The sequence below is a fragment of the Actinomadura coerulea genome, assembly GCF_014208105.1.
Lineage (GTDB): Bacteria > Actinomycetota > Actinomycetes > Streptosporangiales > Streptosporangiaceae > Spirillospora > Spirillospora coerulea.
Genome location: NZ_JACHMQ010000001.1, coordinates 3,274,116 through 3,724,152, shown reverse-complemented (window position 1 = coordinate 3,724,152; position 450,037 = coordinate 3,274,116). Strand labels below are relative to the sequence as shown.

Genomic DNA, 450,037 nt, shown 5'->3' with positions numbered 1-450,037 from the left:
AGGTCGCCCTGTCCACCTGGGGCGACATCACCTTCACCTACGAGTCCACCGACACCCCCGACGCCGCCCCGACCCCCGTGAGCGTGTGACATGCGGATCACCCAGGGAACCTTCTCCTACCTGCCCGACCTCACCGACGAGGACATCGCCAAGCAGATCGCCTACGCCCTGGACCAGGGGTGGCCCTGCTCCGTCGAGTTCACCGACGACCCCCACCCGCGCAACTCCTACTGGGAGATGTGGGGGCTGCCGATGTTCGACCTCACCGACCCGGCCGGCGTCCTGTACGAGGTCAACGAGTGCCGCAGGGCCTACCCGGACCGCTACGTCCGGCTGAACGCCTACGACGCCCGCTACGGGCGGCAGACGACGGCGCTGTCGTTCATCGTCCAGCGCCCGGCGGAGGAGCCCGGCTTCCGGCTCGACCGCACCGAGACCTCCGACCGGCGCGTCCGCTACACGCTGCACCCCTACGCCCTCGACCGTCCCGAGGGAGACCGCTACGGGGCGGGACGTTGAGCGGACACCCCGACCCGGGGACGCGGCAGAGCTTCGGGATGCGGCGGAACGGCTCCCCGGCGGACCTCCAGGAGGCCCCCGCCGCGGAGCCGCTCCCCGCCGGCGCCCGCGTCGACCTCGCCAAGGAGCGCGCCGACTCCGAGATCGACGCCGTCCTGGCCGCCCTGGACGCCGAACTCGTCGGCCTCGCCCCCGTCAAGACCCGCATCCGGGAGATCGCCGCGCTGCTGCTCGTCGACCGCGTCCGGGCCCGGTTCGGCATCGAGTCGGGACGTCCCAACCTGCACATGTGCTTCACCGGCAGCCCCGGGACGGGCAAGACGTCCGTCGCCGTCCGGCTCGCCGAGCTCCTGCACCGCCTCGGCTACGTCCGCCGCGGCCACCTGGTCTCCGTCACCCGCGACGACCTCGTGGGCCAGTACGTCGGCCACACCGCGCCCAAGACCAAGGAGGTCCTGAAGCGCGCCATGGGCGGCGTCCTGTTCATCGACGAGGCGTACTACCTGTACCGGGCCGAGAACGAGCGCGACTACGGGCAGGAGGCCATCGAGATCCTCCTCCAGGTCATGGAGAACCAGCGCGACGACCTGGTGGTCGTCCTCGCCGGCTACAAGGACCGCATGGACTCCTTCTTCGCGTCCAACCCCGGCATGAGCTCCCGCATCGCCCACCACATCGACTTCCCCGACTACGAGCCCGGCGAGCTGGAGGTCATCGGCCGCCTGATGATGGACCGCGAGGGCTACGCCCTGGCCCCCGAGACCGAGCCGGTCTTCCGCGACTACCTGGCCCGCCGCCGCGCCCGGCCCCGCTTCGCCAACGCCCGATCCGTCCGCAACGCCCTAGAGCGCGCCCGCCTGCGCCACGCCAACCGCCTCCTGGCCCACCCGGGCGAGGTGGACCGCGAGGCCCTCACCACCCTCCGCCCCGAGGACTTCCTGACCAGCCGAGTCTTCGAGGGGGACCACCCGGGCTGACGGCGGCCCCACCCGAGCCGTCCACCGACCGCGGTGCGGCGGGTGCCGGAGGCCCCGGCACCCGCCGCACCGCAGTGGATACTCTGTCTGAGGACATGTAGAGGTGGGGGAGAATTTGCTTAACCCAGAGGATCTGTACGAGCTCGACTCCGACCTGCCGGAGATGACGGGTCCGGTGCTGCTGCACAGCCTGGACGGCTTCGTGGACGCGGGGTCCACCGGGCAGCTTGTGCGGGAGAACCTCCTGGAGGCGCTGGAGCACCGTGTCATCGCCCGCTTCGACGTCGACTCCCTGATCGACTACCGGGCGCGCCGGCCGCCGATGACGTTCGACCGCGACCACTGGGCCGCTTACGAGGCGCCCGAGCTCGTCGTCCGGCTGCTGCACGACGAGGTCGGCAGCCCGTTCCTGATGCTGTCCGGCCCGGAACCCGACCGGCTGTGGGAGGGCTTCACCGCGTCCGTCCTGCATCTGGTGGAGCGGCTCGGCGTCGGGCTGGTCGTCGGCTTCCACGGCATCCCGATGGGCGTCCCGCACACCCGCCCGGTCGGCACCACCTCGCACGCGACCCGGCCCGAGCTGATCACCCGCAACTCCTGGTTCGACAAGGTGCAGGTGCCGGGCAGCGCCGCGGGGCTGCTGGAGCTGCGGCTCGGCGAGGCCGGCCACGACGCCGTCGGGTTCGCGGTGCACGTCCCGCACTACCTGGCGCAGTCCGCCTACCCGTCCGCGGCGGTCGCCGCGATGGAGGCCGTCGTCTCCGCGACGGGGCTGGTCCTGCCGGTCGACGGGCTGCGGGAGGCGGCCGCCGCCACCGAAGCCGACATCGCCGAGCAGGTCGACGGCAACGACGAGGTCGAGAAGGTCGTGCGGGCGCTGGAGCAGCAGTACGACGCGTTCGCGGGCGCCGCCGAGCGCGACAACCTGCTGGCCGAGTCGCAGGACATGCCGACCGCCGACGAGCTCGGCGCGCAGTTCGAGCGGTTCCTCGCCGAGCGGGAGGGCCCCGACTCGCCCGCGTAGACATTCCCCGCGGGGAGACATATCCCGTCCGGCGCTGGGTACGCGAGCCCCGGAGGGAGGTCTCGCATGGGCCAGAAGGTGAACGAAGTCATGACGCCCGCGCCCGTGGCGGTGTCCCCGGACACGACCCTGGTCGAGGTCGGGGACCTCATGCGCCGGCACGGCATCGGCGACGTCCTGGTGGTCCACGAGGGGCGGCTGCGCGGCCTGGTCACCGACCGCGACATCGTCGTCCGCGCCGTGGCCGAGCACCGGGACATGTCCCGCACGGCCGTCGCCGAGATCTGCAGCACCAACCTGATCACGATCGGGCCCGGGGCGGGCGCCGAGGAGGCCGTGCGGCTGATGCGGGCGCACACCGTCCGCCGCCTCCCGGTCGTGGACGGCGACCGCCCGATCGGCATGGTGTCCATCGGCGACCTCGCCGTCCAGCGCGACGAGCGCTCGGCCCTCGCCGACATCAGCGCCGAGCCGCCCAACACATGATCACGCTGAGGCTGCCGGACGCGGAGCTGGCCGGCGACCTGGACATACCGGACGGCGCGCGGGGCGTCGTCCTTTTCGCGCACGGCAGCGGCAGCTCGCGGCACAGCCCCCGCAACCGCGCGGTCGCCGACGGCCTGAACGCCGCCGGGCTCGGAACGCTCCTCATCGACCTGCTCACCGAGCCCGAGGAGGAGGCCGACCGGGTCACCGCGGCCCTCCGCTTCGACATCGACCTGCTCACGCGACGGCTCGTCGGCGCGGTCGACGCCCTCACCGAAGGGCTCGAATCCGCCCCGCACACGGCGGGCGTGCCGATCGGCCTGTTCGGGGCGAGCACCGGCGCGGCCGCCGCGCTCGGCGCCGCCGCGGCCCGCCCCCGGATCGCCGCGGTCGTCTCCCGCGGCGGGCGTCCCGACCTCGCGGGCCCGGCCCTCGCGCGGGTCCGGGCCCCCGTCCTGCTGATCGTCGGCGGGCGCGACACCGAGGTGCTGGAGCTGAACGCGCAGGCGCACCGGAGCCTCGCCGCGTCCGAGACGCATGTGATCTCCGGGGCGGGCCACCTGTTCGAGGAGCCCGGAGCCCTCGAAGAGGTCACCGCGCAGGCGGCCGACTGGTTCACCCGGCACCTGTGATCCGCGACGAGGACGTCGCCCCCGTGCCGCCACGGACAAACGCTGTTCGGGCAGAGGAAAGAACCACGGCACTCTGCGACGCTGGACTTGCTGCTCGACACCGGGAGGACGGCAAATGAGCGAGGCGTACGACATCGTCGAGGCCCACTACGCGGCCTCGGCCCGCGGCGACCTGGACGGCATGGTCGAGAAGTTCGCCGACAACGTGGCGTGGACCGAGATGGCCGGATTCCCCTACGCCGGCACCTATGTCGGAACGGACGCCGTCAAGGCCGGGGTGTTCGGCCGTCTCGGCGCGGAATGGAAGGGCTTCAGCGCCGACCCCGACGAACTGGTCGACGGCGGCGACGGGACCGTCGTCGCGATCGGCCACTACTCGGGCACCTACCGCGCGACCGGCAAGGGGATGCGCGTCCGGTTCGTCCATGTGTGGCGGGTGCGGGACGGGCTGATCACCGGCTTCGAGCAGTTCACCGACACCCACCTCGTCCGCGAGGCCATGGCGTGAGCCGCCGCCCCGTCCGGGACTGGCACGAACCCCGCCGCCCCCTGGGGCGGCTTCAAGTCCGCGGCTGGGGCCGCGAGATGGGCCCCTACGCCCTGGACGCCTACACCGAACCCAAGGGCGTCTGGATCCACCTGCCCTCCTGACCCGGCCGCTTCGCGATCGCCCCCATGAACCAGGTACGCTTTCCCGGCAACGCGGGCGCGTAGCTCAGGGGTAGAGCACTCGCCTTACAAGCGAGTGGCCGCAGGTTCGAAACCTGCCGCGCCCACCAGCCAAAAGACCCCGTTTCCGATCTTGGAAACGGGGTCTCGTGCCATTAGCGTGCCATTAGCCCACGATCGCGAGCGCTCCGGCCGCTCCATCGTCGTCATCCTGGTCGGCTTTGTTGATCTTGTCGTCCATCGCTCGGGCGATCGCCCGGTTACCGCCCGCCGTCCGGTGCTGGTAGATCAGCGCAGCCCGCACGCTGTCATGTCCCATCCGCTCCATGAGGTCGCGCAGCGTCGCGCCGGACTCGGCCGCGAACGTGTTGCCCGTGTGCCGGAGGTCATGAAAATGCAGGTCAGGCACGCCCAGCTTGGCCACGGCCTCACCCCACTTGGACGCCCGCCGGAAGTTCGCCCGCCGCAGGACACCGCCGCGCTTGCCAGTGAAGATCAGCGCTTCGGGCTCCGGATCGGTCAGGTTGCCGAGATGCTGCCGCAGCTCCGGGATGATCGCTTGGGGGAGTGCCACCGTCCGCAACCCCGCCCGCGACTTTGGCGGCCCGATGACCAGCTCACCCGTGTCCAACTCGACTTGCGCTTGCCGGACGGTGACCGTCCCGGCGTTGACGTCGAGGTCCATCCGACGCAGCGCGACGACCTCACCCCACCGCAGACTTGCGAACGTGGCGAGGAGGACCAGGGCGCGGAGATGCTCCGGCATCATCTCGGCCAGCTTGAAGACTTGGGCGACGGTGAGAACCGGCCGCTCGTCCGGCTTCTCTTCGCCGGCACCTTTGATCCGGCACGGGTTGCGAGCGATGATCATGTCATCGGTCGCCGTCATGAGCACGGCGCGCAGCAGCCGATACGCCTTCGCCACCTCCGACGCACCCACGCCAGCATCGATCAGAGCGGCCCGCCACTCACGGACGGTCGCTGTGTCGATCTTGCCGAGTGGCAGATTGCCGAGATACGGAGCGATGTGACGGCGGAGAAGGCCCGCGTAGATCTCGACCGTGCGCGCACGGAGTTCCGGCCGCTCTTTGATCCACTTGGCCGCGTACTCGGAGAGCTTGACCTTGGCGCGTTGCGGGTCCGTCCAATCGCCCGTGACTAGCTTCGCTTCCAGGAGCGAGAGCTGCCGTTCCGCCTCACGCTTGGTGGGGTAGGTCGTTCCGGCCGAGCGCATCTTGCCGTCCGGCCCCAGGTATCTGACTTGGAAGCGCCCCGAGGGCAGTTCGCGGATGCTGCCGAACCGGCGCTTGCCCTGTCTGTTAGCCATCAGGCGGCCTCTCTGCTCTGAGTTGCCGGAAGTTCGGGGGTGTCGTTCTGTGTCGCGGCGTCGAGCTGGCGGCGCCGTTGGATGCGTTCGTTGATCAGGTGCAGGAGCCGTGCTTCGGTCGGCTTGACGTCGGGATCGGCCGGGCCCGCGCGTTCCCAGACGTGGACAGCGGTGGGATCGGCCGGGTTGAGCACGGGGATTCCGGCCTCAGCCAGTCGCGCCAGGACCCACGCCTTACGGTCCGCCTTGTGGTCAGCGAGGGTTTTGCCGGACCACTTGCGGGAGACCAGGACGCGGCGGCCGCCGTAGCCGAGGTGTTCGCGTCGGTGTGCTTTGCCCTTGCAGAAGCCCGGCTGCATCCCCTTGCGGGGGTTCTTGGGCTGGATGCCGTAGCGCAGCCAGTTCGCGCACGTCGGTGAGCACGGCTCATAACGGAGCGCCTCGGCCATCCGGTCGACGTGCTCACGCTGCGCCGATGTCTCGGCGGTGTGGCATTCGGCGACGCCCTTGACGAGGTACTTGGTGAGGTAGCCGATGAGCTTGCGGGATTGGGGTGAGTCGGGCATGACGCCTTGTGCGTCGATCTGCCGCCCGAACTTCACCACGTGAAAGGGTTCGGCGTCTTCGTCCAGGCCGAGCGCGTCCAGCGCGTCATCCCAGGTTGGGAGAACCGCGCCCGTGGTGGGGTCGAGGTAGCCTCCGCCGTTCTCGCCCGCCACGTCGTCCCAGACCGGCAGGTGATCCCCCTCGAAGACCACGCGATCGGTCGAGGGCCACCACACCTGGTGATACGTGGCCGCCACGACTTGGCGCAGTTCGGCGCGGGAGATGGTTCCGCGAATGGCCATGTGCAGGTGGGGCGCATGCCGTCGTTGGGGTTCGACGGTGGCGAAGTACTGGACGTCGTAGCCGACGAACCGGCGCAGGTTCTGCACGAACCGATCGACCAGCTTGGAGAAGTGGAGCGCGTCCCGAGCCGCGCGCGTGTAGTCGTAGCCGTTCGGGTCGACCGGTGTTCCGTCGGAGCGCACCCGCCCGTAGGAGTCCAGTGTCAGGGTGAGGAAGATCGAGGGCCGGAACGTCTTGCCGTCCTTGCCCGTGTAGACCTTGCCGAGGGTGCGGGAGTCGACCGGACGTCGAGGAAGGTCGGGGGCGTCCTGCCGCCGCCGCGTGGAACGTGTCCGCCGACCTTTGCTCTCATCCCCGGACTTGAGTGCGCCGCGGACTCCGGTGCGTTCTAGTTCGTTGTCCAGGTCACGGACCACGGCATCCCAGAACCCGACGTCTTCCCCGTCCGCCGAACCCTCCTCGGCCGCCTTGTCACGGGCCGCAGCCGCTTGCGCCCGAAGTTCCATCCACGCGCGCTGCTCGTCGTTCGGGTCGGCGCGCGTGATGACCGGTTCCTCGGTCAGGTGCCAGCCCTGGGAGCACTGCACGGCCCGCAGCTTGCGCTTCCGCTCAGCGCACGACGGGCACACCGAGGCCAGCGTGTGACCGCACGGCACGTATACGACCTCGGCCGCACCAGTGTTGAGGTCCACGCGCCGCATAGGGACGGGCCGGATGCACACGCCGTGTTCGACCGCGACCGCTTCCAGCACGCCCCGCGCCAGGGGAGGAAGCGTCTTGACCACCGCGCCCGTCTCCGAGCCCGCGCCAGCCGGAGCCGACTCGGAGGGCGAACCGTCGAGGGTCAGTTGCACCGTCACGCCGCCTCCACATCAGGGAAGCCGAGCGCCACCATGTCGCGGATGTCGTCATCGGAGACATAGGCCGCCCGCACCCGCACGGGGTCAGGAGTCGTCTCCAGCCGGACGAACCCCACCCCCGCCCCGATCTCAGGGATGGGCGAGATCTGATCGGCCAGGGCGCCACGGTCGCGGGCCCCGTCGCCGAGGACCATGTCGACCTGCTCGTCTTCATCGAGGCGCAGGGCGATGCGGTCGGGGAACAGGTTGCGCAGGTTGTTGACCTCTTTGCGCGCATCCTGTTGCGCGCCGATCACGCAGTACCCCACCGACCGGCCCTGACTGGTCAGCACGGCAAGCGCCGACTCGGCCCGCTTTCTCAAGTCCCGTTCGGGGCAGTACGCGGTCAGGAACGCCAGCTCATCCACCAGGACCACCCGGAACGGGTGCTCACGGGACGGCGTGAACGATCGGGTGAGGCCGGCGAAGCGTTCGGCGCGGGCGTTCATGTCCTCGGCCGCCGCTTCGAGCAGGTCGACCATGCCGCCCTTGGGATCGTCGCTGTAGCGCCCGTACCGCTCGAACAAAGCACGCCCAAAGCTCAGTTCCATGCGCTTGGGGTCTACAGCCCAGACCTCTACCAGGCCCGCGAGCATCAGCGGCAGCAGCGCGCGGATGGTCGACCAGATCACTGACCCCTTGCCCGAGCCCGTCGCGCCCGCGATCAGAACGTGAGTCCCGAGCAGGCGTAGCCGCCAGGGCGAGCCGTCCTCTTGCCGTCCGATCTCCGCCCCGGACAGGTCCACCGCGGATGCGTCGGGGATGGGCAGCGCAGGGATGGGGACGGCGAGGGCATCGCGGCGGACGAACTCCAACCAGATACGTCCCGGACGGTCCCCGATTCGGACGCGGACGAGGGCAGCGCCGAACCCGTGCGCGAGGTTGGGAGTGACGTCCTCCCAGGCGTCGGGAGCCTGCCCTTTGAGCATCGTCACCAGGACGCGGTCGGACGTCGGGCCGCAGCGGACCCGCACGAGGGAGGGCAGGTACTCGCGACCCTTGTGGACTTTGGTCAGGCCCGCTGTGACGAGGACGGGTTGCCAGTTCCGCCGGTAGACCGTGACGAGTCGCCACCGGGCCAGGGCGGGACGACCCACCCACCGCACGAAGGACGGACGGTCCGCCAGCACCCACCCGGACAGGCCCAAGACGGCGGGGGCCAGGACCACGACGGGGACCGTCCATCCGAACCGGTAGCCGAGCCAGCCCAGCCCGGACAGGACAGAGACGGGGACGATGTTGCGGACCAGGAACACCACCGTCCGGACGATGACCCGGACGAGGTTGACCAAGAGCACGAGCCCTTCGGGCATGTGCCACACCGGAGGCGCCCACTTCGGGGCGGCGAACGGGTCACGCTGCGCCTCTACGGCGACGTTCTCACCAGGGCCGAGCTTGCGGAATTCCCATGCCATGATGGGTTTCACCTCTTCTATGCGCTGTTCAGCGGGGAGGGGAGAGCGGGGCGGCCGGAGGTACCAGCTCCAGCCGCCCCACCTGCTTTCAGGCCGCCGACTCGCGGGGCGTCGAGGTGCCGTTGAGGGTGTGGAGCCGCTCCACCTCGGCCGCGTACCGCCCGAACAACTCCGCCAGACGGCGCGCGGTCACCAGGTCCTCGGCGGTCGGGGATTCGGGGTTGGTCGGCGTGATGGTCACGTTCGCGCCAGCGTGAATGAACGCGATCTGCGCGCGGTGACCGCCGTCCGAGCAGTAGACCGACATCTGCCGGTCCGGGATCAGGTGGACCGAGATGTGCGAGGTGCCGTCCGGGTCCACCCTCACCGTCGTGAAGCTGTACGAGGTCTCCATCACGCCGCCTTTCCCTTGCCCGAGGACCGGCCCGACGAGGGACGACGACCGGACCGGTACAGCCGCTCCACCTCCACCGCGTAGGCCGCAGCCTGGGAGGCCAGGCCCCGCGCGAACTCCACGTCACCCGCGCTGACACGCTCGGGGAGGGTCAGGGTGACCAGCACCCGACCGGCCGAGACCGTGAACAGCGGCGTACGCGCCCGGAACGGCTTGAACTCCACCGACGCCCCGGCATCGATCGGCAGCGACAGCGCCGACATGCGCCCGCCCGCCATCAGGCCGCATCCTTTGCGGCCGCGCCGTTGTCCTTGCTCGTCGTGCGTCCGCCGCCCTTGAAGTTGGCCGGGAGGACCGCCGACGCCTTGAGGCTGTAGGCCAGCCGCCCGGTACCGGAGTTGACGTAGGGCGTGACCGCCAGCCCCTCGAACTCCACCGGCACGAACGGGAACCCCGCCGGAGCCTCCGGGACGATCGGCTGAACGGGCGCGGTCAGCTTCACCTTGAACGTCCCCTTGGACTCGGGGTCGCCGTCGACCACTTCCACGGCCCACACCAGTTCGCCGGTGTCCTTGTCTCGCGCCTGGACGAAGGTCTCCTTGGTCGAGGCGTCGAAGTCGCGGACCGCCTCCACACCGCCCTTGACGAACGCGCCGAGAGGGAACATGTCCCCGAACGCGACCTTGAACGGACCCTTTACCGCCATTGCGGCACCTCCAGATGTTCACCCGTCCGCTTGTCCGGACGAGTGCATGTCTAGAAAGTACCTCAGCCACTCGACCGGACAACCTTACAGAAGAGTGACCTGCATCACATCTTGCGTATCGGCAGGTCAGGGAGATTGGGTCATTCGGGGACGCTGTAGACGTCTTCCAGCTCATGCAGCGATCCGGGCATCACGACCTCGGCGACGAACCGCACCGCATCCGAGGCGTCATGCAGCCCAGCCAGCACCGACAGCACCGGCTCAGACTTCTTGATCTGCAAGAGGTGGGGTTCGTCCCCTGCGGGAAGGCGCGCGGTCATGCGCTCGGAGATGTGATCGATGCGCAGGCCCTTGACCGTGCGCAGGTGCGCCCGCAGCCCCACCGGAAGCGCCGCATCCTTGTCCAGGTCGGTCCCGTACACCAGCTCTTGAGGGAACCAGCACGTCACCACCTCCGAGGCGATCCCGTCCCGGACCGTCACCAACCGCCGCGCCACCACACGCCCACTGTCCCCGCCTAGCAGGCCGACGACCGCAGTAGGCGCATGCTGCAATCCGACGTCGACCAGCGTGACCCCGGCCGCGGTTTCGGGTTGGTCCAGCACCGCCAGGCCCGGACGAGCAGGCCGCGCCGACGACGAGGGCCGGCCTTTGACGTACGAGCCGCGCCCGTGCTCGCGGATGATCCATCCGTCCTGCTGGAGCATCTGGAGCGCCCGCACCACCGTGGTACGCCCCACCGCGAACTCCCGCACGAGTTGAGATTCCGAGGGCAGCATGGCGCCGGGGGCGTAGTCCCCGTTCTCGATCCGGCGGCGCAACTCCAGCACCACCCGCGCGTACTTGGGGGGCTCGAACTCCAAACCCGACATGACGACCACCTGACGACTCTGGCGCTTGACCGCATAAGCGCACTTCACCGCACAGTAGCGCCCATGCGCGCCTACGTCACGACTACCGGGCCGCCCCGACCCGCACCTATCGCGGCTTTAGCCCACGGCAGCAAGGGATGCCGACCGCCGGGAAGCTCACCCCAGTCTTGGCACCGAGAACCCTGCCGCCAGCAATACCGCATGCACTTCGCCGACTCCCCGCGCGCCCATCAACCGCACCTCGTGCAGGTCACGCGACCACAGCAGGTCCAGCAGGTCACCCACCGTCGTGGCAGTGCAGTTCCGATCGTTGCGCAGGGCGTTGCGGACCCTGGTCGACAACTGCAAGCACGCCAGCGGACACGCCCGAGACAGGCGCCCGCCTTCATGCCTGTGCGCACCAAAGCCCGCATCGGCAGGAGCAGCAGGCAGCCCGGACACCCGCCGCGCCTCCACCAGCAGGGCCAGCAAGTCACCGACCGTCCACACCCCAAGACACGTGACCGGGCATTCAGTCCCGATCCGGTCGTGCCCCACCGCATGCGGCCCGCCCTTGCTCGGCCCGCTCGTCATCTCGGCCACGTCCAGCCCCGCGCGGTGACGATCGCCTCCCGCAACTCGCTCGGACTCTTGGCCTCCACCAGGAGGTGCTTACCGCGGACCCGGACCACGGCCCACCATGCTTGGGTGACGGTGCCGTACCAGGCCACCACCCCGGAGAACTCCCGCTCGATCTGCGCCGTCACCGGCCGTCGACTGATCTCCGGCGACATCGACGCCGCCGCCACCCATGAAACGCCCATCATTCGCACCCGCCCGACACCTCATCCGGCGAGCTGGCGAAGGGGACGGCCAGCACCCGCGCGATCCGCTCACCCGCGAACGCGATGTTGGCCGCCGGGCACAGCGGTTCCAACTCCGAGAGCGCACGGCGGTCCGGCCCCGACCAGACCCACCACCACCACAACGCGCCCCGGTGAGTGCGGCACACCACCTCCTGCCGCAGTCCCGGACTCAGCGCCCGCGCCCGAGGATCCCCAACGTCCGGTTCACCGGCCGGGTTGCGCGCCCGCACCGCGCCCTGGTCGATCACCTCGGCCGCCAGGCCCCGCCGCTCCAGGTCGGCCACCAGCGCCACAGCAGCCGACTGCCGCACTACGCCAGCCGCCCACGTACTCACCTCATCACCCACAGCCACCACCTCCACAGGGAAGAAGAGAGCGGGACCGGCGAACGACGGCCCAGGGGCGCACCACCACCCCTGGCAGGAACGACCGCACCGCGCCGGGCGATCGCACCCGTATCCGCCTGACCGCCTACGCCGGCCCCGCAGCTTTCTGGACTACGCCGCGCGCTCCTCACGCACCGGCGTGCACCACCGACACGGCTTGCGGTCCACCGGCGATCCCGAACCACTTGGCAGTCCCACTAGGACCGCGCGCCGAGGATGGATGAACTTCCACCCCCGGCCACCACAGGACCCGCAGTCCGGCTTGCCCGCATCTTGCTGCTGCGTCATGCCGCACACGATCCGCCACGGGCCCAGCTCAGGCCCATCCCCAGGCGGTATCTCACAGTGGGATATACGCTCGGCAACGTCTGGTCACACGGAGGGAGGACCCATGCCGAGACGGGCTTCAGACCCGATCGTCATCCCCGATGAACTGTGGGAACGCCCGCAGATGATCCAGGCCCTGACTGCCCGCGAAATCGGGACCGTCTTCCATCTACTGGGCCAGTACGCAGGCGCGACTCAAACTCAGATTGCGATCGCTTGTGGCCTGACCCAGGGCAGGGTCAGCGAGCACATGAAGGAGGGCGGGCGCCGCGTAACCAAGCTGTACCTGTTCGAGCGCATCGCCGACGGCCTCCAGATGCCCGACAACGCCCGGATGGCCCTCGGTCTCGCACCCCGAACCCGCCCCGGCGTACCGGCACCCAGGACTCCCGAACCACAGGCCCGCACGGGGATCGTGCTCACCGAACCCAGACCGACCGGAGCTGACCCGTCCGACCCCGCTACCACGACGGACCTCTCCCGGCTGACGCGATGGCTGACGACCAGCGACACGGCAGACGAAACGATCGAGAGCCTTGCCCGCTCAACCACGTCACTCGCCAGTGCACACACCCAGGTCCCTGCGAAAAGCCTGCTGTCCCAGGTGCTTCGCCTTCACCGTCGCACGCAAGACCTGTTGGAAAGCAGCCGGCCCCGCCCCCGCCACACCCGCGAGCTACTGCGCATTGACGCCGATCTCTTGGCACACGCAGCCGTGATCTTCGGTGACGTCAACCTCGACCACCACGCCGAGCAGTACGCAGCCGCCGCCCTCATGCTCGCCCGAGAAGCCGGCACCAACGAGGCGTTCGCCTGGTACGCCCAAGCCAAAACGGCCCGATGGCAAGACCGCCTCATCGAAGCCGCCGACTTCGCCCGGCAAGGCTACGAAGCCAGCCCGCCGACACCGATGAAGACGCAACTCGCCTGGTATGAGGCCAATGCCGCCGCACTCCTAGGAGACCAGACCAGAGCCCGCCAGGCCGTCAAGCGCGCCGAGCAGTCAGCCGAGACCATTCACGACCGCCCCACCGACCGCTCCGTCTGGTCATTCCCCACCGAGCGGCGCGCCCTCTTCGCGCTAGCAGTGGCCACCCGAACAGGCGACCCGGATGGAGCCCTCCAGGCCGCCGAGATGGCGGATACCGCATGGGCAGCAGGCGCACCCGTCGCCCCAGCGATATGGGCTCAGATCCGCGTTGGCACCGGAGTAGCTCACCTACTCAAAGGCGACCTCGAAGGCACCGCCGAACAACTCGCCCAGCTGCTCACGCTCGACCCCGGCATGCGCCTGACCACCGTCACGCGCTACGTCGCCGACCTAGACCGCCGACTCAGCCATCCCCGCTACCGAAACACCTCTCTAGCCATCCAACTCAGAGCGCAAATCCGCGACTTCAACGCCGCCGCCCTCACCGACGACCCTGACATGGAGCGCTCATGAGCCCCCTGCCCACACGCATGATCAACCGCTGGGAGAACCGCGAGGAGCCCGGCCCCGGACGGGGCACCCTCTATTGGCACATCCTCGTAGGCGACCACGCCGAAGCCCGCGACCTCGCCAAGACCGCACAGAAGCGACTCGCCGGCTTCCAGGGCCTCCACATGACACCAACCGAGTGGCTCCACATCACCACTCTCGTAGTCGGCTCTACCGACGAGATCACCACCATGCAGCAACAAGACATGCTCGCCGCCGCTTCCGAACTCCTCGCCGAAATCGCTCCCATCGACGTAACGCTCGGCCGAATCTTCTATCACCCCGAGGCGATCGCCGCTGAGGTCCATCCCATAGACCCTTTGAGGAAGATTCGCAACGCCGTCCAGACGGCCACACTAAAAGTGACAAGTCGCGAAGGCCGCACTGAGGGCCCCACCCAATGGGCCCCACACATGACACTCGCCTACAGCGAAACCGAGCAACCCGCCGCGCCACTCATCACTGCACTCGGCCGAGAATTGTCGACCATTCGCTCATTCAAGATCAACGAAGTAACTCTTGTCGACCAGCAAGGCCCAGAACGCAACTGGAACTGGCACCCAGTAGGAAGCGCTTCTTGTCTCGGCCACCGCTAAGTCGTCATGGACGCTACTAGAAAGCATGAACTTGACTCAATGCCGAACGCATGCCCTCTGGCTCATGCTTATCTAGGACCATTTTCTCAATTATCAGATTCCGAAAGACTGGATAATTGGCGCCAGTTACATGCAGGTCCACGAAACGCTTCAAAACATCTCGGCCCGGAAATTCCCTAATCCAAGCATCGGTTTTCAATGCTTCTGTCCATTTCACCCTGAAGCTCTCCTCGCGCTCTCGAAGTTTAGCAATATCGCGATACTCTGTTCCGAGCTTAGCAAGGCGATCAATAGATCCTTTGATCGAGGGAGCCAAATCTTCAGAAGGCCTTCTAGAGTCCGGCGCCGCATTGATGTTGATCGCGCGTACGAGCGAGTTGTTTATCTCCTCCCGAAGTTGTCGCACAACTAGCCCATCAATAAGTTTGCTAGCGCTGTCGCGAAGCGCGGTCAACACCTCTCGTTCGTTTGAGAAGAACTTTCGATCAAGAGTCACATCAAGAACCAGCTTGATATACCTAGGTTCTAGCAGGTAGTTCTCGATGTGATAGCGATCCCAAGTGAAGACATTTCGTCTCAAAGGAACGTCAGCAACATCCATATCCTTATCGGTAATTGCGAAAAAGCGTTCAGTCAATCCGGCTCTATTGGCAACATTCTCTAGAGCTTCATACAGATCCCGAACTCGCTTTTTTGGTCCTCCCGGAACCACATTGACATCACTATAAAACCTCGGAAACAAGGAAGCTATGATCTTTACATCGACTTCGACGTCTCCGCCGCCTTCAACAATGACTACTTTCGCCCGAGGTTTGTAGGCAGCCAAATCTCCTACGATCTCAACGACTGCCTCATCAAGGCGATCCGAGGTCTTTACCTCCAAAGCCTGATTATCATGGTGACCAGTTGGACTGCTCATGTGGTAAACGCTAAAAGCTTGATTTCCGACAGCCTGTCGGAGCAGGGCATCAGAATGGGTAACAAGCCAAATCTGATTGTTCAGTGCACGACCCAAGTGGGCATGGTAGAACTCAACTAGCCCCTGCAACATTCTAGGGTTTAGGTGAAGCTCCGGTTCATCGAGCAAAAGTACAGAATTGCGAGGAGATGAACTTCTGAGTCGAAGGTATCCATGAATAAGCTCCTTCTCACCGGAGCTCAATTCATCGATATCGTGCTCCTCTCCTGTGATTAGATGGACGGGAAAATTAAGTCGCCCGTCTCCACCCGGTACGGGCCCCGAAAATGACTTATCGGGGAAAAAACTGCGGAACATTTCACTGAGAGTTTTTGGCAAGTCATCAGTTGACGTAGAGCCGCTCTTTTCTGCAATCAGGCCTAGCACATAACTCGCGGCAAGTTCTGCCTTAATATTCTTATATTTCTCGCGCCAATTGTACAAAGTCTGCTGTTTTTGTCGCTGAATTGTAGACTGCAAGTTGAGGTCAACTGTACCAACAACTTCACGCTCATAAGTTCTTGATGCACTATGATAATCAATTATTCCCAGAAATTCAGGCATATAAGTACGGAATATAGTCTCTATAATTAGTGAGGGGCGAGGTGTCATAGGCGAGTTCGGCTTGATAACGAGTTTGCCTATGTGAATCTCGTTTTCCATTTCTCTTCTTATTTCACCTGCAATTTGGGCTACTTCTCTATCGATATTCTCCGCCAATCCGTCGCGTTGACTGATCAGAGTGGCATAGGTATTCGAATCATAGTTCTCGCCTATGTGTCGTTTCCAAATAGAAGGCCACAGAAGGTTCTCGACGTTATTCTGTAGATAATTTCTCTCGTTCTCTGTTAGTTCAAAATCAACTTCTATTACTACGGGTCGCTCCTTATTTCTAAATAGGCGAGAAAGTCCTTCAAAGTTTGAGATATCAATGCCGAACTCACCAAACCACATTTGCCATTCATTATCTTGATATCCGCCGTATACTGATTTCAGAAGCCTGATGGCATCGAGCACACAACTCTTCCCACACCCATTTGGTCCAGCAATGACGACCAGGTCTTTCAAGTCTTTTGCTTTGAATTCATCGATCCCGCGAAAGTTTTCGATCTCCACTCTTCTCAGAAACACTTGAGCCTCCTTGCATCGACTGGTAATCCAGTCCGCTAGCGTACCGGTCGATACTCCGCCCGTCGTGTTGTCTGCCGAATTGGGCTGTTTAGGATCAAGGGGCGGCGGCGCTCGGGCCGCTGCGCGGCCCCGCGCCAGGCCGCCCGGAGCGTGCGGCGTGGGCGCCGGTCACCGGACGGCCGCGCCGGGCCGCGCATCGTGCCGCCGCCGCTCCGTCCGCCAGGTGCCGGCGGTCACCAGGGCGCGCCGCCGCCCATCTTCCCCGCGCGTGGCCGAGGTCTTTCTGCCTCCGGCGGGGGCACTCTGGCTCCGGGAAGAAGGGGCGTCTCCGTGACGGTCACCGAGGGTTGGGGTGTGGGCCTGAGCTTCCCGTCTGCCGTCGTCCCGATCGGAGATCTACCAGACCAGGGCCAGGGGGTGAAGGTCGTTCGTCCGGTGGGGCGCTCCACCTTCACCCCCTGGCCCTGGCCCGGCATCGCGGAGCACGGGACGACGGCAGACGGGAAGCTCAGGCGGGGGAGCGGTGCGCGTGCCACGCGGGAGGGCGGCCCCGTGCCACTTGCGTGCCAGTCGGGAGCGCGGGAGCTGTGAGGCGTGGCAGCTTAGGGCCTTGATCAGCCTGCGTGATCATGCCGCGCGTCCGTGCCATTCGCGTGCCATTAGGTCTGTGGACAAGGAGCGTGCGCCGTCCCGGACGGGTGGCAAAGGCCCAGGTGAGCGCCGTCCGGTTGATGATCACGGCTCCTTACAAGCGAGTGGCCGCAGGTTCGAAACCTGCCGCGCCCACCCACGTCAAGGCCATGATCCGCTCTCGCGGATCATGGCCTTCAGTGCTCTGAGTGACTACGGCTCCTGATTCCTTGCACCACCGGCGTCCGAATCGGCCAAGGGGCGGGTGCCGGCGGTGACCAGGCCGCGCCGCGGCACCCCCGTCATTGATCGAAGGAACCGTCGCGCTTCACACCCGCCTTATGAAGTGCGGCTTGGGCACGAAACCGAACGCGAGCGCACCGACGCCGCTCCTCATCGGGAGTGGCATCAGAGCACACGCAGCGAGCGGCCAGCCACTCCAGATCCTCCGGACTCAACCACACGGCCACACGACCCAGGTTCGCCTCATGTTCGGGATCAGTTGGCTCTGGTGATCTCGGCATGCCGCGAGCCTAGAAGACTTGGCTGCACCGCTCTGACGGGCAGCATGCCCACGCCTCGACGGTCGGGTCGTTGGGACTGGCGCCTTCCGGTGATCGGCGCCTGCGGTCGGCCTTGTCGGCGGGGACCTTGAGGGGCGCTTGGGGTTGTGCGGGGAGCCGGCTCCAGGACGGTAGTTCGGGACGCCCGTGATCGGCACGGGCGCCTACGCAAAGGAAACCGATATCCATGAAGCGTGTCTTGATCCGTACTGGCATCGTCCTCAGCGTCGTCGGCGGGGTTGCCCTTGGTGGCGTCGTCGGCGGCGTCCTCGGCGGCGGACCGGCCGGTGTCGTGACCGGCGTCGTCGCCGCCTTCGTCGGCGGTCTCATCGGTGGCGGGGTCGTCAGCGACGAAGAGTTGGAAGAGGTCGTCAGTGGCGTCGCCTCGAACGTCGCGTGCACCGTCGCATGCGTCCTCGGCGGCACCATCGCCGCCCTCCTCGCCGGTGTCATGAGCGGCGTCATGGGCTACCTCGCCATTCCCGCCGTCGGCGTCGCCGGTGGTCTCTTCAGTGGTGCCGTCGGTGGTTATGTCGTCGTTGGCGTGGTTCGCGGTGTCGTCGGCATCGTCCGCACCGTCGTCCGCCTGCGGCTTCGCTAGCTCGCCCGCGGGCCTGCATGTGCCCTGCGGGGGTGCAGTCGGGGGGACGGCTTACCGGGCCGCCGCCCCCTACATCGACTGGTCCCGTGGCTGAAGCCACGGGACCAGAACCCTTTGGAGCGCCGACGTCCACGAGAGGGTGGGTGGAGTTATTTCAGGAGCTCTGCCTTGTTGATGGGGGCCAGCTCTAGCTGGGGTGCATGCTCGTCGCCATACCAAAGGGTCAGTCGTGTCGCGTCTACGTGCGCGCCGGGTGGGGGCAGTGCCCCGTAGGGTTGCGCCGGCGGCCATGGCTTTTTTAAGGCGGTGGATACGCTGTCTTGGATTTCGCCGAGAACAGCGAGTGCGGCAGTTCTCATTCGAGTGTCGAGGTCATCGTCCGGATCCTCGATGATGACTGCCGCCATGCAAGTTGCTTGCCGGTGCCCGTCGGCGAAAAGGGTCAGCCCGGGCCCTTCCGTCTGCGCGCCGTCTTGCTCCGGTTGCGGCGACCGTGAGCGCTTCGAATTTCGGAGGCCACGTGGGTTTTGGTGAACGGCGCGGCTGAACGCAGACTCATGGCGGAAGTCCTTACGGGTTGGAGTCTTCTTCCGTCGCCTACATTGACTTTCGACGGTCACTTGCTGGTATCGCCCCAGTCACCCCTAAGGGGGAGGGGCCTCGATTCCACGAATCCGGCACAGGTGGAGATGTCGCGCGATGGCTCGCCGGGGGAGGGGATGGCGGAGGCGGGATCGGTCGCTGCTTCGGGATACGGCTTCCGGGTTGTGCGGGGAGCGGATCGCAGGACGGTACTTCCAGTCGCCCGTGATCAACCGGGTCACTACGCAAAGGAGATCGATCCCATGAAGCGTCGCTTCCCTGTTACCGGCATCGTCCTCGGCGCCCTCGGCGGCGTCGCCCTCAGTGGCGTCGTCGGTGGTGCCCTCGGGGGCGGTTCGGCCGGTGTCGTCGCCGGCATCGTCGCCGTCGTGATCGGCGTCCTCTTCGCTGACTCGACCTCCCACGACGAGTCGTGGAACGTCATCAGCGGCGTCGCCAGGGGCATCGCTCACATCGTCGCCTGGGGCATCGGCGGCGCCACAGCCGTCGGTGTCGGCGGTGTCCTGGCCGGCGTCCTGGACGGCGAGGGGGGCTTCCTCGGTGGCGTTGTCGCCGGCGTTGCCGGTGGCTTCGCCGGCGGGGGCGTCGGTGGCGTCCTCGTTCGCGGAGGTGTCCACGGCGTCGTCCGTCTGAGGCGTCACTAGCTCGCCCGCGGGCTGCATGGTGCCCTGCGGGAGTGCAACCGGGGTCGGCTTACCCGGCCGGTCCCTCCATTGACTGGTCCCGTGGCCGAAGCCACGGGACCAGCACTAGACGATTTCCTTGATGACGGCGTTGCCGGCGGTGGCGGCGCGAGCGTAGAAGTCTCGGACGGTGTCGAAGGTCTGCGCGAGGACGCCGTGGTCCACCATGTCCCAGGATTCGCCGCTCTGCAGGCGTCCCCATCCTTCGAACGAGTAGGGCTGCGTCTCTTTGAGGAATGCGTGGCGCTCACGGATCAGCGCGTCGCGGTCCAGGGCGCGGAGGAAATCGTCCACCGCGCGCACCTGGTCGGGGCGCAGGAGGCGCGGGACGTGCAACAGGGAGCCTTCTCCGGTTTCGTTCATGACGAGGCCGCCCATCACCGCGTCGCAGGCGGGCGGGTCTCCGGAGACGCGCTCGTAGTCCTCGTTCGGCTGGCCGGTCAGCAGGACGTGCAGGGCGTCCCAGGCCCGATGGGTGTCTATCTCCTCTAGTTTGCCCAGGGAGCCGGACGGGTCGTAGCCGAGCTCCAGGGGCAGGTCGTCCCAGACGTTCCGGAGCCGCCTGAGGCCCGCGTGCAAGCCGTGCGGGTGATCGAGCAAGGCGGCGACCTCGGCGCCGTCGTACCTGGTCAGCCACATCCAGTAGCCCATGGCCCTCCGGTTTCCGGTCTGCGGTTTGGGTGGGTCATCCTCATGTCATGGTGACGTGCATGCCGCCCTTGGCCAGTACGTCGAGGGTTTCGGCGAGCAGGTCGTCGGGTCGGCCCTCCGGCGTCAGGGCTCGGGACGGGTGCTCGCGGGCGGTCGAGGCGTCGCGCCAGAGCAGGGTGGCGGGGGACGTGTAGCCGATGGCGCCGGTCAGGCAGTCGGCCAGGGCGTCCAGGCAGCCGCCGAAGTAGCCGCCCGGGCAGATCCAGCGCCGCGCGATGCCGACGATTTCCTGGCAGGAGCCCAGCCACTAGCGGCCGTCGTGTATCCGTATGGGGCCCATGGGAGCCTCGGGTGGGCCTTCGTAGTCGTCGAGGCCGCTGAGCACGAGGCTGTCCGTCTTGGGGACCCCGAACGTGGCCGTTCTCCGTGTCGGTCAGCGTGTATCGCCCGGGAAGGGCTCCTCTCTGCTGCACGGTGGGGATCATGCCCCGCCCCGGGCTTCGCGTCGAAGGCTTTTCCCAGGGCGGGCGTGCGGTCTGTCAGGCGTCCTGGCCGTAGTGGGCGGCTATCTCCTCGGCGCTGGGCCAGCGGCTGTAGGTGGGGGACTGGGGCCAGCCTTCGGGGACGTCCTGCCACTCCTCCTGGCGGCCGTAGGGGAGCAGGTCGATCAGGGGGAAGGTGTGGCTCAGTTGCTCGGTGCCCCGGCCGGTGGTGTGCCAGGTGCGGTAGACGGTGTCGCCGTCGCGCAGGAAGACGTTGACCGCGAAGCCGCCGCCGGGAGGGGCGCCCACGTCGGCGCCGAACGGGCTGTCCGCTGTGGAGTACCAGGTCATCTTGTTGCCGACGCGTCGTCTGTAGGCGAGGGCGTCCTTGATGGGGCCCTGGGTGACGATGACGAACCTGGCGTCGTAGGCGTCCAGGAACTCCAGCCGTGCGAACTGGGACGTGAAGCCCGTGCACCCCGGGCACTGCCACTCCTCGCCGGGGAACCACATGTGGTTGTAGACGATCAGCTGGGACCGGCCGTCGAAGACGTCGGCCAGGCTGACCGGGCCCTCCTCGCCCTCCAGCGTGTAGGCGGGCATCTCGACCATGGGCAGGCGGCGGCGCTGGGCGGCGATCGCGTCGAGTTCGCGGGTGGCGGCCTTCTCGCGTGCGCGCAGCTCGTCGAGGTGGCGCTGCCAGGTCTCGGCGTCCACGACGGACGGTAGTGCCTTGGCGGTCATGGCTCCTCCAGGGTCCGCAGGGTCTTTACGGGGTGGACTCCGCCCGCACGCCGAACTCATCGCACAGAGGCCATGGATCGCCCCCGCGGACCATGGCCTCTGTGTGTGGAGCCCGTTATGGACGCAGGTAGTGGCCGGGGCGGTAGTGGGTGAAGGCCGGGGTCGCGGGCTGCAGGCCTGGCTGGGGGTCTGTGTCGAAGACCGTCTGGTACTCGGAGGGAAGCGCGGCGGCGGAATCGTTGAGTGCAGCCGGCCGGGTGTCGGGCCAGTGGGCGGTGTTCATCCGGGTGAGGAGGGCCCGCAGTGTCGCGATCTCCTCGGAGGCGGTGAAGGAGCAGTGGTAGCCGCGGTCGACGTAGAGCTGCCTCAGGTTCGCCGGGTCGCGTACCTGGGCGGCGTACCAGCGCTGGTTCTCCGGCGGGACGTTGCCGTCGCCCGTGGAGTGGAGGGTGACGACCGGCCACGGCGTGCGGCCGGACGGGGTGCCGAAGCGGTCGAGGTAGCGGACGGCCGCCGGGTCCGCCTTGACGCGCGGTGCCGCGTTCAGGCGCCTGAGGTCGTCGCGGAGGCTCAGACCGGCCTCCTGGTAGGCGCGCTTCACCAGGGCCTTCTGGCTGGAGCGGGCGAAGATCGTCCGGTAGTCCACGCCGGTGTTCCAGGACGGGTTGCCGCCGGCGAGCTTCTCGATGTCGGTGCGGTTGGCGCCCCAGAAGGCGCCCCGGTCGTAGGCGGCGTAGTAGACCTGCTGCTCGATCTGGCCGGCGAGCGTGTCCGGTGCGGGCGCCCGGGACGTGTAGCGGCCGGGAATGTCCGCGAGGGCGGCGGCGAGGGCGAGGCGGGCGCGTCCGCCGGGGTCGCCCAGGGCGGTCCCGAGGGCGCGGCGGGCGCCCGAGAGGTTGGCCTGCGGGTCCTTGACGCGCACCAGTTCCAGGTCGGGCGCCAGGAGCGTCTTGATCGCGTAGTTGGTGTCGAGGGCGCTGTTGAAGTGGCCCGTCGTGCCGCCGAGCACCCCGCAGAGGGAGACCACCCCGGCGAAGCGGCCGGGGTTGCGCTCCGCCAGGAGTACCGAGGTCAGTCCGCCGGCGGACGAGCCCGCCGAGACGGTGCGCCGGGGCTTTCCGACGTTCGCGGTGAACCAGTCGAGCAGGTCGATCTGGTCCTTCAGCCCGAATTCGACCACCCCCCAGCCGCGCGAGACGCGGAACTGGGAGGCCGCCAGCGCGTACCCGTGGTCGAGCAGCCACTGCCTCGTGGCCGGGTGGTTCGTCAGCGAGATCTCCGAGGGCGCGGGGTACTCCAGGCTGTACGCGCCGTGGCTCCACATCAGGAGCGTCCCGTTCCAGCGGGCGGGGACCTCGACGCGGTAGGGGACTCCGTTGATGTCGCCCTCACGCACGCTCGTGGCGTCGTCGGCGCGGACGGGGAGGGCGACCGCGGTCAACGCGGCGAGCACCATCAGCGGAACGGTGCGGCAGAACAGGCGGAGTCGATTCATGACCCGCACCTTCCAGTACGTTCCACGGCGGGTGCAATGATTTCAGAAATAGGCTAAATGTCGTATTGTCCGACCCATGCTCCGGCTCTGGCTCGACTATGACGACCTCATCCGGATTCGCATCACTCCCGGCCTCTCGCCGCTCGCCCAGACCGTTCTCGGCGCGCAGGCCCTGCGCGGCGTCGGGCCGGAGCCGGTTCCCGGCCCGTGGCGGTCGCGGACGCGCGCGGGGCTCACCGGCCCGTCCCGCCTCCTGCTCGACCTGGTGCCGCCCGGGCGCTGGATCCCCGACTTCCTGACGCCGTACACGCTCGTGCCGGGGTTCGAGCCGGAGCTCGACGCCGTCGCCTCGACGCCCGTCCGGCGGATCCGCGACGAACTGGAGCGGTCCTGCGGGCCGCGGCCGCCGGCCCCGTGGCTGCCCCGCCTCGCCGGAGGAGACGGGGAGATCATGCGGACGCTGGTCCGCGGGCTCCGGGACTTCCACCGGGTCGCGCTGGCGGACTCGTGGTCCGGCCTCAGCGACCACCTGTGCGCCGAAGCGGCCCGCCACGCCCGGACGATGGCCCGCGACGGGATCGGCGGCCTGCTCGGGAGCCTGCATCCCGCCGTCCGCTGGTCGTCCCCGGTCCTGGAGATCGAGACGCTGCGCGACGGCGACGTCCGACTCAGGGGGCGCGGGCTCCTCCTGATGCCCTCGGTGTTCGTCACGGGACCGCGCGTCCTGGTGGCCGGCGACGGCCCGGCGACCGTGGTGGTCCCCTCGTCGCGGCCGCTCAGCGGGACGGGCGACACCCTGCCGCAGGTGTTCGGCCGGACCCGGGCCGCCGTGATCCGGCTGGTCGGCGCGGACGGGGAGCTCACGACCGGGACGCTGGCGGCCCGGCTCGGGGTCAGCGCGGCCTCCGCCTCCCAGCACGCCACCGCCCTGCGCGGCGCGGGCCTGCTCACCAGCGAGCGCCGGGGCAAGACGGTGCACCACGCGCTGACGCCGCTCGGGGAGCGGTTCCTGCGCGGCGGGGAGCCGCCGGAGTGAGGAAGACCCCGCTCCCGGACGGGGGGAGCGGGGCCTTCGCCGTCAGCAGAGGCCGCGCGGGTCCGAGGTGCGGCACCTGTTGTCGATGAAGCGGTTGGTCCTGCTGCCGCTCCGGTCGACCAGGTCGAAGGGAGCGTTGCCCTTCGCGAGGTTGAACTTGATCAGGTTGTGGCGGGCGGGCTCGCCCTTCGGGCTGGGGAACAGCACGATGCCGCCGGAGTAGGGCAGCCTGCCCCGGTTCCCGAGCACGGCGTTCTTCTCGATCGTGTTGTGGTCGCCGCCGAAGACGAGGACGCCGGTGCCGCCGAGCGCCGGGACGTCCTCGTGCTGCGGGCAGGAGCGGTTGTTCCTCGAGATGTTGTTCTTCCAGAGCTTGGTGTCGCCCTGGCCGCCCTTCTGGTCGTCGTTGATGAGCGCGGCCCCGGTGCAGTTGCCGACGAGCTCGTTCTCCCAGGCCTGGACGTGGCGGGCGTGCCGGACCAGCAGGCCGATCGCGTTGCCCGAGGCGTGGTTGTAGGCGACGACGGTGCCGCGCGCGTTCTGGATGTCGCCGACGTACAAGCCCGCGTCGGCGGAGTTGTCGATGGCGCGGTTCTTGACGAAGCGGCCGCGGGTGGAGCGGAACTCCGTGATGCCGTACTCGCCGTTGCGCGCCGCGAGGACGCGCTCGACGGTGAGGCGGTCGGTGTACAGGCCGTACACGCCGCTCTGCTTGAAGCCCCGGACGCTCAGGTTCTTGATCGTGACGTCCCTGACCGGGTGCTTGCGGTGGCCGATCACGCAGATGCCCTCGCCCGCCGCGCCGGCCTTGGCGCAGTGGTCCCTGCGGCCCGGGTGCAGGACGGTCCTGTCGCCGTCCCCCTCGATGGTCAGGGGCTTGCGGACGAGGACGCCGCCCTCGTAGGCCCCGGCCTTGAGCCGGATGACGTCGCCGGGTCGTGCGCGGTCGACGGCTTTCTGTATCGAGTGGCCCGGCCACACGACGTGGATCCGCTTGTCCTTGCCGCCGCCGTCAGCGTGCCCGGCCGGTGCGAAGGATGCCAGGCCCGCCAGTGCCACGGCCGTACCCAGCGAGGCCGCGAGAGTCCGCCTCATCCTTTTCCCCCGTTCTATACCCAATGGTGGGATCGCGCCGGAGTGGCGCGTCCTCGCTCATCTTGGACAGAAGAGTTGGCGCGGCCGGGTGTGGCGGAAGTAAAAGAAGCCTCCGATCGTTTCAGAAGGTGACACCGACCGCCTGATAAATGGCGGCATGCCATTTATTGGGCATTAAATCCCTGGTTGGGGTGGTCTGTCGCGGAGTCCGGACGGCGTGAGCGGCGGTGTGGACGGCGGTGCGGGCGGTCTCGCGAGGGTCGTGTGAGCAACGTCTCAGCAGGCCGTCTCGCGTGTTACACGCCGTTCACAAATGGGCAACAGACGCGAAATGCCCGGTTGGCACGTTCTGTGAGGCCGAACCCGCAAGGCCCGGCAGCGAACGAAGGGACCGACGTTGAGCTACAAGGCCGAGTACATCTGGATCGACGGCACCGAGCCGACCGCGCGGCTGCGGTCGAAGACGAGGATCCTCGCCGACGGGGCCGAGCTGCCGGACTGGGGGTTCGACGGGTCCAGCACGAACCAGGCGCCCGGCGACCACTCCGACTGCGTGCTGAAGCCGGTCTTCTCCTGTCCGGACCCCATCCGCGGCGGCGACCACAAGCTGGTGCTGTGCGAGGTGTACCTCGTGGACGGCACCCCCCACGAGACCAACACCCGCGCCAAGCTGCGGCCCGTGGCCGAGCAGTACGCGGCGCAGGACTCCTGGTACGGCATCGAGCAGGAGTACACCTTCTTCAAGGACGGTCGCCCGCTCGGCTTCCCGGAGCGCGGCTACCCGGCCCCGCAGGGCTTCTACTACTGCGGCGTGGGCTCGGACGAGGTGTTCGGCCGCGACATCGTCGAGCAGCACATGGACGCCTGCCTGGCGGCGGGGCTGAAGATCTCCGGCATCAACGCCGAGGTCATGCCCGGCCAGTGGGAGTTCCAGATCGGCCCGGCGGGGACGATCGAGGTCGGCGACCACCTGTGGATCGCCCGGTGGCTGCTCTACCGCATCGCCGAGGAGCACGACGTGTCCGCCACGCTCGACCCGAAGCCGGTCGAGGGCGACTGGAACGGCGCCGGCGCGCACACCAACTTCTCGACCAAGGCCATGCGCGAGGGCTACGACGCGATCATCGCGGCGTGCGAGGCGCTCGCCGAGAAGGCGCAGGAGCACGTGGCCGGGTACGGCGCCGACATCGAGCGGCGGCTGACCGGCATGCACGAGACCGCCCCGTGGAGCGAGTTCAGCTACGGCGTGTCGAACCGCGGCGCCTCGGTGCGGATCCCGTGGCAGGTCGAGGTGGACAAGATGGGCTACATCGAGGACCGCCGCCCGAACGCCAACGTCGACCCGTACGTGGTGACCCGCCTGATCACGGGCACCTGCTGCGCGGCGCTGGAGAAGGCCGGCCTGGTCTGACGGCACCGGCTTGGACGGATCCCCGGAGAGCGCGGCTCCCCGGGGATCCGCCGTGTTCTGCCATAAGGGGGAACGCGGCCAAACATCTGCAAAATGGTGAGGTTGGGCGAGTTCCTTCCAGCGGCGCCGGGTAGCACACCTACGTCGCACCGGGGGAGGGAACATGCCCGACTCATCCTTCGGGCGGAATTCCGGGGGCCTGCCGGGCAGGCACGCGGGCCGCCCAGCTCCACGGCCGTGGGAGCGTTCGTTCCGCTGCCCTTCCGCGGCGCGGCGGCGGCCGGCGGAGGCGCCGCCCAGACGGTACGAGGACTTCGTCGCGCTGCACGAGGAGATCTCCAGGGAGGGCCCCGGCGCGCCGCTCCGCCCGCTGTGGTGGACGGGGATCTCCGCCGCGCTGGCCGGCGGGGGCCTGGCGTTCGCGGTGACGATCGGGCTGCGGTCGGCGTTCGGCGTCGAGGTGCCGGTGTTCGCGGGCGGGCACACCGCCGCGACGCCCGCCGCGACGAGCTACGCGCTGTGCGCCACGGCGGCGGTGATCCAGGCGACCGCTCTGATGCACCTGCTGCTGTCGTCGGCGGCGCGCCCGGTGCGGGCGTTCGCGTGGATCGGCGGGATCGCGGTCGCGCTGCTGGCGATCCTTCCGCTCACCCTGCACGCCCGGCTCGACGCGGCGCTCGCCACGTCCGCGATCAACCTGGCCGGCGGGACGGCCGTGGTGGCGCTGTTGTGCGCGGTGGTCGCGGCGACGTCCCGGCCGTCCCCGTGGGACGGCCCGTTCAGACGCGGCCGACAGTGATCGTCAGCGGGCCGGGCGCCGCGGAGGAGACCACCCGGACGTGCCGCAGCCGCCGCCACACCTGGACGTCCACCGGCTCGTCCGGCGCCAGCAGCCGCATCTCGCGGTGCATTCCGGAGAAGCCGAGGCACAGCGAGACGTCCCAGGTTCCGCGCGGCAGAGGGTCGTCGATGAAGGCCCGCGTCGCGGGCACCACGGCCCGGTAGCCGAGCCGGTGCGGACGCTCCTCCAGCATCGCGATGACCTCGTAGACGTGCCGGGAGCGGCGCTCGGTCATGAGCAGCGTCCCGGAGATCGGCCTGCCGGTGCGCCGCAGGTCGATGTGCCCGGCGACGACGACCTCCTCGCGCTCCTCGTTCCAGCTCAGCGTGTCCGCGGCGACGGATCCGGCGACGTGCGGGCGGCCCCCGACGTCGATCATGAGAGCGCCGCCCGCGCCGAAGTAGGCGATCACCGTGCAGGAGTCGGGCAGGAACCGCCGCAGGGGGGACGCGTCCAGGCCGGGCGCGCTGACCGGGCCGAGCGGGACGACGGTGGTCTGCATCGGCGCGCCGACCGACAGGTTCACGTCCCACAGCCCGCCGGGCAGCGGGTCGCCGCCGGCGAGGGTCGCGACGTCGACCTCCGCCTCGAACGCGATGCGCCCGTCCCGCTCGCGGGCCGAGGCGGGCACGCGCAGCAGGCCGTCGCCGCCGCGCTCGCGCAGGAGCAGCTCGATCCCGGAGACGGCCCCGCGGGGTTTGAGGGTGCCGGCGAGCCGGAGCGCCGTCCCCGCCCACCCGATCTCCGTCAGTACAGGATCTGGCATCGCCGCCTCCGCCTCGGTCGCCGCCGTTCCCCACGCCCTTCCCCGCGAGCGGCGGCCGAACCTGGGTCAGGGGACGACGGTCACCGGCCACCGTCCCGCCTTGACCAGCCGGACGGCGACCGAGCCGATGATCCGGTGCCCGGCCTGCGCCGACGCGCCGACGATCACGGCGTCCGCGCGGGACTCGTCGGCGACGCGGGCGAGCACGGTGTAGGGGTCGCCGAGCTCGGTGACGAAGTCGTAGCGGACCTGCTCGCGCCCGGCGGCGGCCTCCAGCTCGCGGCGGATCTGCGCGGAGACCTCCTCGGCGGTCTCGCGCAGCGCGGCGGCGCCGCCCGGGGTGAGGGTGCCCATCGAGGCGACCGGCGCGACGTGCACGACGACGAGCCGGGCGCCGGCGCGGCGGGCGAGGCCCCACGCGTAGGCCCCGGCGCGCAGCGACGTCTCGGAGCCGTCCACCCCCGCCACGATCACCTTCGGTCCGTCGACGCCGTACTCGAACGGTCTCATGTGATCACCACGGGACCAGCGTAATCGGCGGTTCAGGGCCGGACGAACCGGGCCAGAAGGTCGTCGAGGCCGAGGACGCCGGTGCCGAGCGCCCCGTACATCGCGTCGGCGTCGCCGTAGCCGAGGTCGCGGGCGGCGGCCAGGGAGTCGCCGCGCGCCTCGGCGGCGAGCAGGTCGACGCCGCGCGCCGCCAGCGCCCGGACGAGGCGGCGCCGGCCGGCCTCGGCGTCCTGCTCGGCGCGGCGCAGCGCGAGCCGCTGCTGGATGTGGACGCGGGCGGGCACCGACACGGCGAAGCCGAGCCAGTCCTCGGACGGGGAGCCGGCCGGGTCGGTGAGGATCTGCACGACGTTGCCGCTGCGGATCTGCACCGACATGGGCGCGAGCCGGCCGTTGACGACGGCGCCGATGCAGCGGTCGCCGGTGCCGGGGCCGAGCGCGTAGGCGAAGTCGAGCGCGGTCGCGCCCGCGGGCAGCGGGACGATGTCGCCGCGGGTGGTGAACGCGGCGACGTTGCCGGCGGCGAGGTCGGCGCGCAGCCGGTCCAGGAACTCGCCGGACGGCGAGTCGGACTGCCAGGCCAGCAGCCGGCTCAGCCACACCAGGTCGCGGCGCTCGGCGACGGTGGGGCCGGTGTCGCGGCCCGCGTCCCGGATGTGGGCGACGATGCCGTACTCGGCGACCGGGTGCATCGCCGCGCTGCGGATGATCACCTCGAACGGGTCGCCGTCCGGGCTGATCACCCGGGTGTGCAGGGACCGGTACAGGTTGTCCTTCGGCGTGGCGATGAAGTCGCGGACCTGCCCGGCCACCGGGTGCAGCGCGGCGTGCACGGCCCCGAGCGCGATGTAGCAGTCGCTCTCGGCGCCGTCGACCACCAGCAGCAGCCGCGCCGCCTCGCACGGCCGCAGCCCGGCCAGGCCGCCGCCGAACGACTGGTGCACCGCGTACAGGTGCGACGGCCGGACCTCCACCCGGGCCCTGATCCGGTGCTCGGCGAGCGAGGGGCGCAGCAGGGCGGTCGCGGGCCCGAACGTCCGCCCCGCCCCGCCCAGCGCCGCCCGGACGGCGCGCCGCGTCGCCTCGTGCGCCCGGGGGTCGCGGGCGGCGAAGGCGAGGTCGTCCATCTCCCGCTTGAGGACGTGGATGCCGAGCCGCTCCGCGAACGGGACCAGCAGCTCGTGGGACGCCTGGGCGTAGGGGGCGCGCTTGTGCGCGGGCTGGTGGCGCAGCGTCCGCAGGTTGTGCAGCCGGTCCGCCAGCTTGATCACCAGGACCCGCAGGTCCGCCGCCGCGGCCAGCACGATCTTGCGGAACGTCTCGGCCTCGGCGCGGTCGCCCCAGCGCCTGCCGTCCAGCTTGGTGACGCCGTCCACCAGCACGGCGATCTCGTCGCCGAAGTCGGCGCGGACCTCGCCGAGCGTGTACGGGGTGTCCTCGACGGTGTCGTGCAGGAGCGCGGCGACCAGGGTGGTGGTGTCGAGCCCCATCCCGGCGAGGATCAGCGCGACGGCCAGCGGATGGGTGATGTAGGGGGCGCCGGACTTGCGGAGCTGCCCGCGGTGCATGCGCTCGGCCACCGCGTACCCGCGCAGCAGGTCGGCCTCGGCGGCCGCGGGGAGGGGGCCGCCCGGGTGGGCGGCGCGATGGGCGGCGAGCAGGGGGGCGAGCGCGGCCCGCACGGGGTCCGGGCCGCGCCCCGCCTCCTCCCGCCGCCGCGCCGGGAGGCGGAACCGTCCCGTCGCCGGATTGAGCGTCGCCATCGCGCCCCCGCCTGGCCCTCCGCGGCACACCGCCACGGACTGTGATCGCCATTATGCGCGATGTGGCCGCGCGGGGGCGAGACCCTGGCCGGGGCCACCTCCGGCCCCCGCCGCGCGTCAAGGGACGTTCCAATCTCCTTTGCCGTGCCGCCATCAACCCGCCCCCGGGCGTGTCGTCTCCGTGGTCGCGCCGTCGCCGACCGTAGTGTGGCGCTCCGTTGTTGCGAGCCGCGCCGGTCACGCGCCGGGCCGCGCGGGACGTCGGGGGGCTGTGCATGGCGGGCAGGGGCGGGCTGGACGCAGGCCGGGGCGAGCGGCCCGGGACCGAGATCATCGGAGTCTGCCCGTTCGGGCGGCCCGCGCCCCGCCTCGCCGTCGCCGTCGCCCGCGCGGGCGGCACCGGCGTGCTCGACCTCGGCACCGACCGGACGCCCGGGCTCGCCGCCCTCGCCGACGTCGGCCGCTGGTGGGAGGGGCCGTTCGGCGTGCGCGTGCCCGCCGGGTGCGGGATCCGGCCGGACGAGCTCCCCGGGGCGGCCGCGACCGTCCTGGTCGACGCGCCCGTGCTGCTCGACGCGCCCGCGCCGGGGACGGACGGCGCGCCGGACGTCGCCGGGTTCGCCCGCGGGCGCCGCCTGCTGGTGGAGGTCGTCGACCCGGCGGAGGCCGCCGCCGCGGTCGCCGCCGCCCGGGAGATCACCGGTGACGTGGGGCTCGTCGCGCGGGGCCGCGAGGCGGGCGGGCGCGTCGGCGAGCTGACCACCTTCGTGCTGTTGCAGCACCTCCTGGCCGACACGCGTCTTCTCGCGGACGCGGGGGCGGCGGACACGGCCGTCCCGGTGTTCGCGGCGGGCGGGATCGGGCCGCGCTCCGCCGCGGCGGCGGTGGCCGGGGGCGCGGCCGGGGTCGTCCTGGACGTCCAGCTCGCACTGGTCCGGGAGGCGGAGACGCCCGCCGGCATCGCGGCCGCGCTGTCGGCGATGGACGGCACCGAGACGGCGGTCGTCGACGGGCACCGCGTCCACCAGGGACCCGGCGCCCCCGGGCCCGCGCGGCGTCCGCTGCCCGTCGGGCAGGACGCGCCCCTCGCCGCCGCGCTCGCCGGGCGGTACAAGACCGCCGGGGGAGTGGTGCGGGCCGTCCGGGAGCGGATCGACCTGCACCTGCGGGCCGCCGTGCGCTGCGAGCCGCTCGCGCCGCGCGCCGAACCGGCCGTCGTGCAGGGCCCCATGACGCAGGTCAGCGACACCTCCGCGTTCGCCGGCGCGGTCGCGCAGGACGGCGGCCTGCCGTTCCTCGCGCTCGCCCTGATGGATCCCGGCCGGGTGCGGGAGCTGCTGCGCGAGACCGCCGACCGGCTCGGCGGGCGGCCCTGGGGCGTCGGCGTCCTCGGGACCGCGCCGCCGGAGCTGCGGGAGGCCCAGCTCGCCGTGGTCCGCGAGGCGGCCCCGCCCTACGCGATCGTCGCGGGCGGCGGCCCGGAGCTGGCCGGGCCGCTGGAGGCCGCCGGGGTCAGCACGTACCTGCACGTCCGGTCGCCGGAGCCGCTGGACCGGTTCCTGGCCGAGGGCGCCCGCAGGTTCGTGTTCGAGGGCGGGGAGTGCGGGGGGCATGTCGGGCCGCTCGCGAGCTTCCCCCTCTGGGACGCGCAGGTCGAGCGGCTGGAGGCGTTCGGCGGCGACCCGCGCGAGCTGTCGGTGATGTTCGCGGGCGGGGTGCACGACGCGCGGTCCGCCGCGATGGTCGCCGCGCTCGCCGGGCCGCTGGCCGAGCGCGGCGCCGACGTCCGCGTGCTGATGGGCACCGCGTACCTGTTCACCGCCGAGGCGGTCGCGGCCGGGGCGATCCTGCCGGGCTTCCAGGACGTCGCGCTCGGCTGCGGCGGGACGGCCCTGCTGGAGACCTCGCCCGGCCTCGCGACCCGCTGCGCCCGCACCCCCTACGTCCGGACGTTCGAGGAGACCCGCCGCGAGCTGGAGCAGGTCGGCACGCCGCGGCGGGAGGTGTGGCGGCGCCTGGAGAAGCTGAACCTCGGCCGCCTGCGCGTCGCGAGCAAGGGCCTGCGCCGCGGCGCCCCGGTGGACGCCGGCGTGCAGCGCGCCGACGGCCTCTTCATGATCGGGCAGGTCGCCGCGCTGCGGTCGGCCGCGACCCGGATCGCCGACCTGCACGAGGAGGTCACCTCAGGCGCGACCGCCTTCCTGGCCGCCCGCGCGGCCGAGCTGGGCGTCGCCGGTCCCGCGGCGGGCGCGGGCGGGGCCCGCCCGGCCGACGTCGCGGTCGTCGGCATGGGCTGCGTCCTCCCGGGCGCCCGCGACACCGGGCGGTACTGGGCGAACATCGTCGGCGGCGTCGACGCGGTCACCGAGGTCGCCCGCTGGGACCCGGAGATCCACTACTCGCCGTCGGGGGACGGGACGACGCCGTCGAAGTGGGGCGGCTTCATCCCGGACGTCCCGTTCGACGCGCTCGCCCACGGCATCGCGCCCGGCGCGCTCGGCGGCGTCGACCCGGTCCAGCTGCTGTCGCTGGAGGTCGCGTCCCGTGCGCTGGCCGACGCCGGGTACGCCGACCGCCCCTTCGACCGGTCCCGGACGTCGGTGGTCTTCGGCGCGGCGGGAGGCGGCGACCTCGGTGCCGCGTACGCGATGCGCGCGACGCTCCCGTCCTACTACGGGGAGGTGCCCCCGGGGCTGGACGAGCGGCTGCCGCGCCCGGCCGGGGAGTCCTTCCCCGGCGTCCTCACCGGCGTCATCGCCGGCCGGATCGCGGACCGGCTCGACCTCGGCGGCGCGGCGCTCACGGTGGACGCCGCGGGCGCCTCGTCGCTGGCCGCGCTCGACGCCGCCTGCAAGGAGCTCCTCGCCGGGACCAGCGACATGGTGCTGTGCGGTGGCGCCGACCTGCGCACCGGCGTCCAGGACTACCTGCTCCAGGCCTCGGCGGGCGCGCTGTCCCCGTCCGGGCGCTGCGCCGCGTTCGACTCGTCCGCCGACGGCGTCGCGCCCGGCGAGGGCGTCGGCTGCGTGGTCCTCAAGCGCCTCGCGGACGCCGAACGCGACGGCGACCGGATCTACGCGGTGGTCAAGTCGGTCGCCGCGGCGTCCGACGGCCGCACCCCCGACCTCGCCTCGCCCCGTTCCGAAGGGCAGCGCCGCGCCCTGGAGCGCGCCTACGAGCGCGCGGGCGTCCCACCCGCCTCCGTCGGGCTCGTCGAGGCGCACGGCGCCGGAGCCGAGGCGGACGACAGGACCGAGCTGGCGACGCTCGCCTCCGTGTTCGCCGGGGCCGCGCCGGGAAGCGTCACGCTCGGGTCGGTGAAGTCGCAGATCGGGCACACCGGGTGCGCCGCGGGCGTCGCCGGGCTCATCAAGACCGCGTACGCGCTGCACACGGGCGTGCTGCCCGGGACGCTGCACCTCGCCCGGCCGAATCCGGAGTGGGCGCCGGACGGCCCGCTCGCGTTCGGCGGCGCGGCCCGGCCGTGGGCCGCCGAACCGGGCGGACGGCATGCGGGGCTCAGCGGCTTCGGCGTCGGCGGCGCGCACTTCCACGCCGTCCTGTCCGGCTACGACGGCGCTCCCGAGCCGGTGTCGGGGCTGGACGAATGGCCGGCGGAGCTGTTCCTGATCCGCGGCGCCGACCGCTCCGCCGCCCGCGCCGGGATCGAGCGGCTCTCGGCGCTGCTGCCCGGCGGGCCCCGGCTGCGCGACCTCGCCAGGACCGCCGCCTCGCTCGAAGGCCCGGTGCGGGTGGCGCTGGTGGCCTCAAGCCTGGAGGACCTGCGGGACAAGCTCGCGCTCGCGGCCGAGTTCCGCCCGGCGCCCGGCGTCTTCCCGTCCTCCGGGGAGGCGGGGCAGGTCGCCTTCCTGTTCCCCGGCCAGGGCAGCCAGCGGCCCGGGATGCTCGCGGACCTCTTCGTCGCGTTCCCCCGCCTCCAGCGCCTGCTGCGGCACGCCGGCGGACGGTACGCGGCCGCGATGTTCCCGCCCGCGGCGTTCACCCGGTCGGAGTCCCGCCGCCGCCGGGCGGAGATCGCCGACACGCGGGTCGCGCAGCCCGCGCTCGGCATCGCCGGCCTGGCCGTCCACCGGCTGCTGACCGCGGTCGGCGCGCACCCCGACCTCGCCGCCGGGCACGGCTGCGGGGAGCTCGTCGCGCTCTGCGCGGCCGGCGTGTTCGACGACGCCGACCTGGTCGGCCTGAGCGCCGCGCGCGCCGAGGCGATCCTGTCGGCGGCCGGGCCCGGCGGGGGAGCGGCGGCGGCCGTGGGCGCGTCTCCGGAGGAGGTCCGCGCGGCGCTGGGGGAGATCGGCGACGTCGCCGTGACCCACCACAACGCCCCCCGCCAGGTCGTGATCGCCGGGACCTCCGCGGGGCTGGACCGCGCGCTGGGCGTCCTGTCGAAGGCGGGCCTGCGCGCCGAGCGGATCCCGGTCGCGTGCGCGCTCCCCGGCCCGCTTCTCGCCGACGCGTCGGCGGCCCTGCGCGCGGCGCTGCTCGGCCGCGACCTTCGCTCGCCCGCGTTCCCGGTCTGGTCGAACGCGACGGCGGCGCCCTACGACGCCGACCCGTCCGAGCTGGCCGCCGCCCTCGCGGACCGGCTCGCCGCGCCCGTCCGCTTCGCCGAGCAGATCGAGGCGATGTACGCGGCGGGCGCCCGCACCTTCGTCGAGGCGGGCCCCGGACGGGTCCTCACCGGTCTGGTCGCCGCGATCCTCGGCGACCGGCCGCACACCGCGGTGAGCTGCGACGCGCCAGGCGGCAACGCCCTGGCGGGCCTGCTGCGCGCGCTCGCCGAGCTGGCCGCGGCGGGCGTCCCGGTCGACCCGCTGCCCCTGTTCGCCGGACGCGACGCCCGCCCGCTCACCGCCGGCCCCGCCCCGGTGCCGGGCTGGATCGTCAACGGCCACTCCGTCCGCACCGCCGACGGCGCGTACCCGGCGGGCGCGCTCCGGCCCGCCGAGCGCGTCGAGGGGCCCGGCCCGGGCGGCTCGGAGGCCGCCGTCCTGGAGTACCTGCGCGCGAGCCGCGAGGTGATCGCCGCGCAGCGCGAGGTGGTCCTGCGGCACCTCGCGGCCCCGGCGGGACGGGACGCGGCGGCGCGGTCCGTCCCCGCGCCCCGTCCCGTCCTGCCGGGCGAGACGCTGCCGGACCACGGGCCGGCGGAGGACGCGCCGCGGGAGCGGCCGGCCGCGGGCGGCGACCGGGACGTGCACGCCGCCGCCGGCGCCGTGATCCGCGCTCGCACGGGCGACGGCCGCGAGGACGCCGCCGCGGGGCCGCGCGCCGCCGTCCCGGAGCCGGCCGAACCCGAACCAGAACCCGAGATGACCGTGCCGCCGCCCGCGCGGCCGTCCGCCCATGTGGGGGCCGCGGACCTGTCCGGGAGCCGGCCCGCCCCGCGGGTGTCGCGGCAGATCCCGCGGATCGTCGAACTGGAGGCGCTGCCGGCGCCCCCGGAGTCCGGTACGGGTCTCGCGGGCAGGCGGTTCCTGATCGTGGACGACGCGTGCGGCGTCGCGCTCGAACTGGCCGACCTGCTGGAGCGGCACGGCGCGCAGGTGCGCGTTCCCTCGGACGTGGACGGCCCCTGCGACGGCCTCGTCCACCTGGCGGCGCTGCGGCCGGGGGCCGGGGGCGTGCTGCCGGAGGCGTTCGGCGGCGTCCGGCGGGCGCTGGCCGGCGGGCTGCGGTGGCTGGTCTTCGCCAGTGGCGCCGGCGGGACCTTCGGGCGGCGCTTCGGCGGCGGCGCCGTCGGGGACCCGGGACCGGGCGCGGGCCTGGCGGGGCTGGCCCGGACCATCGCGCGCGAGTACCCGGAGGTGCTCGTCCGCGCGCTGGACGTCGACACCAAGGACACCCCGCGCGCGATCGCGCAGCGGATCCTGGCCGAGCTGCTGGCCGCCGAGGCGCCGGTCGTGGTCGGGCACGAGGGCGGCCGCCGCAACGCCCTGGACCTCATCCCCGCCGGACCGCCCGGCGTCGGCGCGGCGGGCGCGCCGGACCTCGGGCCGGACGGCGTCGTCCTGCTGACCGGGGGCGCGCGGGGCGCCACCGCGCGGGTCGCGCTGGAGTTCGCCCGGACGAGCGGCTGCCACATCGAGCTGGTGGGCCGCACTCCGGAGCCCGCGGGGGAGCCCGAGTTCCCCGGCGCCGAGGACGAGGCAGGGCTGCGCCGGGCGCTCGTCGCGCACGGCGAGGAGCAGCCCGCCGAGATCGAGGCGACGGTCCGCAGGCTCCTCGCCGAGCGCGAGATACGCCGGACCCTCGCGGACCTGGCCGGGCACGCCGCCTCCGTGCGGTACCACGCGGCGGACGTGCGGAGGCCGGGCGCCGTGCGGGCCGTGGTGGACGACGTCTACCGGCGGCACCGGCGGCTGGACGGCGTCGTCCACGGCGCCGGACTCGCCGGGGACCGCCTCGTCCGCGACACCTCGCCCGAGGCGTTCGCGCGGGTGTACCGGACGAAGGTGGACGGCGCCGCCGCGCTCGTCCAGGCGGTCCGCCCCGGCCTCGAGTTCTTCGTCGTCCTCTGCGGCGTCGCGGGCGCGCACGGCGAACCCGGGCAGGCCGGCTGCGCGGCGGCCGGAGACGCGTGCGGCACGCTCGCGCACGTGTGGCGGAGGCGGCTGCGCGGGCGGGTGCTCGTCGCCGAGTGGGGCCCGTGGGCGGGCGGCGCGGTGCCGCCCGAGCGGGCGCGCGAGTACGCGCGGCACGGCGTCGGGCCGATCGATCCGGACGCCGGGGCCGCCGCCCTGCTCAGAGAGATCGCGCACGGGGACGAGACGCGGGTCGTGCTGACGGGGACACTCCGGTGAGCGAGGCGGGGGAGCCGATCGCGATCGTCGGCGCCGGGGCGCTGTTCCCCGGCGCGGGCTCGGCGGCCGAGCTGTGGCGCAACGTCCTCGAAGGGGTCGACGCGATCGGCGACGTGCCGCCCGGCCGCTGGGACCCCGCGGTCTACTACGACCCCGGCGCGTACGGGCGGGAGCCGGAGAGCGACCGGTTCTACTGCCGGCGCGGCGGGTTCGTGGACGAGCTGGCCACCGTCGACCCGGCCAGGTTCGGGATCGTCCCGGCGGCGGTGCGGGGCATGGAGCCCGACCACCTGCTGGCCCTGCGCGTGGCCGGGGACGCGATCGCGGACGCGGGCGGCGCCGAGCGGCTGCCCGACCGGTCCCGGATCGGCGTCGTCCTCGGGCGCGGCGGCTTCATCACCCCGGGCGCGGCGCGGGCCGACCAGCGGGTCAGCACCTCCCACCAGGTCGCCGGCATCCTCGGGGAGATCGTGCCCGAACTCGGGCCGCGGCGCTTGGCGGAGATCCGCCGGGCGTTCTGCGAGCGGCTCGGCCCGGACGAGCCGGACGCCTCGGCCGGGCTGCTGCCGGGCTTCGCCGCGGCCCGCGTCGCCGACCGGTTCGACCTGCGCGGCCCCGCCTACACGCTGGACGCGGCGTGCGCGTCGTCGCTGCTCGCCGTCGAGCACGCCGTGCGGGCGCTGCGCGGCGGGCAGGCCGACGCGATGCTGGCGGGCGGCGTCCACCACGCGCACCACGCCACCGTGTGGAGCGTCTTCAGCCGCCTCCGCGCGCTGAGCCCGAGCGAGACCATCCGGCCGTTCGACCGCGCCGCCGACGGGACGCTCCTCTCGGAGGGGACGGGCGTCGTCCTGCTCAAGCGGCTGTCGGACGCCCGGCGGGCCGGGGACCGCGTCCACGCGGTGATCCTGGGCGCCGGATCGTCCAGCGACGGGCGCGCCGCGAGCGTCCTGAGCCCGATGGTGGACGGGCAGGTCCTCGCGGTCGAGCGGGCGTGGCGGGACGCGGGCCTGGACCCGGCCGCGCCCGGCTCGGTGGGGCTGATCGAGGCGCACGGCACCGGCGCTCCGGCGAGCGACGAGGCCGAGCTGGCGACGCTGCGCCGGGTCTTCGGCACCGCCGGTCCGCCGATCGGTCTCGGCACGGTCAAGTCGATGATCGGGCACGCGATGCCGGCCGCGGGGATCGCCGGGCTGCTCAAGGCCGCGTTCGCGCTGCGCGACGGCGTCCTGCCGCCGACGCTGCACGTCGACGACCCGCATCCGGCGCTGGACGGCGGGCGGCTGCGGCTCGTGCGCGAGGCCGCGGAGTGGGCCCGGGAGGGCGGCCCCCGCAGGGCGGCCGTCAACGCGTTCGGATTCGGCGGCGCCAACGCGCACGTCGTGCTGGAGGAGCCGCCCGCCGCCCGCAGGCCGCGGCGGCGCAGGCTCGACGCGCCGCCGTCGGACGAGGGCGTCCTGCGGCTGGCCGCGCGCACGCCCGAGGAACTGTCCGAGGCCCTGGCGGTCCCCGACGAGGAGCTCCTCGCCAAGATCCGCGACGATGTCCCCGACCTTCCGTGCCGTCTCGCCATCGTCGGCCCCACGCCGCGCAGGCTCGACCTGGCGCGCGCCCTCGTCCAGCGCGGAACCGCCTGGCGGGGACGCAGCGACGTGTGGTTCACGCCCCGCCCCCTCCTGTCGGGCGGCGGGCGGCTGGCGTTCCTGTACCCCGGGTTCGAGGCCGCCTTCGACCCGCGCGTGGACGACGTCGCCGCGCACTTCGGCATGCCGTCGCCCGCGCTGACCGGCCGCACGGACCTGGTCGGGCACGCCGCCGACGTGCTGCGCGCCGGCCGGCTGCTGACCGCGGCGCTCGGCCGGCTCGGCGTCGAGCCCGACGTCGTCGCGGGCCACAGCCTCGGCGAGTGGACGGCGATGGCCTCCGCCGGCGTCTGCGACGCGGACGCGGTCGAGGCGCTCCTCGCCGCGCTCGACGGCGAGGCCCTGGACGTCCCCGACACCGTGTACGCGGCGCTCGGCTGCGGCGCGGCCCGGGTCCGGGAGGCCGTGGGCGCGCGGTCCGGCGTCGTCGTCAGCCACGACAACTGCCCGCACCAGTCGGTGGTCTGCGGCCCGGCCGGGGAGGTCCGCGAGGTCCTGGCCCGGCTCGCCTCCGAAGGGGTGCTCGGCCGGGAGCTGCCCTTCCGGTCGGGGTTCCACACCCCGCTCGCCGAGGCGTACGACAAGCAGGTGCGGCGCGCGTTCGAGGCGCTGGAGATCCGCGAGCCCCGCGTCCCGCTGTGGTCGGCGACGACGGTCGCGCCGTTCCCGCGCCGCCCCGCCGAGGTCCGCGAGCTGGTCGCTCGCCACCTCCTCGAACCCGTCCGGTTCAGCGAGCTGGTCGAGGAGCTGTACGGCGCGGCGCACGTGCGGGCGTTCGTGCAGGTCGGGCCGGGCGGCCTCACCGAGTTCATCGCCGACCGCCTCGGCGGCCGCGAGCATCTCGCGGTGGCCGTGAACGTGCCGAAGCGCGACGGGATGGCCCAGCTCCGCCGCGTCGTCGCCGCGCTGTGGAGCGAGGGCTACGGCGCGTCCCCGCCGTCCCCGCCCTCGGCGACGGGCATGCGCCTGGACCTCGGGACGCCGCTGGTCAGGCTGGACGGGGCGGTGGAGCCCCTCCGGCTCGGCCGCGGGCTCGCGGCGCTGCCCGCGGACGATCCCGTGCTGGCCGAGCTGGAGGCCCTGCTCGACGACGCCGCGAACGGGGCGCAGTCGGTCCTTGAGGCGCTCGGGGGCGGGCCCCCGCCCCCGTCCGTCCCGGGCGAGGACGTCTCGCCGGTGGCCGCCGAGCTGACCGTCTCGCGCGTCTTCTCGGCCGAGTCGATGCCGTGGCTGCGCGACCACTGCCTCGTCCCGCAGCCCCCCGACTGGCCGGACATGTCGGACAGGTTCCCGATCGTTCCGCTGGCGGGGCTGCTGGAGGTCATGGCCGACACGGCGCGCGAGCTGCTGCCCGACCTCCTGGTCGTCGGGTTCGAGAACGTCCGCGCGGTCCGCTGGCTCGTCGCGGCCCCGCCGACCGCCGCCGACATCCGCGCCTACCTCATCGAGTCCGCCGGACGGCCCCGCAAGGTGAAGGTCGTCGTCAACGGCCACGCGGACGGGACGGTCCTGCTCGCCGAGCGCTACCCGGCGCCACCCCTGCCGGACCGCACGCCGCTGAGCATCGAGGGCCCGCCCATCGTCACCGCCGAGCGCCTCTACGAGGAGCGCTGGATGCACCACGGCCCCCTCTTCCGCGCCGTCACCGAGATCACGGCGCTCGCGGAGGACGGCGTGCGTGCCGTCCTGACCTCGCTGCCCACACCAGGCGCGCTCATGGACGGCGCAGGGCAGCTCTGCTCCCACTGGATCCAGGTCTACGGCGACACCAACCAGACCGTCTTCCCCGTAGGGATCGAACGGGTCGCCCTCTACGGGCCCACGCCGTCCCCAGGGGAGGACCTGGACACGACCATCTGGAACCAGTCCCTCACCGACACCACCATGCGCTGCTCAGCGGAGATGGTCAGGGAGAACGGAAGGGTGTGGGGACGCGTCGACGGATGGACGACTCACCGCTTCTACACCGACGAGGCGCTCTGGCGGATGAAGTTCACCCCAGAGGTGTCCGGAACGGGCGAGCCGCAACCCGGCGGCTGGTGCCTGGCCCGCAAGCGGTGGGACGGCACCGCGTCCCGCGACCTGCTGATGCGCCAGTACCTGCGCGCCGCCGAGCGCGCCGAGTACGAGGCCCTCCCGCCGTTCGCGCAGGGGCCGTGGCTCCTCGGGCGGATCGCCGCCAAGGACGCCGTCCGGCACCACCTGTGGCGCGAGGGCCAGGGGCCGCTGTTCCCCGCCGAGCTCGCCGTCCAGGACGGCCCGGTCGTGACGGGGCCGTTCGATGAGCCGCTCACCCTCGCGATCGCCGCGGACGCCGACCTGGGCGTGGCCCTGGTCAGGCCCGGCCGCGAACCGGCCGGCATCGGGCTCGCCCCGAACGGGGAGGGCGCGCGCATCCGCGCGGCCAAGCAGGCGGTGCTTCAGGCGGTGCTGCGGGGGAAGGGCACCGGACCCGACCGACTCGAACTGGTCGTGACCGTCGCCGACGCCGAACGGCTCCTGATCGCCGCGGGCGGCACGGTCACCACGGTGGAGACCCGCGAACTCGAAGGACACGTCGTGGCCTGGACGGCCGCGTCCGGCACGACGGACATGGAGGAGAGCCGAGCATGAAGGACGTCGACCACCCCCGGACGCCGGCGGGAGCCGCGCGGTGAGCGCCCGCCGTGTACGGGTGCCGTCCCTGCTGGGCGATCCCGGGGTCGCTCGGGCGTGCGCCCCGCCGCGCCGCTTCCTGTTCGCCGTCCCGCCGCTCGACGGGCACGTCGCCGCGGTCGCCGCGGTCGCCGCCGAGCTCGCCCGCCGCGGCCACAAGATCGCCTGGACGGGCCACCGCGCGTCCCTGGAACCCCGGCTGCGCCCCCGCTCGCGGATCTTCAGCGCCCTCGCCGACGGGGACGCGGCGCGCCTGCGCGACGACCGCCTCCGGACCGGCGGCCCCGCGGACCCGCGCTACTGGGAGGAGTTCCTCGTCCCCCTCGGCCACGCGATGCTGCCCGGCGTCGAGACGGCGGTCGAGCGGTTCCGCCCGCACGTGGTGGTCGGCGACCAGCTCGTCCTCGCCGCGCCCGTCGCGGCCCGCCGCCGCGAGATCCCCTGGGCCACGTCCGCGGCGACGCCGGCCGAGTTCACCCGCCCGCTCGCCGACCGGCCGGAGGACGAGCGGCGGGTGCGCGAGCGGATCGGCGGTCTCCAGCTCGACCACGGCATCGACGACCTGCTCGACCTGCGCTTCTCCGACCACCTCGTGCTGGTCTTCTCCACCGGCGCGCTGCTCGGCGACGTCTCCTTCTTCCCCGACCACTTCGCCTTCGTGGGGCCCGTCCTCGGCCGTCCCGCGCCGAGCGCGTTCCCGTGGGACCGGCTCGACGGCCGTCCCGCCGCGCTCGTCTCGCTCGACACCGCCGACGACGTGTCACGCGAGCGGTTCCTCCGGGCCGCCGCCGAGGCCGTCCGCGAGCTGGACGTCCAGGCGGTCCTCGTGGCGCCGCCCGCCCTGGTGGGGGACGTGCCGCCGAACGTCATCGTCCGCGACCAGGTCCCTCGGCCGAGACTCCTCGAACGGATGTCGGCGGTCGTCTGCGACGGCGGCTACGGCGCCGTGTGCGAGTCGCTGGCCCACGGCCTCCCGCTGGTGGCCGCGCCGGTCCGCGACGACCAGCCGATCATCGCGGGGCTGCTGGAGAAGGCGGGCGCGGGGACCGCGGTCCCGTTCGACGGCGTCGGGCCGGACGGGTTGCGGGCCGCCCTCGCGACCGTCCTGGCCGACGGCCCGCACCGCGCCGCCGCCGGGCGCGTCCGCGACTCCTTCGCCGCGGCGGGAGGCGCCGCCGAGGCCGCCGACCGCCTGGAGAAGCTGGCCTGACCCCGCGAGCGGCCGGGCGCGCGAAGCACCCCATACTTGCGGCCATGACGGAACGACGCGCGATCCTCAGCGGTTCGACCTTCGAGGAGCAGATCGGCTACGCCCGCGCCGTGGTGGACGGCGACCGGGTGCACGTCTCCGGCACGACCGGGTTCGACTACGCCGCCATGACCATCTCCGACGACGTGGTGGAGCAGGCCGAGCAGTGCCTGCGCAACATCGAGGCCGCGCTCGCGGAGGCGGGCTGCACGTTCGCCGACGTGGTCCGCGTCCGGTACCTGCTCCCCGAGCGCGCCGACTTCGAGCCCTGCTGGCCGGTGCTGCGGCGCCGCTTCGGCGACGTGCGGCCGGCCGCGACGATGCAGGTGTGCGGCCTCGCCGACCCCCGCATGAAGATCGAGATCGAGGTCGACGCGCGGAGGGCGCACGGGTAGGACGCGGCCGGCGGCGGGCTAGCCGGCGGTGGTGAAGGAGTCGAGGAGGCCGCCGAGGTCGCCGAGGGGGGACGCCGCCTCCCGGAGGCGGCCGGGCCAGTCGGGGTCGGCGCGCTCGGCGCCCACCGCGGCCTCCAGCGCGCGGGCCGAGCCCCACACCGCGAAATCGCGGGCGGCGGTGTCGCGCTGGTCGCGGTCCCACCAGGCGCTGACGGCGCGGAACTGCGCGTCGAGCGTGTCGCCGGGGATCGCGCGCCCGTAGCGGCTCTCCCACTCCCCGCTCATCGGATGGCGTCCGCCGCCGGGACTCGTCCGCCGCGCCCCGCCGAGCTCCTCCAGGAGGAGGCACCAGCGGTACGGGGCGGCGAAGAACTCCACCTCGACGGCGGCGCACGCGGCCCCCCGGTGCATCGCGACCAGATGCCCGGCCAGCCCGGCGGGGGCCGCGCGGGACTCGACGGCCGCGTCCACCGCGTGCGAGACGGCGCAGTCGCGGATCCGGGGCGGCAGCCCGCTCAGCAGGGAGGACGCGGGGCGCGGGGAGCCCCAGCCGGTCAGGTGGGCGGCGGCGGCGAGCTCCGCCCACACCACCACCTCGGGACGGTCGGAAAGGACCCGCTGCGCGGCGCGCATGTCCCGCAGCGTGCAGGGCGAATCGCGGCAGTCGGCGCCGCACGTCCCGCTGCGGGGGGTCACCAGCACGCGGGGCGAGGCCGTCGGCGGCGCGGCCTCCTCCAGGCGCGAGCCGTCCGGCATCCGGACCAGGTGCGGGTAGTCCATGCCGTCGGTGAACACCGCGCCCTCGCCCGGCGTGAGCGTGACGAGGAACTGCGACTGCGCCTCGGTGATGTTCATCGTGGCGCCGACCGCGTCCCGGTCGTCCTTCGCGGGCAGCCGGTGGACGATCTTGACGGCGGTGTTCTTGATGACGTCCGGGACGAGCTTGGACGGGATCTGCTCCGCCACGATCAGCCCCTCCCCGTACGCGCGGATCTCCGCCAGCAGGCTCGCGAACGTCTCCACCGCGTGGGACGCGGGCCCGGCCTGCTCGCTGCGGCGCAGCAGCCGGTGCGCCTCCTCGAACACGCTGAGGTGCCGCAGTCCGGGCGGGGCGCCCTGCCGCTGCCGCAGCCGCAGGTGCTCGACCAGCCGGACCAGGACGGTGCCCATCAGGAACGCCTTGTCGCGGTCGTCCCCGACGTCCTCGATCTCCAGGACGACGTTGCGGGCGAGCAGCGCGTCGAAGTCGATGGGGTGGCCGCCCTCGAAGAACCGCCCGGTGGTGCCGAGCCGCAGGCTGGACAGCCGGACCCGGATGAAGCCGCGCACGTTGTCGGTGATCTCCTGGCCGTAGCCGATCTCGTCGACGACCTGCTCGGCGGTGGCCTGCAGGTCGGCCAGCGTCGGATAGCGCGGCGCGGTGCCCGGCACCGTCGGCTCGCCGAGCGCGAGGTCCCAGCCGAGCCGCTCGTAGCAGCGGCTCAGCGCCGCCGCGAGCACCTGCGGGAACGGCTCGTCGGCCTCGAACGCCGCGAGGAACAGGGCGCGGACGAGGTCGGCGTGGGTCTGCAGCGGGAACGGCCGCCCGTCCGGCCCGGTCGCCGGTTCGAGCGGGTTGATCCCGGCCGCGATGGCCTCCGCGTCCCCCGGCCGGATCGTGACGACCTCCGCGTCCGGGAGCCGCGCCGCCATCAGCCGGTACTCCGCCTTCGCGGGCTCGACCACCAGCCACGGCAGCCCCGCCCCGGACGCGGCCGCGAGCAGCGACCGGACGGTCTGCGACTTGCCGGCGCCGGTCGCCCCGCACACGAACGTGTGCCGGTTCAGGCTGGACAGCGGCAGCGAGATCGGGCCCACGTCGCGGCGGTTGCGGTCCAGGACCCGTCCCAGCGTGACCCCGGTGCCGGGCGACTCGGGCGTGACGTCGAACTCCGGCCGCATCACGAACCGGACCCCGGCGACCTCGCGGACGGGCGGACGGGCCAGCGCCGCGACGAGCTGCGTGCTCGCCTCGAACGGCCCCGCCGCGCCCGGGACCAGCGCGTACGGCAGGCGGCCGAGGTCGGCCGACGCGCACACGAGCGCCGCGACCCGCGCGGCGGCCCGGGGCGTCGCCGCCCCGGCCGCCAGGTGCACCCGCCACAGGCCGGACGTGGCGGCCCGGCGCAGCTCGCGGTGCCGCTTGTCCATCCGGTCGGCCGCGACCGAGTCCTCCGGCGACAGCTCCGCCATCGACCGGGCGCGCTGCTGCCGGTCGGCCAGGTCGTCGGCGAGGCGCCGCGCCTCGTCCGGGTCGACGGGCTCGGCGACCAGCATCCACGCGAACGGCTGCATCCACACGGCGAGCAGGCCGTCCTCCAGGGACGGCCGCGCGGGCTCCTCCGGAGGGGGGTCCTCCACGAGCAGGCCGTCGGCGATGCCGCCGATGCTCACCCAGTGCGGCATCGAGTCCTCGCCGACGCCCTGGGGCAGCAGGGTCCCGCGGCCGCCCGCGGGAAGGCTGAGGGTGGCCGCGTCCCCGTCGCGGTCGGCGAGGAGCCCGTCCCCGCCGACGAACACCTCCGTGGGGCCGAACGCCTCCGCGCGCCGCCAGCCGACGAGCACCGCGTCCCCGCCCGCGTGGTAGGCCGAGACCAGCGCCGCGAACCGCTGGTCGCGCCACTCGTCCCGTCCGTCCGCCTCGTCGGGGCGGGGGACTTCCGTCAGCCGGCACACCGGCAGGCCGCGCACGACGTCCCACATGGTCAGCCGCGCCGGCGGGCCGGGCCGGACATTTTCGCGATCTCGCCTCGGTCCAAGGTCATGAGCAGTCAGGCTATTGAGCAAGAACCCCTTTGGGAAGGCCGATTCCTGGTGAGGGGCCTGACAAGTCACATGTCAATCTGCTTGGGTTATTTGCGGCATACCGAGCGGGACGGGGGTTCAGATCGTGAGGGCGGTCGACCATGGGGGATTGCTGTCACGCCGCGAACGGCTCTTCACCCCCGATCCCCGGCTCGGCTGGGTGTTCCGCGACCGGTGGTGGTTCCTGCGCCCCTTCCCGGACGCGCCGCCCCAGCAGCAGGCGCTGCCCGACTACCTGGCGCGCCGGGTCGTCCAGACCGAGCAGCTCGCGCAGCACAGGCTGAGCCGGACGCTCCCGGTGAGCGCGGCCATCGCGATGGTCCTCGTGCTCTTCGCCGCCTGCTCGGCGAGCGGATCCGGGACCGTCTCGGTCGGCTCGCTCCTGCTGGCCGCCATCGTCCTGGCCCCCGGCGCGGCGCTGACCTGGTGGGCCGTCCGGCAGCGGCAGAGCGCCCGCCAGGCCCACGACCTCGCCCAGCAGCAGGTCATCGGCGGCTACCAGGCCCAGGCGCGGCAGTGGCACGCGCGCAGGCAGGCCCACGACGCCGCGGAGCGCGCGCGGCTGAGCGACCTGCCCGAATGGGGCGCGGCCCCGCGCCCCGGCCGCCGTCTGGACGTGTTCGGCGGGACGCTGTGGGCGTGGGAGGCGCTGCTCACCACCTACGGGACGTCCACCCTCGCCGTCCAGCCCCTGCTCGTGCTCGACCTGTCCCGCGAGGTCGTCAGCCGCGAACTCGTCGAGCTGGCGCAGGCCGCGTGGATGGGCGTGGACGCGCAGCTGCTGCCCAGCCGCCAGGCCTCCTCCAGCCTGCTGTCCGACATGTCGCCCCGCGACCTGGTGGACGCGATCGTCGAGTCCATGCACGGCGGCACGCCCGACGCCGCGCGGGCCGACCGCAGCATGGACGACCGGATCCTGACCCGGGTCTGCGGCGCGCTCGGCGACGACGTCACGCTCGGCCGGATCGCGGCGGCCCTGCGCGCCCTCATGGGCGAGCCCGACGACGGCGACGCGCTGACCCGCGAGGAGCGGCGGCACATCGCGAACGAGCTGTTCACCGTGGAGTACCGGCGGCAGGCCCACGCGAGCCTGTCGAGGATCGAGTCCTACATCCACCCGCTGGAGGACCTCGGGACGGCGCCCGCCGAGAAGGAGGGCGCCGGCTACCTGACCTGCGTCGCGCTCGACAGCCAGGCCCGCAACGTCCGCTCCGAGCTGCTGACCGACCTCATCGTCCAGTGGGTGACGCACCGCATCACCGCGTCGGGGGCCTCCACGCCCGCCCTCGTCGTCGCCGGAGCGGACGAGCTCGCCCGCCGCCACCTCGAACGGCTCTCGGACGCCTGCGAGCGGCGCGGCGTCCCGCTGACCCTGCTGTTCCGGCGGCTGCGGGAGACCTCCGCGGAGATGATCGGCGGCGGCGCCGTCGCGTTCATGCGGCTCGGCAACCACGAGGACGCGTCCCGCGCCGCCGACTTCATCGGGCGCGACCACCGCTTCGTCCTGTCGCAGATCACCAAGAACGTTGGCGGGAACGAGTCCCACACCACCACCGACACCGAGGGCACGGGCGACTCCGAGACCTACAGCACCAGCCGCACCACCGGGACGTCCCGCAACTGGGGGACGAACCGCTCGTCCGGCACCAGCTACTCGGGCGGCGAGATGTTCGGGCTCTTCCCCGACCGGTCGACGTCCTACCAGCGCGGCAGCAACCGGGGCGGCTCGACGAGCACCAGCGACACCGAGGGCACCTCCACCTCCACCTCGCGGAACTGGTCGGCCGCCTACTCCTACGCGGAGGGGACCAACTGGAGCGACGCCGACACCACGCAGCGCGTGTACGAGTACGTCGTCGAACCCGTCACCCTCCAGTACCTGCCCGACCACGCCCTGCTGCTGGTCGAGTCGGCGCCCGGCGGCGGCCGCACCATCACGCCCGTCGAGTGCGACCCGGCCATCATCACCCTGGACCGCGTCACCACCGGCCCCCTTCCGGACCCGCCGCCCCCGCAGCAGGCGCTCCCGGCCGCCGACCCGGCGCTGACCTCGCCCGGCCCGGCGCCGCAGCCCCAGCAGTGGGGCGCGCCGTCCGCCCCGCCCTGGGCCGCCCCGCCCGTGCTGCCCCCGCCGCGGGCGCCCCTGTCGACCCGGCCGGGCCCGCCGCCCGGCCAGCAGACCGGCCCGCGGCCGCCCGAAGACCCCCGCCAGGGCCCGCCGCCGCTGTTCGGCGGAAGGACCTGACCGCTCAGCCGAGCCGGCGGCGGAGCGCCTGCGCCCGCCGGACGAGGGGCAGCGGCAGCCCGTCGGGCTGGTGCTCGATGCGGTGCTCCACGGCGGCGACCAGGTCCGCGCCGAACCCCATGCGCACCGCCGCCGCGTCCGCCCGCGCCTCGCCACCGGCGTCCAGCAGGCGCGCGCCCAGCGAGGCGGCGTAGGCGAGCGCGGCAGGCACCGCCACCAGCACCGTCACCGCCGCGGCGACGGCGCCCAGCAGCAACACCCCGAGGAAGCCGATCGGCCGGTGCCACTCGACGGCCCGCCTCCACATCGGAGCGACCGGGGACCACGCCGTCCGCAGCGCCCACCGCAGCGTCCGGTTGGGCAGCGTCACCTGCGCGTGGACGAACGCCGGCACCGCCCGCCACCCCTGGAGATGCCCCAGCTCATGGGCGAGGACGGCGGCGAGGTGCCCGGGCGCCAGCGAGCGCGCCGACTGCGACGTGACCGCCACCGTGCGCGCTGAGGGCCTGCACGCGTTCAGCCCGTCCGACTCGACGATCACGAGCCGGTAGCCGCTGACCCCGGCGTGCTGCTGCACGTAGCGCCACGCGTGCTCCAGCCGCGCGCGCTCCTCGCCGTCCGGCTCCCGGTAGCCGTAGGAGCGCGAGGCGCTGAGGGGCGCCAGCAGCAGAAGCGCCCACACGGCGAACACCGAGACCGCGCCCCAGAAGGGCCACAGGGACCCCGCCCCGAAGGCGACGGCGGCGACCAGGCCCCCTTCGACCAGCACGACGAGCCCGATCGCGAAACCGGCCTGCCCGGACGGCGTGCCCTGCGGCCGCCCCGGCGGAAGGTAACGCGGCCCCGTCTCCTCCGCCTGCCGCGGCGCCTCCGCCACCCGCTGCTCCGGCAACCGGCGCACCGCTGGCCGCGGCGCCGGAGGACGGGGAGCATGGGGCTTCCGGAGCCCCGGAGCAGGAGGCGCCGGCGTCTCCATCCGAGCCTCCTGCGAGGGCGGCGGAACCGCAGGCCGCGGCGGACGGCCCCCACCGAGCCGCGGCGGCGGAGGCGCCGAGGACTCGAACCGGGCCTCCTCCAGAGGCGGCGGCTGAACAGGCCGCGACGGAGACGGGGGAGCGGGCCTACCCCGCCCCTGCGGCGGCCCGGACCGCCGCCCCGACTCCACGCGCGGCGACGGCATGTGCGTCCGCCCCGGAGACGAAGACGTCGCAGGGCGCGGTGGCGCAGCGGGCGGCCGGGGCGGAGCGGGCGGCGTACGCGCCTCGCCGAGGTTCGGCGGCGGGGGCGCCGGTGTTGCCGGCGGAGCTTCTACCGGGGGCGGTGGGGGAGGAGTCGGCGGCTCCGCTGGCGGGGGAGGCGACGGAGCGTTCGCGGGGCGCGGTGTTTCCGGGGGGTGCGACGGCGAGGGAGGCCGCTGTGGGGGCCGGGATGCGCCCAGGCTCGGCGGGGGAAGCGTGGGCGGTTCGGGCCGAGCCTCCTGTAGGGGCACCTGCGAAGCGGACGGCTTCTCGGCGGCCTCAGGTGGCGACGGAGGGGTGTCTGGGCGACGACGAGGCTCAGGACCCGAGAACGGCCGCTGCGCGGGGTGCGCCGTGGGCCCGTACGGGCGTGGAGGCGTGGCCGGAGGGTGGGACGGCTCGGCCTCTGAGACCGGCGGCTGCGGGGGACGCGGCGCCGGTGTCTCCGGGGTTACTTCCCCTGCGGGCGGCGGTTCGACGGCTGCCGGGGGAGGCGGTGGTGGGGGCCCAGGCCGTTGCGGGCGCGGGGCGGCTGCGGGTGGGGGGTCGGCGCTCAGCGAGGCCCGGCGGCGGGCGCGGGAGTCGTAGCGGCGCGACTGGCCGGTCCAGGTCTGGCCATCCCAGTAGCGTTCGCGACCCATCAACTCCGGATCTGGATACCACCCAGGTGGTGCGCTCACCGGAACCCCGCCTCCCCTAAGGAACAGATCAAGGCTTGCGCACGGCGCGACACAGCGTCAACACGGCGGTCACAGCTTGGGGGTGAAGGGGCGGCGATGGGCGGGATCGTCCGGCTCGGCGAGGCCGCGCAGGGCCGTCTCGACGAGCTCGATGCCCTGGAGGAGGGAGACGAGGCGGGCGCCCTCGCGGCGGTAGGCGTCCAGGACGGACTCGACGCCGTGCGGGGGGACGACGTCCCCGAGATCGACGCGAGCGGTGCGGAAGCCCTCCCGGGCCGCCTCCACGGACGCGTGTACGTGGTGGCGGGCCATGCGGGCGAGGGCGATGGGGTAGCGGCGCAGGACGCCGTAGCGCCGGTACTCGGGCGGGACGAGTTCCAGCAGCCAGGCGAGCGCCGTGTCCACGAAGCGGTCGGTGCCCGGCGGATGCACCTGCGAGGGCCAGCCGGGCGGGACGTAGGTGCTCACGAGGGCAGGATAACCCGGATTCGAACCTATGTTCGAGAGGTCATCCGGGCGGCGGGGTGCGCCGGATCCGGATCTTGCCGGACTCCAGGTCGTCGCGGACGTTGCCGGATCCGGTCTGCTCGTGGTCGTCCTGGCGCAGCACCTTCTGCCGCTCCAGCTCCTCCTGCTTGACCTTCTTGGAGCCCTCGAAGGCGGAGGCGAGGTCCTCGAACATGCCGCCGCCGAAACCGGCGCCGGTCTCGCCGTCGCCCCTGATGGCCCCCATCAGGGACGACTTGCCCGTCCCCTCGCGGGGCCACTCGATGGTCTCCGGCTCGGCCGCCTCCGGGCGGTTGCCCATCGGACGGCCCTTGACGCGCTTGCGGCGGCGAAAGGGTGGCTTCACACACTCTCCAACGCGATGAGTCTCCAGAATGATCCCAGCGGACATTCAGGTTATGAACGACCACCGGGTGGGAGAACCGGTGAAATCTCCCTGGCGGAGCCCGAACACCGACTGTGGCCGCACCGCGACGGTGGCGTTCACCTCCGGGTCCAGGAAATCGACACGATAGCGCGTGGCGTACTTGGAGTTGACCAGGTCGATGAACCGCTGTAGATCCCGCAGTTCGGTGACGATCTCGGCGCGCCCCTCGATGACGACCGGATTCTCGGCCTCCTCGGTGGTGACCACCACCTGGGGGTTCGCCCGCAGGTTCACCATCTTGCGGGACGGCACCGCGCTGCTGAACAGCAGCGCCTCGCCCGACCAGGCGCCCCAGACGGGCATGGAGTGCGGACGTCCGTCCGGCCGCACGGTGCACACCCAGAAGTTGCGGGCGGCCCGCAGCCGCTCTACGGCCCAGGACCACGGCAGCAGGCCGCTTCCCTCATGCGGTCCCTGGATGCCGTAACCCGGCATGTACGGACGTTCCGCCTTCGGTTCGACGGGTCGGATGGGCTGGATGGGCTCCGGTTCCGCGGCGGCGCCGGCGGCCGACATGGCGTTCCTCCCTCGGTCGTGCACTGTCCGTCCCATATCGTTACAGACCTTGGCGTCTCGGGGTGACGCTCGGTGGCTCGTTGGGAGCGCCCAGGCGCGGTAGCCTGCGGGACGTGCGTCTATCCCATGTCATCTCCGCTCTGGAGGAGCTCTATCCACCCGCGTGGGCGGAGTCCTGGGACGCCGTCGGTCTCGTCTGCGGCGACCCTGGCCAGGAGGTGGGACGGGTGCTGTTCGCCGTCGATCCCGTCGCCGCCGTGCTCGACGAGGCACTGGAATGGGGCGCCGACCTCGTGGTCACGCACCATCCGCTGCTGTTGCGCGGGGTGCACTCGGTGGCCGCCACCACGCCCAAGGGCCGGCTCGTCCACCGCATGATCACTAATGGGATCGCGCTGCACACCGCGCACACCAACGCCGACCGGGCCGTCCCGGGCGTGTCGGACGCACTGGCGCGGGCCGTCGGGCTCACCGGCGACCTGCGCCCGATGGTCCCCGCCGACGACGACCCGCGCCGCGGCCTCGGCCGGATGGGGGAGCTGGACGAACCGGTCTCCCTCCGGGAGTTCACCCGGCGCGCCGCGGCCGGGCTGCCGGCCACCGCCTGGGGCGTCCGGGCGGCCGGCGACCCGGACCGCCCCGTCCGCACCGTCGCGGTCTGCGGCGGTGCCGGCGACTCCCTGCTCGGCACCGCCCAGGCGGCCGGTGTCGACGTCTACCTCACCGCCGACCTGCGGCACCACCCCGCGTCGGAGTTCGCCGAGCAGGGCGGCCCCGCCCTGGTGGACGCCGCGCACTGGGCGACCGAGTGGCCGTGGCTCGCCGACGCCGAGCGGCGCCTGGCCGCGTCGTCCCCGGAAGCGGGCAAGTTGGAGACACGGGTGTCCACGCTCATCACCGACGCCTGGACACTCCACGACGAAGGAGCAAAGTGAAAGCCGCACCGCAAGCCCAGCTTCGCCTGATCGACCTGCAGGATCTCGACAGCTCTCTCGACCGGCTGGCGCACCGCCGCCGCACGCTGCCCGAGCTGGCGGAGATCGAGCGGCTGGAGGGCCGGCTGACCGAGCTGCGCGACGCGATCGTGGCGGCCGAGACGGAGGTCGGCGACCTGCGGCGGGAGCAGAAGAAGGCCGAGCAGGACGTCGACCAGGTCCGCACCCGCGCCGACCGCGACCAGAAGCGGCTCGACTCGGGCCAGGTGACCTCGGCCAAGGACCTCAGCAGCCTGCAGACCGAGATCGAGTCGCTGCACCGCCGCCAGTCCGACCTGGAGGAGGTCGTGCTGGAGATCATGGAGCGGACCGAGGAGGCCGAGGGCCGGGTCGCCGCGCTGAACGCCGAGCGCTCCGGCGCGCAGGAGGAGCTGGCCGCGCTCACCGAGCGCCGCGACACCGTCCAGCGCGAGATCGACGACGAGGCCGGGGCGTCGAGCGCCGCGCGCACCGCCGTCGCCAAGGACGTCCCGGACGACCTGCTCGGCCTCTACGAGAAGCTGCGCGGCCAGTTCGGCGGCGTCGGCGCCGCCAAGCTGTACCGCGGCGCCTGCCAGGGCTGCCACCTCGCGCTGAACACCGTCGACCTGAACCGCATCCGGGCCGCCGCCGAGGACGAGGTCATCCGCTGCGAGGAGTGCCGCCGCATCCTCGTCCGGACGCCCGAGTCGGGTCTGTGAGCACCGGCCGGAAGCTGGTCGTCGAGGCGGACGGCGGGTCGCGCGGCAACCCCGGGCCCGCCGGGTACGGGGCGCTCGTCCGCGACGCGCTGACCGGCGAGGTGCTCGCGGAGGTCGCCGAGTCGATCGGGCACGCCACCAACAACGTCGCCGAGTACCGGGGCCTGATCGCCGGGCTCGCGGCGGCCGCCGCGATCGACCCGTCCGCCCGCGTCGAGGTCCGGATGGACTCCAAGCTCGTCGTGGAGCAGATGTCGGGCCGCTGGAAGATCAAGCACCCGGACATGGTGCCGCTGGCGCTGCGGGCCCGCGAGGCGGCCGCCGGGCTGGGATCGGTGACCTACGGCTGGATCCCGCGCAACCGCAACGCGCACGCCGACCGGCTCGCCAACGAGGCCATGGACGCCGCCGCCCGCGGCGAGCACTGGACGCGCAAGGTCGAGGAGGCGCCGGAGGAGCCCGAGCCGCCCCGGCCGGCCTCCTCCACCCCGACGACCACGCTCCTGCTGCGGCACGGCGAGACGCCCCTGTCGGTCGAGAAGCGCTTCGCCGGGATCGGCGACGTCCCCCTCACCCCGCACGGCCTCGCCCAGGCCCGCGCGGCGGCCCTCGCCCTCAAGGACCGGGGGATCGACGCGATCGTCACCTCGCCCCTGTCCCGCTGCCGCGACACCGCCGCCGAGGCCGCCGCCGTCACCGGCCTGGACGTCCGGGTCGAGGACGGCTTCCGGGAGACCGACTTCGGCGACTGGGAGGGGCTCACGTTCGCCGAGGCGGGCAGGGGATGGCCCGCCGAGATGAAGGCGTGGCTGGCCGACCCCGAGGCCGCCCCGCCCGGCGGGGAGAGCTTCGCCCAGGTCTCCCGCCGCGTCCGCACGGCCCTGGACAAGCTGAAGGTCCGCTACCGCGAGCAGACGGTCCTGGTCGTCTCGCACGTCACCCCGATCAAGCTCCTCGTCAAGGACGCCCTGGGCGCGCCCATGTCGTCCCTGTACCGGATGCACCTCGACGTGGCGGCGCTGACGTCCATCGACTGGTACGCCGACGGCCCGGCGACCCTGCGCGCCTTCAACGACACCCACCACCTCCCCGCCTGACGGGTACGTGTGCGGCACACGGAGCCGCTAACCTTGAGCCACGGCGGACGAGCCGGCCGGACGGCCGCGTCGGGGAGCGATCCCCGTCGAGGAAAGTCCGGGCTCCACAGGGCAGGGTGGTCGGTAACGCCGACCCGGGGTGACCCGCGGGACAGTGCCACAGAAAGCAGACCGCCACCGGTCCGCCGGTGGTAAGGGTGAAACGGTGAGGTAAGAGCTCACCAGCGCCCACGGTGACGTGGGCGGCTAGGTAAACCCCACCCGGAGCAAGGTCAAGAAGGGGCCCCGCGAGGGGTCCCGCGCAGGTGCCTGAGGGCGGCCCGCCCGAGCCTGCGGGTAGACCGCTGGAGACCGCCGGCAACGGCGGCCCGAGATGGATGGCCGTCACCCGCCGCCCCGCAAGGGACGACGGACACAGAACCCGGCTTACAGGCCGACTCGTCCGCCCTCTTCCCCATGGCCCCGCGCCGGATGACGGCCGGGGGCCTCGTCCGGCGAAGGTGGGGCCGGTGGTGGCCGGGCCCCATGGGGTGCTGTGTTGAGGACGGCGTCCACACCTGTCGTGCTGGTCGGTACGGCGTCAGTGGGTGACTTCGCGTACCGCCTACGGCCGGAGCATCTGCGACCCGTCGGGGTACGTGGCTAGAGACTCTCCCGAAACAGGTCATGGGACACAGAGGGCTTCAAACGGGGCGCTTACCGTCCTGGTAAGAGCTGATCGCCCTGATCGGTGACGGCGGCGGGACCGGGGTGCTGGAGTCCCGTGGAGAGGAGCGATGATGATCGTCATCGTGTTCGTGGCCCTCGTGCTCGCCGGAGCGCTGGGGAGCCTGGTGTACCTGTGGGACTTCTCGCGCGCCAGCCGGCGCGACGCGCTGTTCCTGCCGGCGACGGACCGGCGCGCGCGCCGGGCGCGCAAGGTCACGGGGATGTACGTACGCAGCCACACGCGCGGCGAGGACGAGCTCGTCGGGCGCTGGTAGGACCGGGTGCGCGGGTCGTCCTGCCGGGGACGACCCGCGCCCTTCCTCAGGTGAGCGTCCGGGGCCGCGGGGCCTCGTCCGGGACGGGGACGAAGGCGCCGCCGGCCGGGTCGTAGACCTCGACGGTGGCGGACCCGAGGTCGAGGTGGAGGCCGACCAGCTCGATGTCGCCGGAGTCGACCCGCTCCCGGAGCCACGGGTAGGTCCGCAGGTTGTCGAGCTGCTGGATCACGTTGATCTTGCAGAGGCGGGCGAGGGCCTGCTCGCCGACGGGCGGTTCCTCGGCGAGGAAGCGGGCGAGGCTGTGGTTGCCGTGCTTCAGCCAGCGCGACAGGCCCTCCAGGTGCTCGACCTCGGAGCCGCCGGCGAGCAGCGCGGCCATCGCGCCGCAGTTCGAGTGGCCGCAGACCGTGATCGTCTTGATGCCCAGGACGTTGACGGCGTACTCGACGGTGGCCGCCACCGAGTCGTCGGGCGTCCCGGAGCCATGCCGGGGGACGAGGGCGCCGACGTTGCGGTTGATGAACAGGTCGCCGGGGCCGCTCGCGGTGATGATGTTGGGCACGATGCGCGAGTCGACGCAGGTGATGAACAGGTGCTGGGGCTTCTGCTCCATCGCCAGCTCGGCCATGATCGGGCGGACGAGCGGGGCCGTGCGCCCGTGGTAGTCGCGGACGCCGTTCAGCAGGACGTCCGCGGGGGACATCTCGGGTGCGTCCAGCTCGGCCTCGGGCCGCCGCCGCCGGTTGGACCAGGGGGCCCACCAGCGGGCTGGAGGCGGATTCTTGGCCGCTTGGGAGATATCGCCTGTCACAGCTCTTTCATACCAAGCCTCATGGACCTCGTCGATGTCGACCCTCCCCCCTTGGCGCTCGTGGGCGAGCCGCCACCGGTGGACGGCGTCGAACGCGGCATGGTCCATGAAGTCGACGTTGAGGTCGAGGTCGACGCGGGCGTCCGCCGGGATCCGCTGCAGGGCGCGCGCCGCGCGGGGGACGCCGAGGAAGGTGAACGTGCCCTCGACGACCACGTGCCAGCGGGGCGATGCGGGGGCGTCGCCGGGGGCGGCCAGGAGCTGCTCCGTCCGGACCGAGAGCCGGGTGAGCCTGCGCAGGGCCAGCACCGCCATGACCCCGATGCCGAGCAGGACGCCCTCTCCGAGGCCGAACAGCACGACGCCGCCGAGGGTGACGAAGTAGGCGGGCGCCTCGCGGTGGTGGCGCAGGGCGCGGACCCGGGACACGTCGGCCAGCCGGACGCCGAGCACGACCAGCAGAGCGGCGAGCGCGGCCAGCGGGACCTGTTCGATGAGCGGCCCGCAGGCCAGGGCGAGGACGAGGACCCAGACGCCGTGCAGGACGGGGGACAGCCGGGTGCGGCCGCCCGCCTCGATGTTGGCGGTGCTGCGGACGATCACCCCGGTGATCGGCAGGCCGCCCAGCACGCCGGAGACGGTGTTCGCGGCGCCCTGGCCGAGCAGGTCCCGGTCGAGGTCGGCGGCCGGGACGCCGGCCGGGCGGGCGCGGTCGACCGCGACGCTGCACAGCAGGGACTCGACGGCGGCGACGAGAGCCACGGAGACCACCGCGCCGGTGATGCCGAACAGTGACCCCTGCGGCATGACGGGGAGGCTCCAGCCGTCCAGCAGGGAGGGCGGCAGGTCGACGCGCGGCACCTGCCAGCCGAGGGCCCAGGCGAGGGCGGTGGCGAGGGCGACGGCGGGCAGCGGGCCCGGGATGAGGCGGAGCACCCGGATTTTCGGAAGCCGGGACCAGCCCAGCACGACGAGCACGGTCAGCCCGGCCACCACCGCGGAACGCGTGTGCGGCTCGGCGAGCTGGCTCGGCAGTTCCCGCAGGTTCGCGACGGCCGACTGCTGGGGGCTGCCTCCGAGGACCACGTGGATCTGGGCGAGGACGATGACGACGCCGACCCCGGCGAGCATGCCGTGCACGACGGCGGGGGAGACGGCGAGGGCGGCGCGCGCGACCCGGCTCGCGCCCAGTGCGATCTGCACGAGCCCGGCGAGCATGGTGATCGTGCAGGTGGCGCGCCAGCCGTAGGTCTGCACGAGGCCGGCGACGAGGACGGTGAGCCCGGCCGCGGGCCCGCTGACCTGGAGCGGCGAGCCCCCGATCAGGCCCGCGACGATGCCGCCGACGACGGCGGCGATCAGCCCCGCGGCGACGGGCGCGCCGGAGGCGACGGCGATGCCCAGCGAGAGCGGGATCGCGACGAGGAAAACGACGAACGAGGCGAGCAGATCTCGCCGGAGCGTGGATGCGTTCTGTGGCTGAAAAGTCACACAACGTATTCAATCATGATCGGGAAGCTCTCCCCGGACACGACGAGGGCCGCCGGACGAATCCGGCGGCCCTCGATCGACTGTGCGCTGGTCAGCGGCGGTAGTTCTCCCAGTCGTCGGTGGGCTGCTGGGAGCCGTACGGGGGGTTGTCGTCCTGCTGGCCGCCCTGCGGGTAGCCGCCGCTCTGCTGTTGCTGCGGCGCGCCACCGTAGTAGCCGGACCCGTACGCCTGTGTGGCGTTCGGGTCGGAGTAGCCGCCGGTGCCCTGGTCGTGGGGCGCGGCCAGCGGGTCGCCGCCGTTGTAGCTGCTGCCGCTGAAGTCGCCGTAGCCTCCGGCGCCGCCGGGGCCCCCGGGGCCGCCCTCGCCGCTCCCGCCGCCGAACCCGCCGAGCGGGTCGTCGTAGCGCTGCGAGTCGCCGTAGGCGGGAGCGGTCGGGTAGCCGTCGTTCTGCTGGCCCTGCCCGTACCCGGGTGGCCCGCCGATCCCGGAGTCGTAGCCCTGGCCGGGGCCGGTGCCCGTGTCGTAGCCGCCGCCCTGCTGCCCGCCGGACGGCCACGGGCCGGTGTTGCCGGTGCTCGGCGGGCCGGACGGGGTCGTCCCGTAGGAGCCGGTGCCGAGGGGGTCGCCCAGCGGGTCGTTCAGGGAGCCGCCGTAGGAGCCGCCCGTGTCGGACGGCGAGGGCGGGCCCGTCCGCTGCCGGTCGGACTGGATGCGCTGGAGCAGCTCGTCCACCGTCGGAAGCTTGTGGCCGTCGGTGTCGGAGCCGCCGCCGTGCGCGGCCGGGGCGGGGGAAGGAGGCGGAGCGGCCGGAGCGGCCGGAGCCGGTGGAGCCGGTGGCTCTTCGGGACGGCCGAGGGGCAGCCCGAGCGGGTCGCTGCCGAGGGCCCCGCCGGGACCGGACGAGCCGAGCGGCATGTCGTAGTCCTGGCGGCCTGCGGGCGGCGGCCCCGCGGCCGGACGGCCGCCGCCGAGCGGGTCGGAGCTGTAGTCGCCGTAGGACGGCTCCGGTGAGCCGTACTGGGGCTGCTCGGGAACGCCGTACTGCGGCTGGTCTCCGCCGTACTGGGGCTGGTCCCCGCCGTACTGATCCTGGCTTCCGTACTGGTCCTGGTTCCCGTACTGGTCCTGGCCGCCGTAGGACGGGTCGCCGGAGCCGTAGTCGGCCGCGCCGTACGCGGGCTGGGGCTCCTGGCCGCCGTACACCGGCTGGTCGGGCAGGCCGGGGCCGCCGAAGGGGCTCTGCGGGCCGGGGCCGTGGGCGCCCGGTCCGGCCAGGTCGGTCGGGATGGGGTCGAGCGACGTCGCGCTCGGGTCGTTGCCGGGGAACGGGGAGCCGCCCTGGAACCCGCCCGGGCCGGGAGGCGGCGGCGTCTGCTGCGGGCCGGTCCCGGCGCCGAGGCCGTTGAGGACGGTGCCGTCGGGGCCCAGGGAGACGGGCTGGGTGAGACCGGGCGGCTCGATGGCCGGCTGCTCGGGCGGGGCGGCCGGCGCGTTCAGCGGGTCGGCGGCCGGGTCGCTCTCGGGCCGCGGGCCGCCCTCGTTCTGCTGCCAGGGGAACTTGGGCTTGTCGAAGGTGATCGTCGCCCAGTAGTCGTCGTCCTCCATCTCGTCCGACGCGTGGCCCGGAGGCGGGGGCGGCGGGGCGGACGGCCCGGGGGCGGAGGTGGGAGCGGCGAGCGGGCCGCCGCCGCCGGCGCCGCCCCCGGCGACGCGGCGGTCGGAGGCGGGCTCGGGGGCGCGGTCGTAGCCGCCGTCGTAGCCCTCGTCGTATCCGGGGCCGTACTCGTCCGGGCCGCCCGGCTGCTCCTGTGGCGGGGGGATCCCTCGGCGGCCGCGCGGCTGCTTCTGCGGCTCGTCGTCCATCCAGTCGTCGTCGTCATCGCCCCCCGCCCTGCTGGCCCGCAGGCCGAGGGCCACGAGGACGACCACGAGGACGACGACCACAATGAGGCCGAAGACCACGATGTAAGAAGTCATGCCACCACCCAATGCCTTGGCCCGGCGAGAGTCGCCAGCGCGGACCGCGGGTCCGTCCCGATTGTCGCCAGCGTCCGGATAGTCACGGGTTTCCGCCGCCTTGGCTTAGCCCGATTCTCTCCGACCGCTATGACCGTTGTCACACCCTTCGCGCACATTTACCCTCACACGGCGCGTGCTGATCGGCCAACTCCGCCGACCGGCACACCCCTGACAGCTTCGGCCCCGGCGGGGGCCCGCCCTGACCCGGTGCTCGCAGGCTCCACGGTCAACGCGCCTGCTCGCCGCCGAAGTTCCCGCTGATCCGCCCGCGGCCCACCGTGTGCTTGGCGATCGCGGGGAGCGAGTCCTTCAAGGCCGCGCCGTTCTGGAACGGTGCCGGGTCGTCCAGCGCGTAGATGGAGAACCGGTACCGATGCTTCTCTCCCTTGGGCGGGCACGGGGGCGCGTAACCCGCCTTCTTGCCTGAGGTCAAGCCCTCGACGGTCCCGTCCAGCCGGGCGCCTTCGACCAGCTCGTTCACGGTTCCGTCGATGCCCGCGATCACCCAGTGGACCTTGGCGCCGCCGGAGGCGTCCGGGTCGTCCATCACGATCGCGAACGACCGGGTGCCGGCCGGCGTGCCCGACCACCGGAGCGGCGGGGTCTTGCCCTGCCCGCCAGGGTACGTCGTGCAGCCGTATCTCGGGGGCAACTCGCGCCCATCGCGGAAGACCGGGCTGGTCACCGTGAACCACTCCGACAGTTCCGCGCTCTTGTTCTGGGGCTGGCCGATCAGCCCGCAGCCGCTCAGCGCCCCGGCGAGCGCGAGCGCGCCCGCCGCGGCCATGACCGGCCGCCGGTCTCTGCTCATCATCGATACGCTCCCGGGCGAGATCGTACGCCGCGCGCCGCCGGATCGCCGTCATCTCGGCCCCCGCTTGTCGGCCGCGTGCGTCCCGCCGCCGGCGCCCCCTTCCTCGTCCGCCCCAACCTTAGGGGTTTTCCAGGGGTGGGACGGGCCGTTCGCCCCGCCTCCGGAGGACGCCGTCCGGGGCGATGTCCTGTGACGTTCGTCATGCGTGCAATGCTGCGCTACACCCCGCTTTTGGGTAAGGAGTGGCGGGTTTCACACCCGTATCCGCCCGATCCTTTGCCGTAACGGGAAGTTCGGCGGTTCTTTCGTGGTTCCCGATTGGTGAACGGCACGTTCCATCCGCTAGTTTGTGAATGTCTTCACAAGCCGACCGTGACATTGGAGGGCCGCAATGGCCAGGACCGCCCAGGGGACCCCCGGCGCTCCCCACATCCTCATCGTGGGTGGCGGCTATGTGGGCATGTACACCGCTCTTCGCCTGCAGAAGAAGCTGAAGCGGGAGCTGAGGAGGGGCGAGGTCAGGGTCACCGTCGTCGACCCCAACTCGTACATGACGTACCAGCCGTTCCTGCCCGAGGCCGCCGCCGGGAACATCTCCCCGCGGCACGTCGTCGTCCCGCTGCGCCGGGTGCTGCCGAAGTGCACGGTCCTCAAGGCGCGTGTGACGGAGCTGAACCACGACGAGCGATGGGCGATCGTCCAGCCGCTGGCCGGGCCGCCGGAGCGGATCACCTACGACTACCTGGTCATGGCGGCCGGCGCGGTGCCGCGGCTGCTGCCGATCCCCGGGCTGGCCGAGAACGGCATCAGCCTCAAGACCGTCGGCGAGGCCATCCACCTGCGCAACCACGTCCTGGAGCAGCTGGAGATCGCCGAGTCGACCGACGACGTGGAGCTGCGCCGCAAGGCGCTCACCTTCGTGTTCGTCGGCGGCGGGTTCGCCGGCGTCGAGGCGGTCGCCGAGCTCGAGGACATGACCCGCGACGCCACCAAGTACATGCGCAAGGTCACCCCGCAGGACCTGCGGTTCGTCCTGGTGGAGGCGGCCGACCGCATCCTGCCGGAGGTCGGCCCCGACATGGGCAAGTGGACCGCCGAGCAGCTGCGGGGCCGCGGCATCGCGGTGAAGATGAAGACCTTCCTGCAGTCGGCGGTGGACGGCCAGATCGAGCTGTCGGACGGCAGCAGCTTCCCGGCCGGCACCCTCGTGTGGAACGCGGGAGTCAAGCCGTCGCCGGTCGTGCGCAACGGCGACCTGCCGGTGGACGAGCGCGGCCGCGTGAAGGGCACCGAGTACCTCACCATCGAGGGCCTCGTCCGCGCGTTCACCGCGGGCGACAACGCCGCGATCCCGGACCTCACCGAGGACGGCATGTTCTGCCCGCCGAACGCCCAGCACGCCGTCCGCCAGGCCAAGCTGCTCGGCGACAACATCGTGCGGTCGATGCGCGGCAAGACGCTCAAGCCCTACGTGCACGGCAACCTCGGCGCCGTCGCGGGGCTCGGCCTGCACAAGGGCGTGGCCAACCCCCTCGGCATCAAGCTCAAGGGCTGGCCCGCGTGGTTCTTCCACCGCAGCTACCACGGCGCGATGGTCCCGACCTTCAACCGCAAGATCCGCGTCATCGCGGACTGGACGCTCGCGCTGTTCCTCAAGCGCGAGACCGTCTCCCTCGCGACCATCGAGCAGCCGCGCGCCGACTTCGAGCTCGCGGCCCTCGACGACGCGAAGGCGAAGGCCAAGGCCGACCAGAACGCGGCCTGACCCGTTCCGCGCGATACGCCCCGGCGGTCACCCGACCGCCGGGGCGTTCCCGTTCCCGGCGCCTTCCGGCCGCGGGTCAGGCGCGCTGCTTGAACGCGCGGAGCGACAGGGGCGCGAAGATCAGCGAGATGCCGGCGCCCCATGCCAGCGCGATCCAGGCATGCTCCAGGACGGGGCCGCCGACGAGGAGACCGCGCATGGCCTCCACCAGCTGCGTGACGGGGCTGTTGTCCATGATGTACGCCAGCCAGCCGGGGATGCCCTTCGTGGACGGGATGAACGCCGTGCTGAGGAAGCTCAGCGGGAAGATGACCACGAAGCCGAAGATCTGCACCTTCTCCGGCTCGCTGACCTTCATCGCGATGAAGACCGACGTCCAGGAGAACAGGATCGCGAAGGCCAGCAGGAGCAGGAAGGCGCCGAGCACCGCCAGCGCGTTCGTCTCCACCCGGAAGCCGATCGCGAACCCGACCAGCAGCAGGATCGTCATCGACCAGGCCTGCTTGACGGTGTCGGCGATGATCCGCCCGGCCAGCGGGGCGCTGCGCGCGATCGGCAGGCTGCGGAACCGGTCGAACACCCCCTTGGTGATGTCGGTGTTCAGCCCGAACCCGGTGCTCATCCCGGCGAACAGGGCGTTCTGGGCGATGATGCCGGGGATCACGATCGGCAGGTACGCCTCGACGCTGCCCTTCATCGGCGGGCCGAACACGTAGGCGAACAGCAGCACGAACATGATGGGCTGGATCGACAGGTCGAGCAGCTCCATCGGGTTGTGCTTGATCTGGACCAGGTTGCGCCAGGCCAGCGTGACCGTGTTGCGCAGGGCCGTGGCGGGCGCGACCCGCTTGGACAGCTCCTGCGGAGCGAGCGTCGCGGTGGTCATGCGGAGGCACCTTCCTTGTCGGCCTGCTTCTCCAGCTCTCCGGCCTCGGCGTCGATGTCGTCGGTGTGGTGGCCGGTGAGGGCGAAGAACACCTCGTCCAAGCTGGACTTGCGCAGCGACAGCTCGCCGACGGCGACGCCCGCCTCGTCGAGGCGGCGGACCACGGCCGGCATCAGCTGCGGGTCGGTGATCGGCGCGCTGACCAGGTCGTCGCGGACCTCCGGGACGGCCTCGGCGAGCTCGCCGACGATGCGCTCCACCGCCGCCACGTCCGCCGCGTCGACCGGCCTGACCTCCAGCACCTGACCGCCGACCTGGGCCTTCAGCATGTCGGACGTGCCGTGCGCGATGGCCTGGCCGCGGTCGATGACGATGATGTCGTCGGCGAGCTGGTCGGCCTCCTCCAGGTACTGCGTGGTGAGCAGCACGGTGACGCCGTCGTCGGTCAGGCCGCGGACGATGTCCCAGAGGCCGTTCCGGCTGCGCGGGTCGAGGCCCGTGGTCGGCTCGTCCAGGAACAGGATCTGCGGGCGCCCGACGAGGCTGGCGGCCAGGTCGAGGCGGCGGCGCATCCCGCCCGAGTAGGTCTTGGCGGCGCGCTCGGCGGCCTCGGTCAGCTGGAAGCGCTCCAGCAGCTCGGCGGCGCGCGCCTTGGACTCCCGGCGCGGCACGCCGAGGAGCCGCCCGATCAGGACGAGGTTCTCGGTGCCGGTCAGCATCTCGTCGACCCCGGCGTACTGGCCGGTGAGCCCGATCAGCTGCCGCACCTTGTGCGCCTCCTTCACCACGTCGAACCCGCCGACCCGGGCGGTGCCGCCCGTCGGCTCGATCAGCGTGGCGAGGATGCGGGTCATGGTCGTCTTGCCGGCGCCGTTGGGCCCCAGCACGCCGAGAACGGTGCCGGCCTCGGCGGTGAGGGAGACGCCGTCAAGCGCCCGGGTCTCACCGAACCGCTTCTCCAGGCCGTCAGCCTGGATCGCGTAGGTCATGGGATCTCCTAGGACTCGGTTGCCGGACGCCCGCGCCCCCGGCCAGGGGCCCAGCCAAAATAGGCGGAGTCCGGTTCAAGTGCATCCAAAATTTCTGCCGCCGCCCCGGGCACTGCGCCCCGGCGGCGTGAACCACGCCACAACCTCGCATGCGCCACCGACAATCTCGCACGCGCCGCTGGAAATCTCGCACGCACCAAGGACAGAAACGACGCCGCGGCCGCGATCGTGCCGCCGGTTCCCCGGCGGTTCCGGCCGCCCGAAGCGGCGGGAGGGCGCCCCCGGCGCTCTAGACTCGCGTTGTGACGTCGGTGCGGCGTGGTCGCCGGAGGGACGGCGGCGGGCCGCACCCGCCGAGTCTGCGGCCGCCCGAACACCGGGTGTCGCCCCGCGCGATCGCGCACTGGGCCATCGAGTACCTGCTGGTGTGGGGTCTGGGGTTCGGCCTCGCCCTCGGCGTGGCCGCCTGGGTCGGCGACGCGGGCTGGGACGCGCCGCCCGCCTGGCTGACCGGCCGGATCGGCTGGCTCCCCTACATTGTCGGCGCCGCGGGCCTGCTCATGGTCGCGGTCGCGCCCGTGTGGCGGTACCGCGTCCACCGCTGGGAGGTCAGCTCCGACGTCGTCTACACGCGGACGGGCTGGTTCAGCCGCGAATGGCTGCTGGTGCCCGTCGGGCGCATCCAGACCGTCGACAGCAAGCAGGGGCTGATCGAACGGATGCTCGGCCTCGCCACCATCGAGGTGAACACCGCGTCCCACACCGGCTCCTCGGAGGTCGCGGGCCTGCCCGTGGACGTGGCGACGCGTCTCGCCGAAGACCTCGCGCACCGCGCGCACGACCTCCGCGACGACGCCACGTGACCGCACGCCTGCATCCGCTCACCTTCGTGGTCGGCGCCGTCCGCGAGCTCCTCGCGCTCCTCGCCGCCGGCGCGACGGGCCTGCTCGTGGGCGGGCTGTCCACCGCGTTCTACTTCACGCTCGTGGGGCTGGCCTTCGGGTTCGTCTACCACGTCGCGAACTGGGCGACGTTCACCTACGTCCTGCACGAGGACCGCATCGAGTTCCGGCGCGCGCTCGTCGGCCGGTCGGTCAAGAGCATCCCGCGCGACCGGATCCGGGGCGTGGACATCAGCGCGTCCCTCCCGCACCGGCTGCTCAGGCTCGCGGTCGTGCACATCGACGCCGGGGCGGACGGCGGCGAGGGGGAGCTGAACGCGGTCTCCCGCGGCGAGGCCGAACGGCTGCGCGGCGTCCTGCTCGCCCGGGACGCCCCGGTCCCGCCGCGCCGCACCCTCGGCCGCATGCGGCGCCGCTGGTACCTGTACGCCCCGCTGAGCGGCGCCTACCTGCTGACGCCGTTCGCGCTGGCGGGCAGCCTCCTCGGCACCGTCTACAACCTCGGCGACGACCTCGGTCTGATCACGCGTGAGCGCGTGGCGACCCTCGGGCACGACGTGGTGGGGCTGCCCACCGCCCTGGTCGTGGCGCTGGCCATCCTCACGCTGGTCGCCATGCCCGTCATGTCGGTGATCGCCTTCACCCTCTTCAACTGGGACTTCACCGTCCACGAGCGGGACGGGTCCCTCGTCGCCGAGCGCGGGCTCGTCACCCGCCGCAGCGTCTCCCTCGAACGCCGCCGGCTGCGGGGCGTCGAGCTCGCCGACAACCCCTTCGAGCGGGCGGCGGGCGTGACGCGCCTCGGCGCCCTCGTCACCGGGCTGGGGGACGCCGCCCAGCGGGGGCGGCTGCTGCCCGCCGCGCCGCGGGCGGCCGCGGAGGCCCTCGCCGCGCGCGTCGTCGGGAACGTCCCCGGGCCGCTGACCGCGCACCCGCCGGCCGCGCGGAGCCGCCGCGTCGTCCGCGCGGTGGCGCCCCCGGCCGGCGTCGCCGTCCTGGCGGTCCTCGCCGGGCAGCCCTGGGTCGCGAGCGCGTGCGCCGTGGCCGCCGTCCTCGCGGTGCCGCTGGGGCTCGACCGCTACCGGCAGCTGGGCCACGCCACCGACGGGGAGCGCCTCACCGTCCGGTCCGGCTCCCTGAGCCGCCGCCAGGTCGTCGTCGAGCACTCGGCCGTCATCGGCTGGCGGGTCCGCCAGACGCTCTTCCAGCGCAGGCTGGGCCTCGCCACCCTCTTCGCGGCCGTGGGCGCGGGCGACGGGGGCTGCTCGGCGGCGGACATGTCCGAGGCGGACGCCGTGGCCCTCGCCGCCGCCATCACCCCGGCGTGGCTGACCCCGTTCCTGGACGGGCCGCCCGGTGCGGGCGCCGAGCCTATTCGGGCCGGCGGGCACCGAACATGATCTCGTCCCAGGACGGGACGGAGGCGCGCTTGCCCTTGGCCTTGCGGCGCCGGGCCGGACGCGGCGAGCCCGCGGGCTCGCCGGCCGCCGCCGCGGCGGCCGGTGATCCGGTGGCCGGCTTGTCCTGAGCGGCGGGGGGCATGGTCGGCCGGGCCGCCGGCTTCTTCTTGGCGGGCGGGCGCGCCGGCTGCCGCGGCGGGGCCACGGGCTTGCTCTCCGCGGCGGGCTCGCGGGCCGGAGCGGCCCTGCGGACGGGTGCGGCCTCCCGCTCGTCCTCGGGGGCGCGCGGCGCGTCGTCCTCGACCGGCGGCCGGACGGCGGCGGGCGGCGTCCCGGCGGCCGCGGCCGGTTCCTCCGGCTCCGTCGCGGGGTCGGCCCGGACCGGTTCGGGAGCCGCCACGGCCTCCGGCGCCGCGCTGACGGCTTCGGGCGCGTCCTCCGCCGCGTGCGCCTCGTCCGGCTCGCGGTCGTCGCCCGCCTGCCCGCTCAGGGCGGGCTCGGCCGGTTCGCCGGACGCGTGCTCCTCTTCCGGGACCTCTCCGGAGACGTCCGCTCCGAGTGCTTCGACCTCCTCGGGGGCCGGGGGCGCGTCCTCCGGCTCCTCGGCGGCCTCGGCGGGGCGTGCTTCCTCGGCGACGGCCTCGGCGGCGACGTCGTCGGCGTCCTCGACGGCCGTCCCGCCGGGTCCGGCGGTCTCGCCCGCGAGTTCGACGGCGTCCTCGCCGCCCGCGGCGGGGGACTCGGCCGGCTCCGCGGACGCGGGCCCGGCTGCGGCGCTCTGCGCCTCCTCGCTCTGGACGGCCGTGGCGTCCTCGTCGGCGAGGGTTTCGGTGGAGGGCGCCTCCGGAGCCGCCTCCTCGGACGGCGGGGCCGGAGGGGGCGGCTCAGGGGCGTGCGCGGCCGGACGGGGGGCCGCGGCCTCCCGCAGGGACGGCGGCTCGTTCGCCTCGCGGAAGGCGGGCCGCGGGTCGACCATGCGGCCGCGCTCGACGATGTAGGCGCGGGGCTCGGCGGCGCGCAGCGGCTCGGGTGCCGGCTGCTCGGGCTCCGCGGGCAGGCCGCGCGCGGGCAGGCCGCGGCCGGGCAGGGCGTCGCGGTCGCTGGAGACGACCTTCATCGCGGGGCGGCGCGGCACGAGCGGCGTGACGGTGTCGGAGAGCGCGTCGTCGTCGTCCCACTCGACGGAGGTGAGCCGGGCGGCGACCTCGTCCAGCGGGGAGACGTGCCGGCGGCGCGGGTCGAACGTCCACTCGGCGGCGTGCGGGCGGCCGCCCTCGAAGAAGGACAGCCGGACGCGCCAGGTGTTGTCCTCGCACTTCCAGGAGTCCCACTCGACCTCTTCCAGGTCGACGCCGCCGCGGCCGAGGCGCTCCTCGACGGTCTCGCCGAGCGGCGGGCCCGGGGTCGACTCGCCGGGGCGCCGGACGGCGACGCGCTGCGCCTGCTGGGCCATGTATTCGCGTTCCTGCAGGACCGGACCCTCGAACCAGCGGACCCGTTCGACCGGGATGCCCGCCGACTCGGCGATCTCCTCCGCGGTCTCCCCGGACCTGATGCGGGTCTGGATCTCCTTGGGGCGCAAGGGACTCTCCACTTCGATCTCGAACTGGCCGAGGCGGGAGAAGTGCCCACGGACCGCGGCGCGGAGCCGGTCGTCGACGGGCAGGGTGAACCGGGTGCCTCGGCCCGCGGTGGCCAGGACGAGGTACGTACCGTCCTCGCTGACCGCGACGAGGCGCAGCTCCTGCATGCGTGTCCTTCCTGCCCTGTCCAGACGGCACGGAGGACGCCGGACCGCGCGACCGTGCTCTCACCGGTCGGCCGTCCGATGCCCACCGAGGGCGCATGCGTGCCCTTCCCCCGGGTTCCCGAGTCTTTCTTTCGGACACACCTGCTGCCAGCACCGTACCCGGCATGTCCGAACATCGCCGCTCTCGAAGCCCTCTTCACGAGGTCGAAGAGGGCACCTGACCAAGCTTGCCGGTGCCGCGACCGGCGGGGGGCCGCTCTGCTCGATTCTTGTCCATCCTTTTCCACACCGTTCCTGACGGGGCCCCGAACGTCCCGCCGCCCCGACGTTGCGAGCGTCACGTCGTGGGCAGGAACACCCGCGTCCTTCCGATCAGTTCAATCTCGGGGTGTCCGTGGCGACAGACAGGGGTGAATCAGGCAATGCCGCGCAAGCTGCCGGACGTGAGCACGACGCAGCTGATCGCGAGTGCGGTGGCGACGGCGGTCGCCGCCCTCGGCGCGTCCTTCCTGGGCGTGTACGGGACGATCATCGGCGCGGCGCTGATGAGCGTGATCTCGACGGCGGGGTCGGCGGTCGGCAAGCACTACCTCGACCAGGGCCGCGAGCAGATCAAGGAGCTGACGCACCTGCAGTCGGCGGTCCGGCGGCGGGAGATGGCCGAGGGCGCGGCCGGCGAGGCCAGGAGCGCCGACCCGACCCGGACCGTGGCGTGGCCCGGCGATCCCGGCGCGACGCGGCTGGATCCCGTGTTCGGCGGCGGCGATCCGAACGCCACGCGGTTCGATCCCGGCGGCGACCCCAACGCCACGCGCCTGGACCCGGCGCAGACGGTCGCCGCCGCGTTCGCCGAGGAGGCCGGTGAGGACGCGGTCCGCCAGGTCGTCCGCCGCTCGGCGTGGCAGAGCACGGCGGAGTGGGCCAAGGCGCACTGGGTGAAGCTGGTGGTCTCCTCGGCGGCGGTGTTCGCGGTCGTCGTCGGCGGGATCACGATCTACGAGGCCGGCACCGGCCGGCCGGTGGGCGGCGCGGGCGGCAAGGGCCTGACCGTGACGAAGGTCCTCGACGGCGGCGGCCGTGCGAAGCCGGCCGACACTCCTTCGCAGAACCCCTCCGGAGGGACCACCGAGGAGCCCGGCTCCTCGCCGAGCGGCACGCCGACGGGCGAGGCGCCCACCGGGGGACCGGGCTCGACGGCGCCGCAGCCGTCGTCGGAGCCGACCGAGCGGCCGACGCGGCAGCCCACGACCGTGCCGCCGACGACGGCGCCGACGACCCCGGAGGCCCCCGCGACCACCGGAGCCCCGCAGGACGGCGGCCAGGGCGGCTCCGACCCGCAGGGGCGCGCGACCCCGAGCGGCTGATCCCCTTCAGCCGCCGGGGAGCCGAGCGCGGCTAGTCGCCGAAGACCTGCCTCGTGTAGGGGTTCGCGAAGCGGCGGTCGGGGTCGAGTTCGTCCCGCAGGGCGCGGAAGTCGCCGAACCGGGGGTACACCTTCTCCAGGTACGCGGCGTCGCGGGTGTGGAGCTTGCCCCAGTGCGGACGGCCGTCGAACCCGGTCAGCAGGTCCTCGACGCCGCGGAAGTAGTCCTCGTGCGGGTCGCGATGGTAGACGTGCACGGCGATGAACGCGCTCTTCCGGCCGTGCGCCATCGACAGCCAGGCGTCCTCGGAGGGAAGCAGCCGGACCTCGATGGGGAAGCTGATACGCCAGTCCCGTTTGGCGAACAGGGAGCGGAGTTCGCCCAGCGCGGGGACGAGCGCCTCGCGCGGGATCGCGTACTCCTGCTCCTTGAAGCGGACCGTGCGCCGGCTGGTGAAGACCTTGTACGAGGTGTCGCTGTAGGTGCGGGCCCCGAGGGCCTTGGCGGAGATGCCGTTCACGAAGGGCGTCGCGGCAGGGGCCCGGTGGGTGACCCTGTTGACGGCCCCGAAGACCGTGTTCGACAGGAACTGGTCGTCCAGCCAGTGCCTGACCTTCGACAGCGGCTCCCCAGGGCCCTCGACCCGGTTGTTGCGCTTCGTCAGGCAGCCCTCGGTGTGCGGGAACCAGTAGAACTCGAAGTGCTCGTTGGCGGCGTCGAACTCGTCCACGCGCGCGAGCACCTCGTCCCACTTCATGGGGGCCTCCTGCGCGCGCAGCAGGAACGCCGGGACGGTCCGCCAGGTGATGGCGGTGACGACGCCGAGCGCGCCGAGCCCGGCGAGGGCCGCGGCGAACAGGTCGGGGCGCTCCTCGCGCGAGCACCTGGCGGCGGTGCCGTCGGCGAGGACGAGTTCCAGGGCGGCGACCTGGGAGGCGAGCCCGGCGGCGTCGCGCCCGGTTCCGTGCGTCGCGGTCTGCAACGCGCCCGCGACGGTCTGCTCCTGGATGTCGCCCATGTTGGCCAGCGCGAGGCCGTGCTCCTCCAGGACGCGGTTGAACGCGTGGAGCGGCAGGCCCGCCTCGACGGTGACGAGCCCCGTGGCGGTGTCGACGGAGCGGACCGCGGTGAGGGCGGTGGGACGGAGCAGGACCCCCTCGGCGACGGCTGCGCCGGTGAAGGAGTGCCCGGTGCCGGTCATGCGGACCGTGAGGCCGTCGCCGGCGGCGGACCGGACCGCGGCGGCGACCTCGTCGGCGGTGCGCGGCGCGGCGACGCGACGCGGCGCGGCCTGCTGGTTTCCCGCCCAGTTCTGCCACGTGGGGTTGGTCGCTGGGGACATGCGGTGACTCTACTCACGAATCGATCGTGAGGAAAGTTCACATTTTTGGACGACCCGAGCGGGGGCACAGAGACGTCGATACCGTACGATCCGGTAACCACGGCAGGCTAACCGTCCGTAGCGAGACTCCTTGGGAAATGTTGTGGCTCCTCCTTCAGCTCCGCGCGCCGGCGCGATCGGCGGTGGTGAGGCGCCCGCCGCCCGTCCGCACCGGCCCGACGGGAACCGGCCCGAGAAGAAGAAGCGGGCGCCGCGGGGGACGTCCGCGGGGCCGCGGCGGGGCGGCCGGGCGCTGCCCTTCCTCATCGGCGGTATCGCCGTCCTGGCCGTCGCCAGCACCTCCGGCGGCGTCTACGCGGCGCTGACCGCGCGGAAGGCCGGCCCTGCCGGGGCCGAGTCGCCGCAGGAGGCGGCGCCGCCGAGCGTGCGGCCCGGCGACCCGGTCAACGTGGCCACCGGCGGCCAGGTCGCGCCGCTGCGCCGCGTGGTGCCGCCCGACGTGCTCGCCGTCGGCACCGGCTCCATCTCCGCCGCCAAGATCAACCGGATCGCGGGGCTCGGCGGGGTCGGGGACGTGGCGGCCGTCGCGGGCGGCGCCGTCCAGCTCCAGGGCCGCCAGGTGAACGCGCTCGCCGTGGACCCGTCGGCGTTCCGCTCCTGGACGCCGCCCGCCACGGCGAAGAAGACCGACCTGTGGGCCGCCCTGGCCGGGAACCAGTTCGTGGTGTCGCCCGCCGCCGCCCGGCAGCTCCAGCTGAACCGCGGCTACCAGTACCCCGTGGTGGCGCGGACGATGCCGAAGCTGACCATGGGCGGTTCCGGCCCGCTCGGACTGCCCGGGATCGACATGCTCGTCAGCGAGAAGTCCGGGCGGGAGATGGGCCTCGTCCCGAACGTGGCGGTCCTCGTCAACGCGCCCGGGGTGGACCCGGCCAAGGTCGTCAAGGCCGTCGGCAAGGTCCTCGGCCACGGCACGAGCGTGCTGAACCTGCACGAGAGCAAGTACCAGGCACCGGTGGACGGCGGCCGCCCGGGCGGTTACCTGGACCTCTACAAGCAGGCGGCCCGGAGCTGCAGCGGCCTGTCCTGGACGGTCCTCGCCGCGATCGGCCAGGTCGAGAGCGACCACGGGCGCAACGCCGGCCGCTCCAGCGCGGGCGCGCTCGGCCCGATGCAGTTCCTGCCCTCGACGTGGAAGGCGTACGGGGTGGACGGCGACCGCGACGGCAAGGCCGACATCATGAACCCCTACGACGCCATCCCGGGGGCGGCCAAGTACCTGTGCGCGAACGGGGCCGGCCGGGGCGGGCGGCAGCTCTACCGGGCGGTCTGGCAGTACAACCACGCCGACTGGTACGTCCAGAAGGTCCTCAACCTGGCGAGGGCGTACTCGGCGCGCTACGAGTGAACACCCCTGGCGGGGAATCGGCCCGAGGGCTGATTGGATGGACGCATGACGTCGTATGACGCGTTGCTTCTGCTGTCCTTCGGAGGGCCGGAAGGGCCCGAAGAGGTCATCCCGTTTCTGGAGAACGTCACCAGGGGGCGCGACATCCCCAAGGAGCGCCTGGAGGAGGTGGGGGAGCACTACTTCCTGTTCGGCGGGGTCAGCCCGATCAACCAGCAGTGCCGGGACCTGAAGGCCGCGATCGAGGCCGACTTCGCCGCCAACGGCGTGGACCTGCCCGTGTACTGGGGCAACCGGAACTGGTCCCCTTATCTCGCCGACACCGTGCGGCAGATGAAGGAGGACGGGATCCGGCGCGCCGCCGCGTTCGCCACGTCCGCCTACAGCGGCTACTCGACGAACGACCAGTACGTCGAGGACATCGCGCGCGCCCGCGGCGAGGTGCCGGGCGCCCCTGAGATCGACAAGCTCCCCGTCTACGCGGACCGCCCCGGTTTCATCGACCCGTTCGCCGACGCGGCGCAGGACGCGCTGAGCCGCCTGCCCGAGGGCGCGCGGCTGGTGTTCACGGCCCACAGCGTGCCGCTGTCCCAGCCCAACCAGGAGCTCTACACCGCGGAGCTGCACACCGCTGCGCAGGCGGTCGCGCGGCGGGCGGCCCCCGGGGCGCCGTGGGACCTGGTGTACCAGAGCCGGAGCGGGCCGCCGAGCCAGCCGTGGCTGGAGCCGCAGATCACCGACCACCTGGAGGAGCTGCACGGCCGGGGCGTCCGCGCCGTGGCGGTCGTGCCGATCGGGTTCGTCTCCGACCACATGGAGGTCAAGTACGACCTCGACGTCGAGGCCGCGGACCGCGCCGCCGAGCTCGGGCTCGCGTTCGAGCGCGCCGCCACGCCCGGAAGCGACCCGCGCTTCGCCGCCCTGCCCCGCCACCTCCTGGAAGGGGCCTCATGAGCCTCGCCGACGAGCTGCTGGACCTGGCCGTGGCGACCGCCCGCGAGGCCGGCCGGATGCTGGTCGACAAGCGGCCCGCGGACGGCCCGGACGTCGTCCAGACCAAGTCGTCGCCGACCGACGTCGTCACCCAGATGGACCGCGCCGCCGAACGTCTGATCATCGAGCGGATCAGGGCGGTGCGCCCCGGCGACGGCTTCCTCGGCGAGGAGGGCGGCACCCGGGCCGGCGGGAGCGGCGTGCGGTGGGTGGTCGACCCGATCGACGGGACCGTCAACTACCTCTACGACCTGCCCGACTGGGCGGTCAGCATCGCCGCCGAGGTGGACGGCGAGGCCGTCGCCGGCGTGGTGGAGATCCCGCGCCGGGAGGAGACCTACACGGCGGTGCGCGGCGGCGGCGCCCTCCAGCACACCGCGGCGGGAACCCGCGAGCTGCGCGTGAACGCGCACGTGCCGCTCGGCCGGGCGCTGGTGTCCACGGGGTTCGGCTACGAGTCGGGGCGGCGGGCGCGGCAGGCGGAGGTCCTCACCGGGGTGCTGCCGAACATCCGCGACATCCGCCGGGGCGGGTCGTGCTGCGTGGACCTGTGCTCCCTCGCGGCCGGGCGGGCGGACGCCTACTTCGAGCGCGGCGTGCAGGCGTGGGACATCGCCGCGGGCGGGCTGATCGTCCGGGAGGCGGGCGGGCGCGTCGAGGGGCTGCACGGCGCGGCCCCCGGCCCGGAGCTGACCATCGCCGCCGGCCCGGGCACCTTCGAGGCCCTGCACGACCTGCTGGCGCCGCTCGACCCGGCCAGGGACTGACGCGGGCGGGGACGGGAACGGGGAGCGCGGGACCTGGTCCCGGGCTCCCCGTCACGGGCAGCGCTGTGCGACCGCGGGGTCAGTCGCAGCGGGGCGGTTCGACGCCGATGTCATTGTTCGCCGCGATCCGGCGCAGGTCCTCGATCTCCTCCCGGCGGATGTCCGCCATGTAGGCGTCCCCATCCTGGTGGGCGCTCCGCAGCGACGCGTACGCGTCGTCGAGCCGCTGCTGGATCATGCGTGTCAACTCGCCCATGGGCCTCCTCCCGGATCGTGCCCATGCCTACCCAGGCCTAGGCTGAAGGTAAACCTGTCTTGCGCTGCAAGTTTCGCAGATCCTTGCGTCCGCGAGATCACGGTCTGCCGTACGGGGAGAGGAACAGCTGCTTACGGGCGTCTTACGGCCTCCATGGCATATGTGAGGCGGGGCATGTGTGATGCGCCATGTTCCAGGCGCGGGGCCGGGCGGGCCCGGACGAGGAGGGGGACCCTTTGCGTGTTCTAGTCGTCGAGGACGAGCGCGTGCTCGCCGACGCGATCGCCACCGGCCTGCGCAGGGAGACGCTGGCGGTGGACGTGGCCTACGACGGCGCGGGCGCGCTCGAGCGGGCGGGCGTCAACGAGTACGACGTGATCGTGCTGGACCGGGACCTGCCCAAGGTGCACGGCGACGACGTCTGCAAGCAGCTCGTCTCGCAGCGCTACCCGGCGCGGATCATCATGCTGACGGCGGCGGGGGAGCTGGACGACCGGGTCGAGGGCCTGTCCATCGGCGCCGACGACTACCTGGCCAAGCCGTTCGCGTTCGCCGAGCTGATCGCCAGGGTGCGCGCCCTCGGCCGGCGCGCCGCCGCGCCGCTGCCGCCCGTCCTGGAGCGCGCCGGGATCACCCTCGACCCGGCCCGCCGCGAGGTCGCCCGCGACGCCCGGCCGGTGGAGCTGACCCGCAAGGAGTTCGCGGTGCTGGAGGTGCTGCTCAGCGCGGACGGCGCCGTCGTCAGCTCCGAGCACCTGCTGGAGAAGGCGTGGGACGAGCACATCGACCCCTTCACGAACGTGGTCCGGGTCACGATGATGACGCTGCGCAAGAAGCTCGGCGACCCCCCGGTGATCGAGACCGTGCCCGGAGTGGGATACCGCCTGTGACCGAGGAGACCGCACCCCAGGACGGCCCGGACGGCCCGGACGGACCGGACGGACCGGACGGCCGCGCCGCCCGCCCGGACCGGGAGGGCGGCGCGCAGGCCGCCCGGCCGGCCGGGCCGGCCGGCGACCCCGGCGACGCGGGGGCCCGGCGCGGCGGGCGCTGGCGCCGCCCCGGCCCGCAGCAGGTCCCCCAGCCGCACCCGGCGGCGAAGGGCATGTGGCGCGGCGACGCCGGCGGGCCGTTCGCCCAGATGACCGTGATGCCGGGCCGGATGAGCGTGCGGCTGCGCCTCACCCTGCTGTACGGGCTGCTGTTCTTCATGGCGGGCGCGCTGCTGCTGTTCGTGATGTCGGTCCTGATGGCCAACATCCTCGGCAACGTCAAGGTGATCGGCTTCGGCATCTCCGACGCGGAGGCGGCAGAGCTGCAGCGCCAGTTCGTCGAGCAGACGATGCGCCAGCTCGTCGGGCGGTCGCTGCTCGCCCTCGGCGGGGTGGGCGTCATCACGCTGGTGCTCGGCTGGTTCGTCGCCGACCGGGCGCTCAGCCCCCTGCAGCGCGTCACCACCACCGCGCGGCGGCTGTCGGAGAGCACGCTGCACGAGCGGATCGCGCTGGAGGGCCCGGACGACGAGATCAAGGAGCTCGCCGACACGTTCGACGCGATGCTGGAGCGGCTCGGGCAGGCGTTCGACACCCAGCGCCGCTTCGTCGCGAACGCCTCGCACGAGCTGCGCACCCCGCTCGCGATCAACCGGACGCTGCTGGAGGTGGCGCTCGGCGACCCGGAGGCCTCCGACGACCTGCGCGCCGTCGGCCGGACGCTGCTGGCGACCAACGCCCGGCACGAGCGGCTCATCGAGGGGCTGCTGCTGCTGGCCCGCAGCGAGCGGGAGCTGACCGCCCGCACGCCGGTCGACCTGGCGGAGGTGGCGGCGACCGTGCTGGAGCACTCGGCCCGCCGCGAGCACGACAACGATGTCGCCGTCCATCCCGAGCTGACGCCCGGGACGGCGCTCGGCGATCCGGTGCTGCTGGAGCACCTGGTGTCCAACCTCGTCGAGAACGCGATCAAGCACAACGCCGAGGACGGCGGCGAGCTGTGGATCCGCACCGGCATGCTGGAGGGCTACGCCACCGTCCAGGTCGAGAACACCGGGCCCGTGGTGCCCGCCTACGAGGTGGAGCGGCTGTTCGAGCCGTTCCGGCGGCTGAACGCCGACCGCGTCGAGTCGGCCAAGGGCGCGGGGCTCGGCCTGTCGATCGTCCGCTCGGTGGTCCTGGCGCACCGCGGCGCCGTCTACGCGGTGCCGCGGCCGGGCGGCGGGCTGATCGTCACCGTCCGGCTCCCCCCGGGCCAGCCGGCCGCGTGAGCGCGGCCGGCCGGGCCTACTTGAGCGCGGCGGTCGCCGCGGTCGGGTCGCCGTCGTAGTCCTGCCGCAGGCCGGCGTACTTGCGGGAGCGGACCATGGCGACCCGGGTGTCGTTCAGCAGCGGGATGAGGGCCATGTCGTCCAGCGCGACCCTTTCGGCCTGCTTGAACAGGCCGGTCCGGTCGGCCGGCGCCGGGGTCCTGAGCGCCCTGGAGATCGTCTCGTCGAAGGTGCCGTTCCTCCACTTGCCCAGGTTGTAGAAGCCCGTGTCGCTGGCCTCGCCGCCGCCCAGCAGCGGCCACAGCATCGTGTAGGCGCCCGGGTAGTCGGGTCCGTAGGGCAGGAAGGCGAGCCCGGACGCGTCCTTGGCCATGACGTCGTCCCGGTACTTCGTGAACTCGGAGACGGGGTAGGACTTCTCCTCGACCCGCAGGCCGAGCACCGACCTCAGCTGCGAGCCGACGACCAGCGCGAGGCGCTGGTCGACGGGCGACTGGCGGTAGTACAGCCGGACGGCCGTGCCCGACGTCAGCCCGGCCCGCGCGGCCAGCATCTTCGCCTTCTCCGAGTCCGTCCCGTCGCAGGACGGGCAGACGCCGCGCTTGCCGAACCCGGGAACCGGCACCGGGACGATGCCGTGCGCGGGCTCGGGGAACCCGCCGAGCGCCTGGCTGAGCTTGCCGCGGTCGAGGGCGTAGGAGACGGCCTGCCGGGCGTCCCGCGACTTCATCGGGCCCTGCGCGGTGATCGGGACGAGCATCCGGGTGAACGCCGCGGGACGTGAGACAAGGTCCGTCCTCGGAGTCGAGGCCAGGTCCTCGGTGCCCACCGCGTACCAGTCGGTCTGCCCGGCGGTGTAGGCGGTGCGCCCCTTGGCGGAGTCGTCGGTCAGCGTCACGGTGACGCCGTCCAGCTTGGTCCTGCCGAACGCCCAGCGGTCGTTGCGGACGAGGGAGACCGACGTGCCCTTGCTGTAGTCCCGCAGCATGAACGGCCCGTTGCCGATGGGACGGGTGTTGAACGCCTCGTTGTCGACCTTGCCCGCCTCCTGGGGAACGGGCATGAACGCCGGTTCGGACAGCCGGTCCGCGAAGTCGCAGTTGGGGGAGGTGAGCGCGACTTCGAGCGAGCCGGCCGACACCACCTTGACGCCGGACAGCGACCCGGTCCCGGCGCCGGACACGGAGGAGTACCCCTCGATGTCGGTCATCAGGTAGGACGCGGGGCCGGTCTTGTCCGCGGCGCTGCGCGCCCAGCCGCGGGCGAACGCCTCCGCGTCGACGGCCTCGCCGTTGCTGAAGCTCGTCCCGCTCCTGAGCGTGATGGTCCACCGGCGGCATTCGGCGTCCGGCTTGATCGCCGTCGCGAGCCGGTTGCGGGCGGCGCCGCCGGCGCCGACCTCGGTCAGGCCGGTGAACAGCTGCTTGCTGAGGAACCGCTCGGTGCCGCTGAGGGCGCGGGAGGGGTCGAACCCGCCGTCGGTGGCCGTGGGCGTCGCCATCGCGACGGGCAGCGTCCCGCCTTCCCGTCCGCCCGTGGCGGTCGTTCCAGCGGCGCCGTCTCCGCGGAGCTGGACCCAGGCCACACCGGCGGCGAGGACCAGCACGGCCAGCGCGGCGCCTCCCACACTGGCGAGAACGCCGATGCGGGGCCCCTTCCCCCCTCCGGACGGCTTGGTGAAGTCGACCCCCGGACGGGAGACGGACGGCCAGGTGGGCGTGTTGGAGTTGGGCGGCGGAGCCGGTGCGGGCCATCCCGCGCCGGGCATGGGCAGCGGCGCGTGCGGCGGCGCGGCCGGCGGCACCGGAGGGACGGCGTGGAAGGGCGCCGGTGTCCGCGTCCGCAGCCGTGCGGACTCGGCGGCCGCCGTCTGGGCGCCCTGGGTGAGCATCAGGGCGTCCTGGGTGAGGCCCTGGGCATCGGGCTGCTGGGCCCCCGGTTGCGGGAGGCTGCCCGCCAGCGCCAGCAGGTGCGCCAGGACCTGCTGGGACGCGGGACGCAGCGCCGGGTCCTTGCTGAGGCAGTTCGCCACGATGCCGCGCAGCGGCTCGGGAAGGTCGCCGAGGTCGGGCGGCAGGTTCAGGATGCGGTGCATCACCGCGGGGATGGAGTCCTGCCCGAAGGCCGGCCGCCCGCTCGCCGCGTACGCCATCGTGGCGCCCCAGGCGAACACGTCGGCGGCGGGCCCGACCCGCGTCCCGGAGATCTGCTCGGGCGCCATGTAGGCGGGGGTTCCGATCGCCGTGCTCGACATCGTCCCGGTGGCGTCCAGCGCCCGCGCGATGCCGAAGTCGATCACCCGTGGGCCGTCCGGCGCGAGCAGCACGTTGGCGGGCTTGAAGTCGCGGTGCACGACCCCCGCCTGGTGGATCGCCGCGAGCGCCGTCATCGTCCCGATCGCCAGCCGGTCCAGGTCGGCGCCGCGGCGCGGGCCGTCCTGCGCCAGCACCCGCGACAGCGCCGGCCCGTCGATGTACTCGCTGACGATGTAGGGGCGGTCGCCCTCGACGTCGGAGTCCAGGACGCGGGCCGTGCAGAACGCCGACACCCGCTTGGCGACCGCGACCTCGGCCGCGAACCGGGACCGGGCCTTCGGGTCGCCGCTGAAGCGCGCGTGCAGCAGCTTCACGGCGACCCGGTGGCCCGGCTCGTCCTCCCCGAGGTAGACGGCGCCCTGCCCGCCCTCGCCGAGCAGGCCGGTCAGCCGGTACGCGCCGAGCCGGGACGGGTCGCCCTCGCGGAGAGGGGCGACGTCGGTCATCCCTTGGACACGGTCCCGTAGGCGGTCGCGGTCGCCTCGGACTGGAGCTGGCGCCACTCCCACCGCATCGAGGTGCCGCCGGAGGACGGGATGAACGTGACGTACCCGGAGGCGCACTCCTTCGGGTCCATCCCCGCCATCGGCGTCTCCCGGTACTGGACCTTCGAGCTGTTCTCGTCGCCGGACAGCAGCGAGAGCCGGGTGTAGCAGGTGTCCTGGGCACCGGACGGATAGGTGTACGTCGCGACGCCGCTGGAGTACAGCAGCGAGAACTTGACGTTGAAGGAGGTGTGGCCGGATCCGGCGCCCGGCTGGTACCCGTTGCCGGTGAAGTTGCCGAGCAGCCCGCCGGTGGTGCTGGTGGTCGGCGACTCGCTCGGCGTGTAGGTGTTCGGCGGCGAGTAGGTCGGCGGCGTCGGCGGGTCGTCGTCGCTGTTGGCGCCGATGACGGCGAGCACCACGACCACCAGGATCACGATCAGCGCGAGCGCGCCGCACCCGATCGCGATGATCGGCCCGGCGGAGCTGGACTGCTTGGGCGGCGGACCGTACTGCGGCGGACCGGGCGGCATCGGCATCCGCGGCTGCGTCTGCGGCGGGGGCGGCATCGCCCCGCCCTGGTACATCGGCATCGGCGGCGGCGTGATCGGCTGCTGCGGCGGCGTGCCCGGACCCGGCATCCCGCCCTGGTGCAGCGGCATCGGCGGCGGGGTGATCGGCTGCTGCTGCGGCCGGGGCCGCGGCGCCGGCGGCACCGGGGGCGGCGGCGGAAGCTGCGAGGCGATCCGAGTGCCCTGGTTGAGCAGGTCCTCCTGCCCGCCGCCCTGGTTCGCGGGCGCGGCGCCGACATGGCCGAGCAGGTTCAGCAGCAGCTGCGCCGCCGGGGGGCGCAGGCCCGCGTCCTTGGACAGGCAGCGCCCGATCAGGTCGCGCAGCGGCCCCGGGGGCAGCGCCGACAGGTCGGGCTCCTCGTTGAGGATCCGGTTGATGATGACCGGCAGCGTGTCGGCCTCGAACGGCGACTGCCCGGTGGCGGCGAACACCATGGTCGCCGCCCAGGCGAAGATGTCCACCGCCGGGGTGAGCGGCGCGCCGGTGAGCTGCTCGGGCGCCAGGTAGCCGGGGGTGCCCACCACCATGCCGGTGGCGGTGACGGCGCTCTCCTGCGAGTTGACCGTCCGCGCGATGCCGAAGTCGACGACGCGCGGGCCGTCGGAGGCCAGCATGACGTTGTTCGGCTTGAAGTCGCGGTGCACGATCCCGGCCTCGTGGATGGCCGCGAGCGCGGTCACCGTGCCGATCGCGAGCCGCTCCAGCTCGGCGGCGCCGCGCGGCCCGTCGTGCGCGACGACGTCGTGCAGGGACGGCCCGTCGATGAACTCGCTGACGACGTAGGGCTGGTCGCCCTGGACGTCGGCCTCGAGGACGCGGGCCGTGCAGAAGGGCTCGACCTTCTGCGCCGCCGCGACCTCGCGGGTGAAACGAGCGCGTGCGGCCGGATCGTTGGCCATCTGCGCGTGCAGCAGTTTGACGGCGACGTACCCGCCGTCCGGCGCCTTGCCCAGGAAGACGGCGCCCTGGCCCCCGGCGCCCAACCGTCCGATGACCTCGTACCGTCCGAGTGCCCTAGGATCGCCCGGCTCCAGCGGAGCGGCATCCGGCATCTGACCCTCCAGTGACCCGCAGTGATGTCCGCGACATTGTGCGCCGGACCCGCTCGCGGGGCCCCGTGCCGGCGATCGCCGGGCTGACCCCCGCAGGGGATCCGCCCCCAACCTCAGGCGGGCACGATATCGCGTTAGTTCTGACGTTTCACCGATGTATCCGGTTCGGTGTTCCGCCCGCCGGATCAGGCCGTCCCGCCGCGCCGGGGCGGCCGGTGCGCACAACGCCCCCGGGACCGATATGATCCCGCCGCCGCGGGAACCCCGGCAGGCGCCGCGGCCCCCGGATCGGGGCCGTGTCACCCGCTGGGGCTGTGACGGATGACACAGTGCGAGGGAAGAGCCGGGTGACGGGTGTCACTCGTGGGAACGGTCGCGCCTCGTGTGTCGCAGGTCACCAACCGTGACAGAATTTCCCGCCCGGATCGGGCACAAGAACGGTCCCCCGAGCGTTAGATCCGCGCGACGGGGCGCATAAAGCACTGAGGGGGATGGAGATAGAAGATGGCGACCGACTACGACAGCCCACGCAAGACAGACGACGACCTGAGCGAGGACAGCCTCCAGGAGCTCCAGGCACGCCGTGCCGACAAGGCGGCGAGCATCATCGACGAGGACCTGGACGCCGGCGAGGTCGCCGAGCTGCCGGGCGCCGACCTGTCGAACGAGGAGCTCACCTTCCGGGTGGTGCCGCGGCAGGCCGATGAGTTCACCTGCACGCGCTGCTTCCTGGTCCACCACCGCAGCCAGCTGGCCACCGAGAAGAACAACCAGCCGGTCTGCCGCGAGTGCGCCGCCTGACCGGCGGCGGACGCGGGGTGAGGGGAACAGGGCGCGTGACGGGAGAGGCCGGGTGACGGGAGAGATCGAACCGAGTCGTGGCGAGGTGGGGCCGGCGCCCGGCGACGGCTCCACGGAGCTGGGCGAGCTGATCGGCCGGCTCGCCTCCGCCGAGGACATGGACGGCGAGACCCGCGGCCGCCTGCTCGGACGACTGGCCAGACTGCTCGGCCAGAGCGCCCGCCTGGTGGGGGCCGCGGGCATCGCGCGCGGCAGGTGGCTGGCCGACCTGCTCATCGCGGCCGCTCCGCACATCCCGATCCGCGATCTGGAGACCCTGCAGGCCCACCACCACGGGCTGATGGGCGAGGAGCTCGCCGACCGGATCGTCAAGGCGGCGGGCAACGCCACGACCGCCGTCGGCGCCGCGGGAGGCGCGCTGGCCGCCGTGGAGTTCGCCGCCCCGCCGCTGCTGCTGACCGCGCCCGCCCAGCTCGCCGCCGAGACGCTCGTCGTCGCGGCCATCGAGGTGAAGATGATCGCCGAGCTGCACGAGGTGTACGGCGTCAGCGTCCAGGGCTCCGGCACCGCCCGCGGGGCCGCGTTCGTGACGTCCTGGGCCCGGCAGCGCGGCATCAACCCCCTGGAGGGCGGCACCCTCACCAGCGCCCTCGGCACGGCCGCCAAGAGCGCGCTGCGCCGGCGCATGCTCCGCGTCTTCGGCCGGAGCCTGTCCACCATGGGCCCCCTGCTCACCGGTGCCGCGGCCGGCGCCGCCCTCAACCGCTCCGCGACCAAGGGGCTGGCGATGAAGGTCCGCAACGACCTGCGGGAGATCGCCGGCTCCCTGCCCCCGCTCCCCGGCGACCAGCCCCCTCGCCTGGACCCGTAGCGGGCCGCCCACCCCCTGGCGGCGCACGCGGGTGCCGAGGAGACGGCGCGTCCCTCGCGGCGAGACCGCTTCCGAGCATCCGAACATTCCGGTCGCCCGCGCCCCGGGCACTGGCGAGAACGCGTCGTGGCCGGCCCCTCCGATCGTTGGAGGGGCCGGCCACGACGCGCATGGCCGCCGACCGGGGGCGACCCCCCGGCGCGGGACGTCCTAGACGTCGGCCTTGAGGTTCTGCGGGAGCTGCCCGGTGCCCTTGGCCCACTGGTGGGCGGCGGCGCGGGTGGCGAGCAGCCGCGCGACCTCCATGCCGACGCCCATCACCACGGCCCACCCGATCGCCTCGGCCAGCGCCACGTCGGGGGACTCGGGGTTGGTCGGGGGCTCCTTGCCGGTGCTCTTCTTCCAGGCCAGCGTGATGACTTTCTTCGCGACGAAGCCGCCCGCGAATGCGGCCGCGCCGGCCATCACCCGCCAGCCGATGTCGCCCTTGTCCGCCATGTTGGTCCTCTCTCGTCCTGTCGTCTCCGACGCTACCGGAACGGCCCGCCCCCGGAGGGGAGGGCGATCACCGCGTCGGCGCCGGTAATCGGCATGCGCCCTGGGCCGATGTCAATACGATTGGCCTCATGACAGAGCAGCCGCGTACTCCGCACGTCCCTCAGAAGCCGTCCCTGGAGGGCCTCGAGGACAGATGGGCACGCGTCTGGGAGGACGAGGGAGTCCACCGCTTCGACCGCACCCGGCCGCGCGGCGAGGTCTACTCGATCGACACCCCGCCGCCCACCGTGAGCGGATCCCTCCACGTCGGCCACGTCTTCTCCTACACCCACACCGACACCGTCGCCCGGTACCACCGCATGCGCGGTCGCGCGGTCTTCTACCCGATGGGCTGGGACGATAACGGCCTTCCGACCGAGCGCCGCGTGCAGAACCATTTCGGCGTCCGATGCGATCCGTCGCTCCCCTACGATCCGGACTTCGAGCCCCCGGCCAAGCCCGACCCGAAGCGCCAGCGGCCGGTCTCGCGGCGCAACTTCATCGAGCTGTGCGAGCGCCTCACCGAGGTCGATGAGAAGGCCTTCGAGGAGATGTGGCGCCGCGTCGGCCTGTCGGTCGACTGGAGCCACCTCTACACCACCATCGGCGCCACCGCCCGGACGGCGTCCCAGCGCGCGTTCCTGCGCAACCTCGCCCGCGGCGAGGCGTACGTCTCCGAGGCGCCGACGCTGTGGGACGTCACGTTCCGCACGGCCGTCGCGCAGGCCGAACTGGAGGACCGCGAGCACCCCGGCGCGTTCTACCGGATCCGGTTCCACGGAGACCAGCGCCCCGTCTACATCGAGACGACGCGGCCGGAGCTCCTTCCCGCCTGCGTCGCGCTGGTCGCGCACCCTGACGACGAGCGATACCAGGAGCTGGTCGGGACGACCGTGCGCACGCCGCTGTTCGGCGTCGACGTCCCGGTCGTCGCGCACCGGCTGGCCGACCCCGGCAAGGGCTCCGGCATCGCGATGATCTGCACGTTCGGCGACGTCACCGACGTCACCTGGTGGCGCGAGCTGGACCTGCCGACCCGCGCGATCATCGACTGGGACGGGCGGCTCGCCGCCGACCCGCCGCAGGGCGTCCCCGCCCGGCCGTACGACGAGCTGGCGGGCAAGACGGTCTTCTCGGCCAAGGAGCGCGTCGTCGAGCTGCTGCGCGAGTCCGGCGACCTGGACGGCGAGCCCCGCAGGATCAGCCGGCCGGTGAAGTTCTACGAGAAGGGCAGCAAGCCTCTGGAGATCGTCACCACCCGGCAGTGGTACATCCGCAACGGGGGGCGCGACGAGGGCGTCCGCGCCGAGCTGCTCGCGCGCGGGCGGGAGCTGGAGTGGCACCCCGGCTACATGCGGGCCCGCTACGAGAACTGGGTCGAGGGCCTGAACGGCGACTGGCTGATCTCGCGGCAGCGGTTCTTCGGCGTGCCGATCCCCGTGTGGTACCGGCTGGACGACTCCGGCGAGCCGGTGTACGACGACCCGATCGTGCCGGCCGAGGACGCGCTGCCGGTCGACCCGTCGTCCGACGTCCCGCCGGGCTTCACCGAGGACCAGCGCGGCCGGCCGGGCGGATTCGCCGGCGACCCCGACGTGATGGACACCTGGGCCACCTCGTCGCTGACCCCGCAGATCGCGGGCGGCTGGGAGCGCGACGCCGACCTGTTCGCCCGGGTCTTCCCCTACGACCTGCGGCCGCAGGCGCACGACATCATCCGGACGTGGCTGTTCTCCACGGTCGTGCGCTCGCACCTGGAGCACGGGTCGCTGCCGTGGAGGGGCACCGCCCTGTCCGGGTGGATCCTCGACCCGGACCGCAAGAAGATGTCGAAGTCCAAGGGGAACGTCGTCACCCCGATCGACCTGCTGCGCGAGTACGGCTCCGACGCCGTCCGGTACTGGGCGGCGAGCGGGCGCCCCGGCACCGACACCGCGTTCGACACCGGGCAGATCAAGGTCGGCCGCCGCCTCGCCATCAAGATCCTCAACGCGTCGAAGTTCGTGCTCGGGTTCGGCGAGGCCGCCCCGGACGCGGCGGTCACCGAGCCGCTGGACCAGGCGATGCTGGCGGCGCTGGCCGGGGTCGTCGAGGAGGCGACGGAGGCGTTCGAGGGCTACGACTACGCGCGCGCTCTGGAGCGCACGGAGCGGTTCTTCTGGGAGTTCTGCGACGACTACCTGGAGCTGGTCAAGGCCCGCGCCTACGGTGACGGACCGCAGGCGCTGTCCGCGCGCGCGGCGCTGCGCACCGCTCTGTCGGTGCTGCTGCGCCTGTTCGCGCCCGTCCTGCCGTTCGTGACCGAGGAGGTCTGGTCATGGTGGCGGCGCGGGTCGGTGCACACGGCCTCGTGGCCGGCCGCCGCCGAGCTGCCGGCGGGCGGCGACCCGGCCGTCCTCACGGCGACGGGCGAGGCGCTCCGGCAGGTCCGCAAGGCCAAGTCGGAGGCCAGGGCGTCGATGCGCGCCGACGTGTCCCGCGCGGTCGTGCGGGGCTCGCAGGTGGCGCGGATCGCGCGTCCCGACCTGGCCGCGGCCGGGCGGATCGCCGACCTGACGCTGGAGGACGCCCCCGCCGCGCTCACCGTCGACGTCGTCCTGGCCCCCGCGACGTAGATCACCCCGGCCGGGTCTTGACGCGGATCCGGCGCACTCCACATATTAGATTATCAGTCTAATTGGGTGCGGCCGCGGGACGTCCGGACGCTCCGGCGCGGCGCGGGAGGGGACACGGGATGAGCGAGATCGACGAGCGGCACCCCGTGATCGCCCCGCGCCGGGTCCGGTTCGACTGGGCGGACACTCCGCTGCACTGGATCCCGGGCGAGCCGGTCGCCACGCACTTCATCAACGTCCTGCACCTGCTGCTGCCCGCGGGCGAGCGGTGGTTCGTGCACGTCTACAAGGAGGCGCTCCCGCTCGTGCGCGACGACGAGCGCCTCTACCGCGAGGTCAAGGGCTTCATGGGCCAGGAGGCCGTGCACGCCTACTCCCACCAGGGCGTCCTGGACCGGCAGATGCGGGAGCAGGGCCTCGATCCGCGCCCGCTCACCGACCGGATCGAGTGGGTGTTCCGGCGGATCCTCGGCGACCGGTGCCCGGTGCCGCTCCTGCCCGCCAAGCGCTGGCTGTTCGTCCGGATCGGCGTCATCGCGGGCATCGAGCACTACACGGCGGTGCTCGGGCAGTGGATCCTCGACGCCCGCGAGCTGGACGAGGCCGGCGCCGATCCGACGATGATGGACCTGCTGCGCTGGCACGGCGCCGAGGAGGTCGAGCACCGGTCCGTCGCGTTCGACGTCTACCAGCACGTGGCCGGGCGGTACTGGATGCGGTTCATCGCGTTCTTCCTCGGCGTCCTCGCGCTTCCGCTGATGGTGTACGCCGGGGCGGTGTGGCTGTGCCGGGCCGATCCGACGCTGAAGGGCGTCCGCCCGCGGATCCGCGACTACCGGCGGGCGGTGCGGCGCGGGCTGTTCCCCAGCAACCGGTTCATGATCTCCGCGGGACGCGCCTACCTGCGGCGCGACTACCACCCGTCCCGCGAGTGCTCGACCCAGCGGGCGCTCGACTACCTCGCGGTGTCGCCGGCGGCGCGGGCCGCCGGCCGCCCGGCGGCCTGAACCGGAGCCGCTCACAGCGTGCAGGGCAGGTGTTTGATGCCGTTGATGAAGTTGGAGTAGAGCATCTTCGGCTCGCCGCTCGCCCGGATCCCGGGGACGCGGGTGAACAGCTCCCGGAACATCACCGTGATCTCCTGCCGGGCCAGGTTCGCGCCCAGGCAGAAATGCGGGCCGGGGCCGCCGAACCCGACGTGCGGGTTGGGGGAGCGGGTGATGTCGAAGACGTCCGGGTCCGTGAACACCTCCGCGTCGCGGTTCGCGGAGTTGTAGAACAGCAGGACCTTGTCGCCCGCCTTGTACCGCTGGCCGTTCATCTCGTGGTCGCGGGTCACGGTCCGGCGGAACTGGATGACCGGCGTCGCCATCCGGACGATCTCCTCGACCGCCCCGGGGATGCGGGCGTCGAAGTCCTCCATCAGCAGCGCCCGCTGCCCGGGGTTGTCGGTGAACAGCTTCAGCCCGTGCGTCATCGCGTTGCGGGTCGTCTCGTTGCCGGCGACGACGAGCAGGATGAAGAACGAGCCGATCTCCTGGTCGGTCAGCGACTCGCCGTCCACGTTGGCCGAGACCAGCCGCGACACCAGGTCGTCGCCGGGGTGCCGGCGGCGCCTGCGGGCGAGCTTCATCGCCAGGTGGTTCAGCTCGTACCCCGCGGACATCGCCATGAGCAGCCCGTACAGGACGCCGATCCGGGTGATGCCCTCGCGGGTCACGTCCCTGCCGCCGGTGTACTCGGGGTCGCCGAGCCCGAGGATGGTGTTCGTCCGGTCGTACACCATCGGGCGCACTCGCTCGGGGATGCCCATCATGTCGCAGATGACCTGCACGGGCAGCCGCGCCGCGACGTCGGTGACGAAGTCGGCCGACCCCTTGCGTTCCAGGTCGTCGACGATCCGCGTCGCGGTCGCCTGGAGGTCGGTCTCCAGCTTGGCGAGGACGCGCGGGGTGAACGCCCGCGACACGATCCGGCGGATCTTGGCGTGCCGCGGGTCGTCCATGTTGATCATCGAGCCGAAGTAGCGGGCCATGTACCGGGGCAGGTCGGCGATGCTGTTGGAGCACGGCTCGCTGCTGAACACCTCCGGCGTCCGGCTGGCCTCCACCACGTCCGCGTGCCGGGTGAGCGCGTAGTAGCCCGGCCCGGTCCGGATGAACGGCAGCTTGAGCTCGGGGAAGAACGCCGGGTGCTCGCGTTCGCGCAGCCGCGCGAACGCCGCCGTCCGCCGGTCCGGGGGGAGCGTCCAGAAGGCCAGATCGGACAGGTCGTCCTGGGTGGCCCGTGCCGTCGTCGTCACCGCGCACCGTCCTCGGTAGTCAGAACGCCGTTCGGTTGCCATCGAACCCAGCCTTCGGGACCTTCGTCAAGGGGATCAGACCGCCGCGGCGGCCCGCCGGTGCAGGACGGCCCGCTCCGCGGCCGTCCACGCCCCGGACGTCAGCAGGTACAGCCCCGCCGCCAGCGGCACGAACGCCGCCACGGCGACCGTCCCGAAGGGCATCAGCCGCGCGACGGCGCCCATCGGCCCCTCGGCGGTGACCCGGCGCGACGTCACCACCGCGACGACCGCGAGCAGTGCGAACAGCCCGAGGAAGACGAGCGAGGGCGGGGCGAGGAGGCCGCCGCCGAGGACGCCGATCCAGTTCTGCCCGAGCGGCGCCGCGAGCAGCGTGTGCGTGAGCAGCAGGTTCTGGTGCCCGGCGACCGTCGCGGACACGAACAGCCGGTACATGACCATGAAGAACGGGACCTGCGCGACCATCGGCAGGCACCCGGTCACCGGTGTGGCGCCCTCCGCCTCGTACAGGGCGGCCATCTCCCGCTGGAGCCGCTGCGGGTTCCTCGCGTGCTTCTTCTGGAGCGCCTGGACCTTGGGCACGAGCCGGGCCCGCGCCCGCTCGCCCCTCGCGGCCGAGACCGCCAGCGGGACGAGCGCCAGCCGCACCCCGGCGGTGAACAGGACGATCGCCAGCGCGGTGGCGAGGCCGCCGGCCACCGGGTCCAGGGCGTCGGCGAGCCCGCCCACGAGGTAGGCGGCGATGGAGACGGGGATGTCGAACATGAGAGAAGAACCTTCCGGAACGAGGGGATCGGTGGCGTTCCGGCCGCGCTCAGGCGGCCGCGATCCCCGTTCCGGGCGCTCGCGGGCGGGGCCGTCCGGCCGCGTCCGGGTCGCGCTGCGGAAGGAAGGCGGTCCGCAGCGTCCTGTCCCGCATGGTCGTCCGCACCCGCGCCCGTGCCGCTCCGAGGCCCCGGCGCGCCGCGTGGACCCGCGCAGCGGCGAGCACCAGGAGCCCCGCCACGGTCAGCGCGCCCAGCGTGACCAGCACCGACTGCCCCGGCGCGGACCCGGCCCATTCGGCCACGGCGAGCCCGCGCAGCAGCGCGAAGGTCAGCAATGACCAGAGCACGAGGGGCCCTTTCCGGTGGGCGGCGGCGAGACGTGATCAGTCTGCCACGGCGGCGCGACGATGATCGACGGTCCTCCGGTCACGGCAGCAGGAGGGCGAGGGCGGACAGGGACGCGAGGGCCGCTGCGGTCTTCACGCGCGGCATGCGGGCGGCCATCGCGGCGTCCCGGTCCTCGTCGCGGGCCAGGTAGGTGAGGAGGGCGCTCAGCGCGCGTCCCGCGCCGAAGGCCGTGCCCGTCAGCACGGTCGTGATCGCGTCCTCGTGGACCAGGAGCAGGCCCAGGGCCAGGACATAGGGTGCCGTGGCGGAGACGTAGGTGCGGACGCCGGTGCCGAGTTCGAAGCCGAACTGGAGGGCGCCCTTGCGGAGGTGGGCCTGCAGGACGTCCTGGGGGATCTGGCGCGCGTTCTGGGGGAGCGGAACGCGGACCAGCCCGGCTTCGCGGGCGGCCCCCAGACCGGCGACGGCCAGGATCGCGGCGGTGCGGACGGCCCGCGGAAGCGGCGCGGAAAGCCCTGACAGCAGCCAGATCACCGTCGCGGTGAGCGTGCCTCCGAGCAGGAGCCCGAAGGTGAAGACGGCCAGGACCTCGCCCTGCCGTACGGGGGCCCGCCAACCTGGCGAGAACAGCACGGATTCGCTGTTGCGCGTTCAGACGCTGCCCGACAGCGAGAATCCGGCGAGGGCGCCGATCGACGCCCAGCACAGCACGGCGGCGTCCAGGGCGGCGGCCGCCACCGCGAGGAGCGCGAGGGCGGCGACGGGCAGGAGCGGATCGGTCGTGCCCCGCCGCAGCCGCCCCGCGGTCAGTTCTTGCACGCCATCGCCTTGCGGCAGATGGTCTTGTACCAGTTGCCCTTCTTGGATTTCTTCCAGCCGTCGTGGCAGCGCCAGGTGACGCCCTTCTTGCAACTGCCGCAGCTCTTGGCGTAGGCCCAGAGCCAGCCGTCGTAGCCGCCTCCGTAGCACTGGTTGGGCCGCAGCTTGTAGCGGCCGGGGTCGGACACGCCGGACTTGTGGAAGCCCTTGTACTTACCGCTCGTCCGGCAGCACACGCTGCACACCAGGCTGGGCCCGCAGCCGGGGGAGCAGTTGTGGTTGGCCGCGTACGAGGGGCAGCGCGGATAGATGTCGTAGTAGCCGACGAGCTGGAAGCCCGAGGCGAGGGCCTCCCGCGCGGGCGGGAAGACGCCGAGGGCCTTCAGCCCGGCGGTGGCGCCCGCGGCGGCGAGCCCGGTGAGGACGCTGCGCCGCACCGGGCGCAGCCGCGGCCCGTCCGCGGGCGCCGGGCGCCGCCGGACGCGCTGCGCCCCGGCCGGGCGGGGGCCGCGCAGCGGCGGGACGTCTTCCAGGTCGATCATCGTGCCGCCTCCAGGGTGAGGGCGCGGAGGGCTTCGGGCGAGCCGACGGGCTCGGCGGCCCGCACCCGCCCGTCGGCGCCGACCAGCACCGCGAACGGGGTGGCGGGGACGCGGTAGTCGGCGAACAGGCCGTCCTGCTCGTCGGCGAGCACGGTCACGCCGGGACGCGCCGCCTCGCCGGGCGGCGGCCCCGCGAAGATCGCGCGCAGCGCCGTCCCGTCCGGGACGGCGGCGAGGACGTCCGCGCACACGCCGCACTCGCGGTCCAGGAAGAGCAGCAGGCCGGGCCCGAGCCGGTCGAAGGCGGGGGCGGGCGCGCCGGGCGCGGGGCCGAGCCCGGCGGGCCGGGAGGCCCCCTGGCCGAGCGCGTGGACCTGCCGGACGAGCCCGGCGACCACCAGGGCGAGCAGCAGGATCGCCACCCATGACAGCAGGAGCGCGCTGTTCTGGAAGCTCATCCGGCCGTCCTCCTCTCCTCGGTCATGGCGTGCGGGAGCGTCCAGAGGAGCACCGCGAACCCCAGCCCCGCGACGACCTCCACGGACGACTCGTACAAGGTGCCTGCGGCCGGAGGCCCGAGCAGGGCGCCGGTGAGGGCGAGCGCGGACAGAGCGGCCGCCCGTCCCGCGACCCAGCCCGTCATCGGCGTGCCGGAGCCGCCGCATCCGCAGGGGACGCCGCGCCGGGTGCGCGCCACGTGCGCCGCGTAGGCCGCGTACAGGGCCAGCAGGACGGCCGCCGCCCCGCCGGCCGCGCGCGCCGGGCCGTCCAGCCGCAGCAGCGGCGCCGCCGCGCCGGCGACGCCGATCAGCGCCTCCGCGGCGATCACGGCCGCCGCGGCCGCGCCGGCGAGGGCGGCCGGCAGCACCCGGTGGGCCCGCACCGCGGCGGCCAGCGCCCCCGGCCGCCTGAGCTGCCCGGCCAGCGACGCCAGCAGGACGAGCGGGACGGTGACGGCGGCGATCCCGGCGAGCGGTCCGGTCACCGGACCGCCTCGACCGCCAGCCCCGCGAGCCGGCGCGGGACGTCGCGGACCCGGTCCTCCTCGGGCAGCACGGTCACCAGCAGCGACTTCAGCGCCAGCAGGAAGTAGGGGCCCTGGCCCTCCACGGCGTCGCGGAACAGCTCGCCGCCCGCGACGGAGGCGCCGCGCCACGGCGGGAGGCGCCTGCGGGTCACCGTGGTCAGCGCGGTGATCTCCAGCAGGCCGATGCCCGGCACCTCCTTGACCATCTCGGCGGGCTCGGGGCGCCTGGCCCGGCCGCGCGGGACGGCGGTGACGCCGTCCTCGTGCTCGGTCAGGCGCACGGTGTCGAAGAAGGCCACCGCGTCCGCCGGGCGCCCGTGGTAGAGGTGCGTGAACACCGCGTGGCGGCGCCCCTCCCACACGGCCGCGAGGACGGGGTCGCTGAGGCCCGTCTCGGCGTCGCGGGTCGCCGTCCGGCCGACCCGCAGCCGGCCGCCCTGGACGCGGAACTCCTGTTCGAAGCGGTCGACCCCGATGTCGGCGGCCCAGGCCAGCGCGTCCTCGCGGGTGCCGCTGGAGATCTCGTGGAGCCGCCCGCCCTCGGCGATCCGCGCCACCGACGTGCACGGCCGCCGCAGGTCGTGGTCTCCGGCGAGCCGGACCCGCACCCCGTCCAGCGAGCGGTGGGTGACGCCCCGCCCGCGTGTGCCCCGTGTGTCCTGCCCCCGTGTGCCCATGCCGTCCCCTTTCTGCGGGGACAGGGCCCCACAGAAGTGCCGCGGGTAACAATTGCGACGCTACGCGTGATACTTCGTTTCAGGGGCAAACCTTCCGGAAGTGGTCACGCCCGGGACCGGGTAGGGTCAACTGCCGGACTCGCGCGGCGCGGCGTTTCAGCGGCGGCCGCCCCCGGCGCCCTGGATAGGGTCGTGTGGTTCTCCGGCAGGTAGGCGCGTGAGGTGGAGCCCGTGAGCAAGGTCGATGTTCTGATCCGGCGGCTGGATTCCGAGCTGCCGCTGCCCCGGTACGCCCACGCGGGCGACGCGGGCGCCGATCTGGTCGCGGCCGCCGACGTGGAACTGCCGCCGGGGGAGCGCGCCGTCGTCCCCACCGGGATGGCGATCGCGCTGCCGGACGGCTACGCGGCTTTCATTCACCCCCGGTCCGGATTGGGCGCTAGGTTGGGAGTGACCATCGTCAACGCACCCGGTACGGTCGACGCCGGCTATCGCGGTGAGATCAAGGTGACCCTGCTGAACACCGACCCCCGCGCCACGGTGAGGCTGCGGCGCGGAGACCGCATCGCGCAGATGGTCGTCCAGCGGGTCGAGCACGCGGTGTTCCACGAGGTCGCCGAGCTTCCCGGATCGGCGCGAGGAACCGGCGGGTTCGGCTCCACCGGCGGATTCGGGCCGGCCCCGCGATCCGGGGACAATGAGCACAGTAGAGAAGGAGTGTGAGTCGTGGCTTTTGGACGTCGCCGGCAGGCCGAGGAGCCCGCTGAGGGTCCCGAGGTGACCGAGGAGCCGGCGGAGACCGCCGAGGAGGCTCCCGCCGAGGCGGGGTCGGCCAAGGCGGAATCGGCGGCGGGCGGCCCGTGGGATTCCGAGGACTCCTTCCCCGAGCTGCAGCGGCTGGACTTCGGGGCCCTCCAGGTGCCGGTGGCGCCGGGGCTGGGCTTCCAGGTGAACTTCGAGGCGACCCAGGTCGACGAGGAGGGCAACCCGCTCGACGGCCGCCCCGTCGCCGTGCTGGTGCAGTACGAGGAGAGCGCCATGCAGCTCCAGGTGTTCGCCGCGCCGAAGCGCAGCGGCATCTGGGACGACGTGCGCCGCGAGACCGCCAAGGACATCCAGGAGGAGGCGCAGGGCCAGACCCAGGAGGGCGAGGGCCCGTTCGGCGCCGAGCTGCTGGCGATGGTCCCGGCGGCGCTGACCGAGGAGGTGCTCGCCGAGATGCCGCAGGAGGTCCGCGAGCAGATCCCGGCGGAGTTCGTCGAGCAGGGCTGGGCGCCGCAGATCATCCGCTTCCTCGGCGTGGACGGCCCCCGCTGGTTCCTCCAGGCCGTGGTGCAGGGCGCCGCGATCGAGGACGAGGAGCAGTGGCAGGTCCTTGAGGACGTGCTGCGCGGCGTGGTCGTGCACCGCGGCGACGCCCCGATGCCGCCCCGCGAGCTGCTGGAGCTGCAGATCCCGCAGGAGTTCAGCGAGGCCGGCGAGGACGGCGAGGAGGCCGTGGAGACCTTCGACCCGTTCGAGCGCGGCCCCGAGATCACCGAGGTCCGCTGACCGCACGCGCACCGGAACCCGTCCGGCCGCACGCTTTTCGGACGTGCGGCCGGGCGGGTTCCCGGCGTCTGCGCCAAGCCGATCGCTTGCCATGCACCGGCCCGCGGGCCGTCAATCGGGGCATGTCCAAGAAGACGCGCAAACGCCGGGCCCGCAAGCGGAGCAAGCACAACAAGGGCAGGCGGCCCAACGCCCGCCGCTAACTCTCGATCATCTCGAACGTCATCGCGTGCTCGACGCCCGCCTGCCTCCCGCCCTCCTCGGCCACGCCGGTGAGGAAAGCCTCGGCGTCGAACCCGGCGCCGAGGCCGGCGAAGTACACGCGGTGCGCGAGCAGCGAGTCGATGCCGGCCCGCAGGTGGCCGGTGACGTCCACGTAGTGGGTGGGCTGCGGCGACCCGCCGAACAGCGCGAACCGGACGCCCTGCCACGGTTCGAGGCCGAGGTCGCGGAACACCCACCGGTTGGCCGCGTCCCGGACCGCGTCCGCGACCGCGAGGCCGAGCACCCGGTGGTCGGCCATGTTGAAGCCGCCGCCGGGGAAGGTCTCGCGGAAGTTGATGGACAGCACCACCTCGGGCCGGTGCCGCCGGATCGCCGCGGCGAGCGTCCGCCGCAGCGGCAGCCCGTACTCCAGCGTGCCGTCGGGCAGGTCGAGGAACTCGACCTCGCGGACGCCGACGATCCGCGCCGCCTCGACCTGCTCGGCGCTGCGGATCCGCCGCACCTCGCCGGGGTCCATCGAGTCGATCCCGGCCTCCCCGCGTGTGGCCAGCACCTCCGTCACGGTCTTGCCCTGGCCCGTCCACTTGGCGACCGCCGCCGACGTCCCGTACTCCAGGTCGTCGGGGTGCGCCACGATCGCGAGCGCGCGTTCCCAGTCCTCAGGTACCTCGTCCATCCCCCCATCCTCCCGGACGGGGCGGTGATCGTCACAGGTAGCGGAGCCACAGGTACGGGGTCGCCAGGGCGACCGTCACGAGGGTGACGACGATGCCGTACCGGGTGAAGCGCCAGAAGCTGATGGGCGTGCCGTTGCGGGCGGCGATGCCGAGGACGACCACGTTGGCGCTGGCCCCGACGGCGGTGGCGTTCCCGCCGAGGTCGGCGCCGAGGGCGAGGGCCCACCACAGCACGTGCCCGTCCGTGCCGGGGTGCTGCTGGACGAGGTCGGAGACGATCGGGCTCATCGTCGCCACGTAGGGGATGTTGTCCACGATCGCCGACAGCCCGGCGGACGCCCACAGCAGCAGCATCGCGGCCACGCCGATGCGGCCGTCGGTGGCGTCCGCCGCGGCCCTGGAGATCTCGCCGATGACGCCGGTCTCGACGAGCCCCCCGACCATGACGAACAGGCCGGCGAAGAACACCAGCGTGGGCCACTCGACCTCGCTGAGGGCCTCCTCGGTGGTCACCCTGGTCGCGGCGACGAGCAGCCCGGCGCCGAGCAGCGCCACCACGGACGGCTCGTAGTGCAGGACGGGGTGCAGCACGAACGCCGCGATCACGACGGCGAGGACGGCGAGCCCCTGCGCGAGCAGGCGCCGGTCGGTGATGGCCTCCCGCTCCTTCAGCTCCATGACCTCGGCGGCCAGCTCCGGGTCGTAGCGGAACGCCGAGCGGAACAGCCACCGGCACAGCGCGCAGAACACGATGACCAGCACCACGACCAGCGGGGCCAGGTGGACCAGGAAGTCGTTGAACGACAGCCCGCCCCGGCTGGCGATGATGATGTTGGGCGGGTCGCCGACGAGGGTCGCGGTCCCGCCGATGTTGGACGCCATGACCTCGGCGATGAGGTACGGCTCGGGCGCGAGGGCGAGCCGCTCGCAGACGAGGAACGTGACGGGCGCGATCAGCAGGACGGTGGTGACGTTGTCCAGCAGCGCGGACGCCGCCGCCGTGAGCACGACCAGCATCACCATGAGCCGGTAGGGGCGCCCCCGCGCGCGTTTCGCGGCCCAGATCGCCACGTACTCGAACAGGCCCGTCCGGCGCAGCACCGAGACGATGACCATCATGCCGAGCAGCAGGAAGACGACGTTCCAGTCGATCCCGGACTCGGAGGAGAAGAACGCGGCCTCGGCGTCGGTGACGTGCAGCAGGAGCATCAGGCCCGCGCCGCCGAGCGCCACCGCCGTCCGGGGCACCTTCTCCGACGCGATCAGCACGTACGCGCAGACGAAGATGACGACCGCGGCGGTGGCCTGCACGGAACCTCCCGGACGGCATGCGGATGACGGGACCTGCCGACCAGACTTCCCGGCGCACCACGGGCGACTCTAGCCGTCCCGGCACGCCGCGGGCGGCACCGGGGCCGGGCGATGGTGGGGTTTTGCCTACCCCGATCGGAGTGCTGGACCCATCCTCGGCGGGCCCGCGCTTCCGTAGCTTCGTGTCCCGGAGGCGCCCCGCGAGGGGGCGCCGGGCGGAGGTGAGGACGATGTTCGGACGCAGGGGACCGGAACCGGGGCAGCGGACGCCGGGTGAGGCGCTCCGGCTGGAGGACGTGCGCCGGGTGTACGGCCCCGAGGGCAACCGGGTCGTCGCGCTGGACGGTGTGTCGCTGTCGCTGCCGACCGGGTCGTTCACCGCGGTCATGGGCCCCTCCGGGTCCGGCAAGAGCACGCTGCTCCAGTGCGCCGCGGGCCTGGACCGTCCCACCGGGGGCCGCGTCTTCGTCGACGGCGCGGAGCTGACGGGCGACGGGGAGGCGGAGCTGACGAAGTTCCGGCGGGAGCGGATCGGCTTCGTCTTCCAGCAGTTCAACCTGCTGCCGACGCTGTCGGTCATGCAGAACACGGTGCTCCCCCTGAAGCTCGCCGGCCGCAAGGTGGACAAGGACCGGGCGCGGGCCGTCCTCGGGCGGGTGGGCCTCGGCGAGCGGCTCGGGCACCTGCCCGCGGAGCTGTCCGGCGGGCAGCAGCAGCGGGTGGCGATCGCGCGGGCGCTGCTCACCCGGCCGCGGGTGCTGTTCGCGGACGAGCCGACCGGCGCGCTCGACACCCGCAGCGCCCGCGACGTGCTCGGCCTGCTGCGCGAGTCGGTGGCCGCGTTCGGGCAGACGGTGGTGATGGTGACCCACGACCCCGTCGCCGCGTCCTTCGCCGACGCCGTGCTGTACCTGGCCGACGGGCGGATCGTCGGCCACCAGCCCGCGCCGACCGCCGAGTCCGTCGCTGAGCGGATGACGCACCTGGCCGACGAGGTCGAGCGCCAGCGCATGACGGCGGGGGCGTGACATGTTCGCATTGGCGATCGGTTCCCTGCGCAGGCGCGCGGGCGCGTTCACGGCGAGCTTCCTCGCCCTGTTCCTCGGCTCGACGATCATCATGGCGTTCGCCTCGATGCTGGACACCGCCGCGTCGGGCGGCGCGACCGGGGAGGCCCAGAGCACGCTGGTCATCATGGCGAACGTCGTCGGCGGCTGGGGGCTGCTGCTCGTGGTGTTCGCGGTGACCTCCACGCTGACCCTCTCGGTGCGGCAGCGGGCCTCGGAGATCGCGCTGCTCAAGAGCGTCGGCGCGACCCCGGCGCAGCTCGCCCGGATGATCGTCGGCGAGGCGGCCGGGCTGGCGGTGGCCGCGGCGCTGCTCGCGATCGTCCCCGGGATGCTGGCCGGCCGGGGCGTGCTCGGCCTGCTGCACGACACGGGCCAGGTGCCCGCGGAGATCGGCCACAGCTTCGGCCCGGTCGCGCTGTCGATGGGGATCGGCATCACGACGGTCTCCGCGACCGCCGCCGCGCTGATCACCGCCCGGCGCGCCACCCGCGCCGGGGTCGCCGACTCGATGCGGTCCGCGGCGGTGGACACCGGGAGGCTGAGCAGGAAGCGCATCGTCTTCGCGGTCCTGTTCCTGCTGCTGGCACTGGACGAGGCGGTCATCACGGTCACGCTGATGGACGGCAAGGGCAGCGACGTGATGGCGACGTCCGGGCAGGCCGACATCCTCGCCGCGATCGGGCTGGCGCTGCTGGCTCCGGCGATCATGCGACGGGCGACGGCCCTGCTGGCCGGGCCGCTGCGCGCGTTCGGCGCGGCCGGCGAGCTGGCGGCCGCCACCATGCGGCGCCGGACGGGCGCGCTGGCGTCCGCGGTCACCCCGGTCATCCTGTTCGTCGGCACCGCCGTCGGGACGCTCTACCTCCAGGCCACCGAGAACGCGGCGATGGAGGCCGCCGGGCTGGCCAAGACGGCTGAGCAGAAGAGCATCGAGACGCTCAACTTCGTCGTCATCGGCATGGTGGTGCTGTTCACGGCGATCATGCTGGTCAACACGCTGGTGGCGGCGACCGCGCACCGGCGCCGCGAGTTCGGCCAGACACGGCTCGCCGGCGCGACCCCGAGCCAGGTGCTCGCCGCGGTGGCGCTGGAGTCGGCTGTGCTGACGGTGACCGGCGTGGTCTGCGGAACCGTCGCCTCCGTCTTCACGATCGTCCCCTTCGGCCTGGCCCGCCGCGACTCCGCCGTCCCGGCCGGGAACGCGTGGACCTACCTCGCGGTCGTCGCGCTCGCCGCCGCCCTGACCGGCGCCACGACCTGGGCCGCCACCCGCCGCGCGATCCGCGTCCCCGCCGTGGAGGCGGCCCTTCGCTGACCGCCCGGCTTGTCTTCGCGTGGGTGCTCGCCCATACTGGGTGAGCACTCACTCATTTCGGAGGCGGGCATGGCGGGATCGGTGCGGGCTTCGGGCGGCGGGTTTCCGGTGGCGGCCGCCGTCCGGGGCCTGGGGGCGTTCTGGACGGCGGGCCGCCGGGTCGAGCGCGCCGCCTACGCCGCCGGGGCGGCGCTCATCGCCTCGGGGCTGCTGCACCTGGTCGTGTTCGCCGTGGACGGCGGCCCCTGGACGGGACCGGTGTCGTGGCGGAAGCCCGTCACCTTCGGGCTCTCGTTCGGCCTGACGCTCGTCACCATCGCGTGGGTCGGCGCGTTCGTCCGGCTGGGCGACCGCGCGCGGAACGCGATCCTCGGCGTGTTCGCCGCCGACTGCGTCGCGGAGGTCTCCCTCATCACCCTTCAGGCCTGGCGCAGGGTGCCGTCCCACTTCAACGAGGAGACCGCGTTCGACACGGTCGTCACCCGGATGCTCGCGGCCGGCGGCGGCGTCCTGGTCGTCACGCTGGCCGTGCTCGCGGTCGCCGCCTTCCGCCGCGACGAGGACGCCGCGCCGAGCATGCGGCTGGCCGTCCGGTCCGGCTTCGCCGCGCTGATGCTCGCGCTGGCCTCCGGCGCGGCGATGATCGCCCGCGGCGTCGCGACGGTGCGGTCCGGCGACCAGCGGGCCGCCTACCACGTCGTCGCCGCGCTGAAGCCCGCGCACTTCGTGACCATGCACGCGATCCTCGTCCTGCCGCTGCTGGCCTGGCTGCTCACGTTCACCGCCCTGCCCGAGGCGCGCCGCGTCCGGGCCGTCGCCCTCGCCTCCGGCGCCTACTGGGCGGTGGCGGCCCTGGTCATCGCGGTCTCCGCGATCCGCTTCGCCGCGGCCTGAGCCCTGCCCCGCCAACGCCGAACCCGCCGCCCTTCGCGGACGGCGGGTTCGGCGGGGAGGGGTCAGTGCGCGCGGGCGCGGCGGGGGAGGAGGAAGGCGACCAGGAACGCGGCGGCGGTGAGCCCGGCGGTCAGGGCGGTGACCTGCTTCGCGGCCTCCAGCGCTGCCGGAGCGGCGAACCGTCCGGCCGCCGGGGCGCCGATCGCCCCGAAGAAGACCGTGCCGAGGACCGCGACCCCGAGCGACGCGCCGAGCTGCTGGACCGATTCCAGAGCGGCCGAACCGGACCCCACCTCGTGGTCGGCGATGCCCGCCACGATCACGTCGAACAGCGGGACGAAGATCATGCCCATGCCGGCGCCGAACAGCAGCAGCGGCGCCGCCAGGTGCCAGCCGCCGACGCCCGTCCCGGCGGCCTCGAACACCGCGTAGAGGGCGGCCAGCCCGGCGACCATGAGCACCAGGCCGAGGTGCAGGATCCTGCGGCCCAGCCTGGCCATCGTCATGCCGCTGAACGCCGACCCGGCGAACGCGCCGACCGCCCAGGACGACATCGCCAGGCTCGCGGCCAGCGGCGTGTATCCGAGGCCCAGCTGGAGGAACAGGCCGGTCGCGAGGGAGAACCCGGCGATCGCGCCGAAGAAGACGACGACGAACAGGACACCGGAGCCGTAGGCGCGGTTGGCGAACACGCTCAGCTTGAGCAGGGGGACCCGCCCCCGGCGGGTGCGGCGCAGCTGGTGCAGGGCGAACAGGGCGAGGACGGGGACCGAGCCGGCGAGCAGCGCCAGCGACCAGGCGGGCCAGCCCAGCTCGCGGCCCTGGACGAGCGGGTGGACCAGCATGCTCATGCCGAGGCCGCCGAGCAGCATCCCGGTGACGTCCAGACCGCCCGAGCGGTCGGCGGACGCCGGCGCGGGCAGCGCCCGGACGCCCGCGACCAGCGCGTAGACGCCGACCGGCACGTTCACCAGGAAGATCGCGCGCCAGCCGGTGCCGAACAGGTCGGCGTCGACCAGCAGGCCCGCCACCACCGGGCCGAGGATCGTGGCCAGCCCGATCACCGGCCCGAACAGGGCGAACGCCGTGCCGGTGTCCGAGCCGAACAGGTCGCGGATCAGCCCGAAGCCCTGCGGGATCATCACCGCGGCGCACAGGCCCTGCGCGACCCGGGCGGCGATCAGGCTCTCCGGCGACCAGGCGAACGCGCACGCCACCGACATCACCGTGAACGCGGCCGCGCCCACCAGCAGCACGGGCCGCCGTCCGAACATGTCGCCGAGCCGACCGCCGGTCAGCAGCGCCACCGCGAGGGCGAGCGTGTAGCCGGCGGCCGTCCACTGGAGCGCGGAGAAAGAGCCGCCGAGGTCCGCGCGGATCGCGGGCGCGGCCACGTTCACCACCGTGGAGTCGAGCAGGTTCAGCAGCGTGGCGGCCAGGATCGCCGACAGGCCGAGCCAGCGGCGCGGGGCCGGTGCCGCGCCGTCGCCGGGGCGCGCCGTCCCGGCCGCGGGGGCCGGGGTTTCGAGGGTGGCGGTCATGGTCCGTCCTTCCATCGCGGAGCGGAATGCTCTGTTCCGATAATAGCAGAACGGAATGCTTCATTCCACATCGGGACGGGGTAGATCCGGCGGCGGGGCAAGGGGTCCGCTTCGTCCGGGGATGCCATACGCTTCGAGGTATGGACGAGGTTTCGGCCAGCACTTCGCCCGGGGCGGGGCCCCGCGGGCGCGAGCGCGGCAAGGGCGGGCTGCGGCGCTTCCTGCGGCGCATGGCGTCCACCAAGGCCGAGCTCGAGGCCGAGGAACTGCAGAAGACCACCGGCGACGAGGGCGCGACGCCGATCACCGACTGCGCCGCGCGCAAGCGGCACTGCGTGGCGGGTACGCTACGTACCGTGACACTCCGTCCCCGGGGCGGCGCACCCGCCCTGGAAGCCGAGCTCTACGACGGCACCGACGTGATCAACCTGGTCTGGCTCGGCCGCCGCAAGATCGCCGGGATCGATCCGGGGCGCCGGCTGCGCGCCGAGGGACTGGTGAGCGAGCAGGACGGGCGCAAGGTCATGTTCAATCCGCGATACGAGCTGCGCGGCGGCGCGTGAGGCCGCGGCGAGCCGCCGGGAGAGCGACGTGAGCGAAACGGAAACGGGCACCGCGCGGGAGACCGCCGCGCACGACACCGTCGAGGCGGCCGTGCGCGCCCAGCTCAACAAGGCGCTCGGCGGCGTGCGCGGCATGGTCGAGGCGGCGGTGCCGACGATCGCCTTCACCGGGACCTACGTCGCCGCCAAGGACGTCAAGCTCGCCGTCGGCGCCGGGGTCGGCGCCGCGGTGCTGCTCCTGCTCGTCCGGCTCGCGCAGCGCTCCAGCCCGCAGTTCGTCCTGAACAGCCTGTTCGGCATCGCCATCGCCGCGTTCTTCGCGCTGCGCTCGGGCAAGGCCGAGAACGCCTTCCTGCCCGGCATCCTGCTGAACGCCGGCTACGGCGCCGCGATGATCTTCTCGATCGCGGTGCGCTGGCCGGTCGTCGGCTTCATCATCGGATCGGTCACCGGCGACCCGACCGCCTGGCGGGCCGACCCCGGGATCGTCCGGCTGTGCTCCCGGCTCACCTGGCTGCTCGTGCTGCCCTGCGTCGTGCGCGTCGCCGTCCAGTACCCGATCTACCTCGCGGACGGCGACCAGAGCGGCCTGCTCGGCACCGCCAAGATCGCGATGGGCTGGCCGCTCCAGGTCGCCGCGCTGGCCGCCATGGCCTGGCTCCTCGCCCGCGGCCGAACCCCGATAACCCCCGGGGGCCCGGCCAAGAGCGAAAAACCTGCGTAGAGCCCTATCTCCCGCCTGGCTCCCTACCAGCGCGCCTACCTCAGCCAGCAGCGCAACCAGGCGACGACCCCATGGTTGCGATCGCGTCCCAAGGCAGGTTCGAGCGAAGCAAGAACCTGATCGCGCAGCGAGCCGCAAGGCGAGACGGAGCGATGCCAGCGATCGCCCGCGTTTCTCGACGATGGAGGGCCGCCAGGCCCGAAGGAGGAGAGAAATGCCGGAAGTGCGGGCTATCTGCCGCCGAGGAGCTCGGCGAGTTCGTCTTCCACGTCCTGGCTGGCCACGAACATGAGCTCGTCGCCCGGCTCCAGGGTGTCGTCGGACGTGGGCACCAGCACCCGGCCCTCGCGCAGGATCGCCACCAGGGCGGTGTCGCGCGGCCAGGCCACCGACCCGACGCGCTCGCCGCCGAGGGGCGCGTCCTCGGGGAGCGTCAGCTCCACCAGGTTGGCCTCGCCCTGCCGGAACGTCATCAGCCGGACGAGGTCGCCGACGCTGACGGCCTCCTCCACCAGAGCCGACAGCAGCCGCGGCGTGGAGACCGCGACGTCCACGCCCCACGACTCGTTGAACAGCCACTCGTTGTTCGGGTGGTTGATCCGCGCCACCACGCGCGGAACCCCGTACTCGGTCTTGGCGAGCAGCGACACCACCAGGTTGACCTTGTCGTCGCCGGAGGAGGCGACCACCACCTGGCAGCGCTCCAGCGCGGCGTCGTCCAGCGCGGCGATCTCGCACGCGTCGGCGAGCAGCCACTCCGCGCGCGGCACCATCTCCACCTTGATGGCCTTCGGGCTCTTGTCGATCAGGAGCACCTCGTGCCCGTTCTCCAGCAGCTCCTGGGCGATGGACCGGCCCACCGCGCCGGCCCCGGCGATCGCGACCCGCATCACGCGTCCTCCCCGTTCCGTGCCGCGACCGCGGCGTTGACACGCTCCAGGTCGTCGGCCCCCGCCATGATGTGCACGATGTCGCCGTCCTGGATCACGGTGTCCCGCTCGGGGACGAGCGCCTCGCCCATCCGGGACAGGAACGCCACCCGGGTCCCCGCGTGCTCCTCCAGCTCGCCGACCTTCTCTCCCACCCACAGGTGGCCGGAGTCCAGCTCGGCGAGGACGACCGCGCCGGTCGGGTCGCGCCACAGCGGCTCGGCGCCCTCGGGGAGCAGGCGGCGCAGGATCTGGTCGGCCGTCCACCGCACGGTCGCGACCGTGGGGATGCCGAGGCGCTGGTAGACCTCCGCCCGGCGCGGGTCGTAGATCCGGGCCACCACGTTGTCGACCCCGAACGTCTCGCGCGCCACCCGCGCGGAGATGATGTTGGAGTTGTCGCCGCTGCTGACGGCCACGAACGCCGACGCGCGCTCGATGCCCGCCTCGGCGATGACCTCGCGGTCGAACCCGAACCCGGTGATGCGGCGGCCCCGGAACCCGCTGCGCAGCCGGCGGAACGCCTCCGGGCTCTGGTCGATGATGGCCACCGAGTGACCCTTGTCCTCCAGGATGTGGGCGAGCGTCGAGCCGACCCGCCCGCATCCCATGATCACGATATGCACGGCCGTTCCCTCTTCCGTAGGGGGACGCTCCCCCTGTACCCCCCGCGCCGGGCACGGCATTCGCCGCCGACACCGCGCCGCGCCCGAGGACCGTTTCCTGTGAATGATCCCTGCGGGCTGCAAACCTACACATCCGCCCAGGCGAGTACTACTCAACCAGCTATCCGCCGGGGCGGCGAGGCGCCCGCCCGGCGGGGGGCGGCCGGGCGCCGCGCGGCGCCCCGCAGGGGCTAGAGTCTCGTTGCGTGTCAAAGGTTCCGGACCTCGCGAAGCGGCTCCTCCTCGGCCGCGCGCTGAGCAGTGCTCAGCAGCACGAACAGCTGCTGAAGAAACGCATCGCGCTGCCCGTGTTCGCGAGCGACGCGCTGTCGTCGGTCGCCTACGCCCCGCAGGAGATCCTCCTCGCCCTCGGCGCCGGCGGTCTCGTGATGTACCACTACACCCCGTGGATCGCCGCGGCCGTCGTGATCATCCTGCTGACCGTGGTCGCCTCCTACCGGCAGAACGTCCGGGCCTACCAGAGCGGCGGCGGCGACTTCGAGGTCGCCACCACCAACCTCGGCGGCAACTGGGGCGTCGTGGTGGCCAGCGCGCTGCTGGTCGACTACGTCCTCACCGTGGCGGTGTCGGTGTCGTCGGGGGTGGAGAACCTCGGCGCCCTGCTGAAGTTCATGCAGCCGCACGAGGTCGCCGTCGCGATCGTCATCGTCGTGCTGCTCACCCTCGGGAACCTGCGCGGTCTCAAGGAGGCCGGGTTCGCCTTCGCGATCCCCACCTACCTGTTCATGTTCGCGGTCTTCGGCATGCTGGCGTGGGGCCTGGTCCGGCTGGCCTCGGGCACCGAGCTGCAGGCCGAGACGGCGCACTACGAGGTCCGCGGCGACGAGATGGGCCTCGGCGGGTTCGCCCTGGTGTTCCTGCTGCTGCGGGCCTTCTCCTCCGGCTGCGCCGCGCTGACCGGCGTCGAGGCGATCAGCAACGGCGTGCCCGCGTTCAAGAAGCCCAAGGGCGAGAACGCCGCCACGACCCTGCTGATGCTCGGGCTCGTCGCGATGACGCTGTTCGGCGGCGTGACCGCGTTCGCCTACATCACCGACGCCAAGTTCGCCGAGCCCGACCAGGGCAGCCAGCTGATCGACCCGTCCACCGGCAAGCCCGTGACCGACGCCGACCCGGTGATCGCGCAGGTCGCGCACACGGTGTTCAGCAACTTCACCCCCGGGTTCGCCCTCGTCACCGCGATGACCGCGCTGATCCTGTTCCTCGCCGCCAACACCGCGTTCAACGGGTTCCCGGTGCTCGGCTCGGTGCTCGCGCACAACCGCTACCTGCCCCGCCAGCTGCACACCCGCGGCGACCGGCTCGCCTACAGCAACGGCATCATCATCCTCGCCACCATGGCCGGGCTGCTGATCTACGCCTACGACGCGTCCGTCAGCCGGCTCATCCCGCTGTACACCGTCGGCGTGTTCGTGTCGTTCACCGTCAGCCAGGTCGGCATGGTCCGGCACTGGAACCGCCTCCTCGCCTCCGAGCCGGACGCGGCGCAGCGCCGCCGGATGCGCACCTCCCGCGGGATCAACGCCTTCGGCGCCACCCTCACCGGCATCGTCCTGGTCGTCGTGCTGATCACCAAGTTCGCGCTCGGCGCCTACATCGTCTGCATCGCGATGCCGCTGCTGTACCTGCTGATGAAGGGGATCAGGCGGCACTACGACCGGGTCGCCGCGGAGCTGGTGCCCTCCGGCGAGGACGTCGCGCTGCCCGCCCGCAACCACGGCATCGTGCTCGTCTCCAAGATCCACAAGCCGACGCTGCGGGCCCTGGCCTACGCCCGCGCCACCCGCCCGTCCACGCTGGAGGCGGTGACCGTGGCGGTGGACGCCGAGGAGTCGCAGCGGCTCCAGCAGGAGTGGGACGCCCTCGACATCCCCGTCCCGCTGAAGATCCTCGACTCGCCGTACCGGGAGATCACGCGGCCGGTGCTGTCCTACGTCAAGAGCGTCCGGCGCAAGAGCCCCCGCGACGTCGTCACCGTGTTCATCCCCGAGTACGTCGTCGGCCACTGGTGGGAGCAGCTCCTGCACAACCAGAGCGCGCTGCGGCTGAAGGGGCGGCTGCTGTTCCAGCCGGGCGTGATGGTGACGAGCGTCGCGTGGCAGCTGCAGTCCTCCGACCGGCTCAAGGGGCGCACCGAGCCGCCCGGCCCCGGCTCGTCCCGGCGCCCGCCGCGGACCGGGGCACGCCCCGGTGCCGGTAGTGTTTCGGACCGTGACTGAACTCGAACCCGACGTCCTCGAACTGGAGGTCGGCAACGTCGCCAACGGCGGTTTCTGCGTCGCCCGGCACGAGGGGCGCGTGGTCTTCGTCCGGCACGCCCTGCCCGGCGAACGGGTGAGGGCCCGCGTCACCGACCGCACCAAGAACTTCCTCCGCGCCGACGCCGTGGAGATCATCAAGGCGTCCCCCGACCGGGTGCCGGAGCCGTGCCCGTTCGCGGGGCCCGGCAGGTGCGGCGGCTGCGACTGGCAGCACGCCTCGCTGCCCGCCCAGCGGGCCCTGAAGGCCGCGGTCGTGCAGGAGCAGCTGGAGCGGCTCGCCGGGATCACCCGCACGGTCGTCGTCGAGGAGGTCCCGTACCCGGTCGACGGCGAGGTGACGCCGCCGCCGGGTCTCGGCTGGCGCACCCGCGTCCAGTTCTCGGTCTCCTCCGGCGTCGTCGGCCTGCGCAAGCACCGGTCGCACGACATCGAGCCCGTGGACGAGTGCCTGATCGCCCACCCCGGCGTGGAGCTGATGGGCATCGAGCGCAAGCGCTGGCCGGGCGCGTCCGGTGTCGAGGGCGTGGTCTCGGCGAGCACGGGCGACCGCCTCGTCGTGCTGCGCGGCCGCGACCGCCGCAAGATCCGCGTCCCGCGGCTGGACGTGCCGGTCCGGCTCGTGCGCGGCAAGCCCGAACCGGGCTCCGGCCTCCCGTACGTGCGCGAGGAGGTCTCCGGGCGGCTCTACCAGGTCAGCGGCAGCGGCTTCTGGCAGGTGCACCCGGGCGCGGCGCAACTGCTCGCCGACGCCGTCCTGGACGCCCTCGAACCGAAGCCCGGCGACATCGCCCTCGACCTGTACTGCGGCGTCGGCCTGTTCGCCGGGGTCCTCGCCGACCGTGTCGGCGACGAGGGCCTCGTCGTCGGCGTCGAGTCCGACGGCCAGGCCGTCCGCGACGCCCGCTTCAACCTGCGCGACCTCCCGAACGTCTCGATCGAGCGCGGCCCCGTCGAGGAGGTCATCGCCGACCTGGAGTTCGGCCGCGCGTCCTCGGGCTCGCGCACGCAGAACAAGCGCGGCACCGGCCACCACGGCGGAGCCCGGGTCCGCAAGGCCGACCTCGTCGTCCTCGACCCGCCCCGCACCGGCGCGGGCCGCGAGGCCGTCGACCACATCACCCGCCTCGCCGGCCGCAAGATCGCCTACGTCTCCTGCGACCCGGCCACCCTGGCCCGCGACCTCGCCTACTTCAGCGAACGCGGCTGGACCCTGGAGTCCTTCCGAGCCTTCGACGCCTTCCCCATGACCCACCACGTAGAGTGCCTGGCCGTCCTGGTAAGAGGCTGACCAAACCCCCAGCCACCAACACCCAACGTCGACCAGCGGCGTGTTGCCCTTATCAGCGCCCGCCCAGGTCGTCCGGCTGGGCCGAGCAGCCCTCGGCCGCCGAGCCGGTTGGTGCCTGGCGTTGAGTTGCGGCGTGTTGCCCTTATGAGGGCTCGCAGAGGGGCAACACGCCGCAAGTCGACGAGCCCGGTCGTCCTGTCGCAGCCGAGCGGACGCTGGGCTGAGGCCGCACAGTCGGAGATCACCGGCATTTCTGGTATGACGAAACGTCCCCCGCATTCGGGGGGCCGTAAGCCGGGGTGTTCGCGCGGTCTTGCGGGGCGACGTCCAGAAAGGGCTTGGCAGATGGTCAGTATCCGAGAGTGCAGGGAGGAAGATCTTGAGCTGCTGGAGTCCCGCATCCCCTCGCCTGGCCGGACCAGGAGGCACGCGGCACGGTTCGAGCAGCAACAGCGCGGTCTCACCACGTTCCTGATCGCCTGGGCCGAGACCGTTCCCGTCGGAACGGCGCAGATCCTGTGGCACGGCTGCGCCGCTCCTGAAGTGAGGCAGCGGCATCCGAACTGCCCCGAGCTCAACGGCCTGGGGATCTGGCCGCCCGAACTGAGGTCCCAGGGCATCGGAAGCGCCATCATCGACGCGGCCGAAGACCTCGTCCGCCAACGCGGCCACGACCAGATCGGGCTGGGCGTGGACGACCACAACCAGCGCGCAGCCGCTCTCTACCTGCGACTCGGCTACCAGGAGACCGGCTGCCGCTACCTCGATCGGTACCACTACATCGACGACCATGGGACCCGCCATGAAGTAGTCGATCCCGCGCGGTTCCTGGTCAAGCATCTCGGCGGAGTTGCACCACACCACTTGTGAAGCACCCGCGACGCTCGTACACGGCCGGGGCGCCGGGTCGTGTCGGCTTCTCAGCCTGATCGCAGGCGGGAGGGGCGTCCGGCCGGGCTGCCGGTCTGGGGAAGTCGCGTGGATTGAGGATCCGCGATTCCGGCAGGACGCGCGGTGTGTGGCTGACCTCGGAAAATGGGTTGCGGGTCGGGTTAGCGTGGAAGCGTGATCGAGATCAGGGACGTGCCGGAGGCCGACGCCGCGCTGATGGTCGACTTCGCCGGGATGGTGTTCCACCTGCCCATGGAGGACGCCGACCGTGAGCGGGAGGGGTGGCCGCTCACCCGTGCCGAGCGGATCGGCGCCTATGACGGCGACACGAGGGTCGGGCAGCTCGCGGCCATGCCGATGCGGCTCGCGGTCCCGGGCGCTGTGCTCGACTGCTCGGCGGTCACGTTCGTCGGGGTGCTGCCCACGCATCGGCGCAGAGGAATCCTCACGTCCATGATGGACCGGATGGACTCCGACGCCATCGCGGCGGGGCGTCCGGTGGCCGCGCTCTGGGCGTCGCAGGGCGCCATCTACGGCCGGTACGGGTTCGGGCTGGCCACGCGGGCGATCGACCTGGAAGTGACGACGTCGCGTCCGCTGGAGTTCCGCACGACCCCTGACGATCGGCCTCTGCGGCTCGTCGACGCCGCGTCCGCGCCTGAGCTGGTCGATCCGATCCACCGGCGCTCGCTGCGCCCGGGCGGACTCGTGCGCGATCCCGAATGGTGGGCCAAGGCGATCCTGCGGCCGGTCGACCGGGACTCGCCCGGTTACACCGCGCCGCGCATCGTCGTCCATCCCGCCGGCTACGTGGTCTACCGGGTCCGCGAGGGGACGGTCAGGGTGGTCGACCTCGTCGCCGACACCCCGCAGGTGGAGGCCGCGCTCTGGGAGTTCCTGGCGTCGATCGACCTGACGTCCCGCATCGAGGCGCTGGGCCGTCCGGTGGACGATCTGCTGCCGCACATGGTCGCCGACCCCGACCGGGTCACTGTCAAAAAGGAGTTCGGCGCCCTCTGGCTGCGGTTGATCGACGTGCCGACCTCTCTTCGCGCCCGCTCCTGGGCCACCGAGGACGCCTTCGTCCTGGAGATCGAGGACCCGCGCATCCCGGCGAACTCCGGCCGCTGGCGCCTCACGACCGGCGCGGCGCCTGGTTGCGAACCGGCCTCCGGGCCCCCGGACCTGAGCCTGAGCGCGGCCGACCTCGCGGCCGTCTACCTGGGCGGGCAGAGCCCGGTCACGCTGGTCCGGATCGGCGCCGTCACCGAGCACACGCCCGGTGCGGCCGCGCGCCTGGAGGCCGCGCTGGCCGTGCCTCTGGCGCCCTACATCAACGACGACTTCTGAGTCACCGCCAGAAGAAGACCTTGGCACTGGCCTTGGCGATCGTCGCGGCGGCGGCGCCCTGGTGGAGGAGCTGGAAGCGCACCCGCTTGCCCGCCTCGACGGTGTCGGCGGCGAGGCCGTAGACGAGGTTGGTGACGTCGCCGACGGAGATGAAGTCCTGGACGGGGCCGATCTGGTAGTCGGACGCGTCGCCGTCCGCCACCTCGATCACCCGGGCCTGGATGAGCGTGCCCGCGGGGACGCCGCTCAGCGCCGCGCTCACCGACAGGCTGTAGCGGGCCGATCCGGTCAGCAGGCTGGGGCCGCCCGGGTCGTTGTGCTGGTGCTCCTTGTCGGAGTACTCCTTGCTCCAGGTGACCTCGGTCCACTTGCCGGGAGGAAGTTCCTGGTGGTCGCCACCGGTGCCGACGGACACGTAGTCGGGCATGTCGTCCTCTCCCTCGGGCGAGACGCCGACGCGCCACTGCCCGTAGTCGCTCTTGACGCCGCGGTCGTAGTCGACGCCGACGCCGTTGATGGTGTGGTCGTTGGAGTACTGCTGGAGCTGGGCGCGGGCGTCCCACCTGCCGCCCGACCAGGCGTACGTCTGCCACCCGAACGTGATCTTCTTGGCGTCGAAGGCGCGCTTGACCGGGCCGTAGCCGCCGTAGAGGCCGACCCGGTCCCGGCCGAGGACGCTCGCCGCGCCGTCCAGGTAGGCGTTGATCTCGTCCTGCTGCCCGGAGGTGGCGTCCCAGTCGGCGGCGAAGTAGATGGGCCGGTCGTCCGGCATGCCGCACGCCCTGGCCTGGGCGTCGGCGGCGCGGGCGTCGGCGGCGCCGGCGGACCGGCCGGCGAGGGGGCGCTTGGCGGTCGACTCCCACACGACCACCAGCCAGATGCCCGCGGCGGACAACTCGCGGGCCTCCTCGCGGGTCAGGTTCTTGCCGGTCGTGTCGTGCGACAGGTAGCGGCACGCGAACTTCGCCCCGGCGCGTTCCAGCGCGGACGCGCCGGGGCGGCCCCACGCGTAGTCGACGCCGAAGACGGCCATGTCAGCTCCATGTGTCGGGGATCGTCGGGGTCTTGGCGATTTAACAGGCTTTGTCTTTGGGGCGCAGGAGATTGCGGAGGTTGACCGTCCGTAAGGGGGTGGACGGTCAAGAGTCGCCCTGCGTGACGACACGCCGACGCGGCGTTGGCGGGCGCGTCTCCGGATCACTAGAACGGACGGTGACCATCAGAAAACCGCAGGCCACGGGGGTTCATAGTGATCCGGACGTTGAGGGTTCAGGGCATGGCGCTGGCGATCGCCGCGCCGTTGCTGGGGGGCGTGCTCCTGCCCGCCGCGGCGCAGGCCGACGGGCCCGACCCGAAGCCGAAACCCAGGCAGCACGGCAAGCAGGCCGCGGGTGTGGCGCTTCGCACGGACGGCCCCGCGAGTGCCGTCGTGCCGGGACGCATCTACGAGTGGACGTTCAAGATGACCGCCAAGGGGCCGGGCGAGTCCGGCAAGGCGGTGTTCAGGACGACGCTGCCGCGATCGCTGGCGTTCGTCTCGGGGACCAGGGGCTGCGCGGCCGCCGGGTGGACGGTCGAGTGCGACCTCGGCGCCGTGCGGAAGGGCCGGACCGTGACCGGCGCGATCAAGACCAAGGTGTCGGGGGACGCCAGGCCCGGTCAGACGATCCGCCTGCACGGGACCGTGACGTGGGGCAGGGCGCACACGGAGCGCACGTTCCCGGCCGTCCGCGTCGTCAGGTCCGCCCACCTCGGCCACGCCCCCTCCAAGGCGGCACCGAAGAACCCGGGCGGAAAGAAGCCGGAGGCCAAGGAGCCGGTGGAGAAGAAGCCGGTGGAGAAGAAGCCCGCTGTGAAGAAGCCCGCCGTCAGGAAGCCGGCGGCGGTGCGGAGGGTGGCTCTTTCGCGGTGACGTCCAGCGGGGCTGACCCGCCGCGCCGTCGCCGTCCGGTCCGTACGAGGATGGGGACATGCGACTTCGAATCTTCACCGAGCCCCAGCAGGGGGCGACGTATGAGACACAGCTCGCCGTCGCGAAGGCGGCCGAGGAGCTCGGCTTCGACGCGTTCTTCCGCTCCGACCACTTCGTCAAGATGGGGGACGTCTCGGGCGAGCCGGGCCCGACCGACTCGTGGATCACCTTGGGCGCGCTGGCGCGGGAGACCAGCCGGATCAGGCTCGGCACGCTGGTGACGGCGGGAACGTTCCGCTACCCGGGGCCGTTGGCGATCTCCGTGGCGCAGGTCGACCAGATGAGCGGCGGGCGCGTCGACCTGGGGCTCGGGACGGGGTGGTTCGAGGAGGAGCACACCGCCTACGGCATCCCGTTCCCGAGCCTCGGCGAGCGCTTCGATCGGCTTGAGGAGCAGTTGCAGATCCTCACCGGGCTGTGGGGGACGCCGTCCGGCGAGACTTTCTCCTTCAGCGGGGAGCACTACACCCTGAGCGGATCGCCGGCGCTGCCCAAGCCGGTGCGCCCGGGCGGGCCGCCGATCATCATCGGCGGCGTCGGGGCGAAGCGGACGCCGCGGCTCGCCGCCCGCTACGCCGACGAGTACAACGTCCCGTTCCACCAGGTCGAGGACACCGGCGGCGCGTTCGACCGGGTCCGCGCGGCGGTCGCCGAGGCGGGCCGGACGAGGCCGCTGGTGTACTCGGCCGCGCAGGTCGTGTGCTGCGGGCGGGACGAGGCGGAGCTGGGGCGCCGCGCCGACGCCATCGGGCGCGCGGTGCCGGAGCTGCGCGAGAACGGGCTCGCCGGCACCCCGCAGGAGCTGGTCGACAAGATCGGCCGGTTCGGCGAGCTGGGCGCGGAGTGCATCTATCTGCAGGTCCTCGACATGAGCGACCTGGAGCACGTGGAGCTGCTGGCCTCCGAGGTCATGAGCAAGCTCTGACGACGAGCGGGGCCCGCGCCCCGGGGAGCCCCCTGGGCGCGGCCCCGCGAGCCGCGTCAGGCGGTTTCCTCCTGCGGGCGCGCGTGCTTCGGCAGCAGGAACGTCACCAGGAAGGTCAGGCCGAGGAGCCCGACCTCGACCCAAAGCGTGAACTTCATGGCGTCGCCGAACCCGACCTTGGCGGCGTGCTCGCCGGCCCCGGCGACCGCCTTCTGGACGGCGGGCGCCGACCGCGGCGCGGCGGCGACGGCGGCCTCGACGTCGTCCTGGAGGCGGCGGCACGAGGCGGGCACGGCGGCGGCGTCCTTGGCGGTGGCGCGGTCGCGGCCGCAGTCGCGCATGCCGTCAACGACGCGGTCCCGCTGCGCGGCCGGGACGGACGCGGCGGCGAGGTCGCGGCGCAGGGCGGCGGCCCCGTCGTCGGCGGCGGACGCGACGTACCCGCCGAGCAGGCCGAAGAAGACGGTGCCGAGGACGGCCGCGCCGAGCGCGCTGCCGAGCTGCTGGACGGCGGTGAGCGTGCCGCCCGCCGAGCCGGTCTCCTCGGGTTCGACGCCCGCCAGCACGGTGTCGAAGAAGGGCCCCATCAGCAGGCCCATGCCGATCCCGGTGACGGTCAGGGCGGGGATGAGCTGCCAGGGGGTGACGTCGATCCCGGCGTACCGGAGCGTGAAGTACAGCCCGGCGATCCCGGCGGCCATGATGACGGCGCCCGCGTGGATCACCTTGCGGCCGAGGCCCTGGACGGCCTGCATGAGGCCGAACCCGAGGACGATGCCGACGGACCAGGGGATCTGCGCGAGACCCGCCTTGAGCGGGGAGTAGCCCAGCCCGAGCTGGAAGAACAGCGCGAGCACCAGGCCGAGGCCGGCGACGCCGGAGAAGAACACGAGGCCGACGACGAGGCCGCCGGTGAAGCCGCGCTTGCGGAACAGGCTCGGCACGATCAGCGGGTCGCCGCCGAGACGCTGCTTGCGGGTCTCGTACCAGGCGAACACGCCCCACACGGCGAGCGAGGCGGCGATCATGGCGAACGTCCAGGCGGGCCAGTCGTGCTCGCGGCCCTGGACGAGGGGGTAGACCAGCAGCCCGGCGCCGAGGGAGGCCAGGGCCGCGCCGGTGAGGTCGAGCCGGGAGGCGTGCTCGGCGCGGCCCTCGGGAAGGAACCTCAGCCCCGCCAGGACGGCGGCGGCGCCCAGCGGCAGGTTGATCAGGAAGATCATCCGCCAGCCGGTGCCGAACAGGTCGGCGTCGATCAGCCAGCCGGCCAGCACCGGGCCGCCGACCGACGACAGCCCCATGACGGGACCGAACATGGCGAACGCCGCGCCCATCTCCTTCTCCGAGAACATCTGCTTGATCATCCCGATGCCCTGCGGCAGCATCAGCGCGCCGAACAGGCCCTGCACGCCGCGGGCGCCGACCAGCATCCCGGGGGAGCCGGCGATGCCGCACAGCAGCGAGCCGACCGTGAAGCCGGCCGCGCCGACGAGGAACATCCGCTTGCGTCCGTAGAGGTCGCCGAGGCGCCCGCCGGTGATGAGCCCGACGGCCATGGCGAGGGTGTAGGAGGCGGCGAGCCACTGGATGGTGGCGGCCGACCCGCCGAGCTCGGCGCGGATCGTGGGGGCCGCGATGGCGGTGATCAGGGCGTCCAGCATGTCCATGACCTCGCCGGCGAGGATCACGAACAGGGCGACCCAGCGCCAGCGGTAGCCGCCGTCCGCGGCGCCCCGGGCGGGAGAGGTCAGTGTGTCGGTCATGGTCACTCCGGGGGGAACAGTGTTCGTTACTTGCGAACAATGTTCTATGGGCGAACGATGTTCGTGTCAAGTACGATGTTCGTAGACGAGGAATCCTCTCTCTAGTAGAGAAGATATATCGCGATTCGCGTCAGTCAAGATGCATCGCGAGATTGGGGAGGTCCTGAGGTGGCCACCGAAGGCCCGCAGATGCCGACGCCGCCCGGCCGCAGGCCGCGCAGGGCGGTGCCCGCCCGGCAGCCGCTCACGCAGGAGCTCGTCGTCGAGACGGCGATCCGCGTCCTGGACGCCGAGGGGCTGGAGGCCGTGACCATGCGCCGCGTCGCGCAGGAGCTCGGCACGGGTGCGGCGTCCCTGTACGCCCACGTCTCCGGCAAGGAGGAGCTGCGCGAGCTGATGCTCGACCGGGTGGCCGCCGAGATCCGGCTCCCCGTCCCCGACCCGGCGCGCTGGCAGGAGCAGCTGAAGGACCTGGCGCGCGAGATCCGCCGCGTCTACACCTCGCACCGCGACATCGCGGTGGTGTCGATGTCGCTCATCCCCACCGGGCCCCACCTGCTGGACGTCGCCGAGGCGCAGCTCGCGCTCATGGAGGCCGGCGGCGTTCCGAAGCGGATCGCCGGGCTCGCCGTCAGCACCCTCGGCATGTTCCTCGACGCCGACGCCATCGAGGACACGATGCACCACGCCAAGACGCCCCCGGGGGCGGGCGACCCGTGGACGTACTTCCAGACGTACCTCGATCAGATCCGCGAGTACTTCGCCGCCCTGCCCAAGGACCGCTACCCGACGATCTCCGGCATGGTGGACGAGCTCACGGGGGAGGACGGCGACGGGCGCTTCGAGTTCGGCCTCGACATGCTCGTCCGGGGGATCGCCTCGTACGTCGAGGAGCCGTCCCGTCCCGAGAAGGACGGTTAGGCGAAGACGCGCTCGAAGGCCGCGTGCCTGGGAGCGCCGTCGGCGGTGTCCCAGACGGCGAAGACCACGTGCTCGAACCGGTCGGCGAACTCTCCGCCCGGACGCAGCGCCTCGGCGAACACCTCGGCGACCTCGGCCGGGTCGTTGCGGAACACTCCGCAGCCCCAGGCGCCGAGGACGAGCCGGGTGTGCCCGTTGGCCAGCGCCACGGCGAGGACCTTGCGGGCGCGCAGCCGCAGCGCCGCGGGAACCCGCTCGGCCTTGGCGGCGTCCCTGATCGCGCCGCGGTTCGGGGCCGGCGACGTCAGGAACGTGACGCCGTAGGGCTCCTCCAGAAGCCGCCCGGAGTCGTCCCGGAACACCGGCACGTCCGGCGAGTAGATCATGTGGTCGCTGTAGAGGAGGTCTCCCTGGGCGCGGTGGAAGTCGTAGTACTCCCTGGCCGACAGCAGCGACTCGTACAGGCCCGACGAGCGCGCCAGCCCCTCCTCCTGGGCGTGCGCCCCGTTCAGGAAGCCGCCGCCCGGGTTCTTCGCGGAGGCGAAGTTGAGCGCGAGCGGCGTCGTCCCGGGGGCGCGCAGCCGCCGCGCGGCGGCGAGCGTGGTCTCGCCGGTCACCTCGATCCGCGTCCGCGTGCCGGGGTCGGCCGATGGAAGCCGCTTCAGCAGGGTGTCCAGCTCGCCCGGCCGGTAGAGGACGGTGCGCCGGACGGCCTCGGCCAGGTCGTCCGCGATCGAGACGGCGCGGCCGGACGGCGCGGCGTAGTCGCCGCGTTCGAGGATGGCCACGGTCTCCTGGGCGGTCATGCGGCGGGGGTGTCTGCTCATGTCGCTCCGGATTCTGCTGGTCGGGCGAACCCGGGTGCAAACCCATTAAGTCCGGAGTTCCGGAAAATGGATGGGGGTGTTCGGCGGGTTCGGCCACACTTGGGGCGTGCTTCTGACGATCACCACGACGATGAGCCAGGCGACCGACCTGGGGTTCCTCCTGCACAAGCATCCGGGCCGGGTGCAGCGCTTCGAGCAGGCCTACGGCACGGCGCACGTCTTCTACCCGGACGCGGAGGAGCAGCGCTGCACGGCGGCGCTGCTGCTGGACGTCGACCCGGTGCAACTCGTGCGCACGCGCGGCAGAGGCACGCCCGACTTCTCCCTCGGCCAGTACGTCAACGACCGCCCGTACGCGGCGTCGTCGCTGCTGGCGTCGGCCATGGCGAACGTGTTCCGCACCGCCATGCGGGGACGCTGCGACCTGCGCCCCGAACTGGTGGACACGCCCATCCCGCTGGAGGTCGTGCTTCCCGCCCTCCCGTGCCGGGGCGGGCCCGGCCAGGCCGAACGGTTCTTCGCTCCGCTCGGCTGGGACGTGTCGGCCGTGCCGGTGCCGCTCGACCCGGACTTCCCCGAGTGGGGCGACTCCCGGTACGTGACCCTCACCCTGACCGGGACGCTGCGGCTCGCCGACGCCCTCAACCAGCTTTACGTCCTGCTGCCGGTCCTCGACGACGCCAAGCACTACTGGATGGCGCCCGACGAGGTCGACAAGCTCATCCGGGCGGGGGAGGGCTGGCTGGCGGCGCACCCCGATCGCGGCGCCATCACGCGCCGGTACCTGGCCAACCGGCGCAGCCTCGTGCAGTCCGCGCTGGGCCGCCTCGCCGACGCCGAGGACGCCTCCGACGAGGAACTCGACCCGGTGGAGGTCGAGGAGGAGGCGCCCGCCGCCGAGGACGGCCAGGCGGAGGCGGCGCCGGAGGAGGCGTCCGTCTCGCTCGCGGAGCTGCGCCTGCGGTCGGTGGTGCAGGCGCTGCACGACGAAAACGCCCGCCGGGTCATCGACCTCGGCTGCGGTTCCGGGAAGCTGCTGGCGCGGCTGGCCAAGGACGAGTTCTTCAGCGAGATCTCCGGATCGGACGTCTCGCACCGCGCGCTCGGCCACGCCTCGCGCCGCCTGCGCCTGGACAAGCAGCCGCGCCGCGAGAGCGACCGCGTCCAGGACGTCTTCCAGGGCGCGCTCACCTACGCCGACGAACGCTTCCGCGGGTACGAGGCGGCCGTGCTGATGGAGGTCATCGAGCACGTCGACCCGCCGCGCCTCGGCGCCGTCGAGCGGGTCGTGTTCGGCCACGCCTCGCCCCGCGTCGTGGTCGTCACGACGCCGAACGCCGAGCACAACGTCCGCTACGAGGGGATGGCCCCCGGCGCGATGCGCCACCCCGACCACCGTTTCGAATGGACGCGCCCCGAGTTCCGCGCATGGGCGGACCGGGTCGCCGCCGAGCACGGCTACCGCGTCCGCCACGTGCCCGTCGGCGACGACGACCCCGAGGTCGGCGCCCCGACGCAGATGGGAGTGTTCACGCGATGACCGAGATCAAGATCCCGGAGATGGGGCTCGTCGTGCTCGTCGGCGTGTCCGGGTCGGGCAAGTCGTACTTCGCGCGCAAGCACTTCAAGCCGACCCAGGTGGTGTCGTCGGACTTCTGCCGCGGGGTCGTGTCGGACGACGAGAACGACCAGTCGGCTACCGGCGACGCGTTCGACCTGCTGCACTACATCGTGGGCAAGCGCCTGCGGCGCGGCCTGCTGACCGTGGTGGACGCGACCAACGTGCAGAGCAAGGCGCGGGAGTCGCTGCTCAAACTGGCCAAGGAGCACGACGTCCTGTCGGCGGCGATCGTGCTGGACGTACCGGAGAGCCTCGCCGCCGAGCGCAACGCGGGGCGCCCGGACCGGGACCTGCCCGCGCACGTCATCCCGCGCCAGCGCCGCGAGCTGCGGCGCGGCCTGCGGTCGCTGGGCCGCGAGTTCCGCCGCGTCCACGTCCTGACCGGTGCCGACGAGATCGACGCCGCGACGATCCGGTACGAGAAGGCCTGGAACGACAGGCGCGACCTGACCGGCCCGTTCGACGTCGTCGGCGACGTGCACGGCTGCCGCGCGGAGCTGGAGGACCTCCTCGCCGGCCTCGGCTACGAGATCCTCCGGGACGCGGGGGGACGCGCGGTCGGCGCGAGCCATCCCGGTGGGCGGACCGCCGTCTTCGTCGGCGACCTGGTCGACCGCGGGCCCGACTCCCCGGGCGTGCTGCGCCTGGCGATGGGCATGGTGGCCGCCGGCGACGCGCTGTGCGTCTCGGGCAACCACGAGGCCAAGCTCGTCCGGGCCCTGCGCGGGCGCAAGGTGCGGCTCGCGCACGGGCTCGCCGAGTCGCTGGAGCAGCTCGCCGCCGAGGACGAGGACTTCCGCGACGGCGCGCTGCGGTTCATGGACGGCCTCATCAGCCACTACGTCCTGGACGGCGGACGCCTCGTCGTGGCGCACGCCGGGCTCAAGGAGGACTACCACGGCCGCGCGTCCGGACGGGTCCGCTCGTTCGCGCTCTACGGCGACACCACCGGGGAGACCGACGAGTACGGCCTGCCGGTGCGCTACCCGTGGGCGCGCGACTACCGGGGCAAGGCGATGGTCGTGTACGGCCACACGCCCGTCCCGGAGGCGGAGTGGGTGAACAACACCATCTGCCTGGACACCGGTGCGGTGTTCGGCGGGAAGCTGACGGCGCTGCGGTATCCGGAGCGCGAGCTGGTGTCGGTTCCGGCGCGGCAGGTCTGGTACGAGCCGACGCGCCCGCTGGAGGCGCCGGCCAAGGCGAGCGCGGGCGGCCACCGGGAGAACGACGTCCTCAACATCGGGGACGTCCTGGGGAACCAGGGTGTCGAGACCCGGCTGATGGGACGCGTCTCGGTCCGGGAGGAGAACGCGCTGGCCGCCCTGGAGGTGATGAGCCGGTTCGCGGTGGACCCGCGCTGGCTCGTCTACCTCCCGCCCACCATGGCCCCCGCGGAGACGTCGCCCCTGCCGGGATACCTGGAGCATCCGGCCGAGGCCCTCGCCGCGTACCGGGACAAGGGCGTGCTGCGCGCGGTGTGCGAGGAGAAGCACATGGGCTCGCGCGCCGTGGCGGTCGTGTGCCGCGACGCCTCGGTGGCCGCCGAGCGCTTCGGCGTGGACGACGGGACGACCGGCGCCGTCTACACCCGCACCGGGCGCTCCTTCTTCCGCGACCCGTCCCGCACGGCCGAGGTCCTGGACCGGCTCCGCGCCGCCGTCGGCGCGGCCGGGCTCTGGGACGAACTGGACACCGGATGGCTCGTCCTCGACGGCGAGCTGATGCCGTGGTCGGCGAAGGCGATGGACCTCATCCGCACCCAGTACGCGGCGACCGGCGCGGCGGCGCGCGCCGCCCTGCCCGTGGCGGCCGGCGTGCTGGCGCGGGCGGAGGGGCGAGGGCTCGACGTCGGCGGCCTGCGCGAGCGCATCGACCGGCGGACCGCGAACGCGTTCCGGTTCCGCGACGCGTACGCGCGCTACTGCTGGACGGTGGACGGGCTGAGCGGCGTGCGCTTCGCGCCGTTCCAGGTCCTCGCCGGGGAGGGCCGGTCCTGGGCGGTCCTGCGCGACCACGAGTGGCACATGTCCGTGGCGGGACGGCTCGCGGAGTGCGACGCGAGCGGGCTCGTCCAGCGGACGGGGTCGATGACCGTCGACCTGGGGTCGCCGCGGTCGGAGGCAGAGGCCGCCGAGTGGTGGGAGAAGCTCACCGCGGCGGGCGGTGAAGGCATGGTCGTCAAGCCGCTGGGGCCGCTCCCGGAGGACGCGAAGGTGCAGCCCGGGATCAAGTGCCGGGGGCCGGAGTACCTGCGCATCATCTACGGGCCCGACTACCGCGAGCCCGAGCACCTCGAACGGCTGCGCCGCCGGTCGCTCGGGCGCAAGCGGTCCCTGGCGATGCGGGAGCACGCGCTCGGCGTCGAGGCCCTCGACCGGCTCGCGGGCGGGGAGCCGCTGTGGCGCGTCCACCAGGCGGTCTTCGCCGTCCTGGCGCTGGAGTCCGAACCGGTGGACCCGCGTCTGTGACCGTTCGCGCGCCACGGCCCGCCCTCGGGCGGGCCGTGGCCGTCGGTCAGGTCGAGAAGAGCATGTGGAACACGCCGCCGTGGTGCGGGCGGTGGTGCCCTCCGTGGTGATGGTGGTGGACCGCCGGAGCGGGGGTCCCCCAGCCGGGCGCCGCGGCGGGCGGAGGCGCCGCCCGGTACTGCGACTCCATCTGCGCCAGGGCCTCGAGCTCGCCGTAGTCGAGGAAGATGCCCCGGCAGCTGTCACATTGCTCGATGTGGACGCCGCTGCGGGTGTAGGTCCGCATCACGCCACGACATTTAGGGCAGTGCATCGCCTTGTCGTCCTTCCGGTATGGATCCCCAGGTAGAGGCTAAATGTAGGACAGGTTGGGCGCCACGTCATGCCGCGTCCCCCGCCGCGGATATTCTCACGCAGGCGTCGACCATCGCCTGCTCCGCACCGTCGAGTGGCCGATCTTCCCTTCCCGCGGATATGACGCACGTGGCCGCGATCTGGATCGCAAGACTTCGGGCGGGAACGTCCAGGGCCGTCCAGGGGTCTCCCTGCGCGGGGACGGCGGGGCCGCCCGCCTCCCTGTACGCGTCCAGGAAGCGCTCCCAGTCCCGCGGGGGGAGGACGCCGCCGGAGTAGAGCGCCGCCGGCCGCGCGAGGTCCCATGCGGGGTCGCCCCTGCCGAGGTCCTCGATGTCGATGAGCCGCCACCGTCCATCCGGTGCGCGGACCATCTGGCCAAGGTGCCAGTCGCCGTGAATGAGGCAACGGGTGCGCCCCTCGGGTTCCGTCTCCTCGCCGCGTATCCAGGCGGGGAGAGTGGCGAACGCGCGTCGCACCGCGTTCGCGGCGGGGCCGTCCTCCAGCCGGGAGACCAGGCGCGCCACGCGTGCCGGACGTCCCCACGTTGGCGCGTCGGCCGGGACGGGCGCCGCGTGCAGGGCCGCCAAGAGCCGGGCGCCTTCCTCCCAGGGGAGTTCCTTGGACGGGTCCACGGGCTCACCGAACGTCGCGAGCGTGACCGTGCGGCCGTCCACGGTGAGCGGCGGGCCCAGGGCGCCGATGAGCAGATCGGGCATCGTCCCCGCCAGCCATATCCGGTCGAGGAAGGGGGCTCCGTGTTCCCGGTCGGCCTGGTGCGCCTTCACGACCACGTCGCCGACGCGGACGACGAGCACACCGTGCCGGTCGTACAGGGTCTCCGGCCGCCCGTCCTCTGTGGTCCTCTGACGCCCGATCTGGGCGAGCCGTGTGAAGAGCCCTGACTGGACGGTCTCGGTTTGCACGCGACCAGTCAACCACTCCGCGCGGGGCCCATCCGCTGCGCCGACGAGGCGGCGAACTCGTCCCGCAGCCGCTGCCGGACGACTTTGCCCAGCATGTTCCGGGGCAGCTCCGTCCGGGGCAGGAACTCGGACGGCACCTTGTAGTGCGACAGGTAGCGTTCGCAGTGCCGGCGCAGTTCGTCCGCCGAGAACGGGTAGGCGGGATGTTCGACCACGTGGGCGATGATGCGCTCGCCGCGCCGGGCGTCCGGGACGCCGACCACGGCGCACTCGTGCACGGCGGAGTGGCGGTGCAGGACCTTCTCCACCTCGGACGGGGACACGGTGAAGCCGCTCACCTTGATCATGTCTCGCTGGCGGTCCACGATGGTGATGAAACCCTTATCGTCCATCACCCCGATGTCACCCGTGCGGAGCCAGCCCTTCGACAGGGTCTGCGCGGTGGCGAGCGGCGCGTTCCAGTAGCCCGCGAACACCTGCGGCCCGCGCACGACGACCTCTCCCGTCCCGCCCGGCGGCAGGACCTTCGTCGGCTCGTCCTGGTCGACGATGACGGCGTCGGTCATGGGCAGCGGCAGCCCGACGGTCAGGTTCCGCGCCCCGCCTCCGAGAGGGTTCGCGGTGACGGCCGGGGACGCCTCGGTCAGCCCGTAGCAGTTGATCAGGCCCCTGGCCCCGACCTCGGTGAGCCGGTCGATCGTGCTCTGCGACAGTCCCATCGCCCCGCAGATGAAGATGCGCGGGGAGCGCAGGTCGTCCGGCCGCAGCCGCGGGCTGTCGAGCACCTGCTCGTACAGCGTCGGCACCCCGGGGAAGATGGTCGGCCGGTACCGGCGGATCGCCCGGACCACGCGGTCGCCGTCGTAGCGGGGGAGCAGCACCACCGCCCCGGCCGTCATCACGGGCGCGACGAGGCAGCTCATCAGCCCGAACGAGTGGAACAGCGGAAGCACCGCCAGCGTCACGTCCTCGCCGGGGCGCCCGTCGAGGTCCCACGCGTGCTGCTGGCAGGCGTTCGCGACGAGGTTGCGGTGGGTCAGCATCGCGCCCTTGGGGCGCCCCTCCGTCCCGCCGGTGTACTGGATGGCGGCCAGATGCCGTGACGGGTCCAAGGGCAGTTGCCGTACGCGGCGCGTGGGCGCCCTCTGCAACTCCTTGAAGGGGACGACGCCGGGGTCGTGCGGCACGTCCGCGGTGATCGCGGCGCGCCGCCGCTGCATCTGCACGAGCGGGAGCCGCAGGGCGAGCCGCCTGGTGGCCGGGAGGAAGTCGGCCAGGGACGTCACGATGACGTGTTCCAGACCCGCCCGGGCCCGCACGGCCTCCACCGTCGTGTAGGAACGATCCAGCACGACAGCGACGCGCGCGCCGCAGTCGGCGAGCTGCCGGAGCATCTCCTCCTCGGTGTAGAGGGGGTTGTGCTGGACCGCGATCGCGCCCCTGCGCAGCACGCCGAAGAAGGCGATGACCTGCTGCGGGCAGTTCGGGAGGATCAGCGCCACCCGGTCGCCGGGCTGCACCCCGAGGCGGTGCAGGCCGTCGGCGAACCGGTCCGCTGCCTCGCGCAGGTCGCGGTAGCAGATCCGCCGCCCGAAGAAGATCAGCGCGGGGTTGCGCGGGTACCGGTCCGCGGCGTCGTCGAGCAGGCGCGTGACGGGGACGTCCGGGATGTCGACCTCCCGGGGGACCCCCGGCTGATACCACTGCCGCCAGGGCGAGGAGCGCAGTGACGAGTGCCACATAACGCTTGATTGAACCATCTCCGGCACCTTCGCGCCGTGCGAGGAAACACGGACCCGCGGGTCGCCGGGACGCCGGTTCAGCGCGTCCAGCCCTCCGAGCGGGTGACCGTGCGGGCCCCGGGGGCGGGCGGCTCCACCGCGCGGCCCTCGTAGGCGGTCGACAGGACGATGTGCGAGTTCATCTCGCCGTGCTCCCCGAGGCGTTCCAGGAGCCCCTCCAGGTGCTGCATCGAGGCCACCCGCACCTTCAGCATCGAGCACCGGCTGCCGCTCAGCTTGTGGACCTCGGTGACCTCCGGCAGGTCCTCGGCGGCGGACGTCTTCAGCAGGCAGCGGCCGGGGGCGCACCGCATCTGCACGAAGGCCGTCAGCGGCTGGCCGACCCTGGCCGGATCGACGCGGGCCTGGTAGCCGGTGATCACACCGGACTCCTCCAGGCGCCGCACCCGCTCGGCGACCGCCGGGGGCGACAGGTTCACCAGGGCCGCGAGCCGGTTGAACGACAGGCGGCCGTCCCGCTGCAGCTCGGCGAGGATCCGCCAGTCCGTCTGATCCATGTGGAAGGTCCCTTCGGGGAATCGCTTTGCAACCTATAAGCCGAAAGAGCTGTACGCCATAGATCAGCCATTCCGTTCGGGAGTTGGCGTTTCTAGCGTTAAGGCATGGAGAGACGATCCCGCCCGATGGCGGCCCTCTGCTCGGGTGTGGCCCTGATGAACGCGTCCATGGCGGTGGCGAGCGCGACCGCGACGCTGGTCGCGGCGGACCGGCTCGGCGCCGCGTGGGGAGGCGTGCCGAGCGCGGCCGGCGTCGTCGGGACGGGCGCCGGCGCCCTGGCGCTGACCCGGCTCGTGCGGACCAGCCGGCGCCGCGCCTTCGTCCTCGGCTACGCCGCCGCTGCGGCGGGCGCCTGCCTGGCGGCCCTGGCGGTCGCGAACGGCGACGTCGCGGGGCTGTGCCTCGGGATGCTGCTGCTCGGCCTCGGCAACGCGGCGGCCCAGCTCTCGCGGTACGCGGCGGCGGACCTGCACCCGGCGGGACGGCGCGGCTTCGCGATCGGGCTCGTGGTGTGGTGCGCGGCCGCCGGGGCGGTCGGCGGGCCGCTGCTGCTCGACCCGTCCGGCGCGGCCGCCGCGGCCGCCGGCCTGCCCGCGTTCACCGGCCCGTTCCTGCTGGCCGTCCTGACCTGCGCGGTCGCCGCCGGCGCCGCGACCGGCGGGCCGGGCGGCAGGGCGGGGGCGCAGGGCTCGCCGCCGCCGCTGCGCCGGCTGGCCCGCACGCCGGCCGCCCGCTCCGCGCTGACGGCGATGGTCACCGCCCAGGTCGTGATGGTCGCCGTCATGACGGCCGCGCCGCTGGACATGCACATGCACGGCCACGGCCTCGGGGCGGTCGGCGCGACGCTGTCCGCGCACACGCTCGGGATGTTCGCCCTGTCCCCGCTGACGGGGCGGATGACCGACCGGTACGGCGCGCACCCGGTGATCCTCGCGGGCCTCGCCGTGCTCGCCCTGTCCACGGCGGTCGCGGCGGTCGCGACCGCGTCGCCGGGGCGCGCCGCGGCGCTGTTCCTGCTCGGCTACGGCTGGAACCTGTGCTTCGTCGGCGGCAGCGCGCGCCTCGCCCGCGACCTGCCGGAGGCGGAGCGCCCGCACGTCGAGGGAGCCGTCGACGCGGCCGTCTGGACGGTCGCCGCGGCCGCGAGCCTGCTGTCCACGGCCGTGCTGTCGGCGGGCGGGTACGCCGTCCTGGCGTGGGCGTCGTGCGCCGGGGCCCTCGCCGTCACGGCCGGGCAGGCCAGGCGCCGCGCGCCCGGGACGCGCCCGGAGCAGGCCGGGCAGGAGACCGGACGGCGGTGAACGGGGTCAGATGCGGCCGGTGCCGCGGCAGACGTTGCACCGCTCGTGGGTGGCGGTGCTGGTGCCGGTGCCGTTGCAACCGGGGCACGACCGCGTCGCCGGTTTGTTGTGCTTGCCCAAGTTCACCACCCCCTGGGGGTTCATCCTAAGGGCTCGGCGGGTCGCGTGCCGTGCCCGCATATCAGTTCGCCGGCGGAGCCCTCCGGGTTCACCGGCGCCCCGGCGAACCCGCGACCGGGGGCCGGACGACGTCTCGGCGCGGTCGGCCCGAGTCGCGTTCGCCTTCCCCGCCGACGCTTGTACGCTGTCCCTCACGCGCGCCGTCGTCCGGTCACGGTGCCCCGAGCAAGGAGATCGCGCAGGTTGGTGCCATTGCCGCTGACCACCGCGATCCGTCCCTACGACTGGGGATCGCGGACCGCCCTGGCCGAGCTGCTCGGCGTCGAGCCGACGGGGCGCCCGCAGGCCGAGCTGTGGGCGGGCGCGCACCCCGCCGCGCCCTCCCGCGTGGACGGGACGCCCCTCGACGTCCTCATCGACCGCGACCCGGTCGGCATGCTCGGCGCCCCGAGCGTGGAGCGGTTCGGCCCGACGCTGCCGTACCTGCTCAAGGTGCTGGCCGTCGAGAAGCCGCTGTCGCTGCAGGTGCACCCGAGCAGGGCCCAGGCCGAGGCCGGGTTCGCCCGCGAAGAGGCGCAGGGCATCCCCGTCGACGACCCCGCCCGCACGTACAAGGACCCCTTCCACAAGCCCGAGATGGTCTGCGCCCTCACCGAGTTCCACGGCCTGTGCGGCTTCCGCGACCCCGCCGAGACCGCCGGCCTGCTCGAAGACCTGAAGGTCCCCGAGCTGGACCCGTGGATCGCCGCGCTCCGCACCGAGCCGCCGGCCGAGGCGCTCCGGACCGTCCTCACCCAGATGCTCGACGAGCGCTCCCGGCCCCTCCAGGCCGCGGTCGAACCGGCCCTGACCGGCGTCTACGCCGACATCGCCCGCGCCCACCCCGGCGACCCCGGGGTCCTCGCCGCGCTCCTGCTCGACCACGTCGAGCTCAAGCCCGGCCAGGCCCTCTTCCTGGGCGCCGGTGTGCCCCACTCCTACCTGGGCGGCCTCGCGATCGAGGTGATGGCGAACTCCGACAACGTCGTGCGCTGCGGGCTCACCGCCAAGCACATCGACGTTCCCGAGCTGATGCGCGTCGTCGAGTTCGTCCCGTCCCGGCCCCACCGCGTCGAGCCCACGGCGGACCACCGGTACCGCACCGCCGCCGAGGAGTTCACCCTCGTCCGCCACGACCTCGCGGAGGCCTCGGAGAACCTGCCCGCCGGCCTGCCGCAGACGCTCCTCTGCCTGGAGGGCGAGGCCCGCCTCACCGCGGAGCCGGACCTGACCCTCGCCCGGGGCGAGGCCGCCTTCGTCCCCGCCGGCGCCCCCGCCACCCGCCTCACCGGACACGGCACGCTCTACCGCGTGCTTCCGGGGATCGGGTCATGACCGTCCTCGCCCTCGACATCGGCGGCACCAAGTTCGCCGTCGCGCGCGTCGACGCCGACGGCACGCTCCTCGACCGCGCCGAGCACCCCGTCGGCCAGGCGCCCACCGCCACCCTGCGCGGCCTCGTCGCCGACTTCGCCGGGGACGGCCGGACGCGCCGCTCCCTGACCGGCGTCGGCATCGGCTCGGCCGGCCCGATCGACGCGGCCGCCGGCACCGTCAGCCCGATCAACATCCCCCGCTGGCGCGGCTACCGGCTCGTCGCGGCCGTCCAGCGCCTCGTCCCCGGCGTCCCCGTCACCCTCGCGGGCGACGCCCAGTGCATGGCGCTCGGCGAATGGTGGCGCGGCGGCCACGACTGCGGGTCGCTGCTCGCCATCGCGGTGTCGACCGGAGTCGGCGGCGGCCTCGTCATCGACGGCCGCCCCTGGACCGGGCGCACCGGCAACGCGGGCCACATCGGCCACGTCATCGTCGACCTCGACGGCGAGGCCTGCGTCTGCGGCGCCCGCGGCTGCCTGGAGACGATCGCCGCGGGTCCCGGCATGGTCCGCTGGGCGCTCGCCCAGGGCTGGACGCTCGCCCCCGCGACGGGCCGCCCCGACGCCCGCGCCCTGGCCGCCGCGGCCCGCTCCGGGGCCCCGGTCCCGCTGGCGGCCTTCCAGCGCGCCGCCGGCGCCCTCGCCACCGCGATCCTCAACACCGCGTCCGTCCTCGACGTCCGCGACGTCGTCATCGGCGGCGGCGTGGCGGCCGCGGGCGACCTGCTCCTCGACCCGCTGCGCGCCGCGATCACCGCCCGCGCCGGCATGCCGCACCTGCGCGACCTGCGCGTGTCCTCCACGACCTTGGAGCGCGACGCCGGCCTCTACGGCGCCGCCGCCCTCGCCCTCCTCGCCTCCGGCGAGCCCCTGCGCCCCACCCCCTGAACCCGACCCTCAACGCTTCCTTAAAGACGCCATAAGGGGGGCGGCGGGGCGGGGGAAGGGTGCGAGGTTCGTGGTGTGGCACTGCGAATGGGCAAGGACATCGGTTCGCTCGCCCCCGGTTCGCCGGGGGAGCGGATGCGCCCCGCGGTGGTCGCCCGGGCCTTCCAGGGGCTGCCGCCCGCGCACCGCGAGATCCTCACCGAGACGGTCTTCCGGGACCGGTCGGTCAACGAGGCCGCCGCCTCGCTGGGGGTGCCGGTCGACGTGGTGAAGGTCCGCGTCTACCAGGCGCTCCGGGCGCTCAGCGCGGCCGTGGAGACGCCGCGGACGTTCGCCTGACGCCCGCGAGGGCGCGGACGATCGCGGCGAACGCCTCGACGAGCGGGCCTCCGTCCGCCCAGGCGAGCGCGACGCGCAGCGGCTCCACGTCCGTGAGCGGCACCCAGGAGAGGCCGGGGCGGAGGTCGCGCCGTTCGGGATCAAGGTCCTGGTGGTCGAGCCGGGCGCGTTCCGGACGTCGTCGTTCGCCGGCGGCGGCAACGACGCCGCGGACGCGGTGGACGCCGCCCTCGCCGGGGCGCGGAAGGAGTTCGCGGCCGGGGAGCCGACCTCCCGTGGCGCCGATTTCGCATAATGAGGCGATAAATAGGTTGCCGGGACGGATCCGCCCCGGCACCATGGACGTCGAAGGTGAGAACGCCGGAAAGACGGGATCGGAAAGGAGAGCCGTGATGCGACGTCGTCGAATGCGCAGCAGCCATTCCGGTCTCGGGAGCCGCCGTCGGACGTGACCCGCACGTTCCGACGCCGACCGCCCGAAGACCACGGGCGGTCTTTTTCGTTTCCGGAGGGTTGGCCGAGCGGGAAGGCAGCGGCTTGCTAAGCCGTCGTCAGGGTCACCCCTGCGCGAGTTCGAATCTCGCACCCTCCGCGCTGAGCAGGGACGCTGGTGCGTCCGGCGGTCTCATAAACCGCAGCAGGCAGGTTCGATTCCTGCGCTCAGCACGCAAGAACACGTCTCCGTGGCGCAGTGGAGAGCGCGCCGGGTTGCGGACCCGGAGGCCGCAGGTTCGATTCCTGCCGGAGATACGGCTTTCGTGGTGTAGTGGTCTGCACGCCAGGTTGTGGTCCTGGAAGTGTCGGTTCGATCCCGACCGAGAGCCCTATGTGCTTTGTTCGACCGTGACCGGCAGATATTGCTCAGGTGCTGGTATCCGGTTGCGTTGTGTTTGATCGAACCTGGAAAAACCTTCCGCATGTACTGTTCCTCCCCGCGGGCGTTGCGGTCCCGCGTCGTCGGCCTGAGCGTGCTCGCCGTGCTGGCGCTGACCGTCCACGGCGGTCCCGCCCGGGCGGCCCGGGGCCCCGCGCCCTACCTCGACCCGCAGCTGTCGGTGGAGGACCGCGTCGACGACCTGCTCGACCGGATGACCCTGGCCGACAAGCTCGGCCAGATGACCCAGCCGGAGCGGCGCTACGTGGCGCCCGAGGAGGTCACCCGGTACCGGATCGGGTCGGTGCTGTCCAGCGGAGGGTCGGCGCCCAGCCCGAACACGCCGCGGAGCTGGGCGGACATGTACGACGGTCTCCAGCGGGCCGCGCTCGCCGCGCCGCTGCGCGTCCCCATGATGTACGGGGTCGACGCGGTGCACGGCCACAACAACGTGGCCGGTGCGACGATCTTCCCGCACGACATCGGGCTCGGCGCGGCCCGCGACCCGGCCCTCGTCCGCCGGATCGGCGCGGCGACCGCCGCGGAGATGACGGGGACGGGCGTGGACTGGGACTTCGCGCCCTGCCTGTGCGTGGTCCGCGACGACCGCTGGGGGCGGACGTACGAGTCGTTCGGCGAGGTGCCGGAGCTGCCCGCGATGATGACGACGCTCATCGAGGGGCTGCAGGGCAGGGAACTGGGCGGCCCCGCGTCCGTGCTGGCCACGGCGAAGCACTATCTCGGGGACGGTGGCACCGAGGGCGGCGACGACCGCGGCGACACCAGGATCGCGGAGCGGGAGCTGCGCGCGGTCCACCTGCCGCCGTTCCGCGAGGCCGTGAAGCGCGGCGTCGGCTCGGTGATGGTCTCCTACAGCTCGTGGAACGGGCTGAAGATGCACCGGAACAAGTACCTGATCAGCGATGTCCTCAAGCGCGAGCTGGGCTTCACCGGCTTCGTCGTGTCGGACTACAACGGCATCGACGAGATCGACGGGAAGCGGGGGTTCACCAAGGAGGAGGTCGCCGCCGCGGTCAACGCCGGGATCGACATGGTCATGGTGCCGACCGAGTGGCGCCGGTTCATCGACTACCTGCGGGACGCGGTGAGGGACGGGTCCGTCCCGATGTCCCGCGTCGACGACGCCAACCGCCGCATCCTGACCAGGAAGTTCGAGCTCGGCCTGTTCGAGCGGCCGCTGGCCGACCGCTCCTACCTGGGGACGGTGGGGGGCGCCGGGCACCGCGCGCTCGCCCGGCGCGCGGTCGCCGAGTCGCAGGTGCTGCTGAAGAACGCCGGCGGCGTCCTGCCCCTGGACGACGACGACAAGGTCTTCGTCGCGGGCCGCAGCGCCGACGACATCGGCATGCAGTCGGGCGGCTGGACGATCACCTGGCAGGGCGCGCCGGGCCCCACCACGAAGGGCACGACGATCCTGCGGGGCATCCGCGGGGCGGCGGACCCGTCCGCGACCGTCACCTACAGCCGGGACGGGACGGGCATCGACAGGTCCTACGACGCGGCGATCGCGGTCGTCGGGGAGAAGCCGTACGCCGAGTACCACGGCGACCTGACCGGTGACATGGGCCTCGACGACGCCGACCTGAGGACGATCGACCGGCTGCGGGCGTCCGGCGTCCCGGTGGTCGTGGTGCTGGTGTCGGGGCGTCCGCTGGACATCGCCTCCGAGTTGCCCAAGTGGAGTGCGCTCGTCGAGGCCTGGCTGCCGGGAAGCGAGGGGGCGGGCGTCGCCGACGTCCTGTACGGGTCGGCCGCGCCCACCGGAAGGCTCCCGGTGACGTGGATGCGCGCGGCCTCCCAGCAGCCGGTCAACAAGGGCGACGGCAAGAAGCCCCTGTTCCCCTTCGGCTACGGCCTCACATACGACTGAGCGCCTCCTTGAGGACGTCGTCCAGCGGGGACGCGGCGACCCCGAACGTCTCCTCGATCGCCGAGGAGTCGGCGGTGAACGGCCGGTGCGACATGTGCTCCGTCTCCCACATCTCCTCCCAGAACGGATCCGTGAGGCTCAGCAGCGTCAGTTCGCGGTCCGTCATGGTGTCCAGGCGGGGTCCGGGGACGCCGGCGAGCGCGGCGAGGCGGTCGGCGACCCCGCGCACCGAGGCGGTGATCGTCGGGGCGTGCCACGGCCGGCCCCATCCGCGCTCGTCGCCGTCGCGGGCGACGGCGACGAGCGCGCGGGCGGTGTCGCCGATCGCCGAGAAGGCGTGCGGGACGTCGACCGCCGCCGGGACGAGCGCCGGGCGTCCGGCGAGCACCTTCGGCTGCACCATGAGCGTGAAGACGGAGTAGGCCCCGGCGCCGAGGAACTGGCCGGCGCGCACCTCCGCGGCCCGCACCCTTCCGGCGTCGTGCGCCTCCTTGGCCCGGAGCCACATCTCGGCGCGCACCCGCCCCTTGGACCCGGTCGCCTCCAGCGGGTGCTCCTCGGTGACCGGGCCGTCCACCGGCCCGTATCCGTAGAGGTTGCCCAGCATGACGTACCCCGCGCCGGACCGTTCGGCGGCGGTCAGGACCGAGCCGAACAGCGCGGGCAGCAGGTCAGGCCACGTGTGGTAGGCGGGCGCCGCCGCGTTGAACACGGTCGCGGCGCCCTCGGCGAGCCGGCTGAGCTCGGCGGTGTCGGTGGCGTCCAGCGCGACCCGCTCGACGAGCGGGTGCTCCGGACCCGCTCCGCTGCGGGACACCATCCGGACGCGGTCGCCCGCGCCCGCGAGGAGGAGCGCGGTGGCGGTGGCGGTGGCGCCCCGGCCGACGACGACATGGAACGGCATAATTCACTCCAGTGAGGTAGTGGCCGGGCATCCGGCCGTTGCCCGATCCACTCTGCGGTCCGCCGCCCCCGGACGGCAGGGGCCTGATCGCCAACCATCCGGAGGTTCTGGCCAGATGCACACGGTCGCGGTCGTCGTCGTCCCGCCGGTGATGGCCTTCGACGTCACGATCCCGCAGATGGTGCTGGGCGCCGCCGAGGCGGGCGGCGGTCCCGCCTACGAACTGCTGGTCTGCGCCGCCGAGCCGGGGCGTCCGCTGGAGACCGTCGGCGGCCTGGACGTCGTCGCCCCGCACGGGCTGGACGCCGTGCGGGGCGCGGACAGCGTCATCGTGGTGGGCAGCGGGGGCCGCACCGGCATTGAGCCCTCCGTCCTGGACGCCCTGCGCGCCGCGGCGGGCACGGGCAAACGCGTCGCGGCCATCTGCACGGGCGCCTTCGTGCTCGGCGAGGCGGGCCTGCTGGACGGCCGCCGCGCCACGACGCACTGGGGCCTCACCGGCGACCTCGCCCGCCGCTTCCCCGCGGCGGAGGTCGTCCCCGACGTCCTCCACGTCACGGACGGGGCGGTGCTGACCTCGGCCGGGGCCGCCGCCGGGATCGAGCTGTGCCTGCACCTGATCCGCGAGGACCACGGCGCCGCGGTGGCGGCCGGGGCGGCGCGGCTGACGGTCGCGGCGCCCCCGCGCCCCGCCGGCCAGGTCCAGCGCCTCGAAGATCCGCTGCCCGCCGGACCGGACGTGTCGCTCGCGGAGACCCGCGCCTGGGCCGTGCGGCGCCTGGGGGAGCCGCTCACCCTCGCCGACCTGGCCCGGCACGCGCGCGTCAGCACCCGCACGCTGACGCGCCGGTTCCACGCGGAGACGGGCCACAGCCCGTTGCAGTGGCTGCTCCACCAGCGGATCGACCGGGCCCGCGAGCTGCTGGAGGGCACCGTGCTCCCGATGGAGCAGGTCGCCCACCGCAGCGGCCTCGGCAGCGCCGACTCCCTGCGCCAGCACTTCGTCCGCAGGCTCGGCGTCACCCCGAGCGCCTACCGCTCCGCTAGTCGGCGAGCGCGGCCAGTGCCTTCTGGAGGTCCTCGGACGCCTGGTCTGCCGGCTTCCTACCGGTGACGGCCGCGGTGACCTGCTCCTGGACGGCCGTGCTGACCTCGTTGTAGCGGACGACGACCGGGCGCGGCCGCGCCCGGTCCATGCCCTGCCGCAGTACCGGCAGGTACGGATACCGCTTGATCATTCCGGGGTCGCCGTAGAGGGCGGCGAGGGACAGCGGGAAGGACTGCGCGCGGCCGTACTCCTTCTGAACGGCCGGGCTGACGATGTGGGCGACGAAGTCGCGGGCGGTGGCCTGGTGCCCGGAGAACGCCGACACGGCCAGATTGTTGCCGCCCAGGGTGCCCGAGCCCGGCCCGCCCTCGCCCGGGATCGGCGCGACGCCGAACCTCCCGGCGACCTTCGAGCCGCTCTTCTCGGCCGCGAGCGCGTAGACGTAGGCCCAGTTGCGGTGGAAGACGAGGCGCCCCTCCTGGAAGGCGCGGCGGCCCTCCTCCTCCTTGAACGTGATGGCCTTCCGCGGGATGGTGCCGTTCCGGAAGCCGTCCACGAGGAACCTGAGCCCGGCCTTGGCCTGCGGGGTGTCCACCCGCGGCCTGCCCGAGGAGTCGAAGACCTCGCCGCCCGCGGACTGGACGGCCTCGGAGTAGTTGACCGTGAGCCCCTCGTACTTGCCGTACTGGCCCGCGTAGCAGTCGACGCCCTTGCCCTCGGGCGTCCGGCGGACCTTCGCGCAGGCGTCGCGGAGCTCGGCCCACGTCTCCGGCGGGTCCTTCACCCCGGCCCCGGCGAGGAGGTCCCCGCGGTAGTAGAGGACGCCGGTCCCCGTCAGCCACGGCGCCGCGTACAGACGGCCGCGGTACCTGCCGGTCTCCAGGGCCGCCGGGACGAACGAGGAGGTGTCGACCAGCCCGTCCGGCAGCGGCAGGATCCAGCGGCGCGCGGCGAACTCCGCCGTCCACACCGCGTCCAGCCGGACGACGTCGTAGGCGTCCGACCTGATCCGCATGTTCTGGACGAGCTGCTGCCGCGCCTGGTCGCCGTCCTCGGGCAGTTCGACGAGCCGGACCCTCTCCTTCGGGTGATCGACGTTCCAGGCGGCGACGAGCCGCTGCACGGTCCGGGTGAGGTCCTTGCCCGTGGCGACGGTGATGGGCCCCCGGCCGTCGTTGCGCGCCGGGCCCGACTCGCCCGACGAGCCGCACGCGGCCGACGCGAGGGCCAGGGACAGCGCCGCGGCGGCGGCCGGCAGGAGACTGGTGGTCACGTGCTCACCGTGCCTTTCGCCGGAGACGGCCCCGGGTCGAGTTCGATGACGGCGCCGTTCAGCCGGGCCCGTTCGGCCGCCCACACGACGCGGTGCGAGGCGAGGCTCTCCCGGGGGCCGGAGCTGAGCAGGGCCGGGTCGCCCGCGGCCAGCGCGGCGACGAAGGCGTCGGCCAGCGCGTCGTCGTCGAGGTCGTGCCGGCCGTCGGACGCCCCCTCGGGAGGGGCGCCGCCGGGCTCGACGCTCTCGGTCCCGCCGGTGACGAAGTCGCGGACCGTGATGCGCAGGCCGTCGCCCTCCAGGCAGCCGGACGTCCCGAAGACGCGCGTCTGGCGCGGCGCGGCCGCCGCGAACGCGGTCATGGTGAACACGCCGGTCGCGCCGGACGGGAACTCCATGTTCACGACCTGGTGGTCGACCACGTCGTTGTCGCACGCGTAGACGCAGCGCCCGTACGGGCCCTCGCGCAGCGCCCGCAGGACGCCCGCCTCGGTGCGGTCGTCGGTGACCGCGCCGAGCGGCCACCTCTCGCGGGCGGGATCGCCGAGGCACGACAGGTACAGCCGGGTCGCGGAGTAGGGGCAGCGCGCCTCCACCGCGCAGTCGACGCAGCGGCCGGCGGCGCCGGGCGGCCGCTCCTCCGGCCGGAAGTGCGACAGCCGCCCGAACGAGGAGACCCGCGCGGGGGTCTCGCCCATCACGTGGATCAGCCAGTCGACGTCGTGGCACGACTTCGTCATCAGCATCGGGCCGGACTCGTCCGCCCGCCGCCAGTTGCCGCGCACGTAGGAGTGGGCGTGGTGCCACCAGCCGACCGGTTCGAGGTGCTGGACGCTGACCGGCGTCCCGATCCGGCCGTCCTCGATCAGCCTCCTGAGGGTGCGCGTGTACTCGGTGTAGCGCATCACGTGGCAGACGGCGAGCATCACCCCGGCGCGCTCGACGGCGTCCACGACGCGCAGCGCGTCCGCCTCCGACGTCGCCATCGGCTTCTCCAGGAGGATGTGGCAGCCGAGGCCGGCGAACCGGACCGCGGGCGCGGCGTGCTCGGCGTCCTGCGTCGCGATGATCACACCGTCGGCGGGGCGGCCCCGCGCGGCCATCTCGCGCCAGCCGGGGAACGTCCGCTCCGGCGCGAGGCCGTGCTCGGCGGCGAAGCGGGCGCGCCGCGCCGGGTCGGGCTCGGCGACCGCGACGATCCGGGCGGCCCCCGCCTCCCGGATCCGCGCGGCGTAGCCGCGTCCGCGCAGCCCCGCCCCGGCCACGGCGATCGTCGGCCCCGTCCGCTGCACCGCACCCCTCCGACCTGGCCGTCCGTGCCGCCCCGGGTCACCGGCGCCGACTTATGCAAGGTATTTTCATAAGTGGTCCGGCAATAATGTCGTCCGTCCGCCGAACGCTGTCAAGGGGTACCCGTGCCGCACCACTCCCTCCACGGAGGCGACCCCTCGACGCTCCGCCGCCTCAACTCCGCCGCGACGCTGCGCGCCCTGCGCGACGGCGGCGAGGCGACGCTGTCGGAGCTGGCCCGCCGCGTCGGGCTGTCGCGGCCCACCACCGAGGGCGTGCTGGGCGAGCTGATCGACCGCGGCCTGGCCGCCGAGGACGCGCCGCGCCCGGGCGGCGGGCTCGGCCGTCCCGCCCGCCGCTACCGGTTCCGCGCGGAGGCCGGCCACGCCCTCGGCATCGACGTCGACGCGTACCGGGTGCGGCTGCTCCTCGCCGACCTCGCCGGCGAGGTCGTCGGCGGGCACCGCGCGGCCCTCTCCGGCGACGCGGAGCCCGGCGAGCGGATCGCGGCGGTGCGCGCCGCGGTCAGGGCGTGCCTGGCCGGGGCGGGCGTCGGCCGGCGGTCGCTGCGGGCCGTCGCGGCCGGCACCCCCGGCGTCGTCGCCCCGGACGGGACGATCACGTCCTGCACGGTCGTGCCCGGCTGGGAGGGCGTCCATCTGGCGCGCGAGCTGGGCCGCTCGTTCTCCTGCCCCGTCCTCGTCGAGAACGACGCCAACCTCGCCGCCATGGCCGAGCGGTGGCGCGGCGCCGCCCGCGACGCCGACGACGTCGTCTGCGTCCACGCCGCCCTGCACACCGGCATGGGCGCGATCATCGGCGGCCGCCTGCACCGGGGGCGCTGGGGCGCCGCGGGCGAGATCGGCATGCTGGACGAGCTGGGCCTGCGGGACACGGCCGCCTCCCTGGTGCCGGACGGCGGGTCCGGGCCCCTCTTCGAGGAGGCGGAGCGCGTCCTGGGCGCGGCCGGGCGCGGGTCCGCCGAGGCGCGGGAGCGGGTGGACCGGCTCGCCGCCCGGATGGCGCGCGGCGTCGCGGCCATGGCGCTGGCCCTCGACCCGGAGATGATCGTGGTCGGCGGCCCCCTGGCCGGGGCCGGGGGGCCGCTGGTCGCCGCGCTGCGCGAGCGGGTCGCGCCGCTGTCCCTCAGCCCGGTCCGGATCGAGGGGTCCGAGCTCGGGGACGAGTCGGTGGCCCTCGGCGCCGTCCGGCTCGCCCTCGACCGGATCGACGAGGACCTGCTCCGCCTCGCGCCCCCGTCCGCACCCGGCGAGGAGCCCCGGGCCCGCCCGCCCGCATCGGCATGAGGGGCCGACCGGCTCGGATATCAAAACGCCCGGAACGTACCTGTGCCACACACCGCTTTTGCGCCTCTTGGATCCCGAGGAGATCAGTACGCTGCGTACCGCGAAATGACCCTCTGTGCTGTCGGCGGGGCCCGGTAAGGTCTCCGATGTACAGGTGAGAGGGGACAGCAGACGGACAGGAGCGACGTGAGCGCACAACCGGTAGAGCCACTCCTCCCCGGGCAGGTCCACCGCGTCCCAAGAACGATCAAGGGCATCGCCGAGTGGCTGACGGAGGAGAAGCGCACCAGGTTCCTCGAAGAGGTCATGGCGGCCAAGGAAGAGGACGAGTACAGGCGGGTCATGGACGACTGGTGGGCCGAGGCCCACCTGGCCCAGATCCCCGATCGTGCGGAGCGCCGCGCGAGGGCGCGGAACGCCGACCGGAGCGAACTGGTCTCGCTGGAAGAGCTCAAACGGCGGTTCCTGTCGGAGGAAGACCCGGGGAAGTGACCGCCGGCCGGAGCGGCTGGACGGTCTTCTGCGAGAAAGAGGCCTCCGATGTCATCGAGGCCATGCCCCCCACGCTGAAGAACTCGGTGATCCGGTTCTTCTGCGACTTCGCGGTGGCGGGCGGCCTGGCCATCGACACCGGAGGCAGTCCCCCCGGAAGGCCGCTGGATGACGCCGATCTCGAATTCCGCCTGGTGGTCGACGGCACCTCGATGTTCTTCGACTACCTCATCCTCGCCGACATCAAGGAGTTCCGAGTCACGAACATGATCTGGCTCGGATGACCTGGTGGCCGGGGGTCAGGGGGTCAGCGGGGCGCTGAACCGCCAGCCCTCGGCGAGCAGGGCGTCGGTCGCCTCGACGGCGGCGGCCAGGCGCCGCTCGTGCGGGCCCGTCACGGTGATGTGTGGAAGGCCCTGCTTCTCCAGTTCGTCCCGGAAGCGCCCCGACATCCACGACCTGATCAGCTCGCCGTCGCGCCAGCCGTCCTGCTCGAAGGGGACCCCTTCCGGATCGGTCAGGATCCACAGGTGGTGCGGCGTCCGCCCGTGGACCGCCTCGACCCCGGGAGCCGCCGCGCCGAGGTAGCGCTCGTGCCAGATCGCCGTGGCGAACGCGTCGGTGTCGCAGACCAGCAGCGGCGAGCCCGACCGGGCCGCCGCGTCCTCCAGGGCCGCGTGGTGCTCGGCGATCTCGGTGAACTCGGCCGACTCCCACACCAGGTCGTCCAGCCACAGGGACGGGTCGCCCGCCCGCCGCCGGACGGCGGCCAGCTTCTCCTCGGTGAACGTCCGGCCGTACTCCGGCACCCACCGGGTCGCCTCCCACACCCCGCCCCGCCCCGAGTAGTGGGCCGCGAGCGCGCGGGCCAGCGTGGTCGTTCCGGTCGACTCGGCGCCCACGACCACCACCCGCCGCGCCAGGTACGCCCGGACGGGCGGCGAGAGGTGCTCCCAGTTGGCCACGGGGTCCGCCCGCACGGCGGTGCCGCTCACCGGGAAGCGCTCGCGCGGCGGGTCGACCGGGACGTGCGCGGCCGAGAAGCGCTCGGCCAGTTCCGGCCCGTACGCCTCCGAGCTGAACACCGCGTCCACCGGCGGGACGGACGCGCCGAGCCCGGACCGCATCGCCAGCCCCGCCCGGAACGCCGCGACGTGCGCCGACCAGGCCTCGTCGGACTCGTAGTCGATCTCCGCGTCGTCCACCACCGGGACGATCTCCACGTGCGGCTGCCGGTGCGCCTCGCGCAGCCACGCCGTGCGCAGCGCGAGCGGGATGCTCTCCGCGGTCGACGCCGCCACGACGACGCTCACCCGGGCGCACGACGCGGCGGCCGTGTCGATCAGGTGGTGGTGCCCGGCGTGCGGCGGATAGAACTTGCCGATGACCAGGCCGTGCTCGTGCGTCACGCGGTCCCTCACGCGGCCACCGCCGGGGCGAGGGGCCGCGCGCGCAGGTCGCGGCGCCAGGCCAGCAGGCCCGACACGCACAGCGCCAGGAACACGACGTAGAGGGCGCTGGTGAGCTTGAGGTCCTTGGCGAAGTAGAGCGGGATGTAGACGAGGTCGGCGGTGATCCACAGCCACCACGACTCCAGCAGCTTGCGCGACTGCCCGTAGGTCGCCATGAGGGAGAGCGCGGTGGTGAGGGCGTCCCAGAACGGCACGGTGGAGTCCGTCCACGCCGACAGCGCCCAGGTCAGGAGCGCGGTGCCCGCGGCGCCCGCGGCGATCAGGGCCGCCCACTCCGCGCCCCGCGTGCGCCGCACGGGGAGCCGGTCGCGGCCGTCCCCTCCGTGCAGCCACACCCACCAGCCGTAGAGCTGGAGCGCGACGTAGACGACCTGGAGGCCGGCGTCGGCGTAGAGGCCGCCGTCCAGGAACACCAGACCGAGCAGGATCACGTTCGCGATGCCGATCGGCCAGTTGAGGATGTTCTGCCGGACGACGAGCCACACGTTGACCGCGCCGGTCGCGAAGCCGAGCAGCTCCGCCCACGTGGTGGGGACCGACCCGAGATGGAAGGCGGGGTCGAGCAGCGGGCCGAGCGGGACGTTCACCGACATGCCCGCAATGATCACATATCGTCAGTCAGACGACAAGTGGATCATGCGACGTGGGACCGCCCTCGCTTGACATTGAGTGAGTGCTCACTCAGAATCAGGATCTGAGGCACCCCGACGAGGAGGCACCGATGTATCCCGAGCTCAACGGCATGGTCGCGGTCGTCACCGGCGGCTCGCGCGGTATCGGCGCCGCCACCGCGCGCGCGTTCGCCGCCGAGGGCGCCAGGGTCGCCGTCATCGGACGCGACGAGGCGGCGCTCGACCGGGTGGCCGGGGAGACCGGCGGGGTCGGCGTCGCGGCCGACGTCACCGACCTGGCCGCCGTCGAGTCCGCGCGCCTGCGGATCGAGGACGAGCTCGGCCCGGCCGGCGTCCTGTGCGCCTTCGCGGGCGGCGGGATCGCGCGTCCCGGCCCGACCGCGGCCATGACGGAGCGGGAGTGGCGGTCGGTCCTGGACGGCAACCTCACCGCGACCTTCCTCACCCTGAAGGCGTTCCTGCCCGGCATGCAGGAGCGGAAGGCCGGATCGGTCGTCACGATGTCGTCGTCGGCGGGGCGGCTCCCGACGAACCTGCCGGGCGGCGGCGGCCGGGAGCTGGGCAACGCGTGGGGCGCCCCCGTCGCCTACGAGGCCGCCAAGGCGGGCGTCCAGGCCCTCACCCGCCACGCCGCCGCCGAAGCGGGACGGGACGGCGTCCGCGTCAACTGCGTCGCCCCCGGAACGATCCGCACCGAGCGCACCGAGAGGTTCATGCCGCCGGACACCCAGGCCGCCGTGGCCGCCTCCCACCCGCTCGCCCGCCTCGGCGAGCCGGGCGACGTGGCGGCCGCCGCCCTCTTCCTGGCCTCGTCCCAGTCCGCCTGGCTGACGGGCCTCACCCTCGACGTCACCGGCGGCCGCGTCATGCTCTGAGCCCGTCGAAAGCGGAAGGGCCCTCGCCGCCGGCGAGGGCCCTTCCGTGTTCCGTGCGGGGCTACGCGACGATGAGCAGCGGGTTCTGGAGCAGCTCGGCGAGGCGGGCCAGGAACTTCGCGGCCGTCGCGCCGTCGGTGGCGCGGTGGTCGACCGACAGGGTGACCGTCATGCGCTTGCCGGGGACGACCTGGCCGTCGCGGACGACGGGTTCGTCGCGGACGGCGCCCACGGCGAGGATCGCGGCCTCCGGCGGGTTGATCACCGCGGAGAACGAGTCCACGCCGAACATGCCGAGGTTGCTGACGCTGAACGTGCCGCCGCTCATCTCCCGGGCGGACAGCCTGCCGTCGCGGGCCTTGGCGGCGAGCTCGCGGGTCTCCCGGCCGATCTGCGAGACGCTCATGCGGTCGGCGTCGCGGACGACCGGCACGACGAGGCCGTCCTCGACCGCCACCGCGACGCCGACGTGCACCCGCTTGTGGAAGAGCAGGTTCTCCTCGGTGTAGGAGACGTTGACCGCCGGGTGCTCGCGCAGCGCCGTCGCCACCGCCTTCACGACCAGGTCGTTCACGCTGACCTTCGCCGGGGCGAGCGCCTCGTTGAGCGTCGCGCGGAACGCCAGCAGGGCCTCGGCGTCCACCTCGCGGTTCAGGTAGAAGTGCGGCGCCTCGCGCTTGCTCTCGGTCAGCCGCCTGGCGGCGACCTTCCGGAAGCGGTTCAGCGGGACGGCCTCCACGTCCGGGTCGTCGGCCCGTGCCTGGACGGCGGGCGCCGACGGCGCGGGGGCGGCGGTGGCCTGGGCGGCGGCGGCCGGAGCGGGCGCCGCCGGACCGGCGGAGCGCACGGCGGCCTCGATGTCGGCGCGGACGATGCGTCCGCCCGGACCGGAACCGCTGAGCGTGGCCAGGTCGATGCCGTGGTCGCGGGCCAGCCGGCGCGCCAGCGGCGACGACGGCGGGCGGGACGCGGCCGGGCGTCCATTGGCCCGCGGCGGGGCGGCCGCGCCGACCGGCACCGCCTCGGGCTCGGGCGCCGCCTCGGCGGCGGGCGCCCGCTCCGGCTCGGCCGTGGGCCGCGCCTCGGCGGCGGGCGCGGGCTCGGGACGGGCCCCGCCGGCGGGGACGATCACCGCGATCGGTGCGCCGATCGCGGCGGTCTCGCCCTCGGCGACGAGGATCTTCTCCAGCACGCCGGCCTCGTAGGCCTCGTACTCCATGACCGCCTTGTCGGTCTCGATGTCGACGATGACGTCGCCGACCGCGACCTCGTCTCCCGGCTGCTTCTGCCAGGAGCTGATGACGCCCTCCTCCATCGTGTCGGAGAGGCGGGGCATGAGGATCTCGGTCATCGCACGGGCTCCAGAGCGGGTCGCGGGGACGTGGCGTCCGTCCCCGGCGTGATGCGGCCGGTCGCGCGGAGCGTGGCGCGCACGGCGGTCAGCAGGGACTCGGCGGACGGCAGCGCCGCCGTCTCCAGGGACTTGGCGTAGGGGAGCGGCACCTCGGCCATCGCCACGCGCCGGACGGGGGCGTCCAGCCAGTCGAACGCGCCCTCCTGGATCGTCGCGGCGATCTCGGCGCCGATGCCGTAGGTCAGCCAGTCGTCCTCGGCCACGACGGCGCAGCCGGTCCTGCGGACGGAGTCGACGACCGTCTGCCGGTCGAGCGGGCGCAGGCTGCGCAGGTCCACGACCTCGGCGGAGACGCCCTCGGCGGCGAGGGTCTCGGCGACCTCGGAGGCCACGCGGGCCATCCGGGAGTAGCCGATGATCGTGATGTCGGTGCCCGGGCGGGTCACCGCGGCGCGGCCGATCTCGGCGGGCTCGACGTCCTCGACCGCGGCGGGCAGCTCGCCCCTGGTGTTGTAGAGGGCGAGGTTCTCCAGGAACAGCACCGGGTCGTCGTCGCGGATCGCGGCCTTCAGCATCGCCGACGCCTCGGCGGGCGTGCTCGGCGCGAGGACCTTCAGGCCGGGGATGAACGAGTAGAACAGCTCGACGTTCTGCGAGTGGGTGGCGCCGAGCTGCTGCCCGCCGCCGCCCGGCGTGCGGATCACCATCGGCACGCTGGCCTGCCCGCCGAACATGCCGTAGATCTTCGCGGCGTGGTTGACGATCTGGTCCAGGGCCAGCAGCGAGAAGTTGATCGTCATGATCTCCACGACGGGGCGCAGGCCGAGCATCGCGGCGCCGATCGCGGCGCCGACGAAGCCCTCCTCGGCGATCGGGGTGTCGCGCACGCGGCGCGGCCCGAACTCCTTCAGCAGCCCTTCGGTGATCTTGTAGGAGCCCTCGAAGAGCCCGATCTCCTCGCCCAGCAGGAAGACGTTCTCGTCGCGGAGCATCTCGGCGCGGAGCGTGTCCCGGAGGGCCTGGCGGTAGGTCACGGTTGCCATGGGTGCCTCTCAGGAACCGAATACGGGGTCGGCGGGGAGCCGGCGCAGCTCGCCCGGGACCGGGGTGGCGTAGGTGTAGTCGAACAGCGTGGACACCTCGGGCGCGGGGCTCTCGTCGGCGAACGCGGCGGCGGCGTCGACCTCCGCCGTCACCTCGGCGTCGAGCCGGTCGCGGTCGTCGGCGGACAGGATCCCGGCCTCCTCCAGCTCCAGCGCCATGCGGGCCAGGGGGTCGGCGGCCTTCAGGGCCTCCTTCTCCTCCTTGGACCGGTAGCGGGCCGGGTCGACGACCGAGTGGCCCTTCAGCCGGGGGCTGACGGTCTCCAGCAGGTAGGGCTTGCTCTCGGCGCGGGCGCGCTCGACGGCGGTGCGCGCGGCGTCGCGCACCGCGAGCACGTCGGTGCCGTCCACCCGCAGGCTCTCCGTCCGGTACGCGGCGCCGCGCCGGTACAGCTCCGGCTCGGCCGCGGAGCTCTCCACGGTGGTGCCCATGCCGAGACCGTTGTTGATCACGACGAAGACGACGGGGAGGTTCCAGAGCGCGGCGATGTTGAGCGACTCGTGGAACGCTCCGATCGCGGTCGTCCCGTCGCCCATCTGGCACATGACGACCTCGTCGCCGCCCTTGTAGGAGACGGCGAGCGCCGCGCCGGCCGCGAGGGGCACCTGCCCGCCGACGATGCCGTACCCGCCGAGCAGCCGCGCCTCGGCGTCGAACAGGTGCATCGACCCGCCCCAGCCCTTGGACACGCCGGTGGACCGCCCGTACAGCTCGGCCATGACGCGCTCCGCCCTGCTGGGCTGGTGGGGGGACGACCCCCCACTCCCCCCGGCAACCGCGTTGAAGCCCTTTGCCAGGGCGTAGCCGTGCTCGCGGTAGTTGGTGAACAGGTAGTCGGTGGGGCGCAGCGCGGCCATCAGCCCGACGACCGTGGCCTCCTCGCCGAGGTTCAGGTGGCAGTAGCCGCCGATCTTGGCCTCGGTGTAGGCGCGGGCGGCCCGCTCCTCGAACCGCCTGATCAGGAGCATCTGCCGGTAGTAGCCGACGAGCGTGCCGGCGTCGGCCGCCGGGGGCGCCGCGTCCGGCGCCGCCGCGTCGGTCTTCGGCTCGGGAGCCTGGGCGCCGCGCGCCCTCCGGCTCCGCGCCGGTGCGGCCTGGACGGTGTCAGCCATCGGCGACCCTTCCTCTGTCCGGGGCAGCGCCGTAGGATCGCCACGACACTCCCGATCATCATTGATCTATGATCGATCATATTGTATCTCGTACGAACCGCCCACCCGTCAAGAGGCACTTACCGGCCGTGGCGCTACGATCCAGTTTCGTGAAGACCTCCGACCAGCTGCTCCGCACCGGGCTCGCCGACCAGATCCGCGAGTTCATCGTGGAGGGCATCAGCTCGGGGCGATGGGAGCCGGGGGAGCGCGTCGTCGAGCGCCGGATCGCCGCCGAGCTGGGCGTGAGCCAGGGGCCGGTCCGGGAGGCGCTGCGCCAGCTGGAGGCGCAGCGGCTGATCGAGACGCTGCCGAACCGGGGCGCCCGGGTCCGCGACTTCACCGAGCGGGACCTGGCCGAGATCTTCCCCGTCCGCGCGGGCCTGGAGCGGACGGCCGTGGAGCTGGCGCTGCCCCGGCTCTCCGACTGCCTGGACGCGCTGGAGGAGCACAACCGCCGCCTCGGCGAGGCCGCCCGGGAGGGCGACCTGCACGAGCAGATGCACCTCAGCATCGCCTTCCACCGCGAGATCGTCGAGTCGGCCGGCAACCGGCTGCTCGTCTCGGTGTGGGAGGGGCTCGGCATCGAGCTGTGGACGACCCTGTCCCTGCGCCTGCACCAGACGGAGATCTACTCCAAGTCGGCCGAGCACGCCGAGCTCATCGAGGCGTTCCGCCGCGCCGACCCGGCCGCGCCGCAGCTCCTGCACGACCACGTCATGAACTACGCGCCCTAGTCCCGCCTCCGGCGGGGCTTCTTCGCGGCCTTCTCGCGGTAGGCCGCGGTGAGCTGGGCCTCCGCGTCGTCGAGGTAGGAGCGCAGCTCCCGCTCGGCCTCCGCGAAGTCGCCCCGCGCCATCAGGTCGTGGATCCGCCGGTTGCGGGCCAGGTAGGGCTCGTGGAACTCGCGCGGCGAGCCCATCTCGTGGAAGACCAGGCGCATCTCGGCCAGCAGGTGCCGGATCATCTCGTCGACCCGGTCGCTGCCCACGAGCGCGGCGATGGCCTTGTGGAAGCGGATGTCGGCGGTGCCGACGTCCGGCCAGCTCCCGGCGGCGGCGGCGCGCTCGCCGTCCAGGACCGCCGCCTCCACCCGGTCGAACGCCCCGGGCGGGGCCTCCGGCGCGCACCGCACGCCCTCGCACTCCAGGATCCGCCGCACCCGGTAGAGGTCGGCGAGGCCGTCGGCGGTGACCCGGCCGACGAACACGCCCCGGTTGAACTCGTGGACGAGCAGCCGCTCCTTGGCGAGCAGCCGGAACGCCTCGCGCACGGTGTTGCGCGAGACCTTCAGGGCCTCGGCGAGCTCCTCCTCGCGGACGCGCTCGCCCGGGGCGAGCCGCCCCTCGGTGATCTGCTCGCGGAGCAGGTCGGCGATCCGCCCGGCGGTGCTGGACCTGTCCAGGCCGTGCCGGGCGGCCGCGATGTCGGCCAGCCACGAGCCGTGCGCCGGCACGGGCATCGGCCACCTTCCGGGGGTAGGCGCGGGGGGCGCGCGAACGTTCTGGGGCGGTAAGCCTATCCCCGGGGACCGGAGAATGCATCAACAGGTCTCTTGATGGATTGTTGAACAATCTCTACCCTTGCGGAAAGTCGAACCCCCTGGAAGGGCCCCGCCATGACGGACCCAGCGACCCTCGGCACGACCACGGAACCGGCCGCCCGCTCGCGCCGCGCCGCGCTCACCGGCGCCATGTTCCTGATGGCCACCAGCGCCATCGGACCCGGCTTCATCACCCAGACCACCGTGTTCACCGCCGAACTCGGCGCCGCGTTCGCGTTCGCGATCCTGGTGTCGGTGCTGGTGGACGTCGCGATCCAGCTCAACGTGTGGCGCGTCGTCGGCGTCTCGGGGATGCGCGCCCAGGAACTCGGCAACCGCGTCCTGCCCGGCGCCGGGTACGGCCTCGCCGCCCTCGACGTGTTCGGCGGCCTGGTGTTCAACATCGGCAACGTCGCCGGCACCGCGCTCGGGCTGAACGCGCTGCTCGGCCTCGACGTCAAGATCGGCGGCGCGCTGTCCGCGCTGGCCGCTGTCGCGATCTTCCTGGTCCGGCGGGCCGGCGTCGCCATGGACCGGATCGTCGTCGTGCTCGGCGGCGCGATGATCCTGCTGACCCTCTACGTCGCCTTCGTGTCCGACCCGCCCCTCGGGGACGCGCTCCGGCAGAGCGTCGCGCCGGAGACCGTCGACTTCCTCGTCATCACCACGCTCATCGGCGGGACGGTCGGCGGCTACATCACCTACGCCGGCGCGCACCGCATGATCGAGTCGGGGGTGACCGGCCCGGACAACGTCAAGGAGATCAACCGCAGCGCCGTCACCGGGATCCTCGTCACCGGCCTGATGCGGGTGCTGCTGTTCCTCGCCGTCCTCGGCGTCGTCGCCGGCGGGGTGACCCTCGCCAAGGAGAACGCCCCCGCCTCGGCCTTCGAGCACGCGGCGGGCGAGGCCGGGCTGCGCGTCTTCGGCCTGATCATGTGGTCGGCCGCGATCACCTCGGTCATCGGCGCGAGCTACACCTCGGTGTCGTTCCTCGTCTCGTTCTCCTCCTTCGTCGAGCGGCACCGCAACCGGCTGGTCGTCGCGTTCATCCTCGTCTCCGCCGCCATCTACCTCGCGATCGGCACCGCCCCGGCGAAGCTGCTCGTCCTCGCGGGCGCGCTGAACGGGCTGATCCTGCCGTTCGGCCTCGCCGTGCTGCTGTGGGCGGCCGCCCGCCGCCGCGACCTTCTCGGCGGCCACCGGTACCCGGTCTGGCTCCTCGTCCTCGGCGTGGCGGCCTGGCTGCTGTCGCTCTACCTGGGATGGAACAGCCTGTCCGCGCTCGACGACCTCTGGAGGTGAGGGCCGGGTGCGGATCCTCCCGAGCGGCGACGCGGCGCTGCTGGTCGAACTGCCGGACCTGCCGGAGATGCTCGGCCTGTACGCGGCGCTCGCGGCGTCCCCGCCGCCCGGCGTCGCCGACCTCGTGCCGGCCGCCCGCACCCTGACCCTGCTGCTGGACCCCTCCGCCGACCCGGCCGCGGTCGCCGCCGCGGTGCGCGCCACCCGGCCGGGCGCGGCGGACGGCGGCGCGGGCGAGGCCGAGATCCCCGTCGTCTACGACGGCGACGACCTCGCCGAGGTCGCCCGCCTCACCGGGCTGTCCCCGGAGGAGGTCGTCGCCGCGCACACCGGGACCCCGTGGCGGGTCGCGTTCACCGGGTTCGCGCCCGGATTCGGCTACCTGGAGGGCGGCGACCCGCGGCTGGACGTCCCGCGCCGCGCGACGCCCCGCGTCCGCGTCCCGGCGGGCGCGGTCGGCCTCGCCGGGCGCTTCAGCGGCGTCTACCCGGTCGAGTCCCCGGGCGGCTGGCAGCTCATCGGACGCACGGAGGCCGTCCTATGGGACCTCGAACGCGATCCGCCCGCCCTGCTCCGCCCGGGGACGCGGGTCCGTTTCGTCCGGAGAGAACCATGAAGCTCCGGAGGGAACTTTGAAGCGCGCCCTGGACGTTCTCCGCACAGGACCCCTGGCGACAGTCCAGGACCTGGGCCGCTCGGGTCACGCGGCGCTCGGCGTGGGGGTGTCGGGCGCCGCGGACCCGGGCTCGTTCCGCCTCGCCAACCGGCTGCTGGGGAACCCCGAGGGGGAGGCCGCGGTCGAGGTCACCTTCGGCGGCCTGCACGTGCGCTGCCGCGGCGGCGTGTTCGCCGCGGTGACCGGCGCGCCCGCCCCGCTGCTGGTGGACGGCCGCCCCGAGGCCCCCTACTCGGTCCTCCACCTCCCGGACGGCGCCGAACTGCGGATGGGCGTCCCGCCCTCCGGACTGCGCAGCTACCTGGCCGTGCGCGGCGGTGTCGCCGTCCCGCCCGTCCTCGGGTCCCGCTCCACCGACACGCTCTCCGGCATCGGCCCCGCCCCGCTCAAGCCCGGCGACCTGCTCCCCGTCGGGGCGCCGCCCGCCGCCGCGCCGCTCCTGGACACCGCGCCCGTCGGGCCGCCGCGCGGCGGCGACATCGTGCTGCGCGCGATGCCCGGCCCGCGCCACGACTGGTTCGCCCCCGGCGCGCTGGAGGCCCTCTTCTCCGCCGCCTACACGGTGACCAGCGAGATCGACCGCGTCGGCATGCGGCTGGACGGGCCGGGGCTCGCGCACGCCGGGCGCGGCGAGCTGCCCAGCGAGGGGACGGTCACCGGGGCGCTGCAGGTCCCGCCGTCCGGGCGGCCGGTGCTGTTCCTCGCCGACCACCCGCTCACCGGCGGCTACCCCGTGATCGCGGTGGTCGCCTCCGCCGACATCGGCCGCGCCGCGCAGGCCCGTCCCGGCCAGCGGCTCCGGTTCCGGCCGCACCCCGCACCGAACCTCAGGGAGGACAGAAGATGACCGCACCCCTCGATCCGGGCGCGCTCACGCCGGACCAGGCGAGGGCCCTGTTCCGCGCCGGCCTGCGCGTCCCCACGTCCGGCTGGTGCGCCGGCTGGACGCAGGCGAACCTCATCGCCGTGCCGCGCGAGTACGCCTTCGACCTGCTGCTGTTCGCGCAGCGCAACCCCAAGCCGTGCCCCGTCCTTGACGTGACCGAGCCCGGCGAGACCGCCTCCCCGCTGTTCGCCGGGGACCTGCGCACCGACCTGCCCGGCTACGTCGTCTACGAGCACGGGGTGCCGGTCGCCGAGGTGGGCGACGTGACCGCCTACTGGCGCGAGGACCTCGTCTCGTTCCTCATCGGGTGCAGCTTCACGTTCGAGGACGCGCTCCGCGAGGCCGGCGTGTCCGTCCGGCACATCGAGCAGAACCGCAACGTCCCGATGTACCGGACGAACCGGATGTGCCGCCGCGCCGGCGAGTTCGGCGGCCCGCTCGTCGTCTCGATGCGCCCCGTCCCGGCCGCGCAGGTCGCCGACGCCGTGCGCGTGACGTCCCGGTACCCCTCCGTCCACGGCGCGCCCGTGCACGTCGGCGACCCCGTCGAACTCGGCATCGACGACCTGTCCGCGCCGGACTTCGGCGACCCGGTCGAGATCCGCGTGGACGAGATCCCGGTGTTCTGGGCCTGCGGCGTGACCCCGCAGGCGGCGGTGATGGCCTCTCGCCCCAAGCTCGCCATCGGGCACGCGCCCGGCCACATGGCGATCACCGACGCGCGCGACAGCCGGTACCTCGTTCCCTGAGTCCGGCATAGGCTTCGTCCATGCCCGAGATCATCGCCCCGGGCGAACGCCTCGGGGGGCGCTACCGCGTCGAGCGGCCTCTCGGCGCCGGAGGCATGGCGACCGTCTGGCGCGCGGTCGACACCGTCCTCGACCGCGCCGTCGCGGTGAAGGTCCCGAAGGACGGCGGGCCCGAGGAGTTCTCGCGGCGCCTGCGCCAGGAGGCGCAGGCCGCCGCGGCCCTGACCCACCCGGGCATCACCGGCGTGTACGACTACGGCGAGCACCGCGTCGGCCCGGAGCGGAGCCCGCGGGGCGAGTCGCGCCGGATCCCGTACGTGGTCATGGAGCTGCTGGACGGCGAGAGCCTGGCCGTGCGGCTGTCGCGCGGGCCGCTGCCCTGGCGGGAGGCCGCCGGGATCTGCGCCCGGGTCGCCGACGCCCTCGCCGCCGCCCACGAGGCCGGCATCGTGCACCGCGACATCAAGCCCGGGAACGTCTACCTCACCCCGGTCGAGGTGAAGGTCCTCGACTTCGGCATCGCGTTCACCGGCACGGCGGGCGGGCCGGTGATGGGCACGCCCGCCTACATGGCGCCCGAACTGGTCGGCGGGACGCCCCCGACCCCGGCGGCCGACGTCTACTCCCTGGGCGTCGTCCTGCACGAATGCCTGACGGGCGCCCCGCCCACGCCCTCGTCCGCCTTCCGGAAGGGCACACCGGACGAGGTCGCCGCCCTCTGCCGCGACTGCCTGTCCCCTGACCCCGGCACGCGCCCCACCGCCGCCGAGGCGGCCCGCCTCCTGTCCGGCGCCTCGGGCGTCCAGCTCCACGTGCCCGGCGCCGCCGCCCCCGCCGGCCCTCCGCCGCCGGACCGGCCGCGGGACCCGACCCGCGTCCTGGACGACCCCGGACCGCCCCGGCAAGGGCCCGGACGGCGGCCGCTGCTGGTCATCGGGGTCGCCGCCGGTGCCCTGACCGCGCTGGCCGCGCTGCTGGCGGCCCTGGCGCCCGGCTCCTCCGACCAGGCCGGCGCGAAACCGCCGTCGGCGCCCTCGCCGGGCCGGACGGCGGCCGCGGCGACCGCGTGCTCGGTGTCCTACCGCGTCGACGGGACGTGGCCGCGGGGCTTCCAGGCGACCGTCCGCATCACCAACCTCGGAGACGGCGCGATCGACGGCTGGACCCTCGGCTTCGCGTTCCCGGACGGACAGGCGATCACCCAGCTGTGGAACGGCAGCCGAGCGCAGGACGGGGCGTCCGTCACGGTGACGGCGGCGGAGTGGAACAGGTCGGTCCCGCCGCGGGGGACGGCCGAGTTCGGGTTCCTCGGGAGCCAGGACGGCGCCAACGGCGCGCCGTCGCGGTTCACGCTCAACGGCACGGAGTGCGGCGGCTGAACCTGCCTATGGGAGCGCTCCCAGCTGATCGCCGCAGGTCAGCGGGCTCGTAGCCGAATTGATGCGGGTCGTCCTATTGTGTCGCGCCTGATCGAGGGCTTAGCATCCCGGCAATCGAAGCGCTTCGACAGGCGCTCGGTCCCACCCCGGAGGAAGACCCATGATCAAGGCAGGCAGGAGCGCGGCGGTGCTCGCCGCCCTTGCCGCGGCGGCGCTGTCGCTCACCGCGTGCGGCGGCGACGACGGCGGCTCCGGCGGCAAGGAGCTGAAGCTCTGGCACTACGAGGCCCCCGACAGCGCCATGGGCAAGGCGTGGGACGAGGCGGTCAAGGAGTTCGAGGCCACCCATCCGGGCGTCAAGGTGAAGTTCGAGGAGAAGGGCTTCGAGCAGATCCAGAAGACCGCGCCCATGGTGCTGAACTCCAAGGACGCGCCCGACGTCATGGAGTACAACAAGGGCAACGCGACCGCCGGCCTGCTCTCCAGGCAGGGTCTGCTCACCGATCTCACCCCCGAGGTCACCAAGCGGGGCTGGGACAAGCTGATCAGCCCGAACGTCCAGGTCACCGCCAAGTACGACGCGAAGGGCACGATGGGCGGCGACAAATGGTACGGCGTCCCGGACTATGCGGAGTACCTGCAGGTCTACTACAACAAGGACCTGTTCAAGAAGAACGACGTCAAGATCCCGACGACGTTCGCCGAGCTCACCGCCGCGATGGACGCGTTCGTCGCCAAGGGCGTCACGCCGATGACCAACGCGGGCGCCGAGTACATGGCGCACCAGTTCGTCTACCAGCTCGCCCTGGACAAGGCCGACCGCTCCTGGGTGGACGCCTACCAGCGCTACACCGGCAAGACGAACTTCAACGACGCCGCCTGGACCTACGGGGCGACCACCTTCGCCGACTGGGTGAAGAAGGGCTACGTCGCCAAGAACTCCGTCAGCCTCAAGGCGGAGGACGCGGGCGTCGCGTTCATGAGCGGCAAGTTCCCCATGATGTTCTCCGGTAGCTGGTGGTTCGGCCGGGTCGCCGCGGAGGCGAAGTTCGACTGGGAGACCTCCGTCTGGCCCGGCGCCAAGATGACGCTCGGCTCGGGCGGGAACCTCTGGGTCGTCCCCAAGGGGTCGGAGAACAAGGAGCTCGCCTACGACTTCATCGACATCACGATGAAGAAGCAGGCGCAGACCACCCTCGGCAACGCGGGCGGCGTGCCGGTCGCGGCCGACCCGTCCGCCATCACCGACGCCAAGGCCAAGAAGCTCATCGCCGACTTCGACGGGCTGTCCCGCTCCGACGGGCTCGCCTACTACCCGGACTGGCCGGTCGCCGGCTTCTACGACGCCTGGGTGGCGCAGACGCAGAAGCTCATGAACGGGACCGCGCCGGGCGAGGTCCTCGGCGGCATCCAGAAGACCTACGACGGCGGCCTGCCGAAGTGACGACGCCAGGCCGCGGCCGGTCGCGGGAGCAGTGGGGCTACGTGCCCTATCTGCTCCCCGGCCTGCTCCTGTTCACCGCCGTCATCGGCGTGCCGTTCCTGATGAACATCGGGACGAGCTTCACCGAGTGGACGGGCGTCGGGACCCCGGAGTGGATCGGGCTCGGCAACTACCGCGAGCTCGTGCGGGACGGGGAGTTCTGGGCCTCGTTCCGGCACAACGTCCTGATCATCGTCGGGATGGCGATCGTCCCGACGCTGATCGGCCTGGTGCTGGCAGCGGCCCTGACCGACCTGGTCGACCGGCACTTCGGGCCGCGCACCGCGAGCGTCCTGCGCGCGTGCGTCTACCTGCCGCAGGTGCTGCCGGTCGTCATCGCGGGCGTGGTGTGGAGCTGGCTGCTCGCGCCGGAGAACGGCGCGGTCAACGCGCTCCTGGACGCCGTGGGCCTCGGCTCCCTCGCGCACGACTGGCTCGGCGACCCGGCCACCGCCCTGTGGAGCGTCGTCGGCGTCATGGTCTGGATGCAGATCGGCTTCCCGCTGGTGATCTTCATGTCGGGACTGCAGCGGGTGGACCCGTCGCTGTACGAGGCGGCCGAGATCGACGGCGCCTCGTGGGGCCGCCGGTTCCGGCACATCACCGTCCCGCAGATCCGGCCGGAGATCTTCGTCGTGCTGCTGTGGACGACGATCGCCGCGCTGAAGGCCTTCCCGCAGATCTTCGTGCTCACCAAGGGCGGCCCGGGCGGGGCGACGAACGTGCCGTCCTACTACTCGTGGGTCAACTTCTTCGAGAAGTCCGACGTCGGCTACGGCTCGGCGATCGCGACCGTGCTGACGCTGGTCATCGTCGCGCTGACCGTCGTCTTCCTGCGCCTGCAGGGACGTGACCTGGGGGAGGGGCGATGACCGCGACGCTCACGAGGAAGGCGGGCGCGCCGCCGCGCGACCGCCGGGGCGCGTCCCGCCGGGCCCGGCGCGGCCCGTCCGCCTACGCGGTGCTGGTGGCGCTGGTCGCGCTCGCGGGCGTGATGCTGATCCCGTTCGTCGTGGTGGTCTTCAACGCGCTGAAGACGCCGCAGGAGTACTCGTCGAGCGGCCCGCTGTCGCCGCCGGACGGGTTCCACCTGGACGGCGTCCGGCAGTTCTGGGAGCGCGTCGACTTCGGGCACGTCCTGCTGAACAGCGCGGTCATCAGCGGCTCGGTCGCCGTCCTCGCCGTGCTGCTGTCGGTGCTCAACGCCTACGCGCTCGGCATCGGCCGGATCAAGGGGCGGATGTGGGTTCTCGCGCTGCTGCTCCTGGCCAACACGCTGCCGCAGGAGGCGCTCGTCTACCCGCTGTACTACATGTCGAAGCAGGTCGGCCTGTACGACACCAGGATCAGCGTGATCATCGTGTTCACGGTCATCCAGAGCGCGTTCGGCACCTACCTGCTGTCGTCGGTGATGGCGGCGTTCCCGCGCCCGCTGCTGGAGGCGGCGCGGATCGACGGCGCCGGCCGGTGGCAGGTGCTGTGGCGGGTCGTCGTCCCGGTCGTCCGGCCGACCATGTCGGTCCTGCTCGTGTTCTTCTTCGTGTGGACCTGGAACGAGTTCCTGATCCCCATGGTCTTCCTCATCTCCAACGAGAACCAGACGGTCTCGGTCGCCCTCGGCGTGCTGCAGGGCCAGCGCCTCATGGACGCCACCATGTCCAGCGCCGCGTCGCTCCTCGGCCTCCTCCCGACCGTCGCGTTCTTCCTCATCTTCCAGCGCACCCTTTCGCGCGGACTCACGGCGGGGGCTATCAAGTAATGAAGTTCAGCGACGGCTACTGGATGCTGCGCGAGGGTGTGCGGGCGTCGCATCCGGTGGAGGTCCTCGACGTGGACGCCGGGCCCGGCGCGTTCACGGTGCACGCGCCGGCGCAGCGGGTCCGGCACCGGGGCGACCTGCTCAAGGGGCCGGTGGTGACGGTGACGTGCGAGTCGCCGATGCCGGACGTCATCGGCGTCACCCTCACCCACTTCGCGGGGGAGAGGCGCCGCGGCCCCGACTTCGAGCTGGCCGCCGACCCGACGGGGGAGGTGACCGTGGACGAGGATGCGGCGACGCTGACGTCGGGCGCCCTGTCGGTCCGGGTCGGGCGCAAGGGGGAGTGGGGCGTCGACTTCCTCGCGGGCGGTCGCCGTCTGACCGGGAGCGCGCCCAAGGCGCAGGCCGTCATCGACACCGACGACGGCCGGCATTACGTGCGGGAGCAGCTCGACCTGGGCGTCGACCACTTCGTCTACGGGCTCGGTGAGCGGTTCGGGCCGCTGGTGAAGAACGGCCAGGCCGTCGACGTGTGGAACGCCGACGGCGGAACGGCGAGCGAGCAGGCGTACAAGAACGTGCCGTTCTACCTGACCAACGCGGGCTACGGCGTCTTCGTCGACCATCCCGGGCGGGTCTCGTTCGAGGTGGCGTCGGAGGCCGTCGCCCGGACGCAGTTCAGCGTCGAGGGCCAGTCGATGCGGTACTTCGTCATCTACGGCCCGTCGCCGAAGGAGATCCTCCGCAAGTACACGGCGCTCACCGGACGGCCCGCGCGGCTGCCCGACTGGTCGTTCGGGCTGTGGCTGTCCACCTCGTTCACGACGTCCTACGACGAGGAGACCGTCACCTCGTTCATCGAGGGGATGGCGTCGCGCGACCTGCCGCTCAGCGTCTTCCATTTCGACTGCTTCTGGATGCGCGAGTTCCAGTGGTGCGACTTCGAGTGGGACCCGCGGGTGTTCCCCGACCCGGAGGGGATGCTGCGCCGACTGCGGGACCGCGGCCTGCGGATCTGCGTCTGGATCAACCCCTACATCGGGCAGCGCTCGCCGCTGTTCGAGGAGGGGCGCTCGCGCGGCTACCTGCTGACGCGGCCGGACGGGGACGTGTGGCAGTGGGACAAGTGGCAGCCCGGCCTGGCCGTCGTCGACTTCACCAATCCCGAGGCGCGGGAATGGTACGCGGGGAAGCTGGAAGCTCTGCTCGACATGGGCGTGGACTGCTTCAAGACCGACTTCGGCGAGCGCATCCCCACCGACGTCGTCTACCACGACGGTTCCGACCCGGAACGGGCGCACAACTACTACACCTACCTCTACAACCAGACGGTCTTCGACCTGCTCCGCAAGAAGCGCGGTGAAGGCGAGGCGGTGGTGTTCGCCCGGTCCGCCACGACCGGCGGGCAGCGTTTTCCCGTGCACTGGGGCGGCGACGCCGAATCGACGTTCGAGGCGATGGGGGAGAGCCTTCGCGGCGGCCTCTCCCTGGGCATGTCGGGGTTCGGCTACTGGAGCCACGACATCGGCGGCTTCGAGGGGACGCCCGATCCGGCGCTGTTCAAGCGGTGGATCGCGTTCGGGCTGCTGTCCTCGCACAGCCGCCTGCACGGCAGCCACTCCTACCGGGTGCCGTGGCTGTTCGACGAGGAGTCGGTGGACGTCCTTCGCCATTTCACCCGCCTGAAGATGCGGCTGATGCCCTACCTGGCCGGCGCGGCCCGCCAGGCGTACGGGGAAGGGCTGCCGATGATGCGCGCGATGGTCGTCGACTTCCCCGACGACCCCGCCTGCACCCACCTGGAACGCCAGTACATGCTGGGCGACGACCTGCTCGTCGCGCCGGTGTTCTCCCCCGGCGGGGAGGTCGCCTACTACGTGCCGGAGGGTGTGTGGACGCACTACCTCACCGGCGAGCGGGTCCAGGGCGGCCGCTGGGTCCGTGAACGGCACGGCTTCGACAGCGTGCCGCTGCTCGTCCGGCCGGGTGCGGTCTTTCCCGAGGGAGCGGTGGACGACCGTCCCGACTACGACCATGCTGACGGCGTCACGTTGCGCGTATACGAGCCCGCCGACGGGATCACCACCGTCACCCAGGTCGGTGACACCGTGTTCACGACGGTGCGAAACGGTGAAAGCCTGCGCGTGACGGGCGAGGGAAGCTGGAACGTCCTTCTCGTCAACGCGCGCGTTGCCGCGGTCGAGGGCGGGGAGTCGTCAGACCATCCGCACGGTGTCCTCGTCAAGGCGACCGGTGGCGAAGTGGTCGTCACCATGGAAGAGGAGAGCTGATGGGGTTCCCGGAAGGGTTCCTGTGGGGAGCGGCCACCGCCGCCTACCAGATCGAGGGCGCGGCCCAGGAGGACGGCCGCGCGCCGTCCATCTGGGACACGTTCAGCCACACCCCCGGCAAGGTCCTGAACGGCGACACCGGCGACGTCGCCACGGACCACTACCACCGCTGGGAGGAGGACCTCGCGACGATGGCCGAACTCGGCATCGGCGCCTACCGGTTCTCCATCTCATGGTCGCGGGTCCTGCCGGACGGGATGCCCGGCCCCAAGGGCATGGACTTCTACTCCCGCCTGGTCGACGGGCTGCTCGACCACGGCATCGCCCCCGTCGCGACGCTCTACCACTGGGACCTGCCGCAGGCCCTGGAGGACGCCGGCGGCTGGCCGCACCGCGACACGCCCCGCCGCTTCGCCGACTACGCCGAGCGCGTCGGGCGCGTCCTCGGCGACCGCGTCCACACCTGGACCACGCTGAACGAGCCGTGGTGCTCGGCGTTCCTGGGCTACGCGTCCGGCGTGCACGCCCCCGGCCGCGCCGACCCGGTCGCCGCGCTCACCGCCGCGCACCATCTGAACCTCGCGCACGGCCTGGCCGTCCGCGCGCTGCGCGGCGTGGCGTCGCCGTCGGCGCGGCACTCGGTCACGCTCAACCTGCACCACCTGCGCGGCGACGCGGAGGCGGTCCGGCGGGTGGACGCCGTCGCCAACCGCGTGTTCCTCGACCCGATGCTGGGCCGGGGCTACCCCGCCGACCTGCTGGAGGACACGGCGTCCCTCACCGACTGGGGCTTCCTGCGCGACGGTGACGCGGACATCATCGCCGCGCCGCTCGACGTCCTCGGCGTCAACTACTACTCGCCCACCCTCGTGCGGGACTGGGACGGCGCCGCGCCGCGCTCGCACGCGGACGGCCACCGCAGGGGCGCGGCCAGTCCGTTCGTGGGCTGCGACGCCGTCGAGTTCGCCGAGCAGCCCGGCCCCTACACCGAGATGGGCTGGCCGATCGACGCGACCGGCATGGAGGAGCTCCTCCTGCGGCTGCACCGCGAGTACCCGGACACGCCGCTGATGGTCACCGAGAACGGCGCCGCGTTCGACGACGCGGTGGACGGCGACGGCCGCGTCCGGGACGACCGGCGCATCGCCTACCTGCGCGACCACATCGCAGCGGTCGAGCGGGCGTGCCAGGCGGGGGCCGACGTCCGCGGCTACTTCGCCTGGTCGCTGCTGGACAACTTCGAGTGGGCCTACGGCTACTCCAAGCGCTTCGGCCTCGTCCACGTCGACTACGCCACGGGCGAGCGCACCTGGAAGGACAGCGCCCGCTGGTACCGCGACGCCATCGCCGGCGGCCCGTCGTGACACCCGCGCGCGGCGTTACGATCATTCGCACTCCCAACGGCTCCGAGGACGACGGGACGGTCCGTGGTCAAGATCACTGACGTGGCGCGGCACGCCGGGGTGTCGCCGAGCACGGTCTCCTACGTGCTGAGCGGGAAGCGCTCGATCTCCGAGGAGACCCGGCGGCGCGTCCGGGAGAGCATCCGCGAGCTCGGCTACCGGCCGCACGCGGGCGCCCGCGCGCTCGCCAGCAGCCGCTCCAACGTGCTGGCGCTGATGATCCCCCTGCGCTCGGGCATCGCCGTGCCGGTGGTCATGCAGTTCGCCGTCTCCGTCGTCACCGCCGCGCGCCGCCACGACCACGACGTCCTGCTGCTCACCCAGGAGGAGGGCGAGGACGGCCTGCGGCGCGTCGCCGACAGCGCCCTGGTCGACGCGCTGATCGTCATGGACGTCCAGATGAGGGACCCGCGGCTGCCGCTGCTGCGCTCCCTGGACCGGCCGAGCGTGCTCATCGGCTTCCCGGCCGACGCGGGCGACCTGACCTGCATCGACCTCGACTTCCACGCGGCGGGCGCGGTCTGCGTCGAGCACCTCGCCGGGCTCGGCCACCGGGAGATCGCCCTGATCGGCTCGCCGCCCGAGGTGTACGCGCGGCAGACCGGCTACGCCCAGCGGGTCGCCGACGGGTTCACCGCCGCGGCCCGCGAGCACGGGCTGGCCGGGGACGTCCACCCGTGCGAGGCGACCGCGGACGCGGCCCGCGCGCTCGTCGCCCGGCTGCTCGCCGAGCGTCCGGGCCTCACCGGCGTCCTCGTCCACAACGAGCCGGTCGTCGGCCCCGTGGTGCGGGCGCTGCGCGCGGCCGGCCGGCGCGTCCCCGAGGACGTGTCCGTCGTCGCGCTGTGCCCCGACGAGATGGCCGAGCACGCCGAGCCGTCCCTGACGTCGGTGGCGATCCCCGCCGAGGAGGTCGGCGGGCGCGCCGTGGAACTGCTGATGTCCAAGCTCGACGGCGTGCCCGTGCCCGCCGCGACCCTGCTCCCGCCCACCCTGACCGCGCGCGCCAGCAGCGCGCCCGCGCCCCGCTGAGAGGCCGGTTCCCGCAACGCCGCGAAAGGAGGAGAGGGGCCCTTGCCCGGCCCGTTATCGAAGCGCTTCGACACGCATTGCTCGGGGGATTTCCCGAAGGAGAACCGTTGCACAGAACCCGTCGCAACCCCCGTTCCCCCGGCCGGCGCAACCGGTCGCTGACCCTCGTCCTCGCTGCCGCGCTGGCGGCCCCCCTCGCGTGGACGGCGCCCGCCGCCGCCCGCGCGGCCCACCCGTTCCGCGACCCGCGGCTGCCCGTCCAGACCCGGGTGGACGACCTGGTCGGGCGGCTGACGCTCGACGAGAAGATCTCGCTGCTGCACCAGTACCAGCCCGCGATCCCGCGGCTCGGCATCGGCCGGTTCAAGACCGGCACCGAGGCGCTGCACGGGGTCGCGTGGTCCACCGACGTCCACAACGGCGGCGCCGTGGTGACCGCCAAGGGGACCGTGTTCCCGCAGTCGGTCGGGCTCGGCGCGACCTGGGACCCGGCCCTGATGAACAGGATCGGCTCGGCCGTCGGCGACGAGGCCCGCGGGTACAACAGCGAGAACCCCGACGTGTGGGGCCTGCAACTGTGGGCGCCGGTCGTGAACCTGCTCCGCGACCCCCGCTGGGGCCGCAACGAGGAGGGCTACTCCGAGGACCCGCTGCTCACCGGCCTGCTCGCCACCGCCTACGGCCGCGGCATGCAGGGCGACGACCCCGAGCACCTCAAGGCCGCGCCGGTCCTCAAGCACTACATCGCCAACAACAACGAGATCCGCCGGGACCAGACGTCCTCCAGCCTGCCGCCCCGGGTGCGCAGGGAGTACGACGAGGTCCCGTTCCGGATGCCGCTCGCCCGCGACGCCGCGACCGGGATCATGACGTCCTACAACCTCGTCAACGGCCGTCCCGCCACGGTCACCCCCGACGCCGCCGGGCTCGTCCGCTCCTGGTCGGACCGGACGCTGTTCAACGTCACCGACGCGGGCGCCCCCAACAACCTCGTCGGCTCCCAGAAGTACCACCCCGACCTCGCCACCGGCGACGCCGCGATCCTCAAGGCGGGCGTGGACAGCTTCACCACCGACGACACGAACTCGTCCATCACCGTGAACGCCGTGAAGCAGGCGCTGGCGCGCGGCCTGCTCGCCGAGCCCGACATCGACCGCGCGGCCGGGAACATCCTGAGCGTCCGGGTGCGGCTCGGCGAGTTCGACCCGGGCGGCGGCCCCTACGGCAAGATCACCAAGGACGCGGTGGACAGCCCCGCGCACCGGGCGCTGGCCCGCACCGCCGCGGCGGAGCAGATGGTGCTGCTGAAGAACCAGCGGAAGCTCCTGCCGCTCCAGCGGCAGAAGGTCGCGGTCGTGGGGCCGCTGTCGGACACCCTCTACACCGACTGGTACTCCGGCTCGCTGCCCTACGAGGTCACGCCGCTGGACGGCATCAGGAAGCGCGCGGGCGCGGTGGCCTCCAGCGAGGGCGTCGACCGCATCGCCCTCAAGGACGTGAAGACCGGCAGGTACATCGCCGGTGGAACGGGCCCCGGCGCGGTCCTGAGGACCGGACCCGCCTCGTCCTCCGACGCCACGACGCAGTTCGACATGTTCGACTGGGGCCAGGGCATCGTGACCTTGCGCAGCGCCGCCAACGGCAAGACGGTCGGCCGCTACAACTGGGGCGACACCTTCGCCAACGACCAGGACCAGCCGAACGGCTGGTTCGTCCAGCAGATGTTCAAGCTGGAGAAGCAGGACGGCGGCGACTACCTGCTCCGCTACGCCGGCTACGAGAAGGCCTACGACTGGGCCGACCCGGCGAAGACCTACGTGAAGGCGCAGGACGACGGAACGCTCGCCCTCACCACGAAGGCCGAGGCGTCCCGGTTCGCCAAGGACGTCGTCAGCAGCGGTGTGGATTCGGCGGTCAAGGCCGTGACCGGCGCAGGCGCGGCCGTCGTCGTGGTCGGCAGCATGCCGTTCATCAACGGCCGCGAGGACCACGACCGCACCACGATGGCGCTCGCCGAAGGGCAGTCCGACCTCGTCAAGGCCGTCCGCAAGGCGAACCCGAACACGGTCGTCGTCGTGGAGAACAGCTACCCGACGACGCTCGACTGGGAGCAGCAGAACGTCCCGGCGATCCTGTGGACGAGCCACGCCGGAGCCGAGACGGGCAACGCCCTGGCGTCCCTGCTGTTCGGCGACGAGAGCCCCTCGGGCAAGCTGCCGCAGACCTGGTACCGCTCCGGTGCGGACCTGCCCGACATCCTCGACTACGACGTCATCAAGTCGGACCGGACGTACCAGTACTACAAGGGCGAGCCGCTCTACCCGTTCGGCCACGGCCTCTCCTACACCGCGTTCCGGTACGGCAAGCCGCGGCTCAGCGCCCGTTCCGTCGGACGCGACGGGACGGTGACCGTCACCGTCCCGGTGACCAACACCGGCGAGAAGGCCGGGGACGAGGTCGTCCAGCTCTACACGCACCAGCGGAAGTCGCGGGTGAAGCAGCCGGCGAAGAGGCTGCGCGCCTTCGCCAAGGTCCACGTGGCCCCGGGGCGGACGGTGACGGCGAAGCTGCGGCTGAACGCGTCCGACCTCGCCGTCTGGGACGTCACGCGCGACAGGTGGACGGTCGAGAAGTCGGTGCACGACCTGCTCGTCGGCGCCTCGTCCACCGACATCCGGCAGCGCGCGGTGCTCGACGTGCGCGGCGAGACCATTCCCGCCCGCGACCTCGCCGAGCCGACCCGAGCCGCCGACTTCGACGACCAGGACGGCATCCGGCTGGTCGACGAGACGAAGACGTCCGGTGACGCGGTGACCGGTGCCTCCGGCTCGTGGCTGAAGTTCGCGGACGCCGCCCTCGGCTCGTCCACGGGAAGCGTCACCGCCCGGGTGGCGGGCACGTCCGCGACCACCATCGAAGTCCGCCTCGACCGTCCGGACGGCCCCCGCGCCGGAACCCTCACCGTCCCGCCCACCGCCGGCGACTACACGTACAAGGAGATCACCGCACCACTGGCCGGAGCCCGCGGAGACCGCGACGTCTACCTGGTCTTCAAGGGCGAGACCCGCCTGAGCACCTTCTCCCTGACCCCCTGACCTTCCCGGCGCGAGGGGCGCGATCCCTCAGGCTCGCGCCCCTCGGCGCCAGGAGCGGCACCTACCCCTGGTGAGACGGCGAAGTGCGCTGCGGGAGGTTCTCGGGGCGGCCCGGCGGGCGGCGTCCCGGTGGACGGGACGCCGCGAACAACGCCGCCAGCGGGCAATTCCCCCATTTTGGCATTGCGCATTCGGGCGCACTCGATTAAAGGAAGAAGTCGTGGTCGGCCCGCCTTTTGCCGCAGGTCGACATGTCCGCATGCGAAGGAGATGCCCGTGCTAGCTCTCACCGGGCCGGATGTGCTGGTCGCCTATGAGCGTTCCGGGGGATTCGCCGGAATTCAACGGAAAGTGATCGTGGACGGCTCGGGAACGGCGCTCGTGAACGACGAGAGCGTCGCGCTCGGCGCCGACGAGATGCGCGGTCTGAAGGACGCGCTGAGCCGCGTCGTCACCACCGCGTCCTCGTCCGACGGGTGCCAGGTGGCCGACCACTTCACCTACACGCTCACCTACCGCGGGCACCGGGCGACCCGGTGCTGGCTGCCGTCCGACTGGCGCGACGCCGTCGACCGGCTGGAGGCGCTGACCGGGCGGTGATCCCCGGGAATCGCCGCCCTCAGGCGGAGGCGCGCTTGTGCAGCTCCCGCATCGTCGCTTCGAGCGCGGCGACCGGGCCGTCCACCGGGACGCCCGGCGCCACCTCCTGGACCGGGAGGGCGTTGACCGGCCCGGCCTGGGCGCCCAGCTCGGTGCGCAGGGCGACGAGCTGCCGGGACGACATGATGTAGACGATCCGCCCGAGACCGACCCAGGCGTGCGCGGCCGAGCACATCGGGCAGTGCTCGCCGGAGGTGTACACGGTGGCCGCGGCGCGCTCGTCCGGCTCCAGATTGGTCGCCGCCCACCGCGCGATCTCGAACTCGGGGTGGCGGGTCTGGTCGCCGTCCGCCGTGCGGTTGCGGTCCTCGAACAGGACCTCCCCGGACGCCGACACCAGCACCGACCCGAACGGCTCGTCGGCCGACTCCAGCGCCTCCGTGGCGAGTTCGACGCAGCGGTCGAGGAAGACGCGCTCGGCGGCGGTCGGTTCGTAGGCCATGGCTCGGCTCCTTGCCCGCGGGGACGACTCGAACGATCATAGGCGCGGAACCGGGGTCCTCACGCGGAGTCGCGCAGCACCAGGTGGGGGCGCAGGATGACGACCGGGTCGGCGACGGTCTCGCCGCGGATCCGCGAGACCAGCAGCCGGGCCATCTCCCGGCCCATCTCCTCCGGCGACTGGTGGACGGTGCTGAGCGGCGGGTCGGCCAGCGGCGCGGCGGCCGAGTCGTCGAAGCCGATCACCGCGACGTCGCCCGGGACGCTGCGCCCGCTGCGGTGCAGGACCCGCAGCGCGCCGAGCGCCATCGGGTCGTCGGCGGCGAACACCGCGTCCAGGGACGGCTCGGCGGCCAGCAGCCGCTCGGCGGCGGTGATGCCGCTGGCCTCGCCGAAGTCGCCGTACTCGACGTACTCGGGCAGGCCCGCCTCGGCGAGCGCCTCCCGGTAGCCGGCCAGCCGGTCGATGCCGACCCCCATGTCCTGGGGGCCGGCGATGGTCGCGATGCGCCGCCGGCCGCCCGCGATGAGGTGGCCGACGGCCTCGCGGGCGCCGCTGCGGTTGTCGACGTCGACGTAGCTGACCGGGTGCAGGCCGGGCGGGCGGCCGCCGAGGACGGTCGGCACCCCGTTGGCCTCCAGCTTGGCGGGCAGCGGGTCCTCGGCGTGCAGGGAGGTGAGGAGCACCCCGTCCACGTGCTGGGTGGTGAGGTAGTCCTCCAGCCGGCCGTACTCGGCGGGGGAGCGGGCGAGGGCGAGCAGGAGCTGAAGTCCGGTGTCGGCGAGGCCGTTGCTGATCCCGCGGATGATCCCGGCGAAGTACGGCTCGCCGAACAGCCGCTGGTCGGACTCGGCGACGACCAGGGCCACGGTGTCGGTGCGGCGGGTGACGAGCGTGCGGGCCGCGCGGTTCGGCACGTACCCGAGCTCCTCGATCGCCTTCAGCACCGACGCGCGGGCCTGCGGGCTGACCCGCGGCGAGCCGTTGACCACCCGGGACACCGTGCCGCGGCCCACACCGGCCCGCGCCGCGACCTCCTCCAGGGTCGGGCGCGTGCTCCTGCCCGTCATCTGGCCCCCTTCGTCCGTGCCGTCGCCCCGGGTCAGCCCCGCTCGGGCAGCCCGCCCCGCCGGATCACTCCGGCGTACCACCGTGCGCTCTCCTTGGGCACCCGGCGCTGCGTGGCGTAATCGACGTGGACCAGCCCGAAACGCTTGGAGTAGCCCCAAGCCCATTCGAAATTATCCAGCAGCGACCATGTGAAATAGCCGTGCAGCGGGACCCCTTCGGAGATGGAGTCGTGGCACGCCCGCAGGTGCCCGTCGAGGTAGGCGATGCGCCCCGCGTCTTGGACCGTGCCATCCTCGTCGGGCACCTCGTCGTAGCCCGCGCCGTTCTCGGTGATGTACAGCGGGACGGACGGGTACTCGCGGTGCAGCCGCGTCAGCACCTCGTGCAGGCCGCCCTCGTCGATCTCCCAGCCCATCCCGGTGACCGGGCGCCCGGCCGGCACGAACCGGACGTGGCCGCTGCCGGGCCAGGGGGAGTTCGTCGCGAACGGCGACGACGCGGTCTGCGCCGCCTCGCCGGGCGTCCCCGCGACGGTGTGCCGCGAGTAGTAGTTGATGCCCAGCTGGTCGAGCGGCTGGGCGATGACGGCGAGGTCCGCGTCGGGCGGGGCGAACCCGTAGCGGGACGTGTCGGCGAGGACGTCCTCGGGGTAGCGGCCGAGCAGCAGCGGGTCGAGGAACAGCCGGTTCTGCAGCCCGTCGATCCGGCGCGCCGCGTCGACGTCGGCGGGGTCGTCCGTCGCGGGGGAGACCGCGTACAGGTTGACGGCGGCGCCGAAGCGGTTGCCGGGGCGGCGGGCCCGCATCGCCTCGACGGCCAGGCCGTGGCCGAGCATCAGGTGGTGCGCGGCCAGCAGGGACGCCGGCGCGTCGACGCGTCCGGGCGCGTGGTCGCCGGAGGCGTAGCCGAGGAACGCCGCGCACCACGGCTCGTTCACCGTCATCCAGTGCGCGACGCGGTCGCCGAGCGCCGCGTGCACGTGGTCGGCGTACTCGGCGAACCGGTGGGCGGTGTCCCGCTCGGGCCAGCCGCCCTTGTCCTCCAGCGGCTGCGGCAGGTCCCAGTGGTAGAGCGTCGGCCACGGCTCGATGCCCGCCTCCAGCAGCGCGTCCACCAGCCGCCGGTAGAAGTCGAGGCCCTCGGTGTTGAAGGCCCCGGCCCCGGACGGCTGCACCCGCGGCCAGGAGATCGAGAACCGGTACGCGGTCAGCCCGAGGTCGGCCATGAGCGCTACGTCCTTGGGGAACCGGTGGTAGTGGTCCACCGCGACGTCGCCGGTCTCGCCGCGCAGGACCTTGCCCGGCGTCCGGCAGAAGGTGTCCCAGATGGACGGTCCGCGCCCGCCCTCGCCCGCGGCGCCCTCGATCTGGTAGGCGGCGGTGGCGGCCCCCCAGCGGAACCCGGTCGGGAAAGGTGCGGCGGGAGCCGCGCTGGTGTCGTCCTTGAGGGAGGTCATCGGGCCCTCCCAAACTGCTTACAGCTTGGCCTGGGCATATCGTAAAGTCTCCGATCGTGAGGAAGGCGTACAAGTGCCGGGCGTACCCGGACCCGGAACAGGCTGCGGTGCTGAACCGCACCTTCGGGTGTGTGCGCAAGGTCTGGAACCAGGTGCTGGACTGGCGAACCAAGACGTGCTCGCACTGCGGGCATCTGCTCGCCTGGCTGAGCCTCTCCACCCGGCACTGGACGTGCCCCGATTGCGGCACCCGGCACGACCGGGACGTCAACGCCGCGAAGAACATTCTGGCCGAAGGACTTTCGGTATCGGCCTGTGGAGCTGACGTGAGACGGACCGGGGCATCCCGGACGCGGTCGGCTATGAAGCAGGAACCCCCCCGGAGCGATCCGGGTCGCACGAGCGGCGGACGGCCTTAGGCCGTTCGGGAATCCCCCTGCTTCAACTCGGGGAGAAGTCAAGCCTTCACTGCACCTTCCATGATCCCGCCGATGATCTGGCGGCCGAAAACGATGAACACCACGAGCAGCGGCAGGATCGCCACGCTGGTCCCGGCGAACATGAGCGTGTAGTCCTTGAAGTAGGCGTTGGCCAGGTTGTTGATGGACAGCTGGACCGTCGGGTTGTCCGGGCTGAGCACGGCCAGCGGCCACATGAACTCGTTCCAGGTCTGCATGAAGGTGAACAGCCCGAGGACGCCCGCGGCGGGGCGCAGCGCGGGGAGCACGACCCGCCAGTAGATGCCGAAAGTCGTGCACCCGTCGACGCGGGCGGCCTCGATCAGTTCGTCCGGGACGGCCTGGTCGGCGTACTGCCGCATCATGAACACCCCGAACCCGGTGACCAGGAACGGGACGATGACCGCCTGCAGGTGGTTCTGCCAGCCCAGCTTCACCATGATCATGTAGAGCGGGATGATGCCCATCTGCACCGGGATCATCATCGTGGCGATGATGGTGAGCAGCAGCCCGTTCTTGCCGCGGAAGCGCAGCTTGGCGAACGCGAACCCGGCCAGCGAGGCGAAGAAGACCGTGGAGACCGTCACCGCCGCGGAGGCGATGGCGGAGTTCAGCAGGCCCTTGGCGAAGTAGGCCTCCGGGTTGTCGAACAGCCGGCCGACGTTGTCGCCGCCGTGGCCGCCCGGCAGCAGCGGCGGCGGGACGTCGGCGACCACGCTGTTCGTGCGGGTCGCCACGATGATCATCCAGTAGATCGGGAAGACCGACAGCGCCAGCGCCACGACCAGCGTGAGGTAGGTGAGCGGGCTGGCGTTCCACAGGCCGCGGTAGCGGCCGGGGTGCGCGGCGGCGCGCCTGCCGCCGGGGGTCCGGCCGCCGGGGCCGGCGAGGAGCGTGGTCACTTGGTGCCTCCCGTGCGGCGCACGGCCAGGAAGTTGATCAGGGAGAACACGATGATCATCACGAACAGCGCCCAGGCGACCGTCGCGCCGTAGCCGTAGCGGTCATGGCCGAACGCGTTGTCGTACATGTACATCGTGATCGTCTGGAACTGGTGCATCGGGCCGCCGTCCATCTTGTTGGGCGTGCCGACGCTGAACAGCACGGGCTCGGTGAACAGCTGGAGCCCGCCGATCGTCGAGATGATCACCGTGAAGATGATGGTGGGGCGCAGCATCGGCACCGTGATCTGCCAGAACTGCCGGAGCCGGGACGCGCCGTCGATCGCGGCGGCCTCGTACAGGTCCTTCGGGATCGCCTGCATGGCGGCCAGGTAGATGAGCGCGTTGTAGCCGGTCCAGCGCCAGTCCACCATCATCGCGATGGCGGCCCAGGACCAGCCGCGGCTGCTCGACCAGTTGATCGGGTCGATGCCGACCAGCCCGATCGCCCAGTTGATCATGCCCCAGTCCTTGTCGAACATCTGGGTGAACACGATCGCGACGGCGGCGGTCGAGGTGACCAGCGGGGCGACCATCCCGATCCGGAACAGGGTCGGCAGCCGCATCCGCCGGTTCAGGGTGTTGGCGATGAGCAGCGCGAGCACCAGCTGCGGGACGGTCGAGAGGGCGAAGATCCCGAGGGTGTTGACCGTGGCGTGCCAGAAGTCGGCGTCGCTCAGCAGGTAGTCGTAGTTGTCGAGCCCGACGAACTTGCGCGTTCCGGACGCCAGCTCCCAGTCGTGCAGGGAGACCCAGAGCGTGTAGACGAGGGGGAAGGCGCCGAAGACCAGGAAGACGAGGTAGAACGGCGAGATGAAGGCGTAGGGCGCGCCCTTCACGTCGAGCCGGGCCAGCCGGGAGCGCCAGGTGGGGGGCGGCCCCGGCCGCGCCGGGGCCGGCGAGGCCGGCGGCGGGCCGTTCCGGCTGGGGCGCAGATCGGTGGTCACGTCGTGCGCCTCCTTTCCGAGGACGGGACGAAGCGGGGAGTGGAACGGCGGCGGCGCCGGCGGGGAGGTACGGCCCGGCGCCGCCGCCGTGGTCGGGGGACCGCCGGGCTACCTGGCGGCCTTCTTCGCCTCGTCGACGGACTTCGTCCAGGCCTCGTCGGGCTTCTGCCGGCCCTGGCCCACGGAGATCAGGACGTTCTCGACCGCGGCCCGCACGTCCTCGTTCTTCGGCCCGAGGTGCACCGGCTTCACCGCGGCCACCAGCTGCCCGAAGATCTGCCCGATCGGGGCGTCGTTGAAGTAGGCGCTCTTGGCGCCCGCGACCGCCGGGTCCTGCGCGGCCTGCGGCGAGGACGGGAAGACGTTCGCGGCCTTGAACGCGCCGACCTGGCCCTCGGGGGAGGTCAGGAACTCGGCGAGCTCGGCGGCGGCCTTGGCGTGCTTGGTCTGCTTGGGCACCGCGAGCCACGAGCCGCCCCAGTAGCCGGAGCCGCCGGGCGTGGTGGCCACGTCCCACTTGCCCTTACCCGACGGCCCGGAGAACTCCTCGATGCCGCCGAGCATCCAGGAGGGGCAGGGCAGGGTCGCGAAGGTGTCGCGCTTGAGGGCGGTCTGCCACGGCGGCGTGAAGATCGACATGTCGGAGGTGAGCTTGCTCGTCTCGAACTTCAGCGACGTGTCGAACGCCTGCTTGACCGCCGGGTTGCTGTCGAAGACGAGGTTCTCGCTCTTGTCGAAGAAGCTGTGGCCAGGGCCGCTGCCGGCGTTCTGCAGGACGGTGGCGCGGAACACGGCGGTGGGGCCGTCCAGCCACTTGGTCCCGGGCACCTTGTCCTGGAACTTCTGGCCCGTGGACAGGAACGCGTCCCACGTCGGCCAGAGCTTGCCGACCTCGGCGCGGTCGGTGGGCAGGCCCGCCTTCTTGAACAGGTCCGTGCGGTAGCACATGGCGAGGGGGCCGACGTCGGTGCCGAGGCCGATGAGCTGCTTGCCGTCGGGGGTGACGCCCGCCTGCCACTTCCACGGCAGGAAGTTCTTCTCCAGGTCCTTGCCGCCGTAGTCGAACAGGTCGAGGAACTTGGCCTTCTGCTGCATGTAGAGGGGCAGGATGCCCTCCTCCAGCATGACGACGTCGCCCGCGCCGCTGCCGGTCGCCATCCACTGCTGGATGCGCGGCTTGTACTCGTCCAGGGTGGAGACCTTGCGCTGCTTGATCTTCACGTTGGGGTGGGACTGCTCGTACTGCTTGTAGAGCGCGTCGTAGCCCGGCTCGCCGAAGACGTCGACGGTCAGCTCGACCGGCCCGCCGTCGGAGCCTCCCTTGTCGTCGTCGCCGCCGCACGCGACGGCGAGGCCGCCGACGAGTACCGCCGCCATCGCCGTACTCAGTCCGCGCCGCATGATGGCCCTCATGGCGGACCCCTCTCAGGTTGTGGTGGTGCATCGGTGTGGGAGCGCTCCCACGGATGAAAGACCGTGACCCGGCTCACTGTCAATGTGCCGAAACATAACCGTTACAAGAACCTGGCTCCCGCGGCAGTCGGGTCAGGCCTGGTCCGACACCCCGTCAGGCCCGGGTCAGCCCTCCTTGACGGGGGTCAGCCGGGCCGCCGCCGGGGCCGGGGCCGTGGACCGCCGGACGACGAGTTCGGGCCGGTAGAGCAGCTCGGTGCGGGGCGCGCGGGTGCCGCGGATCTCGTCCAGGACGGTGCTCACCGCGGCCATCGACATCTCCCGCACCGACTGCCGGACCGTGGTCAGCGGGGGGTCGAGGTAGGCGGTGAGCGGCGAGTCGTCCATGCCCGTCACCGACACGTCCTCGGGGACCTGGAGGCCGCGCGCCCGGGCGGCCCGGATCGCGCCGAGCGCCATGATGTCGTTGCCGCCGCAGATCGCCGTGCAGCCCGCGTCGAGCAGCTTCGCGGCCGCCGCCTGCCCGCCCTCGACCGTGTACATGGTGTTGACGACCAGCTCGTCCACCTCGTCCGGGGTGAGCCCGGTGTGCGCGGCCATCCCGCGCCGGAACCCCTCGGTCTTGCGCCGCGTCGGCACGTAGACGTCCTGGCCGATCGCGAGGCCGATCCGGCGGTGGCCCATTGCGGCCAGGTGCGCGACGACCGCCTCCATCGACGCCACGTCGTCGTTGGAGACGTACGGCGCGTCGATGTCGGGGCGGTAGCCGTTGACCAGGACGATCGGCAGGGCCTGTTCGAGCAGCCGCGCGTAGCGGGCCCGGTCGGAGTTGGCGTTCGCGTGCAGGCCGTTGACGAAGATGATCCCGGCGACGCCGCGCTCCAGCAGCATCTCGATGTAGTCGTCCTCGGCGACGCCGCCCGGCGCCTGGGAGCACAGCACCGCCATGTACCCGTGCCGGGCCAGCGCGCTCTCGATGACCTCGGCGAACGCCGGGAAGATCGGGTTGGTCAGCTCGGGGATGATCAGCCCGATCAGCCCGGCCCGCTGCTGGCGCAGCCGGGCCGGGCGCTCGTATCCGAGCACGTCCAGGGCGGTCAGCACCGCCTGGCGCGTGGTCGGGGACACGCCCGGCTTGCCGTTGAGCACGCGGCTCACCGTCGCCTCGCTCACCCCGGCGTGTGCCGCGATGTCCGCCAGGCGCGTCGTCATAGGTTTCAAGTCATCCCTCCTCGAGGTCCCACCACAGTGCGGTGTCCGGGGGCAGGTCGACGTCTCCGCCGTTCGCGAGGCCGCCGGTGCGGACCGGTCCGCTCGCGAGGAGCGGGGTCCCCCGCACGTGGACGCGCGCGGTGGCGCCGCCCATGTTGACCGCGCACGCGAGCCGCCCGTTCCCGCCCCCGGCCGCACGCACGAAGACCAGTGTGCCGGGTGAGCTCGCAATCCAGTACAAATCCCCGTCGCCGAGTGCCGGATGCCCGCGGCGGATCCGCAGCGCCTCGCGGTACAGCGCGAGCATCGAGCCGGGGTCGCCGTCCTGCGCGGCGACGGTCAGGCCGCGCCACGCGGTGGGGATCGGGAGCCAGGACGCGCCGCCCGCGCCGAACCCGAACGGGGGCTCCTCGCCCTCCCACGGCATCGGGACGCGGCAGCCGTCGCGGCCGGCGCCCTCGGCCCGCAGCCGCTGCGGGTCCCGCTGGAACTCCTCCGGCAGGTCGAGCACCTCCGGCAGGCCCAGCTCCTCGCCCTGGTAGACGTAGGACGAGCCGGGCAGCGCGAGCGTCAGCAGCGCGGCCGCGCGGGCGCGCCGCAGCCCGGTCTCGCCGTCGCCGTAGCGGGTGACGTGCCGCTTCACGTCGTGGTTGGACAGCACCCAGGTGGCGGGCGCGCCGACGGCCCCGGCGGTGCGCAGCGACTCCTCGATCACCGCCCGCATCCCGGCCGCCTCCCAGGGCGCGGTCAGGTAGTGGAAGTTGAACGCCTGGTGCAGCTCGTCGGGACGGGTGTAGTCGGCGAGCCGCTGCGGCGTGGGCGTCCACGCCTCGGCGACGGCGATCCGCTCCCCGCCGTAGGAGTCGAGCAGGCGGCGCCAGGCGCGGTGGATGTCGTGGACGGAGTCCTGGTCGAAGTAGGGCAGGACGGCCGTGCCGAGCATCTCCGTCTGGTTCGGGTGGCCCACGTCGGGCAGGCCGGGCGCCTTGGCCATGCCGTGCGCGACGTCCACGCGGAAGCCGTCCACGCCGAGGTCGAGCCAGAACTTCAGGACGTCGGCGAACTCGGCGTGGACCTCGGGGTTCTCCCAGTTGAGGTCGGGCTGCTCGGACGCGAACAGGTGCAGGTACCACTGGCCGTCCGGTACCCGCGTCCAGGCGGGGCCGCCGAACACCGACTCCCAGTCGTTGGGGGGCTCGGCGCCGCCCGGTCCCCTCCCGTCCCTGAAGATGTAGCGGTCGCGCTCGGCGGACCCTGGGGCCGCGGCGAGCGCCGCCTGGAACCAGGCGTGCCGGTCGGAGGTGTGGTTCGGCACGACGTCCACGATGATCCGCAGCCCGTGCGCGTGCGCGTCCGCGATGAGGCCGCGCGCGTCGGCGAGGGTGCCGAACAGCGGGTCGACGTCGCGGTAGTCCGCCACGTCGTAGCCGAAGTCGGCCATCGGCGAGACGTAGAACGGGGTCAGCCAGAGCGCGTCGACGCCGAGGCCGGCCAGGTAGGGCAGCCGGGACCGGATGCCCGGCAGGTCGCCGACACCGTCGCCGTCGGAGTCGGCGAAACTGCGCACGTACACCTGGTAGATGACGGCGTCGCGCCACCACCCTCCGCCTTCGGCGCGGTCGCCGGCGGTGTGGACGAGCAGGGTGTCCTGGGTCATGAACATCCTTATTGTCGGGAGCTGTCGGGTGCTACTTGACGCCGCCGGCGGTGAGGCCGGCGACGATCCGGCGCTGGAAGACCAGCACCACGGCGATGAGCGGGACGGTCACGATCGCCCCGGCCGCCATCTGGGTGCCGAACGGCTGGTCGAACCCGGAGACGCCGGTGAACTTGGAGATCGCGACGGTCGCGGTCTGCATCTCCTTCTTGTTGACCATGGACAGCGCGATGAGGAACTCGTTCCACGCGGCGATGAAGGTCAGGATCGCCGTGGTGAACAACCCGGGCGCCGCCAGCGGGACGATGATCTTGCGGAAGGCCTGGCCGCGGGTGCAGCCGTCCACCATCGCGGCCTGCTCCAGCTCGAACGGCAGCTGCCGGAAGAACGCGGTGAGCAGCCACACCGACAGCGGCAGCGCGAACCCGAGGCTGGGCAGCACCATCGCCTGGTAGGTGTTGATCCACTTGATCTCGGTGAAGAGCTTCAGCAGCGGGACCAGCTGCGAGATCCCCGGGAACATCGTCGTCGCGACGATCAGCCCGAGCACCGCGTTCTTGAACCGGAAGTCGAGCCGGGCCAGCGCGTACGCGGTGAACGTGCCGATCAGCAGGGTCAGGACGGTGGTGGTGCCCGCGACGACGACGCTGTTCAGCAGGGCGCGGCCGAAGCCGTTGTCGCCGGAGAACACCGCGGAGAAGTTCTCCGACGACCACCGCGCCGGGACGGGCGAGTTGTCGAACTGGTCCTGCGGGCGGCGGAACGCCGAGACCACCATCCAGTAGAACGGCGCGAGGCAGTAGACCGCCACGGCGGCGAACCCCAGGGAGGACAGCGTGCGCTTCAGCGGTGAGCCGGTCATGCCGCCGCCCTCCTTCCGCCGCGCGGCGTCCGGACGGCGCGCGGGCGCCGGTTCTTCTGGCGTGCCTCGCCGATGATGTCGGCGCCGAGCAGCTTCACGAACAGGTACGCGATCAGCGCGATGTACAGGAACAGGACGGTCGCGTACGCCGCCGCCGACCCGTACCGCAGGTTGGACGCCTCGAACCAGGCGATCATCGTCAGCGTCTCCACGGACTTCTGGTTGACGCCGATCAGCACGGCGGGCAGGTCGAACATCCGCAGCACGTCCAGCATCCGGAACAGCACGGCGACCAGCAGCGCGGGCTTGACCAGCGGCAGCGTGATGCGGAAGAACTGCTGGACCGGGCCGGCGCCGTCCACCCGGGCGGCCTCGTAGACGTCCCGGGGGATCATCTGCAGCCCGGCGAGGACGAGCAGCCCGATGAACGGGGAGGTCTTCCAGACCTCGGCGATGACGACGGCCGTCTTGGCGGGGAACCCGTCGGCGGTCCACAGGATCTCCTGGCGCAGCACCGCGTTCGCGGCGCCGTCGGCCTGGAAGATCCACCGCCACAGCAGCCCGGAGATCGCGGTCGGGATCGCCCACGGGACGAGGATGCTCGCGCGCACCAGCGCCCGCCCGCGGAACGCCTGCTGCATGATCAGCGCCATGGCGACGCCGATCACCGTCTCCAGCACGACCGTGGTGAGGGTGAAGAACGTGGTGTTGGAGAAGGCGTTCCAGAACGCGTCGGCGCGGTCGCCCTGGAAGATCGCGGTGTAGTTGCCGAGGCCGACGAACCGGTCGCCCTCCACGACGAACCCGTCGGCGTCCAGCCCCTCGCCCCGCGAGTACAGCGACTCGCGGAACCCGGCGAGGACCGGGTAGCCGATGACGAGCGCGAGGACGAGCAGCGTGGGCGACAGCAGCAGCGCCGCGAGCCGCCGCGTCCCCTGCACGTCGCCTCTCGCGCGTCCGCGGGGCGCGCGCGCCGCGGCGGTGCCGGCGGCGGGCGCGCTCTCGGTGGTGGTCATCCCGCTCACTGCGCGGTCAGCGGCTGGAGCTTGGACTCCAGGTCCGTCAGGGCCTGGTCGGCGGGCTTCTTCCCGGTCACCGCGTCGTACATCTCACCCTGGATCGCGGCGGTGACGTCGCCGTACTTGACCGCGACCGGACGGGGCCTGGCGCCCGCGATGGCCTGCTTGAGGACCGGCAGGTACGGGAACTTCTTCACCATCTCCGGGTCGTCGTACAGCGCCGCGACGGTGGGCGCCTGCGAGGTCGCGAGGAGGTTGGCGCGCTGGGCCTGCTCGCCGGTGAGGTAGCGGATGAAGTCGAGCGAGGTCGCCTTGTTCTTGGCGAACGCGGAGATCGCGAGGTTGTGGCCGCCGAGGTTGGCGACGCCGGGGCCGTTCGGGCCGGGCAGCGGCGCGACCGCGAACCTGCCCGCCACCTTCGACGAGCCGTCGCCCGAGTTCGCCAGCCCGTACTGGTAAGGCCACTGCCGCTGGAAGATCAGCCTGCCGGACTGGAAGTAGCGGCGGCCGCCCTCGGTGTCGAGGGTGACGGCCTCCTTCGGCATGTGGTCCTTCTTGGCGCCGACGAGGAACTCGACGCCCTGCTTGGCCTGCGGGGTGTTCAGCGCGGGCTTGCCGTCGGCGCCGATGATGGAGCCGCCGGCGCTCTCGATCGCCTCGACCGCGCTGATCGTCATGCTCTCGGTCTTGTTGACCTCGGTGAAGAAGCAGTCGGCGTCCTTCGCCTCGGGGAGCTTCTTCACCTTGGCGCAGGCGTCCCACATCTCGGTGTAGGTCTTCGGCGGGCCGGCGACGCCGGCCTTCTCCAGCAGGTCCTTGCGGAAGTAGAGCATCCCGGCGTCGGAGGTGGACGGCACGGCGTACAGCTTGTCGCGGTACTGCCCGGTGGCGATGGTCGCGGGCAGCATCTTGGACAGGTCGATCCGGTCCTTGGGCAGCTGCGTGAGCCAGCGGTTGGCGGCGAACTCGGCCGTCCACACCACGTCGAGGTTCAGCACCGAGTAGGCGTCGGACCTGGTCGTGGCGTTCTGGATCATCTGCTGCCGCTGGTCGTTCGGCTCGTCCGGCAGTTCGATGATGCGGACCTGCTCCTTCGGGTGCTCGGTGTTCCAGGCGTCGAGCTGCTTCTGCAGGTAGCCCGAGCGGTCCTTGCCGGTCACGAAGGTGATCGGGCCGCGGCCCTGCAGGCTCGCCGCTCCCGCGCCGCCCTTCGAGCCGCCGTCGTCATCGCCGCCGCAGGCGGAGAGCGACAGCGCGAGGGCGGCGCAGACGACGGTGCCGCCGATCAGGGGAGTGCGCCGCATGGTGTCCTCCTTCGCGGGACGGCCCGCGCCGGGCCGTCGTCCCGCAGATCAAGAGTTGGGGGTGGTGGCTGGTCCGGGACGTTAGCAACGCGTTTCAGTCGCGTAAACCGCTTGCAGAAACTTTCAGCAAGTCCGTGGCTGATCTGTAACCGTTTTGCGCAAGCCGGACAATCCGGTCGACATGCCCGCGGGGCTTGCGCCAGGCTGCCCGCGTGACGCAACCCGACCCCTCCGGGGCGCTCGACCTCGTCCGCGACCACACCGTCCTGTCGGTCGTGGTCGGGTCGCGCGCCTACGGGCTGGCCACCGATGGAAGCGACGTCGACCGGCGCGGCGTCTACGCGGCCCCGGCGCCCCTGTTCTGGCGTTTCGCGAAGCCGCCCACGCATCTGGACGGCCCGCTGCCCGAGCAGTTCTCCTGGGAGCTGGAGCGCTTCTGCGAGCTGGCGCTGGCCGCGAACCCGACCGTCCTGGAGTGCCTGTGGTCGCCGCTGGTCGAGCGGGTCACGCCGGTCGGCGAGGAGTTGCTGGCCGTGCGGAAGGCGTTCCTGTCCCGGAATGCGCACCGCACGTTCCTCCGCTACGCCGAGGCCCAGTTCCGCAAGCTGGAAGGTGACTTGCGCAACGTCGGCGCGCCGCGCTGGAAGCACGTCATGCACCTGCTGCGGCTGCTGGAGAGCGGCCTGCACCTCGTCCGGCACGGCGAGCCGCGGCTGGAGGTCGGCGGCCTGCGCGACCGGCTCCTCGCCGTCCGCCGCGGCGAGGTCGGCTGGGACGAGATCGACGTGTGGCGCGCCTCCCTCGGCGCCGCGATGGACGGGGCCCTGGACCGCAGCCCGCTGCCGCCCGAACCCGACCGCGCCGCGGTCGAGGAACTGCTTGTCTCCGTTCGACGCAGGAGTGTGACCTGGTGAACCTCCCCGAGGGCATGGCCGACCGCCTCGCCGCCGACCACCCCTATCCCCGCGCCTTCCTCACCGTCAGCGGCGCGCACCTGTACGGGTTCCCGTCGCGGGACTCCGACGTCGACCTGCGCGGCGTCCACCTGCTGCCGCTGGAGGAGATCGTCGGTCTGGACACGGGGGAGGAGACCGTCACGCTGATGTGGGACCACGCCGGAGTGGAGGCCGACGCGGTCACCCACGACCTGGCCAAGTTCTGCGCGCTGCTTCTGCGGCGCAACGGCTACGTCCTGGAGCAGCTCATGTCGCCCCTGGTCGTGGCCACCTCTCCCGTGCACGCCGAGCTGAGGTCGCTCGTTCCCGGCCTGGTCACCTTCAACCACGCGCACCACTACCTGGGGTTCGCGCGGTCCCAGTGGAAGCTGTTCGAGCAGTCACGAGAGCTCAAACCGCTCCTCTACACGTTCCGGGTGCTGCTGACGGGCGTCCATCTGATGCGGACCGGCGAGGTCGAGGCCGACCTGACACGGCTCGCCGGAGACGGGCCGCGCTACCTGCCCGAGCTGATCGAGGCGAAGCGCGCCGCCGAGCACGGCGCGCTGCCGCGGGACGCGCCGGACACGTCCCGCCTGCAGGACGACATCGCCGCGCTCACCGCCCTCCTGGAGGACGAACGCGACCGCAGCGCCCTCCCCGAAGCGCCCGCGAACCGCCGCGCCCTTCACGACTTGGTGGTCCGCGTCCGCCTGGGCTGAACCCTGGAGCGCCTCCCCTGCGTGCCATCGGTTGTACGGACCGTTTTGGGACACAACCACCTCGGGCGTTCGCGACGTATCAGGGGTGGTCGTGTAGCCAGGGAAGGGGAGCGATGGACGAGGGCATCGACCAGAAGGACATCGCGGAGGCGGATCTCAGGACCCGGCGCGGCGTGTTCCGCGCCGTCGCGTTCCGGGACCCGGTCGACGGGCACGAGCACATGGCGCTGGTGCGCGGCGAGGTGCGGGGGCGCGAGGACGTGCTCGTCCGGATGCACTCCGAGTGCATGACGGGCGACATCTTCGGCGCGACGCGCTGCGAGTGCGGGGACCAGCTCGGCGCCGCCCTGGACGCCATCGCCCGCGAGGGCGCCGGTGCGCTGGTCTACCTGCGCGGCCACGAGGGCCGCGGGATCGGTCTGGTGGCGAAGGTCCGGACCCACATCCTGCAGGACGACCAGGGCCTGGACACCGTCGACTCCGCCACGGCCATCGGGCTGCCGGTGGACGTGCGCGACTACGGCCCCGCCGCCCGGATCCTGCGGCATCTCGGCGTCCGGTCGGTGCGGCTGATGTCCAACAACCCGGTGAAGGTCAGCGCGCTGGAGTCCTACGGGGTCACCGTCGCGGCGCGCGTCCCGCTGCTGGTCCCGGTCAGCGCCGACAACGTCCGCTACCTCACCGCCAAGCGCGACCGGCTCGGCCACGACCTCCCGCAGCTCGACGCCCCCGCCGGGGTGCTCGGCGAGGTGCGGCGATGACGCGGCCGGCGGCGCTCGCGCGCCCGGCGCCGCGCCGCCCCCGCCTGGCGCGGGGGCCGGAGCTGGCGGCGGCCGCCGCCGCCCAGCTCGCCCTGCTGGCCCTGCTCCGTCCCGGCCACGCGGGCCTGGCCGTGGGCGCCGGGTACGCGCTGGCCTCGTGGGCGCTGCTGACCGCGGCGTTCCGGCGGCGGCCGGCGCTCGGGCCGGCCGATCACGTGACGCTGGTGCGGGTGGTGCTCACCGGGGGTGTCGCGGCGCTGGTCGCGGGGCATCTCACCGGTGACGCCGGCGTCTGGCCGCTCGTCGCGGCCGCGTCCGCGGCCCTCGTGCTGGACGGCGTCGACGGCCGGGTGGCCCGGCGCACTGGGACGGTGTCCAGGCTCGGGGCCCGGTTCGACATGGAGACCGACGCGGTGCTGGTGCTGGTGCTGAGCGTCGAGGTCGCCCGGTCGGCGGGGCCGTGGGTGCTGGCAATCGGGGCGATGCGGTACGCGTTCGGCGCGGCGGCCTGGACGGCGCCGTGGCTGCGCGCGGACCTGCGGCCGAGCGTCGCGCGCAAGGCCGTCGCCGTGGTGCAGGGGGTGGCGCTGGTCGTCGCGGCGTCGGGCGTCGTGCCGCACTCGGGCGCGCTCGTGGCGGCGGCGCTGGCGCTGCTGGTGTGGTCCTTCGGACGGGACGTGGCGTGGCTGGCGAAGCGGCGGCACATGGCCGATCGTGTGACCCGTGGAGCCGAAGAGGCCCGACGTACTCAGGAGACCCGGACGACTCGGGGGAGGGGCACGGATGGAGCGCGAAGCGCGCGCCTTCTGGATCCGGTCGCCAGGTGAGGGCGAGATCCGCGATGTCGTCCTGCCCGAGCCCGGACCGGGGGAGGTGCTGGTCCGGACGCTGTTCTCGGGCGTGAGCCGCGGCACCGAGGCGATCGTGTTCCGCGGCGGCGTCCCGCCGAACCAGCACGCCATCATGCGGGCGCCGTTCCAGGACGGGGCGTTCCCCGGGCCGGTCAAGTACGGGTATCTGAACGTCGGCGTGGTCGAGCAGGGCCCCGCCGGGCTGGCCGGGCGCACGGTGTTCTGCCTCTACCCGCACCAGACCCGGTACGTCGTCCCGGCGAGCGCGGTCAGCGCCGTCCCGGACGAGGTGCCGCCGGAGCGGGCGATCCTCGCCGGGACGGTGGAGACGGCCGTGAACGCGCTGTGGGACGCGGCGCCGCTCGTCGGCGACCGCATCGCCGTGGTCGGCGCCGGGATGGTCGGCTGCTCGGTCGCCGGCGTCCTCGCGGGGTTCCCGGGGTGCCGCGTCCAGCTGGTCGACACCGACCCGTCCCGCGCGGACGTCGCGCGGGCGCTCGGCGTCGGGTTCGCCCACCCCGACCAGGCCGAGGGGGGCTGCGACCTGGTCTTCCACGCGAGCGCGTCCGAGGCGGGGCTCGCCCGGTCGCTGGAGCTGCTCGCACCGGAGGGGGAGGTGATCGAGCTGAGCTGGTACGGCGACCGGCGGGTCAGCGTCCCGCTGGGGGAGTTCTTCCACTCGCGGCGGCTGACGATCCGGGGCAGCCAGGTCGGCGCCGTCCCGCCGTCCCGCCGGTCGCGCCGCGCCTTCGCCGACCGGATCGCGCTCGCGCTGCGGCTGCTCGCGGCCCCCGCCTTCGGCGAGCTGATCACCGGGGAGAGCCCGTTCGCCGAGCTGCCGCGGCTGATGCCGCGCCTCGCGGGCGGCGAGCTGCCCGCCCTGTGCCACCGGATCGCCTACTGAGGAGGACGTTCGTTGTTCGCCATCACCGTCCGCGACCACGTCATGATCGCGCACAGCTTCCGCGGCGAGGTCTTCGGACCCGCGCAGCACCTGCACGGCGCGACGTTCGTGGTCGACGCGACGTTCCGCCGGGCGGACCTCGACCCGGACGGCATCGTCGTCGACATCGGGCTCGCGACCCGCGAGCTCGGCGAGGTCCTCGGCGCGCTGAACTACCGCAACCTGGACGAGGAGCCGGACTTCGCCGGGGTCAACACCTCGACGGAGTTCCTCGCCAAGGTCATCGCCGACCGGCTCGCCGACCGGGTGGGCGCCGGGGCGCTCGGCGCGAACGCCGCCGGCCTCGCCGGCATCACGGTGACGCTGCACGAGTCGCACGTCGCCTGGGCCAGCTACGAGCGTGAGCTGTGACGTCCCGCGAGGTGTGCGTGGTCGTCCCGGGCGGCGTCGACGACGCCGCCGCCCCGAGCGGCGGCAACCGGTACGACCGGCGGCTGTGCGAGGAGCTCGCGGCGTCCGGGCGGCCCGTCCGGGAGGTGGCGGTGCCCGGCGCGTGGCCGCGGCCGGACCGGGCGGCCCGCGCCGGGCTCGAACGCGCGCTGGCGGCGCTGCCCGGCGGGTCCGTCGTCCTGATGGACGGGCTGGTGGCGTGCGGCGTCCCGGAGATCGTCGTTCCGGCGGCGGGGCGGCTGCGGCTCGCCGTCCTCGTCCACCTCCCGCTCGCGGACGAACCCGGGCAGGGCGATCTGGACGCGGGCGAACGCGAGGTACTGGAGGCGGCCGGCGCCGTCGTCGCGACGAGCCTGTGGGCCCGGGACCACCTGATCGCCCACCACGGTCTGGAGCCGTCCCGCGTCCACGCCGTCGAGCCGGGCACCGACCCGGCGCCGCTCGCGTCCGGCACCGACGGGGCGGCGCGCCTGCTGTGCGTGGCGTCGGTGACCCCGCGCAAGGGGCACGACGTCTTGGTGGAGGCGCTCGCCACCATCGCGCACCTGTCCTGGGACTGCGAGTGCGTCGGGCCGCTGGGCGGCGACCCGGGACACGTCGCGCGGGTCCGCCGGCTGATCGGCGGTCACCGCCTCGACGGGCGCGTCGAGCTGGCGGGCCCGCTGACCGGCAAGCGGCTGGAGGACGCCTACGCCGGTGCCGACCTGCTCGTCCTGGCCTCCCGCGCGGAGACGTTCGGGATGGTGGTGACCGAGGCCCTGGCGCGCGGGATCCCCGTGCTCGCGACCTCGGTGGACGGGGTTCCCGACACGCTCGGCTGGGATCCGTCCGGGGCCGTCCCCGGCATGCTCGTCCCGCCGGACGACCCCGTCGCGCTGGGCGCGGCGCTGCGCCGCTGGCTCGTCGAACCGGAGTCGCGCGACCGGCTGCGCGCCTCCGCCCGGCTGCGGCGCGGCATGCTGCCCGGCTGGGACGAGACCGCCCGCCGCATGTCGGTTGTTCTGTCCGAACTTCGAAGGGAGGCGCTGTGACGGGGGTCGAGGCGCGGGGAGGCGCTGTGACGGGGTTCGATCCGTCCTGGCTGGAGCTGCGCGAGGGCGCGGACGCGACGGCACGGGCCGCGGAGCTGCTCGATCCGCTCCGCTCCGCGCTCCCGCAGGAGGGGCCCCTGGTCATCTGGGACCTCGGGTGCGGCACCGGCTCCCAGGGGCGCTGGCTGTCCGGGCGGCTGCGAGGCCCGCAGCACTGGATCCTGCACGACGGCGATCCGCGGCTGCTCGACCGCGCCCGCGCGAGCGAGTACGTCACCGCCGACGGGACGCCCGCGACGGTCGAGACGCGCGCGGGCGACATCGGCGCGCTCCGCGCGTCCGACCTGGTCGGCGCTTCGCTGGTCACCGCGTCCGCGCTGCTGGACGTGCTCACCGCGGCCGAGGTCGAGGCGATCGCCGCCGCGGCCGCCTGCCCGGTGCTGCTCACCCTGTCGGTCGTCGGGCGCGTCCGGCTCTCCCCGTCCGAGCCGCTCGACGCCGAGTTCGCCGCCGCCTTCGACGCCCACCAGCGGCGCGACGGGCTCCTCGGCCCCGACGCCGTCGCCGCCGCGACCCGGGCGTTCGGCCGCCGCGGCGCGTCCGTCCAGGCGCGCCCGAGCCCGTGGCGGCTCGGCCCCGGCCAGGCCGCGCTGACCGCCGAGTGGCTGCGCGGCTGGGTCGCCGCCGCCGTCGAGCAGCGGCCGGACCTGGCCCCTTTCGCGGGCGACTACCTCGGCCGCCGCCTCACCGAGTGCGCCGCCGGACGCCTCACCGCCGAGGTCCACCACGTCGACCTCCTCGTCCTCCCCGGGAGCTCCTCGTGACGAAGTTCCTGCCCTGGCTGCGGCTGCTCGCCGGCCTGGGCATCCTCACCGCGCTCCTGTGGTGGCACAGCACGGACGCGTTCGTGGACGCGCTCCGCGCCGTGGACGCCGGGGCCGTGGCCGTCGCGCTCGCCCTGGGCCTGCTGACCACCGTGCTCAGCGCCGCACGCTGGTGGCTCGTCGCGCGGCGGCTCGGCCTGCGCCTTCCGCTGGGCGGAGCCGTCGCGGACTACTACCGGTCCCAGTTCCTCAACGCCGTGCTCCCCGCGGGCGTGCTCGGGGACGTCCACCGCGCGGTGAGCCACGGGCACCGGGCGGGCGACGTCGCGCGCGGCGTGCGGGCCGTGTTCCTCGAACGCCTCGCGGGCCAGGGCGTCGCGATCGTCGCGGGCGTCGCCGCGCTGCTCGCCCATCCCGCCCTGGTGTCGGCGATGGCGCCCGCCCTGGTCCCGGCGGGGGCCGTCCTGGCGGCGGTGCCGCTCCTCGCCCGGTGGCGGCGCCGCGCGCTGGCGCCCGCCTTCGCGGACGTGCGCGCCGCCCTGCGCGCCTGGCCCGCGATCATGGGCCTTTCGGTCGCGGCGCTGGCCGGGCACCTCGCCCTGTTCGTCGTCGCGGCCCGCCTCGTCGGCGCGACGGCTCCGCTGCTCACCCTCCTGCCGCTGCTGCTGCTGGCGCTCCTGGTGATGGTGCTGCCGGTGAACGTCGGCGGCTGGGGGCCGCGCGAGGCCGTGCTCGCCCTGGCGTTCGGCGCGGCCGGGCTCGGCTCAGCGCAGGGCCTGACCGTCTCCGTCGTGTACGGGGTGCTCACCTTCATCGCGGCCCTGCCCGGCGCGGCCGCCCTGCTGCTGAAGCACCGCGAGGACGTCCCCGAACGACGCGACGAAGCTCCGCAGCGTCTCCCGGCCCTTGTCGGCGCTGGCCAGTGACGGCCGCCCGACGACGCCGGACGTCGTGTAGGCCGCCATCCCCGTCGTCAGGAGGTGCCTCCGGTCGTCGGCGAGGTGGTCGGCGGTCTGGTACCCGTCCCGCACCAGCTCGGGATGGGCGTGCAGCAGGATGGAGGTCTCCAGCTCCCCGGCGTGCATGTCGCTGACCGCGGGCGTCTCGGCGCCGGACGCCCGCTCCGCCGCCTCCCAGTGCTCCATCGCGGGGAACAGGGCCATGTCGCCGTGCGCCTCCTGGACGACGTTGCCGAGCACGTAGTTGCCCCCGTGCCCGTTGACCAGCACGAGCTTGGGGACGCCGGCCCGGCGCAGCGACTCGGCGACGTCCCTGACCACCGCGTACAGGGTCGCCGCCGAGATGCTCACCGTCCCGGGCCAGTCGGCGTGCTCATGCGAGCACGAGATCGTCACTGGCGGGAGCGTTCGCACCGGGTACGCCTTCGCGATCTCCGCCGCGATCGTGCACGCGATCACCGTGTCCGTCGCGAGCGGGAGGAACGGGCCGTGCTGCTCGTGGCTGCCGATCGGCAGGACCGCCACGGGGACGTCCGGAACCTCGGGACTCGTGTGCGTCGGCAGCATGGTTCACAGCTTGCCGCATCCGCCCGGCCAGGGAAACCAGGGCCATCGCCCCGGCCAGCAGGAGCGCGGCGACGATCCCGTCGGTCCAGTAGTGGTTGGCCGTCACGACCACCACGAGGACCGTGAGCGGCGCGTGCACCGCGACGACCCACCTCCACCGGCTCCGCGACACCCGCAGCACCGCCACGGCCACCAGGATCGCCCACCCGATGTGCAGGGACGGCATGGCCGCGTACTGGTTGGCGATCCCGTCGGCCGCCGCCGGGTAGGCCGACGGCCCCACGGTCAGCATCGTGTCGACGGCCCCGATCCCGGCCAGCCGGGGAGGCGCCAGCGGGAACATCGTGTGCACGACGAGGCCGGCCGCGGTCAGCGCCACCAATTCGTTGCGCACCCTGGCGTAGGCCGACCTGTGCCGCACATAAAGCCAGATCAGCAGCAAGGCCGTTCCGGGGAAATGGACGCTCACGTAATAGACATTGGCGAGGAGCGCCGCGTGGTCCCATCCGAGCGCCCAATGCTGGAATCCGACCTCGCTCGGCAGCCATTCCCGTTCGAACCGCCACAGCGCGTGCGCGTTCGCCATCGCCTGCCCCGGGCCGCTCTCGATCAGCGTCCGGCCCCACTTGTAGAAGGCGAACAGGACCGCCAGCAGCCCCACCTCGGTGAGCAGCGGCCGCATCCGGCCGCGCACCGCCCCGCCCACTGCCGCTCCGCTCACCATCGTGCCTCCCAGCCCGGTCGTCCCCGTCCATCTCAACCCTCGCGTCTGACATTTCCGGAGACACTGGGTTCAGCTACCCGATCATGGGAGGTAAAACCCACCCCTGGTGGTGGGGTTGACTCCACCCCCTGACGTAGATTCCCGACCTGTGATCACCGGTGAATGGCTCAACCCGCCCCCGTCAGCGACGCCCGACGGGCCCGGCCTTCTCGTCACCGCGGCCCGGGGCGGCGACTTCTGGCGCACGACGTCCTACGGCTACGACCGCGACAGCGGGCACGCCCTGCTGTCTCCCTTCGGCCCCGAGGCCGCGATCGAGGTCTCCTTCGTCGCCGCCTACGACCACCAGTTCGACCAGGCCGGCGTCCTCGTCCGGCTCTCCGAGACGACCTGGATCAAGGCGGGCGCCGAGTACTGCGACGGCGCGCTGCAACTGGGCGCGGTCGTCACCCGCGGCGTGTCCGACTGGTCCTCGGCTCCCGTCCCCTGGCAGGGCCGCGAGGTGACCATCCGCGCCAGCCGCTCGGGCGACGCCGTGACGATCCGCGCCCGCGCCGGCGACGACCCCTGGCGGATGATCCGCCTGGCGCCCTTCCCGCCCGGCGTCATGGCCGCCGCGGGCCCCTACTGCTGCGCTCCCGAACGCGACGGCCTGACCGTCCGCTTCACCCGCGTCGCCGAGACTCCGCCCGACGCGGCCCTGCATCCATGAAGCCGCCTATTTGCAGTCGAATTCCTTGGTGGCCCCGGTGCTCAGAGCGCAGTCCAGCGGCCACGCCTGACCGGAGACCCCGTGGAAGGTGAGTTGCCACTGGCCGCCCGTGTCGCGCAGTAGCGCGTAGCCGTGAACACCACGTGAGACCGAGTGCTTCACGGTCTCGCCGTCGACGGTCTTGCCCACCACCTTGGTGTCGTCCGGCGGGGTGGCGAGCGTCGTCCCGGAGGAGCCCACGGTGATCTGTGGAGGACGCGGGCTGTTGAGGAAGTCGAGCATCTGGTACAGGTGCTCGTGCCCGGACATCACCAGGTCGATGTTGTCGGCCAGCGCCCCCTTCGCCGTCTGCCTGACCGCGCTCGCCAGCGTCGGGTTGATCCACGTCACGGCGGTGGACGAGGCCTGCTTGACCATCCACAGCGGCTTGTGGGTGATGAGGAAGTAGTCGTGCGTCGGATGGTTGGCGGCCAGGGCGTTCACTTCGTCGAACCATTTCGCGAACAGGGCGGCCTGGGCCGGGTCCGGCTTGTTCCTCTCACTCGCCGCGCTGGAGTCGAACAGGATGAAATGCAACGTGCCCGCATTGATCTGGACGGGTTCCGCCTCGGTCTGTGGGAATGAGTAGCACTCGTTGTTCTTCTGCGGAACCGTGGCGAAATAGCGGAACCATTCGGCGCCCCGCCCCACTTTCGGAGGCGTGCAGACCTCGTGGTTGCCCCGCGCGAAGATGAAGGGCGCCTCCGCGAGCAGGGCCTGGGCAGGCCGCAGGAAGTCCTTGATGAGGCACGCCCAGTCGGCGGCCTGCCCTTGGGTGTCACACCCCGGAGTGGCGTCGTTCGCTCCATGCGGCGTCTCCCGGTACACGTAGTCGCCGACGTGGACGACCAGGTCCGGGCGGGACTGCGCGGCCGCGTGCACGGAGAGCGGCTCCAGCGGCCAGTTCTGCTGGCAGTCCTGGTTCTTCGAAGCGCCCACCATGGGCGAGGTGACCTCGCACCCGGCGTCGCCGATCACCGCGACGCTCCGGGGACGCCCGTTCACGGGCCACTCGGGCAGCGGAAGCTGGAGATTTCCCGGATGGACGGTGGCCGCGTTGGTCGTGGACGGCTCGAGCAGCGCGTTGCTCGCGCCGTCGGGGACCGGCGCCACGCAGAAGGTCGTCGGGAACTGCTGGAGCCCGCCACCGGTGACGAAAGGATCGCTGACCTTCCTCAGCACCGCCGTCTGCGTCTTGCCCCCCAAGCCGTACTGCAAGGTGGGGCAGTTCCCGGCGGGCTTCTCGGTGGTGGCGAACCGGACCTCGGTCGTGTGGCTCGTCCCGTTCACCAACTGCGTCCAGGCCCACGCCTCGCCGTTCTTCCCCACGCCGGGCGGCGCGGGCTTGGCGGACGGGCTCGAAGCGGACTGCGCGAGCCCGGACATCACGGCGACCAGCAGTCCCACGACGGCCACCACCGCCGCAGCTATTCGCGACATAGAACCAGGTATCCCATCAGATCAAGAAAAATGGACTATTTGGACGCCTGGTCGTTCTGCGCCCGACGCCGCTCGATCTGCCCTGGTTGTCCGCCGCCATGTCAATTGCCGCGTGCGGTGTTGTTCAAGATATCTCCGCCCGATCCCAAGACCGGCCGCGCCTTCGGGTAAAGCGCGAATCGCCCTAGGGACGGGGGATGGCGACCGCGTTGTACGAGACGCCAGGAGTCGGCCCCGTGGCGAAGAACTGGATGTTGGGGAGGTACAGCCGCGAGCCGAAGGCGGCCACGGTCGTCGGCAGGGCGAGCCGGGCGTCCGTCACCCGGCGTACGACGCGGCCGTCGGTTCCCGCCGCGTCCAGCCGCACGACGGCCACGGTGTTGAGCCGGTTCTGGACCGCGTAGAGCGTCCGGCCTTGCAGCAGCAGCCCGTCGCCTTCCGGCAGCGACTCGCCATGCAGGTTCACCCGGCGGGTCTTGCCGGACGGCTCGACGCGGAACAGCCCGCCGGTGTTCGACTGCACGACGAGCAGCCCCCGGCCGTCCGGCGTCGGCGTGATGCCGTTGGCGTTGAACCCCTCGCTGCCGGGGCTGTCAGGACCGCCCTGGTACACGAGGTCCCCGGTCAGCGGCACCCGCACAGCGGCGGACGGCAACCGTCCACCGTCGAGCGGCAGCTTGTAGAGCACCGGGTTGGTGGAGTCGGTGAACCACGCGGCGCCCTGCGTGAGGATGACGTCGTTGACGAACGACGGACCTGTGGCCAGCCGGTAGGTGGCCAGCACCCGGCCGGTCCGGGCGTCGAGGACGCGAGCGTCGCCGCCCGCGCCGCCCGCTACGAACACCCGTCCGCTCGCGTCGGTCTTCAGGCCGAGGGCCTGCGTGCCCGGCCCCCGGCCGAGGACCGCCCCGGCTCCGGTGCGCAGGTCGGCGCGGTAGACCGAGCCGTCGGCCATGGAGCCCACATAGGCGATCGGCCCGGGCCCGATCGCGATGCCCTCGGGCTGGAACCCGTTCGGCAGCCGGATCGTGGTGGGGTACACCGCCGTCCCGCCCCGGGCGTCCGCCGCCTGCGCCGGCGCGCTCATCGCGGCGGCCAGTCCGAACACCAGGACGGCGGAGATCGTTCGACGTCGCATCACGTCACCTTTCAACGTTGAAATGTTCAACGCTGAGGACGTTAGGCCCGGTGCTACCTTGATGTCAAACAGTTCAACGTTGAGAGGTTCCTGTGGAGCGTGACGCCGTCGACCTGATCGTCGAGCAGTGGGCCCGCGCCCGCCCCGACCTCGACGCGTCCCCCATGAGGGTTCTCGGCCGCCTCTCCCGGCTGACCCGGATCGCCGAGCGCGAACTCAAGGCGCTCTTCGCCGAGTTCGGGCTGGAACGGGGCGAGTTCGACGTCCTGGCCACCCTCCGCCGCGCCGACGCGCCCGGCGGCATCACCGCGGGCATGCTGGCCCGCTCCTCCATGGTGACCTCGGGCGCCGTCACCAACCGCCTGGACCGCCTCGTCGCCAAGGGCTACGTCACACGCGACCTCGACCCCGCCAACCGCCGCACCGTCATCGTCGCCCTCACCCCCGCCGGACGGGACCTCATCGACCGAGCCGTCACCGCCCACCTCGAAAACGAACGCCGCCTCCTCGCCGCCCTCGACGAGCACGAACAAGGCGCCCTGGCCACGACCCTGCGCACCCTCCTGCTCAGCCTCGGCGACCAGCCGTAGCCAGCGCCCGCGGTCTACGCCTTGCGGAAGTGCTCGACGAGCCTGGAGTAGCTGTCGTCTCCGTGCCCCCGCTCGACCGCCGCCGCCACGAGCGCCCGGGAGTACTCGGGGAGCTCGTCGTCGATGCCCCGCTCCCGGCTCTCCCGCGCGAGATCCTCGATCGAGGGCAGATGGTGGCGCAGCGCCCCGTACGGCGTCGCGAACCGGCCCCGGTCGACCTCCTCGGCGATCGACGGCAGGAAGGCCGACAGCGACGCAAGGGGGCTCTTGGCCTCCTCCAGGAACCGCCCGACCTCGACACCCGCGTCCGACAGCGCCGCGGCCGCGTGCAGGAACCCGTTGAGGAGCCCCCACATCGTCCCGTGGACGGCCATGCCGTAGAGCACCGCGACGCCGGGATCCTCGGACACCAGCGGTGCCTGCCCGCTGAGTAGCCCCAGCACCTCCCGGTGACGCTCGTGGACGTCCGCGGAGCCGCTGTAGAAGACCGTCGCGTCCGGATGCCCGACGCCCGGCGCGATGGTCATGATCTGCCCGTGCAGGTACTCCCCGCCGTGCTCGGCGACCACCGCGGCCACCTCCCTGACCTCGCTCGACGTCCCGTCCGTCAGGTTGACGACGACCCGTCCGCGCAGGGCGTCCCCCGCCGCCTCCAGCAGTCCGCGGGCGACGGAGTTCCCCTTCACGTTGACCACCACGACCTGTCCGGCGGCAACGGCATCGCGAACGCCGTCAACCCGCCGCGCCCCCTTGGCGACCAGCTCATCGCCCTTCCCCGCAGTGCGATTCCACACGGTGGTCGGATGCCCGCCATCCAGAAGCGTCCCCGCCAGCGCGCCCCCCATCTCCCCAAGTCCGAGCACCGCCACACTCACCCGCGTGACTCCACCACCAGCACCCATAACGACGCTCCCTTCGCAAAGCACCTGGAGCCCGCCACGCTAAAACCCCAACCGAACTTGAGGTCAACCAGAGGATCGGCGGCGGCGGACGGCCCGGCGGACGAGAGGGCCCAGCACCAGGACGCCTGCCGCCGAACCGGCGAGAAACCTCCAGGGGCGCCGTGCCCGCGGCCGCTCGGGCGGGGGAACGGGTGCCAGCCCGTACTCTTCGTCCAAGATCTCGTGGAACCGGCGCGCTCGCCTGCTCCCAGCGGTCCCCATGCGGACCTGACGCGCCTCCTCCCAGAAGGCCCGGCCAGGACGCCCCGAGAACATCTCCCGCGAAATGGCGCGCAGCCGCTTCTCGGGAAGAGCCTTCGTCTCGAAGGACATCTGCCACTCGGAGAGGATCATGTTGATGTACATGAGCTGCCGCCTGGCCTTGCGGTCCGCATCCGCCGGAACCGGTCCCCATGCCTCGTCGAGGGCCGGGTCGTCCATGGCCATCTTGAGCAGCTCCGCTATGGCGATGCGCCTGGCCTCCTCCCGCGCGATCCTCGTGTCGTGCGCCTGGAAGATCAGGGTTGCCGCGATGCCGATCAGTGCGAGGGCGGCCAGGAGCGCCGATGCGGCGCCGTAGGTCTGACCGATGAAACTCAACCGTTCCCAGCGGGCCGTCGGGCCGCCGAAAGCGCGCAAGCCCCACGGTGAAGCTGCGATAAGGGCGATGACGACAAGCGTGAGCAGGCAAAGGGAGAACGTCTTCACCCTGCTTCGGCCCAAGCGAACGAACGGCATCTACGAACGATAGATCAGACAGCCGGTGCGGGTAGCGGGGCTACTTCCCGCTCGAAGAAGCGAAGCAAAGGCTCGCCTCTGCGGTACAGGCGGCCGATCTCGGACGCGGCGGTGCGGACCACGTCCGGCGTCCTGATGCGGCGGGCGCCGCACGGCGTCCAATCTGGCAGATAGCGGATCTCGTAGAGGACGCGCTCGCCAACGACGACGACTTCGGGCAACTGGCCCTGGCTTTCCAGGTCGGCGAGGTCGTCGGCGGAGAGGACGCGCAGTTCGAAGCCTTCTTCCGCCAGCATCCGCAGCGCGTGAAGCTCCCATTGGACGTAGGGGCTCAAGGGGCGCTCGACCACGCGAACCCGCCTGATCTTCAAGCCTTGCCGCCGATTTCTGTCGGCCTCGGTCCGGACGGCCTTGCGATCCTCTTCCAGCAGGTCGAGGGCGCGTCGCCAGTCGCCGGCACTGAACGCCTGCCAACTGGGATCGTCCAGCTCGCGGAAGACCTGGGAGCGTTCGAGCTTCCAGATGGTCCCGGACAGGTCTTCGCACTGGCGAGCGAAATCCCGATGGTAGGCCGCGTGGTCCAGCACGTCCCCCCGGAATCGGGCGATCCGATCAAGCATCGCGGATGTCCGGTTTGGCGGCCGAAAGCAGCCTTCCCGAAATGATCACGAGACGTTCGTCGGAGCCGATGCTCACACCCGGAGGCAGGCGGTCACGGTAGGCGCCGGTGGCGTCGCGGCCGATGACGGCGATGTCGCCGTTATCCAACTCCCAGATCTCAGGACAGTCCTGCGTCGTGCGGCTGTCGCCCACCTGGGCGGCCGTCTTCCCTAACCTCCGCTGGAACCCCGCGCCATGATCGGCTTCCCATGGCCTGGTCATGATGCCGCTCACTTCCAGTAGCCGGTATTTGAGCGAATTCTCTCACCGTCGCTCATGCGCGCCAAGTGTTGTCCCAAAGGTCCATTTAATGATCGGCGATACATACCGGGACATTGCGCGCCTCCTGACCTTCAGGGGAGAGCGGCCCCTCTGACTCTGCGGGCTTGGGGCGGACGGCGGCGCGCCTCCTGGCGGCCTGGTGTCGGCTCGCCTTCTGACGTGCGGAGACTGGATGCAGGTCATCAGACGGGGATGGGGTGAATCCTTTGCGCGGGGTCGTACCTCTCATAGGGGTGCCGGCCAGAGCGCCGGACATGGACTCGACCGGGAGGTTGTCATGATCGTTGGTGCCGTCGTGATCGGCGTGGCCGTGCTCGTGTGCGCGTGCAGTGTCACCGTCCTGCGCAGGCGGGGGCGTTCGCGTGGCTGAGGGGACCTGGCCCGGGGCGCGGCTGATCGCCGCCGCGCAGGGCGGTGATCTTGAGTCGATCGCCGCGCTGGTGTCCGGCTCGCACCCGCATGTGCGCAGGTTCGCCCGCACACTGTGCGCGTCGCCCGAGGACGCTGAAGACGCCGCACAGGAGGCGTTGATCATTCTGTATCGCAAGATCGGGACCCTGCGGGCCTCCGGCGCGCTGGCGTCGTGGATGTTCCGCATCGTCCGCAACGAGTGCCTGCGCCGGGCCCGGCTGGGACCGCGGCACTACGACGAGGTCCCGGACGTCAGCGTGGTCTCGGCCGAGGACGAGGTCCTGCGACGCCTGGAGGCGGGCCGGGTCGCGGCGGCGATCGCCGCTCTGCCCGCCGACCAGCGACGCGTCCTCATCATGCGAGACATCCAGGGCTACAGCGGGCGCATGGTCGCCGACGCGCTCGGTCTCAGCCTTCCCGCGATGAAGTCGCGGCTGCATCGCGCCCGCGCGTCGGTCCATCAGACGCTGCAAGGCGCACTCGACTCGGTTTCAGGAGAAGGCGATGACTGAGAAGCAGAGCTTTGCGAGCACGTCTCTTCCCCGGCACCTGGTACGCGGTGCGACGGGATTCGGGGCATTGATCGGAGCGTTCGCGCTGCTGCCGGTGCTCGGACCCGGCAGCCTCCTGCTCGCGCCGCTCGGCCTGCTCGCGCTGCGAGGGTGTCCGGCCTGCTGGGCGATCGGGTTGGTGCAGACCATCTCCATGGGCCGTTTGCAGCGCTCCTGCAAGGACGGCGTGTGTGAACTGACCGTCGCCCGACCTGCTCCCTCGCATGAGCGCGACGAAAGCCGACCCTGGGACTCCCTCACTGGCCGGTCGCGGGCATGAGTGCCCAGACGATCTTGCCCTCGCCGGTGGCGGACGGGCGGACGCCGGTGTCCTTGGCGTAGGCGGCGATGATCGCGAGGCCTCGGCCGCTCAGTGCGTCGAGGCCGGCATCGCAGAAGCGGGGAAGCTGGGGAGACGGGTCCCAGCACTCCAGCAGCGGCGCGCCCTCGTGGACGGCGATCCGGATCCTGAGCGCGTGCCCCTTGGCCGCCTCGACCGCATTCGTGACGATCTCACTCATCACGACCGCCGAGTCGTCGACCAGAGGTTGCTCGTAGCTCCAATTGACCAGCGCGTAACGGACGAGTTCCCGGGCGAGGCCGACCGAAGCCTCCTCTCCATGGATGGTCATCCGTATTTCGCCGGATTTGATCATGTGCACCGCGGGTGTTTGATCTTTCATGTCCGCCGTCCTTCTCTCGTGAAGTTCCCTCAGGATCAGCATTCGAGAGTTAATGTGCTGTGCATCGGGATGCAGCGGATACAAGGGAGGGCGAGTGAGTGTCCGGGAGACGATCGATCCGAACTCTTCGCTCTGGGCCTGGCTGGCCTTTGACCTGTGGTTTCACCGCACTCAGCGAGGCCTTTCGCTCGCGCAGATGGGGCCGGTCGTCAACGCGGCTCGCGGGACCGTATCCAATTGGGAGGCCGGTCGACTCAGGCCACAGAACGATCATATGAAAAGCCTGGACGAGGCTTGGAATACGGGTGGCCACTTCCAGCGGCTGCTTCACTATGCCCGGACCGGGCACGATCCTGATTGGTTGTGCGACGTGAAGTCGCACGTTTCGAGTGAATGCATGATTGGAGGCCGATGGAAAGTCGGAATGCATTCCAGGCTAGTGCCTGAGCCTGTCCCCGTCGTGACATGCGTGCTGGCTTCCTGAGTCAGTGGGTGTGAAGCTCACGGAAATCCCAAGGGGGCCGATTCCGTCTCGGTCCTACAGGTGGGGAAGGTCGAGTGCGGGGTGAACGCAAGTGAATCTTTGGTGATGCTCCGTTATAGGGACTCGCTGAGACGGGTGGGAAGGCAGCGTGACAGGGACGGGTCGTTGAGATGCGGCCGGCGGTGGGCAAGGAAACCACTTGCACCGCATGGGCACCGCTGTCCCCGGAGTAAAGAAGGCACCCAAGCTCGACCGCTTCTCGAACGTGCGGAACATGGAAACCCGGGTCAGGTCCAACGAGGTTGGTAGGCCGATCGTAAGAGGGGCATAATCCCTGGCCTGGACAGGATGCTCAAGAAGCCAATGCCGGTGGCCGAAAGGTGACAGGAAAGCGGACTGCGAAGCCAGCCCTCCGATGGACTGTCCGTATAACTGGCCGGATACGGGCCGATGCCCGGACGCGAAAGCGTGCTGACGTGAGCAGGTGGATCTTTGAAGGAAACTGTCTATGGCATCCGAACCGAGGGGCAAGTTGGACGCCGAAACGGCGAACGGACCTGAGGGCCTGCCGATCCCGGAACAGGGTCGTCTCGATCTGGATGAGAGTTCAGAGTGGGGGCGTATTGACTGGTCCGAACAGGAGAAGCAGGTACGCCGCCTACGACAGCGGATCTTCAAGGCGGTGCAGGAAGGGGACCTGGCGAAAGCCAGGAATCTACAGAAACTCATGCTGCGGTCGCAAGCGAACACTTTGGTGAGCGTGCGACAGGTGACGCAGCGGAACGCTGGACGGCGAACGGCGGGGGTCGATGGCGAGGTCGCTCTGACCCACCAGGCCAGAATGCGCATGGCGAAGCGAGTCCATCGCAGCAGGCAGGATTGGCGCCCCCGTCCGGTCCGGCGAGTGCACATTCCCAAGGCCGGTAACCCCGCGCGCATGCGTCCGCTCGGCATACCGGTGCTGATGGACCGCTGTCATCAAGCGCGAGTCCGGAATGCACTGGAGCCCGAGTGGGAGGCTCGGTTCGAGGCCAAGTCATACGGGTTTCGGCCGGGCCGAGGGTGCCATGACGCGATCGAGGCCATCTATGAGACGTGCAAAAGCAAGACCGCAGCACGGCTATGGGTGCTCGATGCGGATTTGGCTGCGGCATTCGACCGGATCGACCACGAAACGCTGATGGAGGCTATCGGCCTGTTTCCCGCTCGGGAGATGGTGCGTGAGTGGCTCCAGGCGGGAGTGTTCGAGGCGGGACGCGGGTTCGCTCCCACCGAGGAAGGAACTCCGCAGGGCGGGGTCATCAGCCCGCTACTGCTGAACGTCGCGTTACACGGTCTGGAAACGGTCGCTGGGGCCAGGTACAGAACTACCGGGCCCAAGGCAGGACGAAGTTATCCGGATTCTCCGGTAGTGGTCAGGTACGCGGACGACCTGGTGGTGCTCTGTCACACCCGCCATCAGGCCGTGCTGATCAAGGAGCGACTGGCGCGATGGCTGGGCGGTCGGGGCCTGTCCTTCAACGAGGATAAGACCCGCATTGTCCATGTGGCCGAGGGGTTTGACTTTCTCGGCTTCAACGTCCGCCGGTATGGCTCCAAACTCCTGATCAAGCCTAGTAAGGCGGCCGTACAGCGGATCAGGTCGAGACTCGCGTTTGAAATGCGTCGGCTGCGCGGCGCAAACGCGAAAGCAGTGATTGCCGCCCTGAACCCCGTGATCCGGGGGTGGGCGGCGTATTATCGACCGGTGGTGTCGTCGAAGGTTTTCGAAGATCTCGACACGCACGTGTGGAGACTCACCTACAAGTGGGCCACGCACAGCCATCAGAATAAGCCAAAGTCATGGATTATCCCCAGGTACTATGGCCAGTTCAACAAGTTCCGGAACGACAGGTGGGTGTTCGGGGATCTCGAGTCCGGCGCCTACTTGGTTATGTTTCGGTGGACGGAAATTAAACGGCACGTCATGGTTAAAGGATGGGCGTCTCCGGACGATCCTTTCCTGGCCGAGTACTGGGCTCACCGCCGCAGACGGAGTAAGCCGCCGCTCGATCGGTACACCATCAGGCTACTGGACGAACAGAACGCCATATGCCCGAGGTGCGGGGACTATCTGCTGACCGCAGAGCAGCCGCCGCAATCCCCACAACAGTGGGAAAGCTGGTGGCAGCAAGTTACCCGGCGAGCAATAGCGGCGAGCTATCTCCTGATCGTGGATGCCCCGGAATCCGGCCGCCATGGTGGCGCCAGGACCCGCTTAGTGCATACACACTGTCATCGAAGCTGGCTCTATAGCCAACGTCGAAGCAGAACGCAGCGTGACCCTGAACCGTCGCTTGGATCTGCTTGAGCCGTGTGCCGTGACGAATGGCACGCACGGTTCTGAGGGGGCGGGGACGCAGTAATGCGTCCCCGCTACCCGACCAAGCAGTACATACAGTATGAATCAGCCGCTGATGTGATCAAGGTTTATCACGGCCAATCGCTTCCGGTGCCGGTGCAGACCTACGAGTACGCGCGTTCTCTGCTGTTGGCCGGAGCGGGGGCGGAGAACATCGAGGGCGCCTTGGAGGTCCGGCTCAAGCGGCAGGAGATCCTCAACAGGGCCAGGCCGCCACGAGTGTGGATCTTGGCCGACGAGACGGTGCTCTGCCGTCGCGTCGGCAGCGTCGATGTCATGTGCGACCAGTTCCGTCGATTGCTGGAACTGGGGGAGCTGCCCAACATCACCATCCGCATCGTGCCGTTGTCCGCCGGGGCCCATCCGGGGTTAGACGGCCCGTTCCAGATCCTCACCGTCGGCTCCAGGGATATCGCATACGCGGGCGCGCAGATCGGCGGGCGGCTGATCGAGGCCGGTGACGAGGTCCGCACCCTCGGGGTACGGTTCGATGAGATCGGCGCCGAGGCACTGTCTCGGTCCGCTTCGAGGTCCCTGATAGAGCAGAAGCTGAAGGATCTGACTTGACGAAGTGGCGGAAGAGTTCGCACAGCGGCGGCGTCAACGATGAAGCCTGCGTCGAGCTGGCGAGATTGGGTCACAGCGTCGGCGTGCGGGATTCCAGGGACCCGGACGGCCCACATCTCGACCTCAGCTCCCAAGCCTTCGGTGGTCTGCTGGCGCGGATTCGGCGCGGGGACCTGGATCTTTAAGGGCGGCCGGTCAGGTGTGCCAGTGGCCGACTAGATCCGCGTAGGTTCGGCTGCGGGTCTGGAGGGTCTCGTGGGTTCCCAGCAGGGGGACGGGGCCGTCCAGTAGGAGGACCTGGTGGGCTCGCTCGGCCGAGGTCATGCGGTGGGCTATGACGATCAGGGTGCCGCCGCGGGTCGCGAGGGCCTCTTCGGCGCGGGCCTCGGTCGCGGGGTCCAGGTGGCTGGTGGCCTCGTCCAGGACGATGACTCTGGCCGGGGACAGGTAGGCGCGGGCCAGGGTGATGAGCTGGCGTTCGCCCTGGGAGAGGTCGCCGCCGCCGGGCGGGATGTCGGACTCGTAGCCGCCGAGGCGGTCGACGAGTTCCGAGAGCCCGACGGCGGCCGCGGCCTCCTCCAGGGCGGGGGCGGCGGCCTCGGGGTTGAGGTAGGTCAGGTTGTCGCGGAGGGTGCCCGCGAAGACGTAGCTCTCCTGAGGGATCAGCGCGATCGATGAGCGCAGGTGGGCGGGGTCCAGGTGGGGGAGGGGCACCTTGCCGAGTGTGATCTTGCCTTTCCGGGGTTCCAGGAGGCCGGCGAGCAGGTTCGCGAGGGTGGACTTCCCGGTGCCGCTGGGGCCGACGACGGCCAGGTGCGTGCCCTCGGGGACGTGGAGCGACAGGTCCTCGATGACGGGGGCGGCGCGCGGGGAGTAGGCGAAGGTGACGTGCTCGGCCTCGATGCCGGACGACTCGGCCGTCGCCGTGCCGGGCGGCGGCTCCTCCGGGACGGCGCAGACCTCGGCGAGGCGGCCCAGGACCACCGCGAGGCTGAGCAGGAGCGTGCCGCCCGCGTCGACCAGGACGGTGATGCCCGGCTGGAGGCCGGTCACCAGGTAGCCCGCGCCGCCTGCGATCTGCCCGGCGGTGAGCCCGTGGTGCGCGGTCAGGTAGGGCGACAGCACGAGCAGGGCGAGCAGGGGCAGGTGCACCCCGAGGGCCAGGACGGGCAGGCGGACCCAGCGGGTGCGCGCGTAGGCGCGCAGGGCCTCCGCCTGCGTGTCCACGACCTCGCCCACCGCGGCGGCGGCGCGGTCCTCGGCGGCGCAGGCGGCGACGTCCCGGACGCCGTGCACGACGGTGGCGGCGACCTCCCCGATGCGCTCGGCCTGCCGGATGACGGCCCGGTAGCGGCGGATCTGGAGGCTCACGAACGCCGCGTACACCCCCAGGGCGAGCGCCACCGAAAGGCAGATGACGAGGGCCAGCAAGGGGGACAGCAGGGCCAGGCCCACGAGCGCGGCGGCGCCCGCGGAGACCAGCTGGCGGACGTTGCGCAGCGCGGTCCCCACCAGGGCCCGGACGGCCTCCGCCTGCTCGGTGACCTGGGAGACGCTCGCGCCCGCGGCGTCCGGGGCCTGGTCGGCCATCCGGCGGAGCGCGGCGGCGACGACCTCGGTGACCAGCGAGTCGCGCAGCGGCTCGACGGTCGCGGCCAGCCACGGGTAGACCCGCCCGGTCGCGACCGCGCCGACGGCGTACAGGGCGGCGAGGACGGCGAGCCAGCCGAGGCCGGTCATGGTGCGGCCGGCGAGGAACCCGTGGTCGACCGCGCGGGCCAGGAGCAGGCCGGACGCGAACATCGGCAGGGACTCCACGACCGACCAGGCGGAGAGGCGGCGCATCGCGGGCCACTGGCCGCGCAGGTGGCGGTGCAGCAGGCGCGCGGCGGGCGGAGCCGTCATGAGGCCGCCCGGGTGGAGAACACCGCGCGGTAGGCGGGGTCGGCCCACAGTTCCGCGTGGGGGGCGAGTGCCCGGACGCGTCCGGCGTCCAGCCAGGCGACGAGGTCGGCGCGGGCGGCCGTGGCCGGGCGGCGCGCCACCACCAGGCTGGTCCGTCCGACCAGGATCTGCCGGAGCGCCTGGGTCACCTTCATCTCCGTGGCGGTGTCGAGGCTGCTGGTGGCGTCGTCGAGGAGGACGATCCGGGCGTCGGCGAGGGCGGCGCGGGCCAGGCCGAGCCGCTGCAGCTCGCCGCCGGACAGCGGGGCGCGGTCGAGCGGGGTGTCGTAGCCGCTCGGCAGGGCCCGGATGAAGGCGTCGGCGACGGCGTCGCGGGCGGCGCGGTGCACCTCGGCGCGCGTCGCGCCGGGGCGGGCGTAGGCGATCGTCTCGCGCACTGTCGCGCCGAGCAGCGCGGGGCGTTCGAAGGCGTAGGCGATGGCGCGGCGCAGCTCCGCGAGGGGGACGGCGGTGACGGGGACGCCGTCGAGTTCGACGACCCCCTCGTCCGGGTCGAGGAGCCGCCCGACGGTCGACATCAGCACGCTCTTCCCCGTCCCGGACGTGCCGACGACCGCGACGGTCGTCCCGGGCGGGACGTCGAGGTCGAGGCGGTCGAGGACGGCGCGGCCGCCGAGCCGGACGGTGACGCCGCGCAGCCGCAGCTCGCCGGGCCCGTCCGGCAGCCGCACCGGACGCGCGGGGGGCCGCACCGCCGGGACGGCCGACAGGATCTCGTCGATCCGCCCGGCGCCGACCTGGCAGTTGAGGAGCGCGACGACGGTGTCGAACACCGACGCCGAAGCGGCGGCCATGGCGGCGTAGGAGAGGGCGCCCACGAGCTGGCCGGTGGTGATCTCGCCGGCGGCCAGGCGGACGCCCGCGACGCCGACGACCAGGACCTGGGTGAGGGGGGCCAGCAGCGCGAGCCGCCGGCTGACCCGGCCCTGCACGGCCCACGTCTCCCGGCCCGCCCGGCCGAGGCCGGGAAGCGGCGCGAGGATGCGCCGCACCTCGGCGGCGGCGGTGCCGCTCGCCCGGATCGTCCGGATGCCCTGCCGGGCGTCGAGCAGCCGCGTCGCGATGGCCGCCTGGCACGCCTGGTAGCGGGCGAACGGGTCGGTGGCCCGGACGACGAACACCCGCAAGGCGACCAGCAGCGGCGGCACCCCGGCCGCGAACGCGGCGGCGAGCCACCAGTCGATCAGCGCCAGGCCGGCGAGCGCGCCGACGGTGGTGGCGAGCGTGGCGGCGGCCGACAGCAGCAGGACGGGGAACGCCGCCGGTCCCGACGCGGACTCGGTGAGCCGCGACAGCACGTCCCCCGCGGGGAAGCGGCGCCGCCCCTCCGGCCCGAGGGCCAGCACGTGCCCGAGCAGCCGGTGCCGGAGCCAGGCGGTGATGCCGCTGCCGCAGTAGGAGCCGAGCACGTCCTCGCCCGTGGTGGCGGCGGCCGCCGCGGCCAGGACGAGCGCCAGCCACGCGGCGGCGGCGCCGGCGTCCTGCTGGGCGCGGGCCGCGTCGACCGCCCGGGCCAGCATGACCGGCGTCGCCAGCGTCGCGGCGACGCGGACGGCCGTGAGCAGGACGAGCACGCCCATGGACGGCCGGAACCGGGCCATGGCGCCGCGCAGCAGCCGCCGGCCGTCGGCGCGCAGCGCCGCGGAGTCGCCCGAGGTGCCGGTGAGGGCCACGCGCCACGACTCCGTTCACGGTCGGGGGAAGTCTTCTACACTCGCAAGTGGGTCCGGTCACGGACCGGCTCATGGCCGGTCCGTGACCGGGGTTCGCGGGCCGGGGTTCTTCTCAGGGGTCCCGGGTACCGCATGGGATGCGCGGCATCAGGCGCAGGAGATGCCGATGCACACGGTGTTCAGCAGCGTGAGCAGACCGACGCAGTTGCAGGTACCGCCGAGCTGGATGCCGTCGATCTCCACGGGGTCGGTCTCGGGCAGCTCCTGCAGAGCGGCCACGAGGTCACCGTCGAACGTGTTCATGCGTTTCACCTCCTTTCGTTGTCGAGGGCCAAGGTCCGCCCCGCCGTGAGGCAGAAGCGGACCACCGCTTGCCGGAGGACCGGGGACCATGCCTGGACGACCCCGTTGTGGTCGTCGGCGGTCTCCAGGTAGTCGAAGTCGACTCCTTCGGTCCTGCCGAGTTCGAGGAGGCGCCGGCGCAGCGCCCTGGACTGCTCGACCGGGACGGCCTCGTCCCGGACGCCGTGCGCCACCAGCAGCGGCGCCGTCAGCGCCTCGCACGCCCGCAGCACGTCGCGTCGCGCGTCCTGCTCGCCGGGGACGCGGGAGAGGTTGAGCTGCGACACGCGGTCCCTGACGGCTCCGGTGGCGGTGCGGTACAGGCCGGACGCCGAGGTGAAGGGCGCGAGTGCGGCGCATCCCGACCACAGCTCCGGGGCGCGGCAGGCCGCGAGCAGTGCGAGGAACCCGCCGTAGCTGGCGCCGAGCACGACGGGGCGCGGCAGTGCGGTGTCGCGGCCGTGCGCGACCGCGTGCCCGAGGTGGACGACGTCCTCCAGGTCGGGGCCGCCCCAGTCGCCGAGGACGGGACGCAGGTGCTCGTCGCCGTAACCGGTGCTGCCCCGGTAGTTGGGGGCCACGACCGAGACGCCCGCGGCGGCCAGGTACTGGAAGAGCGGCTCGAACTCGTAGAGCCACGCCGACAGGGGGCCGCCGTGCAGGGCCAGCACCAGCCGGGTCCGGTCGCGCCAGCCGGGACCGCCGTAGACGATCGCCTCGACGGGCCCCGCCGGACCGGAGAGCTCGACGAGCTCGGCGTGCCGCCAGGCCGCCGCGCCGTCGGAGGGGTGCGCGGCCATGTCCCAGTCGGAGCGTGCGGGACCCCGGACCGTGGCGAGCGTCGGCGGCTGGTGCGGGGCCGAGAAGCGGACGTGGATCCGGCCGTCCCCGGCCCAGTGGGCGGGCGGCCAGAGCATGCCGGGCGGGCCCGGGAGGGGTGTGATCCGGTCGTTCCCGGTGGCGTAGACGGCAAGGCGCGCGGTGGCGCCGGCGATCTCGCGGACGAGCAGGTTCTCGCCCGCGGCGTCGAAGGCCAGCGGAGTCCGGTGAGCGGCCGACCGGTTGAGGGTCTCCGGGAACCGGACGGGGCCGCCGCCGGGGAGGCGGAGCCCGATCTGCGGCGCGCCCCGCTGCTGCGCGCCCGGCGCGGTGGTGGTCACCGCGAGGACGCCCGAGCGGGGGCTGTAGGCCGCGATCCGGTCGCTGGTGGTGTCGGAGACCGACCAGAAGGGCCGCCAGCCGCGCTCGCGCAGATCGACCAGGATGCCCTCCGTCCGGTGCCCGGCGCCGTCGTGGTCGAGGGCCAGGGTGCGGCCCTCGTCGGCCCAGACGCCTCCCGACAGCACGCCGGGGATTCGCATCACCGGCTCCAGGACGGGGGACGAGGGCGAGACCCGCCAGATCCGCGAGTGCCGTTCGTTCTCGACGACCACGAGCACCGCCGTCTGCGCCTGCCCCGGGGCGGCCAGCAGGAACCCGGCGAGCATGCGCGGCACCGGCCACGACCGGATGACCCTCAGCCCGGTGGGGGCCGGCTCGGCGGCGGCGAGGATTCCGTGGCCCGCGGGCTCCCCGTGCTCGCCGACAGCGGGCCGCACGACCAGGACGCGGCCGTCGTTCAGCGGCAGCGCCCCGCTGCGGCGGTCGATGGTCAGGTCGCCGGTCGCGTCCGGGAGGGCGGCGCCGTCCAGCGTCCGCAGGGACGGTCGCGGCCAGGTCAGGTCCCAGCGCTCCAGGACGACGCGGTCCTGCTCCGACCGCAGGCAGGTGGCCCAGCGGCCGTCGGCGGAGAAGGCGAAGCCGAACCGGCTCGGCATCGGCGGGAGGTCCGGAAGGGTCTCTGTCATGACGCCCGCCCGGCGATCGACGGTTCGGCGCCGGTGCCCCCGGCGGCGAGCGCGGTGGCCTCGTCGGCAGTCCACTGCCGCGGCGTGCCGTGCTGGAGGCGCACCAGGAAGCCGAGGAGGCCGCCCAGGCCGTCTCCCCACGAGGTCGAGACGCCGCCCTGCTCGTCGGGGAACACCACCGGCCCGTCGCGATGCGCCCGGTTGGCCAGGATGATCTGGGCCAGCCGCCACGCGTCGTCCCGGTACCGCTCGGTGCCGGTGAGCGCGGCCATGTCGAGAAGGAAGTCGCCGTTGCCGGCCAGGCCGTGGCACTGCCCCAGGATCGCGCGCCAGCGGTTGTCCATGACCGCGCGGGCGGACATCTCGGCGGCCCGCCGGAAGCGCCCGTCGCCGGTGGCCTGGCCGAGGCGGCCCAGGAAGCCGCCGATGCCGGCCGAGCCGTGGCACCAGTACGGCGCGGTGGCGATGTCCCCGGAGCTGGCCGCCCACATCGCCGAACGCCCGGTGTCGATCATGGTGTCGAGCAGCGTCTCCCCGACCCGGGCGGCGAGCGCCCGGTGGGCGTCGCCGCCGACCGACCCGGCGCAGGCGAGCAGGAAGGATCCGACCCCCGATATGCCGTGCGCGAACCCGTAGTAGCGCGCACCGGCGAGCTTGGATTCGATCGCGGCGGGCGTGCTCCAGTCGAGCCCGCCCTCCCGCTCCTCGGCGGCCTCGGCGAGGGCGTCGGCGGCGGAGAGGGCCCGCTCGGCGAACCGCCCCTGCCCGGTGCGGGACCACAGGTGCAGGGCCGCGAACCCGAGGCCCGCCGTCCCGTGCGTCACGTCCGGGCTGGGGACCGCCTCCGGAAGCCGGTCGGCGACGGCGAGCGCGCCCTCCACCAGGCCGGCGTCGTCCAGGGCCAGGCCGGCGTCGAGCACCGCCCACGCGGCGCCCGCAGTGCCGAAGTACAGCCCGGGGGGACGGTCGCCGTCCCGGTCGAGCCGCCGCAGGATCCAGTGCCCCGCTTCGGCGATGGCCGGGGCCAGGCGCGGCTCGGCCTCGACCTCGAAACACCGGGTCAGGGCGCCGAGGGTCCCCGCGGCGCCGTGCTGAAGGCTGCAGGGGTCGGGAGCGCCGTGGACGCACGAGGCGGGCCAGAGCGTCTCGGCCGACTCCGGGTCCATCGTGGCGATCAGCTGGTCGACGATCCCGGCGACGGACAGCCGGCACTGCCGCTCCAGGGACGGGGTGCGGGCGGCCCGCGACGCGCCTCCCTCCCGCTCCACCGCACCGTCCCCCGTCTCGCGGTTCCCCGCCGCGGCGGCCGGGCTCATCCGTGCCAGCGCCTCCCGTGCCCGGTGCGGGGTCCAGCGGTGGCCGGGCTCGTCGGCCATCAGGCCGAGCAGCAGCGGCGCCAGCGAACCGGGCAGGTCGAGGTCCAGGGTGCGGGCGGCCAGCCATTCCGCCAGGCGCTCGCTCAGCGGCCTGGCCGCGGTGCTCTCGTCCAGGAGGTAGGGCGGCCCGCCGGTGAGGACGTGGCACAGCGTCGCGCCGAGGGCGAAGTAGTCCGCTGTCCGGTCCGGTGCGGCGCCGGACATCTGCTCCGGCGCGCTGTAGCCGGGGGTGCCCACCCGCATCCCCTCCCGCTCGGTGTCGTCGGCGGTGAGGGCCAGCTCCAGGTCGATCATCACGGGGGTGCCGTCCGGGCGCACCATGATGTTGCTCGGGTTGAAGTCGCGCACGATGAGCCCGGCCTCGTGCGCCTTCGCCATCAGATCGGCCAGGCGTCCGCCCATCTCCAGGACGGGGGGCACGTGCGGGCCCCACCCGGCGTCGCCGATCACGTCCGCGATCCACTGCCGCAGGGAGGTGCCCGGGATCATCTCCTCCGCCAGGAAGAGGTGGCCGGCCTGGGCGAAGAGCGCCACCGGGCGCGGGGCGATGCCCAGGGTCTCGACCGCCTCCAGCACGCGGGCCTCCGTCCGCAGCCGGTCGCGGGTGTCGCGCCCCTTCGCGTCGACGTCGACGTGCGGGCGGCCCTCCTTGATGACGATCGCCTCGCCGGTCTCGGTGTCCGTCGCCCGGTACACGCCGCCCTTGTTGGTGTGGCGGATCGCCTCGTGGACGCTGAACCGCGACCCGATCCGGACGCTTTTCCGGTTCCCGGCGCCATTCTGAGTGACGCTCTTTTGAGTGCTCTCAGCCCTATCGGCCGCGTCTGTCTCGTTCTGCCCTTCCGCTGGCGGAACGTCCTGAGGGAATGGGCAGACGGCCCAGGGGGGCGGCGTGTACGTCGCGCCGCGGCGGTCTTCTACGGGTTTGCCGTCCGGGTCGAGAATCATCCACGCGTAGAATCCGTCGTTGGTGATTCTGCGCACCTCGACGAATGCTCCGTAGCGGTAATGCACGAGGCTTCCCGGCCCGTAGGGGCGGTCGGACAGAATGCGCGGCCCGGGCAGGCCCGCGGTCGCCACGTGCAGTTCCGCCGCGAGGCGGACGGCCTCGTCGTCGTCGACCGGGTAGACGGTGATGAACTTCCCGGAATGGCCGCGCGAGGTGTTGCGCGCGTTCATGGCCGCGACATGGTCGCGGGTGGCGGCGAACTTGAACGTGGAACGGCCCGCGAGCAGCACGGGCAGCGCGCGGGCGAGCACGTCCTGGGCCGAGGCCGGCGTCGCGGAGACGTGCAGCTTCCATCCCTGCTGGGGACACTCGCCGTTCTCGGGGCGGACGTGGGCCCACATCCCGCTGCGCAGCGCCTTCCAGCGGAGCGGGCCGGCCGTCGCGCCGAGCGCCCGGTCGAGAACGTCGAGCAGGCGGGTGTCGTCGCTCTCCGCGGCGGTCGCCCCGGACAAGACACTGAAATGGAAGTCCGCCATCCCGGCTAGCCCTCTCCCTTTTCCGCCCCTGACCACCCGGGCCTCCCGGGCGGAGATATTGATCGTTTTTGTCTTTTGGGGTCAAAAGTCAAAGAACGATCGGATGTTGCTTTCCTTGAGCAAGGACACGGTAACCACGAATCCCCAGGAAACGCCAGTCAATCTCTTTAGTCGGATCTATTCGCGGCCGGTAGAAAAGTCTTACCTGGCGGGGGATGGACGCGTCGTCCCTGTGCGGAGAGTGACAATGATCGCCGCTCGTCACTCCGCAATCTGGGGAAATGTCGAGTTTGTCGTCACTGGAAAACATGATCGCTTTGCCCATTGAGTCAAGGGCGCGGTTTCGTGCGCGTCATGTCCGATGGCTGCCACATCATCCGGTGGCGGCCCGCCGCCCGGGTGTGCTAATGCCCCGTCGCACACGAAAGAGCGGGCGTTCTTCCCGTACGGCCCGCGCTTCTCAGGCGCCGGCGGCCGCGTCGACGGCGTCGGGGGACAGGATGCGGTCCAGAACCATGGCGGCGCAGCCGGTCAGGCCCGCGCTCTCGCCGAGGCGGCTCGGTTCGATGCGCAGGTCGCGGGTCGCCAGCACCGTGGCGCGCTGGTAGACGATCTCGCGCACGCCCGCGATCAGGGGTTCGTCCGCGCCCGCCAGGTCGCCGCCGAGGACGACGACCGCGGGGTTGAGGAGGTTGACCGCGGTGGCGACGACCTCGCCGATGCGGCGGCCGGCGTCGCGGAGCAGGGCGACGGTCGCGGGGTCGCCGGCCCGGGCCAGTGCCGCCAGGGCGGGCAGGTCCTCGGCGGGGGAGCGGGCCAGCAGGGCGGTGCCGCCGGCGACCGCCTCGACGCAGTTCACGTTGCCGCAGCGGCACGGGGCCTCGCCGGGGGCGGGCACGGGGATGTGGCCGATCTCCCCGGCCGCGCCGAGGGCGCCGCGCTGGATCCGGCCGCCCGCGATGATGCCCGCGCCGATCCCGGTCGAGACCTTCACGAACAGCATGTCGCCGACCCCGGGGTGGGCCTGGTGCTCGCCGAGGGCGGCGGCGTTGACCTCGTTGTCGAGGTAGGCGGGGACGCCGAAGCGCTCGGCGATGGGGGCGCCGATCTCCACCGCGTCCCAGCTCCCGGCCACGTGCTCGACGGCGTCGGGGACTCCGAGCCCGACGCCGCGGATGCTCGACGGGTCGGCGCCGGACTCGGCGAGGAGGGAGTCCCACTGCTCGAACAGCCGCGGGAGCGTCTTGCCCGGGCTCACCTCCGCCGGGGGCCCGTCGGCGCGGGCCAGGGTCGCCCCGGCGAGGTCGCAGACGGCGAGCTGGCCGCGGGACTGGCCGAGGTTGGCGAGCAGGACGGCGCCGCCCGCCGCGTTGAACTCCAGCCGGGCCGGGGGGCGCCCGCCCGTGGACGGCCCGTCGGCGCGCTCGACCACCAGGCCGCGCCGGATCAGGGCCGCGACGCGGGACGCCACGGCGGGCCGGGACAGCCCGGTGATGCGGCCGAGCTCGGCGCGGGTGGCCACGCCGTCCTCGCGGATCAGGCGCAGCATGTCGCCGCCGGTGGCCGGGCGGGTGACGGGGCGGGGCATCCGGCCAGTCAAGCACCCGGGGCTTTCGTACGTCCAGTTCGACGAACATCCAAACTTTTGTCATCCAAAGTTCATAAGTACGGTTGAACAGGTGACCGATGTCTCGCTAGTTTGGTGTCTCTGCGATCCCCCTGGTCTTGGAGCATCTGATGGCTTTGCATCCCGTGCTGGCGGCAGTGACCCGGCGCGTCGTCGAGCGGAGCGCCGGACCCCGCGGCGCGTACCTGAAGCGGATCGGGGAGGCCCGGTCGCAGGGCCCGGTGCGCGGCGGGATGGGGTGCGCGAACCTCGCGCACGGCTTCGCCGCCTGCGGCGTCCAGGACAAGCTGTGGCTGCGCGGCGACGCCACGCCGAACATCGCGATCGTGTCGGCGTACAACGACATGCTGTCCGCGCACCAGCCGCTCCACGAGTACCCCGACCTCCTGAAGTCCGCGATCCGCGCGGGGGGCGGCACGGCGCAGTTCGCCGGGGGCGTCCCCGCCATGTGCGACGGCATCACGCAGGGCCGGGCGGGCATGGAGCTGTCGCTGTTCAGCCGGGACGTGGTGGCGATGGCGACGGCCGTGGCGCTGTCGCACGACATGTTCGACGGCGCGCTGCTGCTCGGCGTGTGCGACAAGATCGTGCCGGGGCTGGTGATCGGGGCCCTGTCGTTCGGGCACCTGCCGGCGATCCTCGTGCCCGCCGGGCCGATGGCCTCCGGGCTGCCGAACGGCGAGAAGGCCAAGGTCCGCAAGCGGTACGCGGCCGGGGAGATCGGGCGCGAGCAGCTGCTCGCCGCCGAGGCCGCGTCCTACCACTCGCCCGGCACCTGCACCTTCTACGGGACGGCCAACTCCAACCAGCTGCTCATGGAGGTCATGGGGCTGCACCTGCCGGGCGCCAGCTTCGTCCCGCCGGGCACGAAGCTGCGCGACGGCCTCACCGAGGCCGCGGGCAGGCGCGTCCTCAAGCTCACCGACCTGGGCGACGGCTACACCCCGATCGGGGAGCTGCTCGACGAGCGCGCGTTCGTCAACGGCGTCGTCGCGCTGCTCGCGACGGGCGGCTCGACCAACCACACGCTGCACCTGGTGGCCATGGCCGCCGCCGCGGGCATCGAGCTGACCTGGGACGACTTCGACGAGCTGTCCAAGGTCACGCCGCTGCTCACCCGCTTGTACCCGAACGGGACCGCCGATGTGAACCACTTCCACGCGGCGGGCGGCACCGCGTTCCTCATCGGCGAGCTGATCGACGCCGGGCTCCTGCACGAGGACGCGCGGACGGTCGGCGGCGACACCCTCGCGGCCTACCGGAACGTCCCGGAGCTCGTCGGCGGCAAAGTCGAGTGGCGGGAGGGGCCCGGGGTGTCCGGCGACACCGACGTCCTGCGCCCGGCCGCCGAGCCGTTCGACACGCACGGCGGCCTGCACACCGTGCGCGGCAATCTCGGGCGGGCGGTCGTCAAGGTGTCGGCGGTCAGGCCGGAGCACCGGACGATCGAGGCCCCCGCCCGGGTCTTCGACTCGCAGGAGGCGCTCCAGGAGGCGTTCGCCGCCGGGGAGCTGGACCGGGACGTGGTGGCGGTCGTCCGCAATCAGGGGCCGCGCGCGAACGGGATGCCGGAGCTGCACCGGCTCACCCCGCCGCTGTCGGTGCTCCAGGACCGGGGCTACCGCGTCGCGCTGGTGACCGACGGCCGCATGTCGGGCGCCTCCGGGGCGGTGCCCGCCGCGATCCACGTGTCGCCGGAGGCCGCGGCCGGCGGGCCGCTCGCCCGCGTCCGCGACGGCGACGTGGTCCGGCTCGACGCCGACGCCGGCGTGCTGAAGGTGCTCGTTCCGGACGAGGAGTTCGCCGCCCGCGAGCCCGCCCAGGGGCCGCCCGACCAGACCTTCGGCACGGGGCGGGAGCTGTTCCAGGCGTTCCGCCACGTCGTGGGCCCGGCCGAACGGGGTGCGGGGGTCTTCTCTTCATGAGCGGAGCGGAACGGGGGGAGCGGGGGGTCGTCCCCCCTCGGGAGACACTGAGCGGAGCGGAACGGGGGGAGTGGGGGGTCGTCCCCCCTCGGGAGACACTGAGCGGAGCGGAACGGGGGGAGCGGGGGGTCGTCCCCCTGCCGGAGGACATGAGAAGCGCTGAGTGGCTGGTCGCGGACGTGGGCGGGACCAATGCCCGGTTCGCGCTGGTCGACGGCCCGGACGGCGCGCTGTCGGAGGTCAGGGCGCTGCCGACCCGCGACTACCCGGGGCTGGCGGAGGCGGCGGCCGCCTACCTCGACGCGGTCGGCGCGCGCCCGGTGGCGGCGTGCCTGGCCGTGGCGGGCCCCGTCATGAATGGCACGTTCCATCTGACCAACGCCGGCTGGCCCAAGGGCGACCCGGAGGCGGTGCGGGCCCATCTCGGCCTGGCGCATCTTGACGTCATCAACGACTTCGAGGCGCTCGCCCTGGCCCTGCCGCACCTCGCCGGCGACGACCTCGTGCCCATCGGGCGCGGCCATGCGGACCCCGGCGCGCCGCTCGCGGTGGTCGGGCCCGGCACGGGCCTCGGCGTCGCCGGGCTCGTCCGGACGCCGTCGGGCTTCGTGCCGCTGCCCGGCGAGGGCGGCCACGTCGACGTCCCGGCCGCGACCGACCGCGAGCTGGTGGTGGCGCGGCTGCTGCGCGCCGAGAAGGGCGCGGCCTCCGCCGAGTACCTGCTGTCGGGGGCGGGCCTGGCCCGCATCCGCCGGTACCTCGCCGCGATCGACGGCCGGCCCGCGCTGGACCTGACCCCGCGGCAGATCAGCGAGGACCGCGACGACCCCCTGAGCCGCGAGGCCGTGGAGATGTTCTGCGCGCTGCTCGGGTCGCACGCGGGCAACGTCGCCCTCACGCTCGGCGCGCGGGGCGGCGTCTATCTCGGCGGCGGGATCCTGCCGCGGATCGCGGACGTGCTGCGGGGCAGCGCGTTCCGGGCCCGCTTCGAGGGGAAGCCTCCCGTCGAGGACTACATGCGCGCCATCCCGACCTCACTCATCGTCCATCCCGGCCCGGCCCTCGTCGGCGCCGCCGCCCGGCTCGCGCAGAGCCTGCCCGACCTGGAGCCCGCATGATCGCCGAAGACCTGTTCGACCTCGCGCCCGTCATCCCCGTGGTGGTGCTGGACGACGCCGAGGCCGCCGTCCCGCTGGCCCGCGCCCTGGTGGAGGGCGGCCTCCCGGTGATCGAGGTGACGCTGCGCACCCCGTCCGCGCTGGCCGCGATCGCGCGGATCGCCGCAGAGGTCCCGGACGCCGTGGTGGGCGCGGGGACCGTCGTGCGCCCCGAGGACGCCGAGCGCTCGGCGGCCGCCGGGGCGAGGTTCCTCGTCAGCCCCGGCTGCACGTCCCGCCTCCAGGCGGCGATGGTCGCGACGGGCCTGCCGTTCCTGCCGGGCGTCGCGACCGCCTCCGAGGCGATCGCCCTCCTGGAGGGCGGGATCACGGCGATGAAGTTCTTCCCGGCCGAGGCGGCGGGCGGCGCCGCCTACCTGAAGGCGCTCGGCGGGCCGCTGCCGCAGATCAGGTTCTGCCCGACGGGCGGGATCGGCCTGGGCAACGCCGCCGAGTACCTCGCGCTCGGCAACGTCGGCTGCGTCGGCGGTTCCTGGCTCACCCCCGCGGACGCCGTCCGCGAGGGCGACTGGGACCGCGTCCGCAAGCTCGCCTCCGAGGCGGCGGCGCTCCGCACGGGGTGACGCCGGGGCGCGGTGATGTCACATCCCGGGAAGGCGCTCCCGTCTCCCGGGTATGGACACCACATCGACGCTTGAGAAGCTGAGGAAGCAGCGCACCGTCCTGCTGACGAGCTACCGCAGGGACGGGACGCCGGTCGGGACGCCCGTGAACGTCGTCGTGCGCGGCGACCGCGTCTACTTCCGCACCTACGACAAGGCGTTCAAGGCCAGGCGGCTGGCGCGCAACCCGGAGGTGGAGCTCGCGCCGAGCACCTTCCGGGGCCGGGTGACCGGCCCGGAGGCCCGCGGCCGCGTCCGCCTGCTCACCGAGCAGGAGGCGCGGCCGATCCGCCGGATGCTCGCCCGCAAGCACCCGCTCCTGCAGGGGCTCGCGGTGCCGCTGGCGCACAAGCTGAAGGGCTACCGGACGCTGCACTACGAGCTCACCCTCCACGGGGGCTGACCGCGCGGTGCGGCATGGGCCCGCGGTGAGCGGCCCGGCCTTCACCGTCCCCGGATCAGGGGCCGGGGACGTGGCGGCGGGCCCGGCGGATCCCGAACGCCAGCAGGACCGCGCGCACGACCCAGACGGCCAGCGCGATCTGCAGGACGACGAGGAACCCGGTGCCGGGACCGGCCGTGAAGGCGAGCACCAGGAACGCCGCGAACAGGAGCGGGAAGACCGGGAAGACCGGCCCGTGCCGGTGGCGGTGGGCCATGTGCCGGTGGTGAGGGACCATCTGCCGGTGACGGTCCTGCACGGGCTCGGGCAGCCCGGTCGGGGACGGCAGGTCCCGGACGAGGGCGCGCAGGTCACCGCGCGTCCTGGCGGCCAGGACCGACTCCAGCCGCTCGTCGAGCTCGATCCGGTCGAGCCTTCCCTCGGCGAAGTGGTCGTGCAGGGCGACCATGACGGCGTCGCGCTCGGCGTCGCCGACGCGGATCTCGTCGTGCGAAACCATGATCACTCCTCGGTGTCGCGGGCCGTCGGCCCCGGGCCGTCCGGGTCGTCGGCCAGGATGCGGTACAGGCCGCGGCGGGCCTCCGACAGGACGTCCCGTGCCTGGGCGACCTGCTCGGGCGAGCCGGAATGGACGATCTGCATCACCGCGGCCCCGGTCTGCGCGGCCTGCTTGAACAGCTCCGGGACGCCCTCGCCGAACTCGGGCGTCATCTCCGCCCACGGCTCGGCCAGGCGCTCGGCGTTCTCCTCCACGTGGGCGCGGCCCTCGCCGGTGAGGTGGAAGGTCCGGCGGCCGCCGGACTCGTCGCCCGCGATCAGCCCCTCGTCCGCGAGCTGCTGCAGCGCCGGGTAGACCGCGCCGGGGCTCGGCTTCCAGGCCCCGTCGCTGCGCTCGTTGATCTCCTGGATGATCTGGTAGCCGTTGCGCGGCTCCTCGGCCAGCAGGACGAGGATCGCCGCCCTGACGTTGCCCTTGCGGGCCTTGGCGCCCCGGCCCCACGGACCGCCGCGCCCCCGCGCCCACGGCGGCCGCGGACCGGGTCCGTGGCCGAATCCGCCGGGCGGGCCCCAGGGCCCCGGCCCGCCGCCGAACAGGGCGCCGAAGTTCGGGAAGTCGCCGCGGGCCCAGGGTCCGCGGCCGTGCGTGTGCCCCATGTTCTGCACCACCTTCTGAGAGCTCTCTATGACCTCTCGCGATACGACAACGATATATCGAAGACGTACGGTTCGGCCAGATGGTTCCCGATTCCGGATCCCTCCGCGAGCCGGGCGAGGCGACAAACCGGGCATAGTCTCCGAATGCGGTCAAGGCCGTCTGATCGCGCGCGTCCGTGGGTACCACCGTGGGCGAGGGGGACGATGGGCACACAAGAAGCGGTCGCCGCGCAGGACACGGTCTTCACCCCGGGCGCCACGGGCACGAGGCTCCGCGCCAGGAACGAGCTCTTGCTCGGCCTGGCGCTGTTCGCGCTCTACTCCGTGGTGACGATGCTGCCCGAGCAGGCGAGGGAGGCGGCGGCCCGCGGGCACGGGGAGTCGCTGTACGCGCTGGAGCGCGCCCTGCACCTCGACGTGGAGCCCGTCCTCAACGGCTGGCTGGCGAACCAGCCCGTCCTGCGGGTCCTGGCCAACTACGAGTACGCCATCACCTATGTCGCCAGCGCGCTCGCCCTGCTGGTCTGGCTGTTCCTGCGCCACCCCGAGCGCTACCGCACGGCCCGCAACGCCTTCGTCATGCTCAACCTGGCCGGCCTGGCGTGCTTCGCGCTGTACCCCGTCATGCCGCCCCGGCTGATGCCCGCCGACCTCGGCTTCGTCGACACCGTCACCAACGGCCGCACATGGGGGTCCTGGGGGTCCCCGCTGGTGAAGCACGCCGACGAGTTCGCCGCCGTCCCGTCCCTGCACATGGCCTGGACGCTGTGGGTCGGCGTCGAACTCGCGCGCGTGAAGGCCAAGCGCTGGGTGCAGGGGCTGAACACCGTGCACATCCTGGTCACCCTCTACGTCATCCTGGCGACCGCGAACCACTACCTTCTCGACGCCCTGGCCGCCGTGCCGTTCGTCGTCGTGCCGGTCTACCTCGCCGAGCGCTTCGCGAAGCCGTCCGCGCCGCGCGTCCAGGGGCCGGACGCGTTCTTCCTCGCGGTCGAGACGCCCGAGGCGCCGCAGCATCCCGGCGGCGTCATCATGCTCGACACCTCGCGGGGGGACGTCGGCCGCGCCGACCTGGTCCGGGTGATCGAGGAGCGCCTCGACGGGCTGCCCCGTTTCCGGCAGCGGCTCGTCCACCGGGGCCGCTGGCGCCGCCCCGTCTGGCGCGACCTCGACCGGGTCGACTGGGAGTGGCACGTCACCGAGAAGCGGGTCGAGGGGATGGCCGGGCTGCGCGCCGAGGTGGCCAGGCTCCAGTCCGAGGCCCTGCCGCTGGACCGGCCGCCCTGGCGGATGGTCGTGCTGACGGGCGCCGAGCCCGGCCGTACGGCGGTCGTCTACATGATGCACCACGTGGTCGCCGACGGCGTCGGCATCGTGGCGCAGGCCGTCTACCTGATGGAGCCGCCGCCCGAGCCGGTCGCCGGGCCTCCCCGGGCGCCGCTGCGCAAGGCGGTGGCCACCGTGGTCGGGCTCGGGCAGCTCGCCACCGCCGTCGGCAGGCCGGAGCCGCTGCCCGCCTCCGGGACGTGCGAGCGCCGGTTCGGCACCATGGTCCTCCCGCTCGGCACGGTCCGGGACGTGGCGCGCCGCCACGGCGCCCGCGTCACCGACGTCGTGCTGTGCGCGGTCGCGGGGGCCCTGAACCGGAGCGTCAGCGAGGAGGACGGCCGGCCCGGCACGTGTCGCGTCGCGGTCCCGCTGATGATGCGGCCGCCGGGCAGCGCGATGGTGGGCAACCACACCACCGCGGTGATGGTCGACCTGCCGATCGGGAAGATGGCCGAGCCCGACCGGCTCGCACTGATCGCCAGGCGCAGCCGGGTGCTGCGGTCCGGGACGCGGGCGCAGGCGGCGTGGTTCGTGATGTGGCAGGCCGGACGGCTGATGCCGCCCCCGCTGCACGCCCGCTTCGCGCGCATGTCCTACAGCGGCCGGTTCCTCCAGGGCACCGTGTCGAGCCTTCCGGGGCCCGACCGGCTCCTGCGGCTGTGCGGCGCCCCGCTCACCGCCGTCTACCCGATCGTCCCGCTCGCCCCCGGCACGCCCCTCGCGATCGCCGGGCTGGGCGTCCACCGCGACCTGTGCTTCGGCCTCTCCGTCGACCCCGGTCTGGCGGACGACGCCGACGCGCTGATGGACGCCGTCCGCGACGTCTTCGAGGAGCTGCGGAAAGACCCGGTGTGACCGGACGCCCCGTGCTGGGACGGGCTCGGACGCCCGGTGCTCAGATGCTCCGCATGGCGCGCAGCGACTCCTTGAGCGAGCCCATGGTCGCGAACACGGCGGTGGGCTCGTAGCCGCAGTGCGCCATGCAGTTCGCGCACCGCTCGTCGCGTCCGCGCCCGTAGGAGTCCCAGTCGGTGGTGTCGAGGAGCTCCTGGTAGGTCGCGGTGTAGCCGTCGTCCATCAGGTAGCAGGGCCGCTGCCACCCCTTCAGCGAGTACGACGGGATGGCCCACGCCGTGCAGGGGAAGTCGACCTTCCCCTCCAGGAAGTCCAGGAACAGCGGCGAGTGGTTGAACCGCCACCGCTCGCGGCGCCCGTCGGCGAACGTCTTGCGGAACAGGGCGCGGGTCTCCTGCACGCCGAGGAAGTGGTCCTGGTCGGGGGCCTTCTCGTAGGCGTACGCGGGCGAGATCATCATCTGGTCGACGCGGAGCTCGTCGTTCAGGTAGTCGAGCACCTCGATGACGGTCTGCGGGGTGTCGGTGTTGAACACGGTCGTGTTCGTCGTGACCCGGAACCCCCGCTCCCGGCACATCCTGATCGCGTCCACCGCCTGGTCGAAGACGCCCTCCTTGCAGACCGACGCGTCGTGACGCTCGCGCAGCCCGTCGACGTGCACCGCCCAGGCGAAGTAGCGCGACGGCCGGAACAGGTCGATCTTCTTGGGGATCAGCGCGGCGTTCGTGCACAGGAACACGTACCGCTTCATCCGCACGAGCTCGGCGACCAGCTCGCCGATCCGCGGATGCATCAGCGGCTCGCCGCCCGCGATCGACACCATCGGCGCGCCGCACTCGCGGACCGCCGCGACCGCCTGCTCGACCGGCATCCGCTGCTTGAGCACGTCCGCCGGATGCTGGATCTTCCCGCAGCCCGCGCACGCCAGGTTGCAGGCGAACAGCGGCTCCAGCTCCATGATCAGGGGATATCTCGTGCGCCCCGCCAGCTTGTTGCGCAGGACGTAGCCGCCGACACGCAGGCTTTGGCGCAGTGGCATCGCCATTTAGGAGATCTCCTTCAGGTACCGGCCGAGCGCCGAGATCGGGAACACGAGCCGGTACAGGTGGTAGTTGATGTAGAAGTCGCCCGGGAAGCCGGTGCCGGTGAAGTGGTCCTCGTCCCACGTGCCGTCCGGGCGCTGGTGCTCGACGAGCCAGCGGATCCCGCGCTCGACGGCGGGCCCGTGCTCGCCGGCGGCCAGCAGGGCGAGCAGCGCCCACGCGGTCTGCGAGGGCGTGGAGGCGCCGTGCCCGATCCACGTCCGGTCCCGGTAGGAGCGCAGGTCCTCGCCCCAGCCGCCGTCGTCGCGCTGGTGCCGCTCCAGCCAGGCGACCGCGTCGCGGATCGCGGGCTTGCCCGGCCGCACGCCCGCCGCGATCAGCGCGGGCACGACGCTGCCCGTCCCGTACACGTGGTTGGCGCCCCAGCGGCCGAACCAGGACCCGTCGGGCTCCTGCGCCTTCAGCAGCCACACGACGGCCCGCTTGACCACCTGCGAGTCGGCCATGCCGCGGTGGGACATTGCCTCCACCACGTGCGCGGTGACGTCGGCGGACGGCGGGTCGATGACCTCGCCGAAGTCGCAGAACGGCAGCCTGCGGCACAGGGCGCGGGTGTTGTCGGCGTCGAACGCGCCGAACCCGCCGTCCCGGGAGGCCATCCCCGCCATCCAGCGCACGCCCCGCTCGATCGCCGGCTCGGCCATCGGGTGCCCGGCGCGGCCGAGCGCGAGGACCACCTCGGCGGTGTCGTCGGTGTCGGGGTAGCAGTCGTTGTCGAACTCGAACGCCCAGCCGCCCGGCGGCAGGCCGGGGCGCCGGACCGACCAGTCGCCGGGGCCCCGCACCTCCTCGCGGACCAGCCATTCGGAGGCCCGCTCCAGGGCGGGGTGCCCGGCCGGCAGGCCGGCGTCGGCCAGGGCGTTCACCGCGAGCGCGGTGTCCCAGACGGGGGACTGGCACGCCTCCAGGCGCCGCCCCCGGTCGTCGCGGATCGTGAACCGCTCCAGCCCGTCCAGGCCCCGCCGGACGATCGGGTGGTCGAGGCCGTACCCGAGCAGGTGCAGTGCGAGCAGCGAGTACACCCAGGGAGGCTGGATCCCGCCCCAGGACCCGTCCCGCTCCTGCCGCGCGATGATCCACTCACCGGCGCGGCGCAGCGCGGCCCTGCGCACGCCCCGCGCCGGGTGCCGCTCGTACACGTGCAGGGCCATGTCGAGCGCCCCGAACGCCGCGTCCCAGCCCGACGGGCCGCGCCGGCGCGCCGGCGGGACGTCGTAGCCGGGATACAGCTCGTCCAGCGCGAACGGCAGCGGCCGGACGGGGCGCCGCGCGGCCACCACCGTCAGCGGGACGATCGTCTGCCGCGCCCAGCACGCCCAGTCGTAGACGTTCAGCGGGAACCAGCGCGGCAGGAACATCATCTCCGGCGGCAGCACCGGCAGCCTCTCCCACGGCCAGCGGCCGAACATCGCCAGCCAGAACCGCGTGAAGACGCGGGTCGCCGGGATGCCGCCCCCGCCGCGGACGAAGGCGGCGGCGCGCACCATGTGGCCCGCGTCGGGCGGGTCGCCCGCGAGCCGCAGCGCGACGTAGGCCTCGACGGTCGTGGACAGGTCGGGCGGGCCGTCGTGGAAGTTCGCCCAGGTGCCGTCCGCGGCCTGCTGGGACCTGATCCAGCGCGCGCTCTCGCGGGTGTCCTCCTCGTCGCGGATGCCGAGGAACTCGCGCAGCAGCAGGTCCTCGGCGTCCATCGTCACGTTGGTCTGCAGCTCGCCCTTCCACCAGCCCTCCGGCGACTGGAGCGCGAGCAGGTGGTCGCGGGCGGCCGCCAGCGCCTCGGCGGCCGACCTGGTCCGGGCCGTCGCGCCGGCGGCCGGCGGCTCCGCGGTCAGGGGCCCTCTGGCGGGCCCTCTGGCGGGCTCGGTGGCGGGCTCGGCGGCGGGTTCTGTCGTCGTCATCAGTGGTCCCGGCGGGTGACGAAGTCGGCGATGTGCAGGAACTCGGCGCGGACCGGGTCGGGCAGCCGCGCGGTGAGCAGGTGCTCGGCGGCGCGCTGGATGCGGCTCTCGGCCTCCATCTCGGCCCAGGCGCGCCCGCCCGCCGCCTCCACCATCTCGGCGGCCTCGGCCAGCTCCTCCCCGGCCGCCTCCTCCTCGGCCGGCAGGGGCCGCGCGTACAGTTCGGCCAGCCGCTCCGCCTCCGGCGTCCCGGAGTTCAGCGCGGCGACGACCGGCAGCGACATCTTGCGGGACCGCAGGTCCGACAGCGCGGGCTTGCCGGTGGTCTGCGGGTCGCCCCAGATGCCGAGCAGGTCGTCCACGAGCTGGAAGGCGATGCCGAGGTCCTCGCCGAACGCCTCGAGCGCGGCGCACAGCCGCTCGGGCGCGCCGTCCAGGACGGCCCCGATCGCGCACGAGCACGCGAGCAGCGCGGCGGTCTTGCCGGACGCCATGGTGACGCACTCGTCCACGCCGATCTGCCTGCGCGTCTCGAAGTCCATGTCGAGGGACTGCCCGGCGACGAGGCGGCGGACGGCGGCCGCCAGCGCGCGGGCCGCCCGCGCCGAGCCCTGGCCGGGGGCCTCCAGCAGGACCTCGCCGGCGAGGGCGAGCAGCGCGTCGCCCGCCAGGATCGCGGACGCGTCGCCGAACACGGTCCACGCCGCCGGGCGGTGCCTGCGCGTCCGGTCGCGGTCCATGATGTCGTCGTGCAGGAGCGAGAACGCGTGGGCCAGCTCGACGGCGACGGCGCCCGGCAGCCCGCTCTCCGGGGGAGCGAGGGCGGCCCGCGCGGACAGCAGCGCCAGCGCCGGGCGCAGCGCCTTGCCCGCCGGGGCCCTGCGCGGGTGGCCCTCCTCGTCGGTCCAGCCGAGGTGGTAGGCCGCGACCCGGTAGGTGCGCGGGTCGAGCCGCCCGACCGCGGCGCGCAGCGCCCCGTCGACCAGCTCACGGACATCGGTCAGCGAAACGGGCACGGCCGTCATCGGTCCTTCACCTTCTCCAGGTGGCGGCGGACCAGGCGGGCGGCGGTGAGACCACTGCGCACTGCTCCCTCCATGGTGTCGGGCCAGCCCGTGTCGGTCCACGCGCCGGCCAGGTACAGGCCCGGCGCGCGCGTCGCCGCGCCGGGGCGGGCGGCCGCGCTGCCGGGGCGCTGCCGGAACGTCGCGCGCCGCTCCCGCGTCACGAACACCTCCCGGACCTGCGCGCCCCACGCGGCCGGCAGCAGCCGCCGCAGCTCGGGGACGAACCGCGAGCGCAGCTCGGCGGTCGGCATGTCGATCCACGGGTCGGCCGCCGACAGCGACACCGCGAGGTACTGGCCGCGGCGCAGCCCGCTCACCGCCGTCCGGTCGAAGATCCACTGGACGGGCGAGCCGACCGCGGCCGCGAACGGCGCGTCCATGACCCTGCGGTCGTAGACGACGTGCACGTTCACGATCGGGCTGGCGTCCAGCTCGGGCCAGCGCAGCGGGTCCGGCAGCGCCTCGGCGGGCAGCAGCCGCGCCGCCGCCTCGTGCGGCACCGCGATGACCACCGCGTCGGCGGCGATCGGAGCCCCGTCCACGACCACCTTCGGGTCGGCGGTGACGGACTCCACCCGTGCCTTCAGCCGGACGGTCCCGCCCATCTCCGCGATGCGCCGCAGCGCCGGGCCGCCGTGCAGCTCCTCCAGCGGGACGAGCGGCACCCCGATGTCGGCCGCGTCGGGGCGTCCGAACAGGGCCCGCCGGCACACCATCGCCGACAGGCCGAGCGCCGCGTCGTCCACCTCGGCGTTCAGCGCGGACGTGAGGAACAGGCCCCACAGGGCCTCCCGCGCCCACGGCCGCTGCCCCCGCTGCGCCAGCCACGCCCCGGCGGAGACCTGGTCGAGCACCGGGTCGGCGGGGTCCAGGCGCGCCAGCCCCAGCGCGGCGCGCACGGCCCTCAGCCGGTCGGCGGCCGACAGCGGCGCGTACCGGGCCAGCGAGGGCAGCAGGTGCAGCGGGCTCGGCAGGCCCGATCGGCGCATTCGCGCCGGCGGCGCGCCCGCCCGCAGGACGGGGACGTCGAACCGGTCCTGCACCTCGACGAGGTGGTCGGCGCGCAGCCGGTGCAGCAGCCCCTGGTACGCCGTGCAGCACCGCAGGAAGACGTGCTGGCCGTTGTCGACGCTCAGCTCGCCCCGCCCGAACGAGTGCGTGGCGCCGCCCAGCCACGGCCGGGACTCCAGCAGCGTGACCGGAACGCCCGACTCCTGCAGCGCGATCGCCGCGCTGATGCCCGCGAGCCCCCCGCCCACGACGACGACGCTCACCGCTCCACCCCCGACAGGGCGCGCGCCGCCACCACGGCCTTCTGCCAGGTCGGCAGCGACACCCGCGCGTCCAGCGCGATCTGCGGGCGCGCGGCGATGTTCTCCAGCAGCCGCCGGTAGATCCCGGCCATCGCCGCCGTGCACGCCGCGCTGCGCCGGTCCAGCAGCGGCAGCAGCCGCAGCCCCTCGGCGTACCAGGCCCGCGCCCGCTCCGCCTGGAAGCCGATCAGCTCGTTCAGCCGCCACGGCGGGTCGATGAACGCGCCCGACTCGTCCAGCCTCAGCGTGCAGCCGAACCGCGCCAGGTCCTCGGCCGGGATGTAGGTCCGCCCGGCCAGCCGGTCCTCGCGCAGGTCGCGCAGGATGTTGGTGAGCTGGAGCGCGACGCCGAGCGAGTCGGCGAGGCCCTCGGCCCGCTGCCGGCCGTCCGACCCGAACACCCCGAGCGACAGCCGCCCGACCGAGCCCGCGACCCGCTGGCAGTAGCGCAGCAGGTCGTCGAAGGTCTCGTAGTCGGCGCCGCGCACGTCGTCCTCGCAGCCGTCGATGAGCTCCTCGAACGCCTCGAGGGGGACCGGGAACCGGCCCGCCGCGTCCGCCAGCGCGGTCAGCACCGGATGCCCCTCCAGCGCCCGGACGTCCACCCGCCGCCGCAGCACCTCCTGCACGGTCGTCAGCCGCTGCCGCGTCCGGTCCAGCAGGTCGAGCCGGACGCACGCCGGCTCCGGGCCGTCGCCGATGTCGTCGATGCCGCGCGCGAACGCGTACACCGCGCTCATCGCCCGCCGCTTCGGGGCCGGCATCAGCCGGATCCCGTAGGAGAAGTTGCGGGCCTCCTCGCGCACCACCCGCTCGCAGTGCCGGTACGCCCCGACCACCCGCTCGGAACTCTCGCACGTCTCCGAAACCGTCATCGCCCCCTCCTTCCAAGGGCGCGCGCCCACCCGGCCGGCAGTGCGGCCCGCCGTGGACGCAGCGCATGAGCGAGCACGTCGTACCGCCCGCGCTCCAGAGCCGACAGCGCGGCGCGCCCGCCGGCCACGTAGCCCGCCACGGCGATGCGCGCCCATCCCGTCAGGTCCGCCAGCAGGGGCGCCGCGCCCCCGTCCAGCAGCTCGCGGGCGCGGCCCGCCTGCAGCGCCAGGACGCCGCGCAGCCGGGTCGGCGTCACCGGCCGCGCGAGGTCGTCCTCGGCGCAGCCGAACCGGCGCAGGTCCTCGCCGGGCAGGTAGATCCGCCCGGCGCGGTAGTCCTGCCCGGCGTCCTGGCAGTGCTCGACGATCTGCAGCGCCGCGCAGACGTCGTCGGACGCGGCCGCGAGGTGGGGCGTGTGCGCCCGGAACAGGCGCAGGACGATCCGTCCCACCGGCGCGGCGGACAGCGCGCAGTACCCCTTCAGGTCGTCGAACGTCTCGTACCGGTGGACGGTCTGGTCCTGCCGGTTCGCCTGCACGAGGTCGCGGAACGGCTCCTCGGGGATCCGGTGCGCGTGCACCGTCTCCGCCAGCCTCCGCAGCTGCGGCAGGGCGGGCGTCCGCCCGGCGAACACGCGGTCCAGGTCGTCGTCCACGAGTCCGAGCAGCTTGGGCCGCTGCTCCGGCGGGGCCTCGTCGCCGATGTCGTCGACGAGCCGCGCGAAGCCGTAGACGGCCCGGAGGGCGGAGCGGTGCCGGGCGGGCAGGACCCGCGCGGCCACCGGAAAGTTCTCCCGGGCGGCGAGCCGGTCCAGCGCGCGATCGTGCTCCTCGGCGCTCCAGGGCGGTTCAATGATCACCTAGAGGAGATCGACCGGTCCGGCACGAGAGAAACTCTGGCCAAGGTATGGACTTATTTAAACGGCCCGTGTCCGGGGCTGAACCGTTCCAGGAACCACGGCGTCGCGCGGACCGCTCGGTAGCCTCGGGGCATGCCGACCCATGAGCGCGAGATCACCGAGCCCGTCGACCTGTGCACGCCGGACGGGCGGCTCGATCCGCGGGCGGTCGGCTGGACGCGGCGCCCGCTGCACCGCGCGAACCTGCGAGGCTGGGGACGGGCCAAGCGCTGGGAGTACTGGGGCTTCGTCACGCCCCGGCACATCGTCGGGCTGGTCGCCTCGTCGCTCGACTACGCCGCGGTCCACGGCGTGTACGTGCTGGACCGCGAGACGGGCGAGGAGATCTCCCGCGACGGCGTGGTCCCCTTCGCGCGCGGCGCGGTGTTCCCCGACCGCAGCGGATCCGGGGAGGCGTCGGTGCGCGGGGCGGGCTTCGCGGTCGGCGTCCGGCAGGGCCCGTCCGGCTCGCGGGTGCGGGCGCTCGTCCCCGGGGTCGTGGACCTCGACGTCCGAGTCCCGCTGCCGGACGGCCACGAGTCGCTCGGCGTGGTGATCCCCTGGAGCGCCAGGCGCTTCCAGTACACGGTCAAGGACGTCGGGCGCCCCGTGCACGGACGGCTGCGGCTCCCGTCCGGCGACCACGAGATCGGGGACGGCGCGTTCGCCGTCCTCGACCACGGGCGCGGCAAGTGGCCGTACCGGATGACGTGGAACTGGGCGGCGGCGAGCGGCCCCGGCCTGGCCCTGCAGTTCGGCGGCAAGTGGACCGACGGCACCGGCATGACCGAGAACGCGATCTTCGTGGACGGCCGGCTCCACAAGATCGGCGAGGAGCTGGACTGGTCCTACGACCGGTCCGACTGGCTGCGCCCGTGGACGATCCGCGGGGCGCGCGTCGAGGCCGAGTTCCGTCCCTTCCACGAGAAGGTCGCGCGCACCGAACTGGGCGTCGTCGGCACGGAGACCCACCAGTGCTTCGGCCGCTTCAGCGGCCGTGCCCAGGCCGACGACGGCACCTGGCTCGACTTCGACGGCCTCACCGGATGGGCGGAGGAGGCCCGCCAGCGCTGGTGAGCCGCGCCTCGGCCATCGCCGTGACCGTGTCCGGAATCTCGCTGATCGTGGCGTAGACGACCATGTTAGCCGCTCGCGTCCTTTTTGAGATCAAGTACTGGTGTGATGCGAAGAGATCGGCCGCTCGGGGGTGTCAGAGAGTGTCACGCTGAAAGGGGACCCAGTGAGGCTCATCGCCATCTCGCTGCTCGCATCCGCCCTCGCCTTAGGAGGGGCGGCTCCGGCCGCGGCCCAGCACCGGGCACCGGACTCGTCCGCCGTCGTCCGTACCGACCTGGGGGTGGTGCGGGGCCAGGTGCGGGAAGGCCACCGGCTGTTCCAGGGCATCCCGTTCGCCGCACCGCCGACCGGGGATCTGCGCTTCAGGCCGCCGCAGCCGGCGCGCCCGTGGCAGGGCGTCCGCGACGCCACCGTCCCGCGCGGCCAGTGCGCGCAACTCCCCGCGCCTTACGGCGGTGAGACGAGTTACGAGGAGGACTGCCTCTACCTGAACGTCACCACGCCGGACCGCGCGCAGCGCCGGCAGCGCCTGCCCGTCATGGTGTGGGTGCATGGCGGCGGCAACACGACCGGCACCGCGAGCATCTACAACGCGGCGAAGCTGGCCAAGGACGGCGTCGTGGTCGTCACGATCAACTACCGTCTCGGCGCGTTCGGCTGGCTCGCGCATCCCGCCCTGGAGTCCGGCGCCGACCGGCGCTACCAGACGGGCAACTACGGCCTGCTCGACCAGCAGGCGGCCCTGCGCTGGGTCCAGCGCAACGCCGGGGCCTTCGGCGGGGACCCCGGAAACGTCACGCTGTTCGGCGAGTCCGCGGGTTCCTGGAACTCCTGCGCCAACCTCGCCTCTCCCACCGCCGCGGGACTGTTCCACAAGGTCATCGCGCAGAGCTACTCCTGCACCGCGCCCGCCCGCACGGAGGCCTCGGCGGAGGCCGAAGGGGTGACGATCGCCCAGGCCGCGGGATGCGACAAGGGGTCGGCCCCGGCCAGCGCCGCGTGCCTGCGCGCGGTGCCCGTCAAGACGCTGCTGGAGACCTTCGAGGCCAAGGCCACGGACGCGGGCCCGGTGGCGGGCGGCGACCGCGTCCTGCCGCTGCAGCCCGAGCAGGCGATCGAACGGGGCCGCTTCAACCGGGTCCCGGTCATGCACGGCAACACGCTGGACGAGATGCGCCTGTTCGTGTCCCTCTCCTACCCGAACCCCATCACCGCAGCGGAGTACGAGGACATCGTCCGCTCCGCCTACGGCGCCGACGCCGGCAAGGTACTGGCCCAGTACCCGGCGGCGGACTACCCGGATCCCAGGATCGCCCTGGCGACCCTCCAGACCGATTCCAACGAGGTGCTGTCGGCCTGCGTGCACCAGGACGCGTTCCGGCGGCTCACGCGTGCGGGCGTCCCGGTGTACGCCTACCAGTTCGCCGACCGGGCCGCTCCGCCGCTGCTGGACGTCCCCGGCTTCGAGGAGGGCGCCGAGCACGCCAGCGAGCTGACGTTCCTGTTCCCGGGCCTGATCGGCACCCTGACCCCGGCGCAGCAGCGGCTCTCCGACACCATGGCGGGCTACTGGACGTCCTTCGCCCGCAGCGGCAGGCCCGAGGCCCGGCAGGCGCCGCACTGGCCGCGCTTCCGCTCGTCGGACGACGTCCTGTCCCTGGCCCCTGACTCCGTTCACCGCACCGACACCACCACGACCGCCAAGTGCTCTTTCTGGAAGTCCCTCTGACCCCACGTCCCGACCGCCCCCGGCCGCCCGGTGCGCGCCGGGGGGCGGCATTGGGTGCGGCATTGGGTGCGGCCGGAACCGTCCGGCCGCACCCGTCCTGCTTCCGGGCGCGGGGCCGCCGGACCGGGAGCAAGTAGCTTGATGTCGAGATAAAATGAAGATAGCTTGACGTCGAGAGAAAAGCGGCGGAAGTTAGGCGGCCCTGATTCCCGGTCAGGAGTCCGACTAAGGCAGGATCAAGGGAGACGAAGCTCCCGTCCCGCCGCGCGCCGTCCCGCGTCGGCCTCGGGGACGGGCCTTACTGAAGATCAACCCAGCGCCGCGCGCTCATGTCCCGGACCGGACGCGCGGTGGCGACGGAGGAGGAGTCCGTGTCCGCGAACAGCTTCGGCAGTCTCGACAAGCTGCAGGTCGGCGACAGGTCGTACGACATCTACCGGCTGGACGCCGTCGAGGGCTCGGCCCGTCTCCCGTACAGCCTCAAGGTGCTGCTGGAGAACCTGCTGCGCACCGAGGACGGTGCGAACGTCACCGCCGACCACATCCGCGCGCTCGCCCAGTGGGACGCGAAGGCCAAGCCGAGCAAGGAGATCCAGTTCACCCCCGCGCGGGTGATCATGCAGGACTTCACCGGCGTGCCGTGCGTGGTCGACCTGGCCACGATGCGCGAGGCGGTGCGCGACCTCGGCGGCGACCCGACCAGGATCAACCCGCTGGCGCCCGCCGAGATGGTGATCGACCACTCGGTCATCGTCGACTACTTCGGCTCGCCGGACGCCTTCGAGCGCAACGTGCAGCGCGAGTACGAGCGCAACAAGGAGCGCTACCAGTTCCTGCGCTGGGGGCAGACGGCGTTCGACGAGTTCAAGGTCGTCCCGCCCGGCACCGGCATCGTCCACCAGGTGAACATCGAGCACCTGGCCCGCGTGGTGTTCGACCGGAACGGGGTCGCCTACCCCGACACCTGCGTCGGCACCGACTCGCACACGACGATGGAGAACGGCATCGGCGTGCTCGGCTGGGGCGTCGGCGGCATCGAGGCGGAGGCCGCGATGCTCGGCCAGCCGATCTCCATGCTCATCCCGCGCGTCGTCGGCTTCAAGCTGACCGGCGAGATGCCCGCCGGGACGACCGCCACCGACCTCGTGCTCACCATCACCGAGATGCTGCGCGAGCACGGCGTCGTCGGCAAGTTCGTGGAGTTCTACGGCGAGGGCGTGCAGGCGCTGCCGCTGGCGAACCGCGCCACGATCGGCAACATGAGCCCCGAGTTCGGCTCCACCTGCGCGATCTTCCCGATCGACGACGAGACGCTGAAGTACCTGCGCCTCACCGGCCGGGACGACGAGCAGATCGCGCTCGTCGAGGCCTACGCCAAGACGCAGGGCCTGTGGCTCGACCCGTCGGTGGAGCCCGAGTTCTCCGAGTACATGGAGCTGGACCTCGCGACGGTCGTCCCGTCGCTGGCCGGCCCGAAGCGCCCGCAGGACCGCATCTCCCTCGCCGAGGCCAAGCAGACCTGGCGGCGGGACGTGCTGAACTACGCCGAGAGCGTCCAGGGGGGCGCGGCCGACGAGGCCTCCAACGAGTCGTTCCCGGCCTCGGACTCCCCGGCGATCAGCGGCGACACGGCCGGCGACAAGCCGCGGCAGCACGGCTCCAACGGGTCCGAGCGCCCGCACAACCCCGTCCCGGTCACCCTGGAGGACGGGACGTCCTTCGAGCTCGACCACGGGCACGTCGCCGTCGCGGCCATCACGTCCTGCACCAACACCTCCAACCCGTACGTGATGATCGGGGCGGCGCTGCTGGCGAAGAACGCGGTGGACAAGGGCCTGACCCGCAAGCCGTGGGTGAAGACCTCCCTCGCGCCCGGGTCCCAGGTCGTCACCGACTACCTGGAGCGCGCCGGCCTCACCCCGTACCTGGACAAGATCGGCTTCAACCTGGTCGGGTACGGCTGCACCACCTGCATCGGCAACACCGGCCCGCTGCAGCCGGAGATCTCCAAGGCGGTCAACGACAACGACCTCGCGGTCACCGCGGTGCTGTCGGGCAACCGCAACTTCGAGGGCCGCATCAGCCCCGACGTGAAGATGAACTACCTGGCCTCGCCGCCGCTGGTCATCGCCTACGCGCTCGCCGGGACGATGGACATCGACATCCTGAACGACCCGATCGCCGAGGGCGCCGACGGCCCGGTCCGCCTGGCCGACCTCTGGCCCGCGCCGGAGGAGGTCGCCGCGATCGTCGAGTCGTCCATCGGGCAGGAGATGTTCACCGAGAGCTACGCCGACGTCTTCAAGGGCGACGACCGCTGGCGGAACCTCGACATCCCGACCGGCGACCTGTTCGAGTGGGACGCCTCGTCCACCTACGTCCGCAAGGCGCCCTACTTCGACGGCATGGGCGCCGAGCCGGAGCCGGTCGCCGACATCCACGGCGCCCGCGTCCTGGCCAAGCTCGGCGACTCGGTCACCACCGACCACATCTCGCCGGCCGGGTCCATCAAGGCCGGCACGCCCGCCGCGCGGTACCTGGAGGACAACGGCGTCGCGGTCAAGGACTTCAACTCCTACGGCTCGCGCCGCGGCAACCACGAGGTCATGATCCGCGGGACGTTCGCCAACATCCGGCTGCGCAACCAGCTCCTGGACGGCGTCGAGGGCGGCTACACCCGCGACTTCACCCAGCAGGACGCGCCGCAGGCGTTCATCTACGACGCCGCGCAGAACTACGCGGCGCAGGGCACCCCGCTCGTGGTGATCGCGGGCAAGGAGTACGGCTCCGGCTCGTCGCGCGACTGGGCGGCCAAGGGCACCGCGCTGCTCGGCGTCCGCGCCGTCATCGCCCAGTCCTACGAGCGCATCCACCGCTCGAACCTGATCGGCCTCGGCGTCCTGCCGCTGCAGTTCAAGGACGGGGAGTCGGCCGAGTCCCTCGGCCTCACCGGCACCGAGACGTTCGACATCACCGGCGTGACCGCGCTCAACGAGGGCGGGATCCCGGAGGAGGTCACCGTCAAGGCCGACGGCAAGGAGTTCACCGCCGTCGTCCGCATCGACACCCCCGGCGAGGCCGACTACTACCGCAACGGCGGCATCCTCCAGTACGTCCTGAGGAACCTGCTCCGCAAGTAGTCCGCACGCCGAAACGGGCCGCCTCCCCGAACCGGGGAGGCGGCCCGTTCCCGCGCGCTCACCGCCCAGGTCCGCGGCTAGCGCGGCCGGCGCGGGGTAGTGGTCCCGCAAACCCCCCTGCCGTGATCTACGAGAAGGAAGCCATGCACAAGATCGGTGAACTGGACGTCTTCCCGCTCTGCCTGGGCGGCAACGTCTTCGGCTGGACCGCGGACCGGGAGCGCTCGTTCGAGATCCTCGACGCCTACGCCGAGGCCGGCGGCAACTTCCTCGACACCGCCGACTCCTACTCGGCGTGGGTGGAGGGCAACCGCGGAGGCGAGTCCGAGTCGATCATCGGGGAGTGGGCGGAGTCGCGCGGCAACCGCGACGACCTCGTGATCGCGACCAAGGGCGGCCGCCACCCCGAGCACCCGGGGCTCGCCGCGGCGACGATGAGGGCGGCCGTGGACGACTCGCTGCGGCGGCTGCGGACCGACCGCATCGACCTGTACTTCACCCACTTCGACGACCCGTCGGTGCCCGTCGAGGAGATCATGACGACGCTGGACGGGCTGGTCGCCGCGGGCAAGGTCCGCCAGATCGGGGTGTCGAACATCGAGCTCGACCGGCTCCGGGCGTCCCTGGAGTTCGGCGAGCGCGAAGGGACGGCCCGGTACGTCGCCATTCAGCCCGAGTACAACCTCGTCTCCCGCGACTCCTACGAGGGACCGCGCCGCGACCTTGCGGAGAAGTACGGGCTCGCCGCCGTCCCGTACTACGGGCTCGCGTCCGGCTTCCTCACCGGCAAGTACCGTCCCGGCTCCACGGTCGACAGCGCACGCGCCGGAGGTGCGGCGCGGCACCTGGAGACCGAGCGCGGGCGCGCCGTCCTGGCGGCGCTGGACATCGTCGCCGAGGAGCAGGACGTCCCGGTCGCGACCGTCGCCCTCGCCTGGCTCGCCGCACAGCCGACCGTCGCCGCGCCCATCGCCAGCGCCCGGACCCTGGAGCAGCTCCCACCGCTCGTGCGGGCCGCCCGCACGACCCTGACCGTCGGCCAACTCGACCGCCTGACCGCGGCGTCGGCCTGACCGCGGCGTCGGACTGACCGAGCGGTAGGCTCCCTCGGCGTGCCACCTGTCGATTTCGTCCTGATCGGGGGCCTTGCCGCGCTCGCCGGCGCGATCGTGCAGGGCAGCGTCGGCCTCGGCGTCGGGCTGGTCGCGACACCGATCGTGACGATGCTGTACCCGTCCCTGATGCCGGGCGCGATCCTCGTCATCGCGCTCGTCCTGCCGTTCGCGACGCTCGCCCAGGAACTGCGGCACGCCGACCTGCGCGGCCTCGGCTGGGCGTTCGGCGGCCGCCTCGCCGGCACGCCGGTCGGCGTGTGGCTGGTGGCCGCCGCGCCGGACCGCGTCCTCGGCGTCGTGATCGGCGTGGTCGTCCTCGCCGCGCTCGCCCTCACCACCTGGTCCGCGGACCTGCCCCGCAACCGCCGCACGCTCGCCACCGCCGGCGTCATCTCCGGCACGACCGGCACCGCGTCCGGCATCGGCGGCCCGCCGATCGCGCTGCTCTACCAGCGCGAGAGCGGCCCCCGCGTCCGCGCGACCCTCGCGGTGTTCTTCATCGCCGGCGCCCTGCTGTCGCTGCTCACCCTCGCCGCCGCCGGGCGCCTCCCGGCCCGGCAGATCGTCGCGGGCGCGGAGCTCGTTCCGTTCGTGTTCGCCGGGTTCCTCGCCGCCGGGCCGCTGCGCCGCTACCTGGACGCCGGGCGCCTGCGCGTCGCGCTCCTCGTCGTCGTCGGGACGTCCGCGGCGGCGCTCATCGTCCGTAACCTGTTCTGATGCGCCCCACCAAGGCCGACCTGGAGGCCGCCCGCGACCGCGTGATCCCCGACATCCTCCCCGAGGCCCCCGGGACGCTCCGCGTCCTGTTCTGCGGCATCAACCCGGGCCTGTACTCGGGGGCGACCGGCCGCCACTTCGCCCGTCCCGGCAACCGCTTCTGGCCCGCCCTGCACCTGTCGGGCTTCACCGACCGCCGGCTGCACCCGTCCGAGCAGGACCTCCTGCCCGGCTACGGCCTCGGCATCACCAACCTGGCGCCGCGCACGACCGCCCGCGCCGACGAGCTGACCGACGCCGAGCTCCGCGAGGGCGGGCGCCGCCTGGCCGCCCTCGTCGAACGCCACCGCCCGGCCTACCTGGCCGTCGCCGGCGTCACCGCCTACCGCACCGCCTTCGCCCGCCCCAAGACGCGGATCGGCCCGCAGGACGAGGACTTCGGCCCCGCGCGCCTGTGGGTCCTGCCCAACCCGAGCGGCCTCAACGCGAGCTGGCCCCTGGAGAGGATCGCCGCCGAGTTCGCCCGCCTCCGCGAAGCCGCCGAGGCCCTCAGAACTCCGTGAGCATCCGCGGGTCGAACCGCACGGTGATGGTGGTGTCCGCCTCCACCGTCGCGTCCACCACGTTCCCGGCGTCAACTGTCTGGACCAGGCGGTAGGCGGAAGCCGCGTCGTCCAGAGCGAAGATCTGGACCTTGGGGCCGGGAGCGAACTCGGCGAGCCAGTACTGAGGAATGCCGAGGGTCGCGTACTCCTTGAGCTTGCGCACGCGGTCGGCGCGTTCGCTGCCGCTGCCTGGGGACACGACCTCGACGGCGAGCAGGACCTCGATGCCCGGAATCACGACGGGGTTGCGGTCGATGATCGAGGCACGGGCCACGCTCTTCGGCACCACGAACACGTCCGGCTTGCGAATGCCCGCCGATGTGCTGATCTCCCAGTCGCCTCCACCGGCGATGAAGACCGAGGCCTTCGCGTCCGTCGCCGCCTCCTGGAGGATGTCCTGCACTTGCCTGGCGGCCCAATTGTGAGGCGCGCTCCGAGACAACTCGATCAGCCACCCGTCTTCGAGTTCAAGGCCGCGGCCTTCGTCCTCGCGGGCGTGCAGGTCCTCCGCCGTGTACGGGCCGAACCCACCATGATCGTGCGCGACGCTCACGTTTCCGCTCCCGCTGGTGGCGTGCCGAATCCATGCAGGGACTGCGTCACCCCGCCCGACTTGCGGGACCTAGCGTAGTGGTTTCTTTACGCTCAGTTGGCGTTGTGGAGGGCGGCGGTGGCGAACATCGTCTCCACCTCTTTGAGGAGGGTGGGGGTGGGCTGCCACAGGTCGGTGCGGCCCAGGGCCACGATGGGGCGGGGGAGGGCCCGGATGCCGGACAGGAGCCAGTGGTGGGAGGCCGAGTCGGCCCAGGGGCCGCATTCGCAGGAGGCGCCGCGGACGGCGGCGGAGCACACGTCGTCGAGTTCGGCGACCGCGATGACGGCGCCGATCGTGGCGAGCGGGTCGCGGGGGTCCCAGCCGGCCGCCTGGACCAGCGGGGAGTCGCACGCCTTCAGGTCGACGCGCATCGAGGCGTGGATGAGGAGCGGGCCGCGGTAGGCGGTCGGGAAGCTCTGGTTCGCCACGCTCTTGCCACCACGCGCGATCGCGAACGCCCAGGGCTGCTGAACACTCATCGCCTGCACGCGGTCACCTCCGTTGTCCGCCCCGTTCCGTCCGTCCGCCCCCGGGATCGCCGGGACGCCCGGCGGTGGACGCCGGGTGTCGCGCGACGATGCCCGAGAGGCTAGGCGCATCCCGCAGGAATTGCCAACGTACGAGGCGAATGGGTCGTTGTCCGTCATGGGTTTTTAGCACCCAAGGGGTGCTTGATCACCCATGTGACGCCTGAGGCCGATATGCGGTTGACGTACGCGTGCGATTCTCAGCCCTTCAACGCGCCCGCCATGAGGCCGCGCATGAAGAACCGTCCGAGGAGCAGGTAGACGAGAAGGGTCGGCAGGGACGCGAGGAGCGCCTCGGCCATCTGCTGGTTGTACTGGACGGCCACCGCCCCCGAACCGGCGGTGTTGTTCAGCATCACCGTGACCGGCCAGCTGTCGGGGGCGCCGAGGAACACCGCGAACAGGAAGTCGTTCCACATCGAGGTGAACTGCCAGATCAGCGTCACCGCGAACGCCGGCGCCGACACCGGCAGCACGACCGACCAGTAGGTGCGGAGCATTCCTGCGCCGTCGACGCGGGCCGCCTCGATCAGCTCGTCCGGAATGGTCACGTAGTAGTTCCGGAAGATCAGCGTGCAGATCGGAATGCCGTACACGACGTGCGCGAGGACGAGGCCGCGGATCGTGCCCGCCAGCTCCATGTCGGTGAGCAGGCCGGCCAGCGGGATCATCACCGCCTGGTACGGGATGAACATGCCGAAGAGGAACAGCGTGAAGACCACGTCCGCGCCCGGGAACCGCCACTTGGACAGCACGTAGCCGTTCAGCGAGCCGAGCACCGCCGAGATCAGCGACCCCGAGACGGCGATCTTGACGCTGTTCGCCAGGCCGGGCCGCAGCGCGTCCCACGCCGAGCTCCAGCCGGACGTGCTCCACTGGCCCGGCAGGTTCCACGCGCTGCTCGGGTCGGCCTCGTCCAGCGGCTTGAAGCTCGTGACCACCAGCACGTACACGGGGATCAGGAAGAGCAGGACGAACGCCAGCAGGACGACCAGCCTGACGGCCTGCCAGGTGCCGCCCGGCCTGCCCGGCTCCGCCGTCGTGCCGCGCCGCCCGCCCGCCGGCCGGCGCCGCCGCGGTGCCGGGGACGCCTCCACGCGCGTCATCGCGTCCGCTCCGTCCGCACCGACCAGACCAGGTAGGGGATCACCAGCACGGCCACCGCGACCAGCAGGTAGGTGGCGATCGTGGCGCCGTTCGCCGGGTCGTGCCGGTCGAAGATCTCGACATAGGCGGCCACGGCCGGGACATAGGTGATGATCTGCTTGCCCGCGATCGCCATGATCAGGTCGAACACCTTCAGCGAGATGTGCCCGAGGATGATCAACGCGGACAGCGTCACCGGGCGGAGCTGCGGGAACACCACGTACCGGTACACCTTCCACTCGGACGCGCCGTCCACCCGCGCCGCCTCCCGCAGTTCCCCCGGGACGCCGCGGAAGCCGGCGAGGTACAGCGCCATCACGTACCCGGACATCTGCCAGATCGCGGGCAGCGCCATGGCCGCCATGCCCCAGTCGGGGTCCTGCCACCAGCTGTTCGCCAGCGCCCCGAGGTGCAGCTCGCCGAACAGCTGGTTGAGGCCGACCGCGCGCTCCGGCGGCGCCGGGTTCATCAGCCAGCGCCACACGACGCCGCTGGCGATGAACGACACCGCCATGGGGAACAGGTAGACGACGCGGAAGGACGCCTCGCCCCTGATGCCCTTGTCCATGAGGAACGCCAGGAACGCGCCGAGGACCAGCGCGCCGACGACGAAGACCGCCGTGAACAGCAGCGCGTGCTTCACCGCGCCGGGCCAGCTGGGCTGGTCCCACAGGTCGACGAAGTTCCTGCCCTTGTCGAACCCGTACTCGGTGACCTCGTCGTGCTTGCCGCTGACCGCGACCCGCGTGTTCCAGAAGATGAGCCCGTAGACGAACAGGCCGATCGCGACGATGGACGGCGAGACCAGCAGCAGCCCGGGGAGCCACCTTCGGCTACGGGCCCACCTGGAACCGGAGGACCTCACTGGCCGCTGTTCTCGGCCGCGCTCACCAGCCCCTGCTGCAGCTTGGCGACGTCCTTGTTCTGCAGGAAGAGGCCCACCGCCGTGTCGATGTCGGTGTGCTGCTTCTTGCTGGCGTTGACGCCGTGCCAGAACGAGCCAGCCAGCTTGACGCCCGGCTTGTTCCACTGCTCGAACGCGTACTGGAGGTAGCCCTTGTAGAGGCTCTTGTCGGCGTCCTTACGGGCGGGGATGGAGCCCTTCTTGGGGTTGAAGAGGTCCTGCCCCTCCTTGCTGGACACCTCCTTCAGCCATGCGAGGGCGCCGCCGCGGTGGGGTGCGCCCTTGGGGAGCGTGAAGCTGTCCGACAGCCACATGTAGGTGCCGTCGGTGCCGGGGGAGGCCGCGTACTTGAAGTCGGTGTCGAGCTTCTTGCCGAGCCCGTTGGGGGCGCTGCCGACGAAGTACCCGTACGCCCAGTCGCCCATGATGTTGAACGCGGCCTTGCCGTCCACGACGGCCTTCGCGGCGCCCTGCCAGTCGGTGGACGCGGCCTCCAGCGTCGTGTACTTCATGATCTCGGCGTAGTCGGTGAGCGCCTTGGTGACGGCCGGGCTGCCCCAGTCGGCGCCCGGCTTCCACAGCGCGTTGTAGGCGTCGGTGCCGAGGTCGCCCAGCAGGACGTTCTCCAGCAGGTGGTCGGCCGTCCACTGCGCGCCGAGCGACAGCGGGACCTTCTTCGTCCTGTCCTTGACGGCCTTCAGCGCGGTGATGAAGTCGGCGATCGTCGCGGGCGGCCCCGAGATCCCCGCCTCCTTGAGGATGCCCGGGTTGTACCAGAGCATGTTCGACCGGTGGATGTTCACCGGCACCGAGTAGATCTTGCCCTTGTAGCTGATCTGGTCGAGGAGCTGCTGGGGGTAGGCCGACTTCAGGTTGTTCTCGTCGTAGAAGGAGTCCAGCGGCTCGATCTGCCCGGCCTTGATGTAGTCGAGCAGCTCGGCGCCCGCGTGGCCCTGGAAGGAGTCCGGCGGCTTGCGGTTCTGCAGGCGGCTCGCCAGCACGGCCTGGGCCTGGGTGCCGGACCCGCCGGCGATGGCCGCGTTGACGAACTTGGTGCCGGAGTTCTTCTTCTCGAAGTCGGCCTTCATCGCGGCGAGCCCGTCCGCCTCGCCCGGACCGGTCCACCAGGAGAAGACCTCGACCTGGGATGTGTCGTTGGAGCCCTTGTCGCCGCTGCCGCCGCAGGCCGACGCGCCGAGGGCGGCCGTCATCGCCACGGCCGCGACCGCCGTCCAGCGGCGCCGGGGAGCACGTACTCGCATCGTCCGTCCCTTCGGTTGCACCGAAAAACAAGCGTCTGCTTGGACGGACGGACGGTCAACACCGGACGCCGAATAGTGATCTTTCAGTGATGCGCGCCACACGCTCCCGGCCCGCGCCCCGGCGGGCGCGGCCGGGGACGCGGCCTCCCGGGGCTACCAGCCGAGGGCGGGCGGCAGGCCGGCCCGGCCCGTGTCCGGCCAGTCCAGCGGCGTGCCGAGCGGCGCCAGTTCGGCCAGCTGGAGCCGGTACCAGGGAGAGGACTCCGGCCTTCCGGTCAGCTCCAGGCAGCGCTCCCACGTCCACCACTCGGCCCGCTCGACCTCCTCGGGGTTCGGGTGGACGGCCGCGCCCGCGGGGACGACGGCGCGCACGACCGGGCAGCGCTCGTGCTCGACCGTCCCGTCCTCGGCCACGGCGCGGTACTGGAACCGCGGCAGGACCGGGGTGAGCATTGCGTCCTGGATGTCCAGCTCGTCGTGCAATCGCCGGAGCACGGCGTCGCGCAGCTTCTCGCCGGGACCCGGATGGCCGCAGCAGCTGCCCGTCCAGACGCCGGGGAACGTGCGCTTGCCGAGGGCGCGCTGAGTGATCAGAACACGACCCTCCGTGTCCGCGACATAGCAGGAGAAGGCCAGGTGGTACGGCGTGTCTCTGTGGTGGCTGGCGCTCTTCGGCGCGGTTCCGACGGCCTCGTCGTCCGCGTTGAGCAGCACAATCTCTTCGACGCCCATGCTCTTTTCCTACCTCATCCCTCGCACCGGGGTCAGTCTTTTCACACCCCCCGGGCGGGTGGTCTGCGGCGCGTCGCGGGCGAACCGGGATTAAACTCGGAACGGCCCGAGCCAGGGGAGACCGAATCCCCGACGGAGGAGTTGAAACGAGTGAGCTTGCTGGAGTCGATCACGGGTCCCGGCGACCTCAAGCGACTGGACGCCGCTCAGCTGTCTCGGCTCGCGGAGGAGATCCGCGAGTTCCTCGTCCAGGCGGTCTCCAGGACCGGCGGGCACCTGGGGCCCAACCTGGGAGCCGTCGAGCTGACGATCGCGCTGCACCGAGTCTTCGACTCGCCGCACGACAAGATCCTCTTCGACACGGGCCACCAGGCCTACGTGCACAAGATGCTCACCGGACGGCACGACTTCGAGCTGCTGCGCAAGCGCGGGGGCCTGTCGGGCTACCCGAGCCGCGCCGAGTCCGAGCACGACATCATCGAGAACTCGCACGCCTCGACGGCCCTGTCCTACGCAGACGGGTTCGCCAAGGCCTTCCAGCTGCGCGGTGAGGACGACCGCGCCGTCGTCGCGGTCGTCGGCGACGGCGCGCTGACCGGCGGCATGTGCTGGGAGGCGCTGAACAACATCGCCGCCGGCGTCGACCGCCCCGTCATCATCGTCGTCAACGACAACGGGCGCTCCTACTCGCCGACCATCGGCGGCCTCGCCTCGCACCTGGCCGACCTGCGCGTCACCCAGGGCTACGAGAACGCGCTCGACCTGATCAAGAAGACGGTGCCGCGGGCGCCCGTGGTCGGCAACGTCGCCTACGAGGCCCTGCACGGCATCAAGAAGGGCCTCAAGGACGTCCTGCAGCCGCAGGCCATGTTCGAGGACCTCGGCATGAAGTACGTCGGCCCGATCGACGGCCACGACGAGGACGCCGTGGAGCGGGCGCTGCGCCGCGCCCGCGGGTTCGGCCGCCCGGTGATCGTGCACTGCATCACCACCAAGGGCCGCGGCTACGCCCCCGCCGAGAACGACACCGAGGACTGCATGCACGGCGGCGGCGCGTTCGACCCCGCCACCGGCAAGTTCGTCACCGGCAAGGGCGGCCCCGCCTGGACGAAGGTCTTCGGCGAGGAGATGGTGGCGATCGGGCGCGAGCGCCGCGACGTCGTCGGCATCACCGCCGCGATGCTCTACCCGGTCGGGCTGGCGCCGTTCGCCGAGGCCTTCCCCGACCGCATCTTCGACGTCGGCATCGCCGAGCAGCACGCCGTCACCTCCGCCACCGGGCTCGCGATGGGCGGCATGCACCCGGTCGTGGCCGTGTACGCCACGTTCCTCAACCGCGCCTTCGACCAGGTCCTGATGGACACGGCGCTGCACCGCCAGCCCGTCACCTTCGCCCTGGACCGCTCCGGCGTGACCGGCGACGACGGCGCCAGCCACAACGGCATGTGGGACATGTCGATCCTGCAGCTCGTCCCGGGCATGCGCATCGCCGTCCCGCGCGACGGCGCCCGGCTCCGCGAGCTGCTGCGCGAGTGCGTGGCGGTCTCCGACGGCCCGACCGCGATCCGCTATCCCAAGGGCCCGGCCGCCGCCGACATCGAGGCGGTCGGCAAGGCCGGCGGCATGGACGTGCTGGCCCGCCACGACGGCTCCAACGGCACCCGCGTCCTCATGGTCGCGGCCGGTTCGATGGCGGCGACCGCGGTCGAGGCGGCGGAACTGGTCGCCGCGCAGGGCATCGGCGTCACCGTCGTCGACCCCCGCTGGGTGAAGCCGCTCGACCCGGCGCTGCTCGACCTCGCCCGCGAGCACACGCTCGTCGCCGTCGCCGAGGACAACGGCCGCACCGGCGCCGTCGGCGACGCGGTGGCCCGGCTGCTGCGCGACGCCGGCGTCGACGCGCCCCTGCGCACCTTCGGCATCCCGCAGGAGTTCCTCGACCACGCGTCCCGGAGCCAGATCCTCGCCGACATCGGCCTCACGCCGCAGGCGCTGGCCCGCGACGTGACCGAGTCGGTGGCCCGCCTCACCGCCGACGCCGACGAGCCCGCCACCTCCGACGAGCGCTCCTAGCCGCCCTCGGCGGACAGCAGCCGCCACGCGTGGGTGATGGACGCGGCGGACGTGCCGAGGTCACGTCCCCAGTACGTCCATCGCCCGCGCAGGCACCAGAGGCGCCCCGCGCCGTCCTGGACGTAGACCTGGAGCGGGAAGCAGGCGTCGTGCGCGCGGATGACGCCCGCCGGGTCGACCGAGGGCGCCAGCCGGGGCGCGCCCTCGCACCGCACGCCCATGACGGACGTGCGCGGATCCTGGCGCAGGAGACCCCGCGTCAGGTCGTACACGAGTACGGAGACGTAGTCGGGTCCTAGCCACCTCAGGTCGGGGACCGTCTCGGGTGGGGGGAACCCGTGCAGTTCAGGCCCGCCGGTCACACGCGCACCGTAGCGTCCGGGTCACCTTTGCGTCACTAGTTTCCCGCCGGGGACTTCGGATGGATCACGCGGGACCCCGGCAGGCGGACCGCATCGCCTCCCAGCGGGCGAGCTTGACGCGCTCCCCGCGGTCCAGGCTGCGGGCGAGGGCGATCTCGGCGGCGTCCAGCTTCAGCCAGTCGTCGTAGGTGACGACGGGAAGCCCGCGGGCCTCCAGCAGCTCCTCTATGGTGCGCTCGGGCGCCGTCCCGGCGTCCGCGAGGTCCTCCAGCAGGTGGCGGACGGTCTCGGCGGCGTCGGACTTGTTGGTCCCGACGACGCCGGACGGCCCGCGCTTGATCCAGCCGGCGACGTACTCGCGGGGCACGAAGGCGCCGTCCGGGCCGACGATGCGGCCGCCCTCGTTCGGGACGACGAAGGCGCGCTCGTCGAACGGGACGCCCTCCAGCGGGACGCTCTGGTAACCGACGGAGCGCAGCACCATGCCGACCGGCAGCGTCTCGAACTCGCCGGTCCCGGTGACGCGGCCCGACTCGTCCAGCCGGGTCCTCTCCAGCCTGAGGCCCTCGACGCGGCCGGTGCCGAGGATCTCGACGGGGGCGCGCCAGAACCGCACGTCGATGTGGCGGGCGCGGCCGGGGGCGGGGTCGCCCGTCCAGGCGCTCAGCACCTTGATGTTGCCGCGGACGTGGCGGTCGCTCTCGGCCAGCTCCGCGCTCGCCGGGTCGAGCTCCATGTCCCGCGGGCTGACGTGGATGCTCGCGTTGGGCAGCTCGCCCAGCTCGCGCGCCTCCTTGGTGGTGAACTTCGCCTGCGCCGGCCCGCGCCGCCCGATCATGTGGACGCGCCGGACCCGGCTGCGCGCCAGCGCCTCGATCACCTGCTCGGGGACGTCGGTGGCGCGCAGCTCGGCGGCCGTCTTGGCGAGGATCCGCACGACGTCCACGGCGACGTTGCCGACGCCGACCACCGCGACCTCCTCGACCGACAGGTCGAACTCGTGGTCGGCGGCGTCGGGGTGCCCGCAGTACCAGTTGACGAAGTCGGTGGCGGCGATGCTGCCGGGCAGGTCCTCGCCGGGGATCCGCATGTGCCGGTCGACCATCGCGCCGGTGGAGTAGACGACGGCGTCGTAGCAGTCGAGCAGGTCGTCGCGGGTGACGTCGCGGCCGAGCTCGACGCACCCGAAGAACCGGACGGCCGGGTTCTCCAGCACCCGCTGCAGGTACCGGGCGATCGACTTGATCGAGGTGTGGTCGGGCGCGACGCCGTAGCGCACCAGCCCGTACGGCGTCGGGAGCCGGTCGAAGACGTCCACCCGGACGTCGTCGCCCGCCTGCTTCACCAGGGCCTCGGCGGCGTAGATCCCCGCCGGACCCGACCCGATCACCGCGACGCGCGCTGGAGGTGCCATGCGCGCCATTGTGCACACCCGCCGGTCAAAAGGACACCGTGAGTCCCGTCACGACGAGGGAATGTCAGGACTTGGGGGAGATGTGCTCCGCGCGGAGGCCGACCTTGCTGTGCCGGTACCCGTAGGCGGCGTAGACGACGCCGCCGATGACCATCCAGGCGAGGAACCGCAGCCAGGTCTCCACCGGCAGGTTGATCATCACGAACAGGCAGGCCAGCACGGACAGGATCGGGACGACCGGGACCCAGGGCGTGCGGAACGCGCGGGGCAGGTCGGGGCGGGTGCGGCGCAGGATCACCACGGCCACCGAGACGACGAGGAACGCGAACAGCGTGCCGATGTTGACCAGCTCGGCCAGCTCGGCGAGCGGGATGAACCCGGCGAGCACCGCGACGATCACGCCCATGATGATGGTCGCGCGGTAGGGGGTGCCGAAGCGCGGGTGGACGGCCGAGAGCCAGGGCGGCATCAGGCCGTCGCGGCCCATCGCGAAGAAGATGCGGCTCTGCCCGAGGAGCAGGATGAGGACGACGGTGGTGAGGCCGACGACCGCGCCGATGCTGATGATCGTGGCGAAGACGGGATGGCCGACGGCCTTGAACGCGTCCGCGAGCGGCGCGGCGACGCTCAGCTCCGTGTACTTCTGCATGCCGACGACGACGCTCGCCACGGCCGCGTACAGGATGGCGGTGATGATGAGGGAGCCGATGAGCCCGATCGGCAGGTCCCGCTGCGGGCGCCGCGCCTCCTCGGCCGCGGTCGCGACGATGTCGAAGCCGATGTAGGCGAAGAACACGATGGCGACGGCCGAGAAGATGCCGAGCCAGCCGTAGCTGACCGGCGCGTGGCCGGTCATGACCTGGATCAGCGGCGCCTTGAGGCCCTCCACGCTCGGCGTCGGCTTGGACGGCGGGATGAAGGGGTGGTAGTTGGACCCCTTGACGAAGAACAGCCCGGCGAAGATCACCAGCAGCACGATGGCCACCTTGATCGAGACGACCACCGCGTTCACCCGCGAGGAGATCTTGACGCCGAGGACGAGCAGCGCGGTCACCGCCAGCACGAGGCAGATGGCGGGGACGTTCACCGTCCCGCCCTCGCCCGGCGGAGCCGCGAGCGCCGTCGGGATCGTGACCCCCGCGTCGTCGAGCAGCGAGGCGAAGTATCCCGACCAGCCGACCGACACCACGGCCGCGCCGAGGGCCATCTCCAGGACGAGGTCCCAGCCGATGATCCAGGCGGGGAACTCGCCGATCGTGGCATAGGAGAAGGTGTAGGCCGAGCCGGCGACCGGAACGGTGGAGGCGAACTCGGCGTAGCAGAGCGCCGCGAGGCCGCACACGACGGCGGCGAGGATGAACGACAGCGCGACCGCCGGACCGGCCTTGTCCTTGGCGACCTCACCGGTGAGCACGAAGATGCCGGTTCCGATGATCACGCCGATCCCGAAGACCGTCAGGTCGAACGCCGACAGGTCGCGCCGGAGCCGGTGCTCCGGCTCCTCGGTGTCCCTGATCGACTGCTCGACCGACTTCGTGCGCAGCACGTTCAATTTCGGCGCCCTTCCGTGTCCCCGTGTGCGGCATACGATCTTCAGCCGTATGCCCATATGTGCGCGGGTTATGATCCGCCGAAACTCGCGCGAGTCCGTGACATGGGAGAACGCCGGAAAAGAGGCGTTCCGAAGACGGCTCGGAACGCCTCTTCTCCCGCACGGGCCGGGCTCGGAGGGGCCGGGGTCAGGAGGGCGGCGAGGCGGCTCCGGGCTCCAGGAAGCGGCCCCCCGCGGCGCGCTCGGCGACCCCGGACCTGTCCAGGTACGGGGTGATGCCGCCGAGGTGGAACGGCCAGCCGGCGCCGAGGATCATGCACAGATCGATGTCCTGCGGCGCCGCGACGACGCCCTCGTCCAGCATGATCCGGATCTCGTCGGCGAGCGCCGCGAGCGCCCGGTCGAGGACCTGCTCCTCGGTGGAGGGGCTCGACCCGCCGGAGAAGATCTCCACGACCTCGGGGTCGAGGGTGAAGTCGGGCAGGTACACGCCGCTCTTGCCCGCCGCGACCATCTTCGCCAGGTTGTCCGACAGCGGGAACCGATCCGGGAACGCCGCGTGCAGCGTCTCGTTGACGTGCAGCGCGATCGCCGGGCCGACCAGGCCCATCAGCACGAACGGCGGCATCGGCAGGCCGAGCGGCGCGGCGGCGCGCTCGGCGACCTCGATCGGCGTGCCCTCGTCCACCGTCCTGACGATCTCGGCGAGCAGCCGCAGCAGGACGCGGTTCACGACGAACGCCGGGGCGTCCTTGACCAGGACGCAGGACTTCTTCAGCGCCCGTCCCGTGGCGAACGCGGTGGCGAGGGCCGCGTCGTCGGTCCGCTCGCCCCGGACGATCTCCAGCAGCGGCAGCACCGCGACCGGGTTGAAGAAGTGGAACCCGACGACCCGCTCGGGGTGGGCGAGCCCGGAGGCCATCTCGGTCACCGACAGAGAGGAGGTGTTGGTCGCGAGGACGCACTCGGCGGAGACGTACTGCTCGACCTCGGCGAACACCTTCTGCTTGACCGACATCTCCTCGAAGACGGCCTCGATGACGAAGTCGGCGTCGGCGAACGCGTCCTTGGTGAGCGAGCCGGTGATGAGGCCCTTGAGGCGGTTGGCCTTGTCGGGGGACAGCCGTCCCTTGCCGAGCAGCTTGTCGATCTCGCCGTGCGCGTAGCCGACGCCCTTGTCCAGGCGCTCCTGGTCGAGGTCGGTCAGCACGACCGGCACCTCCAGGCGCCGCGCGAACAGCAGGGCGAGCTGCGAGGCCATCAGCCCGGCGCCGACGACGCCGACCTTGGTGACCTTGCGGGCGAGCTCCTTGTCCGGCGCCCCGGCGGGGCGCTTCGCGCGCTTCTGGGTGAGGTCGAACGCGTACAGCCCGGCGCGCAGCTCGTCGCTCATGATGAGGTCGGCCAGGGCCTCGTCCTCGGCGGCGAAGCCCTCGTCGCGGGTGCGGTCCTTGGCGGCGGCGACCAGGTCGAGCGCCCGGGTGTAGGACGGCGCGGCCCCGTGGAGCTTGCCCTCGACGTTCCAGCGGGCCATGGCGACGGCGTCGTCCCAGGCCTTGCCCTTGTCGACCTCCGGGCGCCGCACGGTGATGTCGCCGTTGAGCACCCGGGCCGTCCAGGCGAGGGACTCCTCCAGGAAGTCGGCCGAGTCGAAGATCGCGTCGGCGATGCCCAGCTCGTAGGCCTGCGCGCCCTTGAGCATCCGGTTCTGGGCCATGGGGTTGTCGATGACGACCTTGAGCGCCTTCTCCGCGCCGATCAGGTTCGGGAGCAGGTAGGTGCCGCCCCAGCCGGGGACGAGCCCGAGGAACGCCTCGGGAAGCGCGAACGCCGGGACGCCGCGCGAGATCGTCCGGTAGGTGCAGTGCAGGCCGATCTCGACTCCGCCGCCCATCGCCGCGCCGTTGTAGTAGGCGAAGGACGGCACGCCCAGCTCGCCGAGGCGGCGGAACACGTCGTGGCCGAGCCTGCCGATCGCCGCGGCGTCCTCGCGCCGTTGGACCAGCGGGACGCCCTTGAGGTCGGCGCCCACCGCGAAGATGAACGGCTTGCCGATGACGCCGACGGCTGCGATGTCCTCGCGCCCGGCGACCTCGTCCAGCGCGGCGTTCAGCTCGGCGAGTCCGCCGGGGCCGAAGGTGTTGGGCTTGGTGTGGTCGAAGCCGTTGTCGAGCGTGATGAGCGCGAGCGTGCCCGCGCCGTAGGGGAGCGTCACCTCGCGTACGCGCGCGTGCGTGACGACCTCGTCCTTGAAGATGTCGGGGTTCACTTGGCGCCCTCCCAGTTCGCGTTCTCCCAGAGGACGGTTCCGCCCATGCCCATGCCGACGCACATCGTGGTCAGCCCGAACCGGACGTCCGTGCGCTCCTCGAAAAGACGGGACAGCTGGTTCATCAGCCGCACGCCGGACGAGGCGAGGGGGTGGCCGAGGGCGATCGCGCCGCCCCACGGGTTCACCCGCGCGTCGTCATCGGCGATCTTGAAGTGCTCCAGGAACGCGAGCACCTGCACGGCGAAGGCCTCGTTGATCTCGATGAGGCCGATGTCGTCCATGGTCAGCGCGTTGCGGGCGAGGAGCTTCTCGGTCGCGGGGACCGGCCCGACGCCCATGACCTCCGGCTCGACGCCGGCGAAGGCGAAGTCGACGAGCCGCATCCGCGGCGCGAGGCCGAGCTCGCGCGCGACGTCCTCGGCCGCGAGCAGGCAGGCGGTGGCGCCGTCGTTGAGGCCGGCGGCGTTGCCCGCCGTGACGTTGCCGTGCACGCGGAACGGCGTCTTCAGCGCGGCCAGGCTCTCCATCGTCGTGCCGGGCCGCGGCGGCTCGTCGTCGGTGGCGAGGCCCCAGCCCAGATCGGCGGAGCGGACCGCGGTCGGCACCAGGTCGGGCTGGATCCTCCCGGCCGCGTAGGCCTCGGCGACCTTCCGCTGGCTGCGCACGGCGTAGGCGTCGGCGCGCTCCTTGGTGATGCCGGGGAACCGGTCGTGCAGGTTCTCCGCGGTCGACCCCATGACCAGGGCGGACGGGTCGACCAGCTTGTCGGCGAGGAACCGCGGGTTCGGGTCGACGCCCTCGCCCATCGGGTGGCGGCCCATGTGCTCGACGCCGCCCGCGATGGCGACGTCGTAGGAGCCGAACGCGATGCCGGCGCCGGTGGTGGTCACGGCGGTCATGGCCCCCGCGCACATCCGGTCGACGGCGAAGCCGGGGACGCTCTTCGGGAGCCCGGCCAGCACGGCGGCGGACCGCCCGATGGTCAGGCCCTGGTCCCCGGTCTGGGTGGTGGCGGCGACGGCGACCTCGTCCACCCGCTCGGGCGGGAGGGACGGGTTGCGGCGCATCAGCTCGCGGATCGCGCGGACGACCATGTCGTCGGCGCGCGTCTGCGCGTAGAGGCCCTTGGGGCCGGCCTTGCCGAACGGCGTGCGGACGCCGTCGACGAACACGACGTCGCGTGCGGTGCGAGGCACGGGTCGTCCTCCCTGCGATGGACTCGGGTGAAGGTGTCGAGCCCCGTGCCGCCCCTGCCGGCGGCACGAGTACCCGCGTCAGCGATGCTACTTGCTGGTAACCCTTAATGCTACTCGTCAGTAACCACTGACGCGCCGCTCAGCGCACTGATGCCCCGGGGAGGGCCTCTGATGCCCTTGTCCGCTTCATGACTGATGGGTAACGTGACCGGAAATCACCGGAGGAGGGCGCGGTGACCCACGCGAGGCCCGCTTACCGGCCGGGGATGCGCCGGCGGATCGGGCACATCCGCGACCTCGCCGCCCTCCTGCTCGGCACCGGCCTGCTGTTCTCCGGCGGCCCCCGCCGCCTGGCCCGCCAGCTCGGCACGCTGCGGCGCTGGGGCACGACCCTCGCCGGGCTGGTCGCCTCCGCCGCCGCCCGCTCCCCGTCCCGCACGGCCCTGATCGACGACGACGGGGAACTGACGTTCGCCGAGCTGGACGAGCGCGCCGCCCGCCTCGCCGCCGGCCTGCCGCTCCACGGCCCCCGCCCGCGCGTCGGCGTCCTGTGCCGCAACCACCGCGGCATGGCCCTGACCCTCCTCGCGTGCTCGCGCCGAGGCGCCGAGGTCGTGCTGCTCAACACCGGTTTCGGGACGGGCCAGATCCGCGCCGTGCTCGGCGAGCTGCGCCCCACCCTGCTCGTCGCGGACGCCGAGTTCGCGCCGCTGCTGGCGAACGTCCCGATCGCCCTGCGCCGCACCGTGGTGTGGGCCGACCGGCGGCCGCCCGCCGCCGCCCCGCTGCCGGCCCCCGTCGCCGCCGTGCTGCCGCCGCCCCGCACCGCCCCCGACACCGCCCCCGCCGACCCGGGGCCGAGCATCGAGGAGATCATCCGGTCGGCGCCGGCGCCCGCCGCAGGGCCGCCGCAGATCCAGAGCCGGACGATCATGCTGAGCTCGGGCACCACCGGCCGCCCGAAGGGGGCCCGCCGCCCGCCCCGCCCCGGCCTGTGGCCGCTGGCCTCGATGACGTCCCGGATCCCGCTGCGCGCCCGGCAGACCATGATCGTCGAAGCCCCGCTGTTCCACACCTGGGGCTACGCCGCGCTGCAGATGGCCTGGGCGCTGCGGGCGCCGGTCGTCCTGCACCGCCGGTTCGACCCCGAGGCGACCCTGCGGGCCGTCGCCTCCCACCGCGACGTCGCCCTGTTCGCCGTCCCGGTCATGCTCCAGCGGATCCTGGAACTGGCCCCCGAGGTCCGCGAGCGGTACGACACGTCCTCCCTGCGGATCGCGGCGCTGAGCGGCGCCGCGCTGCCCGGCGACCTCGCGACCCGGTTCATGGACGCGTTCGGCGACCGGCTCTACAACGTCTACGGGTCCACCGAGACGTCCTGGGTGTCCATCGCGACCCCGCGCGACCTGCGGCTCGACCCGCGCACGGCCGGCCGCCCGCCGCGCAACACCGCGCTGGCGATCCTCGACGAGCAGGGCCGCCGCCTCGGCCGGTCCACCCGCGGGCAGATCTTCGCCGCGAACGAGCTGCTGTTCGAGGGCTACACCGGCGGCGAGCCGATGGAGGTCCGCGACGGCCTGCTCGCCACCGGCGACCTCGGCCACGTCGACCACCGCGGCCTGCTGTTCGTGGACGGCCGCTTCGACGGCATGGTCGTGTCCGGCGGTGAGAACATCGTCCCCGGCGACGTGGAGGACGCTCTGCTGCGGATGCCGGAGATCTACGAGGTCGCGGTCACCGGAGTGCCCGACCCCGAGTGGGGGCAGCGCCTCGCCGCGTACGTCGTCCTGCGGCCCGGCGCCCGTCTCGACGCCGACGCCGTCCGCGCCTACGTGCACGCCCAGGTCGCCCGCTACGCGGTTCCCCGCGACGTGTACTTCATCCCGGAACTGCCCCGCAACGCCACCGGCAAGGTCGTCCACCGCTGGCTGGCCGCGAACCCGACCGGCGACCCCCGTTGACTTGCGGCGTGTTGCCCTTATCAGCGCGGCGGTGTCAAGCGGTTGTTGCAACGAGGTATTCGTTGAGTGCTTGGGCTGGGGTTTTCCAGTTCAGGGTTTGGCGGGGTCGTCCGTTGAGCTGGCGGGCGACTTCGTCGAGGTCGTGCTGGGTGTAGTTGCGGAAGTCGGTGGAGGAGCGGGGGAAGTACTGGCGCAGCAGCCCGTTGGTGTTCTCGTTGGAGCCGCGCTGCCAGGGCGCGTGCGGGTCGCAGAAGTAGACCCGGCACCCGGTGGCCAGGGTGAAGTCGGCGTGCTGGGCCATCTCCGATCCCTGGTCCCAGGTCAAGGTCGCGGCCAGCTCGGCCGGCAACCGCCGCATCAAAGTGGTCAGCACGCCGGTGACCTGCTCGGACACGCGTGAGTGCGGCAACGCGCCGAGCATCACGAACCGGGTGGTGCGCTCGACCAGGGTGATGATGGCGCTGGATCCGCGGGCCCCGATCACCAGGTCGCCCTCCCAGTGCCCCGGCACCGCCCGGTCGGCCGCCTGGGCGGGCCGGGCCGAGATGTGCAGGCCCTGGATCCAGGGCCGGCGGCTGCGCGCCGCGCTCTCGGCGCGGGCCAGACGCGAGGGCGGACGGCGGGCGGCGCGGCCGCTGCGCAGCACCGACCCCTCCCCCGGCCGCAACTGCAGCTGCCGGGCCAGCTCGGCCCGCATCCGGCCCCGGGCCTGGTAGTAGATCGCCTGATAAATCGTCTCGTGCGACACTCGCATCTCCGGCTGGTCAGGATAGGCGGCGCGCAGGTGCGCCGCGATCTGCTGCGGCGACCACCGCCGCACCAGCAGATCACGCACCACCGGCCACAACCGGCCCTGGCACCAGGCCCGGCCCTTGTTCCCGCTGTTGCCGATCAACTTGCCCGGCCGGTGCCGACGCGCCCGCTCATCGGCCTTGCGCTGCGCGGCCACATGCGAGTACGTCCACCGGTACAGCCCGCCCAGCCCGCCCGGACACGCGGTGGTCGCCCGGCCCGGATACCGCGCCCCGCCCCCACCGGCGTCCGACCGCCGATAGGAGTGGTTACGGCGCACCTCCCGCCACACAGTTGACCGGTCCCGGCCGATCGCCTCCGCGATCTGCGGAAACGACCGGCCCGCACCGAACAACACCTCGATCTGCGCGCGCTCAGCAGCTGTCAGACGTCTTCCCGGCACAACAAGATCCTTCCAGGGATCTCGTTGCAACAGACACTAGAGACCGCCCGCTCGCAGAAGGGCAACACGCCGCAAGTCGACGTTAGGTGGCGGGTAGGCGGAGCGTGATTGACAGGCCGCCTTCCGGGCGGGGGACCGTGTCTATCTCGCCGCCGTGCGCCGCTACGACCGCCCGCACGATCGACAGCCCGAGCCCCGCGCCGTCTTTGGACCCCGTCCGGTCCGCGCGCAGCCGCCGGAACGGCTCGAAGATCGTCGCGACCTCGTAGGACGGGACGGGCCGCCCGGTGTTGACCACCCGCAGGAACGCCTCGCCGTCCCGGACGCCCGTGCGCACCCAGACCCGCCCGTCCCGCACGTTGTACTTCACGGCGTTCTCCAGCAGGTTCACCGCGCACCGCTCCAGCAGCACCGGGTCGCCGGTCACCGCCGCCGGGGCGAGCCGCGCCTCGACGTCCAGGCCCGCCTCCTCCACCTGCCCGCCGAGCTGGTCGAGCGCGCTGCGCACCACGTCCGGCAGCGGCGTGCCGTCCCGCGCGGCCGGCTCCCGCTCGGACTTCGCGAGCAGCAGCAGCCCCTCGATGAGCCGCTCGTGGCGCGCGGTGTTGCCGAGCAGGACGTCCGCGAGCGCCCTCGTCTCCGGCGGGCTCCGCCGGCTGGCCAGCGCGACCTCCAGCACCGTCCGGTTGATGGTCAGCGGCGTGCGCAGCTCGTGCGAGGCGTTCGCGACGAACCGGCGCTGGGCGTCGAACGCGCGGTTCAGCCGGTCCAGCATCCGGTCGAAGGTGTCGGCCAGGTCCTTGATCTCGTCCTGCGGGCCGTCCAGCGCGATCCGCTCGTGCAGGTTGCTCTCCGACAGCCGCCTCGCCGTCGCGGTCACCGTGTGCAGCGGCCGCAGCATCCGCCCCGCCACCACGTACCCGATCACCACGGCCAGGACGCCGAGCACCAGCATCGTCACCAGGGAGCTCTGCAGCAGCTGCGCCAGCACGTCGTGCTTCTGCCGCGCCAGCTCCCGGTCGGCGTCGGCCTTCAACCGCACCAGCTGCGTGACGTCCCCGTTGACGGCCAGCGCGCGCAGCCGGGTGATCGTCGTCGTGTCCACGTTCTGGCGCGAGGTGAACCGGGCGTCCATCGTCCTGACGGTCAGCAGGTACGTCACCGCGACCAGCGCCGCCGACGTGACGAGGAACAGCGACCCGTACACCAGCGTGAGCCGGGTCCTGACGCTCAGCCTTCTCACCGTGCCTCCAGCCGGTACCCGGACCCCGTCACCGTCTCGATCACCGGCGGCTGCCCGAGCTTGCGCCGCAGCGTCGCCATCGTGACCCGGACGATGTTGCTGAACGGGTCGATGTTCTCGTCCCACGCCCGCTCCAGCAGCCGCTCGGCGCTCACCACGCCGCCCTCCGCCCGCAGCAGCTCCTCCAGCACCGCGAACTCCTTGTTGGTGAGCCGCAGCTCCCGCCCGTCCCGCGCCGCCCGGCGCCGGTGCGGATCGAGCCGGATGCCCCGCCCCTCCAGGACGGGCGGCACCGGCGGCCCCGACCTGCGCGCCAGCGCCCGCACCCGCGCCACCAGCTCGCCGAACACGAACGGCTTGGGCAGGTAGTCGTCGGCGCCGAGCGTCAGCCCGTCCACCCGGTCGTCGACGTCCCCGGACGCGGTCAGCATCAGGATCCGGGTCGGGCTCCGCCGCCCCACCAGCTCCCGGCACACGTCGTCCCCGTGGACCGTCGGCAGGTCCCGGTCCAGGACCACCACGTCGTACTCGTTGTAGGAGGCGCGCTCCAGCGCGTCGTCGCCGTCGTACACCACGTCCACGGCCATCGCCTCGTCCCGGAGTCCCTCGGCGATCGTGTCCGCGAGCACCCGCTCGTCCTCAACGATCAGTACACGCATGCCGCCGAGCATGACGCGCCGGGGGTTAAACCCCGATAAGCGAGGCGCTCACACTCCGGCGCGCCTCAAGATCTCGCTCACCGGCTTCGACAGGAAGAGCAGCAGCAGGGCGAAGTACGAGACGCCGGGGAGCACCGCGACCACGGCGAGGCTCAGTCCGAGCAGCACCACGGCCGACAGGGCGGCGCGGACCGACTCGATCTCGGCCGGATCAGTCTTCGACGCGACGACCGGGTCCCGGTAGGAGAGCACGGTCAGCGCGGCCTGGCAGGCCGTCGCGACGAGGACGTTACCGATGTACAGCATCACGGTGAAGCGGTCGTCCCCCGGGTAGGAGGCCACCATCTCCGTGGGGAACGGCAGGACCACGATGGCGAACAGCCATCCCGCGTTCAGCGCCATCAGAGCGCGCGTGTAGCCGCCGACGTGCTCGAACACCCGGTGATGCACGAACCACAACCGGATGATCACCAGGAAGCTGAGCGTGAACGCCCAGATCTGCGGGAGATGCTCGGTGACGACCTCGACCGACCGCCGGTGCGCGTGCACCGCCTCCGGCACCACGTCGACCAGCGGCAGCACGAGGAGCGTCACCGCGATCGCCACGACCGCATCAGTGAACAGGACCAGCCGATCCGGATCCCGAGACACCGCCCGCCCCACACCGGGTCCCTACCCGCGCCGCCGCATCTTGACCTCGTGTCGCGCCGGCTCAGCGAGTCCGTCCCCGGAGTCGACCCGCAGGCCGAACTTGCCGCGCGCGCGTGCCCGCCCTCCCCGGCGCCGGGCCGGTCGAGGGAGCGGTAGCCGGACCGCGGCTCTAGCCTCAAGGCATGATCGAGGCTGTGCTGTGGGACGTCGACGACACGATCTTCGACTTCACCGGCTCCGAGCGGACCGGGTTGCTGCGCCACTTCGAGGCGGAGGGCATGCCCTCCGACGAGGCCGCCCTGGAGCGCTGGCACCGGATCGCCGAGACCGCACGCCGGCGTCTCGCGGCGGGCCGGCTGACCTACGACGAGTACCGCCGCGCAAGAGTCCGCACATTCGTGGATCGTCCGCTGACCGACATCGAGGCGGACGCCTGGCACGACCGGTACGAGGCGTTGTTCGCGGCGGCATGGTCGGCGTTCCCCGACGCGGCGTCGGCGCTGGACGCGCTTCCTTACCGCCAAGGAATCCTGTCCAACTCCAGCACCGTCCATCAGGAACGCCGGATGGCGGCACTGGGCCTCCGCCACCACTTCGAAGTGCTTCTCTGCTCTGACCGGCTCGGCTGCGCGAAACCCGATCCCAAGGCCTTCCTGGCCGCGTGCGCCGCCCTGGAGTTGCCGCCCGCCCGTGTCGCCTACGTCGGCGACAAGCTGGACGTGGACGCCGTAGGCGCGCGCAGCGCGGGCCTCCACGCCATCTGGCTCGACCGAGCGGGAACGGCGACCCCGACTCCGAGCGGGATACGCCGGATCTCGACCCTGACCGAGCTCTCCGCACACCTGGCGGCCTGCTGAGCCCCCCGGGCCCAGGGGCCGGAGCCGGTGCCGCGACGGGATACCGCCGGCGCCTACTTCAGCGCGAGCGGGTTCACGGGCGAGCCGACGGCGCCGGTGACCTTCAGCGGCGGTGCGACGAAGCGGAAGTCCGCGGAGGTCATCGCGACGCCCGCTCGCGCTCGTGCACCGCGACGGCCACGACCAGGTCCTCCCAGGCCATGCCGACGCTCTTGAAGACCCTCGGTCTCGCGTCGTCCACGAGGGCCTCACCGCGGACGAGGTCGGCCAGCTCGATCAGGCCGGCCTCCTCGATCGCCCCGTGGCCGAGCGCCTGGACCACGTCGCCGGCCTCGGTCGTCGCGACCGTCCGCGACTCGACCACGACCTGTGCGCCCGCCATGACGTCGTCGCCCAGCTCGCGGGCGTCGGGGTGGTGGGAGCCGACGGCGACGACCACGGTCCGCGGGGCCAGCAGCTCCGCCTCGAACAGCGGTTCGCGGGCGCTGGTGCAGCAGAGCACGACGTCGGCCTCGCGCACGTCGTCGGCCGAGCCCGCGCGGGCGCGCAGGCCCTCGTCGGCGCAGCGGCGGACGAGCCGCTCGGTCCGTCCGGGATCACGTCCGGCGACGACCACGTCGCGCAGCCCGTGCAGCGCGTGGAACGTCTCGATGTGCGCGAGCGCCTGCGGCCCGCTGCCGAACACCACGGCCGTGCGGATCGGCCGGACCGCCATGTGCCGCGCGGCGAGGGCGGACACGGCCGGGGTCCGCAGGAGGGTGAGCTCCCCGCCGTCCAGCGTGGCCACCAGCCGGAGCGTGCGGGCGTCCATCAGCAGGTACAGCCCGGAGATGGTCGGGAGCCCCCGGGCCGGGTTGCCCGGCGCCAGGCCGAGCACCTTGACGCCGGCGTGGCCGCTGACCTCCGACGGCATCAGCAGCAGTTCGCCGTGGCTCGTCGGCCGGGAGACGCGTCCCTGCTCGTCCGCGGGCCGGAGGCCGCCGAGCAGAGCCCGCTCCAGCGCGTCGACCAGGTGCCGCGCGTCGGCGAGCCGCCGCATCCGCTCGCCGCCGATCCCCTCGATGCTCATCGCCGTCCCGCCTCCTCGATCCGTACCTCGGCGCCCTCGTCCGTCGCCGCCACCCTCCACCGTGCCGTACGCGGGAGCGCGTCGAAGTCGCCGGCGGACAGGCGGCCCGCGCGTGCGGACAGCACGCACTCGGCGAGCGTCCTGACCCGTACGCGGCCGACGACGCGCCGCGCATGCTGCCGCTCGCCGACGACTATTCGGTGACGGTGGAGAGCCGCCTGCCCGCCGAGGTCGCCCGCATGGGGATCCTGGTCCGTCCGATGGCGCCGTACAAGTACCAGATGGGCAGCTTCCACATGACCTGGCGCGACGACACGGGGACGCTGCACGCGTCCGCCAGCCCTGCTTCCCCACCGCGACGGCCCCCGGCCGGCGCGGAGAGCGTCTCGCTGGCCCTGCGTCCGGTCGCCCACACGCTCGGCGAACTCGCCTTCCTCCTCGGCCGCGACGACGAGGCCGCCGCCCGCTTCGCCCAGGCCGCGGCCATCGCCGACCGGTGGAACGCCCCCACTGGTCCGCCAACGCCCGAACCCACACCGCTCCAGCCCTCGGCGCCGAAACCAGCGACTAATGCGGGTTCCGTCTCGATCTTGCGTTTTGCCTGCTCAGCAGGTCGGACGTCGTCAGGGGGAGTCGGTGGGGGAGCCACTCGTCAGGCTGACCTGGACTTCTCGTCCTTGAAGATGGTGTTCATGTGCTCGGCGCCCGTGGTGATGACGGGGCGCAGTTCGTGCCGGTAGACGGTCTGCGTGGTGCGGGTGTCGGAGTGCCCGACGAGGTCGCTGATCTTCTCCAGGGCTACGCCCTGGTCGCTCATGATGGACACGAACGTGTGCCGCAACTCGCGTGGCACCCACGTGGCACCGATGCCAGCCGCTTGCGTGATGCGTTGGAACCGGCGTAGGACGTCATCACTCGTGTAGGGGCGTCCGTCCTCCTTGCAGAAGACGAGGTTGTGGCCTTGCCAGAGGTCGCCGGCTTGTAGCTTCTCGGCGGCTTGGCGCTTGCGGAGGGCGGTGAGCGCTTCAACTGCGATATCCGCCACGGCGATGCCCCGACGGCTCCGCTTGGTCTTCGTGTCGCCTCCGTCCCGGTCGGAGCGGAGGACGTAGACGACCTTCTCTTTGAGATCCACGTCCGCCCAGGTGAGCGCGCGGAGTTCTTCAGTGCGGAGGCCCGAGACGATTGCGAGGACCACGTAGGCGCCAAGGCGGTGCTCCGGCTCCTGTGCTGTCTTGAGCAGCCTGGTGGCCTGGTCGAGGGACAGCGACCGTGACCGCCTGGCGGGCCGCCTGCCCTGGGGTGTGTCCACCAGTAGCGCCACGTTCCGCCCGACCTTGTCACGGCGTTCGGCGAGCCGTATCGCGCGACGCAGGAGACCATGGACGATCTTGAGGGTTTGCGTGGTCATGTTCTCGGCGCACTCGTCCAGCCACGCCTCAACGTCGTCAGCCGTGAGATCGGTGAGCTTGATCTTCCCGAGTCTGCCGATGATGTGGTGATCGGCGAGACCGCGATAGGTTTCTAGGGTCGCCTCGCTCTTGCCTTGCTTCGCGAGATGGACGAGGAGTGCGTTCACGGCCTTTTCTACGGTGTGGTTCCGTTCTTCCCGGATGCCCTTCTCAAGGTCTTCGACGGCCTTGATGAGCTTCTCTTTGACCTGTGCCTTCGTCCGCCCCTTCCTCTTGAGTCTGCGGCGCTTGCCGTCCGGGCCGAAGCCGAGCGAGATGGCGCCGGTGTATCCGTCGCCCTCCTCGTAGATCGACCCCTCGTACTTGCCGACCAGGATCTTTGCCAACGGATCCCTCCTCGTATCGGTCGAGGTCACCACCGACCATAACTTAAGACGTCCCAAGACGTCCCTAGGTTGGGATGGCCCGTTCTGGGGGCGAGGTCCGGACGGGCCTCCCGTCCGGGTGTCAGCGCTTGGCCTCTTCGAGGGAGGCCTCTTCCAGGGAGGTGACGAACTCGACGAGGTGCCGGTCAGTGATGCGGCGCAGCTTGCCGATCTTGATGCTGCGGAGTTGGCCGGTGCGGATCAGGAAGTAGACCTTGTCCCGGCCGATGCTGAGGATCTCGGCCACTTGCTCGACGGTGTACGCCTGCAGGGGACACCACCTCCTCTCACCCGGGCTTCGTCCCGGGGCCGTGCGCGGATGTGGGTGGGGATCATCTCCTCGGTTACGGTGGGTGCTCGTCTCTCGTCTCGTCTCATGGACGTCTCAGCCGCCCATACGTGCAGACGCGCGCGCGAGACGAGACGTTGAGACGATTACCGGGTGTGATCGGGCGCCTTGTAGCGGCCTCGTCCGACCTGGACGGCGTGGCCGGCCTTCACCAGTTCGGCGAGGCGCCGGTAGAGGGTGGGACGGCTCAGTTGGGTAAGCATCAGGAGATGAGCGATCGGGAGGCCCTCCTCTGGCGCGCCGTCCAGGGCTTCCCTCAACGCTGACTCGGCGCGGTCTTCGCGGGACGGCGCTATGAGGGCGGACGGCTCGGAGACGGGCGCCATGAGTGCCTCGTCCAGCGCGCGTAGAGATACCTCGTCCAGCGTTGGACGGATGGACGCGTGCCGCTCTGCTGTCTCGGCCACGGTGGCATCGGTGAGCAGGTAGGCGCGGCCTCGCCGAGGTGTGTCGTGTTCGGGTGCCGAGAGCAGGAACTTGCCGGGGGCGTTGAGGGTGTGGGCGTGCCATCCGGCGCTGAGCATCCCTTGCCCGAGGATGAGATCGGCGTCCTTCCTTTCACGGACGCGGAAGCTCACGCGGACGTCCATCTGTGACCGGACGGCACCCTTGCCCATGGCTTTCTGCGTGGGCCGCTGGGTCGCCGCAATGAGGGTTACAGCGACGGCGCGCCCCCGTCGCGCGATTGAGTCGGTGTCGCTTGCGGCGTCGGGAGCGTCGTCGGCGAGTTCGGCGTACTCGTCCACGATGATGACGAGCGCGGGATGCTCTGGCGTTGGATCCCACACGCGGCTCCCGTTGGCCGTGAGCCATTCGGCACGTGCTTCCAGGACGGTGACGGCGTCGCGCAGCATGGCGCGGGCTTGTTCCGGTGTGGTGGCGAGTCGATCAATGCAGGACGCCCACGGCTGTAGCTCCATCCCGCGCTTGAGATCGACGGCCCAGATAACGACGTCTCGGCATGCGCTGAGGTTGCCCATCAGGACGTTGATGCCGCCGCTCTTCCCGGAGCCGGCCACGCCCCCGAAGAGGCCGTGTCGTCGCAGCAGCAGCACACGCGCGCCGGTCGCGTCCTCGAACGGGCCGAGGTCGATCGGTTCGGTAATGGAGGAGACGGACGGTCCCGGCCACGGGATCGCATCGGCGTGCGGGTCCCTGTCGAGCACCCGCAACTCGAACCGGTTGGCCTTGCCGTCGCGCGTCGGTGCGACGCGCACAGCGCCCCGGAACGTCCCAAGCGCCGACTCGATAGCCGGAACCTTGGCGATGACGTCCTGGATCGTCTGGCCGCGTGCCAGGGCGAACCGTGCGCGCCATCCCCACACGTCCACCACCGCGGATTGCGCGCGCGAGCCAGCGAGGCCGACGTCCCGCGCGATCTCCGGCCACGCGGCTATCTGCCGATCGACTCGGACTCTGGCCCGTCGTCTCCGGTGGGCCCACCATGGCGCGGCGAGCGCGATTGCGCCTCCGACGAGCATCACAGGAAGCGGCGGGACCGTGGGCCCGAGTGCAGTAGCCGCAGACAGCCAGCCACCCGCGCCCATCACGACGCCAGCGGCATACAGCCGCTCGATTCGCGGCGAGAGCCCCAGTCTCTCGCCGAACACAGCAAGGCCCCACGCAGCCAGGCCAGCAAGGGCGCACAGCCACGGCCACCACTCCGGATGCGCGAGATGCAGGACCGCGCCCCCTACGGCGAGCGCAGCCACCAGGTAGACGGGCCCCAGTTCAGACCGATACCGCCACAGGGCCCGCGCGAGGAGCACGGCGGCCACGTCAGGGAACTGGTCGTCACGGTCGATGATCACCATGGGCTGCAACCCATTGCGCCGCATCTTCTGCGCATGCCGCCGCATCTGACGCGTCCGGCTCATGGGCGCCCCCAGGATTCCGGGGGAAGGTGGCCTTGCGCGCGTAGTTCATCGCGCAGGTAGTACAGCGGATCCGGTTCGCCGTCGCGGTCGGCTCGGAGAGTGGCTCGCCCCGCAGCCGCCAGATTCGCGCGGTCGCGCCGGACTTTCGCGAGCAGGGACGAGAGCCGGGAGATCTCGGAGAGGAGTTGGGGAACATCGGCGAGCGCGGCGTAGAGCCGTGCCCACAGATCCTCGATGGACGGCATCGCGTCGGAAAGGCTGGAGAGGATCTCACGCGCGGCGAGGCTCCGCGTTCGCACCTCTTGAACGTTGACTTGGACATGCGGCGGTGTATCAGGCACCAAGGCATCCCTCCCTTCGGTAGGGGACGTCAGTGCTGAGAAAGGGACCGGACGAGAACGGCCACCAGCCGGCGGATTTCCGGCGCGGCACTGGTCGCGGCGAGGAAGAACCCGAACAGCAGGCACACCGCGATGTGCCAACCGCGAAGTCCCATGTACCGCCACGCGACCCACACCACGGCGCCGAGGATCGCCACCAAGGGAACAGAGACGTTCACTGACGCACCTCCTCACAGCCACGTGACCGGGTAGTGCGGGCCGCGCCCGCGCCGGAGCCACCGGGCGCGAGCGCGGCACTTGCGGCACCTCCGGCTACCGGGCTCGACGCGTGCGCCGCAGGGGCACGTGTGACCGGTGATGGCGCGAGGCATCCGCATGTTCACCGCCCCGCCGGTACGCGGGTCGGCGCGTCGTCGCATGACTGGGTGCTGAGCACACGCCTGGAGGCGGTACCGACGCGGGACGTCTCGGCGAGCCCTCGCGCGGTCCGGCGCTCTTCGGCGTGGATGCCGATGACGAGCATCGCGAAGATTCCGCAGGTGGAGCCAGCGAGGAAGACGGCGAGGATCGCTGCCAGAACGAGGATCATCTTTGACCACTCCTCTCGTAAGGCCCGTATCCGGCGGGGACGGTCCGGGCGGTCGGTGTCTACGAGAAAGAGAGTGCGCCTGACCTGCGGGACGAGATCACTACATGACTGGACGTGTTCATGACGTCCTCATAGGCTTGACCGCGTCCTAGGACGTCCCGGAATCCGGACGGGTGCATGCCGAACGAACGCCTACGCGCCGCTCTACTAGAGCAAGGCCTCACTATCGCCACGCTCGCCGAGTCCCTCGACGTGGACCCGAAAACGGTAGAACGGTGGATCACCAAGGACCGCACCCCCTACCGCCGGCATCGCTACGCAGTAGCTTCGCGATTGGGCGTGGACGAGACTTTCCTGTGGCCGGACGCCCTCTCTAATGAGCAGGTCACCGCAGCGTCCAGCAGCGAACTTGTGACGATCTACCCGCACCGGACATCCGTCCCGAGGGACGCATGGGGACGTCTCTTCGCCACCGCCAAGGAAGAGATCGGCGTCCTGGTCTACTCCGGCCTCTTCCTCTCCGAAGATTCCGGCATCCAACGCACGTTCGCCGAGAAGGCCGCGGCTGGCGTCCGCGTCCGCATCCTCCTGGGCGACCCGGACAGCCCACAGGTAGCCGAACGAGGCGATGACGAGGGCGTAGGCGACGCCCAGGCCGCAAAGATCCGCAACGCCCTAGTCCTCTACAAGAACCTTCGCAGGCAAGACGGCGTCGAGTTCCGCTTCCACCGCACGGTCCTCTACAACTCCATCTACCGCGCTGATGACCAGCTCCTCGTCAACACCCACGTCTACGGCGTCACCGGCCCCCACGCCCCCGTCTGGCACCTACGCCGCATAGCCGGCGGAGACCTGGTCAACACCTACATAGAGAGCTTCGAACGCGTCTGGGAACGCGCCACACCCATACCGGGGAACTGACATGAGCCGCAGGATCGACTACTACGATGATCCTCAAGCACCAAAAGCTAATAGCCTCGTTCCTTCTGTAAATGTTGCGATAGAGAACGACAATGGTGAGATACTTCTGATCTGCCGCAGTGATAACGGAAACTGGGCTCTGCCGGGTGGCGCTGTGGACCTTGGCGAGTCCGTGTCGCAAGCTGCTGTTCGGGAGACCAGAGAGGAAACGGGCGTTGAGTGCGAGGTGATGGGCATTGTTGGAATTTATAGTGACCCCAAACATTTGATTCACTACACGAGCAACGGGGAAACGCGCCAGGAATTCTCCATTCTCCTTCGGGCGCGTCAGATCGGGGGTCGCGCGCGGGTGAGTGATGAGTCTAGCGATGTCGAATGGATTCCCCGAAGCCAGGTGGCAGAAAAAAAGATGGATCGATCAATGCGACTGCGCCTCCGCGATTATCTAGAATACGCGGGCCAGCCAAGAATAAGCTAGCCGGAGATTGTCCTCTCCAAAATGCGGGAGTTTAATTCGGTGGATGCGAAGCAGTGAGTGCAGTAGCCTAGCCCCATGAGCTGGCTTGATGAACTGATACACGCCCTTAAGAGGCTTAACGAGCCCTGGACCCGTGCCACGGATATCGGCTTGCTTGACGCAACCGCCGATTTTCATGCTTGGCTTAAAGATAAGCGACCATTCGAGGCCCGGCACAAGCATGGATGGCGTTCTGTTCTCGCGGACTTCAACCTGGCTGCGGGAAAGTGCGGCACAAACCTAGAAGGCACCGTTCGAGACGAGATTCACCAGTGCCTGACCGCGTCTAGCGGTCTGACTCTCAAGCTCGATAACCTCTCAAACGCTGACTTCGGAATCTACTTGGGCGCATCCCGCGCAGCAATTGCTGGGCAAGTCGATAGCCTTAGAATGGCACTCACTAGCTCGCGTGCCCGAAAAGCAGCTTGGCGCGATCTGGTCGATGGATGCAAGAGTGAAGTAATGTCTAGTTCGCGGCTGGCCGAGCGTCGCGACCTGTTTCGAGACATTATGGAAGCTTCAGGATATGACCTGAAGCGGCTCAGCCTGAATTTGATCGGAGTGCTGAATAACGAAGTCCTCGGTGTGCGAAGCGCTCAAGTCATGGTTAACGAGGTCGACGCCACGCAGGTGGCGAGTAGGCCTCGCCCTGGAGAGTCAGCTGGATTCACGCAAGATCAGCAGATCGCACTATGTGACAAGCTCATAAGTTTTTCCGCAAGCGCTGGACGACATGTTGTCTGGCTGGCGTTCTATAATGCATACCTGGTCGGCCGCTTGATCAGGAGTTTTGGAAGTTCTGTTACCTTTTATGACGGTCATGTGATCAAGGAGATCTTGGAAAGCGATCAATCCGCCCCACCTGTGCTCCCCTCGGAGCTTCTAGGCGAGCACGGCTTTTTTTCTCCCTCTTATCTACCGGGTGAGCGAGGCACGGTGCTTGCGCGTGTGGACCTTGGTCATGACTCCTTTAGCGATCCTGTTTCGATTGCAAAGAAGCAAATCGAAGCAATTATTGCTTTGACCGGTCTTCATATAGGATCAAGCTCGTGGCGCTTGATGTCTGGTTATCTGCATGTTATTGACGGGAAGATCCGAGGTGCGGGTGCATTTAGAAAAGAGCATGACTCTGAGGCAATCATGTCCTCGCCTTACACAGACGGAACCGATGAAGCCCTTGAGCAGATCGAAAGCGATTTCGCTCCACACTTCCCTATTCAGAAGCCAGAGCTGACAGAGTTGGTCGATGCTGCCCACGCATGGAGGGGGGCAAGTCAGCAAGAGCCACTTTCTTCCATTGTTCTCCATGTGCGTATCTTGGAACTAATTGCTTCCCGTTTGCATGATAAACCATGGCAAGAATATTTGGACTACTTTCTGGCGAAAGGCTGGGTTAGGTCTGAGTTGCGCAGCTCTATTAGTAGAGTTTTGTATCGAGGAATATTCGACGAGCCTCCCGGCCTCTCGTCCGATCAAGAGCAGCACCTTCGCCACCTGCAGCTAACTGTTTTTAGGTCGAAGCACTCGGGTTTTGAAGTGGACCTGAAAAAGGGCTTTGATGCACTCCCTTTTCTGTTTTCAATATTTTCGCTACACGATGAACTTGGCAGAGAGCTGGTCGAGGTGGCGAGAACCTTCTCTTCGCCGGCCGCTATTGCTGCAAAGCGGGATGAATTGATGAAAGATTGGCACAGTATCAGGTCGCGACTCCATCGCGTCAGAAACGCTCTCGCGCACGGCGGGCCGGTCAACGCACGAATTGCCTCTACTGTGCATGAGTATGCGAGGAAGATGGCAAGCTGGAGTTTGCAGTTGAGTTTGCAGGGAGAGCTCAGCGGAAAAGGCTTGCAATTGATGCATGACGAATATCTAAATAAAAACGCGAATTGGTTTGATTATATTCCTCGTGCAAGTGATGCAAAGAGTGCTCTCTTCTCTCCCTAGCGTCGATTTTTATGTCCATTGAGGCCCATATGTTCGATGGCCCGTCGGCGGCGATAGGCTTCAGGTGCAATTAGACGCTAGTGTCAGTTCTCGTGAAACTTGCTGTACCGCACTGACCAAAGACGGAGAGGCTCTTGTAATCGCGCGCGCCACTAGATGGTCTTTTCCATAGCGCGCCAGAATTTCAGTGATTCGCTGCTCGACGGAGAGAGGCTCACCGTGCGGACTTGTCGTCATGTCGCAGTAGATTAGGTGACCACTCAAGTGTGGGGCCTGGTTCCCGAACTCTCTGATCAAGGGAATTGCCAGACCCCGTTCTCGCGCTTCAACCAGGGCACAAGAGTGATGCGCGACCAAGCGGCACAGGTGGGCGTCGGTGTCGTGGGTCTCGTGGAGGTAGCGGGCGCCGTCCAAGGGATGGAAGCCGGTGCTGACGAGGTCGGGGGCGTAGCCGATGTCGTGGAGCCAAGCGGCGGCTTCGAGGAGGTCGGCTTGGTCGCCGAGGATAGGGGCGAGTGTTCTCGCCTGGCGGGCTACTCCCTGAGTGTGTGCCCAGCGGCGGGGGAGCGGGCCCTCCAGGTGCTTGCGTGCCAGGTCGCGGGCCCATGCTGCGGTGTTCTTCTTCATGGGCTCGACGTTACGGGGAGGCTGGCGGACGTCCACGGGCATGAAGGGCTCGTCCGGGGACGTCTTGGCTGACGTATCGTCCTTTGCCGTGGACGCAGGTGGCCAGGCCGGCGGTTTCGAGGGCGATGAGGGCTGCGCGGGCGGTGGAGCGGGATACGCCGTGGCGTTGGGCGAGTTGCTTCTCGCTGGGGAGCGCGTAGCCCGCTTGGAAGCGTCCGGTTTCGATCTGGTGGCGGAGGTTCGCGGCGATGTGCTCTGTGCGCGTGCGCGGTTGAGCGTCGGGGTCATGGGCGAATCGGCCGATGCCAGCGCGGACGGTGATGAGCCCTTCGGCTTGCAGGGCTGACAGAGCCCGCCGCACGGTGCTACGGACAACTTTGAACTCGGCACAGAGGGCGGCCTCGCTCGGTAGACGGGCGCCAGGGGCGTAGGTGCCGTCTGTGAGGCGGTGCCGGAGCACGCGGATGATGTACACGTAGGTGCCCCATGCCGTGCGGCGGGTCATGTCAGAGCTGCTCGTCTCTCAGGTGATCGAATGCCGCAGCGACCCAGGGCTGGAGCAGGATGCTCAGCTTGTCCGCGGCGAGGCAGAGGCGTTTGCACGGTGTGAGCCATAGGCCGGTGCTGGATAGGTACCACCAGGTGCCGTTGCCCCAGGCCACGGAGATGCTCTCGCCGATGGTGGGCGCGCCTTCGGAGTAGACGCGCAGGAGGGTGCGGGGAGTCTCGGTGCGGAGTTGGGTCGTCCAGCCGTCACAGCGCAGGACGAGGGCGAGGCGCGTGAGGTGCCATCGTGCGCGCCATGGACCGCTGTAGGTGGGCGGAGGGAGCGCGGTCGGTGCGTTCGGGGGAAGCGGCACCAACCGCGCCACCTCCTCCCCACCCCATGAGGCCGTGCTCCCCATCACGGCCTCCTCCGGTGACAGTTGCGGGGCTCGCTCCCGTGCCATCACCGGGTCCTTGGGCGCGCGTTCTTGGCGCGCTCGCCCTCGTGCACGAGGGCCTCACGCAACGCGGCGGGGTTCGATGCGATCACCGTGGGATCCACGCCGGCGCGCGGGTCGTGCAAGCTCGCCACCCAGTCTCCGAGACGTCCGTCCCACCGGGTGGCGCGCCATATGCGGTAACCGGTGAAGTCCCGGCGCAAGTCGGCGAGCGCCTTCTCTGCCGCCTCTCCTTCGGCTTTGAAGGGGTTGGGATTGGTCTGAGGGGGCTGTTCGGTGGCCATGGGGTGGGCTCCTCGTCTTGCGGGTTTCGTTGGTACGAGGTGGCGTGTTCGCCTGTGTCCTGAGCCTTCCGCCCGGTGCGGGACCTCTCTATCGGCATCTAGGGACGTCTAGGGACGTCTTCTGTTAGCGTCGTTCATGCGTCGTTCTCACTTGCATCGCGGGAGGCCCGGTGAACGACTTGTTGCGACGTGCCCTTGCCGACGCGCGTCTGACCGAAGCTGACGTTGCGGCGCGGTTGCGTGTGGACCCTAAGACCGTCCAGCGGTGGGTCGCGGGGCGCGTGCCCTACCCGCGCCATCGGGCGCGGGTCGCATCACTGGTCGGACGGGACGAGGCCGACCTGTGGCCGCACCTCGCGATGACGAACGTCCGGGTAGAGCCGCCGGCGATCGACGTCTTGGCGACCTACCCTCACCGATGGGCCGTTCCTCGTCCGGTGTGGCACCAGCTCTTCCGGGCCGCGCGCGACGAGATCGGCGTCCTGGCCTACGCGGGCCTCTTCCTCGCCGAGGACATGGGCATCATGCGCGTGCTTGCACAGAGGGCACGCGATGGCGTCGCCGTTCGAATCCTGCTCGGAGACCCGGACAGCGCGTGCGTGGCCGAGCGCGGGAGTGACGAAGGCGTAGGCGAGTCCATGGCTGCGAAGATCCGGAACGCCCTGGTCCACTACCGCGCCCTACGTGATGTGGCGGGAGTTGAGATCCGGCTTCATGACACCGTGCTCTATAACTCCGTCTACCGCGCCGATGACGACCTACTGATCAACCCGCACGCCTACGGCATCGCCGCAGCCCACGCTCCCGTCCTGCATGTGCGGCGGACAGAAGACGGTGACATGGCGAGCACGTACCTGGAGAGCTTCGAGCGGGTGTGGTCCGGAGCATCTCCGATGACCTAACGAACGGGCCGCACGTGCTGGCCCTGCCCCAACTTTCCCCGCGACGATCACATATTGGCCGGTCTGGCGGCCGGAAGCCGGGAGGGCTCCCCTCGGTGGGCCGTTGCTGGCCGGAGCTACAAGGCCCGACCCAACGCAAGTCCGGAACCGTGCTTCTTGGGCGGTTTCTCTACCGGTTTCGCCATTGCTTATTCTGCAGATTCCACAAGAAGTACATGTCTGAAAGTTCTATGTCTCTCCGTTCCTCCAGGAATTTGTGATAATGGAGGACGGGAGAGCAAAGACTTACAACGCCAAATGGCAGCAAAAGGGGTACGCCAGCTGTAAGGCCTATCGTCATTAGAGCTACGCCCAAGCCCCCACTTGAAGCCGATTTCTTGTTCAAGAGGCGATTGGCCTTCCTGAGGCGGTCGGCCAAATCACCGACCGCTGGCGTAATGATGTCGTCGAGGATATCCGCAGCTATGTCGGCGGAACTGGCTGATTCGGACTCATTTAGACGTTCACGCATTGCTGTTTTGAGGCTACGCCGAAAGCGCTCAAAGGAAGCATGTTCACTTTCTCGTAGCTTTATCAGGTCCTTAAGTGGAAGGCCCTGCAAAACAGGAATCTCCAACTCCAGGGCCACTTCATCCATGCTGGTAGCAGTAGGTGAATCACTCTTGAGGGAATGTGCGTGCAATCCTGAAGCGATTGCAAGTGGCGCGTGAAGTGCTTTAGATTCTTGAACGTCTGCCACGAGATGAGACGCAAAATCTGCAAGCACTTGCTGAGCTGCCATCCGACTTTCGCGCGGTCCCCCTTTTCCTGGCTGAATTCGGAAAGTTTCTGCAGGCACAATCCCCCAATGTGTGTGCTCCAACAAAGGGTGATCGAATGCATAATGCCAATGATCGCCGCAGACTTGTTGGATGGCAACCTGTGCTTCGGTGGCTAGATTGTTGGCGATGTCTGGCATCTCTGAAGCCAGATGTTCCAATCCGCACTCGTTCAGGTGATCCACATAGTGGACCCGACAAGCCGGAGGCTTCTGGCGAAAGATCAGGAGATCCTCCGCCCCGATGTGTCTGATATAAAGCAACAGGCGCAATTGAGATTGCAATACAAGCTTCGCGAATCTACGATCATTACTTTCCATCATCTGGGTGTACCGAAGTGGCGTAAGGCCTCTGACCACGATTTTGTCAAAATAATGCCAAGAGCGCGAGAAGACGTCATCAATCTGCCGCTTGATGCATTCCCAGGCATAGCAGCCAAGCTCGCCCGACAAATCAATGCCAGTGCCGGCTACTACATAATTGTCTTCGTCTTTTATGGGCTCAATAGCATAGCTCATTCCTGCAGCAATGCTTCCCAAATCTTCAAATGTTCTATCATCTGCAATGATCCGAGCGATGTCTCTTTCCTTCTTTACTCCCTGTTCGTCCATCCAGTGATATAGCCAAAAATCGTTACCCATGTCTCACCTCCAGGTCGTGTCAACGATAGCAAGATGGGTGCCAGTCTCTACTGCCACTGAACTCAGTGTTCTCTGGCCGCTTCAGGTCAGGCGGGCGCTCTGGCTAGCCCCTGACCACGGCACGAGCATCCACCAAGTGCCCAGTTTGGGGCCGACAGGCACACTCGTTGATGCTCTGAGATCAGAGAACGTTTTCTTTGCAGTCCTGGGGGCAAAGCGGGCATTCCTGGCCCATGGAAGAAGCCCCAGCCACAGTCCGAGATGTGATGCGGCTGGGGCTTCTGGCTCATGCTGGGGCGGGTTTCTCCAAGTTGGTGATGATCTGCTTCACCTTGCGGCGGTCGATGCCGTGCTTCTCGGCGAGGTAGCGCTGAGAGACCGGGCGGCCAGGGCCCTGCAAGCTCGCCCTGTACTCGTCCAACACTGCTTGCTCCGGTGTCTGCTCCACTTCGGTGCGAGGTTGTTCCGGTGTGGTGCGCGTTTCGTCCTGGACGAGGTCGCCGCGTGCGGCGCTGCGAGTGAGGGTCATGAGGAGTTCGAAGCTGCCCACGAGGGCGAGTGCCGGCCACGCGCTGACTACCGCGCCGATGGGGCCGTGGGACGCGCCGTGCGCCACGTTGGCGCCTACCGTCGCCACGATGCCCACGGCGAGGCTCCACTTGGCCAACTGTGGTGCCGATTGCCTTCGGCGGCTCGCGTCCAGGATCACCATGGACGCTGCCCAGATGAGGCCGTCCACCGTGAACGGGACGAGGCGTGCGGTTGGGCCGGTCTCGCCGTGGGAGTGGACGAGTTCGTAGGCGTGGCGGTACGAGATGACGGCTGCCACGGCGGCTACCGCCACCACGGCGAGCGCGGTGGTGCTGCGGATGAGGCGGTCAGGCACGGCCCAGCTCCCTCAGCCACTCCCGCGCGCACGGGTCGTCCTCGCCGTGGGTGATGAGGCGTTCGGCGAGCATCAGGGCCGTGATGGCTGCGTTGCGGTCGAGTGGGCGCGGCCACGTGGTGACGTGCCAGCCGCACTCTGAGCGGGTGCCGGTAACGATCGCTTCGCCGTTCACGACGGCGGCCATCGTGTCTTCGGTGATCCGTAGAGACATGTTCGCCTCCTCTCTGCCGGGGGAGCCACGGGAGCCAAAGTGGGGAGCCACCGAGGCTCGATCCACTTCGACTCGCCACGACTCCTCCGGACGTTTGTGCTGGTGAGAGGCTTCCTCGGCGACGTCTCCCGACTTGGTTCGATCTGCTGAGAGGCCGCGCGGCTAATGCGGGTTTAACCCTTTGGGGGCTCTGATGGGCGGGCCGGGGCAGGGTGCTTCGGGGAGAGGGGCGGCATGAGGGTCTTGGTTCTGGGTGTTGTCGCGGGGCTTGTGCTGGGGGGTGTCGCCGGCTGTGGGGACGACGGTGGGGGCGGGGTGGCCAGTGCTGGTGGGGTGGCCGCTTCGGCCTCTGCTTCTCCCAGCAGGTCGGTTTCTCCGGAGGACGCTCAGCTGAAGTTCGCGCAGTGCATGCGGGAGCACGGGGTGGACGTCCCCGATCCCGGGAGCGGGGACGGGCACGCGCTGCGGCTGGGGAAGGGCGGCGACCGCTCGAAGTCGGAGGGGGCGCTGAAGAAGTGCCAGTCGTGGCTTCAGGCGGGCGGGAAGATGCCCGATCTCAAGGATCCGAAGGTGCGCGACCAGTACGTCAAGTTCGCGCAGTGCATGCGCGAGCACGGGGTCGACATCCCGGACCCGGGGCCGGACGGGCAGATCAGGCTTCCGACCGGGCAGGTCGACCGGGGGCAGGTGGAGAAGGCGCGGGAGGCGTGCAAGGGCAGCCTGCCGGGGGTCGGGAAGTGAGGCGGGTGGTGGTCGCGGGCGGGGCCGCCGTCGCCGTGGTGGTGGTCGGCGGGGCCCTTGCCTTCACCGGGGGCGGGAGCCGGGCGCAGGAGACGCGGGTTCCGCTGGCGACGGCGGTCGTCAGCCGGGGTGATCTCGTGGACACCGAGAAGGTGGACGGGAAGCTCACCTACGGCGATGTCCGGGACGTGTGGACCGGGGCGTCGGGTGTCGTGACATGGGCGCCGGAGGCGGGTGCGGTCGTTCGGCGCGGGGAGTCGCTGCTGTCGGTGGCGGGCAAGCCCGTGACGTTGATGTACGGCGGCCGGCCCATGTACCGGACGCTGCGGGAGGGCGTCTCGGGGAAGGACGTCCGGCAGCTCGAAGGAAACCTGCGGGCTCTCGGGTACGGCGGCTTGACCGTGGACGGGGAGTTCACCGGGGCCACGCGGGCCGCTGTCCAGGAGTGGCAGGCCGACCGGGGGCTGGAGGAGACCGGGCAGGTCGACGCAGGTCAGGTCGTCTTCCTGGACGGCGCCGTGCGGGTGCGGGAGGTCACGGCGCCCGAGGGGAAGCGGATCGCTCAGGGGCAGCCCGTCCTGACGGTGGCCGGGACGAGGCGGGTCGTGCACGTCGATCTGGACGCAGACAAGCAGGGCCTCGCCGAGAAGGGCGCCCGGGTCTCGGTGGAGCTTCCCGGTGGGGCGTCCGTCAAGGGGACGATCAGCGAGGTCGGCGGCGTGGCCCGGACGACCGGGTCGGGGCAGGACCAGAAGACCACGGTCGGCGTCGACATCTCGATAGGGGACGCCAGGACGGGACGGCTGGACGAGGCGCCGGTCAGCGTCGAGTTGGAGAGCGAGCGGCGCGAGGGCGTCCTGTCGGTGCCGGTCGAGGCGCTGCTGGCGCTGCGGGAGGGCGGCTTCGGAGTGGAGGTCGTCGACGGCTCCAGGCGCCTGGTGCCCGTGCGGGCCGGGGCGTTCGGCGGCGGGCGGGTCGAGGTGGCCGGAAGCGGGCTCCGCGAGGGCATGAAGGTCGGGGTGCCCGCCGAATGAACGACAGGGGCGCGGACATCGTGGAGCTGGCCGGGGTGGTCAAGGAGTACGCGGGCGGCGTCACGGCTCTCCGGGGGGTCGATCTGGTGATCGCGCCGGGGGAGCTGGTGGCGATCGCGGGGCCGTCCGGGTCGGGCAAGTCGACGCTGCTGCACATGATCGGGACGCTGGACCGGCCGACCCGGGGGAGCGTGCGGGTCGCGGGGCACGAGGTCGCGGGGCTCGGGGACCGGGAGCTGTCGGCGCTGCGGGCGCGGCACATCGGGTTCGTGTTCCAGCAGTTCCACCTGGCCGCGGGGGTGAGCGCCCTCGACAACGTCGCCGACGGGCTCCTCTACGGCGGGGTCGGGCTGCGGGAGCGGCGGGAGCGGGCGCGGGCGGCGCTCGAAAGGGTCGGGCTGGCGGAGCGGACGGCGCACCGGCCGCACCAGCTGTCGGGCGGCGAGCGGCAGCGGGTCGCGGTCGCGCGGGCGGTGGTGGGCGAGCCCGACCTGCTGCTCGCCGACGAGCCGACCGGCAACCTCGACTCGGCCGCGGGCGCCGGCGTGCTCGCCCTGCTGGACGAGCTGAACCGCGCCGGCACCACCGTCGCGGTCATCACCCATGACGCGGAGGTGGCGGCCCGGGCGCCGCGGCGGGTGCGGGTCCGGGACGGTCTGATCGTCGCGGACGAGCGGGCGGGGGTGGGGAGCCGATGAGGCCCGCGCGGCTCGGTGCGGGCGACGTGCTGCGCGTCGGGCTCGGCGGGCTCAGGGCCCGTCCGGCGCGGGTGGTGCTCTCGGCCCTCGGGATCGCGATCGGGATCGCGACCGTGGTGGCCGTCATCGGGATCTCCTCCTCCGGCAGGGAGGATCTGCTCCGGCGGCTCGACCGGCTGGGCACGAACCTGCTGACGGCCGAGCCGGGCGACACGCTGTTCGGCGACAGGGCGGAGCTGCCCGAGACGGCGCCGGAGATGGTGCGGCGGATCGGGACGGTCACGGCGGTCGGCGCGACCGGGTCGGTGGAGGCCACCGTCCGCCGGACCGACAGGATCCCGGAGGAGGTCACGCAGGGGATCGCGGTGCAGGCCGCCACGGCGGGGCTGCTCGGCACCCTCGACGTGGCGCCGGCGAGCGGGCGGTGGCTGGACGCCGCCACCGAGGGCCGTCCGGCCGCCGTGCTGGGGTCGGAGGCGGCGCGGCGGCTCGGCCTGGACCGGGCGGGCGGCCAGGTCTGGATCGGCGGCCGGTGGTTCGTCGTCCTCGGCGTGCTGCGGCCGGCGGAGCTGGCCCCGGAGGTCGACCGCTCCGCCCTCGTCGGCTGGGACGCCGCGCGCCGGTACCTCGGTTTCGACGGCCATCCCACGAGGATCTACGAGCGCTCCGCGGACGCCTCGGTCGGCGACGTCCGGGACGTCCTCGCCCGGACGGTCGACCCCGAGCACCCCGAGGAGGTGCGGGTCAGCCGGCCCTCGGACGCACTGGAGGCGCGGGCCGCGGCGTCCGGGGCGTTCACCGGCCTGCTGCTCGGGCTCGGCGCCGTCGCGCTGCTGGTCGGCGGGGTCGGGGTCGCCAACACGATGGTGATCTCGGTGCTGGAGCGGCGCCGCGAGATCGGGCTGCGCCGGTCGCTCGGCGCCACCCGCGGGCAGGTGCGGGTCCAGTTCCTCACCGAGTCGCTGCTGCTGTCGGCGTTCGGCGGCGCGGCCGGGGTCGTGCTCGGCGCGGCGGTGACGGCCGGGTTCGCGCTGTGGAAGGGGTGGCCGCCGGTCGTGCCGGCGTGGGCGCTCGGGGGCGCGCTCGCCGCGACCCTGGCGATCGGGACGGTCGCGGGCCTGTACCCGGCGGCGCGGGCCGCGCGGCTGCCGCCGACCGCGGCGCTGGCGACCGCGTGAGACTGGTCACGATCTGTCCGATCGGTGCATGATTGGGGCGACGTCGACCCGCCCTGGGGGAGGTGCCTCAACCGCCATGCCGGTGCCACGCCCGCTCCGCGAGCGCTGCAGGGAGTTCCTCGGCATCGACGGGGAGATCCGCTACATCTTCCCCGCGATGACCTGCGGCGGCGGTGCGGGCTTCGTCTTCGTCGTCACCGGCGACCAGGTCTCGGTGATCTCCACCGGTTCGCTGAGCCGCAGCACCCCGAAGAGCATCTGGGGCAGCTACCCGCGCGGCACCCGGATCGGGCCGGTGGAGACCGGCGTCGGCGCGTCGTTCGAGTTCGCGGGCGCGGTGTTCGAGGTCGACGACGAGTACGTGCCGGTCGTCAACGCGGCCGACGCCGAGGTGTTCGCCCGCGACAGCCTTCCCCGCGACCCGCTGCCCGACCTCTGACGCGGCGTCAGGACGTGGGCGCCGGCTCGGCGGCCTTGGCGGGGGCGGGCTTGGACGGCGACGGGTTGCGCAGGAACAGCACCATCACCGGCACCAGGTAGGCCGCCCACATGACCAGCTGCAGCCAGGTGATCTGCGGGGTGACGTTCAGGACGCCCTGGAAGACGGTCTGCATCCAGTCGCCGGCGCCGCCGAACTCGGCGAAGAAGGCGTGCGGCTCCAGCGCGACCGAGTGCAGGCCGGGGAAGACCTCCGCCTCCTGGAGGTCGTGGAAGCCGTAGCCGAACACGCCGGCGGCGACGACGATGAGCGCGGCGCCCGTCCAGGTGAAGAACCGCTTGAGGTTGATCTTGAGGCCGCCGCGGTAGAGCAGGTAGCCGAGGGCGACGGCGACGGCGAGGCCGAGGAACGCTCCGGCGATCGGCTGGGTGGACCCGCCGGAGGAGTTGGAGATGTTCGTCCACAGGAACAGCGCCGTCTCCAGGCCCTCGCGCCCGACCGCCAGGAACGCGACGGCGGCGAGGGCGAGCGGGCCGACGTCGAGCGCGCCCTCCAGCCTGCCCTCCAGCTCGGCCTTCATGAACCGGGCGGTCTTGCGCATCCAGAAGACCATCCAGGTGACGAGCCCCACCGCGACGATCGACAGGACGCCGCCGAACAGCTCCTGCGTCTTGAACTGCATCTCCGACGACGCGGCGCTCAGCGCGATCCCGAACACGCACGCCAGGACGACGGCGGCGCCGATGCCCGTCCAGACGGGGAGCAGGGCCCGGCGGTTGCCGGTCTTCACCAGGTACGCGATCAGGATGCTCACGACCAGGGCGGCCTCGAGCCCCTCCCGCAGGCCGATGAGGAAGTTGCCCAGCAGCATCGACGTACTCCTCGGGGGATCACACGGACGTTTTAGGCAAAGCTAACCTAAGCCAGTGTGTGCCTCGCGGCCGCCCCGTGCAAGTCCGGTCTACAGCACACCTTTGCTTTCGAGGCGGAGGAACGCCTTGGCGATCGGCTGGGCGGTGAGCTCGACCTGCCAGGCGCGGGCGCCGAGCTCGCGCAGCGCGGCGCCGATCGCGGACGCCGACGACTCCGCGGGCGGCGTCCACGCCAGCCGGCGGACGTAGTCGGGCTGCACGAGGTTCTCCGACGGCATGGAGTGCTCGTCGGCGAGCGCGGCGACGACGGCGCGGGCGGCGGTGAGCCGCTTGGCGGCCTCCGGGTCGCGGTCGGCCCAGCGGTGCGCGGGCGGCGGCCCGTCGCCGGGCAGGTTCGACTCGGGCAGCCCGCGCTCGCCGAGCTCGCGGGCGCGGGCGACGGCGCGCAGCCACGCCGACTGGTGCCGGCGGGCGCCGCGGCCCCGCATCGTCGGCAGCGCCTGCAGCTCGGCCGGGGTCTTCGGGGACTTCTGCGCCAGCTCGATGATCGCCGCGTCCTGCAGCACCCGGCCGGGGGACAGGTCCCGCTCCTGGGCGATCTTGTCGCGCGCCTCCCAGACCTCGCGGACGGCGGCGAGCGCCCGCCGGTTGCGCACCCGGTGGATGCCGGACGTGCGGCGCCACGGGTCGGCGCGCGGCGGCTTCGGCGGCGTGGTCAGGATCGCGGCGAACTCCTCGCGCGCCCACTCCAGCTTGCCCGCCGCCTCCAGCTCGTCCCGGAGCGCGTCGCGCAGCTCGACCAGCAGCTCGACGTCCAGCGCGGCGTAGCGCAGCCAGTCCTCGGGGAGGGGGCGGGTCGACCAGTCGGCCGCCGAGTAGCCCTTCTCCAGCACGAAGCCGAGCACGTTCTCGACCATGGAGCCGAGCCCGACGCGGGGGTAGCCGAGCAGCCGCCCGGCCAGCTCGGTGTCGAACAGGCGGCGCGGGACGAGGCCGACCTCGGCCAGGCACGGCAGGTCCTGGTTGGCGGCGTGCAGCACCATCTCGGCGTCGGCGAGCGCGGCGTCCAGCCCGGACAGGTCGGGCAGCGCGACCGGATCGATCAGCGCGGTGCCGGCGCCCGCCCGGCGCAGCTGGATCAGATAGGCGCGCTGGCCGTACCGGTAGCCGGAGGCCCGCTCGGCGTCGACCGCGACGGGACCGGTGCCCGCGGCGAACGCCGCGATGACGCGTTCCAGGTCGGCGGGAGCGGTGAGCACCGGCGGGACGCCCTCACGCGGCTCCAGCAGCGGGACGGCCGGGGGACCGGTGTCGGCCTCCGTGCCCGCCGGCCCGGGGTCCGGCCCGGCCGGCCCGGGAACGCTCCCGGGAGGGGTCACCGCCGTCTTCTCCGCACCGGCGCCCCATTCGGGGCCGGTGGCGCGCGTTTCGGACACTCCCACTTCTTCCGTGTTCTCCCCCGCCGCCTCGGTTTCGGACGCTGTGCTCACGCCCCCTACCGTACGTCGCTCAGCCGCCCCCGCCGCCCGGCCGGTCCGGCAGGGCGGTCACACCGGCCGGCGGAAGCCCCGCCGTGGTGCACATCACCTCGCACCAGGCCAGCACGTGACCGGCGAGATCGTCGCCCGTCGGGGACCACGAGGCGCGCAGCTCAAGCTCCGTGGTGGACGGCTCTCCGCGCTTGTCGCCGAAGCTCTCCGACACCGCGCGGGTGATCGTCCCCGACACCCCCGCGTAGCCCGCGGGCTCCAGGGCCTCCAGCAGCCAGTCCCACGCGACGGAGCCGATCAGCTCGTCGGCGGCGATGTCGGGCTCCAGGTCGGCGCGGATGTAGGCGACGACGCGGAAGCCGTTCGTCCATCCGGAGCGGCCCTCGGGGTCGTACAGCACGATGAGGCGGCCCATGGCGACCTCGGTGTCGTCGTCGCGGTAGACGCTGCCGGACATGGCCGCCGCGTAGGGCGCCAGGCTCTGCGGGGCGGGCATGTCCTCCAGGTCGAGCTCCGGCCGGAGGGCGGGCCCGTCGAGGATCTCGCGCAGCGTGTCGACGGCCCGCTGGAAGGCAGGTGGGTTCATGGGCGGACCGGCCTGGTCGCGGGGGAGTGACGGATCGCCGGGCACCGGTTCGGGCCGGTGGCGATGGGTCGGGGCGGCGCCGCGGGGGGCGGCGGGAGGGCGTGGAGGGGAGGCAGGCACGGCACGGGTTTCGTCTCGGGGGCCGGGCCGGTCAGGCCACGGCCCGAGTGGTGGCGGCGCCGCCGCGCGCCCGAGCGGGCTCGCAGGCCCGGCGGCGGACCGGGGCGGTCACGGCGGGCGGCAGGCCGACCAGGACGGCCGAACCGCAGTCGACGCAGGCCCGCTCGGGGCACTCCTCGCCGTGCCCGTCCTCGCACGGCGGCTGCTCGAACACCCGTTCATCACCGCAGGTGAAGCAGTACAAGGGGGAACCTCCCTCGGCTATGACACGCATCACGTTCGCACGCGCCGGTGACAGAATGCGGGACTTCGCTCGGCGTGTCCGGAAGTTCGTTGCGCCTCACGCGCCACTCCGGTGCTCCCGCGCCGGCATTTCGTGGGACGATCGCAACGTGACCGCTGACGCAGCCCGTTCGAACGACCACCCTGCGCGCACGCCCGACGACGGCGGCCTCGCCGAGAGCCCGTTCCTGCTGGCGTGCCGGCGCCGGCCGGTGCCGCACACGCCGGTGTGGTTCATGCGCCAGGCGGGGCGCTCCCTGCCGGAGTACCTGCGGGTCCGCGAGGGCGTCCCGATGCTGGAGTCGTGCACCCGCCCGGACATGATCGTGGAGATCACGATGCAGCCGGTGCGCCGGTACGCGGTCGACGCGGCGATCTTCTACAGCGACATCATGGTGCCGCTCCGGGCGGTCGGCGTCGACCTCGACATCAAGCCCGGCGTCGGGCCGGTCATCGCCGACCCCGTCCGCGACGCCGCGGGCCTGGACGTCCTGCGCCCCCTCTCGCCCGACGACGTCCCGTACGTGACCGAGGCCGTCGGGGGCCTGGTCGGCGAGCTCGGCGCGACGCCGCTGATCGGGTTCGCGGGGGGCCCGTTCACGCTCGCCTCGTACCTGATCGAGGGCGGCCCGTCCAAGAACCAAGAGCGCACCAAGGCCATGATGTACGGCGAGCCGCGGCTGTGGGACCGGCTCATGGAGCGGCTGACCGACCTCACGATCGCGTTCCTGAAGGTGCAGATCGCGGCCGGCGCGAGCGCCGTGCAGGTCTTCGACTCGTGGGTGGGCGCGGTCGCCGCGCAGGACTACCGCGAGTCCGTCCTGCCGCACGCCCGCCGCATCTTCGCCGAGATCGAGCCGCTCGGCGTCCCGCGCATCCACTTCGGCGTCGGGACGGGCGAGCTGCTCGGCCTGATGGGCGAGGCCGGGGCCGACGTCGTCGGCGTCGACTGGCGGGTGCCGCTCGACGAGGCCGTCAGCCGCGTCGAGCCGGGCAAGGCCCTGCAGGGCAACCTCGACCCGGCGGTCCTCTTCGCGCCGTGGGAGATCGTCGAGCGGCGCGCCCGCGACGTGCTGGCCCGCGGCCGCACCGCCGAGGGGCACATCTTCAACCTCGGCCACGGCGTCCTGCCGTCCATGGACCCGGACGTGCTGGCCCGCCTCGCCGACCTCGTCCACGAGGCGAGCTCCGAGGACCCGCGCTAGGCGGTCGGCGGCGGCCCCTGCCGCGGCGCCCGCGAGGCCTCCTCGCCCGCGCCGGCGGCGACCTTCGCGTTCTCCGGCTCCGACCCGGGCTCCACCTCCGGGTCCGGGGCCGTCGCGGGGTCGGCCGAGCCCTCGGACCGGGCGCGCAGCCGGCGGCGCAGGGCCAGCGCCGGCAGCCCGATCACGGCGGCGGCGACGAGGAACGGCAGCAGCCAGCCCAGCACGGCGGCGACGCCGCCGACGAACGCGGTGAACGCGTGCCAGCCGTTCTCCAGCCCGCCGACGAAACCACCGCGGGGCTCGTCCCTCTCGGGCGGCGCCGTCCTGCTCACCAGGATCACGGTCACGGTCGCGAACCGCGTGCGGTGGGCGAGCGACTTCTGGCGCGCCTGGAGCGCCTCCAGGTCGGCCTCCCGCTGGGAGATCTCCCGCTCGATGCTCATGATCTCGCCGACGGATCCCGCCCGGTCGAGCAGCTTGCGGAACGACTCCAGCGAGGCCTTCGCGGACCGCACCCGCGCGTCGACGTCGGCCACCTCGCCCGAGACGTCCTCGGCCCGCTGGCTGAGCGACAGCTTGGTGCCGAGCTCGGCGCCGAGCCGGCCCAGGATCTCGGCGTACCGGTCGCCGGGGATCTTGAGCGCGATCTCCGAGCGGGCGGGGTCGCTCGACGTCGACTCCCGCTCGACGTAGCCGCCCGCCGCGGCGGCCAGCTGCTTGGCCTTGGCGGCGGCGGCATCCACGTCCCCGGCCCGCACCCGCAGGTCGGCCGTTTGGACGACCTGGCGCCCGGTGGGCAGGGGCGCGGCCGCGGAAGCGGTCTTCCCGCCCTGCGGGACGCCCTCGGCGCGCCGGGCGCCGCCCGGGAGGGCCGGGGCCGTGGCCATGCCCCGGGGGGCGGAGTCCGACGCCCCGGAGGAGTGGTCGCCGCCGCCCCCGCACGCGGCCATGCCCGCCGCCAGCGGCAGGACGACCAGTGCGCAGGTGATGCTCCTGACGATCCGCATGGGGCTTGGACGGGACGCGGCGGATCACCGTTCCCCGGGGACCGGTCGCGATCCGGGCACGAAGCGGGCACGCGGTGGTCACGGGCCGCCGGTGGTCAGGGAGTGCCGGTGGTCACGGGCCGTCGGTGAGGACGACGGGCCCGCCGACGTTCACCGACCCGAGCGTCCACAGGGCGCCGGTGCCGGGGACGACGGCGAGCGCGGTCGCGTAGATGTTGCTCCTGTTCGGCACGGCCGTGGTCGGAACGCGCTCCCAGGCCCCGCCGGCATAGTGGAGCAGGCCGGGCTTGGCGGGCTCGTCGAGCGAGTGGCCGACCGCCCACAGCGTCCCGCCCCCGCCCGCGACGATCCTGGTGAGCGCGTTGAGGCCGGGCGGCGGCGTGACGCCCGTCCAGGCCGTGCCGTCCCAGTGCATCAGGACCGGTGAGGCCGGGGACGTGCGGTAGCTGATGCCGGTGGCCCAGGCGTCGGTGGGGGAGAGGGCGACCATGTCGGTGAAGCCCGTCCCGGGTACCGGCTCGTGCACGGGGACGCTCTGCCAGGAGTTCCCGTCCCAGTGGTGCGCGGCGAGCGTCTGGTCGGTGCGGGAGACGGTGCCGAGGAACCAGATGTCGTCGTCCGCCCGGATGTAGGACGCGTACTGCTGCATGTCCGGAACCGTGGTGATCTGCGTCCAGGTGTCGCCCGTCCGCCGGTAGACGGCGCCGTCGGTGGCGACCCACACGCCGCCGGCCCTCGCCTGGAGGTTCGCGGCGCGGGCGCCGGAGGGCAGCGCCACCTGCTCGAACCGCGCGCCGGTGAAACGCGCCACGTAGGGGACGGGCGCCGTGTCGCCGGAGCCGTACTTCGGGCCGGTGATCCACACGTCCTCGGGACCGGCGGCGTCGACGTCGGTGATGGTGGCGCGGCTGGTCAGGTTCTGGAGGTCGTACTCGACCCAGCGGGCGTCCTTCCAGCGCCGGACGACGGGGTTTCCGGGGATGCTCTGCCCGGTCCCCGGGATCGGTCCGGGGATCACCAGTTCGCCCTGGTCGCCGGCGATCCAGACGCTGTCGGCCGAGGCGGCGTCGACGTCGTGGAGGCTGTTGTTCGGCCAGAAGAACGGCAGCGGGACCGGCGTGAACCCGCCGCGGGCCGCGGCCGACGCGGGGGCCGCGAGCCCGCCGGCCGCGAGCGCGCCGGCGGTGAGGGCCGCCGCGAGGCGGGCGGAGGTCTTCCGAGGAATCATGTCTGCCAGTATTCACTGGCGTTGTTTTGGGATCTTGTCATCCGCGTGACAAGAACCCGGCGCCCGGGCGCGTCGCCGGGGCCGCCCCGGTGCGCGATCCGGCGAGGCGTCTGGAAGGCTGGAGGCATGACCACGTCCCATGCCGTTGTCGTCGGTGGCGGCATCGCGGGCCTCGCGGCCGCGCGCATGCTCGCCCGGGAGGGCGTCCGGGTGACGGTCCTGGAGGGCTCCCCCCGGATCGGCGGGAAGCTGCGGGTCAGCGAGATCGCCGGGATTCCGGTGGACGAGGGCGCCGAGTCGATGCTCGCCCGCCGCCCCGAGGGCCTGGACCTGGTGCGCGACCTCGGCCGCTCCGGCGACCTGGTGAACCCCGGCACCACGTCCTCGGCGATCCTCAGCCGCGGCGAGCTGCGGCCCATCCCCTCCGGCCAGGTCATGGGCGTCCCGTCCGACCTCAAGGCGCTGGCCGCCGCGCACGTGCTGTCGCCGGCCGGGCTCGCGCGCGTCCCGCTGGACCTCGTGCTTCCGGAGACGCCGCGCGGCGGGGACGTGTCCGTCGCCGACTACGTCGGCGCCCGGCTCGGCGGCGAGGTCGTCGACCGGCTCGTGGAGCCGCTGCTCGGCGGCGTGTACGCGGGCCGGGCCGAGCGGCTGTCCTTCGAGTCCACGCTGCCCGCCGTCGCCGCCGCCGCGCGGTCCCACCGGTCGCTGATCCAGGCCGTGCAGGGCATCAGGGACGCCGCGCCGAAGAACCCGGGCCCGGTGTTCGCCACGCTGCCGGACGGGCTCGGCACGCTCCCGCACCTGGTCGCCGCCGACATCGCCGAGGCCGGCGGGACGGTCAGGACCGGAGCCACGGTCCGCGAGCTGCGCCGCCGCGAGAACGGCTGGCGGCTCACCGTCGGCTCGGCCCGCGACCCCGAGCGCCTCGACGCCGACGCGGTGGTGGTCGCGGTCCCCGCGGCCCCGGCGTCCCGCCTGCTGGAGCCGGACGTGCCGGCCGCCGCGCGGGAGCTGGCCGGCATCGAGTACGCCAGCATGGCGATCATCACGCTCGCCTACCGGGCCACCGCGTTCCCGGGGCTCCCGGAGGGCAGCGGCTACCTCGCCCCGAACGTGGAGAGCGACACCGCCCGCGGCGGCCGGGGGGTCAAGGCCGTCACGTTCAGCTCGCTGAAGTGGCCGCACCTGCGCGACCGCGACCCCGGCGTCATCGCGGTGCGCTGCTCCATCGGCCGGTACGGGGAGGAGCACCTGCTCCAGCGGACCGACGAGGAGCTCACCGCGACCGCCATGGCCGAGCTCGCCGCGACGTGCGGCGTCACCGAGCTGCCCGCCGAGAGCCGGGTGACCCGGTGGGGCGGCGGCCTCCCGCAGTACAACGTGGGCCACGCCGACCGCGTGGCCAAGGTCCGGGCCGCGGTCGCCGGAACGCCGGGGCTGGCCGTCGCGGGCGCCGCCTACGACGGCCTCGGCATCCCCGCGTGCATCGCCTCCGCGCGCGCGGCGGCGCTGCGCGTACTGGACCATTTGCGCAGTCGAGAAGGAGTTGGACCATGACGGAGCAGCCGGGCAAGCCCAAGGCGCGCGAACTCAACAACGTCATCCGCTACACGATGTGGTCGGTGTTCCGGGTCGCGAACCCGGGAACCGTGGGCGAGCAGGAGGCGGCGGAGGTGCAGGACCTCCTCGACCAGGCCGCCCAGAAGGACGTCACCACGCGCGGCGCCTACGACGTCGCGGGGCTGCGGGCGGACGCCGACTACATGTTCTGGTGGCACGCCCCCACGTCCGACGACCTGCAGGAGGTCTACACCCGGTTCCGGCGGACGGCGCTGGGCCGCGCGAGCGAGCCGGTGTGGTCGCAGATGGCGCTGCACCGCCCGGCGGAGTTCAACAAGAGCCACATCCCCGCGTTCCTCGCCGACGAGGAGCCCCGCGCCTACGTGTGCGTGTACCCGTTCGTCCGCTCCTACGAGTGGTACCTGCTGCCGGACGAGGAGCGCCGCGCGATGCTCTCCGAGCACGGCATGATGGCGCGCGACTACCCCGACGTCCGGGCCAACACGGTGTCGGCGTTCGCGCTCGGCGACTACGAGTGGATGCTGGCGTTCGAGGCCGACGAGCTGCACCGCATCGTCGACCTGATGCGGCACCTGCGGGGAGCGAAGGCCCGGCTGCACACCCGCGAGGAGGTGCCTTTCTACACAGGTCGCCGCAAGCCGGTCGCCGAACTGGTCGCCGGCCTGGCCTAGCCCGCGCATCACTCCGAATCACGCGTGGGGCGGGGGTGCCCGGCAGTAAAGTGCCGTCCGTGACCAAGTCTCCCGCCCGGCACGCCCGCGGACGGCACGCCCGGCCGCCGTCCGACTTCTCGGCCCGCCTGCACCGCCTGCTCGCGTCCCTCCGGCGCTCCCGGCGGCGCCGGCTGGGCGTCGCGGGGGCGGTGACCGCGGCGGCCGCGGTGCTCGCGTCCGTCGCCGTCCTGGCGCTGCCCGGCGGCTCGGGGCCCGCGCCCCGCGCCGCCGTCGCCGCCCGCACGGCCACCGTCCCGTCCCCGAACGAGCGCGTCGGGGCCGTCGGCGACCCCGACGAGATCACCGACGCGGTGCCGTACTTCGAGACGAAGGACCCCGGCAAGAAGGTCGTCAAGCACGTCACCGACGTCCGCCGCAGCGGCAGCTTCGTGCGCGTCTACACCGACCTCGGGGAGGCCGACGAGAACTCCGAGCCGGCCATCGACCTGTGCAAGTGGACGACCCAGTTCCTCAAGGACGGCGGCGACGACGAGCCCCGCGTCTTCGTCCACGGCAAGAGCGACGACAACGGCAGCGTCGTCCTGGCCAACAAGCAGAGCGACAAGGACGACTGCGAGGTCCCCGAGACCCCCTAGCAGTTGCCGGATCCCCCGGAGTTCGAGTCGTAGTAGTAGCCCGAGTACTGCGTGTCGGACAGGCGACTCTGCTCGGTGTTCCGGTTGACCCCGTTCAGAGCCCAGGCGTAGGGCAGGTCGAGCGGCTTGGGGTTGTCCATCTCCATGACATGGCGGAGCTTGGCGTCCTCGACGGCGGCCGTGCCCAGCGCGGCGAGCCTGGCGACCGGGTCCGGCGCGGCGCCCTCCAGCGCCCCGAGCCCGGACGGGGTACCGGATCCGGCGTCCGCACGGAGCCTGCGCCGGACCGCCCTGCCCTTGCGCGTCGGCCGGAGCCGGCCGCGGAACCCCCGGCGCAGGACGCCCCTCTCGACCAGCCCGCCCGCGATGGCGGCCACCTCGTCGGACCCGGCGACCGCGTCGAGGACGTAGCCGAGCTGGAAGCCGGTGTCGGGGACCTCGTCGAGAAGCGCGAGCTGGACCTTGTCGCCGGCCTCACGCTCGACGACGGTGACGCGGCGCGTGCCCCGCGAGACGCGGACGCGGCGCTGCCCGTAGAGGGCGAGCAGGGCGCACTGCGCGGCGCGCGTGGGTCCGCCGCAGAGCAGTGCGATCTCGTAGGTGGTGAACTCGTCCACGGCGACTCCCCGGGGGCTGACCGTCAGTTCCGCGACCGTCAATGTGACGCGTCAGGGCCCGGGGAGGTTGCGTCATTCGGCCGGTTCGAGGGTGAGGGAGATCGAGTTGATGCAGTAGCGGTCGTCGGTGGGGGTGTCGTAGCCCTCGCCGTGGAAGACGTGCCCCAGGTGCGAGTCGCACACCGCGCAGCGGACCTCGGTGCGGACCATGCCGAGGGAGCGGTCCTCGATCAGCGTGACCGCGTCGGACTCGGACGGCGCGAAGAACGACGGCCAGCCGCAGTGGCTCTCGAACTTGGTCTCCGACCGGAACAGCTCGGTCCCGCACGCGCGGCACCGGTAGACCCCGACGGTCTTGGTGTCGGTGTACTCGCCGGTGAAGGGCTTCTCGGTGCCCGCCTCCCGCAGCACGTGGTACTCCTCCGGGCTGAGCCGGGCCCGCCACTCGTCCTCGCTTTTGCGGATCTTCTCCATGGTTCGACCGTACCCGGCGGCGGAGCCGGGGAAGACTGTCGTCCCCGTGGGTTAACGTGCGCCTATGGCCTCGCCCTTCATCGAGATCCCGGTCGGGGATCGGCTCGTCAAGGTGACCAATCCCGACAAGGTCTACTTCCCCGAGCACGGCTACACCAAGCGGCAGCTCGTGGAGTACTACCTGGCGGTGGGGGAGGGGATCCTGCGCGCCACCCGCGACCGCCCGACGACGCTGGAACGCTGGCCCGCCGGGGTCTTCGAGGGCGCCCGGATGGCCACCCGCGAGGACTACGCGCGCGGCCAGGCGGGCATGGGCGCCGGCAAGTCCGACGCGTTCTACCAGAAGCGCATCCCGAAGGGCGCGCCCGACTGGGTGCGGACCGCCCGGATCGCCTTCCCCAGCGGGCGTTCGGCCGACGAGGTCTGCCCGACCGAGGTCGCCGTGATCGCCTGGGCGGCCAACCTCGGGACGCTGACCTTCCACCCGTGGCCCGTCCGCAAGGGCGACGTCGACCATCCGGACGAGCTGCGCATCGACCTCGACCCGCAGCCCGGCACCGATTTCTCCGACGCCGTCCGGGTGGCGCTCGGCCCGGCCCGCGACCTGCTGTCGGAGCTGGGCTACACCGGCTACGTCAAGACGTCCGGCAAGGGCGGTGTGCACATCTACGTCCGCATCGAGCCGCGCTGGACGTTCACCGAGGTCCGCCGGGCCGCCCTCGCCTTCGGCCGCGAGGTGGAGCGCCGCGCCCCCGCCGAGGTCACCACGCGGTGGTGGAAGGAGGAGCGGGGCGAGCAGGTCTTCATCGACTTCAACCAGAACGCCCGCGACCGCACGATCGCCTCGGCCTACAGCGTCCGGCCGGCGCCGCACGCCCCGGTGTCGGCGCCCGTGACCTGGGAGGAGCTGGCCGACGTCGACCCCCACGACTTCACGATCGCCACGATGCCGGCCCGCTTCGCCGAGGTCGGCGACCTGCACGCCCCGATCGACGACGCGTCCTTCTCCCTCGAAGCGCTGCTCGACATGGCCGACCGCGACGAGAAGGACCACGGCCTCGGCGACATGCCGTACCCGCCGAACTACCCGAAGATGCCGGGCGAGCCCAAGCGCGTCCAGCCCAGCAAGGACACCGGCAACCACTAGGCAGTGTTTCCACGTCCCGGCCCACTTCGCTCGACCTGGCGGCTCGCTACGTGACCGGGCCTGGGCGAACGCGGCACCGGCCAGGTCACGCGTTCGCGCGCGTGGCCGGGGCCACTTCGAGACAGGGTCCTGCGGAATTTCCGCCGCACGGCCTGTCTTGCAACCGGTGGCATGAGGTCGAGACGAAGAGGCGGAGCGATGTCCACATTGACCATCCGGTATCTCGGAGGGCCGAGCGCGATCCTGGAGATGGGAGGCGTGCGGCTCGTCGTCGACCCGACGTTCGACCCGCCCGGCGACTACCCGGTCGGGTCGCGGAAACTGACCAAGACGGCCGAGCCGGTGCTCGGCCCGGACGACGTCGGCCCGGTCGACGCGGTGCTGCTGTCCCACGACCAGCACCCGGACAACCTGGACGCGGGCGGCCGCGCCTACCTGGCCGGGGTCCCGCTGACCCTGACGACGGAGGCGGCCGCCGGACGCCTCGGCGGCACCGCACGCGCCCTGCCGACCTGGGAGCACGCCGAGCTTCCCCGCCCGGACGGCGGGACGCTCCGCGTCACTGGCGTCCCGGCCCAGCACGGCCCTGACGGCACCGAGCACCTGACGGGCCCGGTCACCGGCTTCGTCCTTTCCGGCGACGGCCTTCCCACGACCTATGTGAGCGGCGACAACGCGTCCCTCGACGTGGTCCGGGCCATCGCCGGGCGGTCCGGCCCGTTCGACGTCGCCGTGCTCTTCGCCGGGGGCGCCCAGACCCCGCTGCTCGGCGACGCCCACCTCACCCTGACCAGCGAGGGGGCGGCCGAGGCCGCCGGCATCCTGGGCGCCGCCCACGTCGTCCCGCTGCACTTCGAGGGCTGGGCGCATTTCTCCGAGGGCCGCGACACCGTGGCGCCGGCCTTCGAGAAGGCCGGGCTCGGTGATCGCCTCCATCTGCTCGGAGTGGGCGAGAGCGTCGCGTTGTGACACGGGTGAGGCCCGCCGTCTCCGGGACGGCGGGCCTCACGGCCGGATCGACGTGTCAGGGGATCAGTAGAGCTCGCGCTCCTGGACGGGGAGGTCCACCTTGGCCGGCCCGCGCCAGTTCTCGGCGGGGCGCGGCGGGGCGAGCAGGGTGGTCGCGTCGTCCTGGGACGCGACGACCGGGACGGTGACGGAGCTGCCGGGCAGGTCGACCGTCACCTGGGCGCCGGTGGGCCTGTCGAAGTTGTAGTCCGCGTCCGTCCCGGCGAGGACGAGCGCCAGCCGGTGCCCCTTCTTCAGCAGGTACTCCTGGCTGAGCGTCTGCCAGCGGACGCCGTAGTAGCGGCCGGGCTCCAGCGGTGCCGGGCGGCTCAGCGACCGGTGGTTCTGGGCGTCGAGCCAGCCGCGGGCGACGACGTTCACCGGCGAGGCCACGGTCCTGACCTCCGTCTGCTTGTAGCAGGCGTCGTCGGCGGGCGTGCTCTCGCCGTGGCAGTCCTCGGTGGCCAGCGTGCGGATGCCGGAGCCGGCGCCGAGGTAGTCCACGCGGGTGTCGTCGCCGTAGTCGACCAGCAGCGCCGTCAGGTTCGCCGTCGGCCCGTCCAGCTTGATCTTCAGGCGGGCGTCGGGGGTGCCGGACAGGCGCCCCGTCGCCGGAAGCGGCGCCGACACGAACGCCGTCCGGTAGGGCCGCACCGCCGTCGGGTCGGCGACCATGGCGTCCTCGGGGTAGCCCGCGCCCTGGGGCCCGGTGGCGTCGGTGAACGTGGCGGTGGTGCCGGCGGCGGCCGGCTCCGGGCCGAGGGAGCCGTCCGCGCCGGGACGCAGGACGACGCCGCGCGCGTCCCGGGACGGCCAGTCCCGCTGGGTGATCCACTGGTCCGGGCCGACCTCGATGTCGGCGCGCGGCTGCCGCATGATGTCGTTGGGGATCCGCTGGAGCTCGTGGTCGAACCACTTGTGCAGGGTCGCCACCCACGCGTCGCGCCGGGTGTCGAACGGGTCGACGTGGCCGCGCTGCGTCAGCCAGACCTTGCGCTGGACGCCGCGCCGCGCGAGGGCGCTCCACCACTTGGCGAAGTTGTCGTCCTTCACGTTCAGGTCGTTGACGCCGTGTGCGGCGAAGATGCTCGCGTGGACGCGGGAGGCCCGAGCGATCGTCCCGTCCCGGTAGTCGGCGGTCTTCCAGTAGGCGTTGTAGTTGCCGGTCGCGTCGTCCTCGCCCTGGTCCAGCTCCGCGTTGACGGCCGCGCACTTGGCGGGCGGATCGGTGTCGACGTAGTCGGCGAGCCACGGCTGCTCGTCGTCGGTGTACTTCACGCCGTTCATCCGGCTGTAGTCGTACCAGCTGCTGATCGCCGAGATGGGGACGATCGTCTCCAGCCCCTCGACGCCGGTGGCCGCCACGCCGTTGGCGAGCGTCCCGTCGTAGGACTTGCCGATCATGCCGGTGCGGCCGGTCGTCCAGGTCGCCTTCACCGGGCTGCCGTCCGGCCGGTAGGCCCGGGCGCGCCCGTTGAGCCAGTCGACCACGGCCTTGCCGCCGAGGACGTCGGTCGGGCCGCCGCTGACCGGGCAGCCGTCGGAGCGGGTCGTGCCGACCATGTCGACGGCGAGGAACGCGTACCCGCGCGGCACGAAGTAGTTGTCGTAGTAGAGCGGGAACTTCACCGGGTTCCCGTTCGCGTCGTAGGTCTTGCGCTCGCTCTCGTTGCCGCGCCCCGCGTTGTCGTAGTAGGGGCTCTCATCCATGATCACCGGCACCCGCAGACCCTGCTCGGTCTCCTTCGGCCGGATGATGTCCACGTTGACGCGGTCCTTCTTGCCGTCCCGGTCGCTGTCCACGCCCGACTCGACGTAGACGTGCTCGCGGATCGCGTCCTTGTAGGAGAAGACGGGCTGGGTGACCCCGCCCCTCACCACGATCTTGGGGGACGTCCCGGCCAGTGCCGTCGCGCCGCCGCCCGCCGCGGCGAGCGCCGCGCCGGTCAGCACGGCCGCCGTCATGGTCCGCCGGGTTCGTCTCAGGGATCGCCTGGCCAACCCGCACCTCCGAATACGAAAACGATCTCCGACTGGCACAGGCTCCCCGCCCGGGGGCCGCGGGTAAAGGGCGGTGCGCGACGAAGACCGCCCGGATTTGGTCACGTCCTGCCCTTGCCTCGATGCAAATGTCCCTATTACGGATTTCGGATGTCCGGGAACGGGGCGCGGGGATGCCCGGCGCGCCTGCCGGGCATCCCCGCCCCATGGGTTGGAGCTATCGGAAGTCACTGAAGATGGGCCCGTTCCGCCTCAACTTCTCCAAGAAGGGCGTCGGGCACAGCGTCGGAGCGCGCGGAGCCCGCTACACACGCTCGGCGGACGGGCGCCGTCACATGACGCTGCGCATCCCCGGGACCGGTCTGTCGTGGAGACGGTCCCTGAAGTCGTCTAGCCGCTCTTAGCGCGGTTGACCGCCGACAGGACGGCCTCCACCGACGCCGTGAGCACGGACGTGTCGCGTCCCGCGCCCCAGCGGGTCACGCCGTCCACGCGGCACTCGGCGTAGGCGACGGCCGCGGCGTCCTGCCCGGTCCCCGCCGAGTGCTCGGCGTACCGCAGGACCTCCACCTTGATCCCGGCGGAGGCCAGCGCGTCCGTCAGGGCGTCCAGCGGGCCGTTGCCCGTGCCGGCGTGCTCGCGCTCGCCGCCGCCGACCCGGACCACGCCGGTGAAGTCGTGCCGCGCGGGGCCCGTGCCGGAGGTCCGCCATCCGGTCACCTGGACCGGCCCCGGCCGGTCCAGGTACTCGGCGCGGAACAGCTCCCACAGCTCCTCGGCCGTGACCTCCTCGCCGCTGCCGTCCGTCGCCCGCTGGACGACCCGGGAGAACTCGATTTGCAGGCGGCGCGGCAGGTCGAGCCCGTACGCCGAGCGCAGCAGGTAGGAGACGCCGCCCTTGCCCGACTGGCTGTTGACGCGGATGACCGCCTCGTACCCCCGCCCGACGTCGGCGGGGTCGACCGGCAGGTACGGCACGTCCCACGGCAGCCGCTCCGGCGGCACGCCCCGCTCCTCGGCGAGGCGCGCGTGGCGGGCCATGCCCTTGGCGATCGCGTCCTGGTGGGTGCCGGAGAACGCCGTGTACACGAGGTCGCCGCCGTACGGGTGCCGCTCGTGGACGGGCAGCCGGTTGCAGTGCTCGACGGTCCGCCGGATCTCGTCGATGTCGGAGAGGTCGATCCGCGGGTCGACGCCCTGCGCGTGCAGGTTCAGCGCCAGCGTGACCAGGTCGACGTTGCCCGTCCGCTCCCCGTTGCCGAACAGGCAGCCCTCGACCCGCTGGGCGCCGGCCAGCATCGCCAGCTCCGCGCACGCGACGCCCGTCCCGCGGTCGTTGTGCGGGTGGACCGACAGGATGACCGCGTCGCGCCTGGCCAGGTTGCGGTGCATGTACTCGATCTGGTCGGCGTACACGTTCGGGGTGGCGATCTCGACCGTGGCCGGCAGGTTCAGGATGACCGGGCGGTCGGGGGAGGAGTCCCAGAGCGCGGTGACCGCGTCGCACACCTCCAGCGCGTAGTCGGGCTCGGTGAGGTTGAACGTCTCGGGGGAGAACTCGAACCGCACGCCCGGCCCGGCGAGCCGCGCCACGACGGCCGCCCCGTCCAGGATCAGCCGCCGCACGCCGTCCCGGTCCGACCCGAGTACGACGTCCCGCCACACCGGCCCCGTCGCCGTGTACAGGTGGACGACGGCCCTGGGCAGCCCCTCGACGGAGGCGAACGTCCGCTCGATGAGCTCGTCGCGGGCGGGCGTGAACACCACGGGCGTCACGTCGTCGGGCACGCCGGTCTCGGCCAGGTGCCGGACGAAGTCGAAGTCGGTCCGGCTTGCCGACGGGTAGCCGACCTCGATCTCCTTGAAGCCCATCGTCACGAGCAGGTCGAACATGCGGCGCTTGCGGGCGGTGTCCATGGGCTCGGCCAGCGCCTGGTTGCCGTCCCGCAGGTCGACGGGCACCCACAGGGGCGCGCTCTCGATGCGCCTGGACGGCCAGGTCCGCTCGACGTCCGGCACGGGCGACGGCACGCGCTCGTGGACGGACCGGTACCGGTGGAACGGCATGGAGCTGCCGCGCTGGGGGTTCCAGAAGGGCGCCCCGTCCGCCACCGGGCCGGACGGGGTGCGCAGGGTGGGGAAGTTCGTGCGCGTGCTGGGGAAGTTCATGGGCCTGTTCTTCGTTCGATCGCCGGACGACCGGCAGCACCGGACCCCGCGGCGGGGTGCCGGTCGGAATCAGGCCCCGCCGCGGCGACCGAGAAGAAGGCCCTGCCACGACACGCCGTCCACCCCACCACACCTCAGCTCCTCAGACAAGCTGAGGTGGGCCTACCCTGGAGGCCCCGACGCCGTCCCCGGAGGACTCCCGATGCCGCTCGGCCCGCTCCGTCCCAGCCCGCTCGTCGAGCAGGCCGCGCAGCGCCTGCGCGAACAGATCGCCGCCGGGGCCTGGCCGGTCGGGACGCGGCTGCCCGGCGAGACGACCCTCGCCGGGGAACTGGGCGTGGGCCGCTCCACCGTCCGCGAGGCCCTGCGCGCCCTGGCCGGGGCCGGTCTCGTGCAGGCCCGGCAGGGCGCGGGCGTCTTCGTCACCGCGACGGAGCCGGCCGAGGACTGGCCCGCCCGGCTCCGCCGCGCCTCCGTCGCCGACGTCTACGAGATCCGCGCCATGCTGGAGGTCCGCGCCGCCGAACTGGCCGCCGGGCGCCGCACGCCGGACGACCTCGACGCTCTCGACCGGGCGCTCGCCGACCGTGACGCGGCCCTGGCCGGCGAAGGCGCCGGGCCCGGCGTCGAGGCGTTCATCGACGCCGACATCGCCCTGCACACCGCCGTCGTCGCCGCCGCGCACAACCCGGTCCTCGCCGACCTGTACGCCGGGTTCGTGCCCGTCCTGCGCGACGGCCTGCTCGACCTCGCCGCCCTGGTCGACGTCCGCGCGGCCGACGACGCCCACGGCCGGGCGGCCCACGCCGCCCTGGTCGAGGCCGTCCGCGCCCAGGATCCGGCGGCCGCGAGCGCCGCCATCAGGGCCGAGCTCGACCGGACCCTGGCCGGCCTACTCCAGAGCCGATAGCAGGGGCGGAAGGTCGCCGTCGTGGACGATCGTCAGGCGGCGGGTGGCCCTGGTGAGGGCGACGTAGAGGTCCTGGCCCCCCTTGGCCGACTCGGTGAGGATCCCGGACGGGTCGACGACGACGACCGAGTCGAACTCCAGGCCCTTGGCCTCCTCGGCGGTCAGCACGACCACGGGCGAGTCGAGGGCCTCGGGGGTGGCGCCGACGGCGGCGTCCGGGAGGGCCCGCAGGACGCCGGTGTGGCGCGCCGCCGAGACGATGACGGCCAGGCGGCCCTCCTTGAAGGCGCCGCCGATGTCCTCGCCGCCGGTCACCAGGACCAGCTCCGAGCGCACCAGGGACGGCAGCTCCTCGACCGGAAGCGCGACCGCCGCCGGCGGCGGCCCGTCGTCGCGGACGGGTTCGGGCGGCGTCTGGTCCGGGGCGACGGCGGCCAGGACGTCCGCGGCGACCTTCATGATCGCGGCCGGGGTGCGGTAGTTGACCATGAGCCGCTGCTCGCGCCACCGGCCCGGGACGTAGCGGTCGAGCATCTGGCCCCACGACGCCGCGCCCGCCGCGCTGCCGGTCTGGGCGATGTCGCCGACGACCGTGAGGGAGCGCGTCGGGACGCGCCGCATCACGGTCCGCCACGCCATCTCCGACAGCTCCTGCGCCTCGTCCACGATGACGTGGCCGTAGGCCCATTCGCGGTCGGCCATGGCGCGCTGGGCGGTGGTGAGGCGCGGGCCGCCGTCGTTGTGGCGCTCGGCCAGCTCGCTCGCGGAGATCAGGTCGCTCGCCAGGATCATCTCGGTGCCGTCGGTGGTCTGCATGACCTCGCGGGCGTAGCGCTCCTCCTCGGCGCGCTTCGCCGCCGCCAGGCGCGCGCGGGCCTTGTCGGCGGAGTCGTCCTTGCCGAGGAGCTCGGCGGCCTCGTCCAGCAGGGGAACGTCCGAGACCGTCCACGGCGAGCCGGACGGGCGGTGCAGGAGCGCCTGCTCGTCGGGGGAGAGGCCGGCCTCGGCGCCCGCGCGCGCGAGGGCCTCCGGGGAGGCGTAGAGATCGCTGAGGAGCCGCTCGGGCGTCAGGTCGGGCCAGAGCTCGTCCAGGGCGGACCTGACGGCCGGGTCCTGCCAGAGAGCCTCCTTGGCCAGGCGGAGGTCGGTCTCGTCGAGAAGGGGCTCGTCCTCGGCCTCGTCGATCAGCTCCTGGAGCCAGCCGGGCAGCCCGCCGGACTTGGCGATCTCTTCGAGGGGCTCGTCCATGATGCGGTCGAACTGCTCGGCCCGGTCGAAGGCCAGCGCCTCCAGCATGTCGTGGACGAAGCGGCGCCGCTGGATGTTGTGCGGGGCGCGCAGGGCGCGGGCGCGATCACGGATCTGCTCGCACCTGCCGGCCTCCACGACCAGGGTCAGGCCGTCGGCCTCGACGCGCAGGCCCCCGTCGGGGACGCGCTGCCGGTCGTGGACGGCCGCCTGCACGAGGTCGGCCATGCGGAGGCCGCCCTTGACCACGGCGGCCGCGGGGACCTCGCCCGCCGTCGCCCTGAGCCCCGGGTACAGCTCGCCGACCGTGGCCAGGGCGACGTCCGTCTCGCCGAGGCCGGGCAGCACCTGCTCGATGTAGCGCAGGAACGTGGCGTTCGGCCCCACGATGAGGACGCCGCGGCGCTCCAGGACGTCGCGGTGCGTGTAGAGGAGGTAGGCGGCCCGGTGGAGGGCGGCGACCGTCTTGCCGGTGCCCGGCCCGCCCTGGACGACCAGCACCCCTTGGAGGCCGGAGCGGATGACCTGGTCCTGCTCCTCCTGGATGGTCGCGACGACGTCGCTCATCCGTCCCGTCCTGCCGCGGCGGAGGGTGGCGAGCAGGGCGGCCTCGCCGACGATGCCGCCGCGCTCGGACTCGTCCAGGCCCTCCAGGTCGAACACCTCGTCGTCCAGCCGGACGACCTCGCGCCGGCGCAGGTGCAGGTGCCGGCGGCGCGCGAGCGTGCCGGGCGCCCCCGGCGTGGCGGTGTAGAACGGCCGGGCCGCGGCGGCGCGCCAGTCGATCAGGACGGGCTCGTGGTCCTCGTCGCGCAGTCCGATGCGGCCGATGTAGAAGGTGTCGCCGGAGCCGTCCGCGTCCGCGCGGTGGTCGATGCGCCCGAAGCACAGGCCGTGCTCGACGGCGTTCAGCTGGACGAGCCGCCGGGCCGCCTCGTCGGTGGCGATGGCGCTCTCGACCCGCGCCTGGAAGGCGGCGCCGCCGCCCGCCGCCGGCCCCTCGCGCAGCGCGGTCGCGGTCCTGGCGCGCTCGGTGTCGAGCCGCGCGTACGCGCGGGACACGTACTCCTGCTCGACGCGCACGACGGCCTGCGCCGCCTTCTCTGCCCGTTCGGGGTTGACAGCGCCCGCTTGACGATGTCCCATGCGTAGGCTACACTCCTATTCATAGGGTGGACTATCTGTATGCGCGTTTGCGACTCAGTAGTCTAGCACTTTTCCGCGCCGAGTGTGATCCTCTAGCGCCGTCCAAAAGATCGTCTGTGTTGTGGCGGGCGTCATCCGCGCGGAACCCCCTGGACATCGATCTTCGTGAGGCTGTCGGCGAGCAGCACTGCCGGACCCCTCCGAAAGGTCACCTCTCCATGGCCGACTCCGCCCGCCCGCTGAACCGGCGCGCCTTCCTCGCCTCCAGCGGGCTCGCCACCAGCGGACTCCTCACCGCCGTCGCCGTGAGCGGCGTGCCCGGCACCGCCCACGCGGCCCCCCGCGGCCGCGCCCTGCCCGCCGACCCGTTCACCCTCGGCGTCGCCTCCGGCGACCCGGAACCCGACGGGTTCGTCCTCTGGACCCGCCTGGCCCTGGACCCGCACGCCGAGGACGGCCTCGGCGGCATGCCCGCCCGGACCGTCCCCGTCCGCTGGGAGGTCTCCTCCGACTCCCGGTTCCGCCGCATCGACCGGCGCGGCACCGCCGCCGCCCGCCCCGACGGCGCCCACTCCGTCCACGTCGAGCTGAACGGCCTGCGCCCCGGCCGCGACTACTGGTACCGGTTCCGCGTGGAAGGCCACGTCTCCCCGGTCGGGCGGACGCGCACCGCCCCCCACCCGGCCACCTTCGGCCCCGCCCTCGCGATGGCCTTCGTGAGTTGCTCGCAGTTCGAGCACGGCTACTTCACCGCATACCGGCGGCTGGCCGAGGAGAACCCCGACCTCGTCCTGCACCTGGGCGACTACCAGTACGAGTACAAGAAGGGCGTCTACACGATCCCGGGCGGCAACGTCCGCGACCACGAGGGCCCGGAGACGGTCACGCTGGCGGACTACCGGCTGCGGCACGCCCAGTACAAGACCGACCGCGACCTCCAGGCCGCGCACCAGGCCGCCCCCTGGCTCGTCGTGTTCGACGACCACGAGGTCGAGAACAACTGGGCCGGCTCCATCCCCGAGGAGGGCTCCGACACCCCCTCCTACGACGACTTCCGCGCCCGCCGCGCCGCCGCGTTCAAGGCGTACTACGAGAACATGCCGCTGCGCCGGCGGTCCGTCCCCGACGGCCCGGACATCCAGGTCTACCGGCGGGTGCGGTGGGGCCGGCTGGCCAACTTCCACATGCTCGACACCCGCCAGTTCCGCGACGACCAGGGCTGCGGCGACGGCTACAAGGACTGCCCCGCCGCCACCGACCCCAAGCGCTCCATCACCGGCGGCGAGCAGGAGAAGTGGCTGCTCGACGGCTTCCGCCGCTCCACCGCCCGGTGGGACGTCCTCGGCCAGCAGGTGTTCTTCGCCCAGCGCGACAACACCGCCGGGCCCGTCAAGAAGACCTCGATGGACTCCTGGGACGGCTACGCCGCCTCCCGCGACCGGATCACCAAGGGCTGGCTGGACGCCGGGGTCCGCAACCCCGTCGTCCTCACCGGCGACGTCCACGCCCACTGGGCGAGCGACCTGAAGGCCGACTACGACGACCCGGAGTCCAGGACGGTCGGTTCGGAACTGGTGTGCACCTCCATCACCAGCACCGGCGACGGCAAGGACTCCAACCCGGCCGACCACCCCTACCTCAAGATCAACCCGCATCTGCGCTTCTACAACAACCAGCGCGGCTACGTGATGACGAGGATCGACAAGGAGGAGATGAGGGCCGACTTCAAGACCCTCCCGACCGTCCGGACCCCGGGCGCCGGCATCTCCACCAAGGCGACGTTCGTCATCGAGGACCGCGTCCCCGGCGTCAACCAGGCCTACCTGCGGCCCTACGCCTCGGCGAAGGCGGCGGCGCAGCCGGACCAGGACGTGATCCGGCAGACCGTCCGCAACGAGACCCAGCCCTGAGAACCGGCCGGCCGGGGACGCGCGGACGCGCCCCGGCCGGCCCCGGCCCGGGGACGGGCTCAGCGGTCCATGCGCGGGCTTGTCGCGGGGCCGGTGAAGATGTCGTCGAGGTCGTAGGCCACCGGCACCTCTAGCTGGGCGTAGGTGCAGGAGGCGGGCGTCCGGTCGGGGCGCCAGTTGCGGAACCGCGCGGTGTGCCGGAACCGGTCGCCCTCCATCGCCTCGTACGCCACCTCGACCACCAGCTCCGGGCGCAGCGGAACCCAGCTGAGGTCCTTCTTGCCGGTCCAGCGGGAGACCGCCCCGGGCATGCGGTCGGCGGTCGCCTCCGTCTGGCTCGCCCACTCGGCCCACGGGTGCTGGGACAGGTCCTCCAGCCGGTAGGGCTGCAACTCCTCGACGAGTTCGGCGCGGCGCTTCATCGTGAACGAGGCCGCGACGCCGACGTGCTGGAGACTGCCGTCGGTGTTGTACAGCCCGAGCAGCAGCGACCCCACGATGGGCCCCGACTTGTGCCAGCGGAAGCCCGCCACCACGCAGTCGGCCGTCCGCTCGTGCTTGACCTTGAACAGCACGCGCTTGTCGGGCTCGTACGCGGTGTCGCGCGGCTTGGCGATGACGCCGTCCAGCCCGGCGCCCTCGAACTCGTCGAACCAGCGCAGCGCGAGTTCGTAGGAGTCGGAGGCGGGCGTGACGTGGATCGGCGCCTTCACCCCGGCGAGGGTGCCGGCGAGCCGCCGCCGCCGCTCGCCGAGCGGCACCTCCATCAGCGACTCGTCGCCGAGGGCGAGCAGGTCGAAGGCCACGAACGACGCGGGAGTCTGCTCCGACAGGAGCTTGACCCGCGACGCGGCCGGGTGGATGCGCTGCTGGAGGGCGTCGAAGTCGAGGCGCGTCCCCCGGGGGAGCACGATCTCGCCGTCCACCACGCACCGCTCGGGCAGCTCGCGCCGCACCGCCTCGACCAGCTCGGGGAAGTAGCGGGTGAGCGGCTTCTCCCCGCGGCTGGACAGCTCCACCTCGTCACCGTCGCGGAAGACGATGCAGCGGAACCCGTCCCACTTCGGCTCGTACAGCAGGTCGCCCTTGGGCATGGTCTTGACCGCCTTGGCCAGCATCGGCGGCAGCGGCGGGCTGATCGGCAGGTCCATGCCCCCATCTTGCGCCCCCGCACCGACAAAAGCGGGTTCCGGGGGTCCGATAACGTGCAGGTCATGCGCCGTCTGCTGCCCGAACCCGCCGCCGACGTCGATCCCTACGAGGCCTACGGGGATCCGCCGCGCCTGCGGCTCGGCATGGTCATGAGCGCGGACGGGTCCGTCACCGACGCCGAGGGCTGGACCGACGGCCTCGGCGGCGCCGCCGACTTCCGCGTCTTCCGGACCCTGCGCGCCCTGGCCGGCGCGATCCTCGTCGGCGCCGGTACCGTCCGCACCGGGCGCCTCGGCCCGGCGCGCCTGCGCGGCGACCTGCGCGCCCGCCGCGGCGGGCCGCCGGCCCCCATCGTGGTGGTGAGCCGCTCCCTCGACCTGGACTGGACTCTCCCGCTGTTCCACGAGGCCGAGACGCCCACCGTGGTCGTGACGACCCGGACCGCCAGGGCCGGGGTCCCCGGCCACCTCCGGGTGGTCGCGGAAGGCGACGACGACGTCGATCTCCCCGCCGCCGTGGAAGCCCTGCGCGAGGACCTCGGCTACGAGCATCTCCTCTGCGAGGGCGGTCCGTCCCTGGCCACCGCGCTCATCAGGGCCTCCCTTGTGGACGAGCTGTGCCTCAACATCGCGCCCGCCCTCCTTGGGAGCGCGCGCCACACCCGCCTGCTGGAGGGACTGGACGCCGAGGTACCGCTCGACCCGGCCGCCCTCTACCTGGACGAGGGCGTGCTGTTCCTCCGCTACCGGTTGCGGAGGTAGCGCGAGCCCGGCGGCCGCGACCCGCGTGAGAAACGGCCCGGCCACCTGCCCGCCCAGCCCGGCGTGGTGACCGTCTGTCCCCAATCTGTACGAATCCGTCATGCCGGAAGCCTTGGGGAGCGACACTAGTCGGCAGGGGGACGGGTGAGATTCTCACGAAAGGAGCGGGGGTGGAGTACGCCGCATTGGGCGCGTGGATCATCGCCGCCGTCGCGGGCGGGTATCTGCTGGTCGTGTGGCTGGTCAACGGAGGGCGTTCGACCAAGGTGACGCGGTTCCCGCGGCTGGTCGTGGCGGGGCATCCGCTCTCGGCCGTCGCGGGCCTGGCCGTGTGGGTCGCCTACGTGGTGACGGGGAACGCCGTCTACGCCTGGGTCGCCTTCGCGGCCCTGCTCGTCGTCATCTTCCAGGGGCTGCTGCTGTTCACCCGCTGGCTCGTCGGCCGCGGCGGCCGCCACGCCAGGGGCGCGGAGCAGGCGTTCCCGGCCGCGGCGGTCGCCGTCCACGGCGCGGTGGCGGTCGCGACGTTCGTCCTGGTCTTCCTGACCGCGATGGAGGTCGGCCGGGCGTGAGCCCCGCGGCTCACGCCCCGCGCCGCAGGACGAGGAGCGCGCGGTCCACGACCGCCACCGCGTCGCGGGCCTTGAGGCGGGGACGCTCGCCGAGCGTGCCCGGCTCGGCGGTGTCGAGCGCGAACTCCCAGCGCTCGCCGTACTCGGCGCCGGGAAGCGTGAACTCGACCGGCTCCGAGCCGGCGTTGATCAGAAGCAGGAACGAGTCGTCCCGGACGCGCCTGCCGCGCGGGTCGGGTTCGGTGATGGCGTCGCCGTTGAGGAACACGCCGAGGGACTTGGCGAAGCCGACGTTCCAGTCCTGGTCGGTCATGCTCTCGCCGGCCGGGGTCAGCCAGGCGATGTCGGCGGCGGCGCCGCGGCCCGTCCCGGTGAAGAATCGGCGGCGCCGGAACACCGGGTGGTCGTGGCGCAGCCGCGACAGGAGCCGGATGAACTCCATGTCGCCCGAGTCCTCCCAGTGGACCCAGGCGATCTCGTTGTCCTGGCAGTAGGCGTTGTTGTTGCCCCCCTGCGTACGGCCGATCTCGTCCCCGTGGGAGAGCATCGGCACGCCCTGCGACAGGAACAGCGTCGCGAGGAAGTTGCGGCGCTGCCGGGCCCGCAGGTCGAGGACCCCGGGATCGCCGGCGGGGCCCTCGACCCCGCAGTTCCACGACCGGTTGTCGTCGGTGCCGTCCCGGTTTTCCTCTCCGTTGTCCTCGTTGTGCTTGTGGTCGTAGGAGACGAGGTCGGTGAGCGTGAACCCGTCGTGGCAGGTCACGAAGTTGATGGACGCGAACGGGCGGCGCGCGCTGTGCTCGTAGAGGTCGGAGGAGCCGGTCAGCCGCGACGCGAACTCCGGCATGGTCGCGTACGAGCCGCGCCAGAAGTCGCGGACGGTGTCGCGGTACTTGCCGTTCCACTCCGTCCACAGCGGCGGGAAGTTGCCGACCTGGTAGCCGCCCTCGCCCACGTCCCACGGCTCGGCGATGAGCTTCACCTGGGACACGACGGGGTCCTGTTGGACGAGGTCGAAGAACGCGGCCAGCCGGTCGACGTCGTGGAGTTCGCGGGCCAGCGCCGAGGCCAGGTCGAAGCGGAACCCGTCGACGTGCATCTCCAGGATCCAGTAGCGCAGCGAGTCCATGATGAGCTGCAGCGCGTGCGGGTTCCGGACGTTCAGCGAGTTGCCGCAGCCGGTGTAGTCGAGGTGGTAGCGCTTGTCGTCGTCGCGCAGCCGGTAGTACGACGCGTTGTCGATGCCCCGGAACGACAGCGTCGGGCCCAGGTGGTCGCCCTCCGCCGTGTGGTTGTAGACGACGTCGAGGATGACCTCGATGCCCGCCTCGTGCAGGGCGCGGACCATCGCCTTGAACTCCAGCACCTGCTCACCGGACTGCCCCGAGGAGCTGTAGGAGTTGTGCGGCGCGAAGAACCCGATCGTGTTGTAGCCCCAGTAGTTGTCCAGGCCCCGCGCCACGAGGGCGTGCTCGGGGACCGACTGGTGCACCGGCATCAGCTCGACCGCCGTCACCCCGAGGTCGAGGAGGTGGTCGATCATCACCGGGTGCGCGACGCCCGCGTAGGTCCCGCGCTGCTCCTCGGGGACGGCGGGGTGCAGCTTCGTCAGGCCCTTCACGTGCGCCTCGTAGATGACGCTCTCGTGGTACGGGACGCGCGGCGGCCGGTCGTCCCCCCAGTCGAAGAACGGGTTGACCACCACGTTCTTCGGCATGTACGGGGCGCTGTCGTCCTCGTTCAGCGCGTCGGGGTCGGCGAACCGGTAGGAGAACAGCGCCTCGTGCCAGCGGATCAGCTCGTGCGGCGTGGCGCCCGCGACGGCCTTGCCGTACGGGTCGAGCAGCAGCTTGGACGGGTTGCAGCGGTGCCCCTCGCGGGGGTCGAACGGCCCGTGCACCCGGTACCCGTAGCGCTGGCCGGGCCCGATGCCGGGCAGGTAGCCGTGCCAGACGAAGCCGTCCACCTCGGGCAGTTCCCGCCGCGTCTCGCGCCCCTCGGCGTCGAACAGGCACAGCTCGACCCGCCGGGCCACCTCAGAGAACAGCGCGAAGTTCGTGCCCGTGCCGTCCCAGGTGGCGCCCAGCGGATAGGGGTCCCCGGGCCACACATCCCGCATGCTCCTCCAACCCTCGGCCGGTTCGTCCGGCCCGTCGATTGTGGCCTACCCGCACCCTTCCCCGCGCGTCGAGGCCTTTCACCACGCGTGTCATTCCGGCGCGGCGCCGCGGGGGAGGCGCCAGACGATCTCCTCGTCGCGGGTCTCCCCGGTCAGGCGCAGCCCGATCCTGGACGCGACGGCCGCGGACGCGCGGTTGTCCGGGTGCACGGTCGCGACGACGTCGCGCACGCCGTGCGCCGCGAGCCAGTCCAGCAGCGCGCGGGCGGCCTCGGTGGCGAACCCGAACCCCTGGTACGGCATGCCGATCACCCAGGCGACCGACGCGATGAGCCGCGGCGGGCCCGGCGTGACCGTCGACCCGGCCGAGGGGGACGTCACGGGGAACCCCGGCGGCGCCGGGGTGACCGTCGCCTGCACGTACCCGACGGCCTGCCCGTCCCGGGCGCGGCGGACGATCCAGTTCAGCCACCACTCCTGGTGGTAGGGCGCCGGGCCCGCGACCAGGTGCGCGTAGCGGGCGCGCAGCTCCTCGCGCGTGAGGGGCTCGCCGCCGATGTGGCGGTGCAGGCGCGGATCGTCCAGGACGGGGGCCATCTCGTCCGCGTGGTGGACCGCCAGCGGCTCCAGGACGAGGCGCTGGGTGCGGATCGTGTCGGCGATCGGCCCGTACACCCGCCGATCGTATGCTCTCGCGGGCCCGCGCCGCGGCCGTCAGAGCCGCCACTCGGACCGCCGGCCGGACAGCCGCCGCGTCCAGGCGCCGACCGGATGCTGGCGCGGGTGGAGCCACAGCCACGGCTGGGCGTGCCGGAACGGCAGGTCGGTGCCGGGCTGCCACGGGAACAGGCCGTTCCCGTTGGGCCAGACGACCTGGAGGATCGGCGGCGGACGCCGGTAGAACGCCACGGCGCCGCCGAACAGCCCGACGGACCAGTCCTGTTCGACGTTCCGGAAGGCCGCCTGCTGCCCGCGCACGACGCCGTCGCGGCGCTCGCCGTCGGCGGGGGCGCGCCCCCCGGCGGTCTCGCGGCCGAGCATGTTGAGGATCTCTTCCGTCTCGTACACGTCGCCGCCGAACATCGCGAGTTCGGGCGCGCCGTGGCTGTGCCACAGTCCGACCGTGTAGGCCCAGCCGGAGCCGTCCTCGTCCGGCTGGACGAGGACGACGCTCCACCCGTACTGGGTGATGTGCACGATCGTGCGGAGCTGGAAGTTGTCCAGGCGGTCGCGGTCGCCGTAGTCACGGCACATCACGCAGGTGCATGAGGGGCGATCGCCGGACATGACCCTCAGTTTACGATCAATCGACCCTGGGCGAGCATGCCGCTGCGCGCAAGGTCACCAGAACGCGCCGGTGTCGCGCGGCGGCGCCTCGTGCTCGTGCCGCACGGCGGGGCCGCGCAGGCCCCGGACGGCCATGGCGCCCAGCAGCATCGCGGCGGGCATGCCGAGGGGCAGGGCGGTGAGCGGCGCCACGGACGCCACGTCCAGGGCCGTCCCGCCGAGCAGGCCCGCGACGCCGAGGTCGGCGCCGCGCCGTCCCGCGCCCAGCGGCAGCGCCAGGAGGGCGGCGGCGACGGCGAGCCCGGCCGCGGGCGCCGCCAGCGCGCGGCGCCGGACGAAGAAGGCCAGCGCCACCCCCAGCGCTCCCAGCGCGGGCAGCGCCATCACGCCGTACCAGCGTTCCGGCCGCGGCCTCATGCCGACCCGGATGACGGGCGGCGCCCCGCCTTCGCGCAGGTGCCAGCGTCGATTCCCGGAAATGTCGGGACTCGCAGTTACGGATACCGGCGGAAGCCGCAATTGCATGGCCGTATCGTCGAAACCCCGCGCCACGAGTTCGCGCGCCGCGCCGGAAGTGTCGATTCGCAGGAACGGCCTGTGCCCCGTCCGGTAGGCGCGGGCGATTTCGGCGCGGGCGAACGGGGCTCCGCGGTCTTTCCTCGTGCGGACGCGGACCCGCTCTGCGCGGGGGAACAGCGCCCCGGCGACCCGTCCCGCGAGGGCCCGCACCTCGGCGTCCGACCGGAGCCGCCCCGCCGCGTACAGGTCGACGTGGGCGCCGCCGTCGGGCAGGAGGACGACCTCCATCCGCGACCGCTGCTCCCGGGGCGGCGCGCCGCCGCATCCGGCGAGCACGGCGAGCACCAGCACAATCGTCGCGACCGCGGCAAGCCGCCGAAAACGCACCCAGGCCTCGCTTCGTCGGCCGGTGTCCCGGCGCCGGAAGAATGATCTATTTTATGCGCGACCACCGGTGGAGCACAGTAGGGAGAAGACCATGGCCGACGATCCGGTCAACGCGATCGACACCTCCGTTCCGCACTCCGCGCGCATATGGAACTACTGGCTCGGCGGCAAGGACAACTACCCGGTCGACCGCGACGCCGGTGACCAGTACGTCAGCATCTACCCCGGGATCGTGGACATAGCGCGGACCGGCCGGCACTTCCTGGCCCGCGCCGTCCGGTACCTGGCGGGGGAGGCGGGCGTCCGCCAGTTCCTGGACGTCGGCACCGGGCTCCCCACCGTCGACAACACCCACGAGGTGGCGCAGCGCGTCGCGCCCGAGGCGCGCATCGTGTACGTCGACAACGACCCGCTCGTGCTGTCCCACGCGCACGCCCTGCTGACGAGCCGCCCCGAGGGCGAGACCAGCTACATCGAGTCCGACATGCGGGACCCCGAGCAGATCCTGCGGATCGCCCGGGGCAAGCTCGACTTCGACCGTCCGATCGCCCTGATGCTGATGGGCGTCCTCGGGCACATCGACTCCTACGACGAGATCCTGCACATCATCCGGACCCTCATGGGCGGCCTGCCCTCCGGCAGCCACCTCGCCCTCTACGACGACACCGACACCGACGAGGCGCACAACAAGGCGCAGCAGGAGTACGACGACACCGGCGCCGTCCCGTACCGGCTGCGCCGGCCCGAGCAGATCGCCGGGTACTTCGACGGCTTCGAGCTGGTGGAGCCCGGTGTGGTGGCGTGCGAGAACTGGCGTCCCGAGCCGAGCCCGTTCGGCGAGACGCCGAGCACCTCGACCCTCTGCGGGGTCGCCCGCAAGGCCTGACCGGGCGGGGCCGCCGGCCGGTCAGGCCGGCGGCCCCGCCCGCCCCGGCGTCTCGGTCAGACCGCCGTCAGTTCCACCGGGATGTTGCCGCGGGTGGCGTTGGAGTAGGGGCACACCTGGTGGGTGGTCTCGACGAGCCGCCGCTTGGTCTCCGCGCTGAGGGCGTCGGGCAGCTCCGCCCGCAGCTTGACGTCGAGCTGGAAGCCGCCCGAGCCGTTCGGGCTGAGGCCGACCTCCGCGGTCACGGACATGCCGGAGACGTCGATCTTCTGCTTCCGCGCCACCAGCTGCATGGCGCTGGCGAAGCACGCTGCGTAGCCGGCCGCGAACAGCTGCTCGGGGTTCGTGCCGTCGCCGTCGCCCCCGAGCTCCTTCTGCAGGGCCAGCCGGAGGTCCAGCCGCCCGTCGGAGCTGAACGCGCGCCCGTCGCGCCCCGTGGAGGTGGCGGTGGTCGTGTACTGCCGCATGAGCTGCCCCTTCGTAAATAGACAGACAGATCTGTCTAGCTCGGAGAGTAGACCAGTCTGTCTGGTAGCGTCAAGGTGTGACCACGACATCCTCGGCGCCTCGCCGGAGCGCGGCCTGGTCCCGCGTCTTCGACACCGCGACGCGCCTGTTCTACGCCGAGGGCGTGCACGCCGTGGGCGTCGACCGGATCATCGCCGAGGCCGGGGTGGCGAAGGCGACCTTCTACCACCACTTCCCGAGCAAGGACGACCTCGTCCGCGCCTACATCACCGACCAGAGCATGCGGCAGCGCGGCATCGCCGACATGCCCGGGTCCGCGACGCCCCGCGAGGCCCTCCTCGCGGCGTTCGAGCGGATGTGCACGTTCGGCTCCGCGCCGTCCTACCGCGGCTGCCCCTTCATCAACGCCGCCGCCGAGTACCCCGACCCCGCCCACCCGGTGCGCCGGGCGATCGACGAGCACCGGGAGTGGTGCCGGGGCCTGTTCCGCGACCTCCTGGCCGCCGACGGCCACCCCGACCCCGACCGCACCGCCCGCACCCTCATGCTCCTGAGGGACGGCCTGGCCGTCGGCTTCGACCTCGACGACCCCGCCGCGGTCCGCGCCGCCGTCGACGAGGCCATCACCAGACTCCTGGACGCCCCCACCCGTCCCCCCGAGCCCGTGGGCTCGTGACGGGAGTCCTGCGGCGGCCGCTGCTCTTCCTGGACGTCGACGGACCGCTCATCCCCTTCGGACCGCGCGAGCACCCAACGCACCGCTCCTCCTCCTCGCCGGAAGTCGCGTCGAACCCGCTGCTGGCCCGGGTCGATCCCGGGCACGGGCCCAGACTGCTTGCGCTGCCGTGCGAGCTGGTGTGGGCCACCACCTGGATGGACGACGCCAACGAGTGCGTCGCACCGCTCGTGGGGCTGCCGCGGCTGGCGGTGGTGACCTGGCCGGACGACCCCGGCGCCGAGGAGCGGGACCAGCGGCAAGGCCTGCACTGGAAGACGCGGACCCTCGTCGCGTGGGCGGCGGGACGCCCCTTCGCCTGGCTCGACGACGAGATCACCGACAGGGACCGCGCCTGGGTGGCCGCGCGGCATCCGGGGCCGGCTCTCGCCCACCGGGTCGACCCGGGCGAGGGGATCACCGATGCCGACTACCGGGTGCTGGGGGAGTGGCTGCGCGCCGCCGCCTGAGGGGGTCGGGCGTCAGCGGTGGAGGAGGGTCTCCTGGGTCATGCGGGAGAGTTTTTCGGGGTTGCGGACGGCGTAGAGGCCGGTGACGCGGCCGTCGTCGATGCGGGTGGCGATGACGGTGTCGATCTCGCCGGCGCGGCCGAGGACCAGCGCGGGGCGGCCGTTGACGTGCGTCGGCCGCAGCGTGGCCGGGCCGGAGATCCCGGCGAGCACGGCGGCCACCCTGTCCGCCCCGACCACGGGCGCGAGCGCGGCCCGGACGACCCCGCCGCCGTCGGTCAGCAGGACGACGTCCGGCGCGAGGACGTCCATCAGGTTCCGCAGGTCGCCGGTCTCGACCGCCTGCTGGAAGGCACGGAGCGCGGCCCGGGTGTCGGACGGGGAGACGGAGTCGCGGGGCCGGCGCGCGGCGACGTGCTTGCGGGCGCGGTGGGCGATCTGGCGGACCGCGTCGGGGTTCCTGCCGACGGCCTGGGCGATCTCTTCGTAGTCCAGGGCGAACACCTCGCGCAGCACGAACACCGCCCGCTCGGTCGGCGCGAGCGTCTCCAGGACCAGCAGCATCGCCATCGAGAGGCTCTCGGCCAGTTCGACGTCCTCGGCCACGTCGGGCGCGGTCAGCAGCGGCTCGGGCAGCCAGGGCCCGACATAGGACTCCTTGCGCCGCCGCAGCGAGCGCAGCCGGGTGAGCGCCTGCCGGGTCGTGGTCCGCACCAGGTACGCGCGGGGATCCCGCACCGTTTCGAGGTCGACGCTCGTCCACCGCAGCCAGGTCTCCTGGAGCGCGTCCTCGGCGTCGGCGGCCGAGCCGAGCATCTCGTAGGCGACGGTGAACAGCAGGTTGCGGTGGGCGATGAACGCCTCGGTGGCGGCGTCCATGCGGCCGTCGGCCGTGCCCTTCGATCGTTCGTCCATGGCCCTCTCCGTTGCGCGTCTCGTGCCGTGCACAGGACGCCGGACCCTGCCCGTTCGTGACATCGAGGGCCAGTGGCGCACGTCACACATCGGCGCTGTCACGGGAGAGGGGGCGGCGTCATCTCGTGTCCAGAGCCGCGTGGACGCCGCGCGGCCCACGAGACGGGAGCTTGACCATGACGGAGAACGCCGGGAGCCGGACGGTCGCGATGGTCACCGGGGCGAACAAGGGAATCGGCCGGGCGGTCGCCGAGGAGCTCGCCGCACGGGGCATGACGGTCCTGATCGGTGCGCGGGACGGGCGGCGCGGGGAGGAGGCGGCCTCGGCCCTGCGCGCGGCGGGCGGCGACGTCCACGCGCTCGTGCTGGACGTCACCGACACGGCCACCGTCCAGGACGCCGCGAAGTGGGTCGAGGAGCGTTACGGGCGCCTCGACGTGCTGGTGAACAACGCCGGCATCACCGGCTCGGGACGGGTGGTGCCCCAGGACGCCGTCGACCAGGTCCCCAGCTCCGTGGACCTGGAGATGGTCCGGACGGTGTTCGCGACCAACGTCCTCGGAGTGATCGCGGTGACCAACGCCATGCTGCCGCTGCTGCGGCGGTCGCCGGCGGCGCGCGTCGTCAATGTCAGCAGCCACGCCGCGTCACTGGCCCTCACCAGCGACCCGGACGGCCCCTTCGCGGCGCTGCTGCCGTCGGCCGCGTACACGCCGTCCAAGGCGGCGCTGAACGCGTTGACCGTGCAGTACGCCAACGAGCTGCGGAAGGACGGCGTGCTCGTCAACGCCGTCGCCCCCGGCTTCGTCGGCACCGACAGCAACGCCCACACCGGGCATCTCACCCCCGCGCAGGGCGCCGCCGTCGTGGTGCGCATGGCCACGCTCGGCGCGGACGGGCCGACCGCCGGCTTCTTCGGGGAGGACGGCCCGCTGCCCTGGTAGGGGGCCGCCTCAGGCGGGCAGCATGCCGTGGCGGAGCTGGAGCAGGGACTTGCCGAGCAGGCGCGAGACGTGCATCTGCGAGATGCCGAACTGCTCGGCGATCTGCGTCTGCGTCTGGTTGCCGAAGAAGCGCAGCAGGACGATGGTGCGCTGCCGTTCGGGCAGCTCGCTGAGCAGGGACCAGAGGGTCTTGCGCTCCACCACGTGCTGGAGGTCCGGGTCCTCGGCGCCGAGGTGGTCGACGATGAGGCCGGCGTGGGCCTCCGAGGACCCTTCGGCGGGCGCGTCCAGGGACAGCGGGTTGTAGGAGTCCCACGCGATGATGGCCTCGGTGACCTCCTCCAGGTCGATGCCGAGGAGGTCGGCGAGTTCGCTGGGCGTGGGGGAGCGGCCGTGCTCCTGGGAGAACCCCTGGGTGGCCTGCACCAGGCGGGGGCGCAGTTCCTGGATGCGGCGGGTGACGCGGATGCCCCAGGTCTTGTCCCGGAAATGCCGCCGGACCTCGCCGAGGATGACGGGGTAGGCGTAGGCGTGGAAGCTGTCCCCGCGGTCGGGGTCGAAGCGGTTGATCGCCATCACCAGGCCGAGGTAGGCGACCTGCCGGATGTCCTCCAGGGGTTCGCCGCGGTGCCCGTAGCGCCGCGCGATCGACTCGACCAGGGAGGCGTGCTCCTCGACCAGTGCCGCTCTCAGCCGGTCGCGCCGTGCGGGACCGGTCCCGGGGCGGTTCATCTCGTCCAGCAGCACCTCGGCGGGGGGCGCGCCGTCCTCGCGGGGGGCGGCTCGGCCGCCGCCGTCCCTCACCGGTGCCTCGGCATGTGTCACAAGGGATCCTTCCTGGGCGTCGGGGGCGCGGAGGTCGTGCGGCGGTCCGGGCTCAGCGCCGGAACCGTCCGTGGGCATGGGTGAGAGGGGGCGGCGGGTCGGCGGTCCCGGGTGCTTCCACGCGGACGACGCGGCTCACACCCGTGGTGGCGCACACGCGCGGCACCGTCCCGGACGCCGGGAGCCGCAAGGAGAGGGGGGTGTCCAACTCGGAGGCGTGGATGTGGACGCGCAGGACCGCCCGACCCCGGGTGAACTTCACCGAGATGCCGCTGGGGGTCGTGAAGGATGCGCGCATGCCACCTCACCAGAATCGAAGTGAAGGCGGGCCGCGCTGTTGGACCCAGAGAACCCGGATCGGGTCCTTCGTGTGGTCTCCCCTCGCGAGTCGTCCCCAAACCGGCGGCGGTCTCCGCGGACGACGGCGGCGTCGCGTTCGCTCTGACCACCGCCCGCGGCCTTACCCGCATCGGCTCGCTCGGGTCCCGGCCGTCCCGGCGGGACGGCCGGGCGCCCGGCCGTCAGGACGACTTGGTGATCTCCTTACTGACGCCGCTGGGACCGTCGTACTCCCGGTCGGGCATGGCCCGCAGCGCCTGAAGCATCGGCTCGTCGGCGCCGTGCTCGGCCGCGTGGTCGACCAGCTGGTCGCGCGAGGCCGGGTAGTCCATGCCGGCCAGGCACTTCTGGACCTCGATGAACGACGGGTTGTCCGCCATGATCCCCCCTCATCATGATCGCGTTCGGGCTCCCGCCCGCGTGCGTCCCCGACCCCGGTACCCGCCGGACGCCGACATCCACCTGCCCGAACCGAGCAGCGCCCGCCGCGAAGTGCCCATCAGAAACATCCAACGAGTTGATGACAGATGACGGGCCAGTTGTAAGTGTTATATTGCCAAGCGCGTAAGCCCCTCTTAATCGCGGCGGACTTGTCACCCGTCGGCAGGGGCGCGCGGGAGACGACGGGACGGCCGTTAGCGGACAGAAACGCTCGAGAGAGCGCCCCTTTCCGGTGCAGGCGGCTGCTCCGTCGTTTCTCTTTTTGCAGGCTACGGGCATGTGTCCATGGCACTGGACCCGCCATCCTCCCCGGACCCGGCTAGGACCCCGGGGGATGCTGATGGGGCTCTCGCTGAGAGCGGTGGCGCTCTGCACCCGCCGAGCCGCGAGCGCATGCGTCGAACAACTCGCCGAATCGGAGCGGCGCCCGGAGGTGAGCCGAGCCGCACAGGCTCGTAGGGCTCAGGGCTTGCGGCCGACGCCGCCCGTCATGAAGCGGACGTCGATGGTGCTCGCGTCGAGGACGGGCTCGTCCGGGCGCCACAGCGGGAGCGGGACGAGGCCGGGCGGCAGGATCTCGAGGCCGTCGAAGAAGGCGGCCAGCTCGGCGGGGGTGCGGACGCGGCCGGAGCCGAGCTGCTCCAGGAGCTGCCTTTCCAGCGCGACCGACTCGGGGGCGTCGCCCAGGCGGGTGAAGTTGGTGATGAAGAAGAAGGAGCCGCTGGGCATCGCGTCCCGCAGCACCTGGACGATCTGGCCCGGCTTCTCGTCGTCGGCGAGGTGGTGCAGGATCCCGACGAGCATCACGCAGACGGGCTTGTCGAAGTCGATCAGCGCGCGGACCTCGGGGCGCTCGAGCAGATCGTCCGGCCGGCGGATGTCGGCGGTCACCACGGTGGTGTTGGCGTTGTCGGCCAGGATCGCACGGCCGTGCGCCAGCACGATCGGGTCGATGTCGACGTACACCACGTGAGCCGCCGGGTTGACCTCCTGGGCGACCTCGTGGGTGTTGCGCACGGTCGGCAGTCCCGATCCCAGGTCGAGGAACTGGGTGATCCCCTCCTCGGCGGCGAGATGGCGGACGACGCGGTGCAGGATCGCGCGGTTGTGCAGGGCGATGTCCCGCAGCTCCGGCATGATCGCAAGGCTGCCCGCGGCAACCGCCCGGTCCACCTCGTAGTTGTCCTTGCCGCCGAGCATCACGTCGTAGACGCGGGCGGCGGTCGGAACGCCGGTGGGAATCTGCGGGGACGACTCGGCCATGTGCACCTCAAGGCTCAGGAGATCTTGCTCCGCATCGTAGCTTCGCGGAGCCGAGCAAAATGCGAAAAACCCTGTACCAATGGACTTCTCGCAGATTCCGGCCGGCTTGGAGAAGCCGTCAGCAGAACACCTTGCCCGCGAGGGCGTAGAGCTTGTCGACCGAGGGCGGCGAGGAACCGAGGTTGACCGACAGGTTCATCTGCCGCCCGTCGTCGGAGCGGAGCGCGTAGGTGGTGTAGCCGATGAGCTGGCCGCTGTGCCCGATCATGAGTTTGCCGCAGGGCAGCGCGTACTCCTGGAGCCCGAGCCCGTAGGCGAACCCAGCGTCGGTAGGCCGCGCGTCGCGCATCGCGGCGAGCGTCGCGGGCGACAGCAGGCGTCCGCCGAGCAGCCCGTCGAGGAACCGGCCGAGGTCCCGGGTGGTCGAGATCATCTCGCCCGCCGCCCAGTCGAGGGAGGGGTTCATGCGCGTGGCGTCCACGGTCCGCCCGTCCGGCAGCAGTGCGTACCCGTGCGCGTGCGGGCGGGGGAGCCCGGGCCGGTCGCCGGGAACGATCGTCTGCGTCAGCCGGAGCGGGCGCAGCACCCGACGTTCCACCTCTTCCCGGTAGGGCCGCCCGGTCAGCCGCTCGATCAGCTTCCCCACGACCACGTAGTTGGTGTTGGAGTACTTCCAGGTGACGTCCGGGGGGTTCTGGGCGGGGGTGCGGAACGCCTGCGTGAGGAGCCGGTCGGGCTTGTAACTGCGGAACCGCTGCGCCCCGCGCCAGCGGTTGGTGGACCATCCCGGGTCGCTCATGTAGTCGCGAAGCAGGCTGGTGTGCTGGAGGACCTGCCGCACCGTGATGCGCTCGCCGCTCGGGACGACTCCGGGCAGATGCTCGGCCACCGGGTCGTCGAGCCGCAGCCGTCCCTCGTCGACGAGCTGCAGCAGGACGGTCGCCGCGAACGTCTTGGTGACACTGCCGATGCGGAAGTACCCGGCCGGATCGGCCGGCCGCCCCGTCCGGACGTCGGACACGCCCGCCGCACCCGACCACTCGCCCCCGCCCGCGGTCCGCACGCGCAGCAGGACGGCCGTGGCCGCCTTGGTCTTCACCAGGTCGTTCAACGCCTCCTGGAAGGCAGGGGTCCGGTTCGACCGTGGCTGCACCGTCCGCGCGCCGGGAGCCGTGAGCACGACCGCGGCCGCCGTCACGGCCGCCGCCGCCGTCGCGCCGGACACCCCGAACGCCGTCCACCGAGAAAATTTGATCATGGTTGAACGCTACGGAGCCGGCCTCTCGCCGCCCATGCGGACGGCCGCCCGGCTTCCCTGTGGAAAACCGCACTCACCACGCTGAGGCTCTCCGCCGACGAGTGAGGGGAACGTGAGGACTCAGCCGACCCTGGGGCGACGCGCTCGACGCCTCCATCCATCGACGATCAGGACCCGGTCGGTCCCGAGCGCCGCGCGGTCAGGGGCCACGCCTCGACGCTCCAGTGGCCGGCACGATCACCGGTCCGCCGGTATTCCTGCCGGACCTGACCGACTTCGATATGTGAAACCTGCAGCCCGATATCAGGTCCGGCCTTTCGTGGAAAGCGTGGACTCCGCGTGACGATCGCTCCGGGCAAGGAGTATGAGGCGCGGAGAAGAAGGGACGTCGGTCGCAGGTCATGTGAACGTGATGAGCCACTTCGCGTCCCAGGACTCTCCCTCATTCCACCGGGGTGTGGTTTTCTTGGTCACGTCCCGCCGGAGTGCGGATTCTCGCGGTGGTGCGTGGTGGGGGTGCTGGGTGGAGTCAGGGCTGCGGATCGCCGGCCGGTATCGGCTTGAGCGGGCTGTCGGCGGAGGCGGCTTCGGCCAGGTGTGGAGGGCCGCCGATCTCCTCCGGGACCGGCCGGTCGCGGTCAAGTTCCTGCACCGGGACGTCGCGGCGAGCGGCCCCGTGTGGCTGAGCAAGTTCCGGCAGGAAGCGAAGATCGCGGCCAGGCTGTCTCATCCGAACATCGCCGCGGTCGACGACTTCGGAGAATACGACGGCCAGTGGTATCTGGTGATGGAATTCCTGCAGGGCAGGGACCTGGCCGAGGAGATCGCCGCGCATCCGGAGGGGCTCGCGGTGCGGCGGGCGCTGGTGTTGGCCGCGCAGATCGCGGACGGTCTGGCCGCTGCCCATGAGCACCGCATCGTGCATCGGGACATCAAGCCGGCGAACCTGATGCTCCTGCAAGGGGATCGGGTCAAGATCTGCGATTTCGGCATCGCCCATATCGTCGAGGCTTCGGCATCGCACACCCTCGGAGGGCAGGCGGGAACACCGAGGTTCATGGCCCCCGAGCAGTGGCGCGGGGATCCGGTCGACGACCGCACGGATCTGTACGCGTTCGGGGGAATCCTGTACGTGATGCTGACCGGGCGCACCGCTTTTCACGGTCCGTCGCTCAGCGCGTTCATGGGACAGCACCTCAATGCGGCCCCCGCGCCGCCGAGCACGACGCGGCCCGAGATTCCCGAAGCGCTCGACCGTCTCGTCTTGGAAATGCTGGCCAAAGACCCCGATCAGCGTCCCGCCCGGGCCGCGGACATCCTCGCACGCCTCCGCGACATCGGGGGTCTTCCCGAACTCCCCGCACGGCCGCCCGTCCCGCGACTCGACGAGCCGGTCGGCGAACGCCGCTCACCTCGGGAGCGCCAGACGCCCGTCCGGACGCCGTTCGCACCGCTGATACCGCGACGGACTCTCAAACTCGCGAGCATCGTCGTGGTGACGGTGATATTCCTCTTCGTCATCACCCGCATCGAGCAGATCGGGGACACGAAGTTCGACGTCGCCTTCACCTTCAGCGGGCACCGGGACGACGTCGGAGCGGTGGCGTTCAGCCCGGACGGTTCGAAACTGGCCACCGGCAGCGGTGACCACACCGCGAAGATCTGGGATACCAGGACCGGTGAACTCCTCACCACACTCGGTGAATATGGGGAAGGCATCAAACTGGTGGCTTTCAGTTCGGACGCTTCCAAGCTGATCATCGTCAGCGCGGACGGCACCACGAGAATCTGTGACGTCGAAAGCCTTAAGGTCGTCGCCAGATTCGGTGGCGATCGGGACCTCGTCGAGTCGGTGGCGTTGCGCCCGGACGGCTCCAGGATCGTGACCACGTCGGGCGGCGAAGCACTGCTCTGGAACGTCGAGTCAGGAAAAGTCGTCGCGACTCTTCCTAAAGCTGATCCCTGGTACAGGTCGGTGGTGTTCAGTCCGGACGGATCCGCTTTCGCCACCAACACTCTATCTGCCGGCCCCAACGTAGCCGTGTGGAGTGCCGAGACCGGTGTTCGCATCGCCGAGATCGGCGATGACCTGTACGGCGTCTACGCGGTGGCCTTCAGTCCGGACGGCACCAGGGTGGCCGTCGGCGGCCCGAACGACTCCGCGAAGGTCTGGGACGTCGCGACAGCTGATCGCGTCGCCTCGCTCGCCGGGCATCGCGGCGGTGTTGGTTCGGTCGCGTTCAGTCCCGACGGTTCCAGGATCGTCACAGGCGGTTTGGACGAGAAGGCGAGGATCTGGGATGCGAGAACCGGCTCCCTCGTCACCACCCTCAAGGGATTCGGGGCCAACGTCAACGAGGTGGTGTTCAGCCCGGACGGTTCCACACTCGCCACCGCCAGCGGTAACACCGCGAAGATCTGGGACCCGAGAACCGGCGATCTCATCTCGACCACTGACGGAAAAACGGACTGGGTTCCCTTCTTCGGAGATTCGACCGACGTCACCGAGTTGACGTACAGCCCGGACGGTTCGATGTTGGCCGCCGCCAGCAGCGACACCGTGATGCTGCTGAAGAAGCACCGGTGAAGGCTGACCGACGATGTGGTCGCCCTCGCAGTGAGTAACGAACCGCGGCCGCCCGGAACGCCGGGCGTAGGCGGCATCGGCATGGTGGCAGTGCGGGACGGAGCCGACTGGCGGCGTCGCTCGATCAGTGGTCGCGTGTCGGCCAGGGCGCCACGATCGCGGTGGGGAGGTAGTCGGAGACCAAGGGGATCCCCCAGCCGAGTTCACGGTGCGCGTGGCAGGTCAGCGCGAGGATGTCGATGGGGACCTGCTTGCTGACGCTGTCCTGCTCATCGCCGGCGGTGTAGTGCTCGCGGAACTCTTCCAGGGCGTCGACCAGTGCCGCCACGAACCCGTCCCGGTCTCCGGCCACGAGTTGTGACAGCAGGACGGTGAACGGCCACAGGATGCCCGGCTGGGCGGCTGCGGCGTTCCGGACGGCGGCCAGCGCCCGGTCCATGGCCGGACGGGCGGGTTCGCCCCTCAGGTAGGCGCGGAGCGCGACATGGTAGGCGTGGTGGGCGGGCGCGCTCCACTCCGATGCCAGGGCGTCGGGGTCGATGCCCAGCAGGAGGCCGCGCCGTTCCTTCGAGCCTGTGATCAACGCGAGCGCGATCGCGTGGTGCCATTCGTAGTTCGACAGGTCTTCGGGCTCGATGGAGGTTTCCGCGCCGTGGCCCCGTTCACTGCGGGTGATGCTCGGGGGCAGGTAGTCGGACTCGATCCGCTGCTCCCAGCCGTTGTCCCGGACGGCGATGGCGGTGAGCGCGAGCGGTGCCGACGGCAGCAGGGTGCGGGGACGTGGGTTCTCACCCAGCGGCTGGGCGAGCATGGCCGCGATCGCCGTCCAGAAGGCGTCCTGGTCGCCCGTGGCCAGGGCGTGCAGGGCTCGCTCCGCGTCGGTGCCGGGCGTCCCGATGAGGTCGGCGGCCGAACCGAGCGCCATCCAGGCGTCCCGGTCGATCTGCGGGTCCTCCACCGACCGGGCTCCGGCATAGTCCAGCAGGTCGTTGGCGATCATCTGCCAGCCGAACCCGTCGCGTCCCGCCTCCTGCTGAAGGCGGACGCTGCGGCCGATTCGCCCGGCGAAGTCCTCGGTCGCCTCGCGCAGCCGCTTCGCGCCGATCCGATGGCGCTCGATCCTCATGCCCGACACCCCGTCTCCGTCCGAAGCGAGCCTGGAGCGCCGATCGCGAACGATCAGTCATTTTCGCCGGAGCCGGTTCATCTCACCGCTCCCGCTCCCGAGCCGGACAGTTCGACGTCGAACCGGGTCGGACGGGTTGAGAATGCCCGACGCTGGCAGAGGCGATGCGTCGTAGCCGGCCCGCGATCGGCCGGTTCGTGGCAGAGTGGCGGGATGTCTGGCGCGCGGTATGGGATGGATGCGCCCTATGGGTTCGGCTTCGTGGGCTTGGTCGTGCTGGGGTTCTGGGTGACCGGGCTGGTGATGGCGGTCACCGCCGATCTGGCCGCCGCGCTGCCCGCGCTGGTCTCCGGCACCCTGCTGGCGGGATGCCTGGCCCTGAGCCTGCACGCCACGCTGCGCGGCAAGTTCCTGGTCTGGCGGGACGTGCTGGACGAACTGGACCTGCGTGGCGACGAACGGCTGCTCGACCTCGGCTGCGGACGCGGCGCCGTCCTGTTGGCCGCCGCCCGGCACCTCCCGCAGGGCCAGGCGGTCGGCGTGGACCTGTGGCGCGGACGGGACCAGTCCGGCAACACCCCGGCGGCGACCCTGCGCAACGCCCGCGCCGAAGGCGTCGCCGACCGCGTCCACGTGCAAGGGGGGGACCTGCGCAGACTTCCGTACGCGGACGCGAGCTTCGACCTGATCGTGTCCAGCCTGACGGTGCACACCATCTTCGGCGCGGACGCCCGCGCCAAAGCGATCGCCGAGGCGTACCGGGTGCTGCGGCCGGGCGGCCGCCTGCTGATCGCCGACCTGGCGCGGACCCCCCGCGAGTACGCCGCGGTGCTGGACCGGCTGAACGCCCAGGACATCCGCGTGCGCGGCCTCGGCTGGCGCGCGTGGTGGGGCAGTCCGTGGGTCCCGACCCGCCTGCTCACCGCCCGCAAACCAGCCACCCCCTGAAGATGCGGTGGCCCGGCGGACGCCGGATGTTGATCTTGCGTGAGGAGTCAGCCGACCTTCGGGGTGGCGCGGTCGATGATCGGGGCGAGGTCCAGGCCCGGCGGGAGGGTGCCGAAGGCGCCGCCCCAGTCGCCTGCCAGGCGGGTTGCGCAGAAGGCGTCGGCGACGGCCGGATGACCGTGCCTGACCAGCAGCGATGCTTGCAGGACTAGTGCCAGGTTCTCGGCTACTCGGCGGGCGCGGTACTCGATTGTGGACGTGTCGGCGAAGCTTTCCTTGACGTCCTTGATGGCTGCGTCCAGGCGCTTGTCGGCTCCTTGGGAGAGGGCTACTTCGTCGAAGAACGCCTCTAGGGTCTGCGGTTCGCGGAGCGTTGCGCGGAGGAGATCGAGTGCCGCGACGTTGCCGGAGCCCTCCCAGACTCGATGAGGCTTCGAAAATGAGGTAAAATCGCAGGTCAGCATGCATGTTGATCATGCGTGGTGGTGGCTGGTGCGGGGCTGTGACAGGCAGTCCGCTAGCCGGTTCGCTAACTCGTTCTCCGGTCGAGAGGAGGAGTCAGTGCGGCAACCGTACGTAGCCAGGAAGGTCAGCAAGCGCACCGGGGCGACCCGGTACACGGGGATGTACGACGACACGACCGGGACACCCCGGTCGGCCGGCACCTACGACGACGAACTAGAGGCACTGGCCGCGGCCCGCAGGGAGCAGAACAGACGCGAGGGCGGCGTCCTGGGGGAGATGACGCCGGCGCAGAGGCGCGCGATGACGTTCGACGAGTTCTGGCCGATCTTCCAGCGGCATCACCGGGTCGAGCCGAACACGATGCAGACCTACTTCGGGGTCTGGATCAACCACGTCCGCCCCTTCTTGAAGGCCGACCGGGTGGCGACCTTCGACTCCGCCCGCGCCGTCCAGTTCTTCACCTGGCTGGCGGAGACGGAGCGGACGGTGACCACGAGGCGGGCCTGCCGGAAGGTGCTCTCGGCGATGCTCGGCCTCTCGATCCTGCTGGGCTGCCGCACCGACAACCCTGTCCGGGGTCTGAACGTCGGCAAGCAGGCCGCGCACAAGAACATCAAAGTGATCAACGAGACGGTGTTCTGGGAACTGTACAGCAAGCTGCCGCTGCCGACGCAGCGTCTGTTCGCCGAGTACATCATCTCCACCGGGGTTCGCTTCTGCGAGGCGATCTCCTTCCAGGAAGGGGACCTGGACTACGACACCGGCATGCTGAACGTGTGCCGCTCGACTGTGGAGGTGGCGAAGCAGTTCCATCCGACCGGCGGCCGGTTCATTACCCGCCCCTACACGAAGAACGGAGAACACCGCCGATTCAAAGTCGGCAGGCCGCTTGTGGAGAAGATCCGCGCCCACGTCGAACAACACGGCATGAAGCCAGGCGACCTGATCTTCCCAGTCCGGTTGTTCATGCCGGACACGGCCTGGGTCAACCTCCCGCGCTGCACCGCAGAAGAGATGGAAGCCGCCGCGAAGACGACCTTCGTCTCACCCGTCACCGGCGAACGCGTCACTCACACCAAGATCAGTACGTACCGCAAGCACGGCTGCCGGTGCGCGCCGTGCGTACAGGCCTACCGGGACTATCGGTCGGCGTATCGCGTGCAGGCGATGGCCCGCAAGGGCAAGGTCACTCGCCAGCGGATCCGCCGTGACGGCAACGACTACCTGGCGCCCAGTGAATGGAGCACCATCTGGATCCCGGCCCGCAAGGCCGTCGGCGTCGATGTGACCCCGTACCAACTGCGCCACTCCCACGCCTCCCTCCTCCTGGCACACGGCGTCCCGCTGCCGGACGTCCAGGCCCGCCTGGGCCACAACGACCTGACATCCACCACCCACTACGTCTGGGCACTGGCTGAGGAAAGCGAAGCCGCAGCAACCACCATGAACGTGCTCCTGGGCTACGAGGTAAAGCAACCCGACCCACAAGAGGCGATGCTGGCGCGAATGGAGGACATGATGCACCGCATGCAGGCCATGATCGACCCTCCTCTCGCCCGCCAGATCGCAGCCGAAAGCTCCACCTCCCGCCCAGACTTGCACCTGGTCACCGACACCCTCACCGCCATGCAAATCCCTACAGGCAACTAGTCCGCCCAGCACACGAGCAGCGGAAGGGCACGGGAGCACTTTCCGAGGAACCACCCCCCGCCCCCGCAGCTCTAGCTGGGGACTGTCGTGCGGCCAGCGCCTCGGCCGCTGGCTGCACGATCCTATGGCTGGTGCGGGTGGGCGGCTGGGGGCGCGGCTGTCCAGGGTTCTGCGATGGATCCGTCGGGTTCCCATCCGTACTGCCGGAGTTTGTCGGCGTCGGTGATGTGGCCCGTTTCGGCCAGCACATCGGCGGTGAGTGCCAGCGCGTAGCGGTGGCCTGCGGCTGCGGCGTGCGTCAGCCAGTCGATGGCATGCTCGCCCTCGCCGCGTTCCAGCAGCAGCCAGACCGCTTTCTGGGCGGCGTCGTCGTCTCCGGTCTCGGCGCGGTTCTGCAACCAGCCAATGGCTTCCTGAGTGCGGTCTATCTGGCGAAGAAGGTAGGCCGCTCGTAGTGCGGCATAGCGAGCGTCAGAGGTGTATCCGCCGGAGGCGTAGACATGTTCTGCTGCCTGTTGGCAATGGCGGATGGCTTCTTCTTGCCTGCCGGTCACCCACAAGATGGCGCTTACCAATTCGAAGTGGAGCCCGTGATGGGCGTCGGGGGGATTTAGGAGAAGATCGATGATCTCGTCGGTGATGGAACCTTGGGCCGCCAGCTGGTTGGCCTCGCGTTTCACCTCGTCCCAGCGCGTTGCGTACCAGGGGCTTTCCGGTTCGGCGGTGGTCGGGTCTTGGGGATCAGCGGTGTCGGCGTGCTCGGCCGCTGGTCCCCGGTCCGGGACATCGCAGACGTGGTTGCTGGCGTCGTGCAGCAGGCGGAGGCACTTGGCGACATTGGCGTCCGACGCAGTGCCGTTCGCGGCGTGGGCACGCAGCCGTTGAACGGCTTCGTCGGCCTGGCCTGTTTCGTGTAGTTCTCGAGGCGTGTCAGCCCACTGAGCCATAAAGGAGCTGGTCCCCACGGCGCGCAGCCACCAAGCCAGGGCTTCCTCCAGTGGGCCCGCTCGCACCAGCAGTTCGGCCGCCTGCACGCTGTAGTAGGCGGCTTTGTCCTGGTCGTCACCTGCGAGGTCGGCTGCGCGCTGCCACCAGCGGACAGCGTCGTCGACGCGTCCGAATTCCACCAGCCGCCTGCCCGCCTTCTCCAGGGCGACGGGGTTGCCGAGATCCGCCGACCGCTGCCAGTAGTGCAGCGCCTCCTCGGCTCGGCCCAGCGATTCCAGAAGTCTGGCCAGGTACTCGGCGTTTATCCCGTGGTAGTCGTCGCCGTCGGCTGCCTGTTGCCACCAGCTGATGGCTTCCTCGATGCGGCCCGCGTCCTCCAGGAGGCCGGCGGTCCTCCTCGAGGCGTTCACGTACCCGGCGTCGGCAGCGGCCGCGTAGAAGCGGACGGCCGTTCGCAGCAGCCCGTGATCTTTGGCCCTCTGTCCGAATTGGCCGAGGATGGCGGCGGGCGCGCCCTGGTAGTGCAGCAGCGCCTCCCACAGCGCGGCTGGGGCGCGGGTGGTGCGGCGGGTCACGCGGCCGTGGTGTTCAAGGTAGGGGGCGAGACGGTAACTGGGCCGGGCGGGTGCGGGCTGCCCACAGCGTGGGCGGATAGGGGTAAGCGGGCCGCGGGTTCCGCGTTGCGGTACGGACAGGGAGGCCAGGGCCGCCTCGAACCATGCCTCCTCCAGCAGATCGAACTGGACGCCGGTGAGGTAACCCTCGGCCGCTTCCTCCAGCAGATCCCGGGTCAGGGGGAGGCCGGGGACGGTGCGCAGGGCATCCATGGCCGCCTTGATCAGCGCTTTGGCCGCTGGGTACGCGGTGCGGTAACGCTCGAGAAGGGCGGGCACACCAGCCAGGTACTGGGTGATATGCCCCTGTTCGGCGTGTTGCAGCGCGTCGACCAGGCGGGGGTCGCCGGTGGCGGCGTCGCGGGCCGCCTTCAGGTCGTCGCCGGTGAAGTACTCGGGCACGATGATGCCGTTGTCGCCGACCAGTTGGCGGGCCTGCGCGAACGGATCGGGGTGGCGCCCGGACGTCCACTGCCCAGGGGCAGGCACGGTGCTCAGCGTGGCCCAGTCCTCGTGCCAGATGCTGCCCACCACCAGCACCGGTGCGCGCTGGGCGTCGTTGAGCAGGTCGCGTAGCCCGGAGGCGACCTGTTCGGCCCGGTCGGGGTCGAGCAGGTAATGCTGACTGTCGTTGAGCCACACCACCGTCCGCGGACCCACCGCGGGAAGCCCGTCGATGACGGCCTGGGCGCGGGTGGGCGTGAGCGGATGCCAGAGCCGCCACGCCTCCGGCAGCGCCTTCACCGCCTCCCAGCAGGCCCGGGTCTTACCGGAAGACGGGCCGCCGATCAGCAGCGCGATGCCGCTGTGGCCGTCCTTGGCGGCATCGACCACCGCTTGTAGAAGCCAGTCGTGCTCGCGTCGCACATAGGCGGGCAGTAGGCCGAGCCCGGCTGCACCGGTCACCGCGCCGGTGAGGTCGACGGCGGGCTGGACCTCCAGGTCCTCCAACACCAGCCGGTCGCCGAACTCACCGATCGGCCGTCCCGCCGGCGCCGCGGCCGAAGGCGGAACGCGGGCGGGCTGGGCCCGCTCGACGAGCCCGCGCCAATGCCTTTCGGCGGGTTGTCCGTCGCCCGCCCAGTCGCTCCACAGCCGCACCAGCGCCCACACCACGTCGGCGTCGCGGGGAACCTGAGCCTTGGCCGCGTCCTCGGGAAGCCAGTCGCTGATGGCCTGGCCACGGAACTTGATCGCGTACGGCGGTCTGGTCAGCGCCCTCTCGATCTCCCGCAGGGAGAACACTTCACCGGCCGCGCGCCTTCGCGTCCTGGCCCGTTCGCGCAGCACCCGCAGCTCGTCGTAGAGAGTGCGGGCGTCGTCGGTGCCGATCATGTCCTCCTTGCCGTCACGCGGGTCACCGCCCATGCCCGCAGCGGGCGGTGCGGGCATGCCCGTGACCGGCAGCTTAGAACCGGTTCGCCCGCTGCGCCCGCCTTCTGGGACGGGCGCCCACCCACACGCCGATTCTGCTGCCATGCCCGGCGGACCGGTGCAGCAACGACAGCGGGAGGGTTCCATGAACAAGGACGGCGTCAGTACGAGCAAGAACGACACCAGCACCGTCCGGCGGCTTTGCAGCGCCGCGATATTCGGCGTCGTGCGCGGACTGGCCTCAGCGGCCGGAGCCGCCCTGGTGACCGGGCTCATCTGGTGGATCCAGAGCCACTGAGTGCGCCCCGGGACTGGATGGCGGGTCGGGCCAGGCGCGGCATGTGTTGGCTTGGCCCGCCCGACGTAGCCTGAGTCGGCGTCGCTGCGCATTAAGCGGATACGAGGATCGCTACGCTCATGGCTAGGGCTGTATCCGCTTCTTCCGCTGTGGGCAGCGGGCGTTTGCGGGCACTCCAACTCCAGGAGGTGACCGGACTGCGACCGGGATTGAGGGAACTTCAAGAAGCTCTGCGCGCCCTTGAAGGCCGAGCAGTGACTGCGCGAAAGGAGCGTGGCCTCCCGTACTCGCGACGGGAAGCAGCTAAGCAAGCGAGTCGCCGATCCGGGACGCCGCTCAACGACAGGCGCATTGGCGAGTGGCTACGGGCTCACGAAGCGAGAGCGCCGCGCGATGCCGATCAGATTTGGGCCTTGGTGCAGATCTGGTCGGAGTGGGCTGGCTCCATGCCACTCTCCCAAGATCGCATCCACTGGAACGGGCTTGTCGAGCGAGCACAGCCGACACGTCGCCCCGGTGACTCGCCGCAGCCGGATCTCGTCGGCCGGCCCGTTAGCGAGTGGGATGCGCTCCAACTCGAAGTGCATCCAGCGATCGAAGGCGATGAGGGGTTGCCCAGCCTTCCCGCCTATGTCGAGCGCCAGCATGACGTAGTGTTGCGAGAAAAGGTTAGCCAAGCGGCGAGCGGGACGAGCGTGATGGTGATGTTGGTTGGTGGTTCATCGACCGGCAAAACCAGAGCATGTTGGGAAGCAATCCAGCATCTGCCTGAAGGGTGGAAGCTATGGCACCCAATTAGCCCTAATCGTGCAGCGGCGCTGACGAACGCCCTGGAACAAAACCTTGTCGGACCGCAGACTGTCATTTGGCTCAACGAATCGATAAACTACCTCGGGATAAGCAAAGACCAAATAGGCGAACGAGTCGCCTCAGGCCTCCGAGAGCTGCTCCGCTCCCGAGAGCGCGGCCCTGTTCTCATACTTGGGACTCTTTGGCCTGAGCATTGGGATCTGCTAACGGGACGCCCACGCCAGCCTGAGTCGAACCCCCATCCCCAAGTGCGGGAACTTCTCGTCGGTACGAGCGTAATCGTTCCAGAGGAGTTTTCAGGAGAAGATCTCGTTGCCCTGAGTGACTTGGCGACCCATGACTCACGCCTCGGCAACGCAATGGCACGGTCACGCCAGAAGATCACGCAGCACCTTGCAGGCGGCTTCGAACTCGTAAGTAGGTACGAGGCCGCCCCTCCATCAGCCCGTGCGGTAATGAACGCGGCCCTTGATGCCCGACGGCTGAACCGCAAAGCCGAGCTGACCAAGGATTTTCTCTACGAAGCATCCCACGGCTACATGGACGATTCCACGTGGGACGCCCTCGATGAGGGCTGGTTCGCGAGTGCTCTGGCATACGCTGCCCGACCCTGCTTGGGCGTTAACGGCCCGCTTGTTCCGATAAGGCCTCGACCTGGCGCTGCGGTACAAGCGACGATCAGATACCGACTCGCTGACTACCTGGAGCACGTTAGTGCGTATCAACGCCGCATCGAGGTTCCGCCCACATCGTTCTGGGAGGCAATGCTGCAGCACACCGTGGCTGGCGATGAGCTAGTTGATATTGCCTACGAATCGCAGAGTCGCGGCCTGTTCAGGCTTGCCACTCAATTTTACCTTCATGCCGCCGACCACGGTGAATCGCAGGCGCTGCTTTATCTTGCCGACCATAGAGAGCGAAACGGCGACATAGATGCAGCGAGACAGGCATTGGAAATTGCCACGATCCGTGATGTCAAGGACTCCTGGTACTCCCTGGCTTGTCTTTACAGGAAGCAGGGTGATCTAGCGGCCGCTGAGGCTGCCCTTGCCCAAGAGGAGGAGAGTTTGTCTACCGTTGGGGAATGGGCTGTCCTTCGAGAGGAGGTCGGCGATATGGCCTCCGCCAAAGAATTTCTGCAACGCGCAGTCGACCTAGGTTCATACCCCGCGATGCTAGATATGGCTCGATTCTACGAACGAGAAGGAAATGAGCAGGACGCTGTCAAATTGCGCGCTAAAGCGGAAGATTCAAACTCGGTTATTCGTGAGCTAATCGATGCAGTAGACGCCGTAAGGGAAGTCGAGGAAGCGCGAGAACGGATTATCCGTGGGTGGATCGAAGAATGTGCGGACGACAGAGAACTCAGAGCGCACCTCGAAGGTATTCTAAGGACCTCTGGTCGTCCAGATGACCTGATTCACCTCATGAAGCTCCGACTCAGCTACACCGACCCTTCTATCATTGAGCCGGAGATATGGCGGGTGCTTGGTGCCGGGTGCATGCACGAGTCAGGCAGGAACGAGGCGATAGAGATGTTGGCGGGTCTCGAAGATGGCCGAGGAAACCATGAGCTCGCGACACGTATGATGAAATACGGGTTTGAGCCGAACGGACGCGTCGCGGATCCTTGGACCGTGCAGCAATTTCTGACGCAAGATATGGAGATACCTACAGCTTCGTTGAGAAGCAAAAGGGATCCTAATGCACCCTGAAGTGAACTGAGTCGTGGCCTCGGCGGCCAGGTAGTCGTCGAACCGACCAGCACTTCTAGCTCGGCCAACGCTTCGGCGCGGGTGTCAACCCTGCGCAGGGTGTGCGGCAGCGGGTGTGCGGCGCGGCGACGACGAACGCGTCGCGGGCGTCTGTCTTGGCCTGGCCGGGGTGCAGGTCGGCCAGCCGGCGCATAGGTCAGGCCAGGCAGGTAGGCGACCTGGCAGCCGGTGGCGCGGGCGACCGCGACCGGCAGCGCGCCGATCGAGGAAGGTTGGTCTACCACTAGGGAAGTCCTGGGCGAGCGTCGCGGGCAAGGCCGGGTTGTCGAGCGCGCGAGCTCGGGTGGCTTGGCACCGCGTCGATCTTGCCGAGCGGGGCTTGCCTCCCCGGGCGAGCCTTGCCCAAGTGGACCGATAGATCCGGTAGACGCGGCGGGAGGAAATGGAGATGTCAGGCTGCCATCAAGTACACCTCGACCGCCGCGCCCAGCTAGGCGGGGCATCACAGTGAAGCGCGTGGACGGTCATCCGGCGGTTGTGTCGACGACGGGAAGACCGTCGTCATCCTGGAACGGACGGCCGGGCGGGCGAAAAGGGTCGTCGGATGGACCGAGGGCGTAGCCGGTGCCGTTCTTGACGTACTGCTGCTCGCCGAAGATCCAGTAGTAGAGGTCCAAGAGATCGTCGCGGGGCCACAGCACGACACCGGCGCCGCCAACGAGTCCATATGCGTTGGTGCGGGCCAGCTTCTTCAGCCAGGGTGCCAGGGTTGTTCCCGCAGGGTAGCCCGCAACCGCTGCGGTGGTCGCCGCGGTGACCAGGTCGGCAAGTTGTAGGTGCGGGACGTGATGGGAGGGAGCGGTCAGGATCGGTGAGACCACCCGATCGGGGGTGGCGAAGCGAGTGCCCTCCCGAGTGAGGCCCAGGGTGTCGGCCAGCCACTTCATCTCGTCTTTGCGGCTGCCACCAGGCTGGTCGGCGATGATGATTCCGACATCATCGTGCTGGCGCAGGTACAAGCTGATCCGGTCATAAAGGTAGGTGAGGATTGCCGGTTCGACGTCGGCCTTCTCCCAGGGGAGGCGGCCACGGTCCCACACCACCACGGCGGACTTGATGCCGCCATCGATAGCGGCTTGGAGCATCCTCTGGCGCAACTCTGTGATCAGCGGACCGCCGGCTGATGCTTGGAAAGTGCCCTTGGGTGGCTTCCACTTAATCTCTTCCCCGTCGGGGAACTTCAGGTCGGCTCGGATGCTATCGAGAGCCGTCGCGAAAGCGGCGACGGCGTGCTCGGGGACAATTACGCCACCGACCGAGATGAGCTCGCCTAGGTGCTGACGGCGAGGTTGCTTCTGCCCGCTGTCGTCGATGTAGATCATGTGCATGCCGCCGCCCCCAGTTACGCCGCAGTAGTGTGTAGACCTCGACCAGGGTCACGTGATCGAGGGACCCAGGTCATTGTGGCCGGGCGTGGGCCGCTGCCGCAGTAGATCCGGTACTACTGCGGCAGTCGGGGCTAGGCGGTCAACACATGGCGCGGGCGGCGCATGAAGTACCGCGTCCAGACCCGCTCGGGCGCTGCGCTCCCGGACGCACGGGTTGCTGACCGTTCCGAGATGAGAGGTCTCCTGGCGCGACCTAGCCGATTCCTTGCTGGTAGCTACCGCGCGGGTTCGCTCGCTCGAAGCGAGTACTTGCCCAGGATCGTGCGAGGTCAGCAGTCGAGAGAGGTCAGCGGGTGGGTCTTCTCGCAGAAAAGGAGAACAGGCTGCAAGTGGCCGACGGGGTAGGGGTGAGCGGCTAGCCCTCCCGGGGGCGAGGCCGCAACTCGCCGCTGCTCGGTGGGGTTGGGGACTGGTGGGGCACAGTTGGAGCCGGGCGGTCAGTGCCTGGGGACGGACCTGACGGCGTTGCGCAGGGCTGCGCGGGTCAGGAGGAGGACGGGGCCGACCGGGTCTTTGCTGTCTCGCACTGCCACCAGCGCATCGGCCGCGTCTGCCAGTTCGACGCAGTTGCCTCCGCTTGAGGTGCTGCGGCTGCTCCGGCGCCAGGCAACGTTGCTCAGGTCCATTTCTCTATTGCCTTCCTAATCACTTCGCGCGACGCGTCTTCGGTGAGTGCTCGTGCACGAAGCTCGATCAGAGTTCGTGCCAGAGTGGCCAGGTCTGCTGGGTTGTCCGTTGCGATACCACGGATGGCTGTCTCGACGTAGGCAACCTCGCTTCGGTCCTCCATCGTTGCAATCATGAAGTCACCTGAGTTGCCGGTGTGCTCACCGCTTGCCAAGACTACTTGGATCGTGATGTTCGGCAACATGCCCATGGTGAGCAGGTGCTCCAGCTGCTCCTTCATCGTCTCGGCGGAGCCGACTTGCCGGTAAAGGGCGTGCTCATCGAGCAGCAGCACAAAGAGCGTTGGGGGAGTTCCATCGTCCCTGGTGAGGATGGACTGGCGTCGCAGGCGGAGGTCTATCGCCTCCTGGTTGCCCTTCAGTAGGACCGACATGTATGCCGGGGTCTGCAACAGGCCTGGGATCACTCCGTGCTCCCAGCAGACCAGCATCACTGCATCGCCCTCTATCTGTGGCCAGTCGAACCAGACGGGCACAGGGTGACCGTCCTTGTTCAGGTCCTCCCACAGAGCGATTAGCGCTCCGCCTGCCTCCAGGTGGTCGTCCACGATCTCTACGAAGGGCCGTGTGGCGCGCTTCTTTCCCGCCTCGATACGGCTCACCTGCGCAGGGCTGACCTTTGTGAGATGAGCGATCGTTTCCTGCTTGATGCCCTTAAACTCCCGCAGCCGACGCATCTGCCGACCGAAGGCAATAAGCGCAGCTGACTCCCTGGGGCGCTGCCGTCGTACCGCCGCCATGATCGCTTTTCCCCTCTCGGCAACTTACTGCCTGATGCGGCTTCTTACCGCTCAACGCCACTTGAGGACGGCAAGACGAACGGTAGCCCAGATAGTGGCTCAATGTGTGCTGTCTGATACACACAGTGAGGAGATCAATGGGCTGTGCAGCGGAGAACGAAATGGTGGTGAAGCAGGACCTTAAGGCGGTCGCGGAGGTCCGGCGGTTCGTGCGGCTGGTTGCCGGTCAGTGGGGCATGGATGACTTCGTCCCGTGCCTGGTGGCGACCGAGCTGGTCACCAATGCCCTGCAACATGCGGCGTCGGCGACGGACGAGGAGGTGATCTTGCGGCTAAGTCGCACTGAGGACGACGCCCTATGGATGGAGGTCCAGGACGCCGGTTGCGACCTCCCGCACCTGCTGGCGGCGGATACGTCCAGCGAGACAGGCCGTGGCCTGTTCATTGTCGACCAGTTCGCGCGCTGCTGGGGCATCCGTGCCCTGGCCGACAACGTCGGGAAGGTCGTCTTCGCGGTCATCGACCGCACATGAAAGATCACGAGGGGCGTCTGCGCTCTGCCTCCCGGCTACCTGACCTTTGCCCCGCCGAGGGCTGTGACGCATCTGAGTCGAGTCACATCGGTGGCCCCCGACGGGAAGACGCAGTGGTTCTGAGACCATCTGCGAGCCGAGATCCGGCAGGGGTGTGGGCACTCTCGGTGGGCTCGCGCCGACCGGACTGCATGAACCAAAACGCGCCGAAGCGCTTCTGTAGACCTATGCCGGGCCTTCACGGCCAGCACCGCTGATGTTTTTGAGCGACAGTGTGCCACGCCGATGCTTAAAGTAGCGGGCGGGCGTGGGATGAGACAGCCTGTCCCATGCGTACGTGGGCCGAGACCTGAAGGGGCTCGCCGGGCCCCGCTGCCGCGGGGCAAGAAATGGAAATCGTGCACATATGGCGGCTGGACCGGGCGCGGTCCAGCCCAACGGGGGATCGAGCGCGATCCGGGAGGTGGTGGCGGTAGTCGCTGAAGATGGGCCGCGGCAGGAGGCGAGGTCGGCGCAGGTGTATCGGCGGGCGCATCGGACTCCGCGGCGCAGCCGCTCGGTGAGGTTCTCGCTGTCGGATGAGGAGCATGCGTTGGTTGCCTCGGCAGCATCGGGGGAACGACTCGCGGTCGGGGCATACGCGGCGCAGGCGGTGCTCAATGCGGCTCGAGGCGGTGTCCAGCCGCAGTATGCATCGCTGCGGGAGGCGCTGGCGATCGTGATGCATGCGTCGGGGCAGGCTCGACGGATTGGAGCCAACCTCAACCAGGCAGTCGCGGCGTTGCACTCGGGGGAGGCGTCGCCGCAGTTGCGGTGGTACGCCGAGGCGGCGGCGCGAACCGTCGAAAAGCTGGATGATCTGGCTGACGAAGTGTGTCGGCGGCTCCCTTAGAACTCCTAACGCTATGGGCGCCGGCTTCGTCGGCAGTTCGGTCGTCCCGTGCGTCAGGGGGGTCGTTCTCGTCTGGCTTCCCGAAGGTGAGGGTGCGTGCTCCTGAGGAGAAGCGGGTGAAGGACTGCTCCCAGTGCTCCTCGGGCCAGTGGTACGTCACGCTGCCACTGGCGGGGCGGTAGTGGGCGGTGTACACGGTGCCCAGCCACTCGTCGTACCGGTACTGGTATAGCGGTGGTCGGAGCATCGCTGTCACGTCGGCTCCCGCCGCCTGTACGGCGGCCAGGCGCTTCTGGGTTTGTGTGAATCGCTCCTGCTCGTCTGGGCACCGGTAGGTGCTGGTGGTTGGTGGCGCAGTTGTCGGGTGCTGCGGTCAGCGGGATGTTGGGGCCCACGTAGACCGTCACGGTCTGGTGCGGGTCGACGAGGGTGACGTTCTGCGGGATCGCGATGGGTATGGTGCGCAGTCTGCTGACCGCTTCGTCGACGGTCTGGCAGGTTTCCAGCAGATAGCGCAGCACGAGGGGGATGGCGAAGCCCGGCCCGTGGACGAACCGCCCGCCGAAGGTGAGTGAGACCGCGAGACCGGCGTCGTTCATGCCGTCCAGCAGGCCCCATCCCGCTTCCTGCATGCCGATCACGGGTCGGAGGAAGTTGGAGGAGGCGATGGTGGCTTCGCAGTGGTCGGGGGCGAAGTCGTAGTTCCGAAGCAGCGTGTCCTTCCCGCCGATCTGGGTGCAGCCGGAGAAGAACGGCCGCACCGCTGCCAGCGTGAGAAGGGTTCCCGCTCGGGGAGAGGCCAGTTGGCCGGCGAGCCGGTCAAGTGTGGGGACCAGTTCGGGCATGTGGGCCTCGAACAGGCTCCGGGCCTGGGCCGCGCCCTGCCGGGTCCGGCCTTCCTCGGTCAACCGGCCCTCAGCGCTCACGACCGTCGGCTGGACGTGCGCGGCCCATCGCCCGTCACCCGCCAGCGCCGATCTCGATCGCGTGGAACGTCTTGCGGTATTGGGCCATGGCAGAGGACTCAACTAAATTCCGAGCCCTCATTTCAATGCGCGCAGGCGTCTCCAGCGGATCAGGCCGCATGCCAGGGTGAGGACGGCTTCGCCGCTCTGCCTGTTCTTCGACTGCTGAGGTCAGGTCTGTGTAGGCATGCCGGAACCCGGATGTTTCCTCCCTCAGTCCGGCGGGCGAGGAACGGGGATGCGCACGGGCGTGACTGGACGGACGTAGCCGAGCATCTGGCGGCACGAGGCTGCACCAGCACTACTAGTGTGACGCGGCGGCGGCTGCCTACTAACGGGTACGTTAACGGATGATCTTGCTCGGAGCGGGTCATGGCCGGGTCGGTGTGGCAGCCAGGCGGGGTCTGGAGGCCTGAGCTTGAGTGGGGGCTCAGGCGACTTTCGGGGTGGCGCGGTCGATGATCGGGGCGACGTCCAAGCCTGGCGGAAGCGTGCCGAACGCGCCGCCCCAGTCGCCGCCAAGACGGGTCGCGCAGAAAGCGTCGGCGACGGCCGGGTGACCGTGCCTGACCAGCAGCGATGCCTGGAGGACTAGCGCCAGGTTTTCGGCTACTCGGCGGGCGCGGTACTCGATTGTGGACGTGTCGGCGAAGCTTTCCTTGGTCTCCCTGATGGCCGCGTCCAGGCGCTTGTCGGCTCCTTGGGAGAGGGCTACTTCGTCGAAGAACGCCTCTAGCGTTTGCGGTTCGCGGAGCGTTGCGCGGAGGAGATCGAGCGCCGCGACGTTGCCGGAGCCCTCCCAGATGGAGTTCAACGGGGACTCGCGGAAGAGGCGGGGCATTCCGGAGTCCTCGACGTAGCCGTTGCCGCCCAGGCATTCGAGGGCCTCGGCGGCGTGCGCGGGCCAGCGCTTGCAGATCCAGTACTTGCTGACCGCGAGGCCGAGGCGCTTGAAGGCGGTCTCGGACTCGCTGCCGCGCACCGAGCGGTCGGTGGCGCCCGCGAGGCGCAGCATCGTGGTCGTGGCGGCCTCGGACTCGATCGCGAGGTCGGCCAGGACGTTGCGCATCAGCGGCTGGTCGATCAGGGGCCGGCCGAACGCCGAGCGGTGCGCGGCGTGGCTCGCGGCGGTGGTGACGCCGAGGCGCATCCCGGAGGCGGCGCCGATCACGCAGTCCAGCCGGGTCATGTTGACCATCTCGATGATGGTGCGGACGCCGCGGCCCTCGTCCCCGACCCGCCACGCGACGGCCTCGTCGTACTCCACCTCGGAGGAGGCGTTGGACCGGTTGCCGAGCTTGTCCTTCAGGCGCATCAGGCGCAGCGGGTTGAGGCCGCCGTCCGGCAGGACGCGGGGGACGAGGAAGCAGGTCAGCCCGCCGGGCGCCTGGGCGAGGGTGAGGAACACGTCGCACATCGGGGCGCTGGTGAACCACTTGTGGCCGACGAGCCGGTACGTCCCGTCCGGCTGGGGCGCGGCCGTGGTGGTGTTGGCGCGGACGTCGGAGCCGCCCTGCTTCTCGGTCATGGACATGCCGGCGAGGAGCGCGGTCTTGGTGAGCGGGGGCCGCAGCCCGAAGTCGTACTCCGGCCTGGCCAGGAGCGGCTCGTAGAGCGCGGCCAGTTCCGGGGACTGCCGCAGCGCGGGGACGGCGGCGTAGGTCATCGACACGGGGCAGCCGTGGCCCGCGTCGACGCGCCAGGTGTAGAACTTCGCGGCGCGGGCGACGTGGGCGCCCTCGCGGGGGTCCGTCCAGGCCGAGCCGTGCAGGCCGTGCGTCACCGCGACGGTCATCAGCTCGTGCCACGCCGGGTGGAACTCGACCTCGTCGATCCGGTGCCCGCAGCGGTCGTGGGTGCGCAGGACGGGCGGGTGCTCGTTGGCGAGGCGCCCCCACTCCTGGGCCCGCTCGGTACCGGCGAGGCGGCCGAGCTCGCGCACCTCGGCCTCGGCCCACCCGGCGCCTTCGCGGTGCAGCCCGTCCAGCAGGGCCGCCTCGTCGGACACGTCGTGCCCGGCGAGCGGGGGGACCTGGTTGAACACCTCGTGCGTCATGTGCTCTCCCAACGTTCACGCCGTCGACCCGCAGAATACAGAACGCGGTTCGGGCATCGGGATGATCATGCCTGTGGGGTGGCAGGACGTCCATCCTCCTCAGGTGGTGGGGCGATCTCGTCCGCGCGGCGGATTGTCCCGCGCCGCCGGGGGCATACCGTCGAAATCATGAGTCAGTCCGGTCCGCAGCCCGAGCGGAACGCCCCGCGCCGCCCGCTGGAGCGGCGGCGGGACGGCGGCCCCGTCACCGAGCCGGTCGACGTGACGGCCGCGCCCGAGACCGGGCGGGCGCCCGGCTCCGGGCGGGCCGCCGACGCCACACGGGCGGCCGATGCCGCGCGGGGTGCCGGCGCCGGGCGGGGCTCCGGCCCGGTGCGGGCGTCCGACGCCGAGCGCGAGGCCGTCGTGGAGCGGCTGCGGATCGCGTCGGTGGAGGGACGGCTCACCTTCGAGGAGCTGACCGAACGCACCGAGGCCGCCTACGCGGCCGCCACCTGGGGCGACCTCGAACGCATCACCGCCGACCTGCCCGGCATGGGCGCGCCCGGCGCCAACCCCGCGCCCGTGCAGGTCAAGCGCAGGTTCAGCGCGGTCATGGGGGACTGCAAGGAGCGCATCGTCGGCCGCATCGACGGGCCGCTGGAGGCCGTGTCGGTGATGGGCGACGTCGAGCTCGACCTGCGCGGCGCCCAGGTCCCGACCGGCGAGGTGCGCATCTGCGTGACCGCCGTGATGGGCGACGTCAAGATCATCGTTCCGGACGGCGTCAGCGTCGTGCTGACCGGGCACAACTTCCTCGGCGACCGGCGGGTGGCGGTCCGCGACCCCCACCCCGGCGCCCGCGTCCCCGTCGTGCGCGTCACCGCGACCGCCGTGATGGGCGACATCAAGATCGTCGACGACGAGCACCACGGCCCGCTCCGGCAGGCCCTCACCAACTGGTGGAAGGACCGCCACTAGCGGGCCGCGGGGTCAGCGGCTGTCATCGTGCGCCTCGGCGTCTTCGACGCCCTCCTCGTTCGGCGGCAGTGTGTCGGGGTGTTCGTACTTCACTCCGGGGGTTCCGGTTCCGCTGGTCTCCTCCCCGTCCGGGACGGTGCGGCCGCGGGCGTCGGAACGCTCGTTCACCGGGGCGAAGCGGCGGTCGTCGGTCTTCTCGGGCTCGTGGCCGGTCTCTTCGCGCGTCATGGCCGCCCGCATACCCGGCGACCGGCGCCTCGAACGCGCGGTCAGACCGCGGCCGCGGCGCGGGAGTCCTCCAGCGCCCCGGTGTAGCGGCGGACGACCAGGTCGGCGACCTCCGGCGCCGCGCCGAGGGCGGGGGAGACCGCGGCGGCACCGGCGGCCAGGGACTCCCGGCGGACCTTGTCGGCGAAGTGGCCCGGCGCGAGGATGTAGGACGCCACCGCGACGCGCGGCGCGCCCGCGGCGAGCAGGGAGCGCACCGCCTCGGCCGGCGCCGGGCGGGCCGCCGTCGCGTACGCCGGGATCACGTCGCGCCAGCCGCGCGAGCGCCACCGCCGCGCCAGCCGCGCGATCACGGCGTTGGCGGACGCGTCGCCGGAGCCCGCCGAGGCGAGCACGACCGCCGTGTCCGGGTCGCCGGGCGCCACGCCCGCCTCGGCCAGGCGCCGCTCCAGGGCGTCCAGCAGCAGCGGGTGCGGGCCCAGCGTGCCCGCCGTGCGCAGGACGAGCCGCGGGTGCCGGCCGCGCACCCGGTTCAGCACGCCCGGGATGTCGGTCTTGCTGTGGTAGGCCGCGGTGAGCAGCAGGGGCAGCACGACCGCCTCGCCCGCGCCGTCCCCGGCCAGGCCGTCCAGCACCCGGTCGGGTGCGGGCGGCGCGTGGTCCAGGAACGAGGCGTGGACGGGCACGTCCGGGCGGCGCGCCCGGACGGCGTCGAGCAGCGCGGCGACGGTCGCGGCGGCGCGGGGGTCCCGGCTGCCGTGCGCCACCGCGACCATCGGGGCGCTCACAGGTGGATGCCGCACTCGGTCTTGCCCATCCCGGCCCACCGGCCGCTGCGCGGGTCCTCGCCGGGCGCGACCGGGCGGGTGCACGGCGCGCAGCCGATGGAGGGGTAGCCGTCGTAGTGCAGCGGGTTGACGAGAACCCCGTTGTCCTCGATGTAGTTGTCCATGTCCTCCTGGGTCCAGCCCAGGATCGGGTTCACCTTGACCATGCCGCGCTTGCGGTCCCACTCGACGACCCTGCGGTCGCGGCGGCTGGCGGTCTCGTCCCGGCGGATGCCGCTGAACCAGGCCATGTAGCCCTCCAGCGCGCGGCCGAGCGGCTCCACCTTCCGCAGGTGGCAGCACAGGTCGGGGTTGCGGCCGTACAGGCGCGGGCCGAGCGCGGCCTCCTGCTCCTCGACCGTCCGGGACGGCGTGACGTCGATGACGTTCACCGGGTAGACGGCCTCGACGGCGTCGCGCGTCCCGACCGTCTCGGCGAAGTGGTAGCCGGTGTCGACGAACAGCACGTCGATGCCCGGCTTCACCTTCGACACCAGGTGGATCAGGGCCGCGTCCGACATGGAGGACGTGAGGCAGATGCGGTCGCCGAACGTGGCGACCGCCCACCGGATGACCTCCAGCGTGGGAGCGCCCTCCAGCGCGGCGGCGGCCGACTCGACGATGTCCTGAAGGTCGAGGGTGGGTCTGTCGGTCTCCAGCAGGGTCACCGGGGGACCTCCTTGCTCGCGGTGCGGGGAGTGCCGACACCGAGGAACTTCAGGCTGAAGGAACGCAGGCAGTCGGGGCAGAACCAGGCCCCGGGGTTCTCGTCCCGGGGTTCGAGGCTCTCCTCGCCGCAGTAGGGGCAGTGGAACGGCGCCATCCGCTCGCTCATGCGAGACCAGCCCCGCTCACTTGAGGTCCGCCTCGTCGGCGCGGTGCACCCATTCGGCGAACGTCTCCGTGCCGGTCCGCTGCTCGTCGAACCTGCGGACGACGCGCTCGACGTAGTCGGTGAGCCCGGCCGAGGTGGTCTTCAGCCCGCGGACCTTCTTGCCGAACGACGCGCCGAGCCGGCCCCCGAGGTGGATCTGGAAGCCCTCGACCTGCTCGCCGTCCTCGTCCACGACGAGCTGGCCCTTCAGCCCGATGTCGGCGACCTGGATGCGGGCGCACGCGTTCGGGCAGCCGTTGACGTTGATCGACAGCGGCTGGTCGAAGTCGGGGAGCCGCTTCTCCAGCTCGTCGATCAGGTCCATGGCGCGCTGCTTGGTGTCGACGATGGCGAGCTTGCAGTACTCGATGCCCGTGCACGCCATCGTCTGGCGGCGGAACGTGGACGGCCGGACCTGCAGGTCGTGCTCGGCCAGCGCGGCGGCGAGCGCCTCGGTGTGCCGCTCCGGGACGTCCAGGATGACCATCTTCTGCTCGTTGGTCGTGCGGACCCGGCCGGAGCCGTAGCGCTCGGCGAGGTCGCCGATGACGCCGAGCAGTTCGCCGTCCACCCGGCCGACCCGGGGCGCGAAGCCGACGTAGTAGGAGCCGTCCTTCTGCGGGTGGATCCCGACGTGGTCGCGGCGGGCGAGCGGCGCGTCGGGCTCGGGGCCGTCCGGCAGCGCGTACCCGAGGTACTCCTTCTCCAGGACCTCGCGGAACTTCGCGGCGCCCCAGTCCTTCACGAGGAACTTCAGCCGGGCGCGGCTGCGCAGCCGCCGGTAGCCGTAGTCGCGGAAGATGGAGGTGACGCCGTGCCACACCTCGCTGGCCTGCTCGGGCTTGACGAAGACGCCGAGGCTCTGCGCGAACATCGGGTTGGTGGACAGCCCGCCGCCGACGAACACCTGGTAGCCGGTCTCGCCGGCCTCGTTCACCACGCCCGTGAACGCGATGTCGTTGATCTCGTGGACGGTGCAGTGCGACGTGCAGCCCGACATCGCCGTCTTGAACTTGCGGGGCAGGTTCGAGAACTCCGGGGAGCCGATGAAGCGGTCGTGGATCTCGCGCAGCTCCGGCGTCGCGTCCACCACCTCGTCGGCCGCGATCCCGGCCAGCGGGCAGCCGATGATCACGCGCGGGACGTCGCCGCACGCCTCCGTGGTGTGCAGCCCGACGGCCTCCAGGGCCTCCCAGATCGCCGGGACGTCCTCGATCCGCACCCAGTGCAGCTGGACGTTCTGGCGGTCGGTGATGTCGGCGGTGCCGCGCGCGTACCGGGTGGAGACGTCCGCGATCGTGCGCAGCTGGGGGCCGCTCAGCTGACCGCCGTCGATGCGCACCCGCATCATGAAGTAGCGGTCCTCGAGCTCCTCGTCCTCCAGCGCGCCGGTCCTGCCGCCGTCGATGCCGGGCTTGCGCTGGGTGTACAGGCCCATCCAGCGGAACCGGCCGCGCAGGTCGGACGGGTCGATCGAGTCGAAGCCGCTCTTGGAGTAGATGTCGATGATCCGCCGGCGGACGTTCAGCCCGTCGTCGTTCTTCTTGTTCTCTTCGTTCTTGTTGAGCGGTTCGCGGTAGCCGAGGGCCCACTGGCCCTCGCCCTTCTTGCGTTTGGTCGCGGGTGGCACGGCGCGCGTCCTCATCTGTGGTCGTGAGGGACGCGTAGCGCACCGGCGCTCTGAGGCAGCCGACTCTACGCTGAGCAGGATGAAGTCAAAGGTGACGCCGATACGCCACGCGCCCGGCTGTACAGGGGCGTGGTCGGAGCGTCACCTACAGATCGCGCTGCGGACGCGGAGGAAGTCGACGTGCCGACGCTTGGCCAGCAACGGGTCCGCGGCGCTCATACATGAACTGTGACACGGGGTCTCGCGGACTGTCCAGTTACGTCCGGCATGCGGACACGTGAGATGCGTCATCCCTGCCGCCTCCAGTTCACCGGAGGCTCGGCCCTTCCGCCGGTCGGGGGGCCCGCGCGGCGCTCGGCGCCGGACGCGGGGGCGCCGGACCCGGGCTTGTGCTGGCAGTCGCACCAGGAGCCGCCACGGCAGTCCTCGTGGTGGCGTTCGCGGCACGACTGGCAGATCATGTCTCCCATTGTCGCCTATGAAGGCAAATGCCCGGTTCTCTGTGGCGGGGGGCAGATGATCATGGTCCGGGGAACGTTCTGTCCCGTCCTAGCGGGTATGGGCCAAGGGATGTGCACGGAACGGGCGGCGGGCCCGCGGGACGACCGGGCGGGGGAGGCGATCGGCACGCCACGCGCGGAGCGGACCAGTGAAGTGGGCGATGCGGCATGTTCCGGGCGCGCAACCCTCTACGGTGGGGCGGTGTGACCACCGTCTCCGACGCAGCGGGCGCCTCCCGGGCTGGGGATTCGCCCTCCGGCAAGGACCCGGAGGGCCCCCGGCGACGCCTGCGGGACCGCCTGGCCGCCCGCGCGCACGCCGACGTGCGGGCCGCCGGGGGCATCGCCTGGACGCTGATCAAGGGCACCGCGATCGGCGGGTTCCGCTACCGGGTCACCGGCCTGGCGGCGGAGGCGGCGTTCTTCGCCCTGCTGTCGATGCCGCCCCTCGTCATCGGGCTCATCGGCACGATGGGCCACCTGCGCGGCCTGTTCGGCTCCGAGACCATCGCCGAGGTTCGCGCCTGGGTGATCGAGCACGCCCAGACGGTGCTGACCGGCCCGACCGTGAAGACGGTCGTCGTCCCGCTCATCGACGACGTGATCAGGGGCGGCAGCCCCGACATCGTGTCGGTCAGCTTCCTGATCTCGCTGTGGGCGGGGTCGCGGGCGACGAACGTCTACGTCGACACGATCACGATCGCCTACGGGCTGTCGGGCGTGCGCGGCGTGGTCCGCACCCGGGTGCGCGCGTTCGTGCTCTACCTCATCGGGCTGCTGACCCTGATCGTCGTGATCCCGATGATCGTGGCGGGGCCCGCGCTGGTCCGCCAGGCGCTGCCGGAGAGCACCGAGGCGGTCCAGGCGCTGTACTGGCCGGTCGTGGTGGGCCTGTCGATCGTCTTCCTCTCGCTGCTGTACCACATGAGCGTCCCGGTGCGGACGTCCTGGTGGCGCCAGACGCCCGGCGCGGCGCTGGCGCTGCTGATCTGGATCGTGGGCAGCTTCGTCCTGCGGATCTACCTGGCCGGCTCGCTGAGCGGGGTGTCGGTCTACGGGTCGCTGGCCGCCGCGATCGCGCTGCTGGCCTGGCTGTACGTGGCGGCGCTCGCGGTGCTGATCGGGGCCGCGCTGAACGCCGAGATCGACCGGCTGTGGCCGAGCGGGGACACCGCCCGGATCCGGGCCGCGCTGGAGGCCCAGGCCGACCAGGCGCCCGGGGACCAGAACGCGACGGGTAAAAACCACTCCGGTTGAGGTCCTGAAAAGGGGAAACATGTCGTAACCTCGCGTGACATGACCCCCCGTGAGGAGACCGGCCGTCTGCGGACCGTGACCGGCACGATCCCGACGTCCGACATCACCGGGCCTGTGCTCTCCCACGAGCACCTCCAGATGGACCTGCGCTGGCCGGCGCGCCCCCAGCTCGCCGCCTCCGACCCGTACCGGTGGCTGGACGAGGAGAAGGCCGTCCAGCGGGAGCTGAACGTCCTGCGCAAGGACCACGGCCTCGGCCTCGTCGTCGACCTCACCTGCTCGGGCATGGGGCGCAACGCCGCCGCGCTCGCCCGCATCAGCGCCGGCGCCCGGGTCGCCGTGGTGGCCGGGACGGGCGTGTTCACCGAGCCGTTCCACCCCCCGTTCGTCCGCGAGGTCCTCGCCGCCGGGGCGGCCTCCGCGGCCCCCGGATTCGAGGCCGGGCCGCCCGGGGGCGGCTACTCGGGCCCGTCGGCGGTCGACCGGCTCGCGGAGCGGCTGCTCGCCGAGGTCGGCTTCGGCATGGACGGCACGAACTCGCTGCCCGGCGTCATCGGCGAGATCGGCGCCTGGGGCGAGGCGCCGACGGAGAACGAGGAGCTGTGCCTGCGCGCCGCCGCCCAGGCCGCCCGCTACTCCGGGCTCTCGGTCGCGACCTACGGGCGCGCGGGCCTCGCCCAGCTGGAGATCCTCACCTCCGCCGGGCTGGCCCCCGAGCGCGTGGCGGTGGGGCAGCAGGACCGGGTGGACGACCCCGCCCAGCACCGCAAGATCGCCGAGTCGGGCGGCTACGTCTCGTTCGGCACCCTCGGCCTCGCCGGGGAGGACGCCGCCGCCGTCGGCGCCCGCGTCCGCCGCGTCCTGGACCTGCTGGAGGCCGGGCACGCCGACCGGGTGCTGCTGAGCACCGGGGTCGCGCGGATGGCCCAGGTCGCCCGCTACGGCGGCGCCGGGTTCGGGTACCTGTTCGAGACGTTCCTGCCCGCGCTGCGCGCCGCCGGCGCCGACGAGGCGACCCTCGGCGCGATCCTGCACGACAACCCGCTGCGGTGGCTCACCGGTTCCTGAGCGGGTAGGGGGACCCCCAGGGAAGGGGGTGCGCCCGATGCCCTGGAACAGGTCCGCGGGCCGGGGCGCCCGGCGGCCCGGAACCGTCCGGCTCCCCTACACTGACCGCGCCGAGGCGGGCCGGGTGCTCGCGGCACGGCTCGCCACGATGGGGCTGGAGGGGGCCGTGGTCCTCGCGCTGCCGCGCGGCGGCGTCCCCGTCGGCCATGAGATCGCGCGGCACCTCCGGGCGCCGCTCGACGTGCTGGTGACCCGCAAGATCGGTTATCCGCCGCAGCCGGAGCTCGGCGTCGGCGCGATCGCCGAGGGCGGAGCCCCGGTGTTCGACGACGGCCTGCTCGTCCGCCTCGGGCTCAGCGAGGACGACCTGGCCCCCACCGTGGAGGCCGAGCGCGCCGAGCTGGACCGCCGGGTCGCGGCCTACCGGGGCGGCCGTCCGCTGCCGCGGGTCGCCGGGAGGCCGGTGATCGTGGTGGACGACGGGCTCGCGACCGGCGGCACCGCCCGCGCGGCCGTGCGGGCGGTGCGCGGGCGCGGACCGTCCCGGCTGGTCCTCGCGGTGCCGGTGGGCGCCGCCGAGACCGTCCGGAGCCTGGAGGCGGAGGTGGACGATCTGGTGGTGCCGGTCGCGCCCTGGGACTTCCGCGCCGTGGGGCAGTGGTACCGGGACTTCGAACAGCTCGGCGACGCCGATGTGACGGCCTGGTTGCGGCGCTCCGCGCGGGCGGGCGGCGAGGCGCCGGGCGGGCCCGGGGACCCCGGCCGGGAGTGAGCCGCGGAGCCGGGCGCGCGCCGGCGGAGACCGGGACTGAATGGTGTTCGCGAGTTTTCGGGAAATGGCCGCATCGGCGGGGCGGGTGCGGTAAAAGGGCGGCCCGCCGTAATGTCGTGAACGATGCGGCCGTGTTGTGACGCAGATGTGACGAAAGAACCCGGGCCCGGTCGGGATGGACCGGGCCCGGGCAACGCAAACGGCCCCGCTGAGCGGGGCCGTGACGTTTTAGGTGGCGTGCCGGGGATCGCGATGGGAGCGTTTCGGCGACCTGTGCCTTCGCTCAGGCGGCGTTGGCGCGACGCATGCGGCGACGGCGCTCGGACGCGCGCTCGTCCTCGTTCAGGCCGCCCCAGGTGCCGTACTTCTCGGGCCGGGACACCGCGTAGTCCAGGCAGTCCGTACGGACCGGGCAGCCCATGCAGATCTGCTTGGCCTTGCGCTCGCGGATCTCGCGCTCGGGCTGGCGCTCGCCGTCGGGGCCGAAGAAGAGGACGAGGTCTTCCCCCCGGCACGCCGCGGCGTCCTGCCAGCCCCAGCTGGGACGAGGGAGGTTTGCCTGCCGACGTACCTGAGCCATGGAACACCCACCTTGATTGGTTTCGAACAAATTCGGGACATGGACGCTCGACGTACTTCGGATGACAAGAGTCAGAGAAGCGCCGAATGTTCCAACGTCTGGAGTTGCCGCTCTGTTCCCCGTCCGGTTGCTCCGGAAACCTGGGGACGTGCGACAGTGAAGCCCTCGAATGGGGCCTCAGAGAGATTACACGAGGGCCGCCTCGTTGAGAAGGGTGAGTTCCCTAACAACGTAGGTTCTCTGGTTCTCGCCGCAGTCGGTCCCGCACGGGTCGGGCTGCCGGACGGCTTCGACGACGACCCGGTAACGGCTCCGCTTCAGGAGAACAACCGCTTCGTGCCGGGTTGTTCCGGGGATTCCAGTGATCGACGCCACGGTCACGTCGTCCACCCCGAGGCGCCCCGTGTGCGCGCGGACGAAGTGCTCCGCCGCCTGCGCGGGCTCGGGGAGTCCCGTCCGTCCGCGCAGCCTGGGAAGGGCGACCTCGCCCCGCAGGTAGGCGTCCGCGGCCGCGTTCGCCTCCGCTTCGTCGAGGTCGCCGTAGGAGAATCCGTGGGGAAGACATACCAAATTCGCCGCAAATCGGTCACCGCCGACATGGGTGGTTTCCCAGATGAGGCGGTCGAAACGCGTCGCGAGAAAACGGGCCAGCGGCGCGCCGGTGCGGGCGCAGCAGGCGTTGCGGCGCCCGTGCGTGCAGACCAGCAGGACCGGCTCGGCCACCCGCTCACCGAGCCCGGGAGACCGCCCTTCCGCGAGCGCGTCCAGGTCGAGCGCCGCCAGCTCGGCCGGATCGGCCAGCTCGCGCCCCTCGATCCAGGCGTCGCCCCCGCGGGAGGACCCGGCGTAGACCTGGACGGGCGGGGTGGCGCGGCGGCGGCCCGGGCGGCGGATCAGCTGCGGCCGGACGCCCGCCTTCTTCGCCGCCCGCACGGCGTCGGCGACCGGTCCCGGGCCGGCGAGGTCCTCGACGCGCTCGGGCCAGGGGCCCGGGTGCTCGATGAGCAGCCAGGCGCCCGCCTTCACGGTCGCGGTCGCCAGGCACGGCCGCTCGCCGGTGTGGCTCCCCGGGCAGTGTCCGCAGCTTCTGCCGCGCGTCACGCAGTACCCCCGCCGATCATCGTTCGTCCCCGTCGAGCTGAAATCGATTAGGTAAGGGTAACCTAAGGCGCGACGGCCAAACCAGGCGGGTTGGCGAGGACCGCTTCCGCGGCGGGCAGGGCGGCCTCCCGGTCGGCCGCCACGAGGCCGATCCGGGTGCGCCGGTCCAGAAGGTCGCCCGCGTCGAGGGCCCCCTCGTGCAGCACGCCCCAGGCAAGCTCCGCGCCGGTCACCGGCAGCCCGGGGACGACCGGCTCCAGCAGGGCCGGGTCCCGCCTGCCGAGCGCGGCCAGCAGCGGCGCCTCGGCGCCGTACCGCCGGACGAGCCGGGCGGGCGCGTCCAGCGCGTCCAGCCGGGGGCGCGGAGCCGCGCCGACCAGGGGCAGCCGCGCGGTGCGGCACGGTCCGGCGGCCAGGCCGCGTACGCGCACGGCCGCGTCCACGGCGTCCTCGGCCATGCGCCGGTAGGTGGTCAGCTTGCCGCCGACGATCGTCACGACGCCGTCCCCGGACGTCAGGACGGCGTGCCGGCGGGAGATGTCGGCGGTGTCGCCCCCGCGCCCGAGGTCCAGCAGGGGCCGCAGGCCCGCGTACGCGCCGGCCACGTCGGCGCGCCGCACCGGGACGTCCAGCGCCGAGTCCAGGACGTCGAGCAGGAAGCCGATCTCCCCCTCGGTCGGCTCCGGCACGTCCGGGACGGAGCCCTCCGCCGGCTCGTCGGTGAGGCCGACGTACACGCGGCCGTCGCCCTGCGGGAGCACCAGCACGAACCGGTTGCCCGCGCCCGGGATGGGGACGTGCATCGCGGCGGTGAGCCCGCGCAGCGACTCGGCCCGCAGCACCAGGTGGGTGCCGCGCGACGGGCGCAGCCGCACCCCGTCCACCAGGCCGCCCGCCCACACCCCCGCCGCGTTCACCACCGCGCGCGCCCGCACGGTGATCTCGCGGCCGGTGAGCTCGTCCCGGACGAGCGCGCCGTCGCCGGCCAGCGCGACCGCGCGGCAGCGGGTGAGGATCCGGGCGCCGTGCCCGGCGGCGGTCCGGGCGAGCGCGGTGACGAGGCGGGCGTCGTCGGCGAGCTGCCCGTCCCACGACAGCAGCCCGCCGCGCAGGCCGTGGGGGCGCAGGGCGGGCGCGAGCCGGAGCGTCTCGACCGCCGACAGCCGGCGGGGGCCCGGCAGGACCGACCGCGGGGTGCGGGCGGCGAGCCGCAGCAGGTCCCCGGCGCGCATGCCGGCACCGGCCAGCAGCGCCTGCGAGCGGGACACCAGCGGGGTCAGCGGCAGCACGAACGGCTGCGCCCGCACCAGGTGCGGGGCGGTGCGCAGCAGCAGCGCGCCGCGCTCGACCGCGCTCTCGTGCGCGACGTCCACCTGCCCGGACGCCAGGTAGCGCAGCCCGCCGTGGATCAGCTTGGAGCTCCAGCGCGAGGTGCCGAACGCCAGGTCGTGGGCGTCGACCGCGACGACGGACAGCCCGCGGGACGCGGCGTCCAGCGCGGCGCCCGCCCCGGTGGCGCCGAGGCCGACGACCAGCACGTCCACCGCCTCGCCGGGGAGTTCGGCGAGCTCGCGCTCCCGGCGCGCGGCGTTGAGGGAGGTCCGGGGGTCGGCTCCGGCTGCGTTCACGGTGCGAGCATCCTCTCCAGGATGTGGCGGAGTTCGGCGTCGAGGGCGCCGGCGTCCACCCCGGGCTCCTGAGCGTCGATCATGATCTGCGCGGAGAGCCCGAAGGACTGGACGACCAGCAGGAGCGCGCGGGCCTGGAGCGCGGGGCTGCCCGCCCGGATCGTGCCGTCCCGCTGGCCGGCGGAGATCGACTCCTCGAACCCCGCGAGGAAGGCCCGCTGGCTGGCGCCGCAGCGGTCCAGCAGGTAGGGCAGCAGCAGCTCCGGGTCGACCTCGATGATCTTGCGGAGCAGCGGGTGGTCGCGGAACGTCCGCACGCCGGTGACCAGGCCGTCCACCAGCCGGGGCCGGACGGGGCGGCCGTCGTCGGGGGGCCGCAGCGCCTCGCCGATGCCGGTCCACTCGCGGGTCATCAGGTCGGCGACGATGGTGCGGACGTCCGGCCAGCGCCGGTAGAGCGTCATGCGCGAGACGCCGGCCCGCCGCGCGATGTCGGTCAGCGTCGTGCGCCGCACCCCGACCGCGAGCACGCAGTCGCGCGCGGCGTCCAGCACGGTGTCGTCGGCGGTCCGCGCCGCCACCCTGTTGTGACGATTCGACGTCATGTGTCACAGTGTAAGCCACCAGAGGACCGGGGCGGCGAGGGAGGCGGGCGTGGAGACGCGCGACATGCTGTGGAGCGGCTGGGGCGACCCGGCGAAGGCGGCACCGCTGCCCGGGCCGGTGGTCGGCCTGCTGCGCGACCTGCTCGGCGTGCGGCCCGCCGCGGAGCCGGCGGCCGCGCTGACCGGCGTCCGGGTCGCCGAGCCCCGGCTGTCGGGGGACGACCTGACCGTGCTCGCCGCCGTCGTGGGGGACGGGAACGTCCGCGCCGACACCGAGGCGCGGCTCCGCCACACGCGCGGCAAGTCCACCCCCGACCTGCTGCGCATCCGGGCCGGCGACGCCGCCGACGCGCCGGACGCGGTGGTGCTGCCCGGTGACCACGGCGAGGTGCTCGCGGTGCTGGATGCGTGCGCCGAGCGGCGGATCGCGGTCGTCCCGTTCGGCGGCGGCACCTCGGTCGTCGGCGGGCTGGCGCCGGAGGGCGCGGATCGCTTCGTCGCCCTCGACCTGCGCCGCATGGACCGGCTCGTCGAGCTCGACGAGGTCTCCCGGACGGCCGTCCTGCAGCCCGGGCTGCGCGCCCCCGCGGCGGAGGCGCTGCTCAACGAGCGCGGCTACACGCTCGGGCACTTCCCGCAGTCCTACGAGTGGGCGTCGATCGGGGGGTTCGCGGCGGCCCGGTCGAGCGGGCAGGCGTCCGCCGGGTACGGGCGGTTCGACGACATGGTCGTCGGCCTCACCGCGGCCACCCCCGAGGGGACGCTCGACCTCGGGCGGGCGCCGAAGTCGGCCGCCGGGCCCGACCTGCGGCAGCTCGTCCTCGGCTCGGAGGGCGCCCTCGGCGTCATCACCTCCGTGCGGGTGCGGGTGCATCCCGTCCCGGAGGCCAGGGAGTACGAGGGCTGGCGGTTCGCCTCCTTCGACCAGGGCGCCGCCGCACTGCGGCGCCTGGCCCAGGACGGCCCCCTCCCCGCGGTCCTGCGGCTGTCGGACGAGACCGAGACCATGGTCGGGCTGGCCGACCCGGCGGCGATCGGGGAGGACTCCTCGTCGGCCGGGGCCCTGGCCGTCCTCGGGTTCGAGGGCGCGCCCGCCCTCGTCGCCGACCGGCGCGCCCGGGCCGCGCAGGCGCTGCGGGAGGCGGGCGGCGAGCCGCTCGGCGCCGGGCCGGGGGAGAAGTGGGAGCACGGCCGCTTCAACGCCCCCTACCTGCGCGACTCCCTCCTGGACGCCGGCGCCTTCGTCGAGACGCTGGAGACCGCCGCCTTCTGGTCGGACGTCCCCGCGCTGTACGAGGCCGTCCGGCAGGCCCTGATCGCAACGCTGTCGGGCGCCGGGACGCCGCCGCTGGTGATGTGCCACATCTCGCACGTGTACCCGACCGGCGCGTCGCTCTACTTCACGGTCGTGTCCGCGCAGGGCGAGGAGCCCCTCGGGCACTGGGCCGCCGCCAAGCGCGCGGCCTGCGACGCGATCCTCGCCCGGGGCGGCACGATCAGCCACCATCACGGGGTGGGCACCGACCACCGCGACTGGTACGCCCGGGAGATCGGGCCGCTCGGCGCCGCCGTGCTGCGCGCCGTCAAGGACCGGGTCGATCCCGCCGGGATCCTGAACCCGGGCGTCCTGGTCCCGCCCGCGGGAAGGGAGTGAGCTCCGTGCGCGGAAGAGAAGTGAGCGGCGGGCGCGCGTTCACCGCGATCGTCAACCCGGCGGCGGGCGGCGCGTCCGCCTCGTGCCTGATGCCGCTCGCCCGGCTGCTGCGCGACGCGGGCGCCGAGGTCGACGTCGAGTACAGCCGCGGGATGGGGCACGCCGCCGACGCCGCCCGCGCCGCCGCCGAGGCGGGCCGGGTGGTGCTCGGCGTCGGCGGGGACGGCCTGGTCGGCCGCGTCGGCGGGGCCCTGGCCGGGACGGGCGCCCTCTTCGGGATCGTCCCCGCGGGCCGGGGCAACGACTTCGCGCGCCAGCTCGGCGTCCCGTCCGACCCGGAGCGGCTCGCCCCGCTTTTGCTGGAGGGCGAGCCGCGCGCCGTGGACGCCATCGACGCCAACGGGACGGCCGTGCTCGGCAGCGTCTACGCGGGCGTGGACGCGGTCGCCAACGACAACGCCAACAGGACGCGGCTGCTGCGCGGCTCGGCCGCCTACTACGTCGGGGCGCTGCGCGCGATCGCCTCGTGGCGGCACGCCGACTACCTGATCACCGTGGACGGCGAGCGGTACCGGCGGGAGGGCTACACCGTCGTCGCCGCCAACTCCGGCTACTACGGGTTCGGCAAGCACATCGCCCCCGACGCGCGCGTCGACGACGGCCTGCTCGACGTCGTGCTGATCCGCAGGGCGCCGCGGACGCTGTTCTTCGCCGTCATGCGGGAGCTGGAGGCCGGGACGCACGTCCGGCGGCCCGAGGTGGAGGTCCTGCGCGGCCGCGAGGTCCGCATCGAGCTCGCCGGCGGGTCCGGCAGGACGCTGCCGTACGGCGCGGACGGCGAACTCCCCGGGACGCTCCCGGTCACCGCGCGGGTGATGCCGGGCGCGCTGCGCGTCCTGGCGCCGTGACTGCCCGCGCCGATGTTTTGCGGGGCGTTTAGGGCGGTTTACGCCCCCATTACGGCTCTCCGGATAGCGTCGGTTACGTCCCGCTACGGGACCTTGGGGTTGTCTGTGGAGGCATCATGAGAAGGCGACTGCACTGCTCGCCGTTCTGGGGGGACTCATGATGACCGCAGGCCCCCTCGTCGTGGTGGCGTCGGCGTCCCTGGGGGTGGCGCCGGCGTCAACCACGCTCGCCTGACGAAGTGTCTGCTTCCTGGCGTCGTGTCGCCTTGACGGCGTGACCGCCTCCGTAAAGGCTGTGAGCAACCCCTCACCGCCCGGAGGCATCCTGTGTCTGCCGAGGTCCCCCCCGGACCCGACAACTCGCGCACCTCCGAGGAAGGCGCCGGCTGGGCCTGCGGCAGGCGGGGAAGCTTCCACGAGCTGCTCCCCGACCGCGTCCCCGACTTCTCCTGGCGCCGCCCCTCGGTGCTCTGGCGTTCGCGCAACGACGTGCTGGCCCGCCTGTTCGGCGACCCGGCGAACGCGATCCGCCGCCGCTGCGTGGCGTCCCTGCGCGAGCGCGGCACCCCGGCCGCCTTCACCGTGCACCGCCCGGCGCCGGAGTTCTCCTTCGCGCTGGTCGGCGACCCCGGCGAGGGGGACCGGTCGCAGTACGCGGTGGTCCCGCCGCTGCTGCACGCGGCCGAGGGCACCGACTTCATGATCATTGCCAGTGACGTGATCTACCCGACCGGCGACGCGGAGCACTACCCCGAGAAGTTCTTCCGCCCGTACAAGGACTACCCCGCCCCCATCTACGCCGTTCCCGGCAACCACGACTGGTACGACGGCCTCCGGGGCTTCCTGCACGTCTTCTGCGGCCTGGACGAGAACTGCTCGCCGCCCCCGTGGCGCGGCCCGCTCGCCTTCATCCCGCGCCGCCTCTGGCGCCACTCCGGAGCCGTCGACGCGCAGGCGCTCGCCGAGGCCCGCCGCCTGTACCGGGGCGCGCCCGGCCAGCAGGCCGCGCAACCGGGGCCGTACTGGGCGATCGACACCCCCGCGCTGCGCATCATCGGCATCGACACCGGGATCACCGGCCGGCTCGACCGCGACCAGGGGCGCTGGCTCCGGGAGGTGTCCGGAGGACCGAAACCCAAGCTGCTGGTGACCGGAAAGCCGCTGTACGTGGACGACGGCCACCGTCCCGGGGCGATCGAGGGCGGCGGGACGGTCGACGAGATCGTCCAGGACCCGGCGCACCACTACGTGGCCGCGATCGGCGGCGACATCCACAACTACCAGCGCTACCCGGTGCGGACCGGCGACGGCCGGACGATCCAGTACATCGTCTCGGGCGGCGGCGGCGCCTTCATGCACGCGACCCACATCATCCCGCGGACCCGGGTGGTGGAGGAGGACGAGTTCCGCTGCTACCCGCTGCGCGGCGACTCCCTGTCGCGCTACAGCAAGCTGTACGGCCGGTGGCTGCGGCTCCCGGGGTTCTTCGAGCTCACCCCCGAGGAGGCCACCGCCGCCGTCGAGCACCGGCTCGGGATCAAGCCGGGGCGCGGGTACCGAGGCCCCGCGGCGTCGCGCCGCGCGCGCTTCGTCGCCGCCGTCCTCGGCGTGCCGCGCAACGGCCGCGCCCGCCCCCGGTTCCTGCGGCTCCCCGTGCGGAGGGTGCCGCAGCGGTTCCGGTCGGAGCTAGCCGACTGGGACCGGCCGCCGTTCTTCAAGAGCTTCCTCCGCTTGGACGTGACGGAGACGCGTCTGCGCATCCGTTGCTTCGCCGCGACGGGATGCGGCGACCACGAGACGTCACCGCCGTGCGAGGACGAGGTGACGATCCCGCTGCGCTGACGACCGGTTTGGATGATCTGCCAGTCATGGTGCGAAAGTGGGTGATCTTGCCCCGCGACGTGCCCCGATGCCGTTACAGTCGTGGCTCACCAACCGGTGAACGGTAACGGACGGTCGGCCGGAAAACGACCGCGTCCTTCAGGAGAGCTTTTCCATGAGTCACCCCCAGCAGGGTCAGGGCCAGCACCAGCAGCAGGCATACCAGGGCGGCTACGCGCCCGCACCCGCGCAGCACCAGGCGCCGGCCGCCGTCGGCACCGGCCTCAACATGAAGCGCCGCAACCCGGTCGGCGCCTGGCTCGGGCTGCCGATCATCACCTTCGGCATCTACGGGCTCGTCTGGTTCTTCAAGGTCCACGACGAGCTGCACCAGTACGACCGCCGCATCGACAACGCCGCCACCAACGCGCTGCTGTCCATGCTGTTCGGCGGCATCACCCTCGGCATCTGGCCGCTCGTCATGTGGGTCAAGCTCGGCGGGCGCATCGCCCAGGCCCAGCGCGCGGCCGGCCTCCAGCCGAGCTGCAGCGGCGGCATGGGCTTCCTGCTCGGCATCTTCGGCTTCGGCGTCCTGTACTACCAGCTCCAGCTGAACAAGGTCACCGACCGCTACGGCGACACCCCGGCAGGCCAGCAGGTCTCTCTCGCTGCCTAGGCCTTTTTCTCCTCCTTCGGGCCTAGCGGCCCTCCATCGTCGATAAAGGCGGCGATCGCTGGCATCGCTGCGTCTCGCCTTGCGGCTCGCTTCGCGATCAGTTTCTTGCTTCGCTCGAAACTGCCTTCGGACGCGATCGCATGGTGGAGGTCGTCGCCGCCTGAGCTTCGAACGCTGTGTTGAGCAGCGGGCCGCGGCCCTGGCCTGCTGATCCGGATCGAGCTCGACCCCTCCGCGACTTCGTCGCGGAGGGGTCTTCGCTTTGTGCGGAAACCGGTTTGTCGGTGGGCGGGGTCAGAATGGGCGGGTGAGGATCGCGGTCGCGGCCGGGGGCGGGCCTGGGGGTGCGCTGCGGGCGGTGGCCGAGGACGGTTCGCCCGCGGGGCCCGTCGAGGAGGTTCCCGACCTGGTCTCGGCCATCGCCGAGCGGGAGCGTGGGTCGGCGCCGCGCTGGGTGTGGCCGTCCACCGCGCGGCTCTATCCCCGGCTGCTGGAGGCGGGCGTGCGGGTGGCGCGCTGCCACGACCTCGAACTCGTCGAGAGCCTCCTGCTCGGCCATGCCGGACGGTACGGGGAGCCGCGCTCGGTCCGGGCGGCGTGGGCGCGGCTGCGCGGGGAGCCCGTTCCGGCCGATCCGCCGCCGCCCCGGGAGGACGCCGCGCAGCCGTCGCTGTTCGACGACGCCGCCGGGCGGGAGGAATCCGCCGACGACCTCGGCCAGATCGTCGCGGTGCACGCCGAGCAGCAGCGCGCCATCGCCGGGCTGGGCGGGTTCGCGCTGCTCGCGGCGGCCGAGTCGGCCGGATCGCTGGTGGCCGCCGAGATGGCGCACGACGGGCTGCCCTGGTCGGCGGACGAGCACGACGCGCTGCTCACCGAGATGCTCGGGCCGCGCCCCACGGGCGGCCTGCGGCCCCGCCGGCTCCAGGACCTCGCCGACCGCATCAGCGCCGCGTTCGGGCCGCGCGTCCACGTCAACCCCGACTCCCCGGCGCAGATCATCCGGGCGTTCGCCTCGGCGGGGCTGCCGATCGCGTCCACGCGGGCGTACGTCCTCAGGCAGGTCGACCACCCCGCCGTGCCCCTGCTGCTGGAGTACAAGGAGCTGGCGCGGCTGCACGCCGCGCACGGCTGGACGTGGCTCGATACGTGGGTGAGCGGCGGCCGGTTCCGTCCCGAGTACGTCGTCGGCGGCGTGGTGTCCGGGCGGTGGGCGACGAGCGGCGGCGGGGCCCTCCAGATCCCGCGCGTGCTGCGCCAGGCCGTCGTCGCCGATCCCGGCTGGGCCCTGGTCGTCGCCGACGCGGCGCAGCTCGAACCCCGGGTGCTGGCGGCGCTCGCGGGCGACCGCGCGTTCTCCGAGGCCGCCGCGCACGGCGACCTCTACGCGGCCTTGTCGGACGCCTTCCGCGACGACGCCGACGGCGGGCGGACCGCCCGCGACAAGGCCAAGATCGCCCTCCTCTCCGCCATGTACGGGGGAGGGACGGGGGACGCGGTGCAGCTCCTCGCCGTCCTGAAGAGCCGGTTCCCGCAGGCGTTCGAGTACGTGGAGGCCGCCGCGCGGGCGGGGGAGCGCGGACTGCTCGTGCGGTCCCGCCTCGGCCGCACGTGCCCGCCGCCCTCGGCCGGGTGGCGCGAGCTGACGTCGGCGGGCGACGACGACGCCGCCCCGGGGCCCCGGGGCGCCACGGCGGCCCAGGCGCTGCGCGGGCGGGGCCGCTTCACCCGCAACTTCGTCGTCCAGGCCACCGCCGCCGACTGGGCGCTCGCGCTCCTCGGCTCCCTGCGCCGCCGCCTCACCGGGATCGGCCCGCCCCGCCTGGTGTTCTTCCAGCACGACGAGGTCATCGTGCACACGCCCGCCGACCTGGCCGAGGAGGTCGCGGGCGCGGTGCGCGACGCCGCGCTGGAGGCGCGCGGGCTGCTGTTCGGCGACACCCCGGTCGTCTTCCCGATGGAGATCGCGGTCGTCGGCCGCTACGCCGACGCCAAGTGAGCGCCCGGCGCGCGCCCTCCTCCATGGCGATTCGTCTCTCTACGAGCGGGCCGCCCGCGCCATGAGCGCGCGGCCGGCCGCCCTCGCCGCCTGCTGACGGGGCTCAGGCGGGGGAGGCCTCGCCCGTGGGCGTGTAGGACGAGCGGGTGTTGAGGGCCTCGACATCGGTGAAGGACGTCCGGAGGTAGGCGCCGGTGATGCCGGCCAGCTCCTCGGGGGACAGGACGTCCTCGATGGCCGCGAAACCGTGCGGCGCCCGCTCGGCGACGAGCCGCAGGACGCGTTCGGCGGGCATGTCCCGGCAGGCGAGCACGACGGCGTTGGCCGCCTCCAGGCGCTCCTGCTCGTACCCGAGGAGGCCCTCCGCGGGGGTCGCGGCCGTGGCCAGCCGGTACGCCAGGATCCGGGCGTCGAGCACCGCCTGCGAGCCGCCGTTGGAGCCGATGGGGTACATCGGGTGGGCGGCGTCGCCGAGCAGGGTGACCCGGCCGAACGTCCAGCGACCGACGGGGTCCCGGTCGACCATCGGGTACTCCAGGATGCGCTCCGCGCCGGCGAGCAGCGCCGGGACGTCCAGCCAGCCGAACCGCCAGTCGGCGAAGTGCGGCAGCACGTCCTCCAGGCGCCCGGCCCGGTTCCAGTCCGCGGCGCCGCTGCGCGGGTCGCCCGGGACGCGCACCTCGGCGACCCAGTTCAGCAGCGCCCTGCCCCGGCGCTCGGCGCGCATCGAGATCGGGTAGACGACCATCTTGGCGGCGGCGTTGCTGCCCGCGACGGCGAGGGTCCGCCCGGTCAGGAACGGCTCCCCCTCGGTGAGGCCGCGCCACATGCGGATGCCGTTCCACAGCGGCGCGCCCTCGTCCGGGTACAGCTGCGCCCGGACGGCCGAGTGCAGGCCGTCCGCGCCGACCAGCACGTCCGCCGAAACGGTCTCGGCGGTGCCGGACGCGCGGTCGAGGAGGCGTGCCCTCACCGTGTCGCCGTCCTGCTCGAACCCCTCGAAGAGCGTGCCGGTGCGGACGGCGCCCTCGCCGAGCCGCGCCCGCACGGTGTCGAGGAGCAGCATCTGAAGCTCGCCGCGATGGATCGAGTACTGCGGCCAGGTGTATCCCAGCGCGCGCCCGCGCGGGTCGCCCCAGATCCGGCCCCCGTACCGGTCGAAGTGCACCATCTCGGCGGTGGGGACGCCGAGCTCGGCCAGCTCCCCGCCGAGGCCCAGCTCGGTCAGCTCCCGGACGGCGTGGGGCAGCAGGTTGATGCCGACGCCGAGGGGCCGCAGCCGGGCGGCGGCGTCGACGACGAGCGCCTCGATGCCCGCCCGGTGCAGGCTCAACGCGGTCGTGAGCCCGCCGATCCCGGCTCCGACGACGAGTACGCGCATCATTTCCCCCTACTTCTCGGGCGCGGCGCCCGAAACCGCCGGCGCGGCGCCCGGCACCTTGGCGCCGCCTCGGACGAGCCGTCCCACCTCGGCCCGGAGCCGGACGAACTCCGGAAGGCCCCGGGTCTCGATCTGGTCGCGGGCGGCCGGCAGGTCCACCGGCAGGTCGGCGTGCACCCGGGCGGGGGACCGGTTCAGCACGACGACCCGGTCGCCGACGTAGACGCTCTCGTCGATGTCGTGGGTGACCAGCAGGATCGTCATCTTCTGCGTCCGGTGGACCTCCAGGACCAGGTCCTCCAGGTCCTCCCGCGTCTGCGCGTCGACGGAACCGAACGGCTCGTCCATCAGCATCAGGGAGGGGCGGTAGGCCAGGGCCCGCGCGATCGACACGCGCTGCTGCATGCCGCCGGACAGCTGCCAGGGGTACTTGCGGCCCGCGTCCGGCAGCCCCACCGACTCCAGCGCCTCCTGCGCCGCCTCGCGCCGCTCCTGCCGCGACTTCCCGCGCCGGCGCAGCGGCAGCGCCACGTTGTCGCGGACGGTCAGCCAGGGGAACAGTGACCGGCTGTAGTCCTGGAACACCACGGCGAGGTCGCCCGGAACCCCGTCGATCGGGGTGCCGTGCAGCGCCAGGGTCCCGCCGGTCGGGCGGATCAGCCCGGCGATGCAGCGCAGCAGGGTGGACTTGCCGCAGCCGGACGGGCCCACGATGCTGACCAGCTCGCCGTCCGGGACGCGCAGGTCCAGGCCGTCGAGGGCCACGTGGCCGTCGGCGTAGGAATGGGTGAGGCCGGTTATCTCGAGCATCGCGGCCGCCTTTTCTGTGTGTGCGTCTCGGGTGTCGTCGGTCGGATTCTCATCGGTGGGCGCATGGTCAGTTCTGGAGCCGCCGCGCCCCGGCGTGCCAGGCCAGCAGCCGCCTTTCCAGGAGCAGGAACGCGGTGTTGAGGAGGAGGCCGAGGACGCCCAGCATCACGATCCCGGCCCACATCCGCGGCAGTTCGAAGGAGCGCTGCGCGCCGATCAGCTCCGAGCCGATGCCCGCGGTGCTGCCGAACAGCTCCGACAGCACCATCAGGATCAGCGCGAACGACAGCGCGACGCGCAGCCCCGCGAAGATCTTCGGCGCTACCGCCGGCAGGACGACGGTCACCAGCCTGCGGACGCGGCCGACGCCGAACACCCGCGCCGTGTCCAGGTGCAGCGGGTCCACGGAACGGACGCCGTCGGAGGTGTTGAGCAGCACCGGCCAGACGACGCCGAACGCGATCGTCACGATCTGCATGGTGGCGCCGAGCTGGAACACCATGATGAAGAACGGCACCAGCGTCGGGGGCGGCACCGCCCGCAGGAACTCCAGCACCGGGTTCAGCAGGTCGGAGAGGGTCTGCGAGCGTCCGATCGCCACCCCGGCCACGACGCCGGCGGCTCCCGCGGCGGCCCACCCGGCGAACAGGTGGGTGAGGCTGGTGGAGAAGTCGTCGAGAGCCTTGTCGGTGAAGAACAGGTGGGACGCCGGGCCGGAGAACCACAGCTCGTGCAGCGACGCCAGGATCGTCGTGGGCGGAGGGAAGTAGGTCTCGTCCACCGCCCTCGTGACCAGTTCCCACAGCACCGCGACGAGCGCGACCAGCCAGGCGCGCTCGGCGAACCCGCGCGCCGCGTCCGCCGCGGGAGCCGCCCCCGTCTTCACGCGACCCCCTCCACCCGGGCGTCGTGCCAGCGGAACGCGAGCCGTTCCAGGGCGCGCAGGCCCGTGTTGGCCGCGAGGCCGAGCGCGCCGGCCCAGCAGGCCCCGGCCAGCAGCAGGTCGGCGCGCCCGCCGCCGGACTGGGTGTCGGCGAGGTAGATGCCGACGCCGTCGACCCCGCCCGCGAACAGCTCGGTGCTGATCACGACGATGAGGGCGACGGAGGCGGCGATCCGGACGCCGGTCGCGACGAACGGGGCGGCGCTCGGCAGCGACACCCGCCACAGCACCGACAGCGGGCCGAACCCGAAGGCGCGGAGGGTGTCCTTGGCCAGGGGGTCGACGTCGCGGAGCGCGTACAGGGTGTTGATGAGAATCGGCCACAGGCAGGCGTAGAAGACCAGGGACATCTCCATCCGCGTCGGGTCCGCGAACAGGATGATGGCGAGGGGGATCAGCGCGACCGAGGGGATGGGGCGCATCAGTTCGACCAGGGCGCGCGCTGCCGTCCCGAGGAACGGCACCGACCCGAGCAGCACCCCGAGCGGCACCGCCGCGAGCACCGCCAGCGCGAGCCCCCCGGCCCAGGCCCTGAGCGTGGCCGCGACGTCCACGAGGAACTCCCGGTCGGCCGCCAGCCTTCCGGCCTCGCGCCCGATGGTGGACGCCGGGGGGAGCGCGGACGCGTCGACGAGCCCGCCGCGGCTCAGGACCTCGACGGCCGCGGCCGCGCCGGCCGCCCCGGCGGCGCCGAGAAGGACGCGGCGCCAGGTCATGGGGCCCGCGCGACGAACGACGCGACGTCGATCTTCTTGTCGGTGTACTGGAACCGCCGCATGAGGTCCGCCACGCGCTGCAGCGCGGCGGTGTCGATCGACGTCGGGTAGGTCCCGTAGCTCATGTCCGCGGCGACCGCGGCGTCGATGCCCTTGGCGTAGGTCGGCAGGATGCCCTGCACCAGCTTGCGGTCGCCCGCCGCCATCGCCTGCGCCTTCCGCAGCGCCCGCTGGAAGGCGGCGACCGTCCTGGGGTTCCGCTTCACGAACTTCTCGGTGGCGGCGTAGCCGGCGATCGGCAGGCCGTCCGCCTCGCCGGTGGCGAGGTCGGCGACCATGCGGGCGCCCATCGACTTCCGCATCTGGGTGCCGAACGGCTCGATCCCCTGGACGGCGTCCACGCTCCCGGACTTCAGCGCCTGCTCCATGGCGGGCGGTGCGATCTCGACGAAGTTCCTGTCCTCGTCGAAGGCCACGCCCCGGGGCTGCGCGGCGGCGCGGACCAGCATCGTGGCGACGTTGCGCTTGGTGTTGACGCCGATCTTCCGGCCCGCCAGGTCCCCGACGGTCCGGTAGGGGGAGTCGCCGCGCACCATCAGCGTGTGGGTTCTGGACGCGCCGCGGAACCCGTCCGCGACGATCCGCGGCCTGAAGCCGGGGTCCTTGGCCGCGGCGGTGAGCAGCGAGACGTAGTTGCCGAAGCTGAAGTCGAGGCGGCCGCTCTTCAGCAGCGGGACGCCGGCCGCGCCGCCCTGGATGACCTGGGTCTTCACGGTGAGGCCCTCGGCCTTGAACAGTCCCTTGGAGAGGGCGATCTGGACGGGCGCGGTGTCGGCGACCGTCATGGTGCCGAGCCTCACCTCGGACTTTTCAAGGCCGTTGGCCGACTTCTCGCCTTCGGAGCCGCCGCAGGCGGCGCCGAAGGCGAGCGCGATGCCGAGCACACCCGCGAGGGCCGCTCGGGGACGGGAAGCAGACATGAGCGATGCTCCATGCGCCGGGGGGTCGTTGAAGGCTTAACCTTTCACAGTTCCCCGCGACCCGGAACGGGCCTCCGCTTCCGCTTCCGTCTCCGCGGCCTCGTCCGGCCCGGCGGGCTCGTCCGCCGCCTCGTCCGCCGCCTTGGCCCCGGCGACGCCGCGGACCAGCCGGCCCACCTCGGCGCGCAGCCGGACGAACTCCGGGTCTGACCGCGTGCCGATCTGGTCGCGGTCCGCGGGCAGCGTGACGGGCAGCTCGGCGCGGATCCGGCCCGGGTCGCGGGCCAGCACCACGACCCGGTCGCCGAGGTAGACGCTCTCGTCGATGTCGTGCGTGACCAGCAGGATCGTCACGCCCTGGCTCCGGTGGACCTGGAGCACCAGGTCCTCCAGGTCCTCGCGGGTCTGGGCGTCGACCGACCCGAACGGCTCGTCCATCAGCAGCAGGGTCGGCCGGTAGGCCAGCGCCCTGGCGATCGACACCCGCTGCTGCATCCCGCCCGAGAGCTGCCACGGGTACTTGCCCGCCGCGTCCTTCAGGCCGACCGACTCCAGGGCCTCGGCGGCCCTGGCGCGCCGCTCGGACCGGCCGAGGCCGCGGCGCCGCAGCGGCAGCCCGACGTTGTCGCGCACGGTGAGCCAGGGCATCAGCGAGCGGCTGTAGTCCTGGAACACCACGGCGAGGTCGTCGGGGACGCCGTCGACGGGGGCGCCGTTCAGCACGACCTTCCCCTCGCTCGGCGCCATCAGCCCGGCGAGGCAGCGCAGCAGCGTGGACTTCCCGCACCCCGACGGCCCGACGATGGTGACGAGCTCGCCGTCGCCGATCGACAGGTCCATGCCCTGCAGCACGCGGTGCTCGCCGTAGGCGTGGCCGAGTCCGGACACCTCCAGCATGCCGCTCACCTCGCCTCGGGCGCGTAGAGGGCGGAGTCGTCGGCCGCGACCCGCACGTCGATGACGAACGGGCCCTCGTGCGCGAGCCCCTCGGCCATGGCGGCGTCCAGGTCCGCGGCGCGGGTGACGGTCCTGCCGTCGCAGCCGAGGCTCCGGGCGAGCGCCACGAAGTCGATGCCGTGGATGTCGGTGCCGGGGACGGTCTCCAGCTCGATCCGGCGGCCGAGCGCCTTCACGGCGCCGTACCCGTGGTTGTTGAGCACGAGGACGGTCATCGGGACCCGGTGCTGCGCGGCCGTCCAGAGGCTCTGCACCGAGTACATGGTCGAGCCGTCGCCGATGACGCAGACGATGCGCTCGCCGGATCCGGCGACGGCCCGCCCGACGGCGACGGGCAGGCCCCAGCCGAGCGCGCCGCTGCCGGTGGTCAGGAAGCCGCCGGACCGCGTGATGGGCAGCCGCGCGTGGAACAGGTCCCGGTGGCTCGGGCACTCCTCGACGATGACGGCGTCCTCGGGCATGCGCTCGCGGAGCGTCTCGACGACCAGCGCGGGGTCGATCGGGTCGGTGGCCTGCGGCTTCGCCAGCCTCTCCCGCGGCTCGGGGTGCGGCCGGTCCGCCTTGGCGACGAGCTCCAGCAGGCCGGACACGCCCGCGTCGATCGTGGTGAGCACGCTGGTGCCGACCGGCGCCCACGCGGTCGTCGCCGGGTCGCAGTCGAAGTGGAACAGCCTCGCGCCCTCGGGGATGACCCGTCCCTCGGAGTGCACGTGGTACGTGAAGACCGGCGCGCCCAGGACGAGGATGACGTCGTGCCCTTCGAGCCGCGCCGACAAGTGCTGGCGCACGGGCGGCAGGAAGCCGCGGAACAGCGGGTGGTCCTCGGGGAACCCGGAGCGTCCCGACAGCGGGCTGATCCACACCGGCGCGCCCGTTCGCTCGGCGAGCTCGACCACGCCGGGCAGCGCGCCCTCGTCCTCGACTCCGGCGCCCACGACGATGACCGGGTTGGCGGCCCCGTCCAGCGCGGCCGCCACCTCCCGGAGCGCGGCGGGCGAGGCGGTGAAGTCGGTGCGGATCTCGCGGGCCGGGACGGGCTCGGCGGGCCGGTCCCAGTCGTCCTCGGGCACCGACAGGAACACCGGGCCGCGCGGGTGGGTCATGGCCACCCGGTAGGCCTCGGCGAGCGCGGCGGGGACGTCCTCCGCCCGCTCGGGCTGCCTGCTCCACTTCACGTACGGGCGGGGGAACTGGGCGGGCTCGTCGGCGCCGAGGAACGGGCGGGTCGGCAGCATCGCGCGGGACTGCTGGCCCGCGATGATCACGACGGGGACCCGGTCGCGGTAGGCGTTGAAGACCGCGCCGAGGGAGTGCCCGACGCCGCCGGCGGAGTGCAGGCTGACGAGGGTGGCGCCGCCGGTGCCGAGGGAGTGGCCCGCGGCGGCCGCGACGGCGACGGTCTCCTGGAGGGCGAGGACGTACCGGAAGTCGTCCGGGAAGTCGCGGAACATCCGCAACTCGGTCGATCCGGGGTTGCCGAAGACGGTGGTCATCCCCACGCTACGGCAGAAGTCGAAGAACGCTTCCCGGACGGTGAGCCGAGTAGTCATGAGTTGGCCTTTCGGGCCCCGCGGTGGCGGGCGAGGACGCGCCGCTCCACCACGAGGAGGATCGAGTTGAACAGGTAGCCGAGGATGCCGAGGAGCACGATCACCGACCACAGGGTGCCGAGGTCGGACTGGCTCTGGGCGTTGGTCAGCATGAAGCCGAGCCCGTCGGAGGTGCCGGGCAGCAGCTCGGAGAAGACCATGAGGATCAGCGACAGCGACAGGGCGAGCCGCAGCCCAGCGAAGATCTTCGGCAGGGCGGACGGCACGATGACGAACCGGATCCGGTCGAGCGCGGAGAGCCGGAACACCTGGGCGGTGTCCATCTGCACGGCGTCGACGCTGCGGGCGCCGTCCGCGGTGTTGAGCAGGATGGGCCAGATCGCGCTGAAGATGATCGACGCGACCTGCATCTGGGTGCCGAGTTCGAAGAGCACGATGAACACCGGCACCAGGGTCGGCGGCGGGATCACCCGGGCGAACTGCAGCAGCGGCTGCAGGTAGGCCAGCACCCGCTGGGAGCGGCCGAGCGCGATGCCGAGGACGACCCCGACCACGACCGACAGCACCAGCGCGAGGAACATCCGGCCGAGGCTGGGCGCGATGGAGTCGCCCGCCTCGGAGGACAGGTACAGGTGGTCGGCCGGGCCGGACAGCCACAGCTCCCGCATCCGCCGGGCGATCTGCGAGGGCGGGGGGAAGAAGGCGCTGTCGGCGGCCCGCGTCGCCGCCTCCCAGGCCGCGACGAGCAGCACCAGCGGGAGCAGCCGGTGCAGCAGGCCGCCGGTGATGCGGGAGGCCGCGCCGCGGGTGCGGGCGCGGGGCGCGCTGGCGGTCGCCGCGGTCACGATGCACCACTCCTCTGGGCCTTGTGCCAGCGGAACAGGCGGTCCTCGCCCCGGCCGAGCACGGTGTCGATGACGAGGCCGAGGCAGCCGGCCCACACCGTCCCGGCGAGGACGTCGGTGGTCCCGTCCGGGACGTTGCCGGCCTGCGCGATGAACATGCCGAGACCGTCGCCGAAGCCGGAGAGGATCTCGGTGCCGACGGCCAGGATGAGCGCGATGGACGCGGCCAGCCGCACGCCGGTCGCGATGAACGGCGCGGCGCTCGGCAGCGAGACGCGCAGCAGCACCTGGAACCGGCTGAAGCCGAAGCTGCGCAGGGTCTCCTTGGCCGTCGGGTCGACGTCGTCCAGCCCGTAGACGGTGTTGAACAGGATGGGCCAGCTGGACGCGTAGACGATCAGCGGCACCTCCATCTCCAGCCCGGAGCCGAGGACCAGCGCGGCGAGCGGGATGAGGGCCACCGACGGGATCGGGCGCAGGAACTCCACGATCGCGCGGACCGCGGTGTTCACCGCGGGGACGCTGCCGAACAGCAGCCCGAGCGGGATCGCGACCGCGCAGGCGATCAGCAGGCCGAGCGCCCACGCGGTGAGGGTCACCCGGACGTTGAACAGGAACTCGGTGTCGCCCGCGAGTTCGAGGGCGCGGGCGGTGATGCTGGAGGCGGGAGGCAGAAAGGAACGGTCCACAATTCCCGCGCGGCCCAGCAGCTCGCTCGCCAGGAAGAGGACCGCCACCCCGGCGGCCCCCCGCGCCCAGACTCCTGGGCGCGGGAGGCCGCGGGGCGGCGTCGGCTCGTGTGCCATGAGGTGATCAGTGTCCCCGGGTCACGACGTCGGGTGGAAGAGGATCGTCTTCAGGTCCGGCTTCTGCTTGAGCAGGCCCGAGGTCTGCATCAGCTCGGCGATCCGCTGCATGCGGGTGGTGCTCAGCGAGGTGGGGTAGCCCGGCAGCGTGATGACCGAGGCGACCTGCGGGTCGATCTTGGCGTAGCCCGGCAGGACCTCCTCGACCTTCTTGCGGTCCTGGGAGGCCATCTTCTGCGCCGCGATGATGGCGCGCTGGAAGGCGGCGGCCGTCTTCGGGTTCTTCTGCGTGAACTCCTGCGTGGTCACGTAACCGCTGATGGGGAGGCTGGTGACCGGCTCGCTGCCACCGTCCACGAGGACCCGCGCGCCGAGCTTCTTCTCGCTGTCGGACAGGAAGGGCTCGACGGTGTGAATGGCGTCGACCTGCTTCTTCTGCAGGGCGGTCGCCATCTGCGGGAACGGGACCTGGACGTACTCGACCTTCTTCGGGTCGACGTTGTTGGCCTTGAGAATGGCGTCCAGCGTCAGCGACTGGATGTTGTTCAGGATGTTGACCGCGATCTTCTTGCCCTCCAGGTCCTTGGCGGACTTGAGCTTGGAGTCGGGCATCACCAGCACGTTCATCATGTTCGAGGTGAGCTGCGCCCCCTCGGCCAGGACGCTCAGCTTCAGCGCCCCCTGCTCGTTGGCCTGCAGGAAGGAAACGTAGTTCGCGCCGGCGATGACGTCCACGTCGCCGGCCTTCAGGGCCGGCAGCGCCTTGATGCTCTGCTGGACCGGCACGATCTTGACATCCAGCCCCTCGGCCTTGAACAGCTTCGCCTTCTGGGCGATGTGGAGGGCGGCGCCGTCCACGAGCGGCAGCGAGGCCACCTTGATGGAGTCCTTCTCCAGCCCCTTGCCGCCGCCGGAGGAGTCGTCTCCGCCACAGCCCGTCACGAGCGAGGCGACCAGGGTGAGCGCGCTGACCAGCGCTGAAACACGTAGGGATTGCCGCATTGGGCACTCCTTAACTCGAAGGGGGAAGCTGCTTCGGCAGGGCTTGGGCCGGCCAGGGCATGCGAGCCAGGGGGAACGACTGTAGCCACGGCACCCGCCGTGCCCGAAGATCACGTGCGCCGGGAGCGTATCGCGGACCGCCCGGCGAGGGTCGATTGAGGTGGAATTGTGTGACTCTCTTGTGTCCTTGGGAGCCCGGCGGCCAATCGCCGCAGGCAAGCGCCACCCTTCGGATAATGCGCCGGATAAAGGTCTCCCGAGGTTTTGGTGACGATCCATGGCCGAGCCAATTCGCAGAGTGATCGAACGGCTGCCGGGACGTGCCCGGATCCGCGCGCCCGGCGGAGGCGAGCAGGTGGCGTCACTGATCGCGATCAGGCGATCACGAAGAGTCCCTGAGCGCAGAGTGACCCTCCGTGCTCATGAAAACGGACATATGGGCATAAACTTATGATCACGTCATTGGAAGTTTACGACTCCCATATCGTCCTTTGCGGCCTATCCATGGATGTGCTGCAATGTCGTGCGCCGGAGGCGGAGACGATGTTGTATTAACCCTTCGCGGCGGCCACGTCACGGAGAGTGCGGCATTGTGAGGGAGAGGGTGTAAACGGCGGATGCAACCAAGCGACGAGGGTCGCGACCATCCTCGGCCTGGTGACGTCGAGGTGCGGTCGGACCATTCGAGACGGTCGGGCAGGCTGAGCCTGCGGAACTGGCGAGTGCCGCAGCGGCTCATCGTGCTGATCCTGGTCCCGACGGTCGCCGCCGTCGTGCTCTCCGGACTGCGCATCTCCGGCTCGGTCAGCGATGCGGAGACCTACGGGCGCGTCGAGCGGATGGCCGAGCTGGGGCAGGGGATCACCGAGTTCGTCCAGGAGTTCTCCGCGGAGCGGGACGAGGCGATCGAGTACATCGCGGCCGGCCGGCCCGCCGCGCTGCAGCAGCCTCTGGAGGCGCAGCAGCGCAAGACCGACGCCCTGGTCGCCAGGGTCCGGGCGCTGAGCGCCCCCATCGACGGCTCCTACGGCACCGAGGCGGTCCGGGACGCCACCACGGTCAGAAGCCGCGTCGACGGCGTCAAGGCGCTGCGCTCCCTGGTGGTCGGCACCAAGGTCCCGGCCTTCATCGTCCTGCAGAAGTACACCGAGTCCGCCCAGGAGCTGACCGGCGTCCTGGACGGCATCTCGCAGAACGTGGCGGACGACGCGCTCGCGGAGTCCAGCCGTGCGCTCGGCGCCCTCGCCCGCGCCAAGGAGGCGGTCTCGCGGCAGCGGGCCCTGCTCCTCATCGGCGCGCGGGCGAGGCGGCTCGACGCCCAGGAGCTGAACGCGCTCACCGCCGCGCGCTCCCAGGAGGACAGCGAGCTGGCCGCCTTCCGCGGCTCGGCCTCCCTGGAGCAGATCCAGCGGTTCGAGGACACCGTCGTCGGCACGAAGATCGACCAGGCGCGGGACCTGCGGCAGCGGGTGGTCCAGGCGGCCACCGCGACCGGCGGCCGGCTGCCCCTGCAACTGGCCACCCCCGGGTCGGCCAAGGTGATCCGCGCCTCGATGACCGCCATGATCGACCAGATGCGCGCGGTCGAGAAGTACCTGGGCGACCAGATCAGGGCGCAGAGCAGCCAGAGCGGTGACGACGCGCGGACCACCACCCTGATCGACGCGGTGGTGATCGCGATCCTGCTGCTCATCGTCCTGCTCGTCACGATCGTGATGGCCCGCTCGCTGGTGCGGCCGCTGCGCCGGCTGCAGTCCGGCGCGCTGGACGTGGCCAACGCGCGGCTGCCCGGCCTGGTCGACCGGCTGCGCGACCCCGAGGCCGCCGCGGGCGGCATCGAGGTCAAGCCGATCGAGATCGACTCCACCGACGAGATCGGCCAGGTCGCGCGGGCGTTCGACGAGGTCCACCGCGAGGCGGTCCGGCTGGCCGCCGACGAGGCGGTCCTGCGCGGCAACATCAACGCGATGTTCGTCAACCTCTCCCGCCGCAGCCAGTCCCTGATCGAGCGGCAGCTGCGGCTCATCGAGGAGCTGGAGCAGAGCGAGCGCGACGAGGAGCAGCTCGGCAACCTGTTCCGGCTGGACCACCTCGCCACCCGCATGCGCCGCAACTGCGAGAACCTCCTCGTCCTCGGCGGCCAGGAGCAGGTGCGCCGGTGGAACCAGCCCGTCCCGCTGATCGACGTCGTCCGCGCGTCGCTGTCCGAGGTCGAGCAGTACGAGCGCGTGGCGCTGCGGGTCCAGGGCGACATGACGGTCGCCGGCCCGGTCGTCAACGACCTCGTCCACCTGCTGGCCGAGCTGGTGGAGAACGCCACCGTGTTCTCCTCCGAGAACACCAAGGTGACGGTCTCCGGGCAGATGCTGAGCGGCGGCGGCTGCATGCTGCAGATCACCGACAACGGCGTCGGCATGTCGCCCGAGGAACTGGAGCAGGCCAACTGGCGGCTGGCGAACCCGCCCGTCATCGACTTCTCCGCCGCCCGCCGCATGGGCCTGTTCGTGGTCGGCCGCCTGGCCGTCCGGCACGGGATCCGCGTCGAGCTGCGGGCCGCCCAGGGCGGCGGCCTCACCGCGTTCGTGGTGCTGCCGGACGCGGTCGTCACGCCGGGCGAGTCCGGCGGCATCGGCTCCCGTCCCGGCCTGGCCCCCCGCGAGGCCGGTTCCCACGGCCAGCTCGCCGCGCTCACCACCACCGCCGCCGAGCCGCCCGCGGGCGGGTTCCGGCAGGACGACTACGGTTCCGCCCCCGCCATGGGCGGCGGGACCGGGCCGCATCCCATGGCGGGCGGCACGGGCGCGCACCCCATGGTCGGCGGCACCGGCCCGCTGCGGCCCGCCCGCGGCGCCACCGGCCCGCAGCCGAGCGTCACCGAGACCGGCCCGATCCCGGCCGCGGGCATGCACGACCCCTACGGCACCGGCGCGCAGCCCGCCGTCCCGCCCGCCGAGCGGCGCCCCTCGCGGGACCGGCGCGCCCCCGCCGGCGACCCCTACGGGACCGGTGAGCGGCAGCCGCGCAGGCCGGGGGAGCTCCCGGTCCGGGAGCCGGGCACGCACCTTCAGGGCCGCCCCTCCGACGGAGGCTCCTCGAACGGGCTCTTCCAGCCGCGCGGCGAGCGCTCGCAGGAGGCGCAGGACGCCCCCGCCAACGGCGCCCGCCGGCCGGGCGGGCGGACCGGCCCGCAGCCGGTCGTCCCGGAGGCGCAGCCGCTGGTGCCCGAGTCCGGCGGCGGACGGCACATCCCCTGGGAGACCGGCCCGCTGGACCAGGTCGGCCCGAACCCCGGCCAGGCGCCGTCCCCCTACGCCGAAGACGTCCCGCCCGTGTCCGCTCCCCACGTGCCGGAGGGCCCCATACCCGAGCCACCACCCGTTCCCCAGCCGGCAGTGCGGGCCGCGGCGGCCGCACGGCCGGAGCCGAAGGCCCCGCCGCGGCTGCCCGAGCGCTCGCCCATCTTCGACGCGATGCAGTCGGAGTGGTTCCAGCGCAGGTCGGGCGGCGCGTCGGGCGAGGACCCCACCAAGGGCTGGGAGTCCCCGGCGGACGCCGGCTTCCGCGCGGCCGAGGCGGCCCGCGCGCCGGTGGCGACGAGCCGCACCACCGTCGGACTGCCCAAGCGGGTGCCCGGCAAGAACCGCATCCCCGGGGCCGTGGGCCGCGGGGCGCAGGACGCGCCCCGGCCGCCGGCCGCGCAGGGCCGCCCGGCGCCCGCCGGGGCCGCCCAGGAGGGACCGCAGGCGCCGACGCAGGGCCTGCCGGTCATCGGCCAGGCGCCCGGGCAGCCCCAGGGACAGCAGGAGCAGGGCCACGGCCAGTCGGCCGACGTCGTACGCAACCGCTTTGCGAGCCTGCAGCGCGGCGTCCACCGCGGACGCCATGAGGCACGCGGCGCAGGCACGTCAGGTGAGGCGCCGTCACAGGGTGACGGCGAGACAGGAGGCACCCGGTGAGCGGGCAGGATCTCAACTGGTTGGTGACGAACTTCGCGGACCGTGTCGCGAAGGTCGCGCACGCCGTCGTGGTCTCCTCGGACGGATTGCCGATGGCCTACTCGGCGGGCTTCCCGCCCGAGCGGGCGGACCAGCTCTCGGCGATCGCCTCGGGACTGATGAGCCTGACCCAGGGCGCGGCGAAGATCTTCGACGCCGGCGGGGTGAACCAGACCGTCGTGGAGATGGACCGCGGGCTGCTGTTCGTCATGTCCATCACGAACGGCTCGGTGTTCGCGGTGCTGGCGGCGCCCGACTGCGATCTCGGGCTGGTGGCGTACGAGATGACGCTCCTGGTGGAGCGGGTGGGGCGGGTGCTGACTCCCGCCCTGCGCGCACAGGAGCAGCAGCCCCCGTACTCGGGGCCTTCCGTGACCGAGATGGGCGCCGGGCCCGCCCGCTATTGACCGTGACTGACTCTGACGGAGGTCGGCGACATGGATCGAGGCAGTCCCTTCGGGGGCGGTCCCGGAGGCGGCGGCCGCTGGCCGGGTGACCAGGGGCGGGTTCCCGTGCAGGGCCGCCCCCCCGAGCGGGACGACAACGACGGCAGCTCGCTCGTGCGCCCGTACGCGGTCACCGGCGGGCGCACCAGGCCGCGCTACGACCTGGCCATCGAGGCGCTGGTCACCGCGGCGCCCTATCCGCCGCGGGACGTGGCCGTGCTGACCCCGGAGTACCGGGCGATCATGGATCTGTGCCGGTCGGCCCGCTCGGTGGCCGAGGTGTCAGCGCTGCTGCGCCTGCCGCTCGGGGTCGCGCGCGTCCTCGTGGCCGACATGGCCGTCGAGGGGCTGCTGCGGCTGCACCAGTCGCAGTCCACCACCACCGCCGGCGGACAGCCGGACCTCCGCTTGCTAGAAAGGGTGCTCAGTGGCCTTCGGAAGCTCTGACCAGGTCCCGGGGCCGCACGGCGGGGAGACCGAGCTGACCTCGGTCAAGATCGTCGTCGGTGGCGGCTTCGGTGTCGGGAAGACCACCTTCGTCGGGTCCGTTTCGGAGATCATGCCGCTCACCACCGAGGCGGTGATGACCGCGGCCAGCGCCGACGTGGACGACCTGTCGGCCGTCCCGGACAAGACGACCACCACGGTCGCGATGGACTTCGGCCGCGTGTCGCTGGACAGCGAGCTGATCCTCTACCTGTTCGGCACGCCCGGGCAGCACCGCTTCTGGTTCATGTGGGACGACCTGGTCCGCGGCGCGATCGGCGCCGTCGTGCTGGTCGACACCCGCCGGCTGGAGGACTGCTTCGCCGCGGTGGACTACTTCGAGGAGCTCGGCCTGCCGTTCGTGGTGGGGGTCAACGGGTTCCACGGGGAGTTCCAGTACGCCGTGGAGGACATCCGGGACGCCCTGTCGATCAGCGCCCACGTGCCGATCGTGCAGTGCGACGCGCGGAGCCGCGAGTCCACCAAGCAGGTGCTGATCACGCTGGTCAAGCACGCGATGACGGTGCACGCCGCCGGGGCGCACGCGGGCGCCCCGGCGCCGGGCGCCCCCGGCGGGCAGCTCGGCACCACGTCCCCGAGCTGGACCTAGCCGCCGCGCTCGGGGGCGCGGCGCGGTCCGGCCGGGGCTACGGTCGCGTAGGTCGTGTGCACGATGCATGATTGTTCGTCGTGATCGAGCATGAATCCGCGCGGGGGGTTGCGATGAGCGAAATGGAGAAGATCGGAACGTTCGTGGCCATCGGCGACAGCTTCACCGAGGGCATGAACGACCCCTACCCCGGCGAGACCGACGTCTTCCGCGGCTGGGCCGACCGGCTCGCCGAGCACATCGCCGTGCTGAACCCCGGCCTGCGCTACGCCAACCTCGCCGTCCGCGGGAAGCTCGTGCGGCAGATCGTGGACGAGCAGGTGCCGATCGCCGTCGGCCTCTCGCCCGACCTGGTGACGCTGTGCGCGGGCGGCAACGACATGATCCGTCCCGGCGCGGACCCCGACGCGGCCGCGGTCGTGTTCGACGACGCGGTCCGGCGGCTGCGCGCCACCGGCTCGCGCGTCGTGGTCTTCACCGGGTTCGATCCGCGCGGGCTGCGCTCGGGCGGCCGCATCCGGGGCAAGGCCGCCACCTACAACATGCACCTGCGCGCGATCGCCGACCACCGCGGCTGCTCGGTGGTGGACCTGTGGCCGCTGCGCGTCTTCCACGACCCGCGCGCCTGGTACGAGGACCGCCTGCACCTGTCGCCCGAGGGGCACCGGCGCATGGCGCTCTACGTCGCCGGGACGGTGGGCGTCCCGGTCGAGGGCGACTGGCGGGAGCCCTGGCCGCCCCTGGACCGCGCCGACTGGCTCACGATGAGGCGCGAGGACGTCCACTGGGCCCGGACCTACCTGCTGCCGTGGATCGGCCGCCGGGCCACGGGCCGCTCCTCCGGCGACGGCCGCGGCCCCAAGCGCCCCACCCCGCTCCCGCTCTAGGGCGGAGCCCGGCCGTCCCGGCCCCCTGGCTACCCGCGGTCGGGCTCGACCGCCAGCGCCTCCTGCAGGGTCCTCTTGACGGGGATGCGCCGGTGCAGCCCGGTGATCTCCAGGGCGCGGCGGACGATGGGCCGGGGGCCGGCGAGGACGAGGCTGCCGCCCGCCGCGGTGGCGGCCTTGTAGCAGGCGACGATGACCGAGAGGCCGCCCGAGTCCATGAACTCGAGGTCGGTGAGGTCCAGGACGAGGTGGTCGCCGTGCTCGCGGCGGGCCTCGTCGAGGCGGACGCGCAGCTCCTGCGAGCCCGCGACGTCGAGCTCTCCGCACAGCCTGATGACGGCGCGTCCGCCGTCCGGCCGTGTGGTCACTTCCAAAGGTGACACGGGGGGTTCCCCTCTTGTGTTCTGCTTTGGCCGGAATCGTCCGGCGAATAGTTTCCGTCCGACAACTATCGCGGACGCCGGGCCGCCTGCCAACCCGCCGCAACAGGGGTGTGCGTGATCGTGACGCGCCGTAAGGTGCTTGTCGGATGTGATTGCCTCGACGATCCGCTGCGTAGGAGACGACCCCAGGTGAGTTCCCCCCGGCTGCCGGACCATCTCGAAGTGCTGCTCACTGAGGAGCCGGTCCTCGACGTTTACGCGTACGGCCCCTGGCGCGTGCCCGACGGTCTGTACGAGGAGATGCGCGAGCGCGCGGTCGCCTACAACACCGACCCGCGCGCCGTCGTGCTGACGCGGCAGCTCAGCGACTTCTACGGCAGCGACACCAGCGCGGCGGGAGCCGAGCAGTGGTCGCTGCTGACGTTCCTGCTGGGCGCGTCGGCGGTGCGCGGCGGGTCGCGCGGCGACGTCGACTACGAGCTGCTGTCGGCGTTCCTGGCGACGCCCGAGTCGGCCGAGCGGGACCCGGTGGCGTGGTTCAGCCAGGGCGGGCGGTGGCGCCCGCCGGGCCTGTGGCTGCCCGAGCCGGCCGGGGACGACCGGGAGCGCCGCGCGGTGATGTTCGAGCTGGCGCGCGCCGGGCTCGACGTCTTCGAGGGCCTGGAGCCGCTGGAGCGGCGCCGGCGGGCGCTGATGGACGTGTTCGACCGGCGCGCCGCCGACCCCGCGCTGCGCGAGGCGGACATGACCGTCCCCAACCGGCGGCTGGAGGACCTGTGGGTCTCCGGCCTGACCGGCGAGGAGCTCGCCGTCCTGCCCGAACTGGCCGGGCCGGTGGGCTACCTCGGCTGGGTCTGCGAGGGGCTGGACGCCGCGCACGAGCGGCTGGCCGGGGCCGTCGCCGACACGGGGGAGCCCGACGTGGCGCTGGCGCGGCTGCTGCTGGCGGCCGACGCCGCGGTCGTCCCGGCCGAACTGGCGGTCGTGCTGGGCACCACCCGCTACGAGAACGTGGAGGAGCGGTTCCGCGCGGCGCGCGAGGGCTTCGCCGCCGAGGCGTGGCAGTCCGACGCGCGGGCGTGGCTGGCGCGCGGCCTGGTCGCCGGCGAGGCGGACGCGGCCCGCGCCTGGCTGGACATGGCGGTGCGGTTCACCGGCGCGGTGCAGGGCCTGCCGGACCCGCCGGTCATCCCGCGCTGCCGGGTGCCGGTGCGCCAGTTCCAGGCCGACCTGCGGCGGCTGTTCACCGTCCGGCGGGTCTTCAACACCCTGAGGTTCGGTTCCGGCGAGGACGGCCCGCGGCCCGCCGCCGCGGAGCGGCCCGAGCCCGCCGAGGAGAGCGGCCCGCCCCTGGTCGGGCAGCCGGAGCTGTCGCGGGCCGTGCGGGACGCCGTGGCGGCGCGGCTGGCCGGGCGGCGGCCGGTCCGGCTCCTCGTCGCGGGCCCGGAGGGCACCGGCAAGGGCACCGCCGCCGAGATCGTCGAGGCCGCCCTCGGCGAGGGCGGCGCCGTCCGCGAGGCGCTGTGGATCTCCGACCAGGTGTTCGCCTCGCTCGGCGTGAGCGACGCCGTCCTGTGGCTGCAGGCGCGCGTCCGCGACTGCCTGGAGGGCCGCATGCTCCTGGTCGTGGACGACCTGGAGAAGCTCGCCGCGCACGAGCGGTGCGGCGCCGCCGCCACCGAGGAGCTGCGGCGGCTCATGGCGCGCTCGCCGTCCCTCAACGTCGTCGCCCTGTGCCGCCCCGGCGGCGACCGGCGGCTCTTCGACGCCAACCCCGCGCTGGTCCGGGCGTTCGACGTCGCCCGCACCCGCGACTTCGCCGAGGACGACTTCGCCGAGCTGTTCGCCCTGGCGGTCGCCCGGCGCGGCGCGCGCGCCGGAGCGGAGGTCTCCGCGGCCGCGGGCGCCCTGCTCCGCCGCACCCCGCCGATGCTGAACCTGCGCGGTGCCCGGCTGGTGGAGCACATGGCGGGCCAGGCCGTCGCCGCGGCGGACCGGCGGGCCCGCGAGGACGGCGCGGAGGCCGGCCCCCTGGAGATCACCGCCGGGGACCTGCCGCAGCGGCTCATCGCCGGGCGCCCCGCCGAGTCCGACCCGTTCGCCGAGCTGGCCGCCTGCGTCGGCATCGAGCCCGTCAAGCGGGAGGTCGAGGCGCTCGTCGCCGAGGCCAAGGCCGCGCGGCTGCGCCGCGAGGCGGGCATGACCGCGCGGACCCGGCTGCGGCACCTGGTCTTCACCGGCAACACCGGCACCGGCAAGGGCAAGGTCGCCCGGATCCTCGGCCGGATCTACGCCGACCTCGGCGTGCTGTCGTCCGGCCACACGGTCGAGGTGGAGCGCGCCGACCTGCTCGGCGAGTACGCCAGCGAGAGCGTCCTGCGCGTCCGCAGGGCGGTGGAGCAGGCCCACGGCGGCGTCCTGGTCGTCCGCGACGCGCACGCCCTGGTGTCGGCGGCGGCCGACGCGGCGCGGGGCCGCGAGGTGCTGGACGTGCTGCTGACGAGCGTCCAGGCGCACACCGAGGACCTCGTCGTCGTGCTGACGGGGCCGGCGGCCGAGACGAACGGGCTCCTGAAGGCCCACCCCGACCTCGCCGCCGCCTTCCCCCGCACGCTCCGCTTCCCCGACCTGACCGACGCGGAGCTGGTGGAGGTGTTCACCGCCAAGGCCGCCGACTCCGGGTTCGAGCTGGCCCCCGGCGTCCTGGACAAGGTGCGCGCGCTCGTCGAGGCGGCCCCGCGCGAGCGCGGGGTCGGCAACGTCCGCATCATGACGAACCTGCTCGAACGGGCCGTCGCGATGCAGGGGCGCCGCGTCCTGGCCGACGGGATCGTCGACGAGGACGAGTCCCTCGACGTGATCCTGCCGGAGGACGTCCCCGACACCCTCACCCGCGGCCGCGACGACGTCCCCGGCGACCCGCTGGCGGAGGTCGAGCGCCTGATCGGCCTCGCCGACATCAAGCGGGAGGTCGCCGCCCTGGTCGCCGAGGTCCGCGCCGAGCAGCTGCGGCGCGACGCCAAGGTGTCGCCCGCGCCGCCGGCCCGGCACATGGTGTTCGCCGGCAACCCGGGCACCGCCAAGACCACGATCGCGCGGCTGATCGCCGCCGTGTTCGCCCGGCTCGGCCTGCTGTCGTCCGGGCACCTGGTGGAGGTGACCCGCGCCGACCTCGTCGCCGAGTTCATCGGGCAGACCGCGCCGCGCGTGCGGGACGCGGTCAGCCGCGCCCTCGGCGGCGTGCTGTTCGTGGACGAGGCGTACATGCTGGCGTCCGGCGGCGGCGACCGGCGCGACTTCGGCCACGAGGCGATCGCCGAGCTGCTGCGGCTGATGGAGGAGCACCGCGGCGACCTGGTGGTCATCGTCGCCGGCTACGACGCCGAGATGGACCGCTTCCTGGACGCCAACCCCGGGCTGAAGTCCCGGTTCCCGAAGCGGCTGCGGTTCCCCGACTACTCCGACGACGAACTCGTCACGATCTTCGAGTTCATGGCGGCGGAGGACGGCTTCGCGCTCGCCCCCGGCATCCTGGAGGAGCTGCGCCGCCTCGTCGCGGCCCAGCCGCGCGGCACCTCGTTCGGCAACGCCCGGCTCGTCCGCAACCTGCTGGAGGCGACGATCTCCCGGCAGGCGCAGCGCATCACCGCCAAGGAGGACGCGGCGGCCGGCGAGATGGAGCCGGCCGAGGCGGCGCTGCTGCGCCCCGAGGACCTGCCCGAGGCCCCGCCCCGCGAGGTGGAGGGGGGCTTCGGCCTCTACATCTAGCCGGGCCGCCGGGAGGAGGGCCGTCGTGCGGCCGTCCGCCGCCCTCCGCGCGTACTACCGGGCCGGGGGCAGTGTGCGCCTTAAGGGGGACGGTGTCCGCTTCAGATCTCCCAGAGCGCGGTGATTTGTTGGTGTGGACAATCATGCGCCGGACGGACGCGCGGCACGCCCGGGTTGTCTAGGGTCTACGGCATGACCGACGGCTGGCCACAGGGCCGGACACGCAAGGAGGGCGACCGCGTGGGGCGCAGCAGGGAGAACTCCGCACGCGCGGAGCACCACCAGGCCGCCTACGGGCGGGACGCCTACGGGGACCCGTACGACGACCCGTACGCGGGCGACCAGCTCGCCGGGGGACGGGCCGACCAGGGCGGCCCCCGCGGCGGCGCGCCCTACCGGCGGCGGCGCCGGCGGCGGTGGCCGCGGGTGCTCGGCGGCCTCGTCGCCGTGGTCCTGGTGGTCGTCGTCGGCGGCTACTTCTACCTGGACTCCCGGCTGAAGCGCGAGTCGGTCCTCGTGGACTACGCGGGCCGGGTCGCCGACACGCCGGGGACGAACTGGCTCGTCGTCGGCTCCGACAGCCGCGAGGGCCTGTCGAAGGACGACCAGAAGCGCCTCGCGACCGGGTTCGCCTCCGGGCGCCGCACCGACTCGATGATGCTGCTGCACTACGGCTCCGGGGGGACGTCCCTCATCAGCCTGCCGCGCGACTCCTACCTCCCGATCCCCGGACACGGCTCCAACAAGCTGAACGCGGCCTTCGCCTTCGGCGGGCCCAAGCTGCTCGTGCAGACCGTGGAGAAGGCGACCGGGCTCCACATCGACCACTACGCCGAGATCGGCTTCGGCGGCTTCGTGGGCGTCGTGGACGCCGTCGGCGGCGTCGACATCTGCGTCAAGGAGAACATCAAGGACCGCAAGGCGGGGCTGAACCTCAAGGCCGGATGCCAGACGCTGGACGGCGGCCAGGCGCTCGGCTACGTCCGGACCCGCGCCTTCGCCCGCGCCGACCTCGAACGCGTGGAGCACCAGCGCCAGTTCTTCGGCGCGCTGATGAAGAAGGCCACGAGCCCGGGCACGATGCTCAACCCGTTCCGCGGCGTCCCGCTGGCGATGAACGCCACCAGCAACTTCCTGGTGGACGACGGCGACCACCTGTACGACCTGGTCCGCATGATGTGGGCGATGAAGGGCGTCAGCGGCGGGAACGGCGTCACGACCACCGTCCCGATCGGGGGCGCCGGCAGCTCGGCCTCCGCCGGGTCCTACATCACCTGGGACAGGTCCAAGGCGTCCACGCTCTTCGGCGCGCTGAAGCAGGACCAGGAGATCCCGTCGAACGTCATCACGAAGTGACCGGCCGGCCCGGAGCCCCGCCGCCCGGCGCGGGGTGACGGGCCGGACGCTCGAATAGAGTCGGACCATGTCCGAACAGACGCCGGACGGCGGGAATCTGGACGAGCTGACGTCCAAGGAGCTGTACGAGCGGGCGATGGCCGTCGCCAGGGATCGGCGCGACGTCGGCTTCGTGTGGGACCTGCTGCGCGCGATCCCGGCCGCCGCCGCGGCCACCGGGGAGGTCGGCCGCGCCGAGTTCGACCTCCTCCACGGCCTGTCGCTGCTGGAGGAGTTCACGCACGCGGGGGAGGGCGAGATGGCCGACGCCCTCCGGCCCTTCTACATCGACTATCTCCACCGGCACCCCAAGGGGACCTGACCTGCTCTTTGTCCCCTCTTGATCTCTCTTCCGCCACCCTGGGGAATCACTGAGAGTAAGTGATCGACCGCAGAGGGTGGTTGAAGTGAACAAGAAGCACATGAAGATCGCCGCCATCGCCTTCACGGCGTGGTACGTCATCAGCAGGCCCGAGGGCGCGGCGCATCTCGTCAACGGCGCCCTGAGCGGGCTCGGCAACGCCGCGGAGTCGTTGTCGCAGTTCATGAGCGCCATCCCGAACTGACCGGCGGGTGCCGGGCCCCGTACCCCCACCGGTACGGGGCTTCTCTTCGCGACGCCACCATGAAGTTGCCCGTACGTCACAGTAAAATCGCGCTTTGCGGGCAGACGCGGCTGGGCACAATGGGATCGGGTCGATTGTGTCGCGCGCTACGAACAGGGACGGCGTTACGGATGAAGAAGAACCTCCGCTATGTGGCGATCGCCTTCGTCATCTTCTACTTGCTGAGCTCACCGACGGATGCGGCAGGAGTGGTGAACAACGCCTTCAGCGAGCTGGGCAACGCGGGCAACCAGCTCGCTGCCTTCGTGAACGCCTTGGGCAACTGACCGGCGCCCTGAGGGCGTGAGGGCGGCCGGCGGCGGGAACCACCCGTTCGCCGGCGGCGTCAGCGGCGAGGACGGGGCCGATCCGCGGAGCGATCTCCTAGGATCGGCCACATGTCTGTCTTCGACGTAGAGATCGAGGGCCTGCGCGGCGGGCCCGCTGACCTCGAGCAGTACCGGGGCAAGGCCGTACTGGTCGTCAACGTGGCCTCCAAGTGCGGCCTCACTCCGCAGTACTCCGGCCTGGAACGGCTGCAGGAGACGTACGCCGGACGGGGCTTCACCGTCCTCGGCGTCCCCTGCAACCAGTTCATGGGGCAGGAGCCCGGCGGCTCCGAGGAGATCGCCGAGTTCTGCTCGGCGACCTACGGGGTCACGTTCCCGATGACCGAGAAGATCGAGGTCAACGGCGACGGCCGGCACCCGCTGTACCGGGAGCTCGTCGGCGTCCCCGACGCCGAGGGCCACACCGGCGACATCCGGTGGAACTTCGAGAAGTTCCTGATCGCTCCGGACGGCGCCGTCGCGGCCCGCTTCGCGCCCCAGACCGAGCCGGAGGCCGCCGAGGTCGTCACCGCCATCGAGGGGGCCCTTCCCGCCTGACCGGGGACGCGCCCTCCGGCCGGGGGGCGCGTCGGCCGGGGTGTGAATCGCGCCACGTCGCGCGGGCGTTGCCTCGTATTCGATGGCCCGTCTAACTTGTGGATTCGCGATATGACGTGGAGGTGCCCCATGGGCGGATGGACGGCCGGCGACATCCCCGATCTGCGCGGGCGGCGGGCGATCGTCACCGGGGCCAACAGCGGCATCGGCTACCACACCGCGCTCCAGCTCGCCCGGCACGGCGCGTCCGTCGTGCTGGCCTGCCGCAGCGCCGAGCGCGGCCGGGCCGCACTGGAGCGGATGAGGACCGCCGCGCCGCAGGGCGACCTCGTCCTCGACTCCCTGGACCTCGCCGACCTGGCGTCCGTACGGGAGTTCGCGGCCCGGCACGGCGAGGCGCCGCTCGACATCCTGGTCGACAACGCCGGGGTGATGGCGATCCCGCGCCGCTCCACCGCCGACGGGTTCGAGATGCAGTTCGGTACGAACCACCTCGGCCACTTCGCGCTCACCGGCCTCCTGCTGCCCGCCCTGCGCGCCGCCCCGGCCGCCCGCGTCGTCACCGTCACCTCGGCGTTCGCCTGGACGGGACGCATCGACTTCGGCGACCTGCAGGGCGAGCGCCGGTACCGCAAGTGGACCGCCTACAGCCAGGCCAAGCTCGCCAACCTGGTCTTCGCCAAGGAGCTGGACCGGCGCGTCCCCGAGGTGACCAGCGTCGCCGCCCACCCCGGTTACGCAGCGACGAACCTGCAGCAGACGGGGCCGCGCATGCAGGGCAACACGCTCATGGAGAAGGCCACCGGCCTGGGAAACGCGGTGATGGCGCAGTCCGCCGCCGCGGGCGCGCTCCCGTCCCTCTACGCCGCGACGGCGCCCGACGTGCGGGGCGGTGCCTGCTACGGCCCCCGCCTGTTCCAGTACCGAGGGGCTCCGGCCAGGGTCCCCACGCCCCGGCAGGCGGACCGGCCCGGCCTCGGCGAGCGCCTCTGGCAGGTCTCCGAGACCCTCACGGGCGTCACGTACGCCCAGGCGAAGGCCTAGCGCGGCCCGCGGGGGCGCGTGGCCCGGCGGGTCACGGCCCCCGGTCGATGTCCCAGTCGAGGGTGGCGGGGACGGAGCCTTCGAGGGTGAGGAGCCAGCGCTTGACCTCGACGCCGGAGCCCCCGCTGTAGCCGCCGAGCCCGTTCGAGGCGACGACGCGGTGGCAGGGGACGATCAGAGGGATCGGGTTGCTGCCCATCACCTGGCCGATGACCTGGGCGTGGACGCCGGTGCCGCTGCGCTCTCCCAGGTCGCCGTAGGTGAGGACCTGCCCGTAGGGGACGGTCTCGTACAGCGTCGAGAGCACCTGGCGCTGGACGTCGGACGTGAGCCGCCAGTCGATGGGCAGCTCGAAGTGCTTCAGGTCGCCGGTGAAGTAGTCCCGCAGGGCCGCCAGCGCGGGGGCGAGGCGGGCGGGGGCGTCCACGACGGTCAGCCCGGTCGCCTTGGCGGTGCGGGCGCGCGCGGCGGGGGTGTCGTGGAAGTGCAGCGAGACGACCCCCGTCTCGGTCTCGCCGACGAGCAGGCGGCCGAGCACGGTGTCGACCGTGCCGAACGCCAGGGTCCCGGTCATCGTTCAGCGCTCCTTCCGCCTGGCTCAGCGTCCCATATCGAACCGGCACCTCCGCCGGTTCCGGTATCACGGTCAACACCGCCGCGGGCCCTCACGTTGCGAGCGCCCGGTGCAGGCGGGCGGACTCCTTCACCAGGCGGCTGGAACCGCCGCGGGCCGCCACGTCCTCAAGGCCCGGGACGGCGTCCTTGGCGCCGGTCGTCTCCGCCAGGCGGGTCGCCAGGGCGATGAGGTCGGGCACGCCGGTCACGGCGCGCTCGCCCGGGGCGGGGAGCGTGTGCGGGAGCGCCGCGGCGAGGATTGCCCAGACCCCGGCGTGCCCGCCGCCGTCGGCGGCCGCCGTGAGGGCCTTCACGGCGCGGGGGAGGGTGAGGCGCTTCAGGGCGGCGAGCCGTCCGAGCGCCGTTCCCGTCTCGGCCGCCGGCAGGTCGCCCCGGGCGGCGAGGACGAGCAGCGACTCGACGGCGTCCGCGCGCTCGTTCTGGCTCCGGTGGGCGAGAGCGCAGGCGAGCAGCGTCCCGGTGGCGGCGCCGGTGGGCCCGTCGGCCCCGGCCAGGTCGAGCATGACGGCGCCCTGGCCGAGGTCGTCCTCGGCCGCGCCCGCCAGGTGGGGGACGAGATGCGCGGCGGCCACCTCTCGGTGGGACGGCAGGATCGATGGCCAGAACGCCTGGGCCGACCTGATGCCCGCCGTCCCGAAGTCCGTCCAGCCTTCTTCCGGGAAGGCGCACAGGTGGGCGATGTCGGAGTCGCCGGGGGCGTCCACCGTGGACAGGATCCGGGTCGGCGGCCGGATCGTTCGGCCGCGGACGCTCGCGAGGGGCTTGTCGAGGACCGCGCATTCGACGGCGGGGTCGGTGAGCCCGCCGTCCGCCAGCCACGCGGCGAGGGTTCGGCCGGCCTTGGACGCCAACCGTCTCGCGCGGGCCGCGGCGGCCGGGTCGATCTCGCGGGGCACGCGCAGCATCGCCTGCATGAGGTCGGCCCGCCCCGGTTCGGCGCCCGCCGCCTCGATCCGTTCGAGCCGCGCGACCAGGACGCCGGGGTCGACGTGGCCGCTGCCCTCGGTCGGGGTCGCGAGGAGGACGGGCGCCTTCCCGACCGCGGACGCGATCTCGTGCCTGCGCAGGGTGAGGAAGCGCTCCATCTGCGGGTGGAACACCGTCCCCGCCTTGCGGGACCGCCCATTCAGAAGGGAGGCCAGTGCTTCGGCGAGGCCATGCGACTTCGCGGGGCGCAGGAGGCTCTGCACAGGGAACTCTATCCAGCTCTCCCGGATGTAGACGCGCCAGGAGGAATGGCTGTCGGCGTCCGTGAGCCAGGACGCGAGGTCGTCGGCGGGTTTGCGGAGGGCCGCGCGCGTCGCCTCCGGGTCGCGGTAGGCGAACTCGACGAGCGCGGCCAGGAAGCGTTCGGACGTGCGCCACTCCTCGTCGGCGCGCAGCAGGACCGCGAACTCCTCGGCCAGCTCGCCGAGGGTGCCTATCGCGGCGGGAGCCTCGCGCGGGGTGAAGGGCGGCGGGCCCGGAAGCGGCTCGGGAGCGGCGGCGGCCTCGACCGCGCCGAACGCCGCCGCGACGGGCTCGCGCAGGACGGCGGGCAGGTCGCGGGCGGCGGCGCGCACCTCCTCGCGGACGGCGCCGCCCGCGTGGCCCGCGTGCCTGGCCGCCACGGCGACGGCCCGTTCGCGCAGGTCGAGCGCGTCGGAGCCGAAGACGGCCGTGACGGCGCGCAGCGTGGCGTCGACCCGGTCGCGCTTGCGGGCCGTGCGGTCGAGCCACGTCAGCGCGGCCTGGACGAGCTTCTTCTCGGGCCGGAACAGCACCGCGTCCGCGGCCTCGTCGAACAGCGCCGCGTCGAGCCCGCCCCCGTCGTCGACGCGGCGGACCTGGCGCAGGGCGAGGCCGGCGACGGTCGAGGGCGCGGCGGGGAGCAGGCGGACGTAGTCGCGCGCGCGGGCGGCCGTGTCCTCCTCGGTGGGCTCCAGCGCGTCGTGCAGCGCGATGAACCAGCGCAGGTCGCGGACGGTGCCGCCGCGCAGGAAGCGGCGGACGCAGCCGTCGAGCAGGAGCGCGCGGTCGAGCCGCCCGGTCGCGGCCATGCCGGAGAGGGCGCCGGCCCAGGTGCCCTTCCGGACGCTCTTCCACTGGGGACTCGCCTCATCCTCGGCGAGGGCGCCGCCCACCGCGTTCACCTCGAACAGCTTCGGGACGAGTGCGTCCAGGAACGGGTCGTCGGCGCCGGGGAGGTCGCGCTCGGTCACCCAGCCGACCACGAAGCCGTCCGAATCCGGGACCGTCCCGGCCGACTCGGCCAGCGCCGCCGCCATGTGCCACAGAATCGACTCGCCTTCGGAGACGCGGATCCGGGCGGCGACGCGGTGGGCGACGTCGGCGCGCCATTCGTCGGGGTGCGCGGACGTGACCGCGCACAGCGCCGCGCAGGTCTGGGCGTGGCCGTTCTGCGTCCACCACAGGCGCAGCTCGCGGCGACAGAGCCACGCGGCCGCGGCAGCCGGTCCGCCGACCGTGCCGGCACCGGCGACCAGCAGCGGCTCCAGCGTCTTGTGGGGCAGCGCGCCGTGGGGCGCCGCGGCGCGCATCGCCTTCAGGCGGTCGGGCAGGTCCTTCGCGACGGCGCGGCGGGCGTCGTCGTCGAGTTCGGCGACCAGGCGCGCCGTCAGCCGCACGTCGCCGGCGTCGAGGGCCTTCTGGAGGTCGTCCCCGCGGGCGCTCATCGGGCCGCCTCCACGCTCGCCCCGCGGCGGACGATCCTGGCGGCGAGGACGTGCTTGCAGGGACCGCGCTCGCCCCGATGGTCGTACCACCACGGGCACGTACAGGCGGCCCGGTCGCCGTCGAAGCGGACGTGGCGCTCGCCGCCGCCGCTCACGACGACCGCCGCGTCCTCGGCGGTGAACCGCACGGCGCCCTCCGCGACCAGCGCGCGCGCCGAACGCAGCCGCGGGTTGAGGTCGGCCACCCGCGCCGGGTCGTAGGGCAGTTCCCGGTGGAAGAACGCGGCCTCGGCGGTGTCGAAGCCGACGCGGCCGGACGTCCCCAGCTGCACCAGCGCCGTCTTCGTCCGCGCGAGCGGGAGCCCCGACCGCTCGGCCAGAAGGCCCGGCTCCACCCGCGGCTCGAAGGACAGCAGCGCGCCGAGCAGGTCGGCGTCCCCCGCCGCCTCGTCGGTCGAGACGGCGTCCAGCACGGCGCCCTCCCCGGAGAAGCCGCGCGAGTGCTGCGGCGACAGCGTCAGGACGTACCGCATGCCGGGCAGCTCCAGCTCCCAGACGCTCGACACCGGCCCGCTCCCGCCGGCGACGGGCGGCCCGTAGACGCGCAGCGCCTTCGCGAAGCGGAGCAGCGGCAGCATCGTCCGCAGCCGGTCGGGCCCCGCCAGGCACACCGCCCCGGGGGACGGGCGCGCCGCGACCCGCAGCGTCCGGCCCGCGGGGACGACCCACAGCGGTCCGCGCCCCCCGCGCGGCAGGGACCGCAGGAACCGCACCGCGTCGGGCCCGCCCAGCTCCCCGCGCGGGTCGAACCCGGCCGTGATGACCTGGACCTCGGCGAAGCCGCGGAGCCAGCGGTCGGGAAGCGGGACCTTCTTCTCCACCACCGCCCCGTCCATCGTGGTGACGGCCATCTCCCCGGCGCCGACCGCCAGGTGCAGCGGATCGGACCCGCCCACGCGGGCGAGCGCCTCGCGCAGCGGCCCGTTCACGTCCACGTTCGTCGTGCCGCGCTCGTGCACCTCGCCGTCCAGCGCCGGTTCCAGCACGTCCAGCCGCGCGTAGACGCCCCCGCAGGCGGAGAACGACTCCATCCGGATCCGGTCGCCGTTGCACGTGACGACCGGATCCCGGAACGAGGTGGGCCGCGGCTGGAAGTACCGGGTCTGCGCGACGTCGGCCAGCGCGAGCAGGCCGGCCGCCGCGGCCGCCGGCCGCGTGAGCGCGCCGCTGAAGAAGTGCGGGTGCGCCTGCGGCCCGCTGCTCGTCGTCCCGCCGGACGTGGACAGCCCCAGGAGCCCCTCGTCCAGCCCGGACGGCCTCGTGTACCGGTACGACTGCGCGGCCCCTGCCGCCACCGTGCTGCTCGCCATGCCGGAAACGTAGGGCTTCGGGCTGACAAACCAGGCCCGGCGCGCCGGGCCGGGGTCGCGGTCGGGGGCCGCGGGACCGGGGGTAGGCTCGTTGACGTGCGACGGTTCCTCACCCCCGGCTGGCTCGGGCTCCACGCGCTCGCGATCGTGCTGTGCGGCGCGTTCCTCGGCTTCGGCTGGTGGCAGTTCGACCGGGCCCAGGGCGGCAACGACCGCAGCTGGGCCTACACCTTCGAGTGGCCGATCTTCGCGATCTTCGTGATCGTGATGTGGGTCAAGATGATCCGGGACGAGCGGGCCGGGGTGCGGCCCGCGCCGAGGATCATCGAGGAGCCCGCCGAGGCCGAGGTCAAGCGGGAGATCATCCGCCGGCAGGAGGAAGAGGACCCCGCCCTCGCGGCGTACAACCGCTACCTCGCGCGGCTCAACTCCGAGAGCCGCGGGCGCGGCTGACCCGCGTCCCGCACGCCCCGCCCATGGGGGGATCCGCCCCGCCCGAGGGGCCGCCGAACGAAAGGTCTGTTCTTGTGGAAGGCGCGGTGACCAGGTACCGGATCCTGGCGCTGGTGGTCGGCACGCTGCTGGTGCTGCTGGTGATCGGCATGATCCTCAAGTACGGGCCCACCGACATGCCGGCGCTCGCGGGCATCGTGGCGCCCGTCCACGGCTTCCTCTACATGGTCTACCTGGTGGTCGCCTACGACCTGTGGCGGCGCACCGGCTGGCCGCTGAGCCGGATGGTCATGATCGTCCTCGGCGGCGTGGTGCCGCTGATGACCTTCTTCGTCGAGCGCCGGGTGGTCCGCGACGCGCGGGAGCTGCCGCCCGCGAAGGCCGAGGCGAGCGTCTGACGGTCCCCGGGGGACTGGTGTGCGGCGCCCGTCTCGCCTAATGTTTGACTGAGTCAAACATTAGGAGGCGGGCATGGAGGCGACCCTGGAGGACGTCGGCACGGTCCGCGCGTTCAACCGCTTCTACACCGGCGTCATCGGGGTGCTCGGCGAGGGGCTCGTCCGCTCCCCGTACTCGCTGACCGAGGCGAGAGTGATCTTCGAGCTGGCGCAGCGGGAGGACAGCGAGGTGCTGGCCCTGCGCCGCGCCCTCGACCTCGACGCCGGCTACCTCAGCCGGATGCTGGCCCGGTTCGAGACCGACGGCCTCGTCGCGCGGGAGCGCGCGCCGGGGGACGCCCGGCGCCAGATCGTCCGGCTCACCGCGCGGGGCCGCGAGGTGTTCGCCATGCTGGACGAGCGGTCCGTCGCCGAGATCCGCGAGCTGCTGGACGGCCTCGCCCCGGGCGACCGCCGCCGCCTGCTGGCGGCGATGCGCACCGTCCAGGACGTCCTCGGGGAGCGTCCCCGCGAAGCCGGCTTCGCCCTGCGCCCGCTGCGCCCCGGCGACCTCGGCTGGGTGGTGGAGCGCAACGGCGCCCTCTACGACGCGGAGTGCGGCTGGGACCGCACCTACGAGGCCCTGGTCGCCTCCGTCGTCGCCGACTACGTGCGCGGGCACGACCCGGAGCGGGAGAACGCCTGGATCGCCGAATCGGACGGGGAGCGGCTGGGCGCGGTGTTCTGCGTCCGCCGGGAGGACGACGTCGCGCAGCTACGGCTGCTGCACGTCGAGCCGCGGGCCCGCGGGACGGGCGTCGGGGCGGCGCTGGTCGCCGCGTGCGTCGACTTCGCCGCCGAGGCGGGCTACGCCGAGATCATGCTGTGGACGACGGCGCTGCAGCGTCCCGCGCACCGCCTCTACGAGCGGGCCGGGTTCGTCCTGGCGGAGCGGGAGGCCCCGGTGGAGCGCTTCGGGGACGTCGTGGACGGGCAGGTCTGGCGCAGGAAGCTGTGAACGGAGCCCGTGGAGGGTGTCGCTCCTCCACGGGCCCTGCTCCGCAGCGATCCCTGACTGCGTAGGCGGCCGGGACGGGGGTCGGACGGAGTACCGGCCGCCTGAGCTCACCGGCTGCGCGCCGGTTCGAATCGGGTCTGGCTCCCACCTCCTTCCGTCGCCGCGCCGGACGCGGGCGCTCGCCCGGCGCTCGGGAGAGGGCGCCTGCGCGGCGCCCGGATGCCTGCGGCCGGACCGGCGGCGCGGCTGCGCGCCGCGGCCGGTCCGGCCTGTGGGGGCGCCGGTGCCGCGGGGGCGAGCGGCACGGGGCCCGGGGGAGGACGCCGGCGCTGGGCCGGCCCGGTACGGCCGAGGACCCGAGGTGTGTCGCCGTGCCCGCCCTCCGCGGCTCCCGCTGGGGGGCGGGGCCGGCCGCGGCGCGGTACGTCGCGAACGTTCTCGGCCGTACGGACCGGGCCGCGCGGGGAAGGGGGCGCGGAGGCGGCCCGGTCCGCCCGTTCGCCACGGTTCATGTGGATCATGTGCCGCCTCCCAACGTTCCACCTGGGGCTTTGCCGCCCGAGTACCTGCCGTTCACCCTGCGTCACGATCTCGTTGCGTTAGGTACCCTCGCGTCATGCGCACGTAAACCGGCCCCCGGGCAAAGAATCATGATCGCGAAGGGGCCTTTGCCTCCCCGTTGCCCCGCGGCTCCGCGCGGGCGGGGCGGTGCGCCAGGTGCCGGGCGAGCGCGGCGCAGGCCAGCAGGGCCACGAGCGCGCAGACGGCCGTCCAGCCGAACCGCGTGCAGGCGCCCGCGCCGAGCCACGAGCCGGTGCTGCCCCCGAGGAACGCGCAGGTCATGTAGGCCGTGTTGACGCGGCTGCGGGCGTCCGGGCGCAGCGCGAAGATCCGCGCCTGGTTCGCGATCATGCCGGACTGCATCGCGACCTCCAGCAGCAGCGTCCCGGCGGCGAGCGCCGCGAGCCCCGGCGCGCCGCCGAGGGCGCCCAGCGCCAGCACCCCGGCCGCCGCGATCGTCCCGGTGATCGCGACGAGGCTGACCGGCTCCGGGCCCCGCCGGTCGACCCGGCGTCCCGCGGCGGGCGTCGCGGCCATGGTGCCCGCGCCGACCAGCGCGAGGACGCCGACCGCCTGCACGCCGAACCCGTACTCGGGGCCGGTCAGGTACAGCGCGAGGGCCGTCCAGACGGCCTGGAACCCGCCGAAGAGCGTCGCCTGGTAGAGGCACGACCGCCGCAGATCCGGCTCCTCGCGCAGCAGCCGCAGCGGCGCCGCCAGCAGCGCCGGGTAGGACTGCCGCGACGGCGGGACGGTCGCGGGCAGCGCGAACGCCAGCGCCGCCGCGATCGCCAGGGTGGCCACGGCGGCGATCAGGTACGGGGCCCGCCAGCCGAGCCGTTCCCCGGCGAGCCCGCCGAAGGTGCGGGCCAGCAGGATGCCGCCGATCGACCCGGCCAGCAGCGTCCCCATGACCGCGCCGCGCCGCTCGGCGGCCACCAGGCCGGCCGCCATCGGCGCGATGACCTGCGCGACCACGGTCGTGACCCCGGCCACGGCGCTCGCGCCGATCAGCCACGCCGGCCCGGGCGCGACCGCCGCGCCGAGCATCGCCGCCCCGGTGACGGCGAGCATCGCCACGATCAGCGGGCGGTGCGGGAACCGGTCGCCGAGCGGCACCAGCAGGAAGTTCCCGGCCGCGTACCCGGACTGCGCCGCCGTCACCACGAGCGCCGCCGAGTCCGGCGCCACGCCCATGCCGGACGCGACGAGCGGGCTCACCGCCTGCGGGAAATAGATGTTCCCCACGGCGACGCCGCAGGTCAGGGACAGGAGGAAGAGGAGGCGGCGGTCGATCGAGGCGTCCGCCGCGGACAGAGGGGAGGACACGGATGCTCCACGTCGAAGTCGACACCGGCGCGGAATCCGCGCAGGCCGGGACGGCGGGGGAGCGACCCCCGCGCGGACCGTCTCGGCGTCGTGGAGCGGTGCCGGCCTAGGCCGCCGCGCGCCCCGCCGCCGCCGAGACGCCGGTAGTGGCCTTGCGGAGAACGGTGTACACGCGCGACCTCCCGTAGCGCACCGGACGACTTCGCGCCGACCCTGGCACGCTCCTCGCCCCCTCCGCAAACGGTTTAGCGCGAGGGGGACTCGGGCTCGTCCATGTTCCAGGTGGTGGGCAGGGAGCCCCCGCAGACGGCGCAGACGTAGTGGTCGTCCTGCCAGTCCCGCACTGCTCGAGATCTCCATGCGGAGAGGCGCGGGCGGGGATGCTGAGGGCCCGCCCGCGCCTTCGGTCGGGACCGGCCGCACGAGTGCGGCTGGTCGATTGATGTCGTCCCGTCCCGGCCCCGCTCGATCCGGGCGTTGGGACGGACGATGGGCAGCTCGCGGTCACAGGCCGGCTGCCATCCCGGGAGGCTCGTTCGCTTACGCGCTCCTTCGCCCGAATCATGGAGATCGCCGCTAGACGCGGGCTGCCTTCGCGATGACCAGCCATGCCTGGACACGTTCCGTGTCGACTCCGACCAGGCGTGCCAGATTCGCGGCCCGAACCGACGCCTGTTCATCAGTGGGGGTCTTCCACGCGGCTACAGCCACGTCATAGCAGACGTCGCCGCTGACCCCGCGAGGATCGACCAGGAACAGTTCCTCGCCGTCACCGACGAGAATGTTGCTCGAGGATGCGTCGCCATGACAGACCATGTTCGAGTCCTCGGTTCCCAAGTCCTCGAGGATGGCGGCCGCTCGTCGTCGCTCGACCTGTGAGGCCCAGGTACGTCCTGACGGGAGGTCGTTCGACCTCTCGTCATTCAGTCTGGAGCGCAACCAGTCGACGAGAGTTGGAAGCCTGTCATTCTCCGTCTTCCGGTCAAGCATCTTCCGAAAGATCGGAGCCAGGCGTTCAACCGGGACTGTCTCGCCCTTCAGGGAGTCACCCGGGAAGATGCGGCTTGCTACGGTCCACACGCTGACCGGTGTCTGAACGACATCGTGGATCCGCGGACCCACGCCCATGTTGAACAGTGCTTGCGCTACTTGGGCCTGGTCCATTCCCCGTGGATCGGGAGTGGACCTGACGACCAGCCGTTCATGAGCTGTTGCGATCTCGACCACGAACCCGTAGCGAGCGTTGAAGGTCCGAACGGGACGTCCTTCGTATCGCTCGCATATTCCCGCTAGTTCGTCCGGAGCCTTCTTCAGCCAAGCGGGAGCCAGTTCGGGCCAACAAGCCGTCACGGCTTCGTTCACATTGGCTGGAATCTCTATCTCGGCGCCTACCGGATCCGGGCGAAAATTCTTGTTTGTTTTAGCCACTGTTTCTCCTTGATCTGATTTTCGGCGAGTTCACTCGGACCCCGTCCTGGATGGGGCTTGCGGAGACTATCCCCTAGCCGCCGACGTCTTGCAAGCTCACGCGAAGAGGCCTCGACGGCGGTCTTCTCCATGGGCCACGCCCGTCGCCCCGGGGTAGTTTTCGCGTGTCGCCGACACCGGGAAAAGAGCTGATCCGAACGTGACGCTGTGCCCGGAGACCTGAGTTTGGAACCGGAAGGGTTCGCGCGGACGGGACACCCCGGCGGGACCGTGCGCCATACGCATCGGCGCGGGTCGGTGGAGAGGCCACTGGCGACCGCGCGGGGGGCGGCGGCGTCAGCCCGCCGACCCGCAGGCGCCCTCCGCCGCGCTCAGGGCCCGTGGCCCGGTTCATGCGCCGGCGCCGCCACGTCCGGACACGGCTGCCAGACCCCAGTGCACCGGACCGGGACGGCCACCGGCCGTCCCGGACCGTAGCGGCGAGTTGATCGCTGAGAGCGAACGTTGCTGCGGAAACAAAATGCTGCTCCGTTTTCTTGAGTGTGAGTGACTCAATCTTGCGGTTGGGTGTCCTACTGAGTTGGAGCTGAGCATGAGCGAGACCCTGACGCTGCCGGTGCTGCCCCTGGAAGACGGGGTCGTTCTGCCCGGCATGGTGGTGCCCCTGGACCTGTCGGAGAGCGGCGAGGTCCGGGCCGCCGTCGAGGCCGCGCGGGCGGTGGCGCAGACCAAGGGGCCGGGCATCCGGTCGGCGGCCAAGCCGCGGGTGCTGCTGGTGCCCAGGCTGAACGGGCAGTACGCCGGCATCGGCACGCTCGGCGTGATCGAGCAGGAGGGGCGGCTGCCCGGCGGTGAGCCGGGCGCGGTCGTCCGCGGCGTGGAGCGGGTGCGGATCGGCACCGGGACGACCGGGCCGGGGGCGGCGCTGTGGGTCGAGGGGACGGCGGTGGAGGCGCCGCCGGCGACCGGGCGCGCGCAGGAGCTGGCGAAGGAGTACAAGGGGCTGGTCAGCGCGATCCTCCAGAAGCGGGGCGCCTGGCAGGTCGTGGACGTCGTGCAGCGGATCGACGACCCCTCCACGCTGGCCGACAACGCCGGGTACGCGCCGTACCTCACCGACGAGCAGAAGATCGAGGTCCTGGAGACCGTCGACGTCGTCGAGCGGCTCACCCTGGTGATCGGGTGGACGCGGGACCACCTCGCCGAGCTGGACGTCGCGGAGACCATCCGCAAGGACGTCCAGGAGGGCATGGAGAAGACGCAGCGGGAGTTTCTGCTGCGCCAGCAGCAGGAGGCCATCCGCAAGGAGCTGGCCGAGCTGAACGGCGACCCGGCCGACGAGGAGGACGACTACCGGGCCCGGATCGAGGCCGCGAACCTCCCCGAGAAGGTGCGCGAGGCGGCGCTGAAGGAGGTCGACAAGCTGGAGCGGTCGTCCGACGCCTCGCCCGAGGGCGGCTGGATCCGCACCTGGCTGGACACCGTCCTCGACATCCCCTGGAACGAGCGGACCGAGGACGCCTACGACATCGCGGGCGCGCGGGAGATCCTCGACGCCGACCACGCGGGTCTCGACGACGTCAAGGAGCGCATCGTCGAGTACCTGGCCGTGCGCAAGCGGCGCGAGGAGCGCGGCCTGGGGGTCGTGGGCGGACGCAGAAGCGGCGCGGTGCTCGCGCTGACCGGTCCTCCCGGGGTCGGCAAGACGTCGCTGGGAGAGTCGGTCGCGCGGGCCATGGGACGCGAGTTCGTCCGGGTCGCCCTGGGCGGCGTCCGGGACGAGGCCGAGATCCGGGGGCACCGCCGCACGTACGTGGGCGCCCTCCCGGGACGCATCGTCCGGGCCGTCCGGGAGGCGGGGACGATGAACCCCGTCGTCCTGCTGGACGAGGTCGACAAGGTCGGCGCCGACTACCGGGGCGACCCGACCGCGGCGTTGCTGGAGGTCCTCGACCCCGAGCAGAACCACACCTTCCGGGACCACTACCTGGAGGTGGAGCTCGACCTGAGCGACGTGCTGTTCCTGGCGACCGCGAACGTGGTGGAGGCGATCCCCGGGCCGCTGCTCGACCGGATGGAGCTGGTGCAGCTCGACGGCTACACCGAGCACGAGAAGGTCACGATCGCCCGCGACCACCTGCTGCCGCGCCAGCTCGACAAGGCGGGGCTGGAGGCGTCCGAGGTGGCCTTCGGCGACGACGCGCTGCGGCTGCTGGCGGCCGAGTACACCCGGGAGGCCGGCGTCCGGTCCCTGGACCGCTCGATCGCGCGGGTGCTGCGCAAGGTCGCGGCCAACGTCGCGCTCGGGAAGGCGGCGCTGCCCGTCCGGATCGGCGCGGACGACCTGAAGGACTACCTCGGCCGGCCGCGGTTCACCCCGGAGGTCGAGCTGGGCAGGAACGAGCGCCGGACCGGTGTGCCGGGCGTGGCCACGGGCCTCGCCGTCACCGGCGCGGGCGGCGACGTGCTCTACATCGAGGCGTCGCTGGCCGACCGGGAGACCGGTGACACCGGCGTGACGCTCACCGGCCAGCTCGGGGACGTCATGAAGGAGTCGGCCCGGATCGCGCTCAGCTACCTGCGCTCGCGGGGCGCGGAGCTGGAGCTGCCGGTCGGCGACCTGAAGGACCGCGGCGTGCACGTCCACGTGCCCGCCGGCGCGATCCCGAAGGACGGCCCGAGCGCGGGCATCACGATGACGACGGCGCTGGCGTCGCTGCTGTCGGGCCGCCCGGTGCGCTCGGACGTGGCGATGACCGGTGAGGTGTCGCTGACCGGGCGGGTGCTGCCGATCGGCGGGCTGAAGCAGAAGCTGCTGGCCGCGTCGAGGCTCGGCATCACCACCGCGATCGTGCCGAAGCGCAACGAGCCGGACCTGGAGGACGTCCCGGCGGAGGTGCTCGAGAAGATGACGGTGTTCGCCGTCAGCGACGTCCGCGAGGTGCTGGACCTGGCCCTGGAGCCCGCCACCACCCCGGTCGCCGTCTGATCGCGGCGCGCGGAACGCCCGTGCCGGGTTCGTCCTGGCACGGGCGTTCTGACTTCAATGAACTATCTGGTCGCCCGAAATCCGGAACCGTGCATGGACCGCGGCGGACGGGGCAGACCGCGCCGCGTGTTGGTGGAGATGTGGCAGCCCGCGGCAGCGGGCGAGAGGGTCCCTTGGTACGTCGTCGCCCTGCGCGTGTTGGTCGTCATCGTCGCGTTGGGTTTTCTTGGCGTCTTCTTCTATTTCGCGTTCAGGCTCACGCTGACGCCCGTCCATGACAACGGGCAGGCGGGCGGGAACACCGATCCGGGCAAGTCGCTCCGGTTCTATATGGACCGCCCGACGAAGGAGGCCATCCTCCAGATCGGCGGCAACGTGATACTCCTGGCGCCGCTGGGAGTTCTCCTGCCCCTGGTCTGGACGACCCTCCGAGGCCCCGTGCGGCTGGCGCTGGTGAGCGGCATGCTCTCGCTGGCCATCGAGACGGTCCAGGGCACGTTCGTGATGGGACGGGCCTTCGACGTCGACGACGTCATCCTGAACGTCCTCGGTGTCGTGCTCGCCTATCTGCTCCTCGGCCGGCGGCTCTCCATGACCCTCCGCGGCCGTTAGCGGGGGGTCAGGCGGAAGACTCTGAGCTGGCGTCCGGCGCGTTCCACGTAGCGGTCGTAGACGGGCCAGACGGCGGTGAGGCGAGGCCAGATCTCCTTGCGCTGGACGTCGTCCAGGAGGTGGGCGGTCACCGGGACGGTGCGGCCCTGGAAGCTGACCTGCGCGTCGGGGTTCTTTAGGAGGTTGCCGGTCCAGGCGGGGTGCTTCTCCCGGCCGAAGTTGGAGCCGACGACGTACCAGCCGCCCTCCCGGTCGGGCAGGCACGCGAGCGGCGTCTGCCGGGGGAGGCCGCTGACGGCGCCGGTCGTCGTCAGGACGAGGCTCGGCACGAGGAGCTGGCCGAGCATGAGCCGTCCGCCGGTGAGCCGGTGCAGCGTCCGGTCGACGGGCGGGACGACCTTGGGCCCCACCCTGGAGAACCATTCGGCGCCCGAGACCCGGTGGAAGACCGGTCCGAAGGTGCGCTGGACGAGGGTCGGCATCGGGGCCTCCTTGGCGGCGAGCCGTCCGGCCCGGCGCGGGTTCAGATGGCCGCTCTCGGCCAGCCAGCGCAGGCCGTCGGCGACGGTCTCCTCGACGGGGCGCAGCGTCAGGCCGAGCGCGTCCAGGATGGGGCGGTCGTCGGTCGGCACCAGCGTGACCATGAACTCGGCGGCGTCGCGGGTGAGCGGGTAGTCGAAGCGGCGGACGCGCTTGGCCGCGTCGAGGACGGAGCCGAGCGCGAGCATGACGCGGCTGGGCACGCGGACGCGCCGGCACCTCACGCCGGTGAGGCGGTCGCACAGGTCGGCGTACTGCGGCCAGGTCAGGTAGTGGCCGCCGAGCACCCAGCGGCTGGGGCCCTGCCGTGCCTCGACGGAACGTGCCAACGCCTCGCCGAGGTCGCGGACGTCGATGACCGAGACGCCGCCGCCGGGAAGCGGCCACACCTTGCCGAGCGCGGCGGCGAGGCCCTCCATCAGCGCGTCCAGCGTCGGCTGGTCCGGGCCGCACACGCCGCCGGGGTAGACGATGGTGACCGGCGCGCCGTCCTCCTGGAGGCCGCGCACGTAGCGCTCGGCCGCCAGCTTGGACCTGCCGTAGTCGGTCCGGGGGCTCGCCAGGGCGTCCCCCGCGGTGATGACGGGGCCGGACGGCGGGACGAACACCGCGACCGTCGACACGTGGACCACAGATGCCAGGCCCTGCGCGACGGCCCCGCCGACCACGTTGCGGGTGCCCCGGACGTTCACCTCCACCAGGTCGCCGGCGCCCCCGGTCACCCCGATCGCCGCGGCGGTGTGGATCGCGGCGTCGCAGCCGCGGAGCGCCTCGGCGACCGCGTCCTCGTCCAGCATGTCGCCGCGGACGAGTTCGACGTCCCCGGGGTCGACGCCGACCGCGCGCAGGACCTTCGCGGCCCGGTCCGGGTCGCGGACGAGCGCGCGGGGCCGGTGCCCGGCGGCGAGCAGGGCGCGGACGGCGTGGGACCCGACGAACCCGGAGGCGCCGGTGACGAAGATCCGCATAGGGCAAAACTAGCGCTTGGTATGACCCCGGCGACAGCCGAGGCCCCCGAGTAACGACCGGGATTTCGGACACCTCCATTACCGGAGAGGCGGACGGCCGGGGCGTTGACGCTTCTGGAACGCTCCATCAGACTCGTGTCTCCACCTGACCGCCGACCGGAGGGCATCGATGAGGATCGGACTGGCCGGAGCGGGGCGCATCGGTGCGCGCCACGCCGCCGCACTGCGAAAGTTGCCCGAGGTGGAGGCGGTGGTCGTCGCCGACGCCGATCCGGGGCGCGCCCGGGAGCTGGCCGCGCGCCTGGGCGGGGGGACGCCCGAGGTCACCGCGCTGGACGCCGTCGAGGGGCTCTTCTCCGCCGGGCTGGACGGCCTGGTCGTCGCGGCGGCCACGGACGCGCACGCGACGCTGGTGGAGCGCGCCGTGACGGCGCGAATCCCCGTGTTCTGCGAGAAGCCGCTCGCGTCCGACATTGATGGAACGTTCCAAATCGTCCGGGCGGCGGCCGGCGCCGGCGTTCCGGTGCAGGTCGGGTTCCAGCGCCGGTTCGACGCCGGGAACGCGGCGGCGCGCGAGGCCCTCGCGTCGGGGCGGCTCGGCTGGCTGCACACCGTCCGCTCGTGCAGCTTCGACCCGGCGCCGCCGCCCGCCGAGTACGTCCCCACGTCCGGCGGGCTGTTCCGCGACTGCCTCATCCACGACCTGGACCTCATCCGGTTCGTCACCGGCCGCGAGGTCGTCCGGGTGATGGCGGTGGGCGCCAACCGCGGCGACGACTTCTTCCGCGAGGCCGGCGACGTCGACACCGGGTCCGCGCTGCTCATCCTCGACGACGGGGCGCTCGGGCAGGTCTCGGCCACCCGCTACAACGCCGCCGGGTACGACGCGCGCCTGGAGCTGTTCGGGTCCAAGGACAGCGTCATCGCCGGCTTGGACGACCGGACGCCCGCGACCGCGCTACCGGACGGGGACCAGCCCAAGACGCCCTACGGCGGCTTCATGGAGCGCTTCTCCGACGCCTACGACGCCGAACTGAGGGCCTTCGCGGACGTCGTGGCGGGCCGCCGCGCCAACCCGTGCCCGCCGGAGGAGGCGCTGGAGGCGTTCTACCTCGCCGAGGCGTGCGAGCTGTCCATGCGGGAGGGGCGGATGGTCGCCGTCGAGGAGGTGCGGCGGTGAGGATCGCCGGCGCGCCGATCTCGTGGGGCGTGTGCGAGGTCCCCGGCTGGGGCCACCAGATGGAGCCCGGCCGGGTGCTCGCCGAGATGCGCCACCTCGGCCTGGCCGCCACGGAACTGGGCCCGGACGGCTTCCTCCCCAGGGCCGCGCAAGCGCGGGACGAACTGCTCACCTCATTCGGCCTGGGTCTCGTGGGGGCGTTCGTGCCCGTCGTTCTGCACGACCCCGCGTTCGACCCGCTGCCCGTGGTCGAGCAGGCGTGGGACGACATCGACGGCGTCCTCGTCCTGGCCGCCGCAACCGGACTCGACGGATACGACGAGCGTCCCGTCCTCGACACCAAGGCGTGGGCGGCGCTGCTCGCGAACCTCGACGCGATCGCCGCACGCGCCGCCGAACGCGGCAGGCTCGCCACCCTGCATCCCCACGTCGGGACGGTCGTGGAGCGGCGCAGCGAGGTCGAGCGCGTGCTGGGCGGATGCAGCATCCCGCTCTGCCTCGACACAGGGCACCTCCTGGTCGGCGGGACCGATCCGGTGTGGCTGGCGCGTTTCGCGGCGCCGCGCATAGCGCATGTCCATCTGAAGGATGTGGACGTGGGCCTCGCCCAACAGGTACTCAAGGGAGACATCACGTACACGAGCGCGGTGCGGGACGGGCTGTACAGGCCGCTCGGGGACGGCGACATCGACATCCCCGACATCATCCGCACCCTGGAGATCGCCGGTTACGAAGGCTGGTGGGTGATGGAGCAGGACACCGTCCTGGCCGGCGAGCCCGAGGAGGGCGCCGGACCGTACGGCGACGTCCGCAGGAGCCTCGACTACCTCGCCGGGGTGGCCCGATGACGTTCGACCTCATCACGATGGGGCGGGTCAGCGTCGACGTCTATCCGAACCAGGTGGGCACGCCGCTGGAGGACGTCGAGACGTTCGGCAAGTACCTCGGCGGCAGCCCGACCAACGTCGCCGTGGCGGCGGCCAGGTACGGCCGCCGGACCGCCGTCGTCACGCGCACGGGAGAGGACCCCTTCGGCCGGTTCGTCCACAAGGCCCTCCGGGGCTACGGAGTGGACGACCGGTTCGTCACCGCCGTCCCCGGCCTGCCGACGCCGCTGGCCTTCTGCGAGATCTTCCCGCCGGACGACTTCCCGCTGTACTTCTACCGCTACCCCAAGGCGCCCGACCTGGAGATCCGCCCAGAGGAGCTCGACCTCGACGCGATCCGCTCGGCGCGCATCGTCTGGGCCACGGTCACGGGCCTTTCCCAGGAGCCCAGCCGGGAGGCCACCCTGACCGCGCTGGGGGAGCACCCCGGGCAGACCGTCATCGACCTCGACTACCGGCCGATGCTGTGGGACGACCCATCGGAGGCTCCGCACTGGGCGGGCCTCGCCTTGGAACGGGCGACGGTCGCGGTCGGAAACCTGGAGGAGTGCGAGGTCGCCGTGGGGGAGCGGGAGCCGCGCGCCGCCGCCCGCGCGATCCTGGCCCGCGGCCCGGAACTCGCCATCGTGAAGATGGGCCCGGAAGGCGTCCTCGCGGCGACGGCCGACGAGGTCGTGGAAGTGCCCCCGGTCAAGGTGGACGTCGTCAACGGACTCGGCGCCGGGGACGCGTTCGGCGGCGCCGTCTGCCACGGCCTCCTCGCCGGATGGGGACTGCGGCGGCTCGTCGAGTTCGCTGGTGCCGCGGGAGCGATCGTCGCGTCCCGCATCGCCTGCTCCGACGCGATGCCCACGCAAGACGAGGTCGACGAACTCCTCAAGGAGCCACGATGAAATACCACCTGCCCGCCGGAACCGCCGCGGAAGCGCCGTACGGGCTCGTCGTGACCCCCGAGTCGGCCGGTTGGGCGTATTCGGGGCTGCGGGTCCTGGAGCTGCCGGAAGGCGGCTCGCACGCGTTCGACACCGGCGAGTTCGAGACGATCGTGCTTCCGCTGGCAGGGTCGTGCGCCGTGGAGTGCGACGGTGAGCGGTTCGAGCTGGAGGGCCGCGAGAACGTCTTCGCCCGCGTCAGCGACTTCGCCTACGTGCCGCGCGACGCCCACGTGACCGTCCGCGGCGGCGGGCGGTTCGCGCTGGCGGGCGCCCGGTGCGAGCGGCGGCTCGCGCCCCGCTACGGGCCGGCGGAGAAGGTCCCGGTCGAGCTGCGGGGTGCGGGCTCGGCGAGCCGGCAGGTCAACAACTTCGGGACGCCGGAGGGTTTCCCGTTCGCCGAGAAGCTGATCGCGTGCGAGGTGCTGACGCCGGCGGGCTGCTGGTCGTCGTTCCCGCCGCACAAGCACGACGAGCAGGGGCCCGGCGAGTCGGTCCTGGAGGAGATCTACTACTTCGAGGTCGCCCGGGACGGCATGGCCTACCAGCGCGTCTACGGGTCGCCGGGACGTCCGATCGACGTGCTGGCGGAGGTCCGCAGCGGCGACGCCGTGCTGATCCCGCACGGCTGGCACGGCCCGTCGATGGCGCCGCCGGGACACGACCTGTACTACCTGAACGTGATGGCCGGGCCGTCGCCGGAGCGCGCGTGGCGCATCTGCGACGACCCGGAGCACGCCTGGATCCGCGGCACCTGGGAGGGGCTGCCGGTCGACCCGCGGCTGCCGCTCACCTCGGCGGAGGGACGCTCGTGAGACTCACCGTGGCGCAGGCGCTGGTGCGTTTCCTCTCGGCGCAGTACAGCGAGCGGGATGGTGAGGAGCGGCGGTTCTTCGCGGGGTGTTTCGGGATTTTCGGGCATGGCAATGTGGCGGGGATGGGGCAGGCGCTGCTGGAGCATGGTGACCTGTTGCCGTATTTCATGGCGCGTAATGAGCAGGCGATGGTGCATGCGGCTGCCGGGTTCGCGCGGATGAGTGATCGGTTGTCGACGTTGGCGTGTACGACGTCGATCGGGCCGGGTGCGACGAACATGGTGACGGGTGCGGCGTTGGCGACGGTGAACCGGTTGCCGGTGCTGCTGCTGCCGGGTGACATCTTCGCGACGCGGGCGGCCAGTCCGGTGTTGCAGGAGTTGGAGGATTCGCGGTCGCTGGATGTGTCGGTGAACGACTGCTTCAAGCCGGTGTCGCGGTACTGGGATCGGGTCAATCGGGCGGAGCAGTTGCCGGGGGCGTTGCTGGCGGCGATGCGGGTGCTGACCGATCCCGCTGAGACGGGTGCGGTGACGTTGGCGTTGCCGCAGGATGTGCAGGCCGAGGCGTTCGATTGGCCGGAGGAGTTGTTCGCGCGGCGGGTGTGGCGGGTCGGGCGTGCGGTGCCCGAGCCGGCCGCGCTGGGGGAGGCGGTGGAGCTGCTGCGGGGGGCGGAGCGTCCGTTGATCGTGGCGGGTGGCGGGGTGATCTACTCGGGTGCGGCGGCGGAGTTGGGGGTGCTGGCGGGGCGGACGGGGGTTCCGGTCGCCGAGACCCAGGCGGGTAAGGGTTCGCTGCCGTGGGATCACCCTTCGTCGGTGGGGGCGGTCGGTGCGACGGGGACCACGGCGGCCAACGCGTTGGCGCGTGAGGCCGATGTGGTGGTGGGGATCGGGACCCGGTACAGCGATTTCACGACCGCGTCGCACAGTTTGTTCGCTCATCCGTCGGTGAGGTTCGTCAACATCAATGTCGCTCGTGCCGATGCGGTGAAGCTGGGGGGAGTGTCGGTCGTGGCCGACGCCCGCGAGGCGATCCGGGCGCTGGAGGAGGCGCTGGACGGCTACAGCGTCCCGCAGGCCCACAGGGACCGCGCCCAGGCCCTGATGGCCGACTGGAACGCCGAGGCCGACCGGGCGTGCGCGCCCCAGAACGGGGAGCTGCTCACCCAGGCCGAGGTGATCGCGGCGGTCAACGAGGCCGCCGGGCCGCGGGACGTGGTGGTGTGCGCGGCGGGGTCGATGCCCGGTGACCTGCACAAGCTGTGGCGGACCCGGGACCCCAAGGGCTACCACGTGGAGTACGGGTACTCCTGCATGGGGTACGAGATCGCCGGGGGTCTCGGCGTGAAGATGGCCGCGCCCGACCGGGAGGTGTTCGTCCTGGTCGGTGACGGGTCCTACCTGATGATGGCCCAGGAGCTCACCACGGCCGCCGCCGAGGGGGTCAAGCTGGTGGTGGTCCTGGTCCAGAACCACGGGTACGCCTCCATCGGCAACCTCTCCGAGAGCGTGGGCGCCCAGCGGTTCGGCACCCGCCACCGCCTGCGCACCCCCACCGGCCTGGACGGCGACCCCATCCCGGTCGACCTGGCCGCCAACGCCGCCAGCCTCGGCGCCGACGTCATCCGCGCCGGCACGTCCACCGAGCTGCGGGACGCGCTCCAGCAGGCGCGCGAGTCCCCCAGGACCACCGTCATCCACATTGAGACGAACCCCTTGGCGGACACCCCCGACAGTGCGGCATGGTGGGACGTCCCGGTCGCGGAGGTGTCGGCGCTGGACTCCACCCGGGAGGCCCGCGCCCGATATGAAAGGGATAGGCGTACGCGCCGTCATCATCTGTGATCAACTCCTCAGACCGACCATTCGGGGAGAAACGGAGAGCAGCCGATGAGAGGCGTTTTCGCGCGTGGGACGTCCAGGGGCCTCGCGGTGCTGGCCGCCGCGGGGCTGCTGGCACTGAGCGCCTGCAGCAGCTCGGGCGGCAAGAAGTCCGAGGACACCCCGGAGGGCGCCGGCCCCCGGTTGAAGATCGCGATGGTCACGCACTCCGGCGCGGGCGACACCTTCTGGGACATCGTGCAGAAGGGGGCGAAGGCCGCCGCCGCCAAGGACAACGTCGAGTTCCTCTACTCCGCCGACCCGGACGGAGGCAAGCAGGCCCAGCTCGTCCAGGCCGCGCTCGACAAGAAGGTCGACGGCATCATCGTCACCCTCGCCAAGCCGGACGCGATGAAGGACGTGCTGGCCCGCGCCGCGGCCGCGAAGGTGCCGGTCGTGTCGATCAACTCCGGCGCCGAGGAGTCGGCGAAGCTCGGCGCGGTCGCGCACTTCGGGCAGGACGAGTCGATCGCCGGTGAGGCGGCCGGCACGGAGCTGGCGAAGATCGGCGCCAAGAAGGCGCTGTGCGTCGTCCACGAGCAGGGCAACGTCGGCCTGGAGGACCGCTGCGCCGGCGCGAAGAAGACGTTCGGCGGCGACCTGCAGAACCTGTTCGTCCAGGGCACCAACATGCCGGAGGTGAAGTCGTCCATCACGGCCAAGCTCCAGGCCGACAAGGGCATCGACGGGATCCTGACGCTCGGCGCCCCGTTCGCGGCGACCGCCGTCGACGCGGTGAAGGAGACCGGGAGCAAGGCCAGGATCGGGACGTTCGACCTGAACAAGGACCTCATCGCCTCGATCAACTCGGGCGCGATCGAGTTCGCCGTCGACCAGCAGCCCTACCTGCAGGGCTACGGGGCCGTCGACGAGTTGTGGCTGCTGAAGAACAACGGCAACGTGCTCGGCGGTGGGCGGCCCGTGCTGACCGGGCCCGCGATCGTGACCAAGGAGAACGCGGGGCAGCTGGAGGCGTTCGCGAACCGGGGCACGCGATGACGCAGGCGGTGGCCGGGCCGCCGGAGGCCCGCCCCGACGAGCGCCTGGCCCGGCGGTCGCCCGTGCGGCGGCTGCTGGGCCGCCCGGAGCTCGGCGCGCTGCTCGGCGCGGTGGCGCTGTTCGCGTTCTTCTCGATCGTCGCGGACGCGTTCCTGCGCGCCGGGTCGTTCTCCACCGTGCTGTACGCGGCCTCGACGTTCGGGATCATGGCGGTCGGGGTGTCGCTGCTGATGATCGGCGGCGAGTTCGACCTGTCCGCCGGGGTGATGGTGACGTCCTCGGCGCTGATCGCGGCGCTGACCGCCTACCAGTTCACGCTGAACGTGTGGGCGGGCGTGGTGATCTCGCTGGTGCTGACGCTGGCGCTCGGCATGGTGAACGGCGTCCTGTACGTCCGGACGCGGCTGCCGAGCTTCATCATCACGCTCGCCACGTTCTTCATGCTCGCGGGCCTGAACCTCGGCGTGACGAAGGCGCTCACCGGCAACGTCGCCAGCGACTCCGTCCGCGACATGGACGGCTTCGCCTCCGCCCGCGCGGTCTTCGCCTCCGACGTGGACGTGCTCGGCGTCAACGTCAAGGTTACCGTGTTCTGGTGGCTGGCGTTCACGGCGGTCGCCACCTGGCTCCTGCTGCGCACCCGCGTCGGCAACTGGATCTTCGCGGTGGGCGGGGCCGCCGGCAGCGCCCGCGCGGTCGGCGTGCCCGTCGACCGCGTGAAGATCGGCCTGTTCATGGGCGTCGCGTTCTGCGCGTGGTTCTCCGGGATGCACCTGGTGTTCGCGTTCGCGACCGTCCAGTCGGGGGAGGGCGTCGGCAACGAGTTCCTCTACATCATCTGCGCGGTCATCGGCGGGTGCCTGCTCACCGGCGGCTACGGGTCGGCGGTCGGCGCGGCGATCGGCGCGTTCATCTTCGGCATGACGAACAAGGGCATCGTGTACGCCGAGTGGAACCCCGACTGGTTCCGGTTCTTCCTCGGCGCGATGCTGCTGATCGCGACCGTGGTCAACCTGGTCGTGCGGCGCAGAGTGGAGCGGTCGCCATGACGGACGCGAAGGGGGCGCCGCTCATCAGGCTCAGCGGCGTCGGCAAGAACTACGGCAACGTCATCGCGCTGCGCGACGTGGACCTGGTGGCCGCCGCGGGCGAGGTCACCTGCGTCCTCGGCGACAACGGGGCCGGCAAGTCCACGCTCATCAAGGTCGTCGCCGGGCTGCACCGCCACGACACCGGCACCTACGAGGTGCGGGGCGAGGAGGTGAGCTTCGGTTCGCCCCGCGACGCGCTCGACCGCGGCATCGCGACCGTCTACCAGGACCTCGCGGTCGTCCCGCTCATGCCGGTCTGGCGCAACTTCTTCCTCGGCTCGGAGAGGCGGGGGCGCTTCGGCGCCATGGACGTCCGGTCCATGCGCGAGACCACCCACCGGGAGATGGCCGCGATGGGCATCGACCTGCGCGACGTCGACCAGCCCATCGGGACCCTGTCGGGCGGCGAGCGGCAGTGCGTGGCCATCGCCCGCGCCGTCCACTTCGGCGCCGAGGCCCTCGTCCTGGACGAGCCCACCGCCGCCCTCGGCGTCAAGCAGGCCGGGGTGGTGCTGCGCTACATCGTGCAGGCGCGGGAGCGGGGCCTCGCGGTCGTCTTCATCACCCACAACCCGCACCACGCCTACCCGGTCGGCGACCGCTTCCTGATCCTGAACCGCGGGCGCGGCATCGGCCACCACACCAAGGAGGAGATCACCCGCGAGGAGCTCACCGGCCTCATGGCGGGCGGCGGCGAGCTGGAGGAGCTCGCCCACGAACTCGACGCGGCGGGCTCGCCGGCCGCCGCCGCGCGGATGGCGAAGGAGGCCGAGACCCTGGGCCTCACCGACGACTGACGACCGCCCCGGGCCGCGGAACGCGGCCCGGGGCGCTCCTCACCCGGCCTCGGGCGGCGCGGGTTCGGGGCGGGCGGCGGTGATGTGCTCGGCCAGCTTGCGGACGCGGGCCTCGTGCTCGTCGTAGCCGACGACGACGGGGGGCTCGTTGTAGGGCATCGTGTCGGACGAGCGGCGCAGCTTCACGTACTGGCCGCACGCGTCGATCGCGTACGGCTCCATGTCGTCCTGCAGCGCGCCGATCACGGTGATGCCGTGCGTCTCACCGATCTTGCGGAAGAGCGCGACGGCCTCCTTGCGGTGCTCCTTGCCGAGGTTGCGGCCGAGCTCGTCCAGCACGAGGCACAGCCGGCCGCCGCCGGAGCTGGCGAGCGCCGCCGCGCACACCAGCTTGACGGCCTTCTCGTCCATGAGCGCGGTGTTGGCGCGCCGGTTGTACGGGACGTACCGCTGCCCGTCCGAGCGGCGCCACTTCGGCGTGACGCGCCAGCGCCACTCCTGCTCGGGGTCGCCCGGCTGCTCCGGCGTGGGGAACTCCAGCGTCGCGCCGTACCCCCCATAGGTCACGTCGAGCTTCTCGAACTCCTCCGAGACCCGCTGCAGGCGCGCGCGGATCGCGGCCGTGAGCGCCGTGCGGTGCGCCTCGGCGGCGCCCGCCGCCTCCGTCGCGCCCTTCTGCGCCTTGTCCAGGTCGGCGCGGCGCCCCGACAGCTGCACCTCGATCTGGCGCCGCTGGTGCCTCTCGTAGTCCTCCTGCTGGCGCAGGTAGCTCTCCATCGCCTTGACCAGGCGGGGGAACGTGGCCTGCTCGCGGTCGGTGCGGCGGCCCTCGCCCTCGGCGCGCTCGCGGAGCAGGAACCGCATCTCCTCGGGCATGTCCTCGTCCGACGGGCCGTCGGGGAAGACGCGCCGCAGCGCCTCCGACAGGTGCTTCTCGGCGCTGTGCCACCACTCGGCGGGCGTCCACGTGGCCTCGTCGTCGTCCAGGCCGGACAGCCACCCGGCGGCGTCCTCGCGGGAGCCGCCCCACGCCTTCTCCAGATCGTCCAGGCCGAGCGCGGCGCGCCTGCCGGCCAGCTCGGACGCGGCGCGGCGGACCTTGTCGCGCTCGCGCTCGTGGGTCTCCCTGCGGCCGCGCAGCCGGTCGACCTCCAGCGCGCGCGTGTCGGCCTTCGCCTGGAGCCGCCGCAGGGTCTGCTCCGCCGCCCCGAGGCGCGGGCCGAGCCGGGACTCGCTGCCGCCCAGCTCCTCCAGGCCCTCGCGCAGCTCCGCCATCGCCGCGCGGACGTCGTCCAGTTCCGCCGCGGCCCGCGCACCCGCGAGCCGCCGCCCGGCGAGCGCCACGTCGGCGGCGGCGTCGGACGTGGCCTGCCGCGCGCGCTCCAGCGCCTCCTCGGCGGACTCCACCGCCGTCCTGGCCGCCCGCACCCGGGCCACGCGCCCCGTGACGGGCTCCTGGAACCCGCCGACGACCACGACCCCGGTGCCCTCTCCTTCGAGGGCCGCGAAGAAGCCGCTCGGCGAGGGCTCGCAGCTCACGCCGTCCGGGAGGGCCCCGGCCCCGTCCGCGGGGACGATCATGGAGCCGGGCATGCCGTCCAGGGCGGCGACCGCGGCGCCGAGATCGTCCGCTCCGACGACGACGGCCTCCCGGTAGGGCCACAGGGCCGCCTCCCAGCGCTCCCGGACGCCTTCGGCCAGCTCGACGGCGTCCAGCAGGCCGACCGCGGCGATGCCCGCGGCGGCCAGCGCGCGGATCTGCGCGGGCGCGCTGCCCTCGCCGGCCTCCGCCTCCGCCAGCGACCGCTCCGCGCGCGCGACGGCGCCCTTGGCCATCCCGTACTCCTGCTGCGCCTCGTCCCGGCGGCCCTCGGCCTCCGCCAGCTCGGCGCGGGCGGTGCCGCGGTCGCGCCCGTCGGCCTCCCGGCGGCGCTCCTCCAGCGCCGACACGCGCCGGCGCAGCTCGTCCATGCGGTTGCGGGCGACGGCCTTGTCCGCGCCGAGCTTGTCGGCCTGGCCCTTCAGGTCCGCGAGCGCGGCGCCCGCCTCCCGGAGCCGCTCCTCCAGCGCGCCGCCGGTGAGCTGCTCGATCTCCTTCTCGGCGGCCCTGGCCGCTGCGGCGAGCTCCTCGCCCTCGCGGTGCAGCCGCTCCTGGTCGGCCGCGTGCGCGGCGTCGGCCTCGGCCGCGTCCATCAGCAGCCGGGCCTGCCGCGTCCGCCAGTGCCGCACCGCCGCGGCGGTCTCGTCGCGGGCCCGGTCGCGGCGGTCGAACGTCTTCAGCAGGCTCGCCGCCTCGCGCTCCCACTCGGTGAGCCGCTCGGCCGCCTCCGCCGCCTTGGCCCGCTCCCGGTGCTCCTCCGCGCGGGACTTGCGCTCGGCCTCCAGCTCCCGGTCCAGCCCGGTCAGCGCCGCGATCGCGCTGAAGATGCGCTCCGGGCTGATCTCGTTCAGCGGCTGGGACAGCAGGTTCGTCGCGACCTTGGACCGCACCGAGGTCGACAGGAACGACACGCACCGCACCTGCCCCCCGTACAGGACGCGGGACAGGTCCTTCGCGACGAGGTCGCGGCGCCCGGCGCTGCGCGGCAGGCTCGCCCACAGCCGGTCGGCCAGCGACACCCGGTCGGCCTCGGACGGTGCGGAGGCCAGGTGGACGCCCCGCCGCCACCGGATCTCCAGGTGCGGCGCGTCGGCGTTCACCCGCAGCCACACGGTGACGGCCGTCTCGCCCTCCTCCCCGGGGCCGTCGCCCTCCGCGGGATCGGCGTAGTCGAAGACCCCGACGATGTAGCCGTGGTCGGCGCTGGCCCACTGGCTGTCGCCCTGCGCGGCCAGCTCCGCGTTGAACAGCAGCTCCGCCACCGCACGCGCGCCCGACGCGAACCGCCACTGCTCGTCGCCCAGGAGCGCGGTGATGGCCGCGATGAACGAGGACTTGCCGGCGCCGTTGGAGTCCTTCGGGCCCTGCCCGGCCACCACGATGAGCGTCCCCGGGACGGTCGGCACCGGATGCGTCGACAGCCGTGAGATGTTCACCGCCTGCACGGCCACGAGGGTCCGGCCGCCGACGACGTTCTCGGCGTCGCGCGCGGTCACCATCGGTTCGAGGACGGCCGTCATGTGTGCTCCCCCTGCTCGCGTTCCCGCCCCCTGCGCCGCGCACGGATCGCCGCCGCGAGCGGCGAGTCCGGCCCGGCGGCCAGGATCAGCTCCTCTTGCAGCCGCCTTCGCGCGGCGTCCGTCAGCCGGTGGAACTGCGGCCCCGGCACGAACCCCCCGGCGTCGTCCGAGCCCGCCTTCACCTGAGACACCAGCCCGGCCAGCCGCAGCCGCCGCAGCGACGCCTCCAGCTCCCCGACCGGCAGCTGCGTCCGGCGGCGCAGCTCGTCCAGCGGTGTCGGGTGGGGCGACAGCCACGAGTCGTCCTCCAGCAGCCCCGCCGCCCTCGGAATGGCCACCGAGTGGATCAGCACGAGCGTCAGCACCGCCCGCTCCCGCACCGGCGGGACGCACTCGGGATCGGCGGCGAGCTCCGCCGCGACGTCGTCCCGGTACCCGGAGATCCACCGCGTGTGCCGCGACCGGATGAGGGTCCGCCCGCCCAGCGCCAGCATCTCCTCGACCGCCCTGCGCAGCGCCGGCTCCCGCAGGGCCGCGAACCGCACCTCCGGGACCGGCTCGGCAGCGTGCTCCACCGCCATGTAGGCCGCCACGACCTCCGCGCGGCGCCGCTCGTCGTAGGCCCGCAGCACCGGCTCGAACATGTCACTCACCCGGGCCCTCCCCGGCGCCGGGGCGGGCGGGCGGTTCGGGGAGGCGGCGCAGGAGGTCCCGCAGGGACGCCAGGGAGCCCTCCGGCCAGAGCGCGACCCGGGGGCCGGGGCGGACGGCGCCCGAGGCCTCGTCCAGCAGCAGCCACCCGGTCTCGGACAGGCGGCGCAGCTCGCCCGTGGCCCAGCGGCGGGCCAGGTCGGTGTCGCCGCGCGTCATGCCCGCGTACACCTCCAGGACGTCCGCGACCGTGGACGGGGAGCCGGGCCACGGCGCGTCGTCCAGGCGCGTCCAGCAGCAGCGCAGCGCCGCGGCGAGGACGCGGCGGGCCTGCCCGGCGCGGTCCAGCGGCATCGGCGCGGTGTCGTACTCCTCCAGCAGCGCGGGCGTCGCGCCGTCCGGCCACACGGGAAGGACCCAGACGCGGGCGCCGTCCGCCGCGGCGACGGTCCCCGGCGGCACGGGATCGGACGCGGGGACGGACGGGCCGCCCAGCACGCGTGCGCGTGCGCGTGCCAGCACATGCGGGTCGACGGTCACCGGTCCGTCCTTTCGAGCCGCCCCGGGGTCACCCACGTCGGGCACCCTTCGGGACGCACCGCCAGGCCGTCCGACCAGACGAGGCGGTAGGGGAGTTCGGGGTGCAGGTGGAGGGACGCCAGGTCGGCGAGCATGCGGCGGGCAGCGGCCCAGTCCTCCGCGAGGACGTCCTCGACCGCGATCGCGTCGCGGCCGCGGAGGACCTGCTCGGCCAGCTCGCGGAGCCTCCCGGTCGCGGCCGTGTCCGACCCGGTGTCGCCCGACAGCCCCGGGTCGGGGACCGACGGGCGGGGCGGCGCCGGCCGCGGCGGCGTGGCGCGCGGGCCGTCCTCCACGGCGGTCACCACGGCGGACGGCTCGTGCCACGGCGCCGCCGCGTCGAAGACGAACCCGTCCAGGACGGCGGCGAGGTCCTCCCGGGACGCGGTGCGGGTGAAGGTGCGCCAGGTCTCGGGCGGCAGGAGGGTGAGGTTGCGGGTGGTGCCCGCCGAGTCCGACAGCCGCGCGGCGGCGCGGCGGGAGGCGTCGCCGTAGGCGTAGATGGCGGCGCGCAGGTCGGTGCAGGTGCGGTCGAGCTGCGGCCAGCGGCGCAGGATCGCGCCGTGCAGCCGCTCGGCGCGCAGCAGGATCTCCTCGGTGCCCCAGAGCTTGGGGGCCTGCTCCCGGAGCTCCTCGATGGTGCCGTGGGTGAGCGTGACGAGCTCGACGCTCCACAGCCGGAACGCGCGGGCGAGGCCGTCCGCGCCGTCGCGCGCCTGCTCGGGCGTCATGCGCGGGTCGGCCACGTTGAGCTGCTCCAGCGCGAGGAGGCGGTGCATCTCGCTCTGGCCGCCGTCCAGCATCATCCGCCGGACGAACATCAGCCCGACGACGCTCGTGAACGACGCCCGGTAGCGCAGCTGGTTCGGCTTGGGGAACACCTCGCGGACGGCGCCGAGCCCCTTCAGGACCCGCAGCCGGTTCTCGAAGACCTCGGCCGGGTAGCGGCGGCACACGTACCGCATCTGCTCGCGGCTCAGCCCGTCCTCGCCCGCGTCGGCGAACGCGGCGAGGAGCGTCTCGGCGACGTCCACCAGCTCCGGATCGTCCACGACGGCGCCGCTGTCGCGGGCCAGCGCCGCGAACATCTGGCGGTAGACGCCCAGCACAGCCTCGCCGACGAGGACGTCGTCGAGGCTGGCGGCCGTGTTGTCGAGGGACACGGCGCACTACGGTACGGCCACCGCGCCGCCAAGGTGGAATCGGCGCGGGCGCGCCGTCCGCCGCGGCCGTCCGCGCCTGCCGCGCCCGGCACCGCTGGCCGGTCGCCCTTCTGCGGTGACGGGCCGTTCCCGCGCGTCCGGGGACGCGCGGGAACGCCGGGCGTCAGCCCGCGGGGGCGGGGTGGGGGATGGACTTGTGCTCCAGGTAGGCGTGCAGGCCCTCGGGGCCGAGCTCGCGGCCGAGGCCGCTGTTCTTGTAGCCGCCGAACGGGGTGTTCGGGTCGAGGGTGTACATGTTGACGCCGCAGCTCCCGGTGCGGATGCGGCGGGCGACCTCGACGCCGTGGTCGACGTCGGAGGTCCAGACCGAGCCGCCGAGCCCGTAGTCGCTGTCGTTGGCGATCCTGACGGCGTCGGCCTCGTCCTCGTAGGGGATGAGGACCAGCACGGGGCCGAAGATCTCCTCGCGGGCGATGCGCATGTCGTTGCCGACGTCGCCGAAGACGGTGGGCGCGACGTACCAGCCGCGGTCGTGCGGGCGGTTCAGGCCGCCGGTGATCAGCTTGGCGCCCTCGTCCTGGCCGATCCGGATGTAGTTCTCCACGCGCTCCTGCTGCCGCTTGGCGACCAGCGGGCCGATCTCGCAGCCGTAGTCGGAGGGGTCGCCCACGCTGAGGCCGCTCACCATGGTGGCGAGCGCGTCGGCGACCTCGTCGTAGCGGCGGCGGGAGGCGAGGATGCGGGTCTGCGCGGCGCACGCCTCGCCGTTGTTCATCAGCGACGCCAGCTTGAAGCCCTCGACGGTGGAGGCCAGGTCGGCGTCGTCCAGGATGATCGCGGCGGACTTGCCGCCGAGTTCGAGGGTGACCCGCTTGAGCTGCTCGCCGCAGACCGCGCCGATCTTGCGCCCGGCGGCGGTGGAGCCGGTGAAGGACACCTTGTCCACGTCCGGGTGGGCGACGAGGTAGGCGCCGACCTCGCGCCCGGCGGGGACGAAGTTGACGACGCCCTCGGGGATCCCCGCCTCGCGGATCCACTCGGCGAGCAGGTAGGAGTCGAGGGGGGTCTCGGGGGAGGGCTTGGCCACGACCGTGCAGCCGGCGATGAGCGCGGGCGCGAGCTTGAGCATCAGCGTGAACTGCGGGACGTTCCACGGGACGATCGCCGCGACGACGCCGACCGGCTCCTGGGCGACCGTGACGGGCCCCAGCATGCCCTGCCGCTCCTCCTCCCAGGTGTAGGAGGCGGCGAGGTCGACGTAGTACTGGAGCACCATCTGCGGGATGGCCGCCTGCCCGAACACCGAGAACATGATGGGCGACCCCATCTCGGCGGTCACGAGGTCGGCCATCTCCTGCTGCCGCTCGGCGTAGATCGCCGAGAGCCGGCCGACGACCTCCGCCCGCTCGGCGGGGGTCATCCGCGGCCAGGGGCCCTCGTCGAAGGCGCGCCGGGCCGCCGCGACGGCGGCGTCGATGTCGCCCTCGGTGCCCTCGGGGACCCGCCCGATGACCTCCTCGGTGTGCGGGGAGACGACGTCGATCACGCCGGTGCCGGCCGGTGCGGCCCACTCGCCTCCGATGAACAGCCGATCGTGCTCGCGCATGCTGCCGTGCCTCCCCTGCCCGAGGGCCGCCGCGGGTAACCGAATGCTTGCTTGGCCACAGCATCGCATGACGTCCCGGGGCGTTGGCAAGAGGAATGAGACTGGAGTCTCATTTGATAGAACGGGGGCCATGGCCGAGATCGCCGACGTCTGGTTCGACCCGTCCTGCCCCTACACGTGGATCACGACGCGGTGGCTGGTGGAGGCCGCGGGGGCCCGGCCCGTCGGGCTTCGCTGGCACCTGCTGAGCCTGGCCGCGCTGAACGAGGGCCGCGACGACGATCCCGAGAACGATCCCGAGGGGTACCTGTGGCTGCCCGCCCGGGTCTGCGCCGCCGTCGCCGGCGAGGCCGGGCAGGAGGCGCTCGGCCGCTTCTACGCCGCGTTCGGCGCCCGCGTCCACGAGCGCGGCGAGATGGATCCGCGGACGGTCCCCGGCGCGCTGGCCGAGGCCGGCCTGCCGGAGGGGCTCGCCGCCGCGGCCCGGGACGACCGGTACGACGACGCCGTCCGCGCCTCGACGGCCGAAGGGCTCGCGAGGGTCGGCCCGCACGTCGGCACGCCTGTGGTCGCGGTCGGGGAGCTGGCGTTCTTCGGCCCGGTGCTGTCCCGGATCCCGCGCGGCGAGGAGGCCGGGCGGCTGTGGGACGGGACGCTCCTCGTCGCCGGGACGCCCGGCTTCCACGAGCTCAAGGGGCCGCCCCACGCCGCCCCCGACTTCTCCTAGAGCAGGTGGGCGTTCGGGCGGCGGGCCCGCTCGGCGAGCCCGGGCAGCTCGACCGCCTCGACGCCCGCGGCCGCGAGGACCTCCGCGCCCGTGCCCGCGGCGAACAGGGCCGGCTCCCGCCAGGCGAACACGACGCGGCGGGCGCCCGAGGCGACGATCAGCTCCGCGCACGTCCGGGGCCGCGACGCGCGGTGCCCGCACGGTTCGAGGGAGCTGTAGACGGTCGCGCCGGCCAGGTCGCCGCCCGCCCTGGCGAGCGCGGCCTCCTCGGCGTGGTCGTGCGGGTCGTGCTCGCGGGAGAAGCCGCGCGCGACCTCCCGCCCGTCCGCCCCGACGATGACCGCGCCCACCGAGAACGCGGTGCGCGAGGGCGGGCACAGGGCGGCGAGGTCGCAGGCCAGGGCCAGCCAGCCGAGGTCATCCACGCGCCCTCCCGACGAGGTAGCGCAGCAGGGCGAGGTCGCCGATGCGGGTGGCCTCCTGCAGCCGCATGGGGCGCGCGGGCGACTGCGGGAACACCCCGGAGCGCACGAAGCGCGGCGCGGACGGGTCGCCGACGAAGAACGGCGCGACCACGAGCTGCAACTCGTCCACCGCGTCGGCGGTGAGGAACAGCGTGTGGATCCCGCCGCCGCCCTCGACCATCAGCCGCCGGACGCCCCGGGCGGCGAGGTCGCCGAGCACCGCGGCCAGCGCGAGCGGGTCGCCGGCGTCCACGACCTCGGCGAGGCCGGACAGCCGGGCCGCCAGCCCGCCCGCCGTGCCGGTGGGGGCGTACACGAGCTTCGGGGAACCGCCCGTGGTGAAGAACCGGGCGCCGGGGTCCAGGTCGCCGCTCCAGGTCAGCGTCACCTTGGTGAGGTCGGGCGGCAGCCCGCGCGCGACCCGCTGCTCCCGCCGCGCCGCCGACCGCACGAGCAGCCTCGGGTCGTCGGCCCGGACGGTGCCCGCGCCGACGAGGATCGCGTCGCAGCCGGCGCGCACCGCGTCGACCCGGTCCCAGTCCGCCGTGCTGGACAGCCGCAGCCGCTCCGGAGTCGCGTCGTCGATGTAGCCGTCGGCGGACATCGCGCAGCTCAGCAGCACGTAGGGACGCTCGCTCACGCCGCCACCCTACGGGAGCGCCGCGTCCTTGATCGCATCGCCCGCGAGATCGTTTGGGGCGACTCGGCGTTTCTGCGCCGGATGTGTCGGAGGGGGTGCCTATGGTTGCTGCGACATGCGAATCCTGCACACCTCCGACTGGCATCTCGGCAGATCGTTCCACCGCGAGGACCTGCTGGCCGCGCAGGCGGCGTTCGTCGACCACCTGGTCGAGACCGTCGCGGCGGAGCGGGTCGAGTGCGTGCTGGTCTCCGGCGACGTCTACGACCGCGCCCTGCCGGCGGTGGACGCCGTCCGGCTGTGCGACGAGGCCCTGGCGCGGCTCGCCGCCCGCACCCGGGTCGTGATCATCGCGGGCAACCACGACTCCGCGCGCCGCCTCGGGTTCGGGTCCGCGCTGATGGACGCCGCCGGCGTGCACGTCCGCACCGACTTCGCGACCGTGGGGGAGCCCGTCGTCGTGGGCGACGCCGCGGTCTACGGCGTCCCGTACCTGGAGCCCGAGCTCGTCCGCCACCCGTGGGAGCTGGAGGAGCGCAGCCACGCCGCCGCGCTCACCGAGGCGATGCGCCGCGTCCGCGACGACGCCGCGCGCCACGACAGGCTCTCGGTCGTGCTCGCGCACGCGTTCGTCACCGGCGGCGAGTCCAGCGAGAGCGAGCGGGACATCTCGGTCGGCGGCTCCTCGCAGGTGTCGGCGTCGGTGTTCGACGGCGTCGACTACGCGGCGCTCGGCCACCTGCACGGCGCCTGGCGCATCAACGACCGCGTCCGCTACTCGGGCTCGCCGCTGGCGTACTCCTTCTCCGAGGAGCGGCACGTCAAGGGCTCGTGGCTGATCGACCTGCGCCCCGGCGCCGTCGCGGCGGAGTTCGTGGAGGCCCCCGTCCCGCGGCGCCTGGCCCGGGTCCGCGGCCGCATCGACGACCTGCTGTCCGACCCGTCCTACGACGACGTCCAGGACCGCTGGCTCCAGGTCACGCTCACCGACGCGCGCCGCCCGTCCGCCGCGATGGAGCGGCTGCGCCGCCGCTTCCCGCACACGCTCGTGCTCGGCTTCGAGCCCGAGGGCGGCGGCGCGGACGGCGGCCGCACCTGGTCCGAGCGCGTCCGCGAGCGCTCCGCCCTCGACATCGCGGGCGACTTCGTCGCCGAGGTCACCGACGGGCCCGCCACCGAAGCCGAACGCGCCCTGCTCCACGAGGCCTTCGAGGCCTTCCGCCGGAAGGAGGCCATGGCGTGAGGCTGCACCGCCTGGAGATCGCGGCGTTCGGCCCCTTCTCGGGGACGGAGGTCATCGACTTCGACGCGCTGTCCGACGCCGGGCTGTTCCTCATCCAGGGCCGGACGGGCGCGGGAAAGACGAGCGTCCTCGACGCGGTCTGCTTCGCGCTCTACGGGCAGGTGCCCGGCGTCCGCAACGCGGTGAAGGGGCTGCGCAGCGACCACGCGCCGCCCGGCGCGGGCCCGCGGGTGGTGCTGGAGACGACCATCCGGGGCCGCCGGCTGCGCCTGTCGCGCTCGCCCGCCTGGGAGCGCCCGAAGCTGCGCGGGTCCGGGACGACGACCGAGCACGCCAAGGTCGTCGTCGAGGAGTTCGAGCACGGCGGCTGGACGGGCCTCACCACCCGGCTCGACGAGGCGGGCGACCTCGTGACGCGCATGCTCGGCATGACCGCCGTCCAGTTCTGCCAGGTGGCGCTGCTGCCGCAGGGGGAGTTCGCCGGGTTCCTGCGCGCCGGCGCGGACGAGCGCCGCAAGGTGCTGGAGCGGCTGTTCGCCGCCGAGGTGTTCGCGCAGGTCGAGAAGTGGCTCGCCGACCGCCGCGCCGCCACCGGCCGGGAGGCCGCCGAACTCGGGGCGCGGGCCGTCTCGATCTCCGACCGGATCTGCGAGACGACGGGCGCCGCGCCGCCGCGCGAGCCCCGCCCGGCCGTCCCGGCGCCGCGCCGCGGGGAGCCGGCCGTGGAGCCGTTCGCCGAGGTGGAGGCGCTGACCGCGTGGGCCGCCGAGCTGGCGGGCGGCCAGGAGGACGTCCGCGCCGTCGTCGAGGAGCTGCGCGCGGGCGTGGCGGCGGCGCTGCGCACCGCGCGCGAGGAGCTGGAGGAGGCGCGGGCGCTCGCCGACCGGCGGCGCCGCCGCGCCGACGCGCTCGCCAGGCGCGACGCGCTGGCCGGGCGCGCGCGGGAGAAGTCGGAGCTGGCCTCGCGGCTGGACGCCGCCGCCCGCGCCGACCGCGTCGTCCCGCTGGTCAGGGACGTCCAGGCCCGGTACGGGGAGGCGGGCCGCGCCCGCCGCTGGGCCGAGGAGACCCGGTCCGAGGCCGCCGCGCTGCTGCCGCCGAAGGCGCCGCAGGACGTCCTCGCCAAGGCCGAGCGCGACCGCCGCGACGAGGTCGCGGCGCTGGAGGGCCGCAGGGCCGCCGCCGCCCGGCTCCGGCAGGTCGGCCGCGAGCGGGAGGCGCTGGCCGCGGAGCTGGCGCGGCTGGAGCCCGAGGACGCGCGGAACCGCGCCGCGCTCGCCGATCTGCCCGCGCGCGTCGAGGGGCGCCGCGCCGAGCTGGACGAGGCCAGGATCGCCGCCGCCGGACGCTCCGGCGCCGCGGCCGCCGTCCGCGACGCCGGGCGCCGCCTCGACGCCGCGCGGCGCCGCGACGAGGTGGAGCACCGGCTCGCCGGGGCGGAGGCCGCGTACCGGACGGCGGTCGACGCCGCCCAGGACGCCCGGCAGCGCGTCCTCGACCTCCGGCAGGCGCGGCTGGACGGGATGGCCGCCGTCCTCGCCGAGGAGCTGGCGGACGGCGAGCCCTGCCGGGTCTGCGGCTCCACCGTGCATCCGGCCCCGGTCACCTCGCTCGCGCTGATCCCGACCGAGGAGCAGGTGGAGCGGGCGCAGGCCGAGGCCGACGAGGCGCAGGACGTCCGGGAGCGCGCCGGGACCGCGGCCGGGGAGCTGCGCACCGAGCGCGACAAGCTGCTGGAGATCGCCGGGGAGGCCGACGGGGACGCGCTCGCCGCCGACCTCGCCGAGGCGGAGGCGGCGCTGGCGGCCGCGGAGGCCCGCGCGGCGGAGGCCGAGCGGCTGGAGGCGGCGCTCCACCGGGACGAGCGGGAGCTCGACCGGGTCCGCTCCGCGCAGGAGGAGACCGGCCGCGCCCTCACCGAGAACCGCACGCACGACCGGGAGCTGGCCGCCGAGCAGGCCCGCCTGTCCGCCGAGCTGGACGAGGCCCGCGGCGGCGACCCGACGCTGGAGGCCCGCATCGCCAGGCTCGCCGGGGAGGCCGACAGGATCGCCGCGGCGGTCGAGGCGGCCCGCGCGTACGGGCGCGCCGGCGAGGAGCTGGCCGCCGCCCGCGCCAAGGCGGCGCAGGAGGCGGAGGAGCAGGGGTTCCGGACGCCGGAGGAGGTCCTCGAAGCGGCGCTGCCCGACGAGGAGCAGGGCGTCCTGCGCGACCGGATCCGCAGGCTCGACGACGAGGAGGCCGAGGTCCGCGCGCTGCTCGGCGACCCGGAGCTGGTCGCGGCCGCCGCCGCGCCCGCGCCCGACCTGCCCGCCCTGGAGGCGGCGGTGGCCGCGGCGGACGCGGCGCACACCGGGGCGGCCAACGCCGCCGACCGGGCGCGGCACCGCTGCGAGCGGCTCGCCGAGCTGCGCGCGGACCTCGCCGCCGCCGTCGGCGCGTGGCGTCCCGCCGCCGGGCGCCACGAGGTCGCCGAGCGCGTGGCGGGGCTCGCCTCGGGCAAGCACGCCGCGAACCGGCACGCCATGTCGCTGTCGGCGTACGTGCTGGCCGCCCGCCTCGAACAGGTCGTCGCCGCGGCGAACGAGCGGCTGCACCGCATGTCCGGGGGCCGCTACGCCCTCGTCCACACCACCGACAGGGCGGCGGGCGACCGCACCAAGGGCGCCGGGGGGCTCGGCCTGCGCGTCGCCGACTCCTGGACGGGCCTGACGCGCGATCCGGTCACCCTGTCGGGCGGCGAGTCGTTCATCACCTCGCTGGCGCTGGCCCTCGGCCTCGCCGACGTCGTCACCGCCGAGGCGGGCGGCACCGAGATCGGCACCCTGTTCGTCGACGAGGGGTTCGGCACGCTCGACGAGGAGACCCTCGACGAGGTGATGGACGTCCTGGACGGCCTGCGCGACGGCGGCCGGGCGGTCGGCATCGTCAGCCACGTAGCCGAGCTGCGGGCCCGCATCCCCGCCCAGCTCCGCGTCACCAAGGACCGCGCCGGCTCCACCGCCGCGGTCGTCGTCTGACGCGCCCGGGGGAGCCGGGGAGCCGGGGCGCCTGTCAGGCGGAGATGTACTGGAGGATCACGTTGTGCACGTGGTGGCTCTTGTCGGCGCCGCGGAACTCGACCTCGTAAGTGTGCGTGCCGACGTTGATCGCGATCGAGCCGGTGGAGAAGTAGGACCCGGCCCACGACTTGTTGCTCACCACGCTCACCGAGGTGATGCGGGAGTAGGGCACGCTGGTGATCGCGTACTTCTTGCCGGCGAAGCTGCGGTCCTGGATGATCACCCGGCGGTCGGTGAGCCCGATGAACCCGGTTCCGGCGCCGATCGCGTCGTAGACGGCGATGATCTGCTCGCCGGGCAGCAGCCCGCTCTCGATCTGCTTGAGCTGGCCCGACCTGTCGTGCTGGACCCCGTCGCCCATGGCTCCTCCGGTGCTCGCGCGGTTCGTCCCGTTCCGTAGGGAGTGTCTCAGTCGCCGGGCGCGGATCGGGCGGCTTCCAGGAAGCCGACGCACCGGCCCAGCAGGTCGATCAGCGTCCGCCGTTCGGCGTCGGTGAACTCGGCGGCGAGCCCGCGCTCCACCTTGACCGCGCGGGCGTCGGCGTTCTCCAGGACGGCCTCGCCCTCGGCGGTGAGCCGCGTCTCCAGGATGTTGCGGTGCCACTCGTGCGGGGTGCGCTCGATCAGCCCGCGCTCCTGGAGGTTCTTCAGGACGGTGTTCATCGTCGGCGGGGTGACGGCGCACTTGCGGGCCAGGGCGGCGGCCGACATGCCCGGGTTGTCGGCGAGGTGCAGCAGGGCGGCGTACTGCGGGCTCGTGAGCCCGCTCGGCTTCAGCGCCGCCTGCTTGGCGCCGCTGAGCGCCTGCTCGGCGCGCTTGAGGTGCGAGCCGAGCCGCTCCGGGACGGGCAACGAGGTCATTCCCGCATGGTATCGAGCCGTCGAAGGGAAGACCGTTGACGAGCATTAGAGTTCTAACTATCGTATGTATGCGTACTAATGATGTAACTCGAACGGAGAAGTCATGCCGCGCACCCAGCGCTCCACCGCGGCGGCCGTGGCGGGTCTCGCCGCCGCCGCCCTCGCCGTCTCCGCCGCGCCCGCGCCCGCCTCCGCGGCCGCCGCGGCGCGGATCTCCACGGCCTACGTCCTGCCGGGCGACCGCGTGTACCCGGAGGGCATCGCCGCGGACCCGCGCACCGGGACGATGTACGCCGGGTCCTTCGAGGACGGCACGGTCTACCGCATGCGCCCGGGCCACCGCACGGCCGAGGTGTTCCTGCCCGCGGGAGCCGACGGCCGCCACACCGCCAACGGGCTGAAGGCAGACCGGGCCGGACGGCTGTGGGTGATCGACTCCTCGTCCGGCGTCGCGGTCTACGACGCCCGGAGCCGCGCCCTGCTGGCGCGCTTCGTCGTCCCGGGCGGCGGCGCCCGGTTCGTCAACGACCTCGCCGTCGCCCCCGGCGGCGACGTCTACCTGACGGACAGCTCCCGCGCCGTCGTCTACGAGGTCACGCCGCACGACCTGGACGCGGCCCGGGGCGGGACCGGCACGCTGTCGCCCCGTTTCGACCTGAGCGACGTCCTCGAACCGCACGAACCGGCCGACTTCACCCTGAACGGGATCGTCGCCGACCCCACCGGGCGGTTCCTGCTGACCGACGACATGCTCGGCGGCGACCTCTACCGGCTGGACCTCGCCACCGGCGGCATTCGCAAGGCCGTGCTGAGCTGCGGCGACATGCGCAACGCCGACGGCCTCGAACTCCAGCACGGGCTCCTCTGGACGGCGAACAACGTCGACAACGTCCTCACCCGCTGGCGGGTCGCGCCCGACGGGACGCGCGCCCGGCTCGAGCGCACGCTGAAGGACCCGTCCCTCCAGGTCCCGACGACGCTCGTCCGCCGCCACGGGACGCTGTACGTGGTCCGCTCGCAGTTCGACAGGGGCGGCCCGCTTGGCGAGGGCACCCCGCAGACGCCCTTCACCGTCGCCGCCGTCCGAGGCCTTTGACCGCCGGACCACCACGGTGCCGGGGGCGGCTTCGCCTGCCGGCGCCCGCCCCCGGCCGTCACAGGTTCGTGAGCAGGACGGCGGGGTTCTCCACGCAGTCGGCCACGAACCGCAGGAACCCGCCCGCCGCGCCGCCGTCGCAGACCCGGTGGTCGAACGTCAGCGAGAGCTGCGTCATCTTGCGCGGCACGACCGCGCCGTCCACCACCCAGGGGCGGTCGATGATCCGGCCGACCCCGAGCAGCGCCGCCTCGGGATGGTTGATGATCGGGGTGGAGCCGTCCACGCCGAACACGCCGTAGTTGTTGAGGGTGAACGTGCCGCCCGTGAGCGCCTCGGGCGGCAGCGAGCCCGAGCGGGCCAGGCCGGTGAGCCCGGCCAGCTCCGCGGCGATCTGCGCGGTCGTCATGAGGTGCGCGTCCCGCACGACCGGCACGACGAGGCCGCGGTCGGTCTGCGCGGCGAAGCCGAGGTTGACGTGCCCGTACCGGACGATCTCCTGCCGGCCGGTGTCGACCGAGGAGTTCAGCTCGGGGAACTCGCGCAGAGCGGCCACGCAGATGCGGGCGAGCAGGGCCAGCAGCCCGACGCCGAGTTCGGGGCGGGACCGGCGCAGCGCGTCCTTGGCCTCGACCAGGGCGGTGGCGTCGGCGTCCACCCAGGTCGTCGCGTCGGGGATCTCGGCGCGGCTGCGGGTGAGCTTGTCGGCCACGGCGCGGCGGAGCCCGCGCAGCGGAATCCGCTCGGGCATCGGCCGGGCGGCGGGCGCCGGAGCCTCGGCGGCCGTCTCGGCGGCCGTGCCGGCGGCCGCGATCGCCTGCTCGACGTCGCGGCGCAGGATCACGCCGCGCGGCCCGGTGGGAGCGACGGCGCCGAGGTCGAGGCCGTGCTCGCGGGCGATCCTGCGGACGAGCGGGGAGATCACGCGGGGGGCGTCCGCCCGGCGGGGCGCCGGAGCGGGAGCCGCGGGAGCCGGGGCCACGGGAGCGGGGGCCGCGGGAGCGGGAGCCACGGGGGCGGGCGTCGCCGCCGGAGCCTTCGGACCGCCCGCGCGGCGCCGTCCGCGCCGGCCCTGCCCGTGGCCGGTGCCGTAGCCGATCAGGACGTTGCCGGACCCGGCCTGCTCTTCCTCGCGGTAGCGGGCGGCGTCCGGGTGCGCGTCCGGGGCGTCGGCGGGGCCGACCTCGATGAGCGGCTCGCCGACCGCGAGGACCGCGCCCGCCTCCGCGTGCAGCCTCAGGACGGTCCCCGCGTAGGGGACGGGCACCTCCACCGCCGCCTTGGCGGTCTCGACCTCCACCACGACCTGGTCGACCTCGACGGTGTCGCCCGCGGCGACCTTCCATTCGACGATCTCGGCCTCGGTCAGGCCCTCGCCGAGGTCGGGCAGGCGGAAAACCTGCCGGGCGGCGGCGGTCACGAGGCCTCCCTGTCCAGGTGCGCGACGTCGGGCACGTCGTCGAACTGGAGCCGGTCGACGGCGTCCAGCACGCGGTCGGCGTCCGGCAGGTGCGAGTGCTCCAGCTTCGGCGGCGGGTAGGGGATGTCGAACCCGGAGACCCGCAGCACCGGCGCGGCCAGCGAGTGGAAGCAGCGCTCCTGCACGCGGGCCGCGATCTCCGCGCCCACGCCCGCGAACCCCTGGGCCTCCTGGACGACCACGCACCGGCCCGTCCTGCGCACCGAGGCGGCGACGGTCCCGTCGTCGAACGGGACGATGGTGCGCAGGTCCACCACCTCCAGGTCGCGTCCCTCCCGCGCGGCGGCCTCGGCGGCCTCCAGCGCCACCGGGACGCTCGGGCCGTAGGCGACCAGCGTCGCGTCCCGCCCCTCGCGGACCACCGCGGCCCGGCCGAACCCGGCGGCGCGCCGGTTCTCGCGGCTGACGTCGCCCTTGGCCCAGTACAGCCGCTTCGGCTCCATGAAGATGACCGGGTCCGGGTCGGTGACGGCGTCGCGCAGCAGCCAGTACGCGTCGTCGGCGGTGGCGGGCGTGACGACCTTCAGACCCGGCGTGTGGGCGTAGTAGGCCTCGCTGGAGTCGCAGTGGTGCTCGACGCCGCCGATGCCCCCCGCGTAGGGGATGCGGATCACCATCGGCAGCGACAGGCGGCCGCGGGTGCGGTTGCGGAACTTGGCCACGTGCGAGGCGATCTGCTCGAAGGCCGGGTAGGCGAAGGCGTCGAACTGCATCTCCACCACGGGCCGGAAGCCGCCCATCGCCATGCCCACGGCCAGGCCGGCGATCCCCGACTCGGCCAGCGGGGTGTCGAAGCAGCGGTCCTCGCCGAAGTCCCGGGTGAGCCCGTCGGTGATGCGGAAGACGCCGCCGAGCGGCCCCACGTCCTCGCCGAAGACCAGCACCCGCTCGTCCTCGGCCAGCGCGTCCCGGAGCGCGGCGTTCAGCGCCTGCGCCATCGTCGTCGCGGGCATGTCAGTCCTCCCCGGGGAGCATCTCGGACGCCAGCAGGGCGCGCTGCTCGCGCAGCTGGGGCGTGGGTTCGGCGAAGACGTGGTCGAACAGCTCGAACGGGTCGGCCTCCGGGTCGGCGGCCATCCGGTCGCGCAGGCGCGCCGCGTACTCCTCGGCGGCCTCCCGGGCCGACGCGACGTCCTCCTCCGAGAGCAGGCCCCGCCCGCGCAGGTGGGTCTCCAGCCGCGCCAGGGGGTCGGCCGCCTCCCACCGCGCGACCTCCTCGTCCTCGCGGTACCGGGAGGCGTCGTCGGCGTTGGTGTGGGAGTCCATGCGGTAGGTGTGCGCCTCGACCAGGAACGGGCCGCCGCCGGAGCGGGCGTGCTCGACGGCGGCGGTCAGGACCGACAGGACCGCGACGAGGTCGTTGCCGTCGACCTGCTCGGACCGGACGCCGTAGCCGATCCCCTTGTAGGCCAGCGCGGGCGCGGCGGTCTGCTTGGCCAGCGGCACCGAGATCGCGTACTTGTTGTTCTGGACGAAGAAGACCACGGGCGCGCGCAGGACCCCGGCGTAGTTGAGCGCCTCGTGGAAGTCGCCCTCGCTGGTCCCGCCGTCGCCGACGAACGCCATCACCACGCCGTCCTCGCCCTTGCGGCGCACGGCGTCGGCCATGCCCACGGCGTGGATCGTCTGGGTGGCCAGCGGCGTGCACTGGGGCGCGACGCGCGTGGCCGCCGGGTCGTAGCCGCAGTGCCAGCCGCCGCGCAGCAGCGTGAGCACCTCGACGGGGTCCATGCCGCGGGCGACCAGCGCCACCGAGTCGCGGTAGGTGGGGAACAGCCAGTCGTCCTCGCGCAGCGCGAGCACCCCGGCGATCTGGCAGGCCTCCTGCCCGCGGCTGGACGGGTAGACGGCCAGCCGGCCCTGCTTGGTCAGCGCGGTGGCCTGCCGGTCGAACCGGCGGCCGAGCACCATCCGGCGGTAGGCCTCGACCAGCGTCCCGTCCTGCGGGGCGCTGTATTCGGCCTGCCGCCCCGCGTCCGTCCCGTCCTCGGCGACGAAGCGCACCGGGACGGCGGAGGGGAGAAGGCCCTCGACCTCCTGATGAGGTGTCCGCACGGACATGGCGCCGCTCCCTTCCCGTGGACGGTTGTCGGTTCGATCGTCCGCTCGGTCGACGATCTGCTCAAGACATGGGGCACAATGAGCGACAAATGGCTCGTTCAGCGTCTTTGGGGGCACCAAATGTCATCCGACGTGGGCGCCGAGGGCGTCCGGCCCGGACGTTCTGCCGCGCGGCTGGACGCCGTGGACCGCGCGATCATCGCCGAGCTGCTGCGCGACGGCCGGCTCTCGGTGCGGGCGCTGGCCGAGCGCGTGCACGTCTCGCGCGCCAACGCCTACGCGCGGCTCACCCGGCTGCTGGACGACGGCGTCATCACCGGCTTCACCGCCGAGCTTGCCCCGCACAAGGCCGGCCTCGGCACCAGCGCCTACGTCTCGGTCACGATCGAGCAGAACTCCTGGCGCTCGGTCTCCGCCCGGCTCCAGGACACCCCCTACGTCGAGCACTTCGCGATGGTCGGCGGCGACTACGACGTCCTGGCCCTGGTCAGGGCCCCGGACAACGAGGCGCTCCGGCACGTGGTGCTGGAGCGGATCCAGGACATCCCCGGGGTCCGGGCGACCCGCACCTGGCTGGTCTTCGACGAGGCGCGGGGCAGGGGCGCGCAGTGGGAGGCCTGGGACGACTGAGGCCCCGGTCGTGCCGCGGGACGGGTGCGCTGCCCTCCTTGCGCCCTCGCGGAGCCTGTGCCACCCTGAATACAGACCGATCGGTCAGTAAATAGGCCGAGTCCAGCCGGGTCCCCAGCGGGAGGAGCCCATGACGACGCCGCAGACCGCGCCCCAGCCGGCGCCCGCCGAGCGGTTCGAGGCGACGATCGCGCGCAACGACCGGATCGAGCCGCGCGACTGGATGCCCGACGCCTACCGCCGGACGCTGGTCCGCCAGATCGCCCAGCACGCGCACTCGGAGATCATCGGGATGCAGCCGGAGGGCAACTGGATCACCCGCGCGCCCTCGCTGCGCCGCAAGGCGATCCTGCTGGCCAAGGTCCAGGACGAGGCCGGGCACGGCCTGTACCTGTACTCGGCGTGCGAGACCCTCGGGGTGTCCCGCGCCGAGCTGACCGACATGCTCCTCACCGGCCGGCAGAAGTACTCCTCGATCTTCAACTACCCCACGCTCTCCTACGCCGACGTCGGCACGATCGGATGGCTGGTGGACGGCGCGGCGATCTGCAACCAGGTCCCGCTGTGCCGGACGTCCTACGGCCCCTACGGCCGCGCGATGATCCGCATCTGCAAGGAGGAGTCCTTCCACCAGCGGCAGGGCTACGAGCTGCTGATGACGATGATGCGCGGCACCGGCGAGCAGCGCCGGATGGTGCAGGAGTCGGTGGACCGGTTCTGGTGGCCCTCCCTCATGATGTTCGGCCCCCCCGACGCGAACTCGCCGAACTCCGAGCGGTCCATGGCGTGGGGCATCAAACGCAACGGCAACGACGAGCTGCGCCAGCGCTTCGTCGACATGACCGTCCCGCAGGCCGAGGCCCTCGGCGTCACGCTCCCCGACCCCGACCTGCGGTGGAACGAGGAGCGCCAGGCCCACGACTTCGGCGAGCCCGACTGGTCGGAGCTCTCCGCCGTCATCAAGGGCGAGGGCCCCTGCAACGCCCAGCGGCTGGCGCACCGCCGCCGGGCCCACGACGACGGCGCCTGGGTCCGCGAGGCCGCGACCGCGTTCGCGCGCAAGCAGGCCCGCGGTGACGAGGAAGGAGCCGGGACATGAGCGAGTGGCCGCTCTACGAGGTGTTCGTGCGCGGCAAGCGCGGCCTCAACCACGTGCACGTCGGGTCGCTGCACGCCCCCGACGACGAGATGGCCGTCCGGCACGCGCGCGACGTGTACACGCGCCGCAACGAGGGCGTCAGCATCTGGGTGGTGCGGTCGGACGCCATCACCGCCTCCAGCCCGGACGAGAAGGACCCGCTGTTCGCCCCCAGCGGCGACAAGGTCTACCGGCACCCGACGTTCTACGACATCCCCGAGAACGTCCCGCACATGTGAGGGCCGCGATGGATAGTCAGCACGGCTCGGTCTACGACGGGCTCCTGGACGGCGACAGCTCCCAGTGGGCGTTCGGGACCGACTTCGAGGACCCGCTGGCCGGCGTCGACACGACCGTCCCGGGCGGCGTCGACCCCCGCGCGCTCGCGACGTACTGCCTGATGCTCGCCGACGACGCCCTCGTCCTGTCGCACCGGCTCTCCGAGTGGTGCAGCAACGCGCCCGACCTCGAAGAGGACATCGCCCTCGCCAACATCGCCCTGGACCTGCTCGGCCAGGCGCGGCTGCTGCTCGCCCGCGCCGCCGCCGCCGACCCGTCGGTCGTCCCGCCGCTGCCGGAGGGCTCACCGGTCCCGGCCGAGGACGCGCTGGCGTTCTTCCGCGACGCGGACGCCTACCGCAACGTGCGCCTCGCCGAGCTTCCGAACGGCGACTTCGGGCACACCATGGCCCGCGTCCTGGTGTTCGCGACCGCCCGGCTGGCGCTGTTCGAGCGCCTCACCGGCAGCCGCGACGCCGTCCTCGCCGCCGTCGCGGCCAAGGGCGCCAAGGAGCTCGCCTACCACCGCGACTTCGCGGGCCGGTGGTTCCTCACCCTCGCCCAGGGCACCGAGGAGTCGCGCCGCCGCGTCCTCGCCGGGCTCGACGAGGTGTGGCGCCACCACGACGAACTGTTCCGCACCCACCCGGTGGAGCGGGCGCTCGCCGAGGCGGGCGTCGCCGTGGACCCGGCCGCCACCGCCGGCGACGCCGACGCCGTGCTCGCGCAGGTCTTCGCCGCGAGCGGCGTCGAGCGGCCCGAGGTGCCGCAGGCCGGGCTGCTCGGCGGGCGCGCCGGACGCGACGGCGCCCACACCGAGGCGCTGAGCCGGATGCTGGCCGAGATGCAGGTCGTCGCCCGCGCCCACCCCCTGGGACGGTGGTGACCGCCGTGCCCGGCACCGCCCGCGCCGTTGCCGCGTCCGTCCGGGACCCGGAGATGCCGATGCTGACCCTGGAGGACCTCGGCGTGCTGCGCCGCGTCGAGGAGCACGGCTCCGCCGTCACCGTGGCGATCACCCCGACGTACTCGGGCTGCCCCGCGCTCGCCACGATGCGCGACGACCTCGTCCACCGGCTCACCGACGCCGGATACGCCGACGTGCGCGTCGAGATCGAGCTGTCCCCGCCCTGGTCCAGCGACTGGATCAGCGAGCGGGGCCGGGCCGCCCTCGCCGCCGCCGGGATCTCACCGCCCGGCCCGGCCCCCGCGCCCTCCGGGCCCGTCGCGCTCACCCTGGCGCCGACCCGCCGGAGGCTGCGCTGCCCCCGCTGCGGATCGGCGTCGGTCGAGCTGACCTCGGAGTTCGGCTCCACCTCCTGCAAGGCGCTGTACCGCTGCACCGGCTGCCTTGAGCCGTTCGAGCACGTGAAGGAGATCTAGCGGTGGCGCCAGCGACGTTCCACCCGTTGAAGGTGGCCGCGGTCGACCGGCTGACCGACGACTCGGCCGCGGTGACGTTCGACGTCCCGCCCGAACTCGCCGGCGACTACGCGTTCGCGGCCGGCCAGAGCCTCACGCTGCGCAGGGTGATCGACGGGCGGGAGCACCGCCGGTCGTACTCGATCTGCGCCCCGGCGGGCGCCCGGCCCCGGATCGGCGTCCGCGAGATCCCCGAGGGCCTGTTCTCCTCCTGGCTCGTGCGGGAGGTCCGCCCCGGCACCGAGATCGACGTCCAGGTCCCCTCCGGCAGCCTGCGGGCCGACCCCGCCGAGCCCGGACGGCACCTGCTGATCGCGGCGGGCTCCGGCATCACCCCGATGATCTCCATCGCCGCCACCGTGCTCGCCAACCCGGGCACCGAGGTGCGGCTGCTGTACGGCAACCGCACCAGCGGGACGGTGATGTTCGCCGAGGAGCTCGGCGATCTCAAGAACCGCTACGGCCCGCGGTTCCAGCTCGTCCACGTGCTGAGCCGCGAGCCCCGCGACGTCGAGCTTTTCTCCGGCCGCCTCGACGCCGACCGCCTGCGCCGCCTGCTGAGCGCCGTGACGCCCGTCGACGACGTCGACCACGTCTGGCTCTGCGGCCCCCTGCCCATGGTCACCGCCGCCCGCGACGTCCTCGGCGAGTTCGGCGTCCCCCGCGACAAGGTGCACGTCGAGCTGTTCTACGTCGACGAGCCGCCCCCCGAGGTGCGGCGCGACGCCCCCGCCGCCACCGGCGAGACCAGCGAGGTCACCGTCGTGCTGGACGGCCGGTCGAGCACCGCGCCGATGCCGCGCGACCAGCGCATCCTGGACGCCGCCCAGGCCACCCGCGCCGACCTGCCGTTCGCCTGCAAGGGAGGCGTCTGCGGCACCTGCCGCGCCCGCGTCACCGACGGCGAGGTCGACATGGTCCGCAACTACGCCCTGGAACCCGCCGAGGTCGCGGCCGGGTTCGTGCTCACCTGCCAGTCCCACCCCGTCAGCGACACCGTCACCGTCGACTTCGACGCCTGACCCCTCAGGCCGGCGGCGCCGCCAGCCCGTCGAACGCGATCGCGGTGATGGCGTCCGACAGCTCGTCCGCGCTCACCTCCCCGCCCGGCCGATACCACTCGACCAGCGAATTGACCATCCCGAACAGGAGCCGGCTCACCAGCTCCGGCGGCACGTCGCCGCGCACCGCCCCCTCCGCGGCCGCCGCCCGCACCAGCTCCGCCAGCCGCGCGTCGATCCACCGCCGCCGCTGGAGCGCCGCCAGCTCCACCTCGCTGTTCCCGCGCACCCGCAGCAGCAGCGTCACCGCCGGCTGGTGGGCCACCAGCACCCGCACGCTCTCCCGCACCACCGCCCGCAGCCGCTCGTACGCGCTGCCCCCCGACTCGTCCTGCGCCTCGCGGATCACCGCCGTCAGCTCGTCGAGCGCCTCGTCCAGGGCCAGCGCGAGCAGATGCGTCTTCCCCGGCACATGGTGGTAGATCGCCGACTTGCTGAACCCGAGCTCCTCAGCGAGGTCCCCCATACTGGTCCCCTCGTAGCCCTTCCGATTGAAGAGCTCGATGGCCCGCCGCAGAACCGTCGCCTGGTCATACCCGGGCCTCCCGCGTTTCATTTTGTTTTTTATCCTCCTTCGGACCTGGCGGCCCTCCATCGTCTAAAGAACGGGGCGATCGCCGGCATCGCTCCGTCTCGCCTGGCGGCTCGCGGCGCGATCAGATTCTCGCAGGCTCGAATCTGCCTTCGGACGCGATCGGGACCTGAAGGTCGTCGTGTGGTCGCGGTGCGGGCCGGGGGCTCTTCCCGGTCCGGCTGGTCTTCAATGTGGCGGCGGCGGTCAGGGCGATTCTCCGCTTCGGCGGCTGGTGGCGAGGACTCGCACGAGTGCTTGCAGTGCCGACTCGAAGGCGTGGTCCGGGGGTGTCGCGTAGCCGACCACCAGGCCGTCCTGGGGCGGAAGGCGGGCGCTGGGGTGACGGAACGCCGACAGGGCGTCGACCGCCACCCCGGCGCGGGCCACCGCTTCCGCAGTGGCGGCCTCGGTGCCGGACGGCAGGCGCAGGACGGCGTGCAGGCCGGCGGCGATCCCCGTCGCGTGGACGTGGGGCGCGTGCTCGGCCAGGGCGGTGACGAAGCGGTCGCGGCGGGTGCGGTACCTCTGGCGCATGCGGCGGACGTGGCGGTCGTAGGAACCGGAGTCGAGGAAGTCGGCCAGGGTCAGCTGGTCGAGGACGCCCGCCCATGCCTCGCGCTCGCCCTTGGCCGCGAGGACGCAGTCCACCAGGCGGTCGGGAAGGACCATCCAGCCGAGCCGGACCGCGGGGGACAGGCTCTTGCTGGCGGAGCCGATGTACAGCACCCGGTCGGGGGCCAGGCCCTGTACCGCGCCGACGGGCTGGCGGTCGTAGCGGAACTCGCCGTCGTAGTCGTCCTCGATGATGAGCCCGTCCGATGCGGCGGCCCACTCGGCCACCGCCGTGCGTCTGCGCGAATGCAGCGGGCCGCCTGTGGGGAACTGGTGCGCGGGTGTCAGGAGGACGGTGGGCTCGGCTTTGGAGAGCTCGTCGATCCGCGCGCCGTCGCCGTCGACTGTGAGGGGACGGGTGCGCGTACCGGCCTGCTCCAGCAGGGCGCGGTGGAAAGGGAGGCCGTACCCCTCGACCGCCAGCGGGCCGGGCAGCGCCCCGCCTCCGAACAGCAGGCGCAGGGCGTGCGCGAAGCCGGAGCAGACCACGATGTGGTCGGCGTCGGTCCGCACGCCGCGGGTGCGGGCCAGGTAGGCGGCCAGCGCGCGGCGCAACTCGGGGCGTCCGCGCGGGTCGCCGGGGCCGAAGGCCTCGTTCGGCGCCGCGGTGACCGCCCGGCGCGCCGACGCCAGCCATGCGGCGCGCGGGAAGGACGCGGCGTCCGGCTGGCCCTGCCGCAGGTCGTGCACCGGTTCGGGGGGACGGCCCCCGCTGGAACGTGGTGCGGGGCGGGCCTCGGGCTGCGCGCCGAGTGCCACCCTCGTCCCGGAGCCCTGGCGGGCGGTCAGCCAGCCCTCGGCGACGAGTTCGGCGTAGGCGTCGGCGACGGTGTTGCGGGCGAGGCCCAGGTCGGCGGCCAGCGAGCGGTAGGGCGGAAGCCGGGTGCCGGGGGCCAGCCGCCCGGAGCGGACCGCCGCCCGCAGCGCGCGGGTCAGCGCCGCCCGACGCCCGCCGCCGGGCAGCTCCAGGTGGAGGTCGGCTCCGATCCGCTCCGCCAGATTGACCCAGTTTTCTGCCATGGAATTGCACCCTACCGCCGGTCTCTCGTCCTCCTAGATTTGCGGTGTAGAGCTTGATGACCTGCTGACTCGGAGGAATGATGAACGACTTGCGCGCTGCCGTCCGCGGCCGGGTCCTGCTGCCCGGCGACGCGGGCTTCGACGCCGCCCGGCGTCCCTGGAACCTGGCCGTCGAGCAGCCGGTGGAGGCCGTGGTCGAGGCCGCCGACGCCGATGACGTCGCCGCGCTCGTCCGGTACGCCCGTTCCGCCGGGACGGCCATCGCCACGCAGCCCAACGGCCACGGCGCCACCGGCCGCACGGAGGGCGCGATCCTGCTGCGCACCCGGCGGCTGGACGGCCTGGAGGTCGACCCGGCGGCCCGCCGCGCCCGGGTCGGCGCGGGCGTCGCCTCGGGGCGGCTCCAGGCGGCGGTCGCCCCGCACGGCCTGACCGGGCTGCCGGGGAGCTCTCCCGTGGTCAGCGTCGCCGGGGTCGCCCTCGGCGGCGGGCTGAGCTGGTTCGGCCGCGCCCACGGGTGGGTCGCCGACAGCGTCACCGCCTTCGAGGTCGTCGACGGCGAGGGCCGCCGGCGGCGCGTCACCGCGGACGCCGACCCCGACCTGTTCTGGGCGCTGCGCGGCGGGGGCGGCGGCCTCGCCATCGTGACGTCCCTCGACCTGGCACTGCACCCGGCGCCGGACCTGTACGGGGGCCGGATGCTGTGGCCGGCCGTCCACGCGCCCGAGGTGATGGACGCCTACCGGCAGATCACCGCCGCCGCCCCGGACGAGCTGACCGCCTGGCTGGACCTGCTGCACTTCCCCGGCTCCGACCCGATGGTCGCCGTGGACGTCACCCACCTCGGCCCGGCGGACGAGGCGCGCGAGCTGCTGCGCCCCCTGGACCGGCTCGCCCGCCCGCTGTCCGACGGCAGGGCGACCATGCCCGTCTCCGAGCTGGGCGCCATCACGGCGGAACCCACCGACCCCGGCGCCGGACGCTCACGGGCCGAACTGCTCACGGACCTGGACGACCGCTCGGTCAAGGCGCTGCTGGCCGAGCCGATCGCCCCCTTGCTGAGCGTGCAGATCCGGCATCTGGAGGGTGCGTTCGCCCGGCCCTCCGGCAGCCCGCACGGGCCCCTCACCGAGCGCTACGCGCTGTACATGTTCGGCATCCCGGCCGATCCGGCGACCGCCGAGGCGGTCGCGGCGAAGCAGGCCGCGATCGCCGATCTGCTGCCCGCCGGCGGCCGCAAGCCCTTCACGTTCCTCAACCCGGAGGAGACCGCCGCGAGCGCGTTCGCCCCCGAGGCGCTGGCCCGCCTCCGCCGCATCAAGGCGAGCCACGACCCGCACGACACCTTCCGCGCCAACTTCCCGCTCACCCCCTGACCCCCGGCCCCCCGCGCCGCCTCACCCCACCGACCACGGGACGACCTCAGGGATCGCGATCGCGTCCGAAGGCAGGTTCGAGCGAGCGAGAACCTGATCGCGCAGCGAGCCGGCGCGATGCCGGCGATCGCCGCAGTGCCCGGCGATGGAGGGCCGCCAAACCCGAAGGAGAAGGGCACTGCAATAGACACAGCAACACAAGAAATGGCCAAGACTGGGTCCGAATTGCAGAAGCATCGTGTCCGCACCGGTCTGCTGCCTTTATACCGGAACATGGGGGCGGTGCCTCGCCCGGACGCGGCCGCGGCGGCGCGGTTTCGATGACCTGGCCTGTTCCCCGGCGGCCTAGTATGAAGACGGGACCGTCAATCGTCACTGAACGAGGGGGAAGGCAATTCATGGCGCAGCAGGTCAAGGTTCGCCTGGTCGACGACATCAGCGGTGGGGAGGCGGTGGAAACCGTCTCGTTCTCGCTGGACGGCAGGTCCTATGAGATCGACCTGAACAAGAAGAACGCCGCCAAACTCCGCAAGGTCATCGAGCCTTACCGGGAGCACGCCCGCAAGGCGCGCCGCGCCGCGGCGAGGAGCGCGACGCGCACGGCGGGCAGCCGTGAGCGCAGCGCCGAGATCCGCCGGTGGGCGAGGTCGGCGGGAATTCCCGTCAACGACCGCGGGCGCATTCCCGCCGATGTGCTCCAGAAGTTCGAGGCCGCGCACTGACCCGGGCTTCCGGCCGGGCGGATGCCCATTCCAGGCGGCTGCGGGCTCCGAGTCGCTCCGCACCCGGCGCTGAACGGTATGCGGCGGGATCTCCGGAGCGTTTGCGGCCGCCCGACAGGACATGCCGGCAGCCGCCTTACCAAGGCGACGAGCCAGAACCCATCGCGCCTTACCGGGTCGGTCTAGCGCCCCCTGCCCGCCAACCCGCACCCACTACTGCGACAACCCCAGCCGACACAGCAACCCCGCGACAACCCCAACGGTTGCGATCGCGTCCGAAGGCAGGTTCGAGCGAAGCGAGAACCTGATCGCGCAGCGAGCCGCCAAGGCGAGCCGGCGCGATGCCAGCGATCGCCGCAGTGCTCGACGATGGAGGGCCCTCCGGGCCCGAAGGAGGAGGGCACTGCAATAGGCAGAGCAGGGCCGCCAGGCCCGAAGGAGGAGAAAAAGCTATAGATACAACCCAGTGCCGTGCTCTGGGCGTTCGCTGGCGATGGCGTGCAGGTCGCGTTCGCGCATGATCAGGTAGTTCTCGCCCTGGATCTCGACCTCGTACTGGTCGCCGGGGTGGAACAGGACGCGGTCGCCGGGCTTGACGATCCGGACGTGGTGGCCGACCCCGCAGACCTCTCCCCACGCCAGGCGGTTCTGCTGCTCGACCGTCGCGGGGATGACGATGCCGCCGGTGCTGCGGCGCTCGCCGCTGTCCTTCTCGGATTTGATCATGACGCGGTCGTGCAGCATCTGGACTTCGAACTTCGGCTCGGACACGCCGGCGAGTTTATCCGTCCGCGCGGGTGGGAGCGTTCCGAGCGGGGTCAGGGCAGGGAGGCGAGCCTGGCGTAGACGCCGGGGTAGCCGGGCTTGCCGCAGCCGTAGCCCCAGGAGACGAGCGCGGCGACGCGCCCGCCGGCGATCAGCGGGCCGCCGCTGTCGAACTGGCAGGAGTCGGCCTTGGCCGACCCGGCGCAGAGCATGTCGGACGGGTCGAAGGAGTCGCCGTAGGCGCGGCGGCAGGCGGCGTCGCCGGGGAGCGGTACGCGGGCCGCGCGCAGGCGGGTGTTGAACAGGTCGTTCTCAGACGTGAAGCCCCATCCGGCGATCTCTGCCGCGCGGGCGGAGCCGGGCGTGCCGAGGGGTGCGGGCGGGCGGTTCACGCGGCGCGCGAGCGTCAGGACGGCGAGGTCGTGGTGGCTGACGGTCTCGTCCTTGAAGGTCGTCTCGCGGTATTTCGGGTGCATGCGCACTGACTTCACCGCGATGGTCTCCCCGCCGCGGCCGGTCAGGTCGTCCCGGCCGAAGGTGGCGGTGAGGACGCCGGGCACCGAGCGGAACATCGACACGCAGTGGCCCGCGGTGATGAGTTGGTCGGGCCTGGTCAGCACGCCGCCGCAGAACTGCCCGGACGGCCGGACGAAGAAGATCGGGGAGCCCACGGCGGCCAGCCACGGGTACCGGGCGGCGGGTACCGGGGTGCCGCCCGTGACGGCGTTCGCGGGGGCGGCGAGCGGCGTGAGCCCCAGGCAGGCTCCGAGCAGCGCGAGACCGAGGGACCGGCGTGACGGCAGGGCCATGGCCGCACTGTAGGCGATCAGGGGACGGCGCGCACCCGTTTCCCGGCGGCGGCCCGCTGCGCCTGCGCGGCCGGGTCCTCGTAGCGGGGGAACAGCGCCAGGGCGGCGAGCGCGAGCGCGAATCCGCCCGCCCGGAGAGCGAACGGGACGGTGTCGCGCGGCCACTGCTCGCCGAACAGGACGGTGCTGCTGAGGACGAGGTACGTCCGGCCGATGACGGTGAGGACGACCGCGACGATCGCGATCCGGCAGCGCTGCAGCGCGACCTGGAGCTGCCCGAGCGCGATCGCGGCGAGGCCGATCGTCAGGTACGGGTAGGGGGACTCCAGCACCGCGCGCACGCTGCCGGTGTCCTGGTAGACGATCGAGATGCCGCGGATGCCGGCCTCGGCCAGCCCGGCGCAGGCCCCGGCGCCGATCCCGTAGGCGACCCCGGCGAGCCTGCGGGCGTGCCGCCCGCCCGCGCGCCGGTCGCCGACCAGCCACACCAGGGCCGCGGCGGCCACCGCCGGGGTGCACACGGCGAGCATCGTCCAGGGCCGGGCGAGCGTCCCGGCGAGGGTGGCGTCGGCGCGCGGCTCGCCCTCGGTCGTGGCCGAGAGGCCGATCAGCCCGGTGGCGACGACGAACAGCGCGACGCTCGCCCATTCGCGCAGGCTCAGCCGCTCCCCGAGGAACCCGGTCGCGAAGGCGACGAGGAGCACCAGGCCGAGGGCGAAGACGGGCTGCGCGACGGCGAGCGGCACCGCGGAGAACGCGACGACCTCGTAGCCGAGGCCGAGGAACAGCAGGAGGCCGCCGCCCAGCCAGACGGGGTCGGTCAGCATGAGCCGGGCGACGCGGAACGGGCGGCTGCCCCGCAGCGGCTCCATCCGGCGCGCGGAGACGCGGAAGACGAGGAAGGCGATGTAGTAGACGGTGGTGGCGAGCAGGGCGAGGGCGGCGTAGCCCAGGTCGTGACCCATCGGGAAAGACCCTTCGGCGGACGGGGGCGGGAAGAGTCGTCCGGCGCGCCTCGAAGCGACTCGCCCTGCCACGATGCCCTCTCGCACCGCCCGTGACAAGGCCGTGACCCCGCTAAACGATCAATCGTAGTGACGGCCGCGGGTGGACGACAGGCGGGAGACGAGCCCGCGGGGGAGGAGCCGCGTGGCCCCGACGACGGCCTTGTACTGCGCTCCCGGGACGCTGACCTGCACGCCGCGGCGCAGGTCGCGCAGGGCGGCGGCCACGACGTCGTCCTTGTCCAGCCACATGAAGCCCGGGACGTCCGACATGTCCATCTGGGCGCGGTCGTGGAACTCGGTGTGCACGAACCCGGGGCACAGCGCCATCACCCGGACGCGGCCCCGCGACCGCCTCCGGATGTCGGCCGCGACGCCCTGGCTGAAGTTCACGACCCACGCCTTGGACGCCCCGTAGGTGCCGCGCGTCGCGAACGCCGCGACCGACGAGACGTTGACGACGCCGCCCCGGCCGCGCGAGAGCATCCCCGGGAGGACGGCGTGCGTCAGCCGCAGGACGGCCTCGCAGTGCACGCGCAGCATGGTCAGCTCGTCCGACACCGGGACGTCCAGGAACACGCCCTTGTTGCCGAACCCGGCGTTGTTGACCAGCAGGTCGACGTCCTTGCGGGCGCGCTCCTCGGCCGCGGCCAGGCCCTCCTCGGTGGACAGGTCGGCGGGCAGCGTCTCGGCGCGCACGCCGTAGGCGGCGCGCAGCTCGCCGGCGGTGCGCTCCAGCCGTTCGGCGTCGCGGGCCAGCAGGACCAGGTCGAACCCGTCGGAGGCGAGGCGGCGGGCGAAGGCGGCACCGATCCCCGCGGTCGCGCCGGTGATGAAGGCGGTCGGCATGGCACCGAGCCTAGGGTGCGTCCCCTACCGGGCGGGTGCGCGCCGCGCGCGGAAATGCCGCGGGTCGGGGCGGCGGGTCGCGCGGCGGTAGGCGAAGGTGTAGCCCGGCCAGTTGTTGACGACCTTCCCGCCCGCCGTCATGTACCAGCTCCGGCAGCCCGCCTCCCACACGGTGGAGCGCATCCGCTCCTGCATCTCCCTGACGAACGCGTCCTGCACGTCCGGCCGCACGTCGATCCAGGCCAGGCCCGCGCCGCGCAGCGCCTCCACGCATCCGAGGACGTAGCGGAACTGCGACTCCAGCATGTAGATGATCGAGTTGTGCCCGAGGTTGGTGTAGGGCCCGTACAGCAGGAACAGGTTGGGGAAGCCGCTGACGGTGATGCCGAGGTGGGCCCGCGCGCCGTCCCGCCACGCCTCGTTCAGCTCCCGCCCGCCCCGTCCGACGATCTTCATGGGGGACAGGAACTCGGTGGAGCGGAACCCGGTCGCGTAGACGATGACGTCCGCCTCGTGCGCGCCGCCCGCGGTCTGGACGCCCGTCGGGGTGACGCGCTCGATCGGGTCGGTGACCAGGTGCACGTTGGGCCTGTTCAGCGCCGCATAGTAGTCGCCGGACAGCAGGATCCGCTTGCACCCCATCCGGTATCCGGGGACGAGTTCGGCGCGCAGCGCGGGGTCGGCGACCTGCTCGGCCAGGTGCCGGCGGAAGCCGCGCTCCATGATCCCCATCAGCCGCGGGTACCGGATGAAGCCGAGCGCGCGGGCCTCGAACAGCGCGTAGATCCGGGCGCGGCTCAGCGCGTACAGCCCCGGCACGGCCCGCAGCGCGGCGCGCTCCCAGTCCCGGTACGGCCGGTCCGGTTTGTCGATCACGTACGGCGCGGACCGCTGGAACAGCAGCAGCTCCGCCGCCTCCCTGGCGACCTCCGGGACGATCTGGACCGCGCTCGCGCCCGTCCCGACCACCGCGACGCGCCTGCCCCGCAGGTCGGTGCCGTGGTCCCAGCGGGAGGAGTGGAAGGCGGGCCCCGTGAACGACTCCCGCCCCTCGATCGGGGGCAGTTCGGGCCGGTTGAGCTGCCCGCACGCCGAGACGAGCACCCGCGCCGCGAGGTCCCCGGTGGTCGTGGAGATCCGCCAGAGCGCCGCGTCCTCGTCGAACCGCGCCTCGGTCACCTCGGCGCCGAACCGGATCGCGTCCAGGACGCCGTGCTTGCGGGCGCAGTGCCGCAGGTACTCCAGGATCTCCGCCTGCGGCGGGAAGCGGCGCGACCAGTCGGTCTTGCGCTCGAACGAGAACGAGTACAGGTGGGACGGGACGTCGCAGGCCGCGCCCGGGTAGGTGTTGTCGCGCCAGGTCCCGCCGAGGTCGGCGGCCTTCTCCAGGATCACCACGTCGCGGACGCCGGCCCGCCGCAGCCGGATCGCCATCCCGATCCCGCCGAACCCGCCTCCGATGATCACCACGCTGTGCGTCATGGCCGTCCCGAATCCCGTTCTGTATCGGTGCCCCACGAGCGTAGGTGACCCTGAGGTCACTGAGAAGGTGTCGCCGCGGCGCGTTTTGTCGGTCGGTTCTGCCAGCATCCCGGCATGTCCGACGACGCCCTCCCCGCCGAAGCGCGCGCCGACGCCGGTCCCGGAACGGTCCAGGCGATGCTGGCGCGCGCCTGCGGGTCCGAGAAGGACGGCCCCCGGTTCGCCCTGCTCCTCCAGGAGGCGCTGCCCTCCGCCGAGCGCCTCGGCACCGGGGCGCTGCGCGAGCTGGCGCCGCTGCTGAAGCACGTCAACGGCCTCTTCGCGCGGGCCGACGTCCCGATCGGGTACCGGGAGCGGGTCGACCGCCGCCTTCGGGCGCTGCTGGCGAGCGTGGACGAGGCGTATCTGCCCGAGGGCGTGCTCCCCGTCCACGACGCGTGGGCCGCGCCGCTCCGCGAGCGGGTGCGGGACGCGCCGTCGCCCGACCTGACCCGGTTCGTCCGGCACCTGGCGAGCCTGTCGGCGCCGCGCCCCACGCGCGCGTGGCACCGCGCGTGCGTCGCCCTCGCCGACGAGGCGGCCGCGCGCGAGGAGGTCGCCGAATGCCTCCGCGTGCTCGCGGAGGACGAGCCGCACTGCCCCCGCGAGGACGGCCCGCACACCGACTTCTCCTGCGGGTACCACCATCTGGTCCAGCCGCACCACGGAGACGTCGCGCGCGGCCTCGTCTGGGCGGCGGCCCTCACCGGCGGCCCGGAGGCGGTGCCCCGGCTCCGGGCCGTCGCCCTGCGCATGGGCACGGCCGGGCGCGACCTCTACGAGGGCCCCAAGGTCGCGGGCGCGGCGATCAACGCGCTGGGCGCGGTCGACGATCCGAGCGCGCTGGAGGCGCTCTGGCGGCTGCGCACGCCGGTCACGAACCGCGCGCTGCGCAAGCAGCTCGACACGGCGCTCCAGGCGGCGGCCGAACGGCAGGGCATCACGCGGGCGCAGCTCGTGGAGCGCACCGTCCCCGCCCACGGCCTGGGCCCGGACGGTTCGGCGGAGCGGGTCCTCGGCGACCACACGGCGCGCGTCGCGGTCGAGGGCGCGGCGGCCGTCCGCACCACCTTCACCGGCCCGGGCGGCCGCACCTCCCGGACGGCCCCGGCCGCGGTCAAGGACGGCTTCCCCGACGAGCTGAGGCGGTCGAAGGCCCTCGCCAAGGAGGTGCGGGCGACGCTGTCGAGCGAGCGGGCGCGCGTCGAGGGCCTCATGTCCGAGGACCGCGTCTGGCCCTACGCCGAATGGCGCGAGTTCTACCGCGACCACCCGGTCACCGGGGCGGTCGTCCGCGGCCTCATCTGGGAGTTCCAGGGCGAGGACGGCCTCTGGCGCGCGTCCCTCGCCGATCCCGGCGGCGCCGCGCACGTGCGGCTCTGGCATCCCATCCGGGCCGGCGTGGACGAGGTGCGGGCCTGGCGGGAGCGGGTCGTCGACGAGCAGGTCCGGCAGCCGTTCAAGCAGGCGTTCCGCGAGATCTACGTCCTCACCCCCGCGGAGGAGGCCACCGCGGCCTACTCCAACCGGTACGCGGCGCACATCGTCCACTACCGGCGGCTCTACGCGCTGTTCAAGGAGCGGGGCTGGCAGGCGAACTTCCTCGGCCGCCACGAGGGCGGCCACCACGGCGAGGCGCGCGGCGAGTTCGGCGGCGGCGCATGGCGGGCGTGCTTCCACCACGAGCCGGCCGGCGACGACGGCGACTGGGCGATCGAGCACGCCGCGACCGACCAGGTCCGCTTCGAGCGCCGGCACGGCGGGCGCTGGCGGGAGGCGCCGCTCGCCGACGTCCCGCCGCCGGTGTTCAGCGAGGCGATGCGCGACGTCGACCTGTTCGTCGGCGTCACCTCCATCGCCGCCGACCCGGACTGGGCCGACCGCGGTGAGGACCGCCGCGCCGCCTACTGGCGCGAGGCGGGTTTCGGCGCGCTGACCGCGAGCGCCGAGGTCCGCCGCGCGGCGCTGGAGCGCATCCTGCCGCGCACGAAGATCGCCGCCCGCTGCGCCCTGGACGGCCGCCACCTGGTGGTCCGCGGCGAGCTGCGCACCTACAGGATCCATCTCGGGTCGGCGAACGTCCTGATGGAACCGGACGGCGCCTACCTGTGCGTCGTCCAGGGCCGCCGGGCCCTCGGCACGCTGTACCTGCCGTTCGAGGACGAGCGGCTCTCGCTCATCCTCAGCAAGGCGTTCCTGCTGGCCGCCGACCACAAGATCACCGATGCCTCGATCCGGCGCCAGATCGGGCGTGTGATCACCTGAAACGTCCCGGAACCGGCGATTCCATCTGGAAAGATCACCTCATGTCCGACGACCACCGGCCGCCGGCCGCGCTCGACCTCCTGGACCGCCCGCCCGTCCCCGCCGGGCCCGCCGGCCCCCCAGAGCCCGGGGCGCCCGCGCACGGGCTCGGCCGCGACGGCTCGCTCGCCCGCGACATCGGCGGCTACCAGGCCGTCATCGCCATCGCCGACCCGATGACCGTCCGCCTCACCTTCATCGGCGCGGAGGGCCGCCCGCTGCCGACCGTCCCCGGCGCGCTCAGGGCGGGGTTCGCAGCGCAGGTCAAGGAGACGAAGGCGCTGGCGAGGCAGGTCCGCGCGACGCTGGCCGCCGAGCGGCAGCGGGTCGAGGCGCTGATGGCGGCCGAGCGGACCTGGCCGTACGGGCAGTGGTGCCGGCACTACCGCGACCATCCGGTCACCGGGCGGGTCGCGCACGGGCTGATCTGGGAGTTCGAGGAGCCGGACGGGCACTGGCACACCGCCACGCCCGGGGAGGACGTCCTGGTCACCGTGGACGGCCGCGCCCTGCCCGTGCCGCCCGGCGGCGCGCGGGTGCGGCTGTGGCATCCGGTGCGGGCGCTGCCGGGCGCCGTCCGGGCCTGGCGGAACTTCGTGACCGGCAACCGCATGGCGCAGTCGTTCCGGCAGGCGTTCCGGGAGACCTACCGGCCCGGCCCGCCCGGCGCCGAGACCGACCTGCGCCGCGGCCGCTTCGACGGGGAGGCCCGGCGCGTCCTGGCCGAGGGCGCGTGGCGGGTCGGCTGCCGCGAGGGCCGGGCGCGGGTGACGTTCGAGAGGCGGGCCGCCGGGCGCTGGCGCGAGGAGCCGCCGCGGGCCGTGCCGCCGCCGGTGTTCAGCGAGGGGATGCGGGAGGCCGACCTGTTCCTGCGCCTCGCCCCGGCCGCGGAGGAGGACCCGTCCGGTGCGCCGTCCGCGACCGCCGGGATCCGGGCGGACGTGCTGCGCCGGATCCTGCCCGGCACGAGGATCGCCGGCCGCTGCGCGGTCGACGGGGGCTTCCTCGTCGTCCGCGGCGGGCTGCGCACCTACCGCGTCCACCTCGGCTCCGGCGACGTGCTGACGGAGCCGGGCGGCGAGCGGCTGCGGGTCGGGCCGGCCCGGCGGACGGGGCGGAAGGGCCTGTTCCTGCCCTTCGAGGACGAGGTGCTGGCCCGCGTCCTCGGCACGGCGTTCCTGCTGGCCGCCGACCACCGCATCACCGACGAGGCCGTCCTGCGGCAGATCACGAGGGGGACTTGATGAAGCTGGTCGCGCGCCTGCTGCGAGCCATGACCGAACCGACGACGGAGGACGAGGACCTCCGCACCTGGTATCCCGACCTGTCGGCGCTGTCCGACCGCGACCTCGGAGACCTCGTGCCCGCCGCCTACGCGGTCGGCCGGGAGGCGCCGTTCGTGTCGATGTCCGTCCGGCTCAGGGTCGAGGACGAGGCCAAGCAGCGCCAGCCCCGCTACACGCCGGAGGCGTGCGAGCGGATGTTCCAGGCGCTCGTCGGCGGGCTGGCCCAGCGCAAGTGGGCCGACCTCGAACTCGGCGTGGGTGCGCTCGTCCGCTGCACGGAGCCGTGGCCCGACCTCGCCGGCCCGGCCCGGACCCTCGTCGAGTACCTCCTCGCCCGCGAGCGCCTCGACCAGCCGTTCGCGCTGCTGGCGATCGGCGGGCTCGCGGGCGACGACGTCCTGCGGGCGGTCGCCCACCGTCTCGACCGGGTCAGGCAGGGGCCGATCGCGCGGGACGAACTCGACCTCGTCCTGCGCCTCGAACCGGCGGAACGGGTGCTGCTGGCCGAGCTGTTCGACACCCGGTCCTTCACCTCCCCGGCGGTCGCGCCCCACGTGTGGGAGCGTGTCGCCGCCATCCCGGCCTTCGTCGAGTTCGCCCGCGCGGCGATGGAGGCCGCAGCCGACCGCGTCCGCGCCGTCCAGGAGGGGGAGATCCCCTTCCGCGCGGACAAGGCGTTCACCGGGAACGAGGTCGCCGCCGTCGGCCACGCCGCGCGTATCGCACTGCTGCGCGACGAGCCGTGGCTGCCCGACCTGATCGACCGCCTCCTGCCCGGCGTCTCCGTGGCTCCGACGCAGGCCAAGGCGCTGCCCTCGCAGGCGATGCTGTACGAGATCGTCCGGGCCGCGCAGGAGTTCCCCACGCCCGAGCTGGTGACCGCGATCCGGACCGTCCGCGGGATCGTCCGGCACGCCGGGGTGCCCAAGCAGCTCGACAAGATGATCAAAAAGGTCGAGGCGGCCCTGGCCGAGCGGACCGAGGTCGCACTGCGCCTCCCCGAGCTCGGGTTCGGCCCCGACGGCGTCCTGCGGCGGGACCTCGGCCCCTACACGGCCGTCGTCACCGTCACCGCGGGCAAGGCCGAGCTGACCTTCGAGAAGGACGGCGCGGCGCTGAAGGGCGTCCCCGCGCCCGTCCGCCGCGACCACAAGGCCGAGGTCGCGGAGCTGCGCGACCTCGCCAAACGCGTCAGCGCGCAGCTCGTCACCCTCGCTCGGGCGCTGGAGGGCGGCTTCACCGTCGACGCCGTCCACCCGTTCGCCCGGTGGCGCGACACGCTCCTGCGCCACCCGATCGCCGGCCCGGCGGTGCGCACGCTCCTCTGGCAGATCGAGGCCGCCCCCGGCGACTGGCGCACCGTCCTGCCCGAGGCGGACGAACTGCCGGACGCCGCCGACGACGCGCCCGTCCGGCTGTGGCACCCCATCAGGTCGCGGCCCGACGAGGTGCGCGCCTGGCGCGACCTGCTCGTCGAGCGGCGGATCCGGCAGCCGTTCAAGCAGGCGTTCCGCGAGATCTACCTCCTCACCCCGGCGGAGGAGGACACCGCGACCTACTCCAACCGGTTCGCCGCGCACCTCGTCCACTACCGGCGGATGTTCGCCCTGTTCCGGGCCCGCGGCTGGACGAGCTCCCTGCTCGGCCCCTGGGACGGCGGAGGCTCCGACGAGGCGGTCCGGACGCTGGCGGCGGGGGAGTGGCGGGCCAGGTTCTCCCACGCCCTGGCCGACTGGCAGGGCGAGCACGAGATCGCCGGCACGAACCGGGTGGTGTTCGACCGCCGCGGCGACGGCGGCTGGCGGGAGGCCGCCCTCGCCGACGTCCCGCCGCTGGTGTTCAGCGAGGCGATGCGGGACGTGGACCTGTTCGTCGGCGTCGCCTCCATCGCCGCCGACCCCATGTGGGAGGACGGCGAGGGCCACGAGTACTGGGTGCGCGCCTGGTACGCCGACCTCGGCGAGTCGACCCGGACCCGCCGGGAGGCCCTGGAGCGCGTCCTGCCGCGCACGAGGATCGCCGACCGCTGCGCGATCGACGGCCGCTACCTGGTCGTGCGCGGCGAGCTGCGCACCTACAAGATCCACCTCGGCTCGGCCAACATCGTGATGGAACCGGACGACGCGTTCCTCTGCGTCGTCCCGGAGCGCCGCGCCGCCGGCGCCAGGGTCTTCCTGCCGTTCGAGGACGAGCGGCTCTCCCTCATCATCAGCAAGGCGTTCCTGCTCGCCGCCGACGACGCGATCGAGGACGAGTCCATCCTGATGCAGATCAAGCGAGGTGCCTGATGCCCGCCGTGAACTTCCGCGACGAGACGGCCGCCGGCGCGCCCGTCGCCAGCTTCCAGGTGGCCGGGCTGCCCGACCGGATGACCGTCCGGGAGCTGATCAGGCTCCGGGTCCGCGAGGAGGTCGCCCGGCACAACGCCCGCCCCTCCGACCGGTTCCACGGCCTGGTCCGCCCGGACGGGGCCGAGGCGGAGCTGAACGGCTACCGGCTGCGCGAGCCCCGCCGCCTGGACTGGGAGCGGCAGGCCGACATCGCCGAGCGCGCCTTCCTCGGCAACGGGTTCTTCGTGCTCGCCGCCGACCGCCAGGTCGAGGACCTCGACGAGGAGATCGACCTCACCGGCGACCCCGACCTGGTCTTCATCAGGCTCGTCCCGCTCGTCGGCGGCTGAGGGGCCTCAGCCGACCAGGCCGAACTCGTGGGCGCGCAGGCCCGCCTGGAAGCGGGAGTCGGCGTCCAGCAGGGCCAGGATCTCCGCGACGCGGCGCCGGTAGGTCCGCAGCGACATGCCGAGCCGCCGCGCGGCCGCCTCGTCCTTCAGCCCGCCGCCGAGCAGCCGCAGGATGCGCAGGCTCTCCTCGCTCAGCGCGGGCGGCCGGTCGCGCCGGTGGTCGGCCAGCTCGGCGGCCGTCCCCCACGTCGCCTCGAAGAGCGAGACCACGCCCTTCACCACGCCCGGCGACCGGACGACGGTGTACTCGCGGACGCCGCCCTCCACCGGGCCGGCGAGGATGGCGACCTTCCGGTCCACGATGATCGTCTCGTGCGGGAGCGGCGCCGCGCAGATCCGCACCCGCGCGCCCGCGGCGGCGATCGCGAGGAGCCGCCGCTCGGACTCCTCGTCGGCCAGGGCCGCCGGGTTGTACAGCTTGCGGACGGACGGGGCCGGGCGGATCCGGCGGCGCTCGGCGACGATCCGCGCCCGCAGCCCGGGCAGCGCCCATGTGTTCTGGTCCGTCGCGGCGCACGCGAACTCCTCGCACGCGAAGAACAGCCGCCCGGCGCGCTCGACCAGCTCCTCCTCGCCGCGCAGCACGACGTTCCGGTCCAGATCGACGCTCACGGACCCAGTCTGCCACGCGTCCCGCCGGCCGCCGCCGTGGCAGCAAGCTGCCAGCGGATCGCCGCGGCCCCGCGGGCGCAGCACAGTGGACCGCATGACACGACACTTCGATCTCGGCGGCGACCTGCGGATCTCCCGGATGGGCTTCGGCGCGATGCGGCTGCCCGCGAGCACCCGCGGCGGACCCGCGGGCGACCGGGACACCGGAATCAAGATCCTCCAGCGGGCCGTCGAGCTGGGCGTGGACCACGTCGACACGGCCGCGTTCTACTACTACGAGGGCGGCCCCGCGGCCAACGAGATGATCCGCGCCGCGCTCGCCCCCTACCCGCCCGGCCTGGTCGTCGCCACGAAGGTGGGACCGTACCGGGGCCCGGGCGACCCCTTCCCGTCCGGGCAGCTCCCGGCGTCGGAGCTGCGCGCCGAGGTGGAGCGCAACCTCACCGAACTCGGCCTCGACCGGCTCGACCTGGTCTACCTGCGGCCCGGCGGGCTGGAGGCCCCGGGCGACGAGCCGATCGGGGAGCGCTTCGCCGTCCTGGCCGCGCTCCGCGAGGAGGGGCTGATCAGGCACCTCGGACTGAGCCACGTGAGCCTCGCCCAGCTGGAGGAGGCGCGCGGGATCGCGCCGGTCGCGGCCGTCCAGAACCGGTTCGACGTGACGCTGCCGCGGGACGCCGAGCTTCTCGCCGCGTGTGAGCGCGAACACATCGCCTACGCCCCCTACTTCCCGCTCGGCGGGTTCGGCATCCCCGACGACGCGCGCGTCAACGAGGTCGCCGCCCGCCACGGCGCCACCGTCCCGCAGGTGCTGCTCGCCGGGCTGCTGGCCCTGTCGCCGGTGATGCTCGCGATCCCGGGCACCGGCTCCCCGGACCATCTGGAGGAGAACATCGCCGCCGCGGATCTGGTGCTCGCCCCGGAGGACCTCGCCGCCCTGAAGCGGTGAGGACCGCGCGCGCGGTCGCCGGAGCCTCTACCCTGAACGGGTTTGCGATCAGGGGGAGAGGATGTCGACGACGCGGCTGCTGGTGCTCGGCGGGGTGCGCAGGTTCGGGCGGGCGCACGGCTACGAGGTCCGCCGCGAGCTGCTCTCCTGGGGCTCGGACGAGTGGGCCCACGTCAACCCGGGCTCGATCTACCACGCGCTCAGGCAGCTGGCCAAGGAGGGCCTGCTGCACGCCCACGAGGTGGAGGAGAGCGAGGCGGGCCCGCCGCACACCGACTACGAGATCACCGAGGCCGGCCGGGCGGAGTTCCACCGGCTGCTGCGCTCCGCCCTCTCCGCGGTGGACGTCCGGCACCCGGAGATGCTGACCGCGGGCCTGGGGTTCCTCACCGAGCTGCCGCGCGCCGAGGCGCTCGCCCTGCTGCGCGAGCGCCTCGACGGCCTGGCCGCCTGGCGCGCCTCCGTCGCCCCGCCCCTGGACGAGCTCGACCCCTCCGACCACCTGCGCGAGCTGCTCGGCTGGTGGGTCCACTCCGCCGACTCCGCCAGAACCTGGACGCTCGGCGTGATCGAGCGCCTGGAGGCCGGCGCGTACGTCATGGCCGACGAGCGCGGCCCGGGCGGCGCGTAGCCGCGCCGGGCGGCCGGTCGGGCGCCGGTCAGGTGTCGACGAACGTCTTCGGGACGATCACCCGCAGCGCGTTGCCGCGCAGCTTGATCGACACCGGGGTGCGGCCGCGGACCTCGCCGTCCACGTCCACCTGCATCGGCGGGTCGGTCTCGATCTGCACGTTGGTCGTGGTGAGGAAGGCGTCGTCCTCCAGCGACCGCCGCGGGCCGGTGAGCACGTGCCGGGCCGTGGCCGACGCCAGCCGCAGCCGCCGCTCGTCGCCGAGCCGGTACACGGCCAGCAGCCGGTCGTCCGGGCTGGCGTCGCGGGCGATGCGCTGCCCGCTGTGGTGCGCGCCGTTGGCGACGTTCAGCTGGTGCGTCGAGACCTCGTGCGTCTCGCCGTCGATCGTGATGCGGGCGGTGAAGGCCTCGTGCCGGGGCAGCAGGCCCGCCGCCGTCAGCGCGTAGGCGGGGCGCCCGATGAACCGCTTGAGCGTGTGCGGGACGTGCTCGGCGACCTGGACCGACAGCCCGAGGCTGACCATGTTGGCGAAGATGTGCTCGCGGTCGGCGCCCGGCCCCTCGCCCTGCGGGTCGCCCGTCGACTCGAACCAGCCGACGTCGACGTCGGCGACCTTCCCGCCGTCCGGCCGCCCGAGGGCGAGGGTCGCGACCGCGCCCGGCAGGTCCAGCGGCAGCTCCAGGCTGCGGGCGAAGTTGTTGGTGGTGCCGAGCGGCAGCACCCCGAGCGCGACGTCGCGGTGCGCCAGGTGCCCGACCGCCTCGGCCACCGTGCCGTCCCCGCCGCCGACGACCACGAGGTCGGGCTCCAGGGCGAGGACGTCGGCGAACAGCTCCCGCAGCCGGGCGGGGTCGGTCACCGGGAAGACGTGCGGGAACTCCAGACCCGCCTCGCGCAGCAGGCGGCGCGCCGTGCCGTAGAGCCGCCGGCCCCGCCGGGAGCGGGAGTTGATCACCAGTGCCGCGCGCCCGCCGCCCGCGATCGCCGACTCGAGCTCAGCCTTGCTCCGCATCTGGACGCTCCGCATCTCTTCCGGTCGCCCCCTTTCGTCCGCGCCACCCAGGAGGGTACGTGGACCGGAACGTCCGGCCCGACATTTTATAAACCGATTACACAGCGTTGAAACATTCCCGTCAGAGGGAACCTTTACTGCAGGCACCTCTGGACGACCGGGGGAGATCATGCGGTTGCGCGGCTTGGCGGGAGCGGGACTCATCGTCGCGGTCGCGGGGCTGACCGCGTCCATCGCGGCGGGCGGCGCGGCGCCGCCCGGCGCCCCGGCCGACGACGGCGCGGCCGTCGTCGGCGAGCGCCGCCCGCGCCGCCGCGTCCTCGACCTGGCCGTGCGTTCCCCCGTCCTGGCGGGCGTCGCCCACGTCCGCCTCCTCCTGCCTCCCGGCTGGTCCCGCGACGCCTCCCGCACCTGGCCGGCGCTCTGGCTGCTGCACGGGGCCTCCGCGGGCCGGGACGGGCACACCGTGTGGAGCGAGCACAGCGACATCGAGGAGCTGACCGAGGACGCCGATGTGATCGTCGTCATGCCGGACGGCGGCCCGTGCGGCAGCTATACCGACTGGTGGAACCGCGGGGGCGGCGGCGCGCCGAAGTGGGAGACCTTCCACCTCGCCGAACTCCGGCAGATCCTGGAGCGCGGATACCGCGCGGGCCCGAGCCGCGCCGTCGCGGGCAACGCGATGGGCGGGCTGGGCGCGCTGGCGTACGCGGCCAGGCACCGGGGACTCTTCCGGGCGGCGGCGTCGTTCAGCGGGCCGCTGCACACGCTGCACCGCGACCCCTCCGGGCTCGACGTCGCCGACCTCGTCGAACTCGGCGTCGCGATCGGCGCGCCGTCCCTGGACTGGACGGACGTGTGGGGAGACCCCGACGAGCAGCGCGTCGTGTGGCGCCAGCACAACCCCTACGACCTCGCGGGGCGGCTCGCGGGCGTCCGCGTGCACGTCAGCGCCGGGGACGGCGCCCCCGGCCCCTTCGACCGCCCCGGCCCGGGCGGGCGGGAGGCCGCGCCCCGCGACGCGCTGGAGGCCCTCGCCCACACCGTCTCGCGGGAGTTCGCGGGCAAGCTGAAGAAGCTCGGCGTCCCCGTCTCCACGCACTTCTACAGCGGCACCCACACCTGGCCGTACTGGCGCCGCGAGTTGCGGGCCGCGCTGCCCGCCCTGCTCGCGGAGATCTCCTGAACCGCGGTTAGGGTCGGGGCGTGGTCGAACCTCGTTCTGATTCAGCCGTCCCCGCGTTCTGGCGGTCGCTCGGGCTGCCCGGCATCATCGACGTCCACGTCCACTTCATGCCGGAGCGGCTGATGAGCGCGGTGTGGGGGTACTTCGACGAGGCCGGTCCGCTGATCGGCACCGAGTGGCCGATCCGCTACCGGGACTCCGAGCAGGAGCGGCTGGACTTCCTGCGCGGGCTCGGCGTCCGCGCGTTCACCTCGCTCGCCTACCCGCACCGGCCCGGCATGGCCGAGTCCCTGAACGAGTGGGCGGCCCGGTTCGCCGCCCGCGTCCCCGAATGCCTCCAGTCCGCCACGTTCTATCCCGAGCCCGGCGTCGAGGAGTACGTGCGCCGCGCGCTGGACGCGGGCGCCCGCGTCTTCAAGGTCCACCTCCAGGTCGGCGGCTTCGACCCGCGCCTGAAGGAGCTGGACGCGGTCTGGGGGGCGCTCGCCGAGGCCGGCGTGCCCGCCCTCGTCCACGCCGGCTCCGGGCCGGTCGCCAACGGCTTCACCGGGCCCGGCCCGTTCGGCGAGGTGCTCGCCCGCCACCCGCGCCTGACGGCGATCGTCGCCCACCTCGGCGCGCCGGAGTTCGACGGCTTCTTCGCCCTCGCCGACGCCCACGAGCGCGTCCACCTCGACACGACGATGATCTTCACCCGCTTCGCCGCCCTGGCGCCCTTCCCGGACGCGCTGCTGCCCCGGCTGCGCGACCTCGGCCTGGAGGGGCGCATCCTGCTGGGAACCGACTTCCCGAACATCCCCTACGAGTACGCGCACCAGCTGGAGTCGCTGGCCGCGCTGGACCTGGGCGACGACTGGCTGCGCTCGGTCTGCTGGCAAGCCCCCGCCGCCCTCTTCGGCGAACACCGTTGACTTGCGGCGTGTTGCCCTTAAGCGAGCGCCCACAAGGGCAACACGCCGCAAGTCGACGGGGCCGTTTCACGGGTTTTCATGCGGGGTGCCTGGTCAGCGCTGGACGGCTTGTGCCGTCCTTGACAGGCGGCGCGCCGCCGCCGACTGTGGGAGCGCTCCCACTCCGTCGACCGAGGACCCCGCATGAGAACGACCGTGACCTTGAGACTCCGGCGGCCCCGCCTGGTCCCGATCATCGTGGCCGTGCTGCTGGCGCTGGCGTTCGTCCAGGCCGCGCCGCGCCCGGCCGGCGCGGCCGGCGCCGGCTACTGGCACACCAGCGGCCGGCAGCTGCTCGACTCCGCCGGGCAGCCGGTGCGGATGACGGGCATCAACTGGTTCGGCGCCGAGACGTCCAACTACGCCCCGCACGGCCTCTGGTCGCGCGGCTACAAGGACATGCTCGACCAGATCAAGAGCCTGCGCTACAACACGCTGCGGCTGCCCTACAGCAGCCAGCTGTTCGACTCCGGCAGCGCCCCCAACAGCATCGACTACGCCAAGAACCCCGATCTTCAGGGGCTGAACGGGCTGCAGATCCTGGACAAGATCATCGCTTACGCGGGGCGGATCGGGCTCAAGGTCGTCCTCGACCGGCACCGCCCGGACTCCGGCGGCCAGTCCGCGCTCTGGTACACCGCCGCCTACCCGGAGTCGCGCTGGATCTCCGACTGGACGATGCTCGCCCGGCACTACGCGGGCGACACCACGGTCATCGGGGCCGACCTCCACAACGAGCCGCACTCCCCGGCGTGCTGGGGCTGCGGCGACCAGTCGAGGGACTGGCGGCTGGCCGCCGAGCGGGCCGGCAACGCGATCCTCGCGGCCAACCCGAACTGGCTGATCATCGTCGAGGGCGTCAACGACCAGGGGAGCGACAACTACTGGTGGGGCGGCAACCTCCAGGGCGCCGCGCAGTACCCGGTGCGGCTGAACGTCGCGAACCGGCTCGTGTACTCCGCCCACGACTACGCAACGTCGGTGTATCCGCAGCCGTGGTTCGACGACCCGTCCTTCCCGTCCAACCTGGCCGGGATCTGGGACAAGAACTGGGGCTACCTCTACAAGAACAACGTCGCGCCGGTCCTGCTCGGCGAGTTCGGGACGACGCTGGGCGACCCGCGCGACCAGACCTGGCTGCGCACCCTGATGGCGTACCTCGGCAAGGGCACGGGCGGTATCTCCTTCACCTTCTGGTCGTGGAACCCCAACTCGGGCGACACCGGCGGCATCCTCAACGACGACTGGACGACCGTGAACACGGCGAAGCAGGCCTACCTCGACCCCTACCTGCTCGGCGCGGGCGACCCCGGTGGAGACCCCGGCGACCCGGGCACGCCGGGAACGTCCTGCAAGGTCGCCTACACGGTGCAGAACAGCTGGTCGGGCGGCTTCACCGCCCAGGTCACCATCACCAACACCGGCTCCTCGGCGCTGAACGGCTGGACGCTGGAGTTCGCCTTCCCCGGCGACCAGAAGGTCGGCCAGGGGTGGAGCGCGGCCTGGTCGCAGAGCGGCGCCGCCGTCACCGCCAAGAACCTGGACTGGAACGCCTCGGTCGCGCCCGGCGCCTCGCTCTCGGTCGGGTTCCAGGCGACCGGCGCGGCGAGCGGCGCCCCGGCCGCGTTCGAGGTGAACGACAAGGCATGCGAGGTGTGACATGACCCGGAAGGCCTGGCTCGCCGTCGCGGCGGCCGCCGCGCTCCTGCCGTGGGCGGCGCCCCCGGCGCAGGCCGCGGACGGGCCCGCGCTGACCGTCGACCCGTCCGCGTCGCGGCACGCGATCAGCCCCTACGTGTACGGGATGAACTTCGCGTCCGAGGACCTCGCCAAGGAACTGCGCCTCCCCGTCCGGCGGTGGGGCGGCAACGCGACGACCCGCTACAACTACCTCTACGACGAGACCAACCGCGGCTCGGACTGGTACTTCGAGAATGTGCCCGGCCCCGCGCCGGACCCCGCGAAGCTCCCCGACGGCTCGGAGACCGACCAGTTCACCGAGCAGGACCGCCGGACCGGCACCGGCACGCTCCTGACCGTCCCGCTGATCGGCTGGACGCCGAAGGCCCGCGACTACACCTGCGGGTTCGGCATCGCCAAGTACGGGCCGCAGCAGGGCGCCGACGCCCAGTGGCGGCCCGACTGCGGCAACGGGGTGAAACCGGACGGCTCGAACGTCACGGGCAACGACCCGGCCGACACGAGCGTCCCGGCCGGTCCCCAGTACGTCACCGACTGGCTGTCCCATCTGACCGGCAAGTACGGCCGGGCCGACGGTGGCGGCGTGCGCTTCTACGATCTCGACAACGAGCCCGACCTCTGGCACGCCACGCACCGCGACGTGCACCCGGAGGGCGCCGGGTACGACGAGATGCGCCGCCAGACGTACGCGATCGCCTCCGCCGTGAAGGCCGCCGACCCGGGGGCCAAGACGCTCGGCCCGGTCGGCTGGGGCTTCCAGTCGCTGACGATGTCGGGCCTGGACAAGCAGACCTGCGACCGGCAGGGCGGCGACTGCTGGGCGAACCCGCCGGACCGGGCGGCGCACGGCGGCGTCCCGTTCGCGGACTGGTACCTGCGGCAGATGAAGGCCTACGAGCAGGAGCACGGGACCCGCATCCTCGACTACTTCGACGAGCACATCTACCCGCAGCAGGCCGGGGTGTCCTCCACCGGCCCGGGCGACGCGGCGACGCAGGAGCTGCGGCTGCGCTCCACCCGGCAGCTGTGGGACCCCTCCTACACCGACGAGAGCTGGATCGGCCAGCCGATCGACTTCATCCCGCGGATGCGCGGGCTCGTGGACCAGAACTATCCGGGCACCAAGCTGGCGATCACCGAGTACAACTGGGGCGCGCTCGGCCACCTGAACGGCGCGCTCGCCCAGGCGGACGTCCTCGGGATCTTCGGGCGGGAGGGCCTCGACCTCGCGACGCTGTGGGCGCCGCCGGGCGCGTCCGACCCGGGCGCCTACGCCTTCCGCATGTACCGGAACTACGACGGCGCGGGCGCCTCGTTCGGCGAGACGTCCGTCCGCGCGTCGAGCGCCGACCAGGGCAGGCTCGCGGTGTACGCCGCCGAGCGCTCGGCCGACAAGGCGCTCACCCTCATGATCGTGAACAAGTCGCTCACCGACGACCTCACCAGCACGGTCTCGGTCGCCGGACGGTCGGGCGCGGCGGCCGGGCGCGTCTACCGGTACGGCGGCGCCGACCCGGGCGCGATCGTCCGCGCGCCGGACGTGGCGGTCGGGGCGGACGGGTTCACCTCGACGTTCCCCGCGTCCTCGATCACGCTGGTCGAGATCCCGGCGGGCGGCGGGCCGGCCGCCCCGGCCTGCGCGGCCGGCTACTCGGTGCAGAGCCAGTGGGGGACCGGCTTCACCGCGCAGGTCACCGTCACCAACACCGGGACCTCGCCCATCGAGGGCTGGACGCTCGGGTTCGCCTTCACCGCGGGCCAGCGGGTCACCCAGGGGTGGAGCGCGGCCTGGTCGCAGAGCGGCCCGGACGTGACCGCCCGCAACCTCGACTGGAACCGGACGATCCGGCCGGGAGGCTCGGTGACGATCGGCTTCAACGGATCGAGCGGCGGGACGAACCCGCCTCCGGGCGCGTTCGAGGTGAACGGCGCCGCCTGCGCCACCCGCTGATCACGGGGGGCGGCGCGGCCGCGCGGCCCTAGTGGTCGCACGGCGCGCCGCCCGCGTGCTCGTGGGGCTCGGCGGCCTCCGCCACATGGCGGGGGCCGTGCGCGTCGTCGCAGTGGACGTGCCCGCCGCCGGACGGCTCGGGAACGTGGTCGACCTCCAGCGTCGTGTGCGTGATCGCGTAGGCGTCGCGCAGCAGCTCCTGCAGGTCGCGGCGGACGGCGTGGCAGTCTCCCTGGGAGTCGACGAGCACGTGCGCCGACAGCGCCGGGTAGCCCGAGCTGACCTCCCACACGTGCAGGTCGTGGACCTCCTCGACGCAGGGGCGCCCGGCGAGCCGCGCGCCGAGCTCGGACGGGTCGATCCCGGCGGGCGCCGCCTCCATGAGCACCCGGCCCGCGTCCCGCAGCAGCCGGTAGCCGGCCTTGAGCATCAGCGCGGCCACCACCAGCGAGGCGATCGCGTCCGCGCGGGCGAAGCCCGTCGTCCACACGACCAGGCCCGCGACCGCGGTCGCGATGAACGCGAACAGGTCGTTCAGGATGTGCTGGAACGCGCCCTCGACGTTCAGGCTGCGCCGGTCCGCCCGGCTGATCAGCATGGTCGCGGCGACGTTGACGGCGATGCCCGCCAGGGCCGTCCAGAAGACGAACTGGCCCTCCACCGCGGGCGGCTCGATCAGCCGCCGGACGCCCTCGTACACGAAGTAGACGGTGAGCAGGATCAGCGTCAGCCCGTTCAGCTGCGCGGACAGGATCTCGGCGCGGCGCAGGCCGAAGGTGTACCCGCCCTTCGGGGGGCGGGCGGCGATGCGCATGGCGACCAGCGCCAGCGCGATCGCGAACGCGTCGGTCATCATGTGCGCGGCGTCGGTGATCAGTGCCAGCGACCCGGCGAGCAGGCCGATGACCACCTCGACCGACATGTAGGCGATGATCAGCGCGAGCGCGCCGGTCAGCAGCCGCCGGTCGGCGCCCGCGGAGACGGCGTGCCCGTGGCCGTGGCCGTGCCCTCCGTCCTTCTCCCGCTTCCCGGGCGTGTCCTCGCGGTCCCCGGTCATGTGCCTTCCTCCCCGTGGCCGACGTGGGTGAGGGCGAGATCGAGCAGCAGCCGGACGTGCGAGTCGTCCAGCCGGTAGTAGGCCATCCGGCCGGCGCGGCGGACGCGCACGACGCGGTTGGCGCGCAGCAGGCGCAGCGCGTGCGAGACCGCCGACTCCGAGTGCCCGCAGGACGCGGCGATGTCGCACACGCACATCTCTCCCCCTTCGAGCAGCGCGGTGATCACACGCAGCCGGCCGGGGTCGGACAGCAGCCCGAACACCTGCGCCAGCTCGGTGATCGTCTCCGTGTCCGGCAGGGACGCCGAGACGGCGGCGACCTTCGCGGCGTCGACCACCCGCACGGCGCAGGCGTCCGGGGCGACGACATCTGAAGCACTGCTCATATGAGCAAAGATAGCGCACATGTCAGGACGTCGCGGGCGCGGGCTCCCTCGACGGCGGCAGGGAGACCGGCCCGTGCGTCGCCTCGCCCGGCGTCTCCTTCCCTCCGGCGCCGGTACCCGGGTCCTGCGTGACCACGCCAGGCGACGGCGACGAGAGCGCGGGGCCGGGGGTCTGCGGCCCGGGCGTCCCGGTCCCCGGTGACCGCGCGCCGGGCGTCTCCGGCCCGGGCGTCCCGGAGCCGGGCGGCTCCGTGCCGGGGGACTCGGTGCCGGGCGTCTCCAGGCCCGAGCCGTCCGGCGCGGGGGAGTCGCCCGCCACGACCTCGGTCTCCGTCGGCGGCAGCGCGGTCGGTGGCCCGTCCGACGCTCCCTCGGTGGCGCGGGGGCGGGCGAACCCCATCGTGGCGTCCGGGTCGACGAGGACGAAAGTGGTGATCGCTCCCTTGCGGGAATCCCGCGGCTGTATCCGGGTGACATTCCCCTTCTCGAACCCCGGCCAGGACCGGCCACTGTACGAGGCGTTCGGGGTGGAGATCTTTTTGTCGGGCGGACTGAGAGGATTGCCGCAATTGCACTTCACTGTGGGCACTCCGTAACCATTGACCAGAACGCCCATTCCGGCCTGAAGGACGGCGGGGTCGCTCACGGCCTCCCCGTCCCGGTACCCGTGGTTGGTGACGAGCGTGTCGGTGCGCAGCAGCACCGGCGTCTGCCGCGACACGTACCGCGGGATCTCGCCCACCGGGATGCCCTGCACCCGCGCCCACGCCCGCGCCTTGTCGGGATGGGCCCGCAGGAAGGCGACGAGCCGCTTCCTGTCGCAGGTCGAGGCCCGGCGCGTGCCGCCGTAGAGGCCCGGCGCGTCCCCCTCCCTGGTGCCGCCCGCCCGCGGCCTCGCCTTCACATCGACCCGGTCGGTGCCGGACGCCAGCGTGTACGGGTCGGGTCCCGGCGATCCCACCGTCAGCCGCGTGATGGTCGCGCCGGCGTCCCCGCAGCCGGTCAGCACGCCGGCCGCGACGAGGGCCGCGAGGCACCCCGCCAGCGGCACGGCACCGGCGCCGGACCGCGCAATCGTCGAACGAATCTGCAGCATCTTCTTCTCCCGCTTCGGGCTCGCCGAACCTATACTCTTCGATGCCGGGCGGAGCGGTTTTGTGCCCGCGGTAATGCTCAATTTTTTCGAGAGGGTGCGAATGGCGGGTCCTGTTCCCCTCACCGCGTCCGACCCCACCCGGCTCGGACGGTGGGAGCTGCTCGGCCGGATCGGCGCCGGCGGCCAGGGCGCGGTGTACCTCGGCCGGCCCGCCGAGCCGGGGGCCGGGCCGTCCCGCGTCGCCGTCAAGCTGCTGCACGCCCAGCTCGTCGGGGACGCCGACGCCCGCGAGCGGTTCGTGCGCGAGATGGCCGTCCTGGAGCGGGTCGCCGGGTTCTGCACCGCCCAGATGCTCGCCGCCGACGTGGCGGGCGACCGCCCCTACATCGTCAGCGAGTACGTGCCGGGGCCGTCGCTGCGCGCCCTCGTCCACGACCAGGGGCCGCGCACCGGCGCGGCGCTCGACCGGCTCGCGATCAGCTCGGTGACGGCGCTGTCGGCGATCCACCGCGCGAACGTCGTGCACCGCGACCTCAAGCCGCAGAACGTGCTGATGGGCCCGGACGGGCCGCGCGTGATCGACTTCGGGATCGCCCGCGCGTTCGACGCGAGCGCGACGATGACGAGCCAGGTCGTCGGCACGCCCGCCTACATGGCGCCCGAGCAGTTCACCGGGCGGGTCGGGCCGTCGGCCGACCTGTTCGCCTGGGCGAGCACCCTGCTGTTCGCCGCCACCGGCCGCGACCCCTTCGCGGGCGGCCCGCTGCCCGCGGTGATGTACCGGATCCTGCACGAGACGCCCGACCTCGGCGCGCTGCCCGGCCCGCTCGCCGAGGTCGCCGCCGCCTGCCTCGCCAAGGAACCGCAGGCCCGCCCCACCTCCGAGGACGTCCTGCTCTGGCTGCTCGGCGAGAGCGAGCGGCACGCCCGGCTGGAGATCCCCACCGAGCACCCCACGGAGGACTTCGCCGGCCCGACGGCGCCGGTCCCGAGGTCCGCGTCCGAGGGCGAGCCGTGGCCGGCCCCCGGCCCGGCCGTCCAGTCCTCCCCGGAGCAGACGCCGACCTGGTCCGGCCCGCCCACGTCCGCGCCCGCACCCCCGTCGCCCGAACCCGCGCCCGGAACCGGGCCCGCGCCAGGCCCCGCGCCCGCCGCCGGACCCGCGTTCGGATTCGCGCCCGGGCCGGCGCCCGCGCCCGCTTCGCTGCCCCGGTCGCCCCGAGGCGTCCGGACGCTGCGGCGCGGCCCCGCGGTCGTGGCCGGCCTGCTCCTCGCCGGCGTGCTCGCCGCCCTGGACGTCGCCGCCCTCGCGATCCTGATCGCGCGGCCTTCCCTCAGCGAGGGCCACCGGGGCGGCCTGCTGCCCGTGGTCGCCTCGTCGTTCGCCGTCGTCGCCGTCGTCACGCTCGTCGGAGTGATCCTGGCGTGGCGCGGCAGCCGCGCCGCGGCGGGGACGGTGATGGCCGCCCGTGTCGCCCGCGTCGCGATGTGGGCGGCCTGGGGGGCGCTCGTCGAGATCCAGCCGGCCGCCCTGACCGGCCACGCCCTGCTGACCGCCTCAGTGGTGCTCCTCCTGGTCCGCGGCCTGTCCCGCTCGCCGGTCTGAGGCGCTCACCGGTCACCGGCGGCGCGCTCGGACCACTCCTTGAGGTCGCGGCGTTCGATGGCGGCGGCCATCAGCCCGGGGAAGGCGTCGGGGGTGCACGCGAAGGCCGGGACGCCCATCGCGGCCAGGGCCGCCGCGTTGTCGTGGTCGTAGGCGGGCGCCCCCTCGTCCGACAGGGCGAGCAGGACGACGACCTGCACGCCCGCCGCCGTCAGCGCCGCGACCCGCTGCAGCATCTCGTCGCGGACCCCGCCCTCGTACAGGTCGCTGATCAGCACGAGGGTCGTCTCGGCCGGCCGCGTGACCAGGCCCTGGCAGTACGCGACGGCGCGGTTGATGTCGGTGCCGCCGCCGAGCTGCGTGCCGAACAGCACCTCGACCGGGTCGTGGAGCTGGTCGGTGAGGTCCACGACGCTGGTGTCGAACACCACCAGCGACGTGCGCAGCGACCGCATCGACGCCAGCACCGCCCCGAACACGCTCGCGTACACCACCGACGCCGCCATCGAGCCGCTCTGGTCGATCGCGAGGACCACGTCCCGCTTGACGGCCTGCCGCCGCCTGCCGTACCCGATCAGCCGCTCCGGCACGAGCGTTCCCTGCTCGGGCAGGTAGTGGCGCAGGTTGGCGCGGATGGTGCGGTCCCAGTCGACGTCGGCGAGCCGCCTCGGGCGCAGGACCCGCGCCGACCGGTCGAGAGCCCCGCCGACGGCCGAGCGGGTCTTCTGCGCGAGCCGCCGCTCCAGGTCGCGCACGACCGTGCGCACCACCGCGCGCGCCGACTCCCTGGCCTTGTCGGGCAGCACCTTGTTCAGCGACAGCAGCGTCCCGACGAGGTGGACGTCGGGCTCGACCGCGTCCAGCATCTCCGGCTCCAGCAGCAGCCGGGTGAGGTCGAGGCGCTCGATCGCGTCCTTCTGCATCACCCGCACGACGCTCGACGGGAAGTACGCGCGGATGTCGCCCAGCCACCGGGCCACGGAGGGCGCCGAGTCGCCGAGGCCGGCGCCGCGCCGCCCCGGCCGCGGCCGACCCCCGCCGCCGCCGGCCCCGTAGAGCCGCTCCAGCGCGCCGTCCATCCGGACGTCGTCGCCGGCCAGCGCCACGCCGGTCCCGTCGGCCTGGTCGCCGCCGAGCACCAGCCGCCAGCGCCGCAGCCGCTCGTCCACGCTCTCGCCGGTCCCGCTCCCGTTCGTCATGCAGGCCTCTCCCATCCGAGGATCCGCAGGGCGGTGGCGGCCGCCGGCGCCGCCCGGGCCTCGTCGACGTCGTCCTCCGGCGGCCGGTCCCGCCCGGCGGGGGCACGGCCGCGGCGGCGGAGCCGCTCGCCGATGGCGCGGCGCTCGGCGGCGGGGTAGGCGCCGAACGTGCGGCGCAGAAGGGGCAGGACGTCGGTGAACGAGTCGGCGGGCAGGCCGGCGACCCACTCGTCGACGAGCCGCAGGAGCGCCTCGTCGTGCATGAGCAGGAGGCCGCCGCCGGCGAGGAAGCCCTCGACCCAGGCGGCGGCGCGGTCGGGCGCCGCGCCGACGGACACGGCGCGCGCCATCCGGTCGGGGACGTCGTCCAGCCGCCCGGCGTCCAGCAGCAGGCGGGTCAGGCGTCCCTCGATCAGGCCGTGCAGGGCGCCCGGGCGGTCGAGCAGGCCCTCCAGGGCGCGGCGCCAGCGCTCGATGTGGCCCTCGTCGGCGAGCAGGGACAGGGCGCCGTGGACGGCGTCGACGTGGCCGAGGAACTCGCGGGCGGCGTCGTCGTCCAGCCCGGTGATCGCCGGCGGGAGCCCGACGCAGACCCGGACGACGAGGCCGTCGACCACCGTGCGCAGCGGCCCGGTGGAGGTGCCGCGGACGTCGCCGTAGCGCAGCGCGCGCACCAGCGCGGGCATCGCCGCCATCAGGTGCGCGACGTCGGTGTCGACCGCGGCGCGGTCGGCAAGGGCGCGCATGACCGCGGGGAGCGCGTCGCCGAGGTCGGCGAGCAGGCACCGCTCGGCCACGGCGGTGAGGTCGGCGAGGGCGGTGGCGCTCCCGGCCGCCTCCCGCGCGCGGGCGGTGCTCGCTCCGCGCACGGTGGTGCCCCACGCGCTCGCCTCGATCAGCTCGACGTCGAACTCGGGGCGCCAGAGCAGCGTCCACGTCTCGCGGAACGTGCCCTTGGAGCGGCTCTCCGACGGGACCCCCCAGTTCACGTCCAGCATGCGGAGCCGGTGCAGCAGGCGGCTGCGCTCGAGGTCGGTGGGCTTGCGCAGGTCGAGGTCCTGCTCCTTCTCCAGCGCGCTCGGCCTGAGCCTGAGCCGCCGCTGCTCGGCCTGCAGGTCGCGCTGCAGCGGCACCATCGGGGTGCGTTCCGGGACGGCGCCGAGCCGCTCGCCGACGACCATCCGGTCCTGGATGATCCGGACGGGCAGCTCGGCGCCCTCGCACAGGACGGCGCGGGTCGCCTCGGTGACCTCGTCCAGCCCGGCGAGGGGGCGCCCGCGCAGCGCGGCCAGGGCCTCGGCGAGCCGGACGGCCTCGATCACGTGCGCGGAGGAGACGTGCAGGTCCTCCTCGCGCAGGACGCGGGCGGCGGCGGTCAGCCAGCGCTCGATCGGGCGGTCACGGGCCGCGAACAGGTGGTGGTACCAGCCGGGGGAGCGCACCCCTGCGCCGTAACCGGACCGCCCGGCGAGCCGCCCGTGCGTCCACGGCACCCACGTCATGGCCACCCTGGTCTTCGGCAGGCCGCGCAGCGTCCTGTCGTCGCGGGCCGCCGGGACCTTGGCGCGCAGGGCCGGGACGTGCCACGCCCCGCAGACCACGGCGACCCGCTCGTGCCCCTCCCTGAGGGCGCGGCGCACCGTCCTGCGCATGTGGGCCTCGCGCTGCTCCTCCCGCGCGGCCGGTTCGAGTTCGCCGCGCAGCTCCGCCATGGCCTCGGCGATGGCGGGGAACGGGGACGGGCCGCCGTGGCGGTGCTCGACCACGTCGTCCCACCACCGCTCGGCGTCGTCGTACCCGGCGGCCTTGGCGAGCCAGCCGAGCGGGTCGAGCCTGAGGCCCTCCTCGGGCGGCTCCTCCTCCGCCGGGACGAGCTGGTTCGCGGCGGGCAGGTCGCAGAACCGGACGGGCACGCCCGCCGACAGCGCGTACCTGATCGCCTGCCATTCCGGGCTGAACTCGGCGAACGGCCAGAACGCGGCCCTGCGGTCGCCGTCGGCCGGGACGGGGGAGTAGGCGAGCAGGGCGACCGGCGGCACCATCTCCGGGTCGCCCGCCAGCTCCACGATCGCGTCGGCCTCAGGAGGCCCCTCGACCAGCACCGCGTCCGGCTTGAAGTCCTCCAGCGCACCCCGCAGCGCGCGGGCCGACCCCGGCCCGTGGTGCCGGACGCCGAAGACTTCGACCTGGCTCAAGAGACCTCCCGGCAGGCGCGGTAGAAGTCGCGCCACTCGGGGCGGTCCCGGACGACCGCCTCCAGGTACTCCTGCCACACGACGCGGTCGGACACCGGGTCCTGGACGACGGCGCCGACGATCCCGCCCGCCACGTCCGCGGCGCGCAGCACGCCGTCGCCGAAGTGCGCGGCCAGCGCCAGCCCGCTGGTGATCACCGAGATGGCCTCGGCGGTGCTGAGGGTCGCGCTGGGCGACTTCAGCTTGGTGCGCCCGTCGGCCGTGGCCCCGGACCGCAGCTCCCGGAACACCGTGACGACGCGCCGGATCTCCTCCAGGCCCGCCGGGCTCTCGGGCAGCTCCAGCCCGGCGCCGATCTGGTCGACGCGGCGCGCGACGATCGCGACCTCGTCCTCGACGGACTCCGGCAGCGGCAGCACGACCGTGTTGAACCGGCGGCGCAGCGCGCTGGACAGCTCGTTCACGCCCCGGTCGCGGTCGTTGGCGGTCGCGATGACCGTGAAGCCCTTGCGCGCCTGCACCTCGGTGTTCAGCTCGGGGACGGGCAGCGTCTTCTCCGACAGGACGGTGATGAGGGTGTCCTGGACGTCGGAGGGCATCCGGGTCAGCTCCTCGATGCGGGCGACGGAGCCGCGCCGCATCGCGCGCATCAGCGGGCTCTCCACCAGCGCCCGCTCCGAGGGGCCCTCGGCGAGCAGCCGCGCGTAGTTCCAGCCGTAGCGGATCGCCTCCTCCGCCGTGCCGGCCGTGCCCTGCACGAGCAGCGCGGAGTCGCCGCTGATCGCGGCGGCGAGATGCTCCGACACCCAGGTCTTCGCCGTGCCCGGGACGCCGAGCAGCAGCAGCGCCCGGTCGGTCGCGAGCGTCGCCACCGCGACCTCCATCAGCCGGCGCGGCCCCACGTACTTCGGGCTGATCGCCGTGCCGTCCGGCAGTTCGCCGCCGAGCAGGTACGCGGTGACCGCCCAGGGCGACAGCCGCCAGCCGGGCGGCCGGGGCCGGTCGTCGTGCTCGGCCAGCCGCGCCAGCTCGGCGGCGTGCTCCTGCTCGGCGTGCGGCCGCAGCACGGCGCCCTCGGTCGGCGCGGGTGAACCGCCCCCGGGGCCCGCCGGGCCTGCCTCTTCGGTCACTGGTCAAGCTCCTTCAGCATCTCGTCGCGGAAACGCAGGGTCGCGATCAGGTCGGTCACGGCGCGCGGCGCGGCCGGTCCGAGGGCCGCCAGGCGGGCCGCGGCGGCCGGGTCGAGCCGCTGGTCGGCGAGCCGGCACAGCTGCGTGATCAGGTGCTCGTCGCGGCGGGTGGGGGACTCGGCGGACGCGCTCAGCGTCGCGACCACCGCCGCCGCGAGCGGCCCGGCCCACGGGCCGGGCACCCGTTCCAGGACGCGCAGCAGGCCGGGGCGCCCCTCCACCCAGCGGATCAGGTCGGCCGCCGCCGGGTCGCGCTCCGGGCCGGGCAGGACCGACAGCAGGTCGGCGAGGGCCTCCGGCTCGTCGACCATGACGCCGCCCCTGAGCAGCGCCCGCGCCCAGCCGGTGTCGCGCTGGCCGAGGGCGGCGCGGGCCCAGCCGATGTGGACGTCGCGCCCGTCGGAGTCGGCGACGGGCAGGCACACGATCTCCATGGGCGGCAGCCCGAGCAGCTCCGTCCAGGCCGACAGCGGGGTGCGGGCCAGGATCTCGCGGAGCCACGCGGCCCGCGTCCCCACCGGGGAGCCCCCGCCGCGCGGCGCGAACGACCCGGTCGGATGGAACGGGACGCCGTCGCGCGCCAGGTCCTCGTCGTGGGCGTGCGGTGGCTCCACCCGGATCCACGTCTGCCTGCGGCCCTGGACCGTGCGCTCCTCCGCGGTCAGGCAGGCCCGGGCCCGCGCCGCCATGCGCTCCCCGTACGCCGAGCCCGGCATGCGGGCCAGCAGATCGGACGCGATCTGGCGGACGTCCTTCCCGCGGTCGCCCAAGGCCTCCTCGAGGAACTCCTCGTCGTCGAGGGAGAGCCCATGCGCGAACGTGGCGATGAACGCCGCGCGGTCGGGCGCCGGCTCCTTCGCCCAGGTTCCCTGGAGAAGCTCCCGCGCGCGCTCTGGCTCGGTCTCGCGAAGCATGGTCAGGTAGGCCACCCGCCGGTTGCGCGTCCCGGTCTCCCACACTTCGGGGCCGCCGCCGGGGTCGTCGCCGGAACCCACCAGGTAGGCCCAGTCGGTGTTCTGCAGGGCAAGCCACACGCCGCGCCGCCCGCACGCCCTGGCGATCGAGGGCCGCAGCATCCGGTCGCTGCGCCCCCGCTCCAGCAGTTCGGGGAGCGACTGGGCGGGCACCCGCAGACCCCGGGCGGCCGCCGCGTCCAGCCATTCGGGCAGCACCCGGATCTGCTCGCCGCCGAGGATGCGCCGCAGCCGGGCCGCCGCCGCCCTCGGCACGGCCGGGACGTCCTCCACGGGGGCCAGCGCCACCGGCTCGGGGGCCGCCCCGGACGGGACCT

At 72.6% G+C, this 450,037-nt stretch carries 410 protein-coding genes, 5 tRNA genes, 1 other RNA gene and 4 pseudogenes (2 of these 420 only partly in view); 203 read left to right on the top strand and 217 right to left on the bottom strand.

The features are described from left to right. The 9 genes from BKA00_RS17090 to BKA00_RS17050 form a co-directional block, all read left to right on the top strand. Positions 1-89, top strand: the final stretch of a protein-coding gene (locus BKA00_RS17090) for a form I ribulose bisphosphate carboxylase large subunit (protein WP_185026197.1). The gene continues 1,345 nt to the left of window position 1, outside the view; only the last 89 of its 1,434 coding nucleotides appear in the window; the start codon falls outside the window, past its left edge; the stop codon is at positions 87-89. A 1-nt stretch (position 90) separates the two neighbouring features. Further along, positions 91-519 carry a ribulose bisphosphate carboxylase small subunit gene (locus BKA00_RS17085; RefSeq protein WP_185026195.1) on the top strand — a complete coding sequence of 143 codons (429 nt, stop codon included), beginning with the start codon at positions 91-93 and terminating at the stop codon, positions 517-519. Next, positions 516-1,496: a CbbX protein gene (gene cbbX / locus BKA00_RS17080; RefSeq protein ID WP_230298713.1), complete on the top strand. Its 981-nt coding sequence runs from the start codon at positions 516-518 to the stop codon at positions 1,494-1,496. The genes BKA00_RS17085 and cbbX overlap by 4 nt, the downstream gene beginning before the upstream one ends. A gap of 115 nt (positions 1,497-1,611) precedes the next feature. Beyond that, positions 1,612-2,520 carry a proteasome assembly chaperone family protein gene (locus tag BKA00_RS17075; protein WP_221493189.1) on the top strand — a complete coding sequence of 303 codons (909 nt, stop codon included), beginning with the start codon at positions 1,612-1,614 and terminating at the stop codon, positions 2,518-2,520. Between the two features lie 66 nt (positions 2,521-2,586). Continuing rightward, positions 2,587-3,006, top strand: a complete 420-nt coding sequence (locus BKA00_RS17070; protein WP_185026193.1) for a CBS domain-containing protein — start codon at positions 2,587-2,589, stop codon at positions 3,004-3,006. Continuing rightward, entirely contained in the window at positions 3,003-3,638 is a 636-nt protein-coding gene (locus tag BKA00_RS17065) for a dienelactone hydrolase family protein (RefSeq protein ID WP_185026191.1), read from the top strand. Before BKA00_RS17070 ends, BKA00_RS17065 begins: the two co-directional genes overlap by 4 nt. Before the next feature lie 115 nt (positions 3,639-3,753). Continuing rightward, positions 3,754-4,146: a nuclear transport factor 2 family protein gene (locus BKA00_RS17060; protein WP_185026189.1), complete on the top strand. Its 393-nt coding sequence runs from the start codon at positions 3,754-3,756 to the stop codon at positions 4,144-4,146. Then, a complete protein-coding gene (locus BKA00_RS17055) occupies positions 4,143-4,289 on the top strand; it encodes a hypothetical protein (RefSeq protein WP_185035385.1) in 147 nt (48 codons plus the stop codon). Before BKA00_RS17060 ends, BKA00_RS17055 begins: the two co-directional genes overlap by 4 nt. A gap of 53 nt (positions 4,290-4,342) precedes the next feature. Beyond that, positions 4,343-4,417, top strand: a tRNA-Val gene (locus BKA00_RS17050). Positions 4,418-4,473: 56 nt separating this feature from the next. Here BKA00_RS17050 and BKA00_RS17045 read toward each other — a convergent pair. The 10 genes from BKA00_RS17045 to BKA00_RS17000 form a co-directional block, all read right to left on the bottom strand. Continuing rightward, on the bottom strand, positions 4,474-5,634 hold the full coding sequence (locus BKA00_RS17045; protein WP_185026187.1) for a site-specific integrase: 1,161 nt from the start codon (positions 5,632-5,634) through the stop codon (positions 4,474-4,476). After that, positions 5,634-7,343: a replication initiator gene (locus BKA00_RS17040; RefSeq protein WP_338072143.1), complete on the bottom strand. Its 1,710-nt coding sequence runs from the start codon at positions 7,341-7,343 to the stop codon at positions 5,634-5,636. Before BKA00_RS17040 ends, BKA00_RS17045 begins: the two co-directional genes overlap by 1 nt. Next, positions 7,340-8,797, bottom strand: a complete 1,458-nt coding sequence (locus tag BKA00_RS17035) for an FtsK/SpoIIIE domain-containing protein (RefSeq protein WP_230298714.1) — start codon at positions 8,795-8,797, stop codon at positions 7,340-7,342. The genes BKA00_RS17040 and BKA00_RS17035 overlap by 4 nt, the downstream gene beginning before the upstream one ends. An 88-nt stretch (positions 8,798-8,885) precedes the next feature. Next, positions 8,886-9,191 (bottom strand): hypothetical protein, encoded by a 306-nt coding sequence (locus tag BKA00_RS17030; protein ID WP_185026185.1) that lies wholly within the window; start codon positions 9,189-9,191, stop codon positions 8,886-8,888. After that, positions 9,191-9,469 (bottom strand): hypothetical protein, encoded by a 279-nt coding sequence (locus tag BKA00_RS17025; protein ID WP_185026183.1) that lies wholly within the window; start codon positions 9,467-9,469, stop codon positions 9,191-9,193. Before BKA00_RS17025 ends, BKA00_RS17030 begins: the two co-directional genes overlap by 1 nt. Beyond that, positions 9,469-9,897 (bottom strand): plasmid replication, integration and excision activator, encoded by a 429-nt coding sequence (locus BKA00_RS17020; protein WP_185026181.1) that lies wholly within the window; start codon positions 9,895-9,897, stop codon positions 9,469-9,471. Before BKA00_RS17020 ends, BKA00_RS17025 begins: the two co-directional genes overlap by 1 nt. A gap of 140 nt (positions 9,898-10,037) precedes the next feature. After that, the gene (locus BKA00_RS17015; protein ID WP_185034355.1) at positions 10,038-10,769 is read right to left on the bottom strand and encodes a GntR family transcriptional regulator; all 732 of its coding nucleotides are present in this window, start codon (positions 10,767-10,769) and stop codon (positions 10,038-10,040) included. A 156-nt stretch (positions 10,770-10,925) separates the two neighbouring features. After that, on the bottom strand, positions 10,926-11,351 hold the full coding sequence (locus BKA00_RS17010; RefSeq protein ID WP_185026179.1) for a DNA-directed RNA polymerase subunit alpha C-terminal domain-containing protein: 426 nt from the start codon (positions 11,349-11,351) through the stop codon (positions 10,926-10,928). Further along, positions 11,339-11,581 carry a hypothetical protein gene (locus BKA00_RS17005; RefSeq protein ID WP_185026177.1) on the bottom strand — a complete coding sequence of 81 codons (243 nt, stop codon included), beginning with the start codon at positions 11,579-11,581 and terminating at the stop codon, positions 11,339-11,341. The genes BKA00_RS17010 and BKA00_RS17005 overlap by 13 nt, the downstream gene beginning before the upstream one ends. Continuing rightward, positions 11,572-11,961, bottom strand: coding sequence for a hypothetical protein (locus tag BKA00_RS17000; protein WP_185026175.1), 390 nt, complete (start codon positions 11,959-11,961; stop codon positions 11,572-11,574). The genes BKA00_RS17005 and BKA00_RS17000 overlap by 10 nt, the downstream gene beginning before the upstream one ends. A 430-nt stretch (positions 11,962-12,391) precedes the next feature. Between BKA00_RS17000 and BKA00_RS16995 the strand changes: the two genes are divergently transcribed. Both BKA00_RS16995 and BKA00_RS16990 read left to right on the top strand, forming a co-directional pair. After that, positions 12,392-13,771, top strand: a complete 1,380-nt coding sequence (locus tag BKA00_RS16995; RefSeq protein WP_185026174.1) for an NsdA family TPR-like regulatory protein — start codon at positions 12,392-12,394, stop codon at positions 13,769-13,771. Then, positions 13,768-14,403, top strand: a complete 636-nt coding sequence (locus tag BKA00_RS16990; RefSeq protein WP_185026172.1) for a 2'-5' RNA ligase family protein — start codon at positions 13,768-13,770, stop codon at positions 14,401-14,403. Before BKA00_RS16995 ends, BKA00_RS16990 begins: the two co-directional genes overlap by 4 nt. 16 nt (positions 14,404-14,419) lie before the next feature. On the opposite strand, the gene BKA00_RS16985 is transcribed toward BKA00_RS16990, so the two are convergent. After that, complete coding sequence (locus tag BKA00_RS16985; protein ID WP_185026170.1) at positions 14,420-16,492, bottom strand: ATP-dependent nuclease; 2,073 nt, start codon at positions 16,490-16,492, stop codon at positions 14,420-14,422. Between the two features lie 1,380 nt (positions 16,493-17,872). Between BKA00_RS16985 and BKA00_RS16980 the strand changes: the two genes are divergently transcribed. After that, complete coding sequence (locus BKA00_RS16980) at positions 17,873-18,286, top strand: hypothetical protein (RefSeq protein WP_185026168.1); 414 nt, start codon at positions 17,873-17,875, stop codon at positions 18,284-18,286. Positions 18,287-18,930: 644 nt separating this feature from the next. On the opposite strand, the gene BKA00_RS16975 is transcribed toward BKA00_RS16980, so the two are convergent. The 5 genes from BKA00_RS16975 to BKA00_RS16955 form a co-directional block, all read right to left on the bottom strand. Continuing rightward, positions 18,931-19,506 carry a hypothetical protein gene (locus BKA00_RS16975; RefSeq protein WP_185026166.1) on the bottom strand — a complete coding sequence of 192 codons (576 nt, stop codon included), beginning with the start codon at positions 19,504-19,506 and terminating at the stop codon, positions 18,931-18,933. Between the two features lie 132 nt (positions 19,507-19,638). Then, positions 19,639-20,223 carry a DUF1877 family protein gene (locus BKA00_RS16970; RefSeq protein ID WP_185026164.1) on the bottom strand — a complete coding sequence of 195 codons (585 nt, stop codon included), beginning with the start codon at positions 20,221-20,223 and terminating at the stop codon, positions 19,639-19,641. A gap of 40 nt (positions 20,224-20,263) precedes the next feature. Next, the gene (locus tag BKA00_RS40835) at positions 20,264-20,485 is read right to left on the bottom strand and encodes a barstar family protein (protein WP_420829717.1); all 222 of its coding nucleotides are present in this window, start codon (positions 20,483-20,485) and stop codon (positions 20,264-20,266) included. 277 nt (positions 20,486-20,762) lie between these two features. After that, a complete protein-coding gene (locus tag BKA00_RS16960; RefSeq protein ID WP_185026162.1) occupies positions 20,763-21,449 on the bottom strand; it encodes a DUF899 domain-containing protein in 687 nt (228 codons plus the stop codon). A 115-nt stretch (positions 21,450-21,564) separates the two neighbouring features. Beyond that, the gene (locus BKA00_RS16955) at positions 21,565-22,944 is read right to left on the bottom strand and encodes an alpha/beta hydrolase family protein (RefSeq protein ID WP_185026160.1); all 1,380 of its coding nucleotides are present in this window, start codon (positions 22,942-22,944) and stop codon (positions 21,565-21,567) included. Positions 22,945-23,020: 76 nt separating this feature from the next. Here BKA00_RS16955 and BKA00_RS16950 point away from each other — a divergent pair, with 76 nt between their 5' ends. Next, the gene (locus BKA00_RS16950; RefSeq protein WP_185026158.1) at positions 23,021-23,980 is read left to right on the top strand and encodes an ArsR/SmtB family transcription factor; all 960 of its coding nucleotides are present in this window, start codon (positions 23,021-23,023) and stop codon (positions 23,978-23,980) included. Between the two features lie 42 nt (positions 23,981-24,022). Here BKA00_RS16950 and BKA00_RS16945 read toward each other — a convergent pair whose 3' ends face one another. After that, positions 24,023-25,075 (bottom strand): right-handed parallel beta-helix repeat-containing protein, encoded by a 1,053-nt coding sequence (locus tag BKA00_RS16945; protein ID WP_185026156.1) that lies wholly within the window; start codon positions 25,073-25,075, stop codon positions 24,023-24,025. A 397-nt stretch (positions 25,076-25,472) separates the two neighbouring features. Here BKA00_RS16945 and glnII point away from each other — a divergent pair, with 397 nt between their 5' ends. Together glnII and BKA00_RS16935 are read left to right on the top strand one after the other, a co-directional pair. Further along, complete coding sequence (gene glnII, locus BKA00_RS16940) at positions 25,473-26,486, top strand: glutamine synthetase GlnII (protein WP_185026154.1); 1,014 nt, start codon at positions 25,473-25,475, stop codon at positions 26,484-26,486. Positions 26,487-26,649: 163 nt separating this feature from the next. Beyond that, on the top strand, positions 26,650-27,285 hold the full coding sequence (locus BKA00_RS16935; protein WP_185026152.1) for a PX domain-containing protein: 636 nt from the start codon (positions 26,650-26,652) through the stop codon (positions 27,283-27,285). Here the strand turns inward: BKA00_RS16935 and BKA00_RS16930 are convergent. From BKA00_RS16930 to BKA00_RS16920, 3 genes are all read right to left on the bottom strand, one after another. Then, positions 27,266-28,093: a hypothetical protein gene (locus BKA00_RS16930; RefSeq protein ID WP_185026150.1), complete on the bottom strand. Its 828-nt coding sequence runs from the start codon at positions 28,091-28,093 to the stop codon at positions 27,266-27,268. The two genes, BKA00_RS16935 and BKA00_RS16930, sit on opposite strands and share 20 nt — an antisense overlap. 66 nt (positions 28,094-28,159) lie before the next feature. Further along, complete coding sequence (locus tag BKA00_RS16925) at positions 28,160-28,603, bottom strand: universal stress protein (RefSeq protein WP_185026148.1); 444 nt, start codon at positions 28,601-28,603, stop codon at positions 28,160-28,162. 32 nt (positions 28,604-28,635) lie between these two features. Next, the gene (locus BKA00_RS16920) at positions 28,636-30,366 is read right to left on the bottom strand and encodes a RelA/SpoT family protein (RefSeq protein ID WP_185026146.1); all 1,731 of its coding nucleotides are present in this window, start codon (positions 30,364-30,366) and stop codon (positions 28,636-28,638) included. A 218-nt stretch (positions 30,367-30,584) separates the two neighbouring features. On the opposite strand from BKA00_RS16920, the gene BKA00_RS16915 reads away from it, so the two are divergent. From BKA00_RS16915 to BKA00_RS16900, 4 genes are read left to right on the top strand one after another with little or no spacing between them, the layout of a single operon-like run. Then, complete coding sequence (locus BKA00_RS16915) at positions 30,585-37,187, top strand: type I polyketide synthase (RefSeq protein WP_221493188.1); 6,603 nt, start codon at positions 30,585-30,587, stop codon at positions 37,185-37,187. After that, on the top strand, positions 37,184-41,443 hold the full coding sequence (locus BKA00_RS40465; RefSeq protein WP_185026144.1) for a beta-ketoacyl synthase N-terminal-like domain-containing protein: 4,260 nt from the start codon (positions 37,184-37,186) through the stop codon (positions 41,441-41,443). The genes BKA00_RS16915 and BKA00_RS40465 overlap by 4 nt, the downstream gene beginning before the upstream one ends. Before the next feature lie 40 nt (positions 41,444-41,483). Then, positions 41,484-42,695: a glycosyltransferase gene (locus BKA00_RS16905; protein ID WP_230298715.1), complete on the top strand. Its 1,212-nt coding sequence runs from the start codon at positions 41,484-41,486 to the stop codon at positions 42,693-42,695. 44 nt (positions 42,696-42,739) lie between these two features. Continuing rightward, complete coding sequence (locus tag BKA00_RS16900; protein ID WP_185026142.1) at positions 42,740-43,129, top strand: RidA family protein; 390 nt, start codon at positions 42,740-42,742, stop codon at positions 43,127-43,129. Between the two features lie 18 nt (positions 43,130-43,147). Here the strand turns inward: BKA00_RS16900 and BKA00_RS16895 are convergent, their stop codons facing one another. Next, positions 43,148-45,871: an ATP-binding protein gene (locus BKA00_RS16895; protein ID WP_221493187.1), complete on the bottom strand. Its 2,724-nt coding sequence runs from the start codon at positions 45,869-45,871 to the stop codon at positions 43,148-43,150. Between the two features lie 211 nt (positions 45,872-46,082). On the opposite strand from BKA00_RS16895, the gene BKA00_RS16890 reads away from it, so the two are divergent. Further along, positions 46,083-48,218, top strand: coding sequence for a PspC domain-containing protein (locus tag BKA00_RS16890; RefSeq protein ID WP_185026140.1), 2,136 nt, complete (start codon positions 46,083-46,085; stop codon positions 48,216-48,218). Positions 48,219-48,222: 4 nt separating this feature from the next. Here the strand turns inward: BKA00_RS16890 and BKA00_RS39005 are convergent, their stop codons facing one another. The 5 genes and pseudogenes from BKA00_RS39005 to BKA00_RS16870 form a co-directional block, all read right to left on the bottom strand. Continuing rightward, positions 48,223-49,110 carry a M48 family metalloprotease gene (locus BKA00_RS39005; RefSeq protein WP_230298742.1) on the bottom strand — a complete coding sequence of 296 codons (888 nt, stop codon included), beginning with the start codon at positions 49,108-49,110 and terminating at the stop codon, positions 48,223-48,225. A gap of 936 nt (positions 49,111-50,046) precedes the next feature. Then, positions 50,047-50,136 (bottom strand): annotated as a pseudogene (locus BKA00_RS40830) (DUF2510 domain-containing protein); the annotation flags it as partial. A 69-nt stretch (positions 50,137-50,205) separates the two neighbouring features. Further along, positions 50,206-50,604, bottom strand: coding sequence for a hypothetical protein (locus BKA00_RS16880; protein WP_185026136.1), 399 nt, complete (start codon positions 50,602-50,604; stop codon positions 50,206-50,208). A gap of 40 nt (positions 50,605-50,644) precedes the next feature. After that, positions 50,645-50,989, bottom strand: coding sequence for a DUF6191 domain-containing protein (locus tag BKA00_RS16875; RefSeq protein ID WP_185026134.1), 345 nt, complete (start codon positions 50,987-50,989; stop codon positions 50,645-50,647). A gap of 45 nt (positions 50,990-51,034) precedes the next feature. Beyond that, a complete protein-coding gene (locus BKA00_RS16870; RefSeq protein WP_185026132.1) occupies positions 51,035-51,586 on the bottom strand; it encodes a pyridoxamine 5'-phosphate oxidase family protein in 552 nt (183 codons plus the stop codon). Between the two features lie 113 nt (positions 51,587-51,699). On the opposite strand from BKA00_RS16870, the gene BKA00_RS16865 reads away from it, so the two are divergent. The 5 genes from BKA00_RS16865 to BKA00_RS16845 all read left to right on the top strand — a co-directional run bounded on the left by BKA00_RS16865 (position 51,700) and on the right by BKA00_RS16845 (position 55,341). Beyond that, a complete protein-coding gene (locus BKA00_RS16865) occupies positions 51,700-52,521 on the top strand; it encodes a Nif3-like dinuclear metal center hexameric protein (RefSeq protein WP_185026130.1) in 822 nt (273 codons plus the stop codon). Further along, positions 52,518-53,261: a zinc ribbon domain-containing protein gene (locus BKA00_RS16860; protein WP_185026128.1), complete on the top strand. Its 744-nt coding sequence runs from the start codon at positions 52,518-52,520 to the stop codon at positions 53,259-53,261. Before BKA00_RS16865 ends, BKA00_RS16860 begins: the two co-directional genes overlap by 4 nt. Continuing rightward, positions 53,258-54,358 carry a bifunctional RNase H/acid phosphatase gene (locus BKA00_RS16855; RefSeq protein ID WP_185026126.1) on the top strand — a complete coding sequence of 367 codons (1,101 nt, stop codon included), beginning with the start codon at positions 53,258-53,260 and terminating at the stop codon, positions 54,356-54,358. The genes BKA00_RS16860 and BKA00_RS16855 overlap by 4 nt, the downstream gene beginning before the upstream one ends. A 48-nt stretch (positions 54,359-54,406) precedes the next feature. Further along, positions 54,407-54,803: RNase P RNA component class A (rnpB, locus tag BKA00_RS16850), an RNA gene on the top strand. Positions 54,804-55,134: 331 nt separating this feature from the next. Then, positions 55,135-55,341 (top strand): hypothetical protein, encoded by a 207-nt coding sequence (locus BKA00_RS16845; RefSeq protein ID WP_230298716.1) that lies wholly within the window; start codon positions 55,135-55,137, stop codon positions 55,339-55,341. 46 nt (positions 55,342-55,387) lie between these two features. Here the strand turns inward: BKA00_RS16845 and BKA00_RS16840 are convergent, their stop codons facing one another. From BKA00_RS16840 to BKA00_RS16830, 3 genes are all read right to left on the bottom strand, one after another. Continuing rightward, a complete protein-coding gene (locus BKA00_RS16840) occupies positions 55,388-57,646 on the bottom strand; it encodes a SulP family inorganic anion transporter (RefSeq protein WP_185026124.1) in 2,259 nt (752 codons plus the stop codon). 91 nt (positions 57,647-57,737) lie between these two features. Then, positions 57,738-59,624, bottom strand: coding sequence for a hypothetical protein (locus BKA00_RS16835; RefSeq protein ID WP_185026122.1), 1,887 nt, complete (start codon positions 59,622-59,624; stop codon positions 57,738-57,740). A 268-nt stretch (positions 59,625-59,892) separates the two neighbouring features. Further along, complete coding sequence (locus BKA00_RS16830; RefSeq protein ID WP_230298717.1) at positions 59,893-60,480, bottom strand: YbhB/YbcL family Raf kinase inhibitor-like protein; 588 nt, start codon at positions 60,478-60,480, stop codon at positions 59,893-59,895. A gap of 391 nt (positions 60,481-60,871) precedes the next feature. Between BKA00_RS16830 and BKA00_RS16825 the strand changes: the two genes are divergently transcribed. After that, on the top strand, positions 60,872-62,245 hold the full coding sequence (locus BKA00_RS16825) for an NAD(P)/FAD-dependent oxidoreductase (protein WP_185026120.1): 1,374 nt from the start codon (positions 60,872-60,874) through the stop codon (positions 62,243-62,245). A 76-nt stretch (positions 62,246-62,321) separates the two neighbouring features. Here BKA00_RS16825 and BKA00_RS16820 read toward each other — a convergent pair whose 3' ends face one another. Both BKA00_RS16820 and BKA00_RS16815 read right to left on the bottom strand, forming a co-directional pair. Next, complete coding sequence (locus BKA00_RS16820) at positions 62,322-63,131, bottom strand: ABC transporter permease (protein ID WP_185026117.1); 810 nt, start codon at positions 63,129-63,131, stop codon at positions 62,322-62,324. Beyond that, positions 63,128-64,120 carry an ATP-binding cassette domain-containing protein gene (locus tag BKA00_RS16815; protein WP_185026115.1) on the bottom strand — a complete coding sequence of 331 codons (993 nt, stop codon included), beginning with the start codon at positions 64,118-64,120 and terminating at the stop codon, positions 63,128-63,130. The genes BKA00_RS16820 and BKA00_RS16815 overlap by 4 nt, the downstream gene beginning before the upstream one ends. A gap of 302 nt (positions 64,121-64,422) precedes the next feature. Between BKA00_RS16815 and BKA00_RS16810 the strand changes: the two genes are divergently transcribed. After that, complete coding sequence (locus tag BKA00_RS16810) at positions 64,423-64,983, top strand: PH domain-containing protein (protein WP_185026113.1); 561 nt, start codon at positions 64,423-64,425, stop codon at positions 64,981-64,983. Continuing rightward, complete coding sequence (locus BKA00_RS16805) at positions 64,980-66,422, top strand: PH domain-containing protein (protein ID WP_185026111.1); 1,443 nt, start codon at positions 64,980-64,982, stop codon at positions 66,420-66,422. Before BKA00_RS16810 ends, BKA00_RS16805 begins: the two co-directional genes overlap by 4 nt. Here BKA00_RS16805 and sepH read toward each other — a convergent pair. After that, positions 66,394-68,172 carry a septation protein SepH gene (sepH, locus tag BKA00_RS16800; protein WP_185026109.1) on the bottom strand — a complete coding sequence of 593 codons (1,779 nt, stop codon included), beginning with the start codon at positions 68,170-68,172 and terminating at the stop codon, positions 66,394-66,396. The genes BKA00_RS16805 and sepH overlap by 29 nt on opposite strands. Positions 68,173-68,615: 443 nt before the next feature. Here sepH and BKA00_RS16795 point away from each other — a divergent pair, with 443 nt between their 5' ends. After that, entirely contained in the window at positions 68,616-69,536 is a 921-nt protein-coding gene (locus BKA00_RS16795) for a hypothetical protein (protein ID WP_185026107.1), read from the top strand. A gap of 31 nt (positions 69,537-69,567) precedes the next feature. Here BKA00_RS16795 and BKA00_RS16790 read toward each other — a convergent pair whose 3' ends face one another. Then, entirely contained in the window at positions 69,568-70,878 is a 1,311-nt protein-coding gene (locus BKA00_RS16790; RefSeq protein ID WP_185026105.1) for a D-arabinono-1,4-lactone oxidase, read from the bottom strand. Between the two features lie 142 nt (positions 70,879-71,020). On the opposite strand from BKA00_RS16790, the gene BKA00_RS16785 reads away from it, so the two are divergent. Genes BKA00_RS16785 through BKA00_RS16775 form a run of 3 tightly spaced genes read left to right on the top strand, consistent with a single transcriptional unit; the run spans position 71,021 to position 74,046 of the window. Further along, positions 71,021-72,286, top strand: coding sequence for a lytic transglycosylase domain-containing protein (locus BKA00_RS16785; RefSeq protein WP_230298718.1), 1,266 nt, complete (start codon positions 71,021-71,023; stop codon positions 72,284-72,286). Between the two features lie 45 nt (positions 72,287-72,331). Then, positions 72,332-73,240: a ferrochelatase gene (locus tag BKA00_RS16780; protein WP_185026102.1), complete on the top strand. Its 909-nt coding sequence runs from the start codon at positions 72,332-72,334 to the stop codon at positions 73,238-73,240. Next, the gene (locus BKA00_RS16775; protein WP_185026100.1) at positions 73,237-74,046 is read left to right on the top strand and encodes an inositol monophosphatase family protein; all 810 of its coding nucleotides are present in this window, start codon (positions 73,237-73,239) and stop codon (positions 74,044-74,046) included. The genes BKA00_RS16780 and BKA00_RS16775 overlap by 4 nt, the downstream gene beginning before the upstream one ends. Positions 74,047-74,125: 79 nt before the next feature. On the opposite strand, the gene BKA00_RS16770 is transcribed toward BKA00_RS16775, so the two are convergent. Further along, positions 74,126-74,302, bottom strand: coding sequence for a hypothetical protein (locus BKA00_RS16770; protein ID WP_185026097.1), 177 nt, complete (start codon positions 74,300-74,302; stop codon positions 74,126-74,128). A gap of 236 nt (positions 74,303-74,538) precedes the next feature. On the opposite strand from BKA00_RS16770, the gene BKA00_RS16765 reads away from it, so the two are divergent. Together BKA00_RS16765 and BKA00_RS16760 are read left to right on the top strand one after the other, a co-directional pair. Beyond that, positions 74,539-75,192, top strand: a complete 654-nt coding sequence (locus BKA00_RS16765) for a response regulator transcription factor (protein WP_185026095.1) — start codon at positions 74,539-74,541, stop codon at positions 75,190-75,192. Then, positions 75,189-76,565 carry a sensor histidine kinase gene (locus BKA00_RS16760; protein ID WP_230298719.1) on the top strand — a complete coding sequence of 459 codons (1,377 nt, stop codon included), beginning with the start codon at positions 75,189-75,191 and terminating at the stop codon, positions 76,563-76,565. The genes BKA00_RS16765 and BKA00_RS16760 overlap by 4 nt, the downstream gene beginning before the upstream one ends. Positions 76,566-76,581: 16 nt before the next feature. Here the strand turns inward: BKA00_RS16760 and BKA00_RS16755 are convergent, their stop codons facing one another. After that, positions 76,582-79,326: an ABC transporter substrate-binding protein gene (locus BKA00_RS16755; RefSeq protein ID WP_185026094.1), complete on the bottom strand. Its 2,745-nt coding sequence runs from the start codon at positions 79,324-79,326 to the stop codon at positions 76,582-76,584. Next, positions 79,323-80,990, bottom strand: coding sequence for a serine/threonine protein kinase (locus tag BKA00_RS16750; RefSeq protein WP_185026092.1), 1,668 nt, complete (start codon positions 80,988-80,990; stop codon positions 79,323-79,325). The genes BKA00_RS16755 and BKA00_RS16750 overlap by 4 nt, the downstream gene beginning before the upstream one ends. A 504-nt stretch (positions 80,991-81,494) precedes the next feature. Between BKA00_RS16750 and BKA00_RS16745 the strand changes: the two genes are divergently transcribed. Together BKA00_RS16745 and BKA00_RS16740 are read left to right on the top strand one after the other, a co-directional pair. Beyond that, the gene (locus BKA00_RS16745) at positions 81,495-81,791 is read left to right on the top strand and encodes a DUF4193 domain-containing protein (RefSeq protein WP_185026090.1); all 297 of its coding nucleotides are present in this window, start codon (positions 81,495-81,497) and stop codon (positions 81,789-81,791) included. A 52-nt stretch (positions 81,792-81,843) separates the two neighbouring features. Next, the gene (locus BKA00_RS16740; RefSeq protein ID WP_230298720.1) at positions 81,844-82,662 is read left to right on the top strand and encodes a hypothetical protein; all 819 of its coding nucleotides are present in this window, start codon (positions 81,844-81,846) and stop codon (positions 82,660-82,662) included. A gap of 210 nt (positions 82,663-82,872) precedes the next feature. Here the strand turns inward: BKA00_RS16740 and BKA00_RS16735 are convergent, their stop codons facing one another. Beyond that, positions 82,873-83,160: a DUF4235 domain-containing protein gene (locus BKA00_RS16735; RefSeq protein ID WP_179836389.1), complete on the bottom strand. Its 288-nt coding sequence runs from the start codon at positions 83,158-83,160 to the stop codon at positions 82,873-82,875. Positions 83,161-83,288: 128 nt separating this feature from the next. Between BKA00_RS16735 and valS the strand changes: the two genes are divergently transcribed. Beyond that, positions 83,289-85,814, top strand: coding sequence for a valine--tRNA ligase (gene valS, locus BKA00_RS16730; protein WP_185026088.1), 2,526 nt, complete (start codon positions 83,289-83,291; stop codon positions 85,812-85,814). 119 nt (positions 85,815-85,933) lie between these two features. Next, positions 85,934-86,821 carry a metal-dependent hydrolase gene (locus tag BKA00_RS16725; protein ID WP_185026086.1) on the top strand — a complete coding sequence of 296 codons (888 nt, stop codon included), beginning with the start codon at positions 85,934-85,936 and terminating at the stop codon, positions 86,819-86,821. Between the two features lie 11 nt (positions 86,822-86,832). Here the strand turns inward: BKA00_RS16725 and BKA00_RS16720 are convergent, their stop codons facing one another. The 9 genes from BKA00_RS16720 to BKA00_RS38990 form a co-directional block, all read right to left on the bottom strand. Continuing rightward, positions 86,833-88,158: a cytochrome P450 gene (locus BKA00_RS16720; protein WP_185026084.1), complete on the bottom strand. Its 1,326-nt coding sequence runs from the start codon at positions 88,156-88,158 to the stop codon at positions 86,833-86,835. Between the two features lie 33 nt (positions 88,159-88,191). Continuing rightward, positions 88,192-88,881, bottom strand: a complete 690-nt coding sequence (locus tag BKA00_RS16715) for a YidC/Oxa1 family membrane protein insertase (RefSeq protein ID WP_185026082.1) — start codon at positions 88,879-88,881, stop codon at positions 88,192-88,194. A gap of 49 nt (positions 88,882-88,930) precedes the next feature. Then, the gene (locus BKA00_RS40460; protein WP_185026081.1) at positions 88,931-89,230 is read right to left on the bottom strand and encodes a DUF6412 domain-containing protein; all 300 of its coding nucleotides are present in this window, start codon (positions 89,228-89,230) and stop codon (positions 88,931-88,933) included. Between the two features lie 79 nt (positions 89,231-89,309). Continuing rightward, the gene (locus tag BKA00_RS16705) at positions 89,310-89,864 is read right to left on the bottom strand and encodes a hypothetical protein (RefSeq protein WP_221493184.1); all 555 of its coding nucleotides are present in this window, start codon (positions 89,862-89,864) and stop codon (positions 89,310-89,312) included. 18 nt (positions 89,865-89,882) lie between these two features. Beyond that, a complete protein-coding gene (locus BKA00_RS16700) occupies positions 89,883-90,050 on the bottom strand; it encodes a hypothetical protein (protein ID WP_185026079.1) in 168 nt (55 codons plus the stop codon). Then, a complete protein-coding gene (locus tag BKA00_RS16695) occupies positions 90,038-90,592 on the bottom strand; it encodes a hypothetical protein (RefSeq protein WP_185026077.1) in 555 nt (184 codons plus the stop codon). The genes BKA00_RS16700 and BKA00_RS16695 overlap by 13 nt, the downstream gene beginning before the upstream one ends. Then, complete coding sequence (locus tag BKA00_RS16690; protein WP_185026075.1) at positions 90,589-91,050, bottom strand: thioredoxin domain-containing protein; 462 nt, start codon at positions 91,048-91,050, stop codon at positions 90,589-90,591. The genes BKA00_RS16695 and BKA00_RS16690 overlap by 4 nt, the downstream gene beginning before the upstream one ends. Continuing rightward, a complete protein-coding gene (locus BKA00_RS38995) occupies positions 91,047-91,577 on the bottom strand; it encodes a MauE/DoxX family redox-associated membrane protein (protein ID WP_185026073.1) in 531 nt (176 codons plus the stop codon). The genes BKA00_RS16690 and BKA00_RS38995 overlap by 4 nt, the downstream gene beginning before the upstream one ends. Then, complete coding sequence (locus BKA00_RS38990) at positions 91,574-92,296, bottom strand: hypothetical protein (RefSeq protein WP_185026071.1); 723 nt, start codon at positions 92,294-92,296, stop codon at positions 91,574-91,576. Before BKA00_RS38990 ends, BKA00_RS38995 begins: the two co-directional genes overlap by 4 nt. Positions 92,297-92,527: 231 nt before the next feature. Here BKA00_RS38990 and dut point away from each other — a divergent pair, with 231 nt between their 5' ends. Further along, on the top strand, positions 92,528-93,019 hold the full coding sequence (gene dut, locus BKA00_RS16675) for a dUTP diphosphatase (protein ID WP_185026069.1): 492 nt from the start codon (positions 92,528-92,530) through the stop codon (positions 93,017-93,019). A 3-nt stretch (positions 93,020-93,022) separates the two neighbouring features. Continuing rightward, positions 93,023-93,847 (top strand): DUF3710 domain-containing protein, encoded by an 825-nt coding sequence (locus BKA00_RS16670; protein ID WP_185026067.1) that lies wholly within the window; start codon positions 93,023-93,025, stop codon positions 93,845-93,847. 199 nt (positions 93,848-94,046) lie between these two features. Here BKA00_RS16670 and BKA00_RS16665 read toward each other — a convergent pair whose 3' ends face one another. Further along, positions 94,047-94,706 carry a PIG-L deacetylase family protein gene (locus tag BKA00_RS16665; protein WP_420829716.1) on the bottom strand — a complete coding sequence of 220 codons (660 nt, stop codon included), beginning with the start codon at positions 94,704-94,706 and terminating at the stop codon, positions 94,047-94,049. Between the two features lie 73 nt (positions 94,707-94,779). Beyond that, positions 94,780-96,060, bottom strand: a complete 1,281-nt coding sequence (locus BKA00_RS16660) for an ArsB/NhaD family transporter (RefSeq protein ID WP_185026063.1) — start codon at positions 96,058-96,060, stop codon at positions 94,780-94,782. 230 nt (positions 96,061-96,290) lie between these two features. Between BKA00_RS16660 and BKA00_RS16655 the strand changes: the two genes are divergently transcribed. From BKA00_RS16655 to BKA00_RS16645, 3 genes are all read left to right on the top strand, one after another. After that, positions 96,291-97,088, top strand: coding sequence for an ABC transporter ATP-binding protein (locus BKA00_RS16655; protein ID WP_185026061.1), 798 nt, complete (start codon positions 96,291-96,293; stop codon positions 97,086-97,088). A gap of 1 nt (position 97,089) precedes the next feature. Then, on the top strand, positions 97,090-98,445 hold the full coding sequence (locus tag BKA00_RS16650) for an FtsX-like permease family protein (RefSeq protein ID WP_185026059.1): 1,356 nt from the start codon (positions 97,090-97,092) through the stop codon (positions 98,443-98,445). Positions 98,446-98,514: 69 nt separating this feature from the next. Continuing rightward, entirely contained in the window at positions 98,515-99,339 is an 825-nt protein-coding gene (locus BKA00_RS16645; protein ID WP_221493183.1) for a hypothetical protein, read from the top strand. A 62-nt stretch (positions 99,340-99,401) separates the two neighbouring features. Here the strand turns inward: BKA00_RS16645 and BKA00_RS16640 are convergent, their stop codons facing one another. Then, positions 99,402-100,880 carry an MFS transporter gene (locus tag BKA00_RS16640; protein WP_185026057.1) on the bottom strand — a complete coding sequence of 493 codons (1,479 nt, stop codon included), beginning with the start codon at positions 100,878-100,880 and terminating at the stop codon, positions 99,402-99,404. A gap of 140 nt (positions 100,881-101,020) precedes the next feature. Between BKA00_RS16640 and BKA00_RS16635 the strand changes: the two genes are divergently transcribed. Then, complete coding sequence (locus tag BKA00_RS16635) at positions 101,021-101,443, top strand: OB-fold nucleic acid binding domain-containing protein (protein WP_420829686.1); 423 nt, start codon at positions 101,021-101,023, stop codon at positions 101,441-101,443. Positions 101,444-101,471: 28 nt separating this feature from the next. Then, entirely contained in the window at positions 101,472-102,167 is a 696-nt protein-coding gene (locus BKA00_RS16630) for a DUF3159 domain-containing protein (RefSeq protein WP_230298723.1), read from the top strand. Between the two features lie 230 nt (positions 102,168-102,397). Here the strand turns inward: BKA00_RS16630 and BKA00_RS16625 are convergent, their stop codons facing one another. Beyond that, the gene (locus BKA00_RS16625) at positions 102,398-103,057 is read right to left on the bottom strand and encodes a potassium channel family protein (RefSeq protein ID WP_185026055.1); all 660 of its coding nucleotides are present in this window, start codon (positions 103,055-103,057) and stop codon (positions 102,398-102,400) included. Next, positions 103,057-103,722, bottom strand: coding sequence for a potassium channel family protein (locus BKA00_RS16620; RefSeq protein ID WP_179836369.1), 666 nt, complete (start codon positions 103,720-103,722; stop codon positions 103,057-103,059). Before BKA00_RS16620 ends, BKA00_RS16625 begins: the two co-directional genes overlap by 1 nt. A gap of 245 nt (positions 103,723-103,967) precedes the next feature. On the opposite strand from BKA00_RS16620, the gene BKA00_RS16615 reads away from it, so the two are divergent. The 4 genes from BKA00_RS16615 (at position 103,968) to BKA00_RS16600 (ending at position 109,572) form a co-directional block, all read left to right on the top strand. Beyond that, positions 103,968-106,001, top strand: coding sequence for an APC family permease (locus BKA00_RS16615; RefSeq protein WP_185026053.1), 2,034 nt, complete (start codon positions 103,968-103,970; stop codon positions 105,999-106,001). Continuing rightward, positions 105,994-107,331, top strand: coding sequence for a class I SAM-dependent RNA methyltransferase (locus BKA00_RS16610; RefSeq protein ID WP_185026051.1), 1,338 nt, complete (start codon positions 105,994-105,996; stop codon positions 107,329-107,331). The genes BKA00_RS16615 and BKA00_RS16610 overlap by 8 nt, the downstream gene beginning before the upstream one ends. A gap of 345 nt (positions 107,332-107,676) precedes the next feature. Beyond that, positions 107,677-108,201, top strand: a complete 525-nt coding sequence (locus BKA00_RS16605; RefSeq protein ID WP_185026049.1) for a GNAT family N-acetyltransferase — start codon at positions 107,677-107,679, stop codon at positions 108,199-108,201. 195 nt (positions 108,202-108,396) lie between these two features. After that, entirely contained in the window at positions 108,397-109,572 is a 1,176-nt protein-coding gene (locus BKA00_RS16600; RefSeq protein ID WP_185026047.1) for a GNAT family N-acetyltransferase, read from the top strand. Position 109,573: 1 nt separating this feature from the next. Here the strand turns inward: BKA00_RS16600 and BKA00_RS16595 are convergent, their stop codons facing one another. Then, positions 109,574-110,605, bottom strand: coding sequence for a glycoside hydrolase domain-containing protein (locus BKA00_RS16595; protein WP_185026045.1), 1,032 nt, complete (start codon positions 110,603-110,605; stop codon positions 109,574-109,576). A gap of 243 nt (positions 110,606-110,848) precedes the next feature. Between BKA00_RS16595 and BKA00_RS16590 the strand changes: the two genes are divergently transcribed. Next, positions 110,849-111,484, top strand: a complete 636-nt coding sequence (locus tag BKA00_RS16590) for a hypothetical protein (RefSeq protein ID WP_185026043.1) — start codon at positions 110,849-110,851, stop codon at positions 111,482-111,484. A 58-nt stretch (positions 111,485-111,542) separates the two neighbouring features. Next, on the top strand, positions 111,543-112,469 hold the full coding sequence (locus tag BKA00_RS16585; RefSeq protein ID WP_185026042.1) for an LLM class F420-dependent oxidoreductase: 927 nt from the start codon (positions 111,543-111,545) through the stop codon (positions 112,467-112,469). 56 nt (positions 112,470-112,525) lie between these two features. On the opposite strand, the gene BKA00_RS16580 is transcribed toward BKA00_RS16585, so the two are convergent. Next, positions 112,526-114,232: an MFS transporter gene (locus BKA00_RS16580; RefSeq protein ID WP_185026040.1), complete on the bottom strand. Its 1,707-nt coding sequence runs from the start codon at positions 114,230-114,232 to the stop codon at positions 112,526-112,528. 168 nt (positions 114,233-114,400) lie between these two features. On the opposite strand from BKA00_RS16580, the gene BKA00_RS16575 reads away from it, so the two are divergent. Continuing rightward, positions 114,401-115,153, top strand: coding sequence for a TetR/AcrR family transcriptional regulator C-terminal domain-containing protein (locus tag BKA00_RS16575; protein ID WP_230298724.1), 753 nt, complete (start codon positions 114,401-114,403; stop codon positions 115,151-115,153). Here BKA00_RS16575 and BKA00_RS16570 read toward each other — a convergent pair. Beyond that, entirely contained in the window at positions 115,150-115,980 is an 831-nt protein-coding gene (locus tag BKA00_RS16570; RefSeq protein ID WP_185026038.1) for a TIGR02452 family protein, read from the bottom strand. The two genes, BKA00_RS16575 and BKA00_RS16570, sit on opposite strands and share 4 nt — an antisense overlap. 106 nt (positions 115,981-116,086) lie before the next feature. Here BKA00_RS16570 and BKA00_RS16565 point away from each other — a divergent pair, with 106 nt between their 5' ends. Further along, positions 116,087-117,520 carry a 3' terminal RNA ribose 2'-O-methyltransferase Hen1 gene (locus tag BKA00_RS16565; RefSeq protein ID WP_185026037.1) on the top strand — a complete coding sequence of 478 codons (1,434 nt, stop codon included), beginning with the start codon at positions 116,087-116,089 and terminating at the stop codon, positions 117,518-117,520. Then, entirely contained in the window at positions 117,517-120,072 is a 2,556-nt protein-coding gene (locus BKA00_RS16560; RefSeq protein ID WP_185026035.1) for a polynucleotide kinase-phosphatase, read from the top strand. The genes BKA00_RS16565 and BKA00_RS16560 overlap by 4 nt, the downstream gene beginning before the upstream one ends. 46 nt (positions 120,073-120,118) lie before the next feature. Here BKA00_RS16560 and BKA00_RS16555 read toward each other — a convergent pair whose 3' ends face one another. From BKA00_RS16555 to BKA00_RS16540, 4 genes are all read right to left on the bottom strand, one after another. After that, the gene (locus BKA00_RS16555) at positions 120,119-120,385 is read right to left on the bottom strand and encodes a TFIIB-type zinc ribbon-containing protein (protein ID WP_185026033.1); all 267 of its coding nucleotides are present in this window, start codon (positions 120,383-120,385) and stop codon (positions 120,119-120,121) included. Positions 120,386-120,452: 67 nt separating this feature from the next. After that, positions 120,453-121,352 (bottom strand): phosphotransferase, encoded by a 900-nt coding sequence (locus BKA00_RS16550; protein WP_230298726.1) that lies wholly within the window; start codon positions 121,350-121,352, stop codon positions 120,453-120,455. An 8-nt stretch (positions 121,353-121,360) separates the two neighbouring features. Further along, entirely contained in the window at positions 121,361-123,094 is a 1,734-nt protein-coding gene (locus BKA00_RS16545) for an AMP-binding protein (protein WP_185026031.1), read from the bottom strand. Between the two features lie 77 nt (positions 123,095-123,171). Next, complete coding sequence (locus BKA00_RS16540; protein ID WP_185026029.1) at positions 123,172-123,651, bottom strand: Lrp/AsnC family transcriptional regulator; 480 nt, start codon at positions 123,649-123,651, stop codon at positions 123,172-123,174. Between the two features lie 105 nt (positions 123,652-123,756). Between BKA00_RS16540 and BKA00_RS16535 the strand changes: the two genes are divergently transcribed. The 10 genes from BKA00_RS16535 (at position 123,757) to BKA00_RS16490 (ending at position 130,480) form a co-directional block, all read left to right on the top strand. Further along, the gene (locus tag BKA00_RS16535; protein WP_185026027.1) at positions 123,757-124,953 is read left to right on the top strand and encodes an MFS transporter; all 1,197 of its coding nucleotides are present in this window, start codon (positions 123,757-123,759) and stop codon (positions 124,951-124,953) included. Between the two features lie 366 nt (positions 124,954-125,319). Continuing rightward, positions 125,320-126,447, top strand: coding sequence for a mannose-6-phosphate isomerase, class I (gene manA, locus BKA00_RS16530; RefSeq protein ID WP_338072142.1), 1,128 nt, complete (start codon positions 125,320-125,322; stop codon positions 126,445-126,447). Next, entirely contained in the window at positions 126,444-127,376 is a 933-nt protein-coding gene (locus tag BKA00_RS16525) for an ROK family protein (protein WP_185026025.1), read from the top strand. The genes manA and BKA00_RS16525 overlap by 4 nt, the downstream gene beginning before the upstream one ends. Positions 127,377-127,451: 75 nt before the next feature. Then, positions 127,452-127,715, top strand: a complete 264-nt coding sequence (locus BKA00_RS16520) for a sigma factor-like helix-turn-helix DNA-binding protein (protein WP_230298727.1) — start codon at positions 127,452-127,454, stop codon at positions 127,713-127,715. Between the two features lie 151 nt (positions 127,716-127,866). Continuing rightward, positions 127,867-128,010, top strand: a complete 144-nt coding sequence (locus BKA00_RS16515) for a hypothetical protein (protein ID WP_221493179.1) — start codon at positions 127,867-127,869, stop codon at positions 128,008-128,010. Positions 128,011-128,222: 212 nt separating this feature from the next. Further along, a tRNA-Ser gene (locus BKA00_RS16510) sits at positions 128,223-128,307 on the top strand. 1 nt (position 128,308) lies between these two features. After that, positions 128,309-128,381: transfer RNA gene (locus BKA00_RS16505), tRNA-Met, on the top strand. Positions 128,382-128,392: 11 nt separating this feature from the next. Continuing rightward, positions 128,393-128,465, top strand: a tRNA-Arg gene (locus tag BKA00_RS16500). A 2-nt stretch (positions 128,466-128,467) separates the two neighbouring features. After that, a tRNA-His gene (locus BKA00_RS16495) sits at positions 128,468-128,539 on the top strand. Between the two features lie 93 nt (positions 128,540-128,632). After that, the gene (locus tag BKA00_RS16490) at positions 128,633-130,480 is read left to right on the top strand and encodes a glycoside hydrolase family 3 protein (protein ID WP_185026023.1); all 1,848 of its coding nucleotides are present in this window, start codon (positions 128,633-128,635) and stop codon (positions 130,478-130,480) included. Here the strand turns inward: BKA00_RS16490 and BKA00_RS16485 are convergent. Further along, the gene (locus BKA00_RS16485; RefSeq protein WP_185026021.1) at positions 130,467-131,384 is read right to left on the bottom strand and encodes a Rossmann-fold NAD(P)-binding domain-containing protein; all 918 of its coding nucleotides are present in this window, start codon (positions 131,382-131,384) and stop codon (positions 130,467-130,469) included. The genes BKA00_RS16490 and BKA00_RS16485 overlap by 14 nt on opposite strands. 115 nt (positions 131,385-131,499) lie before the next feature. Here BKA00_RS16485 and BKA00_RS16480 point away from each other — a divergent pair, with 115 nt between their 5' ends. Next, positions 131,500-132,498, top strand: a complete 999-nt coding sequence (locus BKA00_RS16480; protein ID WP_185026019.1) for a GlxA family transcriptional regulator — start codon at positions 131,500-131,502, stop codon at positions 132,496-132,498. Here the strand turns inward: BKA00_RS16480 and BKA00_RS16475 are convergent. Continuing rightward, positions 132,428-133,705 (bottom strand): ABC transporter substrate-binding protein, encoded by a 1,278-nt coding sequence (locus tag BKA00_RS16475; protein WP_185026017.1) that lies wholly within the window; start codon positions 133,703-133,705, stop codon positions 132,428-132,430. The two genes, BKA00_RS16480 and BKA00_RS16475, sit on opposite strands and share 71 nt — an antisense overlap. Further along, positions 133,702-134,997 carry a Gfo/Idh/MocA family protein gene (locus tag BKA00_RS16470; RefSeq protein ID WP_185026015.1) on the bottom strand — a complete coding sequence of 432 codons (1,296 nt, stop codon included), beginning with the start codon at positions 134,995-134,997 and terminating at the stop codon, positions 133,702-133,704. The genes BKA00_RS16475 and BKA00_RS16470 overlap by 4 nt, the downstream gene beginning before the upstream one ends. Positions 134,998-135,120: 123 nt before the next feature. On the opposite strand from BKA00_RS16470, the gene BKA00_RS16465 reads away from it, so the two are divergent. From BKA00_RS16465 to BKA00_RS16455, 3 genes are all read left to right on the top strand, one after another. Beyond that, entirely contained in the window at positions 135,121-136,302 is a 1,182-nt protein-coding gene (locus BKA00_RS16465) for an ROK family transcriptional regulator (RefSeq protein ID WP_185026013.1), read from the top strand. A 186-nt stretch (positions 136,303-136,488) separates the two neighbouring features. After that, positions 136,489-136,794: a hypothetical protein gene (locus tag BKA00_RS16460; protein WP_185026011.1), complete on the top strand. Its 306-nt coding sequence runs from the start codon at positions 136,489-136,491 to the stop codon at positions 136,792-136,794. Beyond that, the gene (locus BKA00_RS16455) at positions 136,791-137,078 is read left to right on the top strand and encodes a hypothetical protein (RefSeq protein WP_185026009.1); all 288 of its coding nucleotides are present in this window, start codon (positions 136,791-136,793) and stop codon (positions 137,076-137,078) included. Before BKA00_RS16460 ends, BKA00_RS16455 begins: the two co-directional genes overlap by 4 nt. A 15-nt stretch (positions 137,079-137,093) precedes the next feature. On the opposite strand, the gene BKA00_RS16450 is transcribed toward BKA00_RS16455, so the two are convergent. After that, positions 137,094-138,215: an AAA family ATPase gene (locus tag BKA00_RS16450; protein ID WP_230298728.1), complete on the bottom strand. Its 1,122-nt coding sequence runs from the start codon at positions 138,213-138,215 to the stop codon at positions 137,094-137,096. After that, the gene (gene pnuC, locus BKA00_RS16445) at positions 138,212-138,859 is read right to left on the bottom strand and encodes a nicotinamide riboside transporter PnuC (protein ID WP_185026007.1); all 648 of its coding nucleotides are present in this window, start codon (positions 138,857-138,859) and stop codon (positions 138,212-138,214) included. The genes BKA00_RS16450 and pnuC overlap by 4 nt, the downstream gene beginning before the upstream one ends. Positions 138,860-138,987: 128 nt before the next feature. On the opposite strand from pnuC, the gene BKA00_RS16440 reads away from it, so the two are divergent. Further along, positions 138,988-139,773, top strand: a complete 786-nt coding sequence (locus BKA00_RS16440) for an SDR family NAD(P)-dependent oxidoreductase (protein ID WP_185026005.1) — start codon at positions 138,988-138,990, stop codon at positions 139,771-139,773. Between the two features lie 61 nt (positions 139,774-139,834). On the opposite strand, the gene BKA00_RS16435 is transcribed toward BKA00_RS16440, so the two are convergent. From BKA00_RS16435 to pdhA (BKA00_RS16425), 3 genes are read right to left on the bottom strand one after another with little or no spacing between them, the layout of a single operon-like run. After that, positions 139,835-141,124, bottom strand: a complete 1,290-nt coding sequence (locus BKA00_RS16435; protein WP_185026003.1) for a dihydrolipoamide acetyltransferase family protein — start codon at positions 141,122-141,124, stop codon at positions 139,835-139,837. Further along, entirely contained in the window at positions 141,121-142,170 is a 1,050-nt protein-coding gene (locus BKA00_RS16430; protein ID WP_185026001.1) for an alpha-ketoacid dehydrogenase subunit beta, read from the bottom strand. The genes BKA00_RS16435 and BKA00_RS16430 overlap by 4 nt, the downstream gene beginning before the upstream one ends. Before the next feature lie 9 nt (positions 142,171-142,179). Further along, positions 142,180-143,343, bottom strand: a complete 1,164-nt coding sequence (gene pdhA / locus BKA00_RS16425) for a pyruvate dehydrogenase (acetyl-transferring) E1 component subunit alpha (RefSeq protein ID WP_189377108.1) — start codon at positions 143,341-143,343, stop codon at positions 142,180-142,182. Positions 143,344-143,492: 149 nt separating this feature from the next. Here pdhA (BKA00_RS16425) and BKA00_RS16420 point away from each other — a divergent pair, with 149 nt between their 5' ends. Continuing rightward, positions 143,493-144,119, top strand: a complete 627-nt coding sequence (locus tag BKA00_RS16420; RefSeq protein ID WP_230298729.1) for a GntR family transcriptional regulator — start codon at positions 143,493-143,495, stop codon at positions 144,117-144,119. Here BKA00_RS16420 and BKA00_RS16415 read toward each other — a convergent pair. Next, entirely contained in the window at positions 144,116-144,844 is a 729-nt protein-coding gene (locus tag BKA00_RS16415; protein WP_185025997.1) for a GntR family transcriptional regulator, read from the bottom strand. The genes BKA00_RS16420 and BKA00_RS16415 overlap by 4 nt on opposite strands. A gap of 156 nt (positions 144,845-145,000) precedes the next feature. Between BKA00_RS16415 and BKA00_RS16410 the strand changes: the two genes are divergently transcribed. The 13 genes from BKA00_RS16410 to BKA00_RS16350 all read left to right on the top strand — a co-directional run bounded on the left by BKA00_RS16410 (position 145,001) and on the right by BKA00_RS16350 (position 161,583). Continuing rightward, a complete protein-coding gene (locus BKA00_RS16410) occupies positions 145,001-146,230 on the top strand; it encodes an NRAMP family divalent metal transporter (RefSeq protein ID WP_185025995.1) in 1,230 nt (409 codons plus the stop codon). A gap of 7 nt (positions 146,231-146,237) precedes the next feature. After that, positions 146,238-146,846, top strand: coding sequence for a 5-oxoprolinase subunit PxpB (gene pxpB, locus BKA00_RS16405; protein WP_185025993.1), 609 nt, complete (start codon positions 146,238-146,240; stop codon positions 146,844-146,846). A 16-nt stretch (positions 146,847-146,862) separates the two neighbouring features. Continuing rightward, the gene (locus BKA00_RS16400) at positions 146,863-147,753 is read left to right on the top strand and encodes a 5-oxoprolinase subunit C family protein (protein WP_185025992.1); all 891 of its coding nucleotides are present in this window, start codon (positions 146,863-146,865) and stop codon (positions 147,751-147,753) included. Then, a complete protein-coding gene (locus BKA00_RS16395) occupies positions 147,750-148,541 on the top strand; it encodes a putative hydro-lyase (RefSeq protein ID WP_185025990.1) in 792 nt (263 codons plus the stop codon). Before BKA00_RS16400 ends, BKA00_RS16395 begins: the two co-directional genes overlap by 4 nt. A gap of 20 nt (positions 148,542-148,561) precedes the next feature. Then, positions 148,562-149,920, top strand: a complete 1,359-nt coding sequence (locus tag BKA00_RS16390) for a protein kinase domain-containing protein (protein WP_185025989.1) — start codon at positions 148,562-148,564, stop codon at positions 149,918-149,920. A 160-nt stretch (positions 149,921-150,080) separates the two neighbouring features. Then, positions 150,081-151,364: an ABC transporter substrate-binding protein gene (locus BKA00_RS16385; protein ID WP_185025987.1), complete on the top strand. Its 1,284-nt coding sequence runs from the start codon at positions 150,081-150,083 to the stop codon at positions 151,362-151,364. Then, the gene (locus BKA00_RS16380; protein WP_230298730.1) at positions 151,361-152,275 is read left to right on the top strand and encodes a carbohydrate ABC transporter permease; all 915 of its coding nucleotides are present in this window, start codon (positions 151,361-151,363) and stop codon (positions 152,273-152,275) included. Before BKA00_RS16385 ends, BKA00_RS16380 begins: the two co-directional genes overlap by 4 nt. Beyond that, a complete protein-coding gene (locus BKA00_RS16375) occupies positions 152,272-153,162 on the top strand; it encodes a carbohydrate ABC transporter permease (protein WP_185025985.1) in 891 nt (296 codons plus the stop codon). Before BKA00_RS16380 ends, BKA00_RS16375 begins: the two co-directional genes overlap by 4 nt. After that, positions 153,162-155,453 carry an alpha-xylosidase gene (gene yicI, locus BKA00_RS16370; RefSeq protein ID WP_185025983.1) on the top strand — a complete coding sequence of 764 codons (2,292 nt, stop codon included), beginning with the start codon at positions 153,162-153,164 and terminating at the stop codon, positions 155,451-155,453. The genes BKA00_RS16375 and yicI overlap by 1 nt, the downstream gene beginning before the upstream one ends. Next, positions 155,453-156,817, top strand: a complete 1,365-nt coding sequence (locus tag BKA00_RS16365) for a GH1 family beta-glucosidase (protein WP_185025981.1) — start codon at positions 155,453-155,455, stop codon at positions 156,815-156,817. Before yicI ends, BKA00_RS16365 begins: the two co-directional genes overlap by 1 nt. A 63-nt stretch (positions 156,818-156,880) precedes the next feature. Further along, entirely contained in the window at positions 156,881-157,888 is a 1,008-nt protein-coding gene (locus BKA00_RS16360) for a LacI family DNA-binding transcriptional regulator (RefSeq protein ID WP_185025979.1), read from the top strand. 107 nt (positions 157,889-157,995) lie between these two features. Next, complete coding sequence (locus tag BKA00_RS16355) at positions 157,996-160,983, top strand: glycoside hydrolase family 3 protein (protein WP_221493178.1); 2,988 nt, start codon at positions 157,996-157,998, stop codon at positions 160,981-160,983. 276 nt (positions 160,984-161,259) lie between these two features. Further along, positions 161,260-161,583 carry a hypothetical protein gene (locus BKA00_RS16350; RefSeq protein WP_185025977.1) on the top strand — a complete coding sequence of 108 codons (324 nt, stop codon included), beginning with the start codon at positions 161,260-161,262 and terminating at the stop codon, positions 161,581-161,583. A 19-nt stretch (positions 161,584-161,602) separates the two neighbouring features. Here BKA00_RS16350 and BKA00_RS16345 read toward each other — a convergent pair whose 3' ends face one another. From BKA00_RS16345 to BKA00_RS16335, 3 genes are read right to left on the bottom strand one after another with little or no spacing between them, the layout of a single operon-like run. Then, a complete protein-coding gene (locus BKA00_RS16345) occupies positions 161,603-162,085 on the bottom strand; it encodes a nucleoside deaminase (RefSeq protein ID WP_185025975.1) in 483 nt (160 codons plus the stop codon). 59 nt (positions 162,086-162,144) lie between these two features. Beyond that, positions 162,145-163,155: a LacI family DNA-binding transcriptional regulator gene (locus BKA00_RS16340; protein ID WP_185025973.1), complete on the bottom strand. Its 1,011-nt coding sequence runs from the start codon at positions 163,153-163,155 to the stop codon at positions 162,145-162,147. 32 nt (positions 163,156-163,187) lie between these two features. After that, the gene (locus BKA00_RS16335) at positions 163,188-164,612 is read right to left on the bottom strand and encodes a GH1 family beta-glucosidase (RefSeq protein WP_185025971.1); all 1,425 of its coding nucleotides are present in this window, start codon (positions 164,610-164,612) and stop codon (positions 163,188-163,190) included. A 56-nt stretch (positions 164,613-164,668) separates the two neighbouring features. Here BKA00_RS16335 and BKA00_RS16330 point away from each other — a divergent pair, with 56 nt between their 5' ends. Then, positions 164,669-165,031, top strand: a complete 363-nt coding sequence (locus tag BKA00_RS16330; protein ID WP_185025969.1) for a helix-turn-helix domain-containing protein — start codon at positions 164,669-164,671, stop codon at positions 165,029-165,031. Between the two features lie 38 nt (positions 165,032-165,069). Here the strand turns inward: BKA00_RS16330 and BKA00_RS16325 are convergent, their stop codons facing one another. The 8 genes from BKA00_RS16325 to BKA00_RS16290 all read right to left on the bottom strand — a co-directional run bounded on the left by BKA00_RS16325 (position 165,070) and on the right by BKA00_RS16290 (position 174,425). Further along, complete coding sequence (locus BKA00_RS16325) at positions 165,070-165,972, bottom strand: carbohydrate ABC transporter permease (RefSeq protein WP_230298731.1); 903 nt, start codon at positions 165,970-165,972, stop codon at positions 165,070-165,072. Then, a complete protein-coding gene (locus BKA00_RS16320; RefSeq protein WP_420829685.1) occupies positions 165,969-166,958 on the bottom strand; it encodes a carbohydrate ABC transporter permease in 990 nt (329 codons plus the stop codon). The genes BKA00_RS16325 and BKA00_RS16320 overlap by 4 nt, the downstream gene beginning before the upstream one ends. A 108-nt stretch (positions 166,959-167,066) precedes the next feature. Further along, positions 167,067-168,371, bottom strand: a complete 1,305-nt coding sequence (locus BKA00_RS16315) for an ABC transporter substrate-binding protein (RefSeq protein WP_185025967.1) — start codon at positions 168,369-168,371, stop codon at positions 167,067-167,069. A gap of 165 nt (positions 168,372-168,536) precedes the next feature. After that, entirely contained in the window at positions 168,537-169,583 is a 1,047-nt protein-coding gene (locus tag BKA00_RS16310; protein ID WP_185025965.1) for a LacI family DNA-binding transcriptional regulator, read from the bottom strand. 10 nt (positions 169,584-169,593) lie between these two features. After that, the gene (locus BKA00_RS16305) at positions 169,594-171,240 is read right to left on the bottom strand and encodes a glycoside hydrolase family 13 protein (RefSeq protein WP_185025963.1); all 1,647 of its coding nucleotides are present in this window, start codon (positions 171,238-171,240) and stop codon (positions 169,594-169,596) included. A gap of 31 nt (positions 171,241-171,271) precedes the next feature. Further along, entirely contained in the window at positions 171,272-172,102 is an 831-nt protein-coding gene (locus BKA00_RS16300) for a carbohydrate ABC transporter permease (RefSeq protein WP_185025961.1), read from the bottom strand. Beyond that, the gene (locus tag BKA00_RS16295) at positions 172,099-173,118 is read right to left on the bottom strand and encodes a carbohydrate ABC transporter permease (protein WP_185025959.1); all 1,020 of its coding nucleotides are present in this window, start codon (positions 173,116-173,118) and stop codon (positions 172,099-172,101) included. The genes BKA00_RS16300 and BKA00_RS16295 overlap by 4 nt, the downstream gene beginning before the upstream one ends. 5 nt (positions 173,119-173,123) lie before the next feature. Further along, positions 173,124-174,425 (bottom strand): ABC transporter substrate-binding protein, encoded by a 1,302-nt coding sequence (locus BKA00_RS16290; RefSeq protein WP_185025957.1) that lies wholly within the window; start codon positions 174,423-174,425, stop codon positions 173,124-173,126. Positions 174,426-174,637: 212 nt separating this feature from the next. Between BKA00_RS16290 and BKA00_RS16285 the strand changes: the two genes are divergently transcribed. The 9 genes and pseudogenes from BKA00_RS16285 to BKA00_RS16245 form a co-directional block, all read left to right on the top strand. After that, a complete protein-coding gene (locus BKA00_RS16285; RefSeq protein WP_185025954.1) occupies positions 174,638-175,339 on the top strand; it encodes a nucleotidyltransferase domain-containing protein in 702 nt (233 codons plus the stop codon). Then, entirely contained in the window at positions 175,336-176,082 is a 747-nt protein-coding gene (locus BKA00_RS16280; RefSeq protein ID WP_230298732.1) for a nucleotidyltransferase domain-containing protein, read from the top strand. Before BKA00_RS16285 ends, BKA00_RS16280 begins: the two co-directional genes overlap by 4 nt. Positions 176,083-176,195: 113 nt before the next feature. Further along, the gene (gene ribA, locus BKA00_RS16275) at positions 176,196-176,843 is read left to right on the top strand and encodes a GTP cyclohydrolase II (RefSeq protein WP_185025952.1); all 648 of its coding nucleotides are present in this window, start codon (positions 176,196-176,198) and stop codon (positions 176,841-176,843) included. Next, positions 176,840-177,670 (top strand): CDP-alcohol phosphatidyltransferase family protein, encoded by an 831-nt coding sequence (locus BKA00_RS16270; protein ID WP_185025950.1) that lies wholly within the window; start codon positions 176,840-176,842, stop codon positions 177,668-177,670. The genes ribA and BKA00_RS16270 overlap by 4 nt, the downstream gene beginning before the upstream one ends. Beyond that, complete coding sequence (locus tag BKA00_RS16265; protein WP_185025948.1) at positions 177,627-178,598, top strand: zinc-dependent alcohol dehydrogenase; 972 nt, start codon at positions 177,627-177,629, stop codon at positions 178,596-178,598. Before BKA00_RS16270 ends, BKA00_RS16265 begins: the two co-directional genes overlap by 44 nt. Before the next feature lie 12 nt (positions 178,599-178,610). Next, complete coding sequence (locus BKA00_RS16260) at positions 178,611-179,009, top strand: 6-pyruvoyl trahydropterin synthase family protein (protein WP_185025946.1); 399 nt, start codon at positions 178,611-178,613, stop codon at positions 179,007-179,009. Continuing rightward, a complete protein-coding gene (locus BKA00_RS16255) occupies positions 179,006-180,079 on the top strand; it encodes a glycosyltransferase family 4 protein (protein WP_185025943.1) in 1,074 nt (357 codons plus the stop codon). The genes BKA00_RS16260 and BKA00_RS16255 overlap by 4 nt, the downstream gene beginning before the upstream one ends. A gap of 26 nt (positions 180,080-180,105) precedes the next feature. Next, positions 180,106-180,903 carry a class I SAM-dependent methyltransferase gene (locus BKA00_RS16250; protein WP_185025942.1) on the top strand — a complete coding sequence of 266 codons (798 nt, stop codon included), beginning with the start codon at positions 180,106-180,108 and terminating at the stop codon, positions 180,901-180,903. Beyond that, positions 180,831-181,664, top strand: a pseudogene (locus tag BKA00_RS16245) (lysylphosphatidylglycerol synthase domain-containing protein); the annotation flags it as partial. The gene BKA00_RS16250 and the pseudogene BKA00_RS16245, both read left to right, overlap by 73 nt. Before the next feature lie 3 nt (positions 181,665-181,667). Here the strand turns inward: BKA00_RS16245 and BKA00_RS16240 are convergent. Both BKA00_RS16240 and BKA00_RS38985 read right to left on the bottom strand, forming a co-directional pair. Beyond that, positions 181,668-182,429, bottom strand: a complete 762-nt coding sequence (locus tag BKA00_RS16240) for a creatininase family protein (RefSeq protein ID WP_185025940.1) — start codon at positions 182,427-182,429, stop codon at positions 181,668-181,670. A 52-nt stretch (positions 182,430-182,481) separates the two neighbouring features. Next, positions 182,482-183,015: pseudogene (locus BKA00_RS38985) on the bottom strand (phosphatase PAP2 family protein); the annotation flags it as partial. A 286-nt stretch (positions 183,016-183,301) separates the two neighbouring features. On the opposite strand from BKA00_RS38985, the gene BKA00_RS16235 reads away from it, so the two are divergent. Next, positions 183,302-183,865 carry a DUF1349 domain-containing protein gene (locus BKA00_RS16235; protein ID WP_185025938.1) on the top strand — a complete coding sequence of 188 codons (564 nt, stop codon included), beginning with the start codon at positions 183,302-183,304 and terminating at the stop codon, positions 183,863-183,865. A gap of 6 nt (positions 183,866-183,871) precedes the next feature. On the opposite strand, the gene BKA00_RS16230 is transcribed toward BKA00_RS16235, so the two are convergent. Both BKA00_RS16230 and BKA00_RS16225 read right to left on the bottom strand, forming a co-directional pair. After that, the gene (locus BKA00_RS16230; RefSeq protein WP_185025936.1) at positions 183,872-185,344 is read right to left on the bottom strand and encodes a metallophosphoesterase family protein; all 1,473 of its coding nucleotides are present in this window, start codon (positions 185,342-185,344) and stop codon (positions 183,872-183,874) included. Between the two features lie 184 nt (positions 185,345-185,528). Beyond that, positions 185,529-186,482 (bottom strand): SMP-30/gluconolactonase/LRE family protein, encoded by a 954-nt coding sequence (locus tag BKA00_RS16225; RefSeq protein WP_185025934.1) that lies wholly within the window; start codon positions 186,480-186,482, stop codon positions 185,529-185,531. A gap of 92 nt (positions 186,483-186,574) precedes the next feature. On the opposite strand from BKA00_RS16225, the gene BKA00_RS16220 reads away from it, so the two are divergent. Beyond that, positions 186,575-187,072, top strand: coding sequence for a MarR family winged helix-turn-helix transcriptional regulator (locus tag BKA00_RS16220; protein ID WP_230298733.1), 498 nt, complete (start codon positions 186,575-186,577; stop codon positions 187,070-187,072). Between the two features lie 14 nt (positions 187,073-187,086). On the opposite strand, the gene BKA00_RS16215 is transcribed toward BKA00_RS16220, so the two are convergent. The 4 genes from BKA00_RS16215 to BKA00_RS16200 form a co-directional block, all read right to left on the bottom strand. Further along, positions 187,087-187,974 (bottom strand): NAD(P)-dependent oxidoreductase, encoded by an 888-nt coding sequence (locus tag BKA00_RS16215; protein ID WP_268248209.1) that lies wholly within the window; start codon positions 187,972-187,974, stop codon positions 187,087-187,089. Between the two features lie 63 nt (positions 187,975-188,037). Then, complete coding sequence (locus BKA00_RS16210) at positions 188,038-188,751, bottom strand: DUF6082 family protein (RefSeq protein ID WP_185025929.1); 714 nt, start codon at positions 188,749-188,751, stop codon at positions 188,038-188,040. A gap of 14 nt (positions 188,752-188,765) precedes the next feature. Then, entirely contained in the window at positions 188,766-189,371 is a 606-nt protein-coding gene (locus BKA00_RS16205; protein WP_185025927.1) for a DUF6879 family protein, read from the bottom strand. Continuing rightward, a complete protein-coding gene (locus tag BKA00_RS16200) occupies positions 189,364-189,633 on the bottom strand; it encodes a hypothetical protein (protein WP_185034306.1) in 270 nt (89 codons plus the stop codon). The genes BKA00_RS16205 and BKA00_RS16200 overlap by 8 nt, the downstream gene beginning before the upstream one ends. 422 nt (positions 189,634-190,055) lie before the next feature. Between BKA00_RS16200 and BKA00_RS16195 the strand changes: the two genes are divergently transcribed. Next, positions 190,056-190,616, top strand: a complete 561-nt coding sequence (locus tag BKA00_RS16195; RefSeq protein WP_185025925.1) for an RNA polymerase sigma factor — start codon at positions 190,056-190,058, stop codon at positions 190,614-190,616. Then, the gene (locus BKA00_RS16190; RefSeq protein WP_185025923.1) at positions 190,609-190,935 is read left to right on the top strand and encodes a hypothetical protein; all 327 of its coding nucleotides are present in this window, start codon (positions 190,609-190,611) and stop codon (positions 190,933-190,935) included. The genes BKA00_RS16195 and BKA00_RS16190 overlap by 8 nt, the downstream gene beginning before the upstream one ends. Here BKA00_RS16190 and BKA00_RS16185 read toward each other — a convergent pair. Further along, a complete protein-coding gene (locus BKA00_RS16185; RefSeq protein ID WP_185025921.1) occupies positions 190,913-191,380 on the bottom strand; it encodes an ATP-binding protein in 468 nt (155 codons plus the stop codon). The two genes, BKA00_RS16190 and BKA00_RS16185, sit on opposite strands and share 23 nt — an antisense overlap. Before the next feature lie 950 nt (positions 191,381-192,330). Between BKA00_RS16185 and ltrA the strand changes: the two genes are divergently transcribed. The 3 genes from ltrA to BKA00_RS16170 are packed head-to-tail and all read left to right on the top strand — an operon-like array spanning position 192,331 to position 194,975. After that, positions 192,331-194,172 (top strand): group II intron reverse transcriptase/maturase, encoded by a 1,842-nt coding sequence (gene ltrA, locus BKA00_RS16180; protein WP_185025919.1) that lies wholly within the window; start codon positions 192,331-192,333, stop codon positions 194,170-194,172. A gap of 54 nt (positions 194,173-194,226) precedes the next feature. Next, a complete protein-coding gene (locus BKA00_RS16175) occupies positions 194,227-194,790 on the top strand; it encodes a DUF5753 domain-containing protein (RefSeq protein ID WP_185025917.1) in 564 nt (187 codons plus the stop codon). Continuing rightward, positions 194,787-194,975, top strand: coding sequence for a DUF397 domain-containing protein (locus tag BKA00_RS16170; protein WP_185025915.1), 189 nt, complete (start codon positions 194,787-194,789; stop codon positions 194,973-194,975). The genes BKA00_RS16175 and BKA00_RS16170 overlap by 4 nt, the downstream gene beginning before the upstream one ends. Positions 194,976-194,985: 10 nt before the next feature. On the opposite strand, the gene BKA00_RS16165 is transcribed toward BKA00_RS16170, so the two are convergent. From BKA00_RS16165 to BKA00_RS16140, 6 genes are all read right to left on the bottom strand, one after another. Then, positions 194,986-196,695 (bottom strand): ATP-binding cassette domain-containing protein, encoded by a 1,710-nt coding sequence (locus tag BKA00_RS16165; RefSeq protein ID WP_185025913.1) that lies wholly within the window; start codon positions 196,693-196,695, stop codon positions 194,986-194,988. Beyond that, positions 196,692-198,428, bottom strand: a complete 1,737-nt coding sequence (locus BKA00_RS16160) for an ABC transporter ATP-binding protein (RefSeq protein ID WP_185025911.1) — start codon at positions 198,426-198,428, stop codon at positions 196,692-196,694. Before BKA00_RS16160 ends, BKA00_RS16165 begins: the two co-directional genes overlap by 4 nt. Positions 198,429-198,575: 147 nt before the next feature. Further along, positions 198,576-198,731: a VenA family class IV lanthipeptide gene (locus BKA00_RS16155; protein ID WP_179278939.1), complete on the bottom strand. Its 156-nt coding sequence runs from the start codon at positions 198,729-198,731 to the stop codon at positions 198,576-198,578. Positions 198,732-198,736: 5 nt separating this feature from the next. After that, the gene (locus BKA00_RS16150; RefSeq protein WP_185025909.1) at positions 198,737-200,617 is read right to left on the bottom strand and encodes an alpha/beta hydrolase family protein; all 1,881 of its coding nucleotides are present in this window, start codon (positions 200,615-200,617) and stop codon (positions 198,737-198,739) included. Next, positions 200,614-203,454, bottom strand: a complete 2,841-nt coding sequence (lanL, locus tag BKA00_RS16145) for a class IV lanthionine synthetase LanL (RefSeq protein WP_221493176.1) — start codon at positions 203,452-203,454, stop codon at positions 200,614-200,616. Before lanL ends, BKA00_RS16150 begins: the two co-directional genes overlap by 4 nt. 484 nt (positions 203,455-203,938) lie before the next feature. Beyond that, positions 203,939-205,066: an ROK family transcriptional regulator gene (locus tag BKA00_RS16140; protein ID WP_185025905.1), complete on the bottom strand. Its 1,128-nt coding sequence runs from the start codon at positions 205,064-205,066 to the stop codon at positions 203,939-203,941. 149 nt (positions 205,067-205,215) lie between these two features. On the opposite strand from BKA00_RS16140, the gene edd reads away from it, so the two are divergent. The 4 genes from edd to BKA00_RS16120 all read left to right on the top strand — a co-directional run bounded on the left by edd (position 205,216) and on the right by BKA00_RS16120 (position 209,213). Further along, positions 205,216-207,030 carry a phosphogluconate dehydratase gene (edd, locus tag BKA00_RS16135; protein WP_185025903.1) on the top strand — a complete coding sequence of 605 codons (1,815 nt, stop codon included), beginning with the start codon at positions 205,216-205,218 and terminating at the stop codon, positions 207,028-207,030. Between the two features lie 149 nt (positions 207,031-207,179). Then, positions 207,180-208,148 (top strand): glucokinase, encoded by a 969-nt coding sequence (gene glk, locus BKA00_RS16130; RefSeq protein ID WP_185025901.1) that lies wholly within the window; start codon positions 207,180-207,182, stop codon positions 208,146-208,148. Then, positions 208,145-208,771: a bifunctional 4-hydroxy-2-oxoglutarate aldolase/2-dehydro-3-deoxy-phosphogluconate aldolase gene (gene eda, locus BKA00_RS16125; protein WP_185025899.1), complete on the top strand. Its 627-nt coding sequence runs from the start codon at positions 208,145-208,147 to the stop codon at positions 208,769-208,771. The genes glk and eda overlap by 4 nt, the downstream gene beginning before the upstream one ends. Before the next feature lie 52 nt (positions 208,772-208,823). Beyond that, positions 208,824-209,213 (top strand): PPOX class F420-dependent oxidoreductase, encoded by a 390-nt coding sequence (locus tag BKA00_RS16120; RefSeq protein WP_185025898.1) that lies wholly within the window; start codon positions 208,824-208,826, stop codon positions 209,211-209,213. 55 nt (positions 209,214-209,268) lie between these two features. Here the strand turns inward: BKA00_RS16120 and BKA00_RS16115 are convergent, their stop codons facing one another. Beyond that, positions 209,269-209,712, bottom strand: a complete 444-nt coding sequence (locus tag BKA00_RS16115) for a DUF1707 SHOCT-like domain-containing protein (protein WP_185025896.1) — start codon at positions 209,710-209,712, stop codon at positions 209,269-209,271. Positions 209,713-209,714: 2 nt separating this feature from the next. Next, the gene (locus tag BKA00_RS16110) at positions 209,715-210,368 is read right to left on the bottom strand and encodes a PadR family transcriptional regulator (RefSeq protein WP_185025894.1); all 654 of its coding nucleotides are present in this window, start codon (positions 210,366-210,368) and stop codon (positions 209,715-209,717) included. 204 nt (positions 210,369-210,572) lie between these two features. Between BKA00_RS16110 and BKA00_RS16105 the strand changes: the two genes are divergently transcribed. Next, positions 210,573-212,555, top strand: a complete 1,983-nt coding sequence (locus tag BKA00_RS16105; RefSeq protein WP_185025891.1) for a bifunctional phosphatase PAP2/O-acyltransferase family protein — start codon at positions 210,573-210,575, stop codon at positions 212,553-212,555. 40 nt (positions 212,556-212,595) lie between these two features. On the opposite strand, the gene hpnH is transcribed toward BKA00_RS16105, so the two are convergent. From hpnH to hpnC, 6 genes are read right to left on the bottom strand one after another with little or no spacing between them, the layout of a single operon-like run. Continuing rightward, the gene (hpnH, locus tag BKA00_RS16100; protein WP_185025889.1) at positions 212,596-213,600 is read right to left on the bottom strand and encodes an adenosyl-hopene transferase HpnH; all 1,005 of its coding nucleotides are present in this window, start codon (positions 213,598-213,600) and stop codon (positions 212,596-212,598) included. After that, the gene (gene shc, locus BKA00_RS16095) at positions 213,601-215,556 is read right to left on the bottom strand and encodes a squalene--hopene cyclase (protein WP_185025887.1); all 1,956 of its coding nucleotides are present in this window, start codon (positions 215,554-215,556) and stop codon (positions 213,601-213,603) included. Then, complete coding sequence (locus BKA00_RS16090; RefSeq protein ID WP_185025886.1) at positions 215,556-216,581, bottom strand: polyprenyl synthetase family protein; 1,026 nt, start codon at positions 216,579-216,581, stop codon at positions 215,556-215,558. The genes shc and BKA00_RS16090 overlap by 1 nt, the downstream gene beginning before the upstream one ends. Beyond that, positions 216,578-217,897 carry a hydroxysqualene dehydroxylase HpnE gene (hpnE, locus tag BKA00_RS16085; protein WP_185025884.1) on the bottom strand — a complete coding sequence of 440 codons (1,320 nt, stop codon included), beginning with the start codon at positions 217,895-217,897 and terminating at the stop codon, positions 216,578-216,580. Before hpnE ends, BKA00_RS16090 begins: the two co-directional genes overlap by 4 nt. Next, positions 217,894-218,811, bottom strand: a complete 918-nt coding sequence (hpnD, locus tag BKA00_RS16080) for a presqualene diphosphate synthase HpnD (RefSeq protein ID WP_185025882.1) — start codon at positions 218,809-218,811, stop codon at positions 217,894-217,896. Before hpnD ends, hpnE begins: the two co-directional genes overlap by 4 nt. Next, a complete protein-coding gene (gene hpnC, locus BKA00_RS16075) occupies positions 218,808-219,671 on the bottom strand; it encodes a squalene synthase HpnC (protein ID WP_185025880.1) in 864 nt (287 codons plus the stop codon). The genes hpnD and hpnC overlap by 4 nt, the downstream gene beginning before the upstream one ends. Positions 219,672-219,803: 132 nt before the next feature. Between hpnC and BKA00_RS16070 the strand changes: the two genes are divergently transcribed. The 6 genes from BKA00_RS16070 to mug all read left to right on the top strand — a co-directional run bounded on the left by BKA00_RS16070 (position 219,804) and on the right by mug (position 228,051). Further along, positions 219,804-220,787, top strand: a complete 984-nt coding sequence (locus BKA00_RS16070; RefSeq protein WP_185025878.1) for a DUF2804 domain-containing protein — start codon at positions 219,804-219,806, stop codon at positions 220,785-220,787. 163 nt (positions 220,788-220,950) lie between these two features. Beyond that, a complete protein-coding gene (locus BKA00_RS16065; protein ID WP_185025876.1) occupies positions 220,951-222,516 on the top strand; it encodes a carboxylesterase/lipase family protein in 1,566 nt (521 codons plus the stop codon). 371 nt (positions 222,517-222,887) lie between these two features. Continuing rightward, on the top strand, positions 222,888-225,656 hold the full coding sequence (gene acnA, locus BKA00_RS16060; RefSeq protein WP_276530163.1) for an aconitate hydratase AcnA: 2,769 nt from the start codon (positions 222,888-222,890) through the stop codon (positions 225,654-225,656). Between the two features lie 143 nt (positions 225,657-225,799). Further along, positions 225,800-226,729, top strand: coding sequence for an aldo/keto reductase (locus tag BKA00_RS16055; RefSeq protein ID WP_185025872.1), 930 nt, complete (start codon positions 225,800-225,802; stop codon positions 226,727-226,729). Positions 226,730-226,768: 39 nt separating this feature from the next. Then, entirely contained in the window at positions 226,769-227,488 is a 720-nt protein-coding gene (locus BKA00_RS16050; RefSeq protein ID WP_185025871.1) for a sulfite exporter TauE/SafE family protein, read from the top strand. Next, the gene (gene mug / locus BKA00_RS16045; RefSeq protein WP_185025869.1) at positions 227,488-228,051 is read left to right on the top strand and encodes a G/U mismatch-specific DNA glycosylase; all 564 of its coding nucleotides are present in this window, start codon (positions 227,488-227,490) and stop codon (positions 228,049-228,051) included. Before BKA00_RS16050 ends, mug begins: the two co-directional genes overlap by 1 nt. On the opposite strand, the gene BKA00_RS16040 is transcribed toward mug, so the two are convergent. The 6 genes from BKA00_RS16040 to idi form a co-directional block, all read right to left on the bottom strand. Continuing rightward, the gene (locus BKA00_RS16040) at positions 228,038-228,646 is read right to left on the bottom strand and encodes a Uma2 family endonuclease (RefSeq protein WP_185025867.1); all 609 of its coding nucleotides are present in this window, start codon (positions 228,644-228,646) and stop codon (positions 228,038-228,040) included. The genes mug and BKA00_RS16040 overlap by 14 nt on opposite strands. A 92-nt stretch (positions 228,647-228,738) precedes the next feature. After that, a complete protein-coding gene (locus tag BKA00_RS16035) occupies positions 228,739-229,167 on the bottom strand; it encodes an ASCH domain-containing protein (protein WP_221493920.1) in 429 nt (142 codons plus the stop codon). A gap of 248 nt (positions 229,168-229,415) precedes the next feature. After that, the gene (locus tag BKA00_RS16030) at positions 229,416-230,321 is read right to left on the bottom strand and encodes a carbohydrate ABC transporter permease (protein ID WP_185025863.1); all 906 of its coding nucleotides are present in this window, start codon (positions 230,319-230,321) and stop codon (positions 229,416-229,418) included. Then, entirely contained in the window at positions 230,318-231,226 is a 909-nt protein-coding gene (locus BKA00_RS16025; protein WP_230299316.1) for a carbohydrate ABC transporter permease, read from the bottom strand. The genes BKA00_RS16030 and BKA00_RS16025 overlap by 4 nt, the downstream gene beginning before the upstream one ends. Further along, a complete protein-coding gene (locus BKA00_RS16020) occupies positions 231,223-232,527 on the bottom strand; it encodes an ABC transporter substrate-binding protein (RefSeq protein ID WP_185025861.1) in 1,305 nt (434 codons plus the stop codon). The genes BKA00_RS16025 and BKA00_RS16020 overlap by 4 nt, the downstream gene beginning before the upstream one ends. Positions 232,528-232,680: 153 nt before the next feature. Beyond that, a complete protein-coding gene (gene idi / locus BKA00_RS16015; protein ID WP_185025859.1) occupies positions 232,681-233,259 on the bottom strand; it encodes an isopentenyl-diphosphate Delta-isomerase in 579 nt (192 codons plus the stop codon). Positions 233,260-233,409: 150 nt separating this feature from the next. On the opposite strand from idi, the gene dxs reads away from it, so the two are divergent. Further along, positions 233,410-235,332, top strand: a complete 1,923-nt coding sequence (gene dxs / locus BKA00_RS16010) for a 1-deoxy-D-xylulose-5-phosphate synthase (RefSeq protein ID WP_185025857.1) — start codon at positions 233,410-233,412, stop codon at positions 235,330-235,332. Here the strand turns inward: dxs and BKA00_RS16005 are convergent. From BKA00_RS16005 to BKA00_RS15985, 5 genes are all read right to left on the bottom strand, one after another. Continuing rightward, entirely contained in the window at positions 235,329-235,694 is a 366-nt protein-coding gene (locus tag BKA00_RS16005) for a hypothetical protein (protein WP_185025855.1), read from the bottom strand. The two genes, dxs and BKA00_RS16005, sit on opposite strands and share 4 nt — an antisense overlap. 64 nt (positions 235,695-235,758) lie before the next feature. Beyond that, on the bottom strand, positions 235,759-237,108 hold the full coding sequence (locus BKA00_RS16000; RefSeq protein ID WP_185025853.1) for an FAD-dependent oxidoreductase: 1,350 nt from the start codon (positions 237,106-237,108) through the stop codon (positions 235,759-235,761). A 64-nt stretch (positions 237,109-237,172) separates the two neighbouring features. Beyond that, positions 237,173-238,660, bottom strand: coding sequence for an amino acid permease (locus BKA00_RS15995; protein ID WP_221493174.1), 1,488 nt, complete (start codon positions 238,658-238,660; stop codon positions 237,173-237,175). A gap of 187 nt (positions 238,661-238,847) precedes the next feature. Then, the gene (locus BKA00_RS15990) at positions 238,848-240,929 is read right to left on the bottom strand and encodes a 3-hydroxyacyl-CoA dehydrogenase NAD-binding domain-containing protein (RefSeq protein WP_230299317.1); all 2,082 of its coding nucleotides are present in this window, start codon (positions 240,927-240,929) and stop codon (positions 238,848-238,850) included. Next, on the bottom strand, positions 240,926-242,128 hold the full coding sequence (locus BKA00_RS15985; RefSeq protein ID WP_185025850.1) for a thiolase family protein: 1,203 nt from the start codon (positions 242,126-242,128) through the stop codon (positions 240,926-240,928). The genes BKA00_RS15990 and BKA00_RS15985 overlap by 4 nt, the downstream gene beginning before the upstream one ends. Positions 242,129-242,361: 233 nt before the next feature. On the opposite strand from BKA00_RS15985, the gene BKA00_RS15980 reads away from it, so the two are divergent. Next, a complete protein-coding gene (locus BKA00_RS15980; RefSeq protein WP_338072140.1) occupies positions 242,362-244,089 on the top strand; it encodes an AMP-binding protein in 1,728 nt (575 codons plus the stop codon). Between the two features lie 34 nt (positions 244,090-244,123). On the opposite strand, the gene BKA00_RS15975 is transcribed toward BKA00_RS15980, so the two are convergent. From BKA00_RS15975 to BKA00_RS15960, 4 genes are all read right to left on the bottom strand, one after another. After that, the gene (locus BKA00_RS15975; protein WP_221493078.1) at positions 244,124-245,284 is read right to left on the bottom strand and encodes an IS30 family transposase; all 1,161 of its coding nucleotides are present in this window, start codon (positions 245,282-245,284) and stop codon (positions 244,124-244,126) included. Between the two features lie 82 nt (positions 245,285-245,366). Then, the gene (locus BKA00_RS15970) at positions 245,367-246,518 is read right to left on the bottom strand and encodes a sensor histidine kinase (RefSeq protein ID WP_185034298.1); all 1,152 of its coding nucleotides are present in this window, start codon (positions 246,516-246,518) and stop codon (positions 245,367-245,369) included. A gap of 5 nt (positions 246,519-246,523) precedes the next feature. Beyond that, positions 246,524-247,186, bottom strand: coding sequence for a response regulator transcription factor (locus BKA00_RS15965; RefSeq protein ID WP_185025848.1), 663 nt, complete (start codon positions 247,184-247,186; stop codon positions 246,524-246,526). 48 nt (positions 247,187-247,234) lie between these two features. Then, complete coding sequence (locus tag BKA00_RS15960; protein ID WP_185025846.1) at positions 247,235-247,837, bottom strand: TMEM175 family protein; 603 nt, start codon at positions 247,835-247,837, stop codon at positions 247,235-247,237. A gap of 182 nt (positions 247,838-248,019) precedes the next feature. On the opposite strand from BKA00_RS15960, the gene BKA00_RS15955 reads away from it, so the two are divergent. Beyond that, positions 248,020-248,694: an HAD family hydrolase gene (locus BKA00_RS15955; protein WP_185025844.1), complete on the top strand. Its 675-nt coding sequence runs from the start codon at positions 248,020-248,022 to the stop codon at positions 248,692-248,694. Positions 248,695-248,833: 139 nt separating this feature from the next. Here BKA00_RS15955 and BKA00_RS15950 read toward each other — a convergent pair whose 3' ends face one another. After that, the gene (locus BKA00_RS15950) at positions 248,834-249,763 is read right to left on the bottom strand and encodes an ornithine cyclodeaminase family protein (protein WP_221493173.1); all 930 of its coding nucleotides are present in this window, start codon (positions 249,761-249,763) and stop codon (positions 248,834-248,836) included. Positions 249,764-249,936: 173 nt separating this feature from the next. Between BKA00_RS15950 and BKA00_RS15945 the strand changes: the two genes are divergently transcribed. Continuing rightward, on the top strand, positions 249,937-250,503 hold the full coding sequence (locus BKA00_RS15945; RefSeq protein WP_185025842.1) for a hypothetical protein: 567 nt from the start codon (positions 249,937-249,939) through the stop codon (positions 250,501-250,503). On the opposite strand, the gene BKA00_RS15940 is transcribed toward BKA00_RS15945, so the two are convergent. The 6 genes from BKA00_RS15940 to BKA00_RS15915 all read right to left on the bottom strand — a co-directional run bounded on the left by BKA00_RS15940 (position 250,416) and on the right by BKA00_RS15915 (position 254,756). Beyond that, positions 250,416-251,594, bottom strand: a complete 1,179-nt coding sequence (locus BKA00_RS15940) for a tyrosine-type recombinase/integrase (protein ID WP_230299229.1) — start codon at positions 251,592-251,594, stop codon at positions 250,416-250,418. The genes BKA00_RS15945 and BKA00_RS15940 overlap by 88 nt on opposite strands. Positions 251,595-251,682: 88 nt before the next feature. Then, positions 251,683-251,871, bottom strand: a complete 189-nt coding sequence (locus BKA00_RS15935; protein WP_185034292.1) for a helix-turn-helix domain-containing protein — start codon at positions 251,869-251,871, stop codon at positions 251,683-251,685. Positions 251,872-252,035: 164 nt separating this feature from the next. Then, positions 252,036-253,763, bottom strand: a complete 1,728-nt coding sequence (locus BKA00_RS15930; protein ID WP_230299227.1) for a cell division protein FtsK — start codon at positions 253,761-253,763, stop codon at positions 252,036-252,038. A 59-nt stretch (positions 253,764-253,822) separates the two neighbouring features. After that, on the bottom strand, positions 253,823-254,125 hold the full coding sequence (locus tag BKA00_RS15925; RefSeq protein WP_185025838.1) for a hypothetical protein: 303 nt from the start codon (positions 254,123-254,125) through the stop codon (positions 253,823-253,825). A 71-nt stretch (positions 254,126-254,196) separates the two neighbouring features. Then, on the bottom strand, positions 254,197-254,385 hold the full coding sequence (locus BKA00_RS15920; protein ID WP_185025836.1) for a hypothetical protein: 189 nt from the start codon (positions 254,383-254,385) through the stop codon (positions 254,197-254,199). A gap of 161 nt (positions 254,386-254,546) precedes the next feature. After that, the gene (locus BKA00_RS15915; RefSeq protein ID WP_185025834.1) at positions 254,547-254,756 is read right to left on the bottom strand and encodes a hypothetical protein; all 210 of its coding nucleotides are present in this window, start codon (positions 254,754-254,756) and stop codon (positions 254,547-254,549) included. Between the two features lie 339 nt (positions 254,757-255,095). Here BKA00_RS15915 and BKA00_RS15910 point away from each other — a divergent pair, with 339 nt between their 5' ends. From BKA00_RS15910 to BKA00_RS15900, 3 genes are all read left to right on the top strand, one after another. Then, on the top strand, positions 255,096-255,677 hold the full coding sequence (locus tag BKA00_RS15910; protein WP_338072138.1) for an XRE family transcriptional regulator: 582 nt from the start codon (positions 255,096-255,098) through the stop codon (positions 255,675-255,677). Between the two features lies 1 nt (position 255,678). Further along, a complete protein-coding gene (locus BKA00_RS15905; protein ID WP_185025830.1) occupies positions 255,679-256,155 on the top strand; it encodes an NUDIX domain-containing protein in 477 nt (158 codons plus the stop codon). A 75-nt stretch (positions 256,156-256,230) separates the two neighbouring features. Beyond that, the gene (locus BKA00_RS15900; protein ID WP_185025828.1) at positions 256,231-258,138 is read left to right on the top strand and encodes a hypothetical protein; all 1,908 of its coding nucleotides are present in this window, start codon (positions 256,231-256,233) and stop codon (positions 258,136-258,138) included. 60 nt (positions 258,139-258,198) lie between these two features. Here the strand turns inward: BKA00_RS15900 and BKA00_RS15895 are convergent, their stop codons facing one another. From BKA00_RS15895 to BKA00_RS15880, 4 genes are read right to left on the bottom strand one after another with little or no spacing between them, the layout of a single operon-like run. Further along, the gene (locus tag BKA00_RS15895) at positions 258,199-258,765 is read right to left on the bottom strand and encodes an HD domain-containing protein (RefSeq protein WP_185025826.1); all 567 of its coding nucleotides are present in this window, start codon (positions 258,763-258,765) and stop codon (positions 258,199-258,201) included. Positions 258,766-258,775: 10 nt separating this feature from the next. Next, positions 258,776-259,270, bottom strand: coding sequence for a GntR family transcriptional regulator (locus BKA00_RS15890; RefSeq protein WP_185025823.1), 495 nt, complete (start codon positions 259,268-259,270; stop codon positions 258,776-258,778). A 1-nt stretch (position 259,271) separates the two neighbouring features. Beyond that, a complete protein-coding gene (locus BKA00_RS15885; RefSeq protein ID WP_185025821.1) occupies positions 259,272-259,715 on the bottom strand; it encodes a hypothetical protein in 444 nt (147 codons plus the stop codon). Then, positions 259,715-259,993, bottom strand: a complete 279-nt coding sequence (locus BKA00_RS15880; protein WP_185025819.1) for a hypothetical protein — start codon at positions 259,991-259,993, stop codon at positions 259,715-259,717. The genes BKA00_RS15885 and BKA00_RS15880 overlap by 1 nt, the downstream gene beginning before the upstream one ends. Positions 259,994-260,163: 170 nt before the next feature. Between BKA00_RS15880 and BKA00_RS15875 the strand changes: the two genes are divergently transcribed. Continuing rightward, a complete protein-coding gene (locus BKA00_RS15875) occupies positions 260,164-260,895 on the top strand; it encodes a DUF5919 domain-containing protein (protein WP_185025817.1) in 732 nt (243 codons plus the stop codon). Positions 260,896-261,064: 169 nt separating this feature from the next. Here BKA00_RS15875 and BKA00_RS15870 read toward each other — a convergent pair whose 3' ends face one another. The 3 genes from BKA00_RS15870 to BKA00_RS15860 form a co-directional block, all read right to left on the bottom strand. Further along, entirely contained in the window at positions 261,065-262,354 is a 1,290-nt protein-coding gene (locus tag BKA00_RS15870) for a hypothetical protein (protein ID WP_185025816.1), read from the bottom strand. A gap of 286 nt (positions 262,355-262,640) precedes the next feature. Next, the gene (locus tag BKA00_RS15865) at positions 262,641-263,240 is read right to left on the bottom strand and encodes a DUF2637 domain-containing protein (protein WP_185025814.1); all 600 of its coding nucleotides are present in this window, start codon (positions 263,238-263,240) and stop codon (positions 262,641-262,643) included. Continuing rightward, positions 263,233-263,454, bottom strand: coding sequence for a hypothetical protein (locus BKA00_RS15860; protein WP_185025812.1), 222 nt, complete (start codon positions 263,452-263,454; stop codon positions 263,233-263,235). Before BKA00_RS15860 ends, BKA00_RS15865 begins: the two co-directional genes overlap by 8 nt. A gap of 408 nt (positions 263,455-263,862) precedes the next feature. Between BKA00_RS15860 and BKA00_RS38980 the strand changes: the two genes are divergently transcribed. The 5 genes from BKA00_RS38980 (at position 263,863) to BKA00_RS15835 (ending at position 267,544) form a co-directional block, all read left to right on the top strand. Further along, positions 263,863-264,195, top strand: a complete 333-nt coding sequence (locus BKA00_RS38980) for a hypothetical protein (protein WP_185025811.1) — start codon at positions 263,863-263,865, stop codon at positions 264,193-264,195. Then, positions 264,192-265,229 carry a peptidoglycan-binding protein gene (locus BKA00_RS38975; RefSeq protein WP_230299226.1) on the top strand — a complete coding sequence of 346 codons (1,038 nt, stop codon included), beginning with the start codon at positions 264,192-264,194 and terminating at the stop codon, positions 265,227-265,229. The genes BKA00_RS38980 and BKA00_RS38975 overlap by 4 nt, the downstream gene beginning before the upstream one ends. Then, complete coding sequence (locus BKA00_RS15845) at positions 265,226-265,927, top strand: ABC transporter ATP-binding protein (protein WP_185025809.1); 702 nt, start codon at positions 265,226-265,228, stop codon at positions 265,925-265,927. The genes BKA00_RS38975 and BKA00_RS15845 overlap by 4 nt, the downstream gene beginning before the upstream one ends. Continuing rightward, positions 265,924-267,105, top strand: a complete 1,182-nt coding sequence (locus tag BKA00_RS15840) for an ABC transporter permease (protein WP_185025807.1) — start codon at positions 265,924-265,926, stop codon at positions 267,103-267,105. The genes BKA00_RS15845 and BKA00_RS15840 overlap by 4 nt, the downstream gene beginning before the upstream one ends. Positions 267,106-267,181: 76 nt before the next feature. Then, a complete protein-coding gene (locus BKA00_RS15835) occupies positions 267,182-267,544 on the top strand; it encodes a hypothetical protein (protein ID WP_185025804.1) in 363 nt (120 codons plus the stop codon). Positions 267,545-267,551: 7 nt separating this feature from the next. On the opposite strand, the gene efeU is transcribed toward BKA00_RS15835, so the two are convergent. The 4 genes from efeU to BKA00_RS15815 form a co-directional block, all read right to left on the bottom strand. Then, on the bottom strand, positions 267,552-268,415 hold the full coding sequence (gene efeU, locus BKA00_RS15830) for an iron uptake transporter permease EfeU (protein WP_230299225.1): 864 nt from the start codon (positions 268,413-268,415) through the stop codon (positions 267,552-267,554). A 90-nt stretch (positions 268,416-268,505) separates the two neighbouring features. After that, positions 268,506-269,705: a ribonuclease D gene (locus BKA00_RS15825; protein ID WP_221493915.1), complete on the bottom strand. Its 1,200-nt coding sequence runs from the start codon at positions 269,703-269,705 to the stop codon at positions 268,506-268,508. 220 nt (positions 269,706-269,925) lie between these two features. Next, the gene (locus BKA00_RS15820; protein WP_185025802.1) at positions 269,926-270,492 is read right to left on the bottom strand and encodes a DUF3000 domain-containing protein; all 567 of its coding nucleotides are present in this window, start codon (positions 270,490-270,492) and stop codon (positions 269,926-269,928) included. Between the two features lie 151 nt (positions 270,493-270,643). Further along, entirely contained in the window at positions 270,644-270,856 is a 213-nt protein-coding gene (locus tag BKA00_RS15815) for a hypothetical protein (RefSeq protein ID WP_221493172.1), read from the bottom strand. A gap of 229 nt (positions 270,857-271,085) precedes the next feature. Between BKA00_RS15815 and hemE the strand changes: the two genes are divergently transcribed. Continuing rightward, positions 271,086-272,099, top strand: a complete 1,014-nt coding sequence (gene hemE / locus BKA00_RS15810) for a uroporphyrinogen decarboxylase (protein WP_268248250.1) — start codon at positions 271,086-271,088, stop codon at positions 272,097-272,099. Here the strand turns inward: hemE and BKA00_RS15805 are convergent. After that, complete coding sequence (locus BKA00_RS15805; RefSeq protein WP_185025798.1) at positions 272,096-273,106, bottom strand: DUF4349 domain-containing protein; 1,011 nt, start codon at positions 273,104-273,106, stop codon at positions 272,096-272,098. The two genes, hemE and BKA00_RS15805, sit on opposite strands and share 4 nt — an antisense overlap. Before the next feature lie 112 nt (positions 273,107-273,218). Next, complete coding sequence (locus tag BKA00_RS15800; protein WP_185025796.1) at positions 273,219-274,334, bottom strand: beta propeller repeat protein; 1,116 nt, start codon at positions 274,332-274,334, stop codon at positions 273,219-273,221. A 126-nt stretch (positions 274,335-274,460) separates the two neighbouring features. On the opposite strand from BKA00_RS15800, the gene hemG reads away from it, so the two are divergent. The 3 genes from hemG to BKA00_RS15785 are packed head-to-tail and all read left to right on the top strand — an operon-like array spanning position 274,461 to position 277,227. Next, the gene (hemG, locus tag BKA00_RS15795; RefSeq protein ID WP_185025794.1) at positions 274,461-275,894 is read left to right on the top strand and encodes a protoporphyrinogen oxidase; all 1,434 of its coding nucleotides are present in this window, start codon (positions 274,461-274,463) and stop codon (positions 275,892-275,894) included. Next, complete coding sequence (gene hemQ / locus BKA00_RS15790; protein ID WP_185025791.1) at positions 275,891-276,589, top strand: hydrogen peroxide-dependent heme synthase; 699 nt, start codon at positions 275,891-275,893, stop codon at positions 276,587-276,589. Before hemG ends, hemQ begins: the two co-directional genes overlap by 4 nt. A gap of 59 nt (positions 276,590-276,648) precedes the next feature. Further along, entirely contained in the window at positions 276,649-277,227 is a 579-nt protein-coding gene (locus BKA00_RS15785) for a hypothetical protein (RefSeq protein WP_185025789.1), read from the top strand. Here the strand turns inward: BKA00_RS15785 and BKA00_RS15780 are convergent. Both BKA00_RS15780 and msrB read right to left on the bottom strand, forming a co-directional pair. After that, positions 277,224-277,886 (bottom strand): TIGR04222 domain-containing membrane protein, encoded by a 663-nt coding sequence (locus BKA00_RS15780; RefSeq protein ID WP_244993795.1) that lies wholly within the window; start codon positions 277,884-277,886, stop codon positions 277,224-277,226. The two genes, BKA00_RS15785 and BKA00_RS15780, sit on opposite strands and share 4 nt — an antisense overlap. Before the next feature lie 30 nt (positions 277,887-277,916). Continuing rightward, positions 277,917-278,318 (bottom strand): peptide-methionine (R)-S-oxide reductase MsrB, encoded by a 402-nt coding sequence (msrB, locus tag BKA00_RS15775; protein ID WP_185025785.1) that lies wholly within the window; start codon positions 278,316-278,318, stop codon positions 277,917-277,919. A 64-nt stretch (positions 278,319-278,382) separates the two neighbouring features. On the opposite strand from msrB, the gene BKA00_RS15770 reads away from it, so the two are divergent. Both BKA00_RS15770 and BKA00_RS15765 read left to right on the top strand, forming a co-directional pair. Beyond that, positions 278,383-279,465, top strand: coding sequence for a DNA polymerase domain-containing protein (locus BKA00_RS15770; protein ID WP_185025783.1), 1,083 nt, complete (start codon positions 278,383-278,385; stop codon positions 279,463-279,465). A gap of 198 nt (positions 279,466-279,663) precedes the next feature. After that, entirely contained in the window at positions 279,664-280,434 is a 771-nt protein-coding gene (locus BKA00_RS15765) for an MBL fold metallo-hydrolase (RefSeq protein ID WP_185025781.1), read from the top strand. A 63-nt stretch (positions 280,435-280,497) separates the two neighbouring features. Here the strand turns inward: BKA00_RS15765 and BKA00_RS15760 are convergent, their stop codons facing one another. Then, a complete protein-coding gene (locus BKA00_RS15760; RefSeq protein WP_185025779.1) occupies positions 280,498-282,438 on the bottom strand; it encodes a Xaa-Pro dipeptidyl-peptidase in 1,941 nt (646 codons plus the stop codon). A 158-nt stretch (positions 282,439-282,596) separates the two neighbouring features. On the opposite strand from BKA00_RS15760, the gene BKA00_RS15755 reads away from it, so the two are divergent. Continuing rightward, positions 282,597-282,878, top strand: a complete 282-nt coding sequence (locus BKA00_RS15755) for a DUF4236 domain-containing protein (protein WP_338072137.1) — start codon at positions 282,597-282,599, stop codon at positions 282,876-282,878. On the opposite strand, the gene leuA is transcribed toward BKA00_RS15755, so the two are convergent. Continuing rightward, positions 282,865-284,541, bottom strand: coding sequence for a 2-isopropylmalate synthase (gene leuA / locus BKA00_RS15750; protein WP_185034273.1), 1,677 nt, complete (start codon positions 284,539-284,541; stop codon positions 282,865-282,867). The genes BKA00_RS15755 and leuA overlap by 14 nt on opposite strands. 304 nt (positions 284,542-284,845) lie before the next feature. On the opposite strand from leuA, the gene BKA00_RS15745 reads away from it, so the two are divergent. Further along, positions 284,846-285,553, top strand: coding sequence for a FadR/GntR family transcriptional regulator (locus BKA00_RS15745; protein ID WP_185025776.1), 708 nt, complete (start codon positions 284,846-284,848; stop codon positions 285,551-285,553). Here BKA00_RS15745 and BKA00_RS15740 read toward each other — a convergent pair. Next, positions 285,536-287,947: a HelD family protein gene (locus BKA00_RS15740; protein ID WP_185025774.1), complete on the bottom strand. Its 2,412-nt coding sequence runs from the start codon at positions 287,945-287,947 to the stop codon at positions 285,536-285,538. The two genes, BKA00_RS15745 and BKA00_RS15740, sit on opposite strands and share 18 nt — an antisense overlap. A 218-nt stretch (positions 287,948-288,165) precedes the next feature. Between BKA00_RS15740 and BKA00_RS15735 the strand changes: the two genes are divergently transcribed. Beyond that, the gene (locus BKA00_RS15735) at positions 288,166-289,857 is read left to right on the top strand and encodes an alkaline phosphatase D family protein (RefSeq protein ID WP_185025772.1); all 1,692 of its coding nucleotides are present in this window, start codon (positions 288,166-288,168) and stop codon (positions 289,855-289,857) included. A gap of 59 nt (positions 289,858-289,916) precedes the next feature. On the opposite strand, the gene BKA00_RS15730 is transcribed toward BKA00_RS15735, so the two are convergent. After that, the gene (locus BKA00_RS15730; RefSeq protein WP_185025770.1) at positions 289,917-291,008 is read right to left on the bottom strand and encodes an ATP-dependent DNA ligase; all 1,092 of its coding nucleotides are present in this window, start codon (positions 291,006-291,008) and stop codon (positions 289,917-289,919) included. Positions 291,009-291,071: 63 nt separating this feature from the next. Between BKA00_RS15730 and BKA00_RS15725 the strand changes: the two genes are divergently transcribed. Together BKA00_RS15725 and BKA00_RS15720 are read left to right on the top strand one after the other, a co-directional pair. Further along, positions 291,072-291,770 (top strand): dihydrofolate reductase family protein, encoded by a 699-nt coding sequence (locus tag BKA00_RS15725; RefSeq protein ID WP_185025768.1) that lies wholly within the window; start codon positions 291,072-291,074, stop codon positions 291,768-291,770. A gap of 170 nt (positions 291,771-291,940) precedes the next feature. Beyond that, positions 291,941-292,342: a hypothetical protein gene (locus tag BKA00_RS15720; RefSeq protein ID WP_185025766.1), complete on the top strand. Its 402-nt coding sequence runs from the start codon at positions 291,941-291,943 to the stop codon at positions 292,340-292,342. Positions 292,343-292,352: 10 nt separating this feature from the next. Here BKA00_RS15720 and glgX read toward each other — a convergent pair whose 3' ends face one another. From glgX to BKA00_RS15700, 4 genes are all read right to left on the bottom strand, one after another. Continuing rightward, positions 292,353-294,461, bottom strand: a complete 2,109-nt coding sequence (gene glgX, locus BKA00_RS15715; protein ID WP_185025764.1) for a glycogen debranching protein GlgX — start codon at positions 294,459-294,461, stop codon at positions 292,353-292,355. A 90-nt stretch (positions 294,462-294,551) separates the two neighbouring features. Beyond that, entirely contained in the window at positions 294,552-295,136 is a 585-nt protein-coding gene (locus BKA00_RS15710; RefSeq protein ID WP_185025762.1) for a GNAT family N-acetyltransferase, read from the bottom strand. 39 nt (positions 295,137-295,175) lie between these two features. Next, a complete protein-coding gene (locus tag BKA00_RS15705) occupies positions 295,176-295,748 on the bottom strand; it encodes a DUF4262 domain-containing protein (protein WP_185025760.1) in 573 nt (190 codons plus the stop codon). A gap of 54 nt (positions 295,749-295,802) precedes the next feature. Next, positions 295,803-296,654 (bottom strand): hypothetical protein, encoded by an 852-nt coding sequence (locus BKA00_RS15700; protein WP_185025758.1) that lies wholly within the window; start codon positions 296,652-296,654, stop codon positions 295,803-295,805. A gap of 91 nt (positions 296,655-296,745) precedes the next feature. Between BKA00_RS15700 and BKA00_RS15695 the strand changes: the two genes are divergently transcribed. Continuing rightward, positions 296,746-297,540 (top strand): SAM-dependent methyltransferase, encoded by a 795-nt coding sequence (locus BKA00_RS15695; protein ID WP_185025756.1) that lies wholly within the window; start codon positions 296,746-296,748, stop codon positions 297,538-297,540. Positions 297,541-297,596: 56 nt separating this feature from the next. On the opposite strand, the gene BKA00_RS15690 is transcribed toward BKA00_RS15695, so the two are convergent. Then, positions 297,597-298,007, bottom strand: coding sequence for an organic hydroperoxide resistance protein (locus tag BKA00_RS15690; RefSeq protein WP_185025754.1), 411 nt, complete (start codon positions 298,005-298,007; stop codon positions 297,597-297,599). Positions 298,008-298,084: 77 nt separating this feature from the next. Here BKA00_RS15690 and BKA00_RS15685 point away from each other — a divergent pair, with 77 nt between their 5' ends. After that, positions 298,085-298,684, top strand: coding sequence for a TetR/AcrR family transcriptional regulator (locus BKA00_RS15685; RefSeq protein ID WP_185025752.1), 600 nt, complete (start codon positions 298,085-298,087; stop codon positions 298,682-298,684). Further along, positions 298,681-299,193: an HAD domain-containing protein gene (locus BKA00_RS15680; protein ID WP_185025750.1), complete on the top strand. Its 513-nt coding sequence runs from the start codon at positions 298,681-298,683 to the stop codon at positions 299,191-299,193. The genes BKA00_RS15685 and BKA00_RS15680 overlap by 4 nt, the downstream gene beginning before the upstream one ends. Before the next feature lie 12 nt (positions 299,194-299,205). Here the strand turns inward: BKA00_RS15680 and BKA00_RS15675 are convergent, their stop codons facing one another. Continuing rightward, entirely contained in the window at positions 299,206-300,108 is a 903-nt protein-coding gene (locus tag BKA00_RS15675) for an RNA polymerase sigma-70 factor (protein WP_185025747.1), read from the bottom strand. A gap of 176 nt (positions 300,109-300,284) precedes the next feature. Between BKA00_RS15675 and BKA00_RS15670 the strand changes: the two genes are divergently transcribed. Then, positions 300,285-301,052 (top strand): SDR family oxidoreductase, encoded by a 768-nt coding sequence (locus BKA00_RS15670; RefSeq protein WP_185025745.1) that lies wholly within the window; start codon positions 300,285-300,287, stop codon positions 301,050-301,052. 9 nt (positions 301,053-301,061) lie between these two features. Here the strand turns inward: BKA00_RS15670 and BKA00_RS15665 are convergent, their stop codons facing one another. The 5 genes from BKA00_RS15665 to BKA00_RS15645 form a co-directional block, all read right to left on the bottom strand. Further along, entirely contained in the window at positions 301,062-301,877 is an 816-nt protein-coding gene (locus tag BKA00_RS15665) for a SigB/SigF/SigG family RNA polymerase sigma factor (RefSeq protein WP_185025743.1), read from the bottom strand. 52 nt (positions 301,878-301,929) lie between these two features. After that, entirely contained in the window at positions 301,930-302,175 is a 246-nt protein-coding gene (locus BKA00_RS15660) for a hypothetical protein (RefSeq protein ID WP_185025741.1), read from the bottom strand. Between the two features lie 223 nt (positions 302,176-302,398). Next, the gene (locus tag BKA00_RS15655) at positions 302,399-302,596 is read right to left on the bottom strand and encodes a DUF2795 domain-containing protein (protein WP_185025739.1); all 198 of its coding nucleotides are present in this window, start codon (positions 302,594-302,596) and stop codon (positions 302,399-302,401) included. A gap of 523 nt (positions 302,597-303,119) precedes the next feature. Beyond that, positions 303,120-303,920, bottom strand: a complete 801-nt coding sequence (locus tag BKA00_RS15650; RefSeq protein ID WP_185025737.1) for an SAM-dependent methyltransferase — start codon at positions 303,918-303,920, stop codon at positions 303,120-303,122. Between the two features lie 118 nt (positions 303,921-304,038). Continuing rightward, entirely contained in the window at positions 304,039-305,178 is a 1,140-nt protein-coding gene (locus tag BKA00_RS15645; RefSeq protein ID WP_185025735.1) for a serine hydrolase domain-containing protein, read from the bottom strand. A 523-nt stretch (positions 305,179-305,701) separates the two neighbouring features. On the opposite strand from BKA00_RS15645, the gene BKA00_RS15640 reads away from it, so the two are divergent. Continuing rightward, a complete protein-coding gene (locus tag BKA00_RS15640) occupies positions 305,702-307,765 on the top strand; it encodes a WD40 repeat domain-containing serine/threonine protein kinase (RefSeq protein ID WP_185025733.1) in 2,064 nt (687 codons plus the stop codon). A 124-nt stretch (positions 307,766-307,889) separates the two neighbouring features. Here the strand turns inward: BKA00_RS15640 and BKA00_RS15635 are convergent, their stop codons facing one another. After that, on the bottom strand, positions 307,890-308,891 hold the full coding sequence (locus tag BKA00_RS15635) for an immunity 49 family protein (RefSeq protein WP_185025731.1): 1,002 nt from the start codon (positions 308,889-308,891) through the stop codon (positions 307,890-307,892). A gap of 261 nt (positions 308,892-309,152) precedes the next feature. Between BKA00_RS15635 and BKA00_RS15630 the strand changes: the two genes are divergently transcribed. Beyond that, on the top strand, positions 309,153-309,839 hold the full coding sequence (locus tag BKA00_RS15630) for a class I SAM-dependent methyltransferase (RefSeq protein WP_221493170.1): 687 nt from the start codon (positions 309,153-309,155) through the stop codon (positions 309,837-309,839). Positions 309,840-309,886: 47 nt separating this feature from the next. Here BKA00_RS15630 and BKA00_RS15625 read toward each other — a convergent pair whose 3' ends face one another. After that, positions 309,887-310,303, bottom strand: a complete 417-nt coding sequence (locus BKA00_RS15625) for a hypothetical protein (RefSeq protein ID WP_230299223.1) — start codon at positions 310,301-310,303, stop codon at positions 309,887-309,889. A gap of 97 nt (positions 310,304-310,400) precedes the next feature. Here BKA00_RS15625 and BKA00_RS15620 point away from each other — a divergent pair, with 97 nt between their 5' ends. Further along, complete coding sequence (locus BKA00_RS15620) at positions 310,401-311,954, top strand: tyrosine-type recombinase/integrase (RefSeq protein ID WP_185025727.1); 1,554 nt, start codon at positions 310,401-310,403, stop codon at positions 311,952-311,954. A 122-nt stretch (positions 311,955-312,076) separates the two neighbouring features. On the opposite strand, the gene BKA00_RS15615 is transcribed toward BKA00_RS15620, so the two are convergent. Further along, positions 312,077-314,851: a tetratricopeptide repeat protein gene (locus BKA00_RS15615; RefSeq protein ID WP_185025725.1), complete on the bottom strand. Its 2,775-nt coding sequence runs from the start codon at positions 314,849-314,851 to the stop codon at positions 312,077-312,079. 184 nt (positions 314,852-315,035) lie between these two features. Between BKA00_RS15615 and BKA00_RS15610 the strand changes: the two genes are divergently transcribed. Beyond that, positions 315,036-315,188 carry a hypothetical protein gene (locus BKA00_RS15610; RefSeq protein ID WP_185025723.1) on the top strand — a complete coding sequence of 51 codons (153 nt, stop codon included), beginning with the start codon at positions 315,036-315,038 and terminating at the stop codon, positions 315,186-315,188. Between the two features lie 413 nt (positions 315,189-315,601). Next, complete coding sequence (locus BKA00_RS15605) at positions 315,602-317,713, top strand: tetratricopeptide repeat protein (RefSeq protein ID WP_185035383.1); 2,112 nt, start codon at positions 315,602-315,604, stop codon at positions 317,711-317,713. Between the two features lie 9 nt (positions 317,714-317,722). Here the strand turns inward: BKA00_RS15605 and BKA00_RS15600 are convergent. The 4 genes and pseudogenes from BKA00_RS15600 to BKA00_RS15585 all read right to left on the bottom strand — a co-directional run. Then, a pseudogene (locus tag BKA00_RS15600) lies at positions 317,723-318,000 on the bottom strand (IS110 family transposase); the annotation flags it as partial. A gap of 237 nt (positions 318,001-318,237) precedes the next feature. Further along, a complete protein-coding gene (locus BKA00_RS15595) occupies positions 318,238-319,095 on the bottom strand; it encodes a DUF3800 domain-containing protein (protein WP_185025721.1) in 858 nt (285 codons plus the stop codon). 503 nt (positions 319,096-319,598) lie between these two features. Beyond that, positions 319,599-319,787, bottom strand: coding sequence for a DUF397 domain-containing protein (locus BKA00_RS15590; protein WP_185025719.1), 189 nt, complete (start codon positions 319,785-319,787; stop codon positions 319,599-319,601). Beyond that, positions 319,778-320,587, bottom strand: coding sequence for a helix-turn-helix domain-containing protein (locus tag BKA00_RS15585; RefSeq protein ID WP_185025717.1), 810 nt, complete (start codon positions 320,585-320,587; stop codon positions 319,778-319,780). The genes BKA00_RS15590 and BKA00_RS15585 overlap by 10 nt, the downstream gene beginning before the upstream one ends. Before the next feature lie 161 nt (positions 320,588-320,748). On the opposite strand from BKA00_RS15585, the gene BKA00_RS15580 reads away from it, so the two are divergent. Next, a complete protein-coding gene (locus BKA00_RS15580) occupies positions 320,749-321,120 on the top strand; it encodes an ATP-binding protein (protein WP_185025715.1) in 372 nt (123 codons plus the stop codon). Between the two features lie 559 nt (positions 321,121-321,679). Then, positions 321,680-322,012 carry a hypothetical protein gene (locus BKA00_RS38285; protein ID WP_221493169.1) on the top strand — a complete coding sequence of 111 codons (333 nt, stop codon included), beginning with the start codon at positions 321,680-321,682 and terminating at the stop codon, positions 322,010-322,012. A gap of 53 nt (positions 322,013-322,065) precedes the next feature. Here BKA00_RS38285 and BKA00_RS15575 read toward each other — a convergent pair whose 3' ends face one another. Further along, positions 322,066-322,920, bottom strand: coding sequence for a C45 family autoproteolytic acyltransferase/hydrolase (locus BKA00_RS15575; RefSeq protein ID WP_221493168.1), 855 nt, complete (start codon positions 322,918-322,920; stop codon positions 322,066-322,068). 487 nt (positions 322,921-323,407) lie between these two features. Then, the gene (locus BKA00_RS15570; protein WP_185025713.1) at positions 323,408-325,033 is read right to left on the bottom strand and encodes an acyl-CoA dehydrogenase family protein; all 1,626 of its coding nucleotides are present in this window, start codon (positions 325,031-325,033) and stop codon (positions 323,408-323,410) included. Between the two features lie 168 nt (positions 325,034-325,201). Here BKA00_RS15570 and BKA00_RS15565 point away from each other — a divergent pair, with 168 nt between their 5' ends. Then, entirely contained in the window at positions 325,202-325,993 is a 792-nt protein-coding gene (locus tag BKA00_RS15565; protein WP_221493167.1) for a DUF1707 SHOCT-like domain-containing protein, read from the top strand. 12 nt (positions 325,994-326,005) lie between these two features. Here BKA00_RS15565 and BKA00_RS15560 read toward each other — a convergent pair whose 3' ends face one another. The 6 genes from BKA00_RS15560 to BKA00_RS15535 form a co-directional block, all read right to left on the bottom strand. Then, positions 326,006-326,221, bottom strand: a complete 216-nt coding sequence (locus BKA00_RS15560) for a hypothetical protein (RefSeq protein WP_185025711.1) — start codon at positions 326,219-326,221, stop codon at positions 326,006-326,008. Positions 326,222-326,262: 41 nt separating this feature from the next. After that, positions 326,263-326,997: a sirohydrochlorin chelatase gene (locus tag BKA00_RS15555; RefSeq protein WP_185034269.1), complete on the bottom strand. Its 735-nt coding sequence runs from the start codon at positions 326,995-326,997 to the stop codon at positions 326,263-326,265. An 8-nt stretch (positions 326,998-327,005) separates the two neighbouring features. After that, positions 327,006-327,716, bottom strand: coding sequence for a phosphoadenylyl-sulfate reductase (locus BKA00_RS15550; protein WP_185025709.1), 711 nt, complete (start codon positions 327,714-327,716; stop codon positions 327,006-327,008). Continuing rightward, a complete protein-coding gene (locus BKA00_RS15545; RefSeq protein WP_185025707.1) occupies positions 327,713-327,883 on the bottom strand; it encodes an Insertion element protein in 171 nt (56 codons plus the stop codon). Before BKA00_RS15545 ends, BKA00_RS15550 begins: the two co-directional genes overlap by 4 nt. A 16-nt stretch (positions 327,884-327,899) precedes the next feature. Further along, positions 327,900-329,552 (bottom strand): nitrite/sulfite reductase, encoded by a 1,653-nt coding sequence (locus tag BKA00_RS15540; protein WP_276530158.1) that lies wholly within the window; start codon positions 329,550-329,552, stop codon positions 327,900-327,902. Between the two features lie 287 nt (positions 329,553-329,839). After that, a complete protein-coding gene (locus BKA00_RS15535) occupies positions 329,840-330,013 on the bottom strand; it encodes a hypothetical protein (protein WP_185025703.1) in 174 nt (57 codons plus the stop codon). A 243-nt stretch (positions 330,014-330,256) separates the two neighbouring features. Between BKA00_RS15535 and BKA00_RS15530 the strand changes: the two genes are divergently transcribed. The 3 genes from BKA00_RS15530 to BKA00_RS15520 are packed head-to-tail and all read left to right on the top strand — an operon-like array spanning position 330,257 to position 333,149. After that, complete coding sequence (locus BKA00_RS15530; protein ID WP_230299222.1) at positions 330,257-331,309, top strand: YihY/virulence factor BrkB family protein; 1,053 nt, start codon at positions 330,257-330,259, stop codon at positions 331,307-331,309. Positions 331,310-331,348: 39 nt separating this feature from the next. Then, positions 331,349-332,377 (top strand): phosphotriesterase family protein, encoded by a 1,029-nt coding sequence (locus tag BKA00_RS15525; RefSeq protein WP_185025700.1) that lies wholly within the window; start codon positions 331,349-331,351, stop codon positions 332,375-332,377. Positions 332,378-332,414: 37 nt separating this feature from the next. Continuing rightward, a complete protein-coding gene (locus tag BKA00_RS15520; protein ID WP_185025698.1) occupies positions 332,415-333,149 on the top strand; it encodes a phosphoribosyltransferase in 735 nt (244 codons plus the stop codon). A gap of 283 nt (positions 333,150-333,432) precedes the next feature. On the opposite strand, the gene BKA00_RS15515 is transcribed toward BKA00_RS15520, so the two are convergent. From BKA00_RS15515 to BKA00_RS15500, 4 genes are all read right to left on the bottom strand, one after another. Continuing rightward, positions 333,433-333,729: a WhiB family transcriptional regulator gene (locus BKA00_RS15515; RefSeq protein WP_075901375.1), complete on the bottom strand. Its 297-nt coding sequence runs from the start codon at positions 333,727-333,729 to the stop codon at positions 333,433-333,435. Between the two features lie 186 nt (positions 333,730-333,915). Next, positions 333,916-334,830, bottom strand: a complete 915-nt coding sequence (locus BKA00_RS15510) for a sucrase ferredoxin (protein WP_185025696.1) — start codon at positions 334,828-334,830, stop codon at positions 333,916-333,918. A gap of 62 nt (positions 334,831-334,892) precedes the next feature. Then, positions 334,893-336,458 (bottom strand): glycerol-3-phosphate dehydrogenase/oxidase, encoded by a 1,566-nt coding sequence (locus BKA00_RS15505; RefSeq protein ID WP_230299221.1) that lies wholly within the window; start codon positions 336,456-336,458, stop codon positions 334,893-334,895. Beyond that, positions 336,455-337,063, bottom strand: a complete 609-nt coding sequence (locus BKA00_RS15500; protein ID WP_185025694.1) for a TetR/AcrR family transcriptional regulator — start codon at positions 337,061-337,063, stop codon at positions 336,455-336,457. Before BKA00_RS15500 ends, BKA00_RS15505 begins: the two co-directional genes overlap by 4 nt. Positions 337,064-337,127: 64 nt before the next feature. Between BKA00_RS15500 and BKA00_RS15495 the strand changes: the two genes are divergently transcribed. The 5 genes from BKA00_RS15495 to BKA00_RS15475 all read left to right on the top strand — a co-directional run bounded on the left by BKA00_RS15495 (position 337,128) and on the right by BKA00_RS15475 (position 344,121). Beyond that, positions 337,128-338,717 carry an FAD-binding oxidoreductase gene (locus tag BKA00_RS15495; protein WP_185034265.1) on the top strand — a complete coding sequence of 530 codons (1,590 nt, stop codon included), beginning with the start codon at positions 337,128-337,130 and terminating at the stop codon, positions 338,715-338,717. 5 nt (positions 338,718-338,722) lie between these two features. Further along, positions 338,723-339,625: a diacylglycerol kinase family protein gene (locus tag BKA00_RS40455; RefSeq protein ID WP_230299220.1), complete on the top strand. Its 903-nt coding sequence runs from the start codon at positions 338,723-338,725 to the stop codon at positions 339,623-339,625. Between the two features lie 327 nt (positions 339,626-339,952). Next, a complete protein-coding gene (locus BKA00_RS15485; RefSeq protein WP_185025693.1) occupies positions 339,953-341,467 on the top strand; it encodes a metallophosphoesterase family protein in 1,515 nt (504 codons plus the stop codon). A gap of 154 nt (positions 341,468-341,621) precedes the next feature. After that, entirely contained in the window at positions 341,622-342,122 is a 501-nt protein-coding gene (locus BKA00_RS15480) for a DUF4234 domain-containing protein (RefSeq protein WP_185025691.1), read from the top strand. 307 nt (positions 342,123-342,429) lie between these two features. Next, positions 342,430-344,121 carry a bifunctional 3'-5' exonuclease/DNA polymerase gene (locus tag BKA00_RS15475; RefSeq protein WP_185025689.1) on the top strand — a complete coding sequence of 564 codons (1,692 nt, stop codon included), beginning with the start codon at positions 342,430-342,432 and terminating at the stop codon, positions 344,119-344,121. Between the two features lie 103 nt (positions 344,122-344,224). Here the strand turns inward: BKA00_RS15475 and BKA00_RS15470 are convergent, their stop codons facing one another. The 10 genes from BKA00_RS15470 to BKA00_RS15425 form a co-directional block, all read right to left on the bottom strand. Continuing rightward, on the bottom strand, positions 344,225-345,505 hold the full coding sequence (locus BKA00_RS15470; RefSeq protein WP_230299219.1) for a flavin-dependent oxidoreductase: 1,281 nt from the start codon (positions 345,503-345,505) through the stop codon (positions 344,225-344,227). Between the two features lie 6 nt (positions 345,506-345,511). Continuing rightward, complete coding sequence (locus BKA00_RS15465) at positions 345,512-346,312, bottom strand: ABC transporter ATP-binding protein (protein WP_185025687.1); 801 nt, start codon at positions 346,310-346,312, stop codon at positions 345,512-345,514. Between the two features lie 67 nt (positions 346,313-346,379). After that, on the bottom strand, positions 346,380-347,198 hold the full coding sequence (locus BKA00_RS15460) for an ABC transporter permease (RefSeq protein WP_185025685.1): 819 nt from the start codon (positions 347,196-347,198) through the stop codon (positions 346,380-346,382). Then, positions 347,195-347,971, bottom strand: coding sequence for an ABC transporter permease (locus tag BKA00_RS15455; protein WP_185025683.1), 777 nt, complete (start codon positions 347,969-347,971; stop codon positions 347,195-347,197). Before BKA00_RS15455 ends, BKA00_RS15460 begins: the two co-directional genes overlap by 4 nt. Then, positions 347,968-348,951, bottom strand: a complete 984-nt coding sequence (locus BKA00_RS15450) for an ABC transporter substrate-binding protein (protein ID WP_185025681.1) — start codon at positions 348,949-348,951, stop codon at positions 347,968-347,970. The genes BKA00_RS15455 and BKA00_RS15450 overlap by 4 nt, the downstream gene beginning before the upstream one ends. 36 nt (positions 348,952-348,987) lie before the next feature. Continuing rightward, positions 348,988-349,848 carry an ABC transporter ATP-binding protein gene (locus BKA00_RS15445; RefSeq protein ID WP_185025679.1) on the bottom strand — a complete coding sequence of 287 codons (861 nt, stop codon included), beginning with the start codon at positions 349,846-349,848 and terminating at the stop codon, positions 348,988-348,990. Between the two features lie 5 nt (positions 349,849-349,853). Next, entirely contained in the window at positions 349,854-351,458 is a 1,605-nt protein-coding gene (gene mdlC / locus BKA00_RS15440) for a benzoylformate decarboxylase (RefSeq protein WP_185025677.1), read from the bottom strand. Continuing rightward, positions 351,455-352,303 (bottom strand): ABC transporter permease, encoded by an 849-nt coding sequence (locus BKA00_RS15435; protein ID WP_230299218.1) that lies wholly within the window; start codon positions 352,301-352,303, stop codon positions 351,455-351,457. The genes mdlC and BKA00_RS15435 overlap by 4 nt, the downstream gene beginning before the upstream one ends. Continuing rightward, complete coding sequence (locus BKA00_RS15430; RefSeq protein ID WP_185025675.1) at positions 352,300-353,109, bottom strand: ABC transporter permease; 810 nt, start codon at positions 353,107-353,109, stop codon at positions 352,300-352,302. Before BKA00_RS15430 ends, BKA00_RS15435 begins: the two co-directional genes overlap by 4 nt. A gap of 21 nt (positions 353,110-353,130) precedes the next feature. Further along, positions 353,131-354,111 (bottom strand): ABC transporter substrate-binding protein, encoded by a 981-nt coding sequence (locus BKA00_RS15425; protein WP_185025673.1) that lies wholly within the window; start codon positions 354,109-354,111, stop codon positions 353,131-353,133. 722 nt (positions 354,112-354,833) lie between these two features. Between BKA00_RS15425 and BKA00_RS15420 the strand changes: the two genes are divergently transcribed. From BKA00_RS15420 to BKA00_RS15400, 5 genes are all read left to right on the top strand, one after another. Then, positions 354,834-358,067: a sensor histidine kinase gene (locus BKA00_RS15420; protein WP_185025671.1), complete on the top strand. Its 3,234-nt coding sequence runs from the start codon at positions 354,834-354,836 to the stop codon at positions 358,065-358,067. After that, positions 358,064-358,513, top strand: a complete 450-nt coding sequence (locus BKA00_RS15415; protein WP_173396277.1) for a roadblock/LC7 domain-containing protein — start codon at positions 358,064-358,066, stop codon at positions 358,511-358,513. The genes BKA00_RS15420 and BKA00_RS15415 overlap by 4 nt, the downstream gene beginning before the upstream one ends. A 30-nt stretch (positions 358,514-358,543) precedes the next feature. Next, positions 358,544-358,999 carry a DUF742 domain-containing protein gene (locus BKA00_RS15410; protein WP_185025669.1) on the top strand — a complete coding sequence of 152 codons (456 nt, stop codon included), beginning with the start codon at positions 358,544-358,546 and terminating at the stop codon, positions 358,997-358,999. A gap of 34 nt (positions 359,000-359,033) precedes the next feature. Further along, the gene (locus BKA00_RS15405; protein WP_185034257.1) at positions 359,034-359,648 is read left to right on the top strand and encodes a GTP-binding protein; all 615 of its coding nucleotides are present in this window, start codon (positions 359,034-359,036) and stop codon (positions 359,646-359,648) included. A 113-nt stretch (positions 359,649-359,761) separates the two neighbouring features. Continuing rightward, positions 359,762-360,535, top strand: a complete 774-nt coding sequence (locus BKA00_RS15400) for an SGNH/GDSL hydrolase family protein (RefSeq protein ID WP_230299217.1) — start codon at positions 359,762-359,764, stop codon at positions 360,533-360,535. Positions 360,536-360,564: 29 nt separating this feature from the next. On the opposite strand, the gene BKA00_RS40450 is transcribed toward BKA00_RS15400, so the two are convergent. Then, complete coding sequence (locus tag BKA00_RS40450; RefSeq protein WP_185025667.1) at positions 360,565-360,903, bottom strand: anti-sigma factor antagonist; 339 nt, start codon at positions 360,901-360,903, stop codon at positions 360,565-360,567. 204 nt (positions 360,904-361,107) lie between these two features. On the opposite strand from BKA00_RS40450, the gene BKA00_RS40445 reads away from it, so the two are divergent. The 7 genes from BKA00_RS40445 to BKA00_RS15360 all read left to right on the top strand — a co-directional run bounded on the left by BKA00_RS40445 (position 361,108) and on the right by BKA00_RS15360 (position 368,617). Beyond that, positions 361,108-364,686, top strand: coding sequence for an AAA family ATPase (locus BKA00_RS40445; RefSeq protein ID WP_185025665.1), 3,579 nt, complete (start codon positions 361,108-361,110; stop codon positions 364,684-364,686). Positions 364,687-364,878: 192 nt separating this feature from the next. Next, complete coding sequence (locus BKA00_RS15385) at positions 364,879-366,042, top strand: LCP family protein (RefSeq protein ID WP_185025664.1); 1,164 nt, start codon at positions 364,879-364,881, stop codon at positions 366,040-366,042. 67 nt (positions 366,043-366,109) lie between these two features. Beyond that, on the top strand, positions 366,110-366,403 hold the full coding sequence (locus tag BKA00_RS15380; RefSeq protein WP_185025662.1) for a hypothetical protein: 294 nt from the start codon (positions 366,110-366,112) through the stop codon (positions 366,401-366,403). Between the two features lie 85 nt (positions 366,404-366,488). After that, positions 366,489-366,647, top strand: a complete 159-nt coding sequence (locus tag BKA00_RS15375) for a hypothetical protein (protein WP_179278923.1) — start codon at positions 366,489-366,491, stop codon at positions 366,645-366,647. A gap of 170 nt (positions 366,648-366,817) precedes the next feature. Then, a complete protein-coding gene (locus BKA00_RS15370; protein WP_185025660.1) occupies positions 366,818-366,973 on the top strand; it encodes a hypothetical protein in 156 nt (51 codons plus the stop codon). A 111-nt stretch (positions 366,974-367,084) separates the two neighbouring features. After that, a complete protein-coding gene (locus tag BKA00_RS15365) occupies positions 367,085-367,573 on the top strand; it encodes a glutathione peroxidase (RefSeq protein WP_185025658.1) in 489 nt (162 codons plus the stop codon). Positions 367,574-367,702: 129 nt separating this feature from the next. Continuing rightward, entirely contained in the window at positions 367,703-368,617 is a 915-nt protein-coding gene (locus BKA00_RS15360; protein ID WP_185025656.1) for an oxidoreductase, read from the top strand. 31 nt (positions 368,618-368,648) lie between these two features. Here the strand turns inward: BKA00_RS15360 and BKA00_RS15355 are convergent, their stop codons facing one another. The 3 genes from BKA00_RS15355 to BKA00_RS15345 all read right to left on the bottom strand — a co-directional run bounded on the left by BKA00_RS15355 (position 368,649) and on the right by BKA00_RS15345 (position 373,298). Continuing rightward, positions 368,649-369,191 (bottom strand): methylated-DNA--[protein]-cysteine S-methyltransferase, encoded by a 543-nt coding sequence (locus BKA00_RS15355; RefSeq protein ID WP_185025654.1) that lies wholly within the window; start codon positions 369,189-369,191, stop codon positions 368,649-368,651. A 91-nt stretch (positions 369,192-369,282) separates the two neighbouring features. Beyond that, complete coding sequence (locus BKA00_RS15350; protein WP_185025653.1) at positions 369,283-371,928, bottom strand: DUF7824 domain-containing protein; 2,646 nt, start codon at positions 371,926-371,928, stop codon at positions 369,283-369,285. Then, a complete protein-coding gene (locus tag BKA00_RS15345) occupies positions 371,925-373,298 on the bottom strand; it encodes an SWIM zinc finger family protein (protein ID WP_185025651.1) in 1,374 nt (457 codons plus the stop codon). Before BKA00_RS15345 ends, BKA00_RS15350 begins: the two co-directional genes overlap by 4 nt. A gap of 96 nt (positions 373,299-373,394) precedes the next feature. Between BKA00_RS15345 and BKA00_RS15340 the strand changes: the two genes are divergently transcribed. The 3 genes from BKA00_RS15340 (at position 373,395) to BKA00_RS15330 (ending at position 375,146) form a co-directional block, all read left to right on the top strand. Continuing rightward, entirely contained in the window at positions 373,395-373,751 is a 357-nt protein-coding gene (locus BKA00_RS15340) for a hypothetical protein (RefSeq protein ID WP_185025650.1), read from the top strand. 86 nt (positions 373,752-373,837) lie between these two features. Then, positions 373,838-374,149 carry a DUF3817 domain-containing protein gene (locus BKA00_RS15335; RefSeq protein ID WP_230299216.1) on the top strand — a complete coding sequence of 104 codons (312 nt, stop codon included), beginning with the start codon at positions 373,838-373,840 and terminating at the stop codon, positions 374,147-374,149. A 73-nt stretch (positions 374,150-374,222) separates the two neighbouring features. Next, entirely contained in the window at positions 374,223-375,146 is a 924-nt protein-coding gene (locus BKA00_RS15330) for a bifunctional helix-turn-helix transcriptional regulator/GNAT family N-acetyltransferase (protein ID WP_185025648.1), read from the top strand. Between the two features lie 648 nt (positions 375,147-375,794). Here BKA00_RS15330 and BKA00_RS15325 read toward each other — a convergent pair. Both BKA00_RS15325 and BKA00_RS40440 read right to left on the bottom strand, forming a co-directional pair. Then, a complete protein-coding gene (locus BKA00_RS15325; protein WP_230299215.1) occupies positions 375,795-377,036 on the bottom strand; it encodes an MFS transporter in 1,242 nt (413 codons plus the stop codon). Between the two features lie 576 nt (positions 377,037-377,612). Continuing rightward, entirely contained in the window at positions 377,613-378,464 is an 852-nt protein-coding gene (locus BKA00_RS40440; RefSeq protein ID WP_185025647.1) for a phosphotransferase, read from the bottom strand. A 592-nt stretch (positions 378,465-379,056) separates the two neighbouring features. On the opposite strand from BKA00_RS40440, the gene lon reads away from it, so the two are divergent. Continuing rightward, entirely contained in the window at positions 379,057-381,453 is a 2,397-nt protein-coding gene (gene lon, locus BKA00_RS15315; RefSeq protein WP_185025645.1) for an endopeptidase La, read from the top strand. A 57-nt stretch (positions 381,454-381,510) separates the two neighbouring features. Further along, entirely contained in the window at positions 381,511-382,065 is a 555-nt protein-coding gene (locus tag BKA00_RS15310) for a VanZ family protein (RefSeq protein ID WP_230299214.1), read from the top strand. On the opposite strand, the gene BKA00_RS15300 is transcribed toward BKA00_RS15310, so the two are convergent. Beyond that, entirely contained in the window at positions 382,062-383,573 is a 1,512-nt protein-coding gene (locus BKA00_RS15300; protein WP_230299213.1) for a nitroreductase family deazaflavin-dependent oxidoreductase, read from the bottom strand. The genes BKA00_RS15310 and BKA00_RS15300 overlap by 4 nt on opposite strands. Before the next feature lie 169 nt (positions 383,574-383,742). Between BKA00_RS15300 and BKA00_RS15295 the strand changes: the two genes are divergently transcribed. From BKA00_RS15295 to BKA00_RS15260, 8 genes are read left to right on the top strand one after another with little or no spacing between them, the layout of a single operon-like run. Further along, entirely contained in the window at positions 383,743-384,753 is a 1,011-nt protein-coding gene (locus BKA00_RS15295) for a Gfo/Idh/MocA family protein (protein ID WP_185025643.1), read from the top strand. Further along, positions 384,750-385,601: a TIM barrel protein gene (locus tag BKA00_RS15290; RefSeq protein ID WP_230299212.1), complete on the top strand. Its 852-nt coding sequence runs from the start codon at positions 384,750-384,752 to the stop codon at positions 385,599-385,601. The genes BKA00_RS15295 and BKA00_RS15290 overlap by 4 nt, the downstream gene beginning before the upstream one ends. Beyond that, positions 385,598-386,533 carry a 5-dehydro-2-deoxygluconokinase gene (gene iolC, locus BKA00_RS15285; RefSeq protein WP_185025641.1) on the top strand — a complete coding sequence of 312 codons (936 nt, stop codon included), beginning with the start codon at positions 385,598-385,600 and terminating at the stop codon, positions 386,531-386,533. The genes BKA00_RS15290 and iolC overlap by 4 nt, the downstream gene beginning before the upstream one ends. Continuing rightward, positions 386,530-387,387, top strand: coding sequence for a 5-deoxy-glucuronate isomerase (gene iolB, locus BKA00_RS15280; protein WP_185025640.1), 858 nt, complete (start codon positions 386,530-386,532; stop codon positions 387,385-387,387). The genes iolC and iolB overlap by 4 nt, the downstream gene beginning before the upstream one ends. Then, entirely contained in the window at positions 387,384-389,234 is a 1,851-nt protein-coding gene (gene iolD / locus BKA00_RS15275; RefSeq protein ID WP_185025638.1) for a 3D-(3,5/4)-trihydroxycyclohexane-1,2-dione acylhydrolase (decyclizing), read from the top strand. The genes iolB and iolD overlap by 4 nt, the downstream gene beginning before the upstream one ends. Before the next feature lie 45 nt (positions 389,235-389,279). Continuing rightward, positions 389,280-390,269 (top strand): sugar ABC transporter substrate-binding protein, encoded by a 990-nt coding sequence (locus tag BKA00_RS15270; protein WP_185025636.1) that lies wholly within the window; start codon positions 389,280-389,282, stop codon positions 390,267-390,269. Then, positions 390,266-391,318, top strand: coding sequence for an ABC transporter permease (locus tag BKA00_RS15265; protein ID WP_185025635.1), 1,053 nt, complete (start codon positions 390,266-390,268; stop codon positions 391,316-391,318). The genes BKA00_RS15270 and BKA00_RS15265 overlap by 4 nt, the downstream gene beginning before the upstream one ends. Further along, a complete protein-coding gene (locus tag BKA00_RS15260) occupies positions 391,315-392,157 on the top strand; it encodes an ATP-binding cassette domain-containing protein (protein ID WP_185025633.1) in 843 nt (280 codons plus the stop codon). Before BKA00_RS15265 ends, BKA00_RS15260 begins: the two co-directional genes overlap by 4 nt. Before the next feature lie 39 nt (positions 392,158-392,196). On the opposite strand, the gene BKA00_RS15255 is transcribed toward BKA00_RS15260, so the two are convergent. From BKA00_RS15255 to BKA00_RS15235, 5 genes are all read right to left on the bottom strand, one after another. After that, positions 392,197-395,277 (bottom strand): coiled-coil domain-containing protein, encoded by a 3,081-nt coding sequence (locus BKA00_RS15255; RefSeq protein WP_185025631.1) that lies wholly within the window; start codon positions 395,275-395,277, stop codon positions 392,197-392,199. After that, the gene (locus tag BKA00_RS38955) at positions 395,274-395,921 is read right to left on the bottom strand and encodes a DprA-like winged helix domain-containing protein (RefSeq protein WP_185034245.1); all 648 of its coding nucleotides are present in this window, start codon (positions 395,919-395,921) and stop codon (positions 395,274-395,276) included. The genes BKA00_RS15255 and BKA00_RS38955 overlap by 4 nt, the downstream gene beginning before the upstream one ends. A 1-nt stretch (position 395,922) precedes the next feature. Continuing rightward, positions 395,923-396,468, bottom strand: coding sequence for a hypothetical protein (locus tag BKA00_RS38950; protein WP_185025630.1), 546 nt, complete (start codon positions 396,466-396,468; stop codon positions 395,923-395,925). Further along, the gene (locus BKA00_RS15240) at positions 396,465-397,670 is read right to left on the bottom strand and encodes a hypothetical protein (RefSeq protein ID WP_185025628.1); all 1,206 of its coding nucleotides are present in this window, start codon (positions 397,668-397,670) and stop codon (positions 396,465-396,467) included. Before BKA00_RS15240 ends, BKA00_RS38950 begins: the two co-directional genes overlap by 4 nt. A gap of 163 nt (positions 397,671-397,833) precedes the next feature. Further along, the gene (locus BKA00_RS15235) at positions 397,834-399,276 is read right to left on the bottom strand and encodes an aldehyde dehydrogenase (protein WP_185025626.1); all 1,443 of its coding nucleotides are present in this window, start codon (positions 399,274-399,276) and stop codon (positions 397,834-397,836) included. A gap of 130 nt (positions 399,277-399,406) precedes the next feature. Between BKA00_RS15235 and BKA00_RS15230 the strand changes: the two genes are divergently transcribed. Continuing rightward, entirely contained in the window at positions 399,407-400,003 is a 597-nt protein-coding gene (locus BKA00_RS15230; protein ID WP_185025624.1) for a mycothiol-dependent nitroreductase Rv2466c family protein, read from the top strand. On the opposite strand, the gene BKA00_RS15225 is transcribed toward BKA00_RS15230, so the two are convergent. Together BKA00_RS15225 and BKA00_RS15220 are read right to left on the bottom strand one after the other, a co-directional pair. Next, positions 400,000-400,428, bottom strand: a complete 429-nt coding sequence (locus BKA00_RS15225) for a cytidine/deoxycytidylate deaminase family protein (RefSeq protein WP_185025622.1) — start codon at positions 400,426-400,428, stop codon at positions 400,000-400,002. The two genes, BKA00_RS15230 and BKA00_RS15225, sit on opposite strands and share 4 nt — an antisense overlap. After that, the gene (locus tag BKA00_RS15220; protein ID WP_185025620.1) at positions 400,421-401,107 is read right to left on the bottom strand and encodes a RibD family protein; all 687 of its coding nucleotides are present in this window, start codon (positions 401,105-401,107) and stop codon (positions 400,421-400,423) included. Before BKA00_RS15220 ends, BKA00_RS15225 begins: the two co-directional genes overlap by 8 nt. Before the next feature lie 115 nt (positions 401,108-401,222). Here BKA00_RS15220 and BKA00_RS15215 point away from each other — a divergent pair, with 115 nt between their 5' ends. Both BKA00_RS15215 and BKA00_RS15210 read left to right on the top strand, forming a co-directional pair. Continuing rightward, a complete protein-coding gene (locus BKA00_RS15215) occupies positions 401,223-402,350 on the top strand; it encodes an exonuclease SbcCD subunit D (protein WP_185025619.1) in 1,128 nt (375 codons plus the stop codon). Next, on the top strand, positions 402,347-405,370 hold the full coding sequence (locus BKA00_RS15210; RefSeq protein ID WP_185025617.1) for an AAA family ATPase: 3,024 nt from the start codon (positions 402,347-402,349) through the stop codon (positions 405,368-405,370). The genes BKA00_RS15215 and BKA00_RS15210 overlap by 4 nt, the downstream gene beginning before the upstream one ends. A gap of 34 nt (positions 405,371-405,404) precedes the next feature. Here BKA00_RS15210 and BKA00_RS15205 read toward each other — a convergent pair whose 3' ends face one another. Together BKA00_RS15205 and BKA00_RS15200 are read right to left on the bottom strand one after the other, a co-directional pair. Beyond that, positions 405,405-405,773 (bottom strand): PH domain-containing protein, encoded by a 369-nt coding sequence (locus BKA00_RS15205; protein ID WP_185025615.1) that lies wholly within the window; start codon positions 405,771-405,773, stop codon positions 405,405-405,407. 47 nt (positions 405,774-405,820) lie between these two features. After that, on the bottom strand, positions 405,821-406,273 hold the full coding sequence (locus BKA00_RS15200; protein ID WP_185025613.1) for a MarR family winged helix-turn-helix transcriptional regulator: 453 nt from the start codon (positions 406,271-406,273) through the stop codon (positions 405,821-405,823). 103 nt (positions 406,274-406,376) lie between these two features. Here BKA00_RS15200 and BKA00_RS15195 point away from each other — a divergent pair, with 103 nt between their 5' ends. Then, positions 406,377-407,369, top strand: a complete 993-nt coding sequence (locus BKA00_RS15195) for an SMP-30/gluconolactonase/LRE family protein (RefSeq protein ID WP_185025611.1) — start codon at positions 406,377-406,379, stop codon at positions 407,367-407,369. Positions 407,370-407,427: 58 nt separating this feature from the next. On the opposite strand, the gene BKA00_RS15190 is transcribed toward BKA00_RS15195, so the two are convergent. Genes BKA00_RS15190 through pdhA (BKA00_RS15180) form a run of 3 tightly spaced genes read right to left on the bottom strand, consistent with a single transcriptional unit; the run spans position 407,428 to position 410,910 of the window. After that, on the bottom strand, positions 407,428-408,789 hold the full coding sequence (locus tag BKA00_RS15190) for a dihydrolipoamide acetyltransferase family protein (RefSeq protein WP_185025609.1): 1,362 nt from the start codon (positions 408,787-408,789) through the stop codon (positions 407,428-407,430). After that, the gene (locus tag BKA00_RS15185) at positions 408,786-409,802 is read right to left on the bottom strand and encodes an alpha-ketoacid dehydrogenase subunit beta (RefSeq protein ID WP_185025607.1); all 1,017 of its coding nucleotides are present in this window, start codon (positions 409,800-409,802) and stop codon (positions 408,786-408,788) included. Before BKA00_RS15185 ends, BKA00_RS15190 begins: the two co-directional genes overlap by 4 nt. Position 409,803: 1 nt before the next feature. Then, positions 409,804-410,910: a pyruvate dehydrogenase (acetyl-transferring) E1 component subunit alpha gene (pdhA, locus tag BKA00_RS15180; protein ID WP_185025605.1), complete on the bottom strand. Its 1,107-nt coding sequence runs from the start codon at positions 410,908-410,910 to the stop codon at positions 409,804-409,806. A 120-nt stretch (positions 410,911-411,030) separates the two neighbouring features. On the opposite strand from pdhA (BKA00_RS15180), the gene BKA00_RS15175 reads away from it, so the two are divergent. The 6 genes from BKA00_RS15175 to paaE all read left to right on the top strand — a co-directional run bounded on the left by BKA00_RS15175 (position 411,031) and on the right by paaE (position 415,401). Further along, positions 411,031-411,540 carry an Lrp/AsnC family transcriptional regulator gene (locus BKA00_RS15175; RefSeq protein WP_185025603.1) on the top strand — a complete coding sequence of 170 codons (510 nt, stop codon included), beginning with the start codon at positions 411,031-411,033 and terminating at the stop codon, positions 411,538-411,540. Positions 411,541-411,670: 130 nt separating this feature from the next. Next, positions 411,671-412,639 carry a 1,2-phenylacetyl-CoA epoxidase subunit PaaA gene (gene paaA, locus BKA00_RS15170; protein WP_185025602.1) on the top strand — a complete coding sequence of 323 codons (969 nt, stop codon included), beginning with the start codon at positions 411,671-411,673 and terminating at the stop codon, positions 412,637-412,639. Then, positions 412,636-412,917 carry a 1,2-phenylacetyl-CoA epoxidase subunit PaaB gene (gene paaB / locus BKA00_RS15165; RefSeq protein ID WP_179847576.1) on the top strand — a complete coding sequence of 94 codons (282 nt, stop codon included), beginning with the start codon at positions 412,636-412,638 and terminating at the stop codon, positions 412,915-412,917. Before paaA ends, paaB begins: the two co-directional genes overlap by 4 nt. A gap of 8 nt (positions 412,918-412,925) precedes the next feature. After that, complete coding sequence (gene paaC / locus BKA00_RS15160) at positions 412,926-413,843, top strand: 1,2-phenylacetyl-CoA epoxidase subunit PaaC (RefSeq protein WP_185025600.1); 918 nt, start codon at positions 412,926-412,928, stop codon at positions 413,841-413,843. Further along, positions 413,837-414,340 (top strand): 1,2-phenylacetyl-CoA epoxidase subunit PaaD, encoded by a 504-nt coding sequence (gene paaD, locus BKA00_RS15155; RefSeq protein WP_185025598.1) that lies wholly within the window; start codon positions 413,837-413,839, stop codon positions 414,338-414,340. Before paaC ends, paaD begins: the two co-directional genes overlap by 7 nt. A 2-nt stretch (positions 414,341-414,342) precedes the next feature. Next, a complete protein-coding gene (gene paaE / locus BKA00_RS15150) occupies positions 414,343-415,401 on the top strand; it encodes a 1,2-phenylacetyl-CoA epoxidase subunit PaaE (RefSeq protein ID WP_185025596.1) in 1,059 nt (352 codons plus the stop codon). Between the two features lie 4 nt (positions 415,402-415,405). Here the strand turns inward: paaE and BKA00_RS15145 are convergent, their stop codons facing one another. Together BKA00_RS15145 and pdxR are read right to left on the bottom strand one after the other, a co-directional pair. Then, positions 415,406-415,906: a TetR-type transcription factor C-terminal domain-containing protein gene (locus BKA00_RS15145; RefSeq protein ID WP_338072133.1), complete on the bottom strand. Its 501-nt coding sequence runs from the start codon at positions 415,904-415,906 to the stop codon at positions 415,406-415,408. Positions 415,907-416,218: 312 nt separating this feature from the next. Continuing rightward, positions 416,219-417,646, bottom strand: a complete 1,428-nt coding sequence (pdxR, locus tag BKA00_RS15140) for a MocR-like pyridoxine biosynthesis transcription factor PdxR (protein ID WP_185025592.1) — start codon at positions 417,644-417,646, stop codon at positions 416,219-416,221. An 80-nt stretch (positions 417,647-417,726) separates the two neighbouring features. On the opposite strand from pdxR, the gene BKA00_RS15135 reads away from it, so the two are divergent. Both BKA00_RS15135 and BKA00_RS15130 read left to right on the top strand, forming a co-directional pair. Next, the gene (locus tag BKA00_RS15135) at positions 417,727-419,022 is read left to right on the top strand and encodes an FAD-binding oxidoreductase (protein WP_185025590.1); all 1,296 of its coding nucleotides are present in this window, start codon (positions 417,727-417,729) and stop codon (positions 419,020-419,022) included. A gap of 398 nt (positions 419,023-419,420) precedes the next feature. Further along, positions 419,421-419,744: a histone-like nucleoid-structuring protein Lsr2 gene (locus BKA00_RS15130; protein WP_185025588.1), complete on the top strand. Its 324-nt coding sequence runs from the start codon at positions 419,421-419,423 to the stop codon at positions 419,742-419,744. A gap of 450 nt (positions 419,745-420,194) precedes the next feature. Here BKA00_RS15130 and BKA00_RS15125 read toward each other — a convergent pair whose 3' ends face one another. From BKA00_RS15125 to BKA00_RS15105, 5 genes are all read right to left on the bottom strand, one after another. Next, complete coding sequence (locus BKA00_RS15125) at positions 420,195-420,515, bottom strand: GroES family chaperonin (protein ID WP_185025586.1); 321 nt, start codon at positions 420,513-420,515, stop codon at positions 420,195-420,197. 47 nt (positions 420,516-420,562) lie between these two features. Then, positions 420,563-421,318: a serine protease gene (locus BKA00_RS15120; protein WP_185025584.1), complete on the bottom strand. Its 756-nt coding sequence runs from the start codon at positions 421,316-421,318 to the stop codon at positions 420,563-420,565. Between the two features lie 17 nt (positions 421,319-421,335). Continuing rightward, positions 421,336-422,283, bottom strand: a complete 948-nt coding sequence (locus BKA00_RS15115; protein WP_185025582.1) for a DMT family transporter — start codon at positions 422,281-422,283, stop codon at positions 421,336-421,338. Positions 422,284-422,403: 120 nt separating this feature from the next. Then, on the bottom strand, positions 422,404-423,171 hold the full coding sequence (locus tag BKA00_RS15110; RefSeq protein WP_185025580.1) for an SDR family NAD(P)-dependent oxidoreductase: 768 nt from the start codon (positions 423,169-423,171) through the stop codon (positions 422,404-422,406). A gap of 24 nt (positions 423,172-423,195) precedes the next feature. After that, positions 423,196-424,653, bottom strand: coding sequence for a flavin-containing monooxygenase (locus BKA00_RS15105; protein ID WP_185025578.1), 1,458 nt, complete (start codon positions 424,651-424,653; stop codon positions 423,196-423,198). Positions 424,654-424,767: 114 nt separating this feature from the next. Between BKA00_RS15105 and BKA00_RS15100 the strand changes: the two genes are divergently transcribed. From BKA00_RS15100 to BKA00_RS15085, 4 genes are read left to right on the top strand one after another with little or no spacing between them, the layout of a single operon-like run. Continuing rightward, a complete protein-coding gene (locus BKA00_RS15100) occupies positions 424,768-426,957 on the top strand; it encodes a DUF4132 domain-containing protein (RefSeq protein ID WP_185025576.1) in 2,190 nt (729 codons plus the stop codon). A gap of 41 nt (positions 426,958-426,998) precedes the next feature. Continuing rightward, entirely contained in the window at positions 426,999-428,240 is a 1,242-nt protein-coding gene (locus BKA00_RS15095) for a DUF4132 domain-containing protein (RefSeq protein ID WP_185025574.1), read from the top strand. Next, positions 428,240-430,570 carry a DUF4132 domain-containing protein gene (locus tag BKA00_RS15090; RefSeq protein WP_185025572.1) on the top strand — a complete coding sequence of 777 codons (2,331 nt, stop codon included), beginning with the start codon at positions 428,240-428,242 and terminating at the stop codon, positions 430,568-430,570. Before BKA00_RS15095 ends, BKA00_RS15090 begins: the two co-directional genes overlap by 1 nt. Further along, positions 430,570-430,962 carry a hypothetical protein gene (locus BKA00_RS15085; RefSeq protein WP_185025570.1) on the top strand — a complete coding sequence of 131 codons (393 nt, stop codon included), beginning with the start codon at positions 430,570-430,572 and terminating at the stop codon, positions 430,960-430,962. Before BKA00_RS15090 ends, BKA00_RS15085 begins: the two co-directional genes overlap by 1 nt. A gap of 6 nt (positions 430,963-430,968) precedes the next feature. Here BKA00_RS15085 and BKA00_RS15080 read toward each other — a convergent pair whose 3' ends face one another. Beyond that, a complete protein-coding gene (locus tag BKA00_RS15080; protein WP_185025568.1) occupies positions 430,969-431,634 on the bottom strand; it encodes a response regulator transcription factor in 666 nt (221 codons plus the stop codon). A 94-nt stretch (positions 431,635-431,728) separates the two neighbouring features. Here BKA00_RS15080 and BKA00_RS15075 point away from each other — a divergent pair, with 94 nt between their 5' ends. After that, positions 431,729-432,583 carry an aldo/keto reductase gene (locus BKA00_RS15075; protein ID WP_185025566.1) on the top strand — a complete coding sequence of 285 codons (855 nt, stop codon included), beginning with the start codon at positions 431,729-431,731 and terminating at the stop codon, positions 432,581-432,583. 61 nt (positions 432,584-432,644) lie between these two features. Next, positions 432,645-433,214, top strand: a complete 570-nt coding sequence (locus BKA00_RS15070) for a PadR family transcriptional regulator (RefSeq protein WP_185025565.1) — start codon at positions 432,645-432,647, stop codon at positions 433,212-433,214. Between the two features lie 28 nt (positions 433,215-433,242). Here the strand turns inward: BKA00_RS15070 and BKA00_RS15065 are convergent, their stop codons facing one another. Then, positions 433,243-434,229 carry a diacylglycerol/lipid kinase family protein gene (locus BKA00_RS15065; protein ID WP_185025563.1) on the bottom strand — a complete coding sequence of 329 codons (987 nt, stop codon included), beginning with the start codon at positions 434,227-434,229 and terminating at the stop codon, positions 433,243-433,245. Between the two features lie 169 nt (positions 434,230-434,398). Between BKA00_RS15065 and BKA00_RS15060 the strand changes: the two genes are divergently transcribed. The 4 genes from BKA00_RS15060 to BKA00_RS15045 all read left to right on the top strand — a co-directional run bounded on the left by BKA00_RS15060 (position 434,399) and on the right by BKA00_RS15045 (position 440,017). After that, complete coding sequence (locus tag BKA00_RS15060) at positions 434,399-435,415, top strand: alpha/beta hydrolase (protein WP_185025561.1); 1,017 nt, start codon at positions 434,399-434,401, stop codon at positions 435,413-435,415. A 20-nt stretch (positions 435,416-435,435) separates the two neighbouring features. Then, positions 435,436-436,326, top strand: a complete 891-nt coding sequence (locus BKA00_RS15055; RefSeq protein ID WP_185025559.1) for an amidohydrolase family protein — start codon at positions 435,436-435,438, stop codon at positions 436,324-436,326. A 183-nt stretch (positions 436,327-436,509) separates the two neighbouring features. Further along, positions 436,510-438,024 (top strand): cellulase family glycosylhydrolase, encoded by a 1,515-nt coding sequence (locus BKA00_RS15050; protein WP_185025557.1) that lies wholly within the window; start codon positions 436,510-436,512, stop codon positions 438,022-438,024. Between the two features lies 1 nt (position 438,025). Then, positions 438,026-440,017, top strand: coding sequence for a glycoside hydrolase family 44 protein (locus tag BKA00_RS15045; protein WP_185025555.1), 1,992 nt, complete (start codon positions 438,026-438,028; stop codon positions 440,015-440,017). A gap of 28 nt (positions 440,018-440,045) precedes the next feature. On the opposite strand, the gene BKA00_RS15040 is transcribed toward BKA00_RS15045, so the two are convergent. The 3 genes from BKA00_RS15040 to BKA00_RS15030 are packed head-to-tail and all read right to left on the bottom strand — an operon-like array spanning position 440,046 to position 442,556. Further along, positions 440,046-441,074 (bottom strand): cation diffusion facilitator family transporter, encoded by a 1,029-nt coding sequence (locus BKA00_RS15040; RefSeq protein ID WP_185025554.1) that lies wholly within the window; start codon positions 441,072-441,074, stop codon positions 440,046-440,048. After that, on the bottom strand, positions 441,071-441,460 hold the full coding sequence (locus BKA00_RS15035; protein WP_185025553.1) for an ArsR/SmtB family transcription factor: 390 nt from the start codon (positions 441,458-441,460) through the stop codon (positions 441,071-441,073). Before BKA00_RS15035 ends, BKA00_RS15040 begins: the two co-directional genes overlap by 4 nt. A gap of 22 nt (positions 441,461-441,482) precedes the next feature. Beyond that, complete coding sequence (locus tag BKA00_RS15030) at positions 441,483-442,556, bottom strand: FecR/PupR family sigma factor regulator (RefSeq protein ID WP_185025551.1); 1,074 nt, start codon at positions 442,554-442,556, stop codon at positions 441,483-441,485. 100 nt (positions 442,557-442,656) lie between these two features. On the opposite strand from BKA00_RS15030, the gene BKA00_RS38945 reads away from it, so the two are divergent. Continuing rightward, a complete protein-coding gene (locus tag BKA00_RS38945) occupies positions 442,657-444,162 on the top strand; it encodes a serine/threonine-protein kinase (protein WP_230299270.1) in 1,506 nt (501 codons plus the stop codon). A 5-nt stretch (positions 444,163-444,167) separates the two neighbouring features. On the opposite strand, the gene BKA00_RS15020 is transcribed toward BKA00_RS38945, so the two are convergent. The 4 genes in view from BKA00_RS15020 to BKA00_RS15005 are tightly spaced (each overlapping or abutting the next) and all read right to left on the bottom strand, a layout consistent with a single transcriptional unit that may run on beyond the window. After that, positions 444,168-445,361, bottom strand: a complete 1,194-nt coding sequence (locus BKA00_RS15020; protein WP_185025549.1) for a VWA domain-containing protein — start codon at positions 445,359-445,361, stop codon at positions 444,168-444,170. Next, positions 445,358-447,556 carry a DUF5682 family protein gene (locus tag BKA00_RS15015; RefSeq protein WP_221493162.1) on the bottom strand — a complete coding sequence of 733 codons (2,199 nt, stop codon included), beginning with the start codon at positions 447,554-447,556 and terminating at the stop codon, positions 445,358-445,360. Before BKA00_RS15015 ends, BKA00_RS15020 begins: the two co-directional genes overlap by 4 nt. Beyond that, positions 447,553-448,686 (bottom strand): ATP-binding protein, encoded by a 1,134-nt coding sequence (locus BKA00_RS15010; RefSeq protein ID WP_185025547.1) that lies wholly within the window; start codon positions 448,684-448,686, stop codon positions 447,553-447,555. The genes BKA00_RS15015 and BKA00_RS15010 overlap by 4 nt, the downstream gene beginning before the upstream one ends. Further along, a protein-coding gene (locus tag BKA00_RS15005) for a DUF5691 domain-containing protein (RefSeq protein WP_185025545.1) crosses the window boundary here: on the bottom strand, positions 448,683-450,037 show its 3' portion. 163 nt of this gene lie beyond the right edge of the window; 1,355 of the gene's 1,518 nt are visible here — the last part of the coding sequence; the start codon falls outside the window, past its right edge — the gene reads right to left on this strand; it ends in the stop codon at positions 448,683-448,685. Before BKA00_RS15005 ends, BKA00_RS15010 begins: the two co-directional genes overlap by 4 nt.

What these genes read in the sequence shown, in the direction of transcription:
- BKA00_RS15535 (WP_185025703.1), bottom strand. Translation starts at nt 330,013, where the DNA reads ATGATCTGCCAGTCGTGCCGCGAACGCCACCACGAGGACTGCCGTGGC.
- BKA00_RS15610 (WP_185025723.1), top strand. Translation starts at nt 315,036, where the DNA reads ATGAACAAGGACGGCGTCAGTACGAGCAAGAACGACACCAGCACCGTC.
- BKA00_RS15380 (WP_185025662.1), top strand. Translation starts at nt 366,110, where the DNA reads ATGTCCGAACAGACGCCGGACGGCGGGAATCTGGACGAGCTGACGTCC.
- BKA00_RS15350 (WP_185025653.1), bottom strand. Translation starts at nt 371,928, where the DNA reads ATGAGCGCCCGCGGGGACGACCTCCAGAAGGCCCTCGACGCCGGCGAC.
- BKA00_RS16415 (WP_185025997.1), bottom strand. Translation starts at nt 144,844, where the DNA reads ATGCCCGTGCCGGCGCACGGCTCGTGGCTGGCCGACATCGCGGCCGCC.
- BKA00_RS16955 (WP_185026160.1), bottom strand. Translation starts at nt 22,944, where the DNA reads ATGAATCGACTCCGCCTGTTCTGCCGCACCGTTCCGCTGATGGTGCTC.
- BKA00_RS15545 (WP_185025707.1), bottom strand. Translation starts at nt 327,883, where the DNA reads ATGAGCGAGCGGATGGCGCCGTTCCACTGCCCCTACTGCGGCGAGGAG.
- BKA00_RS15260 (WP_185025633.1), top strand. Translation starts at nt 391,315, where the DNA reads ATGACGGACGCGAAGGGGGCGCCGCTCATCAGGCTCAGCGGCGTCGGC.
- BKA00_RS16210 (WP_185025929.1), bottom strand. Translation starts at nt 188,751, where the DNA reads ATGCCGTTCGTTCGCTTGGGCCGAAGCAGGGTGAAGACGTTCTCCCTT.
- BKA00_RS16845 (WP_230298716.1), top strand. Translation starts at nt 55,135, where the DNA reads ATGATGATCGTCATCGTGTTCGTGGCCCTCGTGCTCGCCGGAGCGCTG.
- BKA00_RS16335 (WP_185025971.1), bottom strand. Translation starts at nt 164,612, where the DNA reads ATGACCTCCCTCAAGGACGACACCAGCGCGGCTCCCGCCGCACCTTTC.
- BKA00_RS15820 (WP_185025802.1), bottom strand. Translation starts at nt 270,492, where the DNA reads ATGAACCCACCTGCCTTCCAGCGGGCCGTCGACACGCTGCGCGAGATC.
- BKA00_RS15645 (WP_185025735.1), bottom strand. Translation starts at nt 305,178, where the DNA reads ATGATCAAATTTTCTCGGTGGACGGCGTTCGGGGTGTCCGGCGCGACG.
- eda (WP_185025899.1), top strand. Translation starts at nt 208,145, where the DNA reads ATGATCGCCGAAGACCTGTTCGACCTCGCGCCCGTCATCCCCGTGGTG.
- hemQ (WP_185025791.1), top strand. Translation starts at nt 275,891, where the DNA reads ATGACGGAGCAGCCGGGCAAGCCCAAGGCGCGCGAACTCAACAACGTC.
- BKA00_RS16230 (WP_185025936.1), bottom strand. Translation starts at nt 185,344, where the DNA reads ATGTCGCGAATAGCTGCGGCGGTGGTGGCCGTCGTGGGACTGCTGGTC.
- BKA00_RS15660 (WP_185025741.1), bottom strand. Translation starts at nt 302,175, where the DNA reads ATGCGCGCATCCTTCACGACCCCCAGCGGCATCTCGGTGAAGTTCACC.
- BKA00_RS15120 (WP_185025584.1), bottom strand. Translation starts at nt 421,318, where the DNA reads ATGGCCCTGCCGTCACGCCGGTCCCTCGGTCTCGCGCTGCTCGGAGCC.
- leuA (WP_185034273.1), bottom strand. Translation starts at nt 284,541, where the DNA reads ATGCCGTTCCACCGGTACCGGTCCGTCCACGAGCGCGTGCCGTCGCCC.
- valS (WP_185026088.1), top strand. Translation starts at nt 83,289, where the DNA reads ATGACAGAGCAGCCGCGTACTCCGCACGTCCCTCAGAAGCCGTCCCTG.
- BKA00_RS16545 (WP_185026031.1), bottom strand. Translation starts at nt 123,094, where the DNA reads ATGTGGCACTCGTCACTGCGCTCCTCGCCCTGGCGGCAGTGGTATCAG.
- BKA00_RS17060 (WP_185026189.1), top strand. Translation starts at nt 3,754, where the DNA reads ATGAGCGAGGCGTACGACATCGTCGAGGCCCACTACGCGGCCTCGGCC.
- BKA00_RS15230 (WP_185025624.1), top strand. Translation starts at nt 399,407, where the DNA reads ATGGCCGAGATCGCCGACGTCTGGTTCGACCCGTCCTGCCCCTACACG.
- BKA00_RS16790 (WP_185026105.1), bottom strand. Translation starts at nt 70,878, where the DNA reads ATGTCCCCAGCGACCAACCCCACGTGGCAGAACTGGGCGGGAAACCAG.
- BKA00_RS15075 (WP_185025566.1), top strand. Translation starts at nt 431,729, where the DNA reads ATGACACGACACTTCGATCTCGGCGGCGACCTGCGGATCTCCCGGATG.
- BKA00_RS15100 (WP_185025576.1), top strand. Translation starts at nt 424,768, where the DNA reads ATGTCCGACGACGCCCTCCCCGCCGAAGCGCGCGCCGACGCCGGTCCC.
- BKA00_RS15555 (WP_185034269.1), bottom strand. Translation starts at nt 326,997, where the DNA reads ATGGTCGCGGTGGCGCACGGCAGCCGGGACCCCCGCGCCGCCGCGACC.
- BKA00_RS15565 (WP_221493167.1), top strand. Translation starts at nt 325,202, where the DNA reads ATGAGTCAGTCCGGTCCGCAGCCCGAGCGGAACGCCCCGCGCCGCCCG.
- BKA00_RS16605 (WP_185026049.1), top strand. Translation starts at nt 107,677, where the DNA reads ATGGTCAGTATCCGAGAGTGCAGGGAGGAAGATCTTGAGCTGCTGGAG.
- BKA00_RS15330 (WP_185025648.1), top strand. Translation starts at nt 374,223, where the DNA reads ATGGAGGCGACCCTGGAGGACGTCGGCACGGTCCGCGCGTTCAACCGC.
- BKA00_RS16365 (WP_185025981.1), top strand. Translation starts at nt 155,453, where the DNA reads ATGGGGTTCCCGGAAGGGTTCCTGTGGGGAGCGGCCACCGCCGCCTAC.
- BKA00_RS15300 (WP_230299213.1), bottom strand. Translation starts at nt 383,573, where the DNA reads ATGCGGATCTTCGTCACCGGCGCCTCCGGGTTCGTCGGGTCCCACGCC.
- BKA00_RS16315 (WP_185025967.1), bottom strand. Translation starts at nt 168,371, where the DNA reads ATGAGGGCCATCATGCGGCGCGGACTGAGTACGGCGATGGCGGCGGTA.
- BKA00_RS16725 (WP_185026086.1), top strand. Translation starts at nt 85,934, where the DNA reads ATGAGCGAGATCGACGAGCGGCACCCCGTGATCGCCCCGCGCCGGGTC.
- BKA00_RS16310 (WP_185025965.1), bottom strand. Translation starts at nt 169,583, where the DNA reads ATGACGACGCGCCTGGCGGACATCGCGGCACACGCCGGGGTGAGCGAG.
- BKA00_RS15020 (WP_185025549.1), bottom strand. Translation starts at nt 445,361, where the DNA reads ATGACGAACGGGAGCGGGACCGGCGAGAGCGTGGACGAGCGGCTGCGG.
- BKA00_RS38955 (WP_185034245.1), bottom strand. Translation starts at nt 395,921, where the DNA reads ATGTTCGAGCCGGTGCTGCGGGCCTACGACGAGCGGCGCCGCGCGGAG.
- BKA00_RS16625 (WP_185026055.1), bottom strand. Translation starts at nt 103,057, where the DNA reads ATGCGGGTCGCGATCGCCGGGGCCGGCGCGGTGGGCCGGTCCATCGCC.
- BKA00_RS38945 (WP_230299270.1), top strand. Translation starts at nt 442,657, where the DNA reads ATGGCGGGTCCTGTTCCCCTCACCGCGTCCGACCCCACCCGGCTCGGA.
- BKA00_RS15065 (WP_185025563.1), bottom strand. Translation starts at nt 434,229, where the DNA reads ATGCGGAGCAAGGCTGAGCTCGAGTCGGCGATCGCGGGCGGCGGGCGC.
- BKA00_RS16395 (WP_185025990.1), top strand. Translation starts at nt 147,750, where the DNA reads ATGACCGCACCCCTCGATCCGGGCGCGCTCACGCCGGACCAGGCGAGG.
- BKA00_RS15360 (WP_185025656.1), top strand. Translation starts at nt 367,703, where the DNA reads ATGGGCGGATGGACGGCCGGCGACATCCCCGATCTGCGCGGGCGGCGG.
- pnuC (WP_185026007.1), bottom strand. Translation starts at nt 138,859, where the DNA reads ATGTCGGTGAACGTCCCGCTCGGCCCGCTGCTCGACCCCGCCTTCCAT.
- BKA00_RS15890 (WP_185025823.1), bottom strand. Translation starts at nt 259,270, where the DNA reads ATGACCCGCCGCACGGCATGGGGCACCTACGTGTACATCATCCGCGTG.
- BKA00_RS16920 (WP_185026146.1), bottom strand. Translation starts at nt 30,366, where the DNA reads ATGGCGACGCTCAATCCGGCGACGGGACGGTTCCGCCTCCCGGCGCGG.
- BKA00_RS16155 (WP_179278939.1), bottom strand. Translation starts at nt 198,731, where the DNA reads ATGAACACGTTCGACGGTGACCTCGTGGCCGCTCTGCAGGAGCTGCCC.
- BKA00_RS15520 (WP_185025698.1), top strand. Translation starts at nt 332,415, where the DNA reads ATGCCCTGGAACAGGTCCGCGGGCCGGGGCGCCCGGCGGCCCGGAACC.
- BKA00_RS16485 (WP_185026021.1), bottom strand. Translation starts at nt 131,384, where the DNA reads ATGCCGTTCCATGTCGTCGTCGGCCGGGGCGCCACCGCCACCGCCACC.
- BKA00_RS16650 (WP_185026059.1), top strand. Translation starts at nt 97,090, where the DNA reads ATGTTCGCATTGGCGATCGGTTCCCTGCGCAGGCGCGCGGGCGCGTTC.
- BKA00_RS16770 (WP_185026097.1), bottom strand. Translation starts at nt 74,302, where the DNA reads ATGGGCGAGTTGACACGCATGATCCAGCAGCGGCTCGACGACGCGTAC.
- BKA00_RS15090 (WP_185025572.1), top strand. Translation starts at nt 428,240, where the DNA reads ATGAAGCTGGTCGCGCGCCTGCTGCGAGCCATGACCGAACCGACGACG.
- BKA00_RS15205 (WP_185025615.1), bottom strand. Translation starts at nt 405,773, where the DNA reads ATGGGCGACGGGGTCCAGCACGACAGGTCGGGCCAGCTCAAGCAGATC.
- BKA00_RS15385 (WP_185025664.1), top strand. Translation starts at nt 364,879, where the DNA reads ATGACCGACGGCTGGCCACAGGGCCGGACACGCAAGGAGGGCGACCGC.
- BKA00_RS15370 (WP_185025660.1), top strand. Translation starts at nt 366,818, where the DNA reads ATGAAGAAGAACCTCCGCTATGTGGCGATCGCCTTCGTCATCTTCTAC.
- BKA00_RS15915 (WP_185025834.1), bottom strand. Translation starts at nt 254,756, where the DNA reads ATGATCCTCGTTCTGGCAGCGATCCTCGCCGTCTTCCTCGCTGGCTCC.
- BKA00_RS15735 (WP_185025772.1), top strand. Translation starts at nt 288,166, where the DNA reads ATGGCCGACTCCGCCCGCCCGCTGAACCGGCGCGCCTTCCTCGCCTCC.
- BKA00_RS16265 (WP_185025948.1), top strand. Translation starts at nt 177,627, where the DNA reads ATGGAGCGCGAAGCGCGCGCCTTCTGGATCCGGTCGCCAGGTGAGGGC.
- BKA00_RS15885 (WP_185025821.1), bottom strand. Translation starts at nt 259,715, where the DNA reads ATGGCACGGGAGCGAGCCCCGCAACTGTCACCGGAGGAGGCCGTGATG.
- BKA00_RS38980 (WP_185025811.1), top strand. Translation starts at nt 263,863, where the DNA reads ATGCGGGAGCACGGGGTGGACGTCCCCGATCCCGGGAGCGGGGACGGG.
- BKA00_RS15880 (WP_185025819.1), bottom strand. Translation starts at nt 259,993, where the DNA reads ATGGCCACCGAACAGCCCCCTCAGACCAATCCCAACCCCTTCAAAGCC.
- BKA00_RS16580 (WP_185026040.1), bottom strand. Translation starts at nt 114,232, where the DNA reads ATGACCGACACACTGACCTCTCCCGCCCGGGGCGCCGCGGACGGCGGC.
- BKA00_RS15450 (WP_185025681.1), bottom strand. Translation starts at nt 348,951, where the DNA reads ATGTCTGCTTCCCGTCCCCGAGCGGCCCTCGCGGGTGTGCTCGGCATC.
- BKA00_RS15400 (WP_230299217.1), top strand. Translation starts at nt 359,762, where the DNA reads ATGAGCGAAATGGAGAAGATCGGAACGTTCGTGGCCATCGGCGACAGC.
- BKA00_RS15130 (WP_185025588.1), top strand. Translation starts at nt 419,421, where the DNA reads ATGGCGCAGCAGGTCAAGGTTCGCCTGGTCGACGACATCAGCGGTGGG.
- BKA00_RS17070 (WP_185026193.1), top strand. Translation starts at nt 2,587, where the DNA reads ATGGGCCAGAAGGTGAACGAAGTCATGACGCCCGCGCCCGTGGCGGTG.
- BKA00_RS16590 (WP_185026043.1), top strand. Translation starts at nt 110,849, where the DNA reads ATGGCGCTGGCGATCGCCGCGCCGTTGCTGGGGGGCGTGCTCCTGCCC.
- BKA00_RS15705 (WP_185025760.1), bottom strand. Translation starts at nt 295,748, where the DNA reads ATGTCCGGCGATCGCCCCTCATGCACCTGCGTGATGTGCCGTGACTAC.
- BKA00_RS15265 (WP_185025635.1), top strand. Translation starts at nt 390,266, where the DNA reads ATGACGCAGGCGGTGGCCGGGCCGCCGGAGGCCCGCCCCGACGAGCGC.
- BKA00_RS15950 (WP_221493173.1), bottom strand. Translation starts at nt 249,763, where the DNA reads ATGAGCATCGAGGGGATCGGCGGCGAGCGGATGCGGCGGCTCGCCGAC.
- BKA00_RS15470 (WP_230299219.1), bottom strand. Translation starts at nt 345,505, where the DNA reads ATGATGCGCGTACTCGTCGTCGGAGCCGGGATCGGCGGGCTCACGACC.
- BKA00_RS15895 (WP_185025826.1), bottom strand. Translation starts at nt 258,765, where the DNA reads ATGAAGAAGAACACCGCAGCATGGGCCCGCGACCTGGCACGCAAGCAC.
- msrB (WP_185025785.1), bottom strand. Translation starts at nt 278,318, where the DNA reads ATGGAGAAGATCCGCAAAAGCGAGGACGAGTGGCGGGCCCGGCTCAGC.
- BKA00_RS15770 (WP_185025783.1), top strand. Translation starts at nt 278,383, where the DNA reads ATGGCCTCGCCCTTCATCGAGATCCCGGTCGGGGATCGGCTCGTCAAG.
- sepH (WP_185026109.1), bottom strand. Translation starts at nt 68,172, where the DNA reads ATGCAGGAGCTGCGCCTCGTCGCGGTCAGCGAGGACGGTACGTACCTC.
- BKA00_RS15695 (WP_185025756.1), top strand. Translation starts at nt 296,746, where the DNA reads ATGGCCGACGATCCGGTCAACGCGATCGACACCTCCGTTCCGCACTCC.
- BKA00_RS15105 (WP_185025578.1), bottom strand. Translation starts at nt 424,653, where the DNA reads ATGACGCACAGCGTGGTGATCATCGGAGGCGGGTTCGGCGGGATCGGG.
- BKA00_RS16720 (WP_185026084.1), bottom strand. Translation starts at nt 88,158, where the DNA reads ATGGCAACCGAACGGCGTTCTGACTACCGAGGACGGTGCGCGGTGACG.
- BKA00_RS15870 (WP_185025816.1), bottom strand. Translation starts at nt 262,354, where the DNA reads ATGGGTAACGATTTTTGGCTATATCACTGGATGGACGAACAGGGAGTA.
- BKA00_RS16020 (WP_185025861.1), bottom strand. Translation starts at nt 232,527, where the DNA reads ATGCGAGTACGTGCTCCCCGGCGCCGCTGGACGGCGGTCGCGGCCGTG.
- BKA00_RS16110 (WP_185025894.1), bottom strand. Translation starts at nt 210,368, where the DNA reads ATGGGGCACACGCACGGCCGCGGACCCTGGGCCCGCGGCGACTTCCCG.
- BKA00_RS15365 (WP_185025658.1), top strand. Translation starts at nt 367,085, where the DNA reads ATGTCTGTCTTCGACGTAGAGATCGAGGGCCTGCGCGGCGGGCCCGCT.
- BKA00_RS16105 (WP_185025891.1), top strand. Translation starts at nt 210,573, where the DNA reads ATGGGCACACAAGAAGCGGTCGCCGCGCAGGACACGGTCTTCACCCCG.
- BKA00_RS16480 (WP_185026019.1), top strand. Translation starts at nt 131,500, where the DNA reads ATGCACACGGTCGCGGTCGTCGTCGTCCCGCCGGTGATGGCCTTCGAC.
- BKA00_RS15115 (WP_185025582.1), bottom strand. Translation starts at nt 422,283, where the DNA reads ATGGGTCACGACCTGGGCTACGCCGCCCTCGCCCTGCTCGCCACCACC.
- BKA00_RS15085 (WP_185025570.1), top strand. Translation starts at nt 430,570, where the DNA reads ATGCCCGCCGTGAACTTCCGCGACGAGACGGCCGCCGGCGCGCCCGTC.
- BKA00_RS15525 (WP_185025700.1), top strand. Translation starts at nt 331,349, where the DNA reads ATGACCCCCCGTGAGGAGACCGGCCGTCTGCGGACCGTGACCGGCACG.
- BKA00_RS16835 (WP_185026122.1), bottom strand. Translation starts at nt 59,624, where the DNA reads ATGACTTCTTACATCGTGGTCTTCGGCCTCATTGTGGTCGTCGTCCTC.
- BKA00_RS16945 (WP_185026156.1), bottom strand. Translation starts at nt 25,075, where the DNA reads ATGAGGCGGACTCTCGCGGCCTCGCTGGGTACGGCCGTGGCACTGGCG.
- BKA00_RS16830 (WP_230298717.1), bottom strand. Translation starts at nt 60,480, where the DNA reads ATGATGAGCAGAGACCGGCGGCCGGTCATGGCCGCGGCGGGCGCGCTC.
- yicI (WP_185025983.1), top strand. Translation starts at nt 153,162, where the DNA reads ATGAAGTTCAGCGACGGCTACTGGATGCTGCGCGAGGGTGTGCGGGCG.
- BKA00_RS15515 (WP_075901375.1), bottom strand. Translation starts at nt 333,729, where the DNA reads ATGGCTCAGGTACGTCGGCAGGCAAACCTCCCTCGTCCCAGCTGGGGC.
- BKA00_RS15745 (WP_185025776.1), top strand. Translation starts at nt 284,846, where the DNA reads ATGCCGCTCGGCCCGCTCCGTCCCAGCCCGCTCGTCGAGCAGGCCGCG.
- BKA00_RS15765 (WP_185025781.1), top strand. Translation starts at nt 279,664, where the DNA reads ATGTCCACATTGACCATCCGGTATCTCGGAGGGCCGAGCGCGATCCTG.
- BKA00_RS16150 (WP_185025909.1), bottom strand. Translation starts at nt 200,617, where the DNA reads ATGACAGAGACCCTTCCGGACCTCCCGCCGATGCCGAGCCGGTTCGGC.
- BKA00_RS16070 (WP_185025878.1), top strand. Translation starts at nt 219,804, where the DNA reads ATGCCGACCCATGAGCGCGAGATCACCGAGCCCGTCGACCTGTGCACG.
- paaB (WP_179847576.1), top strand. Translation starts at nt 412,636, where the DNA reads ATGAGCGAGTGGCCGCTCTACGAGGTGTTCGTGCGCGGCAAGCGCGGC.
- lon (WP_185025645.1), top strand. Translation starts at nt 379,057, where the DNA reads ATGAGCGAGACCCTGACGCTGCCGGTGCTGCCCCTGGAAGACGGGGTC.
- BKA00_RS15500 (WP_185025694.1), bottom strand. Translation starts at nt 337,063, where the DNA reads ATGACGTCGAATCGTCACAACAGGGTGGCGGCGCGGACCGCCGACGAC.
- BKA00_RS16570 (WP_185026038.1), bottom strand. Translation starts at nt 115,980, where the DNA reads ATGAGCAGACACCCCCGCCGCATGACCGCCCAGGAGACCGTGGCCATC.
- BKA00_RS15650 (WP_185025737.1), bottom strand. Translation starts at nt 303,920, where the DNA reads ATGGCCGAGTCGTCCCCGCAGATTCCCACCGGCGTTCCGACCGCCGCC.
- hpnD (WP_185025882.1), bottom strand. Translation starts at nt 218,811, where the DNA reads ATGACGGTTTCGGAGACGTGCGAGAGTTCCGAGCGGGTGGTCGGGGCG.
- BKA00_RS16540 (WP_185026029.1), bottom strand. Translation starts at nt 123,651, where the DNA reads ATGGATCAGACGGACTGGCGGATCCTCGCCGAGCTGCAGCGGGACGGC.
- mug (WP_185025869.1), top strand. Translation starts at nt 227,488, where the DNA reads ATGCGCCCCACCAAGGCCGACCTGGAGGCCGCCCGCGACCGCGTGATC.
- BKA00_RS15560 (WP_185025711.1), bottom strand. Translation starts at nt 326,221, where the DNA reads ATGACGCGCGAAGAGACCGGCCACGAGCCCGAGAAGACCGACGACCGC.
- BKA00_RS16140 (WP_185025905.1), bottom strand. Translation starts at nt 205,066, where the DNA reads ATGCCCCGCCCCGTCACCCGCCCGGCCACCGGCGGCGACATGCTGCGC.
- BKA00_RS15740 (WP_185025774.1), bottom strand. Translation starts at nt 287,947, where the DNA reads ATGGGACATCGTCAAGCGGGCGCTGTCAACCCCGAACGGGCAGAGAAG.
- BKA00_RS15095 (WP_185025574.1), top strand. Translation starts at nt 426,999, where the DNA reads ATGTCCGACGACCACCGGCCGCCGGCCGCGCTCGACCTCCTGGACCGC.
- BKA00_RS16435 (WP_185026003.1), bottom strand. Translation starts at nt 141,124, where the DNA reads ATGACCGAGATCCTCATGCCCCGCCTCTCCGACACGATGGAGGAGGGC.
- BKA00_RS16215 (WP_268248209.1), bottom strand. Translation starts at nt 187,974, where the DNA reads ATGGGTGCTGGTGGTGGAGTCACGCGGGTGAGTGTGGCGGTGCTCGGA.
- BKA00_RS15965 (WP_185025848.1), bottom strand. Translation starts at nt 247,186, where the DNA reads ATGCGTGTACTGATCGTTGAGGACGAGCGGGTGCTCGCGGACACGATC.
- BKA00_RS16190 (WP_185025923.1), top strand. Translation starts at nt 190,609, where the DNA reads ATGACTGAGAAGCAGAGCTTTGCGAGCACGTCTCTTCCCCGGCACCTG.
- BKA00_RS15495 (WP_185034265.1), top strand. Translation starts at nt 337,128, where the DNA reads ATGCTGTGGAGCGGCTGGGGCGACCCGGCGAAGGCGGCACCGCTGCCC.
- paaA (WP_185025602.1), top strand. Translation starts at nt 411,671, where the DNA reads ATGACGACGCCGCAGACCGCGCCCCAGCCGGCGCCCGCCGAGCGGTTC.
- BKA00_RS16585 (WP_185026042.1), top strand. Translation starts at nt 111,543, where the DNA reads ATGCGACTTCGAATCTTCACCGAGCCCCAGCAGGGGGCGACGTATGAG.
- BKA00_RS15110 (WP_185025580.1), bottom strand. Translation starts at nt 423,171, where the DNA reads ATGCCGACCGCCTTCATCACCGGCGCGACCGCGGGGATCGGTGCCGCC.
- BKA00_RS16970 (WP_185026164.1), bottom strand. Translation starts at nt 20,223, where the DNA reads ATGGGCTACTGGATGTGGCTGACCAGGTACGACGGCGCCGAGGTCGCC.
- BKA00_RS16990 (WP_185026172.1), top strand. Translation starts at nt 13,768, where the DNA reads ATGAGCCCCCTGCCCACACGCATGATCAACCGCTGGGAGAACCGCGAG.
- glgX (WP_185025764.1), bottom strand. Translation starts at nt 294,461, where the DNA reads ATGCGGGATGTGTGGCCCGGGGACCCCTATCCGCTGGGCGCCACCTGG.
- pdxR (WP_185025592.1), bottom strand. Translation starts at nt 417,646, where the DNA reads ATGGCAGAAAACTGGGTCAATCTGGCGGAGCGGATCGGAGCCGACCTC.
- BKA00_RS16655 (WP_185026061.1), top strand. Translation starts at nt 96,291, where the DNA reads ATGTTCGGACGCAGGGGACCGGAACCGGGGCAGCGGACGCCGGGTGAG.
- BKA00_RS16490 (WP_185026023.1), top strand. Translation starts at nt 128,633, where the DNA reads ATGTACTGTTCCTCCCCGCGGGCGTTGCGGTCCCGCGTCGTCGGCCTG.
- BKA00_RS15905 (WP_185025830.1), top strand. Translation starts at nt 255,679, where the DNA reads ATGAGCCGCAGGATCGACTACTACGATGATCCTCAAGCACCAAAAGCT.
- BKA00_RS15185 (WP_185025607.1), bottom strand. Translation starts at nt 409,802, where the DNA reads ATGCCCGCGACGACGATGGCGCAGGCGCTGAACGCCGCGCTCCGGGAC.
- BKA00_RS15480 (WP_185025691.1), top strand. Translation starts at nt 341,622, where the DNA reads ATGAGTCACCCCCAGCAGGGTCAGGGCCAGCACCAGCAGCAGGCATAC.
- BKA00_RS16525 (WP_185026025.1), top strand. Translation starts at nt 126,444, where the DNA reads ATGACCGTCCTCGCCCTCGACATCGGCGGCACCAAGTTCGCCGTCGCG.
- BKA00_RS16165 (WP_185025913.1), bottom strand. Translation starts at nt 196,695, where the DNA reads ATGACGGCTCCGCCCGCCGCGCGCCTGCTGCACCGCCACCTGCGCGGC.
- BKA00_RS15425 (WP_185025673.1), bottom strand. Translation starts at nt 354,111, where the DNA reads ATGCGGCAATCCCTACGTGTTTCAGCGCTGGTCAGCGCGCTCACCCTG.
- BKA00_RS17015 (WP_185034355.1), bottom strand. Translation starts at nt 10,769, where the DNA reads ATGTCGGGTTTGGAGTTCGAGCCCCCCAAGTACGCGCGGGTGGTGCTG.
- glk (WP_185025901.1), top strand. Translation starts at nt 207,180, where the DNA reads ATGAGAAGCGCTGAGTGGCTGGTCGCGGACGTGGGCGGGACCAATGCC.
- BKA00_RS15430 (WP_185025675.1), bottom strand. Translation starts at nt 353,109, where the DNA reads ATGGCACACGAGCCGACGCCGCCCCGCGGCCTCCCGCGCCCAGGAGTC.
- BKA00_RS16745 (WP_185026090.1), top strand. Translation starts at nt 81,495, where the DNA reads ATGGCGACCGACTACGACAGCCCACGCAAGACAGACGACGACCTGAGC.
- BKA00_RS15840 (WP_185025807.1), top strand. Translation starts at nt 265,924, where the DNA reads ATGAGGCCCGCGCGGCTCGGTGCGGGCGACGTGCTGCGCGTCGGGCTC.
- BKA00_RS15175 (WP_185025603.1), top strand. Translation starts at nt 411,031, where the DNA reads ATGTCATCCGACGTGGGCGCCGAGGGCGTCCGGCCCGGACGTTCTGCC.
- BKA00_RS15570 (WP_185025713.1), bottom strand. Translation starts at nt 325,033, where the DNA reads ATGACGCACGAGGTGTTCAACCAGGTCCCCCCGCTCGCCGGGCACGAC.
- BKA00_RS16950 (WP_185026158.1), top strand. Translation starts at nt 23,021, where the DNA reads ATGCTCCGGCTCTGGCTCGACTATGACGACCTCATCCGGATTCGCATC.
- BKA00_RS16870 (WP_185026132.1), bottom strand. Translation starts at nt 51,586, where the DNA reads ATGTCGGCCGCCGGCGCCGCCGCGGAACCGGAGCCCATCCAGCCCATC.
- BKA00_RS16690 (WP_185026075.1), bottom strand. Translation starts at nt 91,050, where the DNA reads ATGAGCTTCCAGAACAGCGCGCTCCTGCTGTCATGGGTGGCGATCCTG.
- BKA00_RS15590 (WP_185025719.1), bottom strand. Translation starts at nt 319,787, where the DNA reads ATGGACCTGAGCAACGTTGCCTGGCGCCGGAGCAGCCGCAGCACCTCA.
- BKA00_RS17035 (WP_230298714.1), bottom strand. Translation starts at nt 8,797, where the DNA reads ATGGCATGGGAATTCCGCAAGCTCGGCCCTGGTGAGAACGTCGCCGTA.
- BKA00_RS15690 (WP_185025754.1), bottom strand. Translation starts at nt 298,007, where the DNA reads ATGCGGCAGTACACGACCACCGCCACCTCCACGGGGCGCGACGGGCGC.
- BKA00_RS15930 (WP_230299227.1), bottom strand. Translation starts at nt 253,763, where the DNA reads ATGGTGATCATCGACCGTGACGACCAGTTCCCTGACGTGGCCGCCGTG.
- BKA00_RS15040 (WP_185025554.1), bottom strand. Translation starts at nt 441,074, where the DNA reads ATGACCGGGGACCGCGAGGACACGCCCGGGAAGCGGGAGAAGGACGGA.
- BKA00_RS16595 (WP_185026045.1), bottom strand. Translation starts at nt 110,605, where the DNA reads ATGGCCGTCTTCGGCGTCGACTACGCGTGGGGCCGCCCCGGCGCGTCC.
- BKA00_RS15355 (WP_185025654.1), bottom strand. Translation starts at nt 369,191, where the DNA reads ATGACCGGGACCCTGGCGTTCGGCACGGTCGACACCGTGCTCGGCCGC.
- BKA00_RS16960 (WP_185026162.1), bottom strand. Translation starts at nt 21,449, where the DNA reads ATGACCGCCAAGGCACTACCGTCCGTCGTGGACGCCGAGACCTGGCAG.
- BKA00_RS15465 (WP_185025687.1), bottom strand. Translation starts at nt 346,312, where the DNA reads ATGCTCGAGATAACCGGCCTCACCCATTCCTACGCCGACGGCCACGTG.
- ribA (WP_185025952.1), top strand. Translation starts at nt 176,196, where the DNA reads ATGGACGAGGGCATCGACCAGAAGGACATCGCGGAGGCGGATCTCAGG.
- BKA00_RS15050 (WP_185025557.1), top strand. Translation starts at nt 436,510, where the DNA reads ATGAGAACGACCGTGACCTTGAGACTCCGGCGGCCCCGCCTGGTCCCG.
- BKA00_RS16820 (WP_185026117.1), bottom strand. Translation starts at nt 63,131, where the DNA reads ATGACCACCGCGACGCTCGCTCCGCAGGAGCTGTCCAAGCGGGTCGCG.
- BKA00_RS15945 (WP_185025842.1), top strand. Translation starts at nt 249,937, where the DNA reads ATGCTGCCGCTCGCCGACGACTATTCGGTGACGGTGGAGAGCCGCCTG.
- BKA00_RS15445 (WP_185025679.1), bottom strand. Translation starts at nt 349,848, where the DNA reads ATGCTGGAGGTGTCCGGACTCGGCCACGCCTACGGCGAGCACCGCGTG.
- BKA00_RS16430 (WP_185026001.1), bottom strand. Translation starts at nt 142,170, where the DNA reads ATGGCAACCGTGACCTACCGCCAGGCCCTCCGGGACACGCTCCGCGCC.
- BKA00_RS15835 (WP_185025804.1), top strand. Translation starts at nt 267,182, where the DNA reads ATGCCGGTGCCACGCCCGCTCCGCGAGCGCTGCAGGGAGTTCCTCGGC.
- BKA00_RS15860 (WP_185025812.1), bottom strand. Translation starts at nt 263,454, where the DNA reads ATGTCTCTACGGATCACCGAAGACACGATGGCCGCCGTCGTGAACGGC.
- BKA00_RS15955 (WP_185025844.1), top strand. Translation starts at nt 248,020, where the DNA reads ATGATCGAGGCTGTGCTGTGGGACGTCGACGACACGATCTTCGACTTC.
- BKA00_RS15145 (WP_338072133.1), bottom strand. Translation starts at nt 415,906, where the DNA reads ATGGGGGACCTCGCTGAGGAGCTCGGGTTCAGCAAGTCGGCGATCTAC.
- BKA00_RS16055 (WP_185025872.1), top strand. Translation starts at nt 225,800, where the DNA reads ATGCACAAGATCGGTGAACTGGACGTCTTCCCGCTCTGCCTGGGCGGC.
- BKA00_RS15035 (WP_185025553.1), bottom strand. Translation starts at nt 441,460, where the DNA reads ATGAGCAGTGCTTCAGATGTCGTCGCCCCGGACGCCTGCGCCGTGCGG.
- BKA00_RS15345 (WP_185025651.1), bottom strand. Translation starts at nt 373,298, where the DNA reads ATGGCGAGCAGCACGGTGGCGGCAGGGGCCGCGCAGTCGTACCGGTAC.
- BKA00_RS15900 (WP_185025828.1), top strand. Translation starts at nt 256,231, where the DNA reads ATGAGCTGGCTTGATGAACTGATACACGCCCTTAAGAGGCTTAACGAG.
- iolC (WP_185025641.1), top strand. Translation starts at nt 385,598, where the DNA reads ATGACGTTCGACCTCATCACGATGGGGCGGGTCAGCGTCGACGTCTAT.
- BKA00_RS15805 (WP_185025798.1), bottom strand. Translation starts at nt 273,106, where the DNA reads ATGCGGATCGTCAGGAGCATCACCTGCGCACTGGTCGTCCTGCCGCTG.
- BKA00_RS38990 (WP_185026071.1), bottom strand. Translation starts at nt 92,296, where the DNA reads ATGGGCACACGGGGGCAGGACACACGGGGCACACGCGGGCGGGGCGTC.
- paaC (WP_185025600.1), top strand. Translation starts at nt 412,926, where the DNA reads ATGGATAGTCAGCACGGCTCGGTCTACGACGGGCTCCTGGACGGCGAC.
- BKA00_RS15615 (WP_185025725.1), bottom strand. Translation starts at nt 314,851, where the DNA reads ATGATCGGCACCGACGACGCCCGCACTCTCTACGACGAGCTGCGGGTG.
- BKA00_RS16270 (WP_185025950.1), top strand. Translation starts at nt 176,840, where the DNA reads ATGACGCGGCCGGCGGCGCTCGCGCGCCCGGCGCCGCGCCGCCCCCGC.
- BKA00_RS15755 (WP_338072137.1), top strand. Translation starts at nt 282,597, where the DNA reads ATGCAAATGTCCCTATTACGGATTTCGGATGTCCGGGAACGGGGCGCG.
- iolB (WP_185025640.1), top strand. Translation starts at nt 386,530, where the DNA reads ATGAAATACCACCTGCCCGCCGGAACCGCCGCGGAAGCGCCGTACGGG.
- BKA00_RS16120 (WP_185025898.1), top strand. Translation starts at nt 208,824, where the DNA reads ATGGACACCACATCGACGCTTGAGAAGCTGAGGAAGCAGCGCACCGTC.
- BKA00_RS15585 (WP_185025717.1), bottom strand. Translation starts at nt 320,587, where the DNA reads ATGGCGGCGGTACGACGGCAGCGCCCCAGGGAGTCAGCTGCGCTTATT.
- BKA00_RS16930 (WP_185026150.1), bottom strand. Translation starts at nt 28,093, where the DNA reads ATGCCAGATCCTGTACTGACGGAGATCGGGTGGGCGGGGACGGCGCTC.
- BKA00_RS16535 (WP_185026027.1), top strand. Translation starts at nt 123,757, where the DNA reads ATGGAGAGACGATCCCGCCCGATGGCGGCCCTCTGCTCGGGTGTGGCC.
- BKA00_RS16300 (WP_185025961.1), bottom strand. Translation starts at nt 172,102, where the DNA reads ATGACCGGCTCACCGCTGAAGCGCACGCTGTCCTCCCTGGGGTTCGCC.
- BKA00_RS16815 (WP_185026115.1), bottom strand. Translation starts at nt 64,120, where the DNA reads ATGACCTACGCGATCCAGGCTGACGGCCTGGAGAAGCGGTTCGGTGAG.
- BKA00_RS16645 (WP_221493183.1), top strand. Translation starts at nt 98,515, where the DNA reads ATGGCGGGATCGGTGCGGGCTTCGGGCGGCGGGTTTCCGGTGGCGGCC.
- BKA00_RS17065 (WP_185026191.1), top strand. Translation starts at nt 3,003, where the DNA reads ATGATCACGCTGAGGCTGCCGGACGCGGAGCTGGCCGGCGACCTGGAC.
- BKA00_RS15135 (WP_185025590.1), top strand. Translation starts at nt 417,727, where the DNA reads ATGAACGACTTGCGCGCTGCCGTCCGCGGCCGGGTCCTGCTGCCCGGC.
- BKA00_RS16900 (WP_185026142.1), top strand. Translation starts at nt 42,740, where the DNA reads ATGACGGAACGACGCGCGATCCTCAGCGGTTCGACCTTCGAGGAGCAG.
- BKA00_RS15800 (WP_185025796.1), bottom strand. Translation starts at nt 274,334, where the DNA reads ATGATTCCTCGGAAGACCTCCGCCCGCCTCGCGGCGGCCCTCACCGCC.
- BKA00_RS15270 (WP_185025636.1), top strand. Translation starts at nt 389,280, where the DNA reads ATGAGAGGCGTTTTCGCGCGTGGGACGTCCAGGGGCCTCGCGGTGCTG.
- BKA00_RS17020 (WP_185026181.1), bottom strand. Translation starts at nt 9,897, where the DNA reads ATGGCGGTAAAGGGTCCGTTCAAGGTCGCGTTCGGGGACATGTTCCCT.
- BKA00_RS16115 (WP_185025896.1), bottom strand. Translation starts at nt 209,712, where the DNA reads ATGGTTTCGCACGACGAGATCCGCGTCGGCGACGCCGAGCGCGACGCC.
- BKA00_RS15670 (WP_185025745.1), top strand. Translation starts at nt 300,285, where the DNA reads ATGACGGAGAACGCCGGGAGCCGGACGGTCGCGATGGTCACCGGGGCG.
- BKA00_RS16385 (WP_185025987.1), top strand. Translation starts at nt 150,081, where the DNA reads ATGATCAAGGCAGGCAGGAGCGCGGCGGTGCTCGCCGCCCTTGCCGCG.
- BKA00_RS15060 (WP_185025561.1), top strand. Translation starts at nt 434,399, where the DNA reads ATGCGGTTGCGCGGCTTGGCGGGAGCGGGACTCATCGTCGCGGTCGCG.
- BKA00_RS16825 (WP_185026120.1), top strand. Translation starts at nt 60,872, where the DNA reads ATGGCCAGGACCGCCCAGGGGACCCCCGGCGCTCCCCACATCCTCATC.
- BKA00_RS16715 (WP_185026082.1), bottom strand. Translation starts at nt 88,881, where the DNA reads ATGTTCGACATCCCCGTCTCCATCGCCGCCTACCTCGTGGGCGGGCTC.
- BKA00_RS15730 (WP_185025770.1), bottom strand. Translation starts at nt 291,008, where the DNA reads ATGGACCTGCCGATCAGCCCGCCGCTGCCGCCGATGCTGGCCAAGGCG.
- hpnH (WP_185025889.1), bottom strand. Translation starts at nt 213,600, where the DNA reads ATGGCGATGCCACTGCGCCAAAGCCTGCGTGTCGGCGGCTACGTCCTG.
- BKA00_RS16185 (WP_185025921.1), bottom strand. Translation starts at nt 191,380, where the DNA reads ATGCTGATCCTGAGGGAACTTCACGAGAGAAGGACGGCGGACATGAAA.
- BKA00_RS16200 (WP_185034306.1), bottom strand. Translation starts at nt 189,633, where the DNA reads ATGACCAGGCCATGGGAAGCCGATCATGGCGCGGGGTTCCAGCGGAGG.
- BKA00_RS15255 (WP_185025631.1), bottom strand. Translation starts at nt 395,277, where the DNA reads ATGACGGCCGTCCTCGAACCGATGGTGACCGCGCGCGACGCCGAGAAC.
- BKA00_RS15215 (WP_185025619.1), top strand. Translation starts at nt 401,223, where the DNA reads ATGCGAATCCTGCACACCTCCGACTGGCATCTCGGCAGATCGTTCCAC.
- BKA00_RS15045 (WP_185025555.1), top strand. Translation starts at nt 438,026, where the DNA reads ATGACCCGGAAGGCCTGGCTCGCCGTCGCGGCGGCCGCCGCGCTCCTG.
- BKA00_RS16410 (WP_185025995.1), top strand. Translation starts at nt 145,001, where the DNA reads ATGACGGACCCAGCGACCCTCGGCACGACCACGGAACCGGCCGCCCGC.
- BKA00_RS15725 (WP_185025768.1), top strand. Translation starts at nt 291,072, where the DNA reads ATGCGCCGTCTGCTGCCCGAACCCGCCGCCGACGTCGATCCCTACGAG.
- BKA00_RS16925 (WP_185026148.1), bottom strand. Translation starts at nt 28,603, where the DNA reads ATGAGACCGTTCGAGTACGGCGTCGACGGACCGAAGGTGATCGTGGCG.
- hemG (WP_185025794.1), top strand. Translation starts at nt 274,461, where the DNA reads ATGACCACGTCCCATGCCGTTGTCGTCGGTGGCGGCATCGCGGGCCTC.
- BKA00_RS16390 (WP_185025989.1), top strand. Translation starts at nt 148,562, where the DNA reads ATGCCCGAGATCATCGCCCCGGGCGAACGCCTCGGGGGGCGCTACCGC.
- BKA00_RS15675 (WP_185025747.1), bottom strand. Translation starts at nt 300,108, where the DNA reads ATGGACGAACGATCGAAGGGCACGGCCGACGGCCGCATGGACGCCGCC.
- BKA00_RS17045 (WP_185026187.1), bottom strand. Translation starts at nt 5,634, where the DNA reads ATGGCTAACAGACAGGGCAAGCGCCGGTTCGGCAGCATCCGCGAACTG.
- BKA00_RS16295 (WP_185025959.1), bottom strand. Translation starts at nt 173,118, where the DNA reads ATGACCACCACCGAGAGCGCGCCCGCCGCCGGCACCGCCGCGGCGCGC.
- BKA00_RS15195 (WP_185025611.1), top strand. Translation starts at nt 406,377, where the DNA reads ATGCCGCGCACCCAGCGCTCCACCGCGGCGGCCGTGGCGGGTCTCGCC.
- BKA00_RS16560 (WP_185026035.1), top strand. Translation starts at nt 117,517, where the DNA reads ATGACCGAGATCAAGATCCCGGAGATGGGGCTCGTCGTGCTCGTCGGC.
- BKA00_RS16775 (WP_185026100.1), top strand. Translation starts at nt 73,237, where the DNA reads ATGAGCCTCGCCGACGAGCTGCTGGACCTGGCCGTGGCGACCGCCCGC.
- BKA00_RS16240 (WP_185025940.1), bottom strand. Translation starts at nt 182,429, where the DNA reads ATGCTGCCGACGCACACGAGTCCCGAGGTTCCGGACGTCCCCGTGGCG.
- ltrA (WP_185025919.1), top strand. Translation starts at nt 192,331, where the DNA reads ATGGCATCCGAACCGAGGGGCAAGTTGGACGCCGAAACGGCGAACGGA.
- BKA00_RS16750 (WP_185026092.1), bottom strand. Translation starts at nt 80,990, where the DNA reads ATGCCGGATGCCGCTCCGCTGGAGCCGGGCGATCCTAGGGCACTCGGA.
- BKA00_RS16345 (WP_185025975.1), bottom strand. Translation starts at nt 162,085, where the DNA reads ATGGCCTACGAACCGACCGCCGCCGAGCGCGTCTTCCTCGACCGCTGC.
- efeU (WP_230299225.1), bottom strand. Translation starts at nt 268,415, where the DNA reads ATGCTGCTGGGCAACTTCCTCATCGGCCTGCGGGAGGGGCTCGAGGCC.
- BKA00_RS15635 (WP_185025731.1), bottom strand. Translation starts at nt 308,891, where the DNA reads ATGAGGATCGAGCGCCATCGGATCGGCGCGAAGCGGCTGCGCGAGGCG.
- BKA00_RS16030 (WP_185025863.1), bottom strand. Translation starts at nt 230,321, where the DNA reads ATGACGCGCGTGGAGGCGTCCCCGGCACCGCGGCGGCGCCGGCCGGCG.
- BKA00_RS16175 (WP_185025917.1), top strand. Translation starts at nt 194,227, where the DNA reads ATGCGTCCCCGCTACCCGACCAAGCAGTACATACAGTATGAATCAGCC.
- BKA00_RS16205 (WP_185025927.1), bottom strand. Translation starts at nt 189,371, where the DNA reads ATGCTTGATCGGATCGCCCGATTCCGGGGGGACGTGCTGGACCACGCG.
- BKA00_RS17025 (WP_185026183.1), bottom strand. Translation starts at nt 9,469, where the DNA reads ATGGCGGGCGGGCGCATGTCGGCGCTGTCGCTGCCGATCGATGCCGGG.
- BKA00_RS16290 (WP_185025957.1), bottom strand. Translation starts at nt 174,425, where the DNA reads ATGCGGCGCACTCCCCTGATCGGCGGCACCGTCGTCTGCGCCGCCCTC.
- BKA00_RS16995 (WP_185026174.1), top strand. Translation starts at nt 12,392, where the DNA reads ATGCCGAGACGGGCTTCAGACCCGATCGTCATCCCCGATGAACTGTGG.
- BKA00_RS15310 (WP_230299214.1), top strand. Translation starts at nt 381,511, where the DNA reads ATGAACTATCTGGTCGCCCGAAATCCGGAACCGTGCATGGACCGCGGC.
- BKA00_RS16640 (WP_185026057.1), bottom strand. Translation starts at nt 100,880, where the DNA reads ATGACCGCCACCCTCGAAACCCCGGCCCCCGCGGCCGGGACGGCGCGC.
- BKA00_RS15760 (WP_185025779.1), bottom strand. Translation starts at nt 282,438, where the DNA reads ATGACGGCGGCCGTGCTGACCGGCGCGGCGCTCGCCGCGGCGGGCGGC.
- BKA00_RS16340 (WP_185025973.1), bottom strand. Translation starts at nt 163,155, where the DNA reads ATGACGGGCAGGAGCACGCGCCCGACCCTGGAGGAGGTCGCGGCGCGG.
- BKA00_RS15070 (WP_185025565.1), top strand. Translation starts at nt 432,645, where the DNA reads ATGTCGACGACGCGGCTGCTGGTGCTCGGCGGGGTGCGCAGGTTCGGG.
- BKA00_RS16555 (WP_185026033.1), bottom strand. Translation starts at nt 120,385, where the DNA reads ATGCACTGCCCTAAATGTCGTGGCGTGATGCGGACCTACACCCGCAGC.
- BKA00_RS15580 (WP_185025715.1), top strand. Translation starts at nt 320,749, where the DNA reads ATGGTGGTGAAGCAGGACCTTAAGGCGGTCGCGGAGGTCCGGCGGTTC.
- BKA00_RS15030 (WP_185025551.1), bottom strand. Translation starts at nt 442,556, where the DNA reads ATGCTGCAGATTCGTTCGACGATTGCGCGGTCCGGCGCCGGTGCCGTG.
- BKA00_RS16635 (WP_420829686.1), top strand. Translation starts at nt 101,021, where the DNA reads ATGGACGAGGTTTCGGCCAGCACTTCGCCCGGGGCGGGGCCCCGCGGG.
- pdhA (WP_185025605.1), bottom strand. Translation starts at nt 410,910, where the DNA reads ATGTCCGTGCGGACACCTCATCAGGAGGTCGAGGGCCTTCTCCCCTCC.
- BKA00_RS16695 (WP_185026077.1), bottom strand. Translation starts at nt 90,592, where the DNA reads ATGATCGACCTGGAAGACGTCCCGCCGCTGCGCGGCCCCCGCCCGGCC.
- BKA00_RS16225 (WP_185025934.1), bottom strand. Translation starts at nt 186,482, where the DNA reads ATGCGACGTCGAACGATCTCCGCCGTCCTGGTGTTCGGACTGGCCGCC.
- BKA00_RS16895 (WP_221493187.1), bottom strand. Translation starts at nt 45,871, where the DNA reads ATGTGGGACGTCGTGCGCGGCCTGCCGGTGTGCCGGCTGACGGAAGTC.
- BKA00_RS15655 (WP_185025739.1), bottom strand. Translation starts at nt 302,596, where the DNA reads ATGGCGGACAACCCGTCGTTCATCGAGGTCCAGAAGTGCCTGGCCGGC.
- BKA00_RS15455 (WP_185025683.1), bottom strand. Translation starts at nt 347,971, where the DNA reads ATGACCTGGCGCCGCGTCCTTCTCGGCGCCGCCGGGGCGGCCGGCGCG.
- BKA00_RS16780 (WP_185026102.1), top strand. Translation starts at nt 72,332, where the DNA reads ATGACGTCGTATGACGCGTTGCTTCTGCTGTCCTTCGGAGGGCCGGAA.
- BKA00_RS15200 (WP_185025613.1), bottom strand. Translation starts at nt 406,273, where the DNA reads ATGACCTCGTTGCCCGTCCCGGAGCGGCTCGGCTCGCACCTCAAGCGC.
- pdhA (WP_189377108.1), bottom strand. Translation starts at nt 143,343, where the DNA reads ATGGCTGACACCGTCCAGGCCGCACCGGCGCGGAGCCGGAGGGCGCGC.
- BKA00_RS15235 (WP_185025626.1), bottom strand. Translation starts at nt 399,276, where the DNA reads ATGCGCGAGCACGATCGGCTGTTCATCGGAGGCGAGTGGGCCGCACCG.
- BKA00_RS16440 (WP_185026005.1), top strand. Translation starts at nt 138,988, where the DNA reads ATGTATCCCGAGCTCAACGGCATGGTCGCGGTCGTCACCGGCGGCTCG.
- BKA00_RS16375 (WP_185025985.1), top strand. Translation starts at nt 152,272, where the DNA reads ATGACCGCGACGCTCACGAGGAAGGCGGGCGCGCCGCCGCGCGACCGC.
- BKA00_RS15625 (WP_230299223.1), bottom strand. Translation starts at nt 310,303, where the DNA reads ATGCTGACCTGCGATTTTACCTCATTTTCGAAGCCTCATCGAGTCTGG.
- BKA00_RS15595 (WP_185025721.1), bottom strand. Translation starts at nt 319,095, where the DNA reads ATGATCTACATCGACGACAGCGGGCAGAAGCAACCTCGCCGTCAGCAC.
- edd (WP_185025903.1), top strand. Translation starts at nt 205,216, where the DNA reads ATGGCTTTGCATCCCGTGCTGGCGGCAGTGACCCGGCGCGTCGTCGAG.
- BKA00_RS16090 (WP_185025886.1), bottom strand. Translation starts at nt 216,581, where the DNA reads ATGACGGCCGTGCCCGTTTCGCTGACCGATGTCCGTGAGCTGGTCGAC.
- BKA00_RS16305 (WP_185025963.1), bottom strand. Translation starts at nt 171,240, where the DNA reads ATGACCCAGGACACCCTGCTCGTCCACACCGCCGGCGACCGCGCCGAA.
- BKA00_RS16755 (WP_185026094.1), bottom strand. Translation starts at nt 79,326, where the DNA reads ATGACCGACGTCGCCCCTCTCCGCGAGGGCGACCCGTCCCGGCTCGGC.
- BKA00_RS16735 (WP_179836389.1), bottom strand. Translation starts at nt 83,160, where the DNA reads ATGGCGGACAAGGGCGACATCGGCTGGCGGGTGATGGCCGGCGCGGCC.
- idi (WP_185025859.1), bottom strand. Translation starts at nt 233,259, where the DNA reads ATGGGCGTCGAAGAGATTGTGCTGCTCAACGCGGACGACGAGGCCGTC.
- BKA00_RS16980 (WP_185026168.1), top strand. Translation starts at nt 17,873, where the DNA reads ATGAAGCGTGTCTTGATCCGTACTGGCATCGTCCTCAGCGTCGTCGGC.
- mdlC (WP_185025677.1), bottom strand. Translation starts at nt 351,458, where the DNA reads ATGACTACTCGGCTCACCGTCCGGGAAGCGTTCTTCGACTTCTGCCGT.
- BKA00_RS17030 (WP_185026185.1), bottom strand. Translation starts at nt 9,191, where the DNA reads ATGGAGACCTCGTACAGCTTCACGACGGTGAGGGTGGACCCGGACGGC.
- BKA00_RS15845 (WP_185025809.1), top strand. Translation starts at nt 265,226, where the DNA reads ATGAACGACAGGGGCGCGGACATCGTGGAGCTGGCCGGGGTGGTCAAG.
- BKA00_RS16000 (WP_185025853.1), bottom strand. Translation starts at nt 237,108, where the DNA reads ATGGCACCTCCAGCGCGCGTCGCGGTGATCGGGTCGGGTCCGGCGGGG.
- BKA00_RS16935 (WP_185026152.1), top strand. Translation starts at nt 26,650, where the DNA reads ATGCCCGACTCATCCTTCGGGCGGAATTCCGGGGGCCTGCCGGGCAGG.
- shc (WP_185025887.1), bottom strand. Translation starts at nt 215,556, where the DNA reads ATGACGACGACAGAACCCGCCGCCGAGCCCGCCACCGAGCCCGCCAGA.
- BKA00_RS15295 (WP_185025643.1), top strand. Translation starts at nt 383,743, where the DNA reads ATGAGGATCGGACTGGCCGGAGCGGGGCGCATCGGTGCGCGCCACGCC.
- BKA00_RS15410 (WP_185025669.1), top strand. Translation starts at nt 358,544, where the DNA reads ATGGATCGAGGCAGTCCCTTCGGGGGCGGTCCCGGAGGCGGCGGCCGC.
- BKA00_RS16035 (WP_221493920.1), bottom strand. Translation starts at nt 229,167, where the DNA reads ATGAGTGTTCAGCAGCCCTGGGCGTTCGCGATCGCGCGTGGTGGCAAG.
- BKA00_RS17085 (WP_185026195.1), top strand. Translation starts at nt 91, where the DNA reads ATGCGGATCACCCAGGGAACCTTCTCCTACCTGCCCGACCTCACCGAC.